At 61.0% G+C, this 426,311-nt stretch carries 356 protein-coding genes, 4 tRNA genes, 1 rRNA gene, 5 pseudogenes and 1 riboswitch (2 of these 367 only partly in view); of the genes and pseudogenes, 174 read left to right on the plus strand and 192 right to left on the minus strand.

Features of this window, described 5'->3' with window-relative positions:
• The 23 genes and pseudogenes from QOM08_RS01465 to panM form a co-directional block, all read right to left on the minus strand.
• A protein-coding gene (locus tag QOM08_RS01465; RefSeq protein ID WP_316912468.1) for an AAA family ATPase crosses the window boundary here: on the minus strand, nt 1-422 show its beginning. Its footprint begins 1,918 nt before the window's first position; 422 of the gene's 2,340 nt are visible here — the first part of the coding sequence; the start codon lies at nt 420-422; its stop codon lies beyond the left edge, outside the window.
• The gene (locus QOM08_RS01470; RefSeq protein WP_316912469.1) at nt 403-1,068 is read right to left on the minus strand and encodes an ABC-three component system middle component 1; all 666 of its coding nucleotides are present in this window, start codon (nt 1,066-1,068) and stop codon (nt 403-405) included. Before QOM08_RS01470 ends, QOM08_RS01465 begins: the two co-directional genes overlap by 20 nt.
• On the minus strand, nt 1,061-2,284 hold the full coding sequence (locus tag QOM08_RS01475; protein ID WP_316912470.1) for an ABC-three component system protein: 1,224 nt from the start codon (nt 2,282-2,284) through the stop codon (nt 1,061-1,063). The genes QOM08_RS01470 and QOM08_RS01475 overlap by 8 nt, the downstream gene beginning before the upstream one ends.
• Before the next feature lie 215 nt (nt 2,285-2,499).
• Nucleotides 2,500-2,796 (minus strand): hypothetical protein, encoded by a 297-nt coding sequence (locus tag QOM08_RS01480; RefSeq protein ID WP_316912471.1) that lies wholly within the window; start codon nt 2,794-2,796, stop codon nt 2,500-2,502.
• Nucleotides 2,793-3,770, minus strand: coding sequence for an integrase domain-containing protein (locus QOM08_RS01485; RefSeq protein ID WP_316912472.1), 978 nt, complete (start codon nt 3,768-3,770; stop codon nt 2,793-2,795). Before QOM08_RS01485 ends, QOM08_RS01480 begins: the two co-directional genes overlap by 4 nt.
• A gap of 911 nt (nt 3,771-4,681) precedes the next feature.
• The gene (locus QOM08_RS01490; protein ID WP_316912473.1) at nt 4,682-6,004 is read right to left on the minus strand and encodes a tyrosine-type recombinase/integrase; all 1,323 of its coding nucleotides are present in this window, start codon (nt 6,002-6,004) and stop codon (nt 4,682-4,684) included.
• A 172-nt stretch (nt 6,005-6,176) separates the two neighbouring features.
• Nucleotides 6,177-6,252: transfer RNA gene (locus QOM08_RS01495), tRNA-Thr, on the minus strand.
• A 75-nt stretch (nt 6,253-6,327) separates the two neighbouring features.
• On the minus strand, nt 6,328-7,152 hold the full coding sequence (locus tag QOM08_RS01500; protein ID WP_316912474.1) for an FkbM family methyltransferase: 825 nt from the start codon (nt 7,150-7,152) through the stop codon (nt 6,328-6,330).
• A 331-nt stretch (nt 7,153-7,483) separates the two neighbouring features.
• Nucleotides 7,484-8,716 (minus strand): methyltransferase, encoded by a 1,233-nt coding sequence (locus QOM08_RS01505; protein ID WP_316912475.1) that lies wholly within the window; start codon nt 8,714-8,716, stop codon nt 7,484-7,486.
• Nucleotides 8,697-9,386 carry an ABC transporter permease gene (locus tag QOM08_RS01510; protein ID WP_047226885.1) on the minus strand — a complete coding sequence of 230 codons (690 nt, stop codon included), beginning with the start codon at nt 9,384-9,386 and terminating at the stop codon, nt 8,697-8,699. Before QOM08_RS01510 ends, QOM08_RS01505 begins: the two co-directional genes overlap by 20 nt.
• Nucleotides 9,383-10,078, minus strand: a complete 696-nt coding sequence (locus tag QOM08_RS01515) for an ABC transporter permease (protein WP_316912476.1) — start codon at nt 10,076-10,078, stop codon at nt 9,383-9,385. Before QOM08_RS01515 ends, QOM08_RS01510 begins: the two co-directional genes overlap by 4 nt.
• Nucleotides 10,079-10,156: 78 nt before the next feature.
• Nucleotides 10,157-10,924 carry an ABC transporter substrate-binding protein gene (locus tag QOM08_RS01520; RefSeq protein ID WP_316912477.1) on the minus strand — a complete coding sequence of 256 codons (768 nt, stop codon included), beginning with the start codon at nt 10,922-10,924 and terminating at the stop codon, nt 10,157-10,159.
• Between the two features lie 13 nt (nt 10,925-10,937).
• Nucleotides 10,938-11,711 carry an ABC transporter ATP-binding protein gene (locus QOM08_RS01525; RefSeq protein WP_047226888.1) on the minus strand — a complete coding sequence of 258 codons (774 nt, stop codon included), beginning with the start codon at nt 11,709-11,711 and terminating at the stop codon, nt 10,938-10,940.
• 350 nt (nt 11,712-12,061) lie between these two features.
• On the minus strand, nt 12,062-12,508 hold the full coding sequence (locus QOM08_RS01530; RefSeq protein WP_076383343.1) for a hypothetical protein: 447 nt from the start codon (nt 12,506-12,508) through the stop codon (nt 12,062-12,064).
• 40 nt (nt 12,509-12,548) lie between these two features.
• Nucleotides 12,549-14,783, minus strand: coding sequence for an ATP-binding protein (locus tag QOM08_RS01535; RefSeq protein ID WP_160894013.1), 2,235 nt, complete (start codon nt 14,781-14,783; stop codon nt 12,549-12,551).
• Nucleotides 14,780-15,385, minus strand: a complete 606-nt coding sequence (locus QOM08_RS01540) for a biliverdin-producing heme oxygenase (protein WP_139048842.1) — start codon at nt 15,383-15,385, stop codon at nt 14,780-14,782. Before QOM08_RS01540 ends, QOM08_RS01535 begins: the two co-directional genes overlap by 4 nt.
• A 94-nt stretch (nt 15,386-15,479) precedes the next feature.
• A pseudogene (locus QOM08_RS01545) lies at nt 15,480-15,757 on the minus strand (DUF1016 domain-containing protein); the annotation flags it as partial.
• Between the two features lie 209 nt (nt 15,758-15,966).
• Entirely contained in the window at nt 15,967-16,374 is a 408-nt protein-coding gene (locus tag QOM08_RS01550; RefSeq protein ID WP_047226892.1) for a hypothetical protein, read from the minus strand.
• A 193-nt stretch (nt 16,375-16,567) separates the two neighbouring features.
• A tRNA-Phe gene (locus QOM08_RS01555) sits at nt 16,568-16,643 on the minus strand.
• Between the two features lie 102 nt (nt 16,644-16,745).
• Complete coding sequence (locus QOM08_RS01560; protein ID WP_047226893.1) at nt 16,746-17,018, minus strand: oxidative damage protection protein; 273 nt, start codon at nt 17,016-17,018, stop codon at nt 16,746-16,748.
• Nucleotides 17,015-18,082 carry an A/G-specific adenine glycosylase gene (gene mutY / locus QOM08_RS01565; RefSeq protein WP_047226894.1) on the minus strand — a complete coding sequence of 356 codons (1,068 nt, stop codon included), beginning with the start codon at nt 18,080-18,082 and terminating at the stop codon, nt 17,015-17,017. The genes QOM08_RS01560 and mutY overlap by 4 nt, the downstream gene beginning before the upstream one ends.
• A complete protein-coding gene (locus QOM08_RS01570) occupies nt 18,079-20,316 on the minus strand; it encodes an AsmA family protein (RefSeq protein WP_139048845.1) in 2,238 nt (745 codons plus the stop codon). Before QOM08_RS01570 ends, mutY begins: the two co-directional genes overlap by 4 nt.
• A gap of 139 nt (nt 20,317-20,455) precedes the next feature.
• On the minus strand, nt 20,456-20,854 hold the full coding sequence (panM, locus tag QOM08_RS01575; RefSeq protein ID WP_316912478.1) for an aspartate 1-decarboxylase autocleavage activator PanM: 399 nt from the start codon (nt 20,852-20,854) through the stop codon (nt 20,456-20,458).
• Between the two features lie 261 nt (nt 20,855-21,115).
• Here panM and QOM08_RS01580 point away from each other — a divergent pair, with 261 nt between their 5' ends.
• The 6 genes from QOM08_RS01580 (at nt 21,116) to hisF (ending at nt 26,096) form a co-directional block, all read left to right on the plus strand.
• On the plus strand, nt 21,116-22,777 hold the full coding sequence (locus QOM08_RS01580; RefSeq protein ID WP_316912479.1) for an OFA family MFS transporter: 1,662 nt from the start codon (nt 21,116-21,118) through the stop codon (nt 22,775-22,777).
• Nucleotides 22,778-23,050: 273 nt separating this feature from the next.
• Nucleotides 23,051-23,644, plus strand: coding sequence for an imidazoleglycerol-phosphate dehydratase HisB (gene hisB, locus QOM08_RS01585; protein WP_003186751.1), 594 nt, complete (start codon nt 23,051-23,053; stop codon nt 23,642-23,644).
• Nucleotides 23,644-24,282 (plus strand): imidazole glycerol phosphate synthase subunit HisH, encoded by a 639-nt coding sequence (gene hisH, locus QOM08_RS01590; protein WP_047226898.1) that lies wholly within the window; start codon nt 23,644-23,646, stop codon nt 24,280-24,282. The genes hisB and hisH overlap by 1 nt, the downstream gene beginning before the upstream one ends.
• Nucleotides 24,282-24,536, plus strand: a complete 255-nt coding sequence (locus QOM08_RS01595) for a DUF2164 domain-containing protein (RefSeq protein ID WP_047226899.1) — start codon at nt 24,282-24,284, stop codon at nt 24,534-24,536. Before hisH ends, QOM08_RS01595 begins: the two co-directional genes overlap by 1 nt.
• A gap of 42 nt (nt 24,537-24,578) precedes the next feature.
• Complete coding sequence (gene hisA, locus QOM08_RS01600; protein ID WP_047226900.1) at nt 24,579-25,316, plus strand: 1-(5-phosphoribosyl)-5-[(5-phosphoribosylamino)methylideneamino]imidazole-4-carboxamide isomerase; 738 nt, start codon at nt 24,579-24,581, stop codon at nt 25,314-25,316.
• A gap of 9 nt (nt 25,317-25,325) precedes the next feature.
• Nucleotides 25,326-26,096 carry an imidazole glycerol phosphate synthase subunit HisF gene (hisF, locus tag QOM08_RS01605; protein ID WP_047226901.1) on the plus strand — a complete coding sequence of 257 codons (771 nt, stop codon included), beginning with the start codon at nt 25,326-25,328 and terminating at the stop codon, nt 26,094-26,096.
• Nucleotides 26,097-26,125: 29 nt separating this feature from the next.
• Here hisF and QOM08_RS01610 read toward each other — a convergent pair whose 3' ends face one another.
• Entirely contained in the window at nt 26,126-27,637 is a 1,512-nt protein-coding gene (locus QOM08_RS01610) for a serine protease (protein ID WP_316912480.1), read from the minus strand.
• A 216-nt stretch (nt 27,638-27,853) separates the two neighbouring features.
• Between QOM08_RS01610 and QOM08_RS01615 the strand changes: the two genes are divergently transcribed.
• A complete protein-coding gene (locus QOM08_RS01615) occupies nt 27,854-28,609 on the plus strand; it encodes an ABC transporter substrate-binding protein (RefSeq protein ID WP_316912481.1) in 756 nt (251 codons plus the stop codon).
• A gap of 129 nt (nt 28,610-28,738) precedes the next feature.
• Here QOM08_RS01615 and QOM08_RS01620 read toward each other — a convergent pair whose 3' ends face one another.
• From QOM08_RS01620 to gpmI, 4 genes are all read right to left on the minus strand, one after another.
• Nucleotides 28,739-29,515, minus strand: a complete 777-nt coding sequence (locus QOM08_RS01620; RefSeq protein ID WP_316912482.1) for a divergent polysaccharide deacetylase family protein — start codon at nt 29,513-29,515, stop codon at nt 28,739-28,741.
• Between the two features lies 1 nt (nt 29,516).
• Entirely contained in the window at nt 29,517-30,833 is a 1,317-nt protein-coding gene (locus QOM08_RS01625; RefSeq protein ID WP_047226905.1) for a S41 family peptidase, read from the minus strand.
• A 32-nt stretch (nt 30,834-30,865) separates the two neighbouring features.
• Nucleotides 30,866-32,152 (minus strand): murein hydrolase activator EnvC, encoded by a 1,287-nt coding sequence (locus QOM08_RS01630; protein ID WP_316912483.1) that lies wholly within the window; start codon nt 32,150-32,152, stop codon nt 30,866-30,868.
• 227 nt (nt 32,153-32,379) lie between these two features.
• Nucleotides 32,380-33,909: a 2,3-bisphosphoglycerate-independent phosphoglycerate mutase gene (gene gpmI, locus QOM08_RS01635; RefSeq protein ID WP_076383352.1), complete on the minus strand. Its 1,530-nt coding sequence runs from the start codon at nt 33,907-33,909 to the stop codon at nt 32,380-32,382.
• A 152-nt stretch (nt 33,910-34,061) separates the two neighbouring features.
• Here gpmI and QOM08_RS01640 point away from each other — a divergent pair, with 152 nt between their 5' ends.
• The 3 genes from QOM08_RS01640 to secB are packed head-to-tail and all read left to right on the plus strand — an operon-like array spanning nt 34,062 to nt 35,252.
• Nucleotides 34,062-34,475 (plus strand): rhodanese-like domain-containing protein, encoded by a 414-nt coding sequence (locus tag QOM08_RS01640; protein ID WP_047226908.1) that lies wholly within the window; start codon nt 34,062-34,064, stop codon nt 34,473-34,475.
• Between the two features lies 1 nt (nt 34,476).
• Nucleotides 34,477-34,731 (plus strand): glutaredoxin 3, encoded by a 255-nt coding sequence (grxC, locus tag QOM08_RS01645; protein ID WP_047226909.1) that lies wholly within the window; start codon nt 34,477-34,479, stop codon nt 34,729-34,731.
• Nucleotides 34,732-34,769: 38 nt separating this feature from the next.
• Nucleotides 34,770-35,252 (plus strand): protein-export chaperone SecB, encoded by a 483-nt coding sequence (gene secB, locus QOM08_RS01650; RefSeq protein WP_047226910.1) that lies wholly within the window; start codon nt 34,770-34,772, stop codon nt 35,250-35,252.
• A 139-nt stretch (nt 35,253-35,391) separates the two neighbouring features.
• On the opposite strand, the gene trmL is transcribed toward secB, so the two are convergent.
• Nucleotides 35,392-35,847, minus strand: a complete 456-nt coding sequence (trmL, locus tag QOM08_RS01655; RefSeq protein WP_047226911.1) for a tRNA (uridine(34)/cytosine(34)/5-carboxymethylaminomethyluridine(34)-2'-O)-methyltransferase TrmL — start codon at nt 35,845-35,847, stop codon at nt 35,392-35,394.
• On the opposite strand from trmL, the gene QOM08_RS01660 reads away from it, so the two are divergent.
• Nucleotides 35,846-36,286 carry a hypothetical protein gene (locus QOM08_RS01660; RefSeq protein WP_076383353.1) on the plus strand — a complete coding sequence of 147 codons (441 nt, stop codon included), beginning with the start codon at nt 35,846-35,848 and terminating at the stop codon, nt 36,284-36,286. The two genes, trmL and QOM08_RS01660, sit on opposite strands and share 2 nt — an antisense overlap.
• Nucleotides 36,287-36,489: 203 nt before the next feature.
• On the opposite strand, the gene QOM08_RS01665 is transcribed toward QOM08_RS01660, so the two are convergent.
• The 8 genes from QOM08_RS01665 to glnA form a co-directional block, all read right to left on the minus strand.
• Nucleotides 36,490-36,669, minus strand: a complete 180-nt coding sequence (locus tag QOM08_RS01665) for a hypothetical protein (protein WP_173406450.1) — start codon at nt 36,667-36,669, stop codon at nt 36,490-36,492.
• 122 nt (nt 36,670-36,791) lie between these two features.
• Entirely contained in the window at nt 36,792-38,228 is a 1,437-nt protein-coding gene (ntrC, locus tag QOM08_RS01670; RefSeq protein ID WP_047226913.1) for a nitrogen regulation protein NR(I), read from the minus strand.
• Nucleotides 38,225-39,310: a nitrogen regulation protein NR(II) gene (glnL, locus tag QOM08_RS01675; RefSeq protein ID WP_047226914.1), complete on the minus strand. Its 1,086-nt coding sequence runs from the start codon at nt 39,308-39,310 to the stop codon at nt 38,225-38,227. The genes ntrC and glnL overlap by 4 nt, the downstream gene beginning before the upstream one ends.
• Before the next feature lie 231 nt (nt 39,311-39,541).
• Nucleotides 39,542-40,165 (minus strand): DUF4124 domain-containing protein, encoded by a 624-nt coding sequence (locus QOM08_RS01680; RefSeq protein ID WP_047226915.1) that lies wholly within the window; start codon nt 40,163-40,165, stop codon nt 39,542-39,544.
• Nucleotides 40,162-40,680: a DUF4124 domain-containing protein gene (locus tag QOM08_RS01685; protein ID WP_047226964.1), complete on the minus strand. Its 519-nt coding sequence runs from the start codon at nt 40,678-40,680 to the stop codon at nt 40,162-40,164. Before QOM08_RS01685 ends, QOM08_RS01680 begins: the two co-directional genes overlap by 4 nt.
• A 233-nt stretch (nt 40,681-40,913) precedes the next feature.
• Entirely contained in the window at nt 40,914-41,471 is a 558-nt protein-coding gene (locus QOM08_RS01690) for a chorismate mutase (protein WP_316912484.1), read from the minus strand.
• A gap of 94 nt (nt 41,472-41,565) precedes the next feature.
• Nucleotides 41,566-42,788, minus strand: a protein-coding gene (locus tag QOM08_RS01695) for an IS3 family transposase (protein WP_316911973.1) whose coding sequence is annotated in 2 segments (ribosomal slippage) — nt 41,566-42,437 and nt 42,437-42,788 — 1,224 coding nt in all. Because the reading frame shifts where the segments join, the coding sequence is not laid out codon by codon here.
• A 123-nt stretch (nt 42,789-42,911) separates the two neighbouring features.
• On the minus strand, nt 42,912-44,318 hold the full coding sequence (glnA, locus tag QOM08_RS01700) for a type I glutamate--ammonia ligase (protein ID WP_014336114.1): 1,407 nt from the start codon (nt 44,316-44,318) through the stop codon (nt 42,912-42,914).
• Between the two features lie 328 nt (nt 44,319-44,646).
• Between glnA and thiI the strand changes: the two genes are divergently transcribed.
• Entirely contained in the window at nt 44,647-46,101 is a 1,455-nt protein-coding gene (thiI, locus tag QOM08_RS01705; protein ID WP_047226917.1) for a tRNA uracil 4-sulfurtransferase ThiI, read from the plus strand.
• Nucleotides 46,102-46,239: 138 nt separating this feature from the next.
• On the plus strand, nt 46,240-48,060 hold the full coding sequence (typA, locus tag QOM08_RS01710; RefSeq protein WP_047226918.1) for a translational GTPase TypA: 1,821 nt from the start codon (nt 46,240-46,242) through the stop codon (nt 48,058-48,060).
• A gap of 224 nt (nt 48,061-48,284) precedes the next feature.
• On the opposite strand, the gene QOM08_RS01715 is transcribed toward typA, so the two are convergent.
• On the minus strand, nt 48,285-48,722 hold the full coding sequence (locus QOM08_RS01715) for a YkgJ family cysteine cluster protein (RefSeq protein ID WP_047226919.1): 438 nt from the start codon (nt 48,720-48,722) through the stop codon (nt 48,285-48,287).
• Nucleotides 48,723-48,976: 254 nt separating this feature from the next.
• Here QOM08_RS01715 and QOM08_RS01720 point away from each other — a divergent pair, with 254 nt between their 5' ends.
• From QOM08_RS01720 to QOM08_RS01740, 5 genes are all read left to right on the plus strand, one after another.
• On the plus strand, nt 48,977-51,427 hold the full coding sequence (locus tag QOM08_RS01720) for a glycogen/starch/alpha-glucan phosphorylase (RefSeq protein ID WP_076383354.1): 2,451 nt from the start codon (nt 48,977-48,979) through the stop codon (nt 51,425-51,427).
• 287 nt (nt 51,428-51,714) lie between these two features.
• Nucleotides 51,715-55,296, plus strand: coding sequence for a DUF2339 domain-containing protein (locus tag QOM08_RS01725; RefSeq protein ID WP_316912485.1), 3,582 nt, complete (start codon nt 51,715-51,717; stop codon nt 55,294-55,296).
• Entirely contained in the window at nt 55,293-56,660 is a 1,368-nt protein-coding gene (locus QOM08_RS01730) for a DUF3999 domain-containing protein (RefSeq protein WP_316912486.1), read from the plus strand. The genes QOM08_RS01725 and QOM08_RS01730 overlap by 4 nt, the downstream gene beginning before the upstream one ends.
• A 251-nt stretch (nt 56,661-56,911) precedes the next feature.
• Complete coding sequence (locus tag QOM08_RS01735; protein WP_047226923.1) at nt 56,912-57,922, plus strand: class 1 fructose-bisphosphatase; 1,011 nt, start codon at nt 56,912-56,914, stop codon at nt 57,920-57,922.
• 3 nt (nt 57,923-57,925) lie between these two features.
• On the plus strand, nt 57,926-58,522 hold the full coding sequence (locus QOM08_RS01740) for a DUF924 family protein (RefSeq protein WP_188251785.1): 597 nt from the start codon (nt 57,926-57,928) through the stop codon (nt 58,520-58,522).
• 114 nt (nt 58,523-58,636) lie between these two features.
• Here the strand turns inward: QOM08_RS01740 and QOM08_RS01745 are convergent, their stop codons facing one another.
• On the minus strand, nt 58,637-60,529 hold the full coding sequence (locus QOM08_RS01745; RefSeq protein WP_316912487.1) for a methyl-accepting chemotaxis protein: 1,893 nt from the start codon (nt 60,527-60,529) through the stop codon (nt 58,637-58,639).
• Nucleotides 60,530-60,812: 283 nt separating this feature from the next.
• On the opposite strand from QOM08_RS01745, the gene QOM08_RS01750 reads away from it, so the two are divergent.
• Both QOM08_RS01750 and QOM08_RS01755 read left to right on the plus strand, forming a co-directional pair.
• On the plus strand, nt 60,813-61,067 hold the full coding sequence (locus tag QOM08_RS01750; protein ID WP_047226926.1) for a lipoprotein: 255 nt from the start codon (nt 60,813-60,815) through the stop codon (nt 61,065-61,067).
• Nucleotides 61,068-61,098: 31 nt separating this feature from the next.
• A complete protein-coding gene (locus QOM08_RS01755; RefSeq protein WP_047226927.1) occupies nt 61,099-61,668 on the plus strand; it encodes a lipocalin family protein in 570 nt (189 codons plus the stop codon).
• A 114-nt stretch (nt 61,669-61,782) separates the two neighbouring features.
• Here the strand turns inward: QOM08_RS01755 and QOM08_RS01760 are convergent, their stop codons facing one another.
• The gene (locus QOM08_RS01760; protein WP_316912488.1) at nt 61,783-63,147 is read right to left on the minus strand and encodes a formimidoylglutamate deiminase; all 1,365 of its coding nucleotides are present in this window, start codon (nt 63,145-63,147) and stop codon (nt 61,783-61,785) included.
• Nucleotides 63,148-63,291: 144 nt separating this feature from the next.
• On the opposite strand from QOM08_RS01760, the gene hutC reads away from it, so the two are divergent.
• The 17 genes from hutC to mdoH all read left to right on the plus strand — a co-directional run bounded on the left by hutC (nt 63,292) and on the right by mdoH (nt 84,913).
• A complete protein-coding gene (gene hutC / locus QOM08_RS01765; RefSeq protein ID WP_171061303.1) occupies nt 63,292-64,002 on the plus strand; it encodes a histidine utilization repressor in 711 nt (236 codons plus the stop codon).
• Complete coding sequence (locus QOM08_RS01770) at nt 64,002-64,571, plus strand: HutD family protein (RefSeq protein WP_139048869.1); 570 nt, start codon at nt 64,002-64,004, stop codon at nt 64,569-64,571. The genes hutC and QOM08_RS01770 overlap by 1 nt, the downstream gene beginning before the upstream one ends.
• 430 nt (nt 64,572-65,001) lie before the next feature.
• The gene (gene hutU, locus QOM08_RS01775; protein ID WP_047226931.1) at nt 65,002-66,690 is read left to right on the plus strand and encodes a urocanate hydratase; all 1,689 of its coding nucleotides are present in this window, start codon (nt 65,002-65,004) and stop codon (nt 66,688-66,690) included.
• A gap of 145 nt (nt 66,691-66,835) precedes the next feature.
• Entirely contained in the window at nt 66,836-68,302 is a 1,467-nt protein-coding gene (locus QOM08_RS01780; RefSeq protein ID WP_107323042.1) for a purine-cytosine permease family protein, read from the plus strand.
• A gap of 69 nt (nt 68,303-68,371) precedes the next feature.
• Nucleotides 68,372-69,340: an ABC transporter substrate-binding protein gene (locus QOM08_RS01785; RefSeq protein WP_047226933.1), complete on the plus strand. Its 969-nt coding sequence runs from the start codon at nt 68,372-68,374 to the stop codon at nt 69,338-69,340.
• Nucleotides 69,341-69,410: 70 nt separating this feature from the next.
• Nucleotides 69,411-70,262: an ABC transporter permease gene (locus QOM08_RS01790; protein WP_047226934.1), complete on the plus strand. Its 852-nt coding sequence runs from the start codon at nt 69,411-69,413 to the stop codon at nt 70,260-70,262.
• Nucleotides 70,259-71,089 carry a glycine betaine/L-proline ABC transporter ATP-binding protein gene (locus QOM08_RS01795; RefSeq protein ID WP_052915294.1) on the plus strand — a complete coding sequence of 277 codons (831 nt, stop codon included), beginning with the start codon at nt 70,259-70,261 and terminating at the stop codon, nt 71,087-71,089. The genes QOM08_RS01790 and QOM08_RS01795 overlap by 4 nt, the downstream gene beginning before the upstream one ends.
• Before the next feature lie 170 nt (nt 71,090-71,259).
• Nucleotides 71,260-72,783 (plus strand): histidine ammonia-lyase, encoded by a 1,524-nt coding sequence (hutH, locus tag QOM08_RS01800; RefSeq protein WP_139048858.1) that lies wholly within the window; start codon nt 71,260-71,262, stop codon nt 72,781-72,783.
• A 115-nt stretch (nt 72,784-72,898) separates the two neighbouring features.
• The gene (hutH, locus tag QOM08_RS01805; RefSeq protein WP_047226936.1) at nt 72,899-74,431 is read left to right on the plus strand and encodes a histidine ammonia-lyase; all 1,533 of its coding nucleotides are present in this window, start codon (nt 72,899-72,901) and stop codon (nt 74,429-74,431) included.
• Nucleotides 74,432-74,557: 126 nt separating this feature from the next.
• Nucleotides 74,558-75,760 carry an imidazolonepropionase gene (gene hutI / locus QOM08_RS01810; RefSeq protein ID WP_139048859.1) on the plus strand — a complete coding sequence of 401 codons (1,203 nt, stop codon included), beginning with the start codon at nt 74,558-74,560 and terminating at the stop codon, nt 75,758-75,760.
• An 11-nt stretch (nt 75,761-75,771) separates the two neighbouring features.
• Nucleotides 75,772-76,575, plus strand: a complete 804-nt coding sequence (gene hutG / locus QOM08_RS01815; protein WP_139048860.1) for an N-formylglutamate deformylase — start codon at nt 75,772-75,774, stop codon at nt 76,573-76,575.
• Nucleotides 76,576-76,782: 207 nt separating this feature from the next.
• Nucleotides 76,783-77,730: a choline ABC transporter substrate-binding protein gene (locus tag QOM08_RS01820; RefSeq protein ID WP_047226939.1), complete on the plus strand. Its 948-nt coding sequence runs from the start codon at nt 76,783-76,785 to the stop codon at nt 77,728-77,730.
• Between the two features lie 104 nt (nt 77,731-77,834).
• Entirely contained in the window at nt 77,835-78,749 is a 915-nt protein-coding gene (locus QOM08_RS01825; protein WP_316912489.1) for an alpha/beta hydrolase, read from the plus strand.
• 105 nt (nt 78,750-78,854) lie between these two features.
• The gene (pip, locus tag QOM08_RS01830; RefSeq protein WP_092401505.1) at nt 78,855-79,826 is read left to right on the plus strand and encodes a prolyl aminopeptidase; all 972 of its coding nucleotides are present in this window, start codon (nt 78,855-78,857) and stop codon (nt 79,824-79,826) included.
• Complete coding sequence (dtd, locus tag QOM08_RS01835) at nt 79,823-80,260, plus strand: D-aminoacyl-tRNA deacylase (protein ID WP_316912490.1); 438 nt, start codon at nt 79,823-79,825, stop codon at nt 80,258-80,260. Before pip ends, dtd begins: the two co-directional genes overlap by 4 nt.
• A gap of 350 nt (nt 80,261-80,610) precedes the next feature.
• Nucleotides 80,611-82,350, plus strand: coding sequence for a glucan biosynthesis protein G (locus QOM08_RS01840; protein WP_218277732.1), 1,740 nt, complete (start codon nt 80,611-80,613; stop codon nt 82,348-82,350).
• Complete coding sequence (mdoH, locus tag QOM08_RS01845) at nt 82,343-84,913, plus strand: glucans biosynthesis glucosyltransferase MdoH (protein ID WP_188251794.1); 2,571 nt, start codon at nt 82,343-82,345, stop codon at nt 84,911-84,913. The genes QOM08_RS01840 and mdoH overlap by 8 nt, the downstream gene beginning before the upstream one ends.
• Before the next feature lie 83 nt (nt 84,914-84,996).
• Here mdoH and QOM08_RS01850 read toward each other — a convergent pair whose 3' ends face one another.
• The 11 genes and pseudogenes from QOM08_RS01850 to ubiE form a co-directional block, all read right to left on the minus strand.
• Nucleotides 84,997-85,338: a DUF6124 family protein gene (locus tag QOM08_RS01850; protein ID WP_139048866.1), complete on the minus strand. Its 342-nt coding sequence runs from the start codon at nt 85,336-85,338 to the stop codon at nt 84,997-84,999.
• A 1,089-nt stretch (nt 85,339-86,427) separates the two neighbouring features.
• Complete coding sequence (locus QOM08_RS01855; protein WP_409078022.1) at nt 86,428-88,335, minus strand: methyl-accepting chemotaxis protein; 1,908 nt, start codon at nt 88,333-88,335, stop codon at nt 86,428-86,430.
• A 134-nt stretch (nt 88,336-88,469) separates the two neighbouring features.
• Nucleotides 88,470-89,177 carry a 16S rRNA (uracil(1498)-N(3))-methyltransferase gene (locus QOM08_RS01860; protein ID WP_139048636.1) on the minus strand — a complete coding sequence of 236 codons (708 nt, stop codon included), beginning with the start codon at nt 89,175-89,177 and terminating at the stop codon, nt 88,470-88,472.
• Entirely contained in the window at nt 89,174-89,968 is a 795-nt protein-coding gene (gene tatC, locus QOM08_RS01865) for a twin-arginine translocase subunit TatC (protein WP_316912491.1), read from the minus strand. Before tatC ends, QOM08_RS01860 begins: the two co-directional genes overlap by 4 nt.
• The gene (gene tatB / locus QOM08_RS01870; RefSeq protein WP_047225989.1) at nt 89,965-90,384 is read right to left on the minus strand and encodes a Sec-independent protein translocase protein TatB; all 420 of its coding nucleotides are present in this window, start codon (nt 90,382-90,384) and stop codon (nt 89,965-89,967) included. The genes tatC and tatB overlap by 4 nt, the downstream gene beginning before the upstream one ends.
• Nucleotides 90,385-90,394: 10 nt before the next feature.
• On the minus strand, nt 90,395-90,682 hold the full coding sequence (locus QOM08_RS01875; RefSeq protein ID WP_316912492.1) for a twin-arginine translocase TatA/TatE family subunit: 288 nt from the start codon (nt 90,680-90,682) through the stop codon (nt 90,395-90,397).
• A gap of 24 nt (nt 90,683-90,706) precedes the next feature.
• Nucleotides 90,707-91,039: a phosphoribosyl-ATP diphosphatase gene (locus tag QOM08_RS01880; RefSeq protein WP_003186671.1), complete on the minus strand. Its 333-nt coding sequence runs from the start codon at nt 91,037-91,039 to the stop codon at nt 90,707-90,709.
• Entirely contained in the window at nt 91,032-91,430 is a 399-nt protein-coding gene (gene hisI, locus QOM08_RS01885; protein ID WP_003196931.1) for a phosphoribosyl-AMP cyclohydrolase, read from the minus strand. Before hisI ends, QOM08_RS01880 begins: the two co-directional genes overlap by 8 nt.
• Before the next feature lie 81 nt (nt 91,431-91,511).
• On the minus strand, nt 91,512-93,116 hold the full coding sequence (gene ubiB / locus QOM08_RS01890) for a ubiquinone biosynthesis regulatory protein kinase UbiB (RefSeq protein ID WP_139048635.1): 1,605 nt from the start codon (nt 93,114-93,116) through the stop codon (nt 91,512-91,514).
• Nucleotides 93,113-93,737: pseudogene (locus QOM08_RS01895) on the minus strand (SCP2 domain-containing protein). The gene ubiB and the pseudogene QOM08_RS01895 overlap by 4 nt, the downstream one beginning before the upstream one ends.
• On the minus strand, nt 93,737-94,507 hold the full coding sequence (gene ubiE / locus QOM08_RS01900; protein ID WP_047225985.1) for a bifunctional demethylmenaquinone methyltransferase/2-methoxy-6-polyprenyl-1,4-benzoquinol methylase UbiE: 771 nt from the start codon (nt 94,505-94,507) through the stop codon (nt 93,737-93,739). Before ubiE ends, QOM08_RS01895 begins: the two are co-directional and overlap by 1 nt.
• 155 nt (nt 94,508-94,662) lie before the next feature.
• On the opposite strand from ubiE, the gene QOM08_RS01905 reads away from it, so the two are divergent.
• The 3 genes from QOM08_RS01905 to QOM08_RS01915 all read left to right on the plus strand — a co-directional run bounded on the left by QOM08_RS01905 (nt 94,663) and on the right by QOM08_RS01915 (nt 96,496).
• Nucleotides 94,663-94,938 (plus strand): polyhydroxyalkanoic acid system family protein, encoded by a 276-nt coding sequence (locus QOM08_RS01905; RefSeq protein WP_076383012.1) that lies wholly within the window; start codon nt 94,663-94,665, stop codon nt 94,936-94,938.
• A gap of 252 nt (nt 94,939-95,190) precedes the next feature.
• Nucleotides 95,191-95,613 (plus strand): phasin family protein, encoded by a 423-nt coding sequence (locus QOM08_RS01910; protein WP_076383010.1) that lies wholly within the window; start codon nt 95,191-95,193, stop codon nt 95,611-95,613.
• A gap of 10 nt (nt 95,614-95,623) precedes the next feature.
• Nucleotides 95,624-96,496 carry a phasin family protein gene (locus tag QOM08_RS01915; RefSeq protein WP_076383008.1) on the plus strand — a complete coding sequence of 291 codons (873 nt, stop codon included), beginning with the start codon at nt 95,624-95,626 and terminating at the stop codon, nt 96,494-96,496.
• A gap of 248 nt (nt 96,497-96,744) precedes the next feature.
• Here the strand turns inward: QOM08_RS01915 and QOM08_RS01920 are convergent, their stop codons facing one another.
• The 10 genes from QOM08_RS01920 to QOM08_RS01965 form a co-directional block, all read right to left on the minus strand.
• Complete coding sequence (locus QOM08_RS01920) at nt 96,745-97,365, minus strand: TetR/AcrR family transcriptional regulator (RefSeq protein WP_047225981.1); 621 nt, start codon at nt 97,363-97,365, stop codon at nt 96,745-96,747.
• A gap of 60 nt (nt 97,366-97,425) precedes the next feature.
• A complete protein-coding gene (phaC, locus tag QOM08_RS01925) occupies nt 97,426-99,108 on the minus strand; it encodes a class II poly(R)-hydroxyalkanoic acid synthase (protein WP_316912493.1) in 1,683 nt (560 codons plus the stop codon).
• Nucleotides 99,109-99,220: 112 nt separating this feature from the next.
• Nucleotides 99,221-100,078: a poly(3-hydroxyalkanoate) depolymerase gene (phaZ, locus tag QOM08_RS01930; RefSeq protein WP_047225979.1), complete on the minus strand. Its 858-nt coding sequence runs from the start codon at nt 100,076-100,078 to the stop codon at nt 99,221-99,223.
• Nucleotides 100,079-100,336: 258 nt separating this feature from the next.
• Nucleotides 100,337-102,016: a class II poly(R)-hydroxyalkanoic acid synthase gene (gene phaC / locus QOM08_RS01935; protein WP_047225978.1), complete on the minus strand. Its 1,680-nt coding sequence runs from the start codon at nt 102,014-102,016 to the stop codon at nt 100,337-100,339.
• Between the two features lie 275 nt (nt 102,017-102,291).
• Entirely contained in the window at nt 102,292-102,669 is a 378-nt protein-coding gene (locus tag QOM08_RS01940) for a gamma-butyrobetaine hydroxylase-like domain-containing protein (protein WP_047225977.1), read from the minus strand.
• A gap of 169 nt (nt 102,670-102,838) precedes the next feature.
• Nucleotides 102,839-104,176, minus strand: a complete 1,338-nt coding sequence (gene hslU / locus QOM08_RS01945; protein WP_047225976.1) for an ATP-dependent protease ATPase subunit HslU — start codon at nt 104,174-104,176, stop codon at nt 102,839-102,841.
• A gap of 49 nt (nt 104,177-104,225) precedes the next feature.
• A complete protein-coding gene (gene hslV, locus QOM08_RS01950) occupies nt 104,226-104,756 on the minus strand; it encodes an ATP-dependent protease subunit HslV (protein WP_003186641.1) in 531 nt (176 codons plus the stop codon).
• A 284-nt stretch (nt 104,757-105,040) separates the two neighbouring features.
• Nucleotides 105,041-105,736: an SPOR domain-containing protein gene (locus QOM08_RS01955; protein WP_047225975.1), complete on the minus strand. Its 696-nt coding sequence runs from the start codon at nt 105,734-105,736 to the stop codon at nt 105,041-105,043.
• 1 nt (nt 105,737) lies between these two features.
• Complete coding sequence (gene argS, locus QOM08_RS01960) at nt 105,738-107,474, minus strand: arginine--tRNA ligase (RefSeq protein WP_316912494.1); 1,737 nt, start codon at nt 107,472-107,474, stop codon at nt 105,738-105,740.
• A 210-nt stretch (nt 107,475-107,684) separates the two neighbouring features.
• Nucleotides 107,685-109,904: a primosomal protein N' gene (locus QOM08_RS01965; protein WP_316912495.1), complete on the minus strand. Its 2,220-nt coding sequence runs from the start codon at nt 109,902-109,904 to the stop codon at nt 107,685-107,687.
• 291 nt (nt 109,905-110,195) lie between these two features.
• Between QOM08_RS01965 and rpmE the strand changes: the two genes are divergently transcribed.
• The 3 genes from rpmE to QOM08_RS01980 all read left to right on the plus strand — a co-directional run bounded on the left by rpmE (nt 110,196) and on the right by QOM08_RS01980 (nt 112,695).
• Nucleotides 110,196-110,417 (plus strand): 50S ribosomal protein L31, encoded by a 222-nt coding sequence (rpmE, locus tag QOM08_RS01970; protein ID WP_047225972.1) that lies wholly within the window; start codon nt 110,196-110,198, stop codon nt 110,415-110,417.
• A gap of 41 nt (nt 110,418-110,458) precedes the next feature.
• Entirely contained in the window at nt 110,459-111,244 is a 786-nt protein-coding gene (locus QOM08_RS01975) for a thermonuclease family protein (protein ID WP_188252168.1), read from the plus strand.
• A 182-nt stretch (nt 111,245-111,426) separates the two neighbouring features.
• Nucleotides 111,427-112,695, plus strand: coding sequence for a malic enzyme-like NAD(P)-binding protein (locus QOM08_RS01980; RefSeq protein WP_047225970.1), 1,269 nt, complete (start codon nt 111,427-111,429; stop codon nt 112,693-112,695).
• A 257-nt stretch (nt 112,696-112,952) separates the two neighbouring features.
• Here the strand turns inward: QOM08_RS01980 and QOM08_RS01985 are convergent, their stop codons facing one another.
• Nucleotides 112,953-115,397, minus strand: coding sequence for a penicillin-binding protein 1A (locus QOM08_RS01985; RefSeq protein WP_173407570.1), 2,445 nt, complete (start codon nt 115,395-115,397; stop codon nt 112,953-112,955).
• 207 nt (nt 115,398-115,604) lie between these two features.
• On the opposite strand from QOM08_RS01985, the gene QOM08_RS01990 reads away from it, so the two are divergent.
• The 12 genes from QOM08_RS01990 to QOM08_RS02045 all read left to right on the plus strand — a co-directional run bounded on the left by QOM08_RS01990 (nt 115,605) and on the right by QOM08_RS02045 (nt 131,902).
• Nucleotides 115,605-116,669 (plus strand): pilus assembly protein PilM, encoded by a 1,065-nt coding sequence (locus QOM08_RS01990; protein ID WP_047225968.1) that lies wholly within the window; start codon nt 115,605-115,607, stop codon nt 116,667-116,669.
• The gene (locus QOM08_RS01995; protein ID WP_047225967.1) at nt 116,669-117,235 is read left to right on the plus strand and encodes a PilN domain-containing protein; all 567 of its coding nucleotides are present in this window, start codon (nt 116,669-116,671) and stop codon (nt 117,233-117,235) included. The genes QOM08_RS01990 and QOM08_RS01995 overlap by 1 nt, the downstream gene beginning before the upstream one ends.
• Nucleotides 117,232-117,855 carry a type 4a pilus biogenesis protein PilO gene (gene pilO / locus QOM08_RS02000; protein ID WP_047225966.1) on the plus strand — a complete coding sequence of 208 codons (624 nt, stop codon included), beginning with the start codon at nt 117,232-117,234 and terminating at the stop codon, nt 117,853-117,855. The genes QOM08_RS01995 and pilO overlap by 4 nt, the downstream gene beginning before the upstream one ends.
• Nucleotides 117,852-118,397 carry a pilus assembly protein PilP gene (locus QOM08_RS02005; RefSeq protein WP_076382994.1) on the plus strand — a complete coding sequence of 182 codons (546 nt, stop codon included), beginning with the start codon at nt 117,852-117,854 and terminating at the stop codon, nt 118,395-118,397. The genes pilO and QOM08_RS02005 overlap by 4 nt, the downstream gene beginning before the upstream one ends.
• Nucleotides 118,394-120,466 carry a type IV pilus secretin PilQ gene (gene pilQ / locus QOM08_RS02010; RefSeq protein WP_316912496.1) on the plus strand — a complete coding sequence of 691 codons (2,073 nt, stop codon included), beginning with the start codon at nt 118,394-118,396 and terminating at the stop codon, nt 120,464-120,466. Before QOM08_RS02005 ends, pilQ begins: the two co-directional genes overlap by 4 nt.
• Nucleotides 120,467-120,470: 4 nt before the next feature.
• The gene (aroK, locus tag QOM08_RS02015) at nt 120,471-120,989 is read left to right on the plus strand and encodes a shikimate kinase AroK (protein WP_003196983.1); all 519 of its coding nucleotides are present in this window, start codon (nt 120,471-120,473) and stop codon (nt 120,987-120,989) included.
• 147 nt (nt 120,990-121,136) lie between these two features.
• Complete coding sequence (gene aroB / locus QOM08_RS02020) at nt 121,137-122,237, plus strand: 3-dehydroquinate synthase (protein WP_047225963.1); 1,101 nt, start codon at nt 121,137-121,139, stop codon at nt 122,235-122,237.
• A 10-nt stretch (nt 122,238-122,247) separates the two neighbouring features.
• Complete coding sequence (locus QOM08_RS02025; RefSeq protein WP_316912497.1) at nt 122,248-123,810, plus strand: AAA family ATPase; 1,563 nt, start codon at nt 122,248-122,250, stop codon at nt 123,808-123,810.
• Nucleotides 123,811-124,159: 349 nt separating this feature from the next.
• On the plus strand, nt 124,160-128,608 hold the full coding sequence (gene gltB / locus QOM08_RS02030; RefSeq protein ID WP_047225961.1) for a glutamate synthase large subunit: 4,449 nt from the start codon (nt 124,160-124,162) through the stop codon (nt 128,606-128,608).
• Nucleotides 128,609-128,641: 33 nt separating this feature from the next.
• Nucleotides 128,642-130,060 carry an FAD-dependent oxidoreductase gene (locus QOM08_RS02035; RefSeq protein WP_047225960.1) on the plus strand — a complete coding sequence of 473 codons (1,419 nt, stop codon included), beginning with the start codon at nt 128,642-128,644 and terminating at the stop codon, nt 130,058-130,060.
• Nucleotides 130,061-130,300: 240 nt separating this feature from the next.
• Entirely contained in the window at nt 130,301-131,368 is a 1,068-nt protein-coding gene (gene hemE, locus QOM08_RS02040) for a uroporphyrinogen decarboxylase (RefSeq protein WP_316912498.1), read from the plus strand.
• Nucleotides 131,369-131,686: 318 nt separating this feature from the next.
• On the plus strand, nt 131,687-131,902 hold the full coding sequence (locus QOM08_RS02045) for a hypothetical protein (RefSeq protein WP_410479122.1): 216 nt from the start codon (nt 131,687-131,689) through the stop codon (nt 131,900-131,902).
• A gap of 35 nt (nt 131,903-131,937) precedes the next feature.
• Here QOM08_RS02045 and QOM08_RS02050 read toward each other — a convergent pair whose 3' ends face one another.
• The gene (locus QOM08_RS02050; protein ID WP_316913210.1) at nt 131,938-133,191 is read right to left on the minus strand and encodes an MFS transporter; all 1,254 of its coding nucleotides are present in this window, start codon (nt 133,189-133,191) and stop codon (nt 131,938-131,940) included.
• Between the two features lie 140 nt (nt 133,192-133,331).
• Between QOM08_RS02050 and QOM08_RS02055 the strand changes: the two genes are divergently transcribed.
• Complete coding sequence (locus QOM08_RS02055; protein ID WP_274090500.1) at nt 133,332-134,243, plus strand: LysR family transcriptional regulator; 912 nt, start codon at nt 133,332-133,334, stop codon at nt 134,241-134,243.
• A 59-nt stretch (nt 134,244-134,302) separates the two neighbouring features.
• On the plus strand, nt 134,303-134,746 hold the full coding sequence (locus QOM08_RS02060; protein ID WP_047225955.1) for a DUF2846 domain-containing protein: 444 nt from the start codon (nt 134,303-134,305) through the stop codon (nt 134,744-134,746).
• A 123-nt stretch (nt 134,747-134,869) separates the two neighbouring features.
• On the opposite strand, the gene QOM08_RS02065 is transcribed toward QOM08_RS02060, so the two are convergent.
• The 21 genes from QOM08_RS02065 to QOM08_RS02165 all read right to left on the minus strand — a co-directional run bounded on the left by QOM08_RS02065 (nt 134,870) and on the right by QOM08_RS02165 (nt 157,297).
• Nucleotides 134,870-138,922, minus strand: coding sequence for a dermonecrotic toxin domain-containing protein (locus QOM08_RS02065; RefSeq protein WP_316912499.1), 4,053 nt, complete (start codon nt 138,920-138,922; stop codon nt 134,870-134,872).
• Between the two features lie 240 nt (nt 138,923-139,162).
• Nucleotides 139,163-140,389 carry a beta-ketoacyl-ACP synthase gene (locus QOM08_RS02070; protein ID WP_047225953.1) on the minus strand — a complete coding sequence of 409 codons (1,227 nt, stop codon included), beginning with the start codon at nt 140,387-140,389 and terminating at the stop codon, nt 139,163-139,165.
• On the minus strand, nt 140,389-141,117 hold the full coding sequence (gene fabG / locus QOM08_RS02075; protein WP_076382977.1) for a 3-oxoacyl-ACP reductase FabG: 729 nt from the start codon (nt 141,115-141,117) through the stop codon (nt 140,389-140,391). The genes QOM08_RS02070 and fabG overlap by 1 nt, the downstream gene beginning before the upstream one ends.
• Nucleotides 141,114-141,581, minus strand: a complete 468-nt coding sequence (locus QOM08_RS02080) for a hotdog family protein (RefSeq protein WP_047225951.1) — start codon at nt 141,579-141,581, stop codon at nt 141,114-141,116. The genes fabG and QOM08_RS02080 overlap by 4 nt, the downstream gene beginning before the upstream one ends.
• Nucleotides 141,578-142,774: a beta-ketoacyl-[acyl-carrier-protein] synthase family protein gene (locus QOM08_RS02085; RefSeq protein WP_316912500.1), complete on the minus strand. Its 1,197-nt coding sequence runs from the start codon at nt 142,772-142,774 to the stop codon at nt 141,578-141,580. Before QOM08_RS02085 ends, QOM08_RS02080 begins: the two co-directional genes overlap by 4 nt.
• A complete protein-coding gene (locus QOM08_RS02090) occupies nt 142,771-143,253 on the minus strand; it encodes a DUF3261 domain-containing protein (RefSeq protein WP_274090505.1) in 483 nt (160 codons plus the stop codon). The genes QOM08_RS02085 and QOM08_RS02090 overlap by 4 nt, the downstream gene beginning before the upstream one ends.
• Nucleotides 143,250-143,978 (minus strand): class I SAM-dependent methyltransferase, encoded by a 729-nt coding sequence (locus QOM08_RS02095; protein WP_139048621.1) that lies wholly within the window; start codon nt 143,976-143,978, stop codon nt 143,250-143,252. The genes QOM08_RS02090 and QOM08_RS02095 overlap by 4 nt, the downstream gene beginning before the upstream one ends.
• A gap of 10 nt (nt 143,979-143,988) precedes the next feature.
• Complete coding sequence (locus QOM08_RS02100; protein WP_139048620.1) at nt 143,989-145,236, minus strand: NAD(P)/FAD-dependent oxidoreductase; 1,248 nt, start codon at nt 145,234-145,236, stop codon at nt 143,989-143,991.
• Entirely contained in the window at nt 145,223-146,368 is a 1,146-nt protein-coding gene (locus tag QOM08_RS02105; protein WP_371515919.1) for a sodium:proton antiporter, read from the minus strand. The genes QOM08_RS02100 and QOM08_RS02105 overlap by 14 nt, the downstream gene beginning before the upstream one ends.
• Nucleotides 146,369-146,376: 8 nt before the next feature.
• The gene (locus QOM08_RS02110) at nt 146,377-148,716 is read right to left on the minus strand and encodes a hypothetical protein (protein ID WP_316912501.1); all 2,340 of its coding nucleotides are present in this window, start codon (nt 148,714-148,716) and stop codon (nt 146,377-146,379) included.
• Nucleotides 148,700-149,293: an outer membrane lipoprotein carrier protein LolA gene (locus QOM08_RS02115; RefSeq protein WP_316912502.1), complete on the minus strand. Its 594-nt coding sequence runs from the start codon at nt 149,291-149,293 to the stop codon at nt 148,700-148,702. The genes QOM08_RS02110 and QOM08_RS02115 overlap by 17 nt, the downstream gene beginning before the upstream one ends.
• Entirely contained in the window at nt 149,290-149,715 is a 426-nt protein-coding gene (locus QOM08_RS02120) for an acyl-CoA thioesterase (protein ID WP_076382963.1), read from the minus strand. Before QOM08_RS02120 ends, QOM08_RS02115 begins: the two co-directional genes overlap by 4 nt.
• Nucleotides 149,708-151,252 (minus strand): histidine ammonia-lyase, encoded by a 1,545-nt coding sequence (hutH, locus tag QOM08_RS02125; RefSeq protein WP_047225942.1) that lies wholly within the window; start codon nt 151,250-151,252, stop codon nt 149,708-149,710. Before hutH (QOM08_RS02125) ends, QOM08_RS02120 begins: the two co-directional genes overlap by 8 nt.
• Nucleotides 151,233-152,177, minus strand: coding sequence for a glycosyl transferase (locus QOM08_RS02130; protein WP_047225941.1), 945 nt, complete (start codon nt 152,175-152,177; stop codon nt 151,233-151,235). The genes hutH (QOM08_RS02125) and QOM08_RS02130 overlap by 20 nt, the downstream gene beginning before the upstream one ends.
• Nucleotides 152,174-152,908 carry a glycosyltransferase family 2 protein gene (locus QOM08_RS02135; protein WP_316912503.1) on the minus strand — a complete coding sequence of 245 codons (735 nt, stop codon included), beginning with the start codon at nt 152,906-152,908 and terminating at the stop codon, nt 152,174-152,176. The genes QOM08_RS02130 and QOM08_RS02135 overlap by 4 nt, the downstream gene beginning before the upstream one ends.
• A gap of 161 nt (nt 152,909-153,069) precedes the next feature.
• On the minus strand, nt 153,070-154,749 hold the full coding sequence (locus tag QOM08_RS02140; protein ID WP_188252185.1) for an AMP-binding protein: 1,680 nt from the start codon (nt 154,747-154,749) through the stop codon (nt 153,070-153,072).
• The gene (locus QOM08_RS02145) at nt 154,746-155,291 is read right to left on the minus strand and encodes a membrane protein (protein WP_047225938.1); all 546 of its coding nucleotides are present in this window, start codon (nt 155,289-155,291) and stop codon (nt 154,746-154,748) included. The genes QOM08_RS02140 and QOM08_RS02145 overlap by 4 nt, the downstream gene beginning before the upstream one ends.
• Nucleotides 155,288-155,542 (minus strand): acyl carrier protein, encoded by a 255-nt coding sequence (locus QOM08_RS02150; protein ID WP_030140951.1) that lies wholly within the window; start codon nt 155,540-155,542, stop codon nt 155,288-155,290. Before QOM08_RS02150 ends, QOM08_RS02145 begins: the two co-directional genes overlap by 4 nt.
• A gap of 9 nt (nt 155,543-155,551) precedes the next feature.
• A complete protein-coding gene (locus QOM08_RS02155; RefSeq protein WP_047225937.1) occupies nt 155,552-155,812 on the minus strand; it encodes a phosphopantetheine-binding protein in 261 nt (86 codons plus the stop codon).
• Nucleotides 155,793-156,602 carry a lysophospholipid acyltransferase family protein gene (locus tag QOM08_RS02160; RefSeq protein ID WP_047225936.1) on the minus strand — a complete coding sequence of 270 codons (810 nt, stop codon included), beginning with the start codon at nt 156,600-156,602 and terminating at the stop codon, nt 155,793-155,795. Before QOM08_RS02160 ends, QOM08_RS02155 begins: the two co-directional genes overlap by 20 nt.
• Nucleotides 156,578-157,297 carry a beta-ketoacyl synthase chain length factor gene (locus QOM08_RS02165; RefSeq protein ID WP_316912504.1) on the minus strand — a complete coding sequence of 240 codons (720 nt, stop codon included), beginning with the start codon at nt 157,295-157,297 and terminating at the stop codon, nt 156,578-156,580. Before QOM08_RS02165 ends, QOM08_RS02160 begins: the two co-directional genes overlap by 25 nt.
• Nucleotides 157,298-157,656: 359 nt before the next feature.
• Here QOM08_RS02165 and QOM08_RS02170 point away from each other — a divergent pair, with 359 nt between their 5' ends.
• Nucleotides 157,657-158,427: a ParA family protein gene (locus QOM08_RS02170; RefSeq protein ID WP_047225935.1), complete on the plus strand. Its 771-nt coding sequence runs from the start codon at nt 157,657-157,659 to the stop codon at nt 158,425-158,427.
• Nucleotides 158,428-158,549: 122 nt separating this feature from the next.
• On the opposite strand, the gene trxC is transcribed toward QOM08_RS02170, so the two are convergent.
• Nucleotides 158,550-158,972, minus strand: a complete 423-nt coding sequence (gene trxC, locus QOM08_RS02175) for a thioredoxin TrxC (RefSeq protein WP_171061286.1) — start codon at nt 158,970-158,972, stop codon at nt 158,550-158,552.
• Nucleotides 158,973-159,145: 173 nt separating this feature from the next.
• Nucleotides 159,146-159,772 (minus strand): isochorismate family cysteine hydrolase YcaC, encoded by a 627-nt coding sequence (gene ycaC, locus QOM08_RS02180; RefSeq protein WP_316912505.1) that lies wholly within the window; start codon nt 159,770-159,772, stop codon nt 159,146-159,148.
• 156 nt (nt 159,773-159,928) lie between these two features.
• On the opposite strand from ycaC, the gene QOM08_RS02185 reads away from it, so the two are divergent.
• The 4 genes and pseudogenes from QOM08_RS02185 (at nt 159,929) to QOM08_RS02200 (ending at nt 162,142) form a co-directional block, all read left to right on the plus strand.
• Entirely contained in the window at nt 159,929-160,834 is a 906-nt protein-coding gene (locus tag QOM08_RS02185) for a LysR family transcriptional regulator (RefSeq protein ID WP_188252209.1), read from the plus strand.
• Between the two features lie 165 nt (nt 160,835-160,999).
• Nucleotides 161,000-161,281, plus strand: a complete 282-nt coding sequence (locus QOM08_RS02190) for a hypothetical protein (protein WP_139048613.1) — start codon at nt 161,000-161,002, stop codon at nt 161,279-161,281.
• Between the two features lie 165 nt (nt 161,282-161,446).
• Nucleotides 161,447-161,744: pseudogene (locus QOM08_RS02195) on the plus strand (type II toxin-antitoxin system HigB family toxin).
• Nucleotides 161,741-162,142 carry a type II toxin-antitoxin system HigA family antitoxin gene (locus QOM08_RS02200; RefSeq protein ID WP_047225929.1) on the plus strand — a complete coding sequence of 134 codons (402 nt, stop codon included), beginning with the start codon at nt 161,741-161,743 and terminating at the stop codon, nt 162,140-162,142. The pseudogene QOM08_RS02195 and the gene QOM08_RS02200 overlap by 4 nt, the downstream one beginning before the upstream one ends.
• Before the next feature lie 124 nt (nt 162,143-162,266).
• On the opposite strand, the gene selO is transcribed toward QOM08_RS02200, so the two are convergent.
• The 5 genes and pseudogenes from selO to QOM08_RS28990 form a co-directional block, all read right to left on the minus strand.
• Nucleotides 162,267-163,730, minus strand: a complete 1,464-nt coding sequence (selO, locus tag QOM08_RS02205; protein ID WP_107321425.1) for a protein adenylyltransferase SelO — start codon at nt 163,728-163,730, stop codon at nt 162,267-162,269.
• A gap of 37 nt (nt 163,731-163,767) precedes the next feature.
• Nucleotides 163,768-167,130, minus strand: a complete 3,363-nt coding sequence (gene mscK / locus QOM08_RS02210; protein ID WP_274090509.1) for a mechanosensitive channel MscK — start codon at nt 167,128-167,130, stop codon at nt 163,768-163,770.
• 34 nt (nt 167,131-167,164) lie between these two features.
• Nucleotides 167,165-168,907 (minus strand): potassium/proton antiporter, encoded by a 1,743-nt coding sequence (locus QOM08_RS02215; protein WP_047225926.1) that lies wholly within the window; start codon nt 168,905-168,907, stop codon nt 167,165-167,167.
• Between the two features lie 291 nt (nt 168,908-169,198).
• Entirely contained in the window at nt 169,199-170,071 is an 873-nt protein-coding gene (locus QOM08_RS28985; protein WP_370695185.1) for a methyl-accepting chemotaxis protein, read from the minus strand.
• Between the two features lie 30 nt (nt 170,072-170,101).
• A pseudogene (locus QOM08_RS28990) lies at nt 170,102-170,824 on the minus strand (MCP four helix bundle domain-containing protein); the annotation flags it as partial.
• Nucleotides 170,825-171,082: 258 nt separating this feature from the next.
• Between QOM08_RS28990 and QOM08_RS02225 the strand changes: the two are divergent.
• Both QOM08_RS02225 and QOM08_RS02230 read left to right on the plus strand, forming a co-directional pair.
• Entirely contained in the window at nt 171,083-171,313 is a 231-nt protein-coding gene (locus tag QOM08_RS02225) for a hypothetical protein (RefSeq protein ID WP_139048609.1), read from the plus strand.
• Nucleotides 171,310-171,612, plus strand: a complete 303-nt coding sequence (locus QOM08_RS02230) for a cell division protein ZapA (protein WP_047225923.1) — start codon at nt 171,310-171,312, stop codon at nt 171,610-171,612. The genes QOM08_RS02225 and QOM08_RS02230 overlap by 4 nt, the downstream gene beginning before the upstream one ends.
• A gap of 164 nt (nt 171,613-171,776) precedes the next feature.
• On the opposite strand, the gene QOM08_RS02235 is transcribed toward QOM08_RS02230, so the two are convergent.
• Nucleotides 171,777-173,579 carry an acyl-CoA dehydrogenase gene (locus QOM08_RS02235; protein ID WP_076382952.1) on the minus strand — a complete coding sequence of 601 codons (1,803 nt, stop codon included), beginning with the start codon at nt 173,577-173,579 and terminating at the stop codon, nt 171,777-171,779.
• A 245-nt stretch (nt 173,580-173,824) separates the two neighbouring features.
• Nucleotides 173,825-177,778 carry a trifunctional transcriptional regulator/proline dehydrogenase/L-glutamate gamma-semialdehyde dehydrogenase gene (gene putA / locus QOM08_RS02240; protein WP_076382950.1) on the minus strand — a complete coding sequence of 1,318 codons (3,954 nt, stop codon included), beginning with the start codon at nt 177,776-177,778 and terminating at the stop codon, nt 173,825-173,827.
• Nucleotides 177,779-178,244: 466 nt separating this feature from the next.
• Between putA and putP the strand changes: the two genes are divergently transcribed.
• Entirely contained in the window at nt 178,245-179,729 is a 1,485-nt protein-coding gene (putP, locus tag QOM08_RS02245) for a sodium/proline symporter PutP (protein ID WP_076382948.1), read from the plus strand.
• A 91-nt stretch (nt 179,730-179,820) separates the two neighbouring features.
• Here the strand turns inward: putP and QOM08_RS02250 are convergent, their stop codons facing one another.
• A complete protein-coding gene (locus QOM08_RS02250) occupies nt 179,821-180,315 on the minus strand; it encodes a DUF2165 family protein (protein ID WP_076382946.1) in 495 nt (164 codons plus the stop codon).
• Between the two features lie 265 nt (nt 180,316-180,580).
• On the opposite strand from QOM08_RS02250, the gene QOM08_RS02255 reads away from it, so the two are divergent.
• The 3 genes from QOM08_RS02255 to QOM08_RS02265 all read left to right on the plus strand — a co-directional run bounded on the left by QOM08_RS02255 (nt 180,581) and on the right by QOM08_RS02265 (nt 184,303).
• Entirely contained in the window at nt 180,581-182,638 is a 2,058-nt protein-coding gene (locus QOM08_RS02255) for a type VI secretion system tip protein VgrG (protein ID WP_316912506.1), read from the plus strand.
• A complete protein-coding gene (locus tag QOM08_RS02260) occupies nt 182,635-183,369 on the plus strand; it encodes a DUF4123 domain-containing protein (RefSeq protein ID WP_316912507.1) in 735 nt (244 codons plus the stop codon). The genes QOM08_RS02255 and QOM08_RS02260 overlap by 4 nt, the downstream gene beginning before the upstream one ends.
• Nucleotides 183,370-183,463: 94 nt before the next feature.
• The gene (locus QOM08_RS02265; RefSeq protein ID WP_047225916.1) at nt 183,464-184,303 is read left to right on the plus strand and encodes a 23S rRNA (adenine(2030)-N(6))-methyltransferase RlmJ; all 840 of its coding nucleotides are present in this window, start codon (nt 183,464-183,466) and stop codon (nt 184,301-184,303) included.
• A gap of 118 nt (nt 184,304-184,421) precedes the next feature.
• Here QOM08_RS02265 and msrA read toward each other — a convergent pair whose 3' ends face one another.
• The 5 genes from msrA to aceE all read right to left on the minus strand — a co-directional run bounded on the left by msrA (nt 184,422) and on the right by aceE (nt 194,044).
• On the minus strand, nt 184,422-185,069 hold the full coding sequence (gene msrA / locus QOM08_RS02270; RefSeq protein ID WP_047226186.1) for a peptide-methionine (S)-S-oxide reductase MsrA: 648 nt from the start codon (nt 185,067-185,069) through the stop codon (nt 184,422-184,424).
• 79 nt (nt 185,070-185,148) lie between these two features.
• The gene (locus tag QOM08_RS02275; RefSeq protein WP_047225915.1) at nt 185,149-187,842 is read right to left on the minus strand and encodes a putative bifunctional diguanylate cyclase/phosphodiesterase; all 2,694 of its coding nucleotides are present in this window, start codon (nt 187,840-187,842) and stop codon (nt 185,149-185,151) included.
• 194 nt (nt 187,843-188,036) lie between these two features.
• Nucleotides 188,037-189,431 (minus strand): alkaline phosphatase D family protein, encoded by a 1,395-nt coding sequence (locus QOM08_RS02280; protein ID WP_316913211.1) that lies wholly within the window; start codon nt 189,429-189,431, stop codon nt 188,037-188,039.
• A gap of 312 nt (nt 189,432-189,743) precedes the next feature.
• Nucleotides 189,744-191,387: a dihydrolipoyllysine-residue acetyltransferase gene (gene aceF, locus QOM08_RS02285; RefSeq protein ID WP_188252195.1), complete on the minus strand. Its 1,644-nt coding sequence runs from the start codon at nt 191,385-191,387 to the stop codon at nt 189,744-189,746.
• 11 nt (nt 191,388-191,398) lie between these two features.
• Nucleotides 191,399-194,044, minus strand: coding sequence for a pyruvate dehydrogenase (acetyl-transferring), homodimeric type (gene aceE / locus QOM08_RS02290; RefSeq protein WP_047225912.1), 2,646 nt, complete (start codon nt 194,042-194,044; stop codon nt 191,399-191,401).
• A 383-nt stretch (nt 194,045-194,427) separates the two neighbouring features.
• On the opposite strand from aceE, the gene glnE reads away from it, so the two are divergent.
• The 11 genes from glnE (at nt 194,428) to QOM08_RS02345 (ending at nt 208,817) form a co-directional block, all read left to right on the plus strand.
• Nucleotides 194,428-197,367: a bifunctional [glutamate--ammonia ligase]-adenylyl-L-tyrosine phosphorylase/[glutamate--ammonia-ligase] adenylyltransferase gene (gene glnE / locus QOM08_RS02295; protein ID WP_316912508.1), complete on the plus strand. Its 2,940-nt coding sequence runs from the start codon at nt 194,428-194,430 to the stop codon at nt 197,365-197,367.
• 327 nt (nt 197,368-197,694) lie between these two features.
• Nucleotides 197,695-198,729: a lipopolysaccharide heptosyltransferase II gene (gene waaF / locus QOM08_RS02300; protein ID WP_107321432.1), complete on the plus strand. Its 1,035-nt coding sequence runs from the start codon at nt 197,695-197,697 to the stop codon at nt 198,727-198,729.
• A gap of 1 nt (nt 198,730) precedes the next feature.
• Nucleotides 198,731-199,789: a lipopolysaccharide heptosyltransferase I gene (gene waaC / locus QOM08_RS02305; RefSeq protein WP_047225909.1), complete on the plus strand. Its 1,059-nt coding sequence runs from the start codon at nt 198,731-198,733 to the stop codon at nt 199,787-199,789.
• Nucleotides 199,789-200,913, plus strand: coding sequence for a glycosyltransferase family 4 protein (locus tag QOM08_RS02310; RefSeq protein ID WP_139048600.1), 1,125 nt, complete (start codon nt 199,789-199,791; stop codon nt 200,911-200,913). Before waaC ends, QOM08_RS02310 begins: the two co-directional genes overlap by 1 nt.
• Complete coding sequence (rfaP, locus tag QOM08_RS02315) at nt 200,910-201,716, plus strand: lipopolysaccharide core heptose(I) kinase RfaP (protein ID WP_047225907.1); 807 nt, start codon at nt 200,910-200,912, stop codon at nt 201,714-201,716. The genes QOM08_RS02310 and rfaP overlap by 4 nt, the downstream gene beginning before the upstream one ends.
• Nucleotides 201,716-202,450 (plus strand): lipopolysaccharide kinase InaA family protein, encoded by a 735-nt coding sequence (locus QOM08_RS02320; RefSeq protein ID WP_076382932.1) that lies wholly within the window; start codon nt 201,716-201,718, stop codon nt 202,448-202,450. The genes rfaP and QOM08_RS02320 overlap by 1 nt, the downstream gene beginning before the upstream one ends.
• Nucleotides 202,447-203,199 carry a lipopolysaccharide kinase InaA family protein gene (locus tag QOM08_RS02325; protein WP_139048599.1) on the plus strand — a complete coding sequence of 251 codons (753 nt, stop codon included), beginning with the start codon at nt 202,447-202,449 and terminating at the stop codon, nt 203,197-203,199. Before QOM08_RS02320 ends, QOM08_RS02325 begins: the two co-directional genes overlap by 4 nt.
• Entirely contained in the window at nt 203,199-204,638 is a 1,440-nt protein-coding gene (locus QOM08_RS02330) for a lipopolysaccharide kinase InaA family protein (RefSeq protein ID WP_139048598.1), read from the plus strand. Before QOM08_RS02325 ends, QOM08_RS02330 begins: the two co-directional genes overlap by 1 nt.
• Nucleotides 204,639-204,890: 252 nt before the next feature.
• Complete coding sequence (locus QOM08_RS02335; RefSeq protein ID WP_139048597.1) at nt 204,891-206,639, plus strand: carbamoyltransferase; 1,749 nt, start codon at nt 204,891-204,893, stop codon at nt 206,637-206,639.
• On the plus strand, nt 206,632-207,534 hold the full coding sequence (locus QOM08_RS02340; protein WP_188252199.1) for a glycosyltransferase family 2 protein: 903 nt from the start codon (nt 206,632-206,634) through the stop codon (nt 207,532-207,534). The genes QOM08_RS02335 and QOM08_RS02340 overlap by 8 nt, the downstream gene beginning before the upstream one ends.
• A complete protein-coding gene (locus QOM08_RS02345; protein WP_139048595.1) occupies nt 207,531-208,817 on the plus strand; it encodes a capsule biosynthesis protein in 1,287 nt (428 codons plus the stop codon). Before QOM08_RS02340 ends, QOM08_RS02345 begins: the two co-directional genes overlap by 4 nt.
• A 17-nt stretch (nt 208,818-208,834) precedes the next feature.
• Here the strand turns inward: QOM08_RS02345 and QOM08_RS02350 are convergent, their stop codons facing one another.
• Complete coding sequence (locus QOM08_RS02350) at nt 208,835-209,467, minus strand: toluene tolerance protein (RefSeq protein WP_316912509.1); 633 nt, start codon at nt 209,465-209,467, stop codon at nt 208,835-208,837.
• Between the two features lie 282 nt (nt 209,468-209,749).
• Here QOM08_RS02350 and QOM08_RS02355 point away from each other — a divergent pair, with 282 nt between their 5' ends.
• From QOM08_RS02355 to hldE, 5 genes are all read left to right on the plus strand, one after another.
• On the plus strand, nt 209,750-210,862 hold the full coding sequence (locus QOM08_RS02355) for a capsular biosynthesis protein (RefSeq protein WP_139048593.1): 1,113 nt from the start codon (nt 209,750-209,752) through the stop codon (nt 210,860-210,862).
• Nucleotides 210,856-212,052 carry an O-antigen ligase family protein gene (locus QOM08_RS02360; protein ID WP_316912510.1) on the plus strand — a complete coding sequence of 399 codons (1,197 nt, stop codon included), beginning with the start codon at nt 210,856-210,858 and terminating at the stop codon, nt 212,050-212,052. The genes QOM08_RS02355 and QOM08_RS02360 overlap by 7 nt, the downstream gene beginning before the upstream one ends.
• Before the next feature lie 129 nt (nt 212,053-212,181).
• Nucleotides 212,182-213,972, plus strand: coding sequence for a lipid A export permease/ATP-binding protein MsbA (gene msbA, locus QOM08_RS02365; RefSeq protein WP_139048591.1), 1,791 nt, complete (start codon nt 212,182-212,184; stop codon nt 213,970-213,972).
• Between the two features lie 42 nt (nt 213,973-214,014).
• Nucleotides 214,015-214,611: an adenylyl-sulfate kinase gene (cysC, locus tag QOM08_RS02370; protein WP_139048590.1), complete on the plus strand. Its 597-nt coding sequence runs from the start codon at nt 214,015-214,017 to the stop codon at nt 214,609-214,611.
• A gap of 99 nt (nt 214,612-214,710) precedes the next feature.
• Nucleotides 214,711-216,132: a bifunctional D-glycero-beta-D-manno-heptose-7-phosphate kinase/D-glycero-beta-D-manno-heptose 1-phosphate adenylyltransferase HldE gene (gene hldE / locus QOM08_RS02375; RefSeq protein ID WP_047225895.1), complete on the plus strand. Its 1,422-nt coding sequence runs from the start codon at nt 214,711-214,713 to the stop codon at nt 216,130-216,132.
• Between the two features lie 152 nt (nt 216,133-216,284).
• On the opposite strand, the gene QOM08_RS02380 is transcribed toward hldE, so the two are convergent.
• From QOM08_RS02380 to QOM08_RS02395, 4 genes are all read right to left on the minus strand, one after another.
• A complete protein-coding gene (locus QOM08_RS02380) occupies nt 216,285-217,250 on the minus strand; it encodes a hypothetical protein (RefSeq protein WP_047225894.1) in 966 nt (321 codons plus the stop codon).
• A 34-nt stretch (nt 217,251-217,284) separates the two neighbouring features.
• Nucleotides 217,285-218,097 (minus strand): aldo/keto reductase, encoded by an 813-nt coding sequence (locus QOM08_RS02385; protein ID WP_047225893.1) that lies wholly within the window; start codon nt 218,095-218,097, stop codon nt 217,285-217,287.
• Nucleotides 218,094-219,269 (minus strand): NAD(P)/FAD-dependent oxidoreductase, encoded by a 1,176-nt coding sequence (locus tag QOM08_RS02390; RefSeq protein WP_047225892.1) that lies wholly within the window; start codon nt 219,267-219,269, stop codon nt 218,094-218,096. Before QOM08_RS02390 ends, QOM08_RS02385 begins: the two co-directional genes overlap by 4 nt.
• A gap of 170 nt (nt 219,270-219,439) precedes the next feature.
• Nucleotides 219,440-219,772: a multidrug efflux SMR transporter gene (locus QOM08_RS02395; protein WP_316912511.1), complete on the minus strand. Its 333-nt coding sequence runs from the start codon at nt 219,770-219,772 to the stop codon at nt 219,440-219,442.
• Nucleotides 219,773-219,876: 104 nt separating this feature from the next.
• On the opposite strand from QOM08_RS02395, the gene QOM08_RS02400 reads away from it, so the two are divergent.
• Nucleotides 219,877-220,767 carry a LysR family transcriptional regulator gene (locus QOM08_RS02400; RefSeq protein ID WP_047225890.1) on the plus strand — a complete coding sequence of 297 codons (891 nt, stop codon included), beginning with the start codon at nt 219,877-219,879 and terminating at the stop codon, nt 220,765-220,767.
• A 22-nt stretch (nt 220,768-220,789) separates the two neighbouring features.
• Entirely contained in the window at nt 220,790-222,064 is a 1,275-nt protein-coding gene (gene waaA, locus QOM08_RS02405) for a lipid IV(A) 3-deoxy-D-manno-octulosonic acid transferase (RefSeq protein ID WP_316912512.1), read from the plus strand.
• A 70-nt stretch (nt 222,065-222,134) separates the two neighbouring features.
• Here waaA and QOM08_RS02410 read toward each other — a convergent pair whose 3' ends face one another.
• On the minus strand, nt 222,135-223,574 hold the full coding sequence (locus tag QOM08_RS02410; protein ID WP_316912513.1) for a TolC family outer membrane protein: 1,440 nt from the start codon (nt 223,572-223,574) through the stop codon (nt 222,135-222,137).
• Nucleotides 223,575-223,728: 154 nt separating this feature from the next.
• A riboswitch (TPP riboswitch) is annotated at nt 223,729-223,834 on the plus strand.
• Between the two features lie 175 nt (nt 223,835-224,009).
• On the opposite strand from QOM08_RS02410, the gene thiC reads away from it, so the two are divergent.
• Together thiC and cytX are read left to right on the plus strand one after the other, a co-directional pair.
• On the plus strand, nt 224,010-225,899 hold the full coding sequence (gene thiC / locus QOM08_RS02415) for a phosphomethylpyrimidine synthase ThiC (protein WP_316912514.1): 1,890 nt from the start codon (nt 224,010-224,012) through the stop codon (nt 225,897-225,899).
• Nucleotides 225,900-226,070: 171 nt separating this feature from the next.
• The gene (gene cytX / locus QOM08_RS02420; protein WP_047225886.1) at nt 226,071-227,363 is read left to right on the plus strand and encodes a putative hydroxymethylpyrimidine transporter CytX; all 1,293 of its coding nucleotides are present in this window, start codon (nt 226,071-226,073) and stop codon (nt 227,361-227,363) included.
• Here the strand turns inward: cytX and QOM08_RS02425 are convergent.
• The gene (locus tag QOM08_RS02425; protein ID WP_316912515.1) at nt 227,332-228,078 is read right to left on the minus strand and encodes a DUF3298 domain-containing protein; all 747 of its coding nucleotides are present in this window, start codon (nt 228,076-228,078) and stop codon (nt 227,332-227,334) included. The two genes, cytX and QOM08_RS02425, sit on opposite strands and share 32 nt — an antisense overlap.
• A 214-nt stretch (nt 228,079-228,292) precedes the next feature.
• On the opposite strand from QOM08_RS02425, the gene QOM08_RS02430 reads away from it, so the two are divergent.
• The 10 genes from QOM08_RS02430 to QOM08_RS02475 all read left to right on the plus strand — a co-directional run bounded on the left by QOM08_RS02430 (nt 228,293) and on the right by QOM08_RS02475 (nt 238,963).
• Nucleotides 228,293-228,910 carry an NUDIX domain-containing protein gene (locus tag QOM08_RS02430; protein WP_076382912.1) on the plus strand — a complete coding sequence of 206 codons (618 nt, stop codon included), beginning with the start codon at nt 228,293-228,295 and terminating at the stop codon, nt 228,908-228,910.
• On the plus strand, nt 228,901-229,353 hold the full coding sequence (locus QOM08_RS02435; protein WP_047225883.1) for a DUF1249 domain-containing protein: 453 nt from the start codon (nt 228,901-228,903) through the stop codon (nt 229,351-229,353). Before QOM08_RS02430 ends, QOM08_RS02435 begins: the two co-directional genes overlap by 10 nt.
• 123 nt (nt 229,354-229,476) lie before the next feature.
• Nucleotides 229,477-230,292 carry a 3',5'-cyclic-AMP phosphodiesterase gene (cpdA, locus tag QOM08_RS02440; protein ID WP_316912516.1) on the plus strand — a complete coding sequence of 272 codons (816 nt, stop codon included), beginning with the start codon at nt 229,477-229,479 and terminating at the stop codon, nt 230,290-230,292.
• Between the two features lie 827 nt (nt 230,293-231,119).
• Complete coding sequence (locus tag QOM08_RS02445; RefSeq protein ID WP_316912517.1) at nt 231,120-231,476, plus strand: DUF6124 family protein; 357 nt, start codon at nt 231,120-231,122, stop codon at nt 231,474-231,476.
• 269 nt (nt 231,477-231,745) lie between these two features.
• Nucleotides 231,746-232,354 (plus strand): YqiA/YcfP family alpha/beta fold hydrolase, encoded by a 609-nt coding sequence (locus tag QOM08_RS02450; protein ID WP_316912518.1) that lies wholly within the window; start codon nt 231,746-231,748, stop codon nt 232,352-232,354.
• Nucleotides 232,355-232,395: 41 nt separating this feature from the next.
• Entirely contained in the window at nt 232,396-234,300 is a 1,905-nt protein-coding gene (parE, locus tag QOM08_RS02455) for a DNA topoisomerase IV subunit B (protein WP_047227288.1), read from the plus strand.
• Complete coding sequence (locus QOM08_RS02460; RefSeq protein WP_188252162.1) at nt 234,300-235,286, plus strand: esterase-like activity of phytase family protein; 987 nt, start codon at nt 234,300-234,302, stop codon at nt 235,284-235,286. The genes parE and QOM08_RS02460 overlap by 1 nt, the downstream gene beginning before the upstream one ends.
• Nucleotides 235,283-235,804 carry a TIGR02281 family clan AA aspartic protease gene (locus QOM08_RS02465; protein ID WP_076382906.1) on the plus strand — a complete coding sequence of 174 codons (522 nt, stop codon included), beginning with the start codon at nt 235,283-235,285 and terminating at the stop codon, nt 235,802-235,804. The genes QOM08_RS02460 and QOM08_RS02465 overlap by 4 nt, the downstream gene beginning before the upstream one ends.
• Before the next feature lie 10 nt (nt 235,805-235,814).
• Nucleotides 235,815-238,079: a DNA topoisomerase IV subunit A gene (parC, locus tag QOM08_RS02470; protein ID WP_047227291.1), complete on the plus strand. Its 2,265-nt coding sequence runs from the start codon at nt 235,815-235,817 to the stop codon at nt 238,077-238,079.
• A 179-nt stretch (nt 238,080-238,258) separates the two neighbouring features.
• Complete coding sequence (locus QOM08_RS02475) at nt 238,259-238,963, plus strand: membrane integrity-associated transporter subunit PqiC (RefSeq protein ID WP_047227292.1); 705 nt, start codon at nt 238,259-238,261, stop codon at nt 238,961-238,963.
• A 237-nt stretch (nt 238,964-239,200) separates the two neighbouring features.
• Here the strand turns inward: QOM08_RS02475 and QOM08_RS02480 are convergent, their stop codons facing one another.
• Entirely contained in the window at nt 239,201-240,718 is a 1,518-nt protein-coding gene (locus tag QOM08_RS02480) for an AhpA/YtjB family protein (protein ID WP_316912519.1), read from the minus strand.
• A gap of 133 nt (nt 240,719-240,851) precedes the next feature.
• Between QOM08_RS02480 and serB the strand changes: the two genes are divergently transcribed.
• Entirely contained in the window at nt 240,852-242,066 is a 1,215-nt protein-coding gene (gene serB / locus QOM08_RS02485; RefSeq protein ID WP_316912520.1) for a phosphoserine phosphatase SerB, read from the plus strand.
• A gap of 92 nt (nt 242,067-242,158) precedes the next feature.
• Here serB and QOM08_RS02490 read toward each other — a convergent pair whose 3' ends face one another.
• From QOM08_RS02490 to QOM08_RS02515, 6 genes are all read right to left on the minus strand, one after another.
• Nucleotides 242,159-243,919, minus strand: a complete 1,761-nt coding sequence (locus QOM08_RS02490) for a molecular chaperone (protein WP_316912521.1) — start codon at nt 243,917-243,919, stop codon at nt 242,159-242,161.
• A 133-nt stretch (nt 243,920-244,052) separates the two neighbouring features.
• Complete coding sequence (locus QOM08_RS02495) at nt 244,053-244,649, minus strand: serine acetyltransferase (protein ID WP_139048569.1); 597 nt, start codon at nt 244,647-244,649, stop codon at nt 244,053-244,055.
• Nucleotides 244,639-245,856, minus strand: coding sequence for an O-antigen ligase family protein (locus QOM08_RS02500; RefSeq protein ID WP_316912522.1), 1,218 nt, complete (start codon nt 245,854-245,856; stop codon nt 244,639-244,641). The genes QOM08_RS02495 and QOM08_RS02500 overlap by 11 nt, the downstream gene beginning before the upstream one ends.
• Before the next feature lie 104 nt (nt 245,857-245,960).
• The gene (gene asd, locus QOM08_RS02505) at nt 245,961-246,824 is read right to left on the minus strand and encodes an archaetidylserine decarboxylase (RefSeq protein ID WP_139048567.1); all 864 of its coding nucleotides are present in this window, start codon (nt 246,822-246,824) and stop codon (nt 245,961-245,963) included.
• A 19-nt stretch (nt 246,825-246,843) separates the two neighbouring features.
• A complete protein-coding gene (locus tag QOM08_RS02510; protein WP_316912523.1) occupies nt 246,844-247,659 on the minus strand; it encodes a rhodanese-like domain-containing protein in 816 nt (271 codons plus the stop codon).
• A 42-nt stretch (nt 247,660-247,701) separates the two neighbouring features.
• The gene (locus tag QOM08_RS02515) at nt 247,702-249,240 is read right to left on the minus strand and encodes an HDOD domain-containing protein (protein ID WP_316912524.1); all 1,539 of its coding nucleotides are present in this window, start codon (nt 249,238-249,240) and stop codon (nt 247,702-247,704) included.
• 166 nt (nt 249,241-249,406) lie between these two features.
• On the opposite strand from QOM08_RS02515, the gene motA reads away from it, so the two are divergent.
• Both motA and motB read left to right on the plus strand, forming a co-directional pair.
• Complete coding sequence (gene motA / locus QOM08_RS02520; protein WP_139048564.1) at nt 249,407-250,258, plus strand: flagellar motor stator protein MotA; 852 nt, start codon at nt 249,407-249,409, stop codon at nt 250,256-250,258.
• A gap of 1 nt (nt 250,259) precedes the next feature.
• Complete coding sequence (gene motB, locus QOM08_RS02525; protein ID WP_188252157.1) at nt 250,260-251,297, plus strand: flagellar motor protein MotB; 1,038 nt, start codon at nt 250,260-250,262, stop codon at nt 251,295-251,297.
• A 174-nt stretch (nt 251,298-251,471) separates the two neighbouring features.
• On the opposite strand, the gene rsgA is transcribed toward motB, so the two are convergent.
• Nucleotides 251,472-252,503, minus strand: coding sequence for a small ribosomal subunit biogenesis GTPase RsgA (rsgA, locus tag QOM08_RS02530; protein WP_092395734.1), 1,032 nt, complete (start codon nt 252,501-252,503; stop codon nt 251,472-251,474).
• 252 nt (nt 252,504-252,755) lie between these two features.
• Between rsgA and orn the strand changes: the two genes are divergently transcribed.
• Entirely contained in the window at nt 252,756-253,298 is a 543-nt protein-coding gene (orn, locus tag QOM08_RS02535) for an oligoribonuclease (protein WP_047227302.1), read from the plus strand.
• 259 nt (nt 253,299-253,557) lie between these two features.
• Nucleotides 253,558-254,172, plus strand: coding sequence for a trimeric intracellular cation channel family protein (locus QOM08_RS02540; protein WP_171061284.1), 615 nt, complete (start codon nt 253,558-253,560; stop codon nt 254,170-254,172).
• Here QOM08_RS02540 and queG read toward each other — a convergent pair.
• A complete protein-coding gene (gene queG, locus QOM08_RS02545) occupies nt 254,154-255,233 on the minus strand; it encodes a tRNA epoxyqueuosine(34) reductase QueG (RefSeq protein WP_316912525.1) in 1,080 nt (359 codons plus the stop codon). The genes QOM08_RS02540 and queG overlap by 19 nt on opposite strands.
• Nucleotides 255,234-255,296: 63 nt before the next feature.
• Here queG and QOM08_RS02550 point away from each other — a divergent pair, with 63 nt between their 5' ends.
• The 12 genes from QOM08_RS02550 to QOM08_RS02605 all read left to right on the plus strand — a co-directional run bounded on the left by QOM08_RS02550 (nt 255,297) and on the right by QOM08_RS02605 (nt 270,291).
• Nucleotides 255,297-256,796 carry an NAD(P)H-hydrate dehydratase gene (locus QOM08_RS02550; protein ID WP_188252154.1) on the plus strand — a complete coding sequence of 500 codons (1,500 nt, stop codon included), beginning with the start codon at nt 255,297-255,299 and terminating at the stop codon, nt 256,794-256,796.
• Nucleotides 256,784-257,254, plus strand: a complete 471-nt coding sequence (gene tsaE / locus QOM08_RS02555; RefSeq protein WP_047227306.1) for a tRNA (adenosine(37)-N6)-threonylcarbamoyltransferase complex ATPase subunit type 1 TsaE — start codon at nt 256,784-256,786, stop codon at nt 257,252-257,254. The genes QOM08_RS02550 and tsaE overlap by 13 nt, the downstream gene beginning before the upstream one ends.
• Nucleotides 257,254-258,684, plus strand: coding sequence for an N-acetylmuramoyl-L-alanine amidase (locus QOM08_RS02560; RefSeq protein WP_047227307.1), 1,431 nt, complete (start codon nt 257,254-257,256; stop codon nt 258,682-258,684). Before tsaE ends, QOM08_RS02560 begins: the two co-directional genes overlap by 1 nt.
• On the plus strand, nt 258,681-260,594 hold the full coding sequence (mutL, locus tag QOM08_RS02565) for a DNA mismatch repair endonuclease MutL (protein WP_076382898.1): 1,914 nt from the start codon (nt 258,681-258,683) through the stop codon (nt 260,592-260,594). The genes QOM08_RS02560 and mutL overlap by 4 nt, the downstream gene beginning before the upstream one ends.
• Nucleotides 260,594-261,565: a tRNA (adenosine(37)-N6)-dimethylallyltransferase MiaA gene (gene miaA, locus QOM08_RS02570; protein WP_316912526.1), complete on the plus strand. Its 972-nt coding sequence runs from the start codon at nt 260,594-260,596 to the stop codon at nt 261,563-261,565. The genes mutL and miaA overlap by 1 nt, the downstream gene beginning before the upstream one ends.
• Before the next feature lie 91 nt (nt 261,566-261,656).
• Nucleotides 261,657-261,917: an RNA chaperone Hfq gene (gene hfq / locus QOM08_RS02575; protein ID WP_047227310.1), complete on the plus strand. Its 261-nt coding sequence runs from the start codon at nt 261,657-261,659 to the stop codon at nt 261,915-261,917.
• Nucleotides 261,918-261,929: 12 nt separating this feature from the next.
• Nucleotides 261,930-263,231: a ribosome rescue GTPase HflX gene (gene hflX, locus QOM08_RS02580; RefSeq protein ID WP_160893732.1), complete on the plus strand. Its 1,302-nt coding sequence runs from the start codon at nt 261,930-261,932 to the stop codon at nt 263,229-263,231.
• 85 nt (nt 263,232-263,316) lie between these two features.
• A complete protein-coding gene (gene hflK, locus QOM08_RS02585; RefSeq protein ID WP_139048559.1) occupies nt 263,317-264,489 on the plus strand; it encodes an FtsH protease activity modulator HflK in 1,173 nt (390 codons plus the stop codon).
• Nucleotides 264,489-265,358, plus strand: a complete 870-nt coding sequence (gene hflC, locus QOM08_RS02590; RefSeq protein WP_047227313.1) for a protease modulator HflC — start codon at nt 264,489-264,491, stop codon at nt 265,356-265,358. The genes hflK and hflC overlap by 1 nt, the downstream gene beginning before the upstream one ends.
• A 313-nt stretch (nt 265,359-265,671) precedes the next feature.
• Nucleotides 265,672-266,859, plus strand: a complete 1,188-nt coding sequence (locus QOM08_RS02595) for an ATP phosphoribosyltransferase regulatory subunit (RefSeq protein WP_047227314.1) — start codon at nt 265,672-265,674, stop codon at nt 266,857-266,859.
• Nucleotides 266,860-266,913: 54 nt separating this feature from the next.
• Nucleotides 266,914-268,206 carry an adenylosuccinate synthase gene (locus QOM08_RS02600; RefSeq protein WP_003186407.1) on the plus strand — a complete coding sequence of 431 codons (1,293 nt, stop codon included), beginning with the start codon at nt 266,914-266,916 and terminating at the stop codon, nt 268,204-268,206.
• A 150-nt stretch (nt 268,207-268,356) separates the two neighbouring features.
• Nucleotides 268,357-270,291, plus strand: a complete 1,935-nt coding sequence (locus QOM08_RS02605) for a methyl-accepting chemotaxis protein (RefSeq protein ID WP_316912527.1) — start codon at nt 268,357-268,359, stop codon at nt 270,289-270,291.
• 224 nt (nt 270,292-270,515) lie between these two features.
• Here the strand turns inward: QOM08_RS02605 and QOM08_RS02610 are convergent.
• Both QOM08_RS02610 and QOM08_RS02615 read right to left on the minus strand, forming a co-directional pair.
• Nucleotides 270,516-270,602: transfer RNA gene (locus QOM08_RS02610), tRNA-Leu, on the minus strand.
• Nucleotides 270,603-270,777: 175 nt separating this feature from the next.
• Nucleotides 270,778-270,864 (minus strand) — tRNA-Leu (locus tag QOM08_RS02615).
• 226 nt (nt 270,865-271,090) lie between these two features.
• Here QOM08_RS02615 and rnr point away from each other — a divergent pair.
• The 14 genes from rnr (at nt 271,091) to QOM08_RS02685 (ending at nt 289,972) form a co-directional block, all read left to right on the plus strand.
• The gene (rnr, locus tag QOM08_RS02620) at nt 271,091-273,709 is read left to right on the plus strand and encodes a ribonuclease R (RefSeq protein ID WP_139048557.1); all 2,619 of its coding nucleotides are present in this window, start codon (nt 271,091-271,093) and stop codon (nt 273,707-273,709) included.
• Nucleotides 273,706-274,473: a 23S rRNA (guanosine(2251)-2'-O)-methyltransferase RlmB gene (gene rlmB / locus QOM08_RS02625; protein ID WP_107321462.1), complete on the plus strand. Its 768-nt coding sequence runs from the start codon at nt 273,706-273,708 to the stop codon at nt 274,471-274,473. The genes rnr and rlmB overlap by 4 nt, the downstream gene beginning before the upstream one ends.
• Nucleotides 274,474-274,774: 301 nt before the next feature.
• Nucleotides 274,775-275,203 (plus strand): 30S ribosomal protein S6, encoded by a 429-nt coding sequence (rpsF, locus tag QOM08_RS02630; RefSeq protein ID WP_003186395.1) that lies wholly within the window; start codon nt 274,775-274,777, stop codon nt 275,201-275,203.
• Nucleotides 275,204-275,231: 28 nt separating this feature from the next.
• Nucleotides 275,232-275,462, plus strand: a complete 231-nt coding sequence (gene rpsR / locus QOM08_RS02635) for a 30S ribosomal protein S18 (protein WP_002551829.1) — start codon at nt 275,232-275,234, stop codon at nt 275,460-275,462.
• Nucleotides 275,463-275,498: 36 nt separating this feature from the next.
• Nucleotides 275,499-276,392 (plus strand): hypothetical protein, encoded by an 894-nt coding sequence (locus QOM08_RS02640; protein WP_047227318.1) that lies wholly within the window; start codon nt 275,499-275,501, stop codon nt 276,390-276,392.
• Nucleotides 276,393-276,410: 18 nt separating this feature from the next.
• Nucleotides 276,411-276,857 (plus strand): 50S ribosomal protein L9, encoded by a 447-nt coding sequence (gene rplI, locus QOM08_RS02645; RefSeq protein ID WP_047227319.1) that lies wholly within the window; start codon nt 276,411-276,413, stop codon nt 276,855-276,857.
• Between the two features lie 136 nt (nt 276,858-276,993).
• A complete protein-coding gene (dnaB, locus tag QOM08_RS02650; protein ID WP_027911801.1) occupies nt 276,994-278,391 on the plus strand; it encodes a replicative DNA helicase in 1,398 nt (465 codons plus the stop codon).
• A gap of 251 nt (nt 278,392-278,642) precedes the next feature.
• Nucleotides 278,643-280,943, plus strand: coding sequence for a YgiQ family radical SAM protein (locus QOM08_RS02655; protein ID WP_047227320.1), 2,301 nt, complete (start codon nt 278,643-278,645; stop codon nt 280,941-280,943).
• Between the two features lie 256 nt (nt 280,944-281,199).
• A complete protein-coding gene (locus QOM08_RS02660) occupies nt 281,200-282,117 on the plus strand; it encodes a hypothetical protein (RefSeq protein ID WP_047227321.1) in 918 nt (305 codons plus the stop codon).
• Nucleotides 282,117-282,578 carry a hypothetical protein gene (locus QOM08_RS02665; protein WP_316912528.1) on the plus strand — a complete coding sequence of 154 codons (462 nt, stop codon included), beginning with the start codon at nt 282,117-282,119 and terminating at the stop codon, nt 282,576-282,578. The genes QOM08_RS02660 and QOM08_RS02665 overlap by 1 nt, the downstream gene beginning before the upstream one ends.
• Nucleotides 282,579-283,040: a hypothetical protein gene (locus QOM08_RS02670; protein ID WP_047227323.1), complete on the plus strand. Its 462-nt coding sequence runs from the start codon at nt 282,579-282,581 to the stop codon at nt 283,038-283,040.
• 175 nt (nt 283,041-283,215) lie between these two features.
• On the plus strand, nt 283,216-286,491 hold the full coding sequence (locus tag QOM08_RS02675) for a transglutaminase family protein (protein WP_316912529.1): 3,276 nt from the start codon (nt 283,216-283,218) through the stop codon (nt 286,489-286,491).
• 101 nt (nt 286,492-286,592) lie between these two features.
• Nucleotides 286,593-289,079, plus strand: coding sequence for a circularly permuted type 2 ATP-grasp protein (locus QOM08_RS02680; protein WP_316912530.1), 2,487 nt, complete (start codon nt 286,593-286,595; stop codon nt 289,077-289,079).
• A complete protein-coding gene (locus QOM08_RS02685) occupies nt 289,079-289,972 on the plus strand; it encodes a transglutaminase N-terminal domain-containing protein (RefSeq protein ID WP_092395774.1) in 894 nt (297 codons plus the stop codon). Before QOM08_RS02680 ends, QOM08_RS02685 begins: the two co-directional genes overlap by 1 nt.
• Before the next feature lie 107 nt (nt 289,973-290,079).
• Here QOM08_RS02685 and QOM08_RS02690 read toward each other — a convergent pair whose 3' ends face one another.
• The 3 genes from QOM08_RS02690 to QOM08_RS02700 all read right to left on the minus strand — a co-directional run bounded on the left by QOM08_RS02690 (nt 290,080) and on the right by QOM08_RS02700 (nt 291,114).
• Nucleotides 290,080-290,271: a hypothetical protein gene (locus QOM08_RS02690; protein WP_047227327.1), complete on the minus strand. Its 192-nt coding sequence runs from the start codon at nt 290,269-290,271 to the stop codon at nt 290,080-290,082.
• Nucleotides 290,272-290,339: 68 nt separating this feature from the next.
• Nucleotides 290,340-290,927: a TIGR00730 family Rossman fold protein gene (locus tag QOM08_RS02695; RefSeq protein WP_107321468.1), complete on the minus strand. Its 588-nt coding sequence runs from the start codon at nt 290,925-290,927 to the stop codon at nt 290,340-290,342.
• Between the two features lie 61 nt (nt 290,928-290,988).
• Nucleotides 290,989-291,114 carry a hypothetical protein gene (locus QOM08_RS02700; protein ID WP_262927085.1) on the minus strand — a complete coding sequence of 42 codons (126 nt, stop codon included), beginning with the start codon at nt 291,112-291,114 and terminating at the stop codon, nt 290,989-290,991.
• Nucleotides 291,115-291,270: 156 nt separating this feature from the next.
• On the opposite strand from QOM08_RS02700, the gene azu reads away from it, so the two are divergent.
• Entirely contained in the window at nt 291,271-291,717 is a 447-nt protein-coding gene (gene azu / locus QOM08_RS02705) for an azurin (RefSeq protein WP_107321469.1), read from the plus strand.
• Between the two features lie 170 nt (nt 291,718-291,887).
• On the opposite strand, the gene nadE is transcribed toward azu, so the two are convergent.
• The 3 genes from nadE to QOM08_RS02720 all read right to left on the minus strand — a co-directional run bounded on the left by nadE (nt 291,888) and on the right by QOM08_RS02720 (nt 295,015).
• Nucleotides 291,888-292,715 (minus strand): ammonia-dependent NAD(+) synthetase, encoded by an 828-nt coding sequence (gene nadE, locus QOM08_RS02710; protein WP_047227330.1) that lies wholly within the window; start codon nt 292,713-292,715, stop codon nt 291,888-291,890.
• A gap of 23 nt (nt 292,716-292,738) precedes the next feature.
• On the minus strand, nt 292,739-293,944 hold the full coding sequence (gene pncB / locus QOM08_RS02715) for a nicotinate phosphoribosyltransferase (protein WP_047227331.1): 1,206 nt from the start codon (nt 293,942-293,944) through the stop codon (nt 292,739-292,741).
• 165 nt (nt 293,945-294,109) lie between these two features.
• Nucleotides 294,110-295,015, minus strand: coding sequence for a LysR family transcriptional regulator (locus tag QOM08_RS02720; protein ID WP_107321470.1), 906 nt, complete (start codon nt 295,013-295,015; stop codon nt 294,110-294,112).
• A 177-nt stretch (nt 295,016-295,192) separates the two neighbouring features.
• On the opposite strand from QOM08_RS02720, the gene QOM08_RS02725 reads away from it, so the two are divergent.
• From QOM08_RS02725 to QOM08_RS02765, 8 genes are all read left to right on the plus strand, one after another.
• Nucleotides 295,193-296,683, plus strand: coding sequence for an aldehyde dehydrogenase family protein (locus tag QOM08_RS02725; protein WP_047227333.1), 1,491 nt, complete (start codon nt 295,193-295,195; stop codon nt 296,681-296,683).
• A 164-nt stretch (nt 296,684-296,847) separates the two neighbouring features.
• On the plus strand, nt 296,848-298,131 hold the full coding sequence (locus QOM08_RS02735) for an FAD-binding oxidoreductase (RefSeq protein ID WP_316912531.1): 1,284 nt from the start codon (nt 296,848-296,850) through the stop codon (nt 298,129-298,131).
• 365 nt (nt 298,132-298,496) lie between these two features.
• Complete coding sequence (locus tag QOM08_RS02740) at nt 298,497-299,633, plus strand: branched-chain amino acid ABC transporter substrate-binding protein (protein ID WP_139048504.1); 1,137 nt, start codon at nt 298,497-298,499, stop codon at nt 299,631-299,633.
• 170 nt (nt 299,634-299,803) lie between these two features.
• Nucleotides 299,804-300,718: an ABC transporter permease subunit gene (locus tag QOM08_RS02745; RefSeq protein WP_047227336.1), complete on the plus strand. Its 915-nt coding sequence runs from the start codon at nt 299,804-299,806 to the stop codon at nt 300,716-300,718.
• A 2-nt stretch (nt 300,719-300,720) separates the two neighbouring features.
• Nucleotides 300,721-302,001, plus strand: coding sequence for a high-affinity branched-chain amino acid ABC transporter permease LivM (gene livM, locus QOM08_RS02750; protein WP_076382888.1), 1,281 nt, complete (start codon nt 300,721-300,723; stop codon nt 301,999-302,001).
• Nucleotides 301,998-302,870, plus strand: coding sequence for an ABC transporter ATP-binding protein (locus tag QOM08_RS02755; protein WP_047227338.1), 873 nt, complete (start codon nt 301,998-302,000; stop codon nt 302,868-302,870). Before livM ends, QOM08_RS02755 begins: the two co-directional genes overlap by 4 nt.
• Complete coding sequence (locus tag QOM08_RS02760; RefSeq protein WP_047227339.1) at nt 302,867-303,583, plus strand: ABC transporter ATP-binding protein; 717 nt, start codon at nt 302,867-302,869, stop codon at nt 303,581-303,583. Before QOM08_RS02755 ends, QOM08_RS02760 begins: the two co-directional genes overlap by 4 nt.
• Before the next feature lie 852 nt (nt 303,584-304,435).
• Nucleotides 304,436-305,200, plus strand: coding sequence for an SDR family oxidoreductase (locus QOM08_RS02765; protein WP_047227340.1), 765 nt, complete (start codon nt 304,436-304,438; stop codon nt 305,198-305,200).
• Nucleotides 305,201-305,318: 118 nt separating this feature from the next.
• On the opposite strand, the gene QOM08_RS02770 is transcribed toward QOM08_RS02765, so the two are convergent.
• The 7 genes from QOM08_RS02770 to QOM08_RS02800 all read right to left on the minus strand — a co-directional run bounded on the left by QOM08_RS02770 (nt 305,319) and on the right by QOM08_RS02800 (nt 310,570).
• Complete coding sequence (locus QOM08_RS02770) at nt 305,319-306,449, minus strand: AGE family epimerase/isomerase (RefSeq protein WP_139048502.1); 1,131 nt, start codon at nt 306,447-306,449, stop codon at nt 305,319-305,321.
• A 180-nt stretch (nt 306,450-306,629) separates the two neighbouring features.
• Entirely contained in the window at nt 306,630-307,202 is a 573-nt protein-coding gene (locus QOM08_RS02775) for a HupE/UreJ family protein (protein ID WP_047227342.1), read from the minus strand.
• A gap of 45 nt (nt 307,203-307,247) precedes the next feature.
• Entirely contained in the window at nt 307,248-307,862 is a 615-nt protein-coding gene (gene ureG / locus QOM08_RS02780; RefSeq protein WP_047227343.1) for an urease accessory protein UreG, read from the minus strand.
• 9 nt (nt 307,863-307,871) lie between these two features.
• Complete coding sequence (locus tag QOM08_RS02785) at nt 307,872-308,546, minus strand: urease accessory protein UreF (protein ID WP_316912532.1); 675 nt, start codon at nt 308,544-308,546, stop codon at nt 307,872-307,874.
• The gene (gene ureE, locus QOM08_RS02790; protein WP_047227345.1) at nt 308,543-309,043 is read right to left on the minus strand and encodes an urease accessory protein UreE; all 501 of its coding nucleotides are present in this window, start codon (nt 309,041-309,043) and stop codon (nt 308,543-308,545) included. The genes QOM08_RS02785 and ureE overlap by 4 nt, the downstream gene beginning before the upstream one ends.
• 272 nt (nt 309,044-309,315) lie before the next feature.
• Entirely contained in the window at nt 309,316-309,948 is a 633-nt protein-coding gene (locus tag QOM08_RS02795) for a TetR family transcriptional regulator (protein ID WP_047227346.1), read from the minus strand.
• Nucleotides 309,949-310,105: 157 nt separating this feature from the next.
• A complete protein-coding gene (locus tag QOM08_RS02800; RefSeq protein ID WP_047227347.1) occupies nt 310,106-310,570 on the minus strand; it encodes a hypothetical protein in 465 nt (154 codons plus the stop codon).
• Nucleotides 310,571-310,956: 386 nt separating this feature from the next.
• Here QOM08_RS02800 and QOM08_RS02805 point away from each other — a divergent pair, with 386 nt between their 5' ends.
• On the plus strand, nt 310,957-313,032 hold the full coding sequence (locus tag QOM08_RS02805; RefSeq protein WP_188252147.1) for an AsmA family protein: 2,076 nt from the start codon (nt 310,957-310,959) through the stop codon (nt 313,030-313,032).
• Between the two features lie 109 nt (nt 313,033-313,141).
• On the opposite strand, the gene QOM08_RS02810 is transcribed toward QOM08_RS02805, so the two are convergent.
• Nucleotides 313,142-313,672: a bacterioferritin gene (locus QOM08_RS02810; protein ID WP_047227349.1), complete on the minus strand. Its 531-nt coding sequence runs from the start codon at nt 313,670-313,672 to the stop codon at nt 313,142-313,144.
• 56 nt (nt 313,673-313,728) lie between these two features.
• Entirely contained in the window at nt 313,729-314,670 is a 942-nt protein-coding gene (locus tag QOM08_RS02815; RefSeq protein WP_047227350.1) for a LysR substrate-binding domain-containing protein, read from the minus strand.
• A gap of 138 nt (nt 314,671-314,808) precedes the next feature.
• On the opposite strand from QOM08_RS02815, the gene QOM08_RS02820 reads away from it, so the two are divergent.
• From QOM08_RS02820 to QOM08_RS02835, 4 genes are all read left to right on the plus strand, one after another.
• Nucleotides 314,809-315,447, plus strand: coding sequence for an FMN-dependent NADH-azoreductase (locus QOM08_RS02820; RefSeq protein ID WP_047227351.1), 639 nt, complete (start codon nt 314,809-314,811; stop codon nt 315,445-315,447).
• Between the two features lie 69 nt (nt 315,448-315,516).
• Nucleotides 315,517-316,407: a triacylglycerol lipase gene (locus QOM08_RS02825; RefSeq protein WP_316912533.1), complete on the plus strand. Its 891-nt coding sequence runs from the start codon at nt 315,517-315,519 to the stop codon at nt 316,405-316,407.
• Between the two features lie 213 nt (nt 316,408-316,620).
• Nucleotides 316,621-316,911 (plus strand): PsiF family protein, encoded by a 291-nt coding sequence (locus QOM08_RS02830; RefSeq protein ID WP_316912534.1) that lies wholly within the window; start codon nt 316,621-316,623, stop codon nt 316,909-316,911.
• 232 nt (nt 316,912-317,143) lie between these two features.
• The gene (locus tag QOM08_RS02835) at nt 317,144-318,157 is read left to right on the plus strand and encodes an AI-2E family transporter (protein WP_288911101.1); all 1,014 of its coding nucleotides are present in this window, start codon (nt 317,144-317,146) and stop codon (nt 318,155-318,157) included.
• Nucleotides 318,158-318,289: 132 nt separating this feature from the next.
• On the opposite strand, the gene QOM08_RS02840 is transcribed toward QOM08_RS02835, so the two are convergent.
• Complete coding sequence (locus QOM08_RS02840; RefSeq protein WP_047227355.1) at nt 318,290-319,564, minus strand: Hsp70 family protein; 1,275 nt, start codon at nt 319,562-319,564, stop codon at nt 318,290-318,292.
• 297 nt (nt 319,565-319,861) lie between these two features.
• Here QOM08_RS02840 and QOM08_RS02845 point away from each other — a divergent pair, with 297 nt between their 5' ends.
• Nucleotides 319,862-320,803, plus strand: a complete 942-nt coding sequence (locus QOM08_RS02845; RefSeq protein ID WP_047227356.1) for a DnaJ C-terminal domain-containing protein — start codon at nt 319,862-319,864, stop codon at nt 320,801-320,803.
• Between the two features lie 50 nt (nt 320,804-320,853).
• On the plus strand, nt 320,854-321,153 hold the full coding sequence (locus QOM08_RS02850) for a chaperone modulator CbpM (protein WP_047227357.1): 300 nt from the start codon (nt 320,854-320,856) through the stop codon (nt 321,151-321,153).
• Nucleotides 321,154-321,323: 170 nt separating this feature from the next.
• On the opposite strand, the gene ureC is transcribed toward QOM08_RS02850, so the two are convergent.
• The 24 genes from ureC to QOM08_RS02970 form a co-directional block, all read right to left on the minus strand.
• Nucleotides 321,324-323,024: an urease subunit alpha gene (gene ureC / locus QOM08_RS02855; protein WP_047227358.1), complete on the minus strand. Its 1,701-nt coding sequence runs from the start codon at nt 323,022-323,024 to the stop codon at nt 321,324-321,326.
• Between the two features lie 140 nt (nt 323,025-323,164).
• A complete protein-coding gene (locus QOM08_RS02860; RefSeq protein ID WP_014336352.1) occupies nt 323,165-323,470 on the minus strand; it encodes an urease subunit beta in 306 nt (101 codons plus the stop codon).
• On the minus strand, nt 323,467-324,000 hold the full coding sequence (locus QOM08_RS02865) for a GNAT family N-acetyltransferase (RefSeq protein ID WP_003197345.1): 534 nt from the start codon (nt 323,998-324,000) through the stop codon (nt 323,467-323,469). The genes QOM08_RS02860 and QOM08_RS02865 overlap by 4 nt, the downstream gene beginning before the upstream one ends.
• Nucleotides 324,001-324,005: 5 nt before the next feature.
• The gene (locus tag QOM08_RS02870; protein WP_047227359.1) at nt 324,006-324,539 is read right to left on the minus strand and encodes a GNAT family N-acetyltransferase; all 534 of its coding nucleotides are present in this window, start codon (nt 324,537-324,539) and stop codon (nt 324,006-324,008) included.
• Between the two features lie 9 nt (nt 324,540-324,548).
• Nucleotides 324,549-324,851: an urease subunit gamma gene (ureA, locus tag QOM08_RS02875; protein WP_047227360.1), complete on the minus strand. Its 303-nt coding sequence runs from the start codon at nt 324,849-324,851 to the stop codon at nt 324,549-324,551.
• A gap of 167 nt (nt 324,852-325,018) precedes the next feature.
• On the minus strand, nt 325,019-325,870 hold the full coding sequence (locus tag QOM08_RS02880) for an urease accessory protein UreD (protein WP_316912535.1): 852 nt from the start codon (nt 325,868-325,870) through the stop codon (nt 325,019-325,021).
• A gap of 30 nt (nt 325,871-325,900) precedes the next feature.
• The gene (gene urtE, locus QOM08_RS02885) at nt 325,901-326,599 is read right to left on the minus strand and encodes an urea ABC transporter ATP-binding subunit UrtE (RefSeq protein WP_274090540.1); all 699 of its coding nucleotides are present in this window, start codon (nt 326,597-326,599) and stop codon (nt 325,901-325,903) included.
• A gap of 132 nt (nt 326,600-326,731) precedes the next feature.
• Nucleotides 326,732-327,592: an urea ABC transporter ATP-binding protein UrtD gene (gene urtD / locus QOM08_RS02890; protein ID WP_047227437.1), complete on the minus strand. Its 861-nt coding sequence runs from the start codon at nt 327,590-327,592 to the stop codon at nt 326,732-326,734.
• Nucleotides 327,592-328,668: an urea ABC transporter permease subunit UrtC gene (urtC, locus tag QOM08_RS02895; RefSeq protein WP_316912536.1), complete on the minus strand. Its 1,077-nt coding sequence runs from the start codon at nt 328,666-328,668 to the stop codon at nt 327,592-327,594. The genes urtD and urtC overlap by 1 nt, the downstream gene beginning before the upstream one ends.
• Nucleotides 328,668-330,170, minus strand: coding sequence for an urea ABC transporter permease subunit UrtB (gene urtB / locus QOM08_RS02900; RefSeq protein WP_139048494.1), 1,503 nt, complete (start codon nt 330,168-330,170; stop codon nt 328,668-328,670). The genes urtC and urtB overlap by 1 nt, the downstream gene beginning before the upstream one ends.
• Nucleotides 330,171-330,333: 163 nt before the next feature.
• Entirely contained in the window at nt 330,334-331,599 is a 1,266-nt protein-coding gene (urtA, locus tag QOM08_RS02905; protein WP_058545695.1) for an urea ABC transporter substrate-binding protein, read from the minus strand.
• A gap of 243 nt (nt 331,600-331,842) precedes the next feature.
• Nucleotides 331,843-332,853 carry a FecCD family ABC transporter permease gene (locus QOM08_RS02910; RefSeq protein ID WP_092395852.1) on the minus strand — a complete coding sequence of 337 codons (1,011 nt, stop codon included), beginning with the start codon at nt 332,851-332,853 and terminating at the stop codon, nt 331,843-331,845.
• Nucleotides 332,850-333,797, minus strand: coding sequence for an ABC transporter substrate-binding protein (locus QOM08_RS02915; RefSeq protein WP_139048493.1), 948 nt, complete (start codon nt 333,795-333,797; stop codon nt 332,850-332,852). The genes QOM08_RS02910 and QOM08_RS02915 overlap by 4 nt, the downstream gene beginning before the upstream one ends.
• Nucleotides 333,794-334,582: an ABC transporter ATP-binding protein gene (locus QOM08_RS02920; RefSeq protein ID WP_139048492.1), complete on the minus strand. Its 789-nt coding sequence runs from the start codon at nt 334,580-334,582 to the stop codon at nt 333,794-333,796. Before QOM08_RS02920 ends, QOM08_RS02915 begins: the two co-directional genes overlap by 4 nt.
• Nucleotides 334,583-334,782: 200 nt before the next feature.
• Entirely contained in the window at nt 334,783-336,162 is a 1,380-nt protein-coding gene (locus QOM08_RS02925; RefSeq protein ID WP_076382860.1) for a PepSY-associated TM helix domain-containing protein, read from the minus strand.
• Nucleotides 336,163-336,333: 171 nt separating this feature from the next.
• Nucleotides 336,334-338,460, minus strand: coding sequence for a TonB-dependent copper receptor (locus tag QOM08_RS02930; RefSeq protein WP_316912537.1), 2,127 nt, complete (start codon nt 338,458-338,460; stop codon nt 336,334-336,336).
• A gap of 84 nt (nt 338,461-338,544) precedes the next feature.
• Nucleotides 338,545-338,937 carry a DUF2946 domain-containing protein gene (locus QOM08_RS02935; RefSeq protein ID WP_316913212.1) on the minus strand — a complete coding sequence of 131 codons (393 nt, stop codon included), beginning with the start codon at nt 338,935-338,937 and terminating at the stop codon, nt 338,545-338,547.
• Nucleotides 338,938-338,994: 57 nt separating this feature from the next.
• Nucleotides 338,995-339,474 carry a copper chaperone PCu(A)C gene (locus tag QOM08_RS02940; RefSeq protein WP_316912538.1) on the minus strand — a complete coding sequence of 160 codons (480 nt, stop codon included), beginning with the start codon at nt 339,472-339,474 and terminating at the stop codon, nt 338,995-338,997.
• Nucleotides 339,475-339,521: 47 nt separating this feature from the next.
• Nucleotides 339,522-339,926, minus strand: coding sequence for a DUF2946 domain-containing protein (locus tag QOM08_RS02945; RefSeq protein WP_188252140.1), 405 nt, complete (start codon nt 339,924-339,926; stop codon nt 339,522-339,524).
• A gap of 442 nt (nt 339,927-340,368) precedes the next feature.
• Nucleotides 340,369-340,728 carry a DUF6124 family protein gene (locus QOM08_RS02950; protein ID WP_188252139.1) on the minus strand — a complete coding sequence of 120 codons (360 nt, stop codon included), beginning with the start codon at nt 340,726-340,728 and terminating at the stop codon, nt 340,369-340,371.
• Between the two features lie 359 nt (nt 340,729-341,087).
• Entirely contained in the window at nt 341,088-341,810 is a 723-nt protein-coding gene (locus tag QOM08_RS02955) for a cobalt-precorrin-6A reductase (RefSeq protein ID WP_188252138.1), read from the minus strand.
• Complete coding sequence (locus tag QOM08_RS02960) at nt 341,807-342,904, minus strand: cobalt-precorrin-5B (C(1))-methyltransferase (protein ID WP_316912539.1); 1,098 nt, start codon at nt 342,902-342,904, stop codon at nt 341,807-341,809. Before QOM08_RS02960 ends, QOM08_RS02955 begins: the two co-directional genes overlap by 4 nt.
• Nucleotides 342,897-344,108 (minus strand): precorrin-6y C5,15-methyltransferase (decarboxylating) subunit CbiE, encoded by a 1,212-nt coding sequence (gene cbiE, locus QOM08_RS02965; RefSeq protein ID WP_076382854.1) that lies wholly within the window; start codon nt 344,106-344,108, stop codon nt 342,897-342,899. The genes QOM08_RS02960 and cbiE overlap by 8 nt, the downstream gene beginning before the upstream one ends.
• Before the next feature lie 277 nt (nt 344,109-344,385).
• The gene (locus QOM08_RS02970; RefSeq protein ID WP_047227376.1) at nt 344,386-345,291 is read right to left on the minus strand and encodes a zeta toxin family protein; all 906 of its coding nucleotides are present in this window, start codon (nt 345,289-345,291) and stop codon (nt 344,386-344,388) included.
• A 405-nt stretch (nt 345,292-345,696) separates the two neighbouring features.
• Between QOM08_RS02970 and cobG the strand changes: the two genes are divergently transcribed.
• The 5 genes from cobG (at nt 345,697) to QOM08_RS02995 (ending at nt 357,596) form a co-directional block, all read left to right on the plus strand.
• A complete protein-coding gene (cobG, locus tag QOM08_RS02975; protein WP_316912540.1) occupies nt 345,697-347,016 on the plus strand; it encodes a precorrin-3B synthase in 1,320 nt (439 codons plus the stop codon).
• Entirely contained in the window at nt 347,009-347,635 is a 627-nt protein-coding gene (locus QOM08_RS02980) for a precorrin-8X methylmutase (RefSeq protein WP_316912541.1), read from the plus strand. Before cobG ends, QOM08_RS02980 begins: the two co-directional genes overlap by 8 nt.
• Nucleotides 347,632-348,366: a precorrin-2 C(20)-methyltransferase gene (locus QOM08_RS02985; protein WP_080962883.1), complete on the plus strand. Its 735-nt coding sequence runs from the start codon at nt 347,632-347,634 to the stop codon at nt 348,364-348,366. Before QOM08_RS02980 ends, QOM08_RS02985 begins: the two co-directional genes overlap by 4 nt.
• The gene (gene cobJ, locus QOM08_RS02990) at nt 348,366-350,057 is read left to right on the plus strand and encodes a precorrin-3B C(17)-methyltransferase (RefSeq protein ID WP_316912542.1); all 1,692 of its coding nucleotides are present in this window, start codon (nt 348,366-348,368) and stop codon (nt 350,055-350,057) included. Before QOM08_RS02985 ends, cobJ begins: the two co-directional genes overlap by 1 nt.
• 465 nt (nt 350,058-350,522) lie before the next feature.
• Nucleotides 350,523-357,596, plus strand: coding sequence for a TcdA/TcdB pore-forming domain-containing protein (locus QOM08_RS02995; protein WP_410479123.1), 7,074 nt, complete (start codon nt 350,523-350,525; stop codon nt 357,594-357,596).
• Nucleotides 357,597-357,650: 54 nt separating this feature from the next.
• Here the strand turns inward: QOM08_RS02995 and QOM08_RS03000 are convergent, their stop codons facing one another.
• From QOM08_RS03000 to prmA, 8 genes are all read right to left on the minus strand, one after another.
• Nucleotides 357,651-358,247, minus strand: coding sequence for a MarC family protein (locus QOM08_RS03000; protein ID WP_047227382.1), 597 nt, complete (start codon nt 358,245-358,247; stop codon nt 357,651-357,653).
• A 63-nt stretch (nt 358,248-358,310) separates the two neighbouring features.
• Nucleotides 358,311-361,085, minus strand: a complete 2,775-nt coding sequence (locus QOM08_RS03005) for a hybrid sensor histidine kinase/response regulator (protein ID WP_076382840.1) — start codon at nt 361,083-361,085, stop codon at nt 358,311-358,313.
• Nucleotides 361,086-361,184: 99 nt separating this feature from the next.
• Nucleotides 361,185-362,480 (minus strand): phosphoribosylamine--glycine ligase, encoded by a 1,296-nt coding sequence (gene purD, locus QOM08_RS03010; protein ID WP_047227384.1) that lies wholly within the window; start codon nt 362,478-362,480, stop codon nt 361,185-361,187.
• A gap of 188 nt (nt 362,481-362,668) precedes the next feature.
• On the minus strand, nt 362,669-364,276 hold the full coding sequence (gene purH / locus QOM08_RS03015) for a bifunctional phosphoribosylaminoimidazolecarboxamide formyltransferase/IMP cyclohydrolase (RefSeq protein WP_316912544.1): 1,608 nt from the start codon (nt 364,274-364,276) through the stop codon (nt 362,669-362,671).
• 83 nt (nt 364,277-364,359) lie between these two features.
• A complete protein-coding gene (gene fis / locus QOM08_RS03020) occupies nt 364,360-364,680 on the minus strand; it encodes a DNA-binding transcriptional regulator Fis (RefSeq protein ID WP_025211617.1) in 321 nt (106 codons plus the stop codon).
• A complete protein-coding gene (gene dusB, locus QOM08_RS03025; RefSeq protein ID WP_047227386.1) occupies nt 364,677-365,684 on the minus strand; it encodes a tRNA dihydrouridine synthase DusB in 1,008 nt (335 codons plus the stop codon). The genes fis and dusB overlap by 4 nt, the downstream gene beginning before the upstream one ends.
• A gap of 185 nt (nt 365,685-365,869) precedes the next feature.
• Entirely contained in the window at nt 365,870-367,114 is a 1,245-nt protein-coding gene (locus QOM08_RS03030; RefSeq protein ID WP_316912545.1) for a DUF3426 domain-containing protein, read from the minus strand.
• A 30-nt stretch (nt 367,115-367,144) separates the two neighbouring features.
• Nucleotides 367,145-368,023: a 50S ribosomal protein L11 methyltransferase gene (gene prmA, locus QOM08_RS03035; RefSeq protein ID WP_047227388.1), complete on the minus strand. Its 879-nt coding sequence runs from the start codon at nt 368,021-368,023 to the stop codon at nt 367,145-367,147.
• Between prmA and QOM08_RS03040 the strand changes: the two genes are divergently transcribed.
• Nucleotides 367,982-372,190, plus strand: coding sequence for a dermonecrotic toxin domain-containing protein (locus QOM08_RS03040; protein WP_316912546.1), 4,209 nt, complete (start codon nt 367,982-367,984; stop codon nt 372,188-372,190). The genes prmA and QOM08_RS03040 overlap by 42 nt on opposite strands.
• 81 nt (nt 372,191-372,271) lie before the next feature.
• On the opposite strand, the gene accC is transcribed toward QOM08_RS03040, so the two are convergent.
• From accC to QOM08_RS03065, 5 genes and pseudogenes are all read right to left on the minus strand, one after another.
• Nucleotides 372,272-373,627, minus strand: a complete 1,356-nt coding sequence (accC, locus tag QOM08_RS03045) for an acetyl-CoA carboxylase biotin carboxylase subunit (RefSeq protein WP_047227390.1) — start codon at nt 373,625-373,627, stop codon at nt 372,272-372,274.
• A gap of 17 nt (nt 373,628-373,644) precedes the next feature.
• On the minus strand, nt 373,645-374,106 hold the full coding sequence (accB, locus tag QOM08_RS03050; protein WP_047227391.1) for an acetyl-CoA carboxylase biotin carboxyl carrier protein: 462 nt from the start codon (nt 374,104-374,106) through the stop codon (nt 373,645-373,647).
• A 48-nt stretch (nt 374,107-374,154) separates the two neighbouring features.
• The gene (gene aroQ, locus QOM08_RS03055; protein WP_316912547.1) at nt 374,155-374,607 is read right to left on the minus strand and encodes a type II 3-dehydroquinate dehydratase; all 453 of its coding nucleotides are present in this window, start codon (nt 374,605-374,607) and stop codon (nt 374,155-374,157) included.
• A gap of 548 nt (nt 374,608-375,155) precedes the next feature.
• A pseudogene (locus QOM08_RS28995) lies at nt 375,156-375,662 on the minus strand (methyl-accepting chemotaxis protein); the annotation flags it as partial.
• A 1,492-nt stretch (nt 375,663-377,154) separates the two neighbouring features.
• Complete coding sequence (locus tag QOM08_RS03065) at nt 377,155-378,825, minus strand: PleD family two-component system response regulator (RefSeq protein ID WP_047227393.1); 1,671 nt, start codon at nt 378,823-378,825, stop codon at nt 377,155-377,157.
• A 285-nt stretch (nt 378,826-379,110) separates the two neighbouring features.
• Between QOM08_RS03065 and QOM08_RS03070 the strand changes: the two genes are divergently transcribed.
• From QOM08_RS03070 to QOM08_RS03095, 6 genes are all read left to right on the plus strand, one after another.
• Nucleotides 379,111-380,178, plus strand: coding sequence for a DUF2333 family protein (locus QOM08_RS03070; RefSeq protein WP_047227394.1), 1,068 nt, complete (start codon nt 379,111-379,113; stop codon nt 380,176-380,178).
• Nucleotides 380,179-380,181: 3 nt separating this feature from the next.
• Entirely contained in the window at nt 380,182-380,739 is a 558-nt protein-coding gene (locus QOM08_RS03075; RefSeq protein WP_139048474.1) for an NUDIX hydrolase, read from the plus strand.
• Between the two features lie 171 nt (nt 380,740-380,910).
• The gene (locus QOM08_RS03080) at nt 380,911-381,282 is read left to right on the plus strand and encodes a translation initiation factor Sui1 (protein ID WP_047227396.1); all 372 of its coding nucleotides are present in this window, start codon (nt 380,911-380,913) and stop codon (nt 381,280-381,282) included.
• 224 nt (nt 381,283-381,506) lie between these two features.
• Complete coding sequence (gene speA, locus QOM08_RS03085) at nt 381,507-383,420, plus strand: arginine decarboxylase (protein WP_047227397.1); 1,914 nt, start codon at nt 381,507-381,509, stop codon at nt 383,418-383,420.
• Between the two features lie 234 nt (nt 383,421-383,654).
• A complete protein-coding gene (locus QOM08_RS03090; RefSeq protein WP_316912548.1) occupies nt 383,655-384,971 on the plus strand; it encodes a type VI secretion system Vgr family protein in 1,317 nt (438 codons plus the stop codon).
• Nucleotides 384,968-385,765, plus strand: coding sequence for a DUF4123 domain-containing protein (locus tag QOM08_RS03095; protein WP_316912549.1), 798 nt, complete (start codon nt 384,968-384,970; stop codon nt 385,763-385,765). The genes QOM08_RS03090 and QOM08_RS03095 overlap by 4 nt, the downstream gene beginning before the upstream one ends.
• Before the next feature lie 5 nt (nt 385,766-385,770).
• On the opposite strand, the gene QOM08_RS03100 is transcribed toward QOM08_RS03095, so the two are convergent.
• The gene (locus tag QOM08_RS03100; protein WP_107321485.1) at nt 385,771-387,120 is read right to left on the minus strand and encodes an MATE family efflux transporter; all 1,350 of its coding nucleotides are present in this window, start codon (nt 387,118-387,120) and stop codon (nt 385,771-385,773) included.
• Nucleotides 387,121-387,330: 210 nt separating this feature from the next.
• The gene (locus QOM08_RS03105; RefSeq protein WP_047227401.1) at nt 387,331-387,624 is read right to left on the minus strand and encodes a hypothetical protein; all 294 of its coding nucleotides are present in this window, start codon (nt 387,622-387,624) and stop codon (nt 387,331-387,333) included.
• Between the two features lie 164 nt (nt 387,625-387,788).
• Between QOM08_RS03105 and QOM08_RS03110 the strand changes: the two genes are divergently transcribed.
• Genes QOM08_RS03110 through QOM08_RS03125 form a run of 4 tightly spaced genes read left to right on the plus strand, consistent with a single transcriptional unit; the run spans nt 387,789 to nt 390,061 of the window.
• Complete coding sequence (locus QOM08_RS03110) at nt 387,789-388,094, plus strand: MazG-like family protein (RefSeq protein WP_316912550.1); 306 nt, start codon at nt 387,789-387,791, stop codon at nt 388,092-388,094.
• On the plus strand, nt 388,091-388,840 hold the full coding sequence (locus QOM08_RS03115; protein ID WP_047227403.1) for a methyltransferase: 750 nt from the start codon (nt 388,091-388,093) through the stop codon (nt 388,838-388,840). Before QOM08_RS03110 ends, QOM08_RS03115 begins: the two co-directional genes overlap by 4 nt.
• Nucleotides 388,841-388,865: 25 nt before the next feature.
• Complete coding sequence (locus QOM08_RS03120; RefSeq protein WP_076382818.1) at nt 388,866-389,483, plus strand: DUF4136 domain-containing protein; 618 nt, start codon at nt 388,866-388,868, stop codon at nt 389,481-389,483.
• A 20-nt stretch (nt 389,484-389,503) separates the two neighbouring features.
• Entirely contained in the window at nt 389,504-390,061 is a 558-nt protein-coding gene (locus tag QOM08_RS03125; protein ID WP_047227405.1) for a DUF4136 domain-containing protein, read from the plus strand.
• Nucleotides 390,062-390,283: 222 nt separating this feature from the next.
• Here QOM08_RS03125 and QOM08_RS03130 read toward each other — a convergent pair whose 3' ends face one another.
• On the minus strand, nt 390,284-391,138 hold the full coding sequence (locus tag QOM08_RS03130; RefSeq protein WP_316912551.1) for a MaoC family dehydratase: 855 nt from the start codon (nt 391,136-391,138) through the stop codon (nt 390,284-390,286).
• A gap of 2 nt (nt 391,139-391,140) precedes the next feature.
• A complete protein-coding gene (locus tag QOM08_RS03135) occupies nt 391,141-392,493 on the minus strand; it encodes a 3-oxoacyl-ACP reductase (protein WP_076382814.1) in 1,353 nt (450 codons plus the stop codon).
• Nucleotides 392,494-392,638: 145 nt separating this feature from the next.
• Here QOM08_RS03135 and QOM08_RS03140 point away from each other — a divergent pair, with 145 nt between their 5' ends.
• On the plus strand, nt 392,639-393,916 hold the full coding sequence (locus QOM08_RS03140) for an acetyl-CoA C-acetyltransferase (protein ID WP_047227408.1): 1,278 nt from the start codon (nt 392,639-392,641) through the stop codon (nt 393,914-393,916).
• On the opposite strand, the gene QOM08_RS03145 is transcribed toward QOM08_RS03140, so the two are convergent.
• Nucleotides 393,903-394,931 (minus strand): bile acid:sodium symporter family protein, encoded by a 1,029-nt coding sequence (locus QOM08_RS03145; protein WP_316912552.1) that lies wholly within the window; start codon nt 394,929-394,931, stop codon nt 393,903-393,905. The genes QOM08_RS03140 and QOM08_RS03145 overlap by 14 nt on opposite strands.
• Nucleotides 394,932-395,010: 79 nt before the next feature.
• On the opposite strand from QOM08_RS03145, the gene QOM08_RS03150 reads away from it, so the two are divergent.
• Complete coding sequence (locus tag QOM08_RS03150) at nt 395,011-395,802, plus strand: AraC family transcriptional regulator (RefSeq protein ID WP_076382810.1); 792 nt, start codon at nt 395,011-395,013, stop codon at nt 395,800-395,802.
• 225 nt (nt 395,803-396,027) lie between these two features.
• Nucleotides 396,028-396,921 carry a PA4780 family RIO1-like protein kinase gene (locus tag QOM08_RS03155; RefSeq protein ID WP_047227411.1) on the plus strand — a complete coding sequence of 298 codons (894 nt, stop codon included), beginning with the start codon at nt 396,028-396,030 and terminating at the stop codon, nt 396,919-396,921.
• 740 nt (nt 396,922-397,661) lie between these two features.
• On the opposite strand, the gene cueR is transcribed toward QOM08_RS03155, so the two are convergent.
• The 3 genes from cueR to QOM08_RS03170 form a co-directional block, all read right to left on the minus strand.
• Complete coding sequence (gene cueR, locus QOM08_RS03160) at nt 397,662-398,075, minus strand: Cu(I)-responsive transcriptional regulator (RefSeq protein ID WP_047227412.1); 414 nt, start codon at nt 398,073-398,075, stop codon at nt 397,662-397,664.
• Nucleotides 398,072-400,465, minus strand: coding sequence for a heavy metal translocating P-type ATPase (locus QOM08_RS03165; protein WP_160891544.1), 2,394 nt, complete (start codon nt 400,463-400,465; stop codon nt 398,072-398,074). The genes cueR and QOM08_RS03165 overlap by 4 nt, the downstream gene beginning before the upstream one ends.
• A gap of 130 nt (nt 400,466-400,595) precedes the next feature.
• Entirely contained in the window at nt 400,596-400,979 is a 384-nt protein-coding gene (locus QOM08_RS03170; RefSeq protein WP_047227414.1) for a hypothetical protein, read from the minus strand.
• 148 nt (nt 400,980-401,127) lie between these two features.
• On the opposite strand from QOM08_RS03170, the gene QOM08_RS03175 reads away from it, so the two are divergent.
• Both QOM08_RS03175 and QOM08_RS03180 read left to right on the plus strand, forming a co-directional pair.
• A complete protein-coding gene (locus QOM08_RS03175; RefSeq protein WP_047227415.1) occupies nt 401,128-401,325 on the plus strand; it encodes a heavy-metal-associated domain-containing protein in 198 nt (65 codons plus the stop codon).
• 96 nt (nt 401,326-401,421) lie between these two features.
• Entirely contained in the window at nt 401,422-402,624 is a 1,203-nt protein-coding gene (locus tag QOM08_RS03180) for a multidrug effflux MFS transporter (protein ID WP_076382806.1), read from the plus strand.
• A 1-nt stretch (nt 402,625) separates the two neighbouring features.
• On the opposite strand, the gene QOM08_RS03185 is transcribed toward QOM08_RS03180, so the two are convergent.
• Both QOM08_RS03185 and QOM08_RS03190 read right to left on the minus strand, forming a co-directional pair.
• Nucleotides 402,626-402,796 (minus strand): hypothetical protein, encoded by a 171-nt coding sequence (locus QOM08_RS03185; protein ID WP_171061426.1) that lies wholly within the window; start codon nt 402,794-402,796, stop codon nt 402,626-402,628.
• A 222-nt stretch (nt 402,797-403,018) separates the two neighbouring features.
• Nucleotides 403,019-404,032 (minus strand): zinc-binding alcohol dehydrogenase family protein, encoded by a 1,014-nt coding sequence (locus QOM08_RS03190; protein WP_047227417.1) that lies wholly within the window; start codon nt 404,030-404,032, stop codon nt 403,019-403,021.
• Nucleotides 404,033-404,145: 113 nt separating this feature from the next.
• Here QOM08_RS03190 and QOM08_RS03195 point away from each other — a divergent pair, with 113 nt between their 5' ends.
• From QOM08_RS03195 to QOM08_RS03205, 3 genes are all read left to right on the plus strand, one after another.
• Complete coding sequence (locus QOM08_RS03195) at nt 404,146-405,075, plus strand: LysR family transcriptional regulator (RefSeq protein ID WP_047227418.1); 930 nt, start codon at nt 404,146-404,148, stop codon at nt 405,073-405,075.
• A 201-nt stretch (nt 405,076-405,276) separates the two neighbouring features.
• Entirely contained in the window at nt 405,277-406,011 is a 735-nt protein-coding gene (locus tag QOM08_RS03200) for an ArsR/SmtB family transcription factor (protein WP_047227419.1), read from the plus strand.
• Between the two features lie 88 nt (nt 406,012-406,099).
• The gene (locus QOM08_RS03205; protein ID WP_139051239.1) at nt 406,100-407,482 is read left to right on the plus strand and encodes an MFS transporter; all 1,383 of its coding nucleotides are present in this window, start codon (nt 406,100-406,102) and stop codon (nt 407,480-407,482) included.
• A gap of 120 nt (nt 407,483-407,602) precedes the next feature.
• On the opposite strand, the gene QOM08_RS03210 is transcribed toward QOM08_RS03205, so the two are convergent.
• From QOM08_RS03210 to QOM08_RS03220, 3 genes are all read right to left on the minus strand, one after another.
• Nucleotides 407,603-408,556 carry an adenosine deaminase gene (locus tag QOM08_RS03210; protein WP_316912553.1) on the minus strand — a complete coding sequence of 318 codons (954 nt, stop codon included), beginning with the start codon at nt 408,554-408,556 and terminating at the stop codon, nt 407,603-407,605.
• 83 nt (nt 408,557-408,639) lie between these two features.
• Nucleotides 408,640-409,605, minus strand: coding sequence for a 2-oxoglutarate and iron-dependent oxygenase domain-containing protein (locus tag QOM08_RS03215; protein WP_107321495.1), 966 nt, complete (start codon nt 409,603-409,605; stop codon nt 408,640-408,642).
• 142 nt (nt 409,606-409,747) lie between these two features.
• Nucleotides 409,748-410,830, minus strand: coding sequence for a BMP family ABC transporter substrate-binding protein (locus tag QOM08_RS03220; protein ID WP_316912554.1), 1,083 nt, complete (start codon nt 410,828-410,830; stop codon nt 409,748-409,750).
• A 291-nt stretch (nt 410,831-411,121) separates the two neighbouring features.
• On the opposite strand from QOM08_RS03220, the gene QOM08_RS03225 reads away from it, so the two are divergent.
• A complete protein-coding gene (locus QOM08_RS03225) occupies nt 411,122-412,213 on the plus strand; it encodes a calcium:proton antiporter (protein ID WP_047227424.1) in 1,092 nt (363 codons plus the stop codon).
• Between the two features lie 101 nt (nt 412,214-412,314).
• Here QOM08_RS03225 and QOM08_RS03230 read toward each other — a convergent pair whose 3' ends face one another.
• The 3 genes from QOM08_RS03230 to QOM08_RS03240 form a co-directional block, all read right to left on the minus strand.
• Complete coding sequence (locus QOM08_RS03230) at nt 412,315-413,673, minus strand: 8-oxoguanine deaminase (RefSeq protein WP_316912555.1); 1,359 nt, start codon at nt 413,671-413,673, stop codon at nt 412,315-412,317.
• 233 nt (nt 413,674-413,906) lie between these two features.
• The gene (locus tag QOM08_RS03235) at nt 413,907-414,593 is read right to left on the minus strand and encodes an SDR family oxidoreductase (RefSeq protein ID WP_047227426.1); all 687 of its coding nucleotides are present in this window, start codon (nt 414,591-414,593) and stop codon (nt 413,907-413,909) included.
• Between the two features lie 25 nt (nt 414,594-414,618).
• The gene (locus QOM08_RS03240) at nt 414,619-414,969 is read right to left on the minus strand and encodes a MerR family transcriptional regulator (protein ID WP_047227427.1); all 351 of its coding nucleotides are present in this window, start codon (nt 414,967-414,969) and stop codon (nt 414,619-414,621) included.
• An 81-nt stretch (nt 414,970-415,050) separates the two neighbouring features.
• On the opposite strand from QOM08_RS03240, the gene QOM08_RS03245 reads away from it, so the two are divergent.
• Nucleotides 415,051-415,491, plus strand: coding sequence for a hypothetical protein (locus QOM08_RS03245; RefSeq protein ID WP_047227428.1), 441 nt, complete (start codon nt 415,051-415,053; stop codon nt 415,489-415,491).
• A gap of 66 nt (nt 415,492-415,557) precedes the next feature.
• On the opposite strand, the gene QOM08_RS03250 is transcribed toward QOM08_RS03245, so the two are convergent.
• From QOM08_RS03250 to QOM08_RS03275, 6 genes are all read right to left on the minus strand, one after another.
• Complete coding sequence (locus tag QOM08_RS03250; RefSeq protein WP_047227429.1) at nt 415,558-416,484, minus strand: ABC transporter permease; 927 nt, start codon at nt 416,482-416,484, stop codon at nt 415,558-415,560.
• A complete protein-coding gene (locus tag QOM08_RS03255; protein ID WP_316912556.1) occupies nt 416,484-417,590 on the minus strand; it encodes an ABC transporter permease in 1,107 nt (368 codons plus the stop codon). Before QOM08_RS03255 ends, QOM08_RS03250 begins: the two co-directional genes overlap by 1 nt.
• Nucleotides 417,591-417,600: 10 nt before the next feature.
• Nucleotides 417,601-419,154 (minus strand): ABC transporter ATP-binding protein, encoded by a 1,554-nt coding sequence (locus QOM08_RS03260; protein WP_316912557.1) that lies wholly within the window; start codon nt 419,152-419,154, stop codon nt 417,601-417,603.
• A 537-nt stretch (nt 419,155-419,691) separates the two neighbouring features.
• On the minus strand, nt 419,692-420,273 hold the full coding sequence (locus QOM08_RS03265) for an IMPACT family protein (RefSeq protein WP_076386466.1): 582 nt from the start codon (nt 420,271-420,273) through the stop codon (nt 419,692-419,694).
• 7 nt (nt 420,274-420,280) lie between these two features.
• Nucleotides 420,281-420,931, minus strand: a complete 651-nt coding sequence (locus QOM08_RS03270) for a TetR/AcrR family transcriptional regulator (protein ID WP_316912558.1) — start codon at nt 420,929-420,931, stop codon at nt 420,281-420,283.
• Between the two features lie 131 nt (nt 420,932-421,062).
• Nucleotides 421,063-421,983, minus strand: coding sequence for a LysR family transcriptional regulator (locus QOM08_RS03275; RefSeq protein ID WP_047227434.1), 921 nt, complete (start codon nt 421,981-421,983; stop codon nt 421,063-421,065).
• A 122-nt stretch (nt 421,984-422,105) separates the two neighbouring features.
• Here QOM08_RS03275 and QOM08_RS03280 point away from each other — a divergent pair, with 122 nt between their 5' ends.
• From QOM08_RS03280 to QOM08_RS03290, 3 genes are all read left to right on the plus strand, one after another.
• Nucleotides 422,106-423,455, plus strand: a complete 1,350-nt coding sequence (locus QOM08_RS03280; protein WP_316912559.1) for an aspartate aminotransferase family protein — start codon at nt 422,106-422,108, stop codon at nt 423,453-423,455.
• Nucleotides 423,456-423,527: 72 nt separating this feature from the next.
• Nucleotides 423,528-425,021 (plus strand): CoA-acylating methylmalonate-semialdehyde dehydrogenase, encoded by a 1,494-nt coding sequence (locus tag QOM08_RS03285; protein ID WP_188252460.1) that lies wholly within the window; start codon nt 423,528-423,530, stop codon nt 425,019-425,021.
• 629 nt (nt 425,022-425,650) lie between these two features.
• Nucleotides 425,651-426,311, plus strand: a 16S ribosomal RNA gene (locus QOM08_RS03290) (it continues 876 nt past the right edge of the window).

A 426,311-nucleotide genomic window follows, 5' to 3' on the forward strand; every position in this document is an offset into this window, starting at 1 on the left:
GTATCGCTGAAATCTTCAGAGTCAAAAGACACTAGTTCGTGAAGTTTAAATATCTCAAATTTGTCAGCCCTGTTGTTCTCCTTCAGTAGAAGGTCAGTAACAGACGCGCGTCGAGCAAGAACTAGGTTTTCAGCTTCGTTCGAAAACTCTATTCGGATAGTAAGGTCCGCTTCCCCCGATCGAGTATTCCAATATAAATTGTCCTTATAGTTCTGTGTATTGCCCATCATTATACTAGAGAAAAGTCTTTTGACTCTCTCGATTTTTCCTGTCAATAAAAGTTCTATAGCATCAAAAATAGTTGTTTTCCCAAATCCATTGGGACCATCCAAAGTGAGAAGTGATGATCCTTCAATTTCGAGATCGACCATCGAAAATGCTTTGAATCCTATCAGCCTAATCTTAGAAATTTTCCAATTCATTTTGAATAAGCTCCTTGATTAAGTTATCGATCTCGGCATCATCTATGGATGTCGCGCGGACGCAGTTGTAATGCATTTCGTAACCGAACTCTTTCGCCGCCTCTTCGACCTGGAGGCCTAAGGGGACTAGTTCTTTTTCTCTGTATGGCAACTCAAGAAAGGGCAGTTTGATAAATAATCTTACTGCGAAACTATATTTTGATGAAAATAACGGAGACTCCTTGTATGCATCAAATTCAGCTTTTACCGATATGACATCTAACAGGTCTTGATAGCTGACGTCTTTCAGCATTTTATCTTCTGTATCGCTGTAATATAAAATGTACTTTTTAAAGTGATACGCGTCCTCCTCAATTGCGAATATCTTTTGCTCCAATTCTTTAAACTCGGAAAGTGTCTCGAATTTCAATACGCAGATGAGGTCACAATTTTTTTTGAACGCAGGGTGTTGGGTAAACTCCGGGGGGGCGGACTGTAATATTTTTGCGTTAAGCTCGGCAGGAGTTACCAAGTCATCAATTTTATGTACAACCGCGAAACGAATCGACTCGCCTAGTTCTCGAATGTAAAAGTCCGAAAAGTCATCAGAGTGAATGGTTTTAAAATCATGGGTTTTTAGCGCTTGGCTCACAATAGGTTTAAGCATTTATTTCTGCCTCTGCATCCTTCACTGGAAGTATATTTATCCGTAGCTGTTTGGTCAGTCTGGCGTCATAGTCTCCAACATTGGTGCTGTGTGGGTTTTCGTCGTCGCAGTCTGTTATTTTAGATTCGACTTGAAACTGACTATCTAAATGGGCAGCAATCAAATTGTTGTATTCGAAAAGTAGCGTCAACAAGTTTTCATTTGTTGTGATGGCCTCATTGATTTGTCCTGCACATTGACTTACTTCGTGCTCGTCCAGCAGTGTGATAGCAGTGGGGAGATAGAAGCTGTTGTGCTTATTTAAATAATGGGGAATCCCTTTTAATATAGGCTCTACACAGATTTTCCCGATCAGCTTCGTATATCTAAAAATGTCGATTTTTTGTATTTTAGAAAACCGTTCAGATGGGTTCAATAGTTGGCATAATTTTTCAACATCGATCTTCGGCAAGATGTAGAGATGGCGGAACATTTCTGTGATTCTTAAGTAGTTCTGCTCGGTTAAGCCTACTACCTCGTCTTCAATCCGCGCTTCAAGATTTTTAAAAAATTCGTTGCGAAGCTCGGCCGCAAAATATTCAACATCAAGATGTGGTTGATTATCTAGCAACGATTCAAGAATTTGTTTTGCGCTTATTCTATTGTGATAGGCTGCTTCATTTTCTGTATAACCATGTAATTGATTTTGTGCATGTATATAGATTGCCTTTGAGCTTATTTGCTCAGAAACCAAGCAGTAGTTTAGGTTTAGGGTATGTTCGCTTTGTAGTATTTTGAGGCGATCAAGAGTTTCTTTAATTGCTTGCTTTGTTATGTTTTCGATTTCATCAAGGCTGCAGTATTTTATTTGTCCGTAACTGTAGAATTTTACAGTTTCTCCGCTGGGGGCCGTGAAGTCGGACATGTCGTCCAGTTGGACTGAGGTATGGAAGTAGCGAAGAGTATCTTTTTTTCTATCGAACTCTATGGCGCCGGATTTTTTAAGCGCATCAATGTATGCACTCCTATTTTTACCCACCTTTGCTTTAACTTGGTGTGCACTTATGAGACAGCCATTTTTATAAATGGCGAAGTCGTCCGTGCTATCGAGCTGAAGTTCAAAGTCCTCATCTCCTGATTCCATGAGTTTTAGGCAGTGGTAAAGGGCAACCTTCCCTTGATATACGAAACCGCTCCAAGAAGAAATTGCACTTTTAGGAAGTTTGTCGTCGGCCAATTTTCAGTCCCTTCAATTAGTCGTCAAGCAGGTCCCCTGTCTCAAGGGATGGCGCCAGCATTATGGCATCATCCCTGTGCGGTAAAATACACTCAGAGTCGTGAATTTCGCAGTCGGTCGCCCTAACGTGAGATCAGAGAACCGGCCTTAAAGGGACAGGCTTCCTAGGAGCGATGCACGTCCCTATTGGGGGTGACCGCCGGTTTCTATTTCCTCTACGGATAGTGGCCTTCGTCTCGCACTTCAAAATGCCATGCTTTGCCTAAGCGAATAATTAGCAAACGCAGGGTGAGCAGATAGTAATAGCGTGTTGACCTAGTGCACTGGCTCATATGCTGGTTTAAGAACCAAACCAGATGCTTTCGTCGCCAAGTCCACGGATTATCACGTTGCCAGCGATCAGATATCGCCGCCTGGATGATTTTTGCTTGGCGTAGGTGACGCGCACGCGTGGCATGGGACCCTGTGAGGATCCCTGCCAAGAACAGTTCTATATCGAACGGATTGCTCATGTTCGACCTCCGATATAAGCCGATACCACTTCGATGCGTCCGTGGCCTAACTCATAGCTGATTTGTGCGCGAGCCTCCCGATCAAGATGCGGATCGAGCTGGCTGCACCTGCCACCATTGATGGGTGCTAGGTGATGGGTGATCTGCTCATAGCGTTCGCATGCATAGGCGGCCCGCAATTCATGGAAGCCTTTGAGGTTGTATGTATGGAGGATGTCTCGGGCTGGGCGGGCGACTCTTTTTTGGAAATCGAGGTAGCTTTCGTTCGGTGCCAGCAGGTTGCGACTACCGTTGGGAGAGAGCTGCTCGGCATACCTGAGTGCTTCGCGAATATGATCATCCACTGTGACCCACCGGGGTGCCGATGCGCCTGAACGGCCACCTTTGGTGCCGTCCTGAATGTTGATCTTCCCGTAATTTTCGGCTTCCCGCAGAAGGCGTCGAATGTCGGCCAATATCGCCTCCCGCAAGCGCATCCCGGTGACTCGTGCCAAGAGCGCGATGGCGGCGGCACGGGGGTGATCTTCGCGGAGTGCATCCACGATGCGTATCACGTGTTCGCGATCCTGGCCTTGTGGAACTGTCATGCGGATGGTGGTGCGCTGCATTTCCAACGTGTTGCTCGGACTCGGTACTTTCACATACTGATCACCGCGAAGCGCTGCCAGGGTACGGTTGACGCTGGACAATCGGTTTTGCGCAGTGGCGATGGCGAGCTCACCTTGTTCAACTTGTTGGCGCAGATGTCCGGCATAGTCCAACAAGGTCTGCCGATCAATCTGCCGCGCATCGTTAAACCCCGGCCCATCCTTCGAGCGGCACCAACGTACAAATGCCTGCCATCGATCACTGTGCGCTTTGACCGTGCCGTAACGCCCGCCGCCAAACATGTCCCGCAACGCGTGGAGCCCGGCATAACTCAATTGCCGGCCATAGCCAAAATTTCGCCCATCCCGTCTGCCTACCAATGCCATGATCAAACTCCTCTCGAAGCCAAAATCTTTGAAACCTTCCCCACGTCATCCCGCCAAGAATGTTGAGTGTTATCAGGGATCAAGGCCCCTGCGACCTGTGAGGGGTGTCCACTAACGCGGGACTGGCGGCTCCTTACGACCGGGAGCTTGGGCATCTCATGATCTGGCCTCCTGAGCACTTCCGAAGAAGTGGGCGGGTGGAGGCTGCGCTGGCTGACGAGACCAGCGCCGCGAGATCCTGAGTCGGGTTAAGGCAGTGAAGCGATGACCGGGGCATGCCTGACTGTCAGTCAGGTGAAGTCCATTCCGTGGACTGCGGCACCATCATCTGCATCGCTGTTGCTGGTGACTTCGGTGTTTGTCACGCCGATTGTCACGAGGGGAAATGCCGCAAAGCCTTGTACGAGGTGGGCTGCAGCAGCGGTAGGAGCGCCCGTCTCTTTCCGGAAGAAAGAGACGGGCGCAGGTTGGCGCAAGGAAATGGCCACGCGGATAGGTTGCTGCAGGGCAGCGATGAAAGGGGATGAGTTGCCGCAGTGGGCACACTGGTAAAAGCAGGCATCCATCACATCGCTGTGACCGTGCGAGCCGCCGGAAGCTAATCGCACTTTGGGAGAACCACCACCGTGTGGCGTAGCCTTAAAGGTTCTGGCTACCTGGGTTGCTGTCGACGACAGCGCTTTGCCCGATCTTTTTTACGCCTGTGGATAATTCGGGTCAAGACTCCAATTTTCGGGAGTTCTGCGGCTGTGGATGAAATTATCCACCCGTGGAAATCTGTGGTTTTCCACAGACAGTTGCGTGGGCCTTAGATTTTTTAAGTGAGGTCCATCCAAGCAGGGCGGCTTTGCAGCCCTGTTTGGATGGACCCGCGTGGACAAGCGGATCACTTAGATATGAAGACCGAGCGCTTACTCGGTTGCGCCACGTTTCGCTTTTAGGCGAGTGACGTTCGCTCCGGTCTGGTTGGCAAACTCGTGTGGAGTGACATGCTCCTGCCGGTTGGCCTCCAGGTACCGGCTCCACCAGTTCATGATCAGCCTGCGTTCCTCGATGAACTCTGCCTTGTGGATGTAAGCGGCGCGGACGTTGTTGCGTTCCTTGTGGCTCATCTGCCTTTCAATGGCGGTCTCGGACCACAGTCCTGACTCGATCAGTGCGCTGCAGGCCATCGAACGAAACCCATGCCCGCAGATATCGGTTTTGGTGTCGTATCCCATCGCCCGTAGCGCGTTGTTCACGGTATTTTCGGACATGGGTTTCCAGGGTTTGGCATCACCTGCGAAGACCAATGCGAATTTGCCTGTGAGTGCATGGATTTTTTCGAGTAGCGCCACTGCTTGCGGCGATAAGGGTACTAAATGGATATCCCCTGCCATCTTCGTACCCCTTGTGGAAAAGGGTACTCCCTCCAACGCGGGTCGAGTGTCCGGTATCTCCCAGGTGCCGCGCTTGAGGTCGAACTCGCTCCAGCGTGCGAAACGCAGCTCGCTGGATCGTACAAACACATGCAGCGACAGCATCACTGTCAGACGGGTAAGTGCCCGGCCTTTATAGGTGTCGATCCGCTCCTGCAGTTCCGGCAGTCGCGATAAGGGTAGAGCGGGGCGATGTACCACCCGCGGGGCTTTGATCGAGCCTTCGAGATCGTAAGCAGGGTTTATGGTGATAAGCCGGAGGCGCTTTGCCTCGCGCATGATGCTCTGCAGGTAGTTTTGTACCCTTAAAGCAACGTCGATCGTTCCGCGCTTCTTGATCGCTTCCAAGGGCTGCATAAGGTCATGGGTGTCGAGATCAACAATGGCGCGTGCGCCGATCAGCGGGAACACGTGGGTTTTGAGGCGGCTCATCACTGTCTTGGAATGGCCTGGTGCCCACTTGGCCGACATTTCCGTGTGCCAGTCCAGCGCAACGCTTTCAAAGGTTCTGCCTTTGATTACAGCTTCCGCCTTGGCTTGGTGCTTGGCCTCTATGGGATCAATGCCATCCGCCAGCATTCGCTTAACTTCCAAGCGCTTGCGTCGCGCATCGGCGAGGCCAATGACGGGGTAGTTGCCGAACGAGGTCAGTCCTTCGCGTCCGTCAGGTTTGACGTAACGGAGCCGCCAGCCTTTGCGGCCATTGGGTTGGACTAGGAGGTAGAGGCCATCGCCGTCGAAAAGCTTGTAGGCGCGGTCTGTAGGTTTTGCCAAGCGGCAAGCTGCGTCGGAGAGCGGAGCTGTGGTGCGCGACATAAGGGTACTCCCTTTTATCGAAGTGACCTGTATCCCAAACTCTACCCTTAAAACGGTTGGAATCCACCGGTTTCTGACGGAAACCGATGGAACGCCAAAACGAAAAAACCCGCCAGAAGGCGGGTTTTTCGGGGGTTCCAGAGATTTTGAAAGCCTTCTCTGGAACCTTGTATGGTGCCGGCACCAGGAGTCGAACCCGGGACCTACTGATTACAAGTCAGTTGCTCTACCAACTGAGCTATACCGGCGTGTGGGCGACGATTATAGCGATTGGGTGCGTTCTGTAAACCCCTGAATTCTGACTATTTTTGCAGGACCTCGGCTCAGGCGCGGCGCACGAGGTTGCGCACTTTCTGCAAGGTTCGCCAGGTACGGCTGTTTTGCAGGGCATGGAGTTGGGCTTCGGCCCGTTCGGCGCGTTGCAGGGCGGCGGTGAGTTGCTGGTCGGGTTCGCTCAGGGGGTGGCTGAATTTGTGGCCTTTGCAGAATTGGAACCCGTCGAGGTTGCACGGGGGGATGTCGAAAGCGGGTTTGAGCGCCAGGTGTTCTTCGGCGAGGTAAAAGGTGTTGAGGCCGTCGAACAGGATGGAGTGGTAGCCGGCGTCGGTGACGAGGGTTTCCCAAGTCTGGTCGCGGGCCCATGGGGTTTCGATGAGGATGATCCAGGGGCGCCAGCGGCTGAAGTCCATGCCGCGCAGCACGGTTTCTTCGTGGCCTTCGACGTCGATTTTCAGAAAGTGGATGGGGCGGTCCTGGGCGTATTGCTCGCAGATCGAAGTCAGGGTGCGGGACTGGACGGTCTGCTTGCTTACCTTCATGCCCGCGTCGCGGTGCTGTTGGGCGACGCTGGCTTCGACGGTGGACAGACCCGTGTCGGCGATGGTGTAGAAGGTCTGGCTGTCGGCGTTTTCGCCGGCTACGCATTGCAGGTTGATGTCGTTTGGCCGTTCTTGGCAGAGAGCGTCGTAGTAGGCCTGCACCGGTTCGATGTTGATCCCGTGCCAGCCGTGATCGTAGAACGCCCGGGTCACGGAATCATCTGTTGGATGATTGGCGCCTACGTCCAGATAAAAGCCGTTTTCCACCGATTGAAGGGCGCGCCACAGGCGTATGTCTTCGAAGTTCTGTGCGTAGGAAATGAACGTCACGGCCAGTCCTTGTGTGTGTCGGCATTGTGTCAATCACGATACGAAAGGCTGTTGTACTGCACAGGCGCGATGGGCGCAATTGCTGGCGTGTGGGAGCACTGAGTTCGGCGGTTATGTCGTTTTGCTTGAACGCTTATGCACAACGGGCGGGGTGGGGCGACTGCCATCTTGCGATTTTGTGACAGCTTTCTCGTTTGCTCGCAAATGCCTGTTTTAATGGTTTTTTATCCATATGAACAAAAAATGACCAGCCTTGCTTCCAGCAGAAAATCGCGGATTAATTGGATCCAAGACAATTTCATCAACAGAGTTATCCACAGGCTGTTTCATGTCAGCGACGTTCGGCCAGCAGCATCAGATTTCGCGGCGTGAGGGGCGTTTCGCAGAAGGTGCCGAGGCGGACGCGGTAGTTTTCCTGGCTGAGGAAAAGCGCCCGATCCAGCACCAGCCACAGCTCAAGAGGCCGCCGGAAAAGGCCGCGGACCAATTCCAGGTTGCGCACTTGGGCCAGACGTTGATGGCCGGCCGCTTCCAGTGCCGACCAGTCAGGCGAGCCGACTGTGGATAAGTCTTTCAGGGCTGCCAGATCGGTGCAGTACTCGATGAAGGATTTTTCCAGCCAGGCGCTGGGGAGCGAGGGGGTGGGCAGATACTCGTCGCAGCCCCGGATTTGTCGTTGCAGCAGGTCAAAGCTCAGGCGCCGAGCCATGGAGTGGTCCCGTTGCCGCCGGATGCGGGCGCCGGCGGTGACGGTTTCGGTCAGTGGCAGGCTGAGATCATCGAGCGTTAGCTGTAGGACCGAACCCTTGGCGGCGTCGGACAGCGGTTGATAGCGTTCAGCACTGATGCGGTTGTAGCAGCACGGGGCGATTGCCAGTTGCGTGCAACCAGCGGCGCTCGCCAATTGCATCAGGCGCACATGCAGGTCGCCGCAGGCGTGCAGGGCTACCGGTGTGTGTTCAGGGCGGATCGCCAGGCCTGCCTCTGCCGCCAGCACGTCTTGCTGCAAGTGCGTGGCGGGCAGACGGTGGCGTTGGCTCAGTTGCTGGCCGCTGGCGACCAGGGCTGGGTCGTATTCCAGGCAAGTCAGTTGTTGTTCAGCCTGCAGCAAGCGTCGGCCAAGATGACCTTTGCCGGCGCACCAATCGAGCCAGTGGGTCGGTTTGGTAGCGAAGTGCAGGCGGCTGGCGAAGGCTTCGATTTGCTGCCATTTGCGCCCTGGCACGTCGACGCTGAGGCGATGGGCGGCGGTTTCGAGCTCTTTGCCCGGCAGTTCTGCGACGACGCTCAACGCATGGGAAATGCCCGCCAGTTCTGGAAATGGCGCGGGTGCATGTTGAATCAGCCAGGGTTGGTGATGGTCGTTTTCTGCGTGTTCCAGCGAACGCTGCCGTAGCCATTGGGCCAGCTCAGGGTAGGACCGTTCCCATGGCAGTTGCAGATGGGTGAACGGACGCGGTTTCCACAATGCCTGGTGCGTTGTGAGAAAAGCATCCAGCGCGGTGAAACGGGCGAGTAACGCCTCGCCCGTCAACACGCCGCTGTCAGCGTCCTTGGCAGGCATCGACGCGCAACCAGCGCTCCAGCTGTTTGAAGCCCTGCACCAGCACGAACGCCATCAGCAGGTAGAACATGCCGGCCGCGAAGAAGATTTCCACCGGCAGGTAGGTCCGAGCAATGATGGTCCGGGCCATACCGGTCAGCTCCAGCAGGGTCACGGTGCTCGCCAGGGCGCTGGCCTTGAGCATCAGGATCACTTCGTTGCTGTAGGCCGGCAGGCCGATGCGCGCGGCGCGAGGCAGGATGATGTAGAACAACGCCTTGGGTCGGGACATGCCCAGGGCTCGCGCGGCTTCGATTTCACCACGAGGGATGGCCTGGATCGCGCCGCGCAGGATCTCGGCGATGTAGGCGGCGGTGTGCAGGGTCATGGTGGCCGTGGCGCACCAGAACGGATCCCGCAGATAGGGCCACAGCGAACTGCTGCGCACGGCGTCGAACTGCGCCAGACCGTAGTAGACCAGGAACAGCTGAACCAATAACGGCGTGCCACGGAAAAAGAAAATGTAGGCGTAGGGTAACGCCCGCACGTACCACAGGCGTGAGGAGCGGGCGATGCCCAGCGGAATCGCCAGCAGCAGACCGGCGATCACGGCGATGGCGACCAGCTCCAGGGTCAGTGTCGCGCCTTGGGCCAGTTTCGGCAGCCACTTGATGATGACTTCCCAGTTCATTGGGTGCTCCTGGCAAAGCCGCGAGCGGCACGTCGTTCCAGAAAATGCATGCCGATCATGGCCAGCACGGTAAGGCCCAGGTACATGAACGCGGCCACCATATAGAAGGTGAACGGTTGCTTGGACACGGTCACGCCGATTTGCGCGTGCCGCATGATCTCTTCCAGGCCAATCACCGACACCAGCGCGGTGTCTTTCATCAGGATCATGAACAGGTTGCCCAGCCCGGGCAGGGCGATGCGCCACATCTGCGGCATGATCAGCCGGGTGAAGATCCGCCACTTGGACAACCCCAGCGCCACGCCAGCTTCGCGATGGCCCTTGGGAATGGCCAGGATCGCGCCGCGAAATACTTCCGTGGCGTAGGCGCCAAAGCACAGGCCCAGGGCGATGACGCCAGCGGCGAAGGCGTTGAGGGAAAGGTCCGGGTTACCGAAGTATTCGCCCAGGGCACGCATGAGATTGACGGTGCCGAAGTAGATCAGCAGCACCCAGAGCAATTCGGGGATGCCGCGAACCAGTGTCGAATAAGTGCCGCCCAGCCATTGCAGCGGCTTGTACGGGGAAGTCTTGGCCAAGGCGCCGAGCAAGCCGAGCACCAGCCCCAGGCAGAGGGTCGAGAGCGCCAGTTTGACGGTCATCAGCGCGCCAGCGGCGAGCGCCGGGCCGAATCCGTAGAGATCGATCATCATGGGTGTGTGTTCATATCGCGGCAGGCTTTGCTAAGGGCCGGCGCCGCAATGAAGCGGCGCCGGCCAGGCACGTCAGTATCAATAGATGCTGAACGGGAAGTACTTGTCGTTGATCTTTTTATAGGTGCCGTCGGCAACGATTTCCTTGAGCGCGGCGTTCAGCTTGTTGCGCAGTTCGTCGTCACCCTTGCGCACCGCGATACCGATCTTGTCGCTTTCCACCACCGGGTCGCCTTTGAATTCGAAGGCGGCGCCGTCTTTGCTCTTGAGCCATTCGTATTGCACGTATTTGTCCGCCAGGATGGCGTCAACGCGGCCCGAGAGCAGGTCCAGGTAAGCGTTTTCCTGGGTATCGTAGAGCGTGACCTTTACGTTGTAGTCATCTTCCATGTTGCGGTCTTCCAGCCAGGTGCCGGCCAGCGTGGCGCGTTGTGCGCCAATGGTCTTGCCGGCCAGGTAGGCCTTGTCAGTCTTGAAGTCTTCGGTGGCCTTCGGTGCGATGAATTGCAGCTTGTTGGAGTAGTACGGCTCGGTGAAGTCCACGGCCTGCTTGCGTTCCTCGGTAATCGACAGCGAGGAGATCAGGAAGTCGAACTTCTTGGCGTTCAGGGCCGGAATGATGCCGTCCCAGTCGGAGGTCACCACGCTGCATTCGACTTTCATCTTGGCGCACAGGGCGTCGCCAATGTCCTTGTCGAAGCCGACCACGTTGCCGCTGGCATCTTTGTTATTGAACGGCGGGTAGGCCGCTTCGATGCCCATCTTCAGTTTCTCAGCGGCCATGGCGCTGGCCGAGAAGACCAGACTGGCGGCAGCGGCCAGGAGGAATTTCTTGTAGGTCTGCATATGTACTGCTCCGTTAGCGGTTGCTGGACATGAATTGTTTGCAGCGCGCCGAAAGCGGGTTTTCGAAGACCTGCTGTGGCGATCCTTGCTCCTCGACCAGGCCTTGATGAAGGAACACCACTTCGCTGGAAACCTGACGGGCGAAGCCCATTTCGTGAGTCACCAGCAGCATGGTGCGGCCTTCTTCGGCCAGGGCGCGGATCACACTAAGTACTTCCTGGACCATTTCCGGGTCAAGGGCAGAGGTGGGTTCGTCGAACAGAATCACTTTAGGCTGCATCGCCAGAGTGCGGGCGATGGCGGCGCGCTGCTGCTGACCACCGGAAAGCTCGGCAGGGTAGGCATGACGCTTGTCGGCGATGCCGACCTTGGCCAGCAGGGCTTCAGCCACTTCCACGGCCTCGGCCTTGCTCTGGCCGAGCACCCGGCGCGGGGCTTCGATGATGTTGTCGAGCACGCTCATGTGCGGCCAGAGGTTAAAGTTTTGAAACACAAAACCGATTTCGCTGCGCATGCGGTTGATCTGTTTGCCATCGGCGGCCACCAGTTCACCGTTTTTCGCGGCCTTGAGCTTGAGTTCTTCGCCGGCCACCAGGATCTGGCCCTGGTTGGGATTTTCCAGCAGGTTGATGCAGCGCAGGAATGTGGACTTGCCGGAACCGGAGGAACCCAGGATCGAGATCACATCGCCGTCGCGGGCGGTCAGCGAGACGCCTTTGAGCACCTCCAGCTTTCCGTAGCGTTTGTGCAGGTTGCGGATTTCAAGCGCGGGCGTGGCCTGGGCCATGTGCGGTCCTCATGGTGTGTGCTCCCTTGCTGTTGGCGGCCTTCCTGGCGAGGCGGCCAAGCTAGCATAGCGTCCGAATGGCAGCCAACAGCGCTACGGGTGGTAAACCGCGAATGTGCGGCAGGTTGTCGCATCGGCGCAGCAGACTGTCGCGCCATCAACAACCGAACGGCCGTTCGAACTCTGTTTACCGGTAAAAATCCCGGGGAGTCGCGTAAAAAAAGGCGCGATGGTGCCAGCTTTGGCTGGGGGTTGGAAGGGTTAATCGGATGAGTGTTGCCGTTGTGCGTTTTTATCGTCCATAGGAAGTTTTAGCTGGCTGTCCTCTTCTCCGTGAGGCTGATCGCGTTCTATTCGCCGGCGGGCTCTTCCATCAACTGACGATAACGATCCAGCGCCTCGCTGAAGTCCTTGATGAACTCCGGGGTGCTGAGCCAGCGCTGGGCCGTCTCGCGATCCATGTCGTCGGCCCACATGCGGTAGTCGACCAGCATGTCCGCGGCCAGGTTGGTGGCGGCCATGCTTTCGTTCTCGGCGTTTTTCAGGTCCAGCAGGCCGGGGCGTTCGCTGATCATCACGCTCAGGGACGCGAGCAGCGTGTCGAGCATCTCGCTGCGGCTGATGGCCTCGGCTTCGCGTAGCTTGGCGAACAGCTCAAGCACGTAGACCGGTGGCTGGGCGGTGGCGTGGGCCGGGTCGCCATACATGGGAATGGATTTACGCCCGCTCATGCGGATTTGCTTGGCTTTGTCTTTGGCACGCTTGGCGCGTTTTTGCTGTTTGTTCAGTGAGGCCATTGGGCTTCGGTTTCCAGTTTGTTAGGGGGCGATGCCCGGCTCAGTTGATTTTCGGCACGGTAAAGCTGAATTCGCTGCCCTTGCCTGGCTGGCTTTCGGCGTGCAGTTTACCGCCATGGGCCTGGACAATCCCCTTGGAAATATACAAACCCAGTCCGGTGCCGTTCGGGTTGCCTTCCTTGACTGTCCAGTAGCGGTCAAACACGTGAGGCAACTGCTCCGGTTTGATTCCTTCGCCGGTATCACGAACGCTGAACACGATCTCGTCACCCACCGACATCGCGCTGATGCCCACGCTGCCTTGCTGGGGGGTGAACTTGATGGCGTTTCCGATCAGGTTCGACAGCACCTGGAACAACCGCTCGGGGTCGGCATTGATCTTGAGATTGGGTTCGGCGTGGAACGAAATATCGATGGCCTTGGCGGTTGCCAGCGGCGTCAGCAGCGAGCAGGCGTCTTCGAATATCTGGCTGACGTCCAGCGGCTGGGGATGGATGGTGTAGCGCCCGGCGTCGATGCGCGAAGTGTCCAGCAGGTCTTCGAGCAGAACGTTCATGCGGCTGGCGGCCTGTTGCATGGTGTCGATGGCTGAAGCAATTCGCTTGGAGCTATGGGAGCCGTCGGAGCTGAAGGACTTTTGCATCATGCCGCAGAGCATGGATATGACCGTCATCGGGTTGCGCAGGTCATGGGACACCACCGCCACCAGCTCATCACGCGCCTGCACCGCCTGACGCTCCTTGTGGACTTGCCGGGCCAGATCGTTTTCCAGCGCTGAGCGGCGCAGGTCGTTGGCGGCAAACAGATCGCCGTGGGTCCATTTGGTACTGATGCCGGCCATTTCGACTTTCCAGATTTCGAAAGACGTTCGCGGTCGCAGGCGCAAACCTGTCTCGCTGCTTTCCAGGTCCAGGGGTTTTTGCGGGTCGCCGCTCCACTGGATGGTTTGCTTCACCTCGGGGCGGAACCACAGCACGCCATTTTCCACAGGCTTGGGCAGGTGGATCGCCAGCACACCGCTCGCCACGTCCTGATAGGCCTGGGCTGGAGCGAAAACGCTGCTCAGGTTGTGGTGGGAGAAAACGGGCTGGTCGGTCTCCAGCATCCATTTATGCAGCTCGCGGATCTGCTCCGCTTCCGGGCACTGGCCATGGCGGTGCAGCTTGTTGTCCTCGAGGATCGCGACGCCGGTGGCGCCGGTCAGGTCCATCAGCCTTTGGGGTTCGCGGGACAAGCCGTCAAAGACATTGTCGCTGGACTCGGCCATGGCCGTGGCGAGAACCTTGAGGTCCTCAAGCTTGGCATCCCGTTGACGGGTCAGATCCAGTGCTTCCATGGCGCTGATCTGCAGCGACAGCACTTGGCCGATGGTCTGGCAGGCCATGCGCATTTCATGGGGCACGAGCAGGGGTTGACGGTTGCCGCAACTGATCAGGCCCCACAGTCGGTCGCCTTCCATCAGGGAAATGCTCATGGACGACAGCACACCCATGTTTTTCATGTATTGGCGGTGGATCGGCGAGACGCTACGCAGGGTGGAAAAGCTCAGGTCCAGGGGTGTCTGAGTGTCGGGACGCAACTGCGGGACCAGCGGTACCGGCGTGTAGTCAGCGTTGGGGATGATCCGCAGCCAGTTGGTGCGATACAGCTCCCGGGCCTGTTCAGGGATATCCGATGCCGGAAAAAACAGGCCTTTGTAGAGCTCCATCGACGGCGCGCTGGCCTCGGCGATCACCTGGCCATGGCCTTCTTCTTCGAAGCGATAGATCAGCACCCGGTCATAACCGGTCATGGCCTGAATTTCCCGAACGCTGATTTCGTACAGAGCCTGAAGGCTTTTCGCGCTTTGCAGGCGTTGCAGCATGCGCCCCAGGTTGGCTTCGCCGCTGACACCTTCGGGACGGTAGTCGCTCAGGTGCTGTTCCAGTTCGACGATCAGGGCGCCTTGATGGCGGTGGACCAGGGCGTCAAAACGCAACTGGTTCACGACAATCTCCACGGGCGCGTTGTCCCCGTCCGCATCGGCGCGACAGGCCTTGAGGACGGCTTGGGCCTGCTGCTGCCCGAACAGTGCGTCCAGCGTCTGGCCGGGGAGACCGTGAGAATCGTGCCCCATCAATTGCAATACGTTGGCGCTGACCTGTCGGATGACGAAGTCGGGTTCGGACAGCATCAGTAGCACGCCATGAGGCTGGATGGCCCCGGGGAAGCGAATCGGTTCGTCTGCACAATTGGCCAGCAGTTCTTCGAAGGCTTCCTGGTTTTCCGGGGTCATAACAATACCTTTTGGCTGTCCAGCCAGTGTTCAAAATGAGTAAACGTCGCTTTGGCGGCACGTGTGACTTCGAGCGTTTGGGCGTCGCCAAGGTTCCTGTCGCCCAGATATTGAAGGAAGTCCTTCCAGCGCCGACCGGTGAGTTCGCCATACACATTGAGAAACGCCGCGCCGCTGGAGGCATCAAGACCGAGCTGTTCGGCGACTCTGCGCCGCAGGATCTGCCCCCCGAGGGTTGCACCTTCCAGCACATAGGAAACCCCCAGGGCGGCGGCACGGGAATCGATCTGCGGCAGGTCCCGGCAGGTGGGCAGTGCCTCGATAGCGCCGTCACCCAGGCCCAGTGCCGTGAGATCCGCCCGCAGTACGGGAAGCTTGATCCGCAGGGATTGGTCCAACCCCGTCGGTGTCAGCGTCAGGACATGAAGTCGCTGTTCCAGCGGTTTATAAAAACCGTAGTAGGCGGCCATCAGGCGCCGGTACAGGTCGAGGTCCAACTGTTCGGAGAAAAACGGCAAGCGTTTTTCCAGGGCGACGTGCAGCTCAGCGGTTTCGGTCCGCAATGCCTGAATCAGAGAAGGGGGAGGCGCGGCCGGTGACATGCGGGATAGAGCTCGTTGACTGGAGCGTTGCTGGAAAAAAAGCGCATCAATCTTACACAGATTTTTTACCTTCGAGCGGTCATCAGCTGTCGGCTTTCAATTTGCCCGTCGTCAGGTACCAATGACGGGCGTTTGGGTCTTCTACCCGCAGAAGTGTGCGGTAATGGGGCCAGCTCAATTCGGAACGCACTGCGTTCCAAATGCTCCTCCCTGTTCGAATTCGATGATGTGCCGCCCGATCTGCCAGCAGGTCTGAACCTGAAGTGTATCGACGGCACGCAGCACCTTCTGGCGAGCCTGGCGGATCAGTTCACCTAGCTCATTAATCAGAGGAGCAAGCTTTGGGTCGTCTAGGGGGAGAAGTGAGGTCATCGAAATGTCAGCCGTGAGAATGGGCGGACCAAAAGGATGCTCTGGACGACGTTTCGATGATGCAGGGCGAGTCTGATTAGGTGGGAGGAAAGCCGTCCGATTCTTGCAGGACGGGTTTGACGCCGCCTGATCTTGGCTGACCCTGGCTTGTAGGAGCTATCCCGGGATGGCGTCATCCACTGCCGACGTCCTCATAAGGAGGACGATCATCAGATCGGATCTTGGGCTAGCGCCTTGGACGCGGCGACATAATCGGCCTGGAACTGCTCACTCTCCACCCAATCCAGTGCGGTCTGCTCATCGACGCCTTTGGTCAGGCGACGGTATTCGATCAATGCAGTAATGATGAAGTCGGTCGCTTCGTCCTCACCTTCCTGTTCCAGCACCAGCGTCAACAGTGGATAGGCCAGGAACGCTTCGCACATCGCCTTCTGGCTGACCTTTTCAGCTGAGCTCATGATTTGGAACAGCTCCGTCAGGTCCACGGATTCCAGATCGATGCGCTCATCGTTCGGGTCTAGGAAATCGTTCGGCGCAGCAGCACGCTGAATGCGGTTCTTCTTGGCTTTCGCCTTGGCGCGCTGGTTTCGTTTCTGCTGTTTGTTTGCCGATGACATGGGGGGGGCAGACTCCTGGCATGAAAATAAGGCGATCTATCCTACAGCTTCAGGGCAACCACTTCGAATCTCAATCCACCACAAACAATGTGGCACCCAATGAGGTTGAAGAGCTCGACGCGCCGTCACAGCTCCCGTAAATCCCAGGCAATAAAAAACCCCGATCAATTTCTTGATCGGGGTTTTCGGTATTTGGTGCCCAGAGACGGAATCGAACCGCCGACACGGGGATTTTCAATCCCCTGCTCTACCGACTGAGCTATCTGGGCAACGGGGCGCATTAAACGGGTTTTTCAGGGGGTCGTCAAGCACGTTATCAAAAAATATTTAATTATTACCGTCGCTTACGATCCGCCCCGGTTCTGGGTGGCCTATTCGGACGGCGGCACGTAGCCTTCGGCCTTGGCGTATTCTTCGCCGGAAAAGAACTTTTCCATTTCGCCTTGAAGGTATTTGCGGTCTTCGGCGTTCATCATGTTCAGGCGTTTTTCGTTGATCAGCAGGGTCTGGTGTTTTTGCCAGTCCGCCCAGGCCTTGGCCGAGACATTGTCGTAGATGTCCTGGCCTTTGACGCCCGGGAACGGCGCGCGCTCCAGGCCTTCCAGTTGTTCTTTGTACTTGCGGCACATCACGGTGCGGATCATTGCAACTCTCCTGCGTTCAATACGGCGGCCGCGCGTTCGAGCAAGGTCTTGACCGGGGCGGCGAGGCCCAGGCGCGGCGGGGTGGCGAGGTTATACCAGAGCCAGTCGGCCTCGGCCACGTGATGGCCGGTTTCCCGGACCCGGACCAGCCAGGGTTCGATCGCCAACTGAAAGTGGCTGAAAGTGTGTACCAGGCTCGGCATCTGCTGATGATTGCCCAGCTCCAGCGAGTGTTGCAGGGCCAGGTGTTGCAGGTCGTCGAGGTCGTCGAGTTCCGGCAGGCTCCATAAACCGCCCCACAGGCCCGTGGAGGGGCGACGATAAAGCAGAATCGCGCCTTCGCGGTTGGCCAGCATCGGCATCAAGGTGCGTTTTTTGGGCACATCCTTGCGTGGCTTGGGGATCGGGTAGCGGGTCTCCAGGCCGAGCATGTGGGCTTGGCAGCCTTTTTTAAGCGGGCACAGCAGGCAGCTGGGTTTGCTGCGGGTACAGAGCGTGGCGCCCAGGTCCATCATCGCCTGGGTGTAGGCGTTGACCCGGTCTTGAGGCGTGAAGCGCTCGGCAGTCGCCCACAGTTGCTTCGCGACCTTCGGTTCGCCCGGGTAACCTTCCTGGGCGGTGAAGCGCGCCAGCACCCGCTTGACGTTGCCATCGAGGATCGGTGCCCGCAGGCCCATGCTGATGCTGGCGATGGCGCCGGCTGTGGACAGGCCGATCCCCGGTAATTCGGTGAGTTTTTCCACGTCGCGGGGGAATTCACCGCCATATTGGTCGACTACGATCTTCGCGGTTTTCTGCAGATTACGGGCGCGGGTGTAGTAGCCCAGGCCGGTCCACAGGTGCAGCACTTCGTCTTCCGGCGCGGCGGCCAGGGCTTGCACGGTGGGCAGCGAGGCCATGAACCGGTCGAAATAATTGAGCACGGTGCTGACCTGGGTCTGCTGCAGCATGATTTCCGAGACCCACACCCGATACGCAGTGATGTCTTGCTGCCAAGGCAAGTCGTGGCGCCCGTGGCGGTCGAACCAGTCCAGTACGGCGCTGGAAAACTGCTCGGCTGTCATCGCTTGAACAACCCCTTGAGCGCGTCCTTCAGCTCGGGGCTGACCTTGTCGCCGAGCTTCTCGTCGATCTTCTCATTGAGCTTGTCGCCGAGGCGGTCGCCGGCCAGTTTCGCGGCGACTTTGCCCAGACCCTCGTTGTCCAGCCGGCATGCCTTCGCGCCCAGCTCCAGCGGACCGCGGCAGCGTAACGGCCATTCGACATCGACGTAACGTTCGTTGACCTGGCAAGCTGGGTCGGGCATGTCGCTCTTGTCGCCTTCGATGATGATGCCGACGCGGTAGTCCATGCCCAGCACACGCAGGTCGATATCGCCGTTGCCGTTGACGGTCATGCCAGGGATACGGACCTTCAGGTCCGGGTTGCTGGCCACGCCGCTGCGGAAGGTGAGATTGCCGTTGAGTTGCTCGAACGGGGTGTCCTTGCCCCGGGGCTCGCCACTGAGGGTTTTACGATTGAGGGTGGCGATGCCTCGGCACAATTGCTGCTCGAGGTTGGCATTGAGCAGGACACCGTCGTTGATGACGAACCCGGCAGTACCGTTGAGGCTGTCGATCAGGGCCTTTTGGCTGTTGCCGCTGGCGGTCACGGCGCTGTTGAGTGTCACCAGGCCTTTGACGGGCGGATTCTTGCCCTGGCTTTCGATGATTTTCTCGGCCGGTACCCGGTTGATGCGGGTTTGCAGGCTCAACTGCGGCGTGGGCTGGCGCACGTCCAGCGTGCCTTTGACTTCGAAGTTGCCGTTGTACAAATCGCCCCGCAGGTTTTCCAGGGTCAGCAGGCCGCCCTGGCCGGTGGCCTTGAGCGCGGCATTCTGGATCGGCAGTTTATCGAGGGTCAGTTGGCCGAAGGTCAGGTCGGCATCCAGGTCCAGTTTGCCCAGGCGTTCGACCGGAAACAGCCGGTCGTTGCTCCAGGCGCCCTGGGTGGGCGCGCTCGGCAACGGTGTGCTGCCGGCGCCCGCCATGGCACTGGCTTCGGTGTTGCTGACCTCCGCCTCTCGGGCCGCCTTGGAACTGTCGGCCTCGGCGGATTTTGGCGGCAGGTAGCGGTCAACGTTGAAGGTATCGGCCTTGAGCTGCGCACGCAGTGACTGCTTGGCAAAGTCTTCCACGGCGATACGACCGCTGAAGGTGCTGTCGTCGATTTTCAGATTGATGCTATTGAATTCGGCGCTGGTCGGCGTGGCCGCAATACGGGTGACCAGTTCGACTTTGCTCAAGCTGCCTTCGGCCATGGCCGGCAGTTTCTGACCGACGCCGTCGACGAATTTCGCCAGGTCGAATTGGGCGATCGACATGCCGCCGCTCAGTTGCGGGGTCTTGTCCAGATCATTGACCTTCAGTTCGCCCAACGCCCGCAGTTGATTGATGGAAAGCTTGATGCCGGTCCATTCGGCGACGTTCGCCGCTTTATCCAGGAGTAGCTGCCCGTGTGCCGCGAACGTCACGGTCTTGCCTTGCAAAGGGTCGCCCGTGGCTTCGCCGGACAGCTTCAGGTCTTCGAACTTGTAGCGCTGCAAGGCGCGCTCGAAGCGCAGCTCGCCCGTGACCTCGGTGCGCACCCGCACGGCTGGCTGGTTGCTGGCCAGGAATGCGGTGAGCGTGACCGGAATGTTGGTGGAATCATGGATCGGGCCAGTGCTCAGTTGGATGCTTTCGGCGGTGAACTGCCGGCCGGCCTGCTCGTCGGTGTATTCGACCCGGGCGTTGTTCACGGTCAGGCTGTCGATGTCCAGGCGGGTTGGCTGGGCCGGTTTCTGCGCCGGGGCGCTGTCCCCAGGGGCAGGCTGTTCGGCCGGTGCCGGGGCGTTTGCCGTGGTTTTAGAGGCGGGTGCCTTGCCGATGTCTTCCCAATTGCCGTGGCCGTTCTTGTCACGGTTGAGTCGCAGGTTCAGGCCTTCGACGCGCACGTCGCTCATCTGCACTTCGCGGCGCAGCAGTGGAATCACGCGCACGGAAAGGCCGAGCATCTGCAGGTCGGCGAACGGTTGTGTCGGGTTTGCCAGGGTGGCGACACTGGCTTCGTGCAATTCCAGACCCAGCCACGGGAAAAGGCTCCAGCCGATGTCGCCATTGAGGGTCAGCTCAATGTGGGCCTTGTCGCGGGCTATCTGGCGGATCTCTTCTTTATAGTCGTTGGGATCGAAGAGGTGGGTCAGGGCAAAGCCCAAGGCCACAATGACCAGCAACAGCCCGAGAAGTACCAGACCCAGGATTTTGCCGAACGCTTTCATGGGCGAGTCCTTGTAGGTTGAGTTCAAAATTTAGCCTGGGAGTATAACGCCCTGACCTAGTGGCGCGTTGGGTGATCGTTCTTTCTGACAGGCCTGTGGGCCATGGAACCGTGGCGAGGGCCGCGCTGAGCTCCCGGATCTAGGCCTGCTCCAGTGCCAGTTTCAATTTGGCCGCCAGCGCCTGGGCTTCCAGATGACCGGATGGGGCCAAGAGCTTCAGCTCAGCACCGTGTTGCGTAGCCATTTTCCGGGCTTCGCTGACCAATCGTTCCGCCACCCCACGACGACGGGTGACGTTTCGCACGCACATTTGGGACAAGTGCCAGACGTCCTGGTGCCGTTGCAGCCGTGCGGCACCGAGCAACCGGTCATTGAAGCGGGCTGCGATCAACGCGCCGTCCTCCAGGCATTTGTGTATCAATTGTGTGCCGTCAGTGAACGGCTCGAACAGCCAGACCGGGGCATCCTGGTAGATTTTGTGCAGGTCCTGCCGGTCCCGACAGGTGGCGTCATTCAACTGCTCGACAACGATGGGCATATAAATTCCTGAAAAATAAACGATTCACGCCCTACAGAAAACGTGCAATGGCGCGATAAGACAGAAGATGTAAAAAAGGTGATAGCACTTTGGCTTTTCTGTCATAAGCAAATGGTAACCTTTACCCGTTCGCCCGTCCTTCTGCGACTCAATGTCGCACCAAAATGAAGCTTCACCAGAAAATACAGTCGCGCTTTGCGTGCAATAAGGCTGAGGGTGATGCATGGCTGGCGAGCCATACCAATAACTGGGGGATACATAATGAGCACGAGCATCACGGCGGACGGCTTTGCCGCCCAGCCTGCGTTCCTCTCCAAGGAACGCATTATCGCCAAGCCCGGATTCAACCGGTGGCTGGTTCCACCGGCCGCACTGGCCATCCACCTTTGCATCGGCATGGCCTACGGCTTTTCGGTGTTCTGGTTGCCGTTGTCCAAGGCACTGGGCGTCACCAAGCCTGTAGCCTGTGCACCGGACATGAGCTTCATCGCACAAGTCTTTTCATCCCAATGTGACTGGCCGATCTCGATGCTCGGCTGGATCTACACCCTGTTCTTCATCTTCCTGGGTTGCTCGGCAGCCATCTGGGGCGGCTGGCTGGAACACGCCGGGCCGCGTAAGGCCGGCGTTGTATCGGCCTTGTGCTGGTGCGGCGGTCTGCTGATTTCCGCACTGGGTATCTACACTCACCAGATATGGCTGATGTGGATCGGCTCCGGGGTAATCGGTGGTATCGGCCTGGGGCTGGGCTACATCTCCCCGGTTTCGACGCTGATCAAGTGGTTCCCGGACAAGCGTGGCATGGCCACCGGCATGGCGATCATGGGCTTCGGCGGCGGCGCGATGGTAGGTGCACCGCTGGCTGCAGCGCTGATGAGCCATTTCTCTTCGCCGACTGAAGTGGGCGTATGGCAAAGCTTCCTGGTCATGGCCGCGATCTACTTCGTGTTCATGGTCGGTGGCGCCCTGTCGTACCGCGTCCCGCCGACCGGCTGGAAGCCTGAAGGCTGGACCCCTGCACCGAAGAAAGCTGCGAACGCGATGATCACCCATCGTCACGTTCACGTGAACGTGGCCTGGAAAACCCCGCAGTTCCGTCTGGTATGGCTGGTGCTGTGCCTGAACGTATCCGCCGGTATCGGCATCATCGGCATGGCATCGCCACTGTTGCAGGAAGTGTTCGGCGGCAAGTTGCTCGGCAATGACTTGCCTTTCGGTCAGTTGGATGCTGCGCAACTGGGTCAGATCGCGGCCATTGCGGCCGGTTTCACTGGTCTGCTGAGCCTGTTCAACATCGGTGGGCGGTTCTTCTGGGCATCCTGCTCGGATTACCTGGGTCGCAAGAACACCTACTTCGTGTTCTTCGCCCTGGGCTTTGCCCTGTACGCGCTGATCCCGAACCTGGGTCATCTGGGCAGCGTCGCGCTGTTCGTGGCGGCGTTCTGCATCATCCTGTCGATGTACGGCGGCGGTTTTGCCACCGTGCCGGCCTACCTGGCGGACCTGTTCGGTACGCAAATGGTCGGCGCGATCCACGGTCGGCTGTTGACCGCTTGGGCCGCAGCAGGCGTGCTGGGTCCGGTACTGGTGAACTACCTGCGTGAATATCAGTTGAGCATCGGCGTTGAACGCGCTGCGGCCTATGACATCACCTTGTACATCCTCGCCGGCCTGCTGGTACTGGGCTTCCTGTGCAACCTGATGGTCCGTCCGGTCGCCGACAAGTACTTCATGACCGACGCCGAACTGGCCGCCGAACAGGCGCTGGGCCATGACAAGGGCGCTGACAGCACCACTTCGCTGGAGTGGAAAGCCGCGCCGGGCACCAAGCCTTTGGCGATCGCCGCCTGGTTGGTGGTGGGCATTCCGTTGGCGTGGGGTGTCTGGGTAACCCTGCAGAAGACTGCGGTGTTGTTCCAGTAATGCGCTAGCCCGAACCCGCTGGGGTGAGGGCGAATCTTGTGGGAGCGAGCCTGCTCGCGATGAGGGAGGGTCAGCCGGCATCATTGTCGGCTGATCCACCGCTATCGCGAGCAGACTCGCTCCCACATTTGTTTTGGGTGATGGCCACAATTGCTTGTACGGACATGTCTATCGCCGACAACCCGTCAGGGATATCACCTCCTGTGTTTCTGTTTGCCGCTCGCGCCCCTATAATGGCTGCCTTTTTCGCCCAATGATTTTGCGGAGCTGGTGATGGCCGAACGTAAGGCGTCTGTCGAGCGCGACACTCTGGAAACCCAGATCAAAGCCTCGATCAACCTGGATGGCACCGGAAAGGCCCGGTTTGATATCGGCGTGCCTTTTCTTGAGCACATGCTGGACCAGATCGCCCGTCATGGGCTGATCGACCTGGATATCGTCAGCAAGGGCGACCTGCACATCGACGACCACCACACGGTGGAAGACGTCGGTATCACCCTGGGGCAGGCCTTCACCAAAGCCATCGGCGACAAGAAAGGCATCCGTCGCTACGGCCACGCCTACGTGCCGCTCGATGAGGCGCTGTCGCGTGTGGTCATCGACTTCTCCGGTCGTCCGGGCCTGCAAATGCATGTGCCGTACACCCGTGCCACCGTTGGCGGCTTCGACGTGGACCTGTTCCAGGAATTTTTCCAGGGCTTCGTCAACCACGCCAATGTGACCCTGCACATCGACAACCTGCGCGGGCACAACACCCACCACCAGATCGAAACCGTGTTCAAGGCTTTCGGCCGCGCGCTGCGCATGGCCGTGGAGCTCGATGACCGCATGGCCGGGCAAATGCCCTCCACCAAGGGCGTCCTGTAATGCAGACGGTCGCGGTTATCGATTACGGCATGGGCAACCTGCACTCGGTGGCCAAGGCCCTCGAGCACGTGGGCGCCGGCAAGGTACTGATCACCAGCGATGCCGACGTGATTCGCGAAGCCGACCGGGTGGTCTTTCCCGGTGTTGGTGCGATTCGTGACTGCATGGCCGAGATCCGTCGCCTGGGCTTCGATTCGCTTGTGCATGAAGTCAGTCAGGATCGTCCGTTCCTTGGCATTTGCGTGGGCATGCAGGCCTTGCTCGAGAGCAGCGAGGAGAACGACGGCGTCGATTGCATCGCGATGTTTCCAGGCCAGGTGAAGTTTTTCGGCAAGGATCTGCACGAAGACGGCGAGCACCTGAAAGTCCCGCACATGGGCTGGAACGAGGTGAAGCAGACGGTGGATCACCCGCTGTGGCACAACATTCCGGATCTGGCGCGCTTCTACTTCGTGCACAGCTACTACATCGCGGCCGGTAACGCCCGGCAGGTGGTGGGCGGCGGTCACTATGGCGTCGACTTCGCCGCGGCCCTGGCCGACGGTTCGCGCTTCGCCGTGCAGTTCCATCCGGAGAAGAGCCATACCCATGGCCTGCAGTTGCTGCAGAACTTCGCCGCGTGGGACGGGCGCTGGTAATGGCCCGCAAGAAACCGCCGATCCTCACCCTCACGCCCGAGCAGGAAAGTGAGGCGAACCTCAAGATCCAACGGTTCATGGAGGATCGTTTCGAACTGGACCTGGGTTCGTTCGAGGCGGCGGAAATTCTTGAGCTGTTTACCCGCGAAATTGCTCCGCACTATTACAACAGGGCGATTTTCGATGTGCAGACGCACCTTAAAGAAAGGTTCGAAAGCATCGAAAGCGACTTGTGGGCGCTCGAGAAAAACTGATTTCCGAGCCAAGCTGAACATTCGAATTTGAAGGTTTGCCAGATGCTGATTATCCCCGCTATCGATCTCAAGGACGGCGCTTGCGTACGTCTGCGTCAGGGCCGGATGGAAGACTCCACGGTGTTCTCCGATGACCCGGTGAGCATGGCCGCCAAGTGGGTGGAGGGCGGCTGCCGTCGCCTGCATCTGGTTGACCTGAACGGTGCCTTCGAAGGGCAGCCGGTGAACGGCGAAGTGGTCACGGCCATTGCCAAGCGCTACCCGAACCTGCCGATCCAGATCGGCGGCGGTATCCGCTCGCTGGAAACCATCGAACACTACGTCAAGGCTGGCGTGAGCTATGTGATCATCGGCACCAAGGCGGTGAAAGACCCGGCGTTTGTCGCTGAGGCTTGCCGCGCCTTCCCGGGCAAGGTCATCGTTGGCCTGGATGCCAAGGACGGTTTCGTCGCCACTGACGGTTGGGCTGAAGTCAGTACCGTGCAGGTGATTGACCTGGCCAAGCGTTTCGAGGCCGATGGGGTGTCTGCCATCGTCTACACCGACATCGCCAAAGACGGCATGATGCAGGGCTGCAACGTTCCGTTCACCGCCGCCCTGGCCGCCGCCACGAAGATTCCGGTGATCGCCTCCGGCGGCATCCATAACCTGGGCGACATCAAGGCGCTGCTCGACGCCAAGGCGCCTGGCATCATCGGCGCGATCACCGGTCGCGCGATCTACGAAGGCACGCTGGATGTCGCTGAGGCCCAGGCCTTCTGCGATTCCTACAAAGGCTGAGGACTGACCATGGCGCTGGCCAAACGCATCATCCCTTGCCTGGACGTGGACAACGGCCGGGTGGTCAAGGGCGTCAAGTTCGAGAACATCCGCGACGCCGGCGACCCGGTGGAAATCGCCCGTCGCTATGACGAGCAGGGCGCGGACGAGATTACCTTCCTCGACATCACGGCCAGCGTCGACGGCCGCGATACCACGCTGCATACCGTCGAGCGCATGGCCAGCCAGGTGTTCATCCCGCTGACCGTGGGCGGTGGCGTGCGCACCGTGCAGGACATCCGCAACCTGCTCAACGCCGGTGCGGACAAGGTGTCGATCAACACCGCCGCGGTGTTCAACCCGGAATTCGTCGGCGAAGCGGCCCAGCGTTTTGGTTCGCAGTGCATTGTCGTGGCCATCGATGCCAAGAAAGTGTCCGGCCCGGGCGAAACCCCGCGCTGGGAGATCTTCACCCACGGTGGGCGCAAACCCACCGGCCTGGACGCCGTGGAATGGGCGAAGAAGATGGAAGGCCTGGGGGCCGGTGAGATCTTGCTGACCAGCATGGACCAGGACGGCATGAAAAACGGTTTCGACCTGGGCGTCACCCGCGCCATCAGCGATGCCTTGGGCATTCCGGTCATCGCCTCCGGCGGCGTCGGCAACCTGCAGCACCTGGCCGATGGCATCCTTGAAGGCCATGCCAGTGCGGTACTGGCGGCGAGCATTTTCCACTTCGGCGAATACACCGTGCCGGAAGCCAAGGCTTACATGGCGCAGCGCGGAATCGTCATTCGATAAGCGGGCACAACCGAGCCCCGATGCTCACCTCAGGGGGCGACGGGGGGTGTGTTCTGCGCCCCTGTCGCAGGGCTCAGTACGTCAATCCTCGGCTCGGATGCCTGGCCTGATTTGTCGTAGGCGATTGTGCAGAATTTCAGCGGCAGTTCTGCATCTGGAAACCAGAAATCCATGTAGGTGTGGGTCAGATACTGCTCATCCCTTGAGCAATCTGTGGTGTCCAGCGGGCCAAATTTGACGGCGTAGGTCCGGTACTCGCTACCGCGTGCCAGCTCCACGCCGACTCCGCTGCTGATCGACAAATCGGGCTGCGCCGTTGGCGTGTCATCAAGGACTTCCACCACAAGGGACAGCCCATTCTTGATGAGTCCGACCTGCGCTCCTTGAGTCGCGGAATCAACGCCAAGAATGCAAAGGAAATAGAAACCGGGCTGGGCGCCGATCTCGCTGTTGATAAACGCGTCGTTAGAACTTATTGCGTCGCTGTAGTAATGGCCACTTTCGCAGTCCTTCGCAGTGCGCACGGTCTTGTGGCGATAAAAAGCGGTGCTGATGGAGAAATGGTAATCCCATGTCGGAATTTCCATCGTCCCGTCATCCCGTTTTTTGAGCCTCTTGTACCTTGCGGGCTCGTTGGCATCAGCACTCACGGTAAACGCCGGATAAAGCGGACAAGAGGAAGTTGCCTCATTGGCAATGTGGCCTTGTACAAAGCATCCGTTGAGAAAGATCGTCGGGTTCCCATAAACGTTTTTGGGAATGGCCTTATAGACATCCCCAACCCGCGTACAGGGTGCGTGTTCGTCGCATGGAGCGAAACCGGCCGCCAGGTTACCGGTGCCTATTACGCCTATTATCTCGTTGGAGTGACGATCAAGAATTGGCCCCCCTGAACTGCCGCCGGCTATATCCTGACAGCGCGTCATCACGTTGTTTCGCCACACCCATGGGCCTTCCACTATTTCCCGAGCAGGCTGCAAAGTGCAGGCAGCCATGCGCAATGTGGCTTTGTCGAAACCCAGCGGGGCACTCACGATCAGCACATCGGTCCCGTCGGCAGGCTTTTGCCGGGCCAGTTCCAGGGGCTGTATACCTTCCTCAATGAGTTTCTGAAGGCTGACGTCCAATTCTATGATCGCCAGATCAACGCCTTGCATACTGCGCCATGCCACCTTTTTCAGCGCGTAGGTTTTGAATAACTCGGTGTCGGCGAAGTAATCGAACTGCATGACCCCGCTGACCGGTTTATCCGTCACGATGTTGCCGTTGCCTTTTTCGATACAGTGTCCTGAAGTGAGTACATAGGCGGGTGTTGGTTGGGGTATCGATGCATCCTGAGTGTCGAGGAGCGTCGCGGTACAAGAGCCGTCGATAAACAGGCGTCCGACGCCCCGCCAGTGGTTGTGTGATCCATCCGCGTTTTCAAGGACCTTAGAGGCCGTAAAATTTTGCATGCCTTCGCCAAAGTCCTGGCTGTGGGCGATACCCTGCAAACTCAGCGAGCAGAGCAGGCCGGTCAGCAGAAAGGAGATCGATTTCATCGAGTAGTACCTTTGGTTAGTTGAATGAAAACCGGCAGTGGCCGGTGTTCTCCAATTAATCAGGTAGGGGCTGACGGTTGGCGGTAAATAGTTACCTCAACGGTGAGAGTGCTGTTTTATATTTTGAGTCGTTGAGCCGCCTGGGCAGCAAAGGGCTGTGGACATGCTCGCAGGCCCGAGGCACTCTTGGGCACGCCATGGATTCGGGTAGCAGACATGTTCAGACGCATTCTTTTGGTTATTGCCAGTGCCTCTTTGTTGTTCGTCAACGGGGCACAAGCTCAAGATCGCCGTGACGTCGGCCTGGTGTTGCTGACGGAAAACTTCCCGCCCTACAACATGGCCAAGAATGGCAAAAACTTCGCTCAGGACGAGAACATCAATGGCATCGCGGTGGATATTGTCCGCGAGATATTCAAACGTGCCGATATCAGCTACAGCCTGACACTGCGTTTCCCGTGGGAGCGAATTTATAAACTGGCCCTGGATAATCCCGGGTACGGCGTGTTTGTCACGGCGCGATTGCCCGAGCGTGAAAAACTCTTCAAATGGGTCGGCCCGATTGGCCCGGACGACTGGATCATGCTCGCCAAGGCTGACAGCAAGATTTCCCTGGACTCGTTGGAGCAGGCGCGTCAATACAGGATCGGGGCTTACAAGGGTGACGCGATTGCCGAGACCTTGGCCAAGCAAGGGCTGAACCCGATTGTCGTGTTGCGCGATCAGGACAACGCCAGGAAGCTGGTCAATGGTCAAATCGATCTGTGGGCCACCGGGGATCCGGCCGGGCGCTATCTGGCGCGTGAGGAAGGGGTGAGCGATCTCAAGACCGTGCTACGGTTCAACAGTGCCGAGTTGTACCTGGCGTTGAACAAAAACGTGCCCGACGACGTGGTCGCCCGCCTTCAAGCGGCCCTGGATGAACTGCGCAAGGAAGGTGCGGTGGACGTGATCATGGCGCGGTATCTCTGACGACCACGGCGCCGCTATCGCGAGCAGGCTCGCTCCCACACTGGATCTGCGGTGGGCACATGACTGGCGAACAACCCGACACCCTGTGGGAGCGAGCCTGCTCGCGATAGCGGCGGCGCGGTTTAACCGCTACCGATAAACCCCATCTTTGCCATGCCCAGCCATCGCCCGATTGCTGCGCAAGCTGATCATCGACTTGATGTCGATCCATTCGATGCCCTGGGCCTTGAGCCTGGGCAGTTCACGTTCGAGCACGGCCAGGGTCTGCGGATAGGGATGGCCAATCATCACCGCAGAGCCCTGCTGGCGAGCCAGCTCTATGGCGACCTGAAGCTGATGGGCGATGGCCGCTTCGGTGCGCTCATCGTCCAGGAACACATCGCGCGACACGCTGGCGAGGCCGATTTTTTGCGCCTCGGCGGCGGCGACTGTCTGGGCGCTGGTGCGGCTGTCGACAAAGAACTTGTGTCGCTGCTGCAAGTTCGCCATCAACCATGCCATGGCCCGCGGCTGTGAAGTCATGCGGCTGCCCATGTGGTTATTGATCCCGCTGGTGAAGGGCACGGCGGCGAATGCGGCGTCGAGGCGTTTTCCCAACTCTTCAAGGGGCAGTTCCGGATGCCAGGCGAACGGCCCGGTGGCCGGGTCCATGGGCATGTGCAGCATGACGACCTTGCCGGCGCGATGGGCTTCGCGGGCGAGTTCGGCAGCGTGTGGCGTGTCGGGCATGATCGCCGCAGTGACCGGGCCGGGCAGGGCCAGCACGCGGCGATCCCGAGGCAGGTTCTGCCCCAGGTCATCGATGATCAGGCTCAGGTAGGCCTTGTGCGGTGCCGGTGTGGCGGGCGCGGCAAAGGCCGCGCCAGCCAGGCAGCACACCAGGCCCAGGATGAAGCGCAGGCCCATCTCAGCGGCCGGAGGTGATGTTCAGTCCTTTGAGCAGGCTCAGGGCCTGAGCCAACTGATAGTCATCATCCTGCGGCATGGGCTTGGCCTTGGCGCCGGAACCGGTCGGTTTGTCGGCGCCGCCGTTGCCATTGCCCAAGTGACCCTGCAAGTCAGCTTCCTTGAAGTACTCGCTGTCCTGCTCGCTGGTGATCTTGGCCTTGCGCACCTCGATGTCCGGGACGATGCCCTGGGCCTGGATGGATCGGCCGTTAGGGGTGTAGTACAGCGCAGTAGTGATCTTCAGGGCGCGGTCATTGTTGAGCGGCAAGACGGTCTGCACCGAGCCTTTGCCAAAACTGGTGGTGCCCATGACGACACCGCGTTTCTGGTCCTGCAGGGCGCCGGCGACGATTTCCGATGCCGAAGCGCTGCCACCGTTGATCAGTACCACCAGCGGCACGGCTTCGCTCAGGTCGTTGCCGGTGGCCGAAAAGCGCAGCTCGGAATTGGCGATGCGGCCCTTGGTGTAGACGATCAGGCCCTTGGTGATGAAATGGTCCACCACCTCCACGGCCGATTGCAGCACGCCGCCGGGGTTGTTACGCAGGTCCAGGACCATGCCGTTGAGCTTCTTGCCGTTGTCCTTGCGCAGCTTGGCCAGGGCCTTGGCGACTTCTTCGCCGGTCTTGACCTGGAACTGGGTGATGCGGATGTAGCCGTAGCCTGATTCCAGCAACTGGCTCTTCACGCTTTTGACCTGGATGATCGCGCGGGTCAGGGTCACGTCGAACGGCGTGCCGCCATCGCGCACCAGGGTCAGGGTAATCTTCTGGCCGATCTTGCCGCGCATCTTGTCCACGGCTTCGGTCATGCTCTGGCCGCGAGTCGGCTGGCCGTTGATCTTGACGATGAAGTCACCGGCCTGGATGCCGGCCTTGGAAGCAGGCGTGTCGTCGATGGGCGAAACCACTTTGACGAAGCCGTCTTCGCTGCCGACCTCGATGCCCAGGCCGCCGAACTCGCCGCTGGTGCTTTCCTGCAGCTCGGCGAAATCTTCCGGCCCCAGGTAGGCCGAGTGGGGGTCAAGGTTGCTGAGCATGCCCTTGATGGCGTTCTCCAGCAGCAGCTTGTCGTCCACCGGTTCCACGTAGGCGGCCTTGATCCGGTCCATGACTTCGGCAAAGGTGCGCAGTTCGTCCAGCGGCAGCGGGGCCTTGGTGGTCGCGGCCGTAGCGGCGGTCGACGAGGGGGCCGGTTCAGCGGCGAACGCCAGGGGCGCACCGATCACCAGGGCGATCGTCAGGGCCAGCGAGGTGAGGCGGGACAAATGCAGCATGTCGAACGAACTCCTGAGTTGGATGGGCGCGCTTATCCTTGCGCACGACACCATTGGGTCGGGTCACTGGGGCGACCCTGCTGACGAATAGCGAAATACAGCGCTGGCGTATCCTGCCCGCCACTGTTACCAACCGTAGAGATGGACTCGCCGGCCTTGACTACATCGCCGGCCGCCTTGAGCAGCGTCTGGTTATGGCCGTACAGGCTCAAATAGCCGTTACCATGATCCAGGATCACCAGCAGGCCGGCGCCGCGAAGCCAGTCGGCGAACACCACACGACCGCCATGCACGGCATGCACCCGGCTGCCGGCAGTGGCGCTGATCATCACGCCGTCCCATTTGGTACGGGTATCATCGCCGCGGGTTTGGCCGAAGCGTGCAAGCAATCGACCATTGACCGGCCATGGAAGTTTGCCCCGTGCCGAAGCAAAAGCGCCGCCGAAGGTTTCGCCACCTGTGGAAACCAACGGGCCAGGGCTTGATCGAGCAGGCTTGCGCGGTGCATCGCTGGCGTCGGCCTGGGCTTCACGCAAACGCTTTTTTTCGGCTTCCTGCTGGGCGATCAGCGCCTTCTGGCGCGCTTCTTCCGCCTCTCGAGCCTGGCGTGCCAGGGTTTCTTCGATGGTCTTCAGGACTTTTGCCAGTTGAGCCTGGTCCTGCTCGCGAGCCTTGAGCTTGCTGTCGCGGGCCTTAACGTCCTCATTGAGCTTGGCCAGGGCGACCTGACGCTCCTTGCGAACCTTCTCGAGTTCTTCGCGTTGGGTGTCGAGGCTGCTTTTCTGCACCAGCAACTGGGCCTGCTGCAATTCAATCTCTTTTTCGACATTGGCCAGCTGGCGCAGGGTTTCGTTAAAGCTCTTGAGTTGCTCCAGGCGTGCCTGGCTTAGGTAATCGTAATACGTGAGCGTGCGGGCGAATTTCTCGGGGTTCTGCTGGTTGAGCAGCAGCTTGAGATATTCCTGCCGGCCGTTCTGGTAGGCCGCGCGGGCCTGGATGGCGATCAGCTTTTGCTGTTCAGTGCGCGCGCTCTGGAGTTTTTTTTTCTCCGTATCGAGTCGCTGCAACTCGGATTCACTTTTCTTCAGCTCTTGTTGCAGGGCGTCGACCTGCTTTTCCAGCTTGCCCATCTCGGTCTCGGTACCGCGCAGATCTTTCTGCACGCCGGACTTCTCTTCCTGCAACTTGCCCAGCAGCTTTTTCAGCTCGGCAATGTCCTGACGCGTGGCGTCCAACTGCTGTTGGGTTTGTGCGCGCTCGTCAGCGAAGGCCGGTTGGAGCAGGCAGGTCAGAGCGAGGGCTATCAGAACGCGAAGCATAGAGGCGGGCGACACCAGGGAAAGGGACGGCCTAGTATGCCCGCCCCACGCTGCAAAAAAAACGCCCATTTGGGGCTGTGTGATAACTGGCCCAAAAAACACCAAAAACCAATGTGGGAGCGAGCTTGCTCGCGATGGCGCCAGCACATTCAACAAAGATGTTGATTGGAAGATCGCTATCGCGAGCAAGCTCGCTCCCACAGGGTTTGCGGTGATTGATGGATCAATCAGACCAGGATCGACGTCCCGGTCATCTCCGCCGGCTTCTCCATCCCCAGCAACATCAGCATCGTCGGCGCCACGTCAGCCAGTACGCCGCCATCGCGGACCTTGAAGTCACGCTTGCCGACATAGATGAATGGCACCGGCTCGGTGGTGTGGGCGGTATGGGCCTGGCCGGTGGACTCGTCGGACATCTGCTCGACATTCCCGTGGTCGGCGGTGATCAGCGCTTCACCGCCGACTTTTTCCAGCGCCTCGACGATGCGCCCGACGCAGGTGTCCAGGCATTCCACCGCTTTGACCGCGGCGTCGAACACCCCGCTGTGGCCGACCATGTCGCCGTTGGCGTAGTTGACCACGATCACGTCGTAGCGCTGGTGCTCGATGGCATCGACGATGCGGTCGGTGACCTCCGGTGCGCTCATCTCCGGTTGCAGGTCATAGGTGGCGACTTTCGGCGACGGGATCAGGATGCGTTCTTCGCCGGGGAAGGGCTCTTCACGGCCACCGGAGAAGAAGAACGTCACGTGGGCATACTTCTCGGTTTCAGCGATGCGCAGTTGGGTCTTGCCGTTCTTCGCCAGGTAGTCGCCCAGCACGTTTTCCAGGCTGCCGGCGGCGAAGGCCGACGGCGCGGGGATGCTGGCGGCGTATTGGGTCAGCATCACGAAGCCGGCCAGTTTCGGCTGGCGGGCGCGTTCGAACTCCTTGAAATCGTCTTCGACAAACACGCGGGTCAGCTCGCGGGCACGGTCGGCGCGGAAGTTCATGAACACCACGGCATCGCCGTCCTCGACTTTGACCGGTTCACCGATGGTGGTGGCCTTGACGAATTCGTCGCTTTCACCCCGCTCGTAGGCGGCTTGCAGGCCTTCCTGGGCCGTGGCGGCGTTGAACTCGGCGTTGCCGTCGACGATCAGGTTGTAGGCCTGGGACACCCGGTCCCAGCGGTTATCGCGGTCCATGGCGTAGTAACGGCCGACGATGCTGGCGATACGGCCCTTGCCGAGAGCCTGGAAGGTGCTGTCGAGCAGTTCGATCGACGAAGTGGCGCTTTTTGGTGGCGTGTCGCGGCCATCGAGGAACGCGTGCAGGTAGATTTTTTCGGCACCGCGCTTGAAGGCCAGTTCGGCCATGGCGATCAGGTGGTCCTGGTGGCTGTGCACGCCGCCATCGGACAGCAGGCCCATGAAGTGCACGGCTTTGCCAGCAGCCACGGCTTTATCCACAGCAGCGCAGATGGTCGGGTTTTCAAAGAATTCGCCGTCGCGGATCGCTTTGGTCACGCGGGTGAAGTCCTGATACACCACGCGGCCCGCGCCGAGGTTCATGTGGCCGACTTCGGAGTTGCCCATCTGTCCGTCGGGCAGGCCGACGTCCATGCCGCTGCCGGAGATCAGGCCGTTCGGCACGGTGGCCCACAGACGGTCCAGCACAGGCTTGCGGGCCGCGTACACGGCATTGGATTCGTGGCTGTCACTGTGACCGAAGCCGTCGAGAATCATCAGGACCAAAGGTTTAGGCGTGGTAGTCATGGAATCCACTCGTGGCTGATTAAAAGAAGGCGATGGAAAAGGGACGGGCAGTTTAAAGGTAAGTTCCGGTGCCGTCACCGCCGGGCGGGGTTTGGCCGGCCTTGTGTGCTGTGTATACTGGCCGACATTTTAACGCCCTGGAACCTCCTTCGATGGTTGCTCACCTGATTGAATTTGCCACTAACCACTACCTTCTCGTCGGTATCTTCGTCGTACTGCTGGCGTTGCTGGTTGCCCATACGATGCAGGGCGGCGGTCGCAGCCTCAGTACTGGCGAGCTGACGGCACTGGTCAACAAGGACACCGGCGTGGTGGTAGACATACGTCCGAGCAAGGATTTCGCCGCTGGTCACATTGTCGGCGCGGTGAACATTCCCCAGGACAAACTGATCGCTCGTATCGGTGAACTGGAAAAGCACAAGGCCAAGACGCTGATCCTGGTGGATGCTCAGGGCCAGCACGCAGGCACTCATGCCCGCGAGCTGATGAAGTCCGGCTTTACCGCTGCCAAGCTGTCCGGTGGCGTTGCAAGCTGGAAAGCCGACAATCTGCCCCTGGTGAAGTGATATGACCCACGTTGTTGTCTATTCCAGCGATTACTGCCCCTATTGCTCTCGAGCCAAGTTCCTGCTCAAGAACAAAGGTGTGGCTTTCGAAGAGATCAAGGTCGACGGCAAGCCGCAACTGCGCGCCGAAATGACTCAAAAGGCCGGACGTACCTCCGTGCCGCAGATCTGGATCGGCAGCACCCACGTGGGCGGTTGCGATGATCTGTTTGCCCTGGATCGCGCCGGCAAGCTCGATGCGATGCTCAAGGCCTGAATTCCCCACTAAGAACCTGAAAGTAAGAAGGATCTGCGATGACTGACCAACAGAACACAGCTGCCAGCGAAGAAGAAACCGCACCGCAATTCTCCTTGCAGCGTATTTATGTGCGTGACCTGTCCTTCGAAGCCCCGAAAAGCCCGGCGATCTTTCGCCAGCAGTGGGAGCCGAGCGTAGGCCTGGACCTGAACACTCGCCAGAAAGCCCTGGAAGATGATTTCCACGAAGTGGTGCTGACCCTGTCGGTGACCGTGAAGAACGGTGACGAAGTCGCATTCATTGCCGAAGTGCAGCAAGCCGGGATCTTCCTGATCAAGAACCTGGATGCCGCTTCGATGAGCCACACCCTGGGTGCCTTCTGCCCCAACATCCTGTTCCCGTACGCCCGCGAAACCCTGGACAGCCTGGTGACCCGCGGTTCGTTCCCGGCCCTGATGCTGGCCCCGGTGAACTTCGATGCCCTGTACGCGCAAGAACTGCAGCGCATGCAGCAAGAAGGCGCCGCGACCGTTCAGTAAGCGGTATCGCGGCTGTAGCACAAGGTATAAACCTGTGGGAGCGAGCCTGCTCGCGATAGCGTCATATCAGTCAGTATTGAGTTGACTGGTACAGCGCTATCGCGAGCAGGCTCGCTCCCACAGAAGTTTCTGGCCAGGGTTACCGGAAACCGTTCTGCCGCCAGGCCTCGTAAACGGCCACTGCCACGGTGTTGGACAGGTTCAGGCTGCGACAGCCTTCGCGCATCGGCAGGCGCAGACGCTGGTCGGCGGGCAGGGCGTCCAGTACCTCGGCCGGCAGGCCACGGCTTTCCGGGCCGAACAGGAACGCATCGCCCGCGACGAAGCTGGCATCATGGAATGGCCGCGAACCCTTGGTGGTGAAGGCAAACAAGCGCGGATGCCCCAGGCTCTCCAGACAGCTGGCGAGATCGGCATGGCGTTGCAGGGTGGCATACTCGTGGTAGTCGAGACCGGCACGGCGCAGGCGCTTGTCGTCCATCTCGAAGCCCAGTGGTTCGATCAGATGCAGGTGGCAGCCGCTGTTGGCGCACAGCCTGATGACGTTGCCGGTGTTCGGCGGAATTTCCGGTTGAAAAAGGATGACGTGAAACATGCACGGCTCCGCAGATAAAGATGAGCGGCATTCTACGCCGCAAACCGATCAGCGTTCGAAGCTATTGCCTCGAGTGATGGGGTCTTTGGCGATCTTCGGTCTGATGGTCGGCCTGATGATCGGTCGCCTGACCACGCCCGAGCCGAGCGTGCTGCAACAGGTCGAAGTGATCGACGGGACGCTGGTGGCCTGGTTCAACAACGAGCCCAAGCTGCACGGGGAAATCATCGACGGCTCGGTGGCGCTGTTGCTCCAGGCAGAGGGCCGTCCGCAGAAGGGCCAGCTCAAACTCAATGGCAAGGACGTGAACTGGCGGGTGCGTTTGAGTGACAAAGGGTTGTTGCTGACGCTGGTGGCGGCGCGTCCATTGCGGGGGGAGTGGGCCGGCAGCGAGGTCGATGACCGCTGGCGGCTGGAGATCCGTCTCCAAGAGCAATAAAAGAGGGAATCCCCGGCCTGCCTGTACCAAGGTCCCCAAACGGGAGGGGCTTGCGTTAAACGCGCAGCCCCGGGTGTAAAGAAGGGAAACCTTGACCTGCCTGTATCAAGGCCCCCAAAACAGTGGGCTCGATGAGCCCGATGTAAAATGGGGAATCCCCGGCCTGCCTGTACCAAGGTCCCCGAAACTGGGTAATGATTGAGTTATTGCAGGGGGCGTGCCAGTTTTAAATGGCTTGTCACAAAAAATCTGCTGATGATGCGCAAAGCCCCGTATTTCGGGGCTTTTGCTTTTGTTTGTGCGGTTTCTTCGAGTTGGGCTGATTGGTTTTGACGGGGGGGCGCATGTGCCATTGCGGTTCTCAGTGCATCGATGCGGTGCATCAAGCCTTCAAAAACATCGCGAGCAGGCTCGCTCCCACAAGATAGTCGCGACACCGCAAACCTTTGTGGGAGCGAGCCTGCTCGCGATTGGCCTTCAAGATCAGTGAAGGGCTAAAGGCTGCTCAGCCCTCATCCCCCTCATCATCATCCCCGCCATCAACCTTCATCCCCAATTCCTTGATCTTGCGGGTCAAGGTATTGCGGCCCCAGCCCAGCAGCACCGCGGCGTCGCGGCGGCGGCCAGCGGTGTGCTTGAGGGCGGTCTCGATCATGATGCGTTCGAAACTCGGTACGGCGCTGTCCAGCAGGTTCGATTGGCCGCGGGCCAGGGCCTGGTCGGCCCACTGGCGCAGGGCCTGTTCCCAGTTGGTCACCGGGGCCGAGTCCTGCGGCAGGCTGAGCAGCTCCGGTGGAAGATCGCTGATGTGCACTTCGCGACCGGACGCCATCACCGTGATCCAGCGGCAGGTGTTCTCCAACTGGCGTACGTTGCCGGGCCACGGCAGGTTCTTGAGGTATTCCTCGGTTTCGCTCTTGAGCAGTTTGGGCTCTACCGCCAGCTCCTGGGCCGCGCGGCTGAGGAAGTGCCGGGCCAGGGTCGGGATGTCTTCGCGACGGTCCGCCAGGCGCGGGATATGAATGCGGATCACATTCAGGCGATGGAACAAGTCTTCGCGGAATTTTCCAGCGTGGACCAGGGTTTCCAGGTTCTGGTGGGTCGCGGCGATGATGCGTACATCGACTTTGACCGGTGTATGACCGCCCACCCGATAGAACTCGCCGTCCGCCAGCACGCGCAACAGCCGGGTCTGGGTGTCAGCCGGCATGTCGCCGATTTCGTCGAGGAACAAGGTGCCGCCGTCGGCTTGTTCGAAGCGCCCGCGCCGCAGGTTGGCGGCGCCGGTGAACGCGCCTTTCTCGTGACCGAACAGCTCGGACTCCATCAGGTCCTTGGGGATCGCCGCCATGTTCAGCGCAATGAACGGTGATGCCGCCCGTGGACTGTGGCGGTGCAGGGCATGGGCGACCAGTTCTTTACCGGTGCCCGATTCGCCGTTGATCAGCACGGTAATGTTGGAGTGGCTCAAACGCCCAATGGCGCGAAACACTTCCTGCATTGCCGGCGCTTCACCGATGATTTCCGGGGTGCGCGCCAGCGCAGGCACCTCTTCCATGCCCTGTTGTTCCTGGGCGTGCTGGTTGGCGCGCTTGACCAGTGACACGGCCTCATCGACGTCGAAGGGCTTGGGCAGGTACTCGAAAGCACCCCCCTGATAGGACGCCACAGCGCTGTCCAGGTCCGAATGGGCGGTCATGATGATCACCGGCAGCCGTGGGTGCTGCTCGCGAATCCGCGCCAGCAGGTCCAGACCGCTAGCGCCGGGCATGCGGATGTCGGAGATGATGACGTCCGGTTGCTGACGGGCCAGGCGGCTCATCACTCCGTCGGCGCTGTCGAAGCTCTGGGTGGTCATGCCTTCCTGTTGCAAGGCTTTTTCCAGGACCCAACGGATAGAACGGTCGTCATCGACGATCCACACGGTTTCACTACGGCTCATGTCGATGTGGCTCCTTGTTCCAGTGGCAGGAAGATCGAAAAGGTGGTGTGGCCGGGATGGCTCTCACATTCGATCAAGCCCTGATGCTGACTGATGATGTTTTGGGTAATGGACAGGCCCAGCCCGGTACCGTCAGGGCGGCCGCTGACCATGGGAAAGAAGATGGTTTCCTGCAACTCCGCGGGAATGCCTGGTCCGTTGTCGATGATTTCGATCTTGGTCACCAGGCGATGGCGCACATGGCCGATGGTGAACTGGCGCATGGCGCGGGTGCGCAGGCTAATGCGGCCCAGGCGCAGCTCGTTCTGGCTGCTGATGGCCTGCATGGCGTTGCGCACGATGTTCAGCACCGCCTGGATCATCTGCTCGCGATCGATCAAAACATCGGGAATGCTCGGGTCGTAGTCGCGCACCAAGGTGATGCACCCCTGGCTCTCGGCTTCCACCAGGCTGCTGACGCGCTCCAGCACTTCGTGAACGTTGCACATCGCCAGGGACGGCAGCTTGTTGGAGCCGAGCATGCGATCCACCAGATTGCGCAAGCGGTCGGCTTCTTCAATGATGACGTTGGTGTAGTCCTTGAGACTTTCTTCGGGCAGCTCCCGGGCCAACAGTTGCGCCGCGCCGCGAATCCCGCCGAGGGGGTTCTTGATCTCATGGGCCAGGCCGCGCACCAGCATCTTGCTGGTTTCCTGCTTGGACAACTGAGCCTCTTCCTTGGTGATGCGCAGCAGGCGATCACGGGGGTGCACCTCCAGCAGCAACAGCGTGGCACCGTTATTCAGGATCGGTGTTACCGCGTAATCCACGGTCAGGGTCTGGCCGGTCAGGGCGGTGAGCATCGCTTCGCGCTTGGTGAACGGGTGCGCCTGTTCCACTGCCTGGCGCAAGGAGTTGAGCGCCTCGGCCGATTCGGTGAACAGCTCGCTGATGAACTGCCCGTGGCTGCGCTGGCCGCTGACGGCCAGCAGCATCTCTGCCGCCGGGTTCATGTACTCGAGCCGCAGTTCGGCATCGAGCAGGATGGTTGCGGTGGTGAGGTTATCGAGTAGCAAGCGGTGTAGTGCGTCGCTAATGGTCATCAGGACCTCTTTTGGAGCGTAAGCAAGCACGCGTATGACGCGCCGATACAAGGAAAATGCAAAAACCAAACCAAGGCTCCGAAAAGAAGCGTTTAGAGCCTCAAACGAACCTTTTTCGCCCGATTGCGTGGCGTTCTGCCAGCTTTTTCGGGTACTTTCGAACCAAAATGGGCTGGAATTTGAGTAGGGTGCAGACACTTGCACCAATATAGTGCGCCATCTGGGCGGGTGTTAGAAGAACGGCAGGATGCTGCTTTGCTCTTCTGCGGGCTTGTCGGTGAGGGGGCATTCGGGACGCTGGCCGTAGTCGGCGGTGGCGCAGGGTTTGATGCGGCGTTTCTGCGCCAGGGAAATGCGCTGCATGTGGAAGGGCTGGTTGGCGGTACGTTCGACGATACGGCCCTGCTCATCGAGAATCTCTACCGCCAGATGATGGCTGCCCCGATCAATGTTGCTCAGCGCGAACACTGGGCTGGGTCCCGGTTCGCCTGTGGGGTTGCCATCCAGTAGCAGGCGGTAGCGGTGGCCTTTTTGCAAACCGGGTTCGCTGGTGACCGTGACGATCAGTTCCCCCGCTGTGCTGCGTATCGTGGCATCCGGTTCAGGGATCAACAGTCGCAGCATTTCGTAACGGAACATGGGATCGGGCTTTTTTTCAGGCGCCGACGCCGAGGCTGCGCCGGAGGGCGGTGTCGCCATCCGGTTGGCGGGCGGCAGTTGCACTTTCTGGGCGTTACCGGGACGCGGTTGATCGGTGAAGACGCGATTGCCCTGGGCGTCGATGTAGGTATAGACCTGCGCTGCCCCCAGCCCTGGCAGCACGGCCAGGCACAGCACGAGCAGCCAGCGGATCATGGGCGGTGCACCCGTTGCACGGTGAAGATGACGGTTTCGCTCTGTTGCACAAGATGTTCGCCGTCGATGACCTGTACCGCCAGGCTGTGCTCGCCCCGATCGATATTCACCAATTGCAGGCGCGGCACGTTGCTCGGCTGGCCATAGGGCTGGCCGTCCAGCAACAACCTGAACAGATGAGGGCTTTGCAGACGCGGCCGAGCCAGGACGCCAACGGTGAAGGTGCCGTTGTTGGCGCGCAGGGCCTCTTCGCTGGGGATGTCTGTCAGCTCCAGAGTTTCGTAGGCGTTGCCTGGCTCGTCCCGGTTCGCTGCAGGCGCAGCAGCGTTCGGGTTGGTCGGGGGCTGGGGTTCGACACTGTTGAGTGGCGGCAGCTCCACTGCCTGGGCCGGTATGCCATCGGGCGGCTGGTTGCTATAGGCGGTGTTACCGTCGGCGTCGGTGTATTTGTAGATCTGTGCGGCGGCTGGCAGCGCCAACAGCAACAACAGCATTCCTGGAAAGCCACGACCCATAAAATCAACCGAAAACCGAAAGTGTTGGATTGCAGCATAGGTCAGGGGAGGCGGTTGGCCCAAGTTGTTGCACGCCATCCCTTGTGGGGGCGGTGTTCACAGCCTCCAGGTTCGACACTGGACCTCTGTGGGAGCGAGCGTGCGCGCGATGGCGGAGTGTCAGTCACACAAGTGGTAGATGGGCTGGCCTCATCGCGAGCAGGCTCGCTCCCACAGGGGAAAGATGTGTGGGCTCAGGATTTTGTGAGGACGCACAGCTCTGCGGTCGCCCGAACCAGCGCCATTTGCCGCAACGGGTCGTTACTGACGGTATGGGTGGCCTGGGCCAGCCATTGCGGGCATTGCGGGTCGGTGCGGTAGGGGCTGAAGTCGGCCAGTTGTTGCAGCAGGCGTTTTTGCAGTTGATCCAGCTGCGGGCGGATCTGCCTAACCAGGTCCGGGCGCGGTGCGTCCGGGGCTTTGCCTTGCAGTTGCCAGTCGGACAGATGCGCGTATTGCACCAGTTTGTTGGCTTCTATTTGTGCGGCGAAAAACGCCTCTACCGCTTCACTGCTCAGTTTGTAAGCCGGTGCCTGGGCGACGGCAGCGGCGATCACCTCGCGTTCGCGCTGGCGATCTTCCACCGGTTTGCGGCTGTCCCACTTGCTCAGGGCGACCTGATCGGCAATGGCCAGGCGCTCGCCTATGGTGCCGAGCAGTGGGGCGAGGGTGGTGGGTGCGGTGGCGGCCTGGGCGGCGGTGCCCAACAACGCGGCAGACAGAGCAAGGCAGAGTGAAAGGCGCGAAGTCATGGGTGATCTCGTCTTCGAATAGTGGAGGGCGCAGACAATCATGCACGTAACGTGCGTTGTCTAGTCCTGAAATAGGTTTACACCTGTTTCAGTCTCAAAACGCCCGATGCACCGCATCGGGCGTTTTGTATTTCAGGGCCAAATGAGGTCGCTTACGGTTATAGATTTCTATCGATTCCTCAACCATGCGCTTGGCTTGGGCGAGGTCTTTGGGACGGTGTAAAAGAAATTCTGTTTTCAGAATCCCATTCACTCGTTCCGCTAGGGCATTCTGGTAGCAGTCGTAGCCATCCGTCATCGAACACCTGACGCCATGCTTGGCGTGCAGCTTTTGGTAGAGATCAGAGCAGTATTGCGAGCCCCGATCGGAGTGATGTACCAGTGGCTGATTGGTTCTTCGGTGTCGAAGAGCTTTCGTCATCGCCCGGATGACTGACTCGGTATGCAGGCTTTCATGCACATGATGGCCGACTATTTTGCGCGAGAACGCATCAGTGACCAGACTTACGTAAGCGACGCTTTGCTCGGTCGGTAAATAGGTTATATCCGCCACCCACACCTGTTCCGGGCCGGTGGCAGTGACTTGGTCAGGGCCGGGCTTGAGCCGATTCGGATGTCGACGGAAGCGATGATGACTGTCGGTAGTCTTGTGATAAGCGCGTTTGCGTGGGACCAGTTGTCGATGGTCTCGCAGAATATCGAACAATCGATCTCGGCCTACCGTTTGCGTTAGTTCAGGTTCGGCTTGCATTAGCCCATGCAGCTTACGGGTGCCCAACCGAGGCATTTCAAGGCGTGCCTCCAGCACAAATCCCAGCACCTTTTGCGCATGGCTAGTTTGCGCGTCGTAAGCTCGATTGCGCTTGTAATACGCCTGCCGTGAGATGCCCAGAAACTGGCAAGCCCTGGTGACACTCAGGCCTTCGATTTGCCCTTGGCTGAGGACTTGCCGGATCGCTTTTTTACGACAGAAACACCGTAATCGTTTTTCAGCACGTCAACGACAGCTTCAAAAAATTGGGCTTTCTGGTTGGCAAGGGCCAGCTTTTCTTCCAGCTCCTTGATTCGCTGCTCTGGTGTCAGCGGCAAATTTGGCTCGGCCATCGGTCGGTTCCTCTGGGCACGAATGGAGGCGCCTTGGCTCCAGTCCTGCCGCCCATGCTTGCGTAACCATACCAACACAGTCGACCGGCCCTGAATCCCATAACGCCGTTGAGCCTCTTTATAACTCAGTTCGCCCTTTTCAACCTGATCGACAACCGCCAATTTAAAGCCCAGCGTGTAATCACGCTGACTACGCCTTCTTCCTGAATCCATTGGTTCCTCCTGAGGAGAGGTCAGAAGGTGTAAACCTTATTCAGGACGAGACACGTCCATAAAAAAGGCCTCCCGAAGGAGGCCTTTCTTTATTTCACGCCGTGCGTGGCGGCGCTTACTGGATTAGCAGCTGTAGTACAGCTCATATTCCAGTGGGTGTACGAAGGTGCGAACCTTGATTTCTTCTTCGCTTTTCAGTGCGATGTAAGCGTCGATGAAGTCATCGCTGAATACGCCGCCCTTGGTCAGGAACGCACGGCCCTTGTCCAGCTCTTCCAGGGCTTCTTTCAGGCTGCCACAAACCTGTGGGATTTCCTTGGCCTCTTCAGGCGGCAGGTCATACAGGTTTTTGTCGGCGGCATCGCCAGGGTGGATCTTGTTCTGGATACCGTCCAGACCGGCCATCATCAGTGCAGCGAAGGCCAGGTACGGGTTGGCAGCCGGATCCGGGAAACGGGCTTCGATACGGCGAGCCTTAGGGCTGTTGACGTAAGGAATACGGATCGAGGCAGAACGGTTACGAGCCGAGTAGGCCAGCATGACCGGTGCTTCGAAGCCTGGTACCAGACGCTTGTAGGAGTTGGTCGACGGGTTGGTGAAGCCGTTCAGGGCCTTACCGTGCTTGATGATACCGCCGATGAAGTACAGGGCAGTGTCCGACAGGCCGGCATAACCTTCGCCGGCGAAGGTGTTCTTGCCGTCTTTGGAGATCGACATGTGCACGTGCATGCCCGAACCGTTGTCGCCGTACAGAGGCTTCGGCATGAAGGTCGCGGTGCGGCCGTATGCATCAGCAACGTTGTGTACGCAGTACTTCAGGGTCTGGACTTCGTCAGCCTTCTTGACCAGCGTGTTGAATTTCACGCCGATCTCGTTCTGGCCGGCAGTCGCCACTTCGTGGTGGTGAACTTCGACGGTCTGGCCCATCTCTTCCAGTGCGTTGCACATGGAGGTACGGATCTCGTGGTCGAAGTCGAACGGTGGAACCGGGAAGTAGCCGCCCTTGATACCGGGACGGTGGCCTTTGTTACCGCCTTCCACGTCCTGATCGGACATCCACGAACCTTGTTCGGAGAAGATCTTGAACATGGAACCGGAGATGTCGGACTTGAACTTGACCGAGTCGAAGATGAAGAACTCAGGCTCAGGACCGAAGAAAGCGGTGTCGCCGATACCGGTGGACTTCAGGTATTCCTCGGCACGGTGGGCGATGGCGCGTGGGTCGCGGTCATAGCCTTGCATGGTCGAAGGTTCGATGATGTCGCAGACCAGGATCAGGGTCGGCTCTTCGGTGAACGGGTCCAGGACGGCAGTTTCGTCGTCCGGCATCAGGATCATGTCGGAGGCTTCGATGCCTTTCCAGCCAGAGATGGAGGAACCGTCGAACATCTTTCCGATTTCAAAGAATTCGTCGTCCAGCGCATCACGGGCCGGCATGGTCACGTGATGTTGAGTGCCTTTGGTGTCAGTGAAGCGCAGATCAATCCACTTGACGTCATGATCTTTGATGAGTTGAACCGACTTCGACATATGTCCTCCGGGTGGCTTCGGGCGGGTAATGGTGTGCCCTTAGATATGGGTGATGCCGGCGCGAATACTCTGCCAAGGCAACCTGCCTCACAAGGGAGCAATTTGCATGCCAGTGCCCCAGCATGGGTTTTTTGCACCAAATCCACGCTTTTATAGCCTGTATTCGCGGATTGTCGAACAATTGCGCACTGCAATGTGGCGTAACTTGCGAGAGATGACCTGTTTTGGTGCGCTGAAAACCGAGTGCACATTAACTGGTTAAACCTTGAGCAATTTCCGCTATAATCCGCGCCCCCCTTTTTCGGCTGGCCGTTCGCGCGCTGTTTTCATGAAACTAATCGTAAAAGTCTTCCCCGAGATCACCATCAAGAGCCGCCCGGTACGGATGCGTTTCATCCGCCAGTTGGCCAAGAACATCCGTGCCGTGCTCCGCGATCTGGACCCGGCTGTGGTGGTGAACGGCGTGTGGGACAACCTCGAACTGGAAACCCGCGTCAGCGAACCCAAGATTCTCAAGGAAATGACCGAGCGCCTGAGCTGCATGCCGGGCATCGCGCATTTCCTGCAGGTCGACGAATACCCGCTGGGGGATTTCGACGACATCCTCGCCAAGTGCAAGCTGCATTATGGTGATGCCCTGGCCGGCAAGATTTTCTCGGTGCGCTGCAAGCGCGCCGGCAAACACCCGTTCAGCTCGATGGACGTGGAGAGATACGTCGGCAGCCAGTTGCGCAAGCAGTGTGGCGCCGCCGGAATTTCATTGAAAGACCCGCAAATTGAAGTGCGCATCGAAATTCGCGACCAGCGGTTGTTCGTGATCCACAGTCAGCACGACAGCATTGGCGGGTATCCGCTGGGTTCGCTGGAACAGACCCTGGTGCTGATGTCCGGCGGTTTCGATTCCACGGTCGCGGCCTACCAGATCATGCGTCGCGGGCTGATGAGCCATTTCTGCTTCTTCAATCTTGGCGGGCGCGCCCATGAACTGGGCGTGATGGAAGTGGCGCACTTCATCTGGAAGAAGTATGGCAGCTCCCAACGCGTGTTATTTGTGAGCGTACCGTTCGAGGAAGTCCTGGGCGAGATTCTCGGCAAAGTCGATAACAGTCATATGGGCGTCATTTTGAAGCGTATGATGTTGCGTGCCGCATCCAGCATCGCCGATCGGCTGCACATCGATGCGCTGGTCACCGGCGAGGCGATCTCCCAGGTGTCGAGCCAGACGCTGCCGAACCTGTCAGTGATCGACTGCGTGACCGAAAAGCTGGTACTGCGCCCGCTGATCGCCAGCCACAAGCAGGACATCATCGACACGGCCAACGAGATCGGCACCGCCGATTTTGCCCGGCACATGCCGGAATACTGCGGGGTCATCTCGGTCAATCCGAAGACGGCGGCCAAGCGCGGGCGTGTGGAGCATGAAGAGAAAGAATTCGACATGGCGGTGCTCGAGCGTGCGCTCGAAAACGCCAGGCTGGTGCCAATCGATCGGGTGATCGATGAATTGGGCCAGGACATACAGATTGAAGAAGTCGGCGAAGCGCTGGCCGGTCAGATCATCATCGACATCCGTCACCCGGACGACGCTGAAGACGACCCGCTGAGTATCGCCGGTATCGAGGTACAAACGATGCCGTTCTATGCAGTGAACGCGCGTTTCAAGGAACTGGACCCTACTCGCCAGTACCTGTTGTATTGCGACAAAGGCGTGATGAGTCGCCTGCATGCCCACCATTTGCTCAGTGAGGGGCATGCCAATGTGCGCGTTTATCGACCGAGCTAAGTGCCCGGGGCTGTTTGCCTGTGGCCTGCGTCACCGGCCCCCCGACGCCGCCGACAGGCTGTAACGGCTTTGTCGGACTCAACGTAAATCGCTGCCACGACCTGTCAGCACACCGAATCCTCTGATCGAGATACACAAGTGATCGAAAATCTACGCAACATCGCCATCATTGCTCACGTTGACCATGGTAAGACCACCCTGGTAGACAAACTCTTGCGTCAATCCGGCACTCTGGAGCGCAACGAGCTCAACGACGAGCGCGTGATGGACTCCAACGACCAGGAAAAAGAGCGCGGTATTACCATTCTGGCGAAAAACACCGCCATCAACTGGAATGGCTACCACATCAACATCGTGGACACCCCGGGCCACGCCGACTTCGGTGGTGAAGTAGAGCGCGTAATGTCGATGGTCGACTCCGTGCTGCTGCTGGTCGATGCCCAGGACGGCCCTATGCCGCAAACCCGTTTCGTGACCAAGAAGGCTTTCGAAGCCGGCCTGCGTCCGATCGTGGTCATCAACAAGGTTGACCGTCCAGGCGCGCGTCCGGACTGGGTTCTGGACCAGATTTTCGACCTGTTCGACAACCTGGGCGCCACCGAAGAACAGCTGGACTTCAAAGTCGTCTACGCCTCGGCCCTGAACGGTATTGCCGGTCTGGACCACACCAACATGGCCGAAGACATGACCCCGCTGTACCAGTCGATTGTCGACGACGTACCTGCGCCGAAAGTCGACCGTGACGGTCCGTTCCAGATGCAAATCTCGGCCCTGGACTACAACAGCTTCCTGGGTGTGATCGGTGTTGGCCGTATCGCCCGTGGTCGCATCAAGCCGAACACGCCGGTCGTGGCTATCGACGCCGACGGCAAGAAGCGCAACGGTCGTATCCTCAAGCTGATGGGTCACCACGGCCTGCACCGTATCGACGTTGAAGAAGCAGCTGCCGGCGACATCGTCTGCATCAGCGGCTTCGAGCAACTGTTCATCTCCGACACTCTGTGCGACCCACTGAACGTCGAAGCGATGAAGCCGTTGACTGTCGATGAGCCAACCGTTTCCATGACCTTCCAGGTCAACGACTCGCCATTCTGCGGTAAAGAAGGCAAGTTCGTGACCAGCCGTAACATCAAGGAGCGTCTGGACAAGGAGCTGCTCTACAACGTGGCACTGCGCGTTGAAGAAGGCGACTCGGCCGACAAGTTCAAGGTTTCCGGCCGTGGTGAGCTGCACCTCTCGGTTCTGATCGAAACCATGCGTCGCGAAGGCTTCGAAATGGGCGTAGGTCGTCCTGAAGTGATCATCCGTATGGTTGATGGCGTCAAGCACGAACCGTACGAAAACGTGACCATCGACCTGCCGGAAGAATCCCAGGGCGCGATCATGGAACAAATGGGCCTGCGCAAAGGCGACCTGACCAACATGGTTCCGGATGGCAAGGGCCGTGTGCGCCTTGAGTACAACATCCCGGCCCGTGGCCTGATCGGTTTCCGTAACGAGTTCCTGACCCTGACCTCCGGTGGCGGCATCCTGACTTCGATCTTCGATCGTTATGACGTGATGAAGTCCGGCGACATGTCCGGCCGTCAGAACGGTGTTCTGGTATCGGTTGCGACCGGCAAGGCACTGACCTACTCGCTGGAAACCCTGCAAGCGCGCGGCAAGCTGTTCGTCGAGCACGGCCAGGACATCTACGAAGGTCAAATCGTCGGCCTCAACAGCCGCGACAACGACCTGGGCGTGAACCCGACCAAAGGCAAGAAGCTCGACAACATGCGTGCTTCGGGCAAAGACGAAACCATCGCATTGGTTCCGCCGGTCAAGTTCACCCTGGAGCAAGCGCTGGAGTTCGTGCAGGAAGACGAACTGTGCGAAGTGACGCCTAAGTCGATTCGCCTGCGTAAGAAGATCCTTGGCGAAAGCGAGCGTACCCGCGCCGCCAAGAAAAGCGGTAACTGAGTTTCGACTTAGTTAATGGCTAAAAAAACGCCCCTGATTGTGAGATCAGGGGCGTTTTTTTATGCCTGGAAGTTATGTAGTGGCTGTCAGGGCACCATCGCGAGCAAGCTCGCTCCCACAAGGGATTCAGGTCGGACACAAAATCTGTATCCACCGCAAATCCCCTGTGGGAGCGAGCTTGCTCGCGATGGCGATGTTCCAGGCGCAGCTAAAACATCATTCGATCAGAATTTGTCCAACGTCCGCGGATTACGCTCGCGCTCCACTTCCTTGGGCTTGTAGGCGCAGTACCCCGGGCGCGGCCCGACCCGCGGATGGTTGCGGCAGGTATCCGGGCGCTTCTCATAAATGGTGCACAACCGGCTCTTGCGATCCAGATACAGGCAATCGTTGTTGCTCATGCGCTGGAGCGTGAAGATTTCGGACTTCTGGTTATAGCGCTCGACGATCCCTTCCTTTTGCAGGCGCTTGGCGATGTTTTTCGGCGGGTCGCCCAGTTCGAATTCGTCGACGATACCGATCCGGATCAGGTCCTTGATCTTGACCTCCACCGGCAGTGTGCAGCAGCTCGACACGCAGGAACCGCACATTGGCGCGGAGTACTTGGCCCAGGTATCGATTCGGTCGATCTCCGCGGCGGCGATCAGGTTGGGCTTCATCATCAAGGTTTACCAGCATGCATCAGGGCGCGCGATCATACCGGGACTGGTGAAATTTTGAACGACCATCTGCCGGTTTTTTTTCGAGCCCGGTAAAACTCTCCCAGGACCGGCACGGCCCCTGCATTCATTCACCCATACGGCAATTCCCTGGCGGCGATTCTCCGTCGCCATGGAAAAACCAACGAACCTGCGCCTGTAGTGCCTGTCAGACCGTCTAGGCTCAGACAATTTCATGCTCGTTCGAGGTCTCATCAATGACTCAAGAACCACTTGTTCGCGAAGCCGAAGTGGCTGCATTTCGCGATGCCGTGTTGACCAAACTCACTTACGCCGTCGGCAAGGACCCGGATCATGCGTTTGATCACGACTGGTTCGAAGCCATTGCCCTGGCCGCCCGCGACCATATGGTCGAGCACTGGATGGACCACACGCGGCAGATTTACCGCAAGGGCCAGAAGCGCGTTTATTACCTCTCCCTGGAATTTCTCATCGGCCGCTTGCTCTATGACAGCCTGAGCAACCTCGGCCTGCTGGACACTGCGCGCGAAGCCTTGACCGAACTGGGCGTGGATCTGGAGCGCATTCGCCTGCTCGAACCCGATGCGGCGTTGGGCAACGGCGGCCTCGGCCGGTTGGCGGCATGTTTCATGGAAAGCATGTCCACCTTGGGCATTGCCGGCCATGGCTACGGCATTCGTTACGAGCACGGCCTGTTTCGCCAGGCGATTGTCGATGGCTGGCAGCAGGAGCAAACCGAACACTGGCTGGATTTCGGCAACCCTTGGGAGTTCGAGCGGCCGGAAGTGGTTTACCCGATCGGCTTCGGCGGCAGCGTCGAGACCGTGACCGACGCCTCCGGCAATACCAAGCAAGTCTGGTCTCCGGGTGAAACCGTGCGAGCCATCGCCTATGACACGCCCGTGGTGGGTTGGCGCGGTGCCAGCGTCAACACCCTGCGTCTGTGGCGCGCCCGCGCCATGGAAGAGCTGCACCTGGAACGCTTCAACGCCGGCGACCATTTGGGCGCCGTGGCGGAAGTGGCCCGGGCCGAGAGTATCTCCCGCGTGCTGTACCCGGCCGACAGCACCGAGGCGGGCCAGGAATTGCGCTTGCGCCAAGAGTATTTCTTCGTCGCCGCCTCGCTGCAGGATTTGTTGCGCCGTCATCGCAACATGCACACCTCGGTATTGACCTTGGGCGATCACGCGGCGATCCAGCTCAACGACACTCACCCGTCGATCGCCGTGGCCGAATTGATGCGCCAATTGGTGGACGTCTACGACGTGGCCTGGGACGCCGCCTGGCAGATCACCCAGGACACGCTCTCCTACACCAACCACACGCTGCTACCCGAAGCCCTGGAAACCTGGCCAGTGGGGCTGATGGAGCGCATGTTGCCCCGACACATGCAGATCATTTACCTGATCAACGCCCAGCACATCGATGCTCTGCGGTCCAAGGGGGTGCACGATTTCGACGTGCTGCGCGCGGTGTCGCTGATCGAAGAAGACAATGGCCGCCGGGTGCGCATGGGCAACCTCGCCTTTCTCGGTTCCCACAGCGTCAACGGTGTGTCCGGGTTGCACACGCAACTGATGCGCAGCACGGTGTTCTCCGAACTGCACAAGCTCTACCCTGAGCGGATCAACAACAAAACCAACGGCATCACGTTCCGCCGCTGGCTGTTTCAGGCCAACGCTGAACTGACTTCGATGATGGTCGATGCGCTGGGCCCGAGTGTGCTCGACAACCCCGAGGAGCGCCTGATCGAGCTGGAGCCGTTCGCGGATCAACCGGCGTTCCGCAAACAGTTCGCCGAACAGCGCCTGCACAGCAAAAAGGCCTTGGCGCATCTGATTCACGAGCGTTTGGGGGTTGCCGTGAACCCGGCGGCGATGTTCGACGTGCAAGTCAAACGGATCCATGAATACAAGCGCCAGTTGCTCAACCTGATGCACACGGTGGCGCTGTACCAGGCGATCCGCGCCGAACCGGAAGTGGACTGGGTGCCACGGGTGAAAATTTTCGCTGGCAAGGCCGCCGCCAGTTATCACCAGGCCAAGTTGATCATCAAGCTGACCAACGATATCGCCCGTGTGGTGAACAACGACCCGACCGTGCGTGGCCTGCTCAAAGTGGTGTTCCTGCCCAACTACAACGTCAGCCTGGCCGAGAGCATCATCCCGGCGGCGGACCTTTCCGAGCAGATATCCACGGCCGGTTTTGAAGCGTCAGGCACCAGTAACATGAAGTTCGGTCTTAACGGTGCGCTGACTATCGGCACCATGGACGGCGCCAACGTGGAGATGCATGAGCGCGTGGGCGGTGAGCACATGTTCATCTTCGGCCTGACGGCCGAGCAGGTGGAGGCCCGCAAGCAGAACGGCGAGTTCAGTGCCGCGCCGGACATTGCCGCGTCCCATCGCCTCAACGATGTGTTGCAGGCTATTCGCGGCGGGGTGTTTTCGCCGGACGATCCGATGCGCTACACCGGGCTTGTCGATTCGCTGGTGGATTACGATCGCTTTCTGGTCTGCGCCGACTTCGACTCTTACTGGGATGCCCAGGCCAGGGTCGAAGAACGTTGGCACGACGCCCAGCACTGGTGGCGTTCGGCGGTGCTCAACACCGCGCGCATGGGCTGGTTTTCCTCCGACCGGACCATTCGGGAATACGCCACCGACATCTGGAAAGCCCTGGAGTAGCAGTTGCAGGAAATGTGAGCGAAGCCCAACGGTGGTTGGGCTTGGTCGATATACTAAGCGCCAGTTTCGCCGGGCTGTGTGGCCGGTTTAGTGCTTGAGGCGCCAGCAATCCATTGTGGGAGCGAGCCTGCTCGCGATAACGGTGTGTCAGCCAACCTGTTTGGTAACTGACGGACCGCTATCGCGAGCAGGCTCGCTCCCACAAGGTTTGTGTGGTTCCACTAGACTGAACCAGGCACCGCTTCACCCCGGTTACGCCCGCAAAGGGCCGCTTAGGGATATCGACCATGCAATGGATTTTGATGCTGTTGGGCCTGGCATTTGGCTGGGTGGTGGATGAGTCGTTCGCCGATGCGCTGATAGGCGCGTTGCTGGGCCTTGGCATCGCTCAGTTGATTGGTCTGCGTCGCCTCGGCGCCCACGCCGCCGAACAGCAGAACCAGTTGCAAACGGCCCAGCGCACCTTGAGCGCACTGGAGCAGCGGCTGATCGCGCTTGAGCGCAGCACGGTCGCAGCCTCCGAACCGCCGCCATCGCCCGAGATCGTCGTGGCCCAGGCACCGGAATCCGAAATCCCACCTGAGCCGGAGCTGGTCTGGGAACTGCCGCCTGACCTTGAAGCCCTTCCGGCGATGACCACACAAGCCAGTCAGCCGTTGCCCGACGACGTATGGAGGTCTGCGCCGGCCGCCCCCAAACCGGTCCAGCCGGAACCGGCTGCCCCTCGTGGTCCGAATCTGTTCGAGCGTGCCGTCGCGGGGGCGCGTAACTGGCTGTTTGGCGGTAATACCGTATTGCGGGTCGGGGTGGTGCTGTTGTTCCTCGGCCTGGCGTTTCTGCTGCGCTATGCCACTGAAGGCATGGTCGTGCCCATCGAGTTGCGTTATGCCGGCGTCGCGGCCAGTGCGGTGGGCCTGCTAGGCCTGGGCTGGTGGTTGCGCCAGCGCAACAGCAACTACGCGCTGATGTTGCAGGGCACCGGGATCGCCGTGCTGTACCTGACCGTGTTCGCCGCCATGCGCCTGCATCCACTGCTCGACTCGAAAGCGGCCCTGGGCTTGCTGGTAGCGGTCACGGTGTTCTCGGCGATTCTGGCGGTCACCCAAAATGCCCTCGGCCTGGCTGCGGTGGCAGCGTTGGGCGGCTTTGCCGCGCCGATCCTGACGTCCACCGGCAGCGGCAACCATGTCGCGCTGTTCAGCTACTTCATCCTGCTCAATGCCGGCATTCTGGCGATTGCCTGGTTCAAGGCCTGGCGCCTGCTCAACCTGATTGGTTTTGTCGGCACCTTCGGCATCGGTTTCGCCTGGGGCTTGCGCTCTTATGGGCCGGAACTGCTCTGGAGCACCGAGCCGTTCCTGATTGTTTTCTTCCTGATGTACCTGGCGATCGGCTTGTTGTTTACCCGACGCAAGCTGCTGGAAATGGGCGACGGGCCCGAGGACGAAGGCCGCGATGCACTATTGCGCTGGTCGGCCCGCAAGGGCGACTACGTGGACGGCACCCTGCTGTTCGGCCCGCCCCTGGTGGGGTTCGGTCTGCAGTTCGCGCTGGTGCAGCATCTGGAGTTCGCCGCAGCGTTCAGCGCCCTGGGCCTGGGCATCATCTACATGGGACTGGCGCGGGTATTGATGGGGGGGCGCGCCGTCCTGTTGGCCGAAACCTGCCTGGCCTTGGGGGTGATTTTTGCCAGCCTGGCGATTCCCCTGGGCCTCGATGCTCGGTGGACCGCGGCGGCATGGGCCGTGGAAGGGGCGGGGATTTTCTGGCTGGGCCTGCGTCAGCAGCGGCCTTTGGCTCGGGCTTTTGCCTTGCTGCTGCAACTGGGCTCGGCGCTGGCTTTTGTCAGCGAGTTGCGTCAGGGCGACAGCAGCCTGATCGATGGCGCCCCGCTGGGGGCGTTGATGCTGGGTGGCGCCTTGCTGTTCAGTTTCTACCAGTTGCGCAAGACCGCGCCTGAGCACGCCACACGCTGGGAGCGCCAAGGCCTGCCGGTGCTGGCAGTGCTGGGCTTGAGTTTTCTCTATCTGCTGGCGCCGTTGTTCTTCTTCACTCACGGCACTGCCATCGCCTGGGCCTTGGCCGGTCTGGCGACGCTGTTGGCGGGCCTGCGCCTGCAATCGCGCAGCTTCCTGTTTACCGCGTTCGCGGTGCAGTTGCTGGGCGGTGCGCTGTTCCTGTTGCGTTTGCAGGGGGCCGAAGGGGATTCGACCGCGGTGTTCAGCGCTGGCTGGAGCGGTTTGCTCAGCGCCTCCCTGATCGGCCTGGCGCTGATTGGCGGCATGCTGCTGGCGGCACGCGATGACATGGTGCGCAACGATGTCCGATTGCTGCGCGGGCTGTCGGTGGTGCTGCTGGCTGGGTTGGTGCTGATCAACCTTGCCGTGCTCTTCGTCCTGCCCTGGCAAACGGCGAGCGGTGTATGGGCGGCCAGCGGCCTGCTGATCATCTGGCTGAGCCTGTACCTGAAGCAGCGCGTGAGTTTCGTGTTTGGCCTGTTGTTGCAGTTGATCGGCGGCGCGGCGTTTCTTGCCGCCGGGTCGGCGCTGCTCGGGCCGCTGAGTGCCGAGGATCTGCGGCCCCTGGCCCACAGCGGGTTCTGGACGCCGCTGGTGCTGGGACTGGCGGCACTGGTGGGCGCATGGCGATTGCAGCGCGGCCATCCGTCGGCGGTGTTCCAGGCCTTGAGCTTGCAGCGGTTGTCCGAGTTGCTGCTGGTCTGGGGCGCAGGCTGGTGGGCACTGGCGTGGGGCAGCGAAGTGCTGCGCTTTGCACCGCAGCACCTGCAAGGTCATTTGATGCTGATCGTCGCGGCAATCAGTGTGGCGCTGTGGGCATTGCTGGCGCTGCGTTTGAAATGGCCGGCGATGGGGTTGCTATGCACCTTGCTGATACCTGTGGCCGGCTGTGTGCTGGTGGCGACCGGGCATAGCCGTTATCACCCGGCGGCGGATTTCGGCTGGCTGGCCTGGTTGGCCGTGTTCGCCGTGCATTTGCTTTCCCTGAAACGTCTGGCGCCGCTGCTGCCGGCTCGGGCGCGCAGCACCGCCCATGTGCTCGGTTGCTGGCTGCTGATCGGTGTGCTGGCGCTGGAGGTGCGCTACGGCCTGCTGCTGTTGTCCGAGCAGTACAACGCCTGGCGCTGGCTGGGTTGGGCGATTCTGCCGAGCCTGTACCTGGTGCTGATGGCCGCGCCGCGGGCCTGGCCGTGGCCGGTCTCGGCCCATCCACGCGAATATCGTGTGTACGCGGCGGCACCCCTGGCCCTGTTGATGCTGGGCTGGTTCTGGCTGGCCAACACCTTCAGCGACGGCAGCGCCGAGCCGTTGCCCTATGTGCCGCTGCTCAATCCGTTGGAGCTGGGCTTGCTGTTCGCCTTGTTTGGCGTCTACGTATGTGCTCGCAGCGCGCTAGCGCAACTGGCAATCCGATGGAGTCATGCCGGACACGTCGCCCAGTTGATCGCCGGCGTGTCGCTGTTCGCGTTCTTCACCGCCGTGGTGATGCGCAGTGCCCACCATTGGATCGGCGTGCCGTTCGAGCTGGATGCGTTGCTCGAATCCATGTTTGTGCAGGCCGGGCTGTCCATCGTCTGGACCCTGATTGCCCTGGGCCTGATGATCGGTGGGCATCTGCGCCATCGTCGTGAGGTGTGGCTGATCGGTGCGGCGTTGATCGCCGTGGTGGTGGCCAAGCTGTTCTTTGTCGAATTGAGTAACCGTGGCGGTCTGGCGCGGATCGTGTCGTTTATCGGCGTGGGCGTATTGCTGTTGGTGGTGGGCTACTTCGCGCCGCTGCCGCCAAAACGCCCGGAAGGGGGCTCGCGGACCGAGCCGCCAACACCTGTCAGTGAGGGAGTGTCGTCTTGAGTCGCAAGTTGAGTCGCATCGGGTTGGGCGTGGTGGGGTTGTGGGTGGCCTTGTCGGTGACGGCCCAGGAACAGCCGGCGGACTTTGCCCATCAGGTGCCATTGGCCTTGAGCGGCGAGGGGCCCTGGTATCGCCTGGCGTTGCCCCTGGAGATTCAGTTGCAAGCGCGCCAGACCGATCTGAGCGACCTGCGGGTGTTCAACGCCGCCGGGCAGGCCCAGGCCTACGCATTGGTTCGCGAGACGGCCCGGAGCCGGGAACACAGCACCACCGACGTGAAGTGGTTCCCGTTGTACAACGCCGCCGATGACAACGAGCGCGCGCCCAGCGTACGGGTGCAATCGAGCGCCAACGGCACGCTGGTGCAGGTGCAACCGTCCAGCCGGCTCGAGGCGGGGGAGGAGGAACTGCGCGGCTGGCTGCTGGATGCCAGTGCGATCAAGGCGCCCTTGCAGCAGCTGATCCTCGACTGGACCAGCGAGCGCGACGGCTTCCAGCGCTTCACCATCGAAGCCAGTGACGACCTGCAACACTGGCAGGCGTGGGGCGAAGGCCAGGTGGCGCGGCTGACCTTTGCTGATGAGCGGGTGGAGCAGCATGAGGTCAGCTTGCCAGGACAGTCGGCGCGTTATCTGCGGTTGTTGTGGGAATCGCCGTCATCGGCGCCGGTGTTGACCTCGGCCCAGTTGCAGAGCGGCAGTCGCGAAAGCCTGCCGTTGCCGTTGGTCTGGTCGCAGCCTTTGGCCGGCAGCACCATGAAGGCTGGGCAATACACCTGGCAGTTGCCCATGGGGTTGAATGTCGAACAGGTGCAGGTCGAACTGAGCCAGGCCAACAGCCTGGCACCAGTGACCCTGGCCGGACGGCGTGAAAGCAGCCAGCCGTGGCAATCGCTGGGCAGCGGCTTGCTGTATCGCCTGACCCAGAACGGTCAAGATGTGTTGCAGAACCAACTGCAGCTGTCGGGGCAGACCGTGCAGCAATTGAAGCTGACGGTGGACGAGCGAGGCGGCGGCCTCGGTGCCCAAGCGCCAGCCTTGCGTTTTGCCGTGCGCCCGACCCAGGTGGTGTTCCTGGCGCGGGGCGAGGGGCCCTACAGCCTGGCGCTGGGCAATGCGACGGTGAAAGCGGCCAGCCTGCCACTGGCCACGCTGGTGCCCGATTACAAGCCGTCACGCCTGGCGACGTTGGGTACGGCGACGCTGAGCGGTGCGGCCACCTCGACACCGGTTACCGCCGCCACGCCTGCGACCATCGAGACCAACTGGAAGAAGATCGGCTTGTGGGCGGTGTTGCTGATCAGCGTACTGGTCCTTGCGGCGATGGCATTGAGCTTGCTGCGTAAGCCGCCGGTCAAAAACTGAGGTGCTGCGCACCCATCGCGAGCAGGCTCGCTCCCACACTGGATTTATGTCGTATACAAAAACTGTGTCCGCAGAAGATCAAATGTGGGAGCGAGCCTGCTCGCGATAGCGTCCTCTCGACAACAGAAATACCCAAGCGAGGCGCGACCCCGTGAACTCAATCCTCCATTCCCCGTCTCATAGGAGGAATTAAGTCCCGACTCGCGCTAAACTGCGCAGGTTTTTCCGCCCCCTATTCTTCGGAGCCGTCCATGTCCCGCGTTACCTTGAGTCGCTATTTGATTGAGCAGACCCGCAGCAACAACACCCCTGCCGATCTGCGCTTTTTGATCGAAGTGGTGGCGCGTGCATGCAAGGAGATCAGCCACGCCGTATCCAAAGGCGCCCTGGGTGGTGTCCTGGGCAGCATGGGCACCGAAAACGTGCAGGGCGAAGTGCAGAAGAAGCTCGACGTGCTCTCTAACGAAATCCTGCTCGAAGCCAACGAATGGGGCGGCCACCTGGCCGGCATGGCGTCCGAGGAAATGGACAACGCCTACCAGATCCCAGGCAAATACCCCAAGGGTGCCTACCTGCTGGTGTTCGACCCACTGGACGGTTCGTCGAACATCGATATCAACGCGCCAGTGGGCACCATCTTCTCGGTACTGCGTTGCCCGAACGAATACCTGAGCCAGAACGAAGCCTTGAATGAAAAGGCGTTCCTGCAGCCAGGCACCGAACAAGTCGCCGCCGGTTATGCCATCTATGGCCCGCAGACCATGCTGGTGCTGACCCTGGGCGACGGCGTCAAAGGCTTCACGCTGGACCGTGAGATGGGCAGTTTCGTACTGACCCACGAAGACATCACCATTCCTGAAACCACCCAGGAATTCGCCATCAACATGTCCAATCAGCGTCACTGGGAAGCCCCGGTACAACGCTACGTGGGCGAATTGCTGGCCGGTGAAGAAGGTCCGCTGAAAAAGAACTACAACATGCGCTGGGTCGCCGCGATGGTCGCGGACGTACACCGCATCCTGACCCGTGGCGGTCTGTTCATGTACCCGCGCGACAGCCGCGAGCCGTCCAAGCCGGGCAAACTGCGTCTGATGTACGAAGCCAACCCGATGTCGTTCCTGGTGGAACAGGCTGGCGGTGCGTCCACTGACGGTCACCAGCGTATTCTCGACATCCAGCCCGAAGGCCTGCACCAGCGTGTGGCGGTGTTCCTTGGCTCGAAGGAAGAGGTCGCCCGCGCCACGGCCTACCACAAGGAATAAATCATGGCCCAGCCCTGGCAGCCGTTGCTCGATTGGTGGTTTGGCTCAGCCAAATCGCCGGACGAAATAGCCGCTGACAAGGGCAAGCTGTGGTTCGGCAAACGGCATGATCGCCAAGCGCAAGAGCGCTTCGGCGATCAGGTCGAGCAGGCACTGGCCGGCGGATTGACCGACTGGGCGCAACGCCCCGAAGGCTGGCTGGCTCTGGTGCTGCTGCTTGATCAGCTCCCGCGGATGATCTTTCGCGACTCTCCCAAGGCTTTTTCCGGTGACCTGCGTGCCCAAGCGCTGGTGGCCCAGGGCATGGCGGCGGGTTTCGACCGGCAACTCGAACCTATCCAGCGGGTGTTCATCTACTTGGTGCTCGAACATTGCGAAAACCTGGCGGTGCAGAATGAAGCGGTGTCCCGTTTCATCGAACTGACCCGCGAGCAGCCCGAGGCGGATCGGGCGGTGTTCGAAGACAACCTGGATTACGCCGAGCGGCATCAGAAGATCATTGCGCAGTTTGGACGTTTCCCCCATCGCAATGCGGTGTTGGGGCGTGAGTCCACGGCTGAGGAAGTCGAGTTTTTGAACAGGCCTGGGTCCAGGTTCTGATTTTGCTGTGAGGCTGATGCCGCCATCGCGAGCAAGCTCGCTCCCACAGGGATCTTTGTGGCAAAGAGATCTACTGTGGGAGCGAGCTTGCTCGCGATGGGGCCCGCCCGGGCACTAGATTCGGAAACTACCCACCAACTGCTTCAACCGCGTCGCTTGCTGTTCAAGGTCGGCACAGGCCCGCAATGTCGCTTGCAGGTTTTCCACGCCTTCCTGGTTCAGCGTGTTGATTTCGGTGATGTCGACGTTGATCGATTCCACCACGGCGGTCTGCTCTTCTGTGGCGGTGGCCACGGACTGGTTCATGCCGTCGATTTCACCGATGCGCTGGGTCACGCTGCCCAGGCGTTCGCCGGCCTGGTTGGCGATGCCGACGCTGCTTTCGCTCTGGCGCTGGCTGTCGGTCATGGTCAGGACCGCTTCCCGGGCGCCGACTTGCAGCTCCTCGATCATCTTCTGCACCTGCTGCGCCGAATCCTGGGTGCGATGAGCCAGGTTGCGCACTTCATCGGCCACCACCGCGAAGCCGCGACCGGCTTCACCGGCCCGGGCGGCTTCGATGGCTGCGTTCAGGGCGAGCAGGTTGGTCTGCTGGGAAATGCTGGTAATCACCTCCAGGATCTGGCCGATGTTCACCGTATTGCTGTTCAGGGTTTCGATGTTGCCGCACGAATCGCTGATCTTGGCGGACAACTGCTGCATGGCGGTGATGGTTTTATCCACCACGTGTTGACCGTCTTCGGCCAGGCTGCGGGCATCGCTGGAATGTTGCGAGGCGAGGGCGGCGTTCTGGGCGATTTCCTGGGCGGCGGCACCGAGCTGGTTGATCGCCGCGGCCACGCTGCTGGTGCGTGAAGCCTGCTGATCGGAATTGACCATCGACGAGTTGGACGCGCTGACCACACGCAGCGCGACTTCGTTGACCAGACCGGTGGCCGAGGCCACTTCGCGGATCGACGTGTGAATACGCTCCACGAAACGGTTGAACGACGTGCCCAGAGCGCCGAATTCGTCCTGACCATGGATGGTCAGGCGGCGGGTCAGGTCGCCTTCGCCTTCGGCGATGTCATGCATGGCGCGGCCCATGGTCAGCAGCGGTTGCATCAGCACGCGGATCAGCATGCCCAGCAGGGCGATGATGAATATCACGGCAATCACCATGGCGATCAGCGCCGAAGTACGGAACTCGCTGAGCATCGCCAGGGCAGTGTTCTTGTCGAGCACCAGCGCCACGTACCAGTCGGCCCCCGGTACGCCGTTGACCCGCGTGAAGGAGAGGTATTGAGTCTTGCCGTCGAGCTCGACTTCTTTCATGCCTGGGCTGACGTGCAGTGCACCGTCAGGGTAGGCCTCGGCCAGGGTCTTGAGCACGCGCTTGCTGTCGGGGTGGATGAGGATCTTGCCGTCGGCGCTGACGATGAACGCATGGCCATGGCCGCCGAAATTCAGCGAGTTGATGATGGCGCTGACGCTGGACAGGTCGATGTCCGCACCGGCCACGCCGATCATCTGGTTCTGGTGCTGTACCGGGGTGGCGACGGTGATCACCAGTTTGCCCGACGAGGCGGCGATGTAGGGTTCGGTGACGATGGTTTGTTGGGCGCTGTTGGCGGCCTTGTACCAGCCACGGGCGCGGGGATCGTAGTCGGCCGCACGATTGCCGGCCGGTACCGAGAACATCACGCCGTCGGTGCCACCGAAATAGCTGAGCTGGAAGTTGCCGGTGTAGGCCGGTAGGCCCACGGCGCGCTTGAGACTATCGGCACTGCTGCCGTCCACGGCAATCTGCTGGGCCAACGATTGCAGCAATTGGGTGCGGCCTTCGACCCAGGTTTGAATGTTGCGGCTGGTCAGGCTGCCGAGCTCCTGCATGGAGGTCTCGGTGCTGGCTTGCAAGCCCTGGCGCTGACGGTAGTCGTTGAACAGGATGAAGCAGGCGAATGCAACGGCTACCACGAGCGCAGCAGCCAGCAGGATTTTGTGGCTGAATTTCATGTTTCTGGTCATTAAGAACGCTACCGCAGAGGAGCTGGTCAGGAAGGGGCGTCAATTTGCCATAACACCTGGCATCGCGCTGCTCTTTTTATCGGCTCCACAGCGCTTTGAATCAGGCGCACGCAGGCTAAACCCGACGAAATACACGACGGCGTCACAAACGGGTTGATTCATCCATGAAACACCTGCCCAAAGCCCAACAAATACTGGGTTTGTCGGGGAACCAGATAGGGGTTTTCTCTTCTAAGGTTCTGGTTGGCACCCTGCCACCCCCTTCCGTTCCAGGAGTTACACCATGTCGCTGCGATCTATCGCCCTGTTGTCCTTGTGCGTCTTGTTGACGGCATGCAGCAAGGTCAACCAGGAAAACTATTCGAAACTGTCTGCCGGCATGCCCAAGGCCGAAGTCGAAGCGTTGTTGGGGAAACCGACCGATTGTTCGGGCGCGCTCGGCATGTCCAGTTGCACCTGGGGCGACCAGAAGAGCTTTATCAGCGTGCAGTACGCCGGTGACAAAGTGTTGATGTTTTCCGGCCAAGGCCTGAAGTAAACCGGGGCCACCGGCCCGCGGGAGAAAAATAATGATGCGGTTATTGTTAGTGCTTTTTGCCGGCCTGGTATTGGCTGGCTGTGCCACTTCTGGCGAAGACCCGTTGGCGCCAAAGACTGTCAACAGCGTCGACCTCAAGCGTTACCAAGGGACCTGGTACGAGTTGGCCCGTCTACCGATGTACTTCCAGCGCAACTGCGCGCAATCGGAAGCCCACTACACCCTCAAGCCTGACGGCAATGTGGATGTGTTCAACCGCTGCCTGACCTCGGACTGGCAGTGGGAAGAAGCCAGGGGCACTGCAACGCCTCAAGTGCCGGGCAAGACCGACAAGCTCTGGGTCGAGTTTGATAACTGGTTTTCGCGGATCGTGCCGGGTGTAGCGAAGGGGCAATACTGGGTCCTGTATGTCAGCGATGATTACAAGACCGCCATCGTCGGTGACCCGAGTCGTCGCTACATGTGGTTGCTGTCCCGAACCCCGACGGTCAATGGCGTTGTGCGCGAAGAACTGCTGAGCAAGGCGCGCCAGCAGGGTTACGACACAACACGGTTGATCTGGCGTGCCTCGGATCGGCAGATGGCCAAGACTTCGGATTGATAGTCACCGATCAAATGTGGGAGCGAGCCTGCTCGCGATGAGGTCGTCACATTCAACACAGATGTTGACTGATAGACCGCCATCGCGAGCAGGCTCGCTCCCACAGTTTTGTGGTCAACCCAACAGTTCGCGCAAGACTTGAGTAAACGCCCGCGCACTGTCCTCCTCCCCGGCATGATGCCCGTCACGCACGACCCATTGCCCGCCAACCATCACATCCCGCACCTGACGATCTGCGCCGGCAAACAGCCAGCGATTGAGAATCCCATCGCCGTTGGCGGTGGCCAGGTACGGATCGTTGCCATCGAGCACCAGCCAGTCGGCGCGCTTGCCCACTTCGAGGGCGCCGACCGGTTGTCCCAACGCCTGGGCACCCCCTTGCAGCGCGGCATCGAACAAAGTGCGCCCGACCATCGGTTGATCGGCCCGATACAAGCGGTTGCGCCGTTGATCTCGCAGACGCTGGCCGTATTCCAGCCAACGCAGCTCTTCCACCACGCTCAACGACACATGGCTGTCGGAACCGATCCCAAGACGTCCGCCCTGGGCGAGGAAATCCACCGCCGGGAAAATCCCGTCACCCAGGTTGGCTTCGGTGGTCAGGCACAGGCCGGCAATCGCCTGGCTCCTGGCCATGAGGCTGACTTCGTGAGCATTGGCGTGGGTGGCGTGGACCAGGCACCAGCGCTGATCCACCTCGGTGTTTTCGTACAGCCATTGGAGCGGTCGGGCGCCACTCCAGCTCAGGCAGTCGTCGACTTCCTTTTGCTGCTCGGCAATGTGGATGTGCACCGGGCAATGGCGGTCGCTGGCGGCCAGCACTTCCTGGATTTGCCCGGGGGTCACGGCGCGCAGCGAGTGGAAACACAAACCCAGCGCCTGGGCTGGTTGCCCGGCCAGGATCGGCTGCAAGCGTGACTGAAGTTTCAAGTAGTTTTCGGTGCCGTTGATGAATCGACGTTGCCCGTCATTGGGGGCCTGGCCACCGAAACCGGAATGGCTGTAGAGCACCGGCAGCAGGGTCAGGCCGATGCCGGCGGCGCTGGCGGCCTGGCTGATGCGCAGGGCCAGTTCCGCCGGGTCGGCGTAAGGCGTGCCGTCGGTGTCGTGGTGTACATAATGGAATTCGGCGACCGAGGTGTAACCGGCCTTGAGCATTTCGATGTACAGCTGTCGGGCGATGATGCCGAGCTGATCGGGGCTGATTTTTCCGACGAGGCGGTACATCAGGTCGCGCCAGGTCCAGAAACTGTCGTTGGGGTTGCCCGCCACTTCCGCCAGCCCGGCCATGGCCCGCTGGAAGGCGTGGGAGTGCAGGTTCGGCATGCCAGGCAACAGTGGCCCGCCCAGCCGTTCGGCGCCGTTTGCCTGGGAATCGGCCTGGATATGAGTCAAGACGCCGCTGGCGTCGACTTCAAAACGTACATCATGGGCCCATCCACTAGGCAGCAGCGCGCGTTCGGCAAAGAAGGCGGACATGGTTCAACCTCATCGTGCGTAATTTGTATATACATATACAGACGTTTGCCTGCCCGGTAAACTCCGGCAAGCTAGCACCCTTCTTTTGCAGAACAAGGAACCGCCGTGCCGACTCCGCCTGCCAAACCGCCGCTGGCCGCAAACATGGGCGACAGTCCGGCGCCCTTGTACGCCCGCGTCAAACAGATGATCACCCAGCAGATCGACAGTGGAAACTGGCCGCCGCATTACCGCGTGCCGTCGGAAAGCGAACTGGTCAGCCAACTGGGTTTCAGCCGCATGACCATCAACCGTGCCCTGCGTGAGATGACCGCCGACGGCCTGTTGGTGCGCATGCAGGGCGTCGGCACCTTCGTGGCCGAGCCCAAGAGCCAGTCGGCGTTGTTCGAAGTGCATAACATTGCCGACGAGATCGCCTCCCGAGGCCATCGCCATACGTGCAAGGTCATCACACTGGAGGAAGAGGCCGCCGGTTCCGAGCGCGCCCTGGCCCTGGACATGCGCGAAGGCCAGAAGGTATTCCATTCGCTGATCGTTCATTTCGAAAACGACATCCCCGTGCAAATCGAGGACCGTTTCGTCAATGCCCTGGTGGCCCCGGACTACCTCAAGCAGGACTTCACCCTGCAAACGCCCTACGCCTACCTCAACCAGGTTGCGCCGCTGACCGAAGGCGAGCACGTGGTTGAAGCGATTCTCGCTGAGGCGAGCGAGTGCAAGCTGCTGCAGATCGAACGGGGCGAGCCATGTCTGTTGATTCGCCGCCGCACCTGGTCGGGGCGTCAGCCGGTAACCGCCGCGCGCCTGATTCACCCCGGTTCCCGTCATCGTCTGGAAGGACGCTTTCATAAATGATCAAGCAGATGAAAGTTCTGCGCGCCGCCGATTATCCACGCATGCCGTGGAAAAACGGCGGCGGCAGCACCGAAGAAATCACCCGTGATGCGGGTACCGGCCTGGACGGTTTCGGCTGGCGCCTGTCGATTGCCGATATTGCTGAGTCGGGCGGTTTTTCGACCTTTGCCGGCTACGAGCGAATCATCAGCGTCTTGCAGGGTGACGGCATGACGCTCACGATTGATGGTCAGGCTACGCGGTCTTTGCACCCACTGGACCCGTTTGCATTCAGTGGCGAAAGTCATGTGACGTGCACCTTGCTGGGCGGAGCGATTCGCGACTTCAACCTGATCTACGCGCCAAAGCGTTACCGCGCACGGTTACAGTGGATGGCCGGCGAACAACGGTTTTTCAGTGAGGCGGGGACCGTCCTGGTGTTCAGTGCGGACACCGAACTCGGCATCAGGACAGGCGAGTCCATTGCCGATCTGGGCCTTTATGACTGTTGGCAACTGAGCGGTAACACCGGCTTGCTGGAAATATCCACCCGCGGTCAATGCTGCGTGATCGAGCTGACGGCCCACTGACCTCAGGCGTGTAGGCCATTGTGGCGAGGGAGCTTGCGCAGCAGACCCAAAAAACAGGGCCGCTTCGCACCCCAGCGGGAGCAAGCTCCCTCGCCACAATAAGCCTGTTCGATGTTCCTTCCATGCGCACCAACTTGTTACCGAATGCCCCAGCGTGGCGCAACGCCACGCTTTATTGGCCCTTCCTTCCAGTACCAAAAATCCCCTTCAGAAATTTCATTTTCCGCTAGAGCCCTTTAATTACGGGACTCACTACCATGCTCGTCGTTTTCCTTGGGCGCGCATTCATCAAGTTGGCCGCCTGATTGCATATGCTTGTACATACAAGTAAAGACGTATGCGTATGAGTCACCATTGCTCAACGTAACGTGCCTGGAAATCGCGCCCATTGCCTGGGCTGGTCTGGATTGATCGCTGAGGAGTTCTTGCTGTGACCGACGCTACCCGCAAACCCGAAAAATACCGTGACGTTGAAATCCGTGCCCCACGCGGTAACACCCTGACCGCCAAGAGCTGGCTGACCGAAGCGCCGCTGCGCATGTTGATGAACAACCTCGACCCGGAAGTGGCCGAGAACCCCAAGGAGCTGGTGGTTTACGGTGGCATCGGCCGTGCGGCGCGTAACTGGGAGTGCTACGACAAGATCGTCGAAAGCCTGACCAACCTCAACGACGACGAAACCCTGCTGGTGCAATCCGGCAAGCCGGTGGGCGTGTTCAAAACCCACAGCAACGCTCCTCGCGTGTTGATCGCCAACTCCAACCTGGTGCCGCACTGGGCCAGTTGGGAACACTTCAACGAACTGGACGCCAAGGGCCTGGCCATGTACGGCCAGATGACCGCCGGCAGCTGGATCTACATCGGCAGCCAGGGCATTGTCCAAGGCACCTACGAGACCTTCGTCGAGGCCGGTCGCCAGCATTACGACGCCAACCTCAAGGGGCGCTGGGTCCTCACGGCCGGCCTGGGCGGCATGGGCGGTGCGCAGCCGTTGGCCGCGACCCTGGCCGGTGCTTGCTCGCTGAACATCGAATGCCAGCAGGTGAGCATCGATTTCCGCCTCAAGACTCGTTATGTCGACGAACAGGCCACTGATCTGGACGACGCCCTGGCCCGTATCGAGAAATACACCGCAGAAGGCAAGGCGATCTCCATCGCGCTCTGTGGCAACGCCGCCGAAATCCTGCCGGAAATGGTCCGTCGCGGTGTGCGTCCGGACATGGTCACCGACCAGACCAGCGCCCACGACCCGCTCAACGGTTACCTGCCGGCCGGCTGGACTTGGGACGAGTACCGCGCCCGCGCCAAGACTGAGCCTGCTGCCGTGGTCAAAGCGGCCAAGCAGTCGATGGCTGTCCACGTCAAAGCCATGCTGGCCTTCCAGAAAATGGGCGTGCCGACCTTCGACTACGGCAACAACATCCGTCAGATGGCCCAGGAAGAGGGCGTCGAAAATGCCTTCGATTTCCCAGGGTTCGTACCGGCGTATATCCGTCCGCTGTTCTGCCGTGGCATCGGCCCGTTCCGCTGGGCTGCGCTGTCGGGCGACCCGCAGGACATTTACAAGACCGACGCCAAGGTCAAGGAACTGATCCCCGACGACGCCCATCTGCACAACTGGCTGGACATGGCCCGCGAGCGCATCAGCTTCCAGGGTCTGCCGGCGCGTATCTGCTGGGTCGGCCTGGGCCAGCGTGCCAAGCTGGGCCTGGCGTTCAACGAAATGGTGCGCAGCGGCGAATTGTCGGCCCCTATCGTGATCGGTCGCGACCACCTGGACTCCGGTTCCGTGGCCAGCCCCAACCGCGAAACCGAAGCCATGCAGGACGGTTCCGATGCCGTGTCCGATTGGCCGTTGCTCAACGCTTTGCTCAACACCGCCAGCGGCGCGACCTGGGTGTCGCTGCACCATGGCGGCGGCGTCGGCATGGGCTTCTCCCAGCATTCGGGCATGGTCATTGTCTGCGACGGCACCGACGAAGCGGCCGAGCGAATTGCCCGCGTGCTGCACAACGATCCGGGTACTGGGGTGATGCGCCATGCTGATGCTGGCTATCAGATCGCCATTGATTGCGCCAAGGAACAGGGGCTGAACCTGCCGATGATCACCGGCAAGTAACCCCGGAGCCCATGTGGGAGCGAGCTTGCTCGCGATGAGGGCGGCACATTCAACACTTGTGTTGGCTGATAGGCCGCCATCGCGAGCAGGCTCGCTCCCACAAAAAAGCAACGCTCGAACTAGGACAATCCACAGAGGTTGAACCATGGCCGTCACCCGCACACGCGCAAGCAGCAAGCCGTTGATCGAGAAGCGCTCGATCGACTACATACCGGAAGCGGAGAGACACGGCCGATTGTTGAGCCAGTTCACCCTCTGGATGGGTGCCAACCTGCAAATCACTGCCATTGTCACCGGCGCATTGGCGGTGGTGCTGGGTGGTGATGTGTTCTGGTCGTTGATCGGTTTGCTGATCGGCCAACTGCTCGGCGGTGGCGTCATGGCGTTGCATGCCGCGCAAGGGCCCAAGCTTGGCCTGCCGCAGATGATCTCCAGCCGGGTGCAGTTTGGTGTGTACGGCGCGGCTATCCCGATCGTGCTGGTGTGCCTGATGTACCTGGGTTTCACCGCAACCGGAACCGTGCTTTCCGGCCAGGCGCTGGGCCAGTTGTTTGGTGTCAGCGACAGTGTCGGCATCCTCATTTTCGCCAGTACCATCGTGCTGGTCACGGTGCTCGGTTATCGGGTGATTCACTTCATTGGCCGTGTCGCCAGCGTCATTGGTGTGATCGCCTTTGTTTACCTGTTCGCTCGCCTGATGAGCCAGACGGACGTTGGCGCACTCCTGCAAATCCGCCATTTCAGCTGGAGCAGTTTCCTGCTTGCGGTGTCGCTCGCGGCTTCCTGGCAGATCGCCTTCGGCCCCTACGTGGCGGACTATTCGCGTTACCTGCCGAGCAAGACTTCCTCGGTGAAAACCTTTTTTGCCGCAGGCGCAGGTTCAGTCATCGGCGCGCAGGTGGCGATGATCCTCGGCGTGTTTGCCGCCGCCTCGGCCAACGGGCAGTTCGCGGGTCACGAAGTGGCCTACATCGTTGGCCTGGGTGGTACCGGTGCCACCGCTGCGCTGCTGTACTTCAGCATCGCTTTCGGCAAGGTCACTATCTCCACGCTGAACTCCTACGGCAGCTTCATGTGCATTGCGACCATCATCAGTGGTTTTCGGGGCCACCTGAACGTCACGCGCTTGCAGCGTCTAGGCTTCGTGCTGGTCATCGTCGGCGCGGCGACCCTGATCGCGCTGCTCGGTCAGCACTCGTTCCTCGGTGCGTTCAAGTCTTTCATCCTGTTCTTGCTGGCGTTCTTTACGCCTTGGAGCGCGATCAATCTGGTGGACTACTACTGCATCACTCGCGAGCGCTATGACGTGCCGGCGCTGGCCGACCCGAACGGTCGCTACGGTCGTTGGAATGCCCTTGGTATCAGCGTCTATGTCTTCGGTGTACTGGTTCAACTGCCGTTCATCGCCACCAAGTTCTATACCGGTCCGCTGGTGGAAGCCATGGGTGGTGTGGATATTTCCTGGATCATCGGCCTGGTGGTTCCGGCGGTGCTGTATTACCTCGCTGCCAGGAAGTGGCACAGCGCTGTACCCGATCAATTGATCCTGCCGGTCGAGCAGGACGCGGTTGACGCACAACCGAGCAGGGCGGGTCGCATCCAAGCGGCCTGATGGGATGTTGACAGGGCTGGATGCCTCTTGACTGCCGTAAGCCAATTCATTGATTAGGAGCGTCACATAATGAAATCGAACAAGACCCTGCTGACCACATTGCTTTGCATGGGCCTGCTGGCCAGTGCCGGCGCCACGCAAGCGGCGGGTTGGTGCGAGTCGGGCAAGCCGGTGAAATTCGCCGGTCTGAACTGGGAAAGCGGCATGTTGCTGACCGACGTCATGCAAGTGGTGCTGGAAAAAGGCTACGGCTGCAAGACCGACAGTCTGCCAGGCAACTCCATCACCATGGAGAACGCCTTGAGCAGCAACGATATTCAGGTGTTCGCCGAAGAATGGGTCGGTCGCAGTGAAGTCTGGAACAAGGCCGAGAAGGCCGGCAAGGTTGTCGGCGTCGGCGCCCCGGTGGTGGGTGCCATCGAAGGCTGGTACGTGCCGCGCTATGTGATCGAGGGCGACGCCAAGCGCAAGCTCGAAGCCAAGGCGCCGGGCCTGAAGAACATCGCCGACCTGGGCCAGTACGCCGCTGTGTTCAAGGACCAGGAAGAGCCATCCAAGGGCCGCTTCTACAACTGCCCGGCCGGCTGGACCTGTGAGCTGGACAACAGCGAAATGCTGAAAAGCTATGGCCTGGAAAAAACCTACACCAACTTCCGCCCTGGCACCGGTCCGGCCCTGGATGCGGCGGTGCTGTCGAGCTACAAGCGCGGCGAGCCGATCCTGTTCTACTACTGGTCGCCAACCCCGCTCATGGGTCAGGTGGACCTGGTGAAACTGGAAGAAAAACCGGGCGTGGACAAAAGCGTGACCATCAAAGTCGGCCTGTCCAAGACCTTCCACGACGAAGCGCCTGAACTGGTGGCCGTGCTGGAAAAGGTCAACCTGCCCATCGATATCCTGAACCAGAACCTCGGGCGCATGGCCAAGGAGCGGATCGAGTCGCCGAAACTGGCGAAGATCTTCCTGAAGGAACATCCTGAAGTCTGGCACGCCTGGGTCAGTGAAGACGCGGCCAAGAAAATCGACGCGGCTCTGTAGGTCGAATACACCCGGCCAACCCTAGGGCTGGCCGGGACGTTCACTGCATCCACTTGATTGAGAGTCTCTTATGTTTCCCGAAAGCTTTACCTTCTCCATCGCCGACTGGGTCAACAGTTGGGTCGACTCCCTGGTGACCAACTACGGCGATGTGTTCCGGCACATTTCCGACACCTTGCTGTGGGCCATCGTCAACCTCGAAGGCCTGCTGCGCATGGCACCCTGGTGGTTGATGCTGGCCATCGTCGGCGGCATTGCCTGGCACGCCACCCGCAAGGTCGCGACCACGGCGGTGATTGTCGGCCTGCTGTTCCTGGTGGGCGCGGTGGGCCTGTGGGACAAACTGATGCAGACCCTCGCCCTGATGCTGGTGGCGACATTTATTTCGGTGTTGATCGGCATTCCGCTGGGCATCCTCTCGGCCCGCAGCAATCGCCTGCGTTCGGTGTTGATGCCGTTGTTGGACATCATGCAGACCATGCCAAGCTTCGTGTACCTGATTCCGGTATTGATGCTGTTTGGCCTGGGCAAGGTCCCGGCGATTTTCGCCACGGTGATCTACGCCGCGCCGCCATTGATTCGCCTGACCGACCTGGGCATTCGCCAGGTGGACGGCGAAGTGATGGAAGCCATCAATGCCTTCGGCGCCAACCGTTGGCAACAGCTGTTCGGCGTGCAACTGCCCCTGGCCCTGCCAAGCATCATGGCCGGGATCAACCAGACCACCATGATGGCCCTGTCGATGGTCGTCATCGCTTCGATGATCGGCGCCCGTGGCCTGGGCGAAGATGTGCTGGTGGGCATCCAGACCCTCAACGTCGGACGCGGCCTGGAAGCCGGGCTGGCGATCGTGATTCTCGCCGTGGTCATCGACCGCATTACCCAGGCCTATGGTCGTCCTCGGCATGAGGTGAGCAAATGAACAACGCAGCCATCAGCAAGATCGAAGTCAAGAACGTCTTCAAGATTTTCGGCAATCGCTCCAAGGAGGCTTTGGAGCTGATCCGCCAGAACAAGACCAAGGACCAGGTGCTGGCCGAAACCGGTTGCGTGGTCGGTGTGAACGACTTGTCGTTGAGCATTGGCACCGGTGAGATCTTCGTAATCATGGGGCTTTCCGGCTCCGGCAAGTCCACTTTAGTGCGCCACTTCAACCGGCTGATCGATCCTACTAGTGGCGCGATCCTGGTGGACGGCGAAGACATTCTGCAACTGGACATGGAAGCCCTGCGCGAATTTCGCCGGCACAAGATCAGCATGGTGTTCCAGAGCTTCGGCCTGTTGCCCCACAAGAGCGTGCTGGACAACGTCGCCTATGGCTTGAAAGTGCGTGGCGAGAGCAAGCAGGTCTGCACTGAGCGGGCGCTGCACTGGATCAACACCGTGGGCCTGAAGGGCTACGAGAACAAATACCCGCACCAGCTCTCCGGCGGCATGCGCCAGCGCGTGGGCCTGGCCCGTGCCTTGGCGGCGGACACCGACATCATCCTGATGGACGAAGCCTTCAGCGCCCTCGACCCGCTGATCCGCGCGGAAATGCAGGACCAGTTGCTGGAACTGCAAAAGACCCTGCACAAGACCATCGTGTTCATCACCCACGACCTCGACGAAGCCGTGCGCATCGGCAACCGCATCGCGATTCTCAAGGATGGCAAGCTGATCCAGGTCGGTACACCCCGAGAGATCCTGCACTCTCCGGCGGATGAGTATGTTGATCGGTTTGTGCAGCGGCGTGCGGCGGTGGTTTGAGGAATGTGTGGTGGCTGGGCTGGCCCCATCGCGAGCAAGCTCGCTCCCACAATGGGATCTCTCCTGTTCACAAATTCTGTGTCCAAAGGAAATCCCTGTGGGAGCGAGCCTGCTCGCGATGGCGCCGGTAAAGCTGCATCAATGTTCAGGTTATAAGCATGAGGTTGAAGATGTCCCAGGCTGAAAAAATCGTAATCGCCGATGCCCCGTTGCGTTGGCAGGATGTGGTCGCCGTCGCCCGCTTCGGTGCCGAGCTTGAGCTGTCGGCCCAGGCCTGGGCGCGGATCGACAATGCCCAGGCCATCGTCCAGCGCATCGTCGAAAGCGGCGAGCGCGCTTATGGCGTCAACACCGGCCTGGGTGCCCTGTGCAATGTCTCGCTCAAGGACGAACAGCTCAGCCAATTGTCGCGCAACACACTGCTCAGCCATGCCTGTGGCGTTGGCGCGCCGCTGGCCGATGAACAGACCCGGGCGATTGTCTGCGCGGCCATCCTCAACTACAGCCAGGGCAAGTCCGGCATTCATCGCCGGGTGGTCGAAGCCCTGCTGGCGCTGCTCAATCGCGGCATCACCCCGCAAGTGCCGTCCCAGGGTTCGGTGGGCTACCTGACCCACATGGCCCATATCAGCATCGCGTTGTTGGGCGTTGGCAATGTCAGCTATCGCGGGCAAATCGTCTCGGCGCAACAGGCTCTGGCCGCAGAGGGCTTGCAACCGGTGCAACTGGGGGCCAAGGACGGTTTGTGCCTGGTCAACGGCACGCCGTGCATGACCGGCCTCAGTTGCCTGGCCCTGGCCGATGCGACGCGGCTGCTGCAATGGGCCGATGTGATCGGCGCCATGAGCTTCGAGGCCCAGCGCGGGCAGATCGCGGCGTTCGATGCCCAGATCATCGCCCTCAAGCCGCACCCTGGCATGCAACAGGTCGGCGTCAACTTGCGGGCACTGCTGGACGGCAGCGAAGTCATCGCTTCGAGCCTGGGCATTCGCACCCAGGATGCGTTGAGTATCCGCTCGATTCCTCAGGTCCACGGTGCCGCTCGCGACCAACTGGCCCATGCCCGGCAACAGATCGAAACCGAACTCAACGCCACCACCGATAACCCGCTGTTGCTGGGCACGCCGGAGAGCTTCCGGGTCATGTCCCAGGCCAACCCCCACGGTCAGTCGGTGGCTTTGGCGGCGGATCTGCTGGCGATTGCCATGGCCGAAATCGGCTCCATCGCCGAACGTCGTCTCGACCGTTTGATCAACCCCCACGTCAGCGGCCTGCCGGCCTTTCTGGTGGCCAACCCTGGGGTGAATTCGGGGATGATGATCGTGCAATACGTCGCCGCGTCGCTGTGTGCGGAAAATCGCCAACTGGCCCAGCCGGCGGTGCTCGACAACTTTGTCACCTCGGGCTTGCAAGAAGATCACCTGAGCATGGGCACCAACGCCGCCCTGAAGCTGCACCGGGCGCTGGAAAACTGCACGCAGATCCTCGCCATCGAATACCTGCTGGCCGCCCAGGCTTTTGAATTCCTCAAGACGCAACGCTTCGGTGCCGGCACTGACGTTGCCTGGAAACTGCTGCGTGAACATGTGCCGGCCTACGACCAGGACCGCTGGCTGGCGCCGGACATCGCTAGCGCCGCCGCGCTGCTTAAAGATCCAGCCGTGCTGCACAACGCTTTACCGAATTTGAATTGATCAAAAAACCGCCAGCGTGCCAAGGCATCCACCGCCCAAAAGGCGAGGGTGACGGATAACGGAACATTCCGGAGCGACTGGCGGGTGAAAACAAAACTCTCAAAAGGAGCAATACATGACTGCCTTAAACCTGATTCCCGGCCAATTGAGCCTGGCTCAATTGCGTGACATCTATCAGCAACCCGTGACCCTGAGCCTCGACGCCAGTGCTTCGGCGCAGATCGAAGCCAGCGTCGCCTGCGTGGAGCAGATTCTCGCCGAGAATCGCACGGCCTATGGCATCAACACCGGTTTTGGTCTGCTGGCCTCGACCCGCATCGCCAGTGAAGACCTGGAAAACCTGCAACGCTCTCTGGTGCTGTCCCATGCCGCTGGCGTGGGCGAGCCGATCAGCGATGCGCTGGTGCGGTTGGTCATGGTGCTCAAGGTCAATAGTCTGAGCCGGGGCTTTTCCGGTATCCGTCGGCAGGTGATCGATGCGCTGATTGCGCTGATCAATGCCGAGGTCTATCCACACATTCCGTTGAAAGGCTCGGTCGGCGCTTCGGGTGATCTGGCGCCACTGGCCCACATGTCCCTGGTGCTGTTGGGCGAAGGCAAGGCCCGTTACAAAGGTGAATGGTTGCCGGCTGTCGAAGCGCTGAAAGTGGCCGGCCTTGCGCCGCTGACCCTGGCTGCAAAAGAAGGACTGGCGTTGCTCAACGGCACCCAGGTGTCCACTGCGTTTGCCCTGCGTGGCCTGTTCGAAGGCGAAGACCTGTTCGCCGGCGCCCTGGCTCTGGGCAGCTTGACGGTAGAAGCGGTGCTCGGTTCGCGTTCGCCATTCGATGCGCGTATTCACGCCGCGCGCGGCCAGAAAGGCCAGATCGATGCTGCCGCCGCTTATCGCGATCTGCTGGGCGAGCGCAGCGAAGTCTCCGCTTCCCACCAGAATTGCGACAAGGTCCAGGACCCGTATTCCCTGCGCTGCCAGCCACAAGTGATGGGCGCCTGTCTGACCCAGTTCCGCCAGGCCGCTGAGGTGCTGGTGATCGAAGCCAACGCCGTATCGGATAACCCGCTGGTGTTCGCCGCCGAGGGCGACGTGATTTCCGGTGGCAACTTCCACGCCGAGCCGGTGGCAATGGCCGCTGACAACATGGCCCTGGCAATCGCCGAAATCGGTTCGCTGAGTGAGCGGCGTATTTCGCTGATGATGGACAAGCACATGTCGCAACTGCCGCCGTTTCTGGTGGCCAATGGCGGGGTGAACTCGGGCTTTATGATCGCCCAGGTCACCGCTGCTGCCCTGGCCAGCGAAAACAAGGCGTTGTCCCATCCCCATTCGGTGGACAGCCTGCCGACTTCGGCCAACCAGGAAGACCATGTGTCCATGGCCCCCGCCGCCGGTAAGCGGCTGTGGGAAATGGCCGAGAACACCCGGGGGATTTTGGCGGTGGAATGGCTGGCGGCGTGCCAGGGGCTGGATCTGCGCGGCGGTTTGAAGACCTCTGCCAAGCTGGAGCAGGCCCGCGCCCTCTTGCGCGCAGAAGTGCCGTTCTATGAAAAAGACCGGTTCTTCGCGCCGGACATCAATGCGGCGAGCGAGTTGTTGGCCAGTCGTTGCCTGAATGAACTGGTCACGGCGCAGTTGTTGCCGAGCCTGTAAGAACCTCATCGCGAGCAAGCTCGCTCCCACAGGGGTAGGGGTTGAACATTCATTTGGGATACACCCTGGCCCTTGTGGGAGCGAGCTTGCTCGCGATTCGATTTTGAACGCGACGAGGAAACCGGGATGAAAACCCTCTGGCAAAACTGCCACGCCGCCACCATGGCCCAGGGCGTCTACTCGATCATCGAAGACGCCGCCATCGTCACCCACGGCGAGCTGATTCAATGGATCGGCCCGCGCGCCGAGCTGCCGGTCGGTGACTATCCGGCCGTCAACGACCTCAAGGGTGCCTGGGTCACTCCTGGGCTGATCGACTGTCACACCCACACGGTGTTCGGCGGCAACCGCAGCGGTGAATTCGAACAACGCCTGCAGGGCGTCAGCTACGCCGAGATCGCAGCGGCCGGCGGGGGCATCGCCAGCACCGTGCGCGCTACCCGGGCCGCCAGCGAAGATGAACTGTTCAACAGCGCCGCCAAACGCCTGAAAAGCCTGATGCGCGATGGCGTGACCACGGTGGAAATCAAGTCCGGCTACGGCCTTGACCTGGCCAGCGAACGCAAGATCCTGCGGGTCATCCGTCGCCTGGGTGAACAGCTGCCGGTCAGCGTGCGCAGCACCTGCCTGGCGGCCCACGCCTTGCCACCGGAATACGCTGATCGCGCCGATGACTACATCGAGCACATCTGCACCGAAATGCTCCCGGCCCTCGCCGCCGAAGGGTTGGTGGATGCGGTGGATGCATTTTGCGAGTACCTGGCGTTTTCCCCGGCGCAGGTCGAACGGGTGTTTATCTCCGCCCAACAACTGGGCCTGCCGGTGAAGCTGCACGCTGAACAATTGTCGTCGCTGCACGGTTCAAGCCTGGCGGCCCGTTATCAGGCGCTGTCGGCCGATCATCTGGAATTCATGACCGAGGACGACGCCAGGGCCATGGCCGAATCCGGCACGGTGGCGGTGTTGTTGCCCGGGGCATTTTATTTCCTGCGCGAAACCCAGCTGCCGCCCATGGATGCCTTGCGCAAGCACGGCGTGAAGATCGCCGTGGCCAGCGACCTCAACCCCGGCACATCGCCGGCGCTGTCGTTGCGCTTGATGTTGAACCTGGCCTGCACCTGCTTTCGCATGACCCCTGAGGAGGCTCTGGCGGGGGCGACGATTCATGCGGCCCAGGCCTTGGGCATGGCTGCCACTCACGGTTCGCTGGAAGTCGGCAAAGTCGCGGACTTTGTCGCCTGGCACATCGACCGCCCGGCCGACCTGTCGTACTGGCTGGGTGGCGATCTGGAAAAACGCGTCGTGCGTCACGGCGTGGAAATCGATTAAGGAGAACGGTTGTGGAGAAGGTCCTGAATTTCAAGCAAGGGCGCGTGCCGCTGTTGATCAGCATGCCCCACGCCGGCCTGCGCCTGACCCCGGCGGTGAAGACTGGTTTGATCCCTGAGGCCCAGAGCTTGCCGGACACCGACTGGCATATTCCCAAGCTTTACGAGTTCGCCGCCGAACTGGGCGCCAGCACCCTGGCCGCTGAATATTCACGGTTCGTGATCGATCTGAACCGCCCCGACGATGACAAACCGATGTACGTTGGTGCCACCACCGGTTTGTATCCTTCGATCCTGTTCGATGGCGTACCGTTGTTTCGCCAGGGGCTGGAGCCGTCCGGCGCGGAGCGGGCGACTTATCTGCAACAGATCTGGGTGCCTTACCACCAGACCCTGCGGCAGGAACTGGCGCGGCTCAAGGCCGAATTCGGCTATGCCTTGCTGTTCGACGCCCACTCGATCCGTTCGGTGATCCCACACCTGTTCGACGGCAAGTTGCCGGACTTCAACCTCGGCACCTTCAACGGAGCCAGTTGCGCCCCGGCGCTGGCCCACCAGCTCGAAGCCATCTGCGCTCGCCACGGCGAATTTACCCACGTGCTCAACGGACGTTTCAAGGGCGGACACATCACCCGGCACTACGGCAACCCGGCCGAGGACATCCACGCGGTGCAACTGGAACTGTGCCAGAGCACCTACATGGAAGAGTTCGAGCCGTTCAACTACCGTGCGGATCTGGCGGAACCGACCCAGGTGGTGCTCAGGGAATTGCTGGAAGGCTTGCTGGCGTGGGGGCAGCAGGCCTACAAGAAATAATGCCTGTTTCCTGGGGCTAGGGGGGGGTGGGAGCAAGCCTTGCTCCCTCAGATAGATGTGGCCTTGAGCCTCGCAGGGGAACGGTCGCCACCGTGCAAAACCGGGTCGCCACAGTTCATCTTCAGCCCCTCGACGCTGCGTAATGTTCCGGTCACGGTGCAGCAAGACACCGACCTACAATAATCGCTGCCGCACGAGACCTTCCCGATGAAAAGACTGTTCAAACGCTGTCTGTCGATCCTCTGCGGTACCGCCATCCTGAGCAGCGGGGCAATGGCCGCCGAGCCGGCGTCCTGCCAGACGGTGCGCATGGGCGTGGTCAACTGGACCGACGTGATCGCCACCAGTGGCATGGCTGATGTGTTGCTCACCGGTCTGGGTTATGAAAGCAAACAGACCAGCGCCGTGCAGCAGATCATCTTCGCTGGCATCCGTGACAAGCGCCTCGATATCTTCCTGGGCTACTGGAAACCGGCGATGGACAACAACATCGCTCCGTTCCTGGCGGCCAACCAGGTGAGAGTCCTGGACCAGCCAAGCCTTGCCGATGCCCAAGCCACGCTGGCGGTGCCGGATTACGTGGCCGCAGCGGGCCTCAAGACTTTCGCCGACATCGCCCGGTTCAAGGAGCAGCTCGGCGGAAAAATCTACGGCATCGAGCCGGGCAGCGGTGCCAACACCACCATCAAGACCATGATTGAAACCAATCACTTTGGCCTCAAGGACTTCAAGCTGATCGAGTCCGGTGAGGCCGGGATGCTGGCGGCGGTGCAGCGGGCGGTGAATCGCAAGGAGTTCGTGGTGTTCGTCGGCTGGACCCCGCACCCGATGAACATCAATATGAACATCACCTATCTGACCGGCAGCGAAGACGTCTACGGCCCGAACGAAGGCGCCGCGACGGTCTCCACCGTGACCGCGCCGGACTACGCCCAGCGTTGTCCGAACGTGAACCGCTTGCTGGAAAACCTCACCTTCACCGCCGCCCAGGAAAGCCAGTTGATGGTGCCGATCATGGCGCGCAAGACACCCCAGGACGTCGCCCGGCAATGGCTGCGTGAGCACCCCGAGGATCTGCAGCGCTGGCTCACCGGGGTGACCAGTTTTGACGGCAAGGATGGCGTGGCGGCGGTGCAGGCCAGTCTCAAGAATTGACGATTAGATGATCGTGGCGAGGGGATTTATCTGTAGGAGCAAGGCTTAGATCCCCTCGCCACATAATCAGCGTCCATCCTGATCCTCTATGTTGGCGTCGTTCCATGGCTACTTATCCACTCTCCCAGGCAATGTCCGCCTTCATCGACCAAACCCTGAGTTTCGATGCCCCGGACAACAGCCTCCCCGGTCTGCGTCAGGCCTACAGCCAGATGTGCCGGGCGTTCACCCCGCCATGCCCGGACGCGCTGGCAGTCGAGGATTTCGAGCTGGCCGGGGTAGCTGTGCGGGCTTACTGTCCTCGGAGCGAGCCGCCGTCCGAAGGCTGGCCATGCATCCTTTATCTGCACGGTGGCGGCTGGGTGGTGGGTGACCTGGACTCCCACGACTTCATCTGCATGGAACTGGCCGCGACCCTCGGCGTGCTGGTGCTGGCGGTGGATTATCGACTGGCGCCGGAGCATCCGTTCCCCGCCGGCTTTGAAGACTGCCTCGCCGTGTGGCATCACCTGGCGGCCACCCCCTTTGCCATCGACCCTCGCCGTCGGCTGGTGGCCGGTGACAGCGCCGGAGGCAATCTCGCCGCCGCGTTATGCCTGGCCTTGCGCGATGCCGGGCAAGCGCTGCCACGGGGTCAGGTGCTGATTTATCCCGCCCTCGGTGGCCCGGCCGATCTGCCCTCGCGGCGCGAATGTGCCGATGCGCCACTGTTGAGCAGCAGCGATCTGGACAGTTATCACGCCCTCTATCTGAGCGACGCTCAACCGTCTTCCCTCGCCATGCCGTTGCTCGCCGATGACCTGAGCGGTCTGCCGCCAGCGCTGGTCGTCGTGGCGCAATGGGACCCGTTGCGCGACGATGGTGTCCTTTACAGCGAGCGGCTGAACAGCGCAGGTGTGGATGCTGTGCTGTATGTCGGGGGAGGATTGGTTCACGGCTGTTTACGTGGCCGGGGCCAAGTGCCGGAGGTCGATCAGATGTATCGCACACTGCTGGCGTATCTGGCTGACACGCTTTGACTGCGCAGGGGGCATGCTCATTCGGGTAATTCGGGTTTATGATGCCGGACGGCAGATTAAATAGAAGTCCCCCCAGGGATGACTCGACCCCTTACGGAGCGCGCAATGCAGACTTTGTACCCGCAGATCAAACCTCATGCCCGGCACGATCTGGCTGTCGATGACACCCACACGCTCTATGTCGATGAAAGCGGTTCCCCGGAAGGCCTGCCGGTGGTGTTCATTCACGGTGGCCCGGGTGCCGGTTGCGATGCCCAGAGCCGTCGCTACTTCGATCCGAACCTGTACCGCATCGTTACCTTCGACCAGCGCGGCTGTGGCCGCTCCACCCCTCATGCCAGCCTTGAAAACAACACCACCTGGGATCTGGTCGAAGATCTGGAGCGCATCCGCAAACATTTGGGCATCGAAAAATGGGTGCTGTTTGGCGGCTCCTGGGGCTCGACCCTGGCCTTGGCTTACGCCCAGACCCATCCCGAGCGGGTACACGGCCTGATTCTGCGTGGGATCTTTCTCTGCCGTCCGCAGGAAATCGAGTGGTTCTACCAGGCCGGCGCCAGTCGCCTGTTCCCCGATTACTGGCAGGACTACATCGCGCCGATCCCCCTGGACGAGCGCGACGACCTGCTCGGCGCCTTTCACAAACGCCTGACAGGCAATGACCAGATCGCCCAGATGCACGCGGCCAAGGCCTGGTCGACCTGGGAAGGCCGCACGGCGACCCTGCGTCCGAACCCGCTGGTGGTCGATCGCTTCTCCGAGCCGCAGCGGGCGTTGTCGATTGCCCGGATCGAGTGTCATTACTTCACCAACAACGCTTTTCTCGAACCCAACCAGTTGATCCGTGACATGGGCAAGATCGCCCATCTGCCGGGCGTCATCGTGCACGGCCGCTACGACGTGATCTGCCCGCTGGACAATGCCTGGGAACTGCACCAGAACTGGCCCAACAGCGAACTGCAGGTGATCCGCGACGCCGGTCACGCCGCTTCTGAGCCGGGTATTACCGACGCATTGGTGCGCGCCGCCGCCCAAATGGCCCGGCGCCTGCTCGACCTGCCGCCCGAAGAAGCATGAAGGGGCTGTTGCAACGGGTCCGCGGCGCCCGGGTCGAGGTCGCTGGGGAAGTCGTTGGCGCGGTGGACCGAGGTCTGCTGGTCCTGATAGCGGTCGAGCCCGAGGACACCCGGGCCAGCGCCGACAAGCTGCTGCACAAGCTGCTGAACTACAGGGTGTTCAGCGACGCTGATGGCAAGATGAACCTGTCCTTGGCAGATGTCGGTGGTGGCTTGCTGTTGGTGTCGCAGTTCACCCTGGCGGCGGACACCAAAAGCGGATTACGCCCGAGCTTTTCGACGGCCGCACCTCCGGCCTTGGGCGAGGAACTCTTTGACTATCTGCTCACCCAAGCGAAACAGGTGCATGGCACTGTGGCATCAGGTAGATTCGGCGCCGACATGCAGGTGCATCTGGTTAACGACGGCCCGGTAACCTTCCTGTTACAGGTCTGAAAGTGTTTGAAACATCTTTTCGGTCCTGTTTCGAGGCAAAACAGTGAGTTTTCTCGATAAATACTTTGTTACCCCTGATGCGTTGTCACGCGGGCTACTAGATAATCGCGCGCTACGGGGGACCAGCGTTCGCTGGTCCATTTGACTTAGGTAGAGACTTGTCCTGGGCCGTTTGGGGAATCATTTTGTCCCATCGGAGTCGGAACAATGCTCGCCAACTTGGCAAGAGTGGCCTGCAGGTGCGGTTTTTCAATGCCGATACCGTGCAGATACTTTATCTGGCCGTTGGTTTTTTGATCTGTTTTCGGCGAGGGTTGCTCGTGATTGTTAGTCCCTGTAATGCACCAAAAATGACTGCCAAACGGTTTAGAAACGCTCTGGTAGCGGGCTCGGCCCTGCTGTGCCTGTTTGGCGCGGGCCAACTGTGGGCATTCAGCCTGGATGATGTATCGGCGAAGGCTCAAGAACTGGCCGGGCAAAAATTCGAAGCCCCGCGCAGCAATCTGCCGAACGAATTCCGCGAAATGAAATTCGCTGACTATCAAAAAATCCGTTTCCGCACCGAAAAAGCCGAGTGGGCCGATCAGAAGACGCCGTTCAGGCTGTCCTTCTATCACCAGGGCATGCATTTCGACACGCCGGTGAAGATCAACGAGATCACCGCGACCACCGTCGATGAAATCAAGTATGACCCGACGCGCTTCGATTTCGGTGACGTCAAGTTCGATCCCAAGTCCACGGAGAAACTGGGCTACGCGGGTTTTCGCGTGCTGTACCCGATCAACAAGGCCGACAAGCAAGACGAAATCATGACCATGCTGGGCGCGAGCTACTTCCGCGTCATCGGCAAGGGTCAGGTTTATGGCTTGTCCGCCCGTGGCCTGGCCATCGATACCGCCCTGCCATCGGGTGAGGAATTCCCGCGCTTTCGCGAGTTCTGGATCCAGCGTCCGAAGCCGACCGATAAGCACCTGGTGATCTTCGCCCTGCTGGATTCGCCACGGGCTACCGGTGCCTATCGCATGATCCTGCGTCCGGGCACCGACACCGTCGTCGACGTGAAGTCGCGCGTGTTCCTGCGAGATCGCGTCACCAAGCTGGGCATTGCTCCGTTGACCAGCATGTTCCTGTTCGGCGCCAACCAGCCGTCCAAGATCCTGAACTACCGTCGAGAGCTGCACGACTCCAGCGGCTTGTCGATCCATGCCGGCAACGGCGAGTGGATCTGGCGCCCGTTGAACAACCCGAAACACCTGGCCGTGAGTAACTTCTCGGTAGAAAACCCGCGTGGTTTCGGCCTGCTGCAACGCGGTCGTGACTTCAGCCACTACGAAGACCTCGATGACCGCTACGACAAGCGTCCAAGTGCCTGGATCGAACCGAAAGGCGATTGGGGCAAGGGTTCCGTCGATCTGGTTGAAATTCCGACCGCTGACGAAACCAACGACAACATCGTGGCGTTCTGGAGCCCGGAAAAGCTGCCTGAGCCAGGTCAGCCGCTGGACTTCGCCTATCGCCTGCACTGGACCCTCGACGAAGCCAACCTGCATTCGCCGGACAGCGCCTGGGTCAAGCAGACCCTGCGTTCGACCGGTGACGTGAAGCAGTCCAACCTGATCCGTCAGCCGGACGGCAGCGTGGCTTATCTGGTGGACTTCGAAGGTCCTTCCCTGCAAGCCCTGCCGGAAGACGCCGAAGTGCGTAGTCAGGTGAGCGTCGGCGAAAACGGCGAGATCGTCGAGAATAATGTGCGTTACAACCCTGAAACCAAGGGCTGGCGCCTGACCCTGCGACTGAAGATCAAAGACCCGAAACAGTCCACTGAATTGCGCGCCGCGCTGGTCCGTCCGCTGGTTCCGGTTGAAGCGCCGGCCGCGTCCCATGCGGTGACCACGACCCTTGCCAAGGCTGACAAGGTCGCCAGGCAGCAGAGCGATAAGGAAACCGCGCAAGAAAAAGAGCAGGAAAAAGAAGCCAAGGCCGACAACGCGTCCACTGCCGCTGAGTCGACCCCAACCCCGCAGGAACCGGAACCGACTGAACAAGTCCTGACCGAGACCTGGAGCTATCAGTTGCCAGCCGATGAGTAATACTCCAGTACAGCCAGAGACGCTCAGCGAGTATCTGGCCCATTTGCCCATGACCGATGCGCAGCGTGCCGAGCTGGCGGGCTGCAAGTCTTTCAGCGAGTTGCACGAGCGCCTTTCGTCGTCGACCTTCGATGCACCCACCGAGGCGGCGCAAGCCTCGGTGGGTCGTCGGCTGACCCTGAGCACCGCCGAAGAACTCGAAGACGCCGAAATGCTGGCGCTCGACGCCAGCGGGCGTGTCTGTCTCAAAGCCACGCCGCCGATTCGTCGGACCAAGGTGGTACCGGAGCCGTGGCGCACCAATATCCTGGTGCGCGCCTGGCGTCGCCTGACAGGTCGCACCAACCCGCCGAAGCCACCCAAGGACGAGCGCGTGCTGCCGCACGCACGCTGGCGCACCGTGGGTTCGATCCGTCGCTATATCCTGCTGATCCTGATGCTCGGCCAGACCATCGTCGCCGGCTGGTACATGAAGGGCATCATGCCGTACCAGGGCTGGTCGTTGGTGGACCTGGACGAAGTCCTGCACCAGCCGCTGTTGCAGACCGCTACCCAGGTGCTGCCCTATGCTTTGCAGACCAGCATCCTGATTCTGTTCGGGATCCTGTTCTGCTGGGTATCGGCCGGTTTCTGGACGGCGCTGATGGGGTTTCTCGAGCTGCTCACCGGTCACGACAAGTACCGCATCTCCGGTGCCAGTGCCGGCAACGAGCCAATTCCCAAGGACGCCCGCACCGCGCTGGTGATGCCGATCTGCAACGAGGACGTGCCGCGAGTGTTCGCCGGTTTGCGCGCCACGTTCGAGTCGGTTGCGGCCACCGGGGACCTGGATCGTTTCGACTTCTTCGTACTCAGCGACAGTAACGAAACCGATATCTGTGTCGCCGAGCAGCAAGCCTGGCTGGACGTCTGCCGTGAAGCCGGGGGCTTTGGCAAGATTTTCTATCGCCGCCGTCGTCGTCGCGTCAAGCGCAAGAGCGGTAACCTCGACGACTTTTGCCGTCGCTGGGGCAGTGACTACAAGTACATGGTCGTGCTCGACGCCGACAGCGTGATGAGCGGCGAGTGCCTGACCAGCCTGGTGCGCCTGATGGAAGCCACGCCGGATGCCGGCATCATCCAGACCGCGCCACGCGCCTCGGGCATGGACACGCTGTATGCGCGCATGCAGCAATTCGCCACTCGGGTGTACGGTCCGCTGTTCACCGCCGGCCTGCACTTCTGGCAGTTGGGGGAATCCCACTACTGGGGTCACAACGCGATCATCCGCATGAAGCCGTTCATCGAGCACTGCGCCCTGGCGCCGTTGCCTGGTAAAGGGGCGTTCGCCGGGGCCATCCTGTCCCACGACTTCGTTGAAGCAGCGCTGATGCGCCGTGCCGGCTGGGGCGTCTGGATTGCCTATGACTTGCCGGGCAGCTATGAAGAGTTGCCGCCGAACCTGCTGGACGAACTCAAGCGTGACCGTCGCTGGTGCCACGGTAACCTGATGAACTTCCGGCTGTTTCTGGTCAAGGGCATGCACCCGGTGCATCGCGCGGTATTCCTGACTGGCGTGATGTCCTATCTGTCCGCACCGCTGTGGTTCTTCTTCCTGGTGCTATCCACCGCGCTTCTGGCGGTGAACACGCTGATGGAACCGCAATATTTCCTCGAGCCACGCCAGTTGTACCCGTTGTGGCCGCAGTGGCATCCGGAAAAAGCCATCGCGCTGTTCTCCACCACCATCGTGTTGCTGTTCCTGCCCAAGCTGCTGAGCATCATCCTGATCTGGGCCAAGGGCGCGAAAGAGTTTGGTGGCAAGTTCAAGGTAACGATGTCGATGCTGCTGGAGATGTTGTTCTCCATGCTGCTGGCGCCGGTGCGGATGATTTTCCACACCCGCTTCGTGCTCGCCGCCTTCCTGGGTTGGGCCGCTACCTGGAACTCGCCCAAACGTGACGACGACTCCACGCCCTGGAGCGAAGCCGTCAAGCGCCACGGCCCGCAAACCCTGCTGGGCTTCTTCTGGGCCTTGCTGGTGATCTGGCTGAACCCGAGCTTTTTGTGGTGGTTGGTGCCGATCGTCGGTTCGCTGATGCTGTCGATTCCGGTGTCGGTGATCTCCAGCCGAGTGGGCCTTGGCTTGAAGTCCCGCGATGAAAGCCTGTTCCTGATCCCCGAGGAATACGCACCGCCACAGGAACTGCTGTCGACTGACCAGTACACTCATGAAAACCGTTGGCACGCGCTGAACGACGGTTTCATCCGCGCAGTGGTCGATCCGCAACAGAACGCCCTGGCCTTTGCGCTGGCCACCTCGCGTCACGGCCAGGCCGAGCCGATCGAATGGCTGCGGATCGAACGGGTTCGTCATGCCCTCAAGGTTGGTCCGGCGGGCCTGAACAACAGCGAGCGACTGGCGCTGCTGAGCGACCCGGTGGCCCTGTCCCGCCTGCATGAGCAGGTCTGGAGCGAGGGGCATACCGAATGGCTGGCGGCGTGGCGTGCATCGGTCAAGGCCGATCCTCACGCACCGCTACTGCCGCTTCAGCCCATGAGCGCACAGCCTCAACTGGCCTGATACGCAAAAAGCCCCGCTTCTGAAAGGAAGCGGGGCTTTTTGTTGGGGGCTGTTTGAGTATGTGAGTACTGCCCGTGGTGCGGTCAGGGTTGTGTATTGACCTTATCCAGCACTCGACTCGCCAACAAGCCACTCAACTCGATCAGTTGCTGAATGCCAAGGGCGATATGGCGCCGTGAGCCTTTCAGGTCGAATGCCAGGTCGCTGACCATTGCATCGGCTGAAGCCAGGGTTTCGCTGAGGTTGGCGAGCAGGCTTTCGGTGTCGATGCCATCCACTACCTTGAAGAGCTGGCCCGGTGGCTGTTCGTCTTCGGGGCTGGTCTGTTTGGGGTTCAGGTAGAAGTCGAGCGCGCGATCGGTGGCTTCCTGGATTTTCCTGGGGTCGGTTTCTGGTGCTGGTGGGTTGGGTGTGACCTTGTACATGGTTGACGCTCCTAGGGTAGTGGAGCCGCCAGCTATCGCTGCTAAACGAGAAGGGTGGCAGCTGTACGCGGGTTAGCAGACCGGGACCCTAGAACCCGGCAGACCCGTAGGTCTCCCACGCACAACCGCCATGACATAAATGTACAGGCACTGAAACCTGCTCACGCATGTGGGAGCGTACGTCTAGGATTGTCCGGGCTGCTAAACACGATCGCTGAACTGACAGCGCCTGCAAACGTTAGAGCCCAGGCCCCAGGCGCACAAGCCGGCGGATTCCGGCGTAGTTGTAGGCAATGGTGCAAGGCTCCGTAGCCTTGGGATGACGGATTGTGGGGCGCAGGTATTTTTGTATGTATATCCGTTATTTAGGTAACGGCTGCTGACGGTTCCGCTCTTACAGCGGCTCACTTTTGAGAAGCGCAAAAGTAAGCAAAACGCTTTATGCCCCACCACTCGGCACCTCGCTTAGGCTCGGTGTGCCCTCCCTCCGGCATTGCTCCGTGGGCTCGCCGCGAAGGGCCATCCATGGCCCAGCGCGGCTATCCCGGCATCCATGCCGGGATGCCCACTCCACAATGCCTGCGTTCGGCCAGCGTGGTTAACGGGGCGCCCAGATCAACGTCCACCGCGAGGCGGCCTTATAGCCGACCTGGCTCTTTCGGTCATACACCCACAGGATTGGCGGTGGGCACGGATCTTATAAACGACCGAAACTAATGTGGGGGCGAGCCTGCTCGCGATGACAGCAGCAAATCCACCCTCTATGGAACTGAAATTATTGCGGCAACACAGTCGACGAAGATGTTGCATGTGCTGACCCGTTTCGCGAGCAGGCTAGCTCCCACAGGGGACACGCGGTCAAAAAAACAGGTCGGCTATCAGGCCGCCTCGCGGCGGCCCACGGAGCAATGCCTTCGTTCAGGCATGCCGAGCCTAGGCGAGGCACCGAGTGGTGGGGCAAAAGCGTTTTGGCTACTTTTGCCTGGGCCGGCATTCCGGCTTTTCAAAAATGACCCGCCGTAAGGGCGGAACCATAAGCCGCCGTTACCAAAGAAACGGATATTCACACAACCCTAACACCACACCGGGTCAAACCCGGAACCGCCCCACCAACGTCTGCAAATGAACCCCCAACCGCGCCAATTCAGCGCTCGAAGCGGCCGTCTCTTCACTGGACGACGCAGTTTGCTCCGACACATCGCGCACATTCAGCACGCTGCGGTTGATCTCCTCGGCCACGGCACTCTGCTGCTCGGCCGCAGCGGCGATCTGCTGGTTCATCGACTGAATGGCCGAGACCGTGCGGGTGATGTTTTCCAGGGATCCACCGGCGCGGCGGGTCAGTTCGACGCTGTTGTCGGTCAGGCTGCGGCTGTTGTCCATGATGGTCGCGACCTGCTCGGTGCCTGACTGCAGGCCGACGATCAGTTCTTCGATTTCTTCTGTGGACTTCTGGGTGCGCTGGGCCAGGCTGCGGACCTCGTCAGCCACCACCGCAAAACCACGTCCGGCTTCGCCCGCACGGGCCGCTTCGATGGCCGCGTTGAGGGCCAGCAGGTTGGTTTGCTGGGCTACGGACTTGATCACGTCCAGTACGCTGCCGATCTTGTCGCTTTCGCGCTTGAGGTCGCCCATGGCTGTGGTGGAGTTGCCCACTTCGAGGGCCAGGCGTTCGATCTGGGCGATGGCTTCGCCGACCACTTTTTCACCCTCGCGTGCCTGCTGGTCAGCCGCGACGGCCGCTTCGGAAGCTTCCTCGGCATTGCGCGCCACTTCCTGGACCGTGGCGGTCATTTCGTGCATGGCGGTGGCGACCTGGTCGGTTTCCACTTTCTGGCTGTTGACCCCGGCGCTGGTCTGCTCGGTCACGGCCGAGAGTTGTTCGGCGGCGCTGGCGATTTGTGTAACGCCGTCGCTGATGCCGCCGATCAATTGCCGCAGGCCCACGGTCATGCTCTGCATGGCGCGCTGCAATTGGCCCAGTTCGTCGCGGCGCTCGGAGGTGAGGTTGTGGGTCAGGTCGCCCGCGGCAATGCGCTCGGCGACTTTGAGGGTCTGGTCCAGCGGGCCGACGATCTGCCGGGTGATGACCAATGCTGCGATCACGCCGAACAACAGGGCCAGCACGGCAGCCGATACCAGGACGGTCTTGGCCTGGGCGGCGTCGTGGTCGCGCACGGCGGTCTGGGACACGGTCAGGCTTTTGCTGGACTCAAGCAATACTTCGCCTTGCTCGGTCATGCGCTTGAGCGCCGCGGCGGTATCAAGCTGGGAATCGCGAAACTGACTGACCGCCGCACGGTAGGCGTTGATCGAATCGCTGGCTTGCTGCAGGTTGGCGGAGTGCTCCTCAGGCAACTGCGCCGGTAGGCGTGCGAGAAGTTTGAGGGCATCGGTAATGGCGTCAAGGGCCGGTTGCTGGGCTTCGTTCTTACCGCTGTAGGTGTAGCCGCGAACCTGATAACGCGCTTGCTGGATTGCCTTGCTCAGGGATACCACGTTGTTGAACTGGGCGATGTTCTCGCTTTCTAGCATCGCTTTTTCAACCTCGGCGACGCGGGCCACGGCGTTGTCGGCACTGGCGCCGAGTTTGCTGCGGGCATCTTCGCGGCTGACGGTGGCGCTGGCCATCTCGGCGAAGGCGCTTTTGTACTCGGCCACAGCGGCCAGTTGTTTGTCGATCAGTGCCACGTCGGCCGGTTGCTCGATCATCTGGCGGGCAGCGGTCAGGCCGGTCTCGAGTTTGGCAAGCAGATCGTTGACTGCCTGCGGACCGTTTTCACCCCGTGTGGTGTAGTAGTCCAGGCGTGCCAGGCGCAGGTCCTTGCTCAACTCGTTCAGGCTGGAAATGTAGCCCAGCTTGTCGCCACGGCTGATGACATTGCCCAGGCCGCTCCAGCCGGTGAAAGCGATCATCAAGGTTAGAAATAGCACCAGACCGAAGCCGAAGCCGAGTTTGCGATTGACGCTTACGTTTCCCAGACTCTGGGTAAGCATTCGGAACATGCTGATTTCTCCCTTGCTGCACTGAATTGGTTTTATGGGAGCTGTATCGGCGGGGCGGGAGGGATCTGTAGAAATGAACTGAGGATCCTGGTGCTCGCCACAAAAAACGGGCAAGCGACAGGGGTTCAGAACAACCGTGCGAGCAGCGCGGTAACGGCGGTTTCGACGCGCAGGATGCGTTCGCCCAGTTGTACCGGTTGCAGTCCGGCCTTGGCCAGCAGGTCGATTTCGTAAGGAATCCAGCCGCCTTCGGGGCCGATGGCCAGGGTCACGGGTTCGTCCAGCGCGCGAGGGCAGGGGGGGTAGTTCCCCGGATGGCCGACCAGACCGCGGGTGCCGTCCGCCATGGCCGGCAGGCGGTCTTCAACGAAGGGTTTGAAGCGCTTTTCGATGATGATCTCTGGCAGCACGCTGTCGCGCGCCTGCTCCAGGCCAAGGATCAGTTGTTCGCGAATGGCCTCGGGCTCCAGGAACGGGGTCTGCCAGAAGCTCTTTTCCACGCGGTAACTGTTGACCAGTACCACGCGCGGCACGCCCATGCTGGCGATGGTCTGGAACACTCGCCGGAGCATTTTCGGTCGAGGCAGGGCCAGCACCAGTGTCAGTGGCAGCTTGACCGGTGCAGGTTGGTCGAGTGTCACTTGCAGTTCGGCTTCATGGGCTTCCAGGCGCAGCACCTGGGCCGTGCCCATCAACCCGCCGATACGCCCGACCCGCAGGCTGTCACCGACGGCGCTACGGTGCACTTGCTGCATGTGGGTCAAGCGGCGATCGCTCAGCACGACGCGGTCAGGCCCGATGAAGTCGGCCTCTTCAAGCAGCAGCAGGTTCACGCTTGGGTCGCTGGCGGCTGGTCGTTATGGTCGTCGACCGGCTGATCGTCTGCTTCTTCCCGGCGCTTGCGCACCAGACCGCCGAACAGGATGCCGATCTCGAACAGCAGCCACATCGGCACGGCGAGCAGGGTCTGGGAGAAGATGTCCGGCGGGGTCAGGATCATGCCGACCACGAAGCAGCCGATGATCACGTACGGACGAATTTTCTTCAGGTACGCAACGTCGACCACGCCGATCCACACCAGCAGTACCACGGCTACCGGGATTTCGAACGCCACGCCGAAGGCGAAGAACAGCGTCATGACGAAATCCAGGTAGCTGGTGATGTCGGTCATCATTTCCACGCCCGCGGGAGTGGCGGCGGCAAAGAACTTGAAGATCAACGGGAATACGAAGAAGTAGGCGAAGGCCATGCCGGTGTAGAACAGCAGAATGCTGGACACCAGCAGCGGCACGGCAACGCGTTTTTCATGCTTGTACAGGCCTGGCGCGATGAAGCCCCAGATCTGGTGCAGGATCACCGGGATCGCCAGGAACAACGAGACCATCATCGTCAGCTTGAGCGGCGTCAGGAACGGTGACGACACGTCGGTGGCGATCATCGTCGCGCCTTCCGGCAGGTACTGGCGCAGCGGTGTGGAAACGAAGGTGTAGATCTGTTGGGTGAAGGCAAACAGCCCGGCGAAGATGACGAACATCGCCGCCACGCAACGCAACAGGCGGGTGCGCAACTCGGTGAGGTGCGATACCAGCGGCATCGGCTGGTCGTTTTCAGGAATATCGCTCATGGGGCTCGCGGCGGCAAAGTAGGGTCGTTAGGAACGGCTGGTGCCGCCACTGTCGGGGCGGGCTCCACGGGGTTCGCGGGCGCGGCTGCTACAGGCGGCGTGTCATCCACCGGCGCCTGGGGGGCAATCGTCGGCTCGACCGCCGGCTGAACCGGTGTCGGCTCCTGCTGGGTCGGGGTGAAGATTTTCCGCGCTTCCTGCTCCAGAGACAGAATGTGTTCGTTGTGCAGTTGCCGACGAATGTCGTCGGCCCCGATTTCACGTTCAACTTCCTGTTTGATCGCATTGAAGCTGCGCTTGAGCCGCCCGATCCATAGACCTGCGGTGCGCGCAGCGCCCGGCAGCCGCTCGGGGCCCAGTACCAGCAGGGCGACGAGGCCGACGAGCAGCAGTTCAGTGAAGCTGATCCCAAACATTAGTCAGTGCTCACGAGTCTTTGCGGGCCGGCTCTTCGACTTTCTGTGCCTGCACATCGATGGTGTGCGGGGCATTCGCAGGTTGAGTGGCCTGTGGGTGAACCGGTTGGCTCGGCTGCGCTGGTTGAGCGGGCGTCGCTGCCGGGTCGGCCGGTTTTTCGTCGTCGTTCATGGCCTTGCGAAAGCCCTTGATCGACTCGCCAACGTCAGTGCCCAGGTTCTTGAGTTTCTTGGTGCCGAACACCAGTACCACGACCACCAGAATGACGACCCAGTGTTTCCAGTCAAAAATACCCATGTGGCTATTCCTCTCGTAAGTTGATCAGGCGGACGGACGCGAGGCTTTCTCGACGTGCCCGGACAGACCGAAACGACGGTCCAGTTCATCCAGTACAGCCTGCGGGTGCTGCCCCAGTTGGGCAAGCATGACCAGGCTATGGAACCACAGGTCGGCGGTCTCGTAGATCACGTCACTGCAGTCGCCGCTGATGGCGGCGTCCTTGGCGGCGATGATGGTCTCGACCGACTCTTCACCGACCTTTTCCAGAATCTTGTTCAAACCCTTGTGGTACAGACTGGCGACATAGGAGCTGTCGGCCGCTGCGCCTTTGCGCTCTTCCAGCACCTGGGCCAGGCGGGTCAGGGTGTCACTCATGGGTATGTCCTGAATAAATGGCGTGCGGGTCCTTGAGCACCGGGTCGACGGTTTTCCAGTCGCCGTTCTCGAAGACGCGATAGAAGCAGCTTTGACGGCCGGTGTGGCAGGCGATCTCACCGACCTGCTCGACCATCAGGATGATGACGTCGCCGTCGCAGTCCAGGCGCATCTCGTGCAGGTGCTGCACGTGCCCGGATTCTTCACCCTTGCGCCACAGCTTGCCACGCGAACGTGACCAATAGATGGCGCGGTTCTCGGCGGCGGTCAGGGCCAGCGCTTCACGGTTCATCCAGGCCATCATCAGCACGCGCCCGGTCTTGTGATCCTGGGCGATGGCCGGCACCAGGCCGTCAGCGTCCCATTTGATCTCGTCCTGCCAGTTTTTCATCTTCGACTCCGACAATGGGCCGCGCATCTCAAGTCGACGGGCCCAGCCTTGAAACAGTGTGCCAGCGTGAACCAGTGCTGGCTATCGACGAACGACCAGATACAAACCAACGATGACCATGATGCCGGCGGGCCAGTGGCCCAGCTGACTCAACGGGCCCCCGCTCGCCAGTACTGCACCGCCACCCAGGTGAGCGGCGCCGAGCAGGCGCATGAACCAGTCGTCCCCGCGTTCTTTCCACGGCGGCGCGGGATCGTGGGCGTGGGGTTGGGACATGCGTTCGAGCAGGTCGCGGGTCATGTTGGCCAGGTGCGGGAGCTGCTCGAACTGGCTCTGCACGTTGCCCAGCAAGGTTTTGGGGCTCACGCGCTCACGCATCCAGCGTTCGAGGAACGGCTGGGCGGTGTTCCACAGGTCCAGGTCCGGGTATAGCTGGCGACCGAGGCCTTCGATGTTCAGCAGGGTTTTCTGCAACAGTACCAGCTGTGGCTGAACCTCCATGTTGAAGCGACGCGCGGTCTGGAACAGGCGCATCAGCACCTGGCCGAAAGAAATATCTTTTAACGGTTTTTCGAAGATCGGTTCGCATACCGTGCGGATCGCCGCTTCGAATTCGTTGAGTTTGGTCTCGGCCGGCACCCAGCCGGAGTCGATGTGCAGTTGCGCGACGCGGCGGTAGTCGCGCTTGAAGAAGGCGAACAGGTTGCGGGCCAGATAGTCCTGGTCTTCGGGAGTCAGGCTGCCGACGATGCCGCAGTCGATGGCAATGTACTGCGGGCTCCACGGTTGCACGGTGCTGACGAAGATGTTGCCCGGGTGCATGTCGGCGTGGAAGAAGCTGTCGCGGAACACTTGGGTGAAGAAAATCTCCACGCCGCGTTCGGCCAGCAGTTTCATGTCGGTGCGCTGGTCGGCCAGGGTTTCCAGGTCGGTCACCTGGATGCCGTAGATACGCTCCATCACCAACACTTTCGGACGGCACCAGTCCCAATAGACTTGCGGCACGTAGAGCAGCGGCGAGCCTTCGAAGTTACGGCGCAGTTGGCTGGCGTTGGCGGCTTCGCGCAGCAGATCGAGTTCGTCGTAAATGGTTTTTTCGTAATCCAGGACCACGTCAACCGGGTGCAACAGGCGCGCATCGGCCGACAGCCGCTCGGCGGCCCGGGCGAGAATGAACAGCCACGCCAGGTCCTGGGCAATGATCGGCTTGAGACCCGGGCGGATAACTTTCACCACCACTTCTTCGCCGCTCTTGAGCTGCGCAGCGTGAACCTGGGCCACGGAGGCCGAGGCCAACGGCTCGACGTCGAAACGGCTGAACACTTCGCTGATCTTCTTGCCCAGTTGTTCTTCGATCAGGGCCACCGACACCTTTGAATCGAACGGCGGCACGCGGTCTTGAAGCATCATCAATTCATCGGCGATATCTTCGGGCAACAGGTCGCGACGAGTCGAGAGGATCTGCCCGAACTTGATGAAGATCGGTCCCAGGTCCTGCAAGGCCAGGCGCAGGCGTGCGCCGCGACTCAGGTCCAGCGTTCGCCGGGGAAACCAGCGCCACGGCAGCACGAAGCGCAGCGCCAGCAAAAACCAGGGCAGCGGCAGGGCGAACAGCAGGTCATCGAGGCGATAGCGGATCACGACGCGCTGGATGCGCAACAAACGGCGGACGGCAAGCAGCTTCATGCGTTATCGCTTGGTTTCAAGGGAGCGGGAAAGGCGCTCGAAACGCGCCTCGAGACGTTCCAGGTCAAGTTTGATCTGGTCCAGTTCATTAAAGCGGGCGTCGGCTTCGCGTTGGCCTACGAGAGTACGCGATTCCTCAGCCAGGTATTCACTCAGATTCTGCCCCAGGCTGGCGAAGCCTTGGCGATACCAGCGCGTGCGGCTGCGCAGATGGCCACTGAGTAGCTGAGTGGCCACCGGCCCGAGCCAGCGGGATACTTCATATTCCCAGTCCAGCTCCAGGTCCTGGAGAATCGCCGCCAGCTCCAGCAGCACGCCGCTGTCGCCGTCCAGTTCCACCTCAGGGCCATGCAGCACGGCGGTCTTGTCCTTGCTCAGGGCCAGGTTCACCAGGCTCGATGCCGGGGCACGCAGGGTGCAGTGGGCCTCGGCTTCCCAGTGTGCAGCGAGCATCAGGCCTTCGTCGCTGGGCAGGATGAACAGCCGCAATGCGGGGCTGCGGCAATCCACCGCAATCACCTTGCCGCTCAAGTGCGCCAGGCGCGCCAGCGCCGTACTGTCCAGGCGCAGGACGCGATTGACGCCGAGTTCGACGCTGGCGAGCAGGCCGGTGAGCAGCATCAGGGCTTGATACCGCGGTGCAGGGCCACGATGCCCGAGGTCATGTTGTGGTAGGTCACGCGGTCGAAACCGGCCTCGACCATCATCGACTTCAGGGTTTCCTGATCCGGGTGCATGCGGATCGATTCGGCCAGGTAGCGATAGCTTTCCGAGTCGTTGGTGATCAGCTTGCCCATCAGTGGCATGAAGGCGAACGAGTAGGCGTCGTAGGCCTTGGACATCAGCGCGTTGGTCGGCTTGGAGAATTCCAGCACCAGCAGACGGCCGCCGGGCTTGAGGACTCGTAGCATCGAGCGCAGGGCGTCTTCCTTGTGGGTGACGTTGCGCAGGCCGAAGGCGATGGTGACGCAATCGAAATGGTTGTCAGGGAAGGGCAGCTTCTCGGCGTCGGCCTGGACGAACTCGACATTGCCGGCCACACCCAGGTCCAGCAGGCGGTCACGACCGACCTTGAGCATGGACTCGTTGATGTCAGCGAGCACCACCTGACCGGTCGGCCCGACAATGTGAGAGAACTTCTTCGTCAGGTCGCCGGTGCCGCCGGCGATGTCCAGCACCCGATTGCCGCTGCGCACACCCGACAGTTCGATCGCGAAACGCTTCCACAGACGGTGCATGCCACCCGAGAGCAGATCGTTCATCAAGTCATATTTGGCGGCTACCGAGTGGAAAACCTCAGCGACTTTTTCCGCCTTCTGGCTTTCCGGCACGTTCTTGAAGCCGAAGTGAGTGGTGGGTTCGGCATCGCTGCCTTTGCGCTGATCAGTCATATCGCTGTCACCAAAAAAGAATGCGGGACATTCTAATCCCGGTGGAGGGCTTTGTCTTGGCAAGCCTGAAGGTAAGATGAGCGACCGCCGGGACGTTTTGACGCAGCCAGGGTCAGAAACGTGCAGGCAAGTCCCGATAAAACAGGAGTCATCAGATGGCCCGTATAACAGTTGAGCGTGCCCATGGCCTGGGCAAGGAAGCGGCCCGCGCGAAAGCCGACCAGTTGGCGCAGAAACTGTCCGACAGCTATGGCCTGGAGCCGCAGTGGTCGGGCGACACGCTGAAGCTCAAGCGCTCCGGGGTCAAAGGCGAGGTGCATGTGGGCGAGGACTCGATCCGTGTCGATGTCGAACTGGGCATGTTGATGTCGGCCATGAGCGGCACGATCAAGACGGAAATTGAAAAGGCGTTGGATAAAGCATTGGCTTGATTGAAGAGATGACTCAAGTTCATCACTCATTCACCTGTGGGAGCGAGCCTGCTCGCGATAGCGGCGTGTCATTCAACATCAATGTTGCCGGTCTATCGCCATCGCGAGCAGGCTCGCTCCCACAGGGGAAGTCATCACCTCGGATTCTGTGGCAGTAGTTAGGGTGCCGTTTCTAATTATTGTCACTACTTTGTGCCTGAGCCCGACCGTGTACGGGCAGTTCCTCAAACCTGTTATCGAGTGAGGTGCACCATGGCCAAAGTTATTTTGAAGAAAAAAACCGACGTTGAATCTTCCACGCTCAGCGACGTGAAAACGTACGCGCGCAAGATCTGGCTGGCGGGCCTGGGCGCCTACACCAAGGTCGGCCAGGAAGGCAGCGAGTACTTCCAGGAGTTGGTAAAAGCCGGTGAAGTTGTTGAAACCAAAGGCAAAAAAAACATTGCCGGAAAACTCGAGGCGGCCAACAGCGAACTGATTGAAGCCAAGACTGACGTCAACACGTTCAAGGCCCGGGTTGAAGTACAACTCGATAAAGTCGAGAAGGTATTCGACGCCCGTGTTGCAAGTGCCTTGAATCGTATCGGCATTCCGTCTAAACATGACGTTGAGACACTCTCTGCTAAGCTCGATGAGCTGACGGCATTGCTTGAACGTGTCGCGCGTAAACATTAAGGAGAACGGGATGGCTGGCAAAAAAATCACCGAAAAAGAAGGCAGCTCGTGGGCCGGGAAGATTGAAAAATACTCCCGCAAAATCTGGCTTGCTGGTTTAGGCGTGTACTCGAAGATTGACACTGACGGCAGCAAACTCTTCGAGTCCCTGGTTAAGGACGGCGAGAAGGCCGAAAAACTCACCAAGACGGCGGTCGGCAAACAAGTCGATGCCACCAAGGACTCCGTCGAGTCCGCCAAGTCGCGAATCGGCGGTGTGAAGGATCGCGCACTGGGCAAGTGGGACGAACTGGAAGGGGCTTTCGACAAGCGCCTGAACAGCGCGATCTCTCGGCTGGGCGTGCCGAGCCGCAATGAAGTCAAGGCGCTGCACAGCAAGGTCGACACCCTGACCAAGCAGATCGAAAAACTCACCGGCGCCAAGGTCGCGCCAGTGGCGGCCAAGACTGCGGCAGCCAAACCTGCCACCAAGACGGCAGCCAAGCCATTGGTCAAGGCCGCGGCGAAAGCCGTCGCTAAGCCTGCGGCAAAAGCAGCGGCCAAGCCGGCGGCGAAAACCGCAGCCGCCAAACCTGCCGCCAAGGCAGCGGCCAAGCCGGTAGCAGCCAAACCCGCGACCAAAGCAGCGGCCAAGCCGGCTGCCAAAACCGCGGCCGCCAAACCTGCTGCCAAGCCTGCGGCAAAAGCGGCGGCCAAACCCGCTGCGGCGAAAAAGCCTGCGGTGAAAAAACCGGCCGCGCCAAAAGCTGCCGCACCGAAGGCGCCGACTGCTGCCGCCAAACCGGCCGCCCCGACGAGCCCCGCGAACTCCGCTTCGGCTCCGACTCCGGCGGTTACCCCGACCGCTGCGCCGGCTCCATCGACGCCTACCACCCAGTCCTGATATCCAGGGCAAACAAAAACGCCCGGCCTGTGAAGGTCGGGTTTTTTTATGCGTATGCATTTGAATGCACCGCAGAAGCGGGCTTGCTCCCACAGGGGGCTGGTGGTGATGCAAGTATTGAAATCACCCAGAAACAATGTGGGAGCGAGCCTGCTCGCGATAGCGGTGCGTCAGCCACATTGATGTTGGATGTGCGTCCGCCATCGCGAGCAGGCTCGCTCCCACAAGGGATCTTCCTCTGCTGGTCGTTAGTCGTGCTCTTCCAGGTACCGCAACGCCAGTTGCTCGGTGGCAACCTTTGCCGCCGGCGGCAGATGCGGCGCTACCAGCATCATGACCTGATAGACTACCAGTCGAACTTCACCCTCGCGGTCGAGGATTCGCTGATAGTCCAGCGAGAACAGTAAGGTCATGGTGATCTGTTCCACCAGTTGCCCCAATGCCTGGGTATCGCTGACCAGCATCCCCTGGGCCTTGAGTTGCGCCAGCAGCGAGGCCAGGGTGCGTTTCAGGGCGTTGAGCAACTGGCGGATGCCCTTGGCCAGTTTTGGCAGGCGTCCGGCCAGGTTCGACAGGTCCTGGAACAGAAACCGGTATTGAGCCAGCCGTTCGACGATCAGGTGCAAGAACAGCCAATAATCTTCCGGCGCCAGTTGTACATCTGCCGGTGGGTCCAGCAGCGGTGCCAGTTCGCCCTGGAAGCGCTCGAACAACCCGAGGATCAGGGGCTCCTTGCCATGAAAGTGGTAATAGAGATTGCCTGGGCTGATGCCTATTTCGTTGGCGACTTCCATGGTGGAAACGTTCGGTTCGCCCTTCTCATTGAACAACTGCAGGGCGCATTCAAGAATGCGGTCGCGGGTTTTCATCCGGTCTTCTTAGTGATGGAAATCGTGCCACGGCCCAGTGTCTGGCCGTGGAGTGAGCCCTTAGCGCACGCGCACATAGGTTCCCGGCGCCGCTTCCAGGGGCGGGTAGTTCGCGTTGCCCAGGGTCATCTGTGTTTCGCGTTGGGCACCGGAGCGTTCCTGGACCCAACCCAGCCACTGGGTCCACCAACTGCCCTCGACGTGCTTGGCGTCGTAATACCAGGCTCGCGGGTCGCTGCTCAGTTTCGGGTTTTCGACGTAGTTGGCCTTGGGGTTGCCCGGCGGGTTGAGAATGCTTTGGACGTGACCGCTGTTGGACAGCACGAAGCGTCGCTCGCCACCGAGCAACAGCGTTGAGCGATAGACCGCGTCCCATGGCGTGATGTGGTCATTGATGCCCGCCACGCTGAAGCTGTCCACCGTCACTTTTTGCAGGTCGATCGGTGTGCCGCACACTTCCAGGCCGCCGGGGTGGGTCAGGGGATTGTGCTTGAAGAAGTCCAGCAGGTCGCCATGGTAGGCCGCCGGCAGTCGGGTGCAGTCGTTGTTCCAGTAGAGGATGTCGAACGCCGGCGGCTCCTTGCCCAGGAGGTAGTTGTTGATGAAATAAGTCCAGATCAGGTCATTGGGACGCATCCAGGCAAACACCCGGGCCATGTCGCGGCCATCGAGGATGCCTTTCTGGTAGGAGCGGCGCTTGGCGGCTTCCAGGGTCTGCTCGTCAGTGAATAGCGTGGCCGGGCTCTCCATCTGGCTGTCCAGCAGGCTCACCAGGTAAGTGGCGCTGGCGACCCGGCGCAGTTGGCGCTTGGCTTGCAGATGGCCTTGCAGGGCGGCGATGGTCATGCCGCCGGCGCAGGCGCCCATCAGGTTGACCTCACGGGCGCCGGTGATCGCCCGGCAGACATTCATGGCTTCTTCCGTCGCCTCGACATAGCTGGACAGGCCCCATTCGCGGTGACGTACATCGGGGTTGCGCCAACTGATGATGAACACCTGCAAACCGTTTTTCAGGGCGTACTGGACGAAGCTGTTGGAAGGGCTCAGGTCGAAGATGTAGAACTTGTTGATCTGCGGCGGCACGATCAGCAACGGCTTGGCGTATTGCTTTTCGCTCATGGACTTGTACTGGATCAGCTCGAGCATTTCGTTGCGAAACACCACGGCCCCCGGTGTGGTCGCCAGGGTCTTGCCGACTTCGAAGGCATGGGGCGTGACTTGTCGTGGCAGCCCGTCGTTGTGCAGCAGGTCGTCCACCAAGTGGCTGATGCCACGAATCAGGCTGGTACCGCCGGAATTGAACAGCTCCTTGACCGCCAGCGGGTTGAGCAAGGTATTGGAAGGCGATACGGCATCATTGAGCAGGGCGAAAGCGAAGTGAGCCCGGGCACGGTCATCGGGGCTCATGTCGCATTCGTCGATCCAGCTCTTCATCTGTTTCTGCCAGCTCAGGTAGGCCTGCAGGCTGCGACGGTAGAACGGATTGAGCTCCCAGGTGGGATCGGCGAAACGCTTGTCGTTGGGGTTGGTGGGGTGCAGGGTTTCCCCTAGCAGCACGCGGCCCAACTGGCTGCCCAACTTCAACGCATGCCGGGCGCTGTGCACTGGGTTGCGCAAGCCGTGTACGGCAACACTGCGCAGGGTGGAAAGCAGGTCCCGGCCCCGCAGGCCGGTGACCGCACTTTGTGCGTTGATGAAGTTGGCAGGGGCGGGCATGGAACCCTTCGCCGGTTTGTCGCGCATGAGTCAACTCCTTCGTCATCAGGCTAAAAACAAACACACCGAACCAGACAACATAGTCGCTGTTTCGGGCAGTTGCGCGATCCGGCGTCCTGCCAGGCGCTTTTGGGCGGTGTCAGCCGCCACCCAGCGGCGCGGGATGCGGGTGCATGACCGCGCGCTGACGTTCTTCCTCCAGAAACTTCATGATGATCGGCGCCACAGCCTCGGCCCGGGTAATCAGGAACAGATGGCCGTCGTCGATGATGTGCAACTGGGCGTTGGGGATGCGCCAGGCCAGCATGCGCATGTTGATCAACGGGATCAGTGGGTCGTCGTCGCCGGCCAGCACCAGGGTCGGCTGGTGGATCTTGTGCAGCCAGTGGATGCTGGTCCAGCCCAGGCCGGCGAACAGTTGCCAGTAATAACCCAGCTTGCCGGCCGAACGCACCTTGGCCGCATGACTGGCCGCCAGGCTGGGGTCGCGGCGGAACGAGCCGCCGTAGATCAGTGGGGCGATACGCATGACGTGGGACGGCTGCACGTAGCGCCGGGGGCTGGCCATCATCCACAGCACTTTCGGTTTGCCCGGCACCATTACCGCGCCAGCGGCGGTGGCCGCCAGCACCAGCTTTTTGCAGCGCTCAGGGTAGTCATGGGCAAATTGCTGGGCCAGGGCGCCGCCCCAGGACACGCCGATCACGTTGACCTGTCCGTAATCGAGGTAATCGAGCATCCGCGCGGTGAGTTTTGCCAGGCCGGGAAAGCGATATGGCCGGCTGGGCGTCGACGAGCCGCCGACGCCGGGAACGTCAAAGGCGATGACTTCCAGGTCCGGGTCCAGGGCCTGGATGAACGGGAACACCAGCTCAAGGTTGGCGCCGATGCCGTTGAAAATCAGCAGGGGCGTCAAATGAGGCTTGCCGGGGCGTACCGCGGTGCGCAAGGTCTGGCCATCCAGATCGACGGTACGGAAGATGTACGGTTGCGGCATGCTTCAAGCCCTGTGGGTTGGGTCGCTGTCTTTCATTTTTCCCCCGATCCCTGTGGGAGCGAGCCTGCTCGCGATGAGGCCGTTGCATTCAACATCACTGTTGCCTGACGCACCGCTATCGCGAGCGGGCTTGCTCCCACATTGGATCTGCTGTTAACGCAAGTTTGCGTTCACCAGCGGCGTGGGCCTTGCATTAATGTCGGCTGTTGACATGCTTTCGTGAGTAACCTCACGGCCGCAACAGACGAGTTGCACCAGTTACCGCTCATGCACATACGTGCCCGGCGCCGCTTCTCCCGCCGGATAAGTCTTGTTGCCCAGCACCGTGGGTGCCTTTTTCAGTTTGCCCGAGCGTTCTGCCTGCCAGGCCTGCCAATGCAGCCACCAGGAGTCGGTGTGCTTGGTGGAGTTCTCCTGCCAGTCCTCGGCCTTGGCCGGCATGTCCTCGCTGGTCATGTAGCGCGACTTGGGGTTACCTGGTGGGTTGAGGATGCTTTGGATGTGACCGCTGCTCGACAGCACGAATTCCACCTTGCCGCCAAATAGCTGTGCGGATTTGTAGCAGGACTTCCAAGGGGTGATGTGGTCGTTGGTGCCGGCCAGGGAGAAGATGTCGGCGGTGACCTGCTTGAGGTCGATCGGTGTGCCGCACACTTCCAGTGCATTGGGCCGGATCAGCGGGTTGTTCTTGAACATCTCGATGAGGTCGCCATGGAACGCCGCCGGCAGCCGGGTGGTGTCGTTGTTCCAGAACAGAATGTCGAACACCGGCGGCTCGTTGCCCAGCAGATAGTTGTTGACCCAGTAGTTCCAGATCAGATCGTTGGGACGCATCCAGGCGAAGACCTTGGCCATGTCGCGACCTTCAAGCACGCCGGCTTGATAGGAGTGACGCTTGGCCGCCTCCAGGGTCTGTTCGTCGACGAACAGCGCCACGTCGGTGTCCAGGGTGGTGTCGAGCACGCTCACCAGCAGGGTCAGGGCGTTGACCTTCTTCTCGCCCAGGGCGGCGTAATGCCCCAGCAGCGCGGTGCAAGTGATGCCGCCCGAGCAGGCTCCGAGCATGTTTACATCCTTGCTGCCGGTGATGGCCGTGACCACGTCCACCGCTTCCTTGAGCGCCTCGATGTAGGTCGACAGGCCCCACTCGCGCTGCTCCTTGGTGGGGTTGCGCCAGCTGACAATGAACGTCTGCACATTGCTGCGCAGGCAGAAGCGCGCCAGGCTCTTGTCCGGGCTCAGGTCGAAGACGTAGAACTTGTTGATCTGCGGCGGCACCACCAGCAGTGGGCGCTCGTGGACCTGTTCGGTGATGGGTCGGTACTGGATCAACTCCAGCACGTCGTTGCGAAACACCACGGCGCCTTCCGTCACGCCCAGGCTCTTGCCGACTTCGAATGCGCCCATGTCGACCTGGCTCGGCATCCCGCCGTTGTGCACCAGGTCCTTGGCCAGGTGCGAAAGGCCGTCCAGCAGGCTCTTGCCGCCGGTTTCGAAAAAGCGTTTGACCGCCGCCGGGTTGGCTGCCGAATTGGTCGGAGCCATAGCCTCGGTCATCAGGTTGATTACGAAGTGCCCGCGGCTGATGTCCTGGGGCGAAAGGTTGCTCTCGTCGATCCAGGCGTGCAGCTCCTTGCGCCACGCCAGGTAGGTTTGCAGATAGCGTTTGTAGAGCGGGTTCTGGCTCCAGGCCGGGTCGTTGAAGCGACGGTCATCGCCCGCAGGTTGCAGCTCGGATCTGCCGAACAGGACGTTCTTGAGTTCGACGCCGAAATGGGCGACGTGCTTGACGCTGTGCAGCGGTTGTTTGATGGCCTGGGTCAGCACCATTCGGGCAGAGGCCAGCAGATCTTTTCTGCGCAAGCCGACGACAGGATTCAACCCCAGGGTATTTTCCGAGGCTTGGTACTTCAGGTCATCGTTGTTCTTGTTGCTCATCTACGACGCTCCATTGTCCTTCAGACGAGTACCTGGGCCATGCCAGAAAGCCCACAGCCAATGCCAGGTACGCTGCTCGGGTGACCGTTAATTCCGCATCGAGGCAATGAGGAAACGTGTGCAAGGAATTCGCCGATTCCTTTGCAGGGAACTTGCCAGCTCCATTGGTTACCCGAGTTTAATTTTTTTCGCAAGCAGGCCAGTCATTGACGTTGCCGCGGGGGCATTCAAGCAGATGAGTCTAGAAAATTCGCCCTAAAGCGCCAGCCCTTGAGTTAGAGCATCAGCTTGACGACCGACTCGTTCGGGTCGCGGGTTTTTCCGGCCGCCTTGAGTTCGGCAAGATAATCGTTCCACAGGTCCTCCTGGCGTACCGCCAACTGGTACAGGTAGTCCCAGGTGAACAGTCCGCTGTCGTGACCGTCGTCGAAGGTCAATTTCAGTGCGTACTGGCCGGCCGGTTCGACCTTGGTCAGGCCGACGCCGATTTTTCCGTATTGCAGGATCGGTTTGCCGTGGCCCTGGACCTCGGCGGAAGGCGAGTGCACCCGCAGGAATTCGGCGGGCAGGTGATACTCCTCGTCCGGCGCGTATTTGAGCGTCAGGGTCTTGGAGGCTTTGTGCAGGTTGATGGCGCTGGGAAGTTTGGTCATGGCCTCTGATCCGTTTCTGAAGGGAGCCTTGATCTGCAAAAACGACAAAGGTCCATGTGGGAGCGAGCTTGCTCGCGATAGCGGTTTGACAGTCAACGCATTGGTTGAATGATACGCCGCCATCGCGAGCAAGCTCGCTCCCACAGGTCCGAGGAAACCTGTCGGTGACTTACAGGATATACCGCGACAGGTCTTCGTTCTCTGCCAGTTCACCCAGGTGGCTGTTGACGTACTCGGCATCGATGAGGATCGGCGCTTCGTTATGGGCGCTGGCCAGGTCGCCGGCACTGAACGAGACTTCCTCGAGCAGGCGTTCGAGCAGGGTGTGCAGGCGCCGGGCACCGATGTTCTCGGTCTTCTCGTTGACCTGCCAGGCGATCTGCGCCAGGCGCTTGATGCCTTCCGGCGCGAACTCGATGTTCAGGCCTTCGGTCTTGAGCAGGGCGCAATACTGTTCGGTCAGGGACGCGTGGGGTTCGCTCAGGATGCGTTCGAAGTCTTCCGGCGTCAGGGCCTTGAGCTCGACGCGGATCGGCAGGCGACCTTGCAGCTCGGGCACCAGATCGCTGGGCTTGCTCAGGTGGAACGCACCGGAGGCGATGAACAGGATGTGGTCGGTCTTGACCATGCCCAGCTTGGTGTTGACCGTGCAGCCTTCGATCAGTGGCAGCAGGTCGCGTTGCACGCCTTCGCGGGACACGTCGGCGCCGCCGACATTGCCGCGCTTGGCGACCTTGTCGATTTCGTCGATGAACACAATGCCGTGCTGCTCGACGGCCTCCAGGGCCTTGGCCTTCAACTCTTCTTCGTTGACCAGGCGGCTGGCTTCTTCATCGCGAACCAGTTTCAGCGCTTCCTTGACCTTGAGCTTGCGGTTCTTGCGCTTGCCCTTGCCCATGTTGGCGAACAGGCTTTGCAATTGATTGGTCATTTCCTCCATGCCGGGCGGCGCGGAGATGTCGACGCCGGCCATTTCGGCCACTTCGATCTCGATTTCCTTGTCGTCGAGCTGGCCTTCGCGCAGGCGCTTGCGGAACAGCTGGCGAGTGTTGGAATCCTGGGTCGCAGCGGATTCGGCGTTGAAGCCCATGCGCGCTGGCGGCAGCAGCGCGTCGAGGATGCGCTCTTCGGCGGCATCTTCGGCGCGGTGACGGACCTTGGTGATTTCCTGTTCGCGCAGCAACTTGATGGCGGCATCGGCCAGGTCGCGGATGATCGACTCGACGTCGCGACCGACATAACCGACTTCGGTGAACTTGGTGGCTTCGACCTTGATGAACGGCGCGTTGGCCAGTTTGGCCAGGCGACGGGCGATCTCGGTTTTACCGACACCGGTCGGGCCGATCATCAGGATGTTCTTGGGGGTCACTTCGACGCGCAGTTCTTCAGGCAGCTGCATCCGACGCCAGCGGTTACGCAGGGCGATGGCGACGGCGCGCTTGGCATCGTCCTGGCCGATGATGTGGCGGTTGAGTTCGTGGACGATTTCGCGGGGAGTCATGGACATAGTATTTGGCGGTCCTCAAGCAGGAATGAGCTGTGGCACAGGGCCAGGCTTATTCCGCGAGATCCTGCTCCTCAATGGTCTGGGTGTGGTTGGTGAAGACGCAGATGTCGCCGGCGATGCCCAAGGCAGTCTCGACGATTTCGCGGGCCGACAGATCGGTCTTTTTCAACAGGGCGCTGGCTGCGGCCTGGGCGTAGGCGCCGCCGGAACCCATGGCGATCAGGCCATCCTCGGGTTCAACGACGTCACCGTTACCGGTAATGATCAGCGAGGCGTCCTTGTTGGCGACCGCGAGCATGGCTTCGAGGCGGCTCAGGGAGCGGTCGGTACGCCATTCCTTGGCCAGTTCCACGGCGGCACGCACCAGGTGGCCCTGATGTTTCTCAAGCTGGCCTTCGAAACGCTCGAACAGGGTGAAAGCATCGGCGGTGGCCCCGGCGAAGCCGGCGATGACCTGGCCGTGGTACAGGCGGCGGACTTTCTTCGCATTGCCTTTCATCACGGTGTTGCCTAGTGAAACCTGGCCGTCGCCGCCCATGACGACTTTGCCATGACGGCGGACTGAAACGATGGTGGTCAAGGGAAGAGTCTCCACGCAGCGGGGCGAAAATGCCCGGATGGAACTCATATGGGGGTGGCGTAGGTTTTTTCAACTGCGGGGTGGGAGAGGGGACGAGTGGCGTCCTGGGGGGCAATCAAGTTTGTGGCAAAGGCATTCACTGTGGCGAGGGAGCTTGCTCCCGCTGGACCGGGCTGGCGCTCCAGCGCGCAGCGGTCCCAAGCTTTTGGGGCTGCTACGCAGCCCAGCGGGAGCAAGCTCCCTCGCCACAAAAGCCCCGCCGCACCGGGTGTCTTCAGCAGAAGTCAGCGGCTCTGGCGCTGTTGTAACAACAGGTTGCTGAAACCGCTGCCGGCCAATTGTTTTTGGGCTTTTGTCAGTTCTTCGCGGTTGCTGAACGGACCGACCAGCACCCGATACCAGGTCTCTTCCTTCACCGTGCCGGACTCCACCGCCACGGACTGGCCCAGCAGAATGATCTGCGCGCGTACCTTGTCGGCGTCGGCTTCCTTGCGGAACGAGCCGGCCTGCAGGAAGAACTTCGTCACCGGAGCGGCTTTCTGCACGGGCGGAGCCGGCGGCGGCGTGATGCCGGCCAGGGCTGCCTGAGCGCGAGCGGTGTCGATCTTCGCCGCTTCGGCCGGAGTTACCGGCGTGGTGGGCACCTGTGGCGTCGGCAGGGTTTTCTCCGGCACGGCATCGGGCGGCACGATGACTTCCGATTCCGGCAGCAGGGTGTAGAAGTCGTACTTGGGCTTGACCGGTTGCGTCGGGCTCGGCGGGGTCTTGTTGGCCTCGGCGATGCGCGTGGCTTTCTGTTGCTCTTGGCGCACGCGCTTGACGTCATCGCCCTGGCCCGGCTCCAGTTTCATCAGAAACACAATGAAAGCGCCGACGGTCAGGCCGATAGCCATCCACAACCAGCCGGGAATCGGCTGTTTGGCTGGGGGCTGGTAACGACTGGCGCCGCGTTTGGGTGCAGGTTTTTTCTTGGCGGCCAACTTACATGCGCTCCAGCGTTTCCAGGCCCAGCAGTTCTAGGCCTTGCTTGAGGGTGCGCCCGGTCAGTGCGGCGAGGCGCAGGCGACTCTGCATTTGCTCTGGCGTTTCGGCGTTGAGGATCGGGCAGTTCTCGTAGAAGCTGGAGAACAGACCGGCCACATCGTACAGGTACGCGCACAGGGTGTGTGGGGTGCCTTTGTCTGCGACGTTGTTCAGCACTTCACCGAACTGCGCCAGTTTCGCCGCCAGCTCCTGTTCTTGAGCGGCTTCAAGCACGATCTGCCCGTCCACTTCATTGAAGCCCTTGCCGAGCTTGCGGAACACCCCGGCCACACGGGTGTAGGCGTACAGCAGGTAGGGCGCGGTGTTGCCTTCGAAGTTGAGCATCAAGTCGAAGTTGAAGCTGTAGTCGCTGGTGCGGTGCTTGGACAGGTCGGCGTATTTCACCGCGTCGATGCCCACGACCTTGGCGATCTGGCGCAGTTCGTCCTCGGCCAGGTCCGGGTTCTTGCCCTTGACCATGGTGTAGGCGCGGTCCTGGGCTTCGCTCAGCAGGTCGATGAGCTTGACCGTGCCACCGTCGCGGGTCTTGAACGGACGGCCGTCGGCGCCGTTCATGGTGCCGAAGCCCATGTGTTCCATTTCCATCGGACGGGTCACGAAACCGGCCTGGCGCGCCACTTCGAACACTTGCTGGAAGTGCAGGGCCTGGCGCTGGTCGACGAAGTACAGCACTCGATCGGCCTTGAGCACGCTGTTGCGGTAGCGCACGGCCGCCAGATCAGTGGTGGCGTAGAGGTAGCCGCCGTCAGCCTTGACGATGATCACCGGCAGCGGCTCACCGTCAGCGGTCTTGAACTGCTCGAGGAATACGCACTGGGCGCCGTTGCTTTCCACCAGCAGGCCCTTGGCTTTCAGGTCGTTGACCACGTTGATCAGGTCGTCGTTGTAGGCGCTTTCGCCCATCACGTCAGCCATGGTCAATTTGACGTTCAGCAGTTCGTAGATTTTCTGGCAGTGGGACAGGGAGATGTCCTTGAACTTGGTCCACAGCGCCAGGCACTCGGCATCGCCGGCCTGCAGCTTGACCACCAGGCCACGGGCGCGGTCAGCAAATTCGGGCGACTCGTCGAAGCGTTGCTTGGCGGCGCGGTAGAAGTTCTCCAGGTCCGACAGCTCATCGCTGGTGATCGGGTTTTCCTGCAGGTAGGCCATCAGCATGCCGAACTGGGTGCCCCAGTCGCCGACGTGGTTCTGGCGGATCACCGTGTCGCCGAGAAACTCCAGTACCCGGGCCACGCCGTCACCAATGATGGTCGAGCGCAGATGGCCGACATGCATTTCCTTGGCGAGGTTGGGGGCCGAAAGGTCGACCACGGTGCGTTGCAGCGGACCGGCCTTGCGCACGCCGATGCGTTCGTCGGCCAGGGCCGCGTCCAGGCGTGAGGCCAGGGCCTGGGTGTTCTGGAAGAAATTGATGAAGCCTGGGCCGGCAATGTCAGCCTTGCTGACGTTTTCGTCAGCCGGCAGCGCGGCGATGATCTTTTCGGCCAGGTCCCGCGGTTTCATGCCGGCCGGTTTGGCGAGCATCATCGCGATGTTGCTGGCGAAGTCGCCGTGGGTCTTGTCACGGGTGTTTTCGACCTGAATCGCCGGCGACAGGCCTTCTGGCAGCACACCTTCAGCGACGAGTTGGGCGATGGCTTGCTGGATGAGCTGGCGAATGGTGTCTTTCATGGTCTTCTCTTTCAACCGCAGGCGCGGCGGCGCTTCGATGCGCTGGTGGAAAAACTGGGCATTATCCGTGGCGAAGGCAAGCTTGCCAACTGTAGCGGGTCGGGTGGGGATGTGTGGTGGCTATTCGGGCCTCATCGTGAGCAGGCTCGCTCCCACAGGAAATTGCATTCCAATGTGGGAGCGAGCCTGCTCGCGATGAGGATGCCTGGGTCAATACAAATCCACCGGATCCACATCCAGCGACCAGCGCACCGCCCGCCCGCTGGGCATCTGCTCCAGCGCCAGCAGCCAGGTACTTAATAGCCGATGCAAAGGGGCCCGGGCATTGGCCTGTAGTAGAAGTTGAGCCCTGTAACGCCCGGCCCGTCGTTCCATCGGAGCCGGTACCGGGCCCAATAGTTCGATGCAGGTGAGGTTCTGTTGCCCCAGCAAGCGTTCGGCCTCGCTGCAGGCTTCGTCAAGGAACGCTTCGGCCTGCCCGGGCTTATGGGCTTCGGCCCGCAACAACGCCAGGTGAGCAAAGGGCGGCAGGCCAGCGCCGCGACGTTCGCTCAAGGCCTGCTCGGCGAAGGCGAAGTAGCCTTGTTCGCTCAGTTGTATCAGCAGCGGATGGTCGGCCAAGTGGGTCTGGATAATTACCTTGCCCGGCTCCTCGGCCCGTCCGGCCCGGCCTGCGACCTGAACGATCAACTGCGCCATGCGCTCGCTGGCACGGAAGTCGCCAGAGAACAGTCCGCCGTCGGCATCAAGGATCGACACCAGCGTGACCCGGGGAAAGTGATGCCCCTTGGCGAGCATCTGCGTGCCCACCAGGATGCACGGCTGGCCTTTCTGAATGGTGGCGAACAACTGATTCATGGCGTCCTTGCGCGAAGTGCTGTCGCGATCGACCCGCAGTACCGGGTAATCGGGAAACAGGATGCCCAGCCGTTCTTCGGCGCGCTCGGTGCCGGCCCCTACCGGGCGCAGGTCCACTTTGCCGCACTGCGGGCAGTGCCTCGGCACTCGTTCGGCGTGGCCGCAATGATGGCAGCGCAGCTCGCCGTGGCGTTGGTGCACGGTCATGCGTGCGTCGCAGCGTTCGCAGCCCGACATCCAGCCGCAGTCATGGCACAGCAGGGTCGGGGCGAAACCCCGGCGGTTGAGGAACACCAAGACCTGTTGCCCGGCGGCCAGGGTCTGGCCGATGGCTTGTTGCATCGGCCCGGAAATGCCGCTGTCCAGCGGACGACTCTTTACATCCAGGCGCAGAAACCGTGGCTGCTTGGCGCCGCCGGCCCGTTCGTTCAGGCGCAGGAGCCCGTAACGTCCGGTGTAGGCATTGTGCAGGCTTTCCAGGGACGGCGTGGCTGAACCGAGAACAATGGGAATGTTTTCCTGGCGCGCCCGCACCAGGGCCAGATCGCGGGCGTGGTAGCGCAGGCCTTCCTGCTGCTTATAAGAGCCGTCATGTTCTTCGTCGATGATGATCAGGCCGGGGTTTTTCATCGGTGTGAACAGGGCCGAGCGGGTGCCGATGATGATGTCGGCCTCACCGTCCCGGGCGGCGAGCCAGGCTTCCAGGCGTTCTCGGTCGTTGACCGCCGAATGCACCAGGGCGATCCGCGCGTTGAACCGTTGTTCGAAGCGCGCCAGGGTCTGTGGCCCAAGGTTGATTTCCGGAATCAGCACCAGGGCCTGCTTGCCGGCTTCCAGGGTCTGGCGGATCAGTTGCAGATAGACCTCGGTCTTGCCGCTGCCGGTGACGCCGGCCAGCAAGAAGGCGTGATAGCTGTCGAAACCGGCGCGAATCGCCTCGCAGGCGGCCCGCTGTTCAGCATTGAGCGGCAGTTCCGGCTGGGCCAGCCAATGCTCATGGCGAACACCCGGAGCGTGCCGGCGGATGTCTACCTGGACCAGGTCTTTGGCCAGCAGCAGGTCGAGGCTGTCCTTGCTGAGCATCAGTTTGCTCAATAGCTGATGGGCCACGCCGTGGGGATGCTGGGCCAGGGTCGCCAGGGCCTCACGCTGACGCGGGGCGCGGGCGATGCGCGGGTCGTCCAGCGAGGCGCCCGGTGCCACCGACCAGAACCGCTCCTGGCGTGCCTCGGCCGGTTCGCCCTGGCGCAACAATACCGGCAGCGCCCAGCTCAGGGTGTCGCCGAGGCTGTGTTGATAGTACTGGGAGGTCCACAGGCACAGCTTGAACAGCGAGGCGGGCAGCGGCGGCGTCGCATCGAGCAAGGCCAGGGCCGGCTTCAGTTTGTCGGCCGGGACTTCGCTGTGGTCGGCGACCTCGACCAGAATCCCGATCATCTCCCGTCGGCCGAACGGCACCCGCAGGCGCATGCCCGGATGCAACTGCTCACGCAGGACCCCGGCCGGGGCCCGGTAGTCGAACAGGCGGCGCAGAGGCGAAGGCAGGGCGAGGCGCAGGATGGCGTCGGGCACGCGGGAGGGTCTCGATATACAGACAAATTCAGAAGGCTTGGCACAACCCTTGTGGGAGCGAGCCTGCTCGCGATGGCGGAGTGTCAACCAATACCCATGCGGTGATCCACCGCCATCGCGAGCAGGCTCGCTCCCACAGAAGAGCTTGCGCATGAGGCGGGGAGCCTAGCAGACGGTTGGTACAAGTCATAGCTTGCGTGATTGATGTTGTCTGGTAGAATCCGCGGCCTAATTACGTGCGGTATTCAACAATAGTGTTGGGTGGCGGCACGCTAGCCTGAGGAAAACCCCATGAAAACCGATATCCATCCGGAATACCCAGAAATTGCCGTGACCTGCAGCTGCGGCAATAAGTTCGAAACTCGTTCGACCTACGGCAAAGCCCTGTCGATCGACGTTTGCAACGAATGCCACCCGTTCTACACCGGTAAGCAAAAGACTCTGGATACCGGCGGCCGCGTTCAGAAGTTCGCCGATCGTTTCGGTGCTTTTGGCGCTACCAAAAAAGCCTGAGGCTAATCATTTTGGATGGTCGTTTCGGCTGCTCCAGACTGATGAAAAAGGCGTCCCTTGCGGGCGCCTTTTTTGTGTCCGCGATTTGGCTGAGCAGCGCGCAGGCCTTCTGCCCGGCGCCACCTGGCCTGGCCCATGTGACGGTCCAGAAGGTGGTGGACGGCGATACCCTGCGCCTGGCTGATGGCCGCAGCGTGCGCATGATCGGTCTCAACAGTCCTGAACTGGGGCGTCGAGGGCGTTCCGATGAGCCGTTCGCCGTCGCTGCACGCCGGCGCCTTGAGGCATTGGTGGGCGCCAGTGCGGGACGCGTGGGGTTGCTGCCCGGCAAGGAAGACAAGGATCGCTACGGTCGCACGCTGGCCCATGTCTACAGCGCCGACGGTCAGAATCTGGAAGCGCAGTTGCTCGCCGAGGGCTTGGGATTTCACGTGGTGGTCGCGCCGAATGTCGATCTGGCGCATTGTCAGCGCGCTGCCGAACGCCAGGCGCGGGAAGCGGGCGTCGGGGTGTGGAAGCGTTCGCCTGTGCTTGAGGCGCACAATATCAAGGCACCAGGCTTTGCCGTGCTCACTGGCCGCGTGATCGACGTCTCGCGCAATCGCGGCGGTATTTGGCTCCAGTTGGAGGGGCCGGTTGTATTGCGCGTTGCCCCCAATCTGGTGAGTCGCTTCGATATGGCGTCGCTCGAGCGACTCAAAGGCAAGCGGATCGAGGCGCGTGGCTGGGTGGTCGACCGTTCGCGTCGCGGCGGGCTTGAGCCGGGGCAGGGGCGTTGGTTATTGCCGTTGACCGATCCAGGGATGTTGAGTCGCGTGTCTCGATAAAAAAATTGTAGACATTTACGGTTCGAATTGTATGCATGTAGACCTTGTGTTCTGCGGCTCTTGGCCCAAAGTCGTAGGGCGGCGCGCTTGACAGGGGTGACTGGTCAGTCTTGTAGGGACTTTGCGAGGCGCGTATCCTCGGCGGTCCGTCTGTCCAACACAGTAAAAAGCGGAATGCCCACATGTCTGATCTGAAAACTGCCGCTCTCGAATATCATGCTAATCCTCGTCCAGGGAAGCTGAGTGTCGAGCTCACCAAGGCCACCGCTACTGCCCGCGATCTGTCGCTGGCCTACAGCCCCGGCGTAGCCGAACCAGTACGCGAAATCGCTCGCGACCCTGAGCTGGCCTACAAATACACCGGCAAGGGCAACCTGGTGGCAGTCATTTCCGACGGCACCGCGATTCTCGGCCTGGGTAACCTCGGCCCATTGGCCTCCAAGCCGGTCATGGAAGGCAAGGGCGTTTTGTTCAAGCGTTTCGCCGGTATTGACGTGTTCGACATCGAAGTCGACTCCGAAAGCCCGCAAGCCTTCATCGACACCGTCAAGCGTATCTCCATTACCTTCGGTGGCATCAACCTGGAAGACATCAAGGCACCTGAGTGCTTTGAGATCGAACGTGCCCTGATCGAGCAGTGCGACATTCCAGTGTTCCACGATGACCAGCACGGCACCGCGATCGTGACCGCTGCCGGCATGATCAATGCCCTGGAAATCGCTGGCAAAACCCTGCCACAAGCCAAGATCGTCTGCCTGGGTGCCGGCGCTGCGGCCATCTCCTGCATGAAGTTGCTGGTGAGCATGGGCGCCAAGATCGAAAACATCTTCATGGTTGACCGTACCGGCGTGATCCATTCCGGCCGTGACGACCTGAACCAGTACAAGGCCGTATTTGCCCACGCCACTGACAAGCGCTCGCTGGCCGACGCGCTGGACGGTGCCGACGTATTCGTTGGCCTGTCGGGTCCGAACCTGCTGAGCCCGGAAAACCTGCTGCGCATGGCGCCGAACCCGATCGTGTTCGCCTGCTCGAACCCGGATCCGGAAATTTCCCCGGAGCTGGCTCACGCTACCCGCAGCGACGTGATCATGGCCACCGGCCGTTCGGACTACCCGAACCAGGTCAACAACGTACTGGGCTTCCCGTTCATTTTCCGTGGTGCCCTGGACGTTCGCGCCAAGCGCATCAACGAAGAAATGAAAGTCGCGGCCGCCAACGCCCTGCGCGAACTGGCCAAGCTGCCAGTGCCTCAGGAAGTGTGCGATGCCTACGGCGGCATCAAGCTGGAATTTGGTCGTGAGTACATCATTCCCAAGCCAATGGATGCCCGCCTGATCACCCTGATCTCCGACGCCGTGGCCAAGGCCGCGATCGAGACCGGCGTGGCTACCCTGCCGTATCCGAAGAACTACCCGCTCAAGAGCGTGGATGACGTGTTCAACGGTTAAGCCGTTGTAGCGTTCAATAAAAAGCCCCGGCTCTTCTTTGAGTCGGGGCTTTTTTGTACCTGCCGATTTTGTGTGGCCACCGCAAATCCTGTGGGAGCCGAGCTTGCTCGCGATTGCAGTCTGGTATTCAACATGGATGCAAGCTGACCCGCCGCCATCGCGAGCAAGCTCGGCTCCTACAGGGGAGTGTGTAATTTGAGGGCCTGAAAAAAGCCCCGCGCTTCTTTCGAAGGCGGGGCTTTTTGCGAGAGGCCCGATCAGAACAAATCGATCGGCGCCGCCTCATCCGCCGGTAGCGGGCTGCCTGGCGCTACGCCGTTGCCCAGCTCGTTGACTGACGGCGGGGTGTCTTCGCTCTTGAACAGCTCGAAGTACGCTCCCGGAGTGCCTGGGGTGGCTGCTCGGCCGCTGACCGGGTCAACCCGCAGGCTGAGGATGCCTTCGGGTTCCGGTTGGGTGTGTGGCGGTTTGTCCTTGAGGGCGGCGCCCATGTAACTCATCCAGATCGGCAGCGCCACGGTGCCGCCGTATTCGCGCCGACCGAGGCTTTCAGGCTGGTCGAACCCGGTCCAGACGGTGGTGACGTAATCGCCGTTGTAGCCCGAGAACCAGGCGTCCTTGGATTCGTTCGTGGTGCCGGTCTTGCCGGCCAGGTCGGTACGGCCCAGGGCCAGGGCGCGGCGGCCGGTGCCGAGCTTGATCACGTCCTGCAGCATACTGTTGAGAATGTAGGTGGTGCGGCCATCGATGATGCGCTCGGCGATGACCGGCGCTTGCGGTACGGCTGGCGCTGTCGTGGCTTCACCTGGTGTTGCCTCTACCGTGAACGTCTCGCTGGCCGGTGCGGCGACGCCGTCGCTGGCCTGTTCGCCTGAAGGCACCCGTGGTGGGTTGGCGAGGAACAACGTGTCGCCGTTGCGGCTTTCGATCTTGTCGATGAGGTACGGGGTGACTTTGTATCCGCCATTGGCGAACGTGCTCCAGCCCGTGGCGATTTCCATCGGGGTCAGGGTTGCGGTGCCCAGGGCCAGGGACAGGTTGCGCGGCAAGTCCTGCTTGTTGAAGCCGAACTTGCTGATGTAGTCGATGGTACGGTCCACACCCAGCGCCTGCAGCAAACGGATCGATACCAGGTTACGCGACTTGTACAGAGCTTCGCGCATGCGGATCGGACCCAGGAAGGTATTGGTGTCGTTCTTCGGGCGCCAGACCTTGTCCAGGTATTCGTCGACAAACACGATCGGTGCGTCGTTCACCAGGCTGGCGGCGGTGTAGCCGTTATCCAGGGCGGCGCTGTACACGAACGGTTTGAAGCTTGAACCCGGCTGGCGCTTGGCCTGCATCGCGCGATTGTAATTGCTCTGCTCGAAGGCGAAGCCACCGACCAGCGACCGGATGGCGCCGTCCTGCGGGTCAAGCGACACCAGGGCGCCTTGGGCGGCCGGGATCTGGCTGAACTTGAGGGTGTTGTCCGGCTGGCGCTGTACCCGGATCAGATCACCCACCTGGGCGACGTCCGACGGTTGGCGGGGGTTGGCGCCCATGCTGTTGGTGTTGAGGAATGGGCGGGCCCATTTCATGGTCTCCCAGCTCACGTGCTCTTCCAGCTCGCCATTGCGGGTCAGCACCATGATGCCGTCCTTGTCCACCTGGGTGACGATCGCCGGTTCCAGGCTGCTGATGGTGCGCTGCTTGGTCAATTCCTCGGCCCAGGCTTCTTTGGTCTTGCCTGGCAGGCGCGATTCAGGCCCGCGGTAGCCGTGGCGCTGATCGTAGGTGATCAGGCCCTCGTGCAGCGCGGTGTTGGCCATCTCCTGCAGATTGCTCGGCACCGTGGTGACCACGCGGAAACCCTCGGTGTAGGCGTCGCTGCCATAACGCCCAACCATCTCGGCACGGGCCATTTCGGCGATGTACGGCGCGTTCACCTCGGGGGTCGGCACGTGGTAGCTGGCGTTCAGAGGCTCGTTGATCGCAGCGGTGTATTCGGCCTCGCTGATCTTGCCCAGCTTGTACATGCGCCCCAGGATCCAGTCGCGACGTTCCTTGCTGCGCGCCGGGTTGGCCAGTGGATTGAAGCGCGACGGTGCCTTGGGCAGGCCGGCGATCATCGCCATCTGCGCCAGGCTCACATCACGAATCGACTTGCCGTAATACACCTGCGCCGCCGCCTCGATACCGTAGGCGCGGTTGCCCAGGTAGATCTTGTTGACGTACAGCTCCAGGATCTCGTCCTTGGTCAGCTGTCGCTCGATTTGCAGGGCCAGGAGGATCTCGGTGGTCTTGCGCGAGAAGCTGCGCTCACTGGTCAGGAAGAAGTTTTTCGCCACCTGCATGGTGATGGTGCTGCCACCGGACTGGATATGGCCGCTTTTGATCAGTTGGCTGGCCGCCCGCATCAGGCTGCCCGGATCGACGCCGTAGTGATTGGCGAAGTTGTCGTCTTCAGCACTTAGTAACGCATTGATGAAATTGGGGGGAATGTCGGCGAAACGGATCGGCGTGCGGCGCATTTCGCCAAACTCTGCGATCAACTTGTCGTCGCTGCTGTACACCCGCAATGGAATCTGCAACTGAATACTTCTCAGCGCCTCCACGGACGGCAATCCCGGACTAAGGTAAAGAAACGCACCGCTCAGACCCAGGAGCAGTCCGCAGAAAACGGCGAGGATGGACCATCCGAAAAATTTCAGCAGACGAATCAAGGCTTTTGGATATCCAGGCAAAGAATGAAAAGGCGCCAGGTGCAGGGAAGGACCCGTGCTTGCAACAAAGCGAAAAAAAACGCTGGGCATTATAAGCATTTTTTTTCGTCGGTAACGCCACCCGGACGTCCGTCGGGCCGGAGTGATTGAACGCAACGCATATTAGAGAGTCCGTAACTCACGGATAGTCATAGGGAATTGGTAGTGCTACGACTCTTCAATAAAAAAGCCCATACGCTTTTGGGGATAGACATCAGTTCCACGTCGGTGAAGCTGCTTGAGTTGAGCCGCCAGGGTGACCGCTACCGTGTCGAGTCTTACGCGGTCGAGCCGTTGCCGGCCAACGCCGTGGTCGAAAAGAACATCGCCGAGCTCGAGGGCGTGGGCCAGGCATTGTCACGGGTGCTCGCCAAGGCCAGAACACCCTTGCGCAACGTGGCGGTGGCTGTAGCGGGGTCGGCGGTGATCACCAAGACCATCGAGATGGACGCCGGACTTTCCGACGACGACATGGAAAACCAGCTCAAGATCGAAGCCGACCAATACATTCCTTATCCGCTGGACGAGGTGGCCATCGACTTTGAGGTCCTGGGCGTTTCACCGCGCAGCGCCGAGCGGGTCGAGGTGCTGTTGGCCGCCTGTCGCAAGGAAAACGTCGAAGTTCGCGAGGCTGCGCTGGCGCTCGCCGGGCTCACGGCCAAGGTGGTCGATGTGGAGGCCTACGCGCTGGAGCGCGCCTTCGGGCTGCTTGCCACGCAACTGGCCGCGTCCCAGGAGCGGCTAACGGTGGCGGTGATCGACATCGGCGCCACCATGACCACCCTGAGCGTGCTGCATAACGGGCGCATCATCTATACCCGCGAACAATTGTTCGGCGGTCGCCAGCTCACCGAAGAAATCCAGCGCCGCTACGGCCTGTCACCCGAGCAGGCCGGGCAGGCAAAGAAGCAGGGTGGCCTGCCGGACGATTACCTCGGTGAGGTCCTGCAACCTTTTCGCGAGGCCCTGGTGCAACAGGTATCGAGGTCCTTGCAGTTTTTCTTCGCCTCGGGCCAGTACAGTGCGGTGGACCACATCCTCTTGGCTGGAGGCACCGCCTCGGTCGCGGGCCTGGACCGGCTGATCGAACAGCGCCTGGGCACGCCGACCCAGGTGGCCAACCCGTTTTCCAACATGGCCCTGGGCAGCAAGGTCAACGCCGGTGCCCTGGCCAGTGACGCACCGGCCTTGATGATTGCCTGCGGGCTGGCCCTCAGGAGCTTCGACTGATGGCGCGGATCAACCTTCTTCCCTGGCGAGAGGAGCTGCGTGAGGAGCGTCGCAAACGCTTTTTGCTGGCATTGGTGGGCGCATTGGTCGGTGCGGTAGGCCTGACGCTGATTGCGGTCCGCTACCTGGACAGTGCCATTGACCACCAGATGGCTCGCAACAGTCATATCAGCGAGCAGATAGCCGTGCTGGACGAGCGCATCAAGCAGATCAGCGAACTCAAGGCCCGCCGCCAGCAACTGCTGGAGCGCATGCGCATCATCCAGGACTTGCAGGGTAACCGGCCGGTGAGCGGGCGCATCTTCGATCAACTGGCGCGCACCCTGCCTGACGGGGTGTATTTCACCGAAGTGAAGATGGAAGACAAGACCCTCTCCATCAAGGGCGCGGCGGAATCGAACAACCGGGTCTCGGACCTGATGCGTAACCTGGACTCATCGGACCTGTTCGATGCGCCCAGCCTGACGGAAGTCAAGGCCACCACGGCCGGTCAGCTCGATCAGGCCAACGTCTTCCAGCTGACGGTTCGCCAGACCCGTCCGGCCATTGTCGAGGACGCCCAATGAAGCCGGGAGAGTGGTTCGAAGCGCTGCGCAAGATCGACATCAGTGAGCTGGATACCAACAACATTGGCTCCTGGCCGATGCCGGTCAAATGGTTGAGCGGCATCCTGCTGGTCATCCTGGTGCTGGGGTTGGGCTACAACTTTGCCTTGAGTGACCTGGAGAACCAACTGCAGCAAGTGCGCGGAGAAGAAAACACCCTCAAGGCACAGTTTGCGGGCAAAGCTCACATGGCCGCGAACCTGGAGCGCTACACCGAACAGATGAAGCAGATGGAAGCCTCCTTCGGCGTGCTGTTGCGGCAATTGCCCAGTGACACCGAAGTGCCAGGCCTGCTGGAGGACATCACCCGTACCGGTCTGGGCAGTGGTCTGGAGTTCGAGGAGATCAAGCTGTTACCGGAGGTCACCCAGCCGTTTTACATCGAACTGCCGATCCAGATTACGGTGACCGGCGACTATCATGACCTGGCAACCTTCGTCAGCGGCGTTGCCGGACTGCCACGGATCGTCACGCTGCACGATTTCGACATCGCCCCGATGGAGCCCGACGCAGGAGCGAAACTGCGCATGAGCATCCAGGCCAAGACCTACCGGTACAACGAGCAGGAGGTGCAGCCATGAAGCCGGCTTGGCGCATTATCCTGCTGGCGGGGCTGGTCGTGCTGGCGGGCTGCAACAACGATAACGGCTTCAGCGACCTGGACGCCTACATGAACGAAGTGCGGCTGCGCCCGCCCGGCAAGATCGAGCCAACGCCGACGTTCAGGCCTTACGAAACCTTCACTTACAGCGCCGCCGACCTGCGCAGCCCGTTTTCACGGCAGGTCAGGGTGGATCAGGCCGGCCGCCAGAAGGGTGCACGCAACGTCCGGCCCGACCCGACTCGGGTCAAGCAATACCTGGAAGGCTTCAACATCGAGCAGTTTGAAATGGTCGGGACGATTTCCAACGTCAGCGGCTCCTTCGCGCTCCTGCGCGGCGCGGGCGGGGTGCACCGGCTCAAGGTCGGTGACTATCTGGGACGCAACGACGGGCGGATCGTCGGCATTAGCGCCACCCAGGTCGAGGTGGTCGAAATCGTTCCTGATGGCGAGGGCGCCTGGCTGGAACGGCCACGGACCATTCCTCTGAAAGAGCACTCAATAGTGGAACTCGAACAATGAACAGGTTTTTTTCAGCCCTCGGTATTTCGCTATGGATAGCGCTGTTGTCGCCGATGGTTCATGCGGTCAATCTGAAAACGCTGGATGTCGCGGCGCTGCCGGGGGACCGCATCGAGTTGAAACTCACCTTCGACGGGCCGCCCCCCGCGCCTCGGGGCTACACCACCGAGCAACCGGCCCGGATCGCTCTGGATCTGCCGGGGGTGACCAGCCAGTTGGCCCACAAGAGGCATGATCTTGGTGCTGGCAATGCGCGAAGCGCCACGGTGGTCGAGGCGGCTGATCGTACCCGTCTGATCATTGGCCTTACCCAGCTTGCGCCCTATACCGCGCGGGTGGAGGGCAACAGCCTGCTCGTGGTGGTCGGCAAGGGAGCGGTTGCCAGCGCTGCCGCCCAGGCGCCACGCCCGGCGGCTCCCAGCGCTGTGCCCGCCAGAGCCAGTGCGCCGGTGGGCAAGGCGATCCGAGGGGTAGATTTCCAGCGCGGTACCCAGGGCGAAGGCAATGTGGTGATCGATCTGTCGGACCCCTCGATCGCCCCGGACATCCAGGAGCGTGAAGGCAAGATCATCCTCAACTTCGCCAAGACCCGGTTGCCCGAACCGCTGCGCGTGCGCCTGGACGTCAAGGACTTCGCCACCCCGGTGCAGTTCGTCAATGCCAGTGCCGGCGCCGACCGGGCCACCATCAGCATCGAACCCAGCGGTACTTTCGATTACTCCACCTACCAGACGGACAACAAACTGACCGTCAGTGTCCGACCCATGACTGTCGAGGATCTGCAAAAACGCGATGCCAGTCGCGAGGCCTACAGCGGTGAAAAGCTGTCCCTCAACTTTCAGGACATCGAGGTGCGCTCGGTCCTGCAACTGATTGCCGATTTCACCAACCTCAACCTGGTGGCCAGTGACACGGTGCAGGGCGGCATTACCCTGCGCCTGCAAAATGTGCCTTGGGACCAGGCGCTGGACCTGGTGCTCAAGACCAAAGGGCTGGACAAGCGCAAGGTCGGCAATGTGCTGCTGGTCGCCCCCGCCGACGAAATCGCGGCCCGTGAGCGCCAGGAACTCGAATCCCAGAAGCAGATTGCCGACCTGGCGCCGCTACGGCGTGAGCTGTTGCAGGTCAACTATGCGAAGGCTGCGGACATCGCCAAGCTGTTCCAGTCGGTGACCAGTGCCGAAGCCAAGGCCGATGAGCGCGGTACGATCACGGTCGATGAGCGAACCAACAACATCATTGCCTACCAGACCCAGGACCGGCTCGACGAACTGCGCCGGATTGTGGCGCAGCTGGATATCCCGGTGCGCCAGGTGATGATCGAGGCGCGGATTGTCGAGGCCAACGTTGACTACGACAAGAGCCTGGGCGTGCGCTGGGGTGGATCGATCCAGAACAAAGGCAACTGGAACACTTCAGGGGTCATCACCGGCGACTCCACCACCATCGGCACGCCGGGCAGCACCAGCACCAACCAGCCGTTTGTCGATCTGGGCGCGTCGGGCAATACCTCCGGCATCGGCATCGCCTTCATCACCGACAATGTACTGCTGGACCTGGAATTGACGGCCATGGAGAAAACCGGCAACGGGGAAATCGTCTCTCAGCCCAAGGTGGTGACGTCCGACAAAGAGACGGCAAAAATCCTCAAGGGCACGGAGATTCCCTATCAGGAAGCCAGTTCCAGTGGTGCCACCTCGGTGTCGTTCAAGGAGGCCTCGCTGTCCCTGGAGGTGACCCCGCAGATCACCCCGGACAACCGCATCATCATGGAGGTCAAGGTCACCAAGGATGAGCCGGATTACCTGAACAAGGTGAATGATGTGCCGCCAATCAAGAAAAACGAGGTCAACGCCAAGGTGCTGGTCAATGACGGCGAGACCATTGTGATTGGCGGGGTTTTCTCAAATACTCAGAGCAAGGTCGTAGATAAGGTGCCATTTCTTGGCGATGTGCCGTATCTTGGCCGCCTTTTCCGGCGTGATGTGGTTTCGGAGCAAAAATCCGAGCTGCTGGTGTTCCTCACTCCGCGTATCATGAATAACCAGGCGATTGCTGTGAGTCGTTGATTCTGTGCGAAATTTGATTCTTGTTGGGCCGATGGGCGCTGGAAAAAGCACCATCGGCCGTTTGCTGGCCAAAGAGCTGCGCCTGCCATTCAAAGATTCCGACAAGGAAATTGAATTGCGCACGGGTGCCAATATCCCATGGATCTTCGATAAGGAAGGCGAGCCCGGCTTTCGTGACCGTGAGCAGGCAATGATCGCCGAACTGTGCGCGTTCGACGGTGTGGTACTGGCCACCGGTGGCGGCGCGGTGATGCGCGAGGCCAATCGTCGGGCATTGCATGCCGGCGGACGAGTGGTCTATCTGCACGCCTCCGTCGAGCAGCAGGTGGGTCGCACCGCCCGGGATCGTAACCGTCCGCTGTTGCGCACCGCCGACCCGGCCAAGACCTTGCGCGACCTGCTGGAGCTGCGTGATCCGCTGTACCGGGAGATCGCTGATCTGGTGGTGGAAACCGACGAGCGGCCGCCGCGGATGGTGGTGCTGGACATTCTTGATCGCCTGCAGCAACTGCCACCCCGTTAATGCGTCGCGGGAAATGCGCTATCCTCGGCGTCCCGTCATGGCCCGCCGGGACGTGGCCGATGGCCATCGATTGACATCACAACAGGCACCGTGGACTTTCGTTAATTGCAGGCAGGACGCCTGATTCCATCTTCACTGTGGGGACACATGCAGACACTTAAGGTCGACCTGGGCGAGCGCAGCTACCCGATTCACATTGGCGAAGGTTTGCTGGACCGGCCCGACTTGCTGGCGCCGCATATCGCCGGACGGCAAGTGGCGATTATCTCCAACGAAACCGTCGCACCTTTGTATCTGGAGCGTCTGACCCGCAGCCTGTCGGCTTTCTCGGTCATTTCCGTGGTGCTGCCTGACGGCGAAGCCTTCAAGAATTGGGAAACCCTGCAGCTTATTTTCGATGGCCTGCTGACCGCGCGGCATGACCGCCGCACCACGGTGGTGGCCTTGGGCGGCGGCGTGATCGGCGACATGGCCGGTTTCGCCGCCGCTTGCTATCAGCGCGGTGTTGATTTCATCCAGATCCCCACGACCCTGTTGTCCCAGGTGGACTCGTCGGTGGGCGGCAAGACCGGGATCAACCATCCGCTGGGCAAAAACATGGTGGGTGCTTTCTACCAGCCCAACGTGGTGCTGATCGACACCGCGACTCTCAATACATTGCCCGCCCGCGAGCTGTCTGCGGGGCTGGCTGAAGTCATCAAGTACGGGCTGATCTGCGACGAACCGTTCCTGGGCTGGCTGGAAGAAAACGTCGACCGCCTGCGTGCGCTGGATCAGGCTGCGCTGACCTACGCTATCGAACGTTCCTGTGCGGCCAAGGCTGCGGTGGTCGGTGCCGATGAGCGCGAGTCGGGCGTGCGCGCCACGCTCAACCTGGGGCATACCTTTGGCCACGCCATCGAAACCCACATGGGCTATGGTGTCTGGCTCCATGGCGAAGCGGTTGCGGCCGGTACGGTCATGGCCCTGGAGATGTCCGCGCGTTTGGGCTGGATCAGTGAACAGGAGCGCGATCGCGGTATTGCTCTGTTCCAGCGCGCCGGGTTGCCGGTGATCCCGCCCGAAGAAATGACCGAAGCCGATTTTCTCGAACACATGGCAATCGACAAAAAAGTGATCGACGGTCGCCTGCGTCTGGTGCTGCTGCGCCACATGGGCGAAGCTGTGGTGACCGACGATTATCCGAAAGAGGTTCTACAGGCCACGCTGGGAGCGGATTATCGCGCCCTGGCTCAGCTTAAAGGTTAATAAGATTCCGATGACTAGTTTGCATGCCGACGAGGCTTTCCTCGGCCATTTCCAGTTGAGTCATGACCCTTTCGCGCCACGGGTTCCAGGCTTCAAGTTTTTCCCCGCCCAACGCAAACCGGTTCTGGGCCAGTTGCATCACCTGGCGCGTTACAGCCAGCTGTTGCTGGTGGTCACCGGCCCTCAAGGCAGCGGCAAGACCTTGCTGCGCCAGGCCCTGGTGGCCAGCACCAACAAGCAGTCGGTGCAAAGCGTGGTGGTGTCGGCCCGCGGCGCCGGTGATGCAGTCGGTGTGTTGCGTCAGGTGGCCCAGGCGCTGAATGTCGCCCAGGCTGAAGTCGGTGCGATTCTGGATCAGATCGTGCAACTGGCGCTGACCGGGCAGGAAGTCTATCTGCTGGTGGACGACGCCGAGCAACTCGACGAGTCGGCCCTGGAAGCCTTGCTGGCTCTGGCTGCCGGTGCGCCGGAAGGCCGTCCCCACGTCTTCCTGTTTGGTGAGTCGTCGCTGATCGCCGATCTGGAGCAGCTGAATCTTGAGCAAGAGCGCTTCCACGTCATTGAGCTGGCGCCCTACACCGAAGAAGAAACCCGTGAATACCTGGCCCAACGCCTTGAAGGCGCCGGTCGGGGCATCGAACTTTTCACCGCGGATCAGATCTCTGAGATTCACGAAAGCTCCGATGGCTGGCCTGGAAATATTAATCAGGTGGCCCGCGATGCTCTCATCGAAGTCATGATTGCCAGCCGCTCAGCGGTAAAGCGTCCAAGTATGGGGTTCAACATGCCGAAGAAACACGTATTGGCGATTTCCGCCGTCGTCGTGGTCGCGATCGCCGCCGCCTGGCTGATGCCGGGTCGCAGCAAGGCGCCGACCACCGGCGCACCCGCCAACGAGCAGGCACAACTGCCGCTGGGCCAGGACGCAGCGCAGCCCAATGGCGGTGCTCCGGAGGTGGAGTTCGCCGGTAACACCCAGCCGATGCCGCTGCCGCTGGTCGGCCAGTCGCAACCGGTCATGCGCAGTCCCTTGGCTGAGGCCGCTGGCGGTATCACCGAGGGTGACGACGGCGCGCCACCACCGATCGATGACACCAGCGATACGCCGCCAACCGTGACCACCAGCGCCCCACCGGCGGGTGTGCCGGCTGGCCCGGCACCAGCGCCAACTCCAGCCCCAGCCCCGGCGCCCGCTCCGGCTGCCAAGCCTGCGCCGGCTCCCGCCCAGGTGGCCACCGCCAAACCTGCTCCAGCCCCGGCCACCAAGCCGGCCACTCAGGCCGCTGGCGGTAACTGGTACGCCGGTCAGGCTCCAGGCAGCTACGTGGTACAGATCCTCGGCACCAGCTCCGAAGCGTCTGCGCAAAAGTTCGTCAAGGAACAGGGCGGCGAGTACCGTTATTTCAAGAAAATGCTCAACGGCAAACCGCTTTATGTCATCACCTACGGCAATTTCGCCAACCGTGATGCAGCCGTTTCCGCCATCAAGGCCTTGCCAGCGAAGGTTCAGGCTGGTAAACCTTGGCCTCGCACTGTCGCCAGCGTCCAACAGGAACTGGCAGCAACTCGCTGAAGATTCGGCGGCCTTACCCAGGCCGCCTCTCCCGGCACCTCAAAATTTCCGCAAGGGCGAGCGACCTTTCAGGCCGCGCGCCTTGTGGTGTCTGCGTCACAGTAGCGTTTGAGTCGCAGCGGTCGAACCCAAAAAAGTTTTGACTAGCACAGCGTATAGCTTTAAACCTTTCACAAATGCGACATGGATTTGCGACGTTTCGTCGTCAAATTTGTGAGCCCTTGTGTCGGTGTGTACAATGACCTCCCTTTTGCCCCCGCAAAGCTGGCGTACGTTCGGCGCGGCACGCAACTGGCTGAATTGAAAAGAAATTTGCCTCGATAAGAGGCAGCCTGGTGAGAAAGTGTCTATGAAAGCAGGTCTGTACCAACCAGATGAATTCAAGGATAACTGCGGTTTCGGCCTGATTGCTCATATGCAGGGCGAACCCAGCCATACCCTTTTACAAACGGCCATTGAGGCCCTGACCTGCATGACCCACCGCGGTGGGATCAACGCCGACGGCAAGACCGGTGACGGTTGTGGCTTGCTGATTCAAAAGCCTGACGAGTTCCTGCGTGCCATTGCCCAGGAAACGTTTGGCGTGACCCTGCCCAAGCAGTACGCGGTGGGCATGGTGTTCTTCAATCAGGACCCGGTGAAGGCCCAAGCGGCTCGCGAAAACATGAATCGCGAGATCCTGGCCGCCGGCCTGCAATTGGTGGGCTGGCGCAAGGTGCCGATCGACACAAGCGTCCTCGGCCGCCTGGCCCTTGAGCGTCTGCCGCAGATCGAACAAGTGTTCATCGCGGGCGAAGGCCTGAGCGACCAGGACATGTCGATCAAGCTGTTCAGCTCCCGTCGTCGTTCGTCCGTGGCCAACGCCGCCGACACCGATCACTACATCTGCAGCTTTTCCCACAAGACCATCATCTATAAAGGTCTGATGATGCCGGCGGACCTGACCGCCTTCTATCCGGACCTGAGCGACGAGCGCCTGAAAACCGCGATCTGCGTGTTCCACCAGCGCTTCTCCACCAACACCCTGCCGAAATGGCCGCTGGCCCAGCCATTCCGCTTCCTTGCCCACAACGGCGAGATCAACACCATCACCGGTAACCGCAACTGGGCGCTGGCCCGTCGCACCAAGTTCGCCAACGATCTGATGCCGGATCTGGAAGAGCTCGGCCCGCTGGTCAACCGTGTGGGCTCGGACTCCTCGAGCATGGACAACATGCTGGAACTGATGGTCACCGGCGGCATCGACCTGTTCCGTGGCGTGCGCATGCTGGTGCCGCCGGCCTGGCAGAACGTCGAGACCATGGACCCGGACCTGCGTGCGTTCTACGAATACAACTCCATGCACATGGAACCGTGGGACGGCCCGGCCGGTATCGTCATGACCGACGGCCGCTACGCCGTGTGCCTGCTCGACCGTAACGGTCTGCGTCCGGCGCGCTGGGTGACCACCACCAACGGGTTCATCACCCTGGCTTCGGAAATCGGTGTCTGGAACTACCAGCCCGAAGACGTCATCGCCAAGGGCCGCGTGGGCCCGGGCCAGATCTTTGCCGTGGACACCGAAACCGGCCAGATCCTCGACACCGACGCCATCGACAACCGTCTCAAGTCCCGTCATCCGTACAAGCAATGGCTGCGCAAGAACGCCCTGCGCATTCAGGCGACCATGGAGGACAACGATCACGGTTCGGCTTTTTACGACGTCGATCAGCTCAAGCAGTACATGAAGATGTACCAGGTGACGTTCGAAGAGCGTGACCAGGTGCTGCGTCCGTTGGGTGAGCAGGGCTACGAAGCGGTCGGTTCCATGGGCGACGACACGCCGATGGCCGTGCTGTCCCAGCGCGTGCGTACGCCGTACGACTATTTCCGCCAGCAGTTCGCTCAGGTGACCAACCCACCGATCGACCCGCTGCGCGAAGCGATCGTGATGTCCCTGGAAATCTGCCTCGGTGCCGAGCGCAACATCTTCCAGGAGTCGCCGGAACACGCCTCGCGTGTGATCCTCAGTTCGCCGGTCATTTCCCCGGCCAAATGGCGCTCGCTGACCAACCTCGACCGCCCGGGTTTCCAGCGTCAGGTCATCGACCTGAACTACGACGAAAGCGTCGGCCTTGAAGCGGCGATCCGCAACGTTGCCGATCAGGCTGAAGAAGCCGCGCGCGCCGGTCGCACCCAGATCGTGCTGACCGACCGTCACATCGCCCCGGGCAAGTTGCCGATCCACGCGTCGTTGGCCACCGGTGCGGTGCACCATCGCCTGACCGAAAAAGGCCTGCGTTGCGATTCCAACATCCTGGTGGAAACCGCCACCGCTCGCGATCCGCATCACTTTGCGGTGCTGATCGGTTTCGGTGCCTCGGCGGTGTACCCGTTCCTGGCCTATGAAGTGCTGGGTGACCTGATCCGTACCGGTGAAGTGCTGGGCGACCTCTATGAGGTGTTCAAGAACTACCGCAAAGGCATCACCAAGGGCCTGCTCAAGATCCTCTCGAAGATGGGGATCTCGACCATCGCTTCGTACCGCGGTGCGCAACTGTTCGAGGCCATCGGCCTGTCCGAAGAAGTCTGCGAGCTGAGCTTCCGTGGCGTGCCGAGCCGCATCAAGGGTGCGCGTTTCGTCGACATCGAAGCCGAACAGAAAGCCCTGGCGGCCGAAGCCTGGAGCCCGCGCAAGCCGATCCAGCAAGGCGGCCTGCTGAAGTTCGTCCACGGTGGCGAATACCACGCCTACAACCCGGACGTGGTCAACACCCTGCAAGCCGCCGTGCAGCAGGGCGACTACGGCAAGTTCAAGGAATACACCTCGCTGGTGGACAACCGTCCGGTGTCGATGATTCGCGACCTGCTCAAGGTCAAGACCCTGGACACACCGCTGGACATCAGCGAAATCGAGCCGCTGGAATCGGTGCTCAAGCGCTTCGATTCCGCCGGTATCTCCTTGGGTGCCTTGTCTCCGGAAGCTCATGAAGCCCTGGCTGAAGCCATGAACCGCCTCGGCGCGCGTTCCAACTCCGGCGAAGGCGGTGAAGACCCGGCGCGCTACGGCACTATCAAGAGTTCGAAAATCAAGCAGGTGGCCACCGGCCGCTTCGGTGTGACACCGGAGTACCTGGTCAACGCTGAAGTGCTGCAGATCAAGGTTGCCCAGGGCGCCAAGCCCGGCGAAGGCGGCCAACTGCCCGGCGGCAAGGTCAACGGCCTGATCGCCAAGCTGCGTTACGCAGTACCCGGCGTGACCCTGATCTCACCGCCGCCGCATCACGACATCTATTCGATCGAAGACTTGTCGCAACTGATCTTCGATCTCAAGCAGGTGAACCCGAAGGCGCTGGTCTCGGTGAAGCTGGTGGCAGAAGCCGGCGTTGGCACCATCGCCGCCGGTGTGGCCAAGGCCTACGCCGACCTGATCACCATCTCCGGCTATGACGGCGGCACCGGCGCATCGCCGCTGACCTCGATCAAATATGCCGGCGCGCCGTGGGAACTGGGCCTGGCCGAGACCCACCAGACCCTGCGCGGCAACGACCTGCGCGGCAAGGTCCGGGTGCAGACCGATGGCGGCCTGAAAACCGGCCTGGACGTGATCAAGGCGGCCATCCTCGGCGCCGAGAGCTTCGGCTTCGGCACCGCGCCGATGATCGCCCTGGGTTGCAAGTACCTGCGTATCTGCCACCTGAACAACTGCGCTACCGGTGTGGCGACCCAGAACGAAAAGCTGCGCAAGGACCACTACATCGGTACCGTCGACATGGTGGTGAACTTCTTCACCTACGTCGCCGAGGAAACCCGCGAGTGGCTGGCGAAGCTGGGCGTGCGCTCGCTCGAAGAGCTGATCGGCCGTACCGACCTGCTGGAAGTGCTCGAGGGCCAGACCGCCAAGCAGCATCACCTGGACCTGACGCCGTTGCTGGGCAGCGATCTCATCCCGGCGGACAAACCACAGTTCTGCCAGGTTGATCGCAACCCGCCGTTCGACAAGGGTGAGTTGGCCGAGAAGATGGTCGACATGGCCGCTTCGGCGATCAACGACCTCAGTGGTGCCGAGTTCGACCTGGATATCTGCAACTGCGACCGTTCCATCGGCGCGCGGATCTCCGGCGAAATCGCGCGCAAGCACGGCAACCAGGGCATGGCCAAGGCGCCGATCACCTTCCGCTTCAAGGGCACCGCAGGCCAGAGCTTCGGCGTCTGGAACGCCGGTGGCCTGAATATGTACTTGGAAGGCGATGCCAACGATTACGTGGGCAAGGGCATGACCGGCGGCAAACTGGTCATCGTTCCGCCCAAGGCCAGCGTCTACAAGACTCAGGACAGTGCCATCATCGGCAACACCTGCCTGTACGGCGCTACCGGCGGCAAGCTGTTCGCCGCCGGCACCGCGGGCGAGCGTTTCGCCGTGCGTAACTCCGGGGCCCACACTGTGGTGGAAGGCACCGGTGATCATTGCTGCGAGTACATGACCGGTGGTTTCGTCTGTGTCCTGGGCAAGACCGGTTACAACTTCGGCTCTGGCATGACCGGCGGTTTCGCCTACGTGCTCGACCAGGACAACACCTTCGTTGACCGGGTCAATCACGAACTGGTGGAAATCCAGCGGATCAGCGGCGAGGCGATGGAAGCCTACCGCAGCCACTTGCAGCGCGTGCTGGACGAATACGTCGAGGAAACCGACAGCGAGTGGGGTCGTGAACTCGCCGAAAACCTCGATGACTATCTGCGTCGTTTCTGGCTGGTCAAGCCCAAGGCTGCCAACCTGAAATCGTTGCTTTCCAGCACCCGTGCCAACCCGCAGTGATATGCGCCTGAAGAGTTTGATGAGGTTTTAACAATGGCTGAACGTCTGAGTAATGACTTCCAGTTCATCGATGTCGGGCGCAAGGATCCGAAGAAGAAACTGTTGCGTCAACGCAAGAAAGAGTTCGTGGAAATCTACGAGCCTTTCAAACCCCAGCAGTCGGCCGACCAGGCCCACCGCTGCCTGGGCTGCGGTAACCCGTACTGCGAATGGAAGTGCCCGGTGCACAACTTCATTCCCAACTGGCTGAAGCTGGTGGCCGAGGGCAACATCCTCCAGGCCGCCGAGTTGTCCCACCAGACCAACACCCTGCCGGAAGTCTGCGGCCGGGTGTGTCCGCAGGACCGCCTGTGTGAGGGTGCATGCACCCTCAACGACGGTTTTGGCGCGGTGACCATCGGTTCGGTGGAGAAATACATCACCGACACCGCGTTCGCCATGGGCTGGCGCCCGGACATGTCCAAGGTCAAGCCGACCGGCAAGCGCGTGGCGATCATTGGGGCCGGCCCGGCGGGCCTGGGTTGCGCCGATGTGCTGGTGCGCGGTGGCGTGACCCCGGTGGTGTTCGACAAGAACCCGGAAATCGGCGGCCTGCTGACCTTCGGCATCCCTGAGTTCAAGCTGGAAAAGACCGTGCTGAGCAATCGTCGCGAAGTCTTCACCGGCATGGGCATCGAGTTTCGCCTGAACACCGAAGTAGGCAAGGACGTGACCATGGAGCAACTGCTCGAAGAGTACGATGCCGTATTCATGGGCATGGGCACCTACACCTACATGAAGGGCGGCTTTGCCGGCGAGGACCTGCCGGGCGTCTACGACGCGCTGGACTTCCTGATCGCCAACGTCAACCGCAACCTGGGCTTTGAAAAGTCGCCGGAAGATTTCGTCGACATGAAAGGCAAGAAGGTCGTGGTGCTGGGCGGCGGTGACACGGCGATGGACTGCAACCGCACTTCGATTCGCCAGGGCGCCAAGTCGGTGACCTGCGCCTATCGTCGTGACGAAGCGAACATGCCCGGCTCGCGCAAAGAAGTGAAGAACGCCAAGGAAGAGGGCGTGAAGTTCCTCTACAACCGCCAGCCGATCGCCATTGTCGGTGAAGACAAGGTCGAGGGCGTGAAGGTGGTCGAGACCCGTCTCGGCGAACCGGACGCCCGTGGCCGCCGCAGCCCTGAGCCGATCCCCGGTTCCGAAGAGATCATCCCGGCCGATGCCGTGGTCATCGCCTTCGGCTTCCGCCCAAGCCCGGCGCCGTGGTTCGAGCAGTTCAGCATCCAGACCGACAGCCAGGGCCGCGTCGTGGCTCCGGAACAGGGCCAGTACAAGCACCAGACCAGCAACCCGAAGATCTTCGCCGGCGGCGACATGGTCCGGGGTTCCGATCTGGTGGTCACGGCGATCTTCGAAGGCCGCAATGCGGCGGAAGGGATTCTGGATTACTTGGGGGTCTGATCATTTCCTGAATGGGAATGCAATCAAATGTGGGAGCGAGCTTGCTCGCGATAGCGGCGAATCAGTCGACGAAAATGTTGAATGTGATGCCCTCATCGCGAGCAAGCTCGCTCCCACAGTGGTTTTAGGTGTTGCCTGATACCGCGACAAATTGCCCCGATAGATAAAAGGCACGGCTCTTGCCGTGCCTTTTGCGTCGCGCTCTGAGAAAATGCCCGCACTTTTTTTCCGGATGCCGACATGACTGCCCTGAAGAACGACCGTTTCCTCCGTGCCCTGCTCAAGCAACCCGTAGACGTCACCCCCGTGTGGATGATGCGTCAGGCCGGTCGCTACTTGCCGGAATACCGCGCCAGTCGGGCCAAGGCCGGCGACTTCATGAGCCTGTGCATGAATCCCCAGTTCGCCTGCGAAGTCACGATGCAGCCGCTGGATCGTTACCCGCAGCTGGACGCGGCGATTCTGTTTTCCGACATTCTCACCATTCCCGACGCCATGGGCCAGGGTCTGTACTTCGAGACCGGCGAAGGCCCGCGCTTCAAGAAAGTCGTCAGCACTCTGGCCGACATCGAAGCCCTGCCGATTCCCGATCCGCAGAAGGACCTGGGTTATGTCATGGACGCGGTCAGCACCATCCGTCGAGAACTCAACGGTCGCGTGCCGCTGATCGGCTTCTCCGGCAGCCCCTGGACCCTGGCCACCTACATGGTTGAAGGCGGCTCGTCGAAAGACTTCCGCAAGACCAAGGCGATGCTCTACGACAACCCGCAAGCCATGCACCTGCTGCTGGACAAGCTGGCCCAGTCGGTGACGTCCTACCTCAACGGGCAGATCCTGGCCGGTGCGCAAGCGGTGCAGATCTTCGACACCTGGGGCGGCAATCTCTCGGCGGCGGCGTACCAGGAGTTTTCCCTGGCCTACATGCGCAAGATCGTCAGCGGCCTGATCCGCGAACATGAAGGTCGTAAAGTACCGGTGATCCTGTTCACCAAGAACGGCGGCCTGTGGCTGGAAAGCATCGCCGATGCCGGTGCCGACGCCCTGGGCCTGGACTGGACCTGCGACATTGGCAACGCCCGCGCGCGTGTCGGCAGCAAAGTCGCTCTGCAAGGCAACATGGATCCGACTGTGCTTTACGCCAAACCGCAAGCCATCCGCACCGAAGTCGGGCGCATCCTCGCCAGCTATGGCAAGGGCAGCGGTCATGTGTTCAACCTTGGCCATGGCATTACGCCGGAAGTCGATCCGGAACACGCCGGTGCTTTCCTGCGCGCGGTGCATGAGTTGTCGGCGCAATACCACGACTGATCGTAGCTCGCTCATCCAGCCTGTCGGGATTCGTTCCAGGCAGGCTTTTTTTTGCCTGTTAATTATTCAATGAAACAAGTTGGTTATCTTTATCGGTTTGCCTGTTTTCTTTTGTTTAATAACTAACTTTGCCTGTAAGAAGTTTTTCTTCTGAGCTCGGAAAAATAGATTCAGGGATTGTTCCTTCTATTTACCTCGATCTGGCAGCCCACCCGACATCGGCTCGACCTGGCCGAGCGTCAGTATTGGCAGCAGGCCGAACTCGCTGCCCGGATCCAGCGCCTGTAACCCACCGGCGCTACGACCGCCACGAGCTCTTTGTCCGTCAGGATCAACGACAGTGCGACGGCCGCGGGGCTGGAGCTGGCGGAGCTGGAGATCGACGGTGATTCGTTACGGCTTGCCGTCAGTGGCGATGCCAATCGACTGCTCGACTGGCTGGACCGACACGAGCGGGACGGCGCCACCTTGCAGGTGCTGAGCCTGGAAGTGCGCAACGGTGTCCTGGACGCGCGGATGGTGTTGGGGCAATGACTTGAGCGGCGGGCCAGCGCCTGAACAGTGTCCGCTCAAACCTGAGCGTTGCCCGGCAACACCGGCAACTTCGCCAGTTTCACCGCCACCAGCAACGCCACCACCAGCAAGCCGCCGATGAACAGGCTGACACCGTTCCATCCGCCCAGATGCCAGGCTACCCCGCCAGCCGTACCTGCGACGCTGGAGCCGGCGTAGTAGCTGAACAGGTACAACGACGAGGCCTGTCCCTTGGCTTTGGTTGCGCGGCGGCCGATCCAGCTGCTGGCGACCGAGTGAGCGCCGAAGAAGCCGAAGGTGAACACCAGCATGCCCAGGATCACCAGCCACAGCGGCGTGGTCATGGTCAGCGCAAGACCGGCCAGCATCAGCGCGATGGTCGCCCAGAGCATTTTGCGCCGGCCGTGTTTGTCGGCCAGTGCGCCGACTTTCGCCGAGCTGTAGATACCCGACAGGTAGACCACCGAGAGCAACCCGACAAAGGCCTGGTCCAAGTGATAAGGCCCGGCCAGCAGGCGATAGCCGATGTAGTTGAACAGCGTCACGAATGCACCCATCAATACGAAGGCTTCGAGAAACAACAGCGGCAACCCGGCATCGCGAAAGTGCATGGTGAAACCGTCCAGCAAGCTGCGCGGATGCAGCGAGCGGGGGCGGAAATTGCGTGACTCGGGAAGAATCCTCCAGAACACCGCCGCCGCGATCAAGGCCAGGCCACCGACCACCAGCATCGCGGTGTGCCAGCTGACGAAGTCAATCAGCACCCCGGCGATCAAGCGGCCGCTCATGCCTCCGATGGCGTTGCCGGCGATGTACAAGCCCATCGCCAGGCCAATGTGCTTGGGATGGATTTCTTCACCCAGGTAAGTCATCGCGACTGCCGCCACGCCGCTCAACGACAACCCCACCAGAGCGCGCAGCACCAGTACACCCTGCCAGGTCGGCATCATCGCGCTGGCAATGGTGCACAACGCCGCGGCAAACAGCGCCGCGACCATCACTGACTTGCGGCCGATGCGATCGGAAATCGGGCCGGTGATCAGCAGCCCGACGGCGAGCAGGCCGGTCGCCACCGACAGGATCAGACTGCTCTGGGCGGCATTGATGGAAAACTCTTCGGAGAGCAGCGGCATCATCGGTTGCACGCAATACAACAGGGCGAAGGTCGCAAAACCGCCACAAAACAACGCCAGCACCGTACGCATGAACAACGGTGTGCCTTTTTCGATGTAGATGTCTTTGCGTCCGGTGACGCCATCATCGGCAGGCGGAGGGATCTCATGGGCCAGTGGAGCGACAGCAGTTTTCACGGTGAACCTCGCAGGAGCACGACCAGGCAGGCAATGGAAAAAGCATATAGCCGGTTAATGTTTCTATCCAATATATTGTTCGACCTGTTTAAGACGTTCTACGACCTATTGGATTGCTTATGGAACTGCGTCATCTGCGTTACTTCATAGCCGTTGCCGAAGAACTGCATTTTGGTCGCGCCGCGCTGGCGCTGGGCATCTCCCAGCCGCCCCTTAGCCAGCAGATCCAGGCACTGGAGCAAGAGATCGGCGCGCGGCTGTTCAATCGCACCAATCGTCGCGTCGAACTGAGTGAAGCCGGACGTTTGTTTCTCGAAGAGGCCCGACAGGTGCTGGCTCAGGTCGACAAGGCCGCCGATGTCGCCCGCCGCGCAGAGTTGGGCGAACTGGGCGAGCTGAAAATCGGCTTCACATCATCGGCGCCTTTCAACTCCACCATCCCCCAGGCGATTTTCACGTTTCGCCAGCGCTTTCCCGCTGTACACCTGAACCTTCGGGAAATGAGCAGCACCCAAGTGGCTGACGCCCTGGTGGACGAGGCAATCGAGGTGGGCATCATGCGGCCCTTGCCGCTGCCCGACTCCCTGCGGGAGATCGAATTGAGCCGCGAGCCGCTGGTGGCCGTGCTCAGTTCCAAGCATCCACTGGCCCAGGGCAGCGAAGGGGGCCTGTTCCTCTCTGCACTGGCCCAGGAACCGTTCGTGTTCTTCCCCCGCAGCTACGGCAGCGGCCTCTATGCACAACTCCTGAGCCTGGCCCGCGACGCCGGCTTCAGCCCGAACTTCGCCCAGGAGGCCGGTGAGGCCATGACCATCATCGGCCTGGTGGCGGCGGGGCTGGGCGTCTCGGTCCTGCCGGCGTCCTACCAGCGCATGCGTATTGACGGCGTGGTCTACCGGCCACTGCTTGATCCGGCGGCAATGTCGGCGGTGTGGCTGGTGCAACGCAAGGATCAGTGCTCGCCGATGGCAAGGGCGTTTGTGGAGTTGTTGACCAATAGGGGACAACAACTTATGCCGGAAGAAGCCTGAATATTTGCATGTGTCAGCCGATAACCCGTTGTTCGACCCACAAACCATGGAGAAACAGGATGTTCAAGCAGTTGACCTTCACCGCTTTGCTGGCAGTCGCCGCGCTGACCACGGGCTGCGCTTCGGTAAAAATGGCGGATGACACTCAGGATGCTCAGGCAAAAACATTCCAGACTGTCCCCGACAAAGCCAACATCTACCTTTATCGCAACGAGAGCATGGGCGCTGGCGTAAAAATGCCGGTAACGCTCAACGGTAAAGCTGTAGGCCAGACTGTCGCTAAGTCGTACTTGATGCTGTCAGTACCGGCTGGCCAGCAGACCCTGGTGTCATCAGCGGAGAACGACTCAGAGCTCAAGCTCAGCACAGAAGCCGGGAAAAACTATTTCGTCTGGCAGGAAGTGAAAGTGGGCTTCATCAAAGCGCGGAACAACCTGCAGGTTGTCGATGAAAAAACCGGCCGCGCCGGGGTGGCTGAAAGCAAATTGATTCAGGCCCAATAACTCGGCTGCCTGCACCGAGCTATTCATTGAAGGGCGCCCAAAGGCGCCCTTCGTCGTTCATGGCCGCATCATCGGTCTGTGCAAACCCAGCGGGAAAACCGTCTGCGATGAACGACTTTTTACTTAACCCTCCCAAACCGTCGCCGGCCTATTGACGTGATAGTCATAAAACCCCTGGAGGGTCCAGGTTTCGCCCTTGCGTTCAAAGGCAGCGCGCCATGCGCCTCTGCCACTCCCGGGTGACAGTTGCGCCATGTCGTACCAGTAATACCGGTTGATGCGCTTGGTGGTGACCCGGCCTGCACGAATGTCAGCCATGATTTCCGTTATTTTCGTTTTGGCTGCCTCAGTAAAAGTGTCATATGACATCTGTGACTCGGCCAGCAGGCTGGTGCTTGTCGAAAATTTGTCTGCGACAACCGGGCCTTCCGCAACAGCGAGGGGGGCGGTCGCGGCCGCAGGCTTGCCGGTGACTTTCTTCGTCGGGACTTGGGTCACGACCTCGATATCAAACGTGTCGTAGTTCGAGAGGTTTTTACTGAAGTTCGTGATGTCCTCGCCGGTGACCAATAACGTTTTCCGCTGCGACTTGCCCTTGTTGACGATGACATAAGGAATCTTATGGTTGCGGATTTCGGTCAGGAGGCCGGGCTTGTGTCTTTTTTTCATCTCGTCCCTGAACGCGCTGAGTTTGTTACTTTTATACGCCCGGAAATTTTCAGGGTTCTGTTTATATTGTTCCCTGGCCGCTTCCACCTCGGGTCCCGTCCCTGAGTACCGTTCGCCCAGATCGACCCAGACGCGCTTTTCCGCTGCCTCGACCACGTCATGAATATCGTCCTGGATTTTAGTCATGGCGGCTTTCTTTTTCCCCTGTTCAGGGATGATGGTAATGAATGACGCGCCGGTGAGATTGTCGGGCAAGGAGGACATCATCATCTTGAAGTTGCCTTCGCTGTCGAAAAGCTCCCTTTTCAGCGGCAGGGTCATGTCGAATACTTTTATCTTTTGAGCGGCCGTCAGCTGGATCCCTCTTGCCTGGGAGTCGATGTCTCTGGTGCAGTAGTCGACGGCCTGCCATACGTTGTATTTATACAGCAGGCTGTCGTGGGCCTTTTTATGTTGCGTGAGGTCCTGGTGTCCTTTGTTTATCCAGTTTATTCGTGAGCGATAAGTGTCTATGTCGCGTACGTGGATGTCATTCATGCTCTCGCGCACGATACGCTCTGCCAGTTCCTCGGGCATCGAGTAGATGACTTTTTTTGCCGTATTCACCACTGCCCGAGACGGCCACTGATGGTCGACGAGGACGCCCTCTACCAACGCGTTATAGGTTTTCTGTTGCGGGGTTTCCGGAGTCCGACCGAACAGGCTTTGTATGACTCCACCACCGAGCAGCCGTTTTGGTTCTTCGATCTGCCAGCGGCCATTTTCCCAGGTTACCGTCCGCTGGTCGGTACGGTTGTTCGGCCCGTAGATGATTCGTTCGCCTGCTTGTATGGCGGTTTTGCAGTAGTCCTTGCCCAGCTTCAGATAACCCTGCCCACCGGCGTCCCTGTACCGATTGCGCCCCTCGGGCACCAGTCCCTTGCCGTCGAACCCTCTGAGGATAAACGGTTCGAGCTCCGGGTCCGGCATGCGGGGCAAGGCTGAAAGTGCCGGGCGAGGCTTACCCCGGCGCCGTGCCGCGCGGGACATGATCAGGTCCTGACCGCCCTCTGCCAGTACCTCACCGAGCCCGCTGATAAGATCACTCGTCCACTGGCTGAAGCTGCCCCCCTCATCCTTTATCGCCGACACCGCAGCGCCGCCGGTCATCACGGGCAGAATCGCGCGGCCCAGTACCCCACCCAGCCGGCCTGCATAGAACATTGACATCGCCCCCGTCAGTAGCATGACTGCAGTCCTGCGCCCATCTTGTGCCGCTGTGCTGTCGCGCTCGGCGTTGGTCACGGTCAGCAGGTCCGCCGTCTGGATCGCTTGGGTGATCTGCGTCTCATGCAGCGCTTTGAAAAGGTTGCCTTTAACCACGGGCGAATAGACTTTCAATGCGAAGTCGTCCTGAACCCTGTGCTTGATCCAGGAGAACGTGGGTTGCGTCACTTTCTTGATCTTCTCGTTGAGGGTCAGGTTTTCCGCGGACGGCACCAGGCTGGCAAGCTGATCGGCTTGCTTGAGCAGCGGCAGATGCGAAATCAGCCAGCGGGTCATTTCCGGCGTGGCGGTGAGCGTCCGCACCAGGGCCGCCTCCAGCTCCCGGTCGCTTGCCGCATCGACGTCCCTGAACTGCTTGCCGTCCGGTGCTTCTGGTGTGTACAGGGTCAACGAAGGCCGGCTGCCAAGGGTCTTCACCCCAAAGGCCAGCAGCTCCTTGAGTACGCTGTCACCCCACTGGATCTGGCGGACCACCACCTCATGTCCGTTGACCTTGCTGCGCCCCTGCGGCGTCGGGCTGTCCAGTGCCGCCAGCACCAGGTTCAGCCCGGTATTGTCCTTGTCGTGGGTAAAGTCGCCCGAGATATGGGCGGCCCACGCCTGCGCCCGCATCTGTTTGGCCTTCAGGGACATCCACTGTGCTTGCTGCTCCCGGGCTGCGAGCTGCAACGCGGGCGAGAGCCGGGCACCGATGTTTGCCCGTTCAATGACTTCTACAATCTGCGCAAAACTCAGCGGACCTTCCACCGTGGTGTCGCTGGCCGTGCGTTCCTCCGGCGTCAGGTTGGACATTGCCCACTGCGTCAGGGAGCGGCGGTCATCAAATAGGCCCTTCACCTTGCCTGACGAGAGCCCGGAGCCGAATGGCGACTCGCCTGTCGGGGCGTGCGGATCGAGCAGATGCTTGCGGATACTCAGAGAGACCTGGTCAGGATCGACCGGTGGGTACTTCTCCTTGATGAACCTGGCAAGCAGGGTGCGAGTCCGGTCATGAAGGGCGTCAGGGGTTGCCAGGGTGACCGGGTCCGGTGGTGGTGGCGAATCTGTCAGGGTTTGCTGCAAGTCGTGCACGGCCTTCCACCAGGCCAGACGGTCGCTGCCGATAACGTTAGGGTCGCGGTGCAGCCAGTCGTGCAGTTTTTTCCGGTTCAGCCGTAACTCGCGCTCGTCCATGGCGCCAGCCAAATCCAGCTTGTGCCTGAGGTCCGCCGCCGCATCTATCCTGGCCATCCAGGTGGTGAGACTCTCTCCCTCTGCCGGGCCGCTGGATAGAACCTCGCTCACGGCGGTTTTCTGCGCCGCTCTCAGGTCAGTGACCAGGCGAGCGAGAAAGTTCTGCGCCATTGACGCCGTGCTCACCGTATCCTGAGTGCCGTCTTCCACCAGGCTGGCCTTCAACGCCGTCAAGTCAGCGTAAACCTCCAGTGGGCTACCCGGGCTGCATAGCACCGCGCCCCCCGGATGATCGGCATTATCATGCTGCGTCAGCGCAACCGCCCCCGGCATCGGTACGCTGAACCCCCACCCTTCGGGGGTCAGATTCAAACCGTAGACCCCGGGCCGGACACGCTCCGCCAGCTGGGCACGGGACGCGCCGTCCGGCGCCGACAGGGCGAAGTCCGCCACCGCTTTGTGCATCGGCAGGCTCAACACAGCGTCCAGCCGGTGGAGATCCGCCTGTGCCTTGAGTTGCCTGCCGAACTCATCGGCCAGCCAGTCGCTGACACTGCGGCCTTGGCTGAACTCGGCAGGTTTATCCCAAAAATGCTCCAGCGCCCGCTCCAGCAGTCGTGCATGAGACGCGGGCGTGACGCTTATCCGCCGCTTGATCTCTTCCTTTGCGTCACGACTATTGAGGACTGCCGGCATTTGCGTGGCATCGTCCTTACGCGTGACGATGTCGATGTTGTCCAATTCGAGGAAGAACTCGCGCGCGTTGATCTCGCCGGCAATCGCGCGCCAGAAAAGCGTATCGAGGGGAACAGTCTGCACCACCGTTCGTTTTGAAGTCGGCTCGTCCTGCCGCCGGCACACCAGTATGTCTTTGGCTACCAGAGTGTTCGCCAGGCTGGGAAAGGCTTTCGCCAGCCAGTACTCCATATGTTGGGCTGTCACCTTCGACGCACGCGGAACGGCGCCGTTCAGGTGGATCATCTGCTGCTGCGAGGCATTGAGCCGGTTTATCAGCGCAGCGCTTGTGGCCGTGGCACTGTCGGCCTGTAACGGGTTGTCTTCCAGCATGTTCTCTTCCTGAGAAATTTTCGGAAGGAGCAACCTATGGGAGAAGAATGGAGGCAGGGTGGTAGATAGATACCGCCTGCAGCGGCGTCAGGCGGTGTACGAACGAAACGGTCGAAGCCACTGCATCTGTGGGAGCAAGTTTTGCTCCCACAGATTGTTTTGGCTGCCAGGTGCAAGCCGATCAATGCCGGTCGCAGCCCCTCATTCCTTGATCACGGGCAACAGGGATATCAATCCAACTCAGCGCCAGCGGCGGAAAATCAACGAGGTGTTGACCCCACCAAAAGCGAAGTTGTTGTTCATCACGTACTCGTTGCTCATGGACCTGAACTCATTGCACAGGTAGTCGAGCTTGCCGCACTGGGGATCGACCTCATCGAGGTTGAAGGTGTGCACGTAGAGATCGCGGTTCATCATTTCGATGCTGAACCACGATTCCAGCGCACCGCAGGCGCCGAGGGTATGACCGAGAAAGCTTTTCTGCGAACTGATGGGCATGTGCTCGCCAAACAGGCTGCTGGTGGCCAGGGTTTCGGCGATGTCGCCCTGTTCGGTGGCGGTGCCGTGGCCGTTGACGTAGCCGATGGCGGCAGGTTCCAGGCCAGCGTCTTCCAGGGCCAGTTCCATGGCCCGGCGCATGGTGCTCAGTTCGGGACGGGTAGCGTGCTGACCGTCGGCGTTGCTGCCAAAGCCGACGATTTCGGCATGGATTCGCGCTCCTCGGGCCAGGGCGTGCTCCAGTTCTTCGAGTACCAGCATGCCGGCGCCTTCACCGATCACCAGGCCATCGCGGTCCTTGTCATAGGGCCGTGGGCTGGTCTGCGGGGCGTCGTTTTTCAGGCTGGTGGCGTACAGCGCATCGAAGACCATCGCTTCGGTCGGGCAGAGCTCTTCCGCGCCGCCGGCGAGCATCAGCGGCAGGCGACCGAACTTGATTGCCTCATAGGCATAGCCGATGCCATGGCTGCCGCTGGTGCAGGCGCTGGAGGTGGGGATCAGCCGTCCGGTAAGCCCGAAGAAGATACTGATATTGGCCGCCGTGGTGTGGGGCATCATCCGTACATAGGAGTTGGCGTTCAACCCTTCGGCCACGCTGTTGAGCAGCATGTTGCCGAACGCCTTAATCTCGTCGGTACTGCCGGTTGACGAACCACAGGAGACGCCCATGCGCCCGTCCTTGATCGACTCATCGCCCAACAGCCCCGCATCGGCCAGGGCCTGTTCGGCGGCGCCGACGGCCAGGCGCGATACCCGACCCATGCTGCGCAGTTGCTTGCGCGTCCAGTGGGTCGGGACCTGGAAATCATCGACAGGCCCGGCCAGGCGTGTATTCAGCTCGGTGAACCGGTCCCATTCATCCATGCGTCGTATGCCGCTGCGGTTGGCGGCGAAGTTGGCGGCGATGGTTTCCCAGTCGCTGCCCAGAGAGGTGATGCCGGCCATGCCGGTAACGACGACGCGCTTCATCAGCACAGGCCTCCGTTGACGGCCAGGACCTGCCGGGTGATGTAGCCGGCCTCGGCGGACATCAGGAAATTCACCGCGCTCGCGACTTCTTCCGGGGTACCCATGCGCTGGGCGGGGATCATTTTCATCAGTTCTTCCACGGGCACGTTTTCATCGAGCATGGCGGTATCGATCAGTCCGGGCGCGACGCAATTGACAGTGATCTTGCGCTTGCCCAACTCGATTGCCAACGCCTTTGCCGCGCCGATCAGGCCGGCTTTCGACGCGCTGTAATTGACCTGGCCGCGATTGCCGATCAGCCCCGAAACGGAGGTGATGCAAACAACTCGCCCAGCGGCGCGCCGACGGATCATCGGCATCATCACCGGGTGCAGGACGTTGTAGAAACCGTCCAGGTTGGTCCGCATCACCACATCCCAGTCGTCCTCGCTCAAGGCCGGGAATGCGCCGTCGCGGGTCAGGCCGGCGTTGAGCACCACGCCGTAATAGGCACCGTGGGTTTCAACATCAGCATCGAGAATGGTTTTGCACGCGCTGCGGTCCGACACGTCGAATTGCAGCACCCGGGCATTGCGGCCCAGCGCCTGGATTTCGACCTGGACGGCTTCAGCCTCGGCGCGCCCGCTGCGGCAATGCAGCACGATGTCGTACCCGGCCTGGGCCAGGCGCAGGGCGATGGCACGGCCGATGCCACGGCTGGAGCCGGTGACCAGTACGGATTCAGTCATGGCGTATTTCCTGTTGCGGACGGTTCATGAAGGTAGTGGGCTGGCTGAGGTGGCCGGAACACATTCAACCGGGCCATGGCATGAATGCCCGGGGCGTTGATGTGGCATTCGAACACGCCCATGCCGTTGTCGTCTTCCAGCGAGCGCAAACCGTGGATGGTCAATTCGGTCCCGGCCGGGAAAAACTCGACATTGCATTCGAACTTGCGGGTGCCGAGCAAAAAACCCAGCTCCACGGCGTCGCCGCGGCGGCGTGCATGACAACCGGCAAACGCGGCGACGCTCTGGGCCATCAATTCAATGCCGACCCAGGCCGGCAGCCCGCCGTCGTCGCGGCTGAACAACCCTCCGGGCTTGACGGTGGCGAGGGTGTGGATCTGCTCATCATCGAACGCCAGGACGCGGTCGATGAGAATCATGTCGCCGGCGTGGGGCAGCAGTTCGGCGAGCGGCCAGTCAATCATGGGGCGTCTCCGATAATCAGGCTGACGTTGTTGCCGCCGAAGGCGAACGAGTTGCTCATCAGGCGGCGCGGTGATGTCGGGTTCAGGCGGGTGTCGGTAGTGACCCACTTCAATGCCGGCAGTGCAGGATCGGCCTGGCCGTCCCAGACATGCGGCGGCAAGGCCTGGGCGGTGTTTTGCGTACTCAGGCTCAACCAGCAGAACGCCGCTTCCAGCGCCCCGGCGGCCCCGAGGGTATGGCCGGTCATGGGCTTGGTCGACGAACAGGGCACGCCCGCTGGAAACAGCCCGGCCACTGCCTGGCTTTCCATGGCGTCGTTGTGTTGCGTGGCGGTGCCGTGCAGGTTCAGGTAATCGATCTGGCCGGGTTGCAGGCCGGCGCGACGCAAGGCTTTTTCCATGGCCTGGCGAGCGCCGCGACCACTGGGCTCCGGCGCTGAAATATGGTGGGCATCGGAGCTGGCGCCGTCACCCAGCAAGGCGATCGGTGCCGGATGTCCCGGCGTCCTGCTCATGAGAAACAGCACCGCGGCCTCGCCGATGTTGATGCCGCTGCGGTTGACCGAAAACGGATTACAGCGCTCCCCCGATACCGCTTCCAGGGCCGAAAAGCCGTTGAGGGTCAGTTTGCACAGGCTGTCCACGCCGCCGCAGAGCACCGCATCGCACAGGCCCAGGTCGAGCAGGCGTCGGGCGCTCATCAAGGCCCGGGCGCTGGATGTGCAGGCGGTGGATATCACATAGGACGGGCCGCTCAGCTCCAGCCAGTCGCAAAGGAAGTTGGCCGGCGCGCTCAGTTCCTGTTGCTGGTAGTCGTAGCCGTCGGGGAAGTGCTGCTCACGCAGGTAATGGGCAATGCCCTGACTGGCTTCTTCGATGCCCGAGGTACTGGTGCCCAGCACGACACCGATGCGAGCGCGACCGTAGGTCTGGATGGCCTGATCGATCTCATCGAGAATCTGCAGCCCCGCTTCGAGCAGCAACTGATTGTTGCGGCTGCGGTGCGCGATCAAAGATTGCGGTATGCAAGCGAGTTCACCGGGCACCGAGGCCACCGGCAATTTACGTTCGGCCACCCAGCCATCCTGCACGCGCACGCCGCCGCAGTCGCCGGCAAACAGGTTGCGCGCCACTTCATCTTTACCCCGGCCCAGGGCGCAAATTACCCCCAGGGCATTCAAATAAGCGGTCATGGGGTACTCTCGGTCAACGGCATGATGCGGTAGTGCGGGCCTTCGTGCAGGCCCAGTTCAAAATCCAGCGGTTGCTTGTAGCGCACTTGCCAGCGTTGGCCCAGGGTTCGTTGCCGAACCTCTTGCCGGGCGGTGGGGTAGTTGTCCGGCAGCTCGGTTTCAGGCGTCAGGGCAAACAACAGCGCGGCGAAAAGCTCACGGGCTTCGGCATTGGGTGGCAGCAGTCCGTCGGCTTGCCACTGGCCGTCCACCAGGCGTTGGCGGGCCAGGGGAATGCCCAGTGGGTCCAGCATCGACCAGCGGATACCGGCGCCTTCGCGCTGGATCACCAGCAGCCAATCCTGGCGCTGTCCGGCCATTTGCCGCTCGATATGCAACTGCAGCGGCAGTGCCAGGGTTGGTGTGCGTTCCGGCAACGGCGCCTGACTGGCGCAGGCCCCGAGCAACAGCAAGCAGCCAAAAAGCAGCGCACGAATCATTCGACAGTCCCTTCAACGGGTTTACGGGCCACTACATTGATCAGGGTTTCCTCCCGCTCGCCAAAGGGCCGCGGGCGGCGCAGGCCGAAGCGTTCGAGAAGGCCGAAATCCCTGGCGCGGCTCCACCACAGATAGGGATACGAGACGTTGGCGGCTTCGAACTGGAAACCCTGATCGCGGATCATCTCCAGGTACTGCGCGGCACTTTTTTGCACGTGCATGGGATGACGGAACAGCCAGCGGATCACCCAGGTATCGATGTAGGCCGCTGTGGACTCCGCGAACATCAGATAGCCGCCGGGCTTGAGCACGCGATAGAACTCGGCGAGGGCTTTTTCCTGCTCCACCAGGTGATGAAAGGTTTGATGGCAGAACAGCAGGTCGACGCTGTCATCAGGCACCATCAACGTCGCGCAATCGCTGCCGACCAGTTCCACGGCCATGCCTTGGCGTGCAGCTTCCGCAAGACTCAGGTCCAGGCTGTGAGGGTCGGCGTCGACGCCGATCAGGCGTTGTGGCGCGAACACCTGGCGCAAGTATTGGAACGACTTGCCCTGGCCGCAACCGGCATCGAGCAGCACCGGAGCCACCGGCAACGGGCCGCTGAAAAGGTTGCGCAGGTCATTGATCGCCACCCGCAAGACATGGTGCTGCCAGGTGTGGCTGCGCAGGAACCAGAAGCCGAAGCGGGTCTCTTCGACGTAGTTGTCGCTCAGGTAGCTCATGGCTGCTTTCTCATGGTGCCGGGCTCGCACAGATTTCCGACAGCATGCGCAGGCGCCGCTTGGGCTCGCTGACGAACGGATTGCGCTCATCCCAGGCATAACCGGCCAGGATCGCGCTGATCATGCGGCGAATGTCTGGCGAGCCGTCGGTGTAGAAAATCACGTCCTGGAAGGTGCCGGCGTACCAGCCCTCGACGTAGCAGCGGAAGGTGTCGACGCCACGTTTGAGTGGCTCGGCGAATTCGCTTTGCCAGTCCACGCTTTCTCCTTGCAACTGCCGATGCAGCACCCCAGCGGCCATGCTGGCCGAGCGCATGGCGATGGTCACGCCGGAAGAGAACACCGGGTCGAGGAATTCCGCGGCGTTGCCCAGCAGGGCGAAGCCTGGGCCATGCAGCGTTTTGACATTGGCCGAGTAGCCGCCGATGGTTCGCGCCGGGGTGTCCCATATCGCGTTGCTGAGTACACCGGCCAGGCTTGGTGTTTCGTCGATGAAGCCGCGCAGGCAAGCGTCAAGATCGTCAGTGCGACCGGCGAAATGCTCCGCCGCCGCGACCACGCCGACTGAACAGCGCCCGTCGCTGAACGGGATGGTCCAGAACCACACATCGCGTTGGGTCGGGTGAGTGGTGATAAGGATTTTTTCGCGGTCGAAGGTTGGGGCATCGATGCAATCTTCGATGTGGGTGAACACCGCCTGGCGCAGCGGAAAGTTCGAGGGCGCCTCAAGGTCCAGCAGGCGTGGCAAGACCCGGCCATAGCCGCTGGCGTCGAGGACGAAATCGGCCTCGACGAGATACGCGCTGCCGTCTTCGCGCTGGACGCCCAGTTGTGGTTTGGCAAGTGAGAAGTCGGCGCCGGTGATGGCCTGTCCATAACGGATCTCGACACCTTGCAACGCCGCCTGATCGGCCAGCAGCTTGTCGAAGTCGGCGCGCTGCACTTGGAAGGTGGTGGGCTTGCCTTTGCTGAAGGTATCGCCGAAATCGAAGGCGCTGTAGCGCTCGCCCCAGGCGAACGCCGCGCCATTCTTGCGCTGAAACCCGGCGGCATTCACCGCGTCGAGCATGCCGGCCTCTTCGACGAAGTCCAGGCAATGGGACAACAGGCTTTCGCCGATGGAAAACCGTGGGAAATGCTGGCGCTCGATGACTAGCACATCGTGGCCCTTGCGTTTGAGCAGCGCGGCGGCGATAGCGCCAGAGGGACCTGCGCCGATGACGACGACCTGTCGACGTTCCATTTCAACTGTTGGCACTGGAGCTCCTGGCCGGGACGGCAATCGAGGGAATACGGTGGAAGCCGGCCAGGGCCGGCAGCAATGTCGCGATCAGGCCCATCAGCATCAGCGCAAAGTACACCGCCGGGCTGATGAGCTGTTGTTGTAGCAGCAGGTTGAGGAACACGATTTCACTCAAGCCGCGAATATTCAGCAAGACACTTTCGCGCCAGCGACTGGCGCCCGGGAACGAGGCCCCGGCCCAGCCCAGTCCCAGCCAGTTGCCCAGCAGTTTGCTGGCGATGGGTAACAGCAGCAATGCGCCGATCTGGAGCCAGTCGAGGCGACTCAGGGCGCTGTGGACGTTGATCTGCACGATGCCGAAGGTGAGGATCAGCGGGATCGCCAGGTAGGTCTGCAAACCTTGCATCCAGTTCGTGTTGAGCGGCAACACCAGCGGCACCTTGAGCGCGGCCATGCACAGCAGATAGCCGATGCCGACAATCAGCGCGTTGAGCCGGTAGTGTTCGGCCACCACCAGCAAGGCGAAAAAGATCCCGCTGTGCAGCAGCGGCTGGCGCAGGCCAAGCAGTCGCAACAGCAGCGGCACACAGGCACCGGCCAACGGCAGCAAAAGGCTGGCCAGGTGCAGGCTGCCTTGGGCCAGGGCGAACAGGCTCCAGCAGATCAAGTCGATCAGAATCGCGGTTTGCACCAGGCGCCGTGTGGCGGCGGGCGGGTAGTCGATGTGACGCAGGTACAGGTACAGCACCGGGATGGCGGTGATCGCAAACAGCAGCCCCACCGCCAGGGAACTGATCCAGGGCTGGGGCGGCAGCAGCCAGAGCGCGGTCGCCAAACCGCAGGCGAATGGAACGCCGAAGCTGGGCAGGGCGACTTTCACGCTCTGGCGGTCCAGCCGCAGGTCGATCACGTCGCTGAGGATGTGCCCCAGCAACAGGGCGAAGGCGAGGCTGTAGAGATTGCTCAGCCACACCGGCGCCACCAGTTGCGCGCCGTTGAGCTGCCAGCCTGGTTCGATCCAGAAGTACATCAGCAACGGCAGGCCAAGCGTCGCCAACAGCAATTGGCTGACAATCGGGATCAGCCCGAAGCGACGGCCGATGACTGTCGCCACCGCGAACAGCCCCAGGGCCATGAGCCAGAACATCAGGATGATCACTGGGCCGGCTCCGTAACCGCTGCCGCGCGGGTCTGATGCCCGGCCCACGGCGCCAGCATGAAACTGAAGGCCAGCCCCAGGCTGACCGCCAGGCCGAAGTTGCTCACCGCTGGCGTGCTGGAAACTGCCAACAGGCCGAACGACAACCAGGTGGTGACTGCCGCCAGCAGGGTGCCCAGCAGGCTCACCGCGGCGCCGCCTATCTGTTCGCGCATCAGGATCGCGTAATCGACACCGATGGCGGTGACCAGCAACAGACCGAACAGGCCGAACAGGGTCAGTGGCTGGCCCAGCCAGCCGAGGCTCGCCAGGCTGCACAGCGCCGCCAACAACGGCAGGGCGACGACGCGAAGGGCGCCGCCGACACCGAACGGCCAGGTCAATAACAGCAAGATGAGCACGCAGGAGGCCAGTTTCAATTCGGCGGCGCTGACTTGCGTGGCGGCAAAGACCCGGTTCAGGTCCCCCAGACGATCGACCAGTTGTACGCCGGGCAGATCCAGCGTCTGCACCCTGAGCAGCGCTGCATCATTCAAGCCTTGCAGGCTGACCACCGCCGCCACGCCCTCCGCCGTCGGGCCGAGCCAGAGTGTGCGGTACGGTTCGGCCAGGGGGCCGGCCAGTGCGGTATCGATGTCGGTCACCGGCAAGGCCTGCAATTGCGTCAGTTCGGCTTGCAGTGCGGCGACCGGCACTCCCAGGTCCAGCAGCGGTTGCCAGAACGCCGGCAACCGGGCCAGGGCGTCACGCACTTTCTGCTGTTCGGCGGGCGGGCTGACCAGTTGGTTCAGCGACAGGTAGCCCTCAAGCTTCTCCAGGCCAATCAACTGCTCCAGCCGCTCGTTGAGCACCGTTTGACGTTCCAGCAGGTGTGACTGATTATCGGCGCGGATCAGGAAGAATTGGCTGGTGGGTTGGAAGCCGGTGATACGGGCGATGGCCTGGGCTTCGTCGGTCAACTGCTCAGGCGTGCCGATCCATTGGCGAATGTCGTTTTTCGTGGTCAGTTGCCAGAGGCCGCCGGCGCAGAAGATCAGCAAGAGCCCCAACAAGACCGGTGTTCGCACCCGCGCCAGCAACGCTTCGCGCGCCCTGAGCAGGTGTTCGCACAGCCGCAGCGGCCACTGGGCCGGGTGTAAGTCCACGCCCTTGAGCAGTGCCGGCAAGAGACAAACCGCTGTCAGGTAAGCACCGATCAAACCGGCGGCGGAAAAGATCGCGATCTGGGTCAGGGCCGGGAACGGCGTCCAGGCCAGGGCCAGGTAGCCGATGCAGGTGGTCGCCAGGCTCAGGCTCAGTCCCGGCAGGGTCAGGCGCAGGGCCGACCAACTGCGCCACGGTTTGAGGCTCCAGCTTTTGGACAGGTAGTGCAGCGGGTAATCCACCGCCACACCGATCAGGCTGGAACCCAGCACCAGGGTCATGACATGCATGCGACCGAACAGCGCCACGCAGGCCACCGTGCCGAACAGGATACCCACCAGTACCGGCACGAATGCCAGCCACGCTCGCAAGCGTCGGAAGGCCAGCAACAGCAACAGCAAAATGCCGATTGTCGCCCCGCCGCCCACCCAGGTGATTTCCCGCGAAGCCTGTTGTTGGCCACTGGCGGCGTACAGCAGGCCACTGGCCGCCAGCAATTGCCCTTGGGCCAGGCCCGCCTGATCACGGCTGCGTTGCAGCAGGTCGGCCACTTGCAGCGGCAGGTCCATGTCGAAAGCGTTGCCATGGGTGCGGGCCCGCAGCATCACCCAGTTTTTGCCGTCGGCTTCGGCAATCAGCGCGCCGCTGCCCACGTCCAGCTGTATCGCACCGCGTTGGGGCTGGCTGTTCTGGATGCGCCCGGTCAGGCCCAGCCAGTCGTCCTGGCTCGGCACCAGGCTGAAGCCGCTGAACGGATCGAAGAGCGCCTGCACCCGTTGCTGGATGAAGGCCTGGGGCTGATCGATCAGTTGTTGCCGATCCGCGGCCGAGAGCATTGCCAGCCGCCCCTTGAGCAATTGCGCGCGCAAGGCCGGCAGGTCGGCCTGCAACGTCCACTGGACCTTGTCGAACAAACCGCTGGCTTGCCATTGCTCGCCAAGGGTTTGCGCCAAAGCGATCGCCTGTTGGCGCTCGGTGTGCCCGACCAGTAGTAGCACCTCGCGGTTGAGGGGTTCTTGCATGCGTTGTTCGGCGATGAGTTCAAGCGCATCAGGAGCGGTACCGGGCACCAGCTCCATGAGGTTGGCCGACAGCGGCGCGCCATTGCGCCACTGCCAACCGGCCAGCGCCATCACCGCCAACAGCAGAATCAGGAACAGTCGCGGCAGCTTGTGTTCACTCGGCAAAGTCATGTTGCTCCGCTTCGCTCAAGGCTTTCGCGCTGGTGCTGTTTTGCATGCGCAGCACGGTACGGTCACCCTGGGTTTCCAGCAGTTCGATACGCTGCACCAGTTCGCCGCCATCGATGTTGATCTGGTTGAAGATTTGTTTGAGCAGCACCGAGCGCGGGGTCAAGGTGAGCTTCCACTGCTGCGGTTGGCCCGACAGACTGAGGTCGAAGTCCCGTTGCAGGCCGCTGCTGTCGCCCTGTAACACCGCAAGGAACAACCGATTCTGTTCGGCGCCGGCACTCTTGTTCGGCAGTGTCTGCCAGGTGCCGCCATCGCGCCGGGCGATTCCCTGGGGGGTGATGCGGTAATCCTGCTGCAGCGGGGTTTGCAGCAGCCACAGCAGGCCATGGTTTTTTGCCAATACGAAACGGCCCTTGCTGGTGAGGGGCTGGGGCAGGGCGCGCAGGTGCTTTTCCTGGATGAACTGGCCGTGGATCACGTCCGGGCGCGCCAGTTGTTCGCTCAACTGTTGCAAGTCGAACGCCTGGGCAAAGGGCGCCAGGCCCCACAGCAGCAGCCAGATGAACAGGCGCTTCACGGTAGTTTCCTCTCGACGGCTTGGACAAAGACCCGCGGCGAGGCCAGCAGCATTTCGCGACTCGCGACGTCCACCGCCACTTGCACCGAGCTGGCGCGGGTCAGGCGCTCACCCGTGGCTGCGTCGCTGATCAGGTAATTGATCTTCAGGCGGTTCTCCCATTCCACCAGGCTGGCGCGCACGGTCAGGGTCTGACCGAACACGGCGCTGCGCACGTAGCGCAGTTGCAGGTCGATCACCGGCCACGCATAGCCGGATGCGAGCATGTCGTTGTAGTTGTGGCCGATCAGGTCGAGCAAGGCGCAGCGGGCCACTTCCAGGTACTTGACGTAATGACCGTGCCAGACCACGTTCATCGAATCGACATCGAAAAACGGCACCACGATCTGCGTTTCGACGTGCAACACCCCTTGGCTACGCATGCAGCCTCCAGTGTTGTTCAGCAATGCGTTGCAGGCACAGGCGCAATTCGCCTTCCAGAGCGCGATCCTCGATGACTGGCGGGAAATCCACGGCCAGTTGTTCGTGCATGTCGGCCAAGGCCGGCGGCAGCGGTCGGGCATCTTCGGCACGGCTGCGCAGCCACACGCCCTGGTTGGCGGCCAGCAGCGTCGCGGCGGCCACTTGTTCGGTCAGTTCCAGCACGCGGATCGCATCCCGGGCAGCGATGGTGCCCATGCTCACTTTGTCCTGGTTGTGGCATTCGGTGGAGCGCGAGAACACGCTGGCCGGCATGGTGTTTTTCAAGGCTTCGGCGGTCCAGGCGCTGGTGCCGATCTGCACCGCCTTGAAGCCATGGTTGAGCATCGCTCGCTCGGCGCTGGCGCCGGACAGGTTGCTCGGCAAGCCGTGGTTGTAGCGTTCGTCGACCAATAGCGCGAGCTGGCGGTCCAGCAGATCGGCGACGTTGGCCACCAGGTTCTTGAGGCTGTCCATGGCAAAGGCGATATGCCCGCCGTAGAAATGCCCGCCGTGCAGTACGCGCTCGGCTTCGGCGTCGATGATCGGGTTGTCGTTGGCGCTGTTGAGCTCGATTTCGATGAATGAACGCAACCAGTTCAGACTGTCGGCCAGCACGCCGAGCACGTGGGGAGCGCAGCGCAGGGAGTAGCGATCCTGCAGGCGATGCAGCGGCGCGGTGGGGGCGTCGATCGCCAGGTCCTTGCGCAGCCACGCGGCCACTTGCATTTGCCCCGGATGCGGCTTGGCGGCGAACAGGCGCTCGTCGAAGTGCTCCGGGTTGCCTTGCAGCGCGACCACGTTCAGCGCGGTGATGCGGGTTGCCAGTTGCAACAGGTAGTCGGCGCGGGCGAAGGCCAGGCAGGCCAGGCCGGTCATCACGGCGGTGCCGTTCATCAGCGCGAGGGCTTCCTTGGGCCGCAGCACCAACGGAGTCCAACCGAGTTCGCGGTGCACGTCGGCGGCCAGGCGGCGTTCGCCAGCGAACATCACTTCCCGCTCGCCGGAGAGGGTGGCGGCGACGTAGGACAGCGGCGTCAGGTCCCCGCTGGCGCCCACCGAGCCTTCTTCCGGAATCAGCGGCAGGATGTCATGTTCGAGAAAGGCCTGGAGCCGCTCCAGCAGTTCCACGCGCACCCCGGACACGCCGTGGCACAGCGACTGCAAACGCGCGGCCAGCACGGCGCGGGTGGCCTGCGGGTCCAGCAGTTTGCCCAGGCCGCAACCGTGGAACGTATACAAGTGACGGGGCAGGGCCTCGACGTGGTGCAACGGCACGGCCACCACGCAGGAGTCGCCGTAACCGGTGGTCACGCCGTAGATCACGCCTTCCTTGTCCAGCAAAGAGTCGAGGAATTGCGCACCCTTGGCGATGCGCTGGCGGAATGCCGGATCATCCTGCAACCGCGTCTGCACCTGACGATTGGCCAGGGCCAGTACGTCCTCGATGCGCAAGGGGCGTTCGCCGAAGGTTACCGGCTCAAGAGTGGGCATCGTCATCGGTCTTCCAGAAAGGGTAAAAGTTGAACCACTGTTGCGGTGCCTGGAGGCAATAGTGCGCCAGGCGCTGGGCGTAGAGGCCGGCCCAATGGGTGATGACCTGCTCGCGGTCGCTGCGTTTCCACACCACGGCCTCGGCGAAGGGTTCGAGGGTGACCCGATAGCGTCCCTCGTGCTTGAGGCACATCAGCAGGTTGATCGGGCATTTGAGCAGCCCGGCCAGCAGCCAGGGCCCTTGGGGAAATGCCGCCGGGCGACCCATGAAGTCCACGGTCACAGTGCGTGCGCCGTGCAGCGGTATGCGGTCGCCGGCTATCGCCAGCCACTCGCCGCGTTCCAGGCGTTCGCTCAGTTGCAGCATGATCACCGGGTCCAGCTCGCTGACCTGGATCAGCCGCAGATGCGTGGCGCCGGCTTCCCCCAGCAAACGATTGAACTGTTCGGCGTGCTTGGTGTGCACCAGCACGTTCATGGTCACTTTCTCGCCCAGCTCGGCCAGGGCCCGGCACATTTCCAGGTTGCCCAGGTGTGCGCCCACCAGCATCTGCCCACGGCCGTCGCGCAAGTGATTGCGCAGCAATGCCGGATCGACGATTTCGATCTGTTCCAGGCTCAGCTTGCCGTTCCAGACGTCGAGCTTGTCCAGCAGGGAGTCGGCAAACGCCATGAACTGCCCGAACACTCGCCAATGGCTTGGGCGCAGCTCGGTGCGGCCGCTCCAGTCGGCCAGGCGCTGTTGGTATTGCCAGGCTGCCTGCCGGGCGCTGCGGCCGAAAATGAAGAAGTACAGGACGATGCCGTAGAGCAGCGGGCTCAATAAGCGGCGGCCCAACACCTTGGCGGCGAACGCGGTGAGTTTCATCAGCCAGAAACTGCCGCGCTCCTGGCGGTCGGCCCAGTGCTGCTTGTCTGTCTCAAGGCTCATGTTCGCCACCGTCGCCAGAGAATCAGGGGGGAGCGCACCAGCATGCCGAAGAACAACCGGGTGTGCATGCTGGAAATCAGTACGTTGTCGTGGAACAGGCGAAAGTGCGAAACCCCGTCCAAGGGGTAGTGAACCCGGGTACGCAACCAGCGCATCGGTTGATTGCGCCAGGCCAGGCGCACCAGGATGTCGGAGTCGAAATCCATGCGCTTGCCAATGTTCGTCGAATCGATCAGCGTCAGGACCGGTGGCAAGGGGTAGACCCGAAACCCGCACATCGAGTCGCGGATTTGCAGGGACAGGCTGTTGATCCAGACCATGACATGCGTCAGGTAGCGTGCATACAAGCGGCCTTTGGGCACGCTCTCATCGTATTGGGGATAACCGCAGATCACCGCCTCCGGGTGAGCGCGGGATTGCTCGATGAAGTTCCTTACGTCGCCAAGATCGTGTTGCCCGTCGGCATCGACCTGCAGGGCGTGGCTGAAGCCCAGGCGCGACGCTTCCCGCAGACCGGTCATCACCGCGCCGCCCTTGCCTTGATTGACCGCCAGCCTGACCAGATGAACCTGCTCGCCCTCGGCCAGCCGCTCCAATACCGCCGCGCAGGCCGGGCTGCTGGCGTCGTCCACCAGCACGCAGGGCAAGCCGTTGGCGAGCAGCGCTTGCACCACGGTCGCGACGGCGGTTTCGTGGTTGTAGACCGGGATGACGGCGCAGGGGTTATGCATGGTTTGCGCCTTCCGCCGATCCATTGTGAACAGGGTGCTTATTGTGGCGAGGGAGCTTGCTCCCGCTCGAGTGCGCAGCACTCGCCCGGCGATTTGAAAAGCTTGGGGCTGCTTCGCAGCCCAGCGGGAGCAAGCTCCCTCGCCACAGGAGGGCGGTGCAATCAATCATCGGCCACCCCCAGGACAATCCGCCCACTCGAGCAGGCCGCCGTGTCATTGCGATAAGCGAAGTACAGCTTGCCGCGCTCGCGGTCGAAACGCAGGTGCAGTTGGATTTCATCGCCGGGGCGCATCAGTTGCTGGAACTTCAGCACTTCCATGCCGACGAACCGCGGCGGCAGGTCCATCAGTTGTCGGCCCAGGCTCAAGGCCCAGTCGACCTGCACCACGCCGGGGAGGACCGGTGCGGTGGGAAAGTGGCCGCTGAAATACGCCAGGTCCGGGGGCACCAGCAGTTGCAGGCTCCATTGCCCGTCGGTTTCGACCTGTTCGAGCACTTGCGGGGCTTTGGGGCGCGCAGCCATCAGCAGGGCTTCGACTTCGGCCTGGGGCAGCTTGCCTTGGGCGTTGAGCGGCAACTGCCGCAGCCAGCGCCAGCGCCGAGGCAAGGCGAGGGTTTCGCAGTGTTCGCTCAAGTGACGGCGCAAGGCCTCGGTCACGGCGCGTCGACCCAGGTTGCGCAAGGCGTGCAGGCCGCTTTCGCTCAGCACCAGCAGCGCCCCGAGGGAGGCGCGGTTTTCCTGGACCACCCCCAGTCGGGCTTCGCTGACCCAGTCGTGGGCCATCAACGCCTGTTCCAGCATGGGCAGGGAGATGCGTTTCTCTTCAAGCTTGACGATGCGATCCAGCCGCCCGAGCAGTTCGAAGCGTCCATCCCCGGCGATCCGCGCCGCGTCGGCGGTGTGTTCCACATGGCCGGCCGGCAGATAAGGCGAGGCGATCAGCAAGGCGCCGTCACTGTCCTGGCTCAGCTTTACGTCGGCGAAGGGCTGCCATAAGCCTGCGCCCTGACGCCAGGCGATGCCGCCGGTTTCCGAACTGCCAAAGATTTCCGTCGGCCATTGCCCCAGCCGCTGGTGCAGGCTTTGGGCGGCCTCGGTCGGCAAGGCACCACCGGAGGAGAATACCCGGCGTACGCAGCTCAAGGCTGGCCAGTCGAGGTTATCGCCCATGCGCTTGAGCAAGGCCGGGCTGGCGACCCAGGCAAAAGCCGGGTACTGACGGCTGGCGCGTTGCAGGTCTTCGGGAAAAGCCAGTTGCCGGCGCACGAATGTACGCCCGGCACACAGCGGCCACAGCACCCGAAACAGCAGGCCATAGATGTGCTGGGTGGCGACGCTGCCGATCACGCAGGCCGGGCCCAGGTCGGTGCCCCACAATTGTTCCAGGGCCTGGACTTCGTTGCTCAACTGACGCAGATTTTTCTCGATGCGCTTGGGCTCGCCGCTTGACCCGGAGGTGCACAGGCTCAGCCAGCACTGATCGAGGTCCAGTTCAGTGGCCTCAAGGGGGGCTTGTCGCAGGTCGTCGAGACGGATGTCCGTGGGTTGATCGGTCAACCACAGGTCGACGTCCGCCGACCAGCGCTGGCGGGTCTGGGCTTGCAGGTCGGCCGGGAGCAGGACGCTGGCCCCGGCGCGCCAGGCACCGAGCAGGGCCACCGCCAGGTCGGCGGCGTCTTCCAGGTGCACCGCTATGCGCCGTACGCCGCGGGCCTGCAGACCGGCGGCCAGGCCCAGCGCCGCGTCCCGCAGTTGCGAGTGGCTCAGCGCCGGGTCGACGGCCACAGCACGGTCCGGCTGGGCTCTGAGCAACATCTGCTCAAGTGTTATCCAATTCATGGGCGGCCTCTTACCCGTTGTCGTATAAGCCATTCAATGGCAAACAGCAGCCCCATCAATCCGTAGGAAATCAGGCCGGTGTACAACATCCACCAGCTCAGCGGCGCCCAGAGGGTGAGGGCGGCGGCGAGCAAGCCGTTACACAGGAAAAACACACTCCAGACCACCGTGACCTGGCGGGTATACACCACCGCGTTGGCCGGTAGCTGCGGTTCGCGCAGGCGCGCCAGGCGCTCGACCATCGGCGGACCGTATTTCAGACTCAGGGCGAACAGCCCGAGCATGAAGGCGCTGATCAGCACCGGATACCAGCGCAGCAGGAGCGGGCTGTCGAACAGCGCGAGCAAAACACTGAAGGCAATTGCCGTAACCGCCATCCAGCGGCTGCCGGGCCCGCTTTTACCGAGCAATGCCCGGGCCAGCCACAGGCTACCCAGCAGCAGGCCGAACTGCCATGGGGCGAAATGCTCCATGCCGAAATACACCGCAAAGGGGTACAACAGGCCCACCAGCAGCAGGCCGAGGCCAATCAGCCGGGTCATGCGGCCGGTTGAACCAGTCGATAGACCGCCTCGACCACGTCGTTGACGGTGCGCACCGACTTGAACTCTTCGGCGGCGATCTTCTTGCCGGTCTGGCGCTTGATGTGGTCGATCAGGTCGACCGCGTCGATGCTGTCAATTTCCAGGTCCTGATACAGGTTCGACTCCAGCGTTACGCGCTCAGGGTCCAGCTCGAAAAGCTCGACCAGAGCATCGCGCAGGGTATTGAAAATGTCGTCACGAGTTTGCATGGTCCGGTCTCAGGCTACGCGATTTGCAGTGACGAAGGCCGCAAGGCTTGCCACATTGCTGAAATGGTTGCGGGTGTCCTTGGCGTCGGCATCGATCTTGATCCCGTACTCCCTCTGGATCGCCAGGCCCAGCTCCAGGGCATCCACCGAGTCCAGGCCCAGGCCTTCGCCGAACAGGGTCTGATGGTCGCCGATATCGTCGGTGCTGATGTCCTCCAGGCCGAGGGCGTCGATGATCAGCTGTTTGATGTCATGGTGCAGATCGCTCATCTTCGGCGAGCTCCTTGATGTAATAGTGATGCAGAAAATCGTTGAGCCTGCGCGAAGCCTGCGGCGCAGGGCCGAGCGCGGCGAACGCCTGTGGATCTATATCGGCCCCCACGTGGAAACTGAAGTGCACGCGGCGCTGAGGGATGCGATACCAGGGTTCGGCCTTGGTCAAAGTGGTGGGGCTGACCTTGATGGTCACCGGAGTGAGGATTTTCGCACCTCGCAGCGCGATGGCCGCTGCGCCCCGATGAAAGGCCGGTGGTTGGCCTGGCCGAGTACGGGTGCCTTCGGGGAACACGATCAGACTCTGGCCGTCCTGCAGGGCGTCGCTGGCGGCATCGAGCATGTCCATGCTGCCGTCGTTGCTGATGTATTGGGTCGAACGCAGCGGGCCGCGGGTGAAGGGGTTTTCCCACAGGCTCTGCTTGACCACGCAGTTGGCGTCGCGCACCAGGCCGATCAGGAACACCACGTCGATCAGCGACGGATGGTTGGCGATGATCATTTGCCCGGGGCGACCGAGTTTCTCCGCGCCGTCGATCTGGTAGGTGAGCACGCCGGTGCGGGCCATGAAACGGATAAAGAACCAGAACAATCGCCCCACGGTACGGCGGGCTCGCAGGCGGTGGGCCTGGGCGTCGCCGGGCAGCCAGGCCAGCAGTGGAAACACCAGCAATCGCAGGCACAGCCCGCCCAGCCCGAACAGGACGAAGCTTGCCGCAGTCGCGATCAGGCGCCAGTAGTAGGCGTCGCGATGTTTACCGTTCACCGGTTGCGTTGCCAGGTCCATACACGATTCTTCCAGGCATGTTGGCAGGTGGATAGGTTGTTCAGCAGCGTACGCAACAAACCCAGGGCATGGGGCCAGTCGCTGACAGGCCTTTGATCGGTCTGGGAGGACAGGTCCAGTTGCCAATCGTCGCCTGGAGTCAACAGCAAGCCCACTGCGTAGGGGAAGGGCACATCGTTGACCCAGGGAGCGTAGACCTGGGGCGGCTGCTCTTCGGTGATCACCAGCAACACCGCCTCCGCTCCCTCGTTCAGCAGCGCAACGGCTTCCAGGATCCCGTGTTCCAGCCCGTCGCCCGTGGCCGCCAGGGCGGTCATTTCGCTGGTTTCGCCGCGCAGGATCGACCACAGGCCGATCACGGCGTTATGCACCGACAGGCTGAATTGAGTCGGCGATAACGGTTGGTTGGCTGCCAGGTCCTTGAGAATCTCAAAAGTACGCGGGGTTTCACCGTGACGGGAAATAAAGACCAACGGCAGGTTCGACCGGCCTTCGGCCAGCGGCCAGCCCACGCTGAAGGCCATCCGCGCCAGGCGACTGAGGCGACGGCGCTGCATGGCCGGCAGAAACGAAACGTCAGGGGCGGCATCGCTGGCGGGCAACACGACCGGCTGTCGGCTCCATGCCTGCCAGTCGTCCACGCTTTCGAGCCCAGGGGCCCACGCGCGCCATTGGGCGATGTTGAAATTGATCACAAATACACCCCACCCCTGCGGGCTTTTATTGTCACGGTTCAGTGGTTTGACCCGCGTCCAACCCTGCATGGTCTTGCGACCCAAGTGGCGCGCATTATCCGGGTGCGGTTGGCTTGTAGCAAATGCTGGTTACATTTTGCTCAGCGAAATGTACCGGTTCGTTCGTCCAGGCGCAGACAAGAGCCATTGTCGCGATTATGACGAGTATGTCTGTCGGACGTTTCTGTCACTCTCGCGCCAAGTTGATGCTTCAGGGGTGGAAAAAAACCTCCGGCGTCGTAGTCCGTCCGCAGCGAAGGTAGCGAAGGGGTATCGAGGCCTACTACACTCGGGAATCTTTGATACACGGAGGTTTTGACATGCGGCGCGTGGTATTCAATCAGAAAGGTGGCGTGGGCAAGTCCAGCATCGCCTGCAATCTGGCGGCGGTCAGTGCCAGCGAGGGGTATCGCACGCTGTTGGTGGACCTGGATGCCCAGGCCAATTCCACTCAATACCTGACGGGCCTTACCGGCGACGACATCCCCATGGGTATCGCCGATTTCTTCAAGCAAACCCTGTCGTCCGGGCCCTTCTCGAAAAAGAACAAGGTGGATATCTACGAAACGCCGTTCGACAACCTGCACGTCATCACCGCCACCGCCGAGCTGACGGATCTGCAACCCAAGCTTGAGGCGAAACACAAGATCAACAAACTGCGCAAGTTGCTCGAAGAGCTGGGCGAGGATTACGACCGGATCTATCTGGATACCCCGCCCGCCTTGAACTTCTATGCGGTTTCGGCACTGATCGCCGCTGATCGTGTGCTGATTCCCTTCGATTGCGACAGCTTTTCACGTCAGGCGTTGTACGGTCTGTTGGCGGAAATAGAAGAGCTCAAGGACGACCACAACGAAGGGCTCGAAGTCGAAGGCATCGTCGTCAATCAGTTCCAAGCGCGGGCCAGCCTGCCGCAGCAGATCCTTGACGAACTCATTGCCGAAGGCTTGCCGGTTTTGCCGGTGTACCTGAGCAGCTCGGTGCGCATGCGTGAATCCCATCAGGCGAGCTTGCCCCTGATCCATCTGGACCCGCGGCATAAGCTGACCCAGCAGTTCATGGAGTTGCATAGCTTGCTGGAAAGCGCCTGATTGACGGGCGTATACAAGTCCACTGTGGGAGCGAGCCTGCTCGCGATTGCGGTGGCACATTCAACATAGAGGTAGCCAGGCAGTCCGCTATCGCGAGCAGGCTCGCTCCTACAGTGCTGAGGTCAAATCCCCTGGCCGCGCAACCAGCTCATCAACTGCGGCAACGGCAATGCCCCGCTCTGGCGCGCCACTTCGCGGCCGTCCTTGAACAGGATCAGGCTGGGTATCGAGCGGATCCCCAGCTGTGCCGATAGCTGCTGGTTGGCTTCGCTGTCGAGCTTGGCCAGGCGGCATTTACCCACCAGTTGCGTGGCGGCCTGTTCGAACACGGGCGCAAAGGATTTGCATGGCCCGCACCAATCGGCCCACACATCCACCAGTAACGGCAGGTCACCCTTGATCTGGCTGGCATAGTCGCCTTGCTTGAGTTCGAACGGTTTGCTCAATAACACCTGGGCCTTGCAGCGCCCGCACTTGGGCTCATCGCCCAGGCGTTCGGCGGGGATGCGGTTGAGCCCGTTGCAGTGGGGGCAGGGGATCAGCATTGGGACAACTCCGGAAAAGATCATTGGTAAAGATTTGACCACCGTGTAGAGCACACCGCAAACACTTGTGGGAGCGAGCCTGCTCGCGATTGCGGCCTGACAGTCAATACATCATTGACTGTCCTGTCGTCATCGCGAGCGGGCTCGCTCCCACAGGGGTTACGCGTTGCCGGTTACTTCGCGCTGGTCAGCGTGTTGTAGCTGGTCATCAGGTTGCGGTAGTCCGGGATGTGGTTGGAGAACAAGGTCGCCAGCCCTTCTACATCGTTGCGCCAGTCGCGATGCAGTTCGCAGGCCAGACCGAACCAGGTCATCAATTGCGCACCCGAGGAGGACATGCGGTCCCAGGCCGATTGACGGGTCAGCTCGTTGAAGGTGCCAGAGGCATCGGTGACCACGAACACCTCGAAACCTTCGGCCAGGGCCGACAGTGCCGGGAAGGCTACACAGACTTCCGTGACGACGCCGGCGATGATCAGTTGCTTCTTGCCGGTGGCTTTGATCGCCTTGACGAAATCTTCGTTGTCCCAGGCGTTGATCTGGCCGGGACGGGCGATGTACGGCGCGTCCGGGAACAGGCTCTTGAGCTCGGGCATCAACGGGCCGTTGGGGCCGGTTTCGAAACTGGTGGTGAGGATGGTCGGCAGCTCGAAGTATTTGGCCAGATCGGCCAGGGCCAGCACGTTGTTCTTGAAGCGGTCCGGGTCGATGTCACGCACCAGCGACAGCAGGCCAGCCTGGTGGTCCACCAGCAGAACGGCGGCGTTATCTTTGTCGAGACGCTTGTAGGAATTGGTCATGGCGTTAGTCCTCTAAGTATTGGCTGCCGAACGGTTCGGCGTGGTTAAAGTTTTCAGTGTTGGTGTGTTGCTAAGCGATGGACATAGATTAAAACTGGCACCTTTGATGCGCTAGACTGCAAAAATCAGCCTTAGCGTTCTATTTGGAGAACGATCATCGAAGACCTCAACACGCTTTACTACTTCACCCAAGTGGTCGAGCACGGCGGTTTCGCCGCCGCCGGCCGAGCGCTGGACATGCCCAAATCGAAGCTCAGTCGGCGCATTGCCCAACTGGAAGAACGCCTTGGGGTGCGGTTGATCCATCGCTCCAGTCGTCATTGCTCGTTGACGGAGATCGGCCAGGCCTACTACCAGCGCTGCCTGGCGATGCGGGTCGAGGCCGAGAGCGCGGCCGAAGTGATCGAGCGCAACCGCTCCGAGCCCCAGGGCCTGGTGCGTATCAGTTGCCCGACAGCGTTGCTCAACAGCTGGGTCGGGCCGATGCTGACCCGCTACATGCTCAAGTACCCACGGGTGGAGTTGTTCATTGAGAGCACCAACCGCCGGGTCGACCTGATCCATGAGGGGTTCGATATCGCGTTGCGGGTACGTTTTCCGCCGCTGGAAAACACCGACATGGTCATGAAAGTACTGGGCAATAGCACCCAGTGCCTGGTAGGCAGCCCGGCCTACCGCGAGCGCCTGTCCTCACCCGCTTCACCGGCGGACCTGCACGGTTTGCCGAGCGTGCACTGGGGGGCGGCGCAGCGTGAATACCAGTGGGAATTGTTCGGCCCGGACGGCGCCAGCGCGTTGATTCGCCATGAACCACGCATGGTCACCGATGACCTGCTGGCCCTGCGTCACGCGGTACTGGCGGGTATCGGCATCGCTCACCTGCCCGCCGTGGTGGTGCGCGAAGACCTGGCTGCTGGCCGGCTGGTGGAATTGGTGCCGGGCTGGACGCCCAAGTGCGGGATCGTCCATGCGATCTTCGCCTCCCGGCGCGGGTTGCTGCCGTCGGTGCGCACGCTGATTGATTTTCTGGCCGAAGAATTCAGCCAGAGTGATATGGCGTAGGGCGCAGGCAGCATTACCACCGGATTTCCCTTGTGGGAGCGGACTCACGATCCAGGCATTTTCCCAGGACATTTATCAAGACTGCCATTCATCAGGTGCGCCGCACTGAAAACGCCCCAGGCCCTCAAAAAACACACAGCACCTGTTCGCAACCCAGGAGGCCCCATGAGCAATCCTCAAGACCCAACTATCCCCCAGGCACCCACCAACCCTAACGACGACGGCTTCGTCCTCGGCACCGCCGGCCGCGACGAAGACCCGAACGCCGCCCCGTCCTACGCCATCGACCGTCGCCACGAACGGGATGAACTGACTCCCGAAGACGCCCGCGGCATGCCCGGCTACCCCGAGGAAAAACCGCCGGCCAAACCGGCTGGTGAAGCAGAGAGTGGCGAGGCAGAACCGGGCATCGAGACGCCTGAGCAGGGCAACGATAAGGTGGGGTGAGCAGGGCTCACATCCGCTCACATTTTTTGCCGAAGTCTTGAAGCCTTGAGTGACTAGGCTAAAAAAGCACTTCGGCAACCTTCTGTCTATTTGGCTCTATCGCAATTTGCGATGCGTCCGATCTGTGTTTAACTCCTCCATAGCAAAATGCGATAAGGACATTGCATGCATGTGATCACTGAGAAGCGCATCTGGGAGGCCAAGGAAAAAATGGCCGCGCTGCGCCAATTCGCTGGATCAATGGTATCGGCTTGTCAAACGCACCAGCCCGGCTGACTTCGCTGCGATGAAATCCATTTTTCCCGCAACCGACAAGGTCGGTCCGCTACATGTGTTCGATATTGGTGGCAACAAATTGCGACTGATTGCCGTGGTTCGCTATCGGCCTCAGCGCTTGTACATCAAATGCGTGCTGGATCATCAGGAATACGACAGAGGCAAGTGGAAGGAGGAAAAGGGATGAGTGCACTAATCGAACAAGTCGCTGCCCATTGGGAGTTTGTGTCGCCCCTGCTGCGCAAACCCGGGAACGAGGAGGACTACGACCGGTTGGTCGCAGCTCTCGATGAATTGCTGGAATTGATTGGTGAAGACGAAGCCCATCCCCTTATGAGCCTGGTGGACATCATCGGCGAATGGATCGAGGCTTGGGATCACCAACATCGGCCAATGCCCAAGGCCAGCGGCGTCGAGACACTTCGCTACCTGATGCGCGAGCATGGGATGAGCCAGAGCGACTTGCCGGGCGTCGGCACCCAGTCGGTGGTATCGGAGGTGTTGAGCGGCAAGCGCCAGCTCAATTTGAGGCAGATCCGCTGGCTGGCGGGGCGCTTCGGCGTGTCGGTTGAAACCTTTATTTGACGGGTCGCTGTGGGAGCAAAGCTTGCTCGCGATACAGGCTCCTCGGTTTATGGGGAAGACCGAGTTGTTTTCATCGCGGGCAAGCCTTGCTCCCACATGCCTTGCCCTCGCAAGACTGAAGGTTTTACGACGAACAACTGATCTCCAGATGTTTGCCCCACTCCGGCGGACGTTGCGCGTAGCTGTCCATGCCCGGCTGTTCTTCGAACGGCCTGCTCAGCACCGTGTGCAGGCGGCGGACTTCTTCGTAGTCGCCTGCCTCGGCGGCGTCGATGGCTTTCTGCGCCAGGTAGTTGCGCAGCACATACAGTGGGTTCACCGCGTGCATGCGGACGCGACGCAGGTCTTGATCGACAGGGCCTTCGCGGCTGACGCGGGCAACGTATAGCTCGCCCCAGGCGTCGAAGCCCTTGAGGTCGACGAAGTCATCACGCAGGGCGGCGACGGCCTGTTCGGGGGACTGATCGCCTAGCCGGCGGAAGAACAGGCTGTAGTCGACGCCGCTGTTTTGCATCAATTGCAGCAGGCGCTCCACCAGGTTCTGGTCATCCTCCTCGGCGCTGGTCAGGCCCAGGCGGCGGCGCATCAGGTCCAGGTAGTGGGCCTGGTACAGCGGCAAATACAAACCGAGTGTTTCACGCAGGGCCTCGACGCTGATGAACGGCGTCAGGGCTTGGGCCAGTGCGCTGAGGTTCCATTGGCCGATTGGCACCTGGTTGCTGAACGAGTAGCGGCCCTGGTCGTCGGAGTGGTTGCAGATGAAGTTGGCGTCGAAGTCGTCGAGGAAGGCGAACGGCCCGAAATCGAAGGTGATGCCCAGGATCGACATGTTGTCGGTGTTCATCACACCGTGGCAGAAGCCGTAGGCTTGCCATTTGGCGATCAGTTCGGCGTTGCGCTCGACGATTTCGCGGAACATCGCCAGGTACGGCTCCGGTTGTTCGCGGCACTCGGCAAAGTGCATGTTCAGCACATGCTCCGCGAGGGTGGCATGCAACTCGGGCTTTTTGGTGTAGTAGAAGTATTCGAAATGCCCGAAGCGCACATGGCTCGGCGCCATACGCAACACCATGGCGGCGCGCTCCTGCTTTTCGCGCCATACCGGGGTGTCGGAACCGATCACGCATAAGGCGCGTGTAGTCGGTATGCCCAGGGCGTGCAGCGCTTCGGACGCCAGGAACTCGCGGATCGAGGAGCGCAATACCGCCCGTCCATCGCCCATGCGTGAGAACGGTGTCTGGCCGGCACCCTTGAGGTGCAGGTCCCAGTGGTCCCCGGCCTCGTTGTATACCTCCCCCAGTAGCAACCCGCGGCCGTCCCCCAGTTGTGGGTTGTAATGGCCGAACTGGTGCCCCGAATACACCATCGCCCGGGGCTCGGTTTCAGCCCACAGCTTGTGTCCGCCGAACAGCTCGGCGAACAGCGGCGCCTGGGCTTCGACTGGGTCCAGGTCCAGCAATGCCATGGCTTGGTCGCTGGCAACGACCAGCCGGGGATTGTCGATGGGCTCGGGTAGCACGTGGGCCGAGAAACCGTCGCCAAGACGGGCGAAGCGGTTATCGAAGGTCAATGTTTCCAGGGTTTTCAAGGCCGTCTCCGGCGCGATGCCCGCAGGCTTCGCGCGATCAGTCGAGGGTGGCTGCCGGCGGCTCTGGCAAGGACTTGGGCCCTGGCGTGAGGGGAGGCTCAGGCGTCGCGGTTTTGTCTCCAGGCAAGACAGGTGTCAGCTTGTATTCGAGGCCTTGAAGATTTTTCAAGGAAACTTCTACCTGCCGGAACGCAATGCTGATGTTCTGCTTCTTGAATTCGCGACTGATGAACCGGTTGATCTCGTCCAGCACAGGATTGCGGTCACCCAGGTCGCGCACATGCATGCGCAGCTCATGGTCCAGGGTACTCTCCCCGAAGTTGAGGAAGTACACGAGTGGTTCTGGTTCTTTCAGCACGCGCGGGTTCTCGCGGGCAGCCTTGAGCAGCAGTTCCTTGACCAGATCAAGGTCTGATCCGTAGTCGACACCCAGTTTGAGGGTTACTCGGGTGACGGTGTCGGTCAGCGACCAGTTGATCAACTGTCCGGTGATGAACGTTTTGTTCGGAACGATGATGTCTTTACGGTCGAAGTCGGTGATGGTGGTGGCACGGATACGGATCTTGCTGACCGTGCCCGACAGGTTGCCAATGGTGATGGTGTCGCCGATCCGCACCGGACGTTCGAACAGGATCATGATCCCGGAGATGAAGTTGGCGAAGATTTCCTGCATGCCGAAGCCCAGGCCGACTGAGAGCGCGGCCACCAGCCATTGCAGCTTGTCCCAGCTCACGCCCAGGGTGGACAGTGTGGTGACGAAGCCGATGCCGGCGATCACATAGGACAGCAGCGTGGTGGCGGCATAGGCGCTGCCCTGGGCCAGGTTGAGCTTGGACAGGACGAACACTTCCAAAAGTCCCGGCAGGTTACGTGCCAGGGCGAAGGTGATGCCGATGATGATCAGGGCGCCGAGCATGTCACCGATGCTGATGGGCACCATGCTCATGGTGGCGCCGGTACCGCTGGTGTACTCGTAGAGGGTGATGTTGTCCAGGTAGGAGAACACGCTGATCAGGTCCGACCAGACCCAGTACAGCGCGGCGATGAAACCGCCCAGCAGCGCCAGGCGGATCAGGCGCAGGGACTGTTCGTTGACCTTTTCGATGTCCAGGGTCGGCTCCTCGACCACTGCTTCGCCATCACCGGCTTCCTTGGTCGCCTGACGCTTGGCCAGGGCGCGCTGGTAGGCCAGGCGCCGCGCCGCGACGGACAGGCCGCGCACGAAGGTGGCCTCGATCACCAGCCAGAACATCAGCAGGTACAGGGTATTGATCAGTCGGTCGCTGAGTTTGAGCGCGGTGTAGTAGTAGCCGAAGCACACCGCTACGAACAAGGCGATTGGCAGCGCGGTGAACATCACCCCGACGGCCTTGCGGAACAGCGAGGTGTTCTGGTGGGTCGGGCTGCTGAGCAACAGGCGGCTGAGCAACCAGGCCATCAGGGCGTAGCAGGTCAGCACCACCGGCATGCCCAATACATCGTCGGCCAGGGCCGAGGGTTGCAATTCGGCCACGGCCACCACCGCGACCAGCGCCAGTACCACCAGCCCGAGCCGGCGGATCCAGCCCTGGAGGAATTCGACCTGGGGTTTTTCCCAGCGGAAATGCAACTCGGCCACGCCACCGGGCGCCAGCACCCTATAGGCGGTATAGAACACCAGCCAGGCCTGGCCGATCTGCAGCAGCGCCGCGCCGAGGTTGGCGTTCTGGCCCCGGGCGTCGATCTGCAGGGCGTAGCCGCACAGGGCCAGCGCCAGGGCTACCGGCATCGCCAGCAGGATATTGATCAGAATCGCCTGGGGGGTGTGCCACTGACTGTCACGCTTGAAGTGGCCGACGTCCTGGTGAACCTTGTTCAGTCGGGCATACAGATTCTTGCGCCGCCACAGCAGTGCACCGATGAGCAGCGCCAGGGGCAGGAACAGCAGCGGCCGCTGGGTCAGGCCGTCCGCCAGCTCACTGAGACTCGAGGCCCAGGGTAGCGAGTCGACCTGTTTTTCCAGACGCGCCGGCACGCCACGCATCCATTCGAAATCCAGCGGCTTGTTGCTGGGAATCCAGAACATTTGCTCTTCCAGGGTCGCCCGCAAGTTTTGGGCGGTACTGAGCAGTTGCTTCTGGTTGAGCTGCAAGGTGATGGATTCGTTAAGCACCGCGCTCAACTCGCGGTTCAGCCTTTCCAGCAGGTCGACCCGGGTCAGGGCCAGTTCCAGCAGGGTCTTGCGCAGTTGCGGCGTGACTTGCTCGGCAGGCTGCGAGGCCAGCAGATTGTCGACATAGGCGCTTGGGTTGTTCAGCAGTTCGCGTTGTTGACTGACTTCGAACTGGTACAGGCGGATGTCGGCAATCTGGTCCGCCAGATTCTTGTCCAGTTCCAGGCGCGGCAGGGTTTGGCGCTGTTTGTAGAGAATCTTGGACAGCAGCAGGCTGCCCTTGAGTACGCTGATCTGCTCGTCCAGGGCCGCGTCGGTCTGGGTAACGCTGTCCAGCAGTTGCTTGGTCTGCAGGTTCTGCTGGGTGACCTCATTGAGGCGGTCGGTGCTTTTGAGCAGATAGTCGGAAAGTTTCAGGTTGGCCGTGCTTTCGGTCGCCAGCAGGCTGCTGCCGCCGGCCTTCTGGGCTTCGATGGATTGCTGGGTCACCGTTTCCTGGGACTGGGCCAGTCGCTTCTGGTTGATCAGCGTCTGCAGGTCCTGGATTTCCTGCTCCATGCGGTCGATCTTTTCCGTCAGCAAGTCGTGCTGACTGTTGCCCAGGTCTTGCAACTGGCTGTTGCCGGCCAGTTCCTGGCGCCGCAGCGGAATCAGGGCATTGAGTGCGGCCAGTTCGGCGTTGAGCTGGTCGCGCTGTTCGCCGTTCAGGGTTTTACCGGCATCCTTGCCCGTCTTGAGGATGGTGTTGATCTGCTGGATGCGGGTCTGGCTGCTGGCGATTTCGGCCTGGGCGCGCTCGGGGCGGGTCTGGGCGGTGATGATCAGGCTGTTGGCATCGGCCAGGGCTTTTTGCAGGTCACTCTGCTGGGTGGAACGGTCCGTCAGCATCTGTTCGAGCTGGGGCACCGGCAGGTTGGCGTAACGCTGTGCCACCGGCACCACGGGGGTGCTCTTGAGCCGGGCCAGCTCGCGCTGGTTTTCAATGTTTTGCTTGGGGGCACTGGCCAGCTGCTGTTTGAGATCGACCAGCTTCTGCTCGTATTCGGCCTTGCTGGTGAGCTGTGCCAGGGTCTTTTGCAGGGTCTCCTGCAAGGCCTTCTGCTCGGCTTCCGGCAGTTTGCGGTCAGCGATTTTGTCCAGGCTGGCCTGGACCGAAGCGCTGGTGAGCGGTTCGGCGGCTTGCAGTGGGCAGACGGAAAGACTCAGGCCCAGCAGGGCAATGGTTAAAAAGGAGCGCAGGGTAGGCATAGAGACCGGTCGAGCAAGTGAAAGTGGGAGCAGTTTAGAGGAACAAGCCGGGACCCGGGCGACTTCCTTCGGGGAATCTGACGCCCACTTTGCCGATCTTGTTCCCGTCCATGACCGCAACGGTCCAAAGGGTGTTGTTCCAATCCACCTGGTCACCGACTACTGGCGCGCCACCGACTTTCTGGGCGATGAAACGGCCCAGGGACATGTCCGGATCGATGCCGTCCAGCTTCAGCCCGTACAGGGCCGCAACCGCGGCCAGCTGGGCGTCTCCTTCGAGTACGAAGTCGCCGAAGAAGCGCAGATCCAAGCCCCTTTGCGGTGCCTGGCTGAACAGTTTTCCAAGGGCCGGCAAATCGTGTTCATGGCCGATCACACACAACAAATCACCGACTTCCAGCACCGTACTACCCGACGGATGGAGCAGTTGCTGGCCACGAAACAGTGCCGCGATCCGTGTACCGTCGGGCATTTTCAGATCCCGCAGGGGCGAGCCGATGCACCATTTCTCCGCGCCGAGGCGATAGATGAACAGTTCCCACTCGCTGGTGACGTGGACCTCCAGCGCTGCCCGGGAGATCGGCAGGGGTTCTGGCGGGACGGTAACGTGCAACAGTTTGGCGACCCACGGCAGGCTCGTACCCTGCACCAGCAACGACACCAGCACGATAAAGAACGCCAGGTTGAAGTAGAGCTGGGCGTTGGGCAGGCCGGCCATCAACGGGAACACTGCCAGGATGATTGGCACCGCGCCGCGTAGGCCGACCCAGGAAATGAATACTTTCTCGCGGCCATGGAAAGCCTTGAACGGCAACAGCCCCACCATCACCGACAGCGGACGTGCGATCAAGATCATCCACAAGGCCAGGCCCAGGGCCGGCAGGGCGATCGGCAACAGGTCATGGGGCGTGACCAGCAGCCCCAGCACCAGGAACATGCCGATCTGCGCCAGCCAGGCCATGCCATCGAGCATGTGCAGGATGCCATGACGGCTGCGCACCGGGCGGTTGCCGATCACCAGGCCGCACAGGTAAACCGCGAGGAAGCCGCTGCCGTGCAGGGCATTGGTCAGAGCGAACACCGCCAGGCCGCCGCTGATGACGAGGATCGGGTAGAGCCCGTTGGCCAGGTTGATGCGGTTGACCAGTTGCAGCATCAGCCAGCCACCACCCAGGCCGATCACCCCGCCGATGCCGAATTCACGCAACAAGTGCCCCAGCAGGTTCCAATGCAGACCGGTTTCACCGCTGGCGAGCATGCCGATCAGGGTTACGGTCAGGAACACTGCCATGGGGTCGTTGCTACCGGACTCGATCTCCAGCGTCGCGCTGACCCGCTCGTTCAGGCCCTTGCCGCCCAACAGCGAAAACACCGCCGCGGCATCGGTCGAGCCGACGATGGCGCCAATCAGCAGACCTTGCATCAGGTTCAGATTGAACAGCCACGCCGCCGCCAGGCCGGTCAGCCCGGTGGTGATCAGGACGCCAACGGTGGCCAGCGACAATGCTGGCCACAACGCCACGCGAAAGCTCGACACCCGCGTGCGCAAGCCGCCGTCCAGCAGAATGACCGCCAGCGCGAGGTTGCCGACCAGATAGGCCGTGGCGTAGTTATCGAACAGAATCCCGGCGCCGTCGACACCGGCAACCATGCCCACGGCCAGGATGATCACCAGAATCGGGATGCCCAGGCGGGACGAAAGAGAACTGACCAGAATGCTCGCACCTACCAGCAACGCGCCGATCAAGAACAGGCTGTTGATGGTCGTCGCAGTCAAAGGCAGTACTCCGAGCAAGCGTGGGGGGCGGGCGCAAACTGACCATGCAGTCTGCGTGCCAGCGATTCTAACCTGTTGAAATGTGATGCTGTCAAAAAAGGTTGGCGGATTGTGGGGTACAAGCGCGGCAGCAATACCGTGGCGAGGGAGCTTGCTCCCGTTCGGCTGCGAAGCAGTCGTCGCTTTTGAGGTTATGGGGCCGCTTCGCAGCCCAGCGGGAGCAAGCTCCCTCGCCACAAAAGCTGGAGGGTTGATCGCGCACGGTCTGTGGACGATCAACCGTTACGCGGGTTAAAGGCTGAACCGCCCAACCATGCTGTTCAAGTCCACGGCCAGGCGCGACAGTTCTGCGCTGGCGGCGCTGGTCTGGTTGGCGCCAGTAGCCGATTGCACCGACAGGTCGCGGATGTTCACCAGATTGCGGTCCACTTCACGGGCCACTTGGGCCTGTTCCTCGGCGGCGCTGGCGATCACCAGGTTGCGTTCGTTGATTTCGACGATGGCGGTGTTGATGGTGTCCAGGGACAGGCCGGCACCACGGGCGATGTTCAGTGTCGACTCGGCACGTTCGGTGCTGTTGCGCATCGAATCCACGGCGTGTTCGGTGCCGCTCTGGATGCTGCCGATCATGCGTTCGATCTCGCTGGTCGACTGCTGGGTGCGATGGGCCAGGGCGCGTACTTCGTCGGCCACCACGGCGAAACCACGACCGGCCTCACCGGCACGGGCCGCTTCGATGGCGGCGTTCAAGGCCAGCAGGTTGGTCTGGTCAGCCAGGCCGCGAATCACGTCCAGCACTTTGCCGATGTCGCGGGACTCATTGGCCAGGTCGCCGATCAACGTCGCGGTGCTTTGCACATCGGCGCTCATGCGCTCGATGGCGCTGACAGTTTCCTGTACCAGGTCGCGACCGTCACCGGCAGAGGCGGTGGCGTCTTTCGAGGCTTCGGAGGTGCTGACCGCGTTGCGCGCCACTTCTTCGACGGCGCTGGTCATCTCGTTGACTGCGGTGGCGGCCTGTTCGATTTCATTGTTCTGCTGGGTCAGGCCACGGGCGCTTTCGTCGGTGACGCTGTTGAGCTCTTCGGCGGCGGAAGCCAGTTGGGTGGCCGAGCCGGAGATCCGTTGCAGGGTGTCGCGCAGTTTGTCCTGCATGGTCGACATCGCCCGCAGCAGGCGACCGGCTTCATCGTTGCCATCCACGGTAATCGGTCGGGTCAGGTTGCCCTTGGCGATTTCTTCGGCGGCGTCCAGGGCGCTGCCGATCGGACGGGTAATGCTGTTGGTCAGCAGCCAGGCAAACAGCAGGGTCAGGCCGGTGGCGATGACCAGCAGCGTGACTACCCAATTGAAGGCCGTTGAATATTGTTGGGTCGCACCCTGATTGAGGGCCTCGGCTTGCTGGTTGTTGATGTCCACCAAGCGGGCGATCGCCGCGTTGATGGCGTCTGAGTTGCTCAGCAGTTCAGTGTTGAGCAATGCACGCAGTTCATCGAGCTGATTGTTGCGCGACAACGTTTTCATCCGCTCTTCGAGCTGGCGGTATTGGCCCAGCAATTGAACGTATTGATCGTAGGCGGCCCGCTCTTGCGGGGAGCTGATGAGTTTTTCGTAGGCGCTTTGAGCCGTCTGGATCTGCTGGTTGCGTTGCTCGAACAAGCTGAAGGTTTTCTGCTGGACGTCCGGTTCGCGGTTGACCAGCAAGCGATAGGACAGCACGCGCAGACGCAGGGTCAGCGAGGTGAATTCATCCAGGGCCTTGATGCTGGGCACGCTGTTCTGGACGAGGCTTTCGCCGGATGCACGGATTTTGCTCATCTGGCTCAGGGCGAACACCCCGAGGGCCAGCATCAGGGCGCCGATCAAGGCAAACCCCAGGAACGCCCGCGGCGCGATATTCATATTACGTAGGGACATGGAAAGTACCGGAAGGGGGCGCGTCCGTGCGGGGGGGGTGACAGGTGTTCCCTGACTTATCGGTCATACGACTAAAGTCTTGAGTCGCTGCGTGCTTTTGTCGCAGGGCAGCGCCTGCTGCGCGACGAAGGGCGGGAACCAGATCTTCCATTCACAGTCTTTACAGCTCGCCAGCGAAGCACCGCCGCCCCAAGTCGTGGCATTGACGGTGACTTTTCTTTATCGTACGCGCCCCCTTGAAAAAGCCTGGAAATCAATATGTTGGAAACATCCCTCAGCCAACTGGAACAACTGGTCAATGACCTGGTGCAACAGAACCGTCAACTGGCCGGCCTGAATGAGACCCTGAACGCGGAACTGGCCAAGGCCAAGGATGAAAATGAAAGCCTGCAACTGAACCTGATGGAACAGGAAGAGTTGCACGGCACCACCGCCGCGCGCATCCAGGCCCTGATCGAGCGCGCCAGCGCCGGTCCTGTCAGCGCATGAAGCATGGCGCCGACGGGGTGACAGTCGTCTCGATCCTGGGAGAGGACTATTCAATCAAGGCGCCGGCCGGGCAGGAACAGGCCCTGCTGGACGCCGCTTCGATGCTCAAGGCCGCTCTGGCCGACACCAAAAGGAAATACCCGACGCTGATCGGTGATCGTCTGCTGGTGCTGGCGGCCATGAACCTGTGCTCGCAGCAGATGGAAATGCAGAAGCAACATCAAGCGGAACTCGACCGTTACCAAGAGCAAGTCAGCGCCACGGTCGAGGTCATTTCCAAGACGATTCAGCAGGCTTGAAGTCGCAACTTGGCTTACAAAGCGTCGTTGTCTGTACTTAAGTCATCGCGAGCAGGCTCGCTCCCACATGGGGCTGAGTGAACGCAATATCCGTGTTCACCGCCGATCCACTGTGGGAGCGAGCCTGCTCGCGATTGGATTTCAGCCGCGCCGCAAGAACTGGATCAGAACCACTCATCCCGCATCCCAAGGCAGGTATCATCCCGCGCCTCAAGCAGCGCCAGCTCATGCTGACAACCTGGGACTTCCCAGGTCAGGAAATACCGCGCTGCTTGCAGCTTGCCTTTATAGAAGTCGGTGTCCGCTGCGTTCCCCTTGGCCAGGCCTTCCTCGGCCCGAATCGCCTGCTCCAGCCAGCGCCAGCCAATCACCATGTGCCCAAACACCTTGAGATACAGCGCCGAGTTGGCGAGGCTGCTGTTGACCTTGCCTTGGGCCAGGTCCGTCAGCAGGCCCAGGGTCACCGTTTGCAGGCGCGCCACCAGGGCTTCCAGCGGCTGACGCAACGCCGCCAATGATTCGTACGCCTGGGCGCGTTCGCTGGTGTCGGCCACCAGGCGGATCAGTTGCTTGAGCCCTGCACCGCCGTTTTGCGCCAGTTTACGTCCCAGCAGGTCCAGGGACTGGATGCCGTGGGTGCCTTCGTGAATCGGGTTCAAGCGGTTGTCGCGGTAATACTGTTCGACCGGGTATTCGCGGGTATAGCCGTGGCCCCCCAGAATCTGGATCGCCAGTTCGTTGGCTTTCAGGCAAAACTCCGATGGCCAGGATTTGACGATGGGGGTCAGCAGATCCAGCAACTCATGGGCGCGTCTGCGCTCGGCTTCGCTTTCAAGGGTGGTGGTGTCGTCGAACAGGCGTGCGGCGTACAGGCCCAAGTCAAATGCGCCTTCAACGTAGGCCTTCTGGGTCAGCAGCATGCGACGTACATCGGCGTGCTGGATGATCGCCACGGGAGCGGTGGTGGGGTCCTTGCTGTCGGGCACCCGGCCCTGCGGACGTTCGCGGGCGTATTCAAGGGAATACAGGTAGCCGGCGTAACCCAGCATGACCGCACCCATGCCAACGCCGATCCGCGCTTCGTTCATCATCTGGAACATGTAGCTCAGGCCGTGGTGCGGTTTTCCTACCAAGTAACCGACGCATTCGCCGTTGTCGCCGAAGTTCAGCGCCGTGGAGGTGGTGCCGCGCCAGCCCATCTTGTGGAACAGCCCGGCCAGCAGCACGTCGTTACGCTGGCCGAGGCTGCCGTCGTCGTTGACCAGGAACTTGGGCACGATAAACAGCGAGATGCCCTTAACGCCGGGTGGCGCGTCCGGCAGTTTCGCCAGGACCATGTGCACGATGTTTTCCGACAGCGGATGATCGCCGCCGGAGATGAAGATCTTGTTGCCCTTGAGCCGATAAGTGCCGTCGGATGCCGGCTCCGCACGGGTACGAATATCCGATAGCGAAGATCCGGCGTGGGGTTCGGTCAGGGCCATGGTGCCGAAGAAGCGACCATCGATCATCGGTTGCAGGAAACGTTGTTTCTGCTCCTCGCTGCCGAAGCTTTCGATCAGGTTCGCCGCGCCCATGGTCAGGAACGGGTAAGAGGTCGAAGCGGCGTTGGCCGACTGAAAGTGCGCGAAGCAGGCTTGGGACAGCAGCGTCGGCAATTGCATGCCGCCGGCGTCGAAACTGCGTGCAGCGTTGAGAAAACCGGCCTCCAGGAAGGCATCCACCGCCGGCTTTACTTCCGGAATCAGGATCGCCTGACCGTCCTCGTAGCGCGGCTCGTTTTCATCGTTCTTGCGGTTATGCGGTGCGAAATATTTTTCGGCGATGCTGCGGGCGGTGCCGATGGCCGCGTCGAAGGTTTCGCGATTGTGCTCGGCGAACCGCTCGCGCTGGGTCAAGCCCTCGGCATCAAGGACTTCATACAGCTCGAAAGCCAGATTTCGGGAACTGAGCAACGTCTCGGACATGGCGGCTTACCTTTTTTTGGAATGGGCCGAGTCTAGGCGTGGCAATAGAGGCTGAACAGGATGATTGATTTGGGTGATGGAGGAGAGAGGGCGACGCTAATCAAAATGTGGGAGCGAGCCTGCTCGCGATAGCGGTGGGTCAGTCAGGAATGTTGTCGACTGATCCACCGCTATCGCGAGCAGGCTCGCTCCCACAGGGATTTCGATGACCAGGCACCCATTGCAGATGCCTGGTCTACAGCGGTTTAGCCGATGGTCATCAGGCTGGCGTTGCCACCCGCCGCAGCGGTGTTGACGCTCAACGCACGTTCGATCACCAGGCGCTCCAGTGCGATGTTGGTTTCGCCCTGGGACAAGCCCTGGACTCCGACAATGGCGCCGGCACGCTTGGCCACTTGCTGGCAAACGCTGCGCAGTTGATCCGAGTCGCCATGATGCAGGACGGCGTCGTAAGCCACTTCGTCCTTGGCCCAGTCGGAAACCCGCTGGATGCGCGCTTGAATTTCTTTCGGCAAGCGTGCGAACAGAGCTTTGCTGGTGTCGGTTTCCGGCCAAACAGCCGAGCCGCCTACCGCCAGCACCGCGGCCAGTTGCGTCAGCAGATCGCCCTCTACGTCCGCTAGGCACAGCACGTGCTCGCGGGGCAGAATGGCGTAGCTGTTGCGTTCGCCGGTCGGGCCGGTCAGTTGGCGGGTGATACCGCTTTGCGACTGAGCCGCGAACTGTACGCACAGGGCGCTCAATTCGGCGAGTTTCTGGCTGTCTGCCCAGGCTTGCAGGGCGGTCAGCGGCTTGCTCATGGCGTCACGCAAGCGCAGGTCTGGCGCGTTTAGGGCGTCGTCACGGACGAACGACTGCTGAATCGCATCGGTAGGCCGTGTCGACAGCAGGCGGTACAGGTACAGCGGACCACCGGCCTTGGGACCGGTGCCCGACAGGCCTTCGCCACCGAACGGTTGCACGCCGACCACGGCACCCACGATGTTGCGGTTCACATAGACGTTACCGGCATGGACGTTATCGATCACCTTGGCGATGGTCTCGTCGATGCGAGTATGTACGCCCAGGGTCAGGCCATAACCGGAGGCATTGATCTGGTTGATCAGTTGATCCAGTTCCTTGCGCTTGTAGCGCACTACGTGCAGCACCGGACCAAAGATCTCACGCTGCAGCTCGTCGAAGCTTTCCAGCTCGATCAGGGTCGGCATCACAAACGTGCCGCGTTTGCACTCGGCGCTGTCGGCGATTGCCATCTGGTACACGGTGCGACCTTTGTCGCGCATGGCCTGGATGTGTTTCTCGATACCGGCCTTGGCTTCAGCATCGATCACCGGGCCGATGTCTACCGACAGACGCTCCGGGTTGCCGAGACGCGATTCAGCCATGGCACCCTTGAGCATTTCGATGACGCGGTCGGCCGAGTCTTCCTGCAAGCACAGGACCCGCAAAGCGGAGCAACGCTGGCCGGCACTGTCGAATGCCGAAGACACCACGTCGATGACCACTTGTTCGGTCAGGGCCGAGGAGTCGACGATCATCGCGTTCTGGCCACCGGTTTCGGCGATCAGCGGGATCGGACGCCCCTGGTTGTCCAGGCGCCCGGCGATGTTGCGCTGCAACAGACGAGCGACTTCGGTGGAACCGGTGAACATCACGCCTTTGACCCGATCATCACCCACCAGGCGGGCACCGACGGTTTCGCCACGGCCCGGCAGCAGTTGCAGCACGCCTTCCGGAATACCGGCTTCGAGCATCAGACGCACGGCCTGGGCAGCCACCAACGGCGTCTGCTCGGCAGGCTTGGCCAGTACCGGGTTACCGGCGGCCAGGGCGGCGGCCACTTGTCCGCTGAAAATCGCCAGCGGGAAGTTCCACGGGCTGATGCAGACCACCGGGCCCAGTGGGCGGTGGGCATCGTTGGTGAAGTCGTTGCGGGCCTGCACTGCGTAGTAACGCAGGAAGTCCACGGCTTCACGCACTTCGGCGATGGCGTTGGCGAAGGTCTTGCCGGCTTCGCGGGCCAGCAGGCCCATCAACGGCTGGATCTCGCCTTCCATCAGGTCGGCGGCGCGCTCCAGGATCGCAGCGCGCTCGGCCGGTGGCGTGGCCTGCCAGATCGGCGCCGCGTTGAGGGCGCACTGGATGGCGTTGTCGACGTCAGCGACCGTGGCTTCCTGCACATGGCCGACCACGTCACGGTGATCGGACGGGTTCAGCACCGGTGCCGGTGTTTCCTCGCTGGCTGCGCAACCGAGCATCGGCGCGGCTTTCCAGTTGTTATGGGCGGTGGCCAGCAGGGCGCAGGACAGCGAGGCCAGGCGATGTTCGTTGGCCAGGTCGATGCCGCTGGAGTTGGCGCGTTCGCTGCCATACAGGTCACGCGGTAGCGGGATGCGCGGGTGCGGCAGGCCGAAGCCGCCTTCCAGGGTTGCCATCTGCTCGATGCTGGCAACCGGATCGGCCACCAGCTCCTGAATGGAAATGGACTGGTCGGCGATGCGGTTGACGAACGAGGTGTTGGCACCGTTTTCCAACAGGCGACGAACCAGATAAGCCAGCAGTGTCTCGTGGGTGCCGACCGGAGCGTACACGCGGCACGGACGGTTCAACTTGCCTTCGGAGACTTTGCCTACAACCTGCTCGTACAGCGGTTCACCCATGCCGTGCAGGCACTGGAACTCATACTGGCCCGGGTAATAGTTCTGACCGGCGATGTGGTAGATGGCCGACAGGGTATGGGCGTTGTGCGTGGCGAATTGCGGGTAGATGGCTTCCGGCACCGACAGCAGTTTGCGGGCGCAGGCGATGTAGGAAACGTCGGTGTACACCTTGCGGGTGTAGACCGGATAGCCTTCCAGGCCTTCGACCTGGGCGCGTTTGATCTCGCTGTCCCAGTAGGCGCCTTTCACCAGGCGGATCATCAGGCGGTGACGGCTGCGGCGGGCCAGATCGATGACGTAGTCGATCACGTACGGGCAACGCTTCTGGTACGCCTGGATCACGAAGCCAATGCCGTTCCAGCCGGTCAGCTGTGGTTCGAAGCACAGGCGTTCCAGCAGGTCCAGGGACAGTTCGAGGCGGTCGGCTTCTTCGGCGTCGATGTTCAGGCCGATGTCGTATTGCTTGGCCAGCAGGGTCAGCGATAGCAGGCGCGGGTACAGCTCTTCCATGACGCGCTCGTACTGGGCGCGGCTGTAGCGGGGGTGCAGGGCCGAGAGCTTGATGGAAATGCCCGGACCTTCATAAATCCCGCGGCCGTGGGACGCCTTGCCGATCGAGTGGATGGCTTGTTCGTACGAGGCCAGGTACTTCTGGGCGTCATGTTCGGTGAGTGCGGCTTCACCCAGCATGTCGTAGGAATAGCGGAAACCCTTGGTCTCGAATTTGTTGGCGTTGGCCAGGGCTTCGGCGATGGTTTCACCGGTGACGAACTGCTCGCCCATCAGGCGCATGGCCATGTCGACGCCCTTGCGGATCATCGGCTCGCCACTCTTGCCAATGATGCGGCTCAGAGAGGAAGTCAGGCCCGCTTCATTATGGGTGGCGACCAGTTTGCCGGTCAGCAGCAGGCCCCAAGTGGCGGCGTTGACGAACAGCGATGGGCTGTTGCCCAAGTGTGGGTGCCAGTTACCGGTGCTGATCTTGTCGCGGATCAACGCATCGCGAGTACCTTTGTCCGGGATACGCAGCAGCGCCTCGGCCAGACACATCAGCGCCACGCCTTCCTGGGACGACAGGGAAAACTCCTGCAGCAGGCCCTGAACAATACCGGCACGGCCGCCGGCACTCTTCTGGTTGCGCAGTTTTTCAGCAATCGAGGAGGCCAGTTTGTTGGTGGCTTCGGCCATGTCGGCCGGCAGGCGCGCCTGCTCGATCAGCATCGGCACCACTTCCGGCTCCGGACGACGGTAAGCGGCGGTGATAGAGGCGCGCAGGACCGATTGCGGCAAAATGCTTTCGGCAAACTCCAGGAAGCACTGGTGCGCGTGGTCGACCTGGACGTCGCCGGCTTCATCGTTGTCGGCGCGGGTCGAACCGTTCAGTTCGGTCAGGGTTGCACCACCCTCGAGTTTTTCCAGGTAATTGAAAATTGCCTGCTTGATCAGCCAGTGGGGCGTGCGATCAATCGAGGTTGCGGCCGCCTTGAGGCGTTCGCGGGTTGGGTCATCGAGTTTGACCCCAAGGGTGGTGGTAGCCATATTTTTATCCTCATGTTTACCACGTATTGCGTGGCATCAGCTGGCGGCAAGATTAGCTGCGAGCTGGCCGAGGTGCAACCGGGTGCAACCTTTTTTCGTCGAAAAAATAAGCAGCTCATCAGGAAAGCAAAATTCGCGGCTTGAGCGGTGCTTCTGCTTAGTGCATTGGCTTCTAGCCAAAGGTTGATACCGCACTAAAAGGGAGCAAAAAACGGTCATTTGGCGAAAAAACCGACTGGGTGCAACTGAATCGAGCGAAACTGGTTGCACCTTATTTCATTTGTTGAATAGCATTCGTCGCCAAGGTGCAACCGGCTCGAAGCCGAGGGGCATCGGCTGATGGCTTTCCTGGGGAAACATCAGTCATAAATTCGCGGGTCCTGGAAACGTCAAGCAAGGTCTATGGTTGTCTTGTCGACGCTTCCTACTGCCACCGCTACATAAAAACAAAGCCAGGGCGTAACTCATGAGTGTTAGTAATCCCACCCTGATCACTTTCGTGATCTATATCGCTGTAATGGTCCTGATCGGCCTGATGGCTTATCGCTCCACCAATAACCTTTCCGATTACATCCTGGGCGGTCGCAGCCTGGGCAGCGTCGTGACTGCATTGTCCGCCGGTGCCTCCGACATGAGCGGCTGGCTGTTGATGGGCTTGCCCGGTGCTATCTACATGTCCGGCCTGTCGGAAGGCTGGATCGCCATCGGCCTGATCATCGGTGCCTACCTGAACTGGCTGTTCGTGGCCGGTCGCCTGCGGGTACAGACCGAGCACAACGGTGATGCGCTGACACTGCCGGATTATTTCTCCAGCCGTTTTGAAGATACCAGCGGCCTGCTGCGGATCATCTCTGCGGTGGTGATCCTGGTGTTCTTCACCATCTACTGCGCTTCCGGCATCGTGGCCGGTGCCCGTCTGTTTGAAAGCACCTTCGGCATGTCCTACGAGACAGCGCTGTGGGCCGGTGCGGCGGCAACCATTGCCTACACCTTCATTGGTGGCTTCCTGGCCGTGAGCTGGACCGACACCGTACAAGCGACCCTGATGATCTTCGCGCTGATCCTTACGCCGATTATCGTGCTGCTGGCGACCGGCGGCGTGGACACCACGTTCCTGGCCATCGAAGCGAAAGATCCTACGGCTTTCGACATGCTGAAAAACACCACGTTCATCGGCGTGATCTCGCTGATGGGTTGGGGCCTGGGCTACTTCGGCCAGCCGCACATCCTGGCGCGTTTCATGGCTGCTGACTCGGTCAAGTCCATCGCCAAGGCTCGTCGTATCTCGATGGCCTGGATGATTCTCTGCCTGGGCGGCACCGTGGCTGTCGGCTTCTTCGGTATCGCTTACTTCTCGGCGCACCCGGAAGTGGCCGGCCCCGTGACCGAGAACCCTGAGCGTGTGTTCATCGAGCTGGCCAAGCTGCTGTTCAACCCATGGGTGGCCGGTGTGCTGCTGTCGGCGATCCTGGCAGCTGTCATGAGCACCCTGAGCTGCCAGTTGCTGGTGTGCTCCAGTGCCCTGACCGAAGACTTCTACAAGGCTTTCCTGCGCAAGCATGCTTCCCAGTTGGAGCTGGTCTGGGTCGGTCGCGCCATGGTGTTGCTGGTGGCATTGGTTGCCATCTTCCTGGCTGCCAACCCGGAGAACCGTGTCCTGGGTCTGGTGAGCTACGCTTGGGCCGGTTTCGGTGCTGCCTTCGGTCCTGTTGTCCTGATCTCGGTGATCTGGAAAAACATGACCCGTAACGGCGCGCTGGCAGGCATCCTGGTGGGGGCGATCACCGTGATCGTCTGGAAACACTTCGAGCTGCTGGGCCTGTACGAAATCATTCCAGGCTTCATCTTCGCCAGCCTGGCTATCTACTTCGTCAGCAAGATGGGCTCGCCTACCGCCGGTATGCTGCAGCGCTTCGAAGCGGCTGAGAAAGATTTCCGCCTGAACCAGTAAGGCCTCCAGCGAGGCCTTGACGGCTCGCGCGAAGCTTCTGAATAGAGAAACGGCCCGTCCTCCCATGGAGACGGGCCGTTTTTTATGGGCATCAGTCCAGCTCTGTGTCGGGCTGATTGAGAAATATCAGCACGCCCAGTAGCGCCATGTAGAACCTGAAGGCTGCGTCCTGGCCATTCCAGATTTCTGATTGCCACATCAGAAACCATTCCCCGCCGACGACCATGAAGCCAAAGAACCAGACGAAGAAACCCACCGTCAAACCGATGATGGCGCAGCGTTTGGCCTGAGCGAAAACCACGCTCGGGGTTTTACGTGCCTGCCATAGTTCGAGCGCGCCATAGCCCAGCAAGCCTGCGGTGAGCGCTTCGCCGAGGATGATCAGCCAGTAGGCGCCGTGCCATGCCCAAGGCTGGTCGATGGCGCGATAGCGCGCGGCATTGTCGGGAAAGGTGGTGTCCATACTCAACACGTGATGGACGAAATTGAAGTTGGAATGGTAGTCCGTGATGTTGTTGAACACGGTCAGCAAGGCGAAAGCGGCGAGAGCCAGGGTCATTGCGATTTTTGCGTAGCGAGTCGTCATGGGTTGCGTCCTTTGCTTTTTGCGACGAAAGGACGTTAGCACGGCCCAGTGCGGTCCTGAGGCCGTCAGGTTGTAGGAATTTGCTGATTGTTTCCTGCGGCGACTTCGGTCGCCACCATGCGCGGAATGTCTGTCGGAAAACGCAGCGGGTAATGCGGCTTTAATCTCCTTGAATGTAAGGCAATTCTGTTTTTCCTGAGGTCCGATCAACTCTCCCTGGTGCTCATGCAGAATCGCCCGCTTTTATTCAGCAGAGGCACATCGGATGTTCGCGCCTGCCAACCAACCGCGTTTCACCCTGGCACTCGACAGCGGGCCGAATGAACTCAAGGTGCTTGAGTTCAGGGGCAAGGAAGCCATCAGTCAACCCTATTGCTTTGATCTGGAACTGGTCAGTGAGCGGCCGGATCTGGCGCTGGAAGACCTCCTGCATCGTCAGGCCTTTCTGGCTTTTGATGATCAGGGGCGGGGCATACACGGCCAGGTTTATAGCGCGGCCCAAGGCGACTCGGGCAAGCGCTTGACCCGTTACCAGGTCAGTCTGGTACCACGCCTGGCTTACCTGGGCCACCGAATCAACCAGCGGATTTTCCAGCACCTGAGCGTGCCGGCAATCATTACCCTGATCCTGACGGATCACGGGATTCAGGGTGACGCGTTCCAGTTCAACCTCGGTGGGCAATACCCCGAACGCGAATACTGTGTGCAGTTTGGTGAAAGCGACCTGGCCTTCATCGGGCGGATCTGCGCCGAGGCCGGGATCCATTATCACTTCCGGCACAGCCGCGACGGCCATCTGTTGGTGTTCGGTGACGACCAGACGGTGTTTCCCCGCCTGCCCGAGGCGACGTTGTATCTGCCCGGCAGTGGCATGGCCGCCAGCGAGCCGGCGATCAAGCGCCTGGCTGTGCGACTGCAGACCCGGACCACGGCGGTGACGCTGCGTGACTACGATTTTCAAAAGCCCGGTCTGCTGTTGCAAACCAGTCTGGACAGTCAGCAGCAACCGGCTCTGGAGGCGTATCACTACCCCGGCCGGTTTTCCGATCGCGACCATGGCCGGCACCTTACCCGGCGCGCACTGGAGCGCCATGGCGCCGACCACCGTCTGGCCGAGGGGCGCAGCGACCAATGCGCACTCGTCAGTGGGCACTTCCTCCAAATCAACGGGCATCCTCGAGCGCAATGGAACGATCTCTGGCTGCTCACGCAAGTCACCCACCATGGGCGCCAGCCACAAGTGCTGGAGGAAACGGTCGGTGACAGTCCGGATGAGTTCCAGGGCTACAGCAATACGTTCCTCGCCATCCCGTGGGATGTTTTCTTTCGTCCGCCCCTGTCCCACGAAAAGCCAGCCGCCCACGGTTATCAGTCGGCGGTGGTGACGGGGCCGTTGGACAGCGAGATCCATTGCGACGAATACGGACGGGTCAAGGTGCAACTGATCTGGGATCGCCACGGTCAGCGCGACGAGCACTCCAGTTGCTGGCTACGGGTGGCCACGGGTTGGGCCCATGATCGCTATGGCAGCGTGATGATTCCCCGGGTCGGCATGGAGGTGCTGGTGGGTTTCATCGACGGTGATGTGGACAAGCCATTGGTCGTGGGCTGCCTGCCGAACGGCGCGACCCCGGTGCCCCTGGACCTGCCGGCCGATAAAACCCGCAGCATATTGCGCAGCCAGAGCAGCCCTGGCGGGGGCGGTTATAACGAATTGCGCATCGAGGATCGCCAGGGCGCCGAGGAGATTTACCTGCGGGCTCAACGCAACTGGACCCAGCATGTGCTGCATGATCAGCGGGTTCAGGTTGATCACGAACGCAGCATCGTCGTCACCGGCACCGCGCGGCATGAGCTCAAGGCCGATGAGTTGCGCATCACCCATGGTCAGCGCCAGGTTGAGGTCAGGCAGGATGATCATCTGGTGGTGGCCGGCGAGCGGCATATTCGGGTAACCAGTCAGGCCCTCAATGCCACCCAGCAATTTCACGTCAGCGCCGGGCAGCAAGTGGTGCTGGATGGCGGCGTCAGCGCGACCATTCAGGCCGGTGGGCATTGGATCAACATCGGGGCTGGGGGAATCTTCAGCAGCGTGCCGATCCAGGTGGGTGGGGCACCGATGACGGCCAGGAGTGCCGCGCCAGGTTTACCCGGCTGTCCCGAAACACTTGTCGCGGCCGCAGCCGCGCAACTTTCCCTCGCGCAAGTTTTCAGCCTGCAGGGCCAGGCGCCATTCTGTGAGGAGTGTGAGCGTTGCAAAGAAGGCGTCTGCGAACCATTGCCGGTGATGCCCAGGCGGGCTGGTGTCCAGGAGCGTCCATGAGTACCGGTCAATCTCCCCGCGCCTGGCTTGAGCAACAGCCCTTGCAGGCATCCGAGCAGCTCTACGCCATTTTCAGCAGCGCCAGCACCGCCGGGCCGCCGATGGCCTGGAGGCGTTCGATGACGGTGGCGCCCAGCCCGATCTGGGCCGATACGCCTTACGCCGACTGGGAAACGGTCATGCCCTATGTCGGAGCTGTCGACCCGGACAGCGAGTTTCTTGACTGGGTCGCGACGACCGACTCGCTTGATTGGGGCTGGCTGGCGGTGACCGCTTGCAGCCAGCAAAGCCTTGCCGAACATCTGCGTGGGCTCACCCAGGTTCTGCTGCCCGGTGGCAAGTCGGTTTTTTTCCGCTTTTGGGATGGGCGTTTTATCCAGCCGATCCTGCGATCGGATGCGGTGGAGGTCAGCCAGCTGTTGCCCGCCATCAGCCGTTGCCTGATCAACGGTCGGTCTTTCGAGATCCCAGGAAATGCCCTGCGCCCGGCCCGGGCGTTCCCCTGGTGGGAAGTGCCTGCGCTGTTGTTGCAGGAACTGGCCGGGGATACGACGGACTGCCTGCTCAATAACTTGCTCAAGTGGTTGAGCGAAGAGCATCCGTATCTGTTCGAACAGGCCGACGAGAGCATCCTGCGCTGCAAGATCAGGCATTTTCTTGGGGAGCCAGGGATGGTCCATGGGCCAAAAGCCCCCCTGCAAGAATACTTGATGCAGGAATTGGGCAGATGACCACCGGGTGTGGTCACGGCCCGTCCGCTCGGCTGCGACCCCCTGACGTTGGGCGCGCTTCAAGGTAAACTCCTCGGCCTTCGCAGGAGCCGCCATGAATTATCGCCACGCCTTCCACGCCGGCAATCACGCCGATGTGTTCAAACACCTGACCTTGACCCGTCTCATCGCTTTGATGTCGCGCAAGGAGCAGCCCTTCGCCTATCTCGATACCCATGCGGGCATCGGGCTGTACGACTTGCAGGGCGACCAGGCCAATCGTACCGGCGAATACCTTGAAGGCATCGCGCGGTTGTGGGGCCAGGAGGATCTGCCCGCGCTGACCGCCGACTACATGAAAGTGCTGCACGAAATGAACCCGGACGGGCAGTTGCGTTACTACCCGGGGTCACCGGAACTGGCGCGGCGCCTGACCCGTCCGCAGGATCGGGTACTTCTGAACGAAAAACATCCAGAAGACGGTGTGCTGCTCAAGGACAACATGAAAGGCGATCGTCGCGTGGCGGTGCACTTGGGCGAAGGCTGGCATGTGCCCCGGGCGCTGCTGCCGGTGGCGGAAAAACGCGGCCTGATGCTGATCGATCCGCCCTTTGAACAGCTGGACGAGATGCAACGCTGTGCGGCGTCACTCAAGGAGGCCATCGGCCGGATGCGCCAGACAGTGGCAGCAATCTGGTACCCGGTGAAGGACCAGCGGCTGTTGCGCCGTTTCTATCAGGACCTGGCCGGCACCGGTGCGCCGAAATTGTTGCGAGTGGAATTGCTGGTGCATCCGCTGGCCACGCCCAATAGCCTGAACGGCTCCGGCTTGGCGATTGCCAATCCGCCATGGGGGCTGGAGGAGGAATTGCGCGAGCTGCTGCCTTGGTTGTCGAAGAAGCTTGGGCAGACCCAGGGCGGCTGGCAGATGGATTGGCTGATCGCTGAAAGCTGATCAGATGCATTGATACCGTCTGATAGGGCGCCTTCGCGAGCAAGCCCGCTCCCACATTGGTCAGACTCAGAACCATGTGGGAGCGGGCTTGCTCGCGAAGCTTTTTAGCGGCAAAAAGTCAGATCGGGCAAGTCACGCCCGTACCGCCAATTCCGCAATAACCTTCAGGGTTCTTCGCCAGATATTGCTGGTGATAAGCCTCGGCGAAGAAGAACGTCGGGGCTTCTTCGATCTCGGTGGTAATGACGCCTTTACCGGCCTTGGTCAATTCAGCCTGAAATACTTGCGCGCTGTGCTTGGCGGCAGCCAGTTGGGTTGGGTTGGTGGCATAGATCACCGAGCGGTACTGGGTGCCGATGTCATTGCCCTGGCGCATGCCCTGGGTCGGATTGTGCAGCTCCCAGAACATCTTCAGAAGCTGCTCGTAGCTGACTTTTTCTGGCTCGTAGACCACCAGGACCACTTCGCTGTGGCCGGTAAGGCCCGAGCAGACTTCTTCGTACGTCGGGTTCGGCGTAAAGCCACCGGCGTAACCCACCGCTGTACTGACCACGCCTTCGCGCTGCCAGAACTTGCGTTCCGCGCCCCAGAAACAGCCCAGACCGAAGATCGCGAAATCCACGTCCATGGCAAACGGACCCAGCAGCGGCGCATCGTGGACGAAGTGTTTTTCCGGCACGGTCATTGGGGTTTCGCGGCCAGGCAGAGCTTGTTCTTGAGTAGGGAGCACGTTTTTGTTCACCAGGATTTCCGAGCGCAAGACCATCATCAGTCCTCTCAGTCAGATTGAGTTGAGCGAATGTAAGCAATGAGACCGTCAGTGTGCCCGAGTGTTACACCGCTTGTCAGGCAATTGGGCCGCGCGGATAACGCTTGAGCTTCTCGATCAGCTCCGCGCCGGGGATCGGTCGGTCGAACAGGTAGCCCTGGCCGACGTCGCAGCGGTGGCGCCGCAGGAACGCCAGTTGCTGTGCGGTTTCGATACCTTCGGCCACCACCTTGAGTTTCAGGTTGTGGGCCATGGCGATCACCGCGGAAGTGATTTCCATGTCGTCCTGGTTGTCCGGGATCTCGTGGATGAAGCTGCGATCGATCTTGATGATGTCGATCGGGAATTTTTTCAGGTAACTCAGGGATGAGTAACCGGTGCCGAAGTCGTCCATGGCCAGGGTCAGGCCCAGGCGCTTGAGTTGGTCGAGCTGCAGGTGGGTGTCTTCGGTGGCCTCCAGCAGTAGGCCTTCGGTCAGTTCCAGTTCCAGCAGGCGGGCCGGCAGTTGTTCTTCCTTGAGGATGCTGGCGATCGAGGCGACCAGGTCCGGGTCGGAGAACTGCTTGGGCGAGAGGTTGATCGCCACTTGCAGGTTGCCCAGGCCGGCGGCGGTCAATTGCTTGCTCATGCGGCATGCCTGACGGGCGATCCATTTGCCAATGGGGATGATCAGGCCCGTTTCTTCGGCCACGCTGATGAACTGATCCGGGCGAATCATGCCCTTCTCGGGATGGTTCCAGCGCAGCAGCGCCTCCATGCCCAGCAAGCGACCGCTGCGCAGGCACAGTTTTGGCTGGTAGAACACGTCCAGCTCGTTCTGGGTCAAGGCGCGGCGCAGGTTGTTTTCCACGAACAGCTTGTAGCTGGCCTCGGCGTTCAGCGCCTCGGTGAATACCTGGACCTGATGCTTGCCGTTGGCTTTGGCCTTGTGCAGGGCGAGTCCGGCGTTGCGCATCAGGGTCTGAGGGTCGCGGCCGTGCAGTGGCGCGCAGGCCAGGCCCACGGAGCCGGTCACGCTGATCAGTTGGTTATCGACGAACATCGGCTTGTCGAGCGTCATCAGCAACTGGCTGGCGATCTGCTGCCCGGCCTCCAGGTCGGTGTCGTCCAGCAGTACGGCGAATTCATTGCTGGCGAACCGTGCCAGGCTGCCGCTGGGGCTCAAGCTGTTGCGCAAGCGGCGGGCCAGGCTGATCAGCAGCTTGTCGCCGGTCTGATGGCCGAGGCTGTCATTGATGCGCTTGAAGTTGTCGATGTCCACCAGCAACAGGCTGATGGGCGAATCGCTGTCCCGGGCAAAGCGCTCATCGAGGTTGCGGATGAACGCCGGGCGGTTGCCCAGGTTGGTCAGGTTGTCGGTGTAGGCCAGGCGCTCGATGCGCTGCTGGGCCAGTTTGGTCTGGGTGATGTCTTCGTAAATGCCGATGTAGTGGGTCAGTTCACGGTTATCGCCATAGACCTTGGAAATCGACAATTGGCCCCAGTAGGGTTCCAGATTCTTGCGCCGGCTCTTGAATTCACCTTGCCAGCTATTGCTCTGGGCCAGGGCCGACGGTGCATCGAACAGCAGCTCGCTGAGGTTTTCCAGGGCCGGTAGTTCCGACAGGCGCTGGCCGTGGACTTCCTCGGTGGAATATTGGGTGATGGCGGTGAAGCTGGGGTTGACGTATTCCACCACGCCGTCGCAATTGACCAGCAGGAACGCGTTGGCGCTCTGCTCCACGGCGCGCTGGAACAAGTGCAGGGCGTTGGTGGCGGTCCGGCGGTTGTGGTTGTTGATGACCTGGGCGAACTGGTCAGCCAGTTCACCGGCAAAGGCGATCTCGTCGGACTGCCAGGCGCGGGTGACGCCAATTTGCTCGAGGCACAGTACGCCCACCACCTGGCCGTCGATACGAACGCTGGCGTCGAGCATGGCGTTGACTTCGCGGGTGCGCAGGCTTGCGGCCATTTCCCGGGTACGCGGGTCGCGCATCGCATTGTGCGCGTCGATGGCGCGGCAGGTCTGCAGCGCCTCCATGTAGTCAGGAAACTCGTTGGCGTTGATCACGTCCGGCAGAAAGTAGTCTTGGGAGGCGCGGTTATAAGCCGAAATCGGCACCAACTGGCCATCTTCCAGGTTCCAGATGCTGGCGCAATCAATCTGGTAGATGTCGCAGGCGCTGCGGGTGATGAGCTCGGCGGCTTCCTGCAGGGAATTGTTGGCGCTGTAGCGCTGGCGGGTCAGTAGCAGGATCAGGTCCTGCTGGGCGCGCACCCGGTCCAGGTGTTGCAGCTGCTCCTGCTGGGCGCGCTGGTTCAGTTCCAGGGCAATTTGCAGGCGCGAGTTTTGAGTTTCCAGGTCCAGGGCCGGCATCGACGGCTCGCTTGCCAGCAAATCGTCCACGGCCAGCAGGTAGCCGCGTAGTAGATGGCGATTGTGCTGTTTATAGGGCTCGCCCATCTCCAGCATATTCATGGCGCCCTTGGCGGTGTGGAGCGTGTAGCGGATCAGGTAATGCGGGGCCTGGGCCAACTGCTGCTGGATCGCATCGTGGAGTTGATAGCGCGCTTCGGGCTCCATCAGGCTGGCGTAGGGCGAACTGACCAGCGAGCAAAGCTCGACGGCCGGCAGACCGAAGTAACGCTCGCAGTTGGGGTCGAGGAACAGCAGCGCCCAGCTTGCTTCATTCAGCCGTTCGAAACGCAGCATGCCGAGCCGCGAGGGCACCGGTAACTGCGTCACTACCTCGGCCGCCATACGGCTGGCGGCATCGGGTTGGCTTTTCATGGGGAAACTCGCTTCGAAAATGCTGATCGCGCCGGGCTGACGCCCTCGTTATTACGGACTGCCGCAAGGTTGCATCATTGCGGCACTGGCTGACAAGAGAGATGAAGGCCAAGTGCTATAAACCTTTTATCGGCCGACGAAGGGATTTCTCCAGTCGCCCGCCGATCAGACGGCATGGGTGGTTATACCACCCGTCAGCGCAGCGGGATATCTACTGTCTGTAATAGGCTGCCATCACGGTCGTGAAACGTGACCTGAACGCTCTGCGCCGTGACTTTCAGGTGGGCGAAGTTGTCCTGGCTGATGACCTTGCCGCTCAACCCATAGCGATAGTCCCCGCTGGGCGTCCGAGCCATGGCATCACCAAAAATAAAACTCGCGGCGCTGGCATAAGGAAGCAGTTTGCTGTTGCAAAACGGCGAGGAAACGATGGTATGTACCTCGAAGTCAGGGTCCTGGCTGTGACTCAGGCGACTGGTGAGAGAGCCATGGACGTCGCCGGACACGAAAATAACGTTCTTGATCCGATGGCGGCGAACGGTTTCCAGCAGGCGCAGACGCTGTTCCGGGAAGGCCTGCCAGGCGTCCGAGGTATTGAGCTTGCGGTCCGGGTAGAACATCACGCCGGTCACGATGAACTTGACCCGCGCCGGACTGTTGACCAGCCATTTGATCAGCGATCGTTCCTGCGCTTGATCCAGGATACGTCGATCATCCGCCGACAGATTGCGCTGGGTCCGACTGTCGGTGACGAACCATTCGATATCGCCGTGAGCGAACTGATACCAACATTGTCTCAATGGTTTGCTTAATGTTCCGTCACTTAACAGTTCATGTGCCGGACTATGGCTGGCTTGATAAAGCGCATAGGCATCCATGGCATTGGCATAAAAGTTTTCGTCGCCTTTTTTCTTGCTGGCAGGCCAATTATCTTTGATTTCATGATCGTCGAGAATCATGTAGCTCGGTGTTCCCGCCATCAACTTTCTAATATGCGGCTGGGAAAAGGCGGTGCGGTATTTGAAAAGAATATCCTTTGGGTTCCGGTCCGGGGCGACAATATTCAAATCGTCTAGATAAACCTGGTCGCCGGTCATCACTACAGCACTGATCGGCGGGTCGGCCTGGGCCACGATACGGTTGATGCCAGCGAAAGTCCGGTCGCCCAGTTCAGGTCTGGACGGGACGCCGGCCGTCACCCGCAGGTAGCGGCAGGAACCCACGATATAGCTGCGCGGCGCACTGGTTTTGCTGGACGGCGTGCGCATCTGATAAATATCCCGAGGCCATTGCAGCGGCAGTTCCTGGACGGTTTCGATTGTATGAGTAGGGCTCAGGCGGCTGAACCAGCCGGCTTGGTATTCATAGACGGTATCGGCCTGAAGGTTCTTCAATACGATGACATCGGACATGTCGCGGTAAGCATGCAACTGAACAAAGTGTCCTTTCGACCAGATTGAATCTCCCTGGCGCCGGTAACGGATGGCGGCGAATACCAGGCTGTTCTTATCGTTATCCCCTCGCAGGAATATCCGCGTGTGATGAGGTGTCGTGTGGCCGACAATAGGGCCAACAGTGGGTTTGAACATCATTCGAGTCCATTCGAAGTTAAAGTTTTTTTAGGTAAGTAGTTAATGGCTTCCCTGAACTCATCCTAAAGCGATGCATGGGATAAATATTGATAGGAGAGGGGGCGTGTGTTGTGAGAAACGTCCAATAGATGACGTAGTCATCTAGGTGAAGTGCAGTAGGAAAGTTGGGCCCTGGAACGGGCTGCTCTGCAAGTTCGACTTTATTTCAGGCAAAAAAAAGCCCCGCCAAACGGGCGGGGTTGAGGTACGAGCGTGGCGCTCGGAAAACAGCGGTCCGAAGGGCCCTCCGTGGGGAGGGCCGCCCGGTTGTTACAGCAAGATGGTACGGATGTCGCCCAGCAGGTCGCTCAGACGCTTGGTGAAGCGTGCAGCGGCGGCGCCGTTGATCACACGGTGATCGTAGGACAGCGACAGTGGCAGCATCAGTTTCGGCTGGAAGGCTTTACCGTCCCAGACGGGCTGGATGGTGGCTTTGGAGACTCCCAGGATCGCCACTTCCGGCGCGTTGACGATCGGCGTGAAGCCGGTACCGCCAATGTGGCCGAGGCTGGAAATGGTGAAGCAGGCACCCTGCATGTCGTCGGCGGTGAGCTTTTTGCTCCGGGCTTTTTCGGCCAGGGCAGCGGCTTCGCCAGCCAGTTGCAGCAGGCTCTTCTGGTCGACGTTGCGGATGACCGGTACCAGCAGGCCTTCCGGGGTGTCGACGGCAAACCCGATGTGCACGTATTTCTTGCGAATGACAGCCTTGCCGCTTGGGGCCAGCGAGCTGTTGAAGTCCGGCAATTCCTTGAGCAGGTGCGCACAGGCCTTGAGCAGCAGGGGCAGCACGGTCAGCTTGACGCCAGCCTTCTCGGCCACGGCTTTCTGCGCGACGCGGAAAGCTTCCAGTTCGGTGATGTCGGCCTGGTCGAACTGAGTCACGTGCGGAATGTTCAGCCAGCTGCGATGCAGACTCGACGCGCCGATTTGCATCAGGCGAGTCATTGCCACTTCTTCGGTTTCGCCGAAGCGGCTGAAATCCACTGCCGGGATCGGCGGGATGCCCGCACCACCCGTGGCGCCTTCGGCCGGAGCGTTCTTGGCCTTCTGCATCATGGCCTTGACGTAAGTCTGCACGTCTTCTTTCAGCACGCGGCCGTGTGGGCCGCTTGGGCTGACGGCGGACAGCTCGACACCAAATTCACGGGCCAGCTGACGCACCGCAGGGCCGGCATGCACCTTGGCACCGCTGGGTGCAGGTGTGGCGGCAGGAGCAGGAGCAGGAGCAGGAGCTGTCTCGGCCTTGGCGGCAGGCGCGGCAGCCGGAGCTGGAGCGGCTTCGGCCTTGGCGGCAGGCGCAGCAGCCTGGGCTGGGGCAGCAGGTGCCGCAGCACCGGCCACTTTCAGCTTCAGGATCAGGTCGCCGGTGCCCACTTCGTCTTCCAGCTTGATCTCGACGCTTTCCACCACGCCGGCGGCCGGCGACGGGATTTCCATGCTGGCTTTGTCGGATTCCAGGGTGATCAGCGACTGGTCGGCTTCGACGGTGTCGCCGACCTTGACCAGCACTTCGATGATCTTGGCCTTGCCCGAGGAGCCAATGTCCGGCACATGAATGTCCTGGACCGTGGCAGCGGCAGGCGCGGCGGCAGGGGCGGGAGCCGCCTCGGCAACCGGTGCGGCGGCAGGCTTTTCAGCCGCCGCCGGGGCAGCAGGAGCCGCCTCAGGCGCGGCAGCGGCGCCCTCGACTTCCAGCTCCAGCAGTTCGTCGCCTTCTTTCAGGCGATCGCCCAGCTTCACTTTCAGGCTTTTGACGATACCGGCCTTCGGCGCAGGCACTTCCATGCTGGCCTTGTCCGATTCAAGCGTCAGGATGCTCTGCTCGGCTTCGATACGGTCGCCGACCTTCACAAACAGTTCAATTACTTCACCTTCACCGCTGCCGATGTCAGGTACGCGAATGAGTTCGCTCACGGAAATTCTCCTCAGCAGTCCAGTGGGTTGCGTTTTTCCGGATCGATGCCGAACTTGACGATGGCCTCGGCCACCACCTTGGGTTCGATATCGCCACGGTCAGCCAGGGCTTCCAGGGCTGCCAACACAACGAACTTACGGTCGACTTCGAAGAAGTGACGCAGCTTCTTGCGGCTGTCGCTACGGCCGAAACCGTCGGTGCCCAGCACCTTGAATTCCTTGGAAGGAACCCACTGACGGATCTGCTCGGCGAACAGTTTCATGTAGTCGGTAGAGGCGATGACCGGACCTTTGCGGCCGTTCAGGCATTCTTCGACGTAGCTCAGTTTCGGCTTCTGGCCCGGGTGCAGACGGTTGCTGCGCTCCACGGCCAGGCCATCGCGACGCAGTTCGTTGAAGCTGGTAACGCTCCACACGTCAGCGCCGACGTTGAACTCTTCACGCAGGATCTTCGCAGCTTCACGCACTTCGCGCAGGATGGTGCCGGAGCCCATCAGCTGGACGTGGTGCGCCGCTTCGCGGGTGTCTTCTTCGAGCAGGTACATGCCCTTGATGATGCCTTCCTCGACGCCGGCCGGCATGGCTGGCTGCTGGTAGGATTCGTTCATCACGGTGATGTAGTAGAAGACGTCCTGTTGCTCTTCGGTCATCTTCTTCATGCCGTCCTGGATGATCACCGCCAGCTCGTAGCCGTAGGTTGGATCAAAGGTGCGGCAGTTCGGGATGGTGGCAGCCAGGATGTGGCTGTGACCGTCTTCGTGTTGCAGGCCTTCGCCGTTGAGCGTGGTCCGGCCGGCGGTACCGCCGATCAGGAAGCCACGGGTCCGGCTGTCGCCAGCGGCCCAGGCCAGGTCGCCGATACGCTGGAAACCGAACATCGAATAGAAGATGTAGAACGGCAGCATCGGCTGGTTATGGCTGGAGTACGAAGTACCGGCAGCGATGAAGGAGCTCATGGCGCCTGCTTCGTTGATGCCTTCTTCGAGGATCTGGCCCTTCTTGTCTTCCTTGTAGAACATCACCTGGTCTTTATCGACTGGCTCGTAGAGCTGGCCGACGGAGGAGTAGATGCCCAACTGACGGAACATGCCTTCCATACCGAAGGTACGGGCTTCGTCCGGGATGATTGGAACGATGCGCGGGCCGATTTCCTTGTCCTTGACCAATTGCGCGAGGATCCGCACGAAGGCCATGGTGGTGGAAATCTCACGGTCGCCCGAGCCGTCAAGGATGGCCTTGAGGGTATCGAGCGATGGGGTCGGCACGCTGAAGCTCTGGGCGCGGCGCTGGGGCACGAAACCACCCAGTGCCGTGCGACGTTCGCTCAGGTAGCGGGCTTCGGCGCTGTTGGGCTCCGGCTTGAAGAACGGCAGGTTTTCCAGTTCCTCGTCCTTGACCGGGATGTCGAAGCGGTCGCGGAACAACTTCAGGCTGTCGACGTCGACTTTCTTGGTGTTGTGCGCAGTGTTCTTCGCTTCGCCGGCACCGGTGCCATAACCCTTGATGGTCTTGGCCAGGATGACGGTCGGTTGTTCCTTGTGGTTGACCGCTTCGTGGTACGCCGCGTAGACCTTGTACGGGTCGTGGCCGCCACGGTTGAGCTTCCAGATCTCGTCGTCGGACAGATCGGCAACCATTGCCTTGAGTTCAGGGGTGTTGAAGAAGTGCTCACGGACGAACGCGCCGTCCTTGGCCTTATAGTTCTGGTATTCGCCGTCGATGACTTCGTCCATGCGGCGCTGCAGGATGCCGTCGACGTCCTTGGCCAGCAGTGGGTCCCAGAAACGGCCCCAGATGACTTTGGTCACATTCCACTGGGCGCCACGGAACACGCCTTCGAGTTCCTGGATGATCTTGCCGTTGCCGCGAACCGGGCCGTCGAGGCGCTGCAGGTTGCAGTTGATGACGAAGATCAGGTTGTCCAGCTTCTCGCGGCCAGCCAGGGAGATCGCGCCCAGGGATTCCGGCTCGTCGCACTCGCCGTCGCCCAGGAAGCACCAGACTTTCTGCTTGCCTTCGGGAATGAAGCCACGGGCTTCCAGGTACTTCATGAAACGCGCCTGGTAGATGGCCTGGATCGGGCCCAGACCCATGGATACCGTCGGGAACTGCCAGAAATCAGGCATCAGCCAAGGGTGCGGGTAGGACGACAGGCCCTGACCATCCACTTCCTGGCGGAAGTTGTTCATCTGCTCTTCGCTGATGCGGCCTTCCATGAATGCACGGGCGTAAACGCCTGGCGAGGTGTGGCCCTGGAAGTAGATCAGGTCGCCGCCGTGTTCGTCGGTCGGGGCCTGGAAGAAATAGTTGAAGCCGATGTCGTACAAGGTTGCGCTGGAGGCGAAGCTGGAGATGTGACCGCCCAGGTCAGAATCTTTCAGGTTCGTACGCATCACCATGGCCATCGCGTTCCAGCGTACCAGCGAGCGAATGCGGCGTTCCATGAACAGGTCGCCGGGCATGCGTGCTTCGTGGGTAACGGGGATTGTGTTGCGGTATGGCGTGGTGATGGCGTAAGGCAATTGCGAACCGCTGCGGGTTGCGAGTTCGCCCATACGGGTCATCAGATAGTGAGCACGGTCTTCGCCTTCTTTGTCGAGAACCGATTCCAGGGCGTCCAGCCATTCCTGGGTTTCGACGGGATCGAGGTCTTGCATGGCTTGCTCCAGGGCGGAAAGGCTACCAGAATCGGTTGCCTGAGTTTGCGACTGGCCTTGTGGGCAGACGGTATAAATTCTTGGATTGCCGAAGGTTGTTTCGGCGGCGTGTAGTTTTACTACAAATCGTCGGCCGTTTCAGCCTTTCGAATGTATAGACGAGTAGTAAAACTACACATGAGCGGCTTGTGGCCCCTCGTTTCGTTGTGAGAATAATCGTTACTGTTGGTCGTTAGCCAACTCGTACAGGTAAAAACTTGATGTCGGCTGCCAATAAAATCAGATTTTCAGCTATTTATCATCTTTGTTCGACAGTCGATCAGGTAGTGGCAGTTGAAAAAACACTACATCCAGCCTTTCCCCGCGCCGATCAAGGATAGACCATGAGCCTGCCCCCGCTTACCGAAGTTCCGGCAATTCTCCAGTCATTGGTCAGTCGTGCCGAGCAGTCGTTCCGTACGGCGGTCGCTTCCCTGGACGACGACCACGGGCTGTCCACCTGGGCGCCCGAACGCTGGAGCGAGTTCAACCGTGTCGCCGCCGCCAGTGATTTTTTTATCGAGCAGAGTGTTCGTGACCCCTCGATGTTGCTGGAACTGGTGCGCAGCGGCGAACTGGACCGCCACCTGGCTCCCGGCGAAATGTGCGCTCAGATTGGCGCAGCCGTCCAGGCCGCCGAGACCGAAGACGAACTGGGCCGCATCCTGCGTCGCCAGCGCAGCCGCCAACAGGTGCGGATCATCTGGCGCGACCTGACCCGCCAGGCCGACCTGGTCCAGACCTGTCGCGATCTCTCCGACATGGCCGATACCTGCATCGACCAGGCCTATCAATGGCTGTACCAGCGCCACAGTCAGCAATTCGGTACGCCTACCGGGCGGCGCAGTGGTGAACCGCAGCACATGGTTATCCTGGGCATGGGCAAGCTTGGCGCGGTGGAGCTGAACCTGTCGTCGGACATCGATCTGATTTTCGCCTACCCCGAGGGCGGCGAGACCGTTGGCGCCAAGCGGGCCCTGGATAACCAGGAGTTTTTCATTCGTGTGGGGCAGCGCCTGATCAAGGCCCTGGACCCGATGACCGTCGACGGTTTCGTATTCCGCGTCGACATGCGTCTGCGCCCCTATGGTTCGGCCGGAGCGCTGGTGCTGAGTTTCAACGCGCTGGAGCAGTATTACCAGGATCAGGGCCGTGACTGGGAACGCTACGCGATGATCAAGGCGCGGGTGGTGGCGGGTGACCAGGTGGCCGGCGCGCAACTGCTCGACATGCTGCGTCCGTTCGTTTATCGCCGTTACCTGGATTTTTCCGCCATCGAAGCGCTGCGCACCATGAAGCAGTTGATCCAGCAGGAAGTGCGGCGCAAGGGCATGGCCGACAACATCAAGCTGGGTTCGGGCGGCATCCGCGAGGTGGAGTTCATTGCCCAGGCGTTCCAGTTGATCCATGGCGGTCGTGACTTGAGTTTGCAGCAGCGCCCGTTGTTGAAAGTGCTGGCGACCCTGGAAGGCCAGGGTTATCTGCCGGCCAAGGTGGTCGATGAGCTGCGCCAGGGTTATGAATTCTTGCGTTACACCGAACACGCGATCCAGGCCATCGCCGACCGCCAGACCCAGATGCTGCCGGACACCCCGCAGGATCAGGCGCGCATTGCGTTCATGCTGGGTTTTGCCGACTGGGCGGCCTTCCATGAGCAATTGATGTACTGGCGCGGTCGCGTAGCCTGGCACTTCGGCCAGGTCATCGCCGATCCGGATGAAGAGCAGGACGGTGAAAGCGAAGTAACGGTGGGCGGCGAATGGTTGCCGCTGTGGGAAGACAGCCAGGATGAAGGGGCGGCGTGTCGTCAACTGGAGGAGGGCGGCTTCGCCGATGCACCCAAGGCGCTCAAAGCCCTGGCCGCCCTGCGCGGCAGTGCGCAATTGCGCGCCATGCAGCGTCTGGGGCGTGAGCGTCTGGATGCATTCATTCCACGCCTGTTGGCCCAGGCGGTGGAGCATGCCAATCCGGACCTGGTGCTTGAGCGCGTATTGCCGCTGGTGGAAGCCGTGGCGCGCCGATCGGCCTATCTGGTGCTGCTGACGGAAAATCCCGGTGCCCTGCGACGCCTGCTGACACTGTGCGCGGCGAGCCCGTGGATTGCCGAGCAGATCACCCGCTTTCCCCTGTTGCTCGATGAATTGCTCAACGAGGGGCGACTTTTCAAGCCCCCCCTGGCGCCGGAACTGGCGGCGGAGTTGCGTGAACGCCTGACACGCATCCCCGAGGATGATCTCGAGCAGCAGATGGAGGCCCTGCGGCATTTCAAGCTCGCGCACCGTTTGCGGGTGGCCGCCTCGGAAATCGCCGGCAGCCTGCCGTTGATGAAAGTCAGCGATTACCTGACCTGGCTCGCCGAAGCAATTCTTGAACAAGTGCTGGCCCTGGCCTGGCGCCAGACCGTGGCCAAGTATGGCGTGCCGCTGCGCACTGACGGCAGCCTGTGCGATCCGGGGTTCATCATTGTCGGTTATGGGAAAGTCGGCGGTCTGGAATTGGGGCATGGTTCCGACCTGGATCTGGTGTTCATCCACGATGGCGATCCGCAGGCGGAAACCGATGGCCCGAAACCCATCGACGGCGCGCAGTTTTTCACCCGGCTCGGCCAGCGAATCATCCATTTGCTGACGGCCCAGACCAACTCTGGACAGCTCTACGAAGTGGACATGCGCTTGCGGCCGTCCGGGGCGTCGGGGTTGCTGGTCAGCTCCCTCGGGGCTTTTGCACGCTATCAGGAGAACGAGGCCTGGACTTGGGAGCATCAGGCTTTGGTGCGGGCTCGGGTGCTGGTGGGCAGTCAGGACGTGGGTCAGGCGTTCGAGAAGGTTCGTGCCCAGGTGCTGGGGCGCAAGCGTGATTTGTCGACGCTGCGCCAGGAAGTCAGCGAGATGCGCGCCAAGATGCGCGATAACCTCGGCAGCAAGGTCACCGCTGCCGGAACCGCAGCGAATGCCTTCGAAGCCACCGCGCCGTTCGACCTCAAGCAGGATGCCGGAGGTATCGTCGACATTGAATTTATGGTGCAATACGCGGCCCTGGCGTGGTCCGAGGAGCACCCGTCGCTGCTGCGCTACACCGATAACATCCGCATTCTGGAAGGGTTGCAGGACGTCGGGCTGATGCCGGTCGAAGACGCTACCCTGCTGCGCGAGGCCTACAAAGCCTACCGCTCAGCCGCCCACCGCCAGGCTCTACAGAAAGACGCCGGGGTGATTACAGGCGACCAGTTTGTGGATGAGCGCAGGCAGGTGCTGCGAATCTGGCGAGAACTGGGGCTGAGCTGAAGATTTAAATGTGGGAGCGGGCTTGCTCGCGAAGGCGGAGTGTCAGGCGACATTGATGTTGGATGTGCCGGCCTCATCGCGAGCAGGCTCGCTCTCACAATGGATTTGTGGTGCTGCACCATACTTGAAGTAGATGAATTTCCCTGTGGGAGCGAGCCTGCTCGCGATAGCGGAGTGTCAGGCGACATTGATATTGGATGTGAGAGCCTCATCGCGAGCAGGCTCGCTCCCACAGTTGTAGAGTGACGGCAGCAGGCAACGTCCTAAGCCACAGTGATTGTCGAGGCGGGGAGGCGTAGGCCTCCCCGCATCGTTTTTGGAAGCCACATGAATATTCTGATCGTAGGGCCCAGTTGGGTCGGTGACATGGTGATGGCGCAGACACTGTTCCAGTGCCTCAAGCAGCGCCACCCACAGTGCGAAATCGACGTGTTGGCCCCCGAGTGGAGTCGGCCGATTCTTGAGCGCATGCCCCAGGTGCGCAAGGCCTTGAGCTTCCCGCTCGGCCACGGTGTGCTGGAGCTGGCGACCCGTCGACGCATCGGCAAGTCCCTGGCCGGTCAGTACGACCAGGCGATCCTGTTGCCCAATTCGTTGAAATCGGCACTGGTGCCGTTCTTCGCCAGTATCCCCAAACGTACCGGCTGGCGCGGCGAGTTCCGCTACGGCTTGCTCAATGACGTGCGCACGCTGGACAAAGAACGCTACCCGCTGATGATCGAGCGCTTCATGGCCCTGGCCTACGAGCCAGGTGCCGAGTTGCCCAAGCCGTATCCGCGCCCAAGTCTTGCGATCGACCCGGTGACCCGCGAAGCGGCGCTGGCCAAGTTCGGTCTGAGCCTGGACCGCCCGGTGCTGGCTCTCTGCCCAGGCGCCGAATTCGGTGAGTCCAAGCGCTGGCCGGCGGAGCATTACGCCCAGGTCGCCGAGACGAAGATTCGCGAAGGCTGGCAGGTCTGGTTGTTCGGTTCGAAAAACGATCATTCGGTGGGCGAGGACATCCGCTCGCGCCTGATCCCGGGTCTGCGGGAGGAGTCGGTGAATCTCAGCGGCGATACCTCCCTGGCCGAAGCCATCGACCTGTTGTCCTGCGCCGATTCGGTGGTGTCCAACGACTCCGGCCTGATGCACGTGGCCGCCGCCCTAAACCGGCCACTGGTGGCCGTGTACGGTTCTACTTCGCCGGGCTTTACGCCGCCGCTGGCCGAAAAAGTCGAGGTCGTACGCCTGGGCATCGAATGCAGCCCGTGCTTCGACCGCACCTGTCGCTTCGGTCATTACAACTGCCTGCGCCAGCTCATGCCGCCGTCGGTGAACGATGCCCTGGGGCGTTTGCAGGGCGCACCGGTGGAGGTTCAGTAACTTGCGGGTATTGCTGATCAAGACCTCTTCGCTGGGGGATGTGGTTCACACCCTGCCAGCGCTGACCGACGCGGCGCGGGCGATTCCCGGCATCAGGTTCGACTGGGTGGTGGAAGAAGGCTTTGCCGAAATTCCTACCTGGCATCCGGCGGTGGATACAGTCATTCCGGTGGCGATTCGTCGCTGGCGCAAGAACCTCTGGCAAACCATCAAAAGCGGCGAGTGGCGACGTTTCAAGCAAAGCGTGCGTGCCAAGAAGTACGATTTGGTGATCGACGCCCAAGGCCTGCTGAAAAGCGCCTGGCTGACCCGCTACGTCAAGGCCCCGGTGGCAGGCCTGGATAAAGAATCGGCCCGCGAACCCCTTGCAGCGCGCTTCTATTCCCGTCGCCTGGGCGTGGCTCGCGGTCAGCATGCGGTAGAGCGCGTGCGCCAGTTGTTTGCTGTGGCACTGGGTTATGACCTGCCCAAAACCATGGGCAGCTACGGCCTGAATGTCGATCGCCTGGTTGAATTGCCGCGCAGTTACCCTTACGTGGTGTTCCTGCACGGCACGACTTGGGAATCCAAGCACTGGCCTGAGCTCTACTGGCGTCAACTTGTTGAGCGCATGGGGCAGTTCGGCGTCGTGGTGAAGCTGCCATGGGGCAGCCCGCTGGAGAAAGCCCGGGCCGAGCGGATTGCCAATGGCCTGCGCAACGCCCTGGTATTGCCAAAGCTGAATCTGGGTGGGATGGGCAAGGTGTTGGCCGGCGCACAGGCCTGTGTGGCCGTGGACACCGGCCTTGGCCATCTGGCCGCGGCCCTGGATGTACCGACCATTTCACTGCTCGGCCCCACCAATCCGGTGCTGACCGGTGCCTATGGCAAGGGGCAGATTCACCTCGCCAGTGATTTCCCTTGCGCGCCCTGCATGCAGAAACAATGCACTTATCCGCCGACCGCCGAAGATGCCCGTCGGTTTGACCTGAAACGCGAGCAGCCTCTGTGCTTCACGCGTCTGAATCCCGAGCGTGTTGCCAGCCACTTGAGCACGTTATTGGCTGAGGAGCCGCGCTGATGCAATTGGCTTTTGTCCTTTATAAATACTTCCCTTTCGGCGGCCTGCAGCGTGACTTCATGCGCATCGCCCTGGAATGCCAGCGGCGTGGTCACCAGATCCGCGTCTACACGCTGATCTGGGAAGGTGACGTCCCGCCGGGCTTCGAAGTGCTGGTGGCGCCGGTCAAGGCGCTGTTCAACCACCGTCGCAATGAGAAACTCAGTGCGTGGATGGAAAATGACCTGGCCAAGCGTCCGGTCGACCGTTTGATCGGCTTCAACAAAATGCCCGGCCTGGACGTGTATTACGCCGCTGACGGCTGCTTTGAAGACAAGGCGCAGAACCTGCGCAATTCGCTGTACCGGCGTTGGGGGCGTTACCGCCACTTTTCCGAGTACGAGCGAGCGGTATTCGCCAAGGATGCCAAGACCGAAATACTGATGATTTCCGAAGTGCAACAGCCTTTGTTCATCAAGCACTACGACACGCCGCTGGAGCGCTTTCACCTGCTGCCACCGGGCATCGCCCAGGATCGTCGCCGGCCCGCCGACGCCGATGAGGTTCGCGCCGCGTTTCGTGCCGAATTCGACCTGGCCGATGATGACCTGCTGCTGGTGCAGATCGGTTCCGGGTTCAAGACCAAGGGCGTGGATCGCAGCCTCAAGGCCCTGGCCGCGCTACCTTCGCAGCTTAAAAAACGCACCCGCCTGTTTGTAATCGGCCAGGACGACCCCAAAGTATTCCAATTGCAGAGCGCCGCGTTGGGGCTTGGTGACAACGTACGCTTCCTCAAGGGCCGCAGCGACATTCCGCGTTTCCTGCTGGGCGCCGACCTGTTGATCCACCCGGCGTACAACGAGAACACCGGCACCGTACTGCTTGAAGCGCTGGTGGCCGGCTTGCCGGTGCTGGTCAGCGCGGTGTGTGGTTACGCCCATTACATCGCCGAGGCCGACAGTGGTCTGGTCCTGGACGAGCCGTTCGAACAGGCGCAGCTCACCGAGTACCTGGGGCGGATGTTGGGTGACGCCGACGCACGCGCGGCCTGGAGCCGCAACGGTCTGGCCTTCGCCGAGACGGCCGACCTCTACAGCATGCCGCAGCACGCGGCCGATGTGATATTGGCGGAGCACGCACAATGAAATTGATGCTGGCCGAACCGTTCAAGAGCCTTTGGGCCGGACGCGATGCGTTCGCCGAAGTCGAGGCGCTCAAGGGCGAGGTCTATCGCGAACTGGAAGCCCGGCGCACCTTGCGCACGGAGGTGGATGGTCGTGGCTTTTTCGTGAAAATCCACCGTGGCATCGGTTGGCGCGAGATCTTCAAGAACCTGCTGACCGCCAAGTTGCCGGTACTGGGTGCGGGACAGGAATGGAAAGCCATCCAGCGCTTGCAGCAGGTCGGTGTGCCGACCATGACCGCCGTCGCCTATGGCGAGAAAGGCAGCAACCCGGCCGACCAGCATTCGTTCATCGTCACCGAAGAACTGGCGCCGACCGTCAGTCTTGAAGATCTCAGCATGGACTGGGTCAAGCAGCCGCCACAGCCGAAGCTCAAGCGAGCCCTGATCGCCGAAGTGGCGCGCATGACCGGCATGATGCATCGGGCCGGGGTCAACCATCGCGACTGCTACATCTGCCACTTTCTGCTGCACACCGATAAGCCCGTGACCGCCACGGATTTCAAACTTTCTGTGATTGACCTGCACCGTGCGCAGATCCGCCCGGCCATCCCCCTTCGTTGGCGCAACAAGGACCTGGCGGCGCTGTACTTCTCTGCACTGGACATCGGTCTGACCCGGCGTGACAAGTTGCGCTTCCTCAAGGGCTATTTCCAGCAGCCGCTACGGCGGATCCTGGCCGAAGAAGCTTCGCTGCTGACCTGGCTCGAAGGCAAAGCCAACCGGCTTTATGCGCGCAAGCTGCGGTACGGGGGCGCGCTCTGATGTCGGGTTGGGTACTGGAGCCTTCCTACGCTGAGCTGGCAGAGGATTTCGGCAGTCTTGATGCAGTGTTCGCCCTAGAGGGCGAGCGTCTGACGCGGGACCCGCTGTCCGAGGTGATTCGGGTACAGCGCAGCGGCGTGAATTACTATGTCAAGCGCTACACCGGGGCCGGCAAGGGGCTGCGGCGATACTTGGGTAAGCCGCGGGTCAAGTCCGAATGGCAGAACCTCAAGCGCTTCGCCAAGTGGGGCATCCCCACTGCCGAAGTCGTGGCCTGGGGGCTGGAGCGACGTGGCGCAGCCTATGACCGTGGCGCGATGATCACGCGCGAGCTGCCGGGCACCGAAGACCTCTCGGCATTGGCAAGGCGTCACGATCCAAGGCTGGCCAATCGTGCCTGGGTCGACGGGGTGAGTCGGCAACTGGCCGGCTATACCCGAACCATGCACGAAAATCGTTTTACCCATAACGATCTGAAATGGCGCAACTTGCTGATCGACGAGCAGTCACGGCTGTTCTTTATCGATTGCCCCAACGGCGATTTCTGGCGCGGTTTCTGGCTCAACTATCGCATCACCAAAGACCTGGCGTGCCTGGACAAGGTGGCCAAGTATCATTTGTCAGCCACTCAGCGCCTGCGTTTTTACCTGCAGTATCGCCAGCGTAACCGGCTCGATGCGTGTGACAAGAAGCGCATCCGTCACGTGGTGAGATTTTTCGAGGGGCGTGAATGACTGATTTTCTGGCGACTGAAGACCAGTCATTGTTGCAACGCCACGGCCTGGATAGCTTCGAAGCCCTTTGGGACCTGCAATTGGATGCGGTGGATGAACCCAACACCGCGGGCGGCGGTTGGAGCAGTGTCTTCCGGCTGGAACTGGAAGGGCGGGGTTATTACCTCAAGCGCCAGAGTAATTACCTCACCAGGACGTGGTCCCACCCCTTCGGCGAGCCCAGCTTTTACCGGGAGTTTCGCAACATCAGGCGTTACCGCCAACTGGGGATTCCGGCCCTGCAAGCGGTGTTCTATGGTCAGCGCAACGTGGGCGGGGAGGTGCGGGCGATTCTGCTGACGCGTGCCCTGGACGGTTGGGATGACCTGGATTCATTGCTGCAACGCTGGTCCAGCCTGGCGGCGACGCAACGCGCCACCGTCCTGCAGGCTTGCGGGCAGTTGGCGCGACGCCTGCACGGCATGCGCCAGGTCCATGGTTGCTTCTACCCCAAGCACATTTTTTTGCAAGCCACCGCCAGTGGCTATCAGGCGCAGTTGATCGACCTCGAAAAGACCCGGCCGCTACTGTTCGGTCAGCGGGATCGAATCAAGGACCTGGAGCCCTTGCTGCGTCGCGCGCGAGCCTGGAGTGACGACGATGTGCGCCAGATGCTCTGCACCTACCTGGATCAACCGCTCAAGAGTGCACTGGTTGACCGCTGGATGACTCGTCTGACCGCCCGGCGCAGCCATAAGGAGGCTCGTTGATGCATTTATCCGAATTGAAGAACGCCGGCCGCAGCCCCAACCTGCCTTTGAGCCTGGAGCTGGCGGACGCCGCCGGCCCGGCGCAATTGCAGCTGCTTTCCCTGTTGCGTGTGTTGCCGGGACAGCGCTACGTCGGTGCTGGCGTCTGGCGCGGCCGTCCGGTGTTGGCCAAGTTGCTGGTCGGCAGCAAAGCGGGCAGGCACTTTCACCGCGAACGGCAAGGCGTGCGGCTGCTGGCCGAGCAGGGGCTGACTACGCCGCTGTTGCTGGCCGATGGCCTGAAAGAAGGCGAGGGTGGTTGGCTGCTGTTCGAATTGCTCGAGGGGGCCGAAAGCCTCGGGGACGCCTGGAAACAGGTCGAGGGCCTGCCATTGCTCGCCGACGAACAAACGGCGGTACTGGCCGAGGCGTTGGGAGCGATTGCGCAGCTGCACAGCAAAGGCCTGTGGCAGGAAGATCTGCACCTGGACAATCTGTTGCGTCACGGCGGCAAACTCTATTTGATTGACGGCGCCGGCATCCGCGCCGAAACCCCGGGCCAGCCATTGTCGCGCAACAAAGTGCTCGAAAACCTGGGGGTGTTTTTCGCCCAGTTGCCCAAATCCCTCGAGCCTTTCAACGAAGAGTTGTTGGTGCATTACCTGCTGGGCAACGCCGAGCACGCATTGCCCATGGAGGCGCTGCAAAAACAGATCGACAAGGTGTACGCCTGGCGCCTGAATGACTTTCTGGAAAAAGTCGGGCGTGAGTGCAGTCTGTTCAGCGTGCAGCGTGGTCCGTTCGGTTTGCGGGCGATTCGTCGTGATGAAGAGGCGGTCATGGCGCCGGTACTGGAGCAGGCCGATGCCTTGCTTGACCAAGGCCACTTATACAAGACCGGTGGGTCGGCGAGCGTGGGTAAAGTCGATGTGGACGGGCGCTCCGTGTTGATCAAGCGCTACAACATCAAAAACTTCGCCCACTGGCTCAAGCGCTTCTGGCGTCCGAGCCGCGCCTGGCATGCCTGGCGCGAAGGTCATCGCCTGACGTTCCTCGGTATCGCCACGCCCAAGCCGCTGGCGCTGCTGGAAAAGCGTTTTCTGTGGCTGCGTCGCGGCGCCTACCTGGTGACCGAGCACCTGTCGGGGCCTGACATCATCGAACGCCTGGCCCCTTACGTCGAAAACGGCGCCGCTCCCGAGCCTGAGTTGCTGGCGCTGGACCGGTTGTTCGCCGGCCTGATCCGCGAGCGTATCAGTCACGGCGATTTCAAGGGCCACAACCTGCTCTGGCAGGACGATCGCTGGGTGCTGATCGACCTGGACTCCATGTGCCAGCACCGCAGCCTCTCCAGCTTCACCCCCGCCTATGCCAGGGATCGTGCGCGGTTCATGCGCAACTGGCCGCAAGACAGTGCGTTGTATCAGGTGATTGATCAGCGGTTGCCCAAAAGTTTTTGAAGGGTGCCCCGATAGCTGCTTCGGCACGTCCCCTGTGTAGGAACTGCTGAAGGCTGCGATCTTTGTTTTACCCCTTGAGGTTCAAGGGAAAGATCAAAATCAAAAGATCGCAGCTTCGGCAGCTCCTACGAGGCTTGCCAACGCTTTTAAGCTATAATCCCGCCCTTTAGCTGCCCCGCGCCCCGGCGTGCGGCACATCTTTTTTCGAGGCGTTTGTCGCCTCGCATGCAGACATTAAGAGGCTAGACCCCTGTGGCATTGACGATTCTTGGCCTGTCCGGCGCCCTTAGCCATGATCCCTCCGCAGCGCTGTACATCGACGGCAAGCTGATCGCGGCGGCCGAGGAAGAGCGCTTCGTACGCGATAAACATGCAAAGAACCGCATGCCCTACGAGTCGGCGAAGTTCTGTCTGGAACAGGCCGGCATCAAGCCGTCCGACGTCGACGTGGTGGCAATCCCGTTCGCCCCGATCAGCCTGTTCGGCGAAGCGCGCTGGCATTACGCCAAGCGTTACTGGTACGCCCCGGATCGCGCCCTCGATGCGATCCTGATGGGCAACCGTCGCTACAAGCGCTATCGCCGCAAGATTGTCTGGTGCCTGGAGCAGCTGGGTTTTGATCCGAAAAAGATCAAGATCGAGCCGGTCGAGCACCATCTGGCCCACGCCTCCAGTGCGTACCACTGCTCGGGCTTCCAGGAGAAAACCGCGATCCTGGGCATCGACGGCAAGGGTGAATACGCCACGACCTTCTTCGGCTACGGCGAAAACGGCAAGATCCACAAGATCAAGGAATTCTTCGACCCGGACTCCCTCGGCGGCCTGTATGGCGCGATCACCGAGTTCCTGGGTTTCGAGATGCTCGACGGTGAGTTCAAGGTCATGGGCATGGCGCCTTACGGCGATGCCAGCAAGTACGACTTCTCGCGCCTGGCCTCGTTTGAAAACGGCGAACTGGTGATCAATACCGACTACGCCAACGTGATCGGCCTGCGTCGATATAAAGAGAAGGGCAAAGGCTTCTACTTCTCGCCGAAGCTGATCGAATGGCTCGGCCCGAAACGTGAAGGCGACATCGCCGACGAGCCGTACATCCACTACGCGGCCAGCATGCAGGCGCTGTTCGAGAAACTTGCGCTGCAGATGATCGACCACTATCTGGGCGACGTGCTCAAGGAAACCGGCAAGCTGGCGTTCGCCGGTGGCTGTGCGTTGAACGTCAAGCTGAATCAGAAAATCATCGCCCGTGACGACGTCAAGGAACTGTTCGTGCAACCGGCTTCCGGCGACGCCGGCACCGCCGTGGGGGCGGCAGCTTATGTGTCCCACGCCCGTGGCGTGCCGGTGGAGAAGATGGAACACGTCTACCTCGGCCCGGCCTACAGCAACGAAGACGTCATCGCCGCCTGCGCCCGCCATCCGAGCAAGCCTGCGTGGCGCAAGATCGACAACACCCCTGAGCGCATCGCCAAGATCATGGTCGACGGCAACCCGGTGGCCTGGTTCCAGGGGCGCATGGAGTTTGGCCCGCGTGCCTTGGGCGGTCGCTCGATCATCGGTTGCCCGAGCGCCAGCGGCGTGGCCGATCGCATCAACGAACAGATCAAGTTCCGCGAGCGCTGGAGGCCTTTCTGCCCGTCGATGCTCGACACGGTCGCACCGCAGATGATCAAGGTCGATCACCCCGCGCCGTTCATGACGTTCACCTTCGAAGTGGCTGAAGAGTGGAAAACCCGCGTGCCGGAAGTCGTCCACGAAGACGGCACATCCCGGGCCCAGGTACTCAAGCGTGAATACAACCCACGCTATTACGACATGATGAAGGCTCTGGAAGTACTGACCGGCAACGGCGTGTCCCTGAACACCTCACTCAACCGCCGTGGCGAACCGATGATCTGCTCGCCTACGGACGCTCTGAACATGTTCTTTGGCTCTGACCTGCAATACCTGATCATGGAGGATATTCTGGTGGTCAAAGAGGGGGTGGATGTTTATGACTGAAGTTTTGATCAGTGTCGTCATTCCTGCTTATAACTACGCCGATACCTTGCCTCGTGCGGTGAACTCGGTGGTGGGGCAACTGCGCGATGCTCAGGCGGAGTTGCTGGTGATCGATGATGGCTCCACTGATGCAACGCCACAAGTCCTGGAACAACTCCAAGTTGAGCATGCCGGTTGCTTTCGGGTTTTGCGCAAGCCCAACGGTGGTTTGTCCTCGGTACGTAATCGTGGGATCGAGGAGGCTCGTGGGCCATATCTGATTTTCCTTGATGCCGACGATGAGATGGCGCCTGGTGCTTTGGCTGCGTTGACTCGGCATATCTCCAGCAATCCCACCAGCCGCATGATTATCGGTGGTCACTGGTCGGTATTCGCTGATGGTCGTCGTGTCCTGCACGCCGTACAACCCTTGCCCGCCACCCCGCGTGAGCGCGTACGTGGTTATCTGTTGGACAAGACGGTATCGCTGTCCAACGGTGCCTGTGCAATGCATCGAGAAGTATTTGGGCCAGGCAACTACCCGGAGCATTTGCGCTGTGTCGAAGATATTCCGGTGTTTGCTCAGGTGCTTGCGGGTTTCCCATGCAGTGTGCTCGATGCGCCACTGGCGCTGATCCACAAGCATGACGACAGCATGCGTCATGACCTCAAGCAAGCCCTGGCGGCTGGCGTGGGGATGGTTGACGAGGTTTTTTCTCCGGCGCGTCAGCCGCAGTTGCAGGATCTGCGCCGGGCTTTCCTTGCTCAACGCTGCCTGTCGCTGTTCCGCGCTTGCTACAGCGCTGGTGATTATGTCAACGCCAAGGCTTTTTATATTCAAGCCGTGCGTACTGATGTTCGCTCGCTCACGCGCTGGACTTATACGCGCAAGGCTATTCGGTCGCTTTTCAAGTGAGCTCGCCTTTCACCGGTGAAAGTGTGATCCAGGGCCAAGAGAGCTGGGCACAGAAAGCGCGTGAGCTGGACCGGTATCGCTGGAAACTGCTGCGCCAGCGGCATGGTCGCTTCGCCAGCTTGCTACGGTTGGTTCGTGATGCGCTGGTGGAGTTCGTGATCGGCATTCGCGCAAGGGTTTGTTTGAGCGATTCGGTTGTCGCCATGCCCTGTGAGGTGTTGTTGCTGCATTCGGCGCCGAAATCCATGGCGTTGCAGCGCAAGAATATTCTGATCGAGGCTCTGCGTAGCCGGGGGCTTCTTCTGGCGGAGGCAGCGTTACGCTCACCGTCGGATGCCTGTGCCCGACGCATGCTCATGGCGCCGCCGCAGTCTGTACCGTTACGTTATTTGGCATACGCTGCCCATGCCCAGTGGCTGGTGATGACGTATTCACCCAAGTTACTGATCAATGAACGCAATGGTAGTCTTCATGCTCCGTTCTTGCGTTTGGCGCTTGCTGCGCGTGGGGCTCGACTGCTACAACTGGCTCATGCCACAACCTTGGAATCTTCAGGGCGACTGGGGATGAACGACTACGACTATTATGGTGTTTTTGGTCGTAGCTCGCTGGTTGCATTGCAAGAGCGAAGATTGCGGTTCGGTGAGTCGACGGTGGTGTTGGTCGGTTCTTACCTTGCTGACGAAACTTATGATCTGCCGGGCGCTGATCCGGCTCTTAAAACGTTATTGATTCTGGGGGTTGGTCCTGACCGAGAAAAAGAATCGGGTTATCAGGACACCTATCGGTTACTGCGTGATTGGGCCGGACAAAATCCGGACTATCGTTTGCTGTTCAAGCGTCACCCTCGCAGCAAGGCGCGATTCTGGGGCGATGCCGCTGCGCAGTTTACCAATATCGAGTTGCTGGATAGCCAGTGTTCGCTGGCTCAGGCTTTGGCGCAGGCCAGTGTCGTCATTAACATCATGTCCAACGCTGGCATTGAGGCGGGTCTGGCGGGCCGACCAGTGATTCACGTGAATGCCGGCAGCGATGTGGATATTTTCTCTCATTCGTTATTTTTCGGGCCTCAAGTGAGCGATGGGCAGGGGCTTTCCCGGCAACTGAAAGCGCTTGAGCAGGATTACCAAGCGCATTCGGCCCAAGCCCGGCGCTTTGCCGATTATCATTTGGTACACGGTTCCCAAGGACTGCTGAAGACCACCCAGCTGGTTGATGACCTGCTTCGCGGCTCCGATCCTGCGTGCAACTTCGAAACCTTCAAGTTAGCCGCCGCTGGCTGACGTCGGCGGCTGGGGGCTCAGGGGTTGAGCACCTGGTTCAGTTCACGCTCGCTGCAGACGTGTTGATTGTTCAGGTAGTGCTCAAGAAATTGGTTGTCCTTGAGCAGCCATTCGCGGTCTTGGCGATAGCGCAATATATGTTTGAAGTTGCGTAGGCGTAGGCCTTTGCGCAAAGGCTTGCATTGAGAGCGCAGGTCTGCGACATCGATCAGTCCAAGCGTGTTGTGGGGCGTCAATACCACGTTGCCCAGATGTGCGGAGCGAAAGTAGATGCCGGTTTCATGTAGGCCGGCAATGAATTCGCCCAGCCGTGCGCGAAGATCATCATTCCCCTCGACGCCGAGTAACTGACGCAGGGTTCGCCCAGGCAATGGGTCGTAATGCACTGCATCGCGCTCGATACTGGGGATGCGATAAATCCGGCGAATTCTCGGACACTCGATTTTTCGTTCCTGCAGTGCTCTGCAGTTGTCGGCGAAGCGCTTGGCGTAGGGTGCCCAGAGGGCAGAGGTCAGCAGGCGTTTACGGCGAAATAGCTTGAGTATCGATCCATCGGCAAGACGCAGAACTTTGTCCCCTTTGCCGTCGGCTTCGAGAACGTCAGCGTCTTCGCGCATGTTGAGGTAAGAAATGTGATCGAGCGTTTGCATCAAGGCTCCAAGGCATGCCCGTGGTGGGCAGCCGGGTATGTTACCGCAGTGTGCATGCTGCAAAAAACCGCTGTGGTATAGTCGTGCCAATTTTCAGGAGGTGCATGCCCCTGTTTGCGCGGGCTGCCCGGGCATTGCCACCGACTAGTTATCTTTTGATTCATGTTGGCAGTCTCCTATGCGCGGGCCGTTGAATAGCGGGATGTTAATGTCTGCGGACTGGTCGCACGGCGGTTATGAAACACTTTGGTAGGTGAATGCGGCCTACTTTCTGGACACCCTATGACGAAAATGCTGTTCATTTCCCTGGCCAAGCATCAGGGGCTTTATTTCAATCGATTGCTTAATGAGACCGAGCTACAAGGTACAGTCGTTACTCCTTCAGAGATGCCCTGGCCGAGATCCTTACGAGTATCCAGGGTGCTTTCGCGAATCGACAGCCCAAATCTGATCGAAAGAAAATGCGAGGAACGGCGCGTCAAGAATAAGAGCACCGGTCGCTTGTATCGCTTATTGTTACGTCTGGAACTCCTCTGGGTTGCGTTGCGTGTCCAGGCCCTGCTCGACCGCGAGCGTCCCGATGTGCTGGTATTCTGGAATGGGGGACATCGATACTGCCAACTGTTAATGGCGTTGGCTGCGCCTGGGTGTAAGACGTTCTTCTTCGAGAATGGCTTGTTACCCGACACCACGACCGTTGACCCCCAGGGTGTGAATTTCCTGAACGCCGTTCCGCGTGAGGTCGATTTTTATCTCAATTATCCTTATCCCGTGCCTGACCATCAGGCGGCGCCTGTCCTGATTCCTCGTAAGCCCCGTGCCAGCGGTCCTCCCCCAATAGTATTACCTGAGCAATTCGTCTTTATTCCGTTTCAGGATGACCGCGATAGTCAGGTTCGGTTGTTTTCTCCTTGGGTTCGGAACATGCGGGAGATGTTTGCCCTGGGTGAGCGCCTGGCCGACGAGACCGGTTTGACAGTGGTCTTCAAAGAACATCCATCCAGCCGCCAGCACTATCCAGATTTGCATGAACGCACTCACGCTCGTCTGTTGTTCGCCAATGGCAACTCCACCCAGCAATTGATCGAGGCCAGTCAGTTTGTGGTCACGCTGAACTCAACGGTGGGCCTTGAGGCTTTGCTTTTGGGTAAGCCGGTGCTGACCTTGGGCCAGGCGTTCTTCAATATCGAGGGGTTGGTGATGCACGCCGATAATGCCGAGCAGCTAATGGGGCTGGCGCGCGCGTTTGCGCAATGGCCGCTCAACGATCAGTTGAGACGCAACTTCCTTCACTACCTCTCTGAACACTATTGCATCAAGGGCGGCTGGAAAAATGCCGACAACGCCCAGTTGCAGCGGGTCGCTAACAGAATGCTGGGGAAAACCGAGTGCTAGCAGCAGTGAGAAGGCTCATCGACAAAGATGTACTGACGTTGTGGGCATCGACCGGATTTCTGATACTGCTGTGTGGGGCATGGGTACTACCGAGTAACAAGCTTTATCACCAGAGTTTGATTTTCCTATTGTGGCTACCCGCCTTGTTGGCGCTGTTTCGTCGGGATTTTCGCTCATTGCTCAGGCAGCCTGAATGTCTGCTCTTCATCCTATTTGTGGCCTGGACCCTACTGGTATTGGCGCTGCAGGGGGGGGATGACGTCTTCGGCAAGAGCAAGGTGACACTTTACGCTGCGCTAACTCTGCTGGGCGTATTATTGGCTGCACAGAACAGTAAGTGGCGGTTCGAGTCCATGCTGCTGTACGCATCGATTGTCGGAGGTTTTTTTGCAGCGGCTTCGTGGGTCTACTTCTATCAACTGTCCGTCAAGCCATTCAACGCTCGGGTGATTGCCATAGGCTTGTGGGACGCTGCGATCATGGCTGCGCATGCAGTGGGGGCTTTGGCGATTATTGGCGCCTTCACGTTTCAGACCAAACGGTTCAGCCCCCGCGTAATGGTGTTGTTGCTGATTCCGGCCCTGGGGTATGCCCTGTTCCTTGGCTTCAGTCAGACGCGCGGTGTGTGGATCGGTTTGTTGGTGTGTCTACTTGTAATGGGGGCGGCGCGACCGTCACGCTTGTGGGCCGCCTTGATCTTTCTGGTAATCCTGGGCGTGGCATCTGTTGCTCTGTACAAGCCACAGATCCTTCTCCAGCGTGGTGTTTCCTTTCGTCCGGAGCTATGGAGCGGCGGCGTTCAATTGCTACTGGAACACTGGGCGTTGGGGCTAGGATTCCATGAATATCTCATCCCGATCCCTGAAATCGGACGTTCATTCAAGCACCCCCATAACCTCTTCCTGGATATCGGCGTGCGCCTCGGTGTTCCTGGTCTGCTGTTATTCGGATGGCTGTGGCTGGCGGTTGGTTGGCGTGGTTGGATTTCGCGAGCGCAACCGCTGGGGCAAATGTTGCTGGCGCTGTGGGTTTTTTCCGGGGCATCGTTACTGACGGATGGCATTGGTCTTTGGCTCAAACCCAACGCGGACTGGTTGATCACATGGCTGCCGATCGCCGTGAGTATCGTATTGGCTGCTCGTGGGAAAACGGCAACTACAGACGCCAAGCAAAGCGCTTCCGTTTCTTGATGCCTGCGGCGCTGATGCGAACACTGTCTCTGCGCTTTTGGCGGCCGTCCTGACTGAGCCGATGTTGTAATGGGTTCGCTGTTACAATCCGCAGCTTGTCTCTCTTTTCAAATGTCCGAGGCGCACCGAATGGCCAATCCCGACCAGCAATCGAGCATGAAGATTTACCTGCGGTTGCTGAAATACGTGCTCCCTTACTGGGGAGCTTTTGCCATCAGTATCATCGGCTTCGTGCTGTTCGCATCCAGTCAACCGATGCTGGCGGACATGCTCAAGCACTTTCTCGACGCTTTGCAAAAGCCCAGCGACACCCAGTTTATGGGGATTTCACTGGTGCTTGGCGTGCCATTGTTGATCGTGCTCATTGCTGTCTATCAAGGCATAGGCTCATTTCTAGGTAACTACTATTTGGCCAAGGTCGCCCGTGGCGTGGTTCATGACCTGCGTTGCGCCCTGTTCGACAACTTGCTGACCCTGCCTAACCGCTATTTTGACAACCATAACTCGGGGCACCTGATTTCACGCATTACCTATAACGTGACCATGGTCACCGGTGCTGCCACCGATGCGATCAAAGTGGTGATCCGCGAAGGCCTGACCGTCGTATTCCTTTTCGGATACCTGCTTTATAGCAACTGGAAAATGACGCTCGTCTTGCTGGCGATCCTTCCCTTCATCGCGTTGATGGTCAGTAGCGCGAGCAAGAAATTTCGCAAGCAGAGCAAGAAAATCCAGGTGGCGATGGGTGATGTGACCCATGTGGCTTCGGAGACGATCCAGGGCTACCGTGTCGTTCGCAGTTTTGGCGGTGAAGCCTACGAAATCGAACGGTTCCACAAGGCCAGTGCTGACAATATGAACCGCAGCCTGGGCATGACCCGCACCCAGTCGATCTATACGCCGATGCTGCAACTGGTGATTTATATTGGTATGGCCGTACTGATGTACTTGGTGCTTTATCTTCGCGGCGATGCTTCTGCCGGTGAGCTGGTCGCCTACATCACTGCTGCGGGTTTGCTGCCCAAGCCCATTCGTCAACTGTCGGAAGTCAGCGCCACGATCCAGAAAGGATTGGCGGCAGCGGACAGTATTTTCGAGCAACTAGACGAAGAGCCGGAAGTGGATACGGGGACTCAGGAAATCGCTCGTGTAAACGGTCGCCTGGAGGTGCGCAACCTGAGCTTCCAGTACCCAGGCACCGAAAAACTCGTGCTCGACGACATTTCCTTTACCGCAGAAGAAGGGCAAATGATCGCGCTGGTAGGGCGCTCAGGCAGCGGCAAGTCGACCTTGGCCAACCTGATTCCGCGCTTTTATCATCACGACAAAGGTCAGATCCTGCTCGACGGTTTGGACGTAGAGCAATACAAGCTGACTAACTTGCGTCGTCACATCGCCCTGGTGACTCAGCAGGTCACCCTGTTCAACGATAGCGTTACCAACAACATTGCCTACGGTGACCTGGCAGGCGCCCCGTTCGAGGACGTGCGCAAGGCTGCCGAAGACGCCTACGCGGCCGAATTCATTGAGCAAATGCCCCAGGGTTACGACACCTTGGTGGGCGAAAACGGTGTTCTGCTTTCCGGCGGTCAGCGCCAGCGCCTGGCGATCGCTCGGGCCCTGCTCAAGAACGCTCCCCTGTTGATTTTGGATGAGGCCACTTCGGCCCTCGACACCGAGTCTGAGCGCCACATCCAGGGAGCTCTGGACCAAGTGATGAAGGGACGCACCACCCTAGTGATCGCCCATCGCTTGTCTACCATCGAGAAGGCTGACTTGATCCTGCTGATGGACAAGGGGCGTATTGTCGAGCGAGGTACTCATTCAGAGTTGTTGGCACTGAACGGTTTATACGCCCGCTTGCATGAGAAGGATTTCATCGATGGCACCGACGACGTGACGAAAGGTACCTTCGCCTGATTTCGGTTTTGCGCGATTCCAATATTCGCGAGAGGCTCGGCTATGGATGGAACGGTAAAGGTCTCGCTACAACAGCCGCATGGGCTCTCGATTTCTCCCGAGGCCCGGGCGGCGATCAAATCCCAGCAGCCGCGATGCATATGGTTGACCGGACTTTCCGGGGCGGGAAAGTCGACACTGGCCAATGCGCTGGAAGTACGGCTTCACGGCAGTGGTCTTCATACCTGTCTGCTTGATGGCGACAACTTGCGCCGAGGTTTGTGCAGCGACCTGGGCATGACGTCTGAAGCCCGCAAGGAAAACGTCCGGCGTATCGCCGAAGTGGCACGGTTGATGGTCGACGCCGGACTGATTGTCATCGTTGCGGCCATTTCGCCATTTCGCGCCGACCGCGAAGCGGCACGCAAGTTGTTTCCCGAGGGTGCTTTCCTTGAAGTCTATGTCAGCACGTCTTTCGAGGTTTGTGCCCTGCGTGACCCCAAGGGGCTTTATCGGGAAGCGCGGGCCGGACGGTTGAAAAATTTCACCGGTCTCGACAGCCCGTACGAAGCCCCCCTGGAGCCCGATTGCGATATCGACACGGGCGAGCTAGCGCTGAGCGAGGCCTGCGAGCGGTTGTGGGCATTGCTGCAGCGCTGACTCCAGAACTGCTGTCGCATCCGCTTACAGCCATGCAAGAGCCTTCCTCAACCCTGTGCTAATATCGCGGCCCTGTTCATTTTGTATGTGGGATGCTCCATGAAGTTGTCCATGCCGCGATTCGATCAAGCCCCTGTATTGGTGGTCGGCGATGTCATGCTCGACCGCTATTGGCATGGCGGTACCTCACGGATTTCCCCTGAGGCGCCGGTTCCGGTGGTCAAGGTCGAACACATCGAGGACCGTCCCGGTGGTGCCGCCAACGTTGCCTTGAACATCGCCGCCCTTGGTGCACCGGCCTCTCTGGTGGGGGTGACCGGTGACGACGAAGCCGCCGACAGCCTGACCAACAGCCTCAATGGCGCCGGCGTACGGGCGATTTTCCAGCGGGTTGCGCACCAGCCGACCATCGTCAAGCTGCGGGTCATGAGCCGTCACCAGCAACTGTTGCGGATCGATTTCGAAGAACCGTTCGCCACCGATCCCCTGGCCCTCGGGGCGGAGGTCGATAACCTGCTCGAAGGCGTCAAGGTGCTGGTGTTGTCGGACTACGGCAAAGGTGCGTTGAAAAACCATCAGGCGCTGATCCAGGCCGCTCGTGCCCGTGGCATTCCGGTACTGGCTGACCCCAAGGGCAAGGATTTCTCGATCTACCGCGGCGCGAGCGTGATCACGCCGAATCTCAGCGAATTCGAAACCATCGTCGGCGGTTGCGCCGATGAGCACGAACTGGTGAGCAAAGGCGCACAGCTGATGCAAGACCTCGACCTCGGCGCTTTGCTGGTGACCCGTGGCGAACATGGCATGACCCTGTTGCGTCCCGATCATCCGGCGTTGCACCTGCCGGCGCGTGCCCGTGAAGTGTTCGACGTGACTGGTGCCGGCGATACCGTCATTTCCACCCTGGCCGCAGCCATCGCCGCCGGCGAGGAACTGCCCCATGCGGTGGCCCTGGCGAACCTGGCGGCGGGCATTGTCGTCGGCAAGCTCGGTACTGCCGCCATCAGCGCCCCGGAGCTACGCCGCGCGATCCAGCGCGAAGAAGGCTCCGAGCGGGGTGTGCTGGGCCTGGAGCAATTGCTGCTGGCCGTCGACGACGCCCGTGCCCACAACGAGACAATCGTTTTCACCAACGGCTGCTTCGACATCCTGCATGCTGGCCACGTGACCTATCTCGAGCAAGCCAGGGCCCAGGGCGATCGCCTGATCGTCGCGGTCAACGACGATGCATCCGTGAGTCGTCTCAAAGGGCCGGGGCGGCCGATCAACAGCGTCGACCGGCGCATGGCGGTCCTGGCTGGTCTTGGCGCGGTGGATTGGGTGATCAGCTTCAGCGAAGGCACGCCGGAAAACCTGCTGCGCGAGGTCAAGCCGGATGTGCTGGTCAAGGGCGGTGACTACGGGATCGATCAGGTCGTGGGAGCGGACATTGTCGCGGCCTACGGCGGCACTGTGAAGGTGTTGGGGCTGGTGGAAAACAGCTCGACGACGGCGATTGTGGAAAAGATCCGCAATCACTGAGCCTTTGCTGGTGACAATGTGTCAGGCAATGCGCCAACCTGTGGGAGCGAGCCTGCTCGCGATAGCGATGTGTCAGCCAAATCGAGGCTGACGGGTCCAACGCCATCGCGAGCAGGCTCGCTCCCATAGGGCCCATCATCAACTCGATGACGTTAACGAGCCACCTTGCGCGGCACGATCTTCTTGAGCAATTGCCGGGCCTTGCCCCTCAGCCGGGTCAGCCCCGACTCCTTGCCCGGTGGCGTCAGCCCTTGCTGGTGCAGCCAATCCTTCCAGCGAATCCGCTCGTCTCGTACCAGCCAGCCGTCCTGCCTGGCAAAACTCTCCGCCAGGTACAGCCCGCGGGTGCTGGCCGGGTACAGTTGATCCTTCTTCAAGGTGTACAGCTCGGGCAAGGGTTGGCCGTCCTGTAGCGGCATCAGGTAAAGATCAGGTCGCTTGCGGTCCAGGCGCGCCACCAGTTGGTCTCCCTCCAGGCGCTCATCCACATGAAACAGGCTCAGGGACTTGGCTTCCTTGGGCACATCCAGGCGCAAATCGTAAATCAGTTGCAGCGAGGCCGTCGGCAGGTGCACGTAGGCGCGTGGTCGCTCGATCAGTTGCAGGTTGGCGCTGCGCACTGGGCGGGCCGAACCGGACAGCGGCGTCAGGCGAAACGGCAAGGCTTCACGATAATGCAGGGCGGTGGCGTAGGGCGCGGGCAACCAGGTGTCATTGAAGCGTCCGCCAAGCCAGCCCTCGGGGGTTTCCAGAAGGCATTCTTCGGCAATTTCACTGATGGCGGTGAGCAGCGGCAGGTTCAGCTCATGGGCCGGGACATAACCGGAAATCAACTTGAGCACCACGTCGCCGCGGTCCTGTCGACGCTGGCGCACCAGCACCCAATAGTCGCGGTTCTGCCAGTGCAGGGTCAGGCGCACCGAGACACCGAGGTTTGCCAGTTCCAGGGAAAAACGCTCGGGGTCGTCCACCGTCACCGGACGGCGCCGCTGCAGGGTTTGGGAAAAATTCAATGGCATCCCGACGCTCTGGTAAGTCAGGCCTTCGGGTGTCGCTTCGACGAACAGGGGCAGGGTCTTGAAGTTGCTGGGGTTTTTTCTGATGAGCGTGCGCGGCATGTCGGCTCCTTCCTTAAGGCCGCGCAGGGCGGCGTCAGTTTTTACGTAGGACCTTGGCTACGGTCGCGACGTTATGGGCGAGGTGCAGCGGATTGATGGTGCCGACAATAGCACTGGCGACACCGGGATGTTCAAACAACAGTTCGAAGCTGGCCCGGACCGGGTCCACGCCAGGGTTCAGGCAGACGTGACCGCTGGCCAAGGCTTTCTTCACCAGAATGGCCTTGCCATGCAAGGCTGCGTAGTCAATGACAGTCTTCTCGTTTCGTTCGTTCAGATTGTAGGTGACCATCGCGCAATCGCCTTGCTCCAGGGCTTTCAAACCGCCCTCGACGGTTTTGCCGGAAAAGCCGAAGCCGCCGATCTTGCCCTCGCGCTTGAGCGCCGCCAGGGTCGGGTAGACCTCGCTGTCGTTGAGGATCGCCAGGTCGTTGCCGTCGGAGTGCACCAGCACCATGTCGATGTAGTCCGTTTCCAGGCGCTTGAGGCTGCGTTCCACCGAGAGTCGGGTGTGGGCGGCACTGAAATCGTGGTGCGACTGGCCGTCACTGAACTCTTCACCGACCTTGCTGACAATCACCCAATCCTGACGCTGGCCGCGCAACAACGGGCCCAGGCGTTCTTCGCTGCGGCCATAGGCCGGCGCGGTGTCGATCAGGTTGATGCCCAGGTCACGCGCCAGTTTGAGCAGCATGCGCGCTTCGTCGTCATCGGGAATCTGGAAACCGTTGGGGTATTTGACCCCCTGGTCGCGGCCGAGCTTGACGGTCCCCAGGCCCAGGGGTGAAACCCGCGGGCCGTTATTGCCCAGCGGGCGATGCAAGTCGTGCAGGGTCGGTTGGCTCATGGCAGCAGTTGCTCCCAGGCCGGGATGCCCATGGGCGGTTTCGGCAGGTCCGGCAATGGCGCCGGATGGCTGGGGGTGATGCCATCGCGTTGCAGCGTGGCGATCACTCGATCGGCAAAGTCCGGGGCCAGGGCCAGTTTGGTCGGCCAGCCCACCAGCAGGCGATCCTGTTCGGCGAGAAAGGCGTTGTCCGGGCGGGTCAGGCCCGATTGCAGCGGTTCGGCGCGGTCGACCCGCAGCGTGGCCCATTGTGCGGCGCTGAGGTCGACCCAGGGCAGCAATTGGCCAAGTTCTTTCTGGGCGGTAGCAATCTGCGCGGCGGGCTCGCGGGCCACGCCGTCGGCTTCGGCAATGTCGCCGCCCAGGTACCAGACCCATTGGCCATCGGCGGCCGGGTGGGTGGTCACGGTGATGCGCGGCTTCGGCCCGCCCCCCAGGCAGTGGGCGTACAGCGGCTTGAGGCTCGGTCCCTTGACCAGCACCATGTGCAACGGCCGACGCTGCATGGCCGGTTGCTCCAGGCCCAGGGCACTGAGCAGATCGGCGGTGCCGGCCCCGGCGCTGAGGACGATACGCTGGGCGCGGATCTCGCGGCCATCAACCTTGAGGCCGATCAGTTCGTCGCCGTCGCGCAACGGCTCGATATCTTTGCCGGCCAGCAAACCATCGCCGGCCAGATCTGCCAGCCGCGCAAGCAGGCTGGGGACGTCCACCACCAACTCGGCCAGGCGATAGACCTTGCCCTTGAAGCGCTTGTCTTGCAGGGCCGGCGGCAGTTGCTCGCCCTTGACCTGATCGACCCGCCCACGCACGGCCTTGCTGGCGAAGAAGCTGGTGAGATTGCCGGCCAGGGTGCCGGGAGACCAGAGGTAGTGAGCTTCGGACAGCAGGCGCACGCCGGACAGATCCAGTTCGCCCTCGCCAGCCAGGGCTTCGCGCCAGCGGCGTGGCATGTCGGCGATGGCTTCCGAGGCGCCGGTGAGGGCACCGTGCAAGGCGTACTTGGCGCCACCATGGATGATGCCCTGGGATTTGATGCTCTGCCCGCCGCCGAGGCTGGCGCTTTCCACCAACACAGTCGAAAAGCCCTGGCGGCGCAGGCGCGCATTCAGCCAGAGGCCGGCGACTCCGGCGCCGACAATCAGAACGTCGGTGGAAATAACGGATGGCATGCAGCGACCTCGCGGGAAATGAAGCGGCAAGTTTCAAGCTTCAAGCTGCAAGTTACAAGCAAGAGGGATAGCCTTTGCTTGCAGCTTGCAGCTTGCAGCTTGCAGCTTGCAGCTTGCAGCTTGCAGCTTGCAGCTTGCAGCTTGCAGCTTGCAGCTTGCAGCTTGCAGCTTCAGTGCCCGGCCGTCTTGGAAAAGAGCTGAATCACCACAACCCCCAGCACAATCAACGCCATCCCCAGCATCGCCGGCACATCCAGCTTCTGCCCGTAGATGAACAGCGCTGCCACGCTGACCATGACGATCCCCATCCCGGCCCAGACCGCATACGCCACGCCCACCGGAACGGTGCGCACCACCAGGGTCAGCATCCAGAATGCGATGCCGTAGCCGACGATCACCAGCAGCAGAGGCAGGGGTGTGCTCAAGCCTTTGATCGCTTTCATCGACACGGTGGCGATCACTTCGGCGCAGATGGCGATGGCCAGGTAGTAGTAAGCGTTCATAGGCGAAAATCCTCTTGAAGGGTGCGTCTTTCTGTGTGGACATTTTAGGGCGCTGTCAGATGGGGTAAAGTCATTACCTATCTGTATACGAGATAGGTCGGGTCATGAGTGTTCTGTGGAATCTGGAGCAACTGCGGCTGTTTGTCGGTGTCGCCGAGAAACGTTCGTTTTCCGCCGTGGCGCGGGACCAGCGCAAGGCTCAATCGGCCATTAGCAGCGCGATTGCGTTGTTGGAAACCGATCTGGGCGTGACGCTGTTCGAGCGCAGCAGTGGCCGCCAGCCGAAGCTCACCGAAGCCGGCGAGGCCTTGTTGGAAGAGGCGCGGGAAGTGCTGCGCCAGTGTGAGCGTCTCAATGGCCGGGCCCTGGCCCTGATGCGCGGTCAGGAGGCGATGTTGCGCCTGGCTCAGGATGAGGCGATGCCCTATCAGCCGGTCATCGACAGCCTGGCGGCCCTGGCCGAGCGGTTCCCGACCCTCGAGGTACAACTGGCCAGCGCCGCGCAGGGCGATGTGGCGCGCAAACTGGTGGAGCGCCGCGCTGACCTGGGGTTGTTGTTTTATCACGACCAGATCCCCGAAGCGCTGGAGCGCCGGGTGCTGGGCAGCGTCGAGATGGTCACGGTCTGTGGCAGGGGGCATCCACTGGCGAGCCATGATTACGTGACCTGCCTGGAAATGGCCCGGCATCGGCAATTGCTCATGGCGACCCAGTCCAGTGTCTACCCTGGGAGTGAACAGGCCAGCCCGCAGGTCTGGCGCGCCGACAGTTTCTACGTCTTGGCCGAATGGCTGAGAAGCGGCCTGGGCTGGGCGTGGCTGCCACGGCATGTGGTGCAGTACCCGGCGTACCTGGGGGATATGGTCGAGCTCAACAGTGAGTGGACCCCGCCGGCCCTGGTGGTGGAACTGGTCTGGCGCCGCGACGAGCCTTTGGGCCCGGCCGCGCGCTGGCTGGCGGAACGTTTTGCCGTGCAGTTGCAGGCGATCGGCTGAAAACCCGATAAACTCCGCCGCCATGAACAGAACTCTCTATAGCGCATTGTTTTATCTGGGGCTGCCACTGGTAGCGATTCGGCTCTGGTTGCGGGCACGCAAGGCGCCGGCCTACGCCCGGCGCATCGGCGAGCGTTTTTCCTGGGGGTTGCCGGTGATGGTGCCGGGAGGCATCTGGGTCCACGCCGTATCGGTGGGCGAGAGCATTGCCGCCGCGCCGATGATCCGCGCCTTGCTGCAACGTTATCCACAGCTGCCGATCACGGTCACCTGCATGACGCCCACCGGTTCCGAGCGCATCCAGGCGTTGTTCGCCAACGAGCCGCGCATCCAGCATTGCTATTTGCCCTACGACTTGCCCTGCGCGGCCAACCGTTTCCTCGATCGGGTTCGGCCGGTGCTGGCGGTGATCATGGAAACCGAGTTGTGGCCCAACCACATTCATCAATGTGCCAGGCGCGGCATTCCTGTTGCCCTGGCCAACGCACGACTGTCGGAGCGTTCTGCGCGCGGTTATGCACGTTTGCCCAAACTCACCCGGCCAATGCTCGCCGAGATGAGCCTGTTCGCTGTCCAGACCGAAGCCGAGGCCGAGCGCTTGCGCCAGTTGGGTGCCCGGGCGCAAACCGTCGAGGTCACCGGTTCGATCAAGTTCGACCTGACCATCGACCCGCAGCTGCTGGAAAGCGCCAGCGCCTTGCGCCATGAGTGGCAAGCGACGGAACGCCCGGTGTGGATCGCCGCCAGTACCCATGAAGGCGAAGATGAGGTGGTGCTGGCCGCCCACCGTCGGTTGCTCGCCAGTTATCCCGATGCGTTGCTGATTCTGGTGCCGCGCCATCCCGAGCGTTTCGATTCAGTGCATCAATTGTGTGAGAACGAAGGTTTCGCCACGGTGCGGCGTTCCAGCGCACAGCCCGTCACTGCCCAGACCTCGGTGCTGCTGGGCGATACCATGGGCGAGCTGTTGTTTCTCTACGCGCTGGCCGACAGCGCGTTTGTCGGCGGCAGCCTGGTACCCAACGGCGGCCATAACCTGCTGGAACCGGCGGCACTGGCCAAGCCGGTGCTCAGCGGGCCGCACCTGTTCAACTTCCTCGAAATCGCCGCGCAACTGCGGGCTGCCGGGGCGCTGGCGGAAGTCGAAGATGCCGAAAGCCTGGCCCTGGCGGTACAACGCCTGTTCGAACTGCCCCGCGATGCCCAGCGCATGGCCGAGGCGGGGCTTGCGGTGATGCGCACCAACCAGGGCGCGTTGCAGCGGTTACTGGAGGGGTTGGGGCGGTTGATCGACTGAGCGACTGAATATCTGTGGGAGCAAAGCTTGCTCCCACAGGAGGTTGCTGAGGGGGCTTCCCTCCGAGGGGTTACTGCGCCGGCCGCGAGCGCAGTTGCTCCGCCGCAGCCTGTGCCAGATCCGGCGGTAGAAAGTCCTTGTCCGGGTTGTAGTCGGGTTTGAGATAGCGCGACAGGTCCTGCAGATCCGACGGGCTCAACGTACCCGCTGCCTGCTTGAGCCGCAGGTTGTCGAGGATGTAGTCATAGCGGGCGTTGTTGTAGTTGCGCACCGAGGTGTACAGCTGACGCTGGGCATCGAGTACATCGACGATGTTGCGCGTGCCCACCTGGTAACCGATCTCCGTGGCTTCCACTGCGCTCTGGTTGGAGATGATGGACTGGCGGCGGGCCTGGACCTGTTCCACATCGGTATTCACCGCCCGGTGCAGGTTGCGGGTGTTCTCCACCACCTGCCGGCGCAGGGCCTCGCGCTGTTGTTCGGTCTGAGTCAGTTGCGAGTAGGATTCGCGCACCTGAGAGCTGGTCAGCCCGCCGCTGTAGATCGGGATGCTCAATTGCAGGCCGATGGTGCGTTGCTCGGCATCACCACCATAACGCTGACCGGTAGGGCTGGGGTTGGTAAAACCGAGGCCATCGTTGTCGCCTTTTTTGTATTGGGCGATCGCATCGAGGGTCGGGGCATGCCCGGACTTGCGCTGACGCAGGGTGTCCTCGGCGGCCGTGACGGCGTAGTTGCTGGCCAGTAGATTGAGGTTCTGCTTGGCGGCCGTATCGACCCAGGCCTTGGCGTCGTTCGGTGCCGGCGGCAGGATCGGCAGCGTGTGGACGATGCCCTGGAGCGAGTTGTACTGACGGTTGGTCAGGGTGATCAGGGCTTCGAAGGCGTCGTCGACCTGACGCTGGGCCAGGATCCGGTTGGCTCGCGCGGTGTCGTAGCTGGCCTGGGATTGCAGCACGTCGGTCTTGTCCGACAGGCCTACGTCGAAGCGCTCGTTGGACTGGTCGAGCTGACGCTTGAACGCCGCTTCTTCGGCCTTGGTCGAGGCCAGGTTGTCCTGGCTGCGCAGCACGTTGAAATAGCTCTCGGCGCTTTGCAGGATCATGTTCTGTTCAGTGGCCGAGAGTTGCAGCGATGCTTGTTCGTTGACCGACTTCGCCGCCTGGAACTGAAACCAGCGATCGGCACGGAAAATCGGCTGGGACAGCGTGGCCTGGTAGACCGTACCGCTACGGGAGGCGGTCATGGCTGGCTGGTCGAGCTCGGTACGGGTGTTGTTCAGGTCGGCACCGGCCGACAGGTTGGGTAGCAACCCGGCGCGCGCCTGGGGCACCACTTCTTTCTGGGCGCCATACTGGGCGCGGGCGGCGGCCAGGTCGGCGTTGTTGTCCACCGCTTCCTGATACACGCTCACCAGATCGGTTTTGGTGGTCAAGGGCGCTTCGGCAGCCCAGGCCATTCCATTGGACGCACAAGACACGGCAAGGGCCAGTGAGAGTTTGCGCAGCATGAGGCGTTCCCTACTTCTCAAATGATTGCGCACAAGAGGCGCGGCGTAGCGAGTGTAGTTGCGCGCACGCACGGCAACAATCCTGTATATGCGCCATTCATCACGCCTTTTGCCGTCGCGATGGCGTTCTGCGGTGGTTATGTCTAGACTGGCCGGGTTCTTGTCGGGGTGCCTTGCTATGAGGCTGAGATCGAATAATTTCGGATCCCGTTGAACCTGATCAGGTTAGCGCCTGCGTAGGGAACAAGATTTCTCGTCACCCGGCGAGTCCTCTTGTGCTTCGTCCGGGATGTTGTTCGACAATCGACTTTCGATCTTCGAGCATCCTCGAGCAGCAAGCACAGCGTCCGCACTCTCGTGCAGGGACGCGTCCATTCGTTACAGGTTCGCTCCGACAAAAATCCACTGCCTGGATGTGTGTCTGGAGAGCCCGTGATGACGACAAAATCAAAAAACGCGACCAACCTCAGTGATTCGGCCAAGGTCGATGAGCAATCGGTTCAGCCCTTTACCCGCTCGCAAAAAATCTATGTCCAGGGCAGCCGCCCGGATATTCGCGTGCCCATGCGCGAAATCAGCCTCGACGTGACCCCCACCGACTTCGGCGGCGAAATCAATGCGCCCGTGGTGGTGTACGACACTTCGGGTCCCTACACCGACCCGAATGTGATCGTCGACGTGCGCAAAGGCCTGGCCGATGTGCGCTCACCGTGGATCGAAGCCCGTGGCGACACCGAACGCCTGGCGGGACTGAGCTCCAACTTCGGCCAGGAACGCCTGGCCGATCCCGAGCTGACCAAACTGCGCTTCGCCCATGTGAACAACCCGCGTCGCGCCAAGCCCGGCGCCAACGTCAGCCAGATGCACTACGCGCGCAAAGGCATCATCACCGCCGAGATGGAATACGTCGCCATCCGCGAAAACATGAAGCTGGAAGTGGCCCGCGCCGCCGGCCTGCTGGACCAGCAACACGCCGGCCACAGCTTCGGTGCCAGTGTGCCGAAAGTCATCACCCCGGAATTCGTGCGTGACGAAATCGCCCGGGGGCGCGCGATCATCCCGGCCAACATCAACCACACCGAACTGGAACCGATGATCATCGGCCGTAACTTCCTGGTGAAGATCAACGGCAACATCGGCAACAGCGCACTGGGCTCGTCCATCGAAGAAGAAGTGGCGAAGCTGACCTGGGGCATTCGCTGGGGTTCGGACACGGTCATGGACCTGTCCACCGGCAAGCACATCCACGAAACCCGCGAGTGGATCATCCGCAACTCGCCGGTTCCGATCGGCACCGTGCCGATCTATCAGGCCCTGGAAAAAGTCGGCGGCGTGGCCGAAGACCTGACCTGGGAGCTGTTCCGCGACACGTTGATCGAACAGGCCGAGCAGGGCGTCGACTACTTCACCATCCACGCCGGCGTGCTGTTGCGTTATGTGCCGATGACCGCCAAGCGCGTCACCGGCATCGTCAGCCGTGGTGGTTCGATCATGGCCAAGTGGTGCCTGGCGCACCACAAAGAGAACTTCCTCTACACCCACTTCGAAGACATCTGCGAAATCATGAAGGCCTACGACGTCAGCTTCTCGCTGGGCGATGGCCTGCGTCCGGGTTCGATTGCCGACGCCAACGACGAAGCGCAGTTCGGTGAGCTGGAAACCCTCGGCGAGCTGACCAAGATCGCCTGGAAGCATGACGTGCAGTGCATGATCGAAGGCCCGGGCCACGTGCCGATGCAGTTGATCAAAGAGAACATGGACAAGCAGTTGGAGTGCTGCGACGAGGCGCCATTCTACACCCTCGGCCCGCTGACCACCGACATTGCACCGGGCTATGACCACATCACCTCCGGTATCGGTGCGGCGATGATTGGTTGGTTCGGTTGCGCCATGCTCTGCTACGTCACCCCGAAAGAACACTTGGGGCTGCCGAACAAGGATGACGTGAAGACCGGGATCATCACCTACAAGATCGCCGCGCATGCTGCCGATCTGGCCAAAGGGCACCCAGGCGCGCAAATCCGCGACAACGCCTTGAGCAAGGCGCGTTTCGAGTTCCGCTGGGAAGACCAGTTCAACCTCGGCCTGGACCCGGACACCGCCCGCTCGTACCACGACGAAACCCTGCCGAAGGATTCGGCCAAGGTCGCGCATTTCTGCTCGATGTGCGGGCCGAAGTTCTGCTCGATGAAAATCACCCAGGAAGTGCGCGAGTACGCGGCCAACCAGCGCATTGAAGCGGTGGATGTCGAGGTTGCCCAGGGCTTGGCGGAACAGGCTGAGCGGTTCAAGAAGGAAGGTAGTCAGCTTTATAAGAAAGTCTGATCAATGCTGAGGGCGGCGGTGACTTCACCGCCGTCATCGCGAGCAGGCTCGCTCCCACAGTGGATCTCGGTTGTTCACAAATTTTGTGTTCGCCGCAAATCTCCTGTGGGAGCGAGCCTGCTCGCGATAGCAATCAGCAGAACAACAAATATCCCCCCGAGATAACAACCCTTGAACATCCAACCCAGCACCTACTCCCCCGACGCCGCCGTCCCCCTGGACAGGCGCGTCTTCGGCGCCCGCGATCTGTTTTCCCTGTGGTTCTCCCTCGGCATCGGCCTCATGGTCTTGCAGGTCGGCGCCTTGCTCGCGCCAGGCCTGGGGCTGAGCGGTTCGTTGCTGGCGATTTTCCTCGGCACGCTGGTGGGCGTCCTGCTGCTGGCGGCCGTCGGGGTGATCGGCAGCGACACCGGCCTGTCGGCCATGGCCGCTCTCAAGCTCAGCCTCGGCGGCAAGGGCGCGAGCGTGCCGGCGGTGTTGAACCTGCTGCAGTTGATCGGTTGGGGCTCATTCGAAATCATCGTCATGCGTGACGCCGCCAGCCTGCTCGGCGCCCGGGCCTTTAGCGAAGGCAGCCTGGGCTCGAACCCACTGTTGTGGACATTGTTTTTCGGCGCACTGGCGACCCTGCTGGCAGTGAGCGGGCCGCTGACGTTCGTGCGTAAGGTCCTGCGCAAGTGGGGCATCTGGCTGCTGCTGGCGGCGTGCATCTGGCTGACCTGGAACCTGTTTGCCAAGGCTGATCTGGCGGCGTTGTGGGCGCGGGCGGGAGATGGTTCGATGCCGTTTGCCGTCGGTTTCGACATTGCGATAGCCATGCCGCTGTCCTGGTTGCCGCTGATTGCCGACTACTCACGCTTCGGCAAACGCGCAAAAAACGTCTTCGGCGGCACCGCGCTGGGGTTCTTTATCGGTAATTTCTGGCTGATGAGCCTGGGCGTGGCCTACACCCTGGCGTTCGCGCCGAGCGGTGAAGTCAACGCGCTGTTGCTGGCCCTGGCGGGCGCCGGGCTGGGCATCCCGCTGCTGCTGATTTTGCTGGATGAATCGGAAAATGCCTTCGCTGATATCCACTCGGCGGCGGTGTCCAGCGGCATGCTGACGGGGTTGAAAGTCGAGCACCTGGCCTTGGCGATTGGCGTGGTCTGCACCTTGATCGCCTGCTTCGCGCCGTTGGCTCAGTATCAGAATTTCCTGTTGCTGATCGGCTCGGTGTTCGCACCGCTGTTCGGTGTGGTGCTGGTGGACCACTTCATCCTGCGCAAGCGCGCCAGCCGGGTCGTGTCAGCGGCGTTGTGCTGGCCGGCACTGTTGGCCTGGCTGGGCGGGGTGAGTACCTATCACCTGCTGGCCAACTTCTACCCGGACATCGGCGCCACCCTGCCGTCGCTGGTCCTGGCAGGGTTGCTGCAACTGATACTGGGCCGGGCTTTCAACTACGGCCGGGAAACAGCTCGGGCTTGAGGATGCCATTGAGGCGTGGGTAAGCGATCTTCAGTTCGATGTGGCCCAGGGCGTATGGCGCGATGGTGCTCACTTGGTACTTGAGGATCACGCCGCCGTAGGTCAGCGCCACGTTCGGGGTTTTCTGGAACGGCCACTGCTTCACGAACTCCGGTTCCTGATCCAGTTTGGTGCTGATCAGCCAGCTATTGTGGGCGACCTGCACGGCTTTCCAGAACGCCTCTTCCTGGCCCGGCAGCAGCATGTCCGACAGCGTCAATACTTTGTGCTGCTGGCGCGAATAGTTGATGAAACCGCGCCCCGGCGTACCGTGTGCACCGCCAGTGTCCAGGTAACTGGACAATTCGACGATCACCAAGCCGTCATGCTGCTCCCGTACCTTGGCTTGCAAGTAACTGCTGTTGCGCGGCGCGGCGCTGCGCAAAAACTGCTCGCGGTAGGCGGCCAGCGTCGGCGCCACCGGAGCGTCCGGTGTGGTGCGGGTCATTTGCAGCAGGCGTTTCTCGATAATGCCATCCAAGGCCGGCTCGGCGGGAAAGCGCAGGGTGTCAATGTTGACCAGGGGGCAGTCGGCGCTGGCGCATCCTGGTTGCAGTTGTTCCGAGGCATCGCGGGTGGTTTCCAGCGGAGCGCGGTAGTTGGGTTGGAACAGGCTTTGGCAAGCGCCCAGGGTCAGGGCGATAGTGGCCACGCAAAGGGTTTTGAAAAGCGACATGGGCGTCCTTCATGAAACAGGGAAAGGCGAAAAGTTACCCGCTTCGACTGTCGGCAGGGCAATCAGTTCGCCACTAAGCTCATTAGAGTGGCTTTGAGGGCAGCCGTCTATCCCGATGACTGGAAAGGGGCTGCATCAAACGGTACGGGCGCGTTAGGATGGCGCGAAGCCGAGGCTGGAACCTCGCATCGATCCGCTGCAAACGAGGACTGTCATGACCGATTTCGCCAACGCCACACCGAGCGCCGTGGACATCGTAAAGCGTGAAAACTGCTTTCAGGGTTTCTACAAACTCGATCGCGTCCACCTGCGCCACGAGTTATTTGCCGGTGGCATGAGCCGTGAAATCAGCCGTGAACTGTTCGTGCGTCATGACGCGGTGTGCGTGCTGCCCTACGATCCGCAACGCGATGAGGTGGTATTAATCGAGCAGTTTCGCGTCGGCGCCATTGGCAAGACCACCAACCCCTGGCTGGTGGAACTGGTGGCCGGCCTGATCGACAAGGACGAGCAACCGGAAGAAGTTGCTCATCGCGAAGCGCAGGAGGAAGCTGGGCTTGTCTTCGCTGCGCTCTGGCCGATGACCAAGTATTTTCCATCGCCGGGCGGCAGCAATGAATTCGTGCATCTTTATTTGGGGCGTTGCGACAGTGCGGGGGCCGGTGGCCTGCATGGGCTTGTGGAAGAAGCCGAGGACATTCGTGTGAAGGTCTGGGCTTTTGAAGATGCCTTGCAAGCAGTGCGCGACGGGCAGATCTGCAACGCGGCCAGCATCATTGCCTTGCAATGGCTGGCCTTGAATCGCGATGAAGTGAGGGGGCTATGGTCTTAAGCAAGCTGCGCGACCGTTATCGCGTCGATCTGGTCGGGTTGCAGGCCGCCTGCGAGGCCAACTACGCCCGCCTGATGCGCTTGTTGCCGGACATGCGCAACGACCCCGCGCCCCGGCGCATCGCCGTGACCCATGGCGACCAGATGCTCGGCGTGCTGGCCATTGAAGTGCTGCAAACTTGCCCATACACCACCACCTTGCAAGTGCGCCAGGAACACAGCCTGCCCTGGTTGCCGGTGCCGCAACTGGAAGTGCAGGTCTATCACGATGCGCGCATGGCCGAAGTCGTGAGCGCCGAACATGCGCGACGTTTTCGCGGCATCTATCCTTATCCCAATGCGTCGATGCACCAACCGGATGAAAAGGCCCAGTTGAACCTGTTTCTGGGGGAATGGCTGAGTCATTGCCTGGCGCTGGGCCACGAATTCGAGGTTGTTCGGTAGCTGCCGGTCAAAAACTGGACACTGGTTGTGAACCGGTTCCGGTTCGCGGGTTTCCCCTTTCGATCTTCCCCAGCATAATTGCCGCTTCATCCAATGGCGTAGTCGCGCCTGGGAGAGAGCGATTTGCCGAGCGTATCCACCTTGACCACCGCCGATACGGCGCTGCTGGTCCAACTGTCTGACAGTCACCTGTTTGCCGAGGCCGACGCTTCGTTGCTGGGCATGAACACCCGCGACAGCCTGCGGGCGGTCATTGACTTGGTGCTCAGGCAGCAGCCGAACATCGATCTGATGCTTGCCACTGGGGATTTGTCCCAGGACGGGACGCTGCAGTCCTATGAGGCGTTTCGGCAGCTGAGTGCGCGTATCGACGCGCCGGCGCGTTGGATTCCGGGCAATCATGACGAGCCGCAGGTGATGGTCACGGCGGCGGTCAAGAGTACGTTGCTCGATCCGGTGGTGGACATTGGCAATTGGCGGGTGACGATGCTCGATTCTGCCGTGCCAGGTTCTGTGCCGGGGTTTTTGGCTGAGGAGCAGTTGATTCTGTTGGCCAATGCCTTGAGCGAGGCGCCGGAGCGACATCACTTGGTGTGCCTGCATCATCATCCTGTTTCGATTGGGTGTGCGTGGATGGAGCCGATTGGGTTGCGTAATCCTGAGGCGCTGTTTGCGGTGTTGGATCGGTTTCCTCAGGTGCGTGCTGTTCTGTGGGGGCATGTGCATCAGGAGGTTGATCAGGTGCGTGAGGGGGTTCGTTTGTTGGCTTCGCCTTCGACCTGTATTCAGTTTGAGCCGGGGAGTGAGGATTTTGCGGTGGGGGGGCAGGCGCCGGGGTATCGGTGGTTGCGGCTCTTGCCGGATGGGCGGTTGGAGACGGGGGTTGAGCGGGTGGTTGGGTTTGCGTTTACCCCTGATTACGAATCCAACGGGTATTGAGGACGAGGCGGCCTGACAGCCGGCCTGTTTCTCCCGGTGTACTTCCATCAAACTGTGGGAGCGAGCCTGCTCGCGATGGCGGCCTGACAGTCGATCAGGGTTTTGTTGACCGGGTACATATCCATTGATGCGGTAACGGCCGCTGGCGGTTCCGCTCTTACAGCGGCTCACTTTTGAGAAGCGCAAAAGTAAGCAAAACGCTTTTGCCCCACCACTCGGTGCCTCGCCTAGGCTCGGCATGCCCGAACGAAGGCATTGCTCCGTGGGCCCGCCGCGAAGGGCCATCCATGGCCCAGCGCGGCTAACCCGGCATCCATGCCGGGTTGCCCACTACGCAACGCCTGCGTTCGGCCAGCGTGGTTAACGGGGCGCCGAGATCAACGTCCACCCCACCACGAGGCGGCCTGATAGCCGACCTGATTCTGGGTGGGACCGCGTTTCTCCTGTGGGAGCGAGCCTGCTCGCGATGGCGGCCTGACAGCCGACCAGGGTTTGTGGGAATGGTCGGACACGCGTCCTGACGCAAGCAGATTTTTCCGACGAGCTCTGGCGGTTGCCGGGTGGGAAGGGCTGTCGCTAGTCTTTTTCCGTCGCTGCAAATTTGGCGACCGGGCCTGGAAACCCGATGAGTAAAAGGCATATCAGCGAGCCCCGTGAGATACTGCGGCGCTTTGAGCGTTCAGTTCTGCGTTATGGCGGCTGTGCGCGGGAGACTTTCGAGTCTGCCGGGTTTGCCTTTTACCTCGGTTTTCCAGCCCGTGCATAGCTGCCACCTTCTCGCCTGGAAACGGGAGATGGCGGTTCCACTACGTAAAAGGAACTACATCATGTTCAAAGCCACACCCAATCCCCCCGAAACTGATCCCTCATCATCCCACGCCGGTCTCGATCCCCAAAAACTCGATGAAGCCGCCAAGCGCGCCATCGACCATTATCTCGACCCCAAGCCCCAACCCAAGAAGAAACAACCCTCAAGCCAACTGTTCTCTGTCGCGGAGAGCGCAGACACCGAAACCCTCCTAGCCGACCTCAGCGAAACCCTGGCCTCCGCCAACGCCTTGCTCGGCGACCTGACCTTCGATCTGGAAGGCTCGCGTCGGCATTTCGCCCTGGGAGTCCAGCAGATGATCGAACTCAGTGAATTGTTGGCGAACCGGGCGTTGGATATCGTCGATCCGCGCTAGCGCCGAGCGGAAGCATTGTGTGGGAGCACTTATCGCCGACCTGTCTCCGGTGGCAGTACTTCAATCCAACTTTGGGAGCGAGCTTGCTCGCGAAGATGGTGGTACATCCAACGCTGATGCAAGCGGGTCCACCGCCATCGCGAGCAGGCTCGCTCCCACAGGTGCTGTGATCGACGGATCATAGGAGGCGACAACACGGGCAAATCCCCCCCAATCACCGCAATCTCCCTGTAAACTCCGCCCTTTGCCCAACACCCAGGGAGTCGGCAATGTCGGGTTCGATCCTTTACATCCACGGCTTCAACAGCGCCCCAGCGTCGACCAAGGCCAGTCAGTTGATCGAAGTAATGGCACGCCTCGGCCTCAGCGACCAGCTGCTGGTGCCAGCCTTGCACCACCACCCCCGCCAGGCCATCGGTCAGCTGGAACAGGCGATTGCACAACTGGGCCGCCCACTGCTGGTCGGCAGCTCGCTCGGCGGCTACTATGCGACTCACTTGGCCGAGCGCCACGGGCTCAAGGCCCTGCTGGTCAACCCTGCGGTCAGCCCCCATCGGATGTTCGACGGTTACCTGGGCACGCAGAAGAATTTGTACACCGATGAAACCTGGGAATTGACCCACGACCACGTCACGGCCCTGGCCGAACTGGAAGTGCCGGCGCCCCAGGATCCGCAGCGGTATCAGGTATGGTTGCAAACCGGTGACGAAACGCTGGATTATCGCCACGCCCAGCAGTATTACCGCGCCTGTGCCTTGCGCATCCAGGCCGGCGGCGACCACAGTTTTCAAGGGTTTGCCCAGCAGTTGCCGGCACTGTTGAGTTTTGCCGGCATTGGCGCCGATTTGTACCAGGCGATCGACTTCACGTCGCTGTGAGCCATCGCCTCTTTTTCATTGAACACTGACGACGAGACCCCATGGCCACTCCCAGCGCTAGCTCTTATAACGCAGACGCCATCGAAGTCCTCTCGGGCCTCGACCCGGTGCGCAAGCGCCCCGGCATGTACACCGACACCAGTCGGCCGAACCACCTTGCCCAGGAAGTCATCGACAACAGTGTCGACGAAGCCTTGGCCGGGCACGCCCGTTCGGTGCAGGTCATCCTGCACGCCGATCACTCGCTGGAAGTCAGCGACGACGGTCGCGGCATGCCGGTGGACATTCACCCTGAAGAGGGCGTGTCCGGCGTCGAGTTGATCCTCACCAAGCTCCACGCGGGTGGCAAGTTTTCCAACAAGAACTACCAGTTCTCCGGCGGTTTGCACGGGGTGGGTATTTCCGTGGTCAACGCCTTGTCGACCCTGGTCCGCGTGCGGGTCAAGCGTGACGGCAACGAGTACCAGATGACGTTCGCCGATGGCTACAAGGCCACCGAACTGGAAGTGGTCGGCACAGTCGGCAAGCGCAACACCGGGACCAGCGTGTATTTTGCGCCAGACCCGAAGTATTTCGATTCGCCTAAATTCTCCGTCACCCGCCTCAAGCACGTGCTCAAGGCCAAGGCCGTGTTGTGTCCGGGGCTGCTGGTCAGTTTCGAGGACAAGGCCACCGGCGAGAAAGTCGAGTGGCATTACGAGGACGGCCTGCGTTCTTACCTGGTGGACGCGGTCAACGGTTTCGAACGCCTGCCGGACGAGCCATTCTGCGGCAGCCTGGCCGGGAACAAGGAAGCAGTGGACTGGGCGCTGTTGTGGCTGCCCGAAGGTGGCGAAAGCGTCCAGGAGAGCTACGTCAACCTGATCCCCACCGCTCAGGGCGGCACCCACGTGAACGGGTTGCGCCAGGGTTTGCTCGATGCCATGCGCGAGTTCTGCGAGTTCCGCAACCTGCTGCCCCGTGGCGTGAAGCTGGCGCCGGAAGACGTATGGGAGCGCATTGCCTTCGTATTGTCGATGAAGATGCAGGAGCCGCAATTCTCCGGCCAGACCAAAGAGCGCCTGTCGTCCCGCGAAGCAGCGGCGTTTGTTTCCGGGGTGGTCAAGGATGCGTTCAGCCTGTGGCTCAACGCTAACCCGGAAACCGGCTTGGCCCTGGCAGAACTGGCGATCAACAACGCCGGCCGGCGCCTCAAGGCCAGCAAGAAGGTCGAGCGCAAGCGCATCACCCAGGGGCCGGCGTTGCCCGGCAAGCTCGCTGACTGTGCCGGGCAGGACCCGATGCGTTCCGAGCTGTTTTTGGTGGAAGGTGATTCCGCCGGCGGTTCGGCCAAGCAGGCGCGGGACAAAGAGTTCCAGGCGATCCTGCCGTTGCGCGGCAAGATCCTCAACACCTGGGAAGTGGACGGCAGCGAAGTGCTGGCCAGCCAGGAAGTGCATAACATTGCCGTGGCCATCGGTGTCGATCCGGGCGCCGCGGACATGAGCCAACTGCGTTACGGCAAGATCTGCATCCTCGCCGACGCCGACTCCGACGGTCTGCACATCGCCACGTTGCTCTGCGCGTTGTTCGTCCAGCATTTCCGCCCGCTGGTGGACGCCGGTCACGTCTACGTGGCGATGCCGCCGCTGTACCGTATCGACCTGGGCAAAGAGATTTACTACGCCCTGGACGAAGCCGAGCGCGATGGCATTCTTGATCGTTTGGTGGCCGAAAAGAAACGCGGCAAACCGCAGGTCACCCGATTCAAGGGCCTTGGCGAGATGAACCCGCCGCAACTGCGCGAAACCACCATGGATCCGAACACGCGCCGCCTGGTGCAGTTGACCCTGGATGATTTCGAAGCGACCTCGGAAATGATGGACATGCTGCTGGCGAAAAAACGCGCTGGCGATCGCAAGTCCTGGCTCGAATCCAAAGGGGACCTGGCCGAGGTGCTGGCCTGATGCGCAACGGTTTCGCCCTGGCGTTGTTGCTGTGGGCGGGGGTGGTGGTCGCAGGTCCTGCACCGCAGTTGAAGTTGCTGTCCGAGCATGCCGTCGAGGATTTGCGTGGCGGTAACTTGTCCGGGCTGGCCGTGTGCGGGGGTGAAATGTGGACGGTGTCGGATCGCGATGACGATCGGATCTACCGCCTCAAGTCTTCTGATGCGCCGGTCTGGCAGGCAGAAGCCGTTGAAATCGAGGTGCCGCCGGTGCCGGACAGCGGTTTGCCGTGGGGTTTGAAATCGCGGACCTGGGCGGCGTCGTACCTGCGCGGTGGCGAGCTGGATTTCGAAGGCATCAGTTGTGACAGTGCCGGCAATCGCTACGTGGTCAGTGAATCCCATGCAGCGGTGTTGCAGGTGTCGCCGACGGGCGCCGCGTCCTGGTTGAAAATCGGACCGGCGATGATCCGCCAAGCGCGGGCCAGCGGCATGTTGCTGCATTTCAATGCGTTGTTTGAAGGCTTGGCGATCAATCCGGCCGGTGATCAGCTATGGCTGGCCGCTGAGCGGGAGCGTCGCGGGTTGTTGCTGATCAAGCGTCAGCAAGCGGTGTGGGAGTGTGATGGCAACTGCGTGTTGCTCAGTGAAGCGGGGAAGCAGATGCAACCTGAGCAGTTTCTCAATGCCCGGGCGGTATCACGGGATTTCGCCGATCTGTCACTGTTCGACGGCAAGCTGTTTACCCTGGAGCGCAACGCTTATCAGATCTGCCGGCGTGACTCGCAAACCGCTCAAGTGGAGCGTTGCTGGTCGTTCGCCGCCGAGGCGTTGCAGGAAAACCGTCGTTATTCACAGAACTACGGCTTGGCCGAAGCGCTGGTGGTGGATGCCGAGGGCGCCTGGGTTGGTCTGGATAACAACGACGGGGCACGGGCCGACGGTGAACGGCGGCCGATCATCTGGCGCTTTGCCGCGCCGGACGGTGGTTGGGGCGCCACGCCATGAGCCAGCAACCGCCGGGCAAGCGCGCCGGCCGGGTGTTGATGATACTGGCCTGGTGCGCGGCGCTGTTTCTGGCGACGCGGTTTTTTGCCCAGTGGGAGCAGCGTGCGCAGAATCCCAATACCGAGGTGTATTCGCAAAAGGGTGAAGGTTTTATCGAGGTGAAGCTGGTCAGCAATAAACAGGGGCATTTTGTCGCCAGCGGCCAGATCAACGGCCAACCGGTGGACTTCATGCTCGACACCGGCGCCACGGACGTGGCGATCCCGCAGGAGCTGGCCGCGCGCCTCAAGCTGGAAAAAGGTTTCGGTGTGACGTTGAGCACCGCCAACGGTTTGAGCGAGGGTTATCGCACCCGTATCGACCGTTTGCAATTGGGTGACATCGTATTGCGCGATGTCCGTGCCCTGGTGGCGCCAGGCCTGGGCGGCACGCAAGTGCTGCTGGGCATGAGCGCCCTGAACAAACTTGAATTTACCCAGCGCGGCGGCACCATGTTGCTGCGCCAGACAACGAACTGATGAGGCCCGCATGAGCGACATTCTTGCAGACAGCTTAGACGGCGTAGAGCGCCGGTCGCTGGCTGACTTCACCGAAAATGCCTACCTCAATTACTCCATGTACGTGATCATGGACCGCGCCTTGCCGCACATCGGCGACGGTCTGAAGCCGGTTCAGCGGCGGATCATCTACGCCATGAGTGAGCTGGGGCTGGATGCCGATTCCAAGCACAAGAAGTCGGCGCGTACCGTCGGTGATGTGCTCGGTAAGTTCCATCCCCACGGTGACTCGGCCTGCTACGAAGCCATGGTGCTGATGGCCCAGCCGTTCAGCTACCGCTACACCCTGGTGGACGGCCAGGGGAACTGGGGTGCGCCAGACGATCCCAAGTCTTTCGCTGCCATGCGTTACACCGAGGCGCGGCTGTCGCGTTATTCCGAGGTGCTGCTCAGCGAGCTGGGCCAAGGCACCGCAGACTGGGGGCCTAACTTCGACGGTACTCTCGATGAACCTCTGGTGTTGCCAGCGCGTTTGCCGAACATCCTGCTCAATGGCACCACCGGTATCGCCGTGGGCATGGCCACCGATGTGCCGCCCCACAACCTGCGGGAAGTGGCCACCGCGTGCGTGCGCTTGCTGGACGAGCCCAAAGCCACGGTGGAGCAGCTCTGCGAACACATTCAGGGCCCGGACTACCCGACCGAAGCGGAAATCATCACGCCGCGCGCCGACTTGCTGAAGATCTACGAAACCGGTCGCGGTTCGGTGCGTATGCGCGCGGTGTACCACATCGAAGATGGCGACATCATCGTCACCGCCCTGCCGCACCAGGTTTCCGGGGCCAAGGTGCTGGAACAGATTGCCGCGATGATGCAGGCAAAGCCGTCGAAAGCACCGCAAGTCGCTGACCTTCGCGACGAATCCGACCACGAGAACCCCTGCCGGATCGTGATTATTCCGGTCAACAGTCGGGTTGATCATGACGCGCTGATGCAGCACCTGTTTGCCAGTACCGATCTTGAGTCCAGCTACCGGGTCAACATCAACATCATCGGTCTGGACGGCAAGCCACAGCTGAAAAACCTGCGGGCGCTGCTGGTGGAATGGCTGGAGTTCCGGGTCAAGACCGTGCGCCGGCGCCTGCAATTTCGCCTGGACAAGGTCGAACGTCGCCTGCACCTGTTGGACGGTTTGCTGATTGCCTACCTCAACCTGGATGAAGTTATTCATATCATCCGTACCGAGGAGCACCCCAAGGCCAGCCTGATCGAGCGTTTCGCCTTGAGCGAAATCCAGGCCGACTACATTCTCGATACCCGCCTGCGGCAACTGGCGCGGCTGGAAGAGATGAAGCTGCGGGCCGAGCAGGATGAACTGCTCAAGGAGCAGGCCAAGCTGCAAGCCTTGCTGGGCAGCGAAGCCAAGCTCAAGAAGCTGGTGCGCACCGAACTGCTCAAGGACGCCGAAACCTACGGCGACGACCGTCGCTCGCCTATCGTCGAGCGCGCCGAAGCCAAGGCGCTGAGTGAGCACGATCTGCTGCCGAACGAGAAAGTGACTGTCGTGCTGTCAGAAAAAGGCTGGGTGCGCTCTGCCAAAGGTCATGATATTGACGCGACGGGGCTTTCCTACAAGGCCGGGGATGGTTTCAAGGCGCTGGCGGCCGGGCGTTCCAACCAGTTTGCGGTGTTCGTCGACTCCACCGGACGCAGTTATTCGGTGCCGGCGCATACCCTGCCATCGGCTCGCGGACAGGGCGAGCCACTGACCGGTCGATTAACTCCTCCACCGGGTGCAACTTTTGAATGCGTGCTGATGCCTGATGATGACGGGCTGTACGTTATTGCGTCGGACGCCGGCTACGGGTTTGTCGTCAAGGGTGAGGACCTGCAAGCCAAGAACAAGGCGGGCAAGGCGTTGTTGAGCCTGCCGAATAACGCCAAGGTCATAGCGCCGCGACCTGTGTCCGATCGTGAGAACAACTGGCTGGCTTCGGTGACGACCGAAGGTCGGTTGCTGGTCTTCAAAATCAGTGACTTGCCACAGTTGGGTAAAGGTAAAGGCAACAAGATCATCGGTATTTCCGGCGAACGGGTGGCAAGTCGTGAGGAATATGTCACGGATATTGCAGTGTTGCCGGAAGGCGCCACGCTTGTGCTGCAGGCTGGAAAGCGTACGCTTTCGTTGAAGGCAGACGATCTTGAACACTACAAAGGTGAACGCGGTCGGCGGGGCAACAAGCTTCCGAGAGGGTTTCAGCGGGTCGATGCACTGCTCGTCGAAAACCTCAATTAAGCGTGCTAGAGCGCTCGGTCTGCGATTAAAAGCCGCAGATCGGCACTTTCGCGCTGGAGTCGGAGCGCATATTCACGGATGATAGGCCCTTTCAAGCGCCGGCGTGGCCGAGCGTTCTTCATATTGACCGAGTATTTTTTCACTGTGGTAAGCCTTGTGGCCGCCACCTGGACGGGACGATGACTGCTCTGCGCCTTCCTATTTTGTGGCTCGCCGGCCTGCTTGGCCTGGCGGGCTGTAGCGTCAATCAGCCAGTGTCGCTGTATCAACTCGACAGCGGAAACCCGGCCCAGCCTGCACAAAGCGCAGGCATGGCGGTATTACTGGGCCCGGTATTGATTGCCGATTACCTGCAACGTGAAACCCTATTGCAACGCCAACCGGACGGCAGCCTGCAGGCTGCCACCGACGGTCGTTGGGCCGGCAGCCTGTCGTCGGACATTGACCAGCTGTTGCTGCGTCAGGTCGCCGGGCATCTGGACAGCCAGCGCGTAGTACTCGCGCCGGCCACCCAGGGCTTTACCCCGGATGTTCAGGTCTTGCTGTCGATTACCCGGCTGGATTCGGGCGAATCGCAACCGGCGGTACTGGATGCCCAGTGGCGCCTGATCGATCGTCGCGGAAAGGTTCGCGAGAACCGGATCATTCATCTGCAGGAGCAACATGCCGGCGGTACCGCGGCGCAGGTCCAGGCTCAGGGCGTGCTGCTGCAACGTCTGGCCGAGCAACTGTCCGTGGCGCTCAAGCCTTTGGCCAACCAGCCGCCTGTCGCAGAGGTGCCGCGCAAATCTGCTCCTGCAGCGACCAAAAAGGTCGAGAAGGAAAAGGACAAGATTCCAATGGCCTTGCCGATCCGTACGGACATGGAAGTGTTCAGGTTCTGATGGTTGAACTGGATGCAAAACAAAGCCCGCGTTGATGCGGGCTTTGTTGTTTCTGTGGGGTGCAGTCTCGGGTGTCTATGCCGGCCTCATCGCGAGCAGGCTCGCTCCCACACTGGATCTGTGGCTGGCAGAGGTCCCTGTGGGAGCGAGTTTGCTCGCGATGAGGTAGGCGAAGGCCACAAAAAAGCCCGCAGACAATCACTCATCTGCGGGCTTCGTCATTTCAGGTGTTGAGGCTCAGGCCTGACGCTCATGCATCCGCGCCAGTTGTCGCTCCAGCATCGACGGATAAGGCTCCATCAGTCGCTCGACGCAGCATGCGCCTTCCGGGCTGGCGATAGGGCGGATGCGGGCGCGCTGGCGGATCAGGGCGTCGTCGTTGATCTTGCGCTCCACCAGCAGCAAGTTGCGGCTGTGCTGCGACAGGGCCAGGGCGTCCTGGGCGGTTTCGGTCAGCAGCAGGTCTATCTGGCTCAGGCCGAACAGCCCGTCACCCAAGGTCAGGCCCAACTGCAATTGCAGGGTGATGCCGCTGTCGGCGACTTCGATCTGCAACTGGTGGCCCAGGGCTCGGAGCAACTCACCGCAGCAAATGGCGTTGGTGAGGTAGTCATCACCGCTGTCCTCGGTGTGGAACAGCATCAGCGTGCTGCCATCGTTCAGGGTGTGCAGTTGGCCCTGATACAGCGATGCGGCTTGGTCGAGGCAGTCGCGGTAACGCTCAAGCAGTTCCTTCAGGCGCGCCTGGGGCAGCCGGCGCAGTTGGTCCTGGGCGCCCAGTTGCACGGCCAGCACGGCACTGTGTTGGGGCAGGTCCGAGGCGACGGGTCTGGCGACCGATTGCGGCTCATCGGCGATTGAGTCGTCACGCAGGTCGGCGAAAGCATCGTCGTCTTCATCGTCCTCTACCGTGCGGACCACGCGGCGTGGCCCGGGCCTGGAGGCGGGTAGAGGTTGGCTTTCATCGAAGTCCGGGTCCCGCAGGTTACGCACTTCGAAACTTGGTTCGGCTTCGTCGTCGTCACTGTAGTCGATGTCTTCAGGCTCCGGCACGGGGGCAGGTTCCGGGGCGAAGCTGGCGTGCAGTTGCCGAGCCAGATCGCCAATTTCGTCCTGGCGCTGGGTCGCTGGGGTGTGCTCGTCGATATCCCGCAGCCAGACCCGCAGTTGCAGCAATGGCGTAGAGATGTGCCGTCCCAGGCGCAAGCTCAAGGCCAGCGCCAGCGCGAGCAATATTGCGCTGAGGATGCCCATGCTTTGCAGGCTGATGGTCATTGGCTGCTGGAACTGATCCATGTCCAGGCTGATGCGCAGTTGCCCGGCGGTCACGTCCTGGAAAGTGATCCTGCTCTGGTACATGCCGCCGGATTCGCCCAGCAGGCCCGGCTTGGGACGCTGGCCGGCTTCGGCGAGGATGCGGTTGTCCACGCTATAAATGGCGGCGTGGGCCACCAGTTTGTTTTTGGTGAGGTTGTTGAGCAGCACGTTGAGGCTGAGGATGTCGTTGGACACCAGTAGCTCGGTGGCGGACGTGGCGGTCTGCGTGGTCAGGCTCTCGCCCAGGGCATCGGCCTGCTCGTGCATTGCCTGCTTGAACTGCAGGCCCATCACGCAGGCATAGATCACCAGGGCCAGGGCGACCAGGATCACGTTATGGCTGGCAATGCGCAATGCAATCGGCACGCGACGGTGGCGCAGTGCACGGAAGATCAGCAGAAAGAAATTGTCGGTTTTGACTGGCGTGGGCCGGTTCACTGAGCTCGGCTCTTTGTCCGTGAAATTGACGCGCAGTATAGCGACAGGCCCATGACCGGCAAAGCACCGACGGTGCCCGATGGTCACTGAAAGTGGGTAGAATGCGGTTTTTTTCCACCTGCGGGGGTGCGCCTTGCGCGAAATCGTCCTGATAAACATCACTGGCAGTGACCGTCCGGGTCTGACTGCGGCCATTACCGGCGTTCTGGCCCAGGGTGGTGTGAACATTCTCGACATTGGTCAGGCGGTGATTCACGACACACTGTCGTTCGGCATCCTGGTTGAAATTCCGGACGCCGAGCAAAGCAAGTCGGTGCTCAAGGACATCCTGTTCACCGCCTACAAACTCGACCAACAGGTGCGTTTCACCCCGGTGTCCGAAGCCGATTACCAGCATTGGGTCAATGGCCAGGGCAAGAAGCGGCACATCGTGACTCTGTTGACCCGCAAGGTTACCGCCGAGCAATTGCAGCGGGTCAGTTCGATCACTGCCAAATACGACCTGAACATCGACCACATCGACCGTTTGTCCGGGCGCATGCCGCTGGATACGCCGGATGACAAGGGCAAGGGCTGCATCGAGTTCTCCGTGCGCGGCGAGCCGGCCGATCCCCAGGCGCTGCGTGCCGAGTTCCTCAGCGTGGCCCAGGAGTTGAATGTCGACATCGCGTTCCAGGAAGACTCACTGTTCCGCCGCAACCGCCGCCTGGCGGTGTTTGACATGGATTCGACGCTGATTGAAGCCGAAGTCATCGACGAACTGGCCAAGGCCGCCGGCGTGGGCGACAAGGTGTCGGCCATCACTGAGCGAGCCATGGCCGGCGAGTTGGATTTTCGCGCCAGCTTCAAGGAGCGCCTGGCGCTACTCAAGGGGCTGGACGTCAGCGTGCTGGACGCCATCGGCGCTTCCTTGCGCCTGACCGAGGGCGCCGAAACCCTGTTCGCCGAACTCAAGCGTCTGGGCTACAAGACCGCGATCCTGTCGGGTGGCTTCACCTACTTCGCCAAGCAGTTGCAGGCCAAACTCGGCATCGACTACGTGTTCGCCAATGAACTGGAAGTCGTGGATGGCAAGGTCACGGGCGTGGCTGTCGAACCGATCGTCGATGCCCAGCGCAAGGCGGATCTGTTGCGCGAACTGGCCGAGAAGGAAGGCCTGCGCCTGGAACAGACCATCGCCGTCGGCGACGGCGCCAATGACCTGCCAATGCTGGCGATCGCCGGTCTGGGCGTGGCGTTCCGCGCCAAGCCGCTGGTCAAGCAGTCGGCCCGGCAGGCGATCTCCACCCTCGGGTTGGATGGGGTGTTGTATCTGCTGGGCTTCAGGGATCGCGACGGGCAGCTCTGACTCAATCTCCTGTGGCAAGGGGATTTATCTGTGGGAGCAAGTTTTGCTCCCACAGAGAGCTCTCTCTTCACAAAGGGTTATGTATTGGCGGTCTAAAGCGACTTCCACAACGAATCAAAATCCCCTTCATTGTCGTGGCCATCTCCGGTGGTCGCTGAGTCCTCCTGTCGATAAGCAAACTGGTTGAAGCTGTGCGTGCTGGTCACCCGTCGGTCCAGGCTGGCGCGGCGTTCCTGGCCGTTGGTGTTGATCAGCACTTGCTGGCCTTCCTGGAAAGGCAGACGGGGCGCGATCATGGTGGGAGGCAGGTCAATGGCGCTGATCTCAGGCAGCAGCAGCCCTCGCAGGTAGTGACCATGCTCATCCTTCTCTCGTACCAGTTGCAGCCCGCAAGGCTGGGCATGAGGCGCGACCAGCTCGATACCCATTTGCATGGCGCCATTGCGCACTTGCCTGATCCAGCGCACCACGGCGATGCTCCAGGCTTGATCGTTAGTGTCGCGAATGCCGACCATTTCCCCGGCCTGCAGTTGCTCAGGCACCTCCTTCGGCCAGCCGAGGCAGTAACCTCCGGGGCTGTGATTGATGATGGGCAGGTCGTAGGTCGCGAAGTGGTGCTGGTTGTCGGAGCTGGCGCCGTCGTCATCGGCCGGATTGACCGGGTACTCGATTTCTTCATAGGGCAACAGATCACTGTCACCGGTCGCAGCTGCGTCGAAAGCCTGGCTCCAGGTGTCGTTGGTCTTGGTCGGTGTGGCCTCGAACCGGGCCTTGCGCGTTGCAGAGTCCTTCAGGATTTCGCTGAAAGAGCGCTCGCCGCCCAGGTAATAGTGCAAAGCGCTCATGCCCACGCAGAGCGTCAGCGTGCCGTTGCCCTCCGTGCGCTGGAAGCTGCGTTCGACCGCTTCGCCCCAGGCCGCTTGCAGGTGATGCAAGGTGTCGGCGTTCATTGCGCCAGGCACGGGCAAGGTGTGATCGTCGGGTTGTTCCAGATGAGTGGCAATGGCGCGCACCAGCGGCTGCGGATCGAAACCCAGCAGGCTGGGCTGTTGCTCGGCCCTGAACTTGGAGCGATAGCGCGGTCCGATATCCAGTTGCGGTGCAACGGCGAACAGGCTCGTGGCGGTGGTGGCCGGGTCCAGCGTGACCTTCTGACTCCAGGATTCGAGCACCTCGACGAGTCGCGCAATCTGGCCCTGGCGCAGTTGATTGCTGCGTGAGGTGCCCAGCAGCAGGGCGACCACGTAGGTTTGCTCAACATTCAACTGATGCACCTGGCTGGCCAGTTCATCGCTGACGCTGAGGTGTTGCAGCCGATGGTGGCAGGCGATTCGGTACAACTGATGCAAATCGAGCCACAGCCCTTCGGGTACCGGGCTATACAACTGGCTGATACGCAGCAGTGTGCCGTCCAGCGCATGCATCGCGCGTTGCAGCGCGGTGCTCAGCAGCCGGGCGCGGTCCTTGGAGTATTTCGGCGAGATGCGCGCGACGATCTGTTTGTAACCCATGGCCAATTGGGTTTGCAGGGCCTGGCACAGGTTGACGATCTTGCGCGAGCGCTCATCCAGAACGATGGCCTGTTGCAAAAAATGCCGCTCCAGGTGTTTGCAGACGTAATACACCTCGGGCCGCAACAATTCGAGCAGTTGCAGGCGATTCTCGCTGGGGGTGAGCAGTTGGTTGAGTTCGCCGATGGCCTGGTACAACAGGCGTGCGGTTTCGCCGATATTGGCCTTGGGCAGGTTGGCGATCCAGCGCTTGAGGTCGCGCGGCGTGGCGTCGCAGAACGACAGGCGCGACTGGGTCGGTGTCAGAACGCGCGAAAGCTGGAGAGGGCTGGTCTCATTCATGCCGTGGATGGGCTCCGTCGGGAAATGAAAGGGATGTTCCCAACTCTAGCAGCTGTGGCCGAAAGAGCGTGTGGTATCGACGTTCGTTGGGCGCTCATTGCTCGAGGTGCAATCGAAGAGCGGTTGCGCTTCTTCAGCCCCCTTTTTTCGTCTGGTTTTGCAGGCGACCCATTGATTGAGGATCGTACCGCTTCATTTCACCTACGCTCTTAGTGATGTACATGTGGTTGGACGGTACGCTCTTGTTGACGAAAGCACCGGCGCCAATAATGACATTGTCACCCAGCTCGAGATCATCAGAAATAATGCACGCGTGTGCGTGAACCCTTACTCCATCGCCAATGCGCAATGCCGCGAATTCGCGTTGTCCCTTAATGCCAAGTGTGCAGTTTTGCCAGATCCTGAAGTCTTTCCCGATAATGGCATGGGAGGTTATGACTATTCCGTTCGGGTGGGCAATCCAAAGTCCTTCCCCGATGCTGGCTCCCAGCATGATCTCGACGTTGAATTGGCGGCTTATTCGTTCGTTGAGCAGCTTGCCGCGTCGTCTCCAGAATTTACTGTCTTGCTGATGCATGGCATAGGCCAGGCGAAACCAGAACAAATAACGGTATCTGTTGATCTTATGGCACTTCAGGAAAAGCCGTCTCCATTTGAACGGTTTATCCAGGCCACCCAGAATTTCGATGTGCCAGTAACGCTTGGCTGACCGGAAAATATCAATGAGCATGAGCCGCCTCTTTGTGCGGGACAACTGGACGGGTTGTTTGGGAGAGAATTATTCCGATAGGTAACCAGAAGACAATCCAATAGACACCCGGTCTGTTGAATACGGTGTGATAGTCAAACAGGGCGGCGGTAATACCAAATAAGAATAGAGGCAGACCAATCGAACCCATGGGAAGCCTCCAGGCTCTCTTGTCCAGAGAGTATTTGAAGGCGTAAAAAATGGTTAGGAGCATCAGTGCAGCGCCCATGATCCCAAATTCATAAAAGAACTGAAGGAGCAAGTTGTGTGCTTGGTTGAAACATACTGTCCCGGCAATGCAGAAGTCAAAATCACGACCTGCTCCCGCGCCGAATATCCAGAAATCTCCAAAGCGGCTCAGCCAGCCGGCCCATATATCATCCCGCAGGCTGAAGCCACGGCCTTGCTGCTGAATCAGTATGGGCCATAACCATGCCGCGAGAACGATAAAAAATATACCTGCCAGGTACAACCATTTTCTTGATCTGTAATTATGGTGGAAAAGAATGGTGGTGCAGGCGGCCATGCCGTATCCAAGCCAGACAGCTCTGGAGAGGGTGCAAAACAGATACATCGATAAGCCCAGTATGCACACCGAGAATAGAACTCTGGACCACAAACCGAAGGTTTTGGTCAGCAGTAGGTGAAAACCGTAGATACCAAAAAAACCAAAGTAAAGAGCGGCAATGATGGGGTTCTTGAAATTCGCGTAATCGCCATAACCCAGGCTAAATATTCGCTTGCCACTGAACAGGATGTTCTGCCCGTGTTGCACGGAGTGGATCAGCAAGCCAGCAATGGCAAAGAGTCCCGCCACTACAAAGGTAAGGGTGAGGCATTTTTCAAGTAGTCCCTCCCTGTTCAATATATGGATTGCACCCAAGTACAGGGTAATATACAACACGGTTTTGAATTGTATAAAAGCAGGTGTCGCTGCGTTGGGGTTCAGCAATGCCATTAGCATAGAAAAGGCAAGCAGTAGAAGAATGGGTCGATATCGTTTTTGGGTAAGGCTTCTGCGCAGGTCTGTGTCGCCACTACATAAAATCAACGCAGGCAGGAAAAGACCAAGATTGGATATGGTCGTGTAAGTACTGCCGTCAACGATGAAGAGTAACCCGGTTAGGTGTGTAGTGAATCCGATCGTTAAAATGAACAATGTGTATCTTAAAACAGCCGAACTCTTCATGCCTGTTTTCCAGGGGTAATAGATAATAGCTTCGTCAGATTCTTTCGGAGCAGTGGAAGTCTCGCTTGAGAGATGGCGGCTCAATCCAGTCGAGCCGCCTCCCTTTAATCAAGCTGAGGCAGTGCCAGCCCCTGGCCCATCTGCACCGGCGAACCGGCCACCAGGTCTTCGACCCATTGCACCTGATTCGGGCCGAACAGCACGATGGCGGTCGATCCCAGTTTGAAGCGGCCCAGCTCGGCGCCTTTCTCCAGGTGGATCGGCGCCCGGGCGGCTTCGTCGTAACGGAAGGTTTTCAGTTCGCGCTTGGGTGGCGTCACCAGGCCGGCCCAGACGGTTTCGATGGACGCAACGATCATCGCGCCCACCAGCACCACGGCCATCGGCCCGCGCTCGGTGTCGAAAATGCACGCCACGCGCTCGTTACGGGCGAACAGTTCCGGAACGTTTTCGGCGGTGGTCTGGTTCACCGAGAAAATCCGTCCCGGGATGTAGACCATTTCCCGCAGGGTGCCGGCCAGTGGCATGTGCACGCGGTGATAGTCCTTGGGCGACAGGTAGATGGTGGCGAAATCGCCGCCCATGAACGGCGCTGCGTTGGCTGCATCGCCGCCCAGCAGTTCCAGCACGCTGAAGCTGTGGCCCTTGGCCTGGAATACCCGGCCGTGCTCGATGGGGCCGAGTTGGCTGACGGCACCGTCGGCGGGGCTGAGGATAGCCCCCGGTGTTGGGTCCAGCGGGCGGGCGCCTTCTTTCAGCGCTCGGGTGAAGAACGCATTGAAGTGTTCGTAGGCCGTGAGGTCTTCGACCAGTGCCTGGGACATGTCCACCTGATAGCGTTTGGCGAACCATTGGGTAAAGGCATTCTTGAACCAGCGCACGCGGCATTCGGCAATGCAGCCGGCCAGCCGAGACAGCAGGTGGTGGGGTAGCAGGTATTGGCTGAGGATGAACAAGCGGTTTTTCATTAACTGTCCTTAAGAACCTTCAGAGCTCGATGGGGGTATCAGGGTGGTTGCCCCATTCGCCCCAGGAGCCGGCATAGCCTTTGACTCGCGGATAACCGAGCGCCTTGGCCACCAGATAGGTGAAGCCAGAGCGGTGGTGGGTCTGGCAATGGGTGATGATTTCTTTGTCAGGCGTGATGCCCAACTGTTCGAGGATCTGCGGCATGTCGCTGCGGATGCGCAGGTTGCGTGCCTGATCCATGCCGGCGGTCCATTCGAAGTTGATCGCGCCGGGAATATGTCCGCCCCTGGCTGCGACGACTTTCTCGCCGGAATATTCCAGCGGCCCGCGTGCGTCCCAGATCGCCAGGTCAGCGGCACCGAGGCGGCTTTGCAGGTATTCGCGGGTGGCGGTGGGTCCATCGTGCAGGGTCAGGCTCACCGGGCCTGTGGCGGGCGGCGGCACTTCAGTGGACACCGGCAGGCCTTCGTCCAGCCACGACAGCAAACCACCGTCGAGGTAGTGGTAGTTCGAATGGCCGATCACATCCAGCAGCCAGATAAAGCGCCCGGCCCAGCCACCGCCTTCATCGTCATAGACCACGTAGACCGCATTCGGGTTGTGCCCCAGTTCGCCGAACAGCGCCTCGAGGTCGGCTTTTGCTGGCAACAGGCCTGGTGCCGGGGGCTGGCCCAGTTGGGTGCGCTTGGGGTCGACGAAGCGTGCGCCAGGGATGTGCCCGGTGCTATAGCGGGCGGCGCTGGTCAGGTCCACCAGAATCAGTTCGCGGGCGTCGAGGCGCGACAGCAGGTCGCTCGGCTCGATTACCAGCGGCAAGCCAGAGAAGTCAGGCATGTGAGGTCTCCAGGAGCGCAAAGGGAAAAGATTGTATCAAGATCAGCGACCGCGGTTGGTAAAGCTGTGCAAGGCGCGTTCGATACACTGCACGGTTTTGCCGAAGGCCTGCACCGTCACGTCCGAGAAGGGCCCGCCGCCCTGGTCCACCGCCACCAGCATGATCACCCGGCCGTTGCAGGTCAGTGAACGCAACAGCAGGTGTTCGCCGCGAAACAGGCTGCGCAGGCCCGGCGGCAGCAACGCCGAAAACTGAGCGTTGTTGTCCGGGTTCAGGCGAACCTGGGCCTGCTGGGCCTGCAACCGTTGCAACACTTTGCTTTGGCTGATGGAAAAACTCATGGCCGCCGCTTCTTTGGGCAGGCCGGCGATCTGATGCACGCGCAAGCTGGTCTGGCTGCGGTCGGCCATCAGAATCATCACCCGCCGCATGCCGCATGCCACCAAGGCGTCCCGTGCCGAGGTGGTCAGGTGCATGGCGTTGCTGAACGGGCTCGGTTCCAGCAGCAATTCGGCGCATTGCTTGCGCCACTGGGTCAGGTCTTCGGCGCTGGGCGGGGCGGCCGGCAGCAGCCCCGGGTGGACGCGTCGGCTGCCCCAGGGCCAGATCAACGCCACAGCCGGATGCCAGAGGTCCGGCATGGTGTTGTGGCGGGCACTGATGACGGCTTGCTGGTGCAATTGCTGCTGGACGTCATCCATGGACATCTGCAGATACAAACTTGTCAGATATTGCCAGCGGGTGCTGTGAGGGCCGTCCCACGCCTGTTGCGCTGAAAGGGCCAGGCCGTTGGCTAGCAGCACGGTGTTGGCTGGCTGATTGAGCCAGCGCCGCAGGGTCGGGTCATCGTCCAGGCGATTCTGCTGGCGCAGCGGGTGTTCACTGTCCCGGGCGATGCGCAGCACTTTCACCAGCTCGCGGCGTTCGTTGAGCAGCAGGCGGTAGCCCTGCGCCACCCAGGCCGGCAGGCGCCAGGTCTCCACCAGCGCCAGGCAGATTTGCAGCAGGCTGACGCCGAACAGCTCGCGCTCCACTTTGCTCGCTGACTGGCCTTTATGGACAACCCGCAATTCCCACTCGCCCAGCAATCCCGGATGAGTCAGGGCTAGCGGCCAGAGCGGTGACAGAAACAGCAGGCTGCCCCAGTGGATGTCTTGCCATAGCCGCGCCAGGCGGCTGGCAAAAAAACCATTGGCCTGTTGCGTTGCGTGCTGGCTGATCAATTGCAGTTGGCGCAGCGCGAGGGGGATTTGCTGTTCCGGCAACGAGGGCAGTCGGGCGAGCAGTTCTTCGGTGCGCTTGAGGCCGAGGCGGTTGATGGCCACTTCGAGATTTTCTGCCGGTTCGGCAAAGTTGCCATGGGTGTGATGGTTGGCTTCACGAATGACGCTCAGCGCCAGGGCGGGGCTGTCCTGGATCAGCTCGGCAATATCGCGCAGTGAGCGGCGGCTGTCGGCAATGGCTTTGCAGACCAGGTCATGACTGGCTTGCGGCACTGGCAGATGGACGCCCTCGAGCAGCTTGACCCAGCCTTCGAGCGTGTTCGGTCGTGGAGTTGGAACCTTCGTTTCATTAGCCATGGCTGGACGCGATCATCATAGGGAGTATCTACGCCCGGAACGGGGCAAATTGGCTTTTCGCCTGAACTGGCTATAGTCTGGCGCAGTTTTGCCGATAAGTAGAAGAAGAGATTTTTCAGCTTCCGAATATGACCTTGAACCCGACTTAAATAAGTACTTTCTATCTATGGCTAAAATTATCGGCATCATTGTCGTGTTCGCGAGCGTTCTGGGCGGATACGTGCTCTCCCATGGCAAGATTGCCGCCCTGATCCAGCCCTTTGAGGTTCTGATCATCGGCGGCGCGGCCCTTGGCGCATTCCTGCAGGCCAACCCCGGCTACATGACGATGCACGTGCTCAAGAAGTCCTTGAGCATGTTCGGCTCGCGTTTCAGCCACACTTTCTACCTTGAGGTGCTGGGGCTGATCTACGAGATCCTCAACAAGAGCCGCCGCGAAGGCATGATGGCGATCGAAGGGGATATCGAAGACGCAGCGTCCAGCCCGATCTTCGCCAAGTACCCCACGGTGCTCAAGGATGAGCGCATGACGGCGTTCGTCTGTGATTACCTGCGCATCATGTCGTCCGGCAACATGGCTCCCCATGAGCTCGAAGGCCTGTTCGACATGGAACTGTACAGCCTCAAGGAAGACCTGGAGCACCCGTCTCACGCGGTCAACGGCATCGCCGACGGCATGCCGGGTTTCGGTATCGTCGCGGCGGTATTGGGCATCGTGGTGACCATGGCCTCCCTGGGCGAAGGCGACCAGGCATCTATCGGCCTGCACGTAGGTGCGGCACTGGTAGGTACCTTCTTCGGTATTCTCGCCGCGTATGGCTTCTTTGGCCCGTTGGCCCATTCCCTGGCCCACGACGCCAAGGAAGAACTCAATGTCTACGAAGCCATCAAGGCTTCGCTCGTGGCCTCGGCCTCGGGCATGCCTCCATCGCTGGCTGTGGAGTTCGGTCGCAAGGTCCTGTACCCGGCGCACCGTCCAAGCTTCGCCGAGTTAGAACAAGCGGTTCGCGGTCGCTAAGATGGAAAACAACCAGCCGATCATTATCAAGCGCGTCAAGCGCATAGCCGGCGGGCATCACGGGGGCGCCTGGAAAATCGCCTTCGCCGACTTCGCGACGGCGATGATGGCGTTCTTTCTGGTGCTGTGGCTGCTGTCCACCGCGACTCCAGAGCAGAAAATCGCCATCGCCGGTTATTTCAAGGACCCGGTGGGTTTTTCCGAAAGCGGCACGCCGTACATCATCGACCTGGGCGGCTCGCCGGTCCTGGCGCCGGAAAACACCCTCAACCCTGAAGTCGAATCCCAGCCTCAGCCCGACAAGGCGACGGTAGACGCCAATGACGCCGAAGGCATGGCCGAGGAGGTCGAGCGCGAGCGTTTGGAGTTGTTGCTGCAAGAGTTGCAGAACAAAGTGGAAGAGAACCCAGAACTGCAGAAGTTCAAGGACCAGATCCTGTTCGAAATCACGCCGAACGGCTTGCGCATCCAGATCATGGACGCCGAGAATCGTCCGATGTTCGACTCTGGCAGCGCGCGCCTGAAACCTTATTTCGAAGATATTCTGCTGGCCATGGCCGACACCATCAAAGCGGTGCCGAACAAGATCAGCATCAGTGGCCATACCGATGCCAAGCCCTTCATCGGCAAAGGCGATTTCGGTAACTGGGAACTCTCCGCCAATCGCGCCAACGCGGCTCGTCGGGCCCTGGTGGCCGGCAGTTATCCGGACGAGCAGGTGGCGCGGGTGGTCGGTTATGCCTCCTCGGCGCTGTTCGACCGCAAAGACCCGTTCAACCCGGTCAACCGGCGGATCGATATCGTGGTGTTGACCAAGAAGGCCCAGAAAGCCATCGAAGGTTCGCAAACCGATGACCCGGCGCCGGACCCGGCCCAGGGCGCCGGCGCGCCGGGTGAAGTGCCGGTTACGCCCGGCGCGGCGGCGGATCCGAACGCATTGCCGGCGGACCAGCAGCCTGTTCCCGCCCATGAGGTGCGCGAACGTCTGAATCTGTTCGATGATCTCGCGCCGAAACCGGCCGAGCCGCCTGCGCAGTGACCTGACTGGCGAGCGTAAACCTGTGGCGAGGGGATTTATCCCCGTTGGGCTGCGAAGCAGCCCCTCTTTTTTCATCTGATATTCGGGGTTGAATAAAAAGGGGGGGGGCGCTTCGCGCCCCAGCGGGGATAAATCCCCTCGCCACAACTGTGTCCGGCTTGTCTTCCTTTCGGATCAGTAACTGCTTTCCGGCAAGCTTGCGATGATCGAGCGATAGCTGTTCATCCGTTGCTGTTGCACACGACCGTCTTCCAGCGCCTTGAGCAGGGCGCAACCGGGTTCGCGGTCGTGCTTGCAGTCGCGGAAACGGCAGGTGCCGATCAGGTCGTTGAACTCGATGAACCCCGCTTCCACGTCGGCTCGGCTGACGTGGCCCAGGCCAAACTCGCGGATGCCCGGCGAGTCGATCAATTCACCGCCGCCGGGGAAGTGGAACAACCGCGCAGTGGTGGTGGTGTGAGTGCCCTGGCCGGACAGCTCGGACAGCGGCCCGACGCGCGTCTCGACTTCCGGCAGCAGGCTGTTGACCAGCGACGACTTGCCGACACCGGACTGGCCGACAAACACGCTGATGCGCCCGTCCAGTTGTTCCTGCAATTTCTCCATGCCATCGCCATGGTGAGCCGAAACTTCCAGCACCGGGTAGCCCAATTGCCGATAGACCGAGAGCAATGCGTTCAGCGCCGGGGCGTTGTGTTCATCGATCAGGTCGAATTTGTTGAGCAGCAACAAGGGGCGGATGCCGGCGTGTTCGGCCGCGACCAAATAGCGGTCGATCAGGTTGGCGTGGGGCTCGGGCAGCGGGGCGAAGACGATGACGATCATGTCGACGTTGGCCGCCACCGGCTTGAGCTGGCCTCGGCTGTCCGGACGGCACAGTTCGGTGTGGCGCGGCAGTTGAGCCACGATCACGCCGATGCCTTGGTTGCCGGCACGCCAGACCACCTGATCACCAGTGACCAGGGCCGGCAGGTTGGCGCGCAGGTGGCAGCGGAATACCTGGCCGGCCAATTCGCCTTCACGGGCCTCGACCTCGACCTGTACACCGAAGTGCGCGATCACCAGGCCGGTCTGTTCAGGGCCCAGGTCGCCGCCCTCCAGCGCTTGTACCGCGCTGGATTCGCGTTTGGCGGCGCGGGCGGCGCGCTCGCCCTGAATCTTTTCGATGCGCCAGTTTTGACGACGATTGAGTTGGCGTTTGGCCATGGGTGTTCCGTATGAAGAATGCAGCGATTAGGTAAAAACGGCCGCGAGTTTAGCACGCTCAAGGCCCTGCCTCGGGTTTGAACGAAAAGTCGCCGAGCAGCGAGCAGGCAGGGCGAAAACAGGCGAGGAAGCGGCGTTGACTGGTGGTCAATGAGCATTCCGAGGCTGTTTTCAACGCAGCATGATCGTCGCGCAAGCACTTTTCGTTCAAAGCCTAAGCTAAACTGCGCAGCTACGCCGAGGAGCTCCCCCATGCAGAACCCGCAGAACCTGATCTGGATCGACCTGGAAATGACCGGTCTGAACCCGGACACCGATGTCATCATCGAAATGGCCACCATCGTCACCGACAGTGATCTCAACACCCTGGCCGAAGGCCCTGTGATCGCGATCCATCACAGCGACGAGGTCCTGGCGGGTATGGACGAATGGAACACTCGCCAGCACGGCGGCTCAGGCCTGACCCAACGGGTGCGCGAGAGCAAAATCAGCATGGCTGAGGCCGAAGCCCAAACCATCGCCTTTCTCGAGCAGTGGGTGCCCAAGGGCAAGTCACCGATCTGTGGCAACAGCATCTGCCAGGATCGTCGCTTTCTCTATACCCATATGAAATCCCTGGAAAGCTACTTTCACTACCGCAACCTGGACGTCTCCACCCTCAAGGAACTGGCCGCCCGCTGGGCACCTGAGGTGCGTGACAGCTTCCAGAAGGGCGGCAGCCACCTGGCCCTGGACGATATCCGCGAGTCCATCGCCGAGCTGCAGCACTACCGTAAGCACTTCATCAAGTTCTAAGTCGGCTCCTCGGCTGTTGTGCGAGCACGCTTTTGTGGCGATGGAGCTTGCTCCGCTGGCCTGCGAAGCAGGCCCAACAGCTTCAGGTAGATCGAGTTGTCCGGTTTGGCGACTGCTGCGCAGCCGAGCGGGAGCAAGCTCCCTCGCCACAGGGGTAGTTTGAACGGGCGGCATGGCGCTCAGGCAGAAGACGGTGTCGCGCCCTCTTTTGGTGCCTGCCCAAACTGGCTAGACTGCGCGCCTTCCTGCAAGGACCGCCATCATGTTGCTGATGCTTTACCTGATCGCCATCACCGCCGAAGCCATGACTGGGGCCTTGTCTGCCGGGCGTCGTGGCATGGACTGGTTCGGCGTGGTGCTGATCGCCTGCGTCACCGCGTTGGGTGGCGGCTCGGTGCGCGATGTGCTGCTCGGTCATTACCCGCTCACCTGGGTCAGGCACCCGGAATATCTGGTGCTGACCACCGCGGCGGCGATGCTGACGGTGATCCTGGCGCGCTGGATGCGCCATTTGCGCTCGTTATTCCTGGTGCTCGACGCCGTGGGCCTGGTGGCGTTCACCCTGATCGGCTGCATGACCGCCCTGGAAATGGGCCATGGCATGTTGGTGGCTTCGGTCAGTGGCGTGATTACCGGCGTTTTCGGTGGCATCCTGCGTGACATTTTTTGCAACGATATCCCGCTGATCTTCCGTCGCGAGCTCTATGCCAGCGTTTCGTTTGCCGCGGCGTGGTGCTACATGCTGTGTGTCTATCTGCAGTTGCCGAGCGAGCAGGCGATCCTCATCACCTTGTTCGGCGGTTTCCTGTTGCGGCTCCTGGCGATCCGCTTTCACTGGGAAATGCCGAAGTTCGTCTACAACGACGAGGTCTGACGCTCGGAGTGTTGGCGCAACGCCCACTCCACATGCTCGCGCACCAGTTCCGATGGGTAATCGCGCCGCGCTTCAAGCGCTTGCATGACCGGGATGGTTGAAGGTGCATTTCCCAGCCCCACCGCCAAGTTGCGCAACCAGCGTTCGTACCCGGCGCGGCGCAGGGGCGAGCCCTCGGTACTGCTGAGGAATTTTTCCTCGTCCCACATGAACAACTCGGCCAACCCGGCATTGTCCAGGTTGTGTCGCGGTTTGAAGTCGCTTTCTCCGGACGGTCGGGCGAAGCGGTTCCACGGGCAGACGATCTGGCAGTCATCGCAACCGAACACCCGGTTGCCGATCAATGGCCGCAGTTCCTCGGGGATGGCGCTTTTGAGTTCGATGGTGAGGTAGGAAATGCAGCGTCGGGCATCCAGGACGTAGGGGCCGACGAAGGCATTCGTAGGGCAGATGTCCAGGCATGCGGTGCATTTTCCGCAGTGTTCGCTGGCGTGGGGCGGGTCAACCGGCAGTGGCAGGTCAACAAACAGCTCGCTCAAGAAGAAGTAGCTGCCGGCCTTGCGGTTCAGTACCAGGGTGTTTTTACCGATCCAGCCCAGCCCTGCCTGCTCGGCGATGGCTTTTTCCAGCACCGGTGCGCTGTCAACGAAGGCCCGATAACCGAAGGGGCCAATGACCGCCTGAATTTTTTCTGCCAGCTGCTGCACGCGTTTACGGATCAATTTGTGGTAATCGCGGCCCAATGCATAACGCGAGACGTAGGCTTTTTCCGGTTGGCCGAGCATCTGCGCCATTTGCGTGTCGCCCGGCAGGTAGTCCATGCGCAGGGAAACCACACGCAATGTGCCCGGCACCAGTTCCTCGGGGTGCGAGCGTTTGCTGCCGTGGGCGCCCATGTAGTCCATCTCGCCGTGATAGCCCGCGTCGAGCCAGCGCTGCAAATGTTGCTCATGCTCGGCAAGGTCCAGGCCGCTGATGCCGACTTGCTGGAAACCCAGCTCGCGGCCCCAGTCCTTGATGGATTGGGCGAGGGCGGGGAGGTCTGTGGGAATGACGGGCATGAGGCGAGAGAAACCGGAGCTGAGATGCGTATAATTCTGCCAGACATCGGAGCCCGAAGACGCATGCCGCACACTAAAGATGATTTTCCCGACGCGCTGTACAGTGCCGCGCAGGTTCGGGCCCTTGACGCACAGCTGATTGCGGCAGGCACGACTGGCTTCGAATTGATGCAGCGAGCCGCCCGCGCCACCTGGCGCGCCATTGTCCGGCACTGGCCAGACGCCAGCGAGCTGACCGTGCTGGCCGGGCATGGCAACAACGCCGGCGACGGTTATCTGGTGGCGACCCTGGCCCGCCGTGCCGGCTGGTCAGTGCGGGTGCTGACGGTGGGTGAGCCCCGGCGTTTACAGGGGGATGCCGCCAATGCCCACGCCGAGGCGGTGGCGGTGGGTGTGCCGGTGGAGCCATGGTCGGACGAGTCCGACTTGCGCGGCGTGCTGCTCGACGCCTTGCTCGGCACGGGATTGAGTGGCGAAGTACGCGAGCCCTACGTTCGGGCAATCGACACCATCAATGTCAGTGGCCTGCCAGTGGCCGCGGTGGATATCCCTTCGGGCTTGTGTGCCGACACGGGACGGGTGCTGGGTACGGCAGTGACGGCCGACCTGACCGTAACCTTTATCGGCCTGAAGCTGGGGCTGTTCACAGGCGATGCGGCGGACCGGGTCGGTGAACTGATATTCAATGATCTGCATGCCGATCCCGACATCGTCGAGGCGGCGCCGGCCACGGCCCGGCTTCTGCAGCCCGCTAATCTGCCGGGTCTGACGCCGCGCGCGCGCGCATCCCACAAAGGCAAGTTCGGTCATGTTCTATTGATCGGCGGCGATCGAGGTTTTGGCGGCGCCATCCAGATGAGCGCCGAGAGTGCCCTGCGTTGCGGCGCGGGGATGGTGTCCATGGCCACTCGCAACGAGCATGTGACGGCTGCGCTGACGCGTTTACCCGAAGTCATGGTGCAGGGCACCCACTCAGCAAACCAATTGATGGGGTTGCTTGAGCAGGTCAGCGTGTTGGTGGTGGGGCCGGGCCTCGGTCAGGCGGCGTGGGGACGTAGCTTGTTGTCGGCGGCGGCCAACGCATCGCTGCCCCAGGTGTGGGATGCCGATGCGCTGAACCTGCTGAGCAGTGGCGCGGTCAGTTTGCCCGCGCACTGTGTGATCACCCCTCATCCGGGCGAGGCGGCGCGGCTTCTGGGTATCTCCACGGCTCAGGTGCAGGCCGATCGTCCGGCGGCGGCCCACGCATTGAGCAAAAAATACGCGGCCACAGTGATTCTCAAAGGCGCTGGCAGCCTGATTGCCAGTCCAGACGGTCGCCTGTCGGTTTGCAGCCAGGGCCATCCGGCCATGGCCACGGCAGGCCTCGGGGATGTACTGGCCGGGGTGGTCGGTGCGTTGCTCGCCCAAGGCATGGATGGCTTTGACGCCGCCTGCCTGGCGGTGTGGCTGCATGCCAATGCCGGTGCGCAAGCCGGCCAGTCGGGCCGGGGATTGGCGGCGACCGATCTGATCCCGGCCATTCGTCAGTTGTTGGAGGAGCATTCACCGTGTCTGAAGTAACCCTGTACGTGGCGGACGAACAAGCCATGACGCAATTGGGGGCGCGGATTGCGCGTACCACGGCAGGCCATGGTCTGATTTTTCTGGAGGGCGACCTCGGCGCGGGAAAAACCACCTTGTCCCGCGGCATTATTCGTGGCCTGGGACACGTCGGCGCAGTGAAAAGCCCTACGTTCACGTTGGTTGAACCCTACGAAATCGGCGACATTCGTGCCTTCCATTTTGACCTGTACCGGCTGGTGGACCCTGAAGAGTTGGAATTCCTCGGTATCCGCGATTACTTCGAAGATGACGCCTTGTGTCTGATCGAATGGCCCCAGAAGGGTGCAGGCTTTTTGCCAAAGCCCGACCTGACCATTACCATTGGCGCGCAGAACGGCGGGCGTTCGTTGATACTGACGCCGCAAGGCTCGCGTGGCGAGTCGTGGTGTGCCGCTTTGGCACTGGAAACTAATTGATGATGGGGTTTGGTATGCGCTTTCGCGCGGTGGTTGCTGTCGTAGGAATGTTGCTTACGGCACTGGCCGTCGATGCTGTGGCACAGACGAAGGTCAGCAGCGTTCGTCTGTGGCGGGCGCCGGACAACACTCGTCTGGTGTTCGACCTGACGGGGCCGGTGCAGCACAGCGTATTCACCCTGACCGCTCCGGATCGCCTGGTGATCGACATCAATGGCGCATCCCTGGGGGCGCCGCTGACAGCCGCCACCGCCAACACGCCGATCACGGCCATTCGCTCGGCTCAGCGCACGCCGACTGACCTGCGTGTGGTCGTCGATCTGAATAAGGCGGTTACCCCGAAAAGCTTCACCCTGGCGCCCAACGCCCAGTACGGCAACCGACTGGTGGTGGACTTGTTCGACAACCCGGGCGATGCCGCGCCACCGCCTGCGCCGCCGACCAAAGTCGCCACAGTGCCGGCGGTGCCGGTCACGCCGACCGAGCCTGCTCTCAAGCTACCGCCGGCGCCTTCCGGCAAGCGCGATATCATCGTTGTGATCGATGCCGGTCACGGGGGGGAGGACCCGGGTGCCTCTGGCTCGCGAGGGCAGCGTGAAAAGGACGTGGTGTTGTCCATCGCCCGTGAGTTGCAGCGCCAGGTCAATGGTATGAAGGGCTTTCGCGCGGAACTGACCCGTACCGGAGACTATTTCATCCCCTTGCGTGGCCGTACCGAAATCGCCCGCAAGAAGGGCGCGGACCTGTTCGTCTCGATCCATGCCGACGCCGCCCCTTCAAAAGCCGCGTTCGGGGCCTCGGTGTTTGCCCTGTCTGACCGGGGGGCCACCTCCGAGACCGCCCGTTGGCTGGCTGACAGCGAAAACCGTTCCGACCTGATTGGCGGTGCCGGTAACGTCAGCCTCGATGACAAGGACCGCATGCTCGCCGGCGTGCTGCTCGATTTGTCGATGACCGCCTCGCTGACGTCCAGCCTGAACGTCGGTCAAAAAGTCTTGAGCAACATTGGGCGTGTCACGCCGCTGCACAAGCGACGCGTCGAGCAGGCCGGGTTCATGGTGCTCAAGTCGCCGGATATCCCGTCGATTCTGGTGGAAACCGGGTTCATCTCCAACGCCAACGAAGCCTCGAAGCTGACATCCTCCAGCCACCAACAGGCCCTGGCCCGTTCCATCAGCAGCGGCGTGCGACAGTTCTTCCAGCAGAACCCGCCACCGGGCACCTACATCGCCTGGCTACGAGACTCCGGCAAGATCGCCCAGGGGCCGCGAGACCATCGGGTCAATCCTGGCGAAACCCTGGCAATGATCGCGGTGCGCTATCAGGTGTCGCCCGCGTCGTTGCGCAGTGCCAATAATCTCAAGAGCGACGAGCTCAAGATCGGCCAGACCCTGACCATTCCCGGCAACGAAGTGGTGGTCAAGCAATGAGCGATGAACTGACCGGCAGCACTGCCCGCATCGAACTGCTCAGCCCCCGGCTGGCGAACCAGATCGCCGCCGGTGAGGTGGTCGAGCGTCCGGCGTCGGTCATCAAGGAGTTGCTGGAGAACAGCCTCGACTCCGGGGCCCGGCGCATCGATGTGGATGTCGAGCAGGGCGGTGTCAAGCTGCTGCGTGTGCGCGATGACGGTGGCGGCATTCCTGCCGACGACCTGCCGTTGGCCCTGGCGCGCCACGCCACCAGCAAGATCCGCGATCTGGAAGACCTCGAGCGGGTCATGAGCCTGGGGTTCCGTGGCGAGGCGCTGGCCTCCATCAGTTCGGTGTCGCGCCTGACGCTCACCTCGCGTACCCGCGAAGCCGACCAGGCCTGGCAGGTCGAGACCGAAGGCCGGGACATGGCCTCTCGCGTCCAGCCCGCGGCCCATCCGGTGGGCACCTCGGTGGAAGTGCGCGACCTGTTCTTCAATACCCCGGCCCGGCGCAAGTTTCTCAAGGCCGAGAAGACCGAATTCGATCATTTGCAGGAAGTCATCAAGCGTCTGGCGCTGGCGCGTTTTGACGTGGCGTTCCATTTGCGCCACAACGGCAAGACCATCCTCAGCCTGCACGAGGCCCATGATGATGCGGCCCGTGCTCGACGCGTTGGCGCGGTGTGCGGTGCCGGGTTCCTGGAGCAGGCTCTGCCCATCGAAGTGGAGCGCAATGGCCTGCACCTGTGGGGCTGGGTCGGGCTGCCGACTTTTTCTCGCAGCCAGGCGGACTTGCAGTACTTTTACGTGAACGGGCGGGCGGTGCGCGACAAGCTGGTGGCCCACGCGGTGCGCCAGGCCTATCGCGACGTGTTGTTCAACGGTCGGCATCCGACGTTCGTGCTGTTTTTCGAAGTCGATCCCGCGGTGGTGGACGTCAACGTGCATCCCACCAAGCATGAAGTACGCTTCCGTGACGGGCGCATGGTGCACGATTTCCTTTACGGCACCTTGCACCGCGCCTTGGGTGATGTGCGCCCCGAAGATCAATTGGCGGCACCGGCGGCAGTTGCCGGCATGGTCCGGCCAACGGGGCTGGAGGCTGGCGAATTCGGGCCTCAGGGCGAAATGCGCCTGGCCGCCAACGCACTGCTGGAGCAACCCCAGCCCCAGCCGACCTACAACGCCGCCGGGACCGGCGCGGGCAGCGGTTACCAGTACCAATACACCCCGCGTGCGCAATCGAGCGTGCCCGCCGCCGAAGCTCAGGCGGCTTATCGCGAGTTCTTCAAGCCCCTGCCTGAGGCCGGTGCGGCGGCGTTGCCGGACGGCCAGGGTGACATTCCGCCACTGGGTTATGCCCTGGCGCAGCTCAAAGGCATCTATATCCTCGCGGAAAATGCCCAAGGCTTGGTTCTGGTAGACATGCATGCCGCCCACGAGCGGATCATGTACGAGCGGCTGAAGATCGCCATGGCCAGCGAAGGCCTTAGCGGGCAACCGCTATTGGTGCCTGAATCCCTGGCGGTCAGCCAGCGTGAGGCCGATTGCGCCGAGGAGCATGTGAGCTGGTTCCAGCGCCTGGGCTTTGAGCTGCAGCGCCTGGGCCCGGAAACCCTGGCGATCCGGCAGATCCCGGCGTTGTTGAAGCAGGCCGAGGCCAACCGACTGGTCAGCGACGTGCTGGCGGACCTGATGGAGTACGGCACCAGCGACCGAATCCAGGCGCACCTGAACGAACTGCTCGGCACCATGGCCTGCCACGGCGCAATCCGCGCCAACCGGCGTCTGGCCTTGCCGGAAATGAACGGCCTGCTGCGGGATATGGAAAACACCGAGCGCAGCGGCCAATGCAACCATGGCCGGCCGACCTGGACCCAACTGGGCCTGGACGACCTGGACAAACTGTTCCTGCGCGGTCGTTGATGAGCCAGTTACCACCTGCGATCTTTCTGATGGGGCCGACCGCAGCCGGCAAGACCGACCTGGCCATTGAGTTGACCAAAGTGCTGCCCTGCGAGCTGATCAGCGTCGATTCGGCCTTGGTCTACCGGGGCATGGACATCGGCACGGCCAAGCCGTCAAAAGAGCTGCTGGCCGATTTCCCGCACCGACTGATCGACATCCTGGATCCGGCCGAAGCTTACTCGGCAGCGGATTTTCGTCGCGATGCCCTTCAGGCCATGGCCGAAATCACCGCCAGAGGCAAGATTCCGCTGCTGGTGGGCGGCACGATGCTGTACTACAAGGCTCTGGTCGAGGGGCTGGCGGACATGCCGGCTGCCGATCCCAACGTGCGCGCGCAGATCGAAGAAGAGGCTGCACGCCTTGGCTGGCAAGCCCTGCATGAGCAACTGGCGGTCATCGACCCGGAGTCGGCGGCCCGCATTCACCCCAACGACCCGCAACGGCTCAGCCGGGCGCTGGAGGTCTATCGGGTCAGCGGGCAGAGCATGACGGCCCTGCGACAGCGACAATCTGCGCAAAGTACTGAAGCAGCCGCTTCGGGAATGCAACAATTGCCCTATACTGTCGCCAATCTGGCCATCGCTCCGGCGAACCGGCAAGTGCTGCATCGGCGAATTGAACAAAGATTCACATTAATGTTGGAACAGGGATTCATAGACGAGGTCGTAGCCCTGCGTGAGCGAAGTGACCTGCATGCCGGGTTGCCGTCTATACGTGCGGTGGGTTATCGACAGGTCTGGGACTATCTGGACGGCAAGCTGACGTCAGCCGAGATGCAGGAGCGTGGAATCATTGCCACGCGCCAATTGGCGAAACGCCAGTTCACCTGGCTGCGGAGCTGGACTGACTTGCATTGGCTTGACAGTCTTGATTGCGACAATCTGCCGCGCGCCTTGAAATACCTTGGGACCATCTCCATATTGAGCTGAGTCCTTGCAATTGCCGTCTATCCTTGGGGGTGTGACGGCCCAAGCCATCTGATTCCGATTTTAATTATTGATCCTTAAAGGAGTGCGGCACATGTCAAAAGGGCATTCGCTACAAGACCCTTACTTGAACACTTTACGTAAAGAGAAAGTTGGGGTGTCCATCTATCTGGTCAACGGGATCAAACTGCAAGGCCATATCGAGTCTTTCGACCAGTTCGTCATCCTGTTGAAAAACACCGTCAGCCAGATGGTCTACAAGCACGCGATCTCGACAGTAGTGCCTGTGCGTGCGATTCGTCTGCCTAGCGCAACCGAATCCGAAGCCGGTGACGCTGAACCGGGTAACGCTTGATAGGAGTCTCCTTTGTTCTTTGAGCGCCACGGTGGGGGTGAGCGGGCCATTCTCGTTCACTTGGATGGACAAGACCCTGAGGCGCGCGAAGATCCGCAGGAGTTTCAGGAATTGGCACTTTCGGCCGGCGCCGAGACCGTCGCGTTTTTTAACGTGCCGCGTCATCGGCCAACCGCCAAATACCTGATAGGTAGCGGCAAGGTCGAGGAACTGCGCGACCTGGTCAAAACCGAGCAGGTCGACCTGGTGATTTTCAATCACATCCTCACGCCCAGTCAGGAGCGTAACCTCGAGCGTGTGTTCGAGTGTCGCGTGATCGACCGGACGGGGCTGATTCTCGATATCTTCGCCCAACGCGCCCGCACTCATGAAGGCAAGCTCCAGGTCGAACTGGCCCAGCTTGAGCACATGAGTACGCGCCTGGTTCGTGGCTGGACCCACCTTGAGCGGCAGAAGGGGGGTATCGGTCTGCGCGGTCCGGGTGAGACCCAGCTGGAAACCGACCGGCGCCTGCTGCGGGTTCGCCTGCGCCAGATCAAGGGGCGTCTGGAAAAGGTCCGCAGCCAGCGCGAGCAATCCCGGCGTGGCCGCAAGCGTGCTGATATCCCGACGGTTTCATTGGTGGGTTACACCAACGCCGGCAAATCGACGCTGTTCAATAACGTGACCCAGTCCGATGTCTACGCCGCCGACCAGTTGTTCGCCACGCTCGATCCGACCCTGCGCCGGCTCGATCTGGACGACCTCGGGCCGATTGTGCTGGCCGACACCGTGGGCTTCATTCGGCACCTGCCGCATAAGCTGGTGGAGGCTTTCCGGGCTACGCTCGAAGAGTCGAGCAACTCCGACCTGCTGCTGCACGTGATCGATGCCGCCGAGCCGGACCGGATGCTGCAGATCGAGCAGGTCATGGTGGTGCTGGGCGAGATCGGAGCCCAGGACTTGCCGATCCTCGAGGTATACAACAAACTCGATTTGCTCGAAGGCGTGGAGCCGCAGATCCAGCGTGATGCCGATGGCAAACCGCAGCGGGTCTGGTTATCGGCCCGCGACGGCTCCGGCCTCGACCTGCTCAAGCAGGCAGTGGCGGAGCTGCTGGGCAACGACTTGTTTGTTGGCACGCTGAAGTTGCCGCAACGTTTCGCTCGGCTGCGGGCCCAGTTCTTTGAGCTCGGAGCGGTGCAGAAAGAAGAACACGACGAAGAAGGCGTCTGCCTGCTGGCGGTTCGCCTGCCTCGGGCGGAGCTCAATCGACTGGTCAGTCGCGAAGGGCTGCAGCCGATGGAATTCATCGAGCAACACACTTTGCAATAAAAGCCTGAGAAAGCTGTGTCAGGCATTCTGTAGCATTGGTCGGCGCGCCGTGGGTGCGTCTTTGCTTTATCAGATGGAGAGCGCTATGGCTTGGAATGAGCCGGGTGGCAACTCGAATAATCAGGATCCCTGGGGTGGAAAACGTCGTAACAACGGCGACCGCAAGGGGCCGCCGGATCTCGACGAGGCCTTCCGAAAGCTGCAGGAAAGCCTGAACGGTTTGTTCGGTGGTGGTAAGAAACGCGGTGACGATGGTGGTGGCCGTTCGGGCAAGGGTGGCGGTTATGGCCTGCTCGGCATTGGTCTCGTCGTGCTCGCGGCTGTCTGGCTGTACAGCGCGGTATATGTCGTGGACGAGCAGGAGCAGGCCGTGGTGCTGCGCTTCGGCAAGTACTACGAGACTGTCGGTCCGGGTCTGAACATCTATTTCCCGCCGATCGACAAGAAGTTCATGGAAAACGTCACGCGTGAGCGTGCCTATACCAAGCAGGGCCAGATGCTCACCGAAGACGAGAACATCGTCGAAGTGCCGCTGACCGTGCAATACAAGATTTCCAATCTGCAAGACTTCGTGCTGAACGTCGACCAACCGGAAATCAGCCTGCAGCACGCCACTGAAAGTGCCTTGCGTCATGTGGTGGGCTCTACCGCCATGGATCAGGTGCTGACTGAAGGTCGTGAGTTGATGGCCAGCGAAATCAAGGAGCGCCTGCAAAGGTTCCTCGATACCTATCGCACCGGTATCACCGTTACCCAGGTCAACGTTCAGAGCGCAGCGGCACCGCGTGAAGTCCAGGAAGCCTTCGATGACGTGATCCGTGCCCGTGAAGACGAGCAGCGTTCGCGCAACCAGGCCGAGACCTACGCCAACGGCGTGGTGCCGGAAGCCCGTGGTCAGGCCCAGCGCATCATTGAAGATGCCAACGGTTACCGCGACGAAGTGGTCTCCCGCGCCAAGGGTGAGGCAGATCGCTTCACCAAACTGGTGAGCGAGTATCGCAAGGCGCCTGAAGTCACCCGTGAGCGTCTGTACCTGGACACCATGCAGGAAGTTTTCAGCAACACCAGCAAGGTCCTCGTGACCGGCAACAAGAACGGCCAGAGCAATCTGCTGTACTTGCCGCTGGACAAGATGGTCGAAGGCAGTCGTAAAACCGGCACGCCACCGTCCAGCACGGCAGCGGCCAGCAATGAAGCCAATGCCCGCGCGGCGGCGGAGCAGCAGCAACAGCAAGCACGTACCAGGGAGAGTCGCTGATGAGCAATAAATCGCTGATCGCCCTTATTGTCGGTGTCGTCGTGGCGATCGCTGCCTGGAACTGCTTCTACATCGTGGCTCAGACCGAGCGTGCGGTGTTGCTGCAATTCGGTCGCGTGGTCCAGGCGGATGTCCAGCCGGGCCTGCATGTGAAAGTGCCGTACGTCAACAAGGTGCGTAAGTTCGATGCCCGCCTGATGACACTGGATGCACCGACACAACGCTTCCTGACGCTGGAAAAGAAAGCCGTGATGGTGGACGCCTACGCCAAGTGGCGCGTGAAAGATGCCGAGCGCTTCTACACCGCGACTTCCGGTCTCAAGCAGATTGCCGACGAGCGTCTGTCCCGTCGTCTTGAGTCGGGCCTGCGTGACCAGTTCGGTAAGCGTACGCTGCATGAAGTCGTGTCTGGTGAGCGTGATGCGCTCATGGCCGACATCACTCGTTCGCTGAACGCGATGGCGGAAAAAGAGCTGGGTATCGAAGTTGTCGATGTCCGGGTCAAGGCCATCGACCTGCCCAAGGAAGTGAACCGCAGTGTGTTCGAGCGGATGAGCACCGAGCGTGAGCGTGAAGCTCGCGAGCACCGCGCCAAGGGTAACGAGCTGGCTGAAGGCATCCGTGCCGACGCCGATCGTCAGCGCCGCGTATTGCTGGCCGAAGCCTACCGTGAATCGGAAGAGCTGCGCGGTGACGGTGATGCCCAGGCCGCTGCGATCTACGCCAAGGCCTATGGTCAGGATCAGGAGTTCTACGCGTTCTACCGTAGCCTGCGTGCCTACCGTGAAAGCTTTGCGGACAAATCCGACGTCCTGGTCCTTGACCCAAGCAGCGACTTCTTCCAGTACCTGGAAAAGTCCAAGCCTTGATGCGACGTTGACCTGAAGCACTCCGCCCGGCGGCTAAAGCGTCGGGCGGGGTGATCCTTTGGGAAAACGTGTGTATGATGCGGCAGCCGGGAAATTCCCGGCTTTTTTGCGTCTGCACGTTCGATTGCGGTTTTTGTTGCAGGCGTCGGGTTGAACGGCTCGACAGGTTTTTCGAGGAAAGTGCTTGGCGAGGCCGACTACAGGCCATTCGTCACGTTGCTCATGCGCGGGGTTTGCGCATGGGGCGGGCATTTTCTGCTTCACTCAAGGCTTGCCCGAGGGCTGGCCGCCCGGACCATAGGGGAATGGCGTAATGGCAACGGTAGACCGCTGGCTGCTGCCAGATGGCATCGAAGAAGTACTGCCACCGGAAGCTGCGCGTATTGAAGTAGCGCGTCGGCAGGTGTTGGATCTGTTCCAGAGCTGGGGTTACGAATTCGTCGTTACCCCGCATATCGAGTACCTGGAATCCCTGCTGACCGGCGCGGGCCAGGACCTGGATCTGCGCACTTTCAAGGTTATCGACCCGCAGTCGGGCCGGCAGATGGGCTTTCGTGCCGACATCACGCCGCAAGTGGCACGTATCGACGCCCACACCCTGCGTCGTGAAGGTCCGAGTCGTCTGTGCTACGCCGGCAGTGTGCTGCACGCCCAGCCGCGCGCCCTGTCGTCTTCGCGCAGTCCGATCCAGCTGGGTGCCGAGTTGTATGGCGACGCCAGCCCGAGCAGCGACGTGGAAGTCATCAGCCTGATGCTTGCCATGCTGCAACTGGCCGACGTACCAGATGTCCACATGGACCTGGGCCATGTCGGCATCTATCGTGGCCTGGCGCGTGCGGCCGGTTTGTCCGGCGAAGTGGAGCAGCAGTTGTTCGATGCCTTGCAGCGCAAGGCCATCGATGAAGTGATCAGTCTGACCGAAGGCCTGCCGGCCGATCTGTCCGGCATGTTGCGGGCGCTGGTGGATCTGTGCGGCGGTCGCGAAGTGCTGGCCGCTGCCCGCGAGCGGCTGGCCCATGCGCCGGCACCGGTGCTCGCGGCACTGGACGATTTGCTGGCGATTGCCGAGCGGCTGTCGGTGCGTTTCCCCGAGCTGCCGCTGTATTTCGACCTGGGTGAACTGCGCGGTTATCACTACCACACCGGTGTGGTGTTCGCGGTGTTCGTGCCGGGGGTTGGCCAGTCCATCGCTCAGGGCGGTCGATACGATGATATTGGCGCCGACTTCGGTCGTGCCCGTCCGGCGACCGGCTTCTCTACCGATTTGAAAACCCTGGTGACCCTGGGGCGTGCTGAAGTCGAGCTACCGTCTGGCGGTATCTGGATGCCTGACAGTACGGATGCAGCACTCTGGCAGACGGTCTGCCAGTTGCGCAGTGAGGGTCAGCGTGTCGTCCAGGCCTTGCCTGGGCAGCCTTTGGCCGCCGCCCGTGAAGCGGACTGCGACCGGCAATTGATTCAGCAGAACGGGCTTTGGCAAGTATTGCCGCTGGCTTCTTGAGTTTTCCTGCCGGCCGCGGCCGGCACCAAGTTTGCGCGAATGAGGACAAGTGTTATGGGTAAGAATGTCGTAGTCCTGGGCACCCAGTGGGGTGATGAGGGCAAAGGCAAGATCGTTGATCTGCTGACCGAACATGCTGCCGCCGTAGTGCGCTACCAAGGTGGCCACAACGCAGGTCACACCTTGGTGATCGACGGTGAAAAAACCGTACTGCACCTGATTCCGTCGGGCGTGTTGCGCGAAGGCGTGCAGTGCCTGATCGGCAACGGGGTGGTGGTTGCCCCTGACGCCTTGTTGCGGGAAATCATCAAGCTGGAAGAGAAGGGCGTACCGGTGCGCGAGCGTCTGCGTATCAGCCCGTCCTGCCCGCTGATCCTGTCCTATCACGTTGCGCTGGACCAGGCCCGCGAAAAGGCCCGTGGCGAGCTGAAGATCGGCACCACCGGTCGCGGCATCGGCCCGGCCTACGAAGACAAGGTGGCCCGTCGTGGCCTGCGCATCGGTGACCTGTTTCACCGTGAGCGCTTCGCCGCCAAGCTGGGCGAGTTGCTGGACTACCACAACTTTGTCCTGGTCAATTACTACAAAGAGCCGGCCATCGACTTCCAGAAAACCCTGGATGAGTGCATGGAGTACGCTGAGCTGCTCAAGCCGATGATGCTCGACGTCACTGCCGAGCTGCACGAGCTGCGTCGCGCGGGCAAGGACATCATGTTCGAAGGTGCCCAAGGGTCGCTGCTGGACATCGACCACGGTACCTATCCGTACGTCACCAGTTCCAACACCACTGCCGGCGGCATCGCCACCGGCTCGGGTTTTGGGCCGATGTACCTGGACTACATCCTCGGTATCACCAAGGCGTACACCACTCGCGTCGGTTCGGGTCCGTTCCCGACCGAGCTGTTCGATGATGTTGGTGCGTTCCTGGCCAAGCGTGGTCATGAGTTCGGCGCCACCACCGGCCGTGCACGTCGTTGCGGCTGGTTCGATGCCGTCATCCTGCGTCGCGCCATCGACGTCAACAGTATCTCGGGCCTGTGCCTGACCAAGCTGGACGTACTGGACGGCCTGGAAACCATCAACATCTGCGTGGGCTACAAGAATCAGGACGGCGCGGTCATCGACGCACCGACTGACGCTGACAGCTATATCGGTCTGGAGCCGGTATACGAGCAGATGCCAGGCTGGACTGAGTCGACCGTGGGTGCCAAGACCCTGGAAGAGCTGCCAGTGGCGGCTCGCAATTACATCAAGCGCGTCGAAGAGTTGGTCGGTGCACCGATCGACATTATTTCGACGGGGCCGGACCGCAACGAAACCATCGTTCTGCGTCACCCGTTTGCCTGATAAGTCGTTGATGTAAAACACAAAGGACCCTCGCTTGGGTCCTTTGTCGTTTCTGCCTGCCAGACGGCACGACACTTGCTATACACCATGAATAATAAGTGCTTCTTGTGAAGTGCCATCAAATTAATGGCGTTAGTAGAGGGATTCCCTGTGTCGGCCGTTCTCTCATTGTTACAAAGCCGCCTGTTGCGGCCTGTGTTCGTTACTCTTGGTGTCGCCCTTTTGGTGCAGGTGCTGGTCGCTGTCGCGCTGACGCGAAGCACGGTCACTGCGCTGGAGGCAGATCTGGAGGCGCGGCTCGGCGGCGACAGCCAGAAGTTGTCTGGCGAACTGGAGCAGGCCGGGCGTGAAGTGACGTCGAGCCTGGACAGCTTGTCTGCCAGCACTCGTCAGCGCCTCACCGCCGGTTTATCTACGCGGCTGAAGGATGAGCAGGCACAGTTGCGGGCGACGCTGGAAAAATCGCTCAAGGACTCTGCCAATGATATGGCGCAACTCCTGGCTTCGGTTGCGCCCCGCGCCATGTGGGACAGCGACGTGCCTGCGCTCTCCGAGTTTGCCCGTCGGGCCCAGCGCAATCCCAACGTACTCTTCGTCATTTATGACGACGCCACGGGCCAGCACCTGACTCGCTACCTGAATCGGGAGAACCCGATCAACAAGGCTTTGTTGGAGAAAGGCCAGGGCGACCGGGCGCTGGACAAGGTGTTGGACGCGGCGAAGAACGACCCTTCGGTGTATTACCTTGAGGCCTCGATCAACCCCAACGGCGTAGAGATCGGCAAGGTGTTGATGGGTGTTTCCACGGCCTCCGTTGAAGCTGACTTGAAAGCGTTGGACCAGCGCTTCTCGGCCTTGATCGCCAGTGGCGACCAGTTGGTGGGCGATAGCCTCAAGGGTGCGGCAGCCGACAGCGCCACGGCAATGCGCGGGCGCCTGGAGTCGGCTCAGTCCACCGCGACGCAAATGCAGGCCAACACCGCCACCACCGTGCAGGACGCTGCGGGCACTTTGCGCTGGCGGATCGGTGTGGGTCTGGCGCTGGTGGGGTTTGGCGTGCTGGTGCTGCTGGCTGTGGTGTTGGGGCGGCGAGTGGTCAATCGTTTGAAGCTGTTGATTGCCGCGATGAACGATCTGGCGGCGGGTGAGGGCGACCTGACCAAGCGCGTGCAAATCAGCAGCAAGGACGAAATCGGCGAGATGGCCTCGGCGGTCAATCGTTTTGTGGATAAGTTGCAGCCCATCGTGCGAGAGGCGGGGGATGTGGCCCAGCGCACCGGTGTGGAAATCGGTGCAATGACCTTGCGTAACTCCGGTGCCGATGCGGCGGCCGGAATGCAGCGTGATGAAGTGGCCGAGAGCTTGCGGGCGCTGTCGCAGATGGCCGACGAAGCGCAATCGGAAAGCCAGGCGATGCAGGCTGCCTTGCAGCAGGTAGTGGAGATTCGCAAGGCTACCGACGAAAACACCCGAACCTCGGCCAAGGTCGGTGGTTTGATCGAAGCGCTGGCAGGGCAGGTCGATACGGGGGCAAAAGTCATCGAGCGGCTGGCGCAACAGAGCGAGCAGATCGAAGTGGTGCTCACGGTCATTCACGGCATTGCCGAGCAAACCAACCTGCTGGCTTTGAACGCGGCCATCGAAGCGGCGCGGGCCGGGGAAACCGGGCGCGGGTTCGCAGTGGTGGCCGACGAGGTGCGTGCGCTGGCAAGCAAGACCCAGAGTTCGACCGGCGACATCCAGGCGCATATCGTCGCGCTGCAGCAGGGCGCTCGCGAGGCGGTGGCTGCCATCGGCCAGGCCGGGCGTCAGGCCAGCGAGGGGTTGTTGGTGTTGCGTGACAGCGCGCGCTTGCAGCAGTCGGTACAGACTTCTGTAGAGCAGGTGCATGCGGCCATCGGTCTGGCCACGCAAGCGGCGGCTCACCAGGCGCAAGGTGCGCAAGCGGTGCGTGGGCGGGTGGAAACCATTCATGCCCAGGCCGAGAAAGCGGCTCAGGCTGTGGTCGAGACCACGGCCAGTGGCAAGGTATTGGATAGTCTGGCGGCGCAGTTGAAGGCGAGCCTGGGGCAGTTCCGGGCTTGATGGGCTGGCCTCATCGCGAGCAGGCTCGCTCCCACATTGATCCACTGTGAACAGAGTATCTGTGAGCGCTGGAGATCCCGTGTGGGAGCGAGCCTGCTCGCGATAGCGGTTTCAGTGGCTCAGAGGCATCTTGTCGTCAGCGAATAAATCGCCAACCCCAGAAACGCAAAAACCCGCTTTCGCGGGTTTTTTTGAGTTCAAGGCCGTAACCTTGAAGCTTGAATTGGTGCCCAGAAGAAGACTCGAACTTCCACGACCTTGCGGTCACCAGCACCTGAAGCTGGCGTGTCTACCAATTTCACCATCTGGGCAGCATCTTCAGCGTTGCCGCTGTCGATGTGGCGCACTATACGGAGCGAGTTTTGATCTGTAAACCCCTGTTTTTGTTTTAGTAATTACCAGTCGGATTCCAGGGGCCGAAAATGCAAAAACCCGCTTTCGCGGGTTTTTGGGGAGCTGGCAGATCATTGATCTGTCGCTCGAAATTGGTGCCCAGAAGAAGACTCGAACTTCCACGACCTTGCGGTCACCAGCACCTGAAGCTGGCGTGTCTACCAATTTCACCATCTGGGCAGTATCGGCAACGTGTGTGCGTCGTCGATGGCGCGCACTATACGGAGCGTGTTTTTAACTGTAAACCCCTCACGAGAAAAAAACCGCTAAATTTCACGAGCGGTGCATTTCCGGGCTTCAAGAGGGGTCAAAAGGCTTCAGAAAAAGGCATTGGATGCTTGAAATTTCCCGTTTCATTACGCCTATGCCAAACTAACCCGCATATAGACAAGGTGAAAACTCTCTAATGGCCGATTGGCAGTCCCTCGATCCCGAGGCCGCTCGTGAAGCGGAAAAATACGAAAACCCTATTCCTAGCCGCGAACTGATCCTGGCGCATCTCGCCGATCGGGGTTCGCCTGCTAGCCGCGAGCAACTGGTCGAAGAGTTCGGTCTGACCACCGAAGACCAGCTCGAAGCCCTGCGCCGCCGTCTGCGCGCCATGGAGCGCGATGCGCAGTTGATCTACACCCGGCGCGGCACCTATGCGCCCGTGGACAAGCTTGACCTGATCCTGGGCCGCATCGCCGGTCACCGTGACGGTTTCGGCTTCCTGATCCCGGACGACGGCAGCGACGACCTGTTCATGAGCCCGGCGCAGATGCGTCTGGTGTTCGACGGTGACCGGGCTTTGGCCCGGGTTTCCGGCCTGGACCGCCGCGGCCGCCGTGAAGGCGTGATCGTCGAAGTGGTGTCCCGTGCCCACGAAAGCATCGTCGGCCGTTACTTTGAAGAAGGTGGCATCGGCTTTGTCGTCGCCGACAACCCGAAGATCCAGCAGGAAGTGCTGGTCACCCCGGGCCGCAATGCCAACGCCAAGGTCGGTCAGTTCGTCGAGGTGAAAATCACCCACTGGCCAACCCCGCGCTTCCAGCCCCAGGGCGATGTGGTGGAAGTGGTCGGCAACTACATGGCGCCGGGCATGGAAATCGATGTTGCCTTGCGCACCTACGACATTCCCCACGTCTGGCCCGAAGCGGTCCTGAAAGAAGCCGCCAAGCTCAAACCGGAAGTCGAAGAGAAAGACAAAGAGAAGCGCATCGACCTGCGCCACTTGCCGTTCGTCACCATCGATGGCGAAGACGCCCGGGACTTCGACGACGCGGTCTACTGCGAAGCCAAGCCTGGCAAGCTGCGCCTGTTCTCCGGCGGCTGGAAGTTGTACGTGGCGATTGCCGATGTTTCCAGCTACGTGAAACTCGGCTCGGCGTTGGACGCCGAAGCCCAGGTGCGCGGCAACTCGGTGTATTTCCCCGAGCGCGTCGTACCGATGCTGCCAGAGCAACTGTCCAACGGCCTTTGCTCGCTCAATCCTCACGTCGATCGCCTGGCCATGGTTTGCGAGATGACCATCTCCAAATCCGGCGAGATGACCGACTACTGCTTCTACGAGGCGGTGATCCATTCCCACGCCCGTCTGACCTACAACAAGGTCAGCGCGATGCTGGAAACCCCGAAACTTGCCGAATCGCGCAAGCTTCGTGGCGAATACACCGATGTCGTGCCGCATCTCAAAGAGCTGTACTCGCTCTACAAAGTGCTGCTGGCGGCCCGTCACGTGCGTGGCGCGATCGATTTCGAAACTCAGGAAACCCGGATCATCTTCGGCTCCGAGCGCAAGATCGCCGAGATTCGTCCGACGGTGCGCAACGATGCCCACAAGCTGATCGAGGAATGCATGCTGGCCGCCAACGTCGCCACTGCTGAGTTCCTGAAGAAGCACGAGATTCCTGCGCTGTACCGAGTCCACGATGGCCCGCCGCCGGAGCGCCTGGAAAAACTGCGGGCCTTCCTCGGTGAGCTCGGCCTGTCCTTGCACAAAGGCAAGGACGGTCCGTCGCCCAAGGATTACCAGGCCCTGCTGGCCGGTATCAAGGATCGCCCGGATTTCCACCTGATCCAGACCGTGATGCTGCGCTCGTTGAGCCAGGCGGTATACAGCGCCGATAACCAGGGTCACTTCGGCCTGAATTACGAAGCTTATACCCACTTTACGTCGCCGATCCGTCGTTACCCTGACTTGCTCACGCATCGGGCGATCCGCAGCGTGATCCACTCGAAGATGGACACCCCGCACGTCAAACGTGCCGGTGCGATGACCATTCCCAAGGCGCGCATCTACCCCTACGACGAGGCGGCCCTGGAACAACTCGGCGAGCAATGCTCGATGAGCGAGCGCCGTGCCGATGAAGCGACTCGCGACGTAGTGAACTGGCTCAAGTGCGAGTTCATGAAGGATCGCGTGGGTGAGTCGTTCCCGGGCGTGATCACTGCCGTGACCGGTTTTGGCCTGTTCGTCGAACTGACCGACATCTACGTCGAAGGCCTGGTGCACGTCACCGCGCTGCCGGGCGATTACTACCACTTCGACCCCGTGCATCACCGCTTGGCGGGTGAGCGCACCGGTCGCAGCTTCCGTCTTGGCGATACGGTCGAAGTGCGGGTCATGCGCGTTGATCTCGACGAGCGCAAGATCGACTTCGAGATGGCGGAAAAAACCATCAGCGCGCCGATTGGCCGCAAGAAGCGCGGCACTGAAACTTCTGCGCCTGCGGCCAAGACCGCCGCCGAGCCTGCTGCGGCCAAGTCCGGGCGTCGCGGCCCGGCCAAGGAAAAGGCCGTCGAAGCCTATCGCCCAAGCGATGCGGCGGCAAAAAACGCCGAGCTGCGCAAAAGTCGTGAGATGAAACAGGCGTTGCTCGCCGAAGCCAAGAGCGGCGGTAAAGCGGCGTCTGGGGGAAAGACCGGACGGTCGGCGCCGGACAAGGCGACCGGCAAGCCGAGCAAACACCGTAAAGGCCCGCCGAAAGCGGGCTCGGCCCCAGCCAAGAGCGGCGGGGCGCGTAAACCCAAGGCCAAGTCATGAGTCAGTTGGAAAAAATCTACGGTGTGCATGCCGTGGAAGCGTTGCTGCGTCACCATCCCAAGCGGGTCAAGCAGATCTGGCTGGCGGAAGGCCGCAGTGATCCGCGGGTCCAGACCCTGATCGAGCTGGCTGGCGAGAATCGCGTAGCGGTCGGCCAGGCCGAACGGCGGGAAATGGACGCCTGGGTCGAAGGTGTGCACCAGGGGGTGGTGGCTGAGGTCAGCCCGAGCCAGGTCTGGGGCGAGGCGATGCTCGACGAGTTGCTCGATCGCACCGAAGGCGCGCCATTGTTGCTGGTACTGGATGGCGTGACCGATCCTCACAACCTTGGCGCTTGCCTGCGCTCGGCCGATGCGGCGGGTGCATTGGCGGTGATCGTACCTAAAGACAAGTCGGCGACGTTGACGCCGGTGGTGCGTAAAGTCGCCTGTGGCGCGGCGGAAGTGATCCCGTTGGTGGCCGTGACCAATCTGGCGCGTACCCTGGAGAAACTCCAGCAGCGTGGCCTGTGGGTGGTCGGCACGGCGGGCGAGGCCGAGGTCAGCATTTATGACCAGGACCTGACGGGCCCGACGATCCTGATCATGGGGGCCGAAGGCAAGGGCATGCGGCGCCTGACCCGCGAGCATTGCGACTACCTGGTCAAGCTGCCGATGGCCGGCAGTGTCAGCAGCCTCAACGTTTCGGTCGCGACCGGCGTGTGCCTGTTCGAGGCTCAGCGCCAGCGTAGCGTCAAGGTTGCTGCGGCCGCCAAGAAATCCTGATCCAGTTGTATTCCTGTGGGAGCGAGCCTGCTCGCGATAGCGGAGTGCCGTTCAACGCAAATGTTGAATGGAGCGCCCTCATCGCGAGCAGGCTCGCTCCCACAATGGTTTGTGTGGGTAAACATTGGGGTTGTTCAAATAATCACCAATCACCTTGCGCCGCCCTCGGCCCTTCTCTACAATTGCGCCCCTTGCTGTGATGGCAGGCACTTATGTGTCTAGCGTCCACAAGTCCATAAGTGTCATTCACTCCTTGTCTGACCGTTTTTGAGCGGCAGGCTACAACCCGTAAGGAGCATTCATGCGTCATTACGAAATCATCTTTTTGGTCCACCCGGATCAAAGCGAGCAAGTCGGCGGCATGGTTGAGCGTTACACCAAGCTGATCGAAGAAGACGGCGGCAAAATCCACCGTCTGGAAGATTGGGGCCGTCGTCAACTGGCCTATGCAATCAACAATGTTCACAAGGCTCACTACGTGATGCTGAACGTTGAATGCACCGGCAAGGCCCTGGCCGAGCTGGAAGACAACTTCCGCTACAACGATGCAGTGATCCGTAACCTGGTCATCCGTCGCGAAGAAGCCGTCACCGGCCAATCCGAGATGCTCAAGGCTGAAGAAAACCGCAGTGAGCGCCGTGAGCGTCGCGACCGTCCTGAGCACTCTGACAGCGCCGATGGCGATGACAGCGATAGCGACAGCGACAACAGCGATAACGCTGACGAGTAATCCACGGACCTTTTAAGGAGCCAATCACATGGCACGTTTCTTCCGTCGTCGTAAATTCTGCCGCTTCACCGCTGAAGACGTGAAAGAGATCGATTACAAAGATCTCAACACTCTGAAAGCCTACGTATCCGAGACCGGCAAAATCGTTCCAAGCCGTATCACCGGTACCAAAGCTCGTTATCAGCGTCAGCTGGCCACCGCTATCAAGCGCGCCCGCTTCCTGGCCCTGCTGGCCTACACCGACAGCCACGGCCGCTGAGACCGGGCAGTCGACACGTAGCAAAGGATTGAATGCATGCGCGCCTTAGCTGAGTTCATCATGCGCGGTCGTATGCAGGCCACTCTGGTAGTGGCTGGATGCGCGGCATTGCCGTTGTTGTATTGGTTGGGTGCTGCCGCGGTGAGTCTTGTACTCCTGCGGCGCGGATTGAAGGACGCCCTTGGCGTTCTTGCTCTGGGACTGCTGCCGGCTTTGCTCTGGTGGTTGTATTCCGCTGACCCGCGGGCACTGATGGTGCTGCTGGGGTCTTCGGCGCTGGCGTTGGTGTTGCGCGCAAGCGAATCCTGGAACCGCGTGCTGCTGGTCAGCATAGCGATGGGAGTGGTGTTTTCAGTGGTGCTCGGGGTGGCTTTCGCGCCCCAGATCGAGATGCTGTCGCAGGCTTTGATAAAAATCCTGCCCGAGGCCCTCGGTGATCTCTACCAGCAGATGTCGGTAGAGGAGCAAGCGCGTTTCGCGTCCCTGATCGCACCGGTCCTGACCGGCCTGATTGCGGCCTTGTTACAAATCGTCAGTGTGCTGAGCCTGATTATCGGGCGCTACTGGCAGGCGTTGTTGTACAACCCGGGTGGTTTTGGTCGCGAGTTTCGCGCCATCCGTTTCCCGCTTGGGCTGGCGATGTTGCTGCTGGCGGGCATGCTTCTGGGGCCGAACTTCGGTCCGCAGATGGCCATGCTCACGCCGTTGTGCAGTGTACCGCTGGTATTTGCCGCTCTGGCCCTGATTCACGGGCTGGTGGCGCAAAAGCGACTGGCCAGGTTCTGGCTGGTGGGGTTGTACGTCACGTTGTTGCTGTTCATGCAGCTGATCTATCCGTTGCTGGTGGTCCTGGCCATCGTCGACAGCCTGATTGATTTTCGCGGTCGTATGGCGCCGAAAGACGCCGACAACGCGAACGGTGAAGGTTAAAAGTTAGAGGATTTTCACATGCAACTGATCCTTCTGGAAAAAGTCACCAACCTGGGCAACCTGGGTGACAAAGTAAACGTTAAGGCCGGTTACGGTCGTAACTACCTGCTGCCTTACGGCAAAGCCACCGCTGCGACCGCTGCCAACCTGGCCGCGTTCGAAGAGCGTCGCGCTGAGCTGGAAAAAGCCGCAGCAGACCGTAAGACCTCGGCTGAAAGCCGTGCTGCCCAACTGGCCGAGCTGGAAGTGACCATCACTGCCACCGCTGGCGACGAAGGCAAGCTGTTCGGTTCGATCGGTACTCACGACATCGCTGACGCACTGACCGCCTCTGGCGTTGAAGTGTCGAAGAGCGAAGTTCGTCTGCCGAACGGCACCATCCGCAACGTAGGCGAATTCGACGTAGCCGTGCACCTGCACGCCGAAGTTGAAGCCACCGTACGCGTTGTCGTGGTAGCAGCTTAAGCAATACCTGTCGGCTGGCACCCTCGGGTACTAGTCGGTAACATCGGGCACGATCCTGTTTACAGGTCGTGCCCTTTGTCTTTCTGCAATTGCTGATTTTCAAAACCCCCTGCGTTTCCAAAAGAATCAAGTGGCCATGAACGAAATCACCGCTCCCGAGCAATACGATCTGCAAACCGCAGCCCTGAAGGTGCCTCCGCACTCCATCGAGGCCGAACAGGCCGTGCTCGGTGGTCTGATGCTGGACAACAACGCCTGGGAACGCGTGCTCGATCAAGTATCCGACGGCGATTTCTACCGACATGACCACCGCCTGATTTTCCGTGCCATCGCAAGATTGGCCGATCAGAACATGCCGATCGACGTGGTGACCCTGGCCGAGCAATTGGACAAGGAAGGCCAGACGTCTCAGGTTGGCGGCCTCGGTTACCTGGGTGAGTTGGCAAAAAACACGCCGTCTGTCGCCAACATCAAGGCCTATGCCCAGATCGTGCGCGAACGGGCGACCTTGCGCCAATTGATCGGTATCAGCACCGAAATCGCGGACAGCGCCTTCAACCCGGAAGGCCGAACCGCTGCCGAGATCCTCGATGAAGCGGAACGGCAAATCTTCCAGATCGCCGAGGCCCGGCCAAAAACCGGTGGCCCGGTGAGCGTCAACGATCTGCTGACCAAGGCCATCGACCGCATCGACACCCTGTTCAACACCGACAACGCCATCACCGGCCTGTCCACCGGCTACACCGACCTCGATGAGAAGACCAGCGGCCTGCAGCCATCGGACCTGATCATCGTCGCCGGCCGTCCGTCCATGGGTAAAACCACCTTTGCGATGAACCTGGTGGAAAACGCCGTGCTGCGCAGCGACAAGGCCGTACTGGTGTACTCCCTGGAGATGCCAGGTGAATCGCTGATCATGCGTATGCTCTCGTCCCTGGGACGTATCGACCAGACCAAGGTCCGTTCCGGCCAACTGGAAGATGACGACTGGCCGCGCCTGACTTCGGCGGTCAACCTGCTCAACGACCGCAAGCTGTTCATCGACGATACTGCCGGTATCAGCCCTTCGGAAATGCGCGCCCGGACCCGTCGCCTGGTGCGTGAGCACGGTGATATCGCGCTGATCATGATCGACTACCTGCAGTTGATGCAGATTCCGGGCTCCAGTGGCGACAACCGGACCAACGAGATTTCCGAAATCTCCCGTTCCCTCAAGGCCCTGGCCAAGGAATTCAACTGCCCGGTGGTGGCGCTCTCTCAGTTGAACCGTTCCCTGGAACAGCGCCCCAACAAACGCCCGGTGAACTCCGACTTGCGTGAATCCGGAGCGATCGAGCAGGACGCCGACGTGATCATGTTCGTCTACCGTGACGAGGTGTACCACCCGGAGACGGAGCACAAGGGCATCGCCGAAATCATCATCGGTAAGCAGCGTAACGGCCCGATCGGCTTCATTCGCCTGGCCTTTATTGGTAAATACACCCGATTCGAGAACCTGGCGCCGGGTAGCTACAATTTTGATGATGATGAGTAACCTGTTTGGCTCCTGTGGGAGCGAGCCCCTTCTCCAGAAGGTTGCACTTCCCCTGTGGGAGCGAGCTTGCTCGCGATAGCGGTGTAACCGTCAGCACATGCATTGAATGTGCTGGCCCTTTCGCGAGCAAGCTCGCTCCCACATTTGATGTGCGGTGCGCCACCGATTTCCGACCATAGCCGTCGGAATTGGTTAATTTTTGTGCTATATTCCGCGCCCGCGATTTTTCATCTTTTATACCGGTCATCGACATGCAAGCAGCCAAGCCGTTATTTGACTATCCCAAGTACTGGGCCGAATGTTTCGGCCCCGCGCCGTTCCTGCCCATGAGCAGGGAGGAGATGGATCAGCTCGGCTGGGATTCGTGCGACATCATCATCGTGACCGGTGATGCCTACGTCGATCACCCGTCGTTCGGCATGGCGATCATCGGTCGGCTGCTGGAAGCCCAGGGCTTTCGCGTCGGGATCATTGCCCAGCCAAACTGGCAGTCCAAAGACGACTTCATGAAGCTCGGCGAGCCGAACCTGTTTTTTGGCGTCGCGGCCGGCAACATGGACTCGATGATCAACCGCTACACCGCCGACAAGAAAATCCGTTCCGACGACGCCTACACCCCGGGTGGCATGGCGGGCAAGCGGCCGGACCGTGCGAGCCTGGTCTACAGCCAGCGCTGCAAGGAAGCCTACAAGCATGTGCCGATCGTGCTCGGCGGTATCGAAGCCTCCCTGCGCCGCATCGCCCATTACGATTACTGGCAGGACCGGGTGCGCAACTCGATCCTGATCGACGCCTGCGCCGACATCCTGCTCTACGGCAACGCCGAGCGGGCGATTGTCGAAGTCGCCCAGCGCCTGTCCTATGGCCACAAGATTGAAGACATCACCGATGTCCGTGGCACCGCGTTCATCCGCCGCGACACCCCGCAAGGCTGGTACGAGGTCGATTCCACCCGCATCGACCGCCCGGGCAAGATCGACAAGATCATCAACCCGTATGTGAACACCCAGGACACTGCTGCCTGCGCCATCGAGCAAGAGAAAGGTCCGGTTGAAGACCCGAGCGAAGCCAAGGTCGTGCAGATTCTGGCGAGCCCGCGCATGACTCGCGACAAGACCGTGATTCGTCTGCCGTCGGTGGAAAAGGTTCGTGGCGACGCGGTGCTCTACGCTCACGCCAACCGCGTGCTGCACCTGGAAACCAACCCGGGCAACGCCCGTGCTCTGGTGCAGAAGCATGGTGAAGTCGATGTCTGGTTCAACCCACCCCCCATTCCGATGACCACTGAGGAAATGGACTACGTGTTTGGCATGCCTTACGCGCGTGTTCCGCACCCGGCGTATGGCAAGGAAAAGATCCCGGCCTACGAGATGATCCGTTTCTCGGTGAACATCATGCGTGGCTGCTTTGGCGGCTGCACCTTCTGCTCGATCACCGAGCACGAAGGCCGGATCATTCAGAACCGCTCTGAAGAATCGATCATTCGCGAGATTGAAGAGATCCGCGACAAGGTCCCGGGCTTCACCGGCGTCATTTCCGACCTCGGCGGCCCGACCGCGAACATGTACCGCATTGCCTGCAAGAGCCCGGAAATCGAATCCGCGTGCCGCAAGCCATCCTGTGTGTTCCCCGGTATCTGCCCGAACCTCAATACCGACCATTCTTCGCTCATCCAGCTGTACCGCAGCGCCCGGGCATTGCCTGGGGTGAAGAAGATCCTGATTGCCTCCGGCCTGCGTTACGACCTGGCGGTCGAGTCGCCGGAATACGTCAAGGAACTGGTGACCCACCACGTGGGTGGTTACCTGAAGATCGCCCCGGAACATACCGAGGAAGGTCCGCTCAACCAGATGATGAAACCGGGCATCGGCAGCTATGACAAATTCAAGCGGATGTTCGAGAAGTACACCAAGGAAGCCGGCAAAGAGCAGTACCTGATTCCATACTTCATCGCTGCCCACCCGGGCACCACCGACGAAGACATGATGAACCTGGCGCTGTGGCTCAAGGGCAACGGTTTCCGCGCTGACCAGGTGCAGGCGTTCTATCCGTCGCCGATGGCCACCGCCACGGCCATGTACCATTCGGGCAAGAACCCGCTGCGTAAGGTCACCTACAAGAGCGACGCGGTGACCATCGTCAAGAGCGAGGAGCAGCGCCGCCTGCACAAGGCCTTCTTGCGTTATCACGACCCCAAGGGCTGGCCGATGCTGCGCGAAGCGCTGACCCGCATGGGCCGCGCCGACCTGATCGGGCCGGGCAAGAATCAATTGATTCCGTTGCACCAGCCAGCCACCGACAGCTACCAGAGCGCCCGTCGCAAGAACTCGACGCCGGCTGGCAGCCACAAGGTAGGCAAGGAAACCACCAAGATCCTGACCCAGCACACCGGTCTGCCACCGCGCGCCAGCGACGGCGGCAACCCGTGGGACAAGCGCGAGCAGGCCAAGGCCGCGGCATTCGCCCGCAACCAGCAGGCCGCCAAGGAGCGCAAGGACGCCGCCAAGGGCAAAGGGCCGAAACCGGCGCGCAAGCCAGTCGTACCGCGCTGATCGCCAAGCCACATTGCAAACGCCAGCTTAAAAGCTGGCGTTTTGCTTTCTAGCGGCTGTGCTACTCGTTTGCTATCGTGGCGACCGCCAATGCCAGTCAGTTCCGTGCAATAAAGCCAAACACCGCTCTTGTGGCGAGGGAGCTTGCTCCCTCGCCACAGATGTCAGTGTTGGCCCTGGCAGAGCCCGGCTTGCCCGCAATCACGGCCACACAGGCAATAAAGTTCTCACCCTCGGATTTTCAAGGACGATTCATATGAGTACCCCTTTACCGGGTATCGGCATGGACTACAGCCCCTCCCAGTTCATGGCCCGCCAACGCATCGAAAGCCAGATCAACCTGCCGCGCCTGTTCGCGGCCATCGACGCCGATCCCAGTATCGTCGGCGCTGGCGTGGTGTACATCGATGCCGAATTCAACGTGGTGACCCTGCGCGAGTTCAAGCCGATTTGCAGTATCAAGCCCAAGCGGATCATCTTGCGCGAGGCGCAGAAGTACATTGCGCCGGCTCAGTTTGCTGATCAGGTAAAGAACAACCCGCGTGAGTCTCGTTTAGTGGGAGAGGCTGTCAATACGACGTTATCCTGCGCTGGCGCCATTCTGGGCTGGATTGTGGTTTTCAGTGGCACGATCGCAGTTCCATTTACAGCGGGTGCAAGCCTGGTTGTCACAGCCGTGGGGGCAACCGCCGCCGCTGCCAGTACTGCGCAGTGCGTGGTTGGGAGCATGCGTACCTACAACGAACTCAACGATCCAGCAGCTAATGATGATATGGACAGTGAGGACTGGTATCGCTACGCAATGCCAGTGTTGGATGCCGCGTCATTGCTGGGAGCCGGGGCATCCACTTTAACAACGCTCAAACTCTTGCAAGCGAGGAAGGTCTCGACTGGCAGGAGTTGGTACGAGCTTTCCAAAGGTTTGACTCGTCAGCAAAGAAAGGCATTGACCAAAGAGTTGTTAACACTGAAGGACCCAAGCCTGACTAACAAACTATTGAAGCTTCGCCAGCGTTCGGGGACGCTTGCAAAGCGTTTCACGGCTACCCAGATCAATCACGCGACCGTGACCCAGATTCGCGACTCTCTGGGGGCCGCCATCGGCTTAACGGGCAGTAGCTTGTCTGGGAACCTGAAGACAATTGCCGTGGGGCTGTATGAGGAAGTTGAATAATGGACCGCAAGCATTCATTGAACGCTTTCCTCGCTCATTATTTTCCAACCTTCATCTGCGCTTTTTTTCTAGCCTGTTTCGCGGTTTCCGCTTCAATTTCATTAGTCTCTAGCACTTACTTTCGAGGCGATCCTGAACGGGCCAAGTATTCTTTTCTGGTTGCGTTGATCCTCTCTCTGCTCTTGGCGTTGAGCCATTTCGTCATGATCAGGGGGCGGTCATGGGGTGTTCGTGCCATCGTTGTGTTCTATCTGGCGTGTCTCTTCACGGTCCTCCCCACCTACGGCTACAAGCCGCATCCTTTTGCCTATGTGACGGGGTTGTTGTTCCCGTTGCTGGGGCTGCTATTGCTCAACAGTAAGCGCCATCGAGAGATGCGCCAGAAATTGTTGGAGTTGCGCGAGGAGCGTATGGCGATGAGGTCTGCCGTCCGTCTGCAGAAGAAAAGGAAAGGACGCTAGATGGAAAACTATCCGACTTTCATCCATTTTATGAAGCGCTACTTTCCGACCTTCATCGCAACGATATTCGTGGCGAAAATATCGTGTTTACTCGCACTCTTTGCTCTTCTCGACAGTTTTTTTGTGCGCGCTACGTTGTCGAGCCAAGCGAAAATTTCCGCTGTATGCATTGCTATTTGTACGTTGGTTCTGGTCCATAGCAACTTTATGGTCGCGCGCGGCAGAGCGGGTTGGGTCTGGGTGTTTGCCGGGCTCTTTGTGGCCTGTCTGTTGTGTGTCTTGCCGACTATTGGTTATCGCCCGAATCGATTCGTTTATGCGGCGGGTCTGTTTTTTCCATTGCTCGGGCTGCTATTGCTCAACAGCAAACGTCACCGCGAAATGCGCAGCAAACTGGTAGAAGTCCGCCGCCAGCGCGAACTCTCCATCCAAGCCGCCAAAGCCTCCCGCTCACGGCGTTGAGTCGATTCGCTACCACCGCTGCCACATTTATGTGCTTAGCTTTGCACCCGAATGCGAGCATCGCGCGCTTTTAGTGCTCTACTGCCTTGAGTAGACGAAGAAAGTGTCCGGCTTGCCTGCATGGCATAAGTCTTGCGCCGCTTTCGATAACGCCCAGGCTCGCAGGAGGTACGTCGTGTCGATTCACGTCGCATTGCACCATGTCACGCATTACCGATACGACCGCGCTGTCGAGCTCGGTCCGCAGATCGTTCGCCTGCGCCCGGCGGCCCACAGCCGCACGCGGATTCTTTCTTATGCGCTGAAGGTCGCGCCTGACCAGCACTTCATCAACTGGCAGCAGGATCCCCAGGGCAATTACCTGGCGCGGTTGGTGTTTCCCGAGAAAACCCGGGAGCTGCGCATTGAGGTCGATCTGCTGGCTGAAATGGCGGTGTTCAATCCGTTCGACTTTTTCCTGGAACCCTACGCGGAAAAAATCCCGTTCACCTATGCCGCCGACGAGCGCAAGGAGTTGGCGCCTTACCTTGAAACCCTGCCGTTGACGCCGAGATTCCAGGCCTATCTGGACGGCATCGACCGCACGCCGTTGCCGGCGGTGGATTTCCTGGTGGCGCTCAACCAGCGCCTGAGCGAAGACATCAACTACCTGATCCGTATGGAACCGGGCGTCCAGACCCCGGAGCACACCCTGGAGCATGCGTCCGGATCCTGCCGCGACTCGGCCTGGTTGCTGGTGCAGTTGTTGCGCAACCTTGGCCTGGCCGCGCGGTTCGTTTCCGGTTACCTGATCCAGTTGACCGCCGACGTGAAAAGCCTCGACGGTCCGTCCGGTACCGAGGTGGATTTCACCGACTTGCATGCCTGGTGCGAGGTCTACCTGCCCGGTGCCGGCTGGATCGGCCTGGATGCGACGTCCGGGTTGTTCGCCGGTGAAGGGCATATCCCGTTGGCCTGTAGTCCCGATCCGTCCTCGGCGGCGCCCATCAGTGGCTTGGTGGAACCGTGCGAGTGCGAATTCAGCCACGAAATGTCCGTCGAGCGGATCTGGGAAGCGCCACGGGTCACCAAGCCCTACACCGAAGAGCAGTGGCTGGCGATTCAGGCGTTGGGCCGGAAAATTGATGCCGACCTGCTGGAAGGCGATGTGCGCCTGACCATGGGGGGCGAGCCGACCTTCGTCTCGATTGATGACCCGGACGGCGCCGAATGGAACACCGCCGCGCTGGGGCCGGACAAACGTCGCCTCTCCGCCGAGCTGTTCCAGCGCATGCGCAAGCATTATGCGCCCCAGGGGCTTGTGCATTTTGGCCAGGGCAAGTGGTACCCCGGTGAGCAGTTGCCGCGCTGGTCGCTCAACTGCTATTGGCGGCGTGACGGAGTGCCGATCTGGCACAACAGCGCGTTGATCGCTGACGAGCAGCAGGACTACGGCGCCGACGGCGAAATGGCCGGGCGCTTTCTGACAAGCGTTGCCGAGCGTTTGAAAATTCCTGCGCGATTCGTGTTCCCAGCCTACGAGGACAATTTCTATTACCTCTGGCGCGAAGGTGCATTGCCATCGAACGTCACGGCCCAGGACCCCCGCCTGGAAGATGCTTTGGAGCGGGAACGGTTGCGCAAGGTCTTCAGTCAGGGCCTGGACAAAGTGATCGGGCAGGTCCTGCCGCTGGCGCGTACCGCCAAGGGCGATCAATGGCAAAGCGGTCGATGGTACCTGCGCAATAGTCACTGCCGGTTGGTTCCGGGGGATTCGCCCTTGGGCTACCGCCTGCCATTGGCTTCCCAGCCCTGGGTGACAGCGGCCGAATACCCTTTCATTCATCCCACCGACCCGAACCAGGACCTGCCGGCGCTGCCCGATGCCGAACGCCTGGCCCGTCATGGTGAGCCGGCAACCGAGCAGGATCGTGCCCCGCAGATCGACGAATCCGCCGACTGGCTGACCCGCACGGCGTTTTGTGCCGAGGCTCGCGAGGGGCGTTTGTACCTGTTCATGCCGCCCCTGGAGCGGGTCGAGGATTATCTGGAACTGGTCAGCGCCATCGAGGCGACAGCCGAGGAGCTGCATTGCCCGGTACTGTTGGAAGGCTACGAGCCACCGAGCGACCCGCGCCTGAGTAACTTTCGCATCACCCCCGATCCGGGTGTGATCGAGGTTAACGTGCAGCCGTCCGCGACCTGGGATGAACTGGTCGAGCGCACCGAGTTTCTTTACGAAGAGGCGCGACAGACCCGGCTGACCACCGAGAAATTCATGATCGACGGTCGGCACACCGGCACCGGTGGTGGCAACCATTTCGTACTGGGGGGCGCAACCCCGGCCGACTCTCCCTTTCTACGGCGCCCTGACCTGCTGCGCAGTCTGATCAGCTACTGGCATAACCACCCGTCGTTGTCCTACCTGTTTTCCGGCTTGTTCATCGGACCGACGTCCCAGGCGCCCCGGGTGGACGAAGCGCGCAACGATGCGTTGTATGAGCTGGAAATTGCCTTCGCACAAATGCCGCAACCTGGCGAAGAGTGCCCGCCCTGGCTGGTTGATCGGCTGTTGCGCAATCTGTTGATCGACGTGACCGGCAACACCCATCGTGCCGAATTTTGCATCGACAAGCTCTATTCGCCGGACGGCGCCACCGGGCGTCTCGGTCTATTGGAGCTGCGGGCTTTTGAAATGCCGCCCCACGCCCGGATGAGCCTGGCCCAGCAGCTATTGCTGCGGGCGCTGGTGGCGCGGTTCTGGCGTGAGCCCTACCTGCCTGCGAAGCTGGCGCGGTGGGGGACCGAACTGCATGACCGCTTCCTGTTGCCGCATTTTATCGAACAGGATTTTGCCGACGTCATCAATGAACTGAACGCCGCCGGTTACCCGCTGCGGGCCGAATGGTTCGCCGCGCACCTGGAGTTTCGTTTTCCCAAGGTGGGTGATTACGCGGTCAGCGGCATCGAACTGCAATTGCGCCAGGCCCTTGAACCCTGGCATGTACTGGGAGAAGAGGGGGCAGCGGGCGGCACCGTGCGGTATGTGGACTCTTCTCTTGAACGTTTGCAGGTCAAGCTTAGCGGCCTGGCGCCGCAACGGTATCTGCTGACCTGCAACGGTGTTCCGGTGCCGCTTCAAGCCACCGGCCGGGTCGGCGAATTTGTCGCCGGGGTGCGTTTTCGCGCTTGGCAACCGGCCAACTGCCTGCAGCCGACCATTGCGGTCCATGCGCCGTTGGTCTTCGATTTACTCGACACCTGGACGCAACGTTCGGTGGGGGGGTGCCAGTATCATGTGGCCCATCCGGGGGGACGTAATTACGACAGCCTGCCGGTGAATGCCAATGAGGCGGAGAGCCGGCGAATGGCGCGTTTTTTCCGTCTCGGACACACGCCTGGGAAACTTCCGATACCTCACCTGACAGTGGACGACGAGTTTCCCCTCACGCTCGATCTGCGACGTTTTTGAGAGCGCTCCCTAAGTCGTACACGACACCCGGATATTTCAACTATCCGGGTGTCATGCGCTTGCGCTAGTCTCACGTTTCATTGCTGTCTGCCGAGCTTTCCATGCCTGACCTGCTTGACCGTTACCCGCTGACGACGGGCACCTATCACGAACTGTTGGACGACAGCGGCGCGGTGCGCGGGCACTGGCGCCGCCTGCTCGACCATTTGCAGCGCAGTACGCCGGCCCAACAGCTCCAGCGTCAGGCACTGTTGGCCCGGCAGATCCAGGAAAACGGTGTCACTTACAACGTCTATGCGGACCCGAAGGGCGCCGACCGGCCGTGGGAGCTGGACCTGCTGCCCCACGTGATCGATGCGCAGGAGTGGAAGCACCTGTCGGCGGGCATCGCCCAGCGGGCACGCTTGCTCAACGCAGTACTGGCCGACCTGTACGGGCCGCAACGGCTGATCAGTGAGGGGCTGCTGCCGGCGGAACTGGTGTTCGGGCACAACAATTTTCTCTGGCCGTGCCAGGGCATCACGCCGCCGGACGGCATTTTCCTGCACCTGTATGCCGTGGACCTGGCCCGTACGCCCGACGGTCGCTGGTGGGTCACGGCGGATCGGACCCAGGCGCCTTCGGGGGCCGGGTATGCGCTGGAAAATCGCATGATCGTCTCCCGCGCCTTTCCCGACTTGTATCGTGACCTGAAGGTCAAGCACCTGGCCGGTTTCTTCCGCACCTTGCAGCAGACCCTTGCGCGTCAGGCCCCCAGTGATGGCGAGTCGCCGCTGGTGGTGCTGTTGACGCCTGGACGGTTCAACGAAAGCTATTTCGAACACCTTTACCTGGCGCGCCAGCTGGGCTATCCGCTGGTGGAAGGGAGCGACCTGACCGTTCGCGACGCCACGGTGTACCTCAAGACCCTGAGCGGGCTACGACGGGTTCACGCCATCATGCGCCGGCTCGACGATGATTTCTGCGACCCGTTGGAGCTGCGCACCGATTCGGCCTTGGGTGTACCGGGATTGTTGGAGGCGGTGCGCCAGGGCCGGGTTCTGGTGGCCAATGCCTTGGGCAGCGGCGTGCTGGAATCACCGGGCTTGTTGGGCTTTTTGCCAAAGATCAGCCAGTTTCTGTTCGGTGAGGAACTGATACTGCCGTCCATCGCCACCTGGTGGTGCGGTGAGCCGCCGGTGCTGGCCCAGGCCTTGGAAAAACTGCCGCATTTGCTGATCAAACCGGCGTTTCCTTCCCAAAGTTTCAGCCCGGTATTGGGGCGCGACCTGAACGAACAACAGCGTGCACTTCTGGCCGCGCGCATGCAGGCGCGTCCCTACGCCTATGTCGCCCAGGAACTGGCGCAGCTGTCCCAGGCACCGGTCTGGCAGGCCGAAGACGGTCAGCTTCAGCCGCGGGCCATCGGCATGCGCGTGTATGCCGTTTCCGGGGAGGATGACTATCGGGTGCTGCCGGGCGGCCTGACCCGCGTGGCGGCCGAGGCCGACGCCGAAGTGGTGTCGATGCAGCGAGGTGGCGCCAGTAAGGACACTTGGGTCTTGGGAGAACAGCCGCCCAGTGGCGAACAATGGAAGGCCCAGCGAACCGTGGGCGTCCACGATCTGGTTCGGCGTGATCCCTATCTGCCGTCCCGCGTCGTGGAAAATCTGTTCTGGTTCGGTCGCTACTGCGAGCGCTGTGACGACAGTGCGCGGCTGCTGCGGATCATGCTGGCGCGCTATGTCGATGGCGACGACCCGCAAGCGCTGCAGTCGGCGGTATCCCTGGGGGAAAGCCTGATGCTGTTGCCGGAGGAGGGCGAGCTGCCCGAGCGACTGCTGGCGGCCTTGTTGGGGGACGATTGGTCGTTCAGCCTGCGTTCCAACCTGCAGCGATTGCAGTGGGCGGCCTCCCAGGTTCGCGGCAAGCTGTCCCGGGAGAACTGGCAGGCACTGGTGGAGCTGCAGCGCGAAGCCATGGAGCTAGAAACCGCGGAGCCGGATTTCGGTGAGTTGCTGGATTTTCTCAACCGTTTGGTGATGTCCCTGGCGGCGTTGTCCGGATTCGCGTTGGACGACATGACCCGCGACGAGGGCTGGCGTTTCCTGATGATCGGTCGTCGTCTGGAGCGCCTGCAATTTCTCAGCAGCAGCCTGGCGGCGTTCCTGCGAGGCGAGGCGGTGTTCGATCAGGCGGGGCTGGACTGGTTGCTGGAACTGGGCAACAGCAGCATCACCTATCGTTCGCGTTACCTGGCGGTGGCCCAGTTGATTCCGGTGCTCGACCTGCTGTTGCTGGACGAACAAAACCCTCACGCGGTGCTCTTCCAGTTGAAACTGGTGGCCCGTACCCTCAAGCGCTTGAACGATGACTTCGGCGCGCCCAGGGAAACCGCCTTGCCAGAGCTGGTCGCTCGCCTGTCATGCTTTGACCTGCGTTGCCTGGAGAGTCCGCTGTTCGGCGAGGCCAGCCTGCGCGCAGCCCTCGATGGCTTGGCCGATCTGTTGCAGGAAGTGGCCGACGTCAGCGGCCAGGTGTCCGATCGCCTGGCCTTGCGTCATTTCGCTCACGTCGATGACGTCAGCCAGCGTACGGTGTCCGTCTGATGAGCGCTCGTTACCAGATATTCCACGACACCCACTACCATTACGACAGCCCGGTATCCCTGGCCCAGCAGCTTGCTCACCTGTGGCCGCGCCCCTGTGAGTGGCAGCGGTGCACCGAGCAGCAGTTGTTGATCAGCCCGGAGCCGACGACCCGCCGCGATGAGCTGGATGTGTTCGGCAACCCACTGACCCGCTTGGCGTTCGAACGGCCCCATGACGAGTTGCTGGTCAACGCGCGTCTGAGCGTGGAAGTGTTGGCGCGTCCTGTGCTGGACTTCAGTTTGTCCCCTGCCTGGGAGTCAACCTGCCATGCGTTGACCTACAGCGGCCGGCCACTGGCTGCTCCATTGCTGGATGCGTGCCGCTATCGTTTCGAGTCACCCTATGTGCACCTCAAGCGCAGCTTTGTCGAGTTTTCCGAAAGCTGTTTCGCGCCGGGGCGCCCATTGATGCTCGGCGTGCGGGCGCTGATGGAGAAGATATTCGAGGAGTTCACCTTCGATGCCGAAGCCACCCAGGTGGCAACGCCGCTGGTGGAGGTGCTGGAACGGCGGCGGGGCGTTTGCCAGGACTTTGCTCACCTGATGCTGGCCTGCGTGCGCTCCCGCGGGTTGGCGGCGCGTTACGTCAGCGGCTACCTGTTGACTCAACCGCCGCCGGGTCAGCCACGGTTGATCGGTGCCGATGCCTCGCACGCCTGGATCTCGGTGTTTTGCCCGGTGCTGGGCTGGGTGGACTTCGACCCGACCAACAACGTTCAGCCGGCGCTGGAACACATCACATTGGCCTGGGGCCGGGATTTTTCCGATGTGTCGCCGTTGCGGGGAGTCATTCTGGGCGGCGGTGATCATGACCCCGAAGTGCGGGTGACGGTGATGCCGCTTGAATCGTAAACAGATCCCAGTGTGGGAACGGACTGGGCTGTGAGGGCCGGCAGCGAGGCTGCCGACCCTGGACACAGAACCGGGGGGCCGGATCAGATCATCGGGCCCTGAGGGTATCAGGCGTCGGGCGTCTGATCTTTCGGTGCATCAACATCTACGTCTGCTGCCACGTCGCCTTCGGTATCCGGGGTCAGTGCTGCTGCTTCTTCTTCAGCGGTAGCTTTCTTGCGCTGAAGCTTTTCCTCTTTCTTCTGCTCCTTGGCCAAGTCTCTCTGACGTTTGGCGAAGGAATAATTGGGTTTGGCCATGGGCGATCCTCTGGGGTCGAAGGTGAGGTTGAGCGGCGCGTATTCTGCCCTGTATCGGGGTCGAGCCGTTAGCTGGGTTTTTGTTCGGCCCACTTTGGCTGCACCGACGGTTGCCATTCGTCCAGCGCATCGAGCAGGTGGTGGGGTGATTCGCTCACTTGCAGCATGTCACGGTGGGGCCCACGGACGAAGCCTTCGCCGACGATATGATCAAGAAAACCGGTGAGTTTGCTGTAGAAACCGTTCACTTCCAGCAGCCCCAGCGGTTTGCTGTGATAGCCGAGCTGGCCCCAGGTCCAGACTTCGAACAACTCCTCCAGCGTGCCAAGGCCGCCGGGCAGGGCGATGAAGGCATCGCTGAGCTGAGCCATGCGTGCCTTGCGGGCGTGCATGCCGTCCACCACTTCCAGGCGGGTCAGGCCGCTGTGGCCGATTTCCTTGTCTTTGAGGCTCTGCGGGATGATACCGATCACTTCGCCGCCGGCCGCCAGGGCCGCATCGGCGACGATGCCCATCAAGCCGACCGCGCCGCCGCCATAGACCAGGGTCAGTTTTCGTTCTGCCAACGCACGCCCCAAGGCCTGCGCCGCTTCACGATAGGCTGGGTGGCTACCGGTGCTGGCGCCGCAAAATACACAAACAGACGCTAAAGACATGCCTTACTCCGTGGTCAGTAACTGGACCAGAGTAAAGCCTGGCTTTGGCTGCGCAAAGCAATTAAACCTCGCGCCGGGGTTTTTCGTAGGTGCCACTGGCACCGCAGGCGTAGGCGGCAAGCAAGCTGCACAGCAGGCTGTTGAGGTTCATGATGCGGTACTCCAGAGAGGTGATGGAGCTGATCATATGGCCGCCTCATACCTTTGGCTGGTTGATTATGCTCATCAGGCTGATAGCCTTAAGTTGTATACAATCTTTGACTCAGGTCATAGGAACTTGTCTGAAATTCAGGCAGTCTTCCCCATTGACGGAATTTTTCTAACCATGCCTTGGAGATTCACCATGTTTGCCAAACTTGCTGCAGTATCCCTGTTGACGCTGGCCAGCAGCCAGCTGATGGCAGCCGAGTGCAAGACCACCATCGACTCGACCGACCAGATGTCCTTCAGCACCAAGGCCATCGAGATCGACAAGAGCTGCAAGACCTTCACCGTTGAACTGACTCACTCAGGCAGCTTGCCGAAGAACGTCATGGGCCATAACTGGGTACTGAGCAAAGAGGCTGACATGCAGCCGATTGCTACCGATGGCCTGGCAGCCGGCATCGACAAGAACTACCTGAAAGAAGGCGATGCGCGCATCATCGCTCACACCAAGCTCATTGGGGCCAAGGAGAAGGACTCGGTGACTTTCGATGTATCGAAACTGAGCGCCGATGAGAAATACGGCTTCTTCTGCTCGTTCCCGGGCCACATCTCGATGATGAAAGGCACGGTTACCCTGAAGTAATCACATCAGGCATAAAAAAAGCGCCCGTTTCAGGGCGCTTTTTTGTGCCTCGCCAATAACCGCACATCCTGTGGGAGCGAGCCTGCTCGCGATGACGGCAGCACATTCAACATCAATGCAAACTGACCCACCGCTATCGCGAGCAGGCTCGCTCCCACAGGGATTGCCGGTCACGGCGCGTACGGCATCACCCGCTTGTGCTCGGTCTTGCGATAGGTCTCGCAAATGATTCGAGCGGCTTCTTCGCGCACCGGCAGCCCATGCAGGAACGCATCGATCTCGCCATAGGTCACGCCGTGGGCGGCTTCGTCGGGCTTGCCGGGCGACAGGTCCTCAAGGTCGGCAGTGGGGACTTTTTCCACCAGCGATTCCGGCGCGCCGAAGTCTCGGGCAATAGCCCGGACCTGGTTTTTCACCAGGCCGCTCAACGGGGCCAGGTCACAGGCGCCGTCACCGAACTTGGTGAAGAAACCCATCACGGCTTCGGCCGCATGGTCGGTGCCGATGACCAGGCCTTGCTCGGCACCGGCGATGGTGTACTGCGCCACCATGCGCATCCGCGCCTTGGTATTGCCCAGCACGAAATCCCGGGAGCCCGGCCCTTTGCCTTCGAACGCCAGCACTTCCTTGGCCAGTGCCTTGACTGCCGGACCGATGTTGACGGTATGGCGCTCGTCCGGCTCGATGAAGTCCACGCAGGCCTGGGCTTCATGTTCGTCGAACTGGGTTTCGTACGGCAGGCGCACGGCAATGAACTTGTAGGCGGCGTTGCCGGTTTTCTCCCGCAGTTCACGCGCTGCGCGTTGGGCCAGCAGGCCGGCGGTCAGCGAATCGACCCCGCCGCTGATGCCCAGTACGAGGGTCTTGAGTCCGGAGTTGACCAGACAATCCTGGATAAAGCCCACCCGACGAGCGACTTCGGCCTTGAGGGCAGCGTCATCGGCGAACGGTGGCTGAACCTTGAGCTGTTCAGCAATCTCACGCTGTACGGCTTGCATGAATTCACTCCTTGCTTGGTGTGTCAAAGGGCGGCAGGTACTTGGAAAACGTGTCGCATGTAGGCGACGAAATTCGGGTCTTTGCAGTGGGTCTTGCCGGGCTCGTCTGAAATCTTGGCCACGGGTTGCCCGTCACAGCTGATCATTTTAAGCACGATGCTCATCGGCTCCACACCCGGGATGTCACACGTCAGGTTGGTGCCGATACCGAAGCTGACATTAATGCGACCACGCAATGCCCGAAAAATCTCCAGGCATTTGGGCAGTGTCAGGCTATCGGAGAACACCAGTGTCTTGCTCATCGGGTCGATACCGAGCTTGTGGTAGTGAGCAATGGCTTTTTCGGCCCAGATGACCGGGTCCCCGGAGTCATGGCGCAAGCCGTCGAACAGCTTGGCGAAGAACAGATCGAAGTCCTTGAGGAAAGCGTCCATGGTGATGCAATCGGTCAGTGCGATTCCCAGCAGGCCCCGGTACTCACGCACCCAGCAATCGAGGGCGGCGATCTGACTGTCGATCAGCCGCGGGCCCAGTTGCTGATGGGCCATGATCCATTCGTGGGCCATGGTGCCCAGGGGTTTCATGTCCAGCTCGCGGGACAGGTGCACATTGCTGGTGCCGACGAAGCGTCCAGGGAAATCGTGCTTGAGCACGTTGACGACTTCTTCCTGGACGCGATAGGAAAACCGCCGGCGGGTGCCGAAGTCCGCGACCTGCAGTTCGGATAACTCGTCGGCGCTGGCGTTGGCGGTCAGCCAGTCGAACTTGCGATACAGCTGTTCGCGCGCCTGCTCCAGAACGATCTCGCGGTAGCGATAGCGATTACGTACCTCGCTGACGATGGCCAGCAGCGGCACTTCGAACAGAATCACATGCAACCATGGCCCACGCAGGCGGATAAACAGCTCGCCGTTCTCGATGCCGGTGTGCACATAGCGCAGATTGAAACGGAACAGGCCCAGAAAACGCAGGAAATCGGGTTTGAGGAAGCTGATGCGCTCCAGGAAGCCCAACTGGTCGACGCTCAGACTCAGCTCGGCCAAGCGTTCGATCTGAAAGCGGATCTCCGCCAGATAGGGGCGCAGGTCCTCGCTGTTGCGGCAGCGAAATTCCCATTCGACTTCGACGTTGGGGTAGTTGTGCAGCACCGCCTGCATCATCGTCAGTTTGTAGAAGTCGGTGTCGAGCAGGTTCTGCACGATGCGATCGGCAAATACACTCTCGCTCATGGCGGGAATCTCCAGACAGGCCGCTGCGGCGGGCAGCGGGGTGCAGCGGTTGGTGGTGAAGGGGCTAGTGGCGCATAACCGTGGTGAGTATTGCCAGCGATTTTTTAGCAACAGGTACCCCGCTGGAGTGTCTGGATAGGCCAACGGGCCTCATCGCGGGTAAGCTCAAGGTGCCATCGAAACCTCGTTCTGCTCCAGCATCCACTCCACAAAAAGCCTGACCTTGGGCACTTCCGCCGAATGTTCAGGATAGGCCAGGTAATAGGCATCGGTACTGGGCATCGCATAGTGCCAGGGGATCACCAGCTTGCCGTCAGCCAGTTCTTCTTCCACCAGAAACCGCGGCAGCAGGGCGACGCCGCAGCCAACCTGGGCGGCGCGGATGCACATGTAGAACGTTTCGAAGCGCGGCCCGTGGTAGCTGTGTTCGGTGTGATAACCCTGGCTGGCGAACCAGTCGTGCCAGGCCTGGGGGCGTGAGGCGTTTTGCAGCAGCACCAGATCGGTCAGTTGCGTCGGGTCGCTGAAGGGCTGGGCCGGCAGATTGCCAGGCGCGCAGACCGGCACCAGCTCTTCGCCGAACAGTTTCAGGGATTCGGCGCCGGGCCGTGAGCCCTGGCCGAAATAGAATGCCAGGTCGCTGCGCCCCTGAAGCAAGTCGTCGGCCTCCTGCTCGCTGCACAGGTCCAGATGAATTTTCGGGTGCCGCAGGCGCCAGCCTTTGAGCCGTGGGACCAGCCAGCGAGCTCCGAAGGTTGGCGGTGTGGAAACCCGTAGGACTTCGGTATCGCCGCCGTAGGAGCGCAAGTAGTGGGTCGACATCTCCACCTGCGTAAGGATTTTTCGTACCTCCCCCAGGTACAAATCCCCGGCCGGTGTCAGCTGCAAGCGTCGACGTACGCGGCGAAACAGCAAATGCTGTAGCAGTTCCTCCAACTGTGCGACCTGTTTGCTGACGGCGCTCTGAGTCAGGTTCAGCTCTTCGGCGGCGCGAGTGAAGCTCAGGTGTCGGGTCACCGCTTCGAAGCACTGTAGCGCCGTGATCGACGGCAAATAGCGTTTATTGATCATGATGAGGCCTTATTTCTTGTGGCGCTGCTTATCCGGTCATGGCCAGCATGAATAAACGGAATGATATCTCGCTTAAAGGTCGTTTGTTGGCAAGTCTCGGGCCAGCTACAACTACAGGTCTGATCAGCCGTGATCGTCCGGCTGCCAATTCTTTGTCTTTTGTTTGAGGAATTAACCATGGTTGCTGCATTGCTTGATCGTCTGGGTGTTGAACCGGCCTTGTACCAGAGCGGCACACAACCGGTGCATTCGCCCATCGACGGCAGTCGCATCGGCGCCGTGAACTGGGAGGGCGCCGCAGAGGTTGAGCAGCAGGTCAGCCGCGCCGAGCATGCGTTCGACCTGTGGCGCCAGGTGCCGGCCCCTCGCCGCGGCGAGCTGGTACGTCAATTTGGTGATCTGCTGCGCGAGTACAAGGCCGACCTCGGCGAGCTGGTGTCCTGGGAAGCCGGCAAGATCACCCAGGAAGGTTTGGGTGAAGTGCAAGAGATGATCGACATCTGCGACTTCGCGGTCGGTCTGTCCCGTCAGTTGTACGGCCTGACCATCGCCTCCGAGCGTCCGGGCCACCACATGCGTGAATCCTGGCACCCGCTGGGCGTGGTCGGCGTGATCAGCGCTTTCAACTTCCCCGTGGCGGTCTGGGCCTGGAACACCACGCTGGCCCTGGTGTGCGGCAATGCGGTGATCTGGAAACCCTCGGAAAAGACCCCGCTCACCGCCCTGGCCTGCCAAGCGTTGTTCGAACGTGTGCTGAAGAACTTCAGCGATGCGCCACCGTACCTCAGTCAAGTGATCATCGGTGGTCGCGATGCTGGCGAAGCGCTGGTGGACGATCCGCGCGTCGCGTTGATCAGCGCCACCGGCAGCACCCGCATGGGCCGTGAAGTGGCGCCGAAAGTCGCCGCGCGCTTTGCCCGCAGCATCCTCGAGCTGGGTGGCAACAATGCGATGATCCTGGCCCCCAGCGCCGATCTGGACATGGCCGTGCGCGCCATCCTGTTCAGCGCCGTCGGCACCGCCGGCCAACGTTGCACGACGCTGCGCCGCCTGATTGCCCATGAGTCAGTGAAAGAAGAGATCGTCAGCCGGCTCAAGGCCGCTTATTCGAAAGTGCGCATCGGCCATCCGCTGGAAGGCAACCTGGTCGGGCCGCTGATCGACAAGCAGAGCTTCGAAAACATGCAGGATGCACTGGAGCAGGCCTTGAGCGAAGGCGGGCGAGTATTTGGTGGCAAACGCCAGCTTGAAGACCAGTTCCCGAATGCCTATTACGTCTCGCCGGCCATCGTCGAGATGCCGGAGCAGAGCGATGTGGTGTGCCACGAAACCTTCGCCCCGATCCTTTATGTGGTCGGTTACAAGGATTTTGCCCAGGCCCTGCAACTCAATAACGCGGTGCCTCAAGGCCTGTCGTCCTGCATCTTCACCACGGACGTGCGTGAAGCCGAGCAATTCATGTCAGCAGTGGGCAGCGACTGCGGCATCGCCAACGTCAACATCGGCCCGAGCGGCGCGGAAATCGGCGGCGCGTTCGGCGGCGAGAAAGAGACCGGCGGCGGACGTGAGTCAGGCTCCGATGCATGGCGCGGCTACATGCGTCGCCAGACCAACACCGTGAACTACTCGCTGGAGCTGCCGTTGGCGCAGGGGATTACCTTCGACTGAGAAACTGGATCTTCGACCGATGAAGATCCCCTGTGGGAGCGAGCTTGCTCGCGAAAGCGGACTGTCATTCAACATCAATGTCGACTGGTCTGCCGCCTTCGCGAGCAAGCTCGCTCCCACAATTGAACTGTGTAGTGGTTGGGTTTCATTTCCGGAGTCTGGCAATGCCGTTACGCGAAGAATGTCTGTGGGAAAAACTGACGCCGCAAAGACCTGAAAATACCGCCCTCACCGGCGAAATCACGGTGGATGTCTGCGTGATCGGCGCAGGTTTTACCGGTTTGTCGGCGGCGGTGCATTTGCTCGAACAAGGCAAGCGCGTGGCTGTGCTGGAGGCCCATCGGGCCGGGCATGGTGGGTCGGGGCGCAATGTCGGATTGGTCAACGCCGGCTTGTGGATCCCGCCGGATGAGATAGAAGCCGGCTTCGGCGAAGCGGTGGGCAGCCAGCTCAATCGTATGCTCGGGGCGGCGCCGGCGCTGGTGTTCAGCCTCGTCGATAAATACAACATTGATTGCCAGCTGCGCCGCGAAGGCACGCTGCACATGGCTCACAACGCCAGGGGCGAAGCGGACCTGCGCAGTCGTGAAGAACAATGGAAGCGCCGTGGCGCCCCGGTGGAGTTGCTCACCGGCCAGGCGTGTGCCCAGGCCACGGGCACCTCGAAAATCGCTGCGGCATTGCTTGACCGGCGTGCCGGCACGCTCAATCCGATGGCCTACACCAGTGGGCTGGCCAAGGCTGCCAGCGACCTTGGTGGCCAGTTGTTTGATCATTCCCCGGTGACGCGCCTGGAACGCCAGGGCCAGCGTTGGTCGGTGCAAACTGCCCAGGGTTCGGTACTGGCCGAGCAAGTGGTGATCGCGTCCAATGCCTACACCGAAGGTGACTGGACCGAGCTGCGGCGCAATTTCTTTCCCGGTTACTACTATCAGGTTGCCTCCGCTCCGCTGACCGACGAAGCGGCGCAGCGCATTCTGCCAGGCGGCCAGGGCTCGTGGGACACCCGCCAGGTCTTGAGCAGCATTCGTCGGGACAAGGACGGGCGTCTGTTGCTGGGCAGCCTGGGTAATGGCAATCGCAAACCCACCTGGTTCCTCAAGGCGTGGGCCGACCGGGTGCAACAGCACTATTTCCCTTACCTCAAGCCGGTGGAATGGGAATGCACCTGGACCGGGTGTATCGCCTTCACCCCCGATCACCTGATGCGCCTGTTCGAGCCGGCCCCCGGTCTGGTGGCCGTGACGGGTTACAACGGCCGCGGCGTGACGACTGGCACAGTAGTGGGCAAAGCCTTTGCCGACTATCTGTGTCACGGCGACGCCAGCGCGCTGCCGATTCCCTTCGCCGCCATGCGGCCACTGGCCGGGACAGGCTTGCGCAGCTGCTTGTATGAAGCGGTTTTTTCGCTGTATCACGCCGGCCAGTGCCTGCGAATTGTGATCTGAATGTTGAAAAATGTTGCCGCAGCGCTCGTTTTCCACCACAACGTCTAGCCTGTTATGGTGCGGGTTGTAGCAGTTGTGCACCGCCAGTGTGCAGTTCGGTGACGCGGGTTGTTACAGGTGGGTTGCACGTCGTTTCGTGTGATGGTTGCAATGATGGCTCAGGGAGGGTTGTACCCATTTGGTTCTATGGTTGTACCTTGTGCGGTTTAGACGGTTGCACGCCCAATAAAAAAGGGCTCGAAACAGTCGAAATAACAATAAAGCAGCGACTTTTTTAAGAATAAAAAACCGATGGCACGGCGCTTGCTCTGAGCTTTTCAGTGAAGTCGCAGTGCCAACTAAAAAAAACCTTGGAGCACCACCTCATGTCCCAGACGTTTTACAAGAAAGGCTTTCTGGCCCTCGCAGTGGCAGCTGCGCTGGGTGTTTCTGCGTTTGCTCAGGCCGACGTCAAGATCGGCGTAGCGGGTCCGATGACCGGTGCCAACGCGGCATTTGGCGAGCAGTACATGAAAGGCGCACAAGCGGCGGCAGACGAGATCAATGCCAAGGGTGGCGTGAACGGCGAGAAAATCGTTCTGGTACAGGGCGACGACGCCTGCGAACCGAAGCAGGCCGTGGCCGTGGCCAACCGCTTTGTCGATCAGGACAAGGTTCTTGGCGTGGTCGGTCACTTCTGTTCCTCGTCCACCATCCCGGCGTCCGAGGTCTACGGCGATGCCGGCATCATCTCCATCACTCCGGGTTCCACCAACCCGCAGGTCACCGAGCGCGGCCTGAGCGCGATGTTCCGTATGTGCGGTCGTGACGACCAGCAGGGCATCGTCGCCGGCGACTACATCGTTGACGTGCTCAAGGGCAAGAAAGTCGTTGTCCTGCACGACAAGGACACCTACGGTCAGGGCCTGGCGGATGCTACCAAGGCGCAGTTGGCCAAGCGTGGCGTGGAGCCGGTGCTGTACGAAGGCCTGACCCGTGGCGAGAAAGACTTCAGCGCCGTGGTCACCAAGATCCGTGCGGCCGGTGCCGACGTGGTCTACTTCGGCGGTCTGCACCCGGAAGCCGGCCCACTGGTCCGCCAGTTGCGTGAGCAAGGCCTCAAGGACGTGAAATTCATGTCCGACGATGGCATCGTCACCGACGAACTGGTCACCACCGCCGGCGGCCCGCAATACGTGGATGGTGTGTACATGACCTTCGGCGCCGACCCACGCCTGCTGCCAGACAGCAAGGCCGTGGTGGACGCGTTCCGTGCCAAGGGCACCGAGCCGGAAGGCTACACCCTGTACGCCTACGCCTCGGTCCAGGCCCTGGCGGCGGGTTTCAACGGCGCCAAGAAAAATGACGGCGAAGCCGCGGCCGAATGGCTCAAGGCCAATCCGGTCCAGACCGTGATGGGCAAGAAGGAGTGGGACTCCAAGGGCGACCTGAAAGTCTCCGACTACGTGGTTTACCAGTGGGACAAGGACGGCAAATACCATCAGCTGGAAAAACAGAAGTGACATGAACGGCTGAATCGCCCGGCGCCCCTGGTGCCGGGCGGTTTACCCGTGTTCATGCAGTACCTGTCTTTTCTCCCGAGAGCTGCGCGCACATCGTGCAGCGTCGGCGGCTGAACCCCGGTCCGTCGCAGCGGTGTGCGTGCAGTCTCTCAAATGCGTGAGATTGCGTTATGGATGGTATTTTCCTGCAGCAACTGATCAATGGCCTGACCCTCGGGTCGGTCTATGGTCTGATCGCCATCGGCTACACAATGGTCTACGGCATCATCGGCATGATCAACTTCGCCCACGGCGAGGTTTATATGATCTCTGCGTACCTCGCGGCGATCAGTCTGGCTCTGCTGGCCTGGTTCGGTATCGAATCCTTCCCCCTCATGATTCTCGGCACGCTGGTGTTTACCGTGGTGGTGACCGGCGTCTACGGCTGGGTGATCGAGCGCGTCGCCTACAAACCCCTGCGTAACTCCACTCGCCTGGCACCGCTGATCAGTGCCATCGGCATTTCGCTGATCCTGCAGAACTATGCCCAGATCAGCCAGGGCGCTCGCCAACAGGGCGTGCCCACGTTGCTCGAAGGCGCCATGCGCGTGGACATCGGCAGCGGCTTCGTCCAACTGACCTACACCAAGATCTTCATCCTGGTCGCCGCATTCGCCGGGATGGCCTTGCTGACCTACATCATCAAGTACACCAAGCTCGGCCGTATGTGCCGCGCGACCCAGCAAGACCGCAAGATGGCCTCCATCCTCGGGATCAACACCGACCGGGTGATTTCCTATGTGTTCGTCATCGGTGCGGCCATGGCGGCCCTGGCCGGTGTGCTGATCACCATGAACTACGGCACCTTCGACTTCTATGCCGGCTTCATCATCGGCATCAAGGCGTTCACCGCGGCGGTACTCGGCGGCATCGGTTCCCTGCCTGGGGCGATGCTGGGCGGGATCATCCTCGGCATCTCCGAGTCGCTGTTCGCCGGTCTGATCAACTCTGACTACAAAGACGTGTTCAGTTTCTCGCTGCTGGTGCTGATTCTGATTTTCCGTCCCCAAGGCCTGTTGGGTCGCCCACACGTGGCGAAGGTATAAGTATGTCTGCTGCCAATAAACCGATTGATATCAAAAAGAGCGTCATCGACGCGATCCTGGCCGGCCTGATCTCGCTGATCGTGTTCGGGCCGATTGTCGGCGTGGTGCTCGACGGCTACAGCTTCAACCTGCAACCGGCCCGCGTGGGCTGGCTGGTGGCGATCGTGATGGTCGGGCGCTTTGCCTTGAGCCTGTTTCTGCAAACCCCCAAGGGTCTGAAGATTCTCCAGGGGTTCGAAAGCACCAGCTCCGGCGTGCATGTGCTGCCGCCAGACTACAAGTCGCGCCTGCGCTGGATCATCCCGGCGTTGATCGTGATTGCCATCGTGTTCCCGTTTTTTGCCAACAAATACGTGCTCACGGTGGTCATCCTCGGGCTGATTTATGTATTGCTGGGCCTGGGCCTGAACATCGTGGTCGGCCTGGCCGGGCTGCTTGACCTGGGTTACGTGGCGTTCTATGCCATCGGCGCTTATGGCCTGGCGCTGGGTTACCAATACCTGGGGCTGGGGTTCTGGACGGTGCTGCCGCTGGCGGCGATTGCGGCGGCGATGGCCGGGTGCATATTGGGATTCCCGGTGTTGCGAATGCACGGTGACTACCTGGCCATCGTGACCCTGGGTTTTGGCGAGATCATCCGGCTGGTGCTCAACAACTGGCTGTCGTTTACCGGCGGGCCGAATGGCATGCCGGTGCCGTCGCCGACCTTCTTCGGCCTGGAGTTCGGCCGGCGAGCGAAGGAGGGCGGGGTGCCGTTCCACGAGTTCTTCGGCATGGCCTACAACCCCAACGTCAAATTCCTGTTCATCTACATCGTCCTGTTCATCACCGTGCTGCTGGTGCTCTACGTCAAGCATCGCCTGACCCGCATGCCGGTCGGTCGCGCCTGGGAAGCCTTGCGCGAAGACGAGATCGCCTGCCGCTCCATGGGCCTGAACCATGTGCTGGTCAAGCTCTCGGCGTTCACCATTGGTGCTTCCACGGCGGGCCTGGCAGGCGTGTTCTTTGCCAGTTACCAGGGCTTCGTCAACCCCTCGTCGTTCACCTTCTTCGAGTCGGCGCTGATTCTGGCGATCGTGGTACTGGGCGGCATGGGGTCGACAGTGGGCGTGGTCATCGCTGCATTTGTCCTCACCGTGGCGCCGGAGTTGCTGCGCAGCTTCTCGGAATACCGGGTGCTGCTGTTCGGCGTACTGATGGTGTTGATGATGATCTGGCGCCCGCGCGGCCTGATTCGCATCAGCCGTACCGGGGTGACGCCGCGTAAGGGAGTAGCGCCATGAGCGAAGTTGTGCTTACCGTTGAAAACCTGATGATGCAATTCGGTGGGATCAAGGCCCTCAGCGACGTCAGCCTGCAAGTCAAGCGCAACTCGATCTTCGCCCTGATCGGCCCCAACGGTGCGGGCAAGACCACGGTGTTCAACTGCCTGACCGGTTTCTACAAGGCCACAGGCGGCAAAATCGAGCTCAATGTGCGCGGCGAGCGGACCGATGTCATCAAGCTGTTGGGCGAACCGTTTCGTCCCACTGACTTCGTGTCCCCCAAATCCTTCGCCAGCCGGGTGTTCTACAAGATGTTCGGCGGCACCCACCTGGTGAACCGTGCAGGCCTGGCGCGGACCTTCCAGAACATTCGCCTGTTCAAGGAAATGTCCGTGCTGGAGAACCTGTTGGTGGCTCAGCACATGTGGGTCAATCGCAGTCTGGTGGCGGGCGTGCTCAACACCAAGGGTTACCGCCAGGCAGAAAGCGATGCCCTGGACCACGCCTTCTACTGGCTGGAAGTGGTGGACCTGGTGGATTGCGCCAACCGGCTGGCGGGCGAACTTTCCTATGGCCAGCAACGGCGCCTGGAAATTGCCCGGGCCATGTGCACCCGCCCGCAGATCATCTGTCTCGACGAACCGGCCGCCGGCCTAAACCCTCAGGAAACCGAAGCGCTGAGCGCGATGATCCGGCTGCTGCGCGACGAGCACGATCTGACCGTGGTGCTGATCGAACACGACATGGGCATGGTAATGAGCATTTCCGACCACATCGTGGTGCTGGACCACGGCAACGTGATCGCCGAGGGCGGTCCCGAGGCGATTCGCAACGATCCGAAGGTGATCGCGGCCTACCTGGGTGCCGATGAAGAGGAGCTGGTATGAGTGGACCTATCCTCGAACTCAAGGAGCTGGACGTATTCTATGGGCCGATCCAGGCCCTGAAAAAAGTCTCGATGCACATTGGGGAAGGTGAAACCGTCAGCCTGATTGGCTCCAACGGTGCCGGCAAGTCCACGTTGCTGATGTCGATTTTCGGCCAGCCGCGGGCGGCGAGTGGGCAGATTATCTACCAGGGTGTGGACATCACGCACAAGTCGTCCCACTACATCGCCTCCAACGGCATCGCGCAATCGCCGGAAGGACGGCGGGTATTCCCTGACATGACTGTTGAGGAAAACCTGTTGATGGGCACCATTCCCATCGGTGACAAGTACGCCAGCGAAGACATGCAGCGCATGTTCGAGCTGTTCCCGCGGCTCAAGGAGCGGCGCAACCAGCGGGCCATGACCATGTCCGGCGGCGAGCAGCAGATGCTCGCCATCGCCCGGGCGCTGATGAGCCGGCCCAAGTTGTTGCTGCTCGATGAACCCAGCCTGGGACTGGCGCCGATCGTGGTCAAACAGATCTTCGCCACCTTGCGGGAACTGGCGTCCACCGGCATGACGATCTTTCTGGTGGAGCAGAACGCCAACCACGCCCTCAGGCTGTCGGACCGGGCCTATGTGATGGTCAACGGTGAAATCCGCCTGACCGGCACCGGCAAGGAACTGCTGGTCAACGAAGAGGTGCGTAACGCGTATCTGGGCGGCCATTGACACAAGGCCAGCCATGAAAAAACCGGCGAATGAATCGCCGGTTTTTTTATCTTTCAAATCCACCACCCATCCTCTTGTGGGAGCGAGCCTGCTCGCGATGGCGCCGGACCATCCAACCTCTTTATATCGGACATGACCCCATCGCGAGCAGGCTCGCTCCCACAGGGTTTGGTGCTGTGCCCGAGAATTGTGGACAACAATCCTGAGCCCCTGCGAAACCGCGACATAAAGTCGCCGCAAACAGTTGTTTTGTCACGGTTTTGACTTGTCCCCGTTTGCTGTGGAACCGGCTGTGGGTAACGTGGGAGTAGCTGGCTGCAAGCCTCTGAATACGTGGCTTTCAGGCGTGTGGTTGTTTTTTGATCAGAGGATTTCGGTCAAGCGGGTACGAGGGTTGTCAACACTTTTATGAGGGTCGCCGAAGGCTTGGAAATCTGTGCGCAAGCCTGTGGATAAGTCTGTGATTAAACTCTGGAAAGACCGCGCTGAGGGCCGAATTTGCTGGCTTGAAGCCATCGTTCTTTTTACCGTCGGCTTATAGCAGATAAGTCGATCTGCACAACCTGCATTGCAGGGTCAAGGGAAAAAAATTTCCAAATCCCTCGCAAAGCCTTATGCACAGCGGCTTGTGGAGTTTGCACTTGCCCCCGATTGCTGTGGACCCGCCTGTGGATAAGGTGCGGGCAACCGCCTGTGGCCCTTGTTTCATAAGGCCTGGCGCCGATTGGTTGTTTTATGAGCAATGCTCGGATGAAACCTCGCTTCCAGAAGTCTTGCCCATGCTGTGCCAGGCCGGGCATGCTGTGGGCCGATTTCCATTCATTGGCTGTTTTGAGCCCCAAGGAGAACACGATGTCCAACACCCTGTTTATTACCGGCGCAACGTCCGGTTTCGGTGAAGCCTGTGCCCGTCGTTTTGCCGAAGCAGGCTGGAAACTGGTGCTGACCGGTCGTCGTGAAGAACGCCTCACTGCCCTGTGCGCCGAGTTGTCGAAGCAGACTGAAGTCCATGGTCTGGTGCTTGATGTGCGTGACCGCACAGCCATGGAGGAGGCGATCGCCAACCTGCCACCGTCCTTCGCCAAGTTGCGGGGCTTGATCAACAACGCCGGTCTGGCGCTGGGCGTTGATCCCGCGCCCAAGTGCGACCTCGATGACTGGGACACGATGGTCGATACCAACGTGAAAGGTTTGATCTACAGCACCCGCCTGCTGTTGCCGCGGCTGATCGCTCATGGCCGTGGTGCCGGGATCGTCAACCTGGGGTCCATCGCCGGCAACTATCCGTACCCTGGCAGCCACGTGTACGGGGCGAGCAAGGCGTTCGTCAAACAGTTCTCCCTGAACCTGCGTTGCGATCTGCAAGGCACTGGCGTGCGGGTAAGCAACATTGAGCCGGGTCTGTGCGAGAGCGAGTTTTCCCTGGTGCGCTTTGCGGGTGACCAGGAACGCTACAACGCGACCTATGCCGGGGCCGAGCCGATCCAGCCGCAGGATATCGCCGACACCATTTTCTGGGTGCTCAACACTCCGGCCCACATCAATATCAACAGTCTGGAATTGATGCCTGTGAGCCAGACCTGGGCCGGGTTTGCCATTGAGCGCAACAAGGCGTAAGACCGCGTTATCGTTCATCGCGGGCAAGCCTTGCTCCCACAGGGATTTGGCCGACCTTGCCCCCATAGATGAGCCAACTCTGTGGGAGCAAGGCTTGCCCGCGATAGCGATTTACCGGTCAGGCCAGATAATCAGCCAGCCCGCGATAGCAGGTCAGCAGGTGATACGGCGTGGTCGATGGCATGTCCTGGCGGCTGACAGTGCCGTCGGCGTCCAGGCATTCGTTCCAGCCGTTGGCATGCAGGAAGTGCTGCTGCAACGCCCGTAGTTGATGCAGCAATGCGCCCTGATTGCCCGGGCGTAATGTCAGTGCCCGCAAATATTCCGCCTGAGCCCAGATGCGCTGGGTGGCGTCCCGCGGTACCTGTGATCCCAGGCTCAGCATGGCGCACACCGCGCCGGACTGCGGGCTCACGCCTTGCTGTTCGGTACGGCTGAAGCTGCTATCAAGGGCTGTGTGCAACTTGCCGCCGCGCAACAGGGGCGATGAGGCCAGCAAGTAATACCACTCGAACTGATGGCCTGGCTCAAACCAGTTATCCACAGCCTTGACCGGTTTCTCCATCATGACGCGCTGCTGCGGGTCGATGAAGTGCTTGAACATGGCATCGCACAGGGCCAGCAATGCCTGGCGCACGTTGATGTCGTCGCGAACCGAGAGGGTGGCGAGGAAGGCTTCGGCCAGGTGCATCAACGGGTTTTGCAGCGGGCCGGATGCGCGGGTCGACCAATCGCGTCCCAGGCTGGCCTCGTAAAGGCCGTCTCCGGTCGCAAAGCGCCGGGCGATGACTTCCAGGGCCGCGTTGAGTACCGACTCCACCAGCGGCTCGCGGACCTTGCTCCAGTAATGGGCACAGGCAAACAGGATGAAAGCGTGGGTGTAGAGGTCTTTGCCGGTGTCCAGCGGTACGCCTTGGGGGTCAATGCTGTAGAACCAGCCACCATGTTCGCCATCATGGAAGTGCCGCTGCAGCGAGCGGAACAGTGCGCCAGCCCGTTCTTCGGCCTGTGGCGCTTCGCCGATCAGGCTGGCGAACACGTATAGCTGCCGCGCACAGGCCATCGCCCGGTAGCGCTGGGGCTCGAGCGGCTTGTGCCGGGTATCGAGGGATTCATAGGGCAGCGCCAGCTCGGCATTCCATCCCGGGCCTTGCCACATCGGCACGATCACGTCGTGAAAGTGCTGACGTACCGTGGCGAACAGGGCAGTCAGTTCAGGTGCAGGAGCGGGGCGGGAAGCATCGGGCATTGGTGGACGTCGTCACGGCTGGAGGGGTGATTGCGCGACATGGTAGCAGAGTGGCAAGTTCGAGAGAGGCGAGGCCTTCCAGTCTGTCAGCGCGAGCAGGCTCGCCCCCACATTTATTGGCGTACGCCATACCCTGTGGGAGCGAGCCTGCTCGCGATTAGCCTTGATGGGTGCTGAAAATCAACCCGCCAACAACCACACTCCAGCCGCCGCCGAACCCGCTCCGGCCAGACGCACCAGAGGGGCGGCCGCTTGCGGCAAGACGCGAACCACGGCGTAGCCTGCGCCATGCAACGCCGCCGTCGCCGCGACAAAACCGGCCGCATAAGCCCAAGGGCTTGTCATGTCCGGCAGTTCCAGACCATGGGCCACGCCATGGAACAGCGCGAACACCGCCGTCGCGCCAATCGCCAGGCTCAGCGGCGGGCGCACCGCCAGTGCCACCGCCAGGCCCAAGGCCAGCACCGAGGCGGCAATCCCGCTTTCCAGCGCAGGCAGGTCCAGGCCTTCAAAGCCCAGCAAACCGCCGATCAGCATGCTGACGACGAAGGTGCACGGCAGCGCCCAGCGCGCCGCGCCTTGTTGTTGGGCGGCCCACAAGCCGACCGCCAGCATGGCCAGCAGATGATCCAGCCCGCCGATGGGGTGACCGAGGCCGGCCATCAGGCCGTTATCGCCATGGCCAGGGTGAGCAAAGGCCAAGGCCGGGGTCAGCAACAGGGCGAGGGCGCCAAGCAGGCGTTTGAATGTCATGGATAAGCTTCCTTGTTGAGCGTGTGAAAAGTTGAAGTTGAAAAATCAGGCGGCGGTCAGCAGGCCCTGGCGTTCGATGAAGGCGATGATCTGCTCCAGGCCCTGGCCGGTTTTCTGGTTGCTGAACACGAACGGCTTGCCGTTGCGCATCCGACGGGTGTCGCTGTCCATCATTTCCAGGGACGCACCCACCAGTGGCGCCAGGTCGATCTTGTTGATCACCAGCAGGTCGGATTTACAGATGCCCGGTCCGCCTTTGCGCGGCAGCTTGTCGCCGGCCGAGACATCGATCACGTAAATGGTCAGGTCCGACAGCTCCGGGCTGAAGGTCGCCGAAAGGTTATCGCCGCCCGATTCCACCAGGATCAGATCCAGCCCCGGAAACCGTCGGTTCAATTGATCCACGGCCTCAAGGTTGATCGAGGCGTCTTCGCGGATCGCCGTGTGCGGGCAACCGCCGGTTTCCACGCCGATGATCCGCTCCGGCGCCAAGGCTTCGTTGCGCACCAGAAAATCGGCATCTTCACGGGTGTAGATGTCGTTGGTGACCACCGCCAGGTTGTAGCGTTCACGCAGGGCCAGGCACAGGGCCAGGGTCAGGGCGGTTTTGCCGGAGCCTACCGGGCCGCCGATACCGACGCGCAGAGGTTGTGTATTCATGAGGGTCTCCTAGGAACGGAACAGGCGGCTGTACTGGCGCTCATGGGCCATGCACGCCAGGGACAGGCCAAACGTGGCGCTGCCGTAATGGTCGGGATCAATGTTCGAGGCGTTGTGTTGAGCCTTTTGCAGCAGTGGCAGCAGTTCGCTGGTCAGGCGCTGGGCGGCTTGCTGGCCCAGGGGCAGGGTCTTCATCAGGACGGCCAACTGGTTTTCCAGCCAGCTCCATAACCAGGCGGCCAGGGCGTCCTGGGGGCTGATGTTCCAGGCGCGGGCGGCCAAGGCCCAGCCCAGGGCCAGGTGCGGTTCAGTACGTTGTTCAAGAAAGCGCCGTGCCGCGGCATCGAGTTCCGGCAGGCCGCCCAGCAACTGCTGCAACGAATAACCCATCTGCCGACTTTCCTGATGCAGCTCGCGGGTTTCCCGGCTGGCGCGGTGTTCCTCGCAGTGTTGCAGCAAGGCGTCCCAGTCGTCGGCGGCGGCGGCGGTGCAGTGGGCCAGTAGCAAAGGCGCCTCGAAGCGTGCCAGGTTCAACAGCAACTGATCGCTGATCCAGCGACGGGCGTCGTCGCAGGTTTTGACCTGACCGTTATCCACCGCCATCTCCAATCCCTGGGAATAGCTGTAGCCGCCGATCGGCAATTGCGGGCTGGCCAGACGCAGCAGCGCCCACGCCGGGTTCATGTGCGTACGCCGAACTGATGCAGGCGTGGCGCGTAGTTGAAATCTTCGTCGCCGTGTCGGGAATGATGATGGCCGCCGCCATACGCGCCGTGTTCCGGTTGGAACGGAGCCTCTATGTTTTCGGCACTGGCACCCAGTTGCTCGAGCATCGCCTTGAGCACGTAATCGTCCAGCAGGCGCAGCCAGCCATCGCCCACTTGCAGGGCGACATGGCGATTGCCCAGGTGATAGGCCGCGCGGGTCAGTTCAAATGCATTGGCGCAGGTGACATGCAGCAATTGTTCGGGGCGGGCGCAGACGCGCACGATGCGTCCGTCTTCAGCTTGCAGGCATTCGCCGTCGTATAACGGCGGCTGACCTCGCTCAAGGAACAACCCCACATCTTCACCCTCGGCACTGAAACAGCGCAGGCGGCTTTTGCTGCGGGCGTCGAAGGTCAGGTGCAGCTCGGCGTCCCAGCGGGGTTGAGTGTCGATTCTGCGATGAATCACCAGCATCGGAGTGCTTCCAGCAATGAACGGTGCTGTGTTTAGAGCAAGGGGCTTGCCAATCGAAGAAGGTGTAGGAAATAGCTGGGATGGCGTTTCAGGATGGGGCGGATTGCGTGCCGTTATGGTGCGCTTGTCGATGTCGCGCACCATTTTGCAGCTTGCGCGAAACACTGTGGGAGCGAGCCTGCTCGCGATTGCGGTGCATCGGTGGAATCAAGGTTGAATGAGCCACCGCTATCGCGAGCAGGCTCGCTCCCACAAAGGAAACATCTCGGCGGCTACTCGGTACTGCCCAGCCCTTGCCAATGCTTGAGGCCAATAAAGATGAACCGCAGTTGCTGGGTAATCTTCGCCTGGGGCGTGAGGTGTTCGGGGAGAGCGTGAGCGGGTGGGTCGATGATGTCAGGCAGGGTGGCGAACACGCTTTTGACGATCAGGTCGGCCATTACGCTCAAAGCGGCAAGGTCCAGGTGCTGCAACTTGGGCATCAATGCCAGGTCGGCGGCCAGGTCCGAGCTGATGCCTTCACGCAGACAGGCGATGGCCTTGCGCACGGGCAGCGAGCCGCCGTATTGCTCACGGGCCAAAAACAGGAATTGCGAACGGTTGGCTTGGACCACGTCGAGGAAAATACGCACGGAGGCATCAATGATGCCGCCCATGACGAATTCGTTGTGGCGTACCAGCCGGATCGTTTCGCGAAAGGTCTGACCGACTTCGCTGACCAGAGCCAGGCCCAGTTGGTCCATGTCGTCGAAATGCCGGTAGAACCCGGTGGGTACGATGCCGGCGGTCCTGGCGACCTCGCGCAGGCTCAGGCTGCCGAACCCTCGGCCGCACTCCATCAAATGACGGGCTGCATCCATCAAGGCATTGCGGGTCTGTTGTTTCTGTTCGGCACGGGGCAGCATCGCAGGGCTGACTTCTGATTCACGGAAGCGACGCACTCTAGCAAATCGGCTTTGCCGACGTCGAACGGTAGAGGGGGATATAGCGGGGAAAACGAGGTTCTCGGAAAGTCAAAAGCCCGATTGCAGGAATCGGGCTTTTTTCCAGGCCACCATGGGCTCAGCTCACTGCGCTGTTGCGTTCGATCACACGGTCACCACCACCTTCGGCAATGGCGCCCTGTGGGGTGCGCTCGTAGCCACCTTCAACCAGGCCTTTTTCTTCCAGGCGGTCACGGCCACCTTCAGCGACTTCCTGACCCTGAGGGGTACGTTCGTAGCCACCTTCAGCCACTTCCTGGCCCTGAGGGGTACGTTCGTAGCCGCCTTCAGCTACTTCTTGGCCTTGAGGGGTACGTTCGTAGCCGCCTTCAGCTACTTCTTGACCTTGAGGGGTACGTTCGTAGCCGCCTTCAGCCACTTCCTGACCTTGACGGGTCTGGTCGAAGCCATCTTCAGCAACGGTCTGGCTATAGACCGAACGGCTGTCTTTAACCTGCGGCGTGGCTTGTTCGGAGGCTGGCAGTGCGAAAGCAGTGGAGGCCAGCATTGAAAGGGTGAGGCTCATCAGTAATTGGCGTTTCATGATCATTGCTCCTTGGGGGGGCGATAAAGTGGGTACGGAGGCAATGCTACTCTCGATAAGTCGATATAAAAGTTCATAAAGGCAATGGTAATAATCAACGGAATTGATTGTTCTGTGGAAAGGCTCTAGAACGGGCCTTTGCGAGGCGTGGTTTTGCACCGCAGTGGGTATTTTGTACCCATTGATGCCACGCAAAAGTGCGGGGGCGGTAACAGGTAGTTGGCGGTTTGGTCAGGTTTTTTTCAGTTTTTTGTACCGCCCGTCGCCCAAAGTGTTAAACCAGTTGGCCGTATCGCCAGTCCTACTCTTCACAACGAGCCGATTACAGGCTCGTGTTTCCAAGGCGTCGCCGTCCGGACGCAGATTTGTCATCAGGAGCCTTGTGCATGACGCGCACCTCAAAAATCTTCGCCTGGACCTTCGCCAGCCTTGTTTTCCTGCTGGCCGTATTGGTGCTGGTCATCGCGTTCTTCGATTGGAACCGGATAAAGCCGCCGCTCAATGCCAAGGTTTCCGAAGAGTTGCATCGCCCGTTCGCCATCAATGGCAACCTGGCGGTGGTCTGGCAGCGCGAACCGCTGGAAGGCGGCTGGCGGGCCTGGGTGCCGTGGCCCCATGTGGTGGCCGAAGACTTGAGCCTGGGCAACCCGGAATGGTCGAAAACTGCGCAAATGGTCACGCTCAAGCGCGTCGAATTACGCATTTCGCCCCTGGCCTTGCTGGCCCGGCGAGTGGCAATTCCCCGCATCGACCTGACCGAGCCCGACGCCAACCTGCAACGCCTGGCCGATGGTCGCGCCAACTGGACGTTCGAGTTCGATCCGAAAGACCCCGACGCCGAGCCGTCCAGCTGGGTCGTGGACATTGGCACCATTGGCTTTGACAAAGGCCATGTCACTGTTGATGACCAGACGCTGAAAACCCGCCTGGACCTGTTGATCGACCCGTTGGGCAAACCCATCCCGTTCAGCGATATCGTCGGCGACAAAGCTGCGAAAAAAGCCCGGGACGCAGGTGCGGCTCCCCAGGATTATGCGTTTGCCTTCAAGGTCAACGGCCAGTACCACGGGCAGAACCTGGCAGGCTCCGGCAAGGTCGGTGGCCTGTTGGCCCTGCAGGATGCGTCGCAACCTTTTCCGTTGCAGGCTCAGGCGAAGATCGGTGATACCCGAGTCGAACTGGCCGGCACGCTGACCGACCCGATGAACCTGGGGGCGCTGGATCTGCGCTTGAAGCTGGCCGGGAACAGCCTGGCCAATCTTTATCCGCTGACCGGCGTGACCCTGCCGGATTCGCCGCCCTATTCCACCGATGGCCGCCTGATCGCCAAACTCCACGAGCCCGGCGGGGCACTGTTTCGTTATGAGGCCTTCAACGGCAAGATCGGCGATAGCGATATTCACGGTGACCTGGCCTACGTTGCCAGCCAGCCGCGGCCAAAACTCAGTGGCGCGCTGGTGTCCAATCAACTGTTGTTCAGCGACCTGGCCCCCCTGATCGGCGCCGATTCCAACGCCGAACAAAAGGCCCGAGGCGGCGCGAGCAAACAGCCGTCCGACAAAGTACTGCCCGTGGAAGAGTTTCGTACCGAGCGCTGGGGCGTGATGGATGCCGACGTGGAGTTCACTGGCAAACGAATCGTCCACAGTGAGCAGTTACCGTTCACCGACCTTTACACGCATCTGGTGCTCAACGACGGTCAACTAAGCCTCGAGCCCCTGCGCTTCGGTGTGGCCGGTGGCCGGCTCGACGCGCAGATCCGCCTCAACGGCCGCACCCGGCCCCTTGAGGGACAGGCGAAGCTGACGGCGCGGGGTTTCAAGCTCAAGGAGTTGTTCCCCGGTTTCGCGCCGATGAAAACCAGCTTCGGTGAGCTGAACGGCGATGCCGATATCGCCGGCCGTGGCAATTCGGTGGCGGCGTTGCTGGGCACCTCCAACGGCACGTTGAAAATGCTCATCAACGACGGCGCCATCAGTCGGGAACTGATGGAACTGGCGGGGCTGAACGTCGGCAACTATGTGGTGGGGAAAATCTTTGGCGACGAGGAAGTGAAGATCAACTGCGCAGCAGCGGACTTCGACATCAAGACCGGCCTGGCGACCACTCGCCTGTTCGTGTTCGACACGGCGAACGCGATTATTTATGTCGATGGCACGGCGAACATGGCCACCGAACAACTGGACCTGACCATCACTCCGGAGTCCAAGGGCTGGCGCTTGATTTCCCTGCGCTCGCCCTTGTACGTGCGAGGCACCTTCGCCAAGCCGGCGGCGGGCGTCAAGGCCGTGCCGTTGATGCTGCGTGGGGCCGGGATGGTAGCGCTGGGCGTCATTGCCGCGCCGGCGGCCGGGTTGTTGGCCCTGGTTGCGCCCAGCGGTGGCGAGCCGAACCAGTGTGCGCCGTTGCTGGAGCAGATGAAGGCCGGCAAGGCACCGGTGACGGTCAAACCAACCCGCTAGCCAGGCTTTGCGGTGAGGTTACTGGCCCCATCGCGAGCAGGCTCGCTCCCACATCGACCGCGACAGGACACGATTCAATGGGGGAGCGAGCCTGCTCGCGATAGCGGTATTACAAATCGGCCAGGATGTCGGCCATGTCATCGGCATGCTCTTCTTCCTGAGCCAGGATGTCTTCGAAGATTCGCCGGGTGGTCGGGTCCTTTTCGCCGATGTACTGGATGATTTCCCGGTAGCTGTCTATGGCGATCCGTTCGGCGACCAGGTCTTCGTAGACCATTTCCTTGAGGGTGTTCCCCGCCACGTACTGGGCGTGGGAGTTACGGGTCAACAGGTCGGGGTTGAACTCCGGCTCGCCGCCCAACTGCACAATGCGCTCAGCGAGCTTGTCGGCGTGTTCGGCTTCCTGGTTGGCGTGTTCGAGAAACTCGCTTGCCGCCACGCTGGCCTTGAGGCCGGTGGCCATGAAGTAGTGGCGCTTGTAGCGCAGCACGCACACCAGCTCTGTGGCCAGCGCTTCATTGAGCAGGCGAATGACTTCCGGTCGATCGGCGCTGTAGCCCTCGGTCACCGCGCCGTTCTGCACATTCTGCCGTGCCCGTTCGCGCAGGGTGGTTACATCGGATAGGTGCATGTCACTCATAGCATTCTCCTGGAGGCTGATCCGGTAGGGCGTCACGCTCTGTTGGCGTGATCGCTCTAAATCTGAGTGACGCGATCCTCGAAAAGTTTTACCGAATTTTTCAGTGCATGAGCGGACTGCCGCGCCTCTTCCTCCAGCCACTGGAAGAATGCCCGCACCGGCGGATGGCGTTCACGGCCTGGAACGCACAGGGCACTGTAGCCAGCGCCGTTGACCTGAATCTGCGGCCGATAAGCCACCAACAGGCCACTGGCGAGGCTTTCGGAAGCGAGGATGTTGCTCGCCAGTACCAGGCCTTGCCCGGCTATCGCCGCTTGCAGGGCGTAATGCTCCTCATCGTACTCGCGCATGCAAGGTTGCCGGGCCAGCCAGGTTTCGCCGGCCTGAGCGCACCAGGCTTCCCAGCCATGGGCATACAGTTTGGAATTGTGCCAGCGCACGCTGATCAGCGTGGGCTGCCTCTGCGCGGCCAGGGCCACTTGTTCCGGCGAGCCGTACACGCCGAAGTGTTCATCGAAAAGGCACAGGCCGTACAGGTTCGGGTAGCTGTCCAGGCTGTAGCGCACCACCAGATCGACGCTGGCGTCCTGATGCAGATCGACCACTTCGCAGTGGGTGTCCAGGCGCACGTTGATATTCGGATGACGCGCATAAAACCGGCCCAGGCGCGGCACCAGCCACAGGGTGGCAAACGCTGCGGTGGTGGACAGTGTCAGGTGAGTGTTGGTGCGTTGCGGGCGCAGGGTGTCGACGCTTTGCGCCACTTCCAGCAGGGCCCCGTGCAGGCTGTGGAACAAGCGTTGGCCGCCGTCGGTGAGCCGCACCTGGCGCGGCTGGCGTTCGAACAGCTGCACACCTAGCCAGGTTTCCAGGGCGCGGATCTGATGGGAAACCGCTGTGGGTGTCACCGACAGCTCCGCCGCCGCAGCCTTGAAGCTGAGCAGCCGTGCGGCAGACTCAAAGGCCCGCAGTGCGTTGAGGGGCAGCGTGGCAAACATTACTGATCTCCTGAAGTGCCATGGGTGAAATTAACTCATCTTGCGTGACGAGCCCTCATTTGCCCGACTACAGCGTTGGATATCAAGCTTGAAGCCGAAAAGTTCTATTGATTGTAGTCGCAACCCAAGGAGATTCAGATGAGTAAAATTCTTGTCGTGCATGGCAGCCCTCGTGGCGAGCGTTCTCACTCCCGACGCCTGACCGAAAGCTTTGTCTCGGCCTGGCAGGCGGCCCATCCGCACTCCCAGCTGAGCCGGCGCGAAGTGGGGCGCACCGTGATTCCTCCGGTCAACGAAGCGTTCATCGCGGCGGCGTTCTACCCCGAACCGCAAGCCCGACCGCTGACCATGCAGGCGGATCTGGCGCTCAGTGATGCATTGGTGACGGAATTGCAGGCCCATGATCGGTTGGTCATCTCCGCGCCCATGCACAACTTCAGCGTGCCCAGCGGTGTAAAAGCCTGGATCGACCAGATCGTGCGGATCGGGCTGACGTTCAACCACAGCCTGGATAACGGCGTGTCGCAGTACGAACCGCTGGTACTGGGTAAGAAAGCGCTGATCGTGACCAGTCGTGGCGACTTCGGTTTCGGGCCTGGTGGTCAGCTTGAAGGGATGAACCACGCCGACACGCTGCTGCGCACCGTGCTGGGCTTTATCGGTATCACCGATGTGACGGTGGTTGCCGCCGAAGGTGAGGAGTCGGCTGAGCGCAGTTTCGCCCAATCCTGTGCCGAGGCCGAGCAACGCTTGCTGGGGTTGGCGCAGACGTTCTGATGGCGCGGGTGTCATAGACTGGTCATCATCGATACCGATGCTGACCACCTATTGATCAAGGATGTCGCCATGTCACAACAGTGCGCCACTCGTTACCCGCTGGTGCTGGTCCCCGGAATGCTCGGGTTCATTCGTCTGGTGCTGTATCCGTATTGGTACGGGATCGTCTCGGCGTTGCGCCGGGGTGGGGCAGTGGTGGTTGCTGTGCAGGTGTCACCGCTGCACTCATCCGAGGTGCGCGGCGAGCAGTTGCTCGCGCGGATCGAGGAGATCCTCACGCAAACCGGTGCGCAGAAGGTCAACCTGATCGGCCACAGCCAGGGCGCCCTCACGGCACGCTACGCGGCGGCCAAGCGCCCGGACCTGGTGGCATCGGTCACTTCGGTGGCCGGCACCAACCATGGGTCCGAGCTGGCTGATTACCTGCAGGCCCATTACCCGGCCAACAGCGCCAAGGGTCGCCTGCTCAGTGCTTTGCTGCGGTTGATCGGCGCCCTGATGAGCCTGCTGGAAACCGGTTATCGCGGGCCCCGGTTGCCGGTGGATATCCAGGCGTCCCACGCCTCTCTCACTACCGCGGGCGTGGCCCTGTTCAACCAGCAATATCCCCAGGGCCTGCCAGAAACGTGGGGCGGGAGCGGACCGGAAGTGGTCAATGGCGTGCGTTATTACTCCTGGTCCGGAACCTTGCAGCCAGGCAAGACCAACAGGGGGCGTAACCTGTTTGATGGCACCCACCGGAGCTGCCGGCTGTTCGCCCGCACTTTCGTGCGTGAGGCCGGGCAATGCGACGGCATGGTGGGGCGTTACAGCTCGCATTTGGGCACGGTGATCGGCGATGACTATCCGCTGGATCACTTCGATATCGTCAACCAGTCGTTGGGGCTGGTGGGCAAGGGCGCCGAGCCGGTTCGCTTGTTCGTCGAGCATGCTCAGCGGTTGAAGGCTGCTGGCGTGTAGGGCTTCAGGTCGGGGTGTCCGTCATCGCGAGCAGGCTCGCTCCCACATTCGGATTGGGTTTCTTCTGGCGGAGTGCGGTCAACTGTGGGAGCGAGCCTGCTCGCGATGACGGTCAATCAGGCACGGAAATTCGCGCAGATGAAGGTGTAACAGGCGTTGTCTACACTGCATTTCATCGCCGTACCCATCGTGCGGCAGCCAGGAGAAAACATCATGAAGATGCTGTGTGTTCCTTTGTTGGTGATCGGGTTGCTGCTGTCTTCCCAGGGTTTCGCCGCCACGGCCCAACAGAACAAGATGACCACCTGCAATGCCGACGCTACCGCCAAGGCCCTCAAGGGCGACGAGCGCAAAGCCTTCATGAGCAACTGCCTCAAGGCCACCCCCGTCGATGCCAGCACCCCGCAGGAACGCATGAAAACCTGCAACGCCACGGCCACGACCCAGGCACTGAAAGGCGATGCGCGTAAAGCGTTCATGAGTGAGTGTCTGAAGAAAAAATAGCCGCCGGGATTTTTTCAGACGGTGAAGGCCTCATCGCGAGCAGGCTCGCTCCCACAGTTGATTTGCACTGCCCGGTCCATTGTGGGAGCGAGCCTGCTCGCGATGGGGCCGGCAAAGGCGCTACAAAAAAACACCTGCACTGTGATCGAGGTCAGCCGATACAATCCCTAGTGCTGTTGGTGGAACGCTGGCAGACTGCCGATCCTTTCACGCCGTTTTGTTCTGAGGCTGTATGCCAACGTTTTCTCAGCGTCATGTCTTGTTGGTGATCAGTTGGGTGATCATTTTTGGTGGGTTGTTGCTGGTGCTGCCACTGCGCCTGTTGCCGAGCCTTTTGGCCGGTTTGCTGGTGTTCGAGCTGGTCAACATGCTCACCCCGCAGTTGCAACGGCTGATCGAGGGCCGGCGGGCCCGCTGGTTGGCGGTGGCGCTGCTGGGCACGCTGGTGGTCAGTGTGCTGTCGTTGATTTTCGCCGGGGCCTTCAGTTTCCTGCTCCATGAGGCGGAAAACCCTGGCGCATCCCTGGACATGTTCATGACGGTGGTCGACCGCGCCCGGGGGCAGTTGCCACCGTTCATCGACGCCTACCTGCCGGCCAGCGCGGCCGAGTTTCGGGTGGCCATTGGCGACTGGATGAGCAAGCACCTGAGCGACCTGCAGTTGGTGGGCAAGGATGCGGCCCACATGTTCGTGACGTTGTTGATCGGCATGGTCCTGGGGGCTATCGTCGCCCTGCAGCGCATCCCCGACCTGACCAAGCGCAAGCCCCTGGCGGCGGCGCTGTTCGACCGTCTGAGCCTGTTGGTCAAGGCGTTCCGCAACATTGTGTTCGCCCAGATCAAGATTTCCCTGCTCAACACCTTCTTCACCGGGATTTTCCTGGCGGTGGTGCTGCCGCTGTTCGGCATCCACCTGCCGCTGACCAAGACCCTGATCGTCATGACGTTCCTGTTGGGGCTGCTGCCGGTCATTGGCAACCTGATGTCCAACACCCTGATCACCATCGTCGCCTTGTCGCTGTCGATCTGGGTGGCAATGGCGGCGCTGGGTTACCTGATCGTGATCCACAAGCTCGAATACTTCCTCAATGCCCGCATCGTCGGTGGGCAGATCAGCGCCAAGTCCTGGGAATTGCTCATGGCGATGCTGGTGTTCGAAGCCGCGTTCGGCCTGCCGGGTGTGGTGGCGGGGCCGATTTATTATGCTTACTTGAAGAGTGAGTTGAAGCAGGTGGGGATGGTTTGATCTGATCGGCGTCGCCTGTTCTGACGCCATCGCGAGCAGGCTCGCTCCCACCGTTGACCGAGTTCCTTCAGAGGGAATGCGGTTCAATGTGGGAGCGAGCCTGCTCGCGATAGATGCGCCGCAGAACTTGAATCAGACCTGCGTGCCGTAGCGCTTCATCGCCTCGATCGCCAGCCCGCTACCGATACTGCCGAAGATATTGCCTTCCACATGCCGCGCTTGGGGCAGCATCGCCGAGACGCTGTTGCGCAGTGCCGGGATGCCGCTGGAGCCACCGGTAAAGAACACCGTATCCACCTGATCGACGCGTACGTTGGCATCGTTGAGCAATTGCGTGACGCTGCCGCGCACCCGCTCCAGCAGGCCGTCGATGGCTGATTCAAACAGTTCCCGGCTCAGGTCCACACTCAGGCCTGCCTCGATCCGGTCCAGGAGCAAATGGCGCTGGTCGCTGTGAGTCAGCTGGATCTTGGTTTCTTCCACTTCCATCGCCAGCCAGTGCCCCGCGCGCTGTTCGATCAACTTGAACAACCGGTCGATGCCGCCGGTGTCTTCGATGTCGTAGCGCATGCTGCCCAGGGCCAGGGTGGATTTCTGCGAGTACACCGCGTTGATGGTGTGCCAGGTCGCCAGGTTCATGTGGTGGCTGGTGGGCATGTAGGCGCCGCTTTTCATGCGGCTGCCGTAGCCGAACAGCGGCATCAGGCCGGCCAGCGAGAGCTGCTTGTCGAAGTCGGTGCCGCCGATGTGCACGCCACCGGTGGCGAGGATGTCGGCGTGACGGTTGTCATGGGTGCGCCGCTCGGGCGACAGGCGTACCAGGGAGAAGTCCGAAGTACCGCCACCGATGTCGACGATCAGTACCAGCTCTTCCCTCTCGATGGTCGACTCATAGTCGAAGGCCGCCGCGATGGGCTCATACTGGAACGAGACCTCCTTGAAGCCGATGGCGCGGGCCACGTCCACCAAGGTGTTCTCCGCTTCCTGATCGGCCATTTCATCGTCGTCGACGAAAAATACCGGGCGACCCAGTACCACTTCTTCGAATTCCCGACCGGCGGTGGCCTCAGCGCGCTTCTTCAGCTGGCCGATGAACAGTCCCAACAGATCCTTGAACGGCATGGCCGTGCCCAGCACGCTGGTGTCGTGCTTGATCAGCTTGGACCCCAGCAGGCTCTTGAGCGAGCGCATCAGCCGGCCTTCGTAGCCTTCCAGGTACTCGTGCAGGGCCAGGCGGCCATACACCGGGCGGCGTTCCTCGAGATTGAAAAAGACCACCGAGGGCAGGGTGATCTTGTCGTCCTCCAGCGCAATCAGCGTTTCCATGCCGGGGCGCAGCCAGCCGACAGTGGAGTTGGACGTGCCAAAGTCGATGCCGCAGGCACGGGCCGGAGATGCGTTTTTCATGTCTTTCGGATTCCAGTTGAAAAAACGGCCGCGCAGTGTATGTCAGTGCGGCACGGATTCGAAGGCCGGTTATCTGCTAATTCGTAAACTCTGACCTTGAAAGACAGCGTCGCACCCCCAAACTTGCTGGCATGGGCCTGGCAGCCACAAGGCGAGTACAAGAACCGCCACCGGCTGCCGATAAACTTCTGAAGCGCCGCCCGGTCACAAACCTTGAGATCGGTCAAACCCCAGGACTTGTATCACGAGCATGCTGCGGGTGGCGGTGCGATATCGATAACGGATGGTGATCCTTCGATGGACTTCAAAGACTATTACAAGATTCTGGGTGTGGAGCCGACGGCTGATGACGCCACGATCAAGGCTGCTTATCGCAAACTGGCCCGCAAATACCACCCGGATGTGAGTAAGGAAAAGGATGCCGAGACCAAATTCAAGGACGTCTCCGAAGCCTATGAAGCGCTGAAGAGCGCCGACAAACGCGCCGAGTACGATGACCTGCGTCGCTATGGCCAGCACGGCCAGCCTTTCCAGGGACCGCCGGGCTGGCAAAGCCGGGGCGGCTTTGGCGGTGGACAGGACACCGGCGATTTTTCGGATTTCTTCAGCTCGATTTTTGGTAATCGCGGGCCGGGTTTCGGTGGCGGACAGTCAGGCCGCAGCACCGGCCGTCGAGGGCAAGACGTGGAAATGGAACTACCGATTTTCCTGGAAGAGACCCTGTCGAGCGAATCGAAGAAGGTCAGCTTCCAGGTGCCGCAGTACAACGCCGCCGGCCAGCACGTCAGCAATACCAGCAAAAGTCTGAACGTGAAGATTCCCCTGGGCGTGACCGACGGCGAACGTATTCGCCTCAAGGGCCAGGGTGCGCCGGGTATTGGCGGCGGTGCCAATGGCGATTTGTACCTGACCATTCGTTTTGCCCCGCACCCCAAGTTCGACGTCGAAGGCCAGGATCTGATCATCACCTTGCCCCTGGCGCCGTGGGAATTGGCGCTGGGCACTGAAGTGGCGGTGCCGACCCTCACCGGCAAGATCAACCTCAAGGTTCCGGCCGGCAGCCAGAACGGCCAGCGCATGCGCGCCAAGGGCCACGGCCTGCGCAACAAGGCCGGCGAGCGCGGTTACCTGTTCGTACAGCTCAAGGCCGTGATGCCCAAGGCCAGCGACGAGGCAGTCAAGGCGTTGTGGGCGGAGCTGGCGAAGAAGGCTGCGTTCGATCCGCGGGAGAATTTCTGACTGTTTTGAGGCGCTAGACTCGACAGTTAAAGCATTGGGAGAAGCAGACCATGAACAACCCGATCATTGAACTGAACCTGATGGAATTTTGCGAGGCCGCTGCGTTGGCGGATGTCCATGTGATCGAAATCGTCGAGCATGGCATTCTCGAACCCCATGGCGCGGCCCCGGCGGATTGGCGCTTCACCGATTACGAACTGGTCTTGGCCCGGCGTGCGGCCAAGCTGCGCCGCGAGCTGGAACTGGAATGGGAAGGTGTCGCCCTGGCGCTGGACCTGCTGGAAGAAGTGCAGCAACTGCGCAGCGAAAACCGCATGCTCAAGCAGCGGTTGGGGCGGTTGGTGGAGTAGGTTGATTAAGCCTGCCCGAGACCAGGGCCAGGCACATGATTTCCTCATTCTGTGGCGAGGGAGCTTGCTCCCGCTGGGCTGCGTAGCAGCCCCCTCCTTTGGCGGTTGCTGCACAACCGAGCGGGAGCAAGCTCCCTCGCCACAGGGTTATGTGTCTGGCCTGATTCACCTCAAAACAGAAAATAGCGCTGCGCCATCGGCAGCACATCAGCCGGTTCACACCACAACAACACCCCATCGGCCTTGACCTGGTAGGTCTGTGGATCGACATCGATGTTCGGCAGGTAGTCGTTGTGGATCAGGTCGGTTTTCTGCACATTCCGGCAGCCTTTGACCACGGCAATTCTCTTCTTTAGTCCAAGCTGTTCGGGCAGCCCCGCCTCGGCGGCGGCCTGACTGATGAACGTCAGGCTGGTGGCGTGCCGCGAGCCGCCGAAGCTTGCGAACATCGGTCGGTAGTGCACCGGTTGCGGTGTCGGGATCGAGGCGTTGGCGTCACCCATCAGGCTGGCGGCAATCGCCCCGCCCTTGAGGATCAGGGTTGGCTTGACGCCGAAGAACGCCGGGCGCCACAGCACCAGGTCGGCCCACTTGCCCACTTCGATGGAGCCCACTTCATGGCTGATGCCATGGGTGATCGCCGGGTTGATGGTGTACTTGGCGATGTAGCGCTTGATGCGGAAATTGTCGTTGCCTTCGCCATCGCCGGGCAGGGCGCCGCGTTGCTTTTTCATCTTGTCGGCGGTCTGCCAGGTGCGGGTGATGACTTCGCCGACGCGGCCCATGGCCTGGCTGTCGGAACTGATCATCGAGAACGCGCCCAGGTCGTGGAGGATGTCTTCGGCGGCGATGGTTTCACGACGGATGCGGCTTTCAGCGAAGGCCACGTCTTCGGCGATGCTCGGGTCCAGGTGATGGCAGACCATCAGCATGTCCAGGTGTTCGTCGATGGTGTTGCGGGTGAACGGCCGGGTCGGGTTGGTGGAGCTGGGCAACACATTGGCAAAGCCGCAGGCCTTGATGATGTCTGGCGCATGGCCGCCACCGGCGCCTTCGGTGTGGTAGGTGTGGATGGTGCGGCCCTTGAACGCGGCCAGGGTGGTTTCCACGAAACCCGATTCGTTGAGGGTGTCGGTATGGATCGCCACCTGCACGTCGTACTGGTCGGCCACGCTCAGGCAGTTGTCGATGGCCGCCGGGGTGGTGCCCCAGTCTTCGTGCAGCTTCAGGCCGATGGCACCGGCCTTGACTTGCTCGATCAACGGCTCTGGCAGGCTGGCGTTGCCCTTGCCGGTGAAGCCGATGTTCATTGGGAAAGCGTCGGCGGCCTGGAGCATGCGCGCCAGGTGCCACGGCCCGGAGGTGCAGGTGGTGGCATTGGTCCCGGTGGCCGGGCCCGTACCGCCGCCGATCATGGTGGTGACACCGCTCATCAAGGCTTCTTCGATCTGCTGCGGGCAGATGAAGTGAATGTGGGTGTCGATACCGCCGGCGGTGAGGATCATGCCCTCACCGGCGATCACTTCGGTGCTGGCGCCAATGGCGATGGTCACATCGGGCTGGATGTCCGGGTTACCGGCCTTGCCGATGGCTTTGATGCGCCCGTCCTTGAGACCGACATCGGCCTTGACGATGCCCCAGTGATCGATGATCAGCGCGTTGGTGATCAGCGTGTCGACGACCTCGGCGGCCAGCAGCTGGCTCTGGCCCATGCCGTCGCGAATCACTTTGCCGCCGCCGAATTTCACTTCTTCGCCATAGGTGGTGAAGTCCTTTTCCACCTCGATCCACAGTTCGGTGTCGGCCAAGCGGACCTTGTCGCCGACGGTGGGGCCGAACATGTCGGCGTAGGCTTGGCGGGAGATTTTCATGTGCTTGCCTTGAGATTCAATTGAATGTTGAAACCGTTCGCTGCGCTCACTTATCGCGAGCAAGCTCGCTCCCACAGGGATACGCGATCAAATGTGGGAGCGAGCTTGCTCGCGATGAGGCCAGTACAGGCCTCCATGGCTTAAAGGTCGCCCATCACCCGCCCGGCAAACCCGAACACCCGGCGATGCCCCGCCAAATCCACCAGTTCCACCTCGCGGCTCTGGCCCGGTTCGAAGCGCACCGCGGTGCCGGCCGGAATGTTCAGGCGCATGCCACGGCTGGCGGCGCGGTCGAAGGTCAGGGCGTCGTTGGTTTCGAAAAAGTGATAGTGCGAGCCGACCTGGATCGGCCGGTCGCCGCTGTTGGCGACGTTCAGGGTGAGGGTGCGGCGACCGACGTTGAGTTCGATGTCGCCGGGCTGGACCTGGTATTGGCCTGGAATCATTGCGGTTGCCCCAAAGTCTTGTAGTAAATGGCGGTCGGGGTGTACGTCCCGTCCGGGCTCTGGCAGTAGTCGGGCAGTTCACCGACGCGGGTGTAGCCCATGGCGCGGTAGAATGCCTCGGCCTCGGAACCAGCCTCCGTGTCGAGGTACAACAGGCCGCGCTTGTGCTGGCGGGCGCCGAGTTCCAGGGCGCTCATCAATTGCTGGCCCAGGCCGCGGCGGCGAGCCTCGCCGCGCACCAGCAGCTTTTGCACTTCGGCACGGTTGAGACCGTTGGGTTTCTGGCACAGGGCAAGTTGGACGCTGGCCTGCACCTGTTCATCCTTGACCACCACCCACAGCAGCAAGTGGCCCTGGTTGAGACTGGCCTGAACCTCATCGAAATAGGCGCGTGCCTGGACCGCATCGAGATCGGCCATGAACCCCACGCTGGCGCCATAGCCGACAGCGTCGAGCAACAGATCGATCAGGCCCTGGCGATAATGTGCAAAGCTCTCGGCGTGGACTCGACGCAACTGGGCGGGGTTCATAGGCATCACTCCTTGTCGACGGCAGGCGGAAGCGCCCCTGGGTTGAGGATCAACTGCATGAAAGTCAGGTCCAGCCAGCGGCCGAATTTGGTGCCCACCTGGGGCATCTGCCCGGTGGTGATGAAACCGGCCCGCTCGTGCAGGCGAATCGAGGCGGCGTTGCCGCTTTCGATGGCCGCGACCATGACGTGTTTGCCGCACGCCCTGGCGCGCTCGATCAGGGCCGTCATCAACAGTGAGCCCAGGCCGTTGCCGCGTTGGTCATCACGTACGTACACCGAATGCTCCACGGTGTGCCGGAAACCATCGAAGGGTCGCCAGTCGCCGAACGAGGCATAGCCGAGGACGTTATCCTCGTCATCGACCACCACCAGCACTGGATAGCCTTGCGATTGCCGGGCGCTGAACCATGCCTGGCGATTGCCCAGGTCCACGGCCTGTTCGTTCCAGATCGCCGTGGTGTTCAGCACCGCGTCGTTGTAGATGTCACGGATCGCTGGCAAGTCGGCGTGGCGGGCGTCTCGAATGTCATAGGTCATGGTGCGGCCTCACGCGATCGGCTGGTGGACAGTGACCAGTTTGGTGCCGTCGGGAAACGTCGCCTCGACCTGGATCTCCGGGATCATTTCCGGGATGCCCTCCATTACCTGTTCGCGGGTCAACAGCGTGGTGCCGTAATGCATCAGCTCGGCCACGGTCTGGCCATCGCGGGCGCCTTCGAGCAGGGCGGCGGAAATATAGGCCATCGCCTCCGGGTAGTTGAGCTTCAAGCCGCGAGCCAACCGTCGCTCGGCGACGAGGCCGGCGGTGAAGATCAGCAGCTTGTCTTTTTCGCGTGGGGTCAGGTCCATGTGCAATCCATAAGGGCAGATAAAAAATTCTTGCTGTAAACACAGATCTCCTTGTGGGAGATCCTTTGTGGGAGCGAGCTTGCTCGCGATAGCGGTGTGTCAGTCGACATTAATGTTGAATGTTCCATCGCCATCGCGAGCAAGCTCGCTCCCACAGGAAAGCAGATTCATGTACTCCAGATTCTGGGCGGCATGGCCTCTCTTCCAAGCAATGCAGGCCTGAGCAAACGCCACAATTCAATCAGCCAACCCCGCGCCAGCAGCGCCTCGCTCGCCAGGCACCGGGCCACGATCAGGCCGGGTAATTGCGTCAAGTCGCCGCGCACGTCATGGCCCAGGGATCGGCACCGTTCCAGCAACTCGCTATCAATCTCGCCCGTCACCAGCAGAGTGGCAAACACCGGATCGCCGCCCAGTCCGATGGGCGAGTCGAGCAATCCGTCACCGCCCACAATGCGCTGGCGTTCATGCCAGAGCAACTGCCCGTCGCGGCGGATGTCCAGCCGCGACTGGAAGTGCCCCAGGTCAAATCGTTCACCGCTGGCCGGCCGGCCGAGGGCCACCATGTCCCAGTAGAACAAGCGCCCGTCACCTTGCAGGTCGATGCTGGTGCTGAGTTCGGCCTGGGCGGCGCTGAAGACGATGGTTTCCTGGGGCAGCCATTCCAGGGTCGCCCCCGCGGCCACGCTCAGGTTCAGTTGCTGATAGGCCGGGCTGGCGGCGCGATACCACTTGGCCGCGCCGGGACTGGTCAACTGCGCCCAGGCAGCGGGGCCGACGTGGGCCGCGATGTCCAACCGATCACCGCCGGCAATTCCGCCGGGCGGGTGGACGATGATGTGCTGGCACACTTCGGGGCCTTCGGCGTACAGGTGTTTTTGCACCCGCAGCGGACCTTTGTGGCGGCGCTGTACCGGACGCGTGCAGTCACCGAACCGGGCATAACCCAGTTCCAGCTCGGCATGCCAGCTGGGGGTGAACAGGGCCGAAGGCGCCAGTAAGGAGACAGGTAAGCTCATGATTTCCGATTATCGTTAGAGCGCTACAGACTAGATCGTAACCAGCCCGCGCACACCCTCGGCTTCCATATTTTCTCCGCGCCCCTGCTGCACGATCTCGCCCCGGGACATCACCAGGTATTGATCGGCCAGCTCGGCGGCGAAGTCGTAGAACTGCTCCACCAGCAAAATCGCCATGTCGCCCCGGGCCGCCAGTTTCTTGATGACCACGCCGATCTCCTTGATCACCGACGGTTGAATGCCTTCGGTGGGCTCGTCGAGAATCAGCAGGCGCGGACGGCTGGCCAGGGCCCGGCCAATGGCAAGTTGCTGTTGCTGGCCACCGGACAGGTCACCGCCACGGCGTTGTTTCATTTGCAGCAGCACCGGGAACAATTCGTAAATGAACGTCGGCACCTCCTTGGCCTCGGCGGCGGGAAAACGCGACAGGCCCATCAGCAGGTTTTCTTCCACCGTCAGCCGTCCGAAAATCTCCCGGCCCTGAGGCACGTAGGCAATACCGGCGTGCACCCGTTGGTGCGGTTTGAAGGTGGTGATGGGTTTGCCTTCCCAGCTCACCGCCCCTTCCTTGGCCGGCAACAGGCCCATCAGGCATTTGAGCAGGGTGGTCTTGCCCACGCCGTTGCGGCCCAGCAGGCACGTCACCTCGCCGACCTTCACGTCGAATGACAGGCCGCGCAGGATGTGGCTACCGCCGTAGTATTGGTGCAGCTTGTCGACTTGCAGCATTTTCCAGATTCTCCTCGAACCCCTGTGGGAGCGAGCCTGCTCGCGATAGCGTCAGAACATTCAGAATGGATGCTGACTGACACACCGCCATCGCGAGCAGGCTCGCTCCCACATAAAAAGCAATTTTGCGCCTCAGCGCCCGAGATACACCTCGATCACCCGCTCATTGTCCTGCACCTGCGCTAGCGACCCTTCGGCCAGCACGCTGCCCTGGTGCAGCACGGTGACGTGGTCGGCAATCGCGCCGACGAAGCCCATGTCGTGTTCCACCACCATCAGCGAATGCTTGCCCGCCAGTGATTTGAACAGCTCGGCAGTGAACTCGGTTTCGGCGTCGGTCATGCCCGCCACTGGTTCGTCGAGCAGCAAGAGTTGTGGGTCCTGCACCAGCAGCATGCCGATCTCCAGAAACTGTTTCTGCCCGTGGGACAGCAACCCGGCGGCGCGATTGACCGACGTCGTGAGGCGGATGGTCTCCAGCACTTCGCTGATGCGCTCGTGTTGCTCGCCAGTGAGTTTGGCCCGCAGGCTGGCCCACACCGATTTGTCGGTTTTCAGCGCCAGCTCCAGGTTCTCGAACACGCTCAAGGCTTCGAACACCGTGGGTTTCTGGAATTTGCGACCGATGCCGGCCTGGGCGATCTGCACTTCGCTCATGCTCGTCAGGTCCAGGGTTTCACCGAACCAGGCCTTGCCGTGGCTGGGCCGGGTCTTGCCGGTGATCACGTCCATCAGCGTGGTCTTGCCCGCGCCGTTGGGGCCGATGATGCAGCGCAATTCGCCGACGCCGATGTACAGGTTCAGAGCGTTCAGGGCCTTGAAACCGTCGAAACTGACGCTGATGTCTTCCAGGGTCAGGATGGTGCCGTGACGGGTGTTCAGGCCCTTGCCGGCGGCCTGACCGAGGCCGATGGCGTCGCGACTGCTGCCTTGGTCTTTGTTGGGATCCAGTATGGGTTCGAGCATGAAATCGGCTGTGGGTGTGATTCGCATCATTCGCCCCTTTTCTTGAGTAGCCCGATCACACCCTTGGGCAGATACAGGGTCACAACGATGAACAGCGCGCCGAGGAAGAACAGCCAGTACTCGGGAAAGGCCACGGTGAACCAGCTCTTCATGCCGTTGACCACACCGGCCCCCAGCAGCGGCCCGATCAGCGTGCCGCGCCCGCCAAGGGCCACCCACACGGCGGCCTCGATGGAGTTGGTCGGCGACATTTCGCTGGGGTTGATGATGCCCACCTGCGGCACATACAACGCCCCGGCCAGGCCGCACAACACCGCGCTCAACACCCAGACGAACAGCTTGAAGCCACGGGGATCGTAGCCGCAGAACATCAGGCGGTTTTCCGCGTCGCGCAGGGCGGTCAGCACTCGGCCGAACTTGCTGCGGGCCAGGCGCCAACCAATGAACAGACTCGCCACCAAGAGCAGCACCGTGGCCAGGAACAGCACCGCTCGGGTGCTCGGCTCGGTGATGCCAAAGCCCAGGATCGAGCGAAAGTTGGTGAAGCCGTTGTTGCCGCCAAACCCGGTTTCGTTGCGGAAAAACAGCAGCATCCCGGCAAACGTCAGGGCCTGGGTCATGATCGAGAAATACACGCCCTTGATCCGCGAGCGGAAGGCGAAGAAGCCGAACACCAGCGCCAGCAACCCTGGTGCCAGCACCACCAGGCACATGGCCCAGACAAAGCTGTCGGTGCCGCTCCAGTACCAGGGCAATTCGCTCCACGACAGAAAGGTCATGAACGCCGGCAAGCCGTCACCGGCGGCCTGGCGCATCAGGTACATGCCCATGGCATAGCCGCCCAGGGCGAAGAACAGACCGTGGCCCAGGGAGAGCAGGCCGGCGTAGCCCCAGACCAGGTCCAGCGCCAGGGCGACGATGGCGTAGCAGAGAATCTTGCCCACCAGGGTCAGGGTGTAAGCCGAGACATGCAGCGGGTTATCCACTGCCAACAGCGACAGCAGCGGCAGACTCAACAGCACTGCCAGGATCACCACGCCGACGGCGAGGGTGACTTTCGGGCCGGCCTTTTGCGCGGCCGTGAGCATCAGGGGCTGGTTCATCAGTCGATTACCCGTCCTTTGAGCGCGAAGAGGCCTTGCGGACGCTTCTGGATGAACAGAATGATCAGCGCGAGGATCAGGATCTTGCCGAGCACGGCGCCGATCTGCGGTTCAAGAATCTTGTTGGCGATGCCCAGCCCGAACGCGGCGAACACACTGCCGGCCAACTGACCGACGCCACCGAGCACCACCACCAGGAACGAGTCGATGATGTAGCTCTGGCCCAGGTCCGGGCCGACGTTGCCGATCTGGCTCAGGGCCACGCCACCGAGCCCGGCGATGCCCGAGCCGAGGCCGAAGGCGAGCATGTCCACGCGGCCGGTGGGCACGCCGCAGCAAGCGGCCATGTTGCGGTTCTGGGTCACCGCGCGCACGTTCAGGCCCAGGCGGGTCTTGTTCAGCAACAGCCAGGTCAGCGCCACCACGAACAGGGCGAAGGCGATGATCACGATGCGGTTGTAGGGCAGTACGAGATTCGGCAGCACCTGGATGCCGCCGGACAGCCAGGACGGGTTGGCGACTTCAACGTTCTGCGCGCCGAACACCAGGCGCACCAGTTGGATCAGCATCAGGCTGATGCCCCAGGTGGCGAGCAGAGTCTCCAGGGGGCGCCCATAGAGGTGACGGATCACCGTGCGCTCCAAAGCCATACCGATGGCGGCGGTGATGAAAAACGCCACCGGCAGGGCGATCAACGGGTAGAACTCGATGGCATTCGGGGCGAAGCGCTGGAACAGCATCTGCACCACGTAGGTGGAATAGGCCCCCAACATGAGCATCTCGCCGTGGGCCATGTTGATCACCCCCAGCAGGCCGAAGGTGATTGCCAGGCCCAGGGCGGCCAGGAGCAGGATCGAGCCCAGGGACATGCCGCTGAAGGCCTGGCCCAGCAATTCACCGATCAGCAGCTTGCGCTTGACCTGGCCTAGGCTGGTTTCGGCGGCGGTGCGTACCGTGGCGTCGGTTTCAACGCCGGGTTCGAGCAGGCCTTCGAGGCGGGTGCGAGCCAACGGATCGCCGGTTTCCCCCAATAGCCGCACGGCAGCCAGGCGAACCGACGGGTTGGGGTCCACCAGTTGCAGGTTCGCCAACGCCAGGCTCAGGGCTGCATGCACGTCTTCGTCCTGCTCGCCGGCCAGTTGCCGATCGAGAAACGCCAGTTGGGCTGGGCGGGCGCTTTTTTGCAGTTGTTGGGCAGCGCTCAGGCGCACGCTGGCGTCAGCGGCCAATAGTTGATGGCTGGCCAGGGCGGTTTCAATCAACCCTCGCAAGCGGTTGTTCAGGCGCAGGGTCTTGGGCTGGCCGTCGACGGTCAACTGGCCTTGTTGCAAGGCGTTGATCAGTTCGACACGCTCAGGTTCCGGTTGCGCGGCCCAGGTTTCCAGCAGCGTGGCTTGCTGGGGCGGCTTGGCGGCGAGGAAATCTTCGGCATCACCGGCGTGGGCCTCCAGTGGCAATAGCAGCACCAGGGCGAGGATGAGGCGGTAGAGGGCGGTGGGCATATGCTTGGCCTTGCGCGAACTTCTTTCTTATGTGGGAGCGAGCCTGCTCGCGATAGCGGAGAGTCAGTCACATCATTTCTAGCTGACCCACCGCTATCGCGAGCAGGCTCGCTCCCACAAGGTTGTGTGTCGGTCCCGGGATCCAGGACCGACACCCATGGGCTCAGTTGCTCTTCACCGCATAGTCAGGCTTCTTGTCGTTGCCTTCGATGAACGGGCTCCATGGCTGGGCGCGGATCGGGCCCTCGGTCTGCCAGACCACGTTGAACTGACCGTCGGCCTGGATCTCGCCGATCATCACCGGCTTGTGCAGGTGGTGGTTGGTCTTGTCCATGGTCAGGGTGTAGCCCGACGGTGCGTCGAAGGTCTGGCCGGCCAGGGCTTCGCGGACTTTGTCGACGTCGGTGGACTTGGCTTTTTCAACCGCTTGCGCCCACATATGGATGCCGACGTAGGTGGCTTCCATCGGGTCGTTGGTCACGGCTTTGTCGGCGCCTGGCAGGTTCTTGGCCTTGGCATAGGCCTTCCAGGAATCGACGAATTTCTTGTTCGCCGGGTTATCCACGGACTCGAAGTAGTTCCACGCCGCCAGGTTACCCACCAGCGGCTTGGTGTCGATGCCGCGCAGCTCTTCTTCGCCCACCGAGAACGCCACCACTGGTACGTCGGTGGCTTTCAGGCCCTGGTTCGCCAGTTCTTTATAGAACGGCACGTTGGAGTCGCCGTTGACCGTGGAGATGACCGCGGTCTTGCCGCCGGCCGAGAACTTTTTGATGTTGGCCACGATGGTCTGGTAGTCGCTGTGGCCGAACGGGGTGTAGACCTCTTCGATGTCCTTGTCTGCCACACCTTTGGAATGCAGGAACGAACGCAGGATCTTGTTGGTGGTGCGCGGGTAGACGTAGTCGGTGCCCAGCAGGAAGTAGCGCTTGGCACTGCCGCCTTCTTCGCTCATCAGGTATTCCACCGCCGGAATGGCCTGCTGGTTCGGCGCCGCGCCGGTGTAGAAGACGTTCGGCGACATCTCTTCGCCTTCGTATTGCACCGGGTAGAACAGCAGGCCGTTGAGCTCTTCGAACACCGGCAACACGGATTTGCGCGACACCGACGTCCAGCAGCCGAACACCACCGCGACCTTGTCCTGGGTCAGCAATTGACGGCCTTTTTCGGCGAACAGCGGCCAGTTCGAGGCCGGGTCCACGACCACCGCTTCGAGCTGCTTGCCGTTGACCCCACCTTTGGCGTTGATCTCGTCGATGGTCATCAGCGCCATGTCCTTGAGGGACGTCTCGGAGATCGCCATGGTGCCGGACAATGAATGCAAGATGCCGACCTTGATGGTTTCGGCGGCCTGGACGGTCCAGGCCATGCCCATCGCGGCAATGCTTGCCGAGAGTGTAAAAGCCTTGATCAAGCTACGACGCTTCATTGTGCGATCTCCGTGCAATTATGAGTTTTTTTCGATGGCAGATGCGGACGCTGAAGGGGCTTTTGCAAGGGGTGTGCCCGGTTGGGCAAAGGCATTGAGAATGCGGGGTTGGCGCGCTGGGGTAAAAGTGCGAATGCACCACTAGCGACCGCGGCCTAGGCGCTGGTGCGATCAGATGCGCCACATTGGGGCGAAGGCTTGCAGTTCCCCGGTTATTTGCAAGTCAGGGAAACAGGGGTGGATTCAGCGACGGCGCATCAGGCCGATGAAGAACAGGCCACCGATAGCGGCAGTGGCGACGCCAATGGGCAAGTCCTCCGGTGCGATCAGGGTCCGGGCCGCCACATCCACCCACACCAGGAACAGGCTGCCCAGCAGAACACACGCAGGCAGCAGCCGACGGTGTTCGGCACCCACCAGGCGCCTGGCAATGTGCGGCACCATCAGCCCGACAAAACCGATCGAGCCGCTGATGGACACCAGCACGCCGGTCATCAGCGAGGCGATCAGGAAAATCCACAACCTCACCTTCGCCGCGTTCAGGCCCAGGGTCACGGCGGTCTGTTCGCCCGCCATCAGTGCATTCAGCGGCCGGGCCATGCCCAGCAGCAATCCCAGCCCCAGCAACACACTGGCCGCCGGCACCGCCAGCAATTCCCAGCGCGCCAGGCCCAGGCCGCCGAGCATCCAGAACATCACTGCGGAACTGGCGCGATGGTCACCCAGAAACAGCAAGAGGTTGGCCGCCGCCATCATCACGAATGACACCGCCACGCCGCACAGCAACAAGCGATCGCTTTCCAGACGGCCTTGGCGGCTGGCGATGGCCAGTACCAGCAACATGCTCAACAATGCGCCGATAAATGCGGCCAGCGGCAGGGTCAGCAGACCAATGATCTCACCGACATGCAGCACCACAATGACCGCCCCCAGGGTCGCGCCGGACGTGACGCCCAGCAGGTGCGGGTCGGCCAGGGGGTTGCGCGTTACCGCTTGCAGGACCGCACCGATCAACGCCAGCCCCGCGCCCACCAAGGCACCGAGCAGCAGGCGCGGTACGCGGATCAGCCAAACGATATGTTCCTGGCCGGGCGACCAATACACGTCACCCACACCGAAAGCCTTGTTCAGCAGGATGTCCCAGACCACAGCCACCGGCACCCGCGCCGGACCGAACCCCAGGGACACCACGCACGACACCAGCATCAGTGCACCGAGGCACACCAGCAGCGCGCCATAGCGACGATTGCTCATGGACGGTGAAAACCCTTTGCCAGGGTTTGCACCGCCAATACGTTATCGATACCCGGCGTGGCCTGGACGTAAGGGATCACGATGAAGCGCCGGTGCTTGATCGCATCCACTGATTGCAGGGCCGGGTTGTTCAGCAGGAATTGCTGCTTCTGCTCGGCGCTGACTTCGCCGTAATCGACAATCACGATCACTTCGGGGTTGCGCTCGACCACGTTCTCCCAGCTCACCCGGGTCCAACTGGTCTGCACGTCATCGAGAATGTTGCGCCCGCCGGCCGCATCGATCAGGGCCTGTGGCATGCCGAGACGGCCGGAGGTCATGGCGCGGTCTTCGCCACTGTCGTACAGGAACACTCGGGGCTGATCAGCAGGCAACTGCTTGCGCACTTGCGCCACCTGGGCCTGCATCGAGGCGATCAACTCATTGGCGCGGTCCTGCACATCGAAAATCCTTCCCAGGTTGCGCAGGTCGTTGTAGGTGTCTTCCAGGGTGGCCGGCGGGCGTTTCATCACGAACGCGCAGGATTCGGTCAACTCGTACACATTGATGCCCAGCGGTTGCAGGGTTTGCGGCGTCAGGTCGCCGCCCACCCGCATGCCGTAGTCCCAGCCGGCAAAGAAGAAATCCACGTTGGCATTGAGCAGGGTTTCCACCGACGGGTATTTGGCCGCCAGCTCCGGCAGGCCATCGAGGATTTTCTCCATGTCGGGCGTCACTGACTTCCAGCCGCTGATGCCGCTGTAGCCCACCATGCGCGACTTGAGCCCCAGGGCGAGCATCATCTGGGTCATGTTGATGTCATGGCTGACGGCGTGTTTCGGCGCCTGGTTGAATGTGACTTCGCGATTGCAGCTTTGGATCGTCAATGGGTAGCGGGTGGTCTCGGCCAAAGCATGTGTACTGCCGAGCAGCAGCGGCAGAAGCAGCAGGGAACGCAAGATCATGGTTGGGTTATCCAGGTGATTCGGGGGTGGGCGGCCAAGGGGTGTTCGTCAATCAGCGCCTGCACGCCAAAGACGTCGCGCAATAGCGTGACCGTCAGCACTTCCTTGGGCGTGCCGCTGGCGACGATGTGTCCGTGGTCGATGACGTAGAGCCGATCACAGAACGCAGCGGCCAGGTTCAGGTCGTGGATGCTGGCGAGGGTGCCGATCCCCAGGCGTTTGATCAGTTGCAGCAGTTGGAGTTGATAACGCGGGTCGAGGTGATTGGTCGGCTCATCGAGGATCAGCACCTGCGGCTGCTGCGCCAGGGCGCGAGCCAGGATCACCCGTTGCTTTTCCCCGCCCGAGAGTGTGGCGAAAGCATGGTCGCCGAAACCTTGCAGCCCCACCGATTCCAGTGACTGGCTGACCAGGCTCAGGTCTCGCTGATTGTCGCCATCGAACAGGCCTTTGTGTGGCGTGCGCCCCATGGCGACCACTTCCTGGACCGTCAGACCGAAGGCGTCGGGAAACTCTTGCAACACCACAGCGATGCGTTGGGCGCACCAGCGCGAGGACTGTTTCCAGACGTTGTGATGGTCAAGTTTCACCTCGCCCGCCTCCGGCTGACTGAACCGATAGGCGCAGCGCAACAGACTGGTCTTGCCGCTGCCATTGGGCCCGATCAACCCGACAAACTCCCCGGCACCCACCTGCAACGTGGCGTCACGCAGCTGGAACTGATGATGGCAGTGGCCATGGCCCAGGGGTGTCCAGGCGAGGTGGGAGAGGGTTAGCGAGGTCATGCATACACTCAAATGATTGGATCGATCCGAAGCCCCTGTGGGAGCGAGCTTGCTCGCGATAGCGGTAGGTCAGTCACATCTCTGTTGGCTGATCCACCGCTATCGCGAGCAAGCTCGCTCCCACAAGGGATGGTGTTCACCGTTTGGAAAACGGGCGCGATTGTAGAGGTTTCGCGCCGTCTTTCGTTAACGCGCTGTCTTCAACTTGAAGATGAAACCACCTCAGGCTGGCGATTGAAACGGGTGACGAGCCGATCCAGCAACCCCATCACCAGCAGCGACGCCCCCACCAGCGGAAACACCACTGCCAGGGCCAGCATGATGAACACCCCGGTCTTCCAGGTCGGCAAGTCGTGACGCAGCGCCGGTACGCCGAACTTGCCCTGGGGCCGACGCTTCCACCAGATCACCACGCCGCTGACGGCGCTGAGCAGGATCATCAGGCAAATCAGCAGCACGATGATCTGGTTCAGCGGGCCGAACATCTTGCCTTCGTGCAGCATCACGCCGGTTTCGGTGGCGCGGGCGACGACGCCGTAATGTTCCCAACGCACATCCGCCAGGACCTTGCCGGTGTACTGGTCCACGTGCAGGGTCGCGTCGTTGCGCGGGTCGTCGGCGAATACAGCGATGGTGAATACGCCGGTGGCGGTGGTCGGCAGGGTGATGCTGTAGCCAGGTTCCACTTTGCGTTCGGTGGCGATGTCCTGCACCGCTTGCAGGCTTACGGTCGGCGCGGCGGGACCTTCATGGGCGCCGCCGTGGGCCATGTGTTCGGCATGGTCGCCGGACATCGGCATCGGGGTATTTTCCACGGCCCAGGGTACGGTCTGGCGGTGCGCATTGTTGAGGCTGCCGGCGGCGACGTCGGACTTGGGCATGTCGTTCCACATGGCAGCCGGGAAGCGGTTCCAGAGGTCAGCATATTGCTTGCCCCAGAAGCCGGTCCAGGTCATGCCGCTGAGCAGCATCACCAGCAGAAACGCCGCGCCCCAGAAGCCGACGACCCCATGCAGGTCGCGCCAGAACAAACGACCGCGAGCGCTCCAGCGTGGCCACAACACTCCGGCCGACGACTGCCCGCGAGGCCACCACAGGTACAGGCCCGACACCACCAGGACCACGCCCCAGCCGGCGGCCATTTCCACCAGTCGGTCACCCACGGTGCCGATCATCAACTCACCGTGGATGGCCCGGGCGATGGCTTGCAGGTTGTCCTTGGCGTCCTGTTCACCGAGGACATCGCCATGGTACGGGTCGATGAACACGTTCAGCTCGCGGCTCTTGTCGATCACCACGAATTGCGCACTGCGCTCGGCATTGATCGGCGGCAGGTACTGTTTGACCTGGCCTTCGGGGTAGGCCTGGCGGACCTGTTTGAGCAGGTCGTCCGCCGCCATCGTGTGATGGCCGGCCGGCACGTTCAGCAGGCTGCCGTACATCAGAGGGTCGAGTTGCGGCTTGAACAGGTAAATGATGCCGGTCAAGGCCAGCATCACCATGAACGGCGCCACGAACAGCCCGGCATAAAAATGCCAGCGCCAGGCCAGGTTGTAGAAATTGGGTTTCGGTTGGCTCATTTTAGAAGCGCTCCGCAGGGCAAATGTGATCGTTATGTTTTTGGCGCTTTTGATCGTTCCCACGCTCCCGCGTGGGAACGCATCCAGTGACGCTCTGCGTCACCGCAGGACGCGAAGCGTCCCGTGCTGCATTCCCACGCAGAGCGTGGGAACGATCAATCAGGTCAGTTGTTAGAAGCTCATATCCACCTTGGTCCAGAGCGTGCGCCCCGGTTCGTTGATGGCTTGCGGGTCACTCGCCGGGTAGCCGAACCCGGCGTTGCCGGCCAGGTTCAGATGTTCGGCGTAGGCTTTGCCGAACAGGTTGTCGACGCCGCTGCTGACCTTCCAGTGCTTATTGATGCGGTAGGCACCGTTGAGGGAGAACACCCCGAACCCGGAACTCTTGCCGTAGTCCTTGCCCACTACGTTGCCCTTGTTCTCGTCGACACGGTTTTGCGCGGCCACCACGCGCCACAGGGCGCCGGCGCTCCAGCGATCTTCGCTGTAGGTCAGGCCCAGGCGGGCATCGAGCGGCGGCATCTGTGCCAGGGCGCTGCCATCGCTGCTGTTTTTGCCCCAGGCGTAGGCCAATGTCGCATCGGCTTTCCAGCGCTCGGTCAGCTTGTAGGCCGCGCCCAGCTCACCACCCATGATCCGCGCATCAATGTTCTCGGCCCGGGAGGTGGTGCCCATCATGCCGGGCGTGTAGTCGAACAGGATGTAGTCGCGCACCTGCCCGACATAACCTGACGCCCAGGCCTCAAGGGTTTCGGTCTTGTACTGCAGGCCGAAGTCGAGTTGGGTGGTTTTCTCCGGTTTGATCGAGTCGAAAGCATTCAGCGAACCGGCGGGGCCGGCGTTGGCCGAAAACAGCTCCCAGTAATCCGGAAAGCGTTGTGCGTGGCCCAGGCCCGCATAGAGGGTAGTAGGGCTGTCGGCCAGATCGTGTTCGTAGCGTACGAAACCACTGGGCAGCGTGTCGGCGCGGGTTTGGTCGGCAGTGGGATTGGGCCGGGCGGACATGCCGGAGCCGATGCTTTGACGGTAATCCTTGGCCGAGGCACGGTCGAGGCGGGCGCCGCTGACCAGCCGGTCGCGGTCGGCGGCGTACCAGGTCAACTCACTGAACACGCCGTAGTTATGAAAGTCGGCGTCCTTGGTGCGCGGCCGTTCCTTGTAGGTGTCGATGCCCATGCTACTGCGTTGGCGATGCTCGTTGGTCTGGGCGTCCAGGCCACTGATCAATTGCACATCGGCCCAGCGCCAGGTGGCCTTGATGCGTGCGCCGAGGGTGCGGCGGTCGACGTTGGACGCCATGGGGCCGGCCATCATCCCGGTGCCGGACGGCGTGCGCAGCGTGTAGTTGTCCATCACATGGTCGGCGTAGTTGTAGTAGACCTGCGCTTCGAGCGTATCCAGCACATCGCCCATGTTCGAACGCTCGAAACGCAAGCCCAGGCTTTCACGCTTGAACTGCGAGCCATCCATGCCACGTCCGGCGTAGCGTGCTTCACCGTCGCCCTTGCCAGCGGTCAGTTCCAGCAGGGTATCGGCATCCGGCGTCCAGCCCAGCGTCACGTCGCCGTTCCACTTGTCGTAGCGCGACGGCACCGTGTCGTTGTTGCCGTCACGATAATCGTCTGAATGAGCGGTGTTGCCGATCACCCGCACGTAACCCAAAGATCCGCCGGCAGCCGCATCCACGACCTTGTCGAAGCGACCGTTGGAACCGGCCAGTACGCTGGCGTTGATCCGGGTGCCCAGTTCGCCGAACTGCTCCGGCTCGCGTTCGAACAGCACGGTCCCGGCCGATGCACCAGGGCCCCAGAGCACGGTTTGCGGGCCCTTGATAACGGTGAGTTTGTCGTAGGTTTCCGGCGAAATATAGGACGTCGGCGCGTCCATCCGGCCCGGGCAAGCGCCCAGCAGCATGCTGCCATTGGTGAGAATGTTCAGCCGCGAGCCGAACATGCCCCGCAGTACCGGGTCGCCATTGGTGCCGCCGTTGCGCACCAGGGCGAAGCCGGGAATGGTCTTGAGATAATCGCCGCCGTCGCTGGCCGGCACCGGTTGGCGCGGATCCTTGGGGTTGGTGACCACGGTCAGGGGCGAGCTGGGAGCGACGGCGGTAATGACCGTCGGGCTCAGCTCTTCGATCTGAGCTTCGTGGTGAGCATGCTCGTCGGCCAGCGCACAGGGCGTGAGCAGCAGGCCGCACAGTGCGGTGGCGGTGTAGCGAAAACGAACCCGTGGCTCGTTCGGGGAGCAGCGAACCTGGGCTGCCCCCAATGCGATGTCGGCAGAAAACCTGGACATGATGATTCCATCGAACAGACGTAAACGACACGGTCGGGCAACCTGGGGCTGTCTTTTGCGACCGGGTGAAGTAAGTGTCGGGGTCTACGCGTCGAGGGGCGGTGCGCGGGTGCGGGCACCGGGGAAGAATGACGTCCGGGCATGGCCCAGGCGTGGCGAGGGGCTGGTGTAGGTGTGGGGTGGCGGGGTATCGAAGACGGCGAAGCTATGCCCCCCCGTCAGCGCAGGGCAATTGAACAGCAGGCTGCAATAACCACACTTTTCCCACAGTACGTGATGCTCGCTCTGGGGCGGGCAATGTTCGGCTTTCGCTGCTTCATGCTCGGCGTGAACGCCCGCCGACATGTCCATTTCCATGTTCATGGTCATGGACGAAGACATGCGCTGATCCATCGGCATCGACTGAGAAATCAGCGGACCGATAAAGATCATCAGCATGGCGAACAGGCTGATCCAGCTGCCGCGTGTCAGGCTCATCAGCTGACGGCGGGGCATGACCGACCTGGCGCGGGGCGTTCGCATGGGCAGAGGTGATCAGTGGGCGTGCATTTGGGTTTTGCTGCTGTCGGGGGCCTTTTTCTGCACTGCGACATCGACCGTGACATCCCCCGCTTTTTCGAAATGCAGGGTCAGAGGGAAGCGTTTGCCGTCGCTGAGCAGGCTGCGATCCTCCAGCCCCAGCAGCATCACGTGATAAGCCATCGGCGCGAAGGTGACAGTCGCACCGGGGGCGATATCAACGACGGGCACCGCTTGCATTTTCATCAGGTCGTTTTGCATCACGTGTTCGTGGAGCTCGGCTTTGTCGGCAATCGGCGAATCGACGCTGAGCAGTTTGTCGGCGGTTGTGCCCTTGTTGTGAATCACGAAGTACGCGGCCACGGTCGGTGCATTGGGCGGCAACTCCTGGGACCATGGATGAGCGATTTCAAGCTCGCCCGCTTTGTACTGGTGAGCTTGGGCGAAGCCGACGGGAAGCAGCAGGGCGGCCAGCAGGATAAGTCTGTTCAGCATGGGTAGTTCTCCGGAACGATTCAGGGCGCAGGGGCATGCGGGAAGAATCAGGCCAGAGGTGAGGCGCGGGGATTGAGGCTCGGCCATTGCTGGCGCGGTGTGGGGCTGTCGAGCAGTGGGTGGGCCGCGCCGCGATGGGCCGGCTGAGCATTCAGGTACAACTGCGGCTCGTGCCCGGTGAGCGCCACCAAGGGCGGCGACCCCGCACAGCACCAGCAATGCTGCATCGTCGAGTGATCGTCGTTCTGCGGCGTGCTCTGCTCGAACTTGCCCAGGGAAATCGCCACCAGTTTCGTGCCGCTGGAAGAGCAGAAACTGCCCCACAGCAATTGCTCGGCTGGCGACTGGGCCTTTGCCATCGCACCACCGCTGCCGGAAAGCGGCATGGCAAGCATGTTGAACAGCACTGCGAAGCAGGCGATCCAGGCAAATGCAAGCCGTTGTCGGGACATGGGGCAATCCGCTCGATGGTCGATCAGGTGGCGGTATTTAGCCTGATCGGGGTTGATAAGTAAAAAGAGCACGTGCGGTGTAGGGTCGCAGGGCTTGGGTTAACAGTAGCAACAGATCTTCAAGGGAGTGCTTTTATGGCAATGGATTTTGATCATCTCCTGCTCTGCGTTCAAAAGCAGAGTAGGGGCTTCATCGTGTGTTTATAGCTTCGTGTGAGGGCCATAGCATTCCTTTGAAACTCTAGGGGTGTGCGCACTCATTGTGGCGAGGGGATTTATCCCCGTTGGGCTGCGAAGCAGTCCAAAAATCTGATCTCGCGGTTTGTCGGGTGGACTACATTCACTGCTCTTGGGGCTGCTGCGCAGCCCAACGGGGATAAATCCCCTCGCCACAGGATTGGGTTTGACCAATCGTTTTTGATCAAACCCAACGCCCTGTGGCTTATCTCGGGTCGACCACATCCAGCGCCCGATTCGCCAGCAACTGGCCCAGCTCAATCATTTGCTGGACCCCTTGCGCGATATGTCGTCGCGAGCCCTCCAGATCGAATGCCAGGTCGCTGACCATGGCATTGGCCGACGCCAGGGTTTCGCTGAGGTTGGCGAGCAGGCATTCGGCGTCGACGTTAGGTGCGATGACGAAAAGGGTATTTAGCGTGTCGGATGGTTCTTTGTCGGCTGACGGCTTGAGGTAATAGTCCAAGGCGCGGGTGGCCGCGTCGTCGAGTTTTTTGGCGTTGGCTGACTGGCAACGGGACGTGTGGTCGTCTGGGGTTGGGGGATTCGGTGTGTTCTTGAACATTGCTGGAAACTCCATGTTATGGAGCCGCAACCGTTTCGCGACTAAACGAAGGGCGGCGGCTGTGCGCAGGTTAGTCGACCGGGGAGTCCAGCATTACCGGCGCGCCCGAAGGCGCCCTGCGCACAACCACCATCGAGTGCAGGGATGAGACACCTGACTGACGGAGCTTGTGAACCTGCTGAAAACCTCGGGCGACTAAACCCGATCACTGATGGGCAGTGACGGGATTCAAGTTACCGACGGCCTCCAAGGCGCACAAGCCAGCGGATTCTGGCGTAGTTGTAGGCAGCGGCGCAAGGTGACGTAGCTTGCTGGCGTAGTTCCGACAGGACAGGCTTGTAGGACGGTGCAGGTTTCTGTCAGACCAAATGCCGAAGCCCCTGCAACACCTCATCCACCGTCCCAAATTCCCGATCCACCCCCGGCAACACCGGCCGCTTCAACACCAGCACCGGCAGCCCCCGCTCCCGCGCCACTTCCAGCTTCGGCTCGGTGGCCGTGCTGCCGCTGTTCTTGCTGATCAGCACATCGATCCGCCGCCGTTCGAACAGTTCGCGCTCACCGTCAATATGAAACGGTCCACGGGCACCTATGACTTCGCAGCGCTCATTACCGGGGTAAACCTCCAGGGCCCGCAGGGTCCAGAATTGCTCGGGCGGGATTTCGTGCAGGTGTTGCAGCGGCTCGCGGCCAAGGGTGAAGAGGGGGCGGTGGAACGGCAGCAGGGACTGGATCAGTTCGGCCCAGTCGGCCACTTCGCGCCAGTCATCCCCGGCCTGGGGTTGCCATGCCGGACGGCGCAGGGCCCAGCAGGGAATGCCGCAAGCGCGGGCTGCGTGGGCGGCGTTGTGGCTGATTTGTGCGGCGTAGGGGTGGGTCGCATCCAGCAACAGGTCGATGCCTTGGTCTCGAATGAATTGCGTCAGCCCTTCGGCGCCGCCGTAGCCGCCGACGCGCACCTGACAGGTCAGGTCGGTGGGAACGCGGCCGATCCCCGCCAGGCTGTAGAGGTGTGTTGGGCCCAGGGTGCGGGCGATGGCCAGGGCTTCGGTGATCCCCCCCAGCAGCAGGATGCGTTTCATTTGAAAGCTCCGGCGTGACCGACGATGCCGCCCTGGCGGTCGATGGCGAAGACTTCGACCTGGACCTGGGCCGGTACGATGCCGCGAGCGAAGGCCAAGGCGTGTTCGCAGACTGCGTCGCCGAGGGCGATGCCAGCGGCGCTGGCCATCGCCAGGGCTTGTTGGCTGGTGTTGGCCTGGCGAATGCCTTGCTGCAATGCCTCATCGGCACCGATGGCGGCTGCCCATTGCGCCAGTTGTGGCAGGTCGATACTTGAATGACGGCTGTGCAGGTCCATGTGACCGGCGGCCAATTTGCTGATTTTGCCAAAGCCGCCACAGAGGCTGAGCTTCTCCACGGGCACCTTGCGCACATGCTTGAGCACCGCCCCGACAAAATCGCCCATTTCGATCAGGGCGATTTCCGGCAGGTTGTAGACCCGGCGCATGGTGTCTTCGCTGGCGTTGCCGGTGCAGGCGGCGATGTGCAGGTAACCGTTGGTTTTCGCCACGTCGATGCCCTGGTGGATCGAGGCAATGTAGGCCGCGCAGGAGAATGGTCGGACGATGCCGCTGGTGCCGAGGATCGACAGGCCGCCGAGGATCCCCAGCCGGGGATTCATGGTTTTCAGCGCCAGCGCTTCGCCGCCCTCAACGTTGACCGTGACCTCGAAGCCGCCGGCATACCCGGCTTGCTCGGCCAGCCGTCCCAGGTGGTCGCCGATCATTTTACGTGGTACCGGATTGATCGCCGGCTCACCGACGTCCAATACCAATCCTGGCCGCGTCACGGTGCCCACGCCACGCCCGGCAATGAAGCGCACCCCAGGCTCGGCTGTCAGCCGCACTTGGGAAAACAGCAGCGCGCCGTGGGTCACGTCCGGGTCATCGCCGGCGTCCTTGATCGTCCCGGCTTCGGCGCCTTGCTCGGTCAGGCGGCAGAATTCCAGGCGCATCTGCACGTGCTTGCCTTTGGGCAGCACGATCTCCACGGCATCGGTCTGGATGCCGCAAAGCAGCAGCCGGGCGGCCGCCAGACTGGTGGCGGTGGCGCAACTGCCGGTGGTCAGGCCGCTGCGCAGGGGCGCGGGTTGTTCGGCGGTTTCGTCACGCATCGAAGGGTTTGACCAGGTCGAGCAAGGTGATGGGCAATGCCTGGCGCCAGGTGTCGAACTCGCCCAATGGCTGGGCCTGGGCGATGTGGATACGGGTCAGTTCGCCGCCATGAAGTTCGCGCCAGTTCATCAGCGTCATCTCGCTCTGCAGCGTCACGGCGTTGGCCACCAGCCGTCCGCCGGGCTTGAGTCGAGCCCAGCAAGCGTCGAGCACGCCCTCGCGGGTTACGCCGCCGCCGATGAATACCGCGTCCGGCGGCTCCAGTCCTTCCAGGGCCTGCGGTGCCCGCCCGCGGATCAGTTGCAGACCGGGCACGCCTAGGGTGTCGCGGTTTCGTTCGATCAACCCTTGGCGGCCTTCGTCGGCCTCGATGGCCAGGGCTCGGCAACTGGGGTGGGCGCGCATCCATTCGATACCGATGGAGCCGCTGCCCGCCCCCACATCCCAGAGCAATTCACCGGGCATCGGGGCCAGACGGGCGAGGGTAATGGCGCGCACGTCACGTTTGGTGAGCTGGCCGTCATGTTCAAACGCAGTGTCCGGCAAACCGGCCAGGCGCGACAGGCGCAACGCCGAGGGTTCGGCGCGGCATTCGATGGCGATCAGGTTCAGGTCCGCGACGGTGGGATCGGACCATTGTGCCGCACAGCTTTCGATCCGCCGTTCGGCGGCGCCGCCCAGATGTTCGAGCACGGTCATGGGGCTGGGGCCGAAGCCGCGCTCGCGAAGTAGCGCCGCCACGGCGGCAGGACTGTGGCGGTCGTTGCTCAGCAGCAACAGCCGGACGCCTGTGGATAAGTGAGCGCTGAGTGCCGCCAGGGGCCGTGCCACCAGCGACAGGGTGACCACCTCCTGCAAGGGCCAACCCATGCGGGCCGCCGCCAGCGAACAGGACGATGGCGCTGGAATGACCCGCATCTGCTCGCCAGGCAGGTGTTTGGCGAGGCTGGCGCCTACGCCATAGAACATGGGATCGCCGCTGGCCAGCACGCACACGGGGTCTCCGCGCCGTGCCAGCAGCGGTTCGAGGGAAAATGGACTGGGCCACAGCTCCCGTTCACCGCGGATGCACAGCGGCAATAGCGCCAACTGGCGCTCACTGCCCAGAATACGCGAGGCCTGCAGCAAAGCGTGGCGAGCCGCTCGGCCCAGGCCCTTGAAGCCGTCTTCACCGATGCCCACTACGGTCAGCCAGGGGGTCATCTCTGTTCCTCGAATGGATAGGTTTGATCGGCGGGCTTGTTGCGCACGCGAACCGGGCCGCCATCATACCGTGCGCCTTCGGTTATGGCGTGGGCTGTTGGGAGCCTGCCGGCGTGCGGCACCGATTCAGACAGACCGCTTCGCGAGCAGGCTCGCTCCCACAGTTTTGATTGGGGGAGGCACAAGGTCTGTGTTTGCCACAGGTCCCCTGTGGGAGCGAGCCTGCTCGCGATGGCGCCGGCACATTCAACATCACCTTCTCAAGCAGGCAGCCGATTCATCGGTAGACGTATTTGAGGATATAGGCATACAGATCGTTGTAGACCGAGTCGGGTACGTGTTCAGCATGGGGCTGGGTCTTGAGCAGTGTCAGGTGGCACTCCTTTACCATTTCTTCGCGGTCGCCGATGAGGTGGAGGCGGTTGTTGGTGATGATCTCGAAGGCATTTGCATAAACCACCTTCGGTCCCGCGATGAGCAAAGTCCCGTCCGGATCGAGGGTATAGGTGCTTTGGGTGCGCAGGATCCGTTCCTTCAAAGGGCCGAACCCGCGCTCGTACAAGCATATCTGCGAGCCGCTGACTGCTTTGGCCGCCGTCTCGATAGCCAGCAGGGTCGGCTGGGCGTTGCCCAGGCTGGCATTGAGCGCCGATAGCGTGACGAACCTTTCCAGCTCCTGTTTTTCCAGGCTTCTGAGGGCTCTTTTGATACTCGATAGATGAGCGAACTCTTTTTTGCAGGCGATGATGTGGGTTTCCAGCTGATAGCCCGCTGCCGTGGCCATCGCCGGGAAGGCCGCGAAATCGATGCTATCGAACGCGCATTCCATGATGATGTTGTATTTTTTCCTGAACGCCTCTGCGAAGATTTTCGAGCAAACCTCTCGAACAAAGGCCTCTGTATGCTCATAAGCATGCAGCACACCGCGTTTGATCATTTCGGCGTAGTGAGGGTGTTTTTCCCGGTACTCGGGCAGGTACAGGCGCACATGATTGTCGTAGCGTTGGGAGGGCAGGAGGCTTTTTTCCAGCAGATAGGTTTTACCCGATCCCTGCGATCCGGCGACGATCAGCATTTTGGGGACGGACTCGACCGTAATGCCATTGAACAGCGTGTCGGTGATTCCGGTGAATGCGGTCGTGACCTGTTCCGGGGTGTAGGCGTAATTCGATGCGTGTGGCATATCCTGATGTCCTTATCAAAGATTCCCATGAAGTGAAGTGAGTGGTTGCCCTTTGAATAAAGCGGGGTTTTGCGGCTTGTTCAAATGAGCATGTGTTCCAAGATATATGCCTGTTTTTTAAGGTAAAAATCCCTACATGGAAGGCGCCGGAAACTTACGTCAGCGTGCCTGACACCGAACCCCTTTGGCGGGCTTGCTCGCGAAGGCCCTGGCACATTCAACATCACCCTTTCAGGTGGACCGCTATCGCGAACAGGCTCGCTCCCCCCGTTTTGTGGCCGTGATCAGCTCCCTGGCGCAGCGCGATGCCCGCAATCCGACCAGCAAGCTTTTCATGCCCCCCGGCAAAGCAGGCATAATGGCGGGCCTTCGCCGTTGCGGCGTGCCTTATCGACCGGTTTGCCCTTGAACGAACGTCCATCATCCAGCGTCATACGCCCCTCGGGTTGTCCGGGGTTGCTGCGTGTCGTCCAGGCGCTGGACGGAGGGATCTGCCGGATCAAGCTCGACGGTGGTTCCATCCAGGCGGATCAGGCCGACGCCGTGGCGTTGGCGGCCGAGCGGTTCGCCGGTGGCGTCATCGAGGCGACCAACCGCGCCAACCTGCAAATCCGTGGGATTGGGCCCCAGCACGATGCGTTGATCGAGCCCTTGCTGAACGCCGGACTTGGCCCCCGCAAACTGGCCGGCGATGACGTGCGCAACCTGATGCTCAGCCCCACGGCCGGGATCGACCGGCAGATGCTGCTCGATACCCGTCCGTTGGCCGCGCGGATTCTTTTCACCCTGCAAACCCATGAACGCTTCCATGAGCTGTCGGCCAAGTTCGCCGTGCAATTGGACGGCGGGGAAGGGTTGGCGATGCTTGAACATCACCATGACCTGTGGCTCTCGGCGCTGGTTCGCAACGGCGAGCCGTGGCTGGCCTTCGGGCTGGCCGGCACCCCGCTGGATAACCCGGACGGCGCTGTGGGCCTGGCCCAGGGACATGATTTGGTGGTAGCGGTGCTGGAGTTGTTTCTCGACCTGGCCCGTCCCGACCAGACGCGCATGCGTCACGTGCTGGCCGAAATCCCGAGGGATGAGTTCCTCGTCCAGTTGGCCCGCCGCGTGGCGTTGCAGCCCCCTCCGGATTGGCGGCGGGGCGAGTCCATCGACGGATTGCACATCGGCATCCATTCCCAGTACGACGACCGGGTCTACGTTGGCGCGGCGGCGCCTCTGGGCCGGCTCGACGCCGTCATGCTGCGCGCAGCGGCGCAATTGGCGCGGGACAAGGGCGACGCCAGCCTGCGTTTCAGCCCCTGGCAGAGCCTGTTGCTGCCCAACGTGCGCCGCGAGGATGCGCCCGGTGTGCGGGCACGGCTCGAGGAGCTGGGGCTGTTGTGCTCGCTCGAGCAACCCCTGGCGCAACTCATCGCGTGTACCGGCTCCAGTGGCTGTGGCAAAGCCCTGGCCGACACCAAGGCCGATGCTCGTCAATTGGCCGAGCTGCTGCAACGCCAGGGCCGTGCCCTGAAGATCCATCTATCGGGCTGTCCGCGTTCCTGCGCAGCGGCCCATGTCGCGCCCGCCACCTTGCTGGCGGTCGCCCCCGGTCGTTACGACCTGTATTTTCGCGATGCGACGCTGCCGGGTTTCGGCGCGTTGCAGGCGCACGATCTAACTATTGAAGCGCTCGGCCACTGGCTCGACGCTCGCCCCCGGAGCCCCCTTGATGCTTGATTACATCCGCGACGGTCAGGAGATCTATCGCAACTCCTTCGCGATCATTCGCACCGAAGCCAACCTGGCGCGCATTCCGGCCGACTTGGAAAAACTCGCGGTGCGGGTGATTCACGCCTGCGGCATGGTCGAGGCCGTCGATGGCCTGCAGTTTTCCGAGGGCGCCGGCACGGCGGGACGCCAGGCGCTGGCCGCCGGTGCGCCGATCCTGTGCGATGCGCGGATGGTCAGCGAAGGCGTGACCCGGGCTCGCCTGCCAGCGAACAATCCGGTGATCTGTACCTTGCGCGACGAGAGCGTGCCGGCGTTGGCCCTTGAATTGGGCAACACCCGTTCGGCGGCCGCCCTGGAGCTTTGGCGTCCGCATCTGGAAGGCAGTGTCGTGGTGATCGGCAACGCGCCGACCGCCCTGTTCTACCTGTTGGAAATGCTCGATGCCGGCGCGCCGAAACCGGCACTGATCCTGGGCTTCCCGGTGGGCTTCGTCGGTGCCGCCGAGTCCAAGGCGATGCTGGCAGCCAACAGCCGTGGCGTGCCGTTCGTGATCATGCAAGGCCGGCTCGGCGGCAGCGCCATGGCCGCCGCCGCCGTCAACGCCCTCGCTACGGAGATTGAATGATGCAGCAGCCTGGACGTCTGATCGGCCTCGGCGTAGGCCCCGGTGACCCGGAACTGATTACGGTCAAGGCCCTGCGCCTGCTGCGCGAATCGCCGGTGGTGGCGTACTTTGTCGCCAAGGGCAAGAAGGGCAACGCTTTCGGCATCATCGAGGCGCATTTGCAGGAGGCGCAGACTTTGCTGCCGCTGGTTTATCCGGTGACCACCGAAGCGCTGCCGGCCCCGCTGTCCTATGAACAGGTCATCGCCGACTTCTACGACACCGCTGCCGAGCAGTTGGCCGTGCATCTGGATGCCGGTCGTGATGTGGCGGTGATCTGCGAGGGCGATCCGTTCTTCTACGGCTCTTACATGTACCTGCACGATCGCCTGGCCGAGCGCTATGACGCCGAGGTGATTCCTGGCGTGTGCTCGATGCTCGGTGGCGCCTCGGTGCTGGGTGCGCCGCTGGTCTATCGCAATCAGAGCCTGTCGGTGCTCTCTGGCGTGCTGCCCTTTGAGGAGCTCAAGCGCCGCCTGGCCGACGCCGATGCGGCGGTGATCATGAAGCTGGGGCGTAACTTCCCCAAGGTTCGGCAGGTGCTCCAGGAACTGGGCCTGGACGGTCGGGCGTTGTACGTCGAGCGGGCAACCATGGCCAACCAGAAGATCGTGCCGCTGGATGAAGTCGAGCCGATGTCCTCGCCGTACTTCTCGCTGATCATCGTGCCCGGCGAACGGTGGCAGGGTTGATGACTTCCAAAGTGCCGGCCATTGTCATCCTCGGCCCGGGCAGTCTCGCCACCGCCCGGCGAATCCAGCAGCGCTACCCTGACGCCCTGATTCACGGCCTGAGCGGACGGGTCGAGGGTGTGGATCGTCAATACACCGAGTTCGGCACAACGCTGCGCGAGCTCTACCAACAGGACACGCCGATCATCGCCCTGTGCGCGGCCGGCATCGTCATCCGCACGCTGGCGCCGCTGCTGCTGGAAAAAGGCGTCGAGCCGCCGGTGCTGGCGGTGGCCGAGGACGGCAGCGCGGTGGTGCCGCTGCTTGGCGGGCTGGGCGGGGTCAATGTCATGGCCCGTGATATCGCCACAGCGCTGCAAGTCACCCCGGCGATCACCACCAGCGGTGAATTGCGTTTTGGCACTTGCCTGCTCAATCCGCCGAGCGGTTACCGTCTTGACGATCTGGAGCAGGGCAAGCGCTTTGTATCCGATCTGCTGGCAGGTGAATCGGTGCGCATCGAAGGCGCCGCGCCGTGGCTGGCTCAGGCGCAGTTACCCGAGGATGAACGGGCACGGTTGGCGATCCGTATCGACAGTGCTGCGGGTACACCGGCGGCGGATGAGCTGCGTATTTATCCGCGCAATGTGCTGGTGGCGTTGAGTGCAGGGGCGTCGGCGGACATCGGCGCGATACTGGAGCAGGCCGGCCTCGCGCCGCAGTCGCTGGCGTGCCTGTTGGCGGCGGACAGCGACATGGCCCGTCCTGAGCTGCACGAAACGGCATCGGCCTTGGGTGTGCCGCTGCGTTTTGCCGCAACCATTGGCAACCTCGAAACAGGGTTGAGCGATGCCCTCGGCCAAACGGCATCGCTACAGGTCATGGGCAGCCATGCCATCGCCGTGGCCGAGCAGCCCCTCGACCCCGACCAGATTGGCCGCCCGCGCGGGCGTCTTGCCGTGATCGGCCTTGGCCCCGGCGCTGCCGAGTTGATGGTGCCGGCCGTGCGCGCCGAACTCGACCGTGCCACCGATGTGCTGGGCTACGAAACCTACGTGCGCATGGCCGGTCCCTTCCGGTCCGATCAGGTGCAGCACTGCACCGACAACCGCGAGGAAATGCAGCGTGCCCGTCATGCCTTCGAGCTGGCAGCCCAAGGGCGATCCGTGGTGGTGGTGTCGTCCGGCGATCCAGGCGTGTTCGCCATGGCCGCCGCGGTGCTCGAAGCGCTGCACGAGTCGACGGATGCCCATTGGCATAGCGTCGACCTGCAAATCCTTCCGGGCGTCTCGGCTTCCCTCGCCACCGCCGCCCAGGCCGGTGCGCCTCTGGGTCATGATTTTTGCGTGATGTCTCTGTCGGACAATCTCAAACCGTGGTCGATCATCGAGAAACGCCTGGATCTGGCGGCTGAAGCAGACCTGGCCCTGGCGTTCTACAACCCGATCTCCCGTTCCCGACCGTGGCAGCTGGGGCGAGCGCTGGAGATCGTTGCGCAACATCGCACGCCGCACACGCCGGTGGTGTTGGGGCGTGATATCGGTCGTCCGGGCCAGACCCTGCGGGTCACGACATTGGGACAGTTGACCCCGGACCAGGTGGACATGCGCACCATGGTGCTGATCGGTTCCTCCACCACGTGTGTATTCCCGCGCGCCGAAGGGGGCGACTGGGTGTACACGCCGCGTTGGTATGGCAGCAAACCGCTCTGATAAAACCCGGCGGCCCGCCTGGGCCGCCTCTATCTGACTTCGTCATGTTCGAGACTTCGTGGGTACAAGACGACCCGCTGTTTGACGCTGTAGACGTCGCGAATACCTGTTTGTTTGAATAATGAAATAAATATTCGATGCGCGAGCGCTAAGTCATTGTGTTCGGAAACTTATTGAATTCCTTGTGAGTTGAACAGCGTTCGAAGTGTGGGCTATGTTTGCTTCCGCTTTGAAATTTATTGGGACTGTGAAGTGCTGTTTGCGGCCTGAGTGAACGCTGTTGTTGGGGCGCACTGCGGATGGCTGCTACTTATCTATTGCAGGAGAGAGCGCGCAACTTCTCCTGACAAGATTATTTCTTTGGATTGCTTGATGCAGAGGCTGCTCGAGTGCTTGGAAGCGCTTGTGGGCGGTCATCGTGCAAGGCTGTCCTGTATTTATATACGATAAATGGAAGTATTGTTTATGAGTGAGCCTGAGCGTTCATCGGCGGATGACTACGTCGATTTTGTGAGTTTGTTGAAACTAAAGGATCTTGAACGGGCCTTAATACCGTACAAGGGTTCCGAACAATATGATTCGGTACTTCGGTATTACTTTGGTTGTATCGCCTTGTTGGATTCTGCGCGCATGTTGGAACCGTTGGGGCTGCTCAAGCAGGCGGTGGGAACCTTGCAGGGAAACAGCCGGCGCCGTCGTGCGCCGGAGCCGCTGAGCACCGATGGCGCCGGGCCTGCGAACCTGGCGCAGATACAAAACAAAATCGAGGGTTTCGAAGCGCGCCTGCACAACAGCTTCGAGCAGTTGAAATTACCCGCTACCGAAGTGCCGAAAAACCTGCATTTTGTCTGGCTTGGGGGCGGCGTCGGGGCGATTCAGCGTGATTACATCAATATCTGGAAAAAGGTGATGGGCCCGCAGGGCTATCGCCTCAGTCTCTGGTATGACAGCGACGCGCTGCTGGCCTATGAGACCAACCGGATCATTGTCGAAGCCGCGAAGGCCGATGCCATGCTCAATGGCGGGCAGGCCAGTGTCGATCCGTTGGAGTTGGGCGACCGTTATGAAGAACGCGCCATCGTCCTGAAGCAGCAGATGTATGCGCATATCACCAAGGTTGTGAAGAACGGCGGCAGTGCCGATGAGGCTCGAATCGATCTGCTGGTTCGCGCCTACGGCCAGGATAAGGCGCGGCTCAATACCCTGATGAACGATAACCGCCTCAGCCTCACGGCCTTGGCTGAGGGTTGCCTGAGCCTGCGCGACGTTGCCGCCGGTCAAGCACCCCTTCACTTGCGGGATATCTACGAACGCGAGATCAGTCTGCGTGGCATGTTTGCCGGGGGCTCCGACATTGTGCGTGTCGAAGCCCTGTTCGCCGAAGGGGGCAGCTATGTCGATATCGATCACCTGCCGCCCTTGCTGGAGAAACTGGGGGAGGTGGACATTCGTGAGTTCAAGACCGACGCGCGCCTGGGGGTGTTGCAGTTGTTGCTTGATCGAAACCCGGATTGGATGCCCGGCCGTCAGGCATTGCGCAGCCAGTACACGGATTATCTCCACGCGATCCCGTCGCAGCATCGCGATGCGCTGGAGCGGTTCGCTAAAAGCCAGCCCGAGTTGAACCGCGTTTTTCGCCCGCCGGTGGAGCGTCTGGCGCGTCCGTACGAGCTGCGCGCCGTTGCCGCGCGAAACTCGTTGAGCAACGCTTTTTTGATGGGCCACCCTGGGGCGGCGATGCTCAAAACCGTGCTCGAGCGTTTCAGGCTCAACTATGAAATCGTCGATGCCACCGCGCGCCTGGCCGATGAGCAAAACGTTGCCCTTACCGATGCCCAGAGCATGATCGGCCTTGCGCGTCAGGCCGCAACGCAGGTTTTCGGTGCGTTTCACGAACTGTCGCCGGAAGCGGAAATGGCCGCGGCGTTTCTGGTGGAGGCGGCCGCCACTTACTACAGCGACGGTATCCGCCCCCAGAGCGAAGTGACGATCTACCTGACCGGCCCAGCCGCCATGCGCGAGGGGATGGCCGATTACCACCGGGCGCATTTCACCCCGCGAACCGCCGAGCAGTGGCGCGCGGAGGCGGCCATCGCCGCCGTCGGCAGCGTCAATGGGGCCACCGAGGAGGAGCTGGATCACTCCTGGAAGGAAAACGAAAGTGACACCGGGCAATGGCTCGTTAACGAGAAAAAACGCTGGCAAGAGGGCCGGTTCAAGGCTCGTTATGCCGGCGATATGGCCGAGCTGCTCAAATACCGTACGCTCCAGTTCGATGAAGGCTGGCCGGTGATCGAGGGGCGACATGTGTTGTCCACCGAGCTTTTGCAGCATCTTGCCGATGAGCTGGGTAAGCCGTTCATGCAGATGATGAGTCTGGGCCATGACGGGACGGTGATTTTCGACAAGGCGATACCGCTGGGTTTTGATGAACGTCAGTCGATCCTCGCCCAAAGCGCCAGTGCGTTACCGCCAGCATCGTTGAGCGATCAGCAAACGCGCCGGTTGTCCGTCGTTGAGCTTCTGGAGCGCCTCGCCAAAGGTGATTTTGAAGTCGCTCAATTGAGTCCCCTGCAACGTCTGCTGCTGGGGGGCTTGACCGGTGCGACGGCCTTGGATAATCGCAGCTTCGATGCGGTACGCCCGCAGTTGGATAACCTGGCCAACAACGTCGCGAACCAGGGAAGCGCCGGCGGCTATGCAACGATCGAGCATGCGTTGTACCAACGTAAGGCGCCGGCTTTTCTGGCCGGGCTTGCCAGTGCGGCCGAGTATCCGCCAGGGCATGAGGAGACCGCCCTGGCCCTGAAGAAAAACGCCCTGGAGCAGCCTTTGACATTGCGCCAATGGGGCCAGCACGTCGCCCGGATCCGCCAGGTGGCGAAGCTTGAATACCGTGTCCGGGTCGTTGAACGCCTCGGTACTGTCCTGGACGATTTCGATGCCGACACAATCAAGCTTGTACCTCAGGATCTGCTGCTCCAGGGCGATGGCGACAGGGTGGGCGGACGTTGTTATCCCTTGGCCCTGGCAATGGCGGCAGCCTTGTCGCAGGACAAGGTTGCGGTCAATACCTTGCGTGAGCGGTTCTACCTGGGGGTGATCGAGCCTCAGGCCAGTGATTCGCAGACGTTCCTCAACTGCGTGGAGTCGTTGCGCGACGTGCAGATCGGCGACGTCGGCCGTGGGTTGGCGCGCTCGGATCTGAATGCGGTGGTGGACATTCTGCAAGCCAGGACAACGACCAGCACGCTGATGCTCAACTCCGATAATCACGCCATGCTGGTGGCCAAGACCCTAGAGGGGGAGCGCAGTACGTATCACTTCTACGATCCGAACTTTGGCGTATTCGAGTTCCAGCAGGCGACACGCTTCAGGCAAGCCTTGGAGCAGTTCTTCCTTCAGCACGAGATGGCCAGTTATTACGCCGCGTATGGCGATGCGGCGCGCCCGACCTTCGATCTCATCGACCTGGACGGTGCCAAGGTGGCGAGCCTGGCATTGTCTGGTGCAATTGATGTTTCCAAACTGCTGCAACCCGGCGCGCTGCCCGGGCAGGCGCTGCGCCCGGTCAGGCAGCGCCTGGCCAATGCCCGGGGGCAGTCGCTGCAGAGTAATCCTCGACTGGGCAACTGTCTGCTGGCGCTGGATGGCCAGTGGTGGGGGCAACAGATCGCGCAGGCAACGGCCCATCTTCAGCAGGCGGGTCAATTGGCATCAGGCCTTGTGCCGTTGTTCGAAACCCTGGAGGTCATGTCGAACGGATCGTACCGCATAAGCCTGATCGATCCTGAGAGTCCCGAGCACCTGGTACGGGTCGTCACTGACGACCATCGACTCTTGCGTATAAAAAGCTACCTCTCGGAACGTTTTTCAGCCTTGGCCAATAAACCGTCCGTGCCCAGCGATCCCACCGAAGTGGGCAGCGTCCATACCCTGAACGCCGGTTTCGCCATACAGGCATTGATGAATGCATTGAGACGGCAGGAAGGGCCTGATCGCTCCCTGACGCTGGCGGTGCGCTTGCATGGCTATGTCAATTACGCGCAATTGGTTCACGGCAACGTGGTGGATATCGCGGGCCTGGTGGGGCTGGTGCGTCAGGCACTGGCTGAAGAAAAACTGATTGCCCGTACCGTCGCGCCAGTGGTGAAGGCGGCGGTGGGAAGCAGCGTGAGCGAAGCGACAGGGGGGCTACTGCAACTGGCGAATGTCGGCTTCGACATCTATCAGTTGTCGACTGCCCGAAACGAAGTGGAACGCGCGCAGTTCGGCACCCAACTGGCGTTTGACTCGGCCGGTCTGGCGTTGTCGGTAGGCGCTTACGCCGCCGGTGCCACCACCGCCGGAGCGTTTCTGGGCGGCGCCGCGGTGATGCTGGGCGGGCTGGCGGTGGGGGTGGCCGCGCTGGCCCAGGGTTTCGCCACCATTGCTGAAGAAGCCAAGCAAGTCGGGCTTTTCTTCGATGAGGCTACAAAAGCTCATCTTCAGCCTTATCACTTTGATGCCCCCAGTGGGGCATGGCTGCCGCGTTCTTCGTTGATCGTTCAGACGCTGGACCTGACCCGCTCCGAGCTCGTGCTGGACAGCCCCAGGCTGTATCCGCTACGTGATCATTTCGGCGTGCCGACCTTTGATGACGATTACCGCCGGGCAATCGATATCCGTCGAGAGCTGAATCTGCCAGGTCGGGCCAAGTTCACGCCGCCGGCAGACCAGGTCGTCGTCCTGCCTTGCACACCGCAAACCTGTTATCGCTACGAGTACAAGGCGCTGCCCTTCGCGAGCCTGCGCCATGACACCGGTTTCGACACGGCCCGGCGTCTGGAAAAAAGGAAAGCGGATGGTGGCTGGCTGTTCCTGTTTTCGTTCTATTCGTTTCCCAGCGACTACATCCTCTACCGCATGGTGCCTGACTATCGGCCAACAGTGATCGATGTGTGGCTCGATTCCGTCGATCGCTCGCTGGTGGTGCCCGTTCTCCCTGCCGTCTGGCACGCAAAGGTTGCCTATCGGATTCGGGGTGCCGGAAAACGCTGCGCGTTGGGACTCAATCCCGGCGTGGGCCTGATCCTTGAGTCGGGGCCTGCGCAGAAGTCCAGTTGGGTATTGGGCGCCCCTTGGGTCGGCGAGAGCGACATCCGTTTCGAGGGTTCAGGGAAACTGTTTATCGGTGAGCTCCAGGTGACGCTAACGGGAACGGGGAGCCATGAAATTGTGCTCAAGATCTCCGACAATCAAGTGTTTCAGGTTGAGCTGCAGGCATGCAAACTCACCCTCGTCGAGCAGGATGTGCCTCCGGGCATGAGTCGACAGGCGTTGCAGGGACACCTCAAGACTCTGGCTCAAAAGCACCGCCTGGTGATGCCGTATACGGCGGTGCACCATTATCTGATTCCGTTCGAGGCACCGGACGAACCCCGCTACGTTACGGCCTGGTACGACGCGAAGGAGGACCGCTTCCTGTACATCCGTGACGATATGCCGGGTGTCGATGGCGCTGTGTTGGGGGCGGTGGCGGGTGCTTCCTGTTACTTCTACGACCCGCAGAACCTGATCATCTGGCAAGTCGACGCGGTGACCGGGCTGTTGAGCCATCGTTATTGGCTGTGGGGCGCAAGCAATGTCGCAAGCACCATCAAGCGCGTCGAGGTGGATGCTCAGGGGGTGATTCATGTCGTTCAGCAAATCACCCGCAAGGATCAGGCCCGCGATGTTCTGGTTTATGTGATACATGAGGGGCAACTGCTGCTCAGTTCGATCACTCGGGACCTGGACCTGGCATTGGAGTCGGTCCTGAGTGCCAGCGAAACACTGGCCGACTGGTCGCTGATCCTTGGTAACGGCTACCCCTTTACCCCGTCCGCCAGCGAAAAGGACAGCTTCATCACCGTCAACTGGCGGCCTGCCCCCTTTGTTTCGGTTTGCTGGAAGCCCGAGGCGCAGTGGCGGGACATGGCCTGGGTTCGCCGCAGCGATCACTTGATCATCCGTCCCTCACCCCGCCGCAACCATCACCGTGGCTGGGCCGACTCGATCAAGCACATGACTGACCTGACGTTGCTGACACCGGCGGGCGACAGCGATGTGTTTGTCATCTATGACCGGCTCAGACAGGAACTGTGTCGCAAGCAACGTACCGAGGTGGCGGGAAAGGGACACTGGTCCGAAACATGGATGCGCCCGCAGAAGCTGGAAAACGTCATGGCGGTTGACGGCGGCTACGTCGCCCTGACGTCAGAGGGCCTGTTCTTCAACCTGACGAGCCAGGGCAGACTGGCCTTGGGCGGTTTGAGTGAAGTGTGGCTCAAGGATCGGGCGCACTGGTGGTCCGCATTGGAGCCCTTGGCCCGGCAATACGCAACCGACAGCTTTGCCCTGATCGGCTTGACCCACTTGAACGGTGACGCGAGGTTGTGTGCCTGGTACGTCGGCAACCGATTGTTGCTGGCTGAATGGGGGCATGCAAAGCAAGTGCGCCTGCTCGGCGTTACCCCGGATAGCGAAGCGGCCTGGCTGTTCGATGTATCGAGTGGCGAAGTCTATCGCCAGGCATTCATCGATCCGCAGAAACTGGAGTCCGCTTTTGGCCAGGGTTCGCAGTTGCTGCAGGCTGATGCATTACCCGCCGCGGAGCGTGCATGGGCGCCCTGGCAGTTTGTCGAACTGACGGTCGAAGGAGTGGGGCTGCGTGGCGTGACATTCGAGGGCGTGGTGGTTGTGCTGCGAGACCGGGAGCCGGCGTTGATTACCGGCGTCACTCACGAATGGGTCGTCGCACAAGGTGGCCGGAAGCTCGAGGGCCTCAAACAGCTGGCGGCCCAGCCATTTCGCAGCGCACTGCTGTCAGTGGAGGAGCCCGGTAACCTGCAATGGTTCGTCGCCGAGACCGAGCGTGTGATTCGGGTTCCCAAGACGGTCATTCCAGAGTCCTTTGAACTATTGGGCACCCAGCAGCGGAGCAACGTGCTGCTTCATGAAAGCAGGAACGGAAAGCTGCTGACCTTGCCGGGTATGGAGCATCTTGGGCCACTCAGTTACATCCGGCGTGATGCCGAGGTTCTGGCTATTGAGGGCCAGATGAAGGTTGATGATCTTCTTGCGCTGATGCCGGACGATGTTACGACTCTGGTCCTGCGCATGGGACAAGGCGCGGTGAGTTACAGGTTGTCGAAAGCGGCCTGGTTGAGAGTCAAGTCGGTCATTCTCGATTGCCGGCACTCGCTGGGCAGCGCGCAGACAATCCCCGGTAAGTTGATCTGGGAGCACGATGAGCCTGACCAGTTGTTGCTGAGCCCCATCCATGAACATCTGGTGATCATCGACCCGAACAGTGGGCACAGTGTGATTTTTCGTGAAGTGTATGCGGCGGATGTCAACTTGCGCGGAGAAGTCGTGCTCAGCTTTGGAGGAAACCGGCATTACACCGTCTCGACACTGATTGAGCAGTTGGGTGCTTTGCAGAATGCCAGCAACGGTGTCGCGCTCAAAGAGTTGTCACACGTATCGTATGAGGAGGAAAGCAATCTGGTGAGTTGACCACGGTCCGATATTCTCGCTGGGGTCTTACGTCGCAAGCAGACCGCTGCTGTGTCAGGGCACCAGATAGCCTCTGACCCCGGTAAAGATGATCTGCGCGGCCAACGCGCAGACAAACAACCCCATCAGGCGGCTGACAATCTGTAAGCCCTGGTCACCGAGAATCCGCTCGATGCGGCTGGACAGGTAAAGCACCACGCCGACGGTAAAGCTGGCCAGGGCGATGCTGATGATGGCCATGAGTTTGTCGTCCCAGTGCGGCTGGCTCACGCCCATCACCAGCAGGGCACCAATGGTGCCGGGGCCGACCGTCAACGGAATGGTCAGCGGGACAATGGTCACGTCCTGCTGAACATTATCTGTCTGTACGGCTGATTTGCCTTGGGCCATGCCCAGCGCCGAAATGAACAGCACGCTGCCGGCGCCGATTCGGAACGCATCCACGGTGATGCCGAACACGCTGAAAATCACCCGTCCGAACAAATACAGCAATACGCTGGACACCAGCGTCGCGATCGCGACTTTCCAGGCCAGGCGCCGTTGTTCCTTGCGCGAGTAGCCGCGAGTCAGGCCGATAAAACACGACAGCACGAAGAAGGGGCTGTAGAGCACCAGCATCTTCAGATAAACGCTGAACAACACATGAAGCATGGTCGAGGCTCAAGGCGGAGAAAGACGTCGGGGAGTCTATCAGGCGTTTTGGTGTCTGTCGGCTCAGGACGTCTGCGCTGTACGATTCTGCTGGTCGCGCTGGGCCACCCAGTGTTCGATCAGCTCGCGCAGTTGCGACAGTTCCACCGGTTTGGCCATATGGCCGTCCATCCCGGCCTGACGGGCGCGTTCCTTGTGTTCGGCCAGGATGTGCGCGGTGAGCGCGACCACGGGGGTGCGGGTGCGCTGGTTACCCATTTCCCAGGCACGCAGTTGCTGGGTGGCGGAAAAGCCGTCGAGGATCGGCATTTCGCAGTCCATCAAGACCAGGTCGTAGCGCTGCTCCTTCATGGCCTTGAGGGCTTCCTCGCCGTTGCTGGCGGTATCGGGTTGCAGGTTGAGCTTGCCGAGCATGCCACGGATGACCTTGGTGGAAATGCTGTTGTCTTCGGCCACCAGGATGCGGAAGTCGCTGGGCACTTTTACCGGAACGACAGGACCGGCGCCCATCGGAATGCTCGGCGCCTGGCCTTTGTTGCGCTGGTTGAGTTCGTCCGCCAGGGTGGTCTTGAGGGTATAGCCGGCCACCGGTTTGGCGAGGATGCGCTTGACCCCGCTGTTGCGTGCCACGACCTTGCTCGGCGCGTTGCTGATGCCGGTGAGCATGATCAACAGGATGTCGTGATTCAGGCTCGGGTCTTCCTTGATCTTGGCCGCCAGTTGCATGCCGGTCATGCCGGGCATGTTCTGGTCCAGCAGCACCACGTCGAAGTAGTCCCGCAGGTGCGCCTTGGTGCGCAGCAGCGCCAGGGCTTCCTTGCCCGATGGTACGGCGCTGACGTTCAGGCCCCAGGCGCTGCATTGCTGCACGAGCACTTTGCGGCAGGTGTCATTGTCGTCGACGATCAACACCCGCGCCCCTTGCAGCGGACTGTCGAGGTCGGAGGTCGGATGTTCGAGGCGATCCGGGTCCAGGGGCAAGGTCAGCCACAAGGTACTGCCCTGGTTGCTGCCGCTTTTGATGCCGAACTCGCCGTGCATCAGCATGATCAATTGACGGGCGATGACCAGGCCCAGGTTGCCGCCCAGGCGGGTGGCCGAGAGGAAGTTCTTGCTGTGCAATTCGGCATGCATCAGCGTGTCGCGCTCTTCGGCGTCCATGGGCGTTCCGCTGTCCTGCACCGCGATGCGCAGGCGCGGCTGATTGCTGCGCTCGTCCAGCGCCACGACGATCAACACTTCGCCCTCGTCGGTTTTTTTCAGGGCGTTTTCCAGCAGGCTCAGTAGCGCCTGGCGCAACCGTGTCGGGTCACCGCTGATCACTCGCGGCACCTGGGGCTGGATAAAGCTGATCAATTCGACATTTTGCTGTTCGGCTTTGGCGCGGAAGATGCTGAGGCAGTCCTCGATCAGCGCGTTGAGGTCGAACTGCACGTCGTCCAGTTCGATCTGCCCGGACTCCAGCCGGGAAATGTCGAGGATCTCGTTGATCAGGGTCAGCAGTTCGTTGCCGGCGCTGTGGATCGTCTGCACGTAATCGCGCTGCTTGACCGACAGCGGCGTGCCCAGCAGCAGTTCGGTCATGCCCAGTACGCCGTTCATCGGCGTACGGATTTCGTGGCTGATCTTGGCCAGGAACTCGGCCTTGGCGTTGATCTCGGCATTGCTCGCCGCCAGGTCGCGGCTGATGCTGAAACGGCTCTCGTTGATTGAGCGCTGACGCTCACCCAAGGCGACACTCATCAGCAGTCCGCTGACGCAGATGAACCCCAGCAGGGTGATGATCAGGCCCTGGGGAGCGACTTCCGTCAGCCCTTGCAGGGCCGGCAGGATGATCAGCGTGCCCAGGTTGAAAACCACCATGGCGGCGACAAACAGCCGTGCCGGGCGATAGCCCTTTTGCCAGTGCCAGGCGCTGACAAACAGCATGCTCAGGCCGGCCAGCGCGACCAGGGCATAGGTCATGATATTGAGCGGCAGTGTGTTCACGAACAACAGCAGCAGGCTGCAGAGCGTGATGAACACGATGTCTCCCAGCAGCAGCCGGTTCAACGGGTGCGGCCCCAGGGGGGCGAAGAAGCGGTAGGCGAACATCAGGCCGCAGGGCGCGGTCAGCAGCAGGGCCAGATAGGCCCCCGGCGTCTGAATGGCCGGCCAGTCGGGCAGCCAGGCTCCAGCCAGGTTCAACAGCAGCACCAGGCTGAGCATCAACAACCCTTCGCAGGCCGCCAGCCACAGGCAACTGCGTGAGCGGGTATAGGCGTAGCGGGTCAGGTTGTGCAGGATCAGCATCGCGATGCAGCCGAACAGCAACCCGTAGATCAGCGTCTGGTTCTGGTTGGCCGCCGCCTGAATCGCCGTTTCCAGGGTGACATAGGGCCGCAGTTCGTGCCGGGACGCCAGGCGCAGGTAGACGTCCAGCTGTTTGTCGCTTCGCGGCAGGGCCAGCATGTAATCGCTGCTGGGCAGGGGCTGTTCGATACGGGGCAGGGCATCCCCGCCGACCTGTTGGTCCACCAGGGTATCGCCGTCCAGCACATAGAGGTTCAGGCGAGACAGGTCGGGTGCAAAGATGCGCAGTATTTGTTCATGTGGGTCGGGGGCCAGCCGGAAACGCAACCACAATGCCCCACCCGGCTCGGCGGCCTTCAGGCGGTCCAGGTCGATGGGGCTGAATTGATTGGTGTAGCGGGCAGAACGGATGTCGCTCAGCTTCAGGTCGCCCTGTTCGTCGAGCAATACCGCCCAGCCACTGCCTGGCGCGGCCTGAGCCGGGAGCGTGCAGAGCAGTGTCAGCAGGGTGACGGTTAAACCTATGGCAATCCTGAGCCAGCGCACGGCGAAATCCCTTCGTAGGTTGATGCCAGATTATAACTATGCGCGGCGCCGGAGCAGACAGGCAAGGGCCATGGGCGCTTGCCGGTCTGAATGGCCGGGTTATTCCAGATTTTCGCCACGCTCGCGGGCAATGGCACGGTAGCCAATGTCCTTGCGGTAGAAACAGCCTTCCCAGTCGATCTCGGCGGCAAGCTTGTAGGCCTGCTGCTGAGCCGCGTCGACACTGGACCCCATGGCGGTGGCGCAAAGTACGCGACCGCCGGCGGTGACCACCTGGCCATCCTTCAGCGCGGTCCCCGCATGGAAAACCTTGCCTTCAAGCCCGGCTGCAGCCTCCAGGCCTTGTATCGCATTACCTTTAGCGTAGTCGCCCGGATAACCCCCGGCTGCCAGTACCACACCGACGCTCGGACGCGGATCCCACTGGGCTTCGACCTTGTCCAGAGCCTGGGCCAGGGCCGCTTCGACCAGCAGCACCAGGCTCGATTGCAGGCGCAGCATCACCGGCTGGGTCTCAGGATCGCCGAAACGGCAGTTGAATTCGATGACTTTTGGGTTACCAGCCTTGTCGATCATCAGGCCGGCATACAGGAAGCCGGTGTAGACGTTGCCTTCCTCGGCCATGCCGCGCACGGTCGGCCAGATGACCTGGTCCATGACCCGCTGATGGACCTCGGTAGTGACCACCGGGGCAGGGGAGTAGGCACCCATGCCACCGGTGTTCGGGCCGCTGTCGCCATCGCCAACACGTTTGTGGTCCTGGCTGGTGGCCATTGGCAGGACGTTCTTGCCATCGACCATGACGATGAAGCTGGCTTCTTCGCCGTCGAGGAACTCTTCGATCACCACCCGGGAACCGGCGTCCCCGAAGGCATTGCCGGCCAGCATGTCGCGCACGGCGTCTTCGGCTTCGGCCAGGGTCATGGCTACGATCACGCCTTTACCGGCGGCCAGGCCGTCGGCCTTGATCACGATCGGCGCGCCTTTTTCGCGCAGGTAAGCCAGGGCCGGATCGATCTCGGTGAAGTTCTGGTAGTCGGCGGTCGGAATCTTGTGACGTGCCAGGAAATCCTTGGTAAAGGCTTTCGAGCCTTCCAGCTGTGCGGCGCCGGACGTCGGGCCGAAGCAGTCCAGGCCACGGGAACGGAACAGATCGACCACGCCGGCGACCAGCGGCACTTCCGGGCCGACGATGGTCAGCGAGACGTTCTTCTCGGCGAAGTCGGCCAGTTGTTCCAGGGCCAGCACGTCGATGGCGACGTTTTCGCATTTGGCTTCGATGGCGGTACCGGCATTGCCCGGTGCCACGAAAACCTTCTGCACACGCGGATCCTGAGCCACTTTCCAGGCCAGGGCGTGTTCACGGCCACCGCTGCCAATGATCAAAACATTCATTTCAAAAACCTCGGATGACGCTGATTCTGTTTGGAGCCTAGGGCGTTTTGCGCCATAGGAGGTCGCAATGAAGTCGGTAGATGCAAGGCGGAGTCGACCTTGATGAGCGGAGTTGCCTTTTGGCAATGAGCATCATCGAGGTCGGCTCCAACGCAGCAGATGCCGGCTTCAGTGCGGCCGTTGTCTTGTTAGTGACGGAAGTGGCGCATGCCGGTGAATACCATGGCGATGCCGGCTTCATCAGCCGCCGCAATCACTTCAGCGTCACGCATCGAACCACCCGGCTGGATCACCGCAGTGATGCCGACCTTGGCCGCGTTGTCGATGCCGTCGCGGAACGGGAAGAACGCATCGGAGGCCATGACCGCGCCCTGTACCTGCAAACCGGCGTGTTCAGCCTTGATCGCGGCGATGCGGGCCGAGTTCACGCGGCTCATCTGGCCGGCGCCGACGCCGATGGTCTGGCGGTTCTTGGCGTAGACAATGGCGTTGGACTTGACGTACTTGGCGACTTTCCAGGCGAAGATCAAATCGTTGATTTCCTGCTCGCTTGGGGCGCGCTTGGTCACCACTTTCAAATCTTCGCTGCCGATCATGCCGATGTCGCGACTTTGTACCAGCAGGCCGCCGTTGACACGCTTGTAGTCCCAGGCCGGCGCGCGGTCGGCCGACCATTGGCCGCAGGCCAGCAGGCGCACGTTGGCCTTGGCGGCGACGATGGCACGGGCTTCTTCGCTGACCGAAGGGGCGATGATCACTTCGACGAACTGACGCTCGACGATGGCCTTGGCGGTTTCGGCGTCCAGTTCACGGTTGAAGGCGATGATGCCGCCGAAGGCCGATTCGGTGTCGGTGGCGTAGGCCAGTTCGTAGGCTTGGCGGATGCCGCCCTCGGCGTCCGGGCTGACGGCCACGCCGCACGGGTTGGCGTGCTTGACGATCACGCAGGCTGGCTTGACGAAGCTCTTGACGCATTCCAGCGCCGCATCGGTGTCGGCCACGTTGTTGAATGACAGTTCCTTGCCTTGCAACTGTGTGGCGGTGGCGATACCGACTTCGGCCGGCTTGGCTTCCACGTAGAACGCCGCGCTCTGGTGCGGGTTCTCGCCGTAGCGCATTTCCTGGGCCTTGATGAACTGGGTGTTGAAGGTGCGTGGGAATTCGCTGCGGCCTTCGGTCGACAGGGTTTCAGCGGCCTGGTTCACGGTGCCCATGTAGTTGGCGATCATGCCGTCGTAGGCGGCGGTGTGTTCAAAGGCCTTGAGCATCAGGTCGAAACGCTGGGCGTAGGTCAGGCCACCGGCCTTGAGGTTTTCCAGCACGCTGGCGTAGTCACTGGCGTTGACCACGATGGCCACGTCTTTGTGGTTCTTGGCCGCCGAGCGGACCATGGTCGGGCCGCCGATGTCGATGTTTTCAATGGCGGTCGGCAGGTCGCAACCTGGCTTGCTGATGGTGGCTTCGAACGGGTAGAGGTTGACGGCCACCAGGTCGATCGGCTTGATGCCGTGCTCGTTCATGATGGCGTCGTCGATGCCGCGACGACCCAGGATCCCGCCGTGGATCTTCGGGTGCAGGGTCTTGACCCGACCGTCCATCATTTCCGCAAAACCGGTGTAGTCCGCGACTTCCACTGCGGCGACGCCATTGTCCTGCAGCAGCTTGAAGGTCCCGCCGGTGGAGAGGATCTCGACGCCCAGCTGTTGCAGTTCGCGGGCGAATTCGAGGATCCCGGTCTTGTCGGAAACGCTGATCAAGGCGCGGCGGATCGGCAGGCGGGTGGTCTGGTCGGTCATTTCAATTTCCATCAAAAGCAAGGGAAGTCAGCAAAAAAGGCGACCGTTTTTTACGCGGGCGCCTTTCTGGTTTGATTGAATGCTTACAGCAGATCGTACTGCTTGAGTTTCTTGCGCAGGGTGCCGCGGTTCAGGCCCAGCAGCTCACTGGCCTTGGTCTGGTTGCCCTTGACGTAGTTCATCACGCTCTCGAGCAGAGGTGCCTCGACTTCCGAAAGCACCAGGTTGTACACATCCGTGACGGCAGCGCCCTCAAGGTGGGCGAAATAATTGTGCAGCGCCTTCTCGACACTCCCGCGAAGGGTCTGACCTTCTTCGCTGGGCGTATTGAGGTGCTGTTTCAAATTTACGTTGTCGCTCACGGGTGTTATTCCACTCACTAAAGTCTCGGTCATCATCGTCATGCGGCCACCCCTTCGTCCCCTGTCAGGCTCTTGTAACGCTCAGCGAAGAACGCCTGAACGTCGGCGCATTGTGCTTGCGTACCATCCAAACGATTGAAACGGGCGCGAAACTCCCTGGCGCCCGGCAGGGTTGCGAGATACCAGCCCACATGCTTGCGAGCGATGCGTACACCCATGACTTCTCCGTAGAAGGCATGCAGCGCGGCCAGATGCTCTAGCAGAATACGTTCCACCTCGGACAGTTGCGGCGCAGCGAGCTTTTCGCCGGTGCGCAGGAAGTGTTCGATTTCACGAAAAATCCATGGCCGCCCCTGGGCAGCCCGGCCGATCAACAACCCGTCGGCACCCGTCGCGTCCAGCACGTACCGGGCCTTTTCGGGCGAGTCGACATCGCCGTTGGCAAAGACCGGCATCGACACCGCCTGCTTGATCGCGGCAATGGTGTCGTACTCGGCCTCGCCGGTGTACAGGTCGGCACGGGTGCGGCCATGCACCGCCAACGCCGTGATGCCTGCCTGTTCGGCGATCTTGGCCACCGTCAGGCCGTTCTTGTTCTCCCGGTCCCACCCGGTGCGGATCTTCAGGGTCACCGGCACATCGACTGCGGCGACGACCGCCTGCAGGATCTCGGTGACCAGCGCTTCATCCTTCAACAGTGCCGAGCCTGCAGCCTTGTTGCAGACCTTCTTCGCCGGACAGCCCATGTTGATGTCGATGATCTGTGCGCCCAGCTCGACATTGGCCCGGGCCGCCTGCGCCAGCATCTGGGCATCGCCACCGGCGATCTGCACCGAGCGGGGCTCGGGATCGCCTTCGTGGATCATGCGCAGACGCGATTTGCGGGTGTTCCACAAACTCATGTCGCTGCTGACCATTTCCGAAACTACAAGCCCGGCGCCCAGTCGCTTGCACAGCTGACGAAAGGGCTGGTCGGTGACGCCCGCCATTGGGGCGAGAACCAGGCCGTTCTGTAATGTATATGGGCCGATGCGTACCGCCGACATAGGACTTCCCTGAAGTGGGGCCGGATCATGAGACTTCGAAAAAGGGTTGGCATGATACCCGCTCTCGATGACTGGATAAAGGTCGAATTGGATAAAATCTGAACAGCTATTTTGTTATCGCCAGCGGTTTGGTTCGGGTGCGCTGAGTCAGAAAGCTGCCGCCAATCGCCCGGCCCTGGTGTGCATCACTCTGGTGAATGAAAGCTCAGGCTGTAGTTCACCGCTTTAGGTCCCGGGTCGAGGATATCCAGGGCAATATGAATGGGCGTCTGCGGCGGCATTTCCCCCAGGCCTTCGACATCGCCGCCCAGATATTCACCGGGCTTGAAACGGCGACTGGCGATCAGATGCCCGTTGAGGTCGGCGAAACGCAGCTCCAGCAGCGGGAAAGGCTGGGAGAACGGCGCACGGTTGTAGATGATTGCGTCCACCACCAGGGCGCCGCTGAACTCCGGATGGCTGCGCACCACCAGGTTACTGCTTTTGATTTTGCCGATGTCGACCTTGGACGGCACGTCGCAGCCGATGGTCGGGCAAATCTGCAGGAACCACGGGCGATACTGATCCTGACGGGCCAGTTCTTCGAAGTGGTAGGCGATGTACTGGCCGGCCAGGGCCGCGGCGGCGAACAGGATCAACAGGCCCCACAGCAAACGCCGGCCCCAGGGCGAGCGACGCTTGCGCCAGTCCAGTTGCAGCGGATCGTCATCCAGGTCCTGAAGGGCCTCGGCGCGTAATCCGGGTTCATGGCGCTCGCGTGCCTTGCGCGTCGGCACCGCTTGCAGCGGTGCTTCGTCGTGATCGTCGTGATCATCGCTGGCAGACAGACTTTCCAAGTGTTCGTGGGGCTCGTCGTCCTGCTCCAGGCGTAACGGGGTGACCGGCTCGTCGTCCGGTTCCAGCGGTTCCAGGGTCAGCGGCAAGGACAAGGACGGTTCGGTGCGCGGTGGGCGGGCCGGTTCATGGGGCTCGAACGGTTCGACCGGGGTTTGTAGGGCCGTTTCGTCGCGCTCGCTGGCGGATTCGCTGTACAGGCTGTCGGACCAAGGCTCCTGATCGTTCGAGAGCGGGTCGCGTTGCGCGCTCAGGTTGTCTTCACGACGGCGGCCGAAGGTATCCGGCGCACGCTTGTCACGCCGCTCCAGTCGAGCCAGTTCCTTGTCCAGATCATCGAGGTCCAGCTCGGCGGCGGTCCATTGCTTCTGGCTGATCGCACGGGGCGGGGATTCGGCGGCGGGCGTCTTGATTGGCGGTGCCAGGGGCGTGACGGTTTCCTTGGCAGTATGCTGTTCCAGCAATTGCCGTGCGGCATTGAACACTTGCAGGCACGAGCCACAGCGAACCACCCCGCGGGCCACGCTCAATTGAGTATGGCTGACGCGAAAACTGGTGTGGCAATGCGGGCACTGGGTGACGAAACTGTCAGTCATGCGGCAATCCGGTTGATACAGGCGGCCATTCTAGCGCCGACGACCGGTGATGCGCACCCAGCCATCGCGATTGGCGATGGGGTCCAGATCAAAGTCCGCGGCATAGGCCGCAGCGACTTCTTCACCCTGTTCGGCCAGGATGCCCGACAGCGCCAGGCGTCCGCCCGGCTTGACCAGGCTCGACAACTGCGGCGCCAAGGACACCAGCGGACCGGCCAGGATGTTGGCCACCAGTACGTCGGCCTGAACCTGTGGCAGGTCTTGCGGCAAGTACAGGGGGAACAGCTCTGGGGCAATGTTGTTGCGCCCGGCGTTGTCGCGGGAGGCTTCCAGGGCCTGGACGTCGATGTCGGTGCCGACTGCTTCCTTGGCGCCCAACAGCAGCGCGGCAATGGCCAGGATCCCCGAGCCGCAGCCGAAGTCGAGCACGTTACAGTCTTTAAGGTCCTGGCCGTCGAGCCATTCCAGGCACAGCGCGGTGGTCGGGTGCGTGCCAGTGCCGAACGCCAGCCCTGGGTCCAGCAGCAGGTTCACCGCATCCGGCTGCGGCGCGGCATGCCAGCTCGGCACGATCCACAGGCGCTGACCGAAGCGCATCGGCTGGAAGTTATCCATCCAGCTGCGTTCCCAATCCTGGTCTTCGATCACTTCGCTGTGATGCTCGGGCAACGGGCTGCCGGTGAGCAGCTCCAGATGTGCCAGCACGCTGGCCGGCTCGGTGCCACCTTCGAAAAGGGCCAGCAGGTGAGTGTGGGACCATAACGGCGTGGTATTGAGTTCCGGCTCGAAGATCGGCTGGTCTTCGGCGTCCATGAAGGTTACCGATACGGCGCCTACTTCAAGAAACGCGTCTTCGTAGGTTTCGGCTTGTTCCGGGCTGATGGCCAGACGTACTTGCAGCCAAGGCATGGCGGGCACCTTTGGAAAAAAATCTACAGGAGGCAGCGCAGGGCTGCAAAGGCGCGCAGTGTACGCCAGGTCGCCATCAAAGTGGATAAGCGAGTCTCGTGCCGCCGGCGTGGTGTTTCGATATATATATGTATGACATGGGGGCAATGCAGGGCGGATAAGGTGCGGGTCCACACAACAGGGAGGAATGTGATGGACAACACTGCCGAACGGCACAGCAACACGAGCGGCGCGGGGACGGTCTCTTCCCCGCAGGCGGAAACAGCACAAGTCATTCTGGAGAAGTTGGCACGTTGGCAGGCGGCTATCGACCAGCGATTACACGCTCAGATGCCCTTGCTGGAGGTGCTGGAAGAGTACCTGCTGGTCCAACTGCGCACCCATTATTACCAGGGCAACATCGATCCATACTTCATCGGCACCCTGCTCGATGCGGTGCTGCAACGGATGATCGACCAGACGCCGGTGGCTTTTGATGAAGAACAGGATGCTCCCTATCGCTGGCCCGGCGGGACTGATCCGGGGTTTGCGGCTGAACGTCGGGAAGTCATCGTGCAGGTGGTGGAAGCAAGCGCCGCGGGCTTTACCCATCACTACAAAGACTATCTGCAACGTCACTGGCGCATGGCCGGGAGCGACGCCTCTCTTGAGGAGGTGGTCAAGCACAGGCTCGCTGAATACCTGGCCCGGATCGATAGGATTTTCCAGCCGGAGCAACTGGCGGGGGTGGACGTCGATGAGCTGAGGGAGAAGCTTGAAAACCTTCAGGCGCACTGGCGTCTCACTAACCAGATCACCTCGTTGGCAACCGCTCAGGAACGGCGGAGTCTTCAGGCAATCGCTGGGGGGCAATTGCCTGGCTGGCTGAAGGCGCTGAGTGAAGTCGAGCGTAAACAGTTGAAGGCTTTTGAGGCACGGACCTCGCAGGCGCAGGCGCTGGTGGATGAGCTGCTCGACGGCTTGGGCTCACTGCAGGCGTTTGCCCGACGGCTGGCCAGGGACTATGTCAGGCGTGAACTGGACATGGAAGTCGAGCCTGACGGCATTCGAGTGCAGTTGCAGTGGCGAGGGATCATTGACCAGCCGGTGCAGACCCATAGCCTGAGCGAATTGCTGGCGGCAGGTCCGATAAGATCGGACGCCATATCGGTGTTCCTGGTGGAAAATGGCGCCATGCTGCGCAACCAGCCTCTTTCGCCGGCGTTCATTACCCAACTGCTGGCGAACGTGGATGCCCCCGCTGGGTATGGGGCAGCATTGGTCAGCCAATATGGCCGGGCAGACCTGAAGGACGCCATGCTCGATTGGTTCGTGGCGCGCCTGGAGCAAAGCGCGTTCGTGGCACGTTGTGCGGGCCATTTGAAGGTGAGCCATCACGAGGCGCTCAAAACCTTATGGGCGAACGAGACGTCGGCGCAATCGGCCAGTGCCTGGCGTGTGGCCTGCCTTGCGCTTCCAAACGCACTGAAGTGTTCCGATCTTCTGTTGTTTTACCGCGAGGACCGGTCGGGCGAGGTCAGTGATCTGCTGTTGTATGCCCCCGGTAAGCCAGATGGGCAGGAGTGGATCGAGTTGCCCTCGCTTCGGTCCGTGAATGCAGAGATAGGCGCCTGGATTGAAAGCCAGGCGGGTCGCGAATACCTGTTGCAACAACTCTCTGCCGCCGGGCGTGATGTGGCTCGGGAGTACTTTGCCGGCGTGGCGGACAAGCCGACGGCATGGGATCTGAACAAAGACCTCAGGAGCACTGCGATGGCCTTCAAAGCCTGCCTTGAGGCGTCTGTCGCAATGGGCCTGGCCAACAACCTGGCGCAGGTGGAGCAGGACGAATCGCCCCGGTGGTACGCGGCCCTGCCGCTTGACTCCCGACGCATCATCAGCAGTTTGAGCCAGGAGCTTCAGGTTCATCAGCAGGTCTTCAACGAGCAGATCGCCGGCTATGAGGTCTTTGTGGACTTCGCCAAACGTACCGTCACCCAAGCCATCGCACCGTACATGCGTAGCAAGGGGGTGCAGGAACCGGTCGATCCTGCCACGGTGCTCATCGACTACACACCCGGTCTGGCGAGTGGCAAGCCCCAGGTTGCCAGCTTGCTGGAGCTGGCCATCCATGGGTATAACGACAACTCGGGCATCGACAACCCCAGAAAAGGCGTGCGCTCATCGATCGGGCAGGACCTGGGGCAGGTTCGCAGTGCGGAGCTGGCGACCTACATCCGGCGGGCCTACGTGGGCGAGCAGTATGCGCGGCAGATCCGCGCCAGGTTCCTCGATGCCAGTGCTGCCGAATACACCAAGCGGCGTAATGCCTACCGCAACCTGTTGCTGACCCGGATGGATCGCGACCTGCGGATCGCGACGGGCAAGTCCTTGTTGAACGCCCGTGAGTTCTGGTGGCTCACCCGGCAAATCACGCTGCTGAGTGAGGCGACGCCGGTGATCGGCTCAGTGAGTTCGCAGGCGGTGGTGCAGCGCGAAGGTCTGATCCGGTTTACCGTCGGCGGTCATGTGGTATTGGGCGTCTATGTCTTTGCCTACTTTGATCCCAAAGGCGCCTATTGGCTGTACACGCCCGACGCTCCCGACGGCGTCACGTTTCGCCCATACCAGGACTTCCCCGGGGCGGTCGCCGCACGCCTGCGTGATTACGTACTGGAGCGGGTGGCCGTTGGTGCTCGTGCCGCGGTAAGGCGCTCGCTGACGGCTTTGGCGACCACGACCCGTGGCCTCGAAGTATTGCGCGAATTCAATCGGGTAATGGATATCTCGTCGCAGTTCGATGCCTACATCGAGCGCGCTGTCACGGACGTGGAAGATGTCACGAAAAGTCGCGGCGAGGTGATCAGGGATCAGGTGCTCAAGGGCCTGCTCTTCGCCTCCGCGCCGGTGTGCATGGTTTACCCGCCCTTTGCCCTGTTGCTGGATGCCGGCTTCATTGCCCTCAGTTCCAGGCAGGCGATCGAGGCGCATGGGCAGGGCGACACGGATCGCGCCCTCGGCCATTGGCTGCAAGCGACCTGGGGCGCGTTGTTCGGCATGCTTGGGGCAATGAGCATGACCCGGCTGCTCGGTCAGGCTGTCAGGAGTCTGAAGCTCGCCATAAGGCCCATGTCCTTGGCCGCTCAGCGCCTGAGGCAGGTGACATCAGTCGCTGCCAGGGAGAGCGGGCCGCTGATCCAGCCTATCCGTTTCGATCCGAAACAGGCGGTCAGGGAAACGCCGAAGAATTTGCAGCAGGTGACCGAGGGAGCTTTCAAAGGCACCTATCTCAGCCCGTCCAGCGCTACGCAGCCGCGAAATGCTTTCTACATACTCGACAAGGGCAGGTACTACCAGGTAAGAGGAAATATCTACTTCGATGGTCTGTGCCTGGTGGATGCCCGTTATCCCGGCGCGTTTTACAAACCGCCCGTGTACAGGATGGCGAATGGCAAGTGGGCGCGTAAGCCCGTTGGAATGAGTGGCGGCAATGATGATGTGCGCAACCTTGGGCGAGTGAGCGATCTGCGCGAAGCGTTTCCCGGGCATGTCTTCCCGGACGTGGCGCGGGGCGCGTTGCAGGGCGAGGCGGTGGTCGCCAGGTTCAGCGAGACGGCGGCAGACAACTATCTGTTCTCCCTGAACGCACAGACATGCGTGATCGCTTCGTTGTACAACCCGACCACCAAGGTCGGGGCGGTCATTCATTTTGATCACAACATCCGCGCACTGATCGAGCGCAGTGTTCGCGAAGTGAAGCAGCGTTTGGGAGGGGCAGCGAAGGATATTCGCGCCATTCTGGTGGGCGGCGATTGGCTGACAGGCGCTGATATTGGCGAGCCGGTCAGATCGGTGATGAGGCGCCAGGGGCTGCAGCCAACCTGGGATCACTGGTCGTATTCTTCCTGCTTCGGTAATACCTATGGTGTGTCGCTGGATCTGCGCACTGGGGTGACGTCGGTGTTCAAGACATCACAGAGTCAGGTTGAGCGCTACTACATACCGGTGCTGGCGAGGGCGAAACAGAGTTCCGACCCGGTGTCGGTGCGTGCGCGTGGGTTCATGACGCGCTTGCGTAGTGAGCCGTTGGTAGCCAATGCCAACGGTAGCGTTCGCACCCAGCAGGGCAGGGCGGCGACGAGGGCGCAGATCGAAGCACAGGCACTCCCTACGGTAGCGCTGAGCTGAGTCATTCGCCGCCATTGTGAAAGGCAGGCAAAAAAAGACCCCGGCCAATGGACCGGGGTCTTTTTTACATCACTCGGGACATCAAGCCTGATCAGCCAGCTTGTGTTCCAGGTAATGGATGTTGACGCCACCTTTGCAGAAGCCTTCGTCGCGGACCAGGTCGCGGTGCAGCGGGATGTTGGTCTTGATCCCGTCCACCACGATTTCGTCCAGCGCATTGCGCATGCGCGCCATGGCTTCGTCACGGGTTGCGCCGTAGGTGATCAGCTTGCCGATCAACGAGTCATAGTTCGGCGGAACCGCATAACCGCTGTACAGGTGCGAGTCGACGCGAACGCCATTGCCGCCCGGAGCATGGAAATGCTTGACCGTGCCTGGGCTTGGCATGAAGGTTTTCGGGTCTTCGGCGTTGATCCGGCATTCCAGCGAGTGGCCGCGGATCACCACGTCATCCTGGGTGAACGACAGTTTGTTGCCGGCGGCGATGCTGAGCATCTCCTTGACGATGTCGATACCAGTGACCATTTCCGAAACCGGGTGCTCCACCTGAACACGGGTGTTCATTTCGATGAAGTAGAAACGACCGTTCTCGTAGAGGAACTCGAAGGTGCCGGCGCCGCGGTAGCCGATGTCGATGCAGGCCTTGACGCAGCGTGCCAGGACTTCCGCGCGAGCCTGCTCGTCGATGCCCGGTGCCGGTGCTTCTTCGAGGACCTTCTGGTGACGACGTTGCAGCGAGCAATCGCGGTCGCCCAGATGGATGGCCTGGCCCTGGCCGTCGGACAGCACCTGGACTTCGACGTGACGCGGGTTGGTCAGGAACTTTTCCAGATAGACCATCGGGTTGCCGAACGCAGCGCCCGCTTCGGAGCGGGTCAGTTTCGCCGAGGAAATCAGGTCTTCTTCCTTGTGTACCACACGCATGCCGCGACCACCGCCACCACCGGCAGCCTTGATGATCACCGGATAGCCGACTTCGCGGCCAATGCGCAGGGCGGTTTCTTCGTCTTCAGGCAGCGGGCCGTCGGAACCTGGAACGGTAGGTACGCCGGCGGCGATCATGGCGTGCTTGGCCGATACCTTGTCGCCCATCAGGCGGATGGTGTCGGCTTTCGGACCAATGAAGGCAAAACCGGAGTTTTCGACCTGTTCGGCGAAGTCGGCGTTTTCCGCCAGGAAACCGTAGCCAGGGTGAATGGCGGTGGCGCCGGTCACTTCAGCGGCGGCGATGATCGCCGGGATGTGCAGGTAAGAGTGCGCAGCCGACGCCGGACCGATGCAGACGGATTCGTCCGCCAGGCCCAGGTGCATCAGTTCTTTGTCGGCCTTGGAGTAAACGGCGACGGTCTTGATGCCCATCTCTTTGCAGGCACGCAGAATCCGCAGGGCGATCTCACCGCGGTTAGCGATCAGAACTTTTTCCAACTTCGCAGTCATCAAAGGCTCTCCGCGGTTCAAACGATGGTGAACAGCGGTTGGTCGTACTCAACCGGCTGGCCGTCTTCAACGAGGATGGATTCGATCACACCGCTGGTTTCAGCTTCGATGTGGTTCATCATCTTCATGGCTTCGACGATGCACAGGGTGTCGCCTTTCTTCACGGTCTGGCCGACTTCAACGAAGGACGGCGAGGACGGGGAAGACTTGCGATAGAACGTGCCTACCATTGGCGAACGGGCCACGGTGCCGTTGAGCGTTGGCGCGGCAGGTGCTGCTGGAGCGGCGGCAACTGGCGCTGCTGCCGGAGCAGGCGCGGCGGCTGGAGCCTGCATCGGTGCTGGCGCGTAGAACTGCTGGGCCGGGGTCTTGCTGTGACGGCTGATGCGTACGGACTCTTCGCCTTCCTTGATCTCGAGCTCGTCGATGCCGGACTCTTCCAGCAATTCGATCAGTTTCTTAACTTTACGGATATCCATGAATCATCAACTCCCAAGGGTCGGTCAGGGGCGTTTAACGCTTGTTGTTCAAGCTGTTGCCTGTTTTTCAAGCTGCTCTAGGGCGGCCTCCAGAGCCAGTCGGTAACCGCTGGCGCCAAGGCCGCAGATCACTCCCACCGCTACATCGGAGAAGTAGGAGTGATGGCGGAAAGGTTCGCGTTTGTGCACGTTGGACAAATGCACTTCGATGAATGGGATGCTCACTGCCAGCAGCGCGTCACGTAATGCGACGCTTGTGTGCGTAAAAGCAGCGGGATTGATCAAAATGAAGTCCACGCCTTCGCCACGCGCGGCATGGATGCGGTCGATCAATTCATATTCGGCGTTGCTTTGCAGGTAGAGCAAATGATGGCCGGCATTGCGGGCCCGCTGTTCCAGGTCCTGGTTGATGTGGGCCAGTGTCACGGCCCCGTAGACGCCCGGTTCGCGGGTGCCCAGCAGGTTCAGGTTGGGTCCGTGCAGGACCAATAGGGTCGCCATCTGCTGTTCCTTGTTATCTGTGAGCAGGTGTCAGAACCCGGCGACTATGCCGCAAAGCCTTTATGACTGTCCAGTTCTCTGCAATAGCCAGCACGATGACCGATGTTTGCGCGAAATTTGTGACCATGCTCCAGGATCCGGTCACCCGCCCCTGGGATGCCTGCGCTAAACCCTGTGGGAGCGAGCCTGCTCGCGATGGCGGCGATAGATTCAATATTTCTGCAAGCTGACCCACTGCAATCGCGAGCAAGCCCGCTCCCACAGGGGAGCTGTGGTGAACATCAAGGTTGGGAATAACCCGACACCCGCGTGGGAGCGAGCCTGCTCGCGATGGCGGCGATAGATTCAACATTTCTGCAAGCTGACCCACTGCAATCGCGAGCAGGCTCGCTCCCACAGGGGGGCTGTGGTGAACATCAAGGTTGGGAATAACCCGAAACCCGCGTGGGAGCGAGCCTGCTCGCGATGGCGGCGATAGATTCAATATTTCTGCAAGCTGACCCACTGCAATCGCGAGCGAGCCCGCTCCCACAGGGGATCTGTGCTGCTTAAACCCGAAATGCCTGAACTGCCGTGTGCAAGCGCCCACCGAGCACCAGCAGGTTGTCGCCCTGTTCCCGCCCCTGACCAATGCGCAGCAGATTATCCCCACCCAGTTGATGAATCCGCTCACTGTGATCGCGGATTTCGCTGACGGCGCCGCTTTGTTGGGCGGTGACGTCGGCGATGCGCACTGCGGTTTCGGAAATGGTCTGGATGGCCCCGACGATTTTATCCAGTGCGCCGTCGGCCGCTTGTGCCTGGTTGGCGGTGGCTTCGGCGTGTTCGACCTGGGCGCGCATGCCGTCCACCGACTGGCGCGCGGCCAGTTGCAGGCGGGCGATCAGTTCCTGGATCTCGGCAGTGGCGCCCGCCGTGCGTTGGGCCAGGGAGCGGACTTCTTCGGCCACCACCGCGAAACCTCTTCCCATGTCTCCGGCGCGTGCGGCTTCGATGGCGGCGTTGAGGGCCAGCAGGTTGGTCTGATCGGCAATCGAGCGAATCACTGTCAGCACGCCGCCGATGGTGGCCGATTCCTCGGCCAGTTGTTCGATCATTTGTGCGTTGCCTTGCACTTCGCCCACCAGCGCATGCAGGCCGGTGAGGCTCAGGCCGATGACTTTCTGTCCTTGCTCCACAGCATGCCCGGCGCTACGGCTGGCGTCGGCGGCCTGGCTGGCGTCACCGGCTACTTGTTGAATGGTCGCTTCCAGTTCGCTGAGAGAGTCGCGAATCAGCGCCGTGTCACCGGCCTGGTGCTCGGCGCCGCTGTGCAATTCTCCACTCAGCTCGGCCAGTGCCCGGCTGCTGCCAGCGACCTGCTCGGCATTCAGGCGAATGGTGCCGACCAGATCCACCAGATACGCCCGCAAGCGATTGAGCGAGGCCTGGATGTCTTGTAACTCGCGGTTGCTGGCGCCCACATGAATGTCGCGGCTGAAATCCCCTTCGGCCCAAGTCGACAGGGCGGGTGCCAGATTCGTCAAAGTCCGGGCCAGGCGCCGCTGCAAGGTGTCGATGAGCAATGCGATCAGCAGGATTAGGCCGATCATCAATCCCTGAATCAGCCGAACTTCGCCCTGGATCTGGCCATGTTGGGCGCGAACCGCCGACTCCATGGCATCGATCGCCTGTTGCACATCGGCGATTTTCAAGTGCGTGGCGCTGCTCAGTTCTGTGCGCTTCTGGATCAATGCGCGAGTGCGCCCCAGTTCGGCAGGGTAGCGGCCGAGCAGGCTGTTGAGTTCGCGCTTGAGGGCGATGCCGGCGTCTTCGGCGACGGTTTCTTCCTGGGTCTGCAAGCCCATCAGCGCAGCGAAATCATCGCCCTGCGCTTCGTTGCTGGCTGTCACGCCCAGCAGCGGCAGGCTGTCGAGGCTCTCGGCTTGTGTGCGGATGCTCTGCAGTTCCCGTTCGACATCGGCGGCCAATTCGCTGCGTCCGCTGCTGACCAGTTTGTCCCGGGCGAGGGACAGTCGGCCCAGATGTTGCGAAGCGGCGAACAACGGCGGCAGGTAGGCCGGGGCGCCATTGGCGTATTGCGCAAGGCGGTCCAGGCTCGCGCTCAGTTCCCGTTCGGCCTGCAACAGCAGGGCTTGCGGATCGCCCGCCAGCTTACCGGCGGCCAGCAGATCGGTCTTGCTGAAGCCGTCGAGGCTGGACAGGCTTGGGCGCAAGCTCTTGGCCAACTCGGGCGGAAATTGGTCCAGGTCCTTTTGCAAGGTATCAATGGACTGGGTCGCTGCGCTGAGGCGCAAGGCGTCGCCGCTGGCCAGGTAATCTTCGATGTTGCGCGCCACCTCGCCCTGGAACTGCCGCGACAGGCTCAGGTAGCGCTCCATCAACAGATAGGGGCGCTCCAGGGCGATTTGCGACCACCACAGGGTGCAAGCCAGGCCAAGGCACACGGCAACTAAAAGAAGGGTATTGAGATTGGTCAGCAGCTTCAGGCGCATCAAGGGTCTACCAAGGGCAGAATCGTAAGTGCTTGAAGTTATTGCGTTTGGGTTACAGGTTTATGACTGAATCGGTGGATTCCGATGAAAAGGTGGCACTTTGCTTTGATTGCCGCGCGCTTTGTACCCGATTGCGCCCTGCGTGCTTGGCGCGGTACAGCGCTTCGTCCGCCTGGCTGGCCATCATCAGGCTGTCGGACTCTTCGCTCATCTGCACCACGCCCGCGCTGAAGGTGCACCACAGGTCCTGGGGCTGCGCCGGGTAGTGAATTTCGGCAAAACGCTGGCGGATTTCATCCAGTACCTTGTAGGCCGCATCGATATCCGTGTCTGGCATGACGATGGCGAACTCTTCACCGCCGTAACGGCCGATGAAGTCGGTCTTGCGCAGACGCTGCTTGAGAAACAGCGCCAGGCTTTTGATCACCCGGTCGCCCATGGGGTGGCCGTGGCTGTCGTTGACCCGTTTGAAATGGTCGATGTCCAGCATGGCAAAGCTCAACGGCTTGCCTTCGCGGCGAGCGCGGAAGCAGCAGTCTTCGAGCAATTGCAGGATATGGGTGTGGTTGTAAAGACCGGTGAGGCTGTCGCGGACCATCCGCGCCTTGAGGTTGCGCGCCCGGGCCGCTCGGTTGCGCACGGTGGTGATCAGGTGCCGGGGTTTGATCGGTTTGGTCAGGAAGTCGTCGCCGCCTTCACTCATGGCGTCGAGCTGTTTGTCCAGGTCGTCTTCGGCGGACAGGTAAATGATCGGCACGCTGACATAGCGGTCATTGTGGCGGATCACCTTCGCCAGCTCCGTGCCGGTGCAGGCGGGCATGTACATGTCGAGGATGATCAGATCAGGCTGGAAATCCGCCAGCTCGGCCATGGCCTGGATCGGTTCGATCAGCGTGCGGGTGACGATACCGGCGCTGTTGAGCAGGCGCTCGGTGTGCAGGGCCTGGGCACGGGAGTCATCAATGATCAGCACTTTGTAGGGTTCGTACTGGGCCACGCAGGTCAGCACTTCGATCTTTTCCAGCAGGCTCGAGGCTTCCAGGGTGCCAGTGAGGAACTCCTGCCCGCCGGCGCGCACCGCCGCCAGGCGTGTCGGCGTGTCGGTTTCCAGCAGGCTGAAGAACAATAGCGGCAACGGCTGCTCCAGACCTTCCTGAGCTTCGGCGGCCAGTTTCAGGCCGATGCCGGGGCCGCTGAAGTCCACGTCCATGACAATCGCGGCCGGCAGGCGCTCGACCATCGAAGCCCGAAACGCCGCCACGCTGTCGAGCGCCTGGGCGCTGAGGCCGAAGAACTCCAACTGCTTGGCCAGCCGCTCGGCGCGGTCATGGTCCTGCAACATCACGTAGATGGGTTTGCGCAGCGGCGGCAGGAAGGTCTGTTCGAGCTGATCGCCATGGCGCAGGCCGGTGCGGGACAGGCGCTGCATCAGTCGATTGATTTCAGTGATCAGGTGGCTGCTCAGACGCCCGCGATTGGCTTCCACCGCTTGCAGCGATTGACTGATGCCCTGGGCGAGCTGGCAATGCTCCGGTTGCTCGAAGCGCTCGGCAAAGCGCAGCAGACGCAGGTTGGCTTCGCTGAGCTCCGACAGGTCGACGCCTGACCATTCACTGCGTTGCAGGCGCTGCCAGATCTCCAGGATCTGACGAGCCTGGTGAATTACCCGCTGGGCAAAGTGGTGCTTGAGGCGCTCACGGCTGGGGTCTTCTGGCTCGGTCATATCCTGACTACTAGTTAGGGTGCATGCTGAGATCGACTGGTGGCTCTATGCTAGCACCTCTTTTCATTCGCATGAGTGTCATACGTCAATAATCTGTCTTGGGAGGGTATTCAGTTTATGACCGGTCAGTTTCGTAGGCTGGTGACAGCGCTTCCTTTATAGTGGCCGTTCGATTGCCCTGTCGTGGTCGGCATGATTTGCGCCGCATTATCGCGTTTCAAATCAGGCACGATGGCGTAGGGTTGTGGTCGAACCGTGAACTCAAGTGATTGAAGGGACATCGCCATGCTGGACTGGAAAAACCGCGCGGGCAGCGCGCCTGAACGTGCCGCCGAGCCGAAATCGGCCACCCGCAGCTACCTGGGTGGGCTTTTTTTCAGCCGGGCACTGGCCACCCTGGTCGGCCTGTACTTGCTGGTGACCATTGCCGTCGGCTGGTACTGGAGCCAGGAGCCCGCCCTGTTCCCCGTGCAGCAGAACGCCCAGGCGGCCGCGGAGAAGGAAGGCCGGCAAATGGTGATCGGCTACACCACCGTCGAGACCCTCAAGACCGTGGCCGAAACGCTGCTGACCAAGCCAGGTGGCTACATTTCCAACGACCGGTTCCCGCCGGGCCTGTGGATGGACAACATGCCGAGCTGGGAATATGGCGTGCTGGTGCAGGTACGCGACCTGAGCCGCGCTCTGCGCAAGGACTTCGCCCGATCCCAGTCCCAGTCCGCCGAGGACGCCGACCTGGCCAAGGCCGAGCCGCGCTTCAACTTCGATAACCGCAGCTGGGTGCTGCCCTCCAGTGAGTCGGAGTACCAGGAAGGCATCACTCTGCTGAGCCGCTATCAGGCGCGCCTGTCCGATCCGAACCAGAAAAGCGCGCTGTTCTATGCCCGCGCCGATAACCTGAATAATTGGCTGGGCGATGTCGGCACTCGTCTGGGTTCGCTGTCCCAGCGCCTGTCGGCCAGCGTGGGCCGGGTCAAGCTCAACACCTCGCTGAAAACCGAAGTCACGGCCCCGGGCCAGGTACCGCAAGTGGACGAGGAGGTGGTCGAAACCCCGTGGATGCAAATCGACAACGTGTTCTACGAAGCTCGCGGCCAGGCCTGGGCGCTGTCGCATTTGCTGCGCGCAATCGAAGTGGATTTCGCCGATGTGCTGGCAAAGAAAAACGCCACGGTCAGCGTGCGGCAGATCATTCGTGAACTCGAAGCCTCCCAGGAGCCGGTCTGGAGCCCGATGATCCTCAATGGCAGCGGCTTCGGTGTATTGGCGAACCATTCGCTGGTGATGGCCAACTACATTTCCCGCGCCAACGCGGCGGTGATCGACTTGCGGCAACTGCTGAACCAGGGCTGACAGATGGAAGAAAGCCCGCGGGAGGTCGCTCATCGAGTGGCCTCGGATGCCGAGCTCATCGCTTGGGTCGATAAAGACGACAACCTGCTTGGCAGCCTGGTGCGTGCGGACCTGCGTGAGCGCGGTCTGATCGGACGCGGCACCTACATCATGCTGTTCAACTCGGCCGGTGAGTTGTGCGTTCATCGGCGGACCCTGAGCAAGGCGATCTATCCGGGTTTCTGGGACGTGGCGGCCGGCGGGATGGTGCAGGCCAACGAGACCTACGCCGAGTCGGCGGCTCGAGAGCTGGCGGAAGAGTTGGGCGTGAGCGGCGTCGAACTGACGGCCCATGACCATTTTTATTTCGAAGACAGCGGCAGTCGCCTGTGGTGCTCGGCGTTCTCGGCCGTGTGGGATGGGCCGCTGATTCTGCAACCTGAAGAGGTACTCGAGGCGCGTTTCCTGGCGGTCGACCAGGTGCTCGATGAAATCCAGCACAAGCCTTACTGCCCGGACTCTCTGGCGGCACTGGAGCGCTATTTGCGAGCCCATGGCGATGATGTCGCAAAGAAGCGCTAAATTGGCGCCGATTGGCCCTTAGCAAGTTAGCTTTTTGCCGTTACACTGCGCGACTTTTCAAGCTGAATCGCTGTCTGCGATCCAGTAGCGCTGCCCCTGCCTGAGTGGGGCTTCGCGGTCGGGGCACTTACTTTTGCCCGGCCAGTCTTTGTCCTCCCAAGAGGATTGCCGGTGGCCAAAAAAGCCGCATCCTTCGCCGCCTTGGGCGGCCTGGTATTTTCTACCGACGCCGGTCGTCATTGCCCTGATTGCCGCCAGCCGGTGGATGCCTGCATCTGCAAACAGACCACCATCCCGGAAGGTGACGGTATCGCTCGCGTGCGCCGTGAAAGCAAAGGCCGCGGCGGCAAGACGGTGACCACGATCACTGGCGTGCCGCTGGCCGAGGACGCGCTCAAGGAACTGGCTACCACGTTGAAGAAGCGCTGTGGCACCGGTGGCGCTTTGAAAGACGGCATCATCGAGATCCAGGGCGATCACGTCGAGCTGCTGCTGGCGGAGCTGACCCGACATGGCTTCAAGGCGAAAAAGTCCGGCGGCTAGCAGCCTCTGTGAAAACCACCCTCGGCTTGATTCGAACCCTTATCTACGAAGCACGGTTCGAAGTCGCCCACATGGTTTTCACAGAGCCTGTTCTGAACGGGTTTCTAAACTCAGCGCTGTGAGCAGGGTCTACCTTGCTTACAGGCAAATCGTCATTTCCATTCTCTAGACTGCTCCAGCCTCCTACCGGATGGTGCATTTTGACTTCTTTATAGGGGACTTCGATGTCCGTACGACGCACACGCAAAGACGATGGCAGCCAATGGACAGTTGCGGACAGCCGCAGTGTTTACGGGATCCGCCATTGGGGGGCCGGGTATTTCGCGATCAATGACGCCGGTCGCGTCGAAGTCCGTCCGAACGGTCCAGGCAGTTCGCCCATCGACCTGTTCGAGCAAGTCGACCAGTTGCGCCAGAGCGGCCTGTCGCTGCCCTTGCTGGTGCGCTTCCCCGACATCCTGCAAGACCGCGTGCGCCAGCTCACCGGTGCGTTCGACAGCAACATCGCGCGCCTGGAATACCAGAGCCAGTACACCGCGCTCTATCCGATCAAGGTCAACCAGCAGGAAGCGGTGATCGAAAACATCATCGCCACCCAGAACGTTTCCATCGGTCTTGAGGCCGGCTCCAAGCCCGAGCTGCTGGCGGTGCTGGCCCTGGCGCCCAAGGGCGGGACTATCGTCTGCAACGGTTACAAGGACCGCGAGTTCATTCGCCTGGCGCTGATGGGCCAGAAACTGGGCCATAACGTCTTCATCGTGATCGAGAAAGAATCCGAAGTCGGCCTGGTGATCGAAGAAGCCGCGTCGCTCAAGGTCAAGCCACAGGTCGGCCTGCGGGTACGCCTGTCGTCCCTGGCGTCGAGCAAGTGGGCCGATACCGGTGGCGAAAAGTCCAAGTTCGGCTTGTCTGCTGCGCAACTGCTGTCGGTGGTCGAGCGCTTCCGCGCCGCTGGCCTGGATCAGGGCATCCGCCTGCTGCATTTCCACATGGGCTCGCAGATCGCCAACCTGGCGGACTACCAGCATGGCTTCAAGGAAGCGATCCGCTACTACGGTGAGCTGCGCAACCTCGGCCTGCCGGTGGATCACATCGATGTTGGCGGTGGCCTGGGCGTGGACTACGACGGTACGCACTCGCGCAATGCCAGTTCGATCAACTACGACATGGACGATTACGCCGGTGTCGTGGTTGGCATGCTCAAGGAGTTCTGCGATGCCCAGAGCCTGCCGCATCCGCACATTTTCTCGGAAAGTGGTCGCTCCCTGACCGCCCACCACGCGATGCTGGTGGTGCAGGTGACCGACGTCGAGAAACACCACGACGACGTGCCGGTGATCGAAAACAAGGAAAGCCTGCCGGAGACCGTGCAGTGGCTGGTTGACCTGCTGGGCCCGACCGATATCGAGATGGTCACCGAGACCTACTGGCGCGCCACCCACTACATGAGTGACGTGGCCGCCCAGTACGCCGACGGCAAGCTGACCCTGGCGGAAAAAGCCCTGGCCGAGCAGTGCTACTTCGCCGTGTGCCGTCGCCTGCATAACTCATTGAAGGCCCGCCAGCGCTCCCACCGTCAGGTGCTGGATGAGCTCAACGACAAGCTCGCCGACAAGTACATCTGCAACTTCTCGGTGTTCCAGAGCCTGCCGGACACCTGGGCCATCGGTCAGGTGCTGCCGATCCTGCCGCTGCATCGCCTCGATGAAGAGCCGTTGCGCCGCGCCGTGCTGCAAGACCTGACCTGCGACTCCGACGGCAAGATCAAGCAGTACGTCGACGAGCAGAGCATCGAAACCAGCCTGCCGGTGCATTCCCTCAATCCGGGCGAAGATTACCTGTTGGGCATCTTCCTGGTGGGTGCCTACCAGGAAATCCTTGGCGACATGCACAACCTGTTCGGTGACACCGACTCGGTGAACATCTACCAGAATGCCGACGGCAGCGTGTACCACGCCGGTATCGAAACCCACGACACCATCGAAGACATGCTGCGCTACGTGCACCTGTCGCCGGAGGAGTTGATGACCCACTACCGCGACAAATGCGCCAGCGCCCGTATCAGTGCCGCCGAGCGCACCCAGTTCCTGGATGCCCTGCGCCTGGGGTTGACGCGGTCGTCCTACCTGTCTTCCTGATGGCGGCCTGAACGCCCTCCGGGACTGTCAGAAAATACACCGTGTGCTGCGGGTTTTTTCGGATAGTCCCGGAGGGCGTTTTTATTTGTGCCGCTGTTATTTCCGAACACTGGTGCATTTAACCGGTGGTGTCCTCATTTCGTGTAGTCCCTTTCCTAACTTGTACTTGGGCTCTCTACTCGGCCATGGCTCTCAGCGAGAATCCTCAGCCGCCCCTCCTGTAGAGAAACGCCGATGTCCTATCCAGCCAGCGAGCCGTCATTTCGTCTGGAGATAGCCGGTCTGCCCGAATCCTTTGTTGTCGTGGCCTTCACGGGCAGCGAAGCCATCAGCGAACCCTTTGTCTTTGATGTGGAGCTGTTGATCGGCGATACGCCCCTGGACCTTGCCGGGTTGCTCTACCGCAGCGTCTGGTTGAGTTTCGACGCTGGAGGGCGGGGCATCCATGGGCAGATTCACGAGCTTGTCCAGCATCGTCAGGGCGCTGGTTGCCGGGTACGCATCGGGCCGAAGCTGGCGTGCCTGGCGCAACGATTCAGCCAGCGGGTGTTCAGTGCCCGCTCAGTGCCGCAAATCATTCGCCAGGTGCTCAAGGCCCACGGCATTGCCGGACGCCAAGTGTGCCTGGCTTTGAGTGGTGATTATCCGCTGCGCGATTTCTGTACCCAATATCGGGAGTCAGATCTGCAATTTCTCCAACGCGTGTGCGCCGAGGCGGGCATTTACTTCCATTTCGATCAGGCTCGGGATGGGCATTGTCTGGTTTTTGCTGACAGCACGGACGATTCCCTGCCCGATGGCGAGACGCTTTACAGGCTCGAGGGAACGGCTCCGGCGGTGCGTAACTGGCGTGTACAAAGCGATGTTTCGGGGGAGCAGGTAGCCTTGGGCCGCAGCGATCTGATGGGGCTGCATTGTGGCCGGACGCTGTCGCTGGCAGGGCACCCTGTCGAAGGCTGGAACCAGCCCTGGCTGTTGACGAAAGTCGAGCATCGCGCGCAGGCCGGCGTATATGGCAACCATTTTCGCGCCATTCCTGCGGGATGGCCGTTCGTGGCGACCGGGGTTGCGGCAAAACCTCGCATGCTGAGTCGGCAGCGCGGCTGGGTGGTCACGGTCGATGAGCCGCAGATGCAGGTGGCGGGGCGAGTGGCGGTGCAGTTCGACTGGGTCTATCAGGGGGAGGGAGCCAGTCCCAGTCATTGCTGGCTGCCGTTGGCCCCTGAGCTGGCCGCTTGGGGGCACGCCATTGGCAAGGGCACCGAGGTGTTGGTGAGTTTTATCGAGGGCGACCCGGATCGTCCATTGATCAGCGCATTGCTCGACGCGCCGGCATCTCGGGAAGAAGGGGATGAGTCACTCCTGAGCGAAACATCCCAACCAGTCCATGAGGGCTCTGGCATCGACCCGCTTCTGTTGGCGGCGATCCAGAGTGCCGAGCCGTTGGTGTTGTTGTGTCTGTTGCCCGGGGGCGGCAGCTTCAACCCCTGTAGCCAGCTGTTGTGCACCTGCCGCATGCTCACGCAGCTCGGCGCGGGCGCTGCTCCATGAATGCTGCCGCCATGTCTGCATCAGCGCCGCAATGGCTGCTGCTCGACGTACCCGGTGCGCCGGACGCCGCGCAGCGTTTGCAGGAGCAGTTCGCCGAGATCCGGCGCTTTGCCTTGTTCGAAGGCACCGAATTGCACGGGCTGAGGGAGCATGGTCCGTTGCTGGTGGATTTGCAGCAATCGCCGGCACTGGCCAGCCTGTGTCACCTGGATGCCGGCGCCTGGCCGGGGCTGTTGTTGGTCAGCCGAGCGTCAGAGGCGCAATTACTGGCGCATCTGCGGCGCATGTTGACGGTGACGTTAGGCCTGCATCACAAGGCCTTGCTGAACTATTACAACCCTCACACGGCCAGCTATTTCTTCGACGGTTGCGATCCTCGGGAACTCACTTGCTGGCTGGGGCCGATCAGCCTGGTGCGCTGGTTCGGCGGGACCTGGGGCGACAGGACCATCGGCAGCCAGGGCTGGCAGCAACTCTGCAATCCGGGGCTGGCAGTACCGGCACTGGAAAATGAACACAGCCTCAGCGACTGGCAGCAAAGTCAGTTGCAGCGATGTCTGCTGGAACGCCACGTCTGGCAGTGGTCTTGTTCTACCGGGCGGGATTTCCGCCTGCTCTGGGAGGACTTGCAGCAAGGGCTGACCCTGGGGTTCACCGAACGACCGGTACTCGATGACTGGTTATGGCTGCGCCTGCAATACCCCAATGCCCGACCCGTGCCGGGGCTCAAAGGCGGTTCGCAGCGCGAACGCCTGGATCACCTGCGGCGGCTGTGGCAGGACAATCAAGGTTGAAAAGGTCAATGGGCGCCGGCACCGAACCAGCTATCGCGCTGTTGCATGCGCCAGGCGAAAGCACCCAGGGTCAGGCTGCGCAAAGCCATGAACAGCAAGAAAGTGATCCACAGCCCGTGGTTGCCCAGCGCTTGCAGTACCCAGGCAAACGGCGACACCAGCAACAGGGTCAACAGCATGCCGTTGCGCATTTCCCTGGCACGAGTGGCGCCGATGAACAGGCCATCGAGCAAATAACTCCAGACCGCAATCAACGGCAGCGCTGCCAGGTAAGGCAGGTAGCGGTAAGCGGTGTCGCGCACGTCCGGAATATCGGTCTGCATATCGATGAACAGGTGGCCGGCGAGCAGAAACAGTAAGGCAAACCCCACGCTGGCAATCAATGACCATCCGCAGGCCACCACCAGCGAGCGGCGCAGGGCCAGGCGGTCGCGGGCGCCGATGGCGTGACCGCACAGCGCTTCGACGGCATGGGCCAGACCGTCCAGGGCGTGGGCTGTCAGCAGCAGACCATTGAGCAGCAGCGCGTTGGCTGCCACGGTCGCATCCCCCAGACGCGCGCCTTGCACCGTGATCAGGAAGAACACCGCTTGCAGCGCCAGGCTGCGAATGAAAATGTCCCGGTTCACCGCCAGCAACGGACGCCAGCTTTGCCACACCCCCAGGGCCGCCCAGGCGATCTGCCCCGGCCAGGCCCGCAGCGTGTTGCGCGCCAGGATCAGACCGACCAGGGCGCCGGTCCACTCGGCAATCACCGACGCCCGGGCCGAACCGGTCACGCCCCAGTCCAGGCCGATCACGAACCACAGGTTCAGGGCGATGTTCACCAGGTTGGTCACCAGCAGGATCGCCAACGGCGCCCGGGCATTCTGAGCACCGAGAAACCAGCCCACCAGCGCATAACTGGCCAGCGCCGCTGGCAAGCCAAACAGCCGGGTGTGGAAAAAGTCCCGGGTCAACTGCTCAAGCTCGGCGGATGGCTGCATGAAATGCAACGCCACGCCACTCAACGGCACGCCGACCGCCCCCAGCACCAGCGCCAACCCCATCGCCAGCAGCAGACCTTGCAGCAGCACCTGCCTCAACGCCGCTCCATCCCCACGCCCGGCTGCCTGGGCGGCGAACCCGGTGGTGCCCATGCGCAAGAAACCCATGGCCCAGGCCAGCACCGTATACAAACTCGCCCCGACCGCCACCGCGCCTAACTGATGGGCATGGGGCAAGTGGCCGATGACGGTGCTGTCCACCAGCGCCACCAGCGGCACGGAAATGTTCGAGAGAATCATCGGCGCAGCCAGCGCCCATACCCGGCGGTGGGTAAGACGGTCGCGCCAGTCGGTGATCAGGTTGGACATGCGAGCTCCTTGGCGGAGCGCGATTGTAGCGGGTTCTCGCATGATCGTTCTCATGCTCCGCGTGGGAATGCCTCTAGGGACGCTCCGCGTTCGATCTCAAAAAACTCTGTGGGAGCAAGGCTTGCCCGCGATGAAGATGACGCGGTCTTTCAGGGCGCCGAGGCGCCTGTATCGCGAGCAAGCCTTTGCTCCCACACAGTGCTCTCGGCCCTAGTGAATGATCCAGCTCAACAACCACAACCCCAGCACCAACCAGATAATGCCCAGGATGATCGACGCCCGCATGAAGGCGCGGATTGCCGAGTACAGCAGCATCAGCCCGAGGATCAGCGCAATGATGCTGATGATCGAGGTGTCCATGCCCAGTGTGCGCGACAGGCCATCGACAAAGTTGCCGCCAGCATTGGCCAGGGTGTTGAACAGGCCGCTGAGCAGGTCGACGATAAACCGGATCACCGAACCGAGCGCCTGGCCGAGCCATTCGAAAAAGCTTTCTACCTGCATGTGTACATCCTGATGAGAGAGATCGGAATCGAGCCTTGGGCTTCTGGTTGTAAGAGCGGCTGAAGGCCAAGATCGTTCGATTATGGGGCAAAACGCCGCTTCGTACCGAGACGCTTGCCTTCCCTCGTCATCCCCCCGAAGCTATGCGCATTCAGGAGACCCCGATGAACCTTGTTGAACTGACCGAACGCCTGCATGCCATTCGTGACCATAACGATTGGCGGCAATTTCACAGCCCGAAAAACCTCGCCATGGCCGCCAGTGTGGAAATGGCCGAACTGGTGGAGATTTTCCAGTGGCTGACCGAGGACCAGTCGCGCCAGTTGCCGGCGGACAAGCTGGCCCACGCTGGGCAGGAAGTCGGTGACATTGTGTTGTACCTGTTGCTGCTGTGCAGCGAGCTGGGGTTGGATATGGAGGCTGTGGTGCGCAGCAAGCTGGACGACAGCGAGCGGCGGTTCGGCCAATGAGCGATCGCCATTTCGATCAGCTCGCCACGCGCTTTGCTGAAAAAATCTACGGTGGGGCCAAAGGTGCGATCCGCCTGGCGGTGCTGCAGGCCGATCTGCTTGAAGCCTTGCCTGAGCGTCCGTTGCGTGTGTTGGACATAGGCGCCGGCTTGGGCCACATGTCGTTGTGGCTGGCCGAGCGCGGCCATCAGGTGACCCTGGCCGAGCCAGCCGAGCCCATGCTCGAAGGTGCCCGTCAGCGGTTCGCCGATGCCGGTCAGAGCGCAACGTTCATTCAGGCTCCGTGGCAGGCGCTGCCCGACCAGCTCACTGAGCCTTACGACCTGGTGCTGTGCCACGCGGTGCTGGAATGGCTGGCCGAACCCCATGCGATCCTGCCGGTGCTGCATCAACTCACGGTCCCGGGCGGCTGGTTGTCCCTGGCGTTCTACAACCGCGACGCGCTGGTTTATCGCAACCTGCTCAAGGGGCATTTTCGCAAGTTGCGCAAAAATGACATGGCCGGTGAAAAACAGAGCCTGACCCCGCAACAACCCCTTGATCCGCGGGAATTGGCGGCGCAACTTGAAGGCGTGTGGCAGGTCGAAACTCAAAGTGGCGTGCGGGTTTTCCATGACTACATGCCGGTGGAGTTCCAGGGCCGCGTGGAGCTGGCACAGTTGCTGGAGATGGAGCTGGCTCACCGCCGCCATCCGGCGTTTGCCGGGTTGGGGCGTTATCTGCACTGGGTCTGCCGTCCCCTCTGATCTGAAAGAGCAATCGGAGCGCGAAATGAAAGGTCGTTCAGGGTTGTTGGTGTTGTGCCTGGGACTGGCTGCCTGCCAGGGCAGCAACCCGTATGTCGCCACGTCTAACCCGCTGCCACCGGCGCCGCCTCAGGCCGCCACGGTGTTTGACCGCAGCGCTTACCCCGCGCCACCCCGTGACTACGGGCGCTATCGCAGTTGGGCCTGGCTCAACGGGCGACTGCCACCGGGCACCGCTTGGGCGGACTCGGCCCAGGTGGCTGAAGCGGTGAGCAACGCCCTGGATCAACGCGGCCTGCGTCCATTGCATGACAACCGCCCGGCCGACCTGTTCGTCAGTGCCGACCTGCGCCTGGAAACGCGCGTGCGTCAGGTTCGGGACGACTATGATTCCGGTTACTACGGCGGCTATAACCGTTACGACCGCTACGGCCCCGGCTATGGCATGTATCACTCGGTGCCGGTGGTGCGCACTTATCGGGAGCAGGTCGTGGTGGTGCGAGTGGACCTGTTCGATGCCCGTAATGGTCAGCCGGTGTGGAGCGCCAGCGCCGAGACCAGCCAGCGCGGCAGTCAGAGCGCGCGCACCGATGCCATTCGCGAAGCGGTGGAAAAAGCCCTGTCGGCTTATCCTCCAAGTTGATTACGCAACGGAGAAAAACCATGTTTCGCCGTATCGCTCTACTGGCTTTTACCCTGTTGCTCGGCGCCTGTGCGGGTACCCCGGTCAACCACGACTTTGACACCAGCCGGGATTTCTCGGCTTACCGCAGTTGGAGCTGGAAAGAGCCGGCGCTGCAATATCGCCCCGATGATCCGCGCATCAAGAGCGACCTGACCGAACAGCGGATCCGTCAGGCGGTTGCCGACCAACTCGACCAGCGCGGTCTGCGCCCGGCCCAGGCTGGCGGGCGAGGGGATGTGATGGTCCAGGCCTACCTGATCGTCGAGGATCGCCAGCAACAGATCACGACCAACTACGGCGGTGGTTGGGGCAGCCCTTGGAATGGCTATTGGGGCGGGCCGATGTACAACGAAACCCGCAACATCAGCTACAAGGTCGCCACGGTGCAGATTGACCTGCTCGATGGCAAGGACGGCAAGCTGGTGTGGCGTGGCAGTGATGAACGAATGCTCAGCAACTCGCCCAATCCGACGGATCGCAGCACCGCGGTGCGTGAGACGGTTGCGCGGATCCTGGCGAACTATCCACCGCGGTAGACGGATTCAGCATCGAAGCCAACTGACCCACCGCTATCGCGAGCAGGCTCGCTCCCACAGGGGATTTGTGTCGCACGCAGGCCCCATGAACGCCCGAGAACCCATGTGGAAGCGAGTCTGCTCGCGATGACGGCGGCCCATTCAACATCGATGCAAGCTGACCCACCGCTATCGCGAGCCTGCTCGCGATAGCCATCGCACATTCAACAAAGATGCCGGTCCTCAGCCAGCCGGCCGCCAGCTCCCCACCATATGCTCCAACTCCCCCGAACCGATCAATCGCAAGTCCCCACTGGACCCCGCGGCACTCGCCAGCAGTGTCACTTCGCTGGGCAGGCGCACCGGCTTCTTGAAGGTGACATCGATCTCGACGTTGGCATCGGGCAAGTGTTCGTCCAGCGCCGCCAGGGTCCTGGCCTTGTTCCACAGGCCGTGGGCGATGGCGGTAGGGAAGCCGAACAGCCGGGCGCTGAGGCCGCTCAGATGGATCGGGTTGTAATCGCCGGACACCTTGGCATATTGCCGGCCAATGTCAGCCGGCGCGGTCCAGTGCGCCACTTCAGTCAATGCCTGAATCTCTTGCAGCGGCTCTTCCACCAACGCGCCGTCAAGCTGGACGCCCTTGCAAAGCATCTGGCTCTCGGCCTCCCACAACGGCCCCAATTGATCATCAATGCGAGTCACAAGGTCGAACACCGCGCCCTTGGGGTGAGCTTGCAGATTCTGCACGTTGACGCGAGCCTGCACTTGGCTGACCCCGCCCATGGGCCGCAGTAGGCGGATGCGATTGCTCAAGTGGATCAACCCCAGCAACGGGAACGGAAAGTCCCGGGCGGTGAGCAATTGCATCTGCAGGGCAAACGCCAGTACGTGGGGGTAGGTCGGCGGCAGCAGTCCGTTTTCGGCAAAACCGCAGACTTTGCGATAGGCCGCCAGGCGTTGCGGATCGACCTGTATCACTTGGCGCAGTCCGTCCTGGGGCAAGGTTTTTCCAGTGACCTTGCGCCGTGTCGCGGCTTTCACGTACAGCGAGGACATACCGGGCGCGGCGTTTACTTCATGCCATTGGATCGTCATGGTCATGCTCCCAGGAGGCTTTGCCCGCACACCCGCAGCGTTTGGCCGGTAACGGCGCCCGTCCCCGGCTGGGCGAGCCAGGCCACGGCTTCGGCGACGTCCTGTGGCAGGCCGCCCTGGCCCAGGGAACTCATGCGCCGCCCGGCTTCGCGCAGGGCGAAAGGGATGTCGGCGGTCATGCGGGTTTCAATGAAACCCGGGGCTACGGCGTTGATGCTGATCCCCCGAGGTTGCAGGACCGGCGCCCAGGCCTGGGCCAGACCGATCAATCCGGCCTTGCTCGCTGCGTAGTTGGTCTGGCCGCGATTGCCGGCGATGCCGCTGATGGACGCCAGCAGAATTACTCGGCCATTGTCCCGCAGGGTGCCACTGTCGAGCAGGGCCTTGGTCAGCACCTGCGGCGCGTTGAGGTTGACCGCCAGCACCGCGTCCCAGAACTCCGGGGTCATGTTGGCGAGCGTCTTGTCCCGGGTGATGCCAGCGTTGTGCACCACGATGTCGATGCCGTCGGGCAGGTGTTCAGTCAACTGTGTAGCGGCGTCTTCAGCACAAATGTCCAGCGTCACGCTGCGCCCGCTAAGGCGTGCAGCCAGGGCTTCGAGATCGGCCTTGGCCTGCGGGACGTCCAGCAGGATCACGTCGGCGCCATCGCGGGACAGGGTTTCGGCAATGGAGGCGCCGATCCCCCGGGCCGCGCCGGTGACCAGAGCCTTGAGGCCGGTGAGCGGACGCGTCCAGTCCTGGACCTGGGCCTGGCAGGCATCAAGGCGAATGACCTGCCCGGAAACGTAGGCGCTCTTGGGCGACAGGAAAAACCGCAGCGCACCTTCCAGTTGGGCCTCGGCGCCGTCACCCACATACAGCAATTGCAGCGTCCCGCCGTGGCGCAACTCTTTGGCCAGGGAACGGCTGAAGCCCTCCAAGGCCCGCTGCGTGCTGGCGGCAAACGGATCGGCGAGACCTTCCGGAGCGCGGCCGAGGATGACGACATGGGCGCTGTGGTCGAGGTTCTTCATCAGGGGTTGGAAGAACTCGCGCAGTTGCTTGAGCTGGTCGGCCTGCGCCAGATGACTGGCGTCGTACACCACCGCCTTGATTTTCGGACCGTGACCGGGGATCCATTCGGTGGCCAGTGTCGGTTCGCCCCCGTAGATGAAGATCGCATCGGTCAGGCGCTTGGCAAATGCGCCGATCTGTTCGGTCAACGGCCCGCCGCCCAACAGCAACGCACCTTCGATCGGCCGCAGCCGCCCGGCCTGCCAGCGCTCCAGGCGGGCCGGCGATGGCAGGCCCAGCGCACCGACCAGACGCAGGCCCAGGGGCGAATTGGCGAAGTCGATATAACGGTCTGACATGGAACACACTCCGGCTGATGAGGTTCAAAGTGTGGACCATGATTGGCAATCAGTCGTTCGATTGGCCAGATAAAGCCTAAGCTTGTGCGGGAGCCGGGTTTCCGCAGGCCCATTGGCGCATCCGGACATACACAGGGAGTTCTTCATGACACAGCTACGCCGCGTCGCGATCATTGGTGGTAACCGCATCCCCTTCGCCCGCTCCAACGGGGCCTATGCCACCGCCAGCAACCAGGCGATGCTGACCGCCGCGCTCGAGGGGCTGATCGAGCGCTACAACCTGCATGGCCTGCACATCGGTGAGGTGGCCGCCGGTGCGGTGCTCAAGCTTTCCCGGGATCTGAACCTGACCCGCGAATGCGTGCTCGGTTCGCGGCTATCGCCCACCACCCCGGCCTACGACCTGCAACAGGCTTGCGGCACGGGGTTGGAGACTGTGCTGTTGACGGCCAACAAGATCGCCCTCGGGCAGATCGACAGTGCCATTGCCGGCGGCGTAGACACCACCTCGGATGCGCCGATTGGCGTCAACGAAGGGCTGCGCAGAATCCTGCTGCAAGCCAATCGCGCCAAAACCACCGCTGAGAAAATCAAGACCTTCCTGCAACTGCGTCCCCAGCACCTCGTTCCCGAACTGCCGCGCAACGGCGAGCCACGAACCGGCCTGTCCATGGGCCAGCATTGCGAACTGATGGCTCAGACCTGGCAGATTCCCAGGGAGGAGCAGGACCAATTGGCCCTGGAAAGTCATCAGAAAATGGCCGCGTCCTACGCCGAAGGCTGGCAGAACGACTTGATGACGCCGTTTCTCGGCCTGACACGGGACAACAACCTGCGTCCGGACCTGACCCTGGAAAAACTCACCGCCCTCCAGCCGGCCTTCGAAAAAAGCGCCAAGGGCACGATGACGGCGGGCAACTCCACGCCATTGACCGATGGCGCGTCACTGGTGTTGCTGGGCAGCGAAGAGTGGGCCAAGTCCCGGGGGTTGCCGATCCTGGCGTATGTGCGCGACGGCGAAACGGCAGCGGTGGATTTCGTCAACGGAGCAGAAGGGTTGTTGATGGCGCCGGCCTACGCCGTGCCTCGGTTACTGGCGCGCAACGGCCTGACGTTGCAGGACTTTGATTACTACGAGATCCACGAGGCATTTGCCGCTCAAGTGTTATGCACGCTCAAAGCCTGGGAAGACCCGGATTATTGCAAGACGCGACTGGGCCTCGACGCTCCGTTGGGCAGCATAGACCGCAGCCGGCTGAACGTGAAAGGCAGCTCCCTGGCCGCCGGCCACCCGTTTGCCGCCACGGGTGGAAGAATCGTCGCCAACCTCGCCAAGTTGCTGGACGCGGCGGGGCGGGGCCGCGGTCTGATTTCCATCTGCGCGGCCGGTGGCCAGGGTGTGACGGCAATCATTGAGCGTTGAGGGACGCCTCGCGTTGTTGATGAATGAGTTCCCGTTGGCGGTTGGCGTAGCGTTCGGCCAGGATCGAACAGACGATCAGCTGCAACGGGTGATAGATCATGATCGGCAGCAGGATCAGCCCCAGGCCGGGGTTGTTGCCGAAAATCAACGCGGCCATCGGCACCCCGGCCGCCAGGGATTTCTTGCTGGCGCAGAACACCGCGGCAATCTCATCGGCGTTGCTGAACCGCAGGGCCCGGGCGGTGCGGGTGGTCATCCACAAAATGATTGCCAGCAACACGGCACTGCCAAGCAATGCACTGAGCAGCACAGTGTTGCCTTGTTGTTGCCAGATCCCGGAGACCATCGAATTGCAGAACGCCGCGTAGACCAGCAGCAGGATCACCAGTTTGTCGATGATGCTGGTGTAGCGTTTGTACCGCCCGAAAAAACCGGCCAGCCAGCGGCGCAGTAACTGTCCGAGCACCAGCGGCAGCAGCAACATCAGGCAAAGGTCGAGCAAAGTCGCACCCAGATCGATGCCCCCGGCGCCGCTGCCGACCACGAAACTGACCAGCAGTGGCGTCAGGAAAATCCCCAGCACGCTGGACAGGCTCGCGTTCAGAATCGCCGCCGGTACGTTACCGCCGGCGCTGCCGGTCAGGGCCACCGAGGATGAAATGGTCGAGGGCAGGACGCACAGGTAGAAGAACCCCAGCATCAGCAGTGACGGCACATGGCGGCCCAGAAGCCAATCGCTGACCAGCCAGATCAACGGAAACACGCCGAAGGTAAAGACCTGCACCATCACGTGCAGTCGGGTGTTTCTCAGACCGTGGCGGATCTGCTCGCCGGACAGGTTTATCCCGTGCAGGAAGAACACGACAAAGATGCCGATATTGACCACCCACTCGGCATGCATGGCGCCACCCGTGGCGCCAAAGCTGGGAAACAGATACGCCAGCAACGTGGCAAGCAGCATGCCGCACAGGAACCAGTCGGTTACCAGGCGTTTGAGGTGTCTGAAAATGTGCATACGGCACCGCAAGTTGTAAGAAAAGTCGACTTAGCCTAACGTCGGCACTTGCATCCGTCTTGCGACATAAGGTCAATCCATGCCGACTAACGGACACCAACAACTCGAAAGGCGCATTCCCGACCTGACGGAATTGCCCAGACCGCTTTATGCCCGTGTCGAAAGCTTGAGCGCCGGTTCGTGGACCCAGGCCCATCGTCATGATTGGGTGCAGTTTTCCTACGCCATCAGTGGCGTGCTGGGTGTGCACACCGCCGAAGGCAGTTTTTTCGCCCCGCCACAATGGGCCATCTGGATTCCTGCCGACCTGGAGCATCATGTGGTGACCTCCACCCGGGCAGAAATGCGCAGCCTTTATGTCCGTCGCGAAGCCTGTCCGTGGGCCGATGAACGCTGCCGAGTGCTGGAGGTCACGCCGCTGGCGCGGGAGCTGATCAAGGCTTTTTGTCAGTTGCCGGCCGATTACGCTCAGGGCGATACCCAGCAAGCGCGACTGGTGCAAGTGTTGCTGGACCAGTTGGCAACACTGCCGGAGGTTGGCTTTTGCCTGCCACTTCCCCGGCATGCGCGTCTGCTGGCGTTGTGCAACGAGCTGATCGAACAGCCCGACCAGAACGTGACTTTGCAAGTGTGGGCCGAGCGCCTGGGCACATCGGAAAAAACCCTGATGCGTCTGTTCCAGCGCGAAACCGGCCTGAGCTTTCGCGCCTGGCGCCAGCGCACTCGGTTGTTGTCGTCCTTGGGGTCGTTGGAAAAAGGCGATAGCGTGACCGGCGCGGCGTTGTCCTGTGGCTACGATTCCACGTCCGCTTTCATAGTGGCGTTCAAGGGGATGTTTGGATTGACCCCGGGGGAGTTGTTTAAACATTGAATCAGCTGCACTGGGCATGGCTGTCAGCTCTTGTCGCAAATGCCTTTGCATTCAGTTGCCAACGCTATGCGCTGTCTCGGCTATGATTCGGCTCGGTCGATTAATCCGGCACATTGTGTGCATCGAAGGGTTCATAAGTCGGCAACCCCTCCCCGTGGAGGGAGGATTGCCGTATAACGACTGTCATTCGCGTGTTCGGTAATAAAGGACCCACAATAAAAGCTGATGAAGACTCCAAAACGCATTGAACCCCTGATCGAGGACGGTCTGGTCGACGAGGTGCTGCGCCCACTCATGAGTGGTAAAGAAGCAGCTGTTTATGTGGTGCGCTGCGGCAACGAGTTACGTTGCGCCAAAGTCTACAAGGAGGCGAACAAGCGAAGTTTTCGTCAGGCGGCCGAATACCAGGAAGGCCGTAAGGTGCGTAACAGCCGCCAGGCCCGGGCCATGGCCAAGGGCTCCAAGTTCGGGCGCAAGGAAACTGAAGACGCCTGGCAGAATGCCGAAGTGGCGGCGCTGTTCCGGTTGGCCGGCGCGGGCGTGCGAGTGCCCAAGCCGTACGACTTCCTCGAAGGCGTGCTGCTGATGGAGCTGGTGGCTGACGAATACGGCGATGCGGCACCGCGTCTGAACGATGTGGTACTGGAGCCGGATCAGGCTCGTGAGTATCACGCGTTCCTGATCTCCCAGATTGTGTTGATGCTGTGTACCGGTCTGGTGCACGGTGACCTGTCGGAGTTCAACGTGCTGCTTACGCCGACGGGCCCGGTGATCATCGATCTGCCGCAGGCGGTGGACGCCGCTGGCAACAATCACGCCTTCAGCATGCTGGAGCGGGATGTGGGCAACATGGCGTCCTACTTCGGCCGGTTTGCCCCGGAGCTCAAGCGCACCCGGTACGCGAAGGAAATGTGGGCGTTGTATGAGGCCGGCACCTTGCACCCGGCCAGCGTGCTGACCGGCGAGTTCGATGAGCCGGAAGAGCTGGCGGATGTCGGCGGGATCATGCGTGAAATCGAGGCTGCCCGTCTGGACGAGGAACGCCGCCAGGCCGTCCGCGCCGCTGACGACGCTCCACCCGGCAAAACCGAAGAACCGCCTCCGCCGTGGATGCAGTGAGCGCTTGACCAGAAACCCGGCCCAGGCCGGGTTTTTTGTGGCCGCCCAAAAAATCCCACAGTGTTTTTGTGAGGCCCTCAACACCTGCGTCCGCCACCAACTCCCTGTGGGAGCGAGCCTGCTCGCGATAGCGGTGGATCAGCTTGCATGGATGTAGGATGTGCCGGCGTCATCGCGAGCAGGCTCGCTCCCACATTGGTTCTCGGGGGTATATGGATCCTGCGTCCTGCACAAATCCCCTGTGGGAGCGAGCTTGCTCGCGATAGCGGTGGATCAGCTTGCATGGATGTAGGATGTGCCGGCGTCATCGCGAGCAGGCTCGCTCCCACATTGGTTCTCGGGGGTATATGGATCCTGCGTCCTGCACAAATCCCCTGTGGGAGCGAGCTTGCTCGCGATAGCGGTGTATCAGCTTGCATGGATGTAGGATGTGCCAGCGTCATCGCGAGCAGGCTCGCTCCCACATTGGTTCTCGGGGGTATATGGATCCTGCGTCCTGCACAAATCCCCTGTGGGAGCGAGCTTGCTCGCGATAGCGGTGTATCAGCTTGCATGGATGTAGGATGTGCCGGCGTCATCGCGAGCAGGCTCGCTCCCACATTGGTTCTCGGGGGTATATGGATCCTGCGTCCTGCACAAATCCCCTGTGGGAGCGAGCTTGCTCGCGATAGCGGTGTATCAGCTTGCATGGATGTAGGATGTGCCGGCGTCATCGCGAGCAGGCTCACTCTCACCTTCGCTCAAGCATGCACTGTCTTCTCGCAACACCCCGACGCCAGTTCCTTGAGAATCGGGCAGTCCGGGCGGTGGTCGCCGTGGCAGTGTTCCACCAGGTCCTGGAGGGTGTCGCGTAGTTCGGCCAGTTCGCGGATTTTCTGGTTCAGTTCGTCGATGTGTTGCCGGGCCAGGGCCTTGACGTCGGCGCTGGCGCGTTGGCGGTCCTGCCAGAGGGTCAGCAATTTGCCGACCTCTTCCAATGAAAACCCAAGGTCCCGGGAGCGCTTGATAAAGGCCAGGGTGTGCAGGTCATCGGCACCGTAGATCCGGTAGCCGCTGTCGGTGCGATGAGCCGCCTTGAGCAGGCCAATTGACTCGTAGTACCGGATCATCTTCGCACTCAGGCCGCTCTGGCGGGCGGCTTGGCCGATGTTCATCGCTTGTCCTCCAGGTGTTTGGGTGTCCAGAGTTTCAACAGTAACGCATTGCTCACCACGCTGACGCTCGACAAGGCCATGGCCGCGCCGGCCAACACCGGGTTGAGGAAGCCGAATGCCGCCAGGGGAATACCGATCAAGTTGTAGACGAATGCCCAGAACAGGTTCTGACGGATCTTGGCGTAGGTCTTGCGGCTGATCTCCAGCGCCGCGGGCACTAGCCGTGGATCACCGCGCATGAGGGTAATACCGGCGGCGTGCATTGCCACGTCGGTGCCGCCGCCCATGGCAATGCCAATGTCCGCGGCGGCGAGGGCCGGGGCGTCGTTGATGCCGTCGCCTACCATGGCCACCACCGCATGGGTTTTCAACTGCTGGACGATGGCGGACTTGTCGGCCGGCAGTACTTCGGCATGAACGTTGGCGATGCCCAATGCCTCGGCCACCACCCGGGCACTGCCGCGGTTGTCGCCAGTCAGCAGGTGGCTGCCGATATGGCGTTCATTCAGGGCGTGTACGGCCGCCAGGGCGCCGGGCTTGAGTGTGTCGCCGAAAGCGAACAGGCCCAGCACCCGTGGCGTGGCGTTTTGCTCAATCAGCCAGGACAGGGTTCGGCCCTCGGTCTCCCAGGCCTGGGCCGACTCGCTCAGCGAACCGGGGGCCAGGCCCAGTTCGTCCAGCAAACGTCGGTTACCGAGGGCCAGGCGCTGCCCGTCCAGGCTGCCGGCAATACCGCGTCCGGTCAGCGACTGGCTGTCGTTGATGTCCGGGACAACCAGGCCGCGCTCCGCACACGCATCCAGCACCGCCTTGGCGAGGGGGTGTTCGCTGCCGCGTTGCAGTGCGCCGGCCATTTGCAGCAGCTTGTCTTCGTCACCGTCCAGGGCGCTCAAGTGGGCGATGCGTGGTGTGCCGGAAGTCAAGGTTCCGGTCTTGTCGAACACCACGGTGTCGACTTCATGGGCGCGCTCCAAGGCCTCGGCATCCTTGATCAGGATTCCATGGCGGGCAGCCACCCCGGTGCCGGCCATGATTGCTGTGGGTGTCGCCAGACCGAGGGCGCACGGGCAGGCGATCACCAGCACGGCGACAGCGTTGATCAGCGCTGTCTCCAGGGGGGCGCCATACAACCACCAGCCGATCAACGTCGCCAATGCCAGCACCAGCACGACCGGCACGAAGACCTGGCTGACTTTATCCACCAGCTTTTGAATGGGGGCCTTGGCCGCCTGGGCGTCTTCCACCAGGCGGATGATGCGCGCCAGGACGGTTTCCGTGCCCAGGGCCAGGGTGCGCACCAGCAGGCGGCCTTCGCCGTTGATGGCACCGCCCGTCACCTTGTCGCCGGGCTGTTTGGGCACCGGCAGGCTTTCGCCACTGATCAAGGCTTCGTCAGCGTGACTCTGGCCTTCCAGCACTTCGCCGTCCACCGGGAAGCGTTCGCCTGGCTTGACCAGCACCCGATCATTCAAGCGCAGGGCGCTGATGGCGACGTCCCGCTCCTGCCCGTCAATGACCTGAATCGCCCGCTCCGGTCGCAAGGCTTCGAGGGCGCGGATAGCACTGGCGGTTTGGCGCTTGGCGCGGCTTTCCAGGTATTTGCCGAGCAATACCAGGGCAATCACCACGGCCGAGGCCTCGAAATACAGGTGCGGCATGCTGCCAGGGCGGGCGATGGCCCATTCATAAATGCTCAAGCCATAACCCGCGCTGGTGCCCAGGGCCACCAGCAGATCCATGTTCCCGGCCCCGGCACGCACGGCCTTGTAGGCCGCGATATAGAAGCGCGCACCGAAAATGAACTGCACCGGCGTCGCCAAAGCGAATTGAACCCAGGCCGGCAGCATCCAATGCACGCCAAACGGTTGCAAAAGCATGGGCAGCACTAACGGTACGGACAGCAAAATCGCCAGCACCAAGGCCAGGCGCTCGCGATTCAGGCGATTGCTTTGTGCGTCATGGGGTTGCTCGGCCTGCCAGACACTGGCGTCATAACCGGCGCCCTTGACCGCATCGATCAGGGTTTGCAGGTCGACCCGGCCGAGCAAGTCCAGGTGGGCCCGTTCGTTGGCGAGGTTGACGCTGACACGGTTCACCCCGGCGACTTTGCTCAGGGCACGCTCGATCCGGCCGACGCATGAGGCACAGGTCATTCCCTCGATGGACAGTTCCAGCGTCTGGACGGGGACACTGTAGCCGGCCTGTTCGACGGCCTGCATCAAGGCTGGCAGGCTGCCCTCGGGCGCCTGGATCCGCGCCTGTTCGGTCGCCAGGTTCACGCTGACGGCGCTGGCCCCTGTGACGTTGCTCAAGGCGCGCTCGACCCGCCCGGCGCAGCTGGCACAGGTCATCCCGGCAATCGGCAGATCGAAAAGGGTGGATTCAGACATCGGACAGGCTCCCTGTAGTGAATGACTACAGGATCAACCTTGCCACGCCGGGAAGGTCAAGCGCTAATCCAAACGCTTGCACACACACACCTTGTGGGAGCGGGCTTGCTCCCACTTTTTATCTAAGGGGTCAATAACCCAGCTCAGCCGGCTTGAGATACATCCCTTCCTGGGTCATGGCAATGCGGAACTTCAGTATGTCGCCAGCCTTGAGCGTCACATCCTGCGACCCCGGCGCAAGCATGCCCGGGCTGCAGCCCGGCGCCTGGCCTGGCAGCAGCTTCAAGCGCAAGGAGAATTTTCCGGGTGGCAGGTTGAAGGAGGTGCTCTGTTCCTGGAACAAACGCCCCGAGAGCTGATCGCCGATATAGATGCCGATTTCGCAGGAAGTCGGCACTTCCAGGCGCTCGCGGGAAATGATCAGCACGCCGTAGTCTTCGCCGACGGCCAACGCCTGAGGGCTCACCGCTGACAAACCGAGCATGCAAAACAGGCTGAACGCTGACCAGCGCATGGCTGAACCTCCGGTGTGAAATCCTTGATGTGTGCAGCTTGGCCGAGCTTGGCAGCGATTGCCAGCCCGGCAGTTTTCGTCAGAACTTGACCTTTCCATGATGGCAAGCTTGAAACTGCTGGCAACCTCAATCCCAAGGAGTCATCTCATGCAAACATTCAATGTTCAGGGAATGTCCTGCGGTCACTGCGTCAAGGCCATCACCCAGGCTGTGCAGGCCAAGGATCCGGCGGCGCAGGTGCAGATCGATCTGGGCGCCAGGACCGTTCAGGTCCAGAGTTCGTTGTCGGTCGATGCCGTGCTCCAAGCCATTAAAGAGGAGGGGTACGAGGCCAGTCCCGCCTGAGATTTTTTAATAGTTAGCGACCTATCGGAATGTTCAAGAGCGCCCGGCAGGGCTAGACTGTCGGGCTGCTGACTGACGCCTGAACCTGGACGCCCGATGAACTTCCGTACCATTCTGATTCTTGGCGCCTTGAGCGCATTCGGTCCCTTGGCGATCGATTTCTATCTGCCGGCTTTCCCGGCCATGGCGACTGCCTTCGGCACCGACGAAAATCACATCCAACTGACCCTGGCGGCTTATTTCCTCGGATTGTCCATCGGGCAACTGGCTTATGGGCCGGTGGCGGATCGCTTCGGCCGGCGCATTCCATTGCTGACGGGCGTCGGTCTGTTCACCCTGGCTTCTCTGGCCTGTGCCTATGCGCCGAGTCTGGAATGGCTGATCGGTGCCCGTTTCGTCCAGGCTCTGGGCGGATGCGCCGGCATGGTGATTTCCCGGGCGGTGGTCAGCGACAAATGCGACGCGGTGGGCTCGGCCAAGGTGTTCTCGCAACTGATGCTGGTGATGGGGCTGGCGCCGATCCTCGCGCCAATGCTTGGCGGGCTGTTGGTGAACCTGCATGGCTGGCAATCGATCTTCATTGCCCTGACGCTGTTCAGCGCACTGGCGGCGACGGCCGTGGCATTGTGGCTGCCGGAAAGTCTGCCGGCCCATGTGCCGCGTCAACCATTGTCCGGGGCGTTGCGCCAATATGGTCGACTGTTGACCGACACGGTCTACCTCGGGCATGCCTTGACGGGAGGTATCGCTATCGCCGGGATGTTTGCCTACATTGCCGGTTCGCCTTTCGTCTTCATCAAGCTCTACGGTGTGCCGGCCGAACACTTCGGCTGGCTGTTCGGCACCAACGCGGCGGGTTTTATCCTGGTGGCACAGGTCAACGCCCGGTTGTTGTCCAAACGTGGGCCGGCATTCCTGCTGTCGCGCGCGGTGTGGGTCTATCTCGCCGCCGGGCTGTGTTTGTTGGCGGTCAGTTCCTTGCACCCTGAGCGGTTGTGGCCGTTATTGATTCCGCTGTTCATTTGCATCGCCAGCCTGGGTTGCATCCTGCCCAATGCCTCGGCTTGCGCCATGAGTGGACAGGGTGCTCGTGCCGGTAGCGCCTCGGCGATGCTGGGATGCCTGCAGTTTTCGGTGGCCGCCGGTGCCGCCGCATTGGTGGCGGCGCTGCACGATGGCAGTGCCGTGCCGATGGCGATGGTCATCAGCCTTTGCGGGTTATTGGTGGTGGGTGCAGCGATGCTGACCCGCCGCCTGCAACAGGCCCGGACACTGGCACAAGCCAGTGGCCAGGACTGATTCAGCCGGCCGCTCGCTGCTGCTGTTCAGGGTAGCGGTGAGGTGCGTGAATACGCGCTTGCAGGGTGGTGGCGAAAGCCTGGGCCTCGGCCTCGGTGCGGAAGGTCACGACGTGTTGGTCAAGACGCACTTGCCACTGGGATTTTGCCACTTCTTTTATCAGGATCTTCATTGCTGACCTCCTCACGTAAAAGATTGTGCTGCAAAGGCCTCGAGTGTAGACCTGAATGCGATCGCAATTGTGACAAGGGTCAATTCTCAGACTGACGGTGCAGGTTTTTTTTGTGGGAGCAAAGCTTGCTCGCGATACGCGACGACTTGGCCTGACGGGGAACCGCGCGACCTTCATCGCGAGCAAGCTTTGCCTCTACAAAAACCGCCCCCTTATCGGTGGTTAGAAACCTTCAAGCACAATCTTGCCTTTGGCTTTTCCGCTTTCCAGCAGGGCATGGGCCCGGCGCAGGTTTTCGGCGTTGATGGTGCCAAAGTGCTCGCCCACGGTGGTCTGCAATGTGCCGGCATCGATTAGCGCGGCGACGCGGTTGAGCAGGTTATGTTGCTCAATCATGTCCGCCGTTTCGAACAGTGAGCGGGTGTACATGAACTCCCAATGCAACGACAGGCTCTTGCGCTTGAGTTTGGTCACATCCAGCGCCTTGGGATCATCGATCAGCGCCAGTTTGCCTTGGGGCGCCAGGGCTTCCACCAATTGATCCAGATGCAGATCGGTGTGGGTCAGGCTGGCGACATGGGTCACCTGAGCCTGGCCTGCCTGCTTTAATACATCGCTCAGCGGATGGCTATGGTCCACGACCAGATCGGCACCCAGGCCTCTTACCCAGTCCTGTGTCTGCGGCCGGGAAGCGCTGCCAATCACTTTCAGTGCGGTGAGCTGGCTGGCCAGTTGCGTCAGTATCGAGCCGACACCTCCTGCAGCGCCGACGATCAACAGGCTTTGCCCCTGATCCTCCTGGCCTTCCTGGATTTGCAGGCGCTCGAACAGCAATTCCCACGCGGTAATGGCCGTCAGCGGCAGGGCAGCGGCTTCGGCGAAACCGAGCGTCTTGGGCATCTGGCCGACGATACGTTCATCCACCACATGCAATTGACTGTTGCCGCCGGCGCGGGCAATGGAGCCGGCGTAGAACACTTTGTCGCCCGCCTTGAACAGCGTGACCTCATTGCCCACCGCCTTGACCACGCCGGCCACGTCCCAACCCAGCACTTTGGCTGCGCCGTCTTCAGGCTGGACGTTCTGGCGAATTTTCGTGTCGACCGGGTTGACCGAAATGGCTTTGACTTCCACCAGCAGGTCCCGAGGGCCGGCGGTGGGTTCCGGCAGTTCAATGTCCTGCAGCGATTGCGGGTCGGTGATCGGTAACGAATGGTAGTAGGCGATGGCTTTCATAGGGCGGCTCCTTGAAGTGAGTTCGATGAAGCCAATGGTTAGCTATTTATCGCCGAGATAAAACCGGCTAAAAGAACAGGCTCTTTCAATGTTTTTTTGATAATGAGGCCGTCATGCTTCGATTCGACGACTTGCAGTTGTTCGTCCGGGCCGCAGACCTGGGCAGCCTGTCTGCCGCGGCCAGGGTCATGGACCTGTCGGCGGCGGTGGCCAGCGCCGCATTGAAGCGGATAGAACAACACTTGGGCGCCCGGCTGTTGGCGCGCTCTACCCGCAGTTTGCGCCTGACGGCCGAGGGCGAAGGCTTCCTTGAGTATGCCCGCGCGGCGCTGAGCAGCCTCGACGAAGGACGCAGGTTATTGACCAGCGGCCAGGACCAGGTCAGCGGGGTGTTGCAGTTGTCCGCCCCCTCGGACTTGGGACGCAACCTGCTGCTGCCCTGGCTGGACGCGTTCCAGGAGGAGCATCCGGGGCTGACCGTGCGACTGCTGCTGGGTGATCGCATCGCTGATCTGTTCAAGCAGCCGGTGGACGTCGCGTTGCGTTATGGCGAGCCGGAAGATTCGAGCCTGGTGGCCCTGCCGGTCGCGCCGGATAACCGCCGGGTGCTGTGTGCATCGCCCAGTTACCTGGCTCGGCATGGCGAACCTGTTCAGTTGGAGCAACTGGCCCAGCACAATTGCCTGTTGTACATGCTCGGCACGCGGGTTCATGACCGTTGGCGTTTTCATGACGGCAAACGGGAAATGAGCCTGACCGTCAGCGGCGACCGCTTCAGCGACGATGCCGATGTGGTGCGTCGCTGGGCGGTGGCAGGCGCGGGGATCGCTTACAAGTCCTGGCTGGACGTTTCAACCGATGTGTTGGCCGGACGTTTGAAAATCCTTCTGCCGCATCTGCAATGCGAACGCGCGCCGCTCAATCTGCTGTGTGCTCACCGAGCGCAACTGAGCAAACCCATCAATCTGCTGCGGGAAATGCTCAAGCTGCGTTGTGGCCGGTTGACGGCACAATTTGCCCTCTCGACGGGGGACGACCATTAGTCGCGCGTAAATAGAGACTTTTCCCTCACGAACAATCGCCTCCAAAGGTTTCCGGAGGACAGGAAACCTCGATCCGCACGCTTATACTAGCGGCCGCCTGAAGCGGCGCGCGATTTGCGGCGGTCGAGCCGCTTTGGGCGGCCCCATTGCTGGTCACTAGCGCCAGAGCAGTAGACGAATGATTCAACAGGGAGTGAATACATGGAACATGCACCTTGCATCAGCCAGATCGCCACGCTGCTGGCCGACCCAAAACGCAGCGCAATGATGTGGGCCTTGATGGACGGCACTGCGCGGCAGGCTGAAGAGCTGGCGTTGCTGGCCGGGCTGTCGCCGTCTTCGGCCAGCGCTCATCTGGGCCGTCTGTCCGCCGGTGGCCTGTTGAAAGTCGAAGCCCGTGGCCGCAAACGGTTTTTCCGCCTGGCGGCACCCGAGATCGGCGCTGCCGTCGAAGCGCTGGCCAGCGCGACCCTGGCCAGTACGCCGCGCCAGCTTCCGGAAGTCTTCAAGCGCGGAGTCATGCCGGGCAAGGCCCCGTCGGCTCCCGCTTCGTTGATGCGGGCCAGGCTTTGCGAAGACCATCTGGGCGGCACCCTGGCGGCCGACCTGTATCAGCGCCTGCTGGATGCCGGATGGATCGAGCAGGGCGACCAGCGGGTGATCGTGACTCACAAAGGTGCCAATGAGCTGGCCGGGCACGGCCTGTTCATCCAGGCGCTGGCCCACCGCAACGCCCGCACCGCTTGTGCCTGCCCGGACTGGAGCGAGCGACGTCCGCACCTGGGGGGCGCCTTGGGTGCTGCGTTGCTGCAACTGTTCATGCAGTCCGGTTGGCTGAGCTTGCCCAACGACTCCAGGGCCTTGCAGGTAACGGTGCTTGGCCAGCAGGAAATCCATCGGTTCGCCACGCAGGACACCGTGGAAATGGCGTTCTAGGGCTGCCGACAGGTCGTATTCAGCAATAGCCTCCAGCAAGGTTCGCGCACACTCGAACCTGGGATTTTTTTGGATTGGGGGAAACAGCATGGATACTCACGGCTACAGCGCGGCGGAACGTCTGGAGCGACTGCCCATCAGCGGCTACCACCGGATTATTTTCATCATTATTGCCTTGGCGTTTTTCTTCGACTCCATGGACCTGGCCATGATGACGTTCCTGCTGGGCTCGATCAAAGCCGAGTTTGGCTTAAGCACCGCCCAGGCAGGTTTGCTCGCCAGCTCCAGTTTCTTTGGCATGGTACTGGGAGCATCGCTGTCGGGCATGCTGGCCGATCGGTTCGGGCGCAAGCCGGTGTTCCAGTGGAGCATCGTGTTGTGGGGCGTCGCCAGTTATTTGTGCTCGACCGCCCAGAGCGTCGATTCACTGATGCTGTTCCGTATCCTGCTGGGTATCGGCATGGGCATGGAGTTTCCGATCGCTCAGTCGATGCTCTCGGAACTGATCCCGGCCACACGCCGAGGCCGCTATATCGCGTTGATGGATGGCTTCTGGCCGTTGGGTTTCGTGGCGGCGGGCGTGCTGTCGTATTTCCTGTTGCCGGTGATCGGCTGGCGCGACATCTTCCTGGTGTTGGCGGTGCCGGCGGTGTTCGTCCTGGTCATTCGCTTCTTCATTCCCGAGTCGCCGCGCTGGCTGGAACAGGCCGGCCGGGGGGACGAGGCGGACGCCGTGCTCAAGCGAATCGAAGACAAGGTCCGAGCCTCGTTGGGACGTGGAGAATTGCCTGAACCGATTCGTCTGCCGAGGGGCGAGAGCACGCCGGGCAATTTCTTTTCGGCCCTGGCGCAGATCTGGTCACCGCTGTATCGCCAGCGCACGATGATGATCTGGAGCGTCTGGTTCTTCGCCTTGCTCGGTTTTTATGGCCTGACGTCCTGGCTCAGTGCCTTGTTGCAGCAGTCCGGATTCGCCGTGACCCAGTCGGTGTATTACACCGTGCTGATTTCCTTGGGCGGGATTCCCGGCTTCCTCATGGCGGCGTGGCTGGTGGAGCGCTGGGGACGTAAACCGGTGTGCGTGGTCACGTTGCTGGGTGGCGGGGTGATGGCGTTTCTTTATGGTCAGAGCGCGGTGTTTGGCGGCAACGTGGGCCTGCTCATCGGCACCGGGCTTTTGATGCAGTTCTTCCTGTTCGGCATGTGGGCGGTGCTCTACACCTACACGCCAGAGCTGTACCCCACCTCGGCACGGGCCACGGGCTCGGGTTTTGCCTCGGCTGTCGGTCGCATTGGTTCGCTGCTCGGGCCCCTGGTCACCGGATTGGTGTTTCCCATTACCGGACAGGGCGGTGTGTTCGCCCTGGGCGCGCTGTGCTTCGCCGTGGCGGCGGGGGTGGTCTGGTTGTTTGGCGTGGAGACGCGGGGCAAGACATTGGAGGAGTTGAGCGAGGGTACGGTGGCCGGTTAAACCACTTCACTCTTGTGGGAGCGAGCCTGCTCGCGATGGCGGTAAGTCAGGCGACATCGATGTCGAATGTCATGCTGCTATCGCGAGCAGGCTCGCTCCCACAAAGGGGCATCACCCGTCTTAGGGGTTTACCAGCCGTGCATCCAAGCTGTTCTGCGCCAGGCGTGTGGCCTGGTCCTGGGTCATCCCCAGATGGGTGTGCAGCGCGTGGAAGTTTTCGGTGACGTAGCCGCCGAAGTACGCCGGGTCATCGGAATTGACCGTCACCTTCACTCCGCGTTCGAGCATGTCGAGGATGTTGTGTTGCGACATGTCGTCGAACACACACAACTTGGTGTTGGACAACGGGCAGACCGTCAGCGGGATCTGTTCGTCGATGATCCGCTGCATCAGTCGTTCATCTTCAATGGCCCGCACGCCGTGGTCGATGCGCTGGATCTTCAACAGGTCCAGGGCTTGCCAGATGTACTCGGGCGGGCCTTCTTCACCGGCGTGGGCAACGGTCAGGAAGCCCTCGTTGCGTGCACGGTCGAATACCCGCTGGAACTTGCTCGGCGGGTGACCCATTTCCGAACTGTCCAGACCCACGGCCACGAACGCGTCGCGGAACGGCAGCGCCTGGTCGAGGGTTTTCTCGGCCTGTTCTTCGCTCAGGTGGCGCAGGAAACTCAGGATCAGGCCGCTGGTGATGCCCAGTTGCTGTTCACCGTCCTTGAGGGCCGCGGCGATGCCGTTGAGCACCACTTCGAACGGGACACCACGGTCGGTGTGAGTCTGCGGGTCGAAGAACGGTTCGGTGTGAATCACGTTCTGCGCCTTGCAGCGCAACAGGTAGGCCCAGGTCAGGTCGTAGAAATCCTGGGAGGTGCGCAACACGTCGGCGCCCTGGTAATACAGGTCGAGGAATTCCTGCAGATTGTTGAAGGCATAGGCCTTGCGCAGGGTGTCCACGTCGCTCCACGGCAGGGCGATCTTGTTGCGTTCGGCCAGGGCGAACAGCAGCTCGGGCTCCAGCGAGCCTTCCAGATGCAAATGCAGTTCAGCCTTGGGCAAGGCGTTCAGCCAGTCGTACATGTTCTTTTCTCATCAGCGAATCGATGGCGGGCATTCTACAGGGGCTGGCCGCAATGTCTGGTAAAACCTGACCGGCTGATCCACTACACCGCCTGTTGTTCCCGCCGATAAGCATAGGTGTCAGCGAAGCGTGACAGCAGGAATTCGGCGCAGGTGGTGGTCGGGTACTTCGGTGGGTGGCCCTCATCCTGACAACCGGGCAGGCATTGGATCTGCGTATCGGGGTGCGGCTCGGCAAAGAACGGCATCGAGTAGCGGTCTACCCCCAGCGGGCTGATCACCCGGTGGGGGGTGGACAGGTAACGGTCGTTGCTCCAGCGCGCCATCATGTCGCCGAGGTTGACCACGAACGTGCCGTCGATGGGCGGCGCGTCGATCCATTGGCCGTTGACGTTGCGCACTTGCAGGCCACCAGCGGCGTCCTGGTAGAGCAGGGTGATGCAGCCGTAATCGGTATGGGCGCCGGCACCTTGCTGTTCGGCAGAGCTGGCGGTGTGACGCGGCGGATAGTGAATCAGGCGCAGCACGCTCACAGGCTCGGTGAAGCGCGTGTCGAAGAAGTCCCGCTCGATGCCGAGGGCCAGGGTCATGGCGCGCAGCAGGGTTTGGGCAAGGGCCTGCATGTCGCGGTAATGCTGCTCCATCAGGGGTTCCCAGCCCGCCAGGTCCGGGTGTCGGTTAGGACCGCGCAGAGGCTTGTGCGCCAGCACGTCGGGATGATCGGCCGGCAAGTGCAGGCCCATGTCGAAGGTTTCTTTCAGGTCGCTGGGTTTGGCCGGGTCCAGTTGTTCGGTGGCGACGGCGCCGTAGCCGCGATGATGGCGGGTTTGGGTGATGTCTATCTTGAGTTTTTCTTCTACCGGCAGCCTGAAGAAGCGTTGGGCATGGTCCAGGACTTCGGTGATGCGAGCCGGGCTGATGGGGTGACCCTTGATGTAGAAAAAGCCCCACTGGCGGCAGGCCTGGTCGATCTGGTTGGCGACCGATTGCCAGGCGCTGGGGCTATCGCCGTAGAGCGGGCTGATGTCGATGATGGGAAGGCTGTTCATGCGGCTTTCCTGATTGTGTGAGGGGGCCGATGTGGGAGCGAGCCTGCTCGCGATAGCGATTTGTCTGTCGACATCAACGTTGCATGTCAGTCCGCTATCGCGAGCAGGCTCGCTCCCACAGGGATGTGTGTTGACTCGTCAGTTATTTGGGAATCTCAGCCTTCATACCTTCGACGTAGTAATTCATCGACGCCAGTTGCGCATTGGTAGCGCTCATGCCCGCCGGGATTTTCTCGACGCCGGCCTGGTCCTTGATCGGCCCGGTGAACGGATGGAAAGCACCGCTCTCGATGTCGGCGATGATCTGCTCGGCTTCGCCTTTGACCGCCGCTGGCACCAGGTCGCTGATCGGTAGTTTCACCGTGCCTTCCTTCAGGCCGCCCCAGTAGTCCTGGGATTTCCAGCTATGGTCGAGCACGCTTTGGGTGGCCTGGATGTAGTGCGGGCCCCAGTCGTTGACAATCGAGGTCAGCACCGCCTTGGGACCGAAGTGGGCCATGTCCGAAGCGTAGCCGACGGCATAGACGCCGCGCCGCTCGGCGGCCTGGATCGGCGCCGGGCTGTCGGTGTGCTGGAACACCACATCCACGCCCTGGTCGATCAGTGCGTTGGCGGCATCGGCTTCCTTACCCGGATCGAACCAGGAGTTGACCCACACCACTTTGATTTCGGTGCCGGGGTTGTACTTGTTCAGGGCCAGTTGGATGGCGTTGATATCGCGGATCACTTCTGGAATCGGGAAGGAGGCGACGTAGCCGATTTTTTTGCTTTTGGTCATCTTGGCCGCGATGAAGCCGCCGACGTAGCGACCCTCATAGGTGCGAGCCAGGTACGTGCCCAGGTTCTTGTCCTGCTTGTAGCCGGTGGCGTGTTCGAAGGTCACCTTGGGGAATTGCTTGGCGACCTTCAGTGTCGGGTTCATGTAGCCGAAGGACGTGGTGAAGATCAGGTCGTACTTGTCCTTGGCCATGTTGCGGATCACCCGCTCGGCGTCGGCGCCTTCAGGCACGTTTTCCACGTAGTTGGTGGTGATTCGGTCGCCGAGTTTCGCCACCAGTTCCTTGCGTCCCTGTTCATGCTGGTAGGTCCAGCCGTGGTCACCGATGGGGCCGATATAGACGAAACCGACCTTCAGCGGGTCGGCAGCGCTGGCATTCAGGCCGGCGCTCAGACCGACAGTCGCAGCGACGGCGCAAAGCAACATCTTCAAGGGACGCTTGTGCATGAACTCGAACTCCATTTTGTTGTGAGGTTGGCTGAACAGCGCTAATGCAAAATGCTGACCAATAGGACAACAAAATCTGTGATCTTTTCGAGGCAGCCATCGCGAGCAAGCTCGCTCCCACAAGGACAACGCAATACCTGTGGGAGCGAGCTTGCTCGCGATGAGGTCCTTGAGATCGATAAAGGTGCACCTGCCACCCACTCGCCACTCCCTGGTGCGTCACTTCGCCCGAACGTTCGCCGCCCCCTACAGTCAGTAGCTCATGACCCCGCCCACGGTGATAGGCCCGCGATGCTGACTTTGATCAAGCAAGAAAAACTGCTGTTGCTGGCGCTGATCGCCGCGGTGCTCGCCTATCCGCTGGAGCACTGGCTGTTGGGCAGCGGACAGATCGTGGCGTTGCTCGGCGGTTTGGTCCTGATCGGCTTTATCGTCGCGGCTTCCATGCGTGTGGCCCATCACGCCGAGCTGCTGGCAGAGAAGGTCGGCGATCCCTACGGCACGATGATCCTGACCCTGTCGGCGGTGCTGGTAGAAGTGGTGATCCTGGCGATCATGATGAGCAACGAAGCCTCGCCAACGCTGGTGCGCGACACCATCTATTCTGCGGTGATGCTCGATATCAACGGCATTCTTGGCCTTGCGGCGCTGATGGGCGGAATCAAGCATGGCGAGCAGGCTTACAACGATGATTCGGCGCGCACCTACAGCGTGATGATTCTCACCGCCATGGGCGTATCGATGGTGGTGCCGGAGTTCATTCCCCAAGAGAGCTGGAAGCTCTATTCGGCATTCACCATCGGCGCGATGATCGTGCTGTACACCCTGTTCCTGCGCATGCAGGTGGGGCCTCACAGTTACTTTTTCAGCTACAGCTACCCGGAAAAACGCCGTCGGAAAGAGCCGGTGGAAAACCAGCCGAAACCCATCAGCCTGACGTTCTCCATCGCGGCGCTGGTGTTTGGCGTCGTAGTGATCGGAGCGTTGGCCGAGGTCATGTCCAAAGCCATCGACCTGGGGCTGGAAGGTTCAGGGGCGCCGCCGGTGGTTACGGCGATTCTGGTGGCTGCCATTTCCGCGGCACCGGAAATCCTCACCGCCTTGCGCGCGGCGTTGGCCAACCGTATGCAGTCGGTGGTGAATATCGCCTTGGGGGCTTCGCTGTCCACCGTGATCCTCACCGTGCCGGTGATGGAAGCGATGGCGCTCTACACCGGCCAGCCGTTCCAGATGGCAATGACCCCGGTGCAGACGGTGATGATCTTCATCACCTTGATCGTCTGCGCCATCAACCTCAACGATGGGGAAACCAATGCCATTGAAGGCATGACCCATTTTGTGTTGTTCGCGACGTTTATCATGTTGTCGTTGCTGGGACTCTAGAAGAGTATCGCGGGCAAGCCTTGCTCCCACTGGTCTCACGGCAAGGCTGCTTCATACATCCACCCTTGATGTGGGAAAGGCTTGCCCGCGATAGCGTCCGGTCAGGCGTCGGCGATCAACTCCCGCGCCGCCTGGCTGTGATCAGCAATCAACCCCTTCAGGTCCAACCCTTCGACCTGTCCGTCGATGACCCGCCATTGCCCACCGACCATCACCCGGTCCGCCCGGTCCGCGCCGCACAGCAGCAGGGCCGAAACCGGATCGTGACTGCCGGAGAAGCGCAGTTCGTCGAGTTTGAACAGCGCCAAGTCAGCCTGTTTGCCCTCCGCCAGCTCACCGATATCGTTGCGCCCCAGCAGTTGTGCCGAGCCGCGGGTCGCCCAGCCCAGCACTCGCTGCGGGGTGATCGCCTGCGCGCCATAGCGCAGGCGCTGAATGTACAACGCCTGGCGGGTTTCCAGGATCATGTTCGAGGCATCGTTGGAGGCCGAGCCGTCCACACCCAGGCCCAGCGGTGCGCCGGCGGCGGTGAGTTCCAGGGTAGGGCAGATGCCCGAGGCCAGGCGCATGTTGGAGCTCGGGCAATGGCAGATGCCGGTGCCGGCGGCGCCGAGACGGGTGATTTCCTCAGGATTGAAATGAATGCCGTGGGCCAGCCAGGTGCGCGGGCCGAGCCAGCCGACGCTGTCCAGGTAGTCCACGGTGCGCAGGCCGAAGCGTTGCAGGCAGAAGTCCTCTTCGTCGAGGGTTTCGGCCAGGTGAGTGTGCAGGCGTACGTCGAGTTTCTCCGCCAGCTCGGCGCTGGCGCGCATGATTTCAGGCGTGACCGAAAACGGTGAGCAAGGCGCCAGGGCAATCTGGATTTGCGCCCCGTCGCCGCGCTCATGGTATTGGCTGATCAACCGCAGGCTGTCCTCGAGAATCACGTGGCCCTGCTGCACGGTCTGTTGTGGCGGCAAGCCACCGTCGGCTTCGCCCAGGCTCATGGAACCGCGGGTCAGCATCGCGCGCATGCCCAGTTCACGGACACTTTGCACCTGCACATCGATGGCATTTTCCAAGCCTTCAGGGAACAGGTAATGGTGATCGGCCGCTGTGGTGCAGCCTGAAAGCAACAGTTCGGCCAGCGCCACTTTGCTCGCCAAAGCGAGCTTTTCCGGTGTCAACCGCGCCCATACCGGGTAGAGGGTTTTCAGCCACGGGAACAGGGGCTGGTTCACCACCGGTGCCCAGGCGCGAGTCAGGGTCTGGTAGAAATGATGATGGGTGTTGATCAGCCCCGGCAGGATCACATGTTCGCCGGCGTCGAAGACTGTGTCGCAGGGCTGGGCGGGTTGCTGGCCGGCCCTCAGCAATTCGACGATCACGCCGTTTTGCAGGACAAGACCGCCACGGGCATCGAGGTCGTTGGCCGTGAAGATGGCGAGGGGATTTTTTAACCAGGTACGGGTCGCAGGCATGGTGGCCGGCTCCTCTGAAAGTGGGTTCAGGTTAGCCAGCTCAGTGATGCCCTGTCTGCTGATCCAGGGTCGCCCGTTGGGTAGGGCGAGGTGCTGAGTTTACTCAGGTTGCGGGGCACATTTCCAGAGTTGAACGGGAGCCATGTGGGAGCGAGCCTGCTCGCGATAGCGGTGTGTCAGTCGACATCATGGTGAATGTCAGGCCGCAATCGCGAGCAGGGGGAAGGCTTGGGTTACCAGGGAATCGTCTCGCCCTTGTAGTTGACGAAATGATGCCCACCCTTGCCGGCAAAGGCATTGACCTGATCAATCAGGCCGCGGGTGCTGGTCTCGACATCAATGTCCGCCCCTTCGCCACCCATGTCGGTCTTCACCCAGCCCGGGTGCAGCGACAGAACCGTCAATGTCTGCTCGCCCAATTGAGTGACAAAACTATTGGTCATCGAATTGAGCGCCGCCTTGCTGGCCTTGTACAGCGCCAGTTCCGGGGCGTCAGGCATGGTCACGCTGCCCAGCACGGAGCTCATGAATGCCAGCACGCCACTGCCGTCGCGGATCTGGCCGACGAAACGCTGGGCCAGATTGATCGGTGCCACGGCGTTGGTGAAGAACAACTGGCCGACTTCGGCCAGCGTCGCACCGCCGGGGCTCTGGTTGTCAGGGCCTTTGACGCCGGCATTGACGAACAACAGGTCGAAGGTTTCGTCCTTGAGCTGCTGGCTCAGGGTGATGACGGCTTGCTGGTCGTCCATGTCGAGCTTTTCGATCCGCACTGGGCCCAGTGCCTTCAACGCCTCGGCGTTCTGCGGGTTGCGCACGGTGGCGGTCACGCTCCAGCCATCGCTGAGCAGCGTCTTCACCAGGCCGAGGCCCAGGCCCCGGGAGGCGCCAATGATCAATGCGTTTTTTGCCGAATTCATGAGGAGCATCCTTGATGAAAAAAGGTCACGGATTTAATGGACAGCGTTGCCCGAGCCGTTGTTTCAGCTCATGGCGCAACGCGTCGAGTTCGGTCATACGGGTTTCGATCAGGTTCAGTTTGTCTTGCAGCAATTGCGTCACGGCGCAGTCAGGGTCCTGCGCCTGCCACAGGGCGGCGACGCTGGCGCCGATCTCGCCCAGGGTAAAACCCAGGCGCTGGGCGGTCTTGATGTAGAGCACCAGTTGCACCATGTCGGCGGGGTAGTGGCGATAGCCATTGGCGCTGCGCTGCGCCGCGATCAGGCCGCGCTGCTCGTAGAAGCGCAGGGTGTCACGGCTGACGGCACAGGCTTGGGCGAGTTCACCGATGCGCATGGTGGGTCTCCGAAGGGCTTGACCTTGGAGCATACCCCAGGCTTTAGGCTCTTTGCTTCCCAATTATCTGGAGCAAGGTGTATGTGGACTTTGATGCAATATCGCCGGGTGGTGCGCGGCAGCGCCTGGTACGACCTTATCGTGTCGGCCGTGCTGGCCACGCCGTGGAGCTTTGCGGCGTTGCATGGTGTGTTGATGAGTATGACTCAGCTATTTGACCTGCCTGGAGAACTGCCGCCGTTCGCGCCGGCGCATGTGCTGATGGTGAATCTGCTGGGCTCGATTGTCTGCGTGTGGGCGGTGCTGCGGATTCGTGATCCGCAGCCGCTGTACGGGCGTTATGACGCGGCGGGGCGGTTTTTGTTTTCGGCCTGGATGCTGTATGCACTGCTTCATGGGGCCAGTGCGGTGTTGTGGGTTTTCCTGTTTTTCGAGTTGGTGTGGGGCTTGGTTCAGGTATTGCCTGTTCGGGCCTCATCGCGAGCAGGCTCGCTCCCACAGGGAGAGATGGGGCGAGCCTGAAACTGACGGTCACCCCGATCAAATGTGGGAGCGAGCCTGCTCGCGATAGGCGCGCCGCCGTCTACCTCAATGCCCTGCCTGCCAAGGCTGTCCCAGCGACACCGGCGCGTACAGCCGCGTGCGCACCGCGTCCCGGGACAGCAACACCAACACCACAATGGTCGCGACGTACGGCAGCATCGCCAGCAAGCTCGATGGAATCGCCAGCCCCAAGCCCTGGGCCACCAGGTGCAGGATGCTGGCGAGGCCGAACAGGTAGGCGCCCAGCAGCAGGCGCCAGACTCGCCAACTGGCGAACACTACCAGCGCCAGGGCGATCCAGCCGCGCCCGGCGCTCATGTTTTCGGCCCACATCGGCGTGTAAGCCAGCGACAGATAGGCACCCGCCAGCCCGGCCATGGCACCGCCGAACAGCACCGCCAGGGTCCGCACCCGCAACACCGGCAGGCCCATGGCACTGGCGGCATCGGGATTTTCCCCCACCGCCTGGATAATCAGCCCAACGCGACTTTTCACAATCACCCAGGCCACCAGGGCGAACAGTGCAAAAGACAGGTACACCAGCAGATCCTGGGCAAACAACATCCGCCCGATCAACGGGATGTCGCTCAAGTAGGGAATCGCCAGCGGCTCGAACCCCGCCAGCGGTTTGCCGACCCAGGCCGCGCCGACAAAACTCGACAGCCCCACGCCGAAAATCGTCAGCGCCAACCCGGTGGCCACCTGATTGGCATTGAACACCAGCGCTACCAACGCGAACAGCGCCGACAACAGCATCCCGGCGGCCATCGCCAGCAGCACGCCAAGCCACAGGTTGCCGCTGTTGAACGCGACGATAAAACCGATCACCGCGCCGAACAGCATCATGCCTTCCTGGCCCAGGTTCAAAACACCACTTTTCTCGCAGATCAGCTCACCCAGGGCCACTAGCAGCAACGGTGTGCCGCAACGGATCATGGCGTAGAAAATATTGCTCAACAGGTCGATATCCATCACAGCGCTCCTGCCTGTACGGCGGTGGTCCGGGTGCGCCGGGCCCAGCGCAGGTTCAGGCGCGGCCGATACAGGATCAGTACGTCGCAGGCCAATAGGAAAAACAGCATCATGCCCTGGAACAGCTGGGTGATTGCCTGGGGAAGGTTCAGCGACATCTGCGCGCTTTCGCCGCCGATGTACAACAAGGCCATCAGCAGGCTGGCGAACAGAATGCCGATGGGATTCAGACGTCCCAGGAACGCCACGGTAATCGCCGCATAGCCGTAGCCCGGTGACACTTGCGGCACCAGTTGGCCGATTGGCCCGGTCACTTCGCAGACACCGGCGAGCCCGGCCAGTGCACCGCTGATCAACAGCGCCAGCCACACCAACGGCTTCTGGCGAAAGCCGGCGAAGCCGGCGGCCCGAGCGTCCAGGCCCAGCACTTTGATCTGAAACCCGACAAAACTTTTCTGCAGCAACACCCAGACCGCCACCAGTGCCAGCAGGGCGAAATACAACCCGGCATGAAGCCGCCCGTCTTCCACCAGCAATGGCAGGCGACTGGCATCGCCGAACATCGCCGACTCCGGAAAGTTGAACCCGGCCGGGTCTTTCAGCGGTCCGTGAACGCAGAACAGCAGCAGGTTAAGTGCGATGTAATTGAGCATGATGCTGGTCAGGATTTCATTGGCATTGAAGCGCGTGCGTAGCCACGCCGTGAGCCCGGCCCAGGCGGCACCGGCGAGGGTGCCGGTCAGCAGAATCAGCACCAGTGCCCAGCGGCTTTGTATGCCGATGATGTTCACCGCGACGGCGCTGCCGGCCAGGGCGCCCAATAGCAATTGTCCCTCGGCGCCAATGTTCCAGATTCGTGCCTGGTAGGCCACCGCCAGGCCGAGGGCGCAGAGCAGGATCGGCAAGGCTTTGACCAGCCATTCGGACACACCGTATAGATCACTGATCGGGGCGATCAACAAGGTGTACAAGGTTTGCAACGGATCATGCCCCAGGACGGCGAACAGCAGCGAGCCACAGCCCAGGGTCAATACGGCGGCCAGCAGCGGCGAGCACCAGAGCATCAGGCGCGATTGTTGGCCGCGGGGTTCAAGAGACAGCAGCATAAAAACTCCGTTAGACCGTCGCGGGATCAGGGGATTGAGGGGCGTCGAACTGGCCGGCCATCCAGCCGCCGACGTCGCTAAGCCGGGTTTGGACAGTGGGCCTCAAGGCGGACAAACGCCCGCCACACAAAGCGCCGAGGCGGTCGCTGATCTGGAACAGTTCGTCGAGGTCTTCGGAGATCACCAGGATGGCGGCACCCGCATCGCGTAAGGCAATCAGGGCCCTGTGGATGGTCGCCGCCGCGCCGACGTCTACGCCCCAGGTCGGATGCGCCGCCACCAGCAGCCTGGGCTGTTGAAGGATTTCCCGACCGAGGATGAATTTTTGCAGGTTGCCCCCCGAGAGGCTGCGCGCCGGGGTTCTGGTGTCGGGCGTCTTCACCCCAAAACGACGGATAATCTCCTCGGCCAGGTGCTCGACCTTGCGCCGTTGAATCAGGCCGCAACGGATCAGTCCTTGTTGGAAGGCGCTGAGCAGGGCGTTATCCGCCAGGCTCAATTGCGGCACCGCGCCGTGGCCCAGGCGTTCGGCTGGAACAAATGCCAGCCCGAGGCGGCGCCGGGCATCGGGGCGCAGATGCGCCACAGGTTGCCCATCGAACCTGATCGTCTCGCCTTTGTGGCGGGGCAGTTGCGTTTCACCGCTGAGTAACGCCAGCCACTCGTCCTGCCCATTCCCCGCCACTCCGGCGATACCGACGATTTCGCCGCTGCGTACCTCAAGGTCTATATCCCGTAACGAGCAACCGAACGGGTCTGGGTTTGGCCATGACAGTTTGTGGATCTCAAGGAACGCTTTGTCCGCGCTGACCTTGGGATAGTCCGCGATCAGCCCGGCCGCTTCGCCGACCATCAACTGCGCCAGTTCCCGGTCCGAGCACTGCGCTGGTGTGCAATGCCCTGACACCCGTCCGCCGCGCAGCACCGTCGCGCTGTGGCACAACGCGCGGACCTCGCCCAACTTGTGGCTGATGAACAAAATGCTGCAGCCTTCGCTCGCCAGGCGCCGCAGGGTCACGAACAGTTCTTCGGCTTCCTGGGGCGTCAGCACCGAGGTAGGTTCATCGAGAATCAGCAGACGGATGTCCTGCATCAAGCAGCGAATGATCTCCACCCGTTGACGTTCGCCAATCGACAGGCTGTGGACCAACCGCTGCGGCTCCAGGGCCATGCCGTAGCGTTGGGAAACTTCGCGGATTCGCGGCTCCAGTTGCGCCGGTGTGCCGGCTGCCGCGCCCATGGCCAGGGCGATGTTCTGCGCCACGGTAAGGGTTTCAAACAGCGAGAAATGCTGGAACACCATACCGATGCCCAGGCTACGGGCCTGGGCCGGGTTGCGCAGGTCGACCCGTTGGCCTTGCCAGATCACCTCGCCCGAATCGGCGTGGGTAACGCCGTAGATAATCTTCATCAGGGTGCTTTTGCCAGCACCGTTTTCGCCGAGCAGCGCGTGGATCTCGCCGGGCTGGATGCTCAGGTCGATGGCGTCATTGGCCAGGCAACCTGGGTAGCGTTTGCTGATCTTGCGCAATTGCAGGCGCGGGATGGAATCGGGGTCGGACATGACAGGCTCGGGTCAGGGGACATGAATGCCTGTGGATAAAGCAATTTCCTGGCCAGTAGGTCAGGAAATGTCAGCGAGCCCCGCGCTTTGCCTATCGGCTTGGCTTACTTGCCAACACCCTCGCTGTGGATAGGGCACCGCAATGGGGCGAGCAGGTGATAGAGGCGTTGTTTGTGCCCCGAAACGGGTGGTTAAAAAATGATCAGGCGGCTGCGAGCCATGCCTTTCATGGGACGGCGTGAGCCATGAACGGGTTATCCACAGGATGTTCCACAGTTATTGTGCGCAAGCCTGAAGGTCCGGCATAACCAGCGCCCGGCTTTCTTCTAAAGGTGATAAAACCTCGCAAGCATTTGTTTTTCTGAAGAATTCCTACAGAAAACAGTGCTTTGATCAAAAAACGAACAACAGCCGCAAAGCCGCATGACAGAAGGGTTACAGCGGAATGTGCTCAGGTTATCCACAGTCGGGTGCACAGTGGATGTGGGCAAGTCGCACGATGGCGTTTGCCCTGAAAAGTCGCAGACCCCCTCGCGCTCAACGGGCCAGCAGAATCCGTCCACGGCTCAGGTCGGCCAATTGCTTTTGCAATGTTTCGATCTGCGCTTCACCCACGGCCACCTGCAAGTCCACGCCATTGGCTGTAAAGCTCTCGGTGTTCACCAATCCGCCGCATTCGGCGACCCGCAGTTTCACCAGGGCCAGTTCCGCGAAACCGCAGGTGCAGCGCAGCGCCACACGGCTGATCAACTCAACCTTCTCGGCGTTTTGCAGGCATTTGTTCGCGCCCCCGCCATAGGCCCGGGCCAAGCCTCCGGTGCCCAACTGGATTCCACCGTACCAACGGATCACCAGCACCACGACCTGATCGCAAGCCTGGGCTTCGATGGCCGCCAGGATCGGCCGCCCGGCGGTGCCACCCGGTTCGCCGTCGTCGTTGCTGCGGTATTGGTCGCCCAGTTTCCAGGCCCAGCAGTTGTGTGTGGCGTTCAGATCGCTGTGCTGCTCTATAAAGGCCACGGCGTCGGCAGGGCTGGTGATAGGGGCGGCGAGGGTAATGAAGCGGCTTTTGCGAATCTCTTCGCGGTATTCACAAAAGCCGGTGAGGGTAAAAGGCATGAGGGTCTTAAAAGGTTGGTTTCAGGCCGCAGCCCTTGAGAATGATGCGGATCAGGTTGTCGCCGGCATCGATCATGTCCTGCTTGGTCAGCTTGCTGCGACCGGTCACGCGGCAGATCTGGGTGGCGAAGTCGGCGTAATGCTGAGTACTTCCCCACAATAGAAAGATCACGTGCACGGGGTCGATCGGGTCCATCTTGCCGGCATCGATCCAGGCCTGGAACACTGCCGCGCGGCCGTTGAACCAGGTGCGATAATCCTGGTTGAAATATTCAGTCAGGCATTCACCGCCGCTGATCACCTCCATGGCGAAAAGCCGGGACGCCTGGGGATGGCGGCGGGAGAACTCCATTTTGGCGCGGATGTAGCGGGTCAGGGCTTCGGCCGGATCATCCTCGGCGGTGAGGGTATTAAAGGTGCTGTCCCACAACTCGATGATGTTGCTCAGCACCGCCACGTACAACCCAAGCTTGTTGGTGAAGTAATAATGCAGGTTCGCCTTGGGCAGCCCGGCCTTCAAGGCAATGGCATTCATGCTGGTGCCTTTGAACCCGTGACGGGCGAATTCATCTTCGGCGGCCTTGAGGATGGTCTCTTCGTTTTTTTGACGAATGCGGCTGGTGGGCTTGCCACCGTGGGCAGGGACTTCAAAGGTCATGGGCGTTTCCGGGCTGGGTCTGTGGGGCAAGCAAATGCGTTGATAGCGCACCGGCAGCGATCCGACAAGTGCCATCATGCTAAAAGCCTTTCGCTGGGGGCAGGCTAACCCAGCCAATGTCGGACCAAGGGTTAGCGGGTTGCCGCCAGGCTCTGGAGAAAGCTCTCCAGCACCAGATGAGGCCGACGCCCCTTGCGCGTGACTGACGCCAGGCTCAAATCATAGAAACGGGCCGTGGGTTTGAGGGCGCGCAACCGTCCCTGCTGGACCCACAGGCTGGCGTAATGATCCGGCAGGTAACCGATGTAGCGCCCTGTAAGAATCAGGAACGCCATGCCTTCGCGGTCCGAAGCACTGGCAGTGCAATTGAGTGCCTGGTAATGGGCCTGGATCTCGGCGGGCAGGCGGAAGGTCGGTGCGATGGCATCCTGGCTGTTGAGGCGAGCGTCGTCCAGTTGTTGGTCATCCACATAAAACAACGGATGCCCGACCGCGCAATACAACAGCGAACGTTCGCTGTAGAGCGGTTGATACTCCAGCCCGGAAAGGGCACTGGCCTGGGGCACGACGCCGACATGCAATCGGCCGTCGAGTACGCCTTGCTCGACTTCGTTGGGAGCGATCATGCGAATCTGAATCTGCACGTCTGGACCGCGTTCCTTCAATTGGGCCAGGGCATGGGTGATGCGCATGTGGGGCAGGGTGACGAGATTATCGGTCAGGCCAATGATCAATTCGCCGCGCAAGTGTTGATGCAGGCCGTTGACTTCGGTGCGAAAGCTTTCCAGTGCACTTAATAGTTGCAACGCTGATTGATAGACCTCGCGGCCTTCCTCCGTCAGGGAAAAGCCCGCCCGCCCGCGCTGGCACAACCGTAGGCCAAGACGCTGTTCAAGGTCGCTCATCTGCTGGCTGATGGCGGAGCGACCGATCCCAAGCACCGTCTCCGCTGCGGAGAATCCACCGCACTCCACCACGCTGCGAAAAATGCGCAACAGACGAATATCAAAGTCGCTGACCTGGGCCAGCGGATCGGGACGACGCGCGCTCATAGTTTAGTGATCCGCTGACTGAAGGTTAGAAAAGTTGGATTTCATCGACTTTATCGCCGTGGCAAGTTAGCTGCAAGAACGCCTTTGGATCCCTGTCGCTTCTCTCCTGCGAGGTTTTGTCGATGAACATGCCCGAACATGCTGCCGGCTCCCTGGCCAGCCAGCTCAAGCTTGATGCCCACTGGATGCCTTACACCGCCAACCGCAACTTCCAGCGCGATCCACGTCTGATCGTCGCCGCCGAAGGCAGTTGGCTGGTGGATGACAAAGGGCGCAAGGTCTACGACTCGCTGTCGGGCCTGTGGACGTGCGGCGCCGGGCACACCCGCAAGGAAATCCAGGAAGCGGTCGCCAAACAGCTGGGCACCCTCGACTACTCGCCGGGCTTCCAGTACGGCCACCCGCTGTCGTTCCAGCTGGCGGAAAAAATCACCAGCCTGACACCGGGCAACCTCAACCATGTGTTTTTCACCGACTCCGGTTCCGAGTGTGCCGATACCGCGGTGAAAATGGTCCGCGGCTACTGGCGTCTCAAGGGCCAGGCGACCAAGACCAAGATGATCGGCCGTGCTCGTGGTTACCATGGCGTGAATATCGCCGGTACCAGCCTCGGCGGCGTCAGCGGCAACCGCAAGTTGTTCGGCCAGGCGATGATGGACGTCGATCACTTGCCCCACACGCTGCTGGCAAGCAATGCCTATTCCCGTGGCATGCCAAAAGAGGGTGGTATCGCCTTGGCCGATGAGCTGTTGAAGCTGATCGAACTGCACGATGCCTCCAACATCGCCGCGGTGTTTGTTGAACCGATGGCCGGCTCCGCTGGCGTACTGGTGCCGCCTGAGGGTTATCTCAAGCGCCTGCGGGAAATCTGCGATCAGCACAGCATCTTGTTGGTGTTCGACGAGGTCATCACCGGGTTCGGCCGTACCGGTTCGATGTTCGGTGCCGATAGTTTCGGCGTGACCCCGGATCTCATGTGCATTGCCAAGCAGGTTACCAATGGCGCGATCCCCATGGGCGCGGTGATTGCCAGCTCCGAGATCTACCAGACGTTCATGAACCAGCCGACGCCTGAGTACGCAGTGGAATTCCCCCATGGCTACACCTATTCGGCGCATCCGGTGGCATGCGCGGCAGGCTTGGCGGCACTGGATCTGCTGCAAAAGGAAAACCTTGTACAAAGCGTGGCCGAGGTGGCTCCGCATTTCGAGAAGGCCTTGCATGGCTTGAAGGGGGCGAAGAACATCATCGACATCCGCAACTATGGCCTGGCCGGGGCAATCCAGATTGCGCCCCGCGATGGCGATGCGATCGTGCGCCCGTTCGAGGCTGGCATGGCGTTGTGGAAAAAGGGGTTCTACGTGCGTTTCGGCGGTGACACTCTGCAATTCGGGCCAACGTTCAACAGCAAGCCACAGGATCTGGATCGCTTGTTCGATGCGGTCGGTGAAGTGCTGAACAAACTCGACTGACGCGTCCCTCTATATAGCTTTCAATACGGGCGTCCGGCAGCGGGCGCCTGTGGATAACATTCTGGAGTCCCCATGAGCCTCATTGCGCATTTGATCAATGGCGAACTGTTGAGCGACAGCGCTCGTACCGCCGACGTGTTCAACCCTTCCACCGGCCAGGCGATTCATAAGGTGCCACTGGCCGATCGTGCGACGGTTCAGCAAGCTATCGACGCCGCCAAGGCGGCTTTCCCTGCCTGGCGCAACACACCGGCGGCCAAACGAGCGCAGGTAATGTTCCGGTTCAAGCAGTTGTTGGAGCAGAACGAGTCGCGCATCGCCCAGTTGATCAGCGAAGAGCACGGCAAGACCCTGGAAGACGCGGCTGGAGAGCTTAAGCGCGGGATCGAGAACGTTGAATTCGCCTGCGCGGCACCGGAGATTCTGAAGGGCGAATACAGCCGTAACGTAGGACCGAACATCGACGCGTGGTCAGACTTCCAGCCCTTGGGCGTGGTGGCGGGCATCACGCCATTCAACTTCCCGGCGATGGTGCCGCTGTGGATGTACCCGCTGGCGATCGTTTGTGGCAACTGCTTCATCCTCAAACCGTCCGAGCGTGACCCGAGTTCGACGTTGCTGATCGCCCAATTGCTTCTGGAAGCCGGGTTGCCCAAAGGCGTATTGAGCGTGGTGCATGGCGACAAAGCTGCAGTGGACGCGCTGATCGAAGCGCCGGAGGTGAAGGCGCTGAGTTTTGTCGGCTCCACGCCGATTGCCGAATACATCTATGCCGAAGGCACCCGGCGCGGCAAACGCGTGCAGGCACTGGGTGGGGCGAAGAACCATGCGGTCTTGATGCCGGATGCGGATCTGGATAACGCCGTCAGTGCGCTGATGGGGGCGGCCTACGGTTCGTGTGGCGAACGCTGCATGGCGATCTCCGTGGCGGTGTGTGTGGGCGATCAGGTGGCGGATGCGCTGGTCGCCAAGCTGGTGCCGCAGATCCAGTCACTGAAAATCGGCGCGGGTACGTCGTGCGGACTGGACATGGGGCCATTGGTGACCGGTCAGCATCGCGACAAGGTCAGCGGCTATATAGAAGATGGCGTATCGGCGGGTGCGTCGCTGGTTGTCGATGGTCGCGGTTTGAGCGTGGCTGGGCATGAGGAGGGGTTCTTCCTGGGCGGCTGCCTGTTTGATCGCGTGACGCCTGAGATGCGCATCTATAAAGAAGAGATTTTCGGGCCGGTGCTGTGCATCGTCCGGGTCAACAGCCTGGAAGAGGCGATGCAACTGATCAACGATCACGAGTATGGCAACGGCACATGCATCTTTACCCGTGATGGTGAGGCGGCGCGGTTGTTCTGCGATGAAATCGAAGTCGGCATGGTAGGCGTCAACGTTCCTTTGCCGGTGCCCGTGGCCTACCACAGCTTTGGTGGGTGGAAGCGTTCGCTGTTCGGCGATCTGCATGCCTATGGTCCGGACGGGGTGCGCTTCTATACCCGTCGCAAGGCCATTACCCAGCGTTGGCCGCAGCGTGCCAGCCACGAGGCGTCACAGTTCGCCTTCCCGAGCTTGTAAGCGGTAGGTGGGTGAAGAGGCCGGTGTCTTTGGACACCGGCCTCTGTGTTTGCGGGGGCTTTTGGCTGTTGTGACAGAAATATGAAAATAGGTGTTGACGGCAAATTCTGGAAGTCTATAATTCGCCCCACTTCCGGCGCAGTCGAAACGAAAAACTCCTTGAGTTTCAATGAGTTAAACGATTTTCGGCAGCGCGGGGCTTCAGGTCATCGAAGCGTGGGAAGCAGTTAGTGGGGCGGTTTTTCTGGCTCCGTTAACGGTTCGATCTTCTCGATCGAAAGCGGTCAAAAAGAGGTGTTGACAGCAGCGAGTAACGCTGTAGAATTCGCCTCCCGCTAACGAGAGATCGGAAGCGCAAGTGGTTGAAGTTGCAGAGGAAACTTTGAAAACTTCTTAAAATAACCGCTTGACAGATACACCGGGCGCTGTAGAATGCGCGCCTCGGTTGAGACGAAAGGCTCAACCCACCGCTCTTTAACAACTGAATCAAGCAATTCGTGTGGGTGCTTGTGGAGTCAGACTGCTAGTCAACAGATTATCAGCATCACAAGTTACTCCGCGAGAAATCAAAGATGTAACCAACGATTGCTGAGCCAAGTTTAGGGTTTTCTCAAAACCCAAAGATGTTTGAACTGAAGAGTTTGATCATGGCTCAGATTGAACGCTGGCGGCAGGCCTAACACATGCAAGTCGAGCGGTAGAGAGGTGCTTGCACCTCTTGAGAGCGGCGGACGGGTGAGTAAAGCCTAGGAATCTGCCTGGTAGTGGGGGATAACGCTCGGAAACGGACGCTAATACCGCATACGTCCTACGGGAGAAAGCAGGGGACCTTCGGGCCTTGCGCTATCAGATGAGCCTAGGTCGGATTAGCTAGTTGGTGAGGTAATGGCTCACCAAGGCGACGATCCGTAACTGGTCTGAGAGGATGATCAGTCACACTGGAACTGAGACACGGTCCAGACTCCTACGGGAGGCAGCAGTGGGGAATATTGGACAATGGGCGAAAGCCTGATCCAGCCATGCCGCGTGTGTGAAGAAGGTCTTCGGATTGTAAAGCACTTTAAGTTGGGAGGAAGGGCATTAACCTAATACGTTAGTGTTTTGACGTTACCGACAGAATAAGCACCGGCTAACTCTGTGCCAGCAGCCGCGGTAATACAGAGGGTGCAAGCGTTAATCGGAATTACTGGGCGTAAAGCGCGCGTAGGTGGTTCGTTAAGTTGGATGTGAAATCCCCGGGCTCAACCTGGGAACTGCATTCAAAACTGTCGAGCTAGAGTATGGTAGAGG

The sequence above is a fragment of the Pseudomonas sp. P105 genome, from assembly GCF_032614175.1.
Taxonomy (GTDB): Bacteria; Pseudomonadota; Gammaproteobacteria; order Pseudomonadales; family Pseudomonadaceae; genus Aquipseudomonas; species Aquipseudomonas rhizophila.

What these genes read in the sequence shown, in the direction of transcription:
- QOM08_RS01470 (WP_316912469.1), bottom strand. Translation starts at nt 1,068, where the DNA reads ATGCTTAAACCTATTGTGAGCCAAGCGCTAAAAACCCATGATTTTAAA.
- QOM08_RS01480 (WP_316912471.1), bottom strand. Translation starts at nt 2,796, where the DNA reads ATGAGCAATCCGTTCGATATAGAACTGTTCTTGGCAGGGATCCTCACA.
- QOM08_RS01485 (WP_316912472.1), bottom strand. Translation starts at nt 3,770, where the DNA reads ATGGCATTGGTAGGCAGACGGGATGGGCGAAATTTTGGCTATGGCCGG.
- QOM08_RS01490 (WP_316912473.1), bottom strand. Translation starts at nt 6,004, where the DNA reads ATGTCGCGCACCACAGCTCCGCTCTCCGACGCAGCTTGCCGCTTGGCA.
- QOM08_RS01505 (WP_316912475.1), bottom strand. Translation starts at nt 8,716, where the DNA reads ATGCCTGCCAAGGACGCTGACAGCGGCGTGTTGACGGGCGAGGCGTTA.
- QOM08_RS01510 (WP_047226885.1), bottom strand. Translation starts at nt 9,386, where the DNA reads ATGAACTGGGAAGTCATCATCAAGTGGCTGCCGAAACTGGCCCAAGGC.
- QOM08_RS01515 (WP_316912476.1), bottom strand. Translation starts at nt 10,078, where the DNA reads ATGATGATCGATCTCTACGGATTCGGCCCGGCGCTCGCCGCTGGCGCG.
- QOM08_RS01520 (WP_316912477.1), bottom strand. Translation starts at nt 10,924, where the DNA reads ATGCAGACCTACAAGAAATTCCTCCTGGCCGCTGCCGCCAGTCTGGTC.
- QOM08_RS01525 (WP_047226888.1), bottom strand. Translation starts at nt 11,711, where the DNA reads ATGGCCCAGGCCACGCCCGCGCTTGAAATCCGCAACCTGCACAAACGC.
- QOM08_RS01530 (WP_076383343.1), bottom strand. Translation starts at nt 12,508, where the DNA reads ATGGCCTCACTGAACAAACAGCAAAAACGCGCCAAGCGTGCCAAAGAC.
- QOM08_RS01535 (WP_160894013.1), bottom strand. Translation starts at nt 14,783, where the DNA reads ATGACCCCGGAAAACCAGGAAGCCTTCGAAGAACTGCTGGCCAATTGT.
- QOM08_RS01540 (WP_139048842.1), bottom strand. Translation starts at nt 15,385, where the DNA reads ATGTCACCGGCCGCGCCTCCCCCTTCTCTGATTCAGGCATTGCGGACC.
- QOM08_RS01550 (WP_047226892.1), bottom strand. Translation starts at nt 16,374, where the DNA reads ATGTCATCGGCAAACAAACAGCAGAAACGAAACCAGCGCGCCAAGGCG.
- QOM08_RS01560 (WP_047226893.1), bottom strand. Translation starts at nt 17,018, where the DNA reads ATGATCCGCACCGTGATGTGCCGCAAGTACAAAGAACAACTGGAAGGC.
- mutY (WP_047226894.1), bottom strand. Translation starts at nt 18,082, where the DNA reads ATGACAGCCGAGCAGTTTTCCAGCGCCGTACTGGACTGGTTCGACCGC.
- QOM08_RS01570 (WP_139048845.1), bottom strand. Translation starts at nt 20,316, where the DNA reads ATGAAAGCGTTCGGCAAAATCCTGGGTCTGGTACTTCTCGGGCTGTTG.
- panM (WP_316912478.1), bottom strand. Translation starts at nt 20,854, where the DNA reads ATGCCCATCGTTGTCGAGCAGTTGAATGACGCCACCTGTCGGGACCGG.
- QOM08_RS01580 (WP_316912479.1), top strand. Translation starts at nt 21,116, where the DNA reads ATGAGCACGAGCATCACGGCGGACGGCTTTGCCGCCCAGCCTGCGTTC.
- hisB (WP_003186751.1), top strand. Translation starts at nt 23,051, where the DNA reads ATGGCCGAACGTAAGGCGTCTGTCGAGCGCGACACTCTGGAAACCCAG.
- hisH (WP_047226898.1), top strand. Translation starts at nt 23,644, where the DNA reads ATGCAGACGGTCGCGGTTATCGATTACGGCATGGGCAACCTGCACTCG.
- QOM08_RS01595 (WP_047226899.1), top strand. Translation starts at nt 24,282, where the DNA reads ATGGCCCGCAAGAAACCGCCGATCCTCACCCTCACGCCCGAGCAGGAA.
- hisA (WP_047226900.1), top strand. Translation starts at nt 24,579, where the DNA reads ATGCTGATTATCCCCGCTATCGATCTCAAGGACGGCGCTTGCGTACGT.
- hisF (WP_047226901.1), top strand. Translation starts at nt 25,326, where the DNA reads ATGGCGCTGGCCAAACGCATCATCCCTTGCCTGGACGTGGACAACGGC.
- QOM08_RS01610 (WP_316912480.1), bottom strand. Translation starts at nt 27,637, where the DNA reads ATGAAATCGATCTCCTTTCTGCTGACCGGCCTGCTCTGCTCGCTGAGT.
- QOM08_RS01615 (WP_316912481.1), top strand. Translation starts at nt 27,854, where the DNA reads ATGTTCAGACGCATTCTTTTGGTTATTGCCAGTGCCTCTTTGTTGTTC.
- QOM08_RS01620 (WP_316912482.1), bottom strand. Translation starts at nt 29,515, where the DNA reads ATGGGCCTGCGCTTCATCCTGGGCCTGGTGTGCTGCCTGGCTGGCGCG.
- QOM08_RS01625 (WP_047226905.1), bottom strand. Translation starts at nt 30,833, where the DNA reads ATGCTGCATTTGTCCCGCCTCACCTCGCTGGCCCTGACGATCGCCCTG.
- QOM08_RS01630 (WP_316912483.1), bottom strand. Translation starts at nt 32,152, where the DNA reads ATGCTTCGCGTTCTGATAGCCCTCGCTCTGACCTGCCTGCTCCAACCG.
- gpmI (WP_076383352.1), bottom strand. Translation starts at nt 33,909, where the DNA reads ATGACTACCACGCCTAAACCTTTGGTCCTGATGATTCTCGACGGCTTC.
- QOM08_RS01640 (WP_047226908.1), top strand. Translation starts at nt 34,062, where the DNA reads ATGGTTGCTCACCTGATTGAATTTGCCACTAACCACTACCTTCTCGTC.
- grxC (WP_047226909.1), top strand. Translation starts at nt 34,477, where the DNA reads ATGACCCACGTTGTTGTCTATTCCAGCGATTACTGCCCCTATTGCTCT.
- secB (WP_047226910.1), top strand. Translation starts at nt 34,770, where the DNA reads ATGACTGACCAACAGAACACAGCTGCCAGCGAAGAAGAAACCGCACCG.
- QOM08_RS01660 (WP_076383353.1), top strand. Translation starts at nt 35,846, where the DNA reads ATGCACGGCTCCGCAGATAAAGATGAGCGGCATTCTACGCCGCAAACC.
- trmL (WP_047226911.1), bottom strand. Translation starts at nt 35,847, where the DNA reads ATGTTTCACGTCATCCTTTTTCAACCGGAAATTCCGCCGAACACCGGC.
- QOM08_RS01665 (WP_173406450.1), bottom strand. Translation starts at nt 36,669, where the DNA reads ATGCACCGCATCGATGCACTGAGAACCGCAATGGCACATGCGCCCCCC.
- ntrC (WP_047226913.1), bottom strand. Translation starts at nt 38,228, where the DNA reads ATGAGCCGTAGTGAAACCGTGTGGATCGTCGATGACGACCGTTCTATC.
- glnL (WP_047226914.1), bottom strand. Translation starts at nt 39,310, where the DNA reads ATGACCATTAGCGACGCACTACACCGCTTGCTACTCGATAACCTCACC.
- QOM08_RS01680 (WP_047226915.1), bottom strand. Translation starts at nt 40,165, where the DNA reads ATGATCCGCTGGCTGCTCGTGCTGTGCCTGGCCGTGCTGCCAGGGCTG.
- QOM08_RS01685 (WP_047226964.1), bottom strand. Translation starts at nt 40,680, where the DNA reads ATGGGTCGTGGCTTTCCAGGAATGCTGTTGTTGCTGTTGGCGCTGCCA.
- QOM08_RS01690 (WP_316912484.1), bottom strand. Translation starts at nt 41,471, where the DNA reads ATGACTTCGCGCCTTTCACTCTGCCTTGCTCTGTCTGCCGCGTTGTTG.
- glnA (WP_014336114.1), bottom strand. Translation starts at nt 44,318, where the DNA reads ATGTCGAAGTCGGTTCAACTCATCAAAGATCATGACGTCAAGTGGATT.
- thiI (WP_047226917.1), top strand. Translation starts at nt 44,647, where the DNA reads ATGAAACTAATCGTAAAAGTCTTCCCCGAGATCACCATCAAGAGCCGC.
- QOM08_RS01715 (WP_047226919.1), bottom strand. Translation starts at nt 48,722, where the DNA reads ATGATGAAGCCCAACCTGATCGCCGCCGCGGAGATCGACCGAATCGAT.
- QOM08_RS01720 (WP_076383354.1), top strand. Translation starts at nt 48,977, where the DNA reads ATGACTCAAGAACCACTTGTTCGCGAAGCCGAAGTGGCTGCATTTCGC.
- QOM08_RS01725 (WP_316912485.1), top strand. Translation starts at nt 51,715, where the DNA reads ATGCAATGGATTTTGATGCTGTTGGGCCTGGCATTTGGCTGGGTGGTG.
- QOM08_RS01735 (WP_047226923.1), top strand. Translation starts at nt 56,912, where the DNA reads ATGTCCCGCGTTACCTTGAGTCGCTATTTGATTGAGCAGACCCGCAGC.
- QOM08_RS01740 (WP_188251785.1), top strand. Translation starts at nt 57,926, where the DNA reads ATGGCCCAGCCCTGGCAGCCGTTGCTCGATTGGTGGTTTGGCTCAGCC.
- QOM08_RS01745 (WP_316912487.1), bottom strand. Translation starts at nt 60,529, where the DNA reads ATGACCAGAAACATGAAATTCAGCCACAAAATCCTGCTGGCTGCTGCG.
- QOM08_RS01750 (WP_047226926.1), top strand. Translation starts at nt 60,813, where the DNA reads ATGTCGCTGCGATCTATCGCCCTGTTGTCCTTGTGCGTCTTGTTGACG.
- QOM08_RS01755 (WP_047226927.1), top strand. Translation starts at nt 61,099, where the DNA reads ATGATGCGGTTATTGTTAGTGCTTTTTGCCGGCCTGGTATTGGCTGGC.
- QOM08_RS01760 (WP_316912488.1), bottom strand. Translation starts at nt 63,147, where the DNA reads ATGTCCGCCTTCTTTGCCGAACGCGCGCTGCTGCCTAGTGGATGGGCC.
- hutC (WP_171061303.1), top strand. Translation starts at nt 63,292, where the DNA reads ATGGGCGACAGTCCGGCGCCCTTGTACGCCCGCGTCAAACAGATGATC.
- QOM08_RS01780 (WP_107323042.1), top strand. Translation starts at nt 66,836, where the DNA reads ATGGCCGTCACCCGCACACGCGCAAGCAGCAAGCCGTTGATCGAGAAG.
- QOM08_RS01785 (WP_047226933.1), top strand. Translation starts at nt 68,372, where the DNA reads ATGAAATCGAACAAGACCCTGCTGACCACATTGCTTTGCATGGGCCTG.
- QOM08_RS01790 (WP_047226934.1), top strand. Translation starts at nt 69,411, where the DNA reads ATGTTTCCCGAAAGCTTTACCTTCTCCATCGCCGACTGGGTCAACAGT.
- QOM08_RS01795 (WP_052915294.1), top strand. Translation starts at nt 70,259, where the DNA reads ATGAACAACGCAGCCATCAGCAAGATCGAAGTCAAGAACGTCTTCAAG.
- hutH (WP_139048858.1), top strand. Translation starts at nt 71,260, where the DNA reads ATGTCCCAGGCTGAAAAAATCGTAATCGCCGATGCCCCGTTGCGTTGG.
- hutH (WP_047226936.1), top strand. Translation starts at nt 72,899, where the DNA reads ATGACTGCCTTAAACCTGATTCCCGGCCAATTGAGCCTGGCTCAATTG.
- hutI (WP_139048859.1), top strand. Translation starts at nt 74,558, where the DNA reads ATGAAAACCCTCTGGCAAAACTGCCACGCCGCCACCATGGCCCAGGGC.
- QOM08_RS01820 (WP_047226939.1), top strand. Translation starts at nt 76,783, where the DNA reads ATGAAAAGACTGTTCAAACGCTGTCTGTCGATCCTCTGCGGTACCGCC.
- QOM08_RS01825 (WP_316912489.1), top strand. Translation starts at nt 77,835, where the DNA reads ATGGCTACTTATCCACTCTCCCAGGCAATGTCCGCCTTCATCGACCAA.
- pip (WP_092401505.1), top strand. Translation starts at nt 78,855, where the DNA reads ATGCAGACTTTGTACCCGCAGATCAAACCTCATGCCCGGCACGATCTG.
- dtd (WP_316912490.1), top strand. Translation starts at nt 79,823, where the DNA reads ATGAAGGGGCTGTTGCAACGGGTCCGCGGCGCCCGGGTCGAGGTCGCT.
- QOM08_RS01840 (WP_218277732.1), top strand. Translation starts at nt 80,611, where the DNA reads ATGACTGCCAAACGGTTTAGAAACGCTCTGGTAGCGGGCTCGGCCCTG.
- mdoH (WP_188251794.1), top strand. Translation starts at nt 82,343, where the DNA reads ATGAGTAATACTCCAGTACAGCCAGAGACGCTCAGCGAGTATCTGGCC.
- QOM08_RS01850 (WP_139048866.1), bottom strand. Translation starts at nt 85,338, where the DNA reads ATGTACAAGGTCACACCCAACCCACCAGCACCAGAAACCGACCCCAGG.
- QOM08_RS01855 (WP_409078022.1), bottom strand. Translation starts at nt 88,335, where the DNA reads ATGCTTACCCAGAGTCTGGGAAACGTAAGCGTCAATCGCAAACTCGGC.
- tatC (WP_316912491.1), bottom strand. Translation starts at nt 89,968, where the DNA reads ATGAGCGATATTCCTGAAAACGACCAGCCGATGCCGCTGGTATCGCAC.
- tatB (WP_047225989.1), bottom strand. Translation starts at nt 90,384, where the DNA reads ATGTTTGGGATCAGCTTCACTGAACTGCTGCTCGTCGGCCTCGTCGCC.
- QOM08_RS01875 (WP_316912492.1), bottom strand. Translation starts at nt 90,682, where the DNA reads ATGGGTATTTTTGACTGGAAACACTGGGTCGTCATTCTGGTGGTCGTG.
- QOM08_RS01880 (WP_003186671.1), bottom strand. Translation starts at nt 91,039, where the DNA reads ATGAGTGACACCCTGACCCGCCTGGCCCAGGTGCTGGAAGAGCGCAAA.
- hisI (WP_003196931.1), bottom strand. Translation starts at nt 91,430, where the DNA reads ATGAAAAACTGGCAGGACGAGATCAAATGGGACGCTGACGGCCTGGTG.
- ubiB (WP_139048635.1), bottom strand. Translation starts at nt 93,116, where the DNA reads ATGAAGCTGCTTGCCGTCCGCCGTTTGTTGCGCATCCAGCGCGTCGTG.
- ubiE (WP_047225985.1), bottom strand. Translation starts at nt 94,507, where the DNA reads ATGACTGATCAGCGCAAAGGCAGCGATGCCGAACCCACCACTCACTTC.
- QOM08_RS01905 (WP_076383012.1), top strand. Translation starts at nt 94,663, where the DNA reads ATGGCCCGTATAACAGTTGAGCGTGCCCATGGCCTGGGCAAGGAAGCG.
- QOM08_RS01910 (WP_076383010.1), top strand. Translation starts at nt 95,191, where the DNA reads ATGGCCAAAGTTATTTTGAAGAAAAAAACCGACGTTGAATCTTCCACG.
- QOM08_RS01915 (WP_076383008.1), top strand. Translation starts at nt 95,624, where the DNA reads ATGGCTGGCAAAAAAATCACCGAAAAAGAAGGCAGCTCGTGGGCCGGG.
- QOM08_RS01920 (WP_047225981.1), bottom strand. Translation starts at nt 97,365, where the DNA reads ATGAAAACCCGCGACCGCATTCTTGAATGCGCCCTGCAGTTGTTCAAT.
- phaC (WP_316912493.1), bottom strand. Translation starts at nt 99,108, where the DNA reads ATGCGCGACAAACCGGCGAAGGGTTCCATGCCCGCCCCTGCCAACTTC.
- phaZ (WP_047225979.1), bottom strand. Translation starts at nt 100,078, where the DNA reads ATGCCGCAACCGTACATCTTCCGTACCGTCGATCTGGATGGCCAGACC.
- phaC (WP_047225978.1), bottom strand. Translation starts at nt 102,016, where the DNA reads ATGAGCAACAAGAACAACGATGACCTGAAGTACCAAGCCTCGGAAAAT.
- QOM08_RS01940 (WP_047225977.1), bottom strand. Translation starts at nt 102,669, where the DNA reads ATGACCAAACTTCCCAGCGCCATCAACCTGCACAAAGCCTCCAAGACC.
- hslU (WP_047225976.1), bottom strand. Translation starts at nt 104,176, where the DNA reads ATGTCCATGACTCCCCGCGAAATCGTCCACGAACTCAACCGCCACATC.
- argS (WP_316912494.1), bottom strand. Translation starts at nt 107,474, where the DNA reads ATGAAAGACACCATTCGCCAGCTCATCCAGCAAGCCATCGCCCAACTC.
- rpmE (WP_047225972.1), top strand. Translation starts at nt 110,196, where the DNA reads ATGAAAACCGATATCCATCCGGAATACCCAGAAATTGCCGTGACCTGC.
- QOM08_RS01975 (WP_188252168.1), top strand. Translation starts at nt 110,459, where the DNA reads ATGAAAAAGGCGTCCCTTGCGGGCGCCTTTTTTGTGTCCGCGATTTGG.
- QOM08_RS01980 (WP_047225970.1), top strand. Translation starts at nt 111,427, where the DNA reads ATGTCTGATCTGAAAACTGCCGCTCTCGAATATCATGCTAATCCTCGT.
- QOM08_RS01995 (WP_047225967.1), top strand. Translation starts at nt 116,669, where the DNA reads ATGGCGCGGATCAACCTTCTTCCCTGGCGAGAGGAGCTGCGTGAGGAG.
- pilO (WP_047225966.1), top strand. Translation starts at nt 117,232, where the DNA reads ATGAAGCCGGGAGAGTGGTTCGAAGCGCTGCGCAAGATCGACATCAGT.
- QOM08_RS02005 (WP_076382994.1), top strand. Translation starts at nt 117,852, where the DNA reads ATGAAGCCGGCTTGGCGCATTATCCTGCTGGCGGGGCTGGTCGTGCTG.
- pilQ (WP_316912496.1), top strand. Translation starts at nt 118,394, where the DNA reads ATGAACAGGTTTTTTTCAGCCCTCGGTATTTCGCTATGGATAGCGCTG.
- aroB (WP_047225963.1), top strand. Translation starts at nt 121,137, where the DNA reads ATGCAGACACTTAAGGTCGACCTGGGCGAGCGCAGCTACCCGATTCAC.
- QOM08_RS02025 (WP_316912497.1), top strand. Translation starts at nt 122,248, where the DNA reads ATGACTAGTTTGCATGCCGACGAGGCTTTCCTCGGCCATTTCCAGTTG.
- gltB (WP_047225961.1), top strand. Translation starts at nt 124,160, where the DNA reads ATGAAAGCAGGTCTGTACCAACCAGATGAATTCAAGGATAACTGCGGT.
- QOM08_RS02035 (WP_047225960.1), top strand. Translation starts at nt 128,642, where the DNA reads ATGGCTGAACGTCTGAGTAATGACTTCCAGTTCATCGATGTCGGGCGC.
- hemE (WP_316912498.1), top strand. Translation starts at nt 130,301, where the DNA reads ATGACTGCCCTGAAGAACGACCGTTTCCTCCGTGCCCTGCTCAAGCAA.
- QOM08_RS02055 (WP_274090500.1), top strand. Translation starts at nt 133,332, where the DNA reads ATGGAACTGCGTCATCTGCGTTACTTCATAGCCGTTGCCGAAGAACTG.
- QOM08_RS02060 (WP_047225955.1), top strand. Translation starts at nt 134,303, where the DNA reads ATGTTCAAGCAGTTGACCTTCACCGCTTTGCTGGCAGTCGCCGCGCTG.
- QOM08_RS02065 (WP_316912499.1), bottom strand. Translation starts at nt 138,922, where the DNA reads ATGCTGGAAGACAACCCGTTACAGGCCGACAGTGCCACGGCCACAAGC.
- QOM08_RS02070 (WP_047225953.1), bottom strand. Translation starts at nt 140,389, where the DNA reads ATGAAGCGCGTCGTCGTTACCGGCATGGCCGGCATCACCTCTCTGGGC.
- fabG (WP_076382977.1), bottom strand. Translation starts at nt 141,117, where the DNA reads ATGACTGAATCCGTACTGGTCACCGGCTCCAGCCGTGGCATCGGCCGT.
- QOM08_RS02080 (WP_047225951.1), bottom strand. Translation starts at nt 141,581, where the DNA reads ATGATTGACTGGCCGCTCGCCGAACTGCTGCCCCACGCCGGCGACATG.
- QOM08_RS02085 (WP_316912500.1), bottom strand. Translation starts at nt 142,774, where the DNA reads ATGACCGCTTATTTGAATGCCCTGGGGGTAATTTGCGCCCTGGGCCGG.
- QOM08_RS02090 (WP_274090505.1), bottom strand. Translation starts at nt 143,253, where the DNA reads ATGATTCGTGCGCTGCTTTTTGGCTGCTTGCTGTTGCTCGGGGCCTGC.
- QOM08_RS02095 (WP_139048621.1), bottom strand. Translation starts at nt 143,978, where the DNA reads ATGAGCTACCTGAGCGACAACTACGTCGAAGAGACCCGCTTCGGCTTC.
- QOM08_RS02105 (WP_371515919.1), bottom strand. Translation starts at nt 146,368, where the DNA reads ATGTTCTGGCTCATGGCCCTGGGGCTGTTCGCGGTGGCGACAGTCATC.
- QOM08_RS02110 (WP_316912501.1), bottom strand. Translation starts at nt 148,716, where the DNA reads ATGACTTTGCCGAGTGAACACAAGCTGCCGCGACTGTTCCTGATTCTG.
- QOM08_RS02120 (WP_076382963.1), bottom strand. Translation starts at nt 149,715, where the DNA reads ATGCGTAGCCAAGGGGTGTTGCACGTCGAAACGCAGATCGTGGTGCCG.
- hutH (WP_047225942.1), bottom strand. Translation starts at nt 151,252, where the DNA reads ATGACGATGCCCACTCTTGAGCCGGTAACCTTCGGCGAACGCCCCTTG.
- QOM08_RS02130 (WP_047225941.1), bottom strand. Translation starts at nt 152,177, where the DNA reads ATGAGCCTTGAGACAGACAAGCAGCACTGGGCCGACCGCCAGGAGCGC.
- QOM08_RS02135 (WP_316912503.1), bottom strand. Translation starts at nt 152,908, where the DNA reads ATGCATAACCCCTGCGCCGTCATCCCGGTCTACAACCACGAAACCGCC.
- QOM08_RS02140 (WP_188252185.1), bottom strand. Translation starts at nt 154,749, where the DNA reads ATGAATTGGATAACACTTGAGCAGATGTTGCTCAGAGCCCAGCCGGAC.
- QOM08_RS02145 (WP_047225938.1), bottom strand. Translation starts at nt 155,291, where the DNA reads ATGACCCGGCTGATTGGCCTCGGCCTGCTGCTGGTGGGCCTGTTGTAC.
- QOM08_RS02150 (WP_030140951.1), bottom strand. Translation starts at nt 155,542, where the DNA reads ATGCAAACTCGTGACGACATTTTCAATACCCTGCGCGATGCTCTGGTC.
- QOM08_RS02155 (WP_047225937.1), bottom strand. Translation starts at nt 155,812, where the DNA reads ATGAGCGATCTGCACCATGACATCAAACAGCTGATCATCGACGCCCTC.
- QOM08_RS02160 (WP_047225936.1), bottom strand. Translation starts at nt 156,602, where the DNA reads ATGGACCTGGCAACGCAACCGGTGAACGGTAAACATCGCGACGCCTAC.
- QOM08_RS02170 (WP_047225935.1), top strand. Translation starts at nt 157,657, where the DNA reads ATGCGGCGCGTGGTATTCAATCAGAAAGGTGGCGTGGGCAAGTCCAGC.
- trxC (WP_171061286.1), bottom strand. Translation starts at nt 158,972, where the DNA reads ATGCTGATCCCCTGCCCCCACTGCAACGGGCTCAACCGCATCCCCGCC.
- ycaC (WP_316912505.1), bottom strand. Translation starts at nt 159,772, where the DNA reads ATGACCAATTCCTACAAGCGTCTCGACAAAGATAACGCCGCCGTTCTG.
- QOM08_RS02190 (WP_139048613.1), top strand. Translation starts at nt 161,000, where the DNA reads ATGAGCAATCCTCAAGACCCAACTATCCCCCAGGCACCCACCAACCCT.
- QOM08_RS02200 (WP_047225929.1), top strand. Translation starts at nt 161,741, where the DNA reads ATGAGTGCACTAATCGAACAAGTCGCTGCCCATTGGGAGTTTGTGTCG.
- mscK (WP_274090509.1), bottom strand. Translation starts at nt 167,130, where the DNA reads ATGCCTACCCTGCGCTCCTTTTTAACCATTGCCCTGCTGGGCCTGAGT.
- QOM08_RS28985 (WP_370695185.1), bottom strand. Translation starts at nt 170,071, where the DNA reads ATGTCGACCATGCAGGACAAACTGCGCGACACCCTGCAACGGATCTCC.
- QOM08_RS02225 (WP_139048609.1), top strand. Translation starts at nt 171,083, where the DNA reads ATGTTGGAAACATCCCTCAGCCAACTGGAACAACTGGTCAATGACCTG.
- QOM08_RS02230 (WP_047225923.1), top strand. Translation starts at nt 171,310, where the DNA reads ATGAAGCATGGCGCCGACGGGGTGACAGTCGTCTCGATCCTGGGAGAG.
- QOM08_RS02235 (WP_076382952.1), bottom strand. Translation starts at nt 173,579, where the DNA reads ATGTCCGAGACGTTGCTCAGTTCCCGAAATCTGGCTTTCGAGCTGTAT.
- putA (WP_076382950.1), bottom strand. Translation starts at nt 177,778, where the DNA reads ATGGCTACCACCACCCTTGGGGTCAAACTCGATGACCCAACCCGCGAA.
- putP (WP_076382948.1), top strand. Translation starts at nt 178,245, where the DNA reads ATGAGTGTTAGTAATCCCACCCTGATCACTTTCGTGATCTATATCGCT.
- QOM08_RS02250 (WP_076382946.1), bottom strand. Translation starts at nt 180,315, where the DNA reads ATGACGACTCGCTACGCAAAAATCGCAATGACCCTGGCTCTCGCCGCT.
- QOM08_RS02255 (WP_316912506.1), top strand. Translation starts at nt 180,581, where the DNA reads ATGTTCGCGCCTGCCAACCAACCGCGTTTCACCCTGGCACTCGACAGC.
- QOM08_RS02260 (WP_316912507.1), top strand. Translation starts at nt 182,635, where the DNA reads ATGAGTACCGGTCAATCTCCCCGCGCCTGGCTTGAGCAACAGCCCTTG.
- QOM08_RS02265 (WP_047225916.1), top strand. Translation starts at nt 183,464, where the DNA reads ATGAATTATCGCCACGCCTTCCACGCCGGCAATCACGCCGATGTGTTC.
- msrA (WP_047226186.1), bottom strand. Translation starts at nt 185,069, where the DNA reads ATGGTCTTGCGCTCGGAAATCCTGGTGAACAAAAACGTGCTCCCTACT.
- QOM08_RS02275 (WP_047225915.1), bottom strand. Translation starts at nt 187,842, where the DNA reads ATGAAAAGCCAACCCGATGCCGCCAGCCGTATGGCGGCCGAGGTAGTG.
- QOM08_RS02280 (WP_316913211.1), bottom strand. Translation starts at nt 189,431, where the DNA reads ATGTTCAAACCCACTGTTGGCCCTATTGTCGGCCACACGACACCTCAT.
- aceE (WP_047225912.1), bottom strand. Translation starts at nt 194,044, where the DNA reads ATGCAAGACCTCGATCCCGTCGAAACCCAGGAATGGCTGGACGCCCTG.
- glnE (WP_316912508.1), top strand. Translation starts at nt 194,428, where the DNA reads ATGAGCCTGCCCCCGCTTACCGAAGTTCCGGCAATTCTCCAGTCATTG.
- waaF (WP_107321432.1), top strand. Translation starts at nt 197,695, where the DNA reads ATGAATATTCTGATCGTAGGGCCCAGTTGGGTCGGTGACATGGTGATG.
- QOM08_RS02310 (WP_139048600.1), top strand. Translation starts at nt 199,789, where the DNA reads ATGCAATTGGCTTTTGTCCTTTATAAATACTTCCCTTTCGGCGGCCTG.
- rfaP (WP_047225907.1), top strand. Translation starts at nt 200,910, where the DNA reads ATGAAATTGATGCTGGCCGAACCGTTCAAGAGCCTTTGGGCCGGACGC.
- QOM08_RS02320 (WP_076382932.1), top strand. Translation starts at nt 201,716, where the DNA reads ATGTCGGGTTGGGTACTGGAGCCTTCCTACGCTGAGCTGGCAGAGGAT.
- QOM08_RS02325 (WP_139048599.1), top strand. Translation starts at nt 202,447, where the DNA reads ATGACTGATTTTCTGGCGACTGAAGACCAGTCATTGTTGCAACGCCAC.
- QOM08_RS02330 (WP_139048598.1), top strand. Translation starts at nt 203,199, where the DNA reads ATGCATTTATCCGAATTGAAGAACGCCGGCCGCAGCCCCAACCTGCCT.
- QOM08_RS02340 (WP_188252199.1), top strand. Translation starts at nt 206,632, where the DNA reads ATGACTGAAGTTTTGATCAGTGTCGTCATTCCTGCTTATAACTACGCC.
- QOM08_RS02350 (WP_316912509.1), bottom strand. Translation starts at nt 209,467, where the DNA reads ATGCAAACGCTCGATCACATTTCTTACCTCAACATGCGCGAAGACGCT.
- QOM08_RS02355 (WP_139048593.1), top strand. Translation starts at nt 209,750, where the DNA reads ATGACGAAAATGCTGTTCATTTCCCTGGCCAAGCATCAGGGGCTTTAT.
- msbA (WP_139048591.1), top strand. Translation starts at nt 212,182, where the DNA reads ATGGCCAATCCCGACCAGCAATCGAGCATGAAGATTTACCTGCGGTTG.
- cysC (WP_139048590.1), top strand. Translation starts at nt 214,015, where the DNA reads ATGGATGGAACGGTAAAGGTCTCGCTACAACAGCCGCATGGGCTCTCG.
- hldE (WP_047225895.1), top strand. Translation starts at nt 214,711, where the DNA reads ATGAAGTTGTCCATGCCGCGATTCGATCAAGCCCCTGTATTGGTGGTC.
- QOM08_RS02380 (WP_047225894.1), bottom strand. Translation starts at nt 217,250, where the DNA reads ATGCCGCGCACGCTCATCAGAAAAAACCCCAGCAACTTCAAGACCCTG.
- QOM08_RS02385 (WP_047225893.1), bottom strand. Translation starts at nt 218,097, where the DNA reads ATGAGCCAACCGACCCTGCACGACTTGCATCGCCCGCTGGGCAATAAC.
- QOM08_RS02390 (WP_047225892.1), bottom strand. Translation starts at nt 219,269, where the DNA reads ATGCCATCCGTTATTTCCACCGACGTTCTGATTGTCGGCGCCGGAGTC.
- QOM08_RS02395 (WP_316912511.1), bottom strand. Translation starts at nt 219,772, where the DNA reads ATGAACGCTTACTACTACCTGGCCATCGCCATCTGCGCCGAAGTGATC.
- QOM08_RS02400 (WP_047225890.1), top strand. Translation starts at nt 219,877, where the DNA reads ATGAGTGTTCTGTGGAATCTGGAGCAACTGCGGCTGTTTGTCGGTGTC.
- waaA (WP_316912512.1), top strand. Translation starts at nt 220,790, where the DNA reads ATGAACAGAACTCTCTATAGCGCATTGTTTTATCTGGGGCTGCCACTG.
- QOM08_RS02410 (WP_316912513.1), bottom strand. Translation starts at nt 223,574, where the DNA reads ATGCTGCGCAAACTCTCACTGGCCCTTGCCGTGTCTTGTGCGTCCAAT.
- thiC (WP_316912514.1), top strand. Translation starts at nt 224,010, where the DNA reads ATGACGACAAAATCAAAAAACGCGACCAACCTCAGTGATTCGGCCAAG.
- QOM08_RS02425 (WP_316912515.1), bottom strand. Translation starts at nt 228,078, where the DNA reads ATGTCGCTTTTCAAAACCCTTTGCGTGGCCACTATCGCCCTGACCCTG.
- QOM08_RS02430 (WP_076382912.1), top strand. Translation starts at nt 228,293, where the DNA reads ATGACCGATTTCGCCAACGCCACACCGAGCGCCGTGGACATCGTAAAG.
- QOM08_RS02435 (WP_047225883.1), top strand. Translation starts at nt 228,901, where the DNA reads ATGGTCTTAAGCAAGCTGCGCGACCGTTATCGCGTCGATCTGGTCGGG.
- QOM08_RS02445 (WP_316912517.1), top strand. Translation starts at nt 231,120, where the DNA reads ATGTTCAAAGCCACACCCAATCCCCCCGAAACTGATCCCTCATCATCC.
- QOM08_RS02450 (WP_316912518.1), top strand. Translation starts at nt 231,746, where the DNA reads ATGTCGGGTTCGATCCTTTACATCCACGGCTTCAACAGCGCCCCAGCG.
- parE (WP_047227288.1), top strand. Translation starts at nt 232,396, where the DNA reads ATGGCCACTCCCAGCGCTAGCTCTTATAACGCAGACGCCATCGAAGTC.
- QOM08_RS02460 (WP_188252162.1), top strand. Translation starts at nt 234,300, where the DNA reads ATGCGCAACGGTTTCGCCCTGGCGTTGTTGCTGTGGGCGGGGGTGGTG.
- QOM08_RS02465 (WP_076382906.1), top strand. Translation starts at nt 235,283, where the DNA reads ATGAGCCAGCAACCGCCGGGCAAGCGCGCCGGCCGGGTGTTGATGATA.
- parC (WP_047227291.1), top strand. Translation starts at nt 235,815, where the DNA reads ATGAGCGACATTCTTGCAGACAGCTTAGACGGCGTAGAGCGCCGGTCG.
- QOM08_RS02475 (WP_047227292.1), top strand. Translation starts at nt 238,259, where the DNA reads ATGACTGCTCTGCGCCTTCCTATTTTGTGGCTCGCCGGCCTGCTTGGC.
- QOM08_RS02490 (WP_316912521.1), bottom strand. Translation starts at nt 243,919, where the DNA reads ATGAATGAGACCAGCCCTCTCCAGCTTTCGCGCGTTCTGACACCGACC.
- QOM08_RS02495 (WP_139048569.1), bottom strand. Translation starts at nt 244,649, where the DNA reads ATGCTCATTGATATTTTCCGGTCAGCCAAGCGTTACTGGCACATCGAA.
- QOM08_RS02500 (WP_316912522.1), bottom strand. Translation starts at nt 245,856, where the DNA reads ATGAAGAGTTCGGCTGTTTTAAGATACACATTGTTCATTTTAACGATC.
- asd (WP_139048567.1), bottom strand. Translation starts at nt 246,824, where the DNA reads ATGAAAAACCGCTTGTTCATCCTCAGCCAATACCTGCTACCCCACCAC.
- QOM08_RS02510 (WP_316912523.1), bottom strand. Translation starts at nt 247,659, where the DNA reads ATGCCTGACTTCTCTGGCTTGCCGCTGGTAATCGAGCCGAGCGACCTG.
- QOM08_RS02515 (WP_316912524.1), bottom strand. Translation starts at nt 249,240, where the DNA reads ATGGCTAATGAAACGAAGGTTCCAACTCCACGACCGAACACGCTCGAA.
- motA (WP_139048564.1), top strand. Translation starts at nt 249,407, where the DNA reads ATGGCTAAAATTATCGGCATCATTGTCGTGTTCGCGAGCGTTCTGGGC.
- motB (WP_188252157.1), top strand. Translation starts at nt 250,260, where the DNA reads ATGGAAAACAACCAGCCGATCATTATCAAGCGCGTCAAGCGCATAGCC.
- rsgA (WP_092395734.1), bottom strand. Translation starts at nt 252,503, where the DNA reads ATGGCCAAACGCCAACTCAATCGTCGTCAAAACTGGCGCATCGAAAAG.
- orn (WP_047227302.1), top strand. Translation starts at nt 252,756, where the DNA reads ATGCAGAACCCGCAGAACCTGATCTGGATCGACCTGGAAATGACCGGT.
- queG (WP_316912525.1), bottom strand. Translation starts at nt 255,233, where the DNA reads ATGCCCGTCATTCCCACAGACCTCCCCGCCCTCGCCCAATCCATCAAG.
- QOM08_RS02550 (WP_188252154.1), top strand. Translation starts at nt 255,297, where the DNA reads ATGCCGCACACTAAAGATGATTTTCCCGACGCGCTGTACAGTGCCGCG.
- QOM08_RS02560 (WP_047227307.1), top strand. Translation starts at nt 257,254, where the DNA reads ATGATGGGGTTTGGTATGCGCTTTCGCGCGGTGGTTGCTGTCGTAGGA.
- mutL (WP_076382898.1), top strand. Translation starts at nt 258,681, where the DNA reads ATGAGCGATGAACTGACCGGCAGCACTGCCCGCATCGAACTGCTCAGC.
- miaA (WP_316912526.1), top strand. Translation starts at nt 260,594, where the DNA reads ATGAGCCAGTTACCACCTGCGATCTTTCTGATGGGGCCGACCGCAGCC.
- hfq (WP_047227310.1), top strand. Translation starts at nt 261,657, where the DNA reads ATGTCAAAAGGGCATTCGCTACAAGACCCTTACTTGAACACTTTACGT.
- hflK (WP_139048559.1), top strand. Translation starts at nt 263,317, where the DNA reads ATGGCTTGGAATGAGCCGGGTGGCAACTCGAATAATCAGGATCCCTGG.
- hflC (WP_047227313.1), top strand. Translation starts at nt 264,489, where the DNA reads ATGAGCAATAAATCGCTGATCGCCCTTATTGTCGGTGTCGTCGTGGCG.
- QOM08_RS02595 (WP_047227314.1), top strand. Translation starts at nt 265,672, where the DNA reads ATGGCAACGGTAGACCGCTGGCTGCTGCCAGATGGCATCGAAGAAGTA.
- QOM08_RS02600 (WP_003186407.1), top strand. Translation starts at nt 266,914, where the DNA reads ATGGGTAAGAATGTCGTAGTCCTGGGCACCCAGTGGGGTGATGAGGGC.
- rnr (WP_139048557.1), top strand. Translation starts at nt 271,091, where the DNA reads ATGGCCGATTGGCAGTCCCTCGATCCCGAGGCCGCTCGTGAAGCGGAA.
- rlmB (WP_107321462.1), top strand. Translation starts at nt 273,706, where the DNA reads ATGAGTCAGTTGGAAAAAATCTACGGTGTGCATGCCGTGGAAGCGTTG.
- rpsF (WP_003186395.1), top strand. Translation starts at nt 274,775, where the DNA reads ATGCGTCATTACGAAATCATCTTTTTGGTCCACCCGGATCAAAGCGAG.
- rpsR (WP_002551829.1), top strand. Translation starts at nt 275,232, where the DNA reads ATGGCACGTTTCTTCCGTCGTCGTAAATTCTGCCGCTTCACCGCTGAA.
- QOM08_RS02640 (WP_047227318.1), top strand. Translation starts at nt 275,499, where the DNA reads ATGCGCGCCTTAGCTGAGTTCATCATGCGCGGTCGTATGCAGGCCACT.
- rplI (WP_047227319.1), top strand. Translation starts at nt 276,411, where the DNA reads ATGCAACTGATCCTTCTGGAAAAAGTCACCAACCTGGGCAACCTGGGT.
- dnaB (WP_027911801.1), top strand. Translation starts at nt 276,994, where the DNA reads ATGAACGAAATCACCGCTCCCGAGCAATACGATCTGCAAACCGCAGCC.
- QOM08_RS02655 (WP_047227320.1), top strand. Translation starts at nt 278,643, where the DNA reads ATGCAAGCAGCCAAGCCGTTATTTGACTATCCCAAGTACTGGGCCGAA.
- QOM08_RS02660 (WP_047227321.1), top strand. Translation starts at nt 281,200, where the DNA reads ATGAGTACCCCTTTACCGGGTATCGGCATGGACTACAGCCCCTCCCAG.
- QOM08_RS02665 (WP_316912528.1), top strand. Translation starts at nt 282,117, where the DNA reads ATGGACCGCAAGCATTCATTGAACGCTTTCCTCGCTCATTATTTTCCA.
- QOM08_RS02670 (WP_047227323.1), top strand. Translation starts at nt 282,579, where the DNA reads ATGGAAAACTATCCGACTTTCATCCATTTTATGAAGCGCTACTTTCCG.
- QOM08_RS02680 (WP_316912530.1), top strand. Translation starts at nt 286,593, where the DNA reads ATGCCTGACCTGCTTGACCGTTACCCGCTGACGACGGGCACCTATCAC.
- QOM08_RS02685 (WP_092395774.1), top strand. Translation starts at nt 289,079, where the DNA reads ATGAGCGCTCGTTACCAGATATTCCACGACACCCACTACCATTACGAC.
- QOM08_RS02690 (WP_047227327.1), bottom strand. Translation starts at nt 290,271, where the DNA reads ATGGCCAAACCCAATTATTCCTTCGCCAAACGTCAGAGAGACTTGGCC.
- QOM08_RS02695 (WP_107321468.1), bottom strand. Translation starts at nt 290,927, where the DNA reads ATGTCTTTAGCGTCTGTTTGTGTATTTTGCGGCGCCAGCACCGGTAGC.
- QOM08_RS02700 (WP_262927085.1), bottom strand. Translation starts at nt 291,114, where the DNA reads ATGATCAGCTCCATCACCTCTCTGGAGTACCGCATCATGAACCTCAAC.
- azu (WP_107321469.1), top strand. Translation starts at nt 291,271, where the DNA reads ATGTTTGCCAAACTTGCTGCAGTATCCCTGTTGACGCTGGCCAGCAGC.
- nadE (WP_047227330.1), bottom strand. Translation starts at nt 292,715, where the DNA reads ATGCAAGCCGTACAGCGTGAGATTGCTGAACAGCTCAAGGTTCAGCCA.
- pncB (WP_047227331.1), bottom strand. Translation starts at nt 293,944, where the DNA reads ATGAGCGAGAGTGTATTTGCCGATCGCATCGTGCAGAACCTGCTCGAC.
- QOM08_RS02720 (WP_107321470.1), bottom strand. Translation starts at nt 295,015, where the DNA reads ATGATCAATAAACGCTATTTGCCGTCGATCACGGCGCTACAGTGCTTC.
- QOM08_RS02725 (WP_047227333.1), top strand. Translation starts at nt 295,193, where the DNA reads ATGGTTGCTGCATTGCTTGATCGTCTGGGTGTTGAACCGGCCTTGTAC.
- QOM08_RS02735 (WP_316912531.1), top strand. Translation starts at nt 296,848, where the DNA reads ATGCCGTTACGCGAAGAATGTCTGTGGGAAAAACTGACGCCGCAAAGA.
- QOM08_RS02740 (WP_139048504.1), top strand. Translation starts at nt 298,497, where the DNA reads ATGTCCCAGACGTTTTACAAGAAAGGCTTTCTGGCCCTCGCAGTGGCA.
- QOM08_RS02745 (WP_047227336.1), top strand. Translation starts at nt 299,804, where the DNA reads ATGGATGGTATTTTCCTGCAGCAACTGATCAATGGCCTGACCCTCGGG.
- livM (WP_076382888.1), top strand. Translation starts at nt 300,721, where the DNA reads ATGTCTGCTGCCAATAAACCGATTGATATCAAAAAGAGCGTCATCGAC.
- QOM08_RS02755 (WP_047227338.1), top strand. Translation starts at nt 301,998, where the DNA reads ATGAGCGAAGTTGTGCTTACCGTTGAAAACCTGATGATGCAATTCGGT.
- QOM08_RS02760 (WP_047227339.1), top strand. Translation starts at nt 302,867, where the DNA reads ATGAGTGGACCTATCCTCGAACTCAAGGAGCTGGACGTATTCTATGGG.
- QOM08_RS02765 (WP_047227340.1), top strand. Translation starts at nt 304,436, where the DNA reads ATGTCCAACACCCTGTTTATTACCGGCGCAACGTCCGGTTTCGGTGAA.
- QOM08_RS02770 (WP_139048502.1), bottom strand. Translation starts at nt 306,449, where the DNA reads ATGCCCGATGCTTCCCGCCCCGCTCCTGCACCTGAACTGACTGCCCTG.
- QOM08_RS02775 (WP_047227342.1), bottom strand. Translation starts at nt 307,202, where the DNA reads ATGACATTCAAACGCCTGCTTGGCGCCCTCGCCCTGTTGCTGACCCCG.
- ureG (WP_047227343.1), bottom strand. Translation starts at nt 307,862, where the DNA reads ATGAATACACAACCTCTGCGCGTCGGTATCGGCGGCCCGGTAGGCTCC.
- QOM08_RS02785 (WP_316912532.1), bottom strand. Translation starts at nt 308,546, where the DNA reads ATGAACCCGGCGTGGGCGCTGCTGCGTCTGGCCAGCCCGCAATTGCCG.
- ureE (WP_047227345.1), bottom strand. Translation starts at nt 309,043, where the DNA reads ATGCTGGTGATTCATCGCAGAATCGACACTCAACCCCGCTGGGACGCC.
- QOM08_RS02795 (WP_047227346.1), bottom strand. Translation starts at nt 309,948, where the DNA reads ATGCTGCCCCGTGCCGAACAGAAACAACAGACCCGCAATGCCTTGATG.
- QOM08_RS02800 (WP_047227347.1), bottom strand. Translation starts at nt 310,570, where the DNA reads ATGAAACGCCAATTACTGATGAGCCTCACCCTTTCAATGCTGGCCTCC.
- QOM08_RS02805 (WP_188252147.1), top strand. Translation starts at nt 310,957, where the DNA reads ATGACGCGCACCTCAAAAATCTTCGCCTGGACCTTCGCCAGCCTTGTT.
- QOM08_RS02810 (WP_047227349.1), bottom strand. Translation starts at nt 313,672, where the DNA reads ATGAGTGACATGCACCTATCCGATGTAACCACCCTGCGCGAACGGGCA.
- QOM08_RS02815 (WP_047227350.1), bottom strand. Translation starts at nt 314,670, where the DNA reads ATGTTTGCCACGCTGCCCCTCAACGCACTGCGGGCCTTTGAGTCTGCC.
- QOM08_RS02820 (WP_047227351.1), top strand. Translation starts at nt 314,809, where the DNA reads ATGAGTAAAATTCTTGTCGTGCATGGCAGCCCTCGTGGCGAGCGTTCT.
- QOM08_RS02825 (WP_316912533.1), top strand. Translation starts at nt 315,517, where the DNA reads ATGTCACAACAGTGCGCCACTCGTTACCCGCTGGTGCTGGTCCCCGGA.
- QOM08_RS02830 (WP_316912534.1), top strand. Translation starts at nt 316,621, where the DNA reads ATGAAGATGCTGTGTGTTCCTTTGTTGGTGATCGGGTTGCTGCTGTCT.
- QOM08_RS02835 (WP_288911101.1), top strand. Translation starts at nt 317,144, where the DNA reads ATGCCAACGTTTTCTCAGCGTCATGTCTTGTTGGTGATCAGTTGGGTG.
- QOM08_RS02840 (WP_047227355.1), bottom strand. Translation starts at nt 319,564, where the DNA reads ATGAAAAACGCATCTCCGGCCCGTGCCTGCGGCATCGACTTTGGCACG.
- QOM08_RS02845 (WP_047227356.1), top strand. Translation starts at nt 319,862, where the DNA reads ATGGACTTCAAAGACTATTACAAGATTCTGGGTGTGGAGCCGACGGCT.
- QOM08_RS02850 (WP_047227357.1), top strand. Translation starts at nt 320,854, where the DNA reads ATGAACAACCCGATCATTGAACTGAACCTGATGGAATTTTGCGAGGCC.
- ureC (WP_047227358.1), bottom strand. Translation starts at nt 323,024, where the DNA reads ATGAAAATCTCCCGCCAAGCCTACGCCGACATGTTCGGCCCCACCGTC.
- QOM08_RS02860 (WP_014336352.1), bottom strand. Translation starts at nt 323,470, where the DNA reads ATGATTCCAGGCCAATACCAGGTCCAGCCCGGCGACATCGAACTCAAC.
- QOM08_RS02865 (WP_003197345.1), bottom strand. Translation starts at nt 324,000, where the DNA reads ATGAACCCCGCCCAGTTGCGTCGAGTCCACGCCGAGAGCTTTGCACAT.
- QOM08_RS02870 (WP_047227359.1), bottom strand. Translation starts at nt 324,539, where the DNA reads ATGACCTATGACATTCGAGACGCCCGCCACGCCGACTTGCCAGCGATC.
- ureA (WP_047227360.1), bottom strand. Translation starts at nt 324,851, where the DNA reads ATGGACCTGACCCCACGCGAAAAAGACAAGCTGCTGATCTTCACCGCC.
- QOM08_RS02880 (WP_316912535.1), bottom strand. Translation starts at nt 325,870, where the DNA reads ATGAGCTTACCTGTCTCCTTACTGGCGCCTTCGGCCCTGTTCACCCCC.
- urtE (WP_274090540.1), bottom strand. Translation starts at nt 326,599, where the DNA reads ATGCTGCAAGTCGACAAGCTGCACCAATACTACGGCGGTAGCCACATC.
- urtD (WP_047227437.1), bottom strand. Translation starts at nt 327,592, where the DNA reads ATGCGAATCACACCCACAGCCGATTTCATGCTCGAACCCATACTGGAT.
- urtC (WP_316912536.1), bottom strand. Translation starts at nt 328,668, where the DNA reads ATGAACCAGCCCCTGATGCTCACGGCCGCGCAAAAGGCCGGCCCGAAA.
- urtB (WP_139048494.1), bottom strand. Translation starts at nt 330,170, where the DNA reads ATGCCCACCGCCCTCTACCGCCTCATCCTCGCCCTGGTGCTGCTATTG.
- urtA (WP_058545695.1), bottom strand. Translation starts at nt 331,599, where the DNA reads ATGAAGCGTCGTAGCTTGATCAAGGCTTTTACACTCTCGGCAAGCATT.
- QOM08_RS02910 (WP_092395852.1), bottom strand. Translation starts at nt 332,853, where the DNA reads ATGAGCAATCGTCGCTATGGCGCGCTGCTGGTGTGCCTCGGTGCACTG.
- QOM08_RS02915 (WP_139048493.1), bottom strand. Translation starts at nt 333,797, where the DNA reads ATGATCTTGCGTTCCCTGCTGCTTCTGCCGCTGCTGCTCGGCAGTACA.
- QOM08_RS02920 (WP_139048492.1), bottom strand. Translation starts at nt 334,582, where the DNA reads ATGACCTCGCTAACCCTCTCCCACCTCGCCTGGACACCCCTGGGCCAT.
- QOM08_RS02925 (WP_076382860.1), bottom strand. Translation starts at nt 336,162, where the DNA reads ATGAGCCAACCGAAACCCAATTTCTACAACCTGGCCTGGCGCTGGCAT.
- QOM08_RS02930 (WP_316912537.1), bottom strand. Translation starts at nt 338,460, where the DNA reads ATGTCCAGGTTTTCTGCCGACATCGCATTGGGGGCAGCCCAGGTTCGC.
- QOM08_RS02935 (WP_316913212.1), bottom strand. Translation starts at nt 338,937, where the DNA reads ATGAGCCTGACACGCGGCAGCTGGATCAGCCTGTTCGCCATGCTGATG.
- QOM08_RS02940 (WP_316912538.1), bottom strand. Translation starts at nt 339,474, where the DNA reads ATGCTGAACAGACTTATCCTGCTGGCCGCCCTGCTGCTTCCCGTCGGC.
- QOM08_RS02945 (WP_188252140.1), bottom strand. Translation starts at nt 339,926, where the DNA reads ATGTCCCGACAACGGCTTGCATTTGCCTGGATCGCCTGCTTCGCAGTG.
- QOM08_RS02950 (WP_188252139.1), bottom strand. Translation starts at nt 340,728, where the DNA reads ATGTTCAAGAACACACCGAATCCCCCAACCCCAGACGACCACACGTCC.
- QOM08_RS02955 (WP_188252138.1), bottom strand. Translation starts at nt 341,810, where the DNA reads ATGAAACGCATCCTGCTGCTGGGGGGGATCACCGAAGCCCTGGCCATC.
- QOM08_RS02960 (WP_316912539.1), bottom strand. Translation starts at nt 342,904, where the DNA reads ATGCGTGACGAAACCGCCGAACAACCCGCGCCCCTGCGCAGCGGCCTG.
- cbiE (WP_076382854.1), bottom strand. Translation starts at nt 344,108, where the DNA reads ATGACCCCCTGGCTGACCGTAGTGGGCATCGGTGAAGACGGCTTCAAG.
- QOM08_RS02970 (WP_047227376.1), bottom strand. Translation starts at nt 345,291, where the DNA reads ATGCCACACGCATCGAATTACGCCTACACCCCGGAACAGGTCACGACC.
- QOM08_RS02980 (WP_316912541.1), top strand. Translation starts at nt 347,009, where the DNA reads ATGCTTGATTACATCCGCGACGGTCAGGAGATCTATCGCAACTCCTTC.
- QOM08_RS02985 (WP_080962883.1), top strand. Translation starts at nt 347,632, where the DNA reads ATGATGCAGCAGCCTGGACGTCTGATCGGCCTCGGCGTAGGCCCCGGT.
- cobJ (WP_316912542.1), top strand. Translation starts at nt 348,366, where the DNA reads ATGACTTCCAAAGTGCCGGCCATTGTCATCCTCGGCCCGGGCAGTCTC.
- QOM08_RS02995 (WP_410479123.1), top strand. Translation starts at nt 350,523, where the DNA reads ATGAGTGAGCCTGAGCGTTCATCGGCGGATGACTACGTCGATTTTGTG.
- QOM08_RS03000 (WP_047227382.1), bottom strand. Translation starts at nt 358,247, where the DNA reads ATGCTTCATGTGTTGTTCAGCGTTTATCTGAAGATGCTGGTGCTCTAC.
- purD (WP_047227384.1), bottom strand. Translation starts at nt 362,480, where the DNA reads ATGAATGTTTTGATCATTGGCAGCGGTGGCCGTGAACACGCCCTGGCC.
- purH (WP_316912544.1), bottom strand. Translation starts at nt 364,276, where the DNA reads ATGACCGACCAGACCACCCGCCTGCCGATCCGCCGCGCCTTGATCAGC.
- fis (WP_025211617.1), bottom strand. Translation starts at nt 364,680, where the DNA reads ATGACGATGATGACCGAGACTTTAGTGAGTGGAATAACACCCGTGAGC.
- dusB (WP_047227386.1), bottom strand. Translation starts at nt 365,684, where the DNA reads ATGTCGGCGGTACGCATCGGCCCATATACATTACAGAACGGCCTGGTT.
- QOM08_RS03030 (WP_316912545.1), bottom strand. Translation starts at nt 367,114, where the DNA reads ATGACTGACAGTTTCGTCACCCAGTGCCCGCATTGCCACACCAGTTTT.
- prmA (WP_047227388.1), bottom strand. Translation starts at nt 368,023, where the DNA reads ATGCCTTGGCTGCAAGTACGTCTGGCCATCAGCCCGGAACAAGCCGAA.
- accC (WP_047227390.1), bottom strand. Translation starts at nt 373,627, where the DNA reads ATGACTGCGAAGTTGGAAAAAGTTCTGATCGCTAACCGCGGTGAGATC.
- accB (WP_047227391.1), bottom strand. Translation starts at nt 374,106, where the DNA reads ATGGATATCCGTAAAGTTAAGAAACTGATCGAATTGCTGGAAGAGTCC.
- aroQ (WP_316912547.1), bottom strand. Translation starts at nt 374,607, where the DNA reads ATGGCGACCCTATTGGTCCTGCACGGACCCAACCTGAACCTGCTGGGC.
- QOM08_RS03065 (WP_047227393.1), bottom strand. Translation starts at nt 378,825, where the DNA reads ATGACCGAGCCAGAAGACCCCAGCCGTGAGCGCCTCAAGCACCACTTT.
- QOM08_RS03070 (WP_047227394.1), top strand. Translation starts at nt 379,111, where the DNA reads ATGCTGGACTGGAAAAACCGCGCGGGCAGCGCGCCTGAACGTGCCGCC.
- QOM08_RS03075 (WP_139048474.1), top strand. Translation starts at nt 380,182, where the DNA reads ATGGAAGAAAGCCCGCGGGAGGTCGCTCATCGAGTGGCCTCGGATGCC.
- speA (WP_047227397.1), top strand. Translation starts at nt 381,507, where the DNA reads ATGTCCGTACGACGCACACGCAAAGACGATGGCAGCCAATGGACAGTT.
- QOM08_RS03090 (WP_316912548.1), top strand. Translation starts at nt 383,655, where the DNA reads ATGTCCTATCCAGCCAGCGAGCCGTCATTTCGTCTGGAGATAGCCGGT.
- QOM08_RS03095 (WP_316912549.1), top strand. Translation starts at nt 384,968, where the DNA reads ATGAATGCTGCCGCCATGTCTGCATCAGCGCCGCAATGGCTGCTGCTC.
- QOM08_RS03100 (WP_107321485.1), bottom strand. Translation starts at nt 387,120, where the DNA reads ATGTCCAACCTGATCACCGACTGGCGCGACCGTCTTACCCACCGCCGG.
- QOM08_RS03105 (WP_047227401.1), bottom strand. Translation starts at nt 387,624, where the DNA reads ATGCAGGTAGAAAGCTTTTTCGAATGGCTCGGCCAGGCGCTCGGTTCG.
- QOM08_RS03110 (WP_316912550.1), top strand. Translation starts at nt 387,789, where the DNA reads ATGAACCTTGTTGAACTGACCGAACGCCTGCATGCCATTCGTGACCAT.
- QOM08_RS03115 (WP_047227403.1), top strand. Translation starts at nt 388,091, where the DNA reads ATGAGCGATCGCCATTTCGATCAGCTCGCCACGCGCTTTGCTGAAAAA.
- QOM08_RS03120 (WP_076382818.1), top strand. Translation starts at nt 388,866, where the DNA reads ATGAAAGGTCGTTCAGGGTTGTTGGTGTTGTGCCTGGGACTGGCTGCC.
- QOM08_RS03125 (WP_047227405.1), top strand. Translation starts at nt 389,504, where the DNA reads ATGTTTCGCCGTATCGCTCTACTGGCTTTTACCCTGTTGCTCGGCGCC.
- QOM08_RS03130 (WP_316912551.1), bottom strand. Translation starts at nt 391,138, where the DNA reads ATGACGATCCAATGGCATGAAGTAAACGCCGCGCCCGGTATGTCCTCG.
- QOM08_RS03135 (WP_076382814.1), bottom strand. Translation starts at nt 392,493, where the DNA reads ATGTCAGACCGTTATATCGACTTCGCCAATTCGCCCCTGGGCCTGCGT.
- QOM08_RS03140 (WP_047227408.1), top strand. Translation starts at nt 392,639, where the DNA reads ATGACACAGCTACGCCGCGTCGCGATCATTGGTGGTAACCGCATCCCC.
- QOM08_RS03145 (WP_316912552.1), bottom strand. Translation starts at nt 394,931, where the DNA reads ATGCACATTTTCAGACACCTCAAACGCCTGGTAACCGACTGGTTCCTG.
- QOM08_RS03150 (WP_076382810.1), top strand. Translation starts at nt 395,011, where the DNA reads ATGCCGACTAACGGACACCAACAACTCGAAAGGCGCATTCCCGACCTG.
- QOM08_RS03155 (WP_047227411.1), top strand. Translation starts at nt 396,028, where the DNA reads ATGAAGACTCCAAAACGCATTGAACCCCTGATCGAGGACGGTCTGGTC.
- cueR (WP_047227412.1), bottom strand. Translation starts at nt 398,075, where the DNA reads ATGAACATCGGCCAAGCCGCCCGCCAGAGCGGCCTGAGTGCGAAGATG.
- QOM08_RS03165 (WP_160891544.1), bottom strand. Translation starts at nt 400,465, where the DNA reads ATGTCTGAATCCACCCTTTTCGATCTGCCGATTGCCGGGATGACCTGT.
- QOM08_RS03170 (WP_047227414.1), bottom strand. Translation starts at nt 400,979, where the DNA reads ATGCGCTGGTCAGCGTTCAGCCTGTTTTGCATGCTCGGTTTGTCAGCG.
- QOM08_RS03175 (WP_047227415.1), top strand. Translation starts at nt 401,128, where the DNA reads ATGCAAACATTCAATGTTCAGGGAATGTCCTGCGGTCACTGCGTCAAG.
- QOM08_RS03180 (WP_076382806.1), top strand. Translation starts at nt 401,422, where the DNA reads ATGAACTTCCGTACCATTCTGATTCTTGGCGCCTTGAGCGCATTCGGT.
- QOM08_RS03185 (WP_171061426.1), bottom strand. Translation starts at nt 402,796, where the DNA reads ATGAAGATCCTGATAAAAGAAGTGGCAAAATCCCAGTGGCAAGTGCGT.
- QOM08_RS03190 (WP_047227417.1), bottom strand. Translation starts at nt 404,032, where the DNA reads ATGAAAGCCATCGCCTACTACCATTCGTTACCGATCACCGACCCGCAA.
- QOM08_RS03195 (WP_047227418.1), top strand. Translation starts at nt 404,146, where the DNA reads ATGCTTCGATTCGACGACTTGCAGTTGTTCGTCCGGGCCGCAGACCTG.
- QOM08_RS03200 (WP_047227419.1), top strand. Translation starts at nt 405,277, where the DNA reads ATGGAACATGCACCTTGCATCAGCCAGATCGCCACGCTGCTGGCCGAC.
- QOM08_RS03205 (WP_139051239.1), top strand. Translation starts at nt 406,100, where the DNA reads ATGGATACTCACGGCTACAGCGCGGCGGAACGTCTGGAGCGACTGCCC.
- QOM08_RS03210 (WP_316912553.1), bottom strand. Translation starts at nt 408,556, where the DNA reads ATGTACGACTGGCTGAACGCCTTGCCCAAGGCTGAACTGCATTTGCAT.
- QOM08_RS03215 (WP_107321495.1), bottom strand. Translation starts at nt 409,605, where the DNA reads ATGAACAGCCTTCCCATCATCGACATCAGCCCGCTCTACGGCGATAGC.
- QOM08_RS03220 (WP_316912554.1), bottom strand. Translation starts at nt 410,830, where the DNA reads ATGCACAAGCGTCCCTTGAAGATGTTGCTTTGCGCCGTCGCTGCGACT.
- QOM08_RS03225 (WP_047227424.1), top strand. Translation starts at nt 411,122, where the DNA reads ATGCTGACTTTGATCAAGCAAGAAAAACTGCTGTTGCTGGCGCTGATC.
- QOM08_RS03230 (WP_316912555.1), bottom strand. Translation starts at nt 413,673, where the DNA reads ATGCCTGCGACCCGTACCTGGTTAAAAAATCCCCTCGCCATCTTCACG.
- QOM08_RS03235 (WP_047227426.1), bottom strand. Translation starts at nt 414,593, where the DNA reads ATGAATTCGGCAAAAAACGCATTGATCATTGGCGCCTCCCGGGGCCTG.
- QOM08_RS03240 (WP_047227427.1), bottom strand. Translation starts at nt 414,969, where the DNA reads ATGCGCATCGGTGAACTCGCCCAAGCCTGTGCCGTCAGCCGTGACACC.
- QOM08_RS03245 (WP_047227428.1), top strand. Translation starts at nt 415,051, where the DNA reads ATGTGGACTTTGATGCAATATCGCCGGGTGGTGCGCGGCAGCGCCTGG.
- QOM08_RS03250 (WP_047227429.1), bottom strand. Translation starts at nt 416,484, where the DNA reads ATGGATATCGACCTGTTGAGCAATATTTTCTACGCCATGATCCGTTGC.
- QOM08_RS03255 (WP_316912556.1), bottom strand. Translation starts at nt 417,590, where the DNA reads ATGCTGCTGTCTCTTGAACCCCGCGGCCAACAATCGCGCCTGATGCTC.
- QOM08_RS03260 (WP_316912557.1), bottom strand. Translation starts at nt 419,154, where the DNA reads ATGTCCGACCCCGATTCCATCCCGCGCCTGCAATTGCGCAAGATCAGC.
- QOM08_RS03265 (WP_076386466.1), bottom strand. Translation starts at nt 420,273, where the DNA reads ATGCCTTTTACCCTCACCGGCTTTTGTGAATACCGCGAAGAGATTCGC.
- QOM08_RS03270 (WP_316912558.1), bottom strand. Translation starts at nt 420,931, where the DNA reads ATGACCTTTGAAGTCCCTGCCCACGGTGGCAAGCCCACCAGCCGCATT.
- QOM08_RS03275 (WP_047227434.1), bottom strand. Translation starts at nt 421,983, where the DNA reads ATGAGCGCGCGTCGTCCCGATCCGCTGGCCCAGGTCAGCGACTTTGAT.
- QOM08_RS03280 (WP_316912559.1), top strand. Translation starts at nt 422,106, where the DNA reads ATGAACATGCCCGAACATGCTGCCGGCTCCCTGGCCAGCCAGCTCAAG.
- QOM08_RS03285 (WP_188252460.1), top strand. Translation starts at nt 423,528, where the DNA reads ATGAGCCTCATTGCGCATTTGATCAATGGCGAACTGTTGAGCGACAGC.